Genomic DNA, 455904 nt, shown 5'->3' on the forward strand with positions numbered 1-455904 from the left:
TGCAATCTGCTCTATCCCCTCCGACACCAGTACCCACCACCGCCCCTCGTAGGAGCTGGCTTGCCAGCGAAGGCGTCCGCAAGGGCGAGGCAAGGCTCAAGGGCCCTCTTCGCCGGCAAGCCGGCTCCTACAGGAGAACACCGCGATATCTGTTGCAGGAGCTGGCTTGCCAGCGAAGGCGTCCGCAAGGGCGAGGCAAGGTTCAAGGGCCCCTTCGCCGGCAAGCCGGCTCCTACAGGAAACACCGCGATATCCGGCGCAGGGCTGGCGGGGCTGAGGGCTTATTTTTTGAGGGAGAGTGCAATGCAAGGTTTATGGCGCAATACCCTGGCCGTTATGGCCGGGCTGCTGATCAGTGTCACGGCCCTGGCCAACCCGGCCCCCGAGTCGCTGAAGATTGCCATCGTCGCCTTCACCCAGGGCGGCAAGCCGGTGTTCGGCGGCATCGCCGGGCGGGTGATCGAGGATGGCTGGCTGGAACAGCAATTGAGCCAGCGCGGGATCAAGCTGCAGTGGATCGCCCTGCCCCACGCCGGCGCCGGGCCGCAGATCAACGAGGGCTTCAGCAACAACAGCATCGACTTCGCCGTGCGTGGCGACCTGCCCTCGGTGATCGCCGGCGCCGGCGGCGTGCCCGGCAAGCTGATCGTGCCCGGCGGCAGCGGCAACAATATCTACCTGGTGGTGCCCACCCAGACCACGGCCAAGAGCATCGAGGACCTCAAGGGCCAGCGCCTGGCCCTGCATCGCGGCAGGCCGTGGGAGTTCGCCTTCAGCAACTTCCTGGCCAGCAAGGGCCTGAAGCTCGACGACTTCAAGATCGCCAACCTCAACCCCCAGGTCGGTGCGGCGGCGGTGTCCGCCGGCAAGGTCGACGCCGCGGTGCTGCTCAGCGAGGCCTATGCCCTGGAAGACAAGGGCGTGGGCCGGATCATCTGGTCCACCAAGCAAGGGGCCAATGACTGGCGCCTGGTCTCCGACCTCTGGGGCACCGACAGTTTCATCGAGCAGCACCCGGAGGTTACCCAACTGCTGGCCACCGCCTGGGTCAAGGCCGCCTGGTGGATTTCCCAGGAACAGAACCAGGACGCCTACTACCAACTGTCCTCCCGCGCCGGCACCGCCGAGAGCGTGCTGCGCCGCGACGACCAGGGCGACCCGGTGGCCTGGAAGGAGCGCTGGGCGCCCAAGAGCGACCAGCAGCTCAAGGCCCACTATCAGGCGCTGAGCGACTACGCCCTGGCCAACCAGCTGATCCGCACGCCCTACGACATCACCCCGGCCCTGGCCACCGGTTTCACCAACCAGGCGCTGATCGATCTGCACCTGAGTGATTACTGGCCCGCCCTGCGCGGCCAGGTCGCCACCCATCCCTGAACCCTGAGCACGAGTCTTCTTGATGAAACTGTCCGCAAAATTCACCTTTGGCCTGAGCCTCCTGGCGCTCTCCCTGTCGGCCCTGGCCGGCCCGACCTACGCGCCCAAGCCCGACCCGTTGCAGGGCGACGGCCGGGTCTCGGCCTTCTATACCTGGCAGGACGCGATCCCCCCGACCCCGGGCAAGCTGCTGCGCAGCGAACCCCTGGAAGCCACCCTGAGCCTGCCCAACGCTGCCAGCGCGCAACGGATTCTCTATAGCTCCACCGACGGCATCGACGGCAAGACCCCGGTGGTGGTCTCCGGCACCTTGTTCCTGCCCAAGGGCAAGGCCCCGGCCGGCGGCTGGCCGGTGGCCTCCTGGGGCCATGGCACGGTGGGCGTGGCGGATGTCTGCGCGCCGTCCTGGCAGGGCCGTTCCTACCGTGACGTGCAGTACCTGAGCCGCTGGCTGGACGAAGGCTTTGCCATTGTCGCCACCGACTACCAGGGCCTGGGCGTGCCCGGCGGCCATCCGCTGCTGAACAACCGCATGGCCGCCTACGGCATTCTCGACGCCGCTAAAGCCGTGGTCGCCGGGGTGCCCGGGCTGGCCAACAAGGTACTGATCGTCGGCCAGTCCCAGGGCGGTGCCGGCGCCTTCGCCTCGGCCGCCTACGCTTCCACCTACGCACCGGACCTGGGGGTCAAGGGCAGCATCGGCACCGGGGTGATCTACACCATCGGCGCGAAGAATGTCGGCGAGCAGGACCCGAACAAGGTCGATGCCTCCCTGGCCTACGGTTTCTACACCTTGCTGGCCGCCCAGCAGTACGACCCCAGCATCAACCCCCGGGACTTCTACACCGACAAGGCCCTGCCGCTGTTCGAGCAGGCCCGTACCAGTTGCCTGGCGTCCCTAGTCAGCGACGTGGTGGGGGTCGGCCTGACCCCGGCCAACGCCAAGAAGGACTATCAGGGCAGCCAACTGGCGGCCTGGCAGAAACAAGTGTCCTACCCGACCCTGAAAACCGCCCAGCCGGTGTTCATCGGCACCGGCGCCGAGGACAAGACCCCGGCCGCCGCCACCCAGGTGGCCCTGATGCAGGACGCCTGCAAGGCCGGCTCGGTGGTCGAGGGCCACTTGTACAAGGGCCTGGGCCACAGTGAAACGGTCAATGCCTCCCTCAAGGACTCGGTGCCCTTCGCCCACAAGGTGATCAACGGCCAAGCCATTACCCCCGTCTGCAACCCCAGCGTGCAATAGCCAGGAGGCCCAGCCATGAGCATCGAATTCTTCACCCGCCTGCCCCTGCACGGCGAAACCCAGTTCCTCCCCGGCGACCCGCGCAACCGCGGCGACTGGCACCGGGGCGGGCCCAGCACCGGTGCCGTCTCAGGCTTCAGCGTCGGCGACCACTTCACCTACATCGACTACCTGGGGCAGATCGCCCGGGCCGCGGAAATCAACGGCTTCGGCGGCGCACTGATGGTCAACGCGCCCTCCGGCGAAGAGCCCTGGACCGTGTGCTCGCTGCTGGCACGGGAAACCCGCACCCTGAAGTTCGTCACCGCCTTCCAGCCCTATCACTACACGCCCTGGGTTGCGGTGCAGCAGGCCGCCACCTACCAGCGCGCCACCGGCAATCGCCTGGTGTGGAACATCATCAACGGCGGCTCGGACGCCATTCAGCGCCAGGTCGGCGACTTCAGCGACCACGATGAGCGCTATGCCCGCGCCACCGAGTTCATGGACGTGGTCAAGGGCTACTGGCACAACGAGAACTTCCACTACCAGGGCCAGTTCTACCGCGCCGAAGGCGGCGGCCTGCGCGGCCCCTTGAAGAAGGCCGAGCTGCCGCTGATCTGCACCGCGGGATCGTCCATCGCCGCTCGGGAATTCGCCGCCAAGCATGCCGATTTCTACCTGATGCGCGCCGAGCACCCGGACGAGATCGCCGCGTTGATCGCCGATATTCGTGAGCGCGCCTTGCAGTACGGCCGCAGCGATATCCGCTTCGGCCTGTCGATCGACGTCATCACCCGGGAAACCGAGGAACTGGCGCGCACCGAGGCCAAGCGCTTCTTCGACGAGGGCATCGCCAAGGGCGCGGTCAAGGCCGTGGCCGCCCATGCCGGGCTGCGCACCGCGCGCAAGCTCAGCTACGAGAACGGCTTCGCACAGAAGAACGAGACCCAGGGCTTCGAGGATTTCTTCATCCACCCCAATGTCTGGACCGGCTTCGGCTACATCGGCATACCGCCGGGCTGCGCCCTGGTGGGCAGCTACGAAAACGTGGTGGCGCGGATCCGCGAGTACCACGCCATCGGTATCGACCTGTTCTTCCTCGCCGGCTACCCGCACCTGGAGGAAGCCTACCGCCTGGGCGAGCACATCCTGCCGCACTTTCGCGCCGAGCGCGCGGCCCTGAGCCGTCAGCCGCAAGCGCCGCTGGAGCTGCGCAGCGCCAACGGCCCGGCAGGAGCCTGACGCCATGAGCCAGGACTACTCGGGCTTGAGCCGCCGTCGTTTTCTCGGCCACAGCGCGCTGTTCGGCGGCGGCCTGCTGCTGGGCAGCAGCCTGCTGGCCGGCTGCGACGCAGACAATTCCAGCGCCCCGGGCACGGTCGCCAGCGACCAGCCGCGCTACGGCGGGCGCCTGCGCCTGGGGATTCTCGACGGCAACCAGAGCGGCAACCTGGACGCCCACAAACCCATCGGCAGCGGCATCGTCCGAGGCTTCGCGCTGTACAGCAAACTCTGGGAATGGGACGAGCAGATGCAGCCACGCCTGGCCCTGGCGGAGTTCGCCGAACCCAATGCCGATGCCAGCAGCTGGACCCTGCGCCTGCGCCAGGGCCTGGAATTCCACCACGGCAAGAGCATCGACGCCGATGACCTGATCTTCTCCATCCGCCGCCTCACCGACCCGCAGCTGGCCTCGCCCTACGCGGCGCTGCTGCACTGGGTCGATCGCGACAACCTGCAAAAGCTCGATGAGCGCACTGTGCGCCTGAGCTTTCGCGAGGGCCGCAGCTACATGCCCCTGGCGGAAACCTGGGTCAACTTCGGCGGCATCGTCCCGGTGGACTACCACCCGGTGACCAATCCGGTGGGCGCCGGCCCCTACAAGCTGAAAAGCTTCACCCCCGGCCAGCGCTCGCTGTTCACCCGCTTCGACAACTACTACAAGGACGGCCAGCCCTACGCCGACGAACTGGAGATCATCGACTTCAAGGATCAGGTGGCGCGCCTGGCGGCCCTGCGTTCCGGGCAGATCGACATGGCCAACGTGATGCCCACCGAACAGTTGCAAGTCCTGCAGCGCGACCCGCGGGTGCGGCTGCTGAAATCGGTGACCGGCAACTGGCTGTCCTTCGACATGAACCTGGACAAGCCGCCGTTCAACGACCCCAGGGTGCGCCAGGCTTTCCGCCTGCTGGCGGATCGCGAGGAGCTGGTGCGCCGCGCCCTGAACGGCCAGGGCCGGGTGGCCAACGACCTCTATGCCCCCAGCGACCCGACCTTCAACCACAGCCTGGGGCCCCGCCCCCACGACCCGCAGCGTGCGGCGCAACTGCTCAAGGAGGCCGGCCAGGAAAACCTCGAGCTGGAACTGGTGACCACCCCGGGGCCGGCCCTGACCTCGGCCCTGGTGCTGGCCGAACAGGCCAAGCGCATTGGCGTGACCCTCAAGGTCCGCCAGGTGGACCTGGCGACCTTCCAGGGCCCGCAACGCAACGACTGGACCCTGAGCACCGGCGGCAGCATCGGCGCGCCGTTCCTGGCCAGCGCCATCCACACCGACGCGCCCTTTGCCGTGTCCAACAAGACCCACTTCAACGACCCGCAGTTCAGCGAGGTGTTTCTCGCGGCCATGGCCCAACCCGACCTGCAACGACGCACGGCCCTGGTGCACCAGGCCCAGCAGATCCAGTACGAACGGGGCGGCATGCTGATCTGGGGCTACGCCGATCTGCTGGACAGCGTCTCCACCCGTGTGGGCGGCGCCCGGGAAGAACAGTCGCTGTTCAGCACCTGGCGTTTCGAAAGGTTGTGGCTCAACAACAGCGCCTGACCCACCGCCCGACCGTAGGAGCTGGCTTGCCAGCGAAGGCGCCCGCAAGAGCACCGCGAGCCTCCAGGCCCCCTTCGCCGGCAAGCCGGCTCCTACAAGGAACCACCGCAACCGCGACACACCCCGTAGGAGCTGGCTTGCCAGCGAAAGCGCCCGCAAGAGCACCGCGAGCCTCCAGGCCCTCTTCGCCGGCAAGCCGGCGCCTACAGAACATTCATGCGATTCAATATGAGGCTCATGTGCCATGCCCTCCAACGCCTTCGCTCGCCCCGCATTCGGCCCGGCCCTTGCCGTAACGGTGTTTTCTTCCCTGGCGCCGCCGCTGTTCGCCGCCGATACCCAGTTGCAAACCGTCACCGTCCAGGCCAGCAGCCAGGCCGATGACGATGCCCTGCCCACCCGGCCACCGACCTCGGTGTATGGCGGCACCGAAACCAAGGTCCTGGACACCCCGCGCTCGATCACCCAGGTCAACGCCGAGCAACTGGCCAACGACCCGATCCGCAGCGCCGACGACCTGGTCAAGTACGCCCCGGGGATCACCCGCGGTGGCGGGCAGAACGCCGGTATCGCCCCGCAGTTCCGCGCCCAGGGCTCGGAAGTGTTCCAGGACGGCCAACGCGCCTATGGCGTACGCCATCCGGCCAACTTCAACGCCTACGAGGGCGCGGACATCGTCGCCGGGCCTTCTTCGGTGACCTACGGTTCGGTGTCCGGCAGCGGCGGCTACGTCAACTACCTGAGCAAGAAACCCGATTTCAGCGGGTTCAAGACCCGTCTGAGCGGCGAGCTCGGTGCCTGGGTGCCGGACGGCCAGTCCCGCGACTCGCGCAAATTCAGCCTCGACAACACCGGCCCCCTGAGCGACCAGCTGGCCTACCGGGTGAGCATCACCCAGCAGCGCCAGCAGGACTACTACGACAACGTCGACAACAATTTCGATGCCTTCTACGGGGCCCTGGCCTGGCGCAACGACAACCTGCGGGTGGACTGGAACGCCAGCTACGACAACTACTACGACTACAACATCACCCACGGCTGGAACCGCGCCACCCAGCAACTGGTGGACAGCGGCAAGTACTATGCCGGCCGCGCCACGCCGATCATCCAGAACGGCAATACCCTGTGGTCGCCGGTGCTGGCCTCCGGTGCCGCCAATGCCCCGACCCTGGGCTGGGTGCAGCGCCAGCGCAACGCCCAGGGCCAGTACAGCGTGGTGGATGGCAGCTTCCAGGCGGCCTCGCCCAACACCCAGGCCAGCCCCGGCACCCTGCGCGGCTGGGTCTATGACCCGAGCCTGGCGGGCAACGGCTTGACTTCCCTGTCGCCACAGGCCGGCCAGCGCGGCGAAGACCAGAGCAGTTCACGGCGCTTCACCACCCAACTGCGCATCGAGGGCGACCTGTCCCCCAGCGTGACCCTGGCCAACAGCACCTTCTACCAGCGCTCCCGGGACCTCACCGACGCGGTCGGGGCGTTCCAGGTGCAATCCCGGGACAACCTGCTGGACAACCGCTTCGAGCTGCGCTCGGGCAATGAAACCCGGATCGGCGGCCTGGCCCTGCGGGACGACAGCAACAGCGGGCTGATCTACCGCCGCGAGTTCAACCAGTCGATCGCCGCCAACAATCATTTCGGCTCCACCATCAACGCCTACGACCTGACCCTGGACCCTTCGGGCAAGAACCCCGGCGACCTGCTGGGGCTCACCGGCAGCAACCCGGCCGGCGGCAACGGCGCCTGGATCGGCCAACCCGGGGTGCCGCAATACTCCAACTACTACGGCTGGCTCAACCTGGCGGCCATGTACCCCGCCGGCCACGGCCTGTACGCCGAATCCCTGGCGCCCTACACCGCCGAAAGCACCTGGACCACCAAGACCCTGTTCAGCCAGCACAACCTGCGCCTGGGCGAGCGGGTGGGCCTGAACATCGGTGCCAGCCGCAGCTGGATCGACGCCCGGATCGACAACCCCTTCGTCCTTGCAGGTGGCAGCGACCGGCGCGACAGCCACAACTACCGGCTGTTCGCGTTCCAGGTCAGCCCCTACGTCAAACCCACCGAGAACAGCACCCTGTACTACACCTTCGACCGCTCCCTGGCGGTCAACACCGGGTTCTTCTCCAACGGCCTGGGCTGGGGCAGCGGCAGTGGCGCCAACCAGCTCAACCCCCTGGCGTTCCAGAGCCTGAGCGTGCTGCATGAACTGGGGCTGAAGGTCGAAGCCATCCCCGACCAGCTGTTCATGACCCTGGCCACCTTCAAGCAGGCCCGGGACCAGTCCCCGGACAGCAACAACAACATCGCCCGGCTGATCATCAAGGGCACCGAGGCGACCCTGCGCTACCAGCCAGACCCGCACCTGCGCAGCGGCCTCAACCTGTCCCGGCTCAGCGCCTACAACGAATTCACCTCCCAGGCCGGCTTCGCCTCCGCCGGGTTCATCCCCGACAACGGCACCGTGTTCGGCGACAACAACAGCCTCAACCAGCGGCCGTCCGGGCGCTTCGACGCGGTGCAGATCCCCGAGTACACCGCCAGCGGCTACCTCGACTACCGCTTCGACTCGGGCTTTGGCGCCGAGCTCTCCGGCTGGTGGACCAGCAGCTGGTACCTGAACCTGAGCAAGACGGTGAAGGTCCCCGACGAATACAACCTCGACCTGGCCCTGTACTACCGCCAGCCCCAGTGGAGCACCACCCTGCGGGTGCTCAACCTGACCAACGAACTGAACTTCGTCAGCGGCCTGGCCGGCTCCACCAACACCTTCCTGCAGCCCATGCCCGGACGCACCGTGCTGGCCCAGGTGGACTACCGCTTCTAGGCACTTTCCTTCTTCTGCGACCTCAGGACACTCCCCATGAGCATTGAATTCGTCGGCATGATCTTTCCCCGCCAATGGTCCGAAACCCGCGGCGTGCGCAGCCCGGACTTCGACCTGGCATTCATCCGCGAGCACGCGCGCGCCCACGAACACGCGGGCTTTGACCGAGTGCTGATCGCCAGCGGCCCGGGCAGCGCCGACAGCCTGCAGATTGCCGCCTACGCCGCGGCCCACACCGAGCGCCTGGGCTTCATGATTGCCCACCGCCCGGCCCTCAGCGCCCCCACCGTGGCGGCCCGGGCCTTCGCCACCCTGGACCACACCACCGGCGGCGGGCGCATCCGCCTGCATGCCATTACCGGCATCACTGCCGAGCCCCAGGAAGGCGACACCCTGCTGGACAAGACCGAGCGCTATCGACGCACCGACGAGTACCTGGAGATCGTGCGCCGCACCTGGACCGCCGAAGAACCCTTCGACTTCGAAGGCCGCTACTTCAACCTCAAGGGCGCGTTTTCCCCGGTCAAGCCGCTGCAGCAGCCGCACATCCCCATCTCTTTTGGCGGTTCTTCGGACATCGCCTACCAGATCGCGGTCAAGCACGCCGACCTCTACGCCCTGTGGGGCGAGCCCCTGGAGGGGGTAGCCGAACAGATCGGCAAACTCAAGGCCGCGGCCAGCGCCGCGGGGGTGGCCGCGCCCCGGGTCAGCCTCTCGGTGCGACTGATCCTGGGGGCCACCGAGGAATTGGCCTGGCAACGGGCCGAACAGATCCTGGCGCAGATCCGCGCCAACCCGCAGTTCGCCGCCGGCAGCCCCTGGCAGAAGCGCCTCAAGGGCACCGGCTCCGAACGCCTGCTGGCGGCCGCAGCCCGCGGCGACCGCCATGACCGCGCCCTGTGGATGCCCACCGCCAGCGCCGTTGGCGCCTACGGCGACACCACGGCCCTGGTGGGCACGCCGGAGACCGTGGCCCAGGCCCTGCTGGACTACGTCGACCTGGGCGTGACCACCTTCCTCAACCGTGGCTACGACCCTTATTACGACACCATCGACTATGGGCGCTGGATCATCCCCGCCGTCCGCGAAGCCGCCGCCCGCCGCAAGCAACACCTGTAGAAGGCGTTTACGAGGCTGGCATCCGGCTTGGAGGCCCTTTCGCCGGCAAGCCGGCTCCTACAAGCGCGTTGACCTTTCCCACAACCCTGTAGGAGCTGGCTTGCCAGCGAAGGCGCCCGCAAGAACACTGCCCGGTTCAGGGGCCCTTGGCCGCCTGCCCGCGCCTGCAGAGGCGGCGGCTGGGAAATCGGAATGCGAGTGATAGTCGATCATTTTCAACACTTTATCGACGCCAGGCCGATGACCCAGATCACCACGAATACTCGCCAAAGCGTTAACATTCCACCCAGCCTTTGGCTTTAAACCTGTCATATCCACTTTATGCATCGCGCCCTTTGCTGCGCCATGACGGCATTTCCTCACCGGAGTCATGCACTTTGAAAACCTGGCACACACTTGTCGGCATCCTGCTGATCACCACGGTCACCCTGCTGCTGGAGATCCCTTCCGCCACCTGGCTGACCTCGGCCACCCTGAGCATGATCCTGGGCACCGCAGCCCTGGCCTACATGGCGATGTCCTGCCTGCTGGCCAGCCGCTGGGGCTGGGTCGAACGGCTGTTCGGCGGCCTTGACCGGGTCTACGAGGCGCACAAGTGGCTGGGCATCTGGGCCCTGGCATTCGCCAGCTACCACCTGGTGTTCAAGGCCAACCTGGATGAATGGAACAGCGTGCCGATCCTCGAACTGTCCAAATACTGGACGCGCCTGGTCCGCCAGCTGAGCTACGTGGCCCTGGGCCTGATCGTGCTGCTGGCACTGAACCGCAACATTCCCTACAGCCAGTGGCGCTGGTGGCACAAGCTCTCCGGCCCGCTGTTCCTGATCGTCATCCTGCACTGGCTGAGCTTCAAATCGCCCATCACCCTGGATTCGCCCTCGGGTATCTGGCTGGCTCTGCTCTGCGTCCTCGGCGTGCTCGGCGCCCTGTACAAGCTGCTGCTCTACCCCCTGGTGGCCAAGGCCGGCGAATACCAGGTGACGGCGGTCCGGGTGGAGAAGAACTCCCTGCACCTGGAGCTGATTCCCCAGGGCCGGGGCTTTCCTTTCAAGGCCGGGCAGTTCGCCTTCCTCTCGATGCAGGAAAAAGGCCTGCGCGAACCCCATCCGTTCACCATCGCCAGCGCCCAGGCCCATGACGGGCGCATCGAATTCGTGATCCGCGCCCTGGGGGACTACACCCAACGCCTGCGCCGCCAGGTCAAGGTCGGCATGCGTGCGGACATCTATGCGCCCTATGGGCGTTTCAAGCGGCCGCAGGCGGCTGCCCGGGAAATCTGGATCGGCGGTGGCGTGGGCATCTCGCCATTTATTTCCTGGCTGCAGGATGAAGCTGCCGGGCAGTTCGACAAGGCCACCCTGGTGTACTGCTACAACCCGTCCCGGGCCTTCCCCAGTGTCGACACCCTGCAGGGCATGGCCCAGGCCCGGGGAGTGAACTTCGTGGCCAACTGCGGCGGCACCGAGCCCCTGGCCCAGACCCTCAAGCGCACCGCGGCCGAAACCGATCCGCAGCAGATCCAGGTCAGCTTCTGCGGGCCCAAGGGCTTGCTGGGCCAGGTCCGGGAACTGATGAGCGAGTGCCGGATTCCCCAAGGCAACCTGCACTACGAATTCTTCGAGTTCCGCTGATCAAGCCGCTGGCGGCCCTGGCTGGCGCGGCTCGCGCAGCGTCACCCAGACCACCAGCGCCGCCAGCAGGGTCATCAGGGTCAGCACCTGCAACAACTGGCTGAAAGCCTGCCCGTACAGGGCCAGCAACCCCTCCCGGCCCAGCGCCGGCAAGGCCGCCAGAGTACCGGGCAGGTCACCCCCGGCCAGTTGCCGGGCAGCCCCCATCAACGTCTCGGCGGGCAGCGCCTGATCCGCCAGGGCGTGCTGCAGCAGCCCCGCCAGCAGCGCCACCACCAGGGCCAGGGCAATGCCCTCGCCGGCCACCCGGGTGGTGCTGAAGATGCCGCTGGCCATGCCCGCGCGCTCCTTGGGCACCACGCTCACCGACAAGCCGTCCATCAGCCCCCAGGGCAGCCCGCTGCCGAGGCCGATCAGCAGCAGCGGCCAGATCCGATCGGCCGGCGCCTGGCCCGCAGCGATCCGGCTCAGCCACCACAGCCCGGCGGCAGCCAGCAACAGGCCCAGGCTCGACAGGTTGCCGGCGCTGCACCAGCGGCTGAGCCAGCCCGCGGCGAACGGCACCACCAGCATCGGCGCCGACAGGGCAAGCATCAGCAGCCCGGCATCGATGGCGCTGTAGCCTTCGACGCCGATAAAGCGGATCGGCAACAGGATCAGCAGCACCACGTAGCAATAGCAGGTGGCGATGGGCAGCACCTGCACCCCGACAAAACGCGGATAGCGAAACAGCGACAGATCCAGCATCGGCCGCGCTGCACGCCGCTCGACGACGATGAACAGCCACAGTGCCAGCAGCGCCCCCGCCAGCAACAGCAGAACCCAAGGGCTGCTCCAGCCGTTTTGCGGGGCCTGCAGGATGCCCCAGGTCAGCAGCACCAGCGCCAGGGTGAAACTCAGGGTGCCGGGCCAGTCCACGCCCTGAGCGTCGGGGTCGCGGGACTCTTGCATGCGCGGCACGCCAAAGGCCAGGGACAGGCCGCCGATCAGCGCCCCGGAGACAAAGATCCCGCGCCAGCCGGCCTGTTCCACCAGGACCCCGGCGAGGATCGGGCCAAACGCCAGGCCGACACCAAAGGTGGTGCCCAGCAGGCTGAAGGCACGGGTTCGCGCCGGGCCGTCGAAGGCCTGGGCCAGGGCCGCCGAACCACCGGCCAGGGCGGCGGCACCGGCCAGCCCCTGGACCCCGCGCAAGAGGTTCAGCCACAGCAGCGACGGTACGAACACCAGGGCCAGGGAGCTCAGGCCGAACAGCGCCACGCCGAGGCTGAACAGGCGCTTGCGGCCAAATTCGTCGGCCAGGGTGCCGGCGGCCATCAGCACGCTGCCAAAAGTCAGCATGAAGGCATTGGTGGTCCAGCTCAGGGCCAGCGGGCTGCCCCCCAGTTCATGGCCGATAGCCGGGGTCGCCACCGCTACCCCGACAAAGGTCAGGGGCAGCATCAGGGCCGCCAGGCACACCGCGGCCAGCACGCCATGGGCGGACTGCCGGCGACTTTGGGCGGCCTGCCCCAGGGGTAATTCGAGTTCGGGATTCACACGGACCTCTCAAGCCCTGGCAACCAGGGGTGGGCTACGAAAAATCCATGGTAGGTATGCCGCAATCGCTGAAAAACAGGGCATTCTTCCGCTCTTTACGGACAAAAACGCTGCAATCGAGGTGAACGATGGACAACCTAAACGGCTTGCAGGTGTTTGTCAGCGTGGTCCAGAGCGGCAGCCTGGTGGGCGCCGGCGAGCGCCTGGGGCTGTCTGCCTCGGCGGTGGGCAAGGCCCTGGCGCGCCTGGAGCAGCGCCTTGGCGTGCGCCTGCTGAACCGCAGCACCCGGCGCATCAGCCTGACCGATGAAGGCGCGCTGTTCTATGAGCGCGGCCAGCGCATCGTCGCCGAAGTCCAGGAGGCCGAGGCCGAACTGGCGCGGATCAGCGACAAGCCCCGGGGCCGGCTGCGGGTCAGCCTGCCGGCCATCGGCTATCGGATGCTGCTGCCGATCCTCCCGGAGTTTTCCGCGCGCTACCCGGATATCGAACTGGACCTGGACTTCAACGACCGGCTGATCGACGTGATCGCCGAAGGCGTGGACGCGGTGATCCGCAGTGGCGAGCTGCCGGACTCGCAACTCAAGTCCAGGAACCTGGGGCCCTTCGGCTTCGTGCTGGTCGGCGCCCCCGGCTACTTCGCCCGGCGCGGCACCCCGTGCACGCCCCGGGATCTGGAGCAGCATGCCTGCCTGCGCTACAAGTTCCCCGGCGGCAGCTTGCTGCAGCAATGGAGCCTGCGCCTGCCCGACGGAGCCCCGCCGCTGGTGCTGGGCAGTGCCCTGACCAGCAACAACCTGGAATCGCTGATCCACGCCGCCACCCAGGGCCTGGGCATCGCCTACGTGCCCGAGTTCGTGGTCTGCGGGGCCCTGGCCGATGGCAGCCTGATCGCGGTGCTGGACGACTACCAGCAAGAGCGCGGCAAGTTCTCCATCCTCTGGCCCAGCAGCCGTCACCTGCTGCCCAAGCTGCGGGTGTTCGTCGACTTTCTCGGTGAACGGCTCGAGCTGGGCAAGCACCACGCTTCCCGCTGATATCCCCTCGATGCCGGGGGCTGGCCGGGCAGTCGCCGGCCCCTGCAATACATCAGCAAACTCAGATGCCAGCTTACCAATCCATGTATTCATCTTGATGTTTGCCCGCCGTAAGCTCGTCCTGGCCTGCTGCTGCAGGCCAGGCAATGTCGGTACGCCAAAAACAACAGCTAAAGGCCATCCCAATAACAATCTGATCTGCCGACTCCAGGAACCGCTATGTCAACTACCCCATCACGCCGCCCTTGCGTCGGCCTGCATCGTGGCGCCCGCCCCTTGAACGAGGTGCGCCATGACTGACTTCCTGCCCGCTCCGGGCACCGATGAACACTTGCTGCACCACCAGGGCTATCGCCAGGAGCTGCACCGCGGCCTGTCCCTGTGGTCGTCGTTCTCCGTGGGCTTTGCCACGGTCTCGCCAGTGGTGGGGATCTATTCGGTGATGGCCCTGGGCGCCATGAGCACCGGCCCGTCCTGGGTCTGGATCGTGCCCCTGTGCCTGGCCCTGCAGATGCTGGTGGCGCTGGTCTATGCCGAACTCGCCTCGCAGTACCCCCTGGCCGGCGGTTGCTATCAATGGGTCAAGCGCCTGGCTGGAGACCGCTGGGCCTGGTTCACCGGCTTCATGTACCTGGCCTCGGCCCTGGCTTCCCTGACCACCGTGGCCTACCTGGGCGGGTTCTGGCTGTGGCTGTTCGTCACCGGCACGCCGCCTTCGGCCAATGCCCAGGTGGCCAGCGGCGCCGTGCTGCTGGCGTTGGGGCTGGGGGTCAACCTGTTGGGGATCAACCCTCTGAAGTACTTCGTCAACGCCGGGATCATCGCCGAAGCCATCGCCTCCATCGGCATCGGCGTGCTGTTGCTGCTGTTCTTTCGCAACCACTCCTGGTCGCTGCTGCTGGAAGGCCTGGGCAACAGCGTCAGCGGCGATGGCACTTACCTGAGCGGCTTCGTCACCGCCATGGCAGTGGGCGGCTGGGCCTTTCTCGGCTTCGATGCCTGCTCCCAGGTGTCCGAGGAAACCGCCGATGCCCGTACCTCCACGCCGCGGGCCATCCTGCGCTCGATGCTGCTGGTGGGGCTGACGGTGATGCTCACCGCCTTTGCCGTGACCCTGTCGTTCACCGACACCGCGGGCCTGGTGGCCGGCCAGGTGGTGGACCCGGTCACCCCGGCGGTGGTGGATGCCTTTGGCGCCTGGGCCGAGCGGCCCTTCGTCGGCGTAGTACTGGTGGCGTTCATTGCCTGCGTGGTCTCGGTGCAGACCTATATCGGCCGCGCGGTATTCGGCATGGCCCGGGACTCGATCCTGCCCGCCTCGGCGTTCCTGCGCCGGGTGGATGGGCGCAAGGTGCCCTTCGCCGCCATGCTCCTTTGCACCCTGTTCGCCAGTTTCGGCCTGGCCCTGGGCCTGAACGCCACGGCCGTGGGCACCCTGATCGCCTTCGGCAGCGGGGGCTTCTTCATGGTGTTCCTGATCGTGATCGGTTGCGCCCTGGTCCATCGCCTGCGTGGCCGCTGGCGGCCCGACGCCGGGGTCTTCAACCTCGGCCGCTGGGGCCTGCCGGTGAACCTCGCGGCCTTTGTCTGGCTGCTGTTCGAGAGCGTCAACGTGGCCTGGCCCCGGGAATCCCTGGCGCCGCCCGGAGCGCCCTGGTTCCAGGTCTGGGCAGTGGTGCTGGTGTTCTCGACCCTGGCCGTGCTGGGCCTGATCTACATGGTCCTGGCCAAGCCCTACCTGCGTCGCGACAGCAGCGCATCCGACCGCGGCTGAATCCTCATGCGCTGTCAGCGACAGCGCATTCCCTGCCCGCTACTGGCCCGGCGCCTGCTGCGCCGGCCGCTTCACGCCTGATGTTTCTGGAGACCATCGATGCCCCCGTCCATCCATTACTGGAATTACCCCACCGAGATCTTCTGCGGCGCCGAGGCCCTGCACGGCCTGGCCCAGCGCTGCGCCCTGCTGGGCATGGCCAGGCCCTTGCTGGTCACCGACCCGGGCATGCTCGAACTGGAACCCTTTGGCCTGTTGACCGCGCACCTGGAGCAGAGCCGCCAGGGCTTTGCGGTATTTGCCGAGCTGGCCAGCAACCCGAGCCTGGACGATGTGCAGCGCGGCGTCCAAGCCTTCAGGGCCGGCGGCCACGACTCGCTGATCGCCCTGGGCGGCGGCAGCGCCATGGACGCCGCCAAGGGCATCGCCCTGGCCGCCGTGGACCCGCAAGGGCTGCAGCGTTTCGAGTGGTCCCAGGTGATCGAGCATTACCCGAGTCTCAGTGACTTTCCGCGCCTGGGCCTGCCGCCCCTGATCGCCCTGCCCACCACTGCCGGCACCGGCTCCGAACTGGGCCGCGAAGCGGTACTGACCGACAGCCAGCAGCAGGTCAAGCGGGTCATCAGCCACCCCGAACTGCTGCCCGCCTGCGTGATCCTCGACCCGCTGCTGACCCGCGGCCTGCCGCCCGCGCTGACCGCCGCCACCGGCATGGATGCCCTGACCCACCATATCGAGGCGTTCTGCTCGCCCCTGTACCACCCGATGTCCAGCGCGATTGCCGTGGAAGGCATGCGCCTGGTGCAGCAGCACCTGCGCCGGGCAGTGAGCCACGGCCAGGACCTGGACGCCCGGGAAGGCATGCTGGTGGCCTCGGCGATGGCTGCGGTGGCCTTCCAGAAGGGCCTGGGGGGCGTCCACGCCCTGGCCCACCCGCTGGGCGCCCGCTATCACCGTCACCATGGCCTGCTCAATGCCGTCCTCCTGCCCTATGTGCTGGTGGCCAACCAGCCGGTGATTGCCGAGGAGATCGGGCGCCTGGCCCGTTACCTGGACTTGCCCCGGGGGGATTTCCAGGGGTTCCTGGACTGGATCCTGGCCCTGCGCGCCGAGCTGGGCATCCCCCACTGCCTGGCGGATATCGGCCTGGACAGCCATGAAGCCGAGTGGGTCGGGGCCCAGGCCCTGGCGGATATTTCGTCCTCCGACACCAATGCCCGACCGCTGAGCGCAGCCGACTACAGCCAGATCTTCCGCAACGCCGTGCACGGCGTCCTGCCAGGAGCCCGCCCATGAAACCGGCCTTGTTTATCGATGGCCACTGGGTCGATGGCGACGGCGCGCCGATGCCGGTGCATGACCCGTCCCTGGGCCAAATCATGGCCCAGGTACCGGCGGCCAGCGCCCATCAGGTGAACCTGGCGGTGCAGGCCGCGCGCCGGGCCCTGCCAGGGTGGCGCAGCCTCAGCGGCGCCCGGCGAGCCGAGTACCTGCAAGGCTTCGCCCGGCACCTGCAGCAACGCCGCGAAGGGCTGATCGCCCTGCAGATGCGCAATAACGGCAAGCCGCGGCACGAAGCCGAACTGGACCTGGACGACGCCATCGCCACCTTCGACTACTACGCCGGCCTCGCTGCCCAGCTGGACGCCCGCCAGGATCAACCGGTGCCCTTGCAGGCTCCGGGCTTCAGTGCCCACTGCAGGTTCGAGGCCCTGGGCGTTGTGGGGCTGATCGTGCCCTGGAACTTCCCCCTGGTCACCAGTGCCTGGAAGCTGGCCCCGGCCCTGGCCGCGGGCTGCACGTTGGTGCTCAAGCCCTCGGAAGTGACGCCCCTGATCGAACAGGTCTACGGCGAAATCGCCGACGCCCTGGGCTTGCCGGCGGGCGTGTTGAACCTGGTGGCCGGCGCCGGCGAAACCGGCGCAGCCCTCAGCCAGCATCCGGGGCTGGACAAGCTGTCGTTCACCGGCAGCACTGCCACCGGCCAGCGAGTGATGGCCAGCTCCGCCGCCTTCTGCCGGCCACTGACGCTGGAGCTGGGGGGCAAGTCGCCGATCCTGGTATTCGCCGACGCCGACCTGGACCAGGCGGTGCACTGGATCATCGGCGGCTTTTGCTGGAACGCCGGGCAGATGTGCTCGGCCACCTCGCGGCTGCTGGTCCACGAGTCGATTGCCGATGCTTTGCTGCAGCGGTTGCGCAGTGCCCTGCTGGCCCTGCGGGTCGGCAACCCCCTGGAGCAGGAAGTGGACATGGGCCCCCTGAGTTGCCAGGCCCAGTGGCGCACGGTGTGCACCTACCTGGAACAGGCCAGGAACGAGGGCCTGGAATGCCTGGTGGGCGGCCATGCCCTGCCCGGGCCGGGCTGGTTCGTGGCGCCCACGGTGTACACCGATGTGCCCACCAGCAGCAGGTTGTGGCAAGAGGAGATCTTCGGCCCGGTGCTGTGCATGCGCCGTTTCAGTGACGAAGCACAGGCCCTGGCCCTGGCCAACGACAGCGCATTCGGCCTGGTGGCCACTGTGATCAGCGCCGATCTGCAACGCGCCGAACGGGTCGCCGCCGCCCTGGACGTGGGCCACGTGTGGATCAATTCACTGCAGGCGGTGTTCGTCGAAACCTCCTGGGGCGGCACCAAGGGCAGCGGCATCGGGCGGGAACTGGGCCCCTGGGGGCTGGCTGCCTATCAGTCGATCAAGCACCTGACCCGCTGCCTGGGCTGAAGCGCGGGATCAGCCGCCATGCTCTGCCAGCAGGTCGGCGATAAAGGCCTTCAGCGCTTCGCCACGGGCATGCCCGGCGTGGGTGATCATGCTGTGCTGCACCTCATAGCGCAGCGTCTCGGGGTGCAGCACGCGCATCTGCCCGGCCGCGACCCAGGGCTGGGCATAGTGGCTGGGCAGGTAGCCCAGGTGGGTGCCCGCCAGTACCCCGTGGACCACCGCCTCCATGTGGTAGGCGGTGGCCGAGGCGCGCTGGGGCGTTACCGGCAGCACCTGGCTGGCGGGCAGGAAACCGTGCTTGATCCAGTCACAGGCCTTGATGTGCGCAAGCTCTGGCTCCAGGACAGGGAACAGCGGGTGCGAGGCGCCGCAGAACAGGGCGATTTCCTCGGCGTACAGCGGCTGATAGTCGAGGGTCGGCAGGCTGCGGCTGAAATAGGAAATGGCCAGGTCCAACTGGCCGTCGATCACCGCCCGCTCAAGCTCGGTGGGCGAATTGATGAACACATGCAGGTGCAGGTCGTGCTCGCGGCGATAGAAGCGCGCGATGGCCGCGTCGATGCGTGCCGCGGGCAAGGTGGCGATGTTGTCCGCCAGCCCCAGGTACAGATCCCCCACCAAACGCCCGGACAATTCCTGGGCCTCGCTCTTGAACACCTCCACCGCGCCGAACAGCGCCTGGGCCGCCGCCAGGATCCGCTGGCCCTTCTCGGTCAGGCGAAAGCCGCCCTTGCCGCGCTCGCACAGCCGATAGCCGAGGCGTTTTTCCAGGCTGGAGATGTGCATGCTGATATTGGACTGGCTCATGTTCAGTTCGGCCTGGGCCGCGGTGAAACCGCCGCACTTGACCACTACGGAGAAAATCCGCAGCAGGCGCAGGTCCATGTCGGTGACGTTTCTAAGCACAGGGGGTTTCCAGGAGTCGCGGGGCTGAACCAGGGGGCTATTCAACGGCAGCGCCCGGGCCGCGTCAAATCCATCACGGCTTGCGTGATCGATGACATTGCAGGGACTATGCAACGCCTTCTTGCCACCTTGGATCGCTTGCCAATGGACTCACACCCCACGCCCGCGCTGTGCACCGAACGCTTGCTGCTGCGCCCCCTGGAACTGGCGGACGCCGATGCCATCCAGCAGCTATTCCCCCAGTGGGAGGTGGTGCGCTACCTCAACGCCCTGGTGCCCTGGCCCTACCCGGCCGACGGCGCCCTGAGCTTCCTGCGGGACATGGCGCTGCCGGCGATGGCCCGGGGCACGGAATGGCACTGGACGCTGCGCCTGCGCAGCAACCCCGGGCAGATGATCGGCAGCATCAGCCTGATGGACGAAGCCGACAACAACCGCGGCTTCTGGCTGGCCCCGCCGTGGCAGGGCCAGGGCTACATGAGCGAGGCCTGCAAGGTGGTGGACCACTATTGGTTCGAGGTACTGCAACGGCCCTTGATGCGGGTGCCCAAGGCCGCGCCGAACCAGGGCTCGCGGCGGATTTCCGAACGCGCGGGCATGCGCCTGATCCGCTCCGAGGACGGTGAGTTCGTCAGTGGGCGATTCCCCGTGGACATCTGGGAAATCACCCGCGAGCAATGGCGCCGACTCAGGTAAAGCGCACCCCGGGACGGGGGCGCTGGTCCACCGTCAGTTCGAACACATCCGGGCGAGCGTAGTGGCCGACCACGTCGTAGTCATAGCGCGCCCGCACCAGGTCGGCGGTATCGATCTGCGCGCTGATCAGCCCGGCCCGGCCCACCAGGGGGCCGGCCAGTACGTCCCCCATGGGCCCGACGATCACGCTGCCGCCGGCAATCAACGGCCGTTGGGCCGGCCAGTTGGCAATCTCCAGCCCCAGCTCTTCGGGCGAGGCCTGCACCTGACAGGCGCTGACCACGAAGCAGCGCCCCTCGTGAGCGATATGGCGCATGCTCACCTGCCACATTTCCCGCTCGTCCACCGTGGGCGCACACCAGACTTCGATGCCCTGGGCGTACATCGCGGTACGCAGCAGCGGCATCATGTTTTCCCAGCAGATCACCGCGCCCACCCGGCCGACCTGGGTGTCCAGCACCGGCAGGGTCGAGCCGTCGCCCTTGCCCCAGATCAAGCGTTCGGTCCCGGTGGGCATCAGTTTGCGATGCTTGCCCGAAAGCCCCTGCTGCGGGTCGAAATACAGCGCCGTGCAGTACAGGGTGCTGCCACTGCGCTCGATGACACCCAGCACCAGGTTGGCTCCGGTACGGGCGGACAGCGCGGCCAGGGCATCGGTTTCCACCCCGGGGACCTCGATGGCATTGGCGAAGTAGCGGGCAAAGGCCTCGCGACCCTCCGGCAGGCGATAGCCCAGCTGGGTGCCGAAGCCTTCGCCCTTGGGGTAGCCCCCCAGCAGCGCTTCGGGCATCACCACCAACTGCGCGCCGGCTTCGATGATGGCGGCCTCGTACGAGAGGATCTGTTCCAGGGTGGCGGCCTTGCCTTCAGGCAAGGCCCCGATCTGCAGGGCAGCGACAACGGACTTGGGCATGGGATGACTCCTTGAGCAATCAGGTGTTGCCCATTCTGCTGCGGCCCCTGATCATCGATAAACCCCACTCCAGTGCTTAATGATATGAACCAGATGAATATCGTCAGTGTCGATCTCAACCTGCTCAAGGCTTTCGAGGCGCTGCATGACGAGTCCAGCGCCAGCCGCGCCGCCTTGCGCCTGGGGGTGACCCAGTCGGCCATGAGCGCTGCCCTGCGCCGGCTGCGCGAGCTGTATGGCGACCCGCTGTTCGTGCGTACCGGGCGCGGGCTGGCGCCGACCCTCAAGGCCAATCAGTTGAAGCCCGTGGTCAGCGAAGCCTTGAACAAATGCCGCCAGAGCCTGGCCATGGTCGCCCCCGACACCGCCGACTATCAGGGCCGCTCGGTAACGCTGGGGCTGTCGGATGATTTCGAGATTGCCTATGGCCGGCAGATGATCGAGGCCGTGGCCCGGCGGGCGCCGAAGCTGCGGCTGATCTTTCGCCAGAGCCACAGCCAGATCGTCGCCGAGGCGCTGTTGCAGCGCAGCGTCGACCTGGCCATCAGTGCCGGCGGCTTTGCCGAACGCCTGCTCAGCCGCCAGGTGCTGGGGGAAGGCCATTACCTGAGCCTGGCAGACCCGGCCAGCCTGGCCCCCGGGCAACAGCAGATCAGTCTTGAGGAGTTTGTCGCACGGGAACACCTGCTGGTGTCGTCCCAGGGGTTTATCGGGATTACCGATGAAGGCTTGGCCAACCTGGGGCTGAGCCGCCAGGTGTGCGCCTCGACCACGCACTTTGCCGCCTTGCCCTTTCTGCTCAAGGGCAGCCAGGCGGTGGCGACCATTCCGGCCCATGCCGCCCGGCGCATCGCCGAACTCACCGGGCTGCAGTTGCTGCCCTGCCCCCTGGCCCTGCCGCGCTACCCGATCGAGCTGGGCTGGCGCACCAGCCCGCAGACCGACCCGCTGCTGGTGAAGGTACGCGAGGCGATTGTCGAGAGTTTTGCCCTTACTTGTTCGCCGCCATCAGGCGATTGACTTCACTGCGCACCATGTTCGAGTACTCCGGCGGCGACATGCCGTCGAGCTCGGCGCGGACCCACTCGGCCCACTTGCCCTTGCGCTTGCCGCGCTCGCCGAACAGCCGCGCGGCCTCGCCCTTGGCCTTGCCCAGGTTGCTCTGCCACAGGTCGAACAGACGGGACTTCTCGTCCTCGATGGCGGCGCGCTCGGCCAGGGTCTTGTTAGCCAGATTGAAACTCATGGGAAATTCCTGCTGCGTAAAATAGGCGCCATCTTACACTGTAGGGGCTACGGGTTTTACCCCGGGGTCGCCAACGGGGCGTAAAACAACTGCAACTTTTGCCCCCGCGCCAGACTCCATTGCTTGCTACCCATTCACCTGTAGCCGCTGGCGGATGTGTTGTGCACCAGCGGCGATATTTCCAAGGAAAAAACTTCATGGCTCGTAAATCTGCCGCGCAAGCGGAAAATGATCAAATCAAGGACCAGGCCTTCAGCGAACTGCAGGCGCTGATCGAAGAATCGGAAAAGCTGCTCAAGGGCAGCGCCAGCCTGGTGGGCGAAGAAGGTGAGAGCCTGCGCCAGCAAGTCAGCCTCAAGCTCAAGCAGGCGCTGGATTCGGTCAGCAATGTGCGCGAGCGCAGCAAGCCGGTGGTGGATGCCACCGAGCAGTACATCGGTGGCCACCCGTGGCAGACCGTGGCCATCTCCGCCGGTTTCGGCCTGGTGGTAGGCCTGTTGCTGGGCCGTCGTTCCTAAGCCCCCGCGCAACGTTGAGGCCAGGTACGCCAATGGCGGCCTGGCCTTTTTCATGCCTTCAGTCCTGGGCCAGCGCCCGCAATTGCTGCAACTGCTCGGCGGGAATGGCGATGCCCGCGTGCTGCGAACGCTCGCGCTGCTGATGCCGGCGATCCCCCGGCAGGCGCTTGAGCCCCACCGCATGCATCTGCCGCACCAGCTCCTGGCTGCGCTCGGCAAAACTCTGCCCGGCAGCCTTGCTCGGGTCGATGACGATCAGCAACTGGCCAGTCCAGGGCGTCTTGGCCCCCGGGTGGCCGGACCAGTCGAATTCGAAGGAGAAGTTGCCCCCGGTCAGGGCTGCCGCCAGCAACTCCACCATCATCGACAGAGCCGAGCCCTTGTGCCCGCCAAACGGCAGCAAGGCGCCACCTTCAAGAATCGCCCTGGGGTCCTGGGTCGGCTGGCCCAGGCTGTCGACACCGATGCCCGGCGGCAGGCGCTCGCCCTTGCGCGCGGCGATCTGCACGTCGCCATGGGCAATGGCGCTGGTGGCCAGATCGAAGACGATCGGCTGGCCCTGGGCCTGGGGTGCGGCGAAGGCGATCGGGTTGGTGCCGAACAATGGCCTGTCGGCGCCGTGGGGCACGACGCAGGTCATGCTGTTGACCACGCTCAGGGCCACCAATCCTTCCTCGGCGAAGGGTTCGACATCCGGCCAGAGTGCGGCGAAGTGGTGCGAATTGCGGATAGCCAGCACGGCGATACCGGCGCTGCGGGCCTTGCTCACCAGCAGCTCGCGGGCGGCAGCCAGGGCCGGCTGGGCAAAGCCGTTGCCGGCGTCGACCCGGACAAAGGCCGCCGCCACATCCTCCACCACCGGCACGGCCTGGCCGTCGACCCAGCCACTGGCCAGGGTCGAGACATAACCGGGAATGCGGAACACGCCATGGCTGTGGGCTCCGTCGCGCTCGGCGCCGGCACAGTTCTCGGCCAGGCAGCGGGCCACTTCGGCGCGGCAGCCGTGGCGTTGGAAAATCGTTTCCAGCAACTGCACCAGGGCCGGTAAAGAAAGGTATTGGGGCGGTGTTTCAACAACCACGGACGATGCAGACATCTGAAGCTCCAGAGTAATTATTGGAGGGGGCGACAGCGTGTGAACCTGGCGATTAAACAACGCCGCACTCCAACCCTGTCAACCACTGCCGGCGCCTTGCAGGGAAGGTGCCAGGATGGCCGGAACAACCATCCCCCTGGAGCAAGAAAAAGCCCCCTGTGCGCTGCCGTGGCAAGGCACAGGGGGCTGTTTCAGCCTGGCTCAGTCCTTCTGGTCGCGCAGCACATTGCCCGAGGCGCCGTCGATGCGAAACTCATAGACACTGCCATCGGACTTGCGCCCTTCGCCTTCCCAATAGCCATCGTTGTCCGCTTCGATCTTGTAGATCTCCACGTAGCCGGCTTTGGTCTTTGCGGTTTCAATGGCTTTTTCAATGGTGATCCAACCGGCCCCCGGACGGTCGGCCAGGGCCGCTCCAGCGCCCAGCAGGCTGGCGGTGGCAAGCAATGCGGCAAGCGTCTTCTTCAACATGGTCCATCTCCTTGTGTATTCACTTTCGATACAGAGCCTGGTTTTAGGGCGTGCCAGATGAAAATAAGTTCACTTTGATGCTCATTAGCCATGACGGTTGTTCTCCAAGACTTGCCGCGGAGGGTAGAATGCGGGAAATCAGGAAGAGTCAATGAGCGAACAGATCCTCTCAGAAGCCGAATACGACGCCATCACCCAAGCGGCAGCCCAATGGTGCATGCGCCTGCATGAACCCGACTGCAGCGACGCGGAGCGTCTGGCCTTTCAGCAATGGCATGATGCCGACCCCCTGCACGCCTTCGAATACGAGGCGATGCGGGAAATATGGGAAGTGGCCGATCAACTGCCCCCCTCCACCCTCACTGCCGCACCAGCCCCCGCACCGTTCAAGCTCGTTCCCCGGCGCACCTGGCAGCAGTATGGCGTGGCGGCGGCCATCGCCCTGTGCGCCCTGCCCATGGCCGCCTACAGCGGCTGGGAACTGGGTTGGGTGCCGTCCTCCTACCAGCGATTCGAAGCCGGCGACAGCCTGCGCAGCGTGACCCTGGCCGATGGCAGCCAAGTGCAACTGAACCTGGGCAGCACCCTGACCTACAGCAACTACAAGGACCAGCGCCGGGTCACCCTGAAAAAAGGCGAAGCCTTCTTCAAGGTCAGCCACGACGCCAGCCACCCGTTCGTGGTCAAGGCCGCCAATGGCCAGGTCAAGGTCACCGGCACCCAGTTCAATGTGTGGATGTACGAGGACCAGGTGCGGGTCACCCTGCTCCAGGGCTCGGTCCTGGTGAGCAGCAACACCGCCCTGCCCGGCGAAGGTTTCCGCCTGGAGCCGGGCATGCAGGCCAGCTACAAGGCCGGCGACTACCAGCCGCAGATCAGCCAGACCTACAGCAACGACAGCTCCCTGGCCTGGCGCGAAGGCAAGCTGGTGCTGGACAACCTGGCCCTCACCGACGCCCTGCCGCTGATCAACCGCTACCTGGACACTCCGGTGCAGGTCGCCGACGCCAACACCGGCAAGATCCGCGTCGGCGGCATCTACAACACCCGGGAAATCAAGAGCCTGCTGACCTCGCTGCCCAAGGTGCTGCCGGTCTACCTGACGCGCAATCGCGATGGCAACCCGGTAATCAACTCACTGCCCCAGTCCCCGCCAAAAAGCTGAAGGCCGCCCCGTTGCCGGGGCGGCCTCCTCTTGATGCTCACGCTCAATCGTTACTGGCGCGCCAGTACCGCCCCCTTGCGCGGCTCTTCGATCACCTGCAACTGATACTGGCCATCGGCACGGATCTGCGCTTCGGTAAAGGGCAGCACGCTCCACTGGTTGCGGGCGAAAGCAGCGGTCTGGTCGCGAAAATGCGCTGAGGCCGGGTCGCTGGACAGGGAGAACGCCAGCAGCCCCAGGGCGCGCGGCCCCTGCTCGTCGAAGCTGACCACGTTCAGGTAGCTGGTACCGCTGACCACTTCACGCTTGCCATCGGCCGCCGGCACGCTCTGGATGGCGTTGTACACCCCCAGGCTTTCAGGGCCGCCGGGCACCGGGGTCGGCTGGCCGCCCTGGCTGACCTGCTGGATATCGCCCCAACGAACGTCACTCCCCAGCCCGGCCTCGGCGACCTGCTGCGCCGAAGCCAGCATCGACTCGCGCAGTGCCCGGGCCACCGCTGGCCGGCCAATAGCCAGGCCCCGTGGGGTATGCTGGGGATCTTTCGGGTCAAAGGCCACGCGCCACACGCTGGGGCCCTGCAACAGCGGCTGCATGATGCCCTGGAAGTGCACGAAGCCCAGGCCGGCCTGCAACCCCGCGCTGCGGTCCCAGGCTTTCAGGCTGGCGCACACCGGCCCCAGGCGCTGGGCATCCGCCCCCAGGTCCTGCTCACAGAACTGCAGCAGATCGGGCATCACCTGGCCGGCCAGGTACACCTGATCGTCCGTGACCAGGTGCTGCAGGTCACTGACCTGGGCCTTGTGCATCCGGCTCAGGCGATCCAGAGCAAAGCGCGCGCGCATCTTCAGCGGCACGTCCTGCTCGCTGATCACCGGCGAAAAGCCTTGCAGCGGCGCCGCCGGGTTGACCATCCAGGCCGAATCGTTGGAATGCTGCAGGTAGTCGTTGCGCGCCAGTTGCGGCAACTGGCTGGCGGCGAAGATCCCCGGTTGCGCCGCTGCCGGGTCGATATCCCAGGCGCAGGCACTGCGCGAGCCATCCAGAACGATGACCCGGGTGCCGGCCCGCGGATCACTGCACTGCGCCAGCTTGGCCTGGGTGACGTTGGGCACCACCGACTGGTTCATGTACAGCGCCCGGCCCTGGTCGTCCACCGCCAGGGTGTTGACCCAGGGAATGCCCTGCAACTGGTGCACGCTGTCTTGCAGGCCGGCCACGCTGCTGGCCTGATTCATCGCGTACCACTGGGCCAGCACCCGGCTGTTGTCCAGGTTGGCGTCGCGCAGGCTGTAGGCATATTGATGATCCCAGTCCAGTTCCCCCGGCCACTGCACGATCGGGCCGAAGACCGAGCTGTAGAGCGTGCGCGTACGCGGCTGCAACTGGCCGTCCGGGCCCTTGCTCTGCACGGTCAGGGTCTGGCGCTCCAGGGGCAGCGAACGGCCGTCCAGCAGGTAGCGGGTCGGGTCCTTGGGGTCCAGTTGCAAGCGGTACAGGGTGAAGTGCTTGGAGGCGTCCACGGTGTGGGTCCAGGCCAGGTGCTGGTTGAAGCCGATATTGATCAGCGGCAGGCCGGGCAAGGCCGCGCCCATCACATCCAGTTGCCCGGGAATGGTCAGGTGCATCTGGTAGAAGCGCATGCCGCCGACCCAGGGGAAATGCGGGTTGGCCAGCAGCAGCCCACGGCCGTTGAACGAACGCTCGCTACCGATGGCCACCGCGTTGCTGCCACGGTCCAGGGCGAAACGCTGCTGGCGTGCCGCCGCCAGTTGCCAGTGTTCGGCTGGCAGCCCGGCCTGGGCCGTGGCTCCAGGTGGCGTGGCCCCGGCCAGGGCCTCGGCGAACTGCCCGGCACCGCCTTCCACCAACAGGCGTCGGGTCAGTTTCACCAGGTCCGAGGTGGCCAGCGGCCGCACCCAGTCACCCCGGCATTGCTCGGGCAGGCCCTGGGCCTGGCGCTCCGCCAGCTGCCGGTTGTAGCCCTCCACGTAACCCTGCATGCGCTCGCGCATCGCCGGGGTCTGGGCCTGCCAGAAGGCCGCCACGGCCTGGGGAGTGTTGAGCCAGCTGAAGAACAGGTCGCTGCTGAGGTTGTCGCGCTGTTCCAGGGTCTGGCCCTCGGCGCCGAAGTATTGCGAGCGCTGGGCGTTGACCGTCAGCACCTCATTGGCCATCAGGCACAGGTTGTCCTGGGCGTAGGCGTAGCCGATGCCGTAGCCCAGGCCGCGCTCGTCGTCGGCACGGATGTGCGGCACACCAAAACTGGTGCGGCGAATCTCGGCGCGGGTCTGCTCGGGCTGCGCCAAGGCATGGGCGCCACCGCTGAAGCTTAGAAACAGGGCTGCAAGGCAAAAACTCGGTAACTGCCTGGAAATGATCACGCCGACTCCTGATGCAAAAATACAGAACCAGGACTGGTGTGCAGGAGCGGTTGGCAACGCCGCCAGTCTGGGAATCCAGCCGCGCACGGATCACCCGACGCCTGCCTGCCCATAAAGACGAAATGCTTGAAAAAAATTTAATCCGCAAAGGCCAAAAGCCCCGCCATCACATGTCAGCGACCTGATACCGACAAATTTTCTACATTCAGGACTTCATGATTTGCCGTGCTCGTTCGTCTAGTTACTAGAGCATCCATCATTCTTTTCCTGATCAGGCTCTGATAAGGAGTTTTTGCATGTACAACCCGCAACTGCCAATGGACGGCAACACCGTGAACAGCACGCCTTCCCTGAATGCCGGCGCCGGTGTCTTCGGCAAGAACGCCGAGCGCAACAGTAATGAACGAATCAAGCACCTGCTCAAAAGCTTCGGCCTGCGTACCAGCCTGATTCGCCTGAAAGTCATCGACGCCCTGCTCACCGCGGCCCAGAGCGACCGCTCCCTGGGGGTGCGCGGCATCCACAGCCAACTGCTGGAACTGGATATTCCCCTGTCCTTTCTCAGTGTGCGGGAGGTGCTCAAGCGGCTGTGCAGCGAGGGTGTACTGACCCTCAATGCAGACAAGAGCTACAGCCTGCACCAGCAGGCCGCAGCGGTGCTCGACGGTCTCTCCTGAGGCCGTCGAGCCCGGGCTCAGGGCTTGACCTTGCGGCGCATCACGCCGTTGATCACCACCACGACCACCGCCACGCCAATGGCGATGTACTGGAACAGCTTCTCGCTGATGATGCCGTTGTTCTGCAGGTAGGAAAGGCCAAGCATGATTCCCAGTACCACCAGGGAAATCAGAATCGAATAGATCAAGCGTTGTTTCTGAGTCATTGCCGGGTCCTGAAGCTGAAATTGTATCTGCCGTGTATCAAGATCGATGCCAAGCACATACCCGGATTCGGGGATGTGCCGGGCAAATCGGGGTCACATGGTACAGGCGCGAAGGAGTTTTTTCTTCCTTGTCGTCCTGCCGTGTTCCCCGTGCCCTTTGAGGATTGATCCATGTTTCGTCGAATCACGCTGCTGATTCCCCTGCTGGCCATGCTGACCCTGTCGGGCTGCATCATCATGCCCCACGATGGCGGGCACCACCGCTACTACGACGGCGGCCCGGGCTACTATCACCGCTGAGTCATCCGGACAGCCCATCGGCCCCATGAGCCGCCCGATCTCGCCACCAGCGCCCGCCTTGTCGCGGGCGTTTTGCTGCCTGGCGCCCGACCATTCAGGGGCAAGAAATGTGATTGCCCGGGCGGGCGAACAGCTCCACCAGCCAATCGATGAATACCCGCAGGCGGGTCGACAGGTGCCGCTGGGGCGGGTACAGCGCGGTCAGCGGCAATGCAGGCAGCGGGTAGTCCTCCAGCACCCGCTGCAGGGTCGCGTCCTGCAACTGCCGGGCAACGTGGTAGTACGGGGTCTGGATCAGCCCGTAGCCGGCTTCGCAGGCCGCCAGGTAGCCATCGGCGCTGTTCACCGCCACCCGCTTGGGCAACTGCACCGGCTGCAACTGGCCGGCGAAGAAGAATTCCAGGCCATAACGCTTGCCGCTGACATTGGAGAAATACTCCACCATCTGATGCCCTTGCAGCTCTTGCGGAGTACGGGGAACCCCCCGCTGGCGCAGGTACCCGGGGCTGGCACAGGTGACTTGCTGCAACTGCGCCAGCGGCCGCGCCACCAGGCTCTCGTCCAGGGCCGGGCCACCGCGCAGCGCACAGTCCACGCCCTCGCGGATCAGGTCCACCGGGCGGTCATTGAGGCCGATCTCCAGTTCGATCTGCGGATAGCGCGCGGAAAACTCCGGCAGCGCCGGTATCACCAGCAACCGGCCGATGCCCACCGGCATATCGATACGCAACAGTCCACGGGGGTTGTGCCGGGCCAGGGAAAACGCCGCCTCACTCTCCTCCAGGTCCGCCAGCAAGCGTACGCAACGCTGGTAATAGGCGGCTCCGTCCAGGGTCGGGCTGACCTGGCGGGTGGTGCGGTGCAATAACTGCACCCCCAGATGGGCCTCCAGTTGCTTGATCAGAATGGTCACCGAAGCCGGCGGCATCTGCAGACTGTCGGCAGCCTTGGCAAAGCCGCCCAGCTCGACGATACGGGTAAAGACGCGCATGGCGTTGAAACGATCCATGGAGCAAACCTGCCGATTATTTAGAATTCAATAATAGTGATAGCGCTTTTAGCCTGTTTATCGGTTTTTTGTCGAGTAGCACACTGCAGGCTCTTTCCCCTTACCGGAGCATTCATCGATGCGCACTCGACAACTGGGCCAGGACGGCCCGCAGGTTTCCGCCATTGGCCTGGGCTGCATGGGCATGAGCGATTTCTACACCACCGGCAACGATCCCCGGGAGGCCGTTGCCACCTTGCATCGGGCCCTGGAACTGGGCGTCAACCTGCTCGATACCGCCGACATCTACGGCCCCCACAGCAACGAAGAGCTGATCGGCCGGGCCATTCGCGGCAAGCGCGAACAGGTGTTCCTGGCCAGCAAGTTCGGCATAGTCCGCGACCCGGCCAACCCGGCGGCCCGCGGGGTCGACGGCCGGCCGGAATACATCCGCGCCGCCATCGACGGCAGCCTGCGGCGCCTGGGGGTGGACACCCTGGACCTGTACTACCAGCACCGGGTCGACCCGGACGTGGCCATCGAGGAAACCGTCGGCGCCATGGCCGAGCTGGTCCAGGCCGGCAAGGTGCGCTACCTGGGCCTGAGCGAAGCCTCGGCGGCGACCCTGGAGCGGGCGCACAAGGTGCATCCGATCAGCGCCCTGCAAAGTGAATATTCGCTATGGAGCCGGGATCAGGAAGACAACGGCTGCCTCGCCGCCTGCCAGCGCCTGGGCATCGCCTTCGTGCCCTACAGCCCGCTGGGCCGGGGTTTTCTCACCGGGGCCCTGAAAAGCCCGGAAGACTTCGCCGCCGACGACTACCGGCGTTTCAACCCACGTTTCCAGGGCGAAAACTTCCAGCACAACCTGCGCCTGGTGCAACAGGTGCAGCAGTTGGCGGCGGACAAGGGGGTGAGCAGCGGGCAACTGGCCCTGGCCTGGGTGCTGGCCCAGGGCGATTACCTGATTCCGATTCCCGGAACCAAGCAACGGCGGTATCTGGAGGAGAACGTGGCGGCGCTGGAGGTGAGGCTGAGCGCCGAGGAACTGGCGTCACTGGAGCAGATCTTCAGCCCGCAGACCACCGCCGGAACCCGGTATGCCGAAGAGGTAATGGGCTTGCTGGGGCGTTGAAAGCAGAGCTGTGGCGCGCACCGGCAGGCAGTGCGCGCCATGGGAATCAGGCCTTGGTGGAGACGTTCTTGTCGGTCACCGTGGTGCCGTTGCCCTTGCCATAGTTCTGCAGACCCTGAAGTACATAGATGGCTTTCTTGTACTCGGGGATCAGGTAGTTGGCGTACTTGTTGCCCTTGAGGTTGTTGTTCTGGATGTCATCGAGCTTCATGGCGAAATACTCGAGGGCATTGAACGGCTGATCGGGGTTCTTCGGAATCCCGAAACGGTCGAACTGATCGCCCGCGTTGATCAGGTTCAGCGCCGTGACATCGGAAATCAGGCCATTGTTCTTGAGAAAGGTACTCATGCCGCCCAGGGACTTGGCGGTGACGTTGGTCGGATCGAAACCCTTGATCTGCTTGTGCAGCTTCAACTGATCCATCTTGCGGATGTCGAGCACGGTAGGGTTCTGGCCTACCAGGCTGAGCATCTGCCGTACCTTGGCGCTTTGGGAAACCGGCTTGGACGAGCTGCCCGGGCTTTCCTGCACCAGCAGCCCAGCCTTGCTGGTCCATCCGCCGACGTATCCGATTGCCATGCTGTAACTCCTGTAGTCCGGCCTTCCAATCACCTTTTTCAGCACCATGAAACTTCTGACAAGGTGCCTGAACAAGGATGTAAGCCGTGTTGAAACATCTGAATGGGCGCAAGTATCAACGCCGTGGCAAGCACCAACAACGCTTTATTTCCTGAATTTACAATTTTTGTACAAACTCGACACAATTACCGCAAAGGCCCTGTTTAAAAGGCCCGGGAAGTTTTCCCGCACATCAAGGCGTCATCTTTTCATGCCTGGCCTTGCCCTTGACCGGGCGCCTTTGCCCTACCCCACCATCCCTGGGCGCAGTTTTTTCCAGGGCATGCCTTTTTTTGGACGATCGTACTAAAGAGCGGAAAAACCGCGCCGACATCCTGTGGATGCCCTGACAAGGCATCGCATTCCCGAATAATAAAAATCGCTTGGTAAGGACAGGTCCCATGCCCGCTTTGCGCACGATTCAAGCCCGCTACACGCTGTTTCTGGTCCTGTTCATTGTCTTGATGCTGATACTCACGGTGGTGGGCATCAGCCAACTGGTAGCGCCCAAGCTGCGTCATACCGAAGAACAGGTAGCCCTCAACCGCATCGCCGAAGTGGCGCAGCGCATCCAGGGCGAACTGAACAAGGTCCAGGCCCAGCAACGCAGCATCACCCAGACCATTCCCCTGCTCGACAGCGACAGCATCGACAAGGTCCTGCCGGGCCTGGTGGACCAGTACGGTGAACAGAAAGTCTTCGGCGGCGGCATCTGGCCCCTGCCCGGCCAGCGCACCCCGGGGCGCAACAAACACAGCACCTTCTGGCACCGTGACGCCTCCGGCAAACTGGTGGTCAACACCTTCTGGAACAGCGACCCGGCGCCCAACTACTACGAGCAGCCCTGGTACCTGGGCGGCATGCAGACCGCCCCCGGCCAGTGCGCCTGGGCTGCGGCCTACAAGGACGATGCCAGCGCCGAGCCGCGCACCAACTGCGCCATGGCCATCCGCCGCGACGGCCAGCCCTGGGGCGTGGCCACCATCGACGTGACCCTGGGTTTCTTCAACGACCTGGTGGCGCGCCAGGAACAGGCACTCAAGGCCGAGATGCTGATCGTCGAAGCCGACGGCAAGATCATCAGCAACAGCTCGCGGATCAACGGCCCGATCGTGCTCAAGAACATCCGCGACCTGAGCCCCGGCTCCCCTTTCGCCGCCCAGGTCCAGGCCGCCCTGCAGCAGCGCGACCAGGGGGCACGGCGCGTCGAGTTCGACAATGCCGGGGTGCCCAGCACCTTCTTCATGCGCGCCATCGAAGGCACGCCCTGGTTTCTCGCCAGTGCCCTGCCGACCCAGCTGATCACCGCCCAGCGCGACGACGTGCTGAGCACCCTGAGCCTGTTGCAGATCCCCATGGTGATCCTGCTGGTGTTGCTGCAGGTCTATGCGATCCGCCAGCTGGTGCAGCGTATGAAGATCCTCAAGGGCAATATCGACGCCCTGGCCACCGGCGACGCCGACCTGACCCGGCGCATCGTGATCCGCGCCGAGGACGAACTGGGGGCCATCGGCCACTCGGTGAACCGCTTTATCCAGTACCTGCAGCAGATGATCGGCGAGGTCACCCAGGCCACCGAGGCCATGGCCGGGAGCCTGGGGCAGTTGCAGCAGAGCTCGGCCCACAGCCAGCAGATCCTGTTGCGCCATGCCTCGGAAACCGATCAGACGGTGACCGCCATTACCGAAATGAGCAGCACCGCCGACAGCGTTGCCGCCAACGCCGCCCAGACCGCAGACTTCACCCGCCGCGCCAACGAACACGCAGAACGTTCCCGGGTGGTGGTGGGCGAAGCTTCCGGCAGCGTCATCGCCTTGATCGACGAAGTCGCCGATGCCACCCACAAGGTCGAGGCCATGCAAGCCGACGCCCAGCGCATCACCGAGGTCCTCGGGGTGATCGGCGCCATCGCCGGGCAGACCAACCTGCTGGCCCTGAACGCCGCGATCGAGGCCGCCCGGGCCGGAGAACAAGGCCGCGGCTTCGCCGTGGTCGCCGATGAAGTGCGGGCCCTGGCCGCGCGGACCCAGGACAGCACCTCGCAGATCAACGAAATGCTCGCGCGCCTGACCCAGGGCGTGAGTTCCTCGGTCAGCGCCATGGAAAACACCCAGGCCAGTTGCCAGTCAGCGGCGGATGCCACGGCGCGGGTCAACAGCGGGCTCGACGAAATGGCCGACTCGGTGAGCCAGATCAACAGCCTGAGCACCCAGATCGCCACCGCCGCCGAACAGCAGAGCGCCGTGACCGAGGAGATCAACCGCAGCATGGTGAGCATCCGACACATGGTCGAGGAGCTGGTGGACAGCGCCCGGGCCGGGGAAAGCAACACCCAGAGCCTGTTGCAGGCCAATGCCCAGGTCAGCCACCTGATGAGCCGCTTCAAAGTCCGCTGAACGGTCTGCCCCCGCCCCTGGCAGCCCGCCGGGGCGGGGCTATATTTCAGGCTCCGGTCACAAGGACGTGAGGTGCCCCATGGGACAGCGCCAGACACATCTGTTGCATGAACAGATCAGCCACGAACTGTTTATCCAGGCCAGCATCGACACCGTCTACTACTACGTGACGCAGCCGGACCGCTGGCCGGAGTGGCACCCTTCCAGCCTGCGTGCCGACACCGGCCTGTGCGGTTCATTGCCCGCCGGCCACCGCTTCAGTGAAACCATGGACTTGCTGGGGGTGCAGCTGCCCATCAGCTACCGGGTGCTGGTGGCGGTGTTTCCCAAGGAGTTCAAGACCCTGTTCAGTTCCGCCGCGCTGGACGGTTCGATCCACTACCAGTTGAGCAAGCAGGGCGACGGCACACTGTTCCGGCGCACCCTGGAATACGCCACCGACCTGCAGCTCAGTGGCCTGCGAGCACGCATGGAGCAGCTTTCGAGCCAGGCCCTGGGCAACCTCAAGCAGCGTCTGGAACAGCCCGACGACTGACAAATCTGTAATGCCCACCTCAGTTTCCTGACAGCCAGCGCCGATTAGAGTCCGCTCCAATCCGCTGACTGACTGGAAGCCTCCGATGCCGCGCCCCTCCTCGTTCCACAGCCCCTCCCGCCGCACCTTCGTCAAGGCCCTGGCTGCCGGTGGTGTGCTAGCCGGCTTCGGCCTGTGGCGCAACCCGGTCTGGGCCGTCAGCAGCCCGGGCCAGCCCGAGGTCCTGGCCGGCAGCGACTTCGACCTGTGCATCCAGCAGTTGCCGGTAAACTTCAGCGGCCGGCCACGCAAGGCCATGGCCATCAACGGCAGCCTGCCCGGGCCCCTGCTGCGCTGGCGCGAAGGCGACCGGGTGACTGTGCGGGTGCGCAACCGCCTGGACCAGCCCAGTTCCATCCACTGGCACGGGATCATCCTGCCGGCCGACATGGACGGCGTGCCCGGCCTGAGCTTCGAGGGCATCGAGCCCGGCGGGCTCTACCGCTACAGCTTCCCGGTCAAGCAGCACGGCACCTACTGGTACCACAGCCATTCCGGGCTGCAGGAACAACTGGGGGTGTATGGCCCGCTGGTGATCGACGCCCGGGAACCGGAGCCCTTCAGCTACGAACGCGACTACGTGGTGCTGCTCTCGGACTGGAGCGACGAGGAGCCGGGGCAGATCCTGCGCACCCTGAAGAAACAGTCCGACTACTACAACCAGCACAAGCGCACCCTGGGCGACTTCATCGAGGACGTCGGCCGCGACGGCTGGGCGGCCACGCTGGCCGAACGCAGCATGTGGGCGCAGATGAACATGACCCCCACCGACCTCGCCGATGTCAGCGGCGCCACCTATACCTTCCTGCTCAACGGCCAGGCCCCGGGCCAGCCATGGTGCGGGCTGTTCCGCCCCGGCGAACGCCTGCGCCTGCGAGTGATCAATGCCTCGGCCATGAGCTATTTCGACCTGCGCATTCCCGGGGTGCAGATGACCGTGGTCGCCGCCGACGGCCAGCACGTGGTGCCCGTGACCGTGGATGAACTGCGCATTGCCGTGGCCGAAACCTTCGACGTGCTGGTGCAACCCGGTGCCGGAGCCCACGCCTTGTTCGCCCAGGCCATGGACCGCAGCGGCTATGCCCTGGGCACCCTGGCCAGCGCCCCCGGACTAGTGGCCGAGGCACCGGCCATGGACCCGCGACCGCTGCTGGGCATGACGGACATGGCCATGGGTGCCATGGATCACGGGGCAATGCCGGGCATGGACCATGGCGCCATGGATCACGGCGCGATGAACGCCACGATCAGCCACCCGACCTCGGAAACCAACAACCCCCTGGTGGACATGCAGGCGGTGAACCCCATGCCGCGCCTGGACGATCCGGGCATCGGCCTGCGCGACAACGGCCGCCGGGTGCTGCGCTACGCCGACCTGAAAAGCACCTTCGCCGACCCCGACGGTCGCGAACCGAGCCGGACCCTGACCCTGCACCTGACCGGGCACATGGAAAAGTTTGCCTGGTCCTTCGACGGCATTCCCTTTGCCGAAGCCGAACCCCTGCGCCTGCGGTATGGCGAGCGGCTGCGCATCGAACTGGTGAACGACAGCATGATGGCCCACCCCATCCACCTGCACGGGCTGTGGAGCGACCTGGAGGACGAACACGGCCGCTTCCAGGTGCGCAAGCACACCATCGACATGCCCCCGGGCACCCGCCGCAGCTACCGGGTCACCGCCGATGCCCTGGGGCGCTGGGCCTATCACTGCCACCTGCTGTACCACATGGAAAGCGGCATGTTCCGCGAAGTCCGGGTCGAGGAGGAACGCCACCATGAAGCTTGATTACCTCCGCTTCACCCGGCAGCCCGGCGTTGGCCTGGCCCTGCTCCTGCTGGCCTGGCCCTGGGCACCGGCACAGGGCGAATCGATGCCGGGCATGGACCATTCCAGCGTGCCCGGGACCGCCACGGGCGCCATGGACCACTCGCAGATGCCCGGCATGCAGGCGCCAGCCCCCACACGAAGCCGCACACCGATCCCGGTGCTGACCGATGCCGATCGGGCGGCGGTCTACCAGGGCCCCAGCGGCCACATCCACGGCCCGTCGCTGAACACTTTCCTGCTGGTGGACCAGTTGGAATGGCAGGACGCCGACCCGGGCGGCAGCGTCGCCTGGGAGGTCGAGGGCTGGGTCGGTGGCGACCGCGACCGGCTCTGGCTGCGCAGTGAAGGCGAACGCACCCGGGGCGTCACCGAGCACGCCGAGCTGCAAGCCCTGTGGGGCCATGCCATTGGCCCCTGGTGGGACCTGGTGGGCGGCCTGCGCCAGGACTTCAAGCCCGGCACGCCGCAGACCTGGGCCGCCCTGGGGCTGCAAGGCATGGCCCTGTACAACTTTGAAAGCCAGGTCACCGCCTACCTCGGCGAGGACGGCCAGGCCGCCCTGCGCCTCAAGGGTGACTACGACTTGCTGCTGACCCAACGCCTGATCCTCCAGCCCTCCGCCGAGGTCAACCTCTATAGCCGCAATGACCGGCAACGGGGCCTGGGCGCAGGCCTGGCGGACAGCGAGATCGGCCTGCGCCTGCGCTACGAGATCCGCCGCGAGTTCGCTCCTTATATAGGGGTGACCTGGAACCGCAGCTACGGCCGCAGCGCCGACTACGCCCGGGACGAGGCCGAGCTGGACAACGACCCGCGCCTGGTCCTGGGCCTGCGCCTGTGGTTCTGAAGGCCACAACCGCTGGCCGGCCTTGGTATCACCTTGAAACAAAAGCCAGCGGCGGCCAGCGAAAAAAACCGCAAAATGCACCACCCCGAGCGTGCAACCGCGGGTGGCCGGCCATGCCACCCTTCCTTATTGATCAGCGACAAAGAGACTTTCGATGAACACCTCACTGCGTCTGGCGGCCCTGTCCGCCCTGCTGATCAGCTCCCTGGCCCAGGCTGGAGAACTGATTCCCATCGACGTGCACCGCGACGCCAACTGCGGCTGCTGCAAAAAGTGGATCGAGCACCTGCAGGACAACGGCTTTGCCGTGACCGACCACGTGGAAAGCAACATGAGCGCGGTCAAGCAGCGGCTCGGCGTCGCCCCGCGCCTGGGCTCCTGCCATACCGCGGTGATCGACGGCAAGTTCGTCGAGGGCCACGTGCCGGCCGAACAGGTGCTGGCCCTGCGCAAGCGCGATGACCTGCTGGGCATCGCCGCTCCGGGCATGCCCATGGGCTCCCCCGGGATGGAAATGGACGGCATGGGCGCCGATGCCTTCCAGGTCATCGGCCTGACCCGCGAGGGCAAGGACGTGGTCGTCGCGGACTACCCGGCCCGTTGATCTTCGGCGCCTACTTCGGCCTGTTCCTGGCGGCGTTCGGCGCCGCCACCCTGCTGCCCCTGCAATCGGAAGCGCTGCTGGTGGGGTTGCTGCACAACAGCCAACTGGCAGTGCTCGGGCTGTGGCTGGTGGCGACCCTGGGCAATGTCCTGGGCTCGCTGGTCAACTGGTGGCTGGGCCAGCGCCTGGAACACTACAAGGAGCGCCGCTGGTTTCCGGTCAGCTCGCGTCACCTGGAGCGGGCCCGGGGGCCTTACCAACGCTATGGCCACTGGACGCTCCTGCTGAGCTGGATGCCGCTGATCGGCGATCCGCTGACCCTGGTGGCCGGCGTCATGGGCGAACCCCTCAAGCGCTTCCTGCTGCTGGTCGCCCTGGCCAAGGGCGCGCGCTACGCCGTGCTGGCGTGGCTGACCCTGGGCTGGATCGGCTGAGCGCCCGCAGCTCCCCATCACCGCGCAGGAACTGGCTTGCCAGCGAAAGCGCCCGCCCCCGCAACCACCTGCCTCAAGGCCTTCCTTGTCGGCAAGCCGACGCCCAGGGTTTGCCTGTGGCTTAACGTCGCCCTAATCCGGCGGCTACAGCATCGCCCGCAACCTTGCGGAGTGTCCTTATGCCCCTTGCTACCCCTCGCTGGCTCAGTGCCTTGCTGCTGCCCCTGGCCCTGCCTGCCCTCGCCGCCCAGGCGCCGGTCTACGGTCCCGAACTGCAGGGCTTCGACTACCCCTATCCCTTGCAGCATTTCAGCTTTGTGTCCCAGGGCCAGGCACTGCAGATGGGCTATATGGATGTACCGCCCCAGAGCCCGGCCAACGGGCGCAGCCTGGTACTGATGCATGGCAAGAACTTCTGCGGCGCCACCTGGGAGGGCTCGATCAAGGCCCTGAGCGCCGCAGGCTACCGGGTGATAGTCCCGGACCAGATCGGCTTCTGTACCTCCAGCAAGCCCGAACACTACCAGTACAGCTTCCAGCAACTGGCGCAGAACACCCATCAACTGCTGGCCAAACTTGGCGTCAGCCAGGCCAGCCTGCTGGGCCATTCCACCGGTGGCATGCTGGCCACCCGCTACGCCCTGCAATACCCCGACCAGGTACGGCAACTGGCCCTGGTCAATCCCATCGGCCTGGAAGACTGGAAAGCCCTGGGCGTGCCCTGGCGCAGCGTCGACCAGTGGTACCAGCGCGAGCTGAAGCAGACTGCCGAGGGTATCCGCCGCTACGAGCAGCAGACCTATTACGCCGGCCGCTGGAAGGCCGAATACCAGCGCTGGGTGGACATGCTCGCCGGCCTCAACCAGGGCCCCGGCAAGCGCCTGGTGGCGTGGAACTCGGCGCTGATCTACGACATGATCTTCAACCAGCCGGTGTACTACGAATTCCAGGACCTGAAGATGCCGACCCTGCTGCTGATCGGCACCGCCGACACCACCGCCATCGGCAGCGATATCGCGCCGCCCGAGGTCAAGGCGCGCATCGGCCACTACCAGGACCTGGGCAGAAAGGTGGCGCAGCGCATCCCCCATTCGACCATGGTGCAGTTCCCGGGGCTGGGCCACGCACCGCAAATGGAACAACCCGAGCCTTTCCACCAGGCCCTGCTGGGCTGGTTGAAGCAACCCTGAGCCAGGAGCCCGAACATGGCACTAGAGATTGCGGTAATCGATGATTGGCAGGACGTAGCGCGCGAGGTAGTGGACTGGTCGGTGCTCGATAGCATCGGCCGGGTCAGCTTCCTTCACGACTACCCGGCAGACCCCGCCACCCTGGCCCGGCGCCTGCAACCGTTCCAGGTGATCTGCGTGATGCGCGAGCGCACCCGGTTCGATGAAACCCTGCTACGCAGCCTGCCGCAGCTCAAGCTGCTGCTCACCGGCGGCATGCGCAACGCCGCCATCGACCTCAAGGCGGCCAGCGCCCTGGGGATCCAGGTGTGCGGCACCGACAGCTACAAGCATGCCGCGCCGGAGCTGACCTGGGCCCTGCTCATGGCCCTGAGCCGCAACCTGCTGAGCGAAGCCTGCGCCCTGCGCGCAGGCGGTTGGCAACAGGGCCTAGGGGGTGATCTGCACGGCAAGACCCTGGGCATTCTCGGCCTGGGCAGCATCGGCCAACGGGTGGCGCAATTCGGCCAGGTGTTCGGCATGCGGGTGATTGCCTGGAGCGAGAACCTCACCGCTGAACGCGCGACCGCGGCCGGCGTGACCCATGTCGACAAGCAGCAACTGTTCGAACAGGCCGATGTGCTCTCGGTGCACCTGGTGCTCAGCGAGCGCAGCCGCGGCCTGGTGGACGCCCAGGCCCTGGCGTGGATGAAGCCCGGGGCGCTGCTGGTCAATACCGCCCGCGGGCCGATTGTCGATGAAGCCGCGCTGATTGCCGCCCTGGAACAGGGCCGGCTGGCGGGGGCCGCACTGGATGTATTCGAGCAGGAACCCTTGCCTGCCAACCACCCTTTGCGGCGCTTGCCCAATGTCCTGGCCACGCCCCATGTCGGCTATGTCAGCCGGCAGAACTACCAGCAGTTCTTCGGCCAGATGATCGAAGACCTGCAAGCCTGGCACGCCGGCCAGCCGATCCGCCTGCTCAACTGAAAGCCCCCCGTGGCGATCGCCAGGCAAGGTCCTGCGCAGCTTTTCGCAGCCTCGCAGGTTCGGCGGCGACCAGGCTCGCAGGGACGCTGGGCGCAGGAGCCCGCCTGTGCCCGTTCTTTGGGCGGCGCCGCACCACAACGGCACCGGCCGCTGGCAGCCCCTCCCCATTTTCGCCCCCGGGCCGCAACGGCCCCGCTCCCGGGCAGTGCATGGCCGACCTTTCGTCGGGACGCGTTCGCCGCCCGCCCTGCCAACCCCGGGAAACACCCACCTCCCCCGGCACCGCTCTAGGTTCTGTCCTAGACTGAATTTCGCACTGTGACCGGGCAGTCACATTCGCCGAGAAAAAGTCGAAACTTTTCGCTTCGGCCCAAGGTCAGGTTAAAGGTAGGGTCGCTGCCACTGGTGCATTCCTTGCAACGGCTCCTCCACCCTTTCTGCTTCCACGCTCGAGCAGCGCAGGCTGATCGACGTGTGGCGCGTTTGCGCCCGGCCACAGGAATTGGCCACGCGCGGCGCTCGAGACACCAGAACAGATCAATAAAACGGGAGAGACACATGATCAGCGCCGTATTGGACACTCAGGGAGATCACCCTCAACAGCAGGCCGGCGACCGCGCCGCCCCCTCGGTTCCGGTCCCTGGGAACAAGACGGTGCTGCCGCTGGCGCGGCCCAATCCCAACCGCAAGCGAGTGCTGTTCGTCACCTCGGAAATCGCCGACCTGGTGAAGACCGGCGGCCTGGGCGACGTCTCTGCCGCCCTGCCCAGGGCCATGGCCCACCTGCACGATGTGCGGGTACTGATCCCCGGCTACCCCCAGGTGCTGCATAGCGAAAACCCGATCCACATCATCGGGGAGCTGGGTGGCCACGCGGCACTGCCGGCCTGCAAGATCGGGCGTATGGACATGCCCGACGGCCTGGTGATCTACGTGCTGATCTGCCCGGAACTCTACGAGCGCGAAGGCACGCCCTACGGCGCCAACAACGGCCGCGACTGGCCGGACAACCATATCCGCTTCGCCCGCCTGGGGCTGGCCGCCGCCGACATCGCGGCCAACCTGGCGCAGATCCACTGGTGCCCCGACCTGGTGCACGCCCATGACTGGCCCGCCGGGCTGGCGCCGGCCTACATGCACTGGCGCGGGCAACGCACGCCGACCCTGTTCACCATTCATAACCTGGCCTATCAGGGCGTGGTCAGCCTGGCCTCGTGCCCGGAACTGGGCATCCCCGAGCATGCCCTGCAACAGGAAGGCATGGAGTTCTACGGCAAGCTGTCGTTCCTCAAGGCCGGCATGGCCTACGCCAGCCACATCACCACGGTGAGCGCCACCTATGCCCAGGAAATCACCACCCCGGCCTTCGGTTGCGGGCTCGACGGCTTCCTCGCCAGCAAGACCCAGCAGGGCCTGCTCAGCGGCATCCCCAACGGCATCGATGAAAGCTGGGACGCCGCCACCGACGCCCACCTGCTCACGCCTTTCAGCATCGGCGACTGGGACGGCAAGGCAGCCAACGCCGCCCATGTGCGGCAGATGTTCGGCCTCGACGCCTCCAGCGGCCCGCTGTTTGCCGTGGTCTCGCGGCTGGTCTACCAGAAAGGCCTGGACCTGACCGAAGCGGTGGCCGAGTTCATCGTGCAGTCCGGCGGCCAGATCGCCATCATCGGCCGCGGCGAGCCGGAGGAAGAACAGTCCATGCGCGCCCTGGCCCGGCGCTTCCCCGGCCGCATCGGGGTGCACATCGGCTTCAACGAGACCGACGCCCGGCGCATGTTCGCCGGCAGCGATTTCCTGCTCATGCCCTCGCGCTACGAGCCCTGCGGCCTGAGCCAGATGTATGCCCAGCGCTTCGGCTCGCTGCCGGTGGCGCGCAACACCGGCGGCCTGGCGGACACCATCGAGAACGGCGTCACCGGTTTCCTCTTCGACGAATCCACCGTGGCCAGCTACCAGGAAGCCCTGACCCGGGCCTTCAAGGTGTTCGCCTACCCGGCGCTGCTCAATGCCATGCGCTGCCGGGCCATGGCCGCGCCCTTCAACTGGTGCAAGGCGGTGGAACCCTACGCCGAACTCTACGAGCAACTGGTGGCCAAGGCCCTGGGACAGGCCGCCCGACAGTAAGAGGCAAGGACCGATGCCCTCAAGCACGCTGCACACCTGGACTCATGGCGCGCGGCTGCTGGATGCCGAGCACACCCGGTTCGCCCTGTGGGCGCCGGATGCGCGCTGCGTCAGCGTCGAACTGGCGGACGGCCAGTCGCTGCCCATGCAGCCCCAGCCCGAAGGCTGGTTCATGACCCAGGCGCGCTGCCCCGCGGGCAGCGCCTACCGTTTCAATATCGACGAGCGGATCCAGGTCCCCGACCCGGCGTCCCGGGCCCAGCTCGGTGATGTCCACGGGCCAAGCCTGGTGGTGGACCCCGAGCGCTATCAATGGCAGCACCCGCAGTGGCGCGGCCGGCCCTGGCACGAGGCGGTGATCTACGAACTCCACGTGGGGGTCATGGGCGGCTATCAAGCGGTGCAGCAAGCCCTGCCGGCCCTGGTGGAACTGGGGGTGACCGCCATCGAGCTGATGCCCCTGGCGGAGTTTCCCGGCGAACGCAACTGGGGCTATGACGGGGTGCTGCCCTACGCCCCGGAAGCCTCCTATGGTTCGCCCGACGAGCTGCGCGCGCTGATCGATGCCGCCCATGGCCTGGGCCTGGCAGTGATCCTCGATGTGGTCTACAACCACTTCGGCCCCGACGGCAACTACCTGCAGGAGTACGCCCAGGGCTTCTTTCGCCAGGACCTGCACACCCCCTGGGGCGCCGCCATCGACTTTCGCCGCCCGCAGGTCAGCGAGTTCTTTATCGACAACGCCCTGATGTGGCTGCTGGAGTACCGTTTCGACGGCCTGCGCCTGGACGCGGTGCACGCCATCGACGATCCGGATTTCCTGCGGCAACTGGCGCAGCGGGTCCGCCAGGCAGTGCCACCCGATCGCCATGTGTGGCTCAACCTGGAGAACGAGTTCAATCAGGCCAGCCTGCTGCAACAAGGCTTCGACGCACAGTGGAACGACGACGGCCACAACGCCCTGCATGTGCTGCTGACCGGCGAAACCGACGCCTACTACGCCGACTTCGCCGAGCAGCCCACTGAGCAACTGGCCCGCTGCCTGAGCCAGGGTTTCGCCTTCCAGGGCCATGCCAACCGCCATGGCGAGGCCCGCGGCGAACCCAGCGGGCACCTGCCGCCCAGCGCCTTTGTGCTGTTTCTGCAGAACCATGACCAGATCGGCAACCGGGCCTTTGGCGAACGCCTCAACCAACTGGCGCCGACCCAGGCCCTGCACGCGGCCACGGTGCTGTTGCTGCTGTCACCGATGATTCCGCTGCTGTTCATGGGCGACGAAGTGGCCGCCCAGGAACCATTCCTGTTCTTCACCAGCCACCAGGGCCAGTTGGCCGAAGCGGTGCGCGAGGGCCGGCGCAACGAATTCGCCGCCTTCAGTGCCTTCGCCGACGCCGGGCAGCGCCAGCGCATTCCCGACCCCAACGCCGCCTCGACCTTCCAGGCCTCACGCCCACGGGCCCAGTCCCGACAGGCCGAGGCCACCCGCGAGCTGTACCGCAGCCTGTTGCAGATCCGCCACCGCGAGCTGGTTCCGCGCCTGCCCGGCGCCCGGGCCCTGGGCTGCCAGGTACTGGCCGAGGGCGCCCTGAGTGCGCGCTGGCGCCTGGGGGACGGCAGCCTGTTGCGCATCGACCTCAACCTCGGCCCGCATCAGGTCGAACTGGCCGCCGAGGCCGCACCGCAGTTGTGCTTCGAATACCCGCCGCACACCCTCAAGCACTGGTGCCAGGGCCAACTGCCTGCCTACAGCGTGCTGGTGCTGCTGGCCCCCACCTCTTCCCCGACCGACCCAGATGGAGAATGCCTATGAGCGATGCGCAACTGGAACTGCTTGCCAGCCGCGCCGGCCTGGCAGTGGACTGGATCGATGCCAACGGCCGTGCCCAGAAGGTCGAGGACCGGGTCCTGCGGGCTGTCCTGGCCGGCCTGGGGCATCCGGCCGAAGACCCACAGCAGGTCGAACAGAGCCTGCTGCAATTGCAAGGGGTGCAACAGAGCCGGCACCTGCCCCCGCTGCTGACCGCCGACCACGGCCAGAGCCTGGACCTGGCGCGCTACTTCCCCCCGCATACGGCCTGTGTCCTGCGGCTGGAGGATGGCAGCCCGCTGCACCTGGACCTGGATGCCGAGAGCCGGCTGCCGGGCTCGATTCCGGTGGGTTACCACGCCGTGAGTATCGACGACGAACACTTTGTCCTGGCAGTGGCCCCCGAACGCTGCTTCAGCGTGGCCGACGCCGTGCACCAGCCCACCCCGCGGGCCTGGGGCCTCAGCGTGCAGCTGTACGCCCTGCGCCGCCCCGGCGATGATGGCTTCGGCGATACCCAGGCCCTTGAAGAACTGGCGCGCCAGGCCGCCGAACGCGGCGCCGATGCCCTGGCCATCAGCCCGCTGCACGCCATGTTCAGCAGCGACCCGCTGCGCTACAGCCCCTATTCGCCTTCCAGCCGGCTGTTCCTCAACAGCCTGTATGCCGCCCCTGGCGCGATCCTCGGCGACCGCGCCTGGCGCACCGCGATCGAAGCCTGTGGCCTGGGCGAACAACTGCAGGACCTGGAACAGTTGCCGCTGATCGACTGGCCCCTGGCGGCCCAGGCCAAGTTGCGGGCACTGCGGGCGCTGTATGAAGGCTTCTGCCAGGGCGAGCACCCGCTGCACGAGGACTTCGCCAGCTACCGCCGGGCAGCCGGCGAAGCCCTGGAAAACCACTGCCGCTTCGAAGCCATACAGGCCCAGCGCGCCGCCCGTGGCGAGGACCTGGACTGGCGTCACTGGCCGCCGCAGTGGCGTGATCCGGCCAGCCCGGCCCTGGCTCATTTCGCCGAGGAACAGGCCCACGAAATCGGCTTCCATGCCTTTTGCCAGTGGCTGATCACCCGCAGCCTGGAGCGAGCGCAAAGCGCGGCCCGCAGCGGCGGCATGGGCATCGGCCTGATCGCCGACCTGGCGGTGGGCGCCGACGGCGGCGGCAGCCAGGCCTGGAGCCGGCAGGAGCAGTTACTGGCCAACCTGACGGTGGGCGCGCCACCGGACATCCTCAACCGCCAGGGCCAGAGCTGGGGCATATCGGCCTTTTCCCCGGAAGGCCTGCAACGCCACGGTTTCCGCGCCTTCATCGAAATGCTCAGGGCCAACTTCGCCCATGCCGGGGGCCTGCGCATCGACCATGTGATGGGCCTGCAACGGCTGTGGGTGATTCCCCTGGGCGCGCCCCCCAGCGATGGCGCCTACCTCTATTACCCGGTGGACGACCTGCTGCGCCTGCTGACCCTGGAATCCCATCGCCACCAGGCCATAGTGCTGGGCGAAGACCTGGGCACAGTGCCCGACGGGCTGCGGGAAAAACTTGCCGCCCGGGCCATGCTCGGCATGCGTGTGCTTTTGTTCGAACAGGACCACGGCTGCCACTTCAAGCCCATCCTCGACTGGCCGGACAATGCCCTGGCCACCACCAGCACCCATGACCTGCCGACCCTCAACGGCTGGTGGCATGGCCGCGATATCGACTGGAACCAGCGCCTGGGCCTGGTGGACGAAGCGGCGGCGCGGCACTGGCGCGAACATCGCCAGCACGAACGCAACGGCCTGCGCCACGCTCTGGCCCAGGACCCGCAGAACTTTCGCGAGGAAAGCCACGAGGCCGACCAGGTGGTAGACGCCAGCGTGCGTTTCCTCGGCCACACCCGGGCGCCCCTGGTGCTGCTGCCCCTGGAGGACGCCCTGGGCATCGACGAACAGGCCAACCTGCCCGGCACCCTCGACAGCCACCCCAACTGGCGCCGGCGCCTGGCCACTGCCAGCCGGCACCTGCTGGACGACAGCGACGCTGCGCGGCGCCTGGAGCTGCTGGCCTGTGCCCGGCAGCAGGCCCTGGAGCGTGACCGATGAGCCCGCCAGCCACGCCAATGCCACGGGCCACCCTGCGCCTGCAATTTCACCAGGGCTTCACCCTGGATCATGCGCTGCCCCTGGTGCCCTACTTCGCCGGCCTGGGCCTCAGCCACCTCTACGCCTCGCCACTGCTCTGCGCGCGGGCCGGTTCCATGCACGGCTACGACGTGGTGGACCCCACCCGGGTCAACCCCGAGCTGGGGGGCGAGGCGGCCCTGGTACGGCTGGTGGATGCCCTGCGCCAGCACGGCATGGGCCTGATCCTGGATATCGTCTCCAACCACATGGCGGTGGGCGGCAATGACAACCCCTGGTGGCTGGACCTGCTGCAATGGGGGCGCCTGAGCCCGTACGGTGAGTTCTTCGATATCCAGTGGCATTCCCCGGACCCGCTGATGGAAGGCCAGTTGTTGCTGCCCTTCCTCGGCAGCGACTATGGGCAGGCCTTGCAGGAAGGCAGCCTGCAACTGCAGCTGGACGACGATCGCTGCGGTTTCCATGTTCGCCACTATGAACACTGTTTCCCCATCTGCCCCGCCGACTTCGGGGAACTGCTGCGCCTCGCCGGCCCGCCGGATGCCGCCCAGGCCCTCAAGCCCCTGGCCGACAGCTTTGCCGCCCTGCGTTTCAGCGGCGACGCCCACGCCCAGGCACAACCGCTGCAGCAGGCCCTGGGCCAACTGTTGCAGCAACCGGCGCTGCACCAGGCCGTCACCGCCCACCTGCAAGGCTACGACTCACGCCACGACGAAGGTTTCCAGCGCCTGCACCATCTGCTGGAGCAACAGAGCTATCGCCTGGCCAGCTGGCGCACCGCCGCCGACGACATCAACTGGCGACGCTTCTTCGACGTCAACGAGCTGGGCGGGCTGCGGGTCGAGCGCCCGGCGGTGTTCGAAGCCACCCACGGCAAGATCTTCGAGCTGATCCAGCGTGGCCTGGTGGACGGCCTGCGCATCGACCATATCGACGGTCTGGCCGACCCGCGCAGCTATTGCCGCAAGCTGCGGCGTCGGATCGACCGCCTGCGCCCGGGCCAGCACCTGCCGATCTACGTCGAGAAGATCCTCGGCGCCGGGGAAACCCTGCACCGCGACTGGGGCGTGGATGGCAGCACCGGCTATGAGTTCATGAACCAACTGTCGCTGCTGCAGCAGGCCCCTGCAGGCCAGCCGGTGCTGGCCGAACTGTGGAGCCGGCACAGCCAGCGCCCCGCGGCGTTCGCCGAAGAGGCACTGCTGGCCCGTCAGCAGATTCTCAACGGCTCCCTGGCCAGCGATTTTGAAAGCGTGGCCCAGGCCCTGTTGCAGGTGGCTCGCCTGGACCTGATGAGCCGCGACCTGACCCTGGGGGCCATCCGCCGCGCCTTGCAGGAACTGATCGTGCACTTCCCGGTGTACCGCACCTATATCAGCGCCTGTGGCCGCGGGCAGCAGGACCAGCAGTTGTTCCAGCAGGCCCTGGACGGCGCGCGACAGAGCCTGGGCGAGGCCGACAGGCCGGTGCTCGACTGCCTGGAGCGCTGGCTTGGCGGCCAAAGCTGGCGCCAGCAGCCACCGGGCCGTGGGCGCAAGCTGCTGCGCCACGCCTGCGTGCGTTTCCAGCAACTGACTTCGCCCGCCGCGGCCAAGGCCGTGGAAGACACCGCCTTCTACCGCTCGGCGGTACTGCTGGCGCGCAACGACGTGGGCTTCAACAGCGAACAGTTCAGTGCGCCGATCGCCGCCTTCCACACGGCCTGCCAGCAACGCCTGGCCAGCTTCCCCGACAACCTGCTGACCAGCGCCACCCACGACCACAAACGGGGCGAGGACAGCCGCGCGCGCCTGGCAGTGCTCAGCGAACGGGCCCCCTGGTATGCCGCCCAGGTGGAGCACTGGCGCACCCTGGCCGCGCCCCTGCGCCAGCAGGCGGATGCGCCTTCGGCGGGGGACGAACTGATCCTTTACCAGACCCTGCTGGGCAGTTGGCCCCTGGAACTGGCTGCCGAGGATCAGGCGGCCCTGCAAGGCTATGGACAAAGGATCTGGCAATGGCAGCTCAAGGCCCTGCGCGAGGCCAAGCTGCAAAGCAGCTGGGCGGCGCCCAACGCAGAATACGAAGAGGCCGTGCAGGCCTTTGTCCAGGCCCTGCTGCTGGCGCCCCAGGGCCTGGCATTGCGCCAGTCGATTGCCGCGGCGGCCCGGGCCATTGCCCCGGCGGGCGCCCTCAACAGCCTGGCGCAAACCTTGCTGCGCATGACCGTGCCTGGGGTCCCCGACCTGTACCAGGGCAACGAGTTCTGGGATTTCAGCCTGGTGGACCCGGATAACCGCCGGCCGGTGGATTACCCGGCTCGGCAGGCGGCCCTGGAGCGCGGGGGCGAACCGCGCCAGTGGCTGGCCCAGTGGCACGACGGACGCATCAAGCAAGCCTTGATCGCCCGCACCCTGAACCTGCGTGGCCAGTACCCGGAGCTGTTTCGCCGGGGCCGCTACCAGCCGCTGCCGGTGCTTGGCCAGCATGCCGGGCGGGTCCTGGCGTTCATGCGCGAGCACGGTGCACAACGGGCAGTGGTGATAGTGCCGGTGCGGGTCGCCGGCCTGCTGGGGGATCGCGCAATGCCCTTGATCGAGGCGCCGCTGTGGGGCGATACCCGGGTGCAGCTACCGTTCGACGCCTCGGGGCAAAAGCTGAATGGACTTTTTTCCACGGTGGCAGTCACACCCCACAGGGAGCTGATGCTTAGCGCCGCACTGCAAGACTTTGCGCTCAACCTTTTGATTCAACCTTGAATTCAGTCCAGGAGCATTGCGATGAGTACCGACGACAAACGCATTCGTGAATTCGCTTATCAGATCTGGGAGTCGGAAGGTAAGCCAGAGGGCCAGGAAGCCCGGCATTGGGACATGGCCCGCAAGCTCGCCGAGGCCGAAGCCCTGGCTCCAAGCACGCCACCCAAGGCCGGCAAGGCCAAGCCTGCGACCGGAAAGCCCGCCGCCAAGAGCGCGGCCAAGCCCAAGGCCAAGTCGGCCGCCGCCGTGGTAGTGCCCCCGGGAGAAAAACCCGCGGCGGCGAAGAAGCCCCGGGCGCCGCGCAAACCGCCGGCCAACTGACACCCGCCGGCCATCTCGTCCTCGTCAACCCGTGGCGCGCCCGCGCGCCATAAGGGTCGCGTTCGCCCTGAAGAAAGGGCCCGGCCCGTCACCGTCTCACTGCAGGAGCAACCATGAGCAGATCCAAGCAGCCCGCCGCCACTCCCGAGAGCGAACCCTCGCGCATTCGTGAAGGCCTGCCCTTCCCCCTCGGCGCCACCTGGGACGGCCTGGGGGTCAACTTCGCGCTGTTCTCGGCCAATGCCACCAAGGTCGAGCTCTGTGTGTTCGATGATGCCGGCGAAGTGGAACTCGAACGCATCGAACTTCCGGAATACACCGACGAAATCTTCCACGGCTACCTGCCCGACGCTCACCCGGGGCTGATCTACGGCTACCGCGTGCACGGCCCCTACGACCCGGCCAACGGGCACCGTTTCAACCCCAACAAACTGCTGATCGACCCCTATGCCAAGCAACTGGTGGGCGAGCTGAAATGGTCCGAGGCGCTGTTCGGCTACACCATCGGCCACCCGGATGCCGACCTCAGTTTCGACGAGCGCGACAGCGCGCCCTTCGTGCCCAAGTGCAAGGTCATCGACCCGGCCCACACCTGGGGCAACGACCAGCGGGTCAGCGTGCCCTGGGACAAGACCATCATCTACGAGACCCATGTGCGCGGCTTCACCATGCGCCACCCTTCGGTGCCCGAGAACCTGCGGGGCAGCTTCGCCGGGCTGATGGTGGACGACGTGCTGGAGCACATCCGCAAGCTCGGGGTGTCGTCGGTGGAGCTGCTGCCGATCCACGCCTTCGTCAACGACCAGCACCTGCTGCACAAGGGCATGACCAACTACTGGGGCTACAACAGCATCGCCTTCTTCGCCCCCGACCCGCGCTACCTGGCCAGCGGCAAGATCGCCGAATTCAAGGAAATGGTCGCCCACCTGCACGAAGCCGGGCTGGAGGTGATCCTGGACGTGGTCTACAACCACACCGCCGAAGGCAACGAGCAAGGCCCGACCCTGTCCATGCGCGGCATCGACAACGCCTCCTACTACCGCCTGATGCCCGACGACAAGCGCTTCTACATCAACGATTCGGGCACCGGCAACACCCTGGACCTGAGCCACCCCTGCGTGTTGCAGATGGTCACCGACTCGCTGCGCTACTGGGCCACGGAAATGCACGTGGACGGCTTCCGCTTCGACCTGGCGACCATTCTCGGGCGTTACCACGACGGTTTCGACGAGCGCCACAGCTTCCTCGTGGCCTGCCGCCAGGACCCGGTGCTGCGCCAGGTGAAGATGATCGCCGAACCCTGGGACTGCGGCCCCGGCGGCTATCAGGTGGGCAACTTCCCGCCGGGCTGGGTGGAATGGAACGATCGCTTTCGCGACACGGTGCGGGCCTTCTGGAAGGGCGATGACGGCCAGCTGGCGGATTTTGCCGGGCGCATGACCGCCTCCGGCGAGATGTTCAACCAGCGCGGCCGCCGGCCCTACGCCTCGGTCAACTTCGTCACTGCCCACGACGGTTTCACCCTGCACGACCTGGTGTCCTACAACGACAAGCACAACGAAGCCAACGACGAGAACAACCAGGACGGCAGCAACAACAACCTGTCCTGGAACCACGGCGTCGAAGGCCCCAGCGACGACCCCGAGATCAACGCCCTGCGCCTGCGCCAGATGCGCAACTTCTTCGCCACCCTGCTACTGGCCCAGGGCACGCCGATGGTGGTGGCCGGCGACGAATTCGCCCGCACCCAGCACGGCAACAACAACGCCTACTGCCAGGACAGCGAGATCGGCTGGGTCAACTGGGAGCTGGATAACGACGGCAAGTCCCTGCTCAAGTTCGTCAAGCGCCTGATCAAGCTGCGCCTGAGCTACCCGATCCTGCGGCGCGGGCGCTTCCTGGTGGGCAGCTACAACGAGGACATCGGGGTCAAGGACGTCACCTGGCTGGCTCCCGACGGCAGCGAGATGACCACCGAGCACTGGCAGGACCCCCATGGTCGCTGCCTGGGCATGCTGCTGGACGGCCGCGCCCAGGAAACCGGGATCCGCCGCCCCGGGGCCGACGCCACCCTGCTGCTGGTGGTCAACGCCCACCACGACATCGTCAACTTCCGCCTGCCTGAGGTGCCCGCCGGGGAGTTCTGGACCTGCATGCTCGACACCAACCAGCCGGCGGTGCGCGGCCAGGAACGCTTTGCCTTCGGCCACGAGTATTCGGTGACCGGGCGCTCCCTGCTGCTGTTCGAACTGCAACATGAGGAAGAAGACTGAACATGGACCTGCAAGGCTTCCTGCATCACTCCCCCGACCTGGGGCATGCCGACACCCGCGCCCTGGGCCTGTGCCTGGACGCCCTGGTGGGCGCCGGGCTCGACCGCCTGCCACTGCCCGCCGGGGGCGCCACCCTGCAACGCTGGCAGGCCCTGGCCAGGGTCGCCGGCCATGACCTGGGCCTGTGCAAGCTCTACGAGGGGCACACCGACGCCCTGGCGATCATGGCGGAACTGGGCTGCCCCGTGCCCCCCGGCACCACCTGGGGCACCTGGGCCGCGGAGCCGCCCCAGGCCCGGGTGCACGCCGTTGCCGATGGCCCGCACTGCCGGCTCAGCGGCACCAAGGCCTGGTGCTCGGGGGCCGAGGTGCTCAGCCATGCCCTGCTCACCGCCTGGGACGCCGGCGGCCACCAACGCCTGGTGGCGGTGGCCCTGGACCAGCCCGGGGTGCAGGTCGAGAGCGGCAGTTGGCAAGCGGTGGGCATGGCCAGTACCGGCAGCCAGCGGGTTGACTTCCACGAGGCTCGTGGCCAATGGGTCGGCGGGCCGGATGACTACCTGCAGCGCCCGGGCTTCTGGCAAGGCGCCATCGGCATCGCCGCCTGCTGGCTGGGAGCCGCCCAGGCCATCGCACACCCCCTGCGCGAACACTGCGCCAAACGCGACGAGCCCCATGCCCTGGCCCACCTGGGGGCAGTGGACAGCGCCCTGCATCAGGCCGCCTGTGTGCTGCGCCACAGTGCCCGGCAGTTGGATCAGGCGCCCCAGGCCAACTGCCAGTTGCTGGCCCGGCGCGCCCGGGCGGTGACCGAGGCCAGCGTCGACAGCGTGCTGCACCACGTCGGCCGTGCGCTGGGCGCCGGCCCCTATTGCCTGGACCGGCACTTCGCCCGGCTGCTGGCGGACCTGCCGGTGTTCATCCGCCAGAGCCATGCCGAGCGTGACCTGGCCATTCTCGGGCAACAGCTGGCCAACGCCGCCCACGCTGCAGCGGACCCGGGAGGATGGCAACTGTGAAAGCCAATCCGATTGTCGGTCGCGGCACCTCGCTGCGGGCCTGGCAGGCTTCCTCGCAACTGCAGGCCATGGCCGCGGTGGATATTCGAACCCTGGTCCCGCAAGGAGCGCGGGCGGTGATTGTGGCCCCGCACCCGGACGATGAAATCCTCGGCTGTGGCGGCCTCCTGCAACTGCTGGCGGCGCAGGGGCGCGAGCTGCTGCTGATTTCGGTCACCGATGGTTGCGCCAGCCATCCCGGCTCCCGGCGCTGGCCGGTACAGCGCCTGAGCCAGGTACGGCCCCAGGAGTCCGCCGAAGGCTTGCGCCGCCTGGGCCTGCCGCTGCAGCGCATCACCTGGCTGCGCGCGGGCTTCGAGGACAGCCGCGTCGCCCGGGACGAAGCCGCCCTGACGCAGTTCATCCAGGGTTGCCTGCGCGCCGGTGACGTGCTGTTCAGCACCTGGTGCGAGGACGGCCACTGCGACCACGAAGCCGTGGGCCGGGCCAGCGCCCTGGCCGCCCGAGCCGCGGGCGCGAGCCTCAAGGAACTGCCGATCTGGACCTGGCACTGGGCCGATCCCGAGGGCCGGCAGCTGCCCTGGGAGCGGGCCCGCAAGGTGCTGCTCAGCCCTGCCCAGGTGGCCCGCAAGCGCCATGCCATCCACGCCTTTGCCAGCCAACTGGAGGGCGACCCGCAGATCGGCCTGGCGCCCGTGCTGGCACCGCACATCATCGAGCGTCTGCTGCAACCTTTTGAGGTGGTGTTCCTATGAGTGTCGACAGTCGCTATTTCGAAGGGCTGTTCGCCCGGGACCAGGACCCCTGGGCCTTTCGCCAGCGCTGGTATGAACAGCGCAAACGTGCAATCACCCTGGCTAGCCTGCCGCGCCGCCACTACCGGAGCATTTTCGAACCCGGCTGTGCCAACGGCGAACTCAGCGCCGAACTGGCCAGCCGCTGCGACAGCCTGCTGGCCTACGACACCGCGCGCAACGCGGTGGACCTGGCCCGGCAGCGCTTGCGCTCCTTCCCCCATGCCCGGGTGGAACACGGTCGCCTGCCCCAGGACTGGCCCAAGGGGCCCTTCGATCTGATCGTCATCAGCGAGATCGGCTATTACCTGGACGCCGCCGACCTGGCGCAACTGGTGGCACGGGCCCTGGGCTCCCTGGCCGCGGATGGCCAGCTACTGGCCTGCCACTGGCGCCCGCCCATTGCCGAGTGCCCCCTGGATGCCGGACAAGTGCACGAACTGCTCCATCGCCATTTGCAACTGCCACGCTTGCTGGAGCACCAGGAAGCGGACTTTCTCCTCGACCTCTGGGGCCGCGAAGCGGATTCGGTCGCGACCCTGGAGGGCCTGCGATGATCGGAGTGGTGATACCCGCCCATAACGAGGAGCAACTGCTGGCCGACTGCCTGCGCTGCGCCCTGAAAGCCGCCAGCCACCCCGAGCTCAATGAAGACGTGGCGATCCTGGTGGTGCTCGACAGCTGCTCCGACGGTTCTCTGGACATTGCCCGCCAGTTCGCCGTGCAACACCTGCAATTGCAGGTGCGCAATGTCGGACGGGCACGGGCCGCGGGCGCGCAGTTGCTGCTGCAGGCCGGCGCCCGCTGGCTGTCCTGTACCGATGCCGACAGCCGCGTACCCGAGGACTGGCTGGTGGCCCAACTGGCCCTGGGCGCCGACGCCGTCTGCGGCACCGTCACCGTCGACCGCTGGAGCGAAGGCTTCGAACCCCAGGCCCGGATCCGCTATCACGACGCCTACCAGGACAGCGATGGCCACCGGCACATCCATGGCGCCAACCTCGGCATCAGCGCTGCAGCCTATGTCCGCGCCGGCGGCTTCGAGGCCCTGGCCTGCCACGAGGATGTGCAGCTGGTGCGGCAGTTGCAGCGCTGCGGCGCCAGCATCGCCTGGAGCCGGCATCCGCAAGTGATTACCAGTGGGCGCCTGGATTCGCGGGCCAAAGGTGGGTTCGGCGATTACCTCAAGGGCCTGAACGAACCTTGCGCAGGGCTGTGAAGTACAGCATGGCATTGGTCAGTGCGCCTCCCCGGGGGGAGAATTGCCGTCTACCCTGTGACGGGCTTGGTAATCAGCAAATAAGCCTGGGCTGGCACTGCGTGGAAAGCTCCAGGCTGTGTATGATTACCCCCGAATCGCGGTGCTCCAAAGGTATGGGGCACCGGTACTTCACGCTGAGGCAGGTGCCAAGGAATCAGCGTGCGTGCAAACCCAGGGTCGCGACTGAACGGAGGTTCAACCGCTACTGCCGTGGCCCGGAAAACAGGGATGTGACACCCCATGAAAGCCATACCCGCAATCGACAGCAACTGGCCCAGCCAAGTCTGGAACAGTGCCCGCAGCCTGGCCGAGGTGCCGGCCATCAATCTGGCCAACCTGGTTCCGGCCGGCTCCCGGGCAGTGATAGTCGCCCCTCACCCCGGTGACGAAGTGGTCGCCAGCGGCGGCCTGCTGCAAGTGCTGGCCCACCACGGCCACCCTCTGCAACTGATTTCCATCAGCGACGGCAGCGCCAGCCATCCCGGGTCGGAGCTGTGGCCCAAGCGCCGCCTGAGCGTATTCCGGCCCCAGGAAAGCGCCGAAGCCCTGCGTCGCCTGGGCCTGCCCCTGCACAGCCTGAAGTGGATCCGCGGCGGCTTTGCCGACAGCGCCTTGAGCGAACGGGAACAGCAACTAGTGCCCTTCATCTGCCGCTACCTGCGCGACACCGACGTGGTGTTCAGCACCTGGCGCGCCGATGGCAACCTCGACCACGAAGCCGTGGGCCGGGCCACGGCCAAGGCCGCGAGCCTGGTGGGTGCGCGTTTTCATGAGATTCCGATCTGGGCCTGGCACTGGGCGGCCCGCGAGGAGCACCAGATCCCCTGGCAGCGTGCGCGCAAGCTGCGCCTGGACACCTGGACCGTGGCCCGCAAGCGCCACGCCGCCCACGCCTATGCCAGCCAGTTGCAGGGCGAGCCGGAGATCGGCCTGGAGCCGTCGCTGTCGCCGGTGCTGCTGGAGCGCCTGCGCCTGCCCTACGAGATCATCCTGATGTAGGCCTGCGCGGGTGGAAAATAAGCTGAACGCACGCACCGGTCGCCAGTCCCATCTGTAACCGCCACTGATTCCAAGGAGCCCGCGTGAGCAGCGATTCCACCCGCCAGCCCAACCCCGAGGCGGTCCAGCGGTTACGCGTTCTGACCGTCAACACCCACAAGGGCTTCACCGCCCTGAACCGCCGCTTCATTCTTCCGGAACTGCGCGAGGCCGTGCGCAGTACCCAGGCCGACCTGGTGTTTCTCCAGGAAGTGCTGGGCGAGCACGAGCGCCATGCCTCGCGCCTGGACAACTGGCCTCAGCAGTCACAGTACGAGTTTCTCGCCGACAGCATGTGGAGCGACTACGCCTACGGGCGCAACGCGGTGTACCCCGACGGCCATCACGGCAACGCCCTGTTGTCGAAGTTTCCGATCCGCCAGTACCGCAACCTCGATGTTTCGATCACCGGCCCCGAGCGCCGGGGCCTGCTGCACTGCGTGCTGGATGTGCCCGGCCACGCCGAGGTCCACGCCATCTGCGTGCACCTGAGCCTGCTGGAAAGCCATCGCCAGTTGCAGCTGGCGCTGCTGGGCCAGTTGCTCGAATCCCTGCCCGAGGAGGCACCGGTGATCATCGCCGGCGACTTCAATGACTGGCAGATGCACGGCAACGCCACCCTGGGCCGGCGCAACGACCTGCACGAAGCCTTCGAACGCCATCATGGCCGCCCGGCCAAGACCTACCCGGCCCGCTGGCCACTGCTGCGCCTGGATCGGGTCTACCTGCGCAACGCCCACAGCCACCGCCCGCAGATCCTCGGCAACAAGCCCTGGACCCACCTCTCCGATCACCTGCCGCTGGCGGTGGAAGTGCACCTGCCGCCTGGGGCCGCACATCAGAATTCATGAATAAATAGCCGTATTCCCGCCAGAGTCGACCATGCTTTTCCCCGAACCCGAGCCTGGGGGCGCCCGCCTCCGGACCAACCTTGAGCCCAGAGAAGGAATCAAGCGATGAGCGAGCAACCCACGATTGTCCTGGTCCACGGTTTCTGGGGCGGTGCCGCCCACTGGAACCGGGTCATCGTCGAACTGCTGAACCGCGGTTACGAGAAGATCCGCGCCGTGGAACTGCCCCTGACCTCCCTCGCCGAGGACGTCGAACGGACCCGCAAACTGGTGGCCCAGCAAGCAGGGCCGGTGCTGCTGGTGGGGCACTCCTACGGCGGCGCGGTGATCACCCAGGCCGGGCATGCGCCAAACGTCGCGGGCCTGGTGTACATCGCCGCCTTCGCCCCGGACCAGGGTGAAAGCCCCGGTGGCCTGACCCAGGAGTTCCCGCCTGAAGCCGCCGCCAATCTGGCGCCCGACAGCGACGGCTACCTCTGGGTGCGTCCGGAGCGTTTCCAGCAGAGCTTCTGCCAGGATCTCAGCCCCCAGGAAGGGCTGGTCATGGGCCTGACCCAGAAGGCGCCGCTGGCCAGTACCTTCGGCGACGCCCTCGGGGCCCCGGCATGGCGCGATAAACCTTCCTGGTACCAGGTGTCCCGTGCCGACCGCATGATCGCCCCGGCGAACCAGGAGCGCATGGCCGCCCGGCTCAACGCCCGCAAGGTCATTCACCTGGACGCCAGCCACGCCTCCCTCGCCTCCCAGCCCGGGCCCGTAGCCGCGCTGATCGCCGAGGCCGCCGACTCCCTGTAACCGGTTGACTGGGCGCTCTTCAGACGAGCCGTTGGCGACCTCGCAAACCCCGCGCCCCAGCGACGGAGCGCCGCCCAGACCGTTCGTAACCTTCGGCAGCGGCTACAGGACGCCAGGGTCAACTGTCAGGGCGCAGGATCAGTACGGCCAGCGGCGGCAGGTTGAGTACCAGGGACAGGGCCTGGCCATGGCTGCTCTGCTCTTCGCTGAAGGCCTCGCCACCGTTGCCGTAGTTGGAGCCGGCATACAGTTGCGAATCGCTGTTGAGCAACTCGCTCCAGCGCCCCGCCACCGGTACGCCGACGCGATAGCCCTGGCGTGGCACCGGGGTGAAGTTGGCCACCACCAGCAGCGGTTCGCCGCTCTTGCTCCAGCGCAACCAGGCATAGACGCTGTTGATCGCATCGTCGCCGATCAGCCATTGGAAACCCTGGGGCACGTCGTCCTGGTCGTGCAGCGCCGGGTACTGGCGATACAGGCGGTTGAGGTCCCCCACCAGTTGCTGCACCCCGCGGTGCTCGGGGTACTGCAGCAGGTACCAGTCCAGTTGCTGGTCGTGGTTCCACTCGCGCCATTGGCCGAACTCGCAGCCCATGAACAGCAGCTTCTTGCCCGGATGGGCCCACATGAAGCTCAGGTAGGCCCGCAGGTTGGCGAACTTCTGCCAGCGATCGCCGGGCATCTTGTCGATCAGCGAGTGCTTGCCGTGCACCACTTCGTCGTGGGAGATCGGCAGGATGAAACGCTCGGACCAGGCGTACACCAGGCCAAAGCTCAGTTCGTTGTGATGGTGGGCGCGGTACACCGGGTCCTGCTGGATGTAATGCAGGGAATCATGCATCCAGCCCATGTTCCATTTATAGGCAAAGCCCAGGCCACCCTGGTCGGTGCGCTGGCTGACCCCGGGCCAGGCGGTGGACTCCTCGGCGATCACCAGGGCACCCGGGGCCTCCAGGGCCACGACGTCGTTGAGGTGACGCAGAAAATCAATGGCTTCGAGGTTTTCCCGGCCGCCGTGGCGGTTCGGCACCCATTCCCCGGCCTTGCGCGAATAGTCGCGGTAGAGCATCGAGGCCACGGCATCCACCCGCAGGCCGTCGACGTGGAAATGCTTGAGCCAGTGCAGCGCCGAAGCCAGCATGAAACCGTGCACTTCGGTACGCCCCAGGTTGTAGATCAGGGTGTCCCAGTCCTGGTGGAAGCCTTCCAGGGGGTTGCCGTACTCATACAGTGCAGTGCCGTCGAACTGCGCCAGGCCGTGGGTATCGGTGGGAAAGTGCGCCGGCACCCAATCGAGAATCACCCCGATGCCTGCCTGGTGGCAGGCGTCGACGAAGGCTGCGAAATCCTGCGGGCTGCCGTAGCGGGCGCTGGGGGCGAACTGGGACAGCGGCTGGTAGCCCCAGGAGCCGCCAAACGGGTGCTCCATGATCGGCATCAGCTCGATATGGGTAAACCCCAGGTCCTTGACGTAGGGAATCAGCCGTTCGGCCAGTTCGGCCCAGCTGTACTGGCGGGCCACTTCTCCAAGGTCGTCCACTTCGCACTGCCAGGAACCGGCATGCAGCTCATAGATCGACAGCGGCGCGTCCACCCGCTGGCGCTCGCCACGGGCCAGCATCCACTCCTGGTCCTGCCAGTCGATGGTCAGGGGCGGCGCGACTCTGGAGGCGGTGTCCGGCGGCAACTGCGTGGCCAGGGCCATGGGGTCGGCCTTGAGCGGCAGGATGCCCTGGGGCCCGAGGATCTCGTATTTGTAGGCCTCGCCCGCCTGCAGGCGCGGGATGAACAGCTCCCAGACCCCGGAGGGATGGCGCAGGCGCATCGGGTGCCGGCGCCCGTCCCAGATATTGAAGTCGCCCACCACCGAGACCCGCCGGGCATTCGGTGCCCAGACCGCAAAACGCACGCCGTCGATGCCGTCCACGGTGGTCAGTTGCGCCCCCAGGCAGGAACTGAGGTCGCGGTGATTGCCTTCGGCAAACAGGTACAGGTCCATCTCCCCCAGCAGGGGGCCGAAGCTGTAGGGGTCTTCACTGACCTGTTCGCCCCCGGCCCATTGAATGCGCAAGAGATAGGGCCGGGCCTCGGGAAAGTGCCCGACAAACAGCCCCGGCACCTCACCGGCTTGCAGGCTGCCGAGCACCTGCTGCTGGTCGCGGTCGAGCACCTGCACACTCAGCGCCCCGGGCAGGAAAGCGCGGATGAATTGCCCGCCGGCGCCATCGCCGTGGGGCCCGAGAATGGCGAATGGATCGCGGTGTTCGGCCCGTACCAGGGCGTCGATGGCCTTGGCCGAAGGAAGCAATGCCGGTTGCTGCTTTCCCTGTTCCTTGTTCGAGAAACTCATGACTGCTCTCCACCACTCTCAATATCGGAAAAGGGTTTCAGTTCACGTAACAGCCCCACCAGGCCGTGCAATGGCACAGGCAACCAGGCGGGACGGTTCTCCGCTTCATAGGCCAGCTCGTAGGCGGCCTTCTCCAGGCTGAACAGTGCCAGTGCGGCATCCGCGGCCGCCGGGTCCTGCCAGCCATGGGCAAGATTAGCCGTCGCCAGCCGATACGCCTGGACAAAGGCGTGGCGCGCCTCGGCCAGGTAGCGCGTGACCACTTTGCGCCGCCCCGCCGCCGCGCCTTGCGCGCCGTCCACCGCCGGTGCCTCCAGGGCCATGGCCGCCGCGTAGTCGAAGGAACGCAGGACCCCACTGACATCCTTGTACGGGCTGTGCTTGCCGCGGCGCTCGGCCAGGGGCCGGGCCGGCTCGCCCTCGAAGTCGATCAGGTAGGCATCGCCCTTGATCACCAGTACCTGCCCCAGGTGCAGGTCGCCGTGGACACGAATCCGCACGCCCCCCACCAACTGTTTGGCCAGTTGCTGGATGTGACCCAGGATCAGCGCCTTATGCTGCAACAATTTGCCGAGCAATTTCTGCTCCCCTGCCGCGAGTTCGGCCTGGTGCTGTTGAAGCAGTTGCAACCCGCGCTCCAGTTGCTCGGCAACCTGCTGGTTCCAGGCCTGGGCATCCTTGGCGGTGGCCTGCTCGGGAGCGAAATCCGGATTGTCGCTGGGGGCCGCCAGCAGCAGGTGCATTTCCCCCAGGCGCTGGCCCAGCAGGCCGGCGAAATCCTGGAGCTCGCCCAAGGCGTTGTAGTGCTGCTCCTGCTCGGACATGGCCTCGGCCAGCTCGTCGCGGATCGCCCGCTCGAGGTTGTTCTGGGTCCACTCCCAGGCATCGCCCTGATTGTTCAGGTAGCCCTGGGCGATCATCAGCAGATGGTCTTCGCCCTGGGCATCGCGGCGCAGCACCGAGCCCAGCAGCGGCGAGATGTGGGCAAAGCCGGCAGCGGTGAGGAAGGCGCCCATTTCCAGTTCCGGGTGAATGCCCCCCGCCACCTTGCGGATCAGCTTGAGCACCAGGCTGCCGCCCACCACCACCGAGCTGTTGGATTGCTCCGCCGACAGGTAGCGCACCTCGGCGTCGGCCCCCAGGCCCAGCGCCGCCAGCTGCGCGGTGGCCTCGAAACGGATCTGGCCCTGCTCGCTGTCCAGGCAGGTGGTGCCCTGCAGCGCCAGCAGCACGTTGCGCACGAAACTGTCGAGGGCGAAGGCGTCGGTGATCAGCCCCACCTGGCGCCCGCGACGCACCCGGGCCATGGCCAGTTGCTGGGGCAAGGCGCTGTTGATCTGCTCTTCGGCCAACAGGCCGAACGGCAACTGGTAGCGCTCGCTGCGCCCGGCGCTGGTGACTTCGATCTCGCTGAGCAGCACCGGGTGCTGCGGGTCGCCAAAGCGCACGCCGTAGGCGATCCGCGCCTGGTCGATGGCGCTGTCCTTGCCGGCGAACCAGCGCCGCTTGGGCAGCCAGTTGGGCAGTACTTCCTGCTCCAGGGTGGTGCGCGATGGCGCTTCGAGCAATTCTTCGAGGCGTTTCTTCAGCACCAGGGTGGTGAAATCCGGCAGGCTCTGGGCCGGTTCCACGTGCCAGCTGGGCATCTGGTTTTCCGCCGCCAGGACGAACCAGTAGAAACCGTAGGGCGCCAGGGTCAGGAGGAAATTCAGCTGGCCAATGGGCGGAAAGGCGTTCCCGCCGAGCATCTCCACCGGCACCATGCCCGCGAACGCCGAGAGGTCCAGCTCCGCGGCCTGGGCGCTGCGCGAGACGTTGGCCACGCACAGGATGATCTCCTGCTTGCCGTCAGGCCCGGTGTATTCCCGGGTATAGGCCAGGATCCGTCGGTTGCTCGGCGACAGCATCTTCAGCGTGCCACGGCCAAAGGCCTTGGACTGCTTGCGCACCGCCAGCATGCGCCGGGTCCAGTTGAGCAGAGAATGGGGATCGCCAGACTGGGTCTCGACGTTGACTGACGGGTAGCCGTACAGCGAATCCATGATCGGCGGCAGCACCAGGCTGGCCGGGTCGGCCCGGGAGAAACCGCCGTTGCGGTCGATGGACCATTGCATCGGCGTACGCACGCCATCCCGGTCCCCCAGGTAGATGTTGTCGCCCATGCCGATCTCGTCGCCGTAGTACAGGGTCGGGGTACCGGGCATCGACAGCAGCAGGCTGTTGAGCAGCTCGATGCGCCGCCGGTCACGCTCCATCAGCGGTGCCAGGCGCCGGCGGATCCCCAGGTTGATCCGCGCCCGGCGGTCGGCGGCGTAGTAGTTCCACAGGTAGTCGCGCTCGCGGTCGGTGACCATTTCCAGGGTCAGTTCATCGTGGTTGCGCAGGAAGATCGCCCACTGGCAGTTGGCCGGGATCTCCGGGGTCTGGCGCAGGATGTCGGTGATGGGGAAGCGATCCTCCTGGGCCAGGGCCATGTACATGCGCGGCATCAGCGGAAAGTGGAAGGCCATGTGGCACTCGTCGCCGTCGCTGCCTGTGACATCGCCAAAGTACAGCTGGGTGTCTTCCGGCCATTGGTTGGCCTCGGCCAGGAGCATGCGGTCCGGATAGTTGGCGTCGATTTCGGCGCGGATCTGCTTGAGCACCTGGTGGGTCTCCGGCAGGTTCTCGTTGTTGGTGCCATCGCGCTCAATCAGGTAGGGAATGGCGTCCAGGCGCAGGCCGTCGATGCCCATGTCGAGCCAGTAGCGCATCACCGAGAGCACGGCCTTCATCACCTGGGGGTTGTCGAAGTTGAGGTCCGGCTGGTGGGAGTAGAAGCGGTGCCAGAAGTACTGGCCGGCCACCGGGTCCCAGGTCCAGTTGGACTTCTCGGTGTCGAGAAAGATGATCCGCGTGCCGTCGTATTTCTGGTCGTCGTCGGACCACACGTAGAAATTGCGCGCCGCCGAACCCGGCTTGGCCTTGCGTGCCCGCTGGAACCAGGGGTGCTGGTCGGAGGTGTGGTTGATCACCAGCTCGGTGATCACCCGCAGCTCGCGCTTGTGGGCCTCGGCGATAAAGCGCCGGGCGTCAGCCAGGGTGCCGTAGTCGGGGCTGACCCCGCGGTACTCGGCGATGTCGTAGCCGTCGTCACGCCGCGGCGAGGGGTAGAACGGCAACAGCCAGATGGTGTTGACCCCCAGGTCCTTGATGTAGTCGAGTTTGGCGATCAGCCCGGGAAAATCGCCGATTCCGTCGTTGTTGGAATCGAAGTAGGACTTCACATGCACCTGGTAGATCACCGCGTCCTTGTACCAGAGCGGGTCCTTGATAAAGGTCGTGGGGCGAGGTTTCTTGGCCATGTCGGGCTCCTGAAAAAATTGAATTCGCAGCTGCCACAAACCACGCCCCACCGTGGGAGCTGGCTTGCCAGCGAAGGCGTCGGGCCGGGCCTGCACAAGGCCCATGGGCCCAAGCCGGCTCCTACGTGGCGGTGATGCGCCAGATGCCGAAGGGCTGCGCCGGTTCGATGCGCATGAACTGGGTCTTGCCGTACCAGGTCCAGCGGTGGCCGTTCATCAGGTCCTCGCCCTGGGTCTGGGCGTCATCGGCCAGGCCCATTTCCCACAGCGGCAATTCGAAATGCGCCTCCTGGGGGTTGAACGGGTCGAGGCTGACCGCCACCAGCACGAAGTTGTCGCCGCTGCGCTTGCCGAAATACAGGATGTGGTCATTCCAGGCGTTGTACAGCTTGAGCCCCAGGTGGCTGTGCAGCGCCGGGTTCTGCCGGCGGATGCGGTTGAGCTGGGCGATCTCGGCAATGATGTTGCCCGGCGCCGAGAAGTCCCGGGGGCGGATCTGGTATTTCTCCGAATCCAGGTACTCCTCCTTGCCCGGCACCGGCGCCGATTCGCACAGCTCGAACCCGGAATACATGCCCCACAGCCCGGATCCCATGGTGGCCAGCACCGCGCGGATCAGAAACCCAGGGCGCCCCGAGTCATGCAGGAATTGCGGGTTGATGTCCGGGGTGTTGACGAAGAAGTTGGGGCGGAAGCAGTCGCGCCACGGCGGCTGGTTGAGTTCGGCCAGGTAGCTGGACAACTCGCTCTTGGTGTTGCGCCAGGTGAAGTAGGTGTAGCTCTGGGTGTAACCGACCTTGCCCAGGCGCGCCATCATCGCCGGGGTGGTGAAGGCTTCGGCGAGGAAGATCACCTCCGGGTACTGGCGGCGCACTTCGCCGATCAGCCACTGCCAGAACGGCAGCGGCTTGGTGTGGGGGTTGTCCACGCGAAAGGTCTTGACCCCCTCCTCGACCCAGCCGATGACGATGTCCCGCAGTTCCAGCCACAGGCTGGGAATGGCCTCGGCGGCATAGAAGTCGACATTGACGATGTCCTGGTACTTCTTCGGCGGGTTCTCGGCGTATTTGATGGTGCCGTCCGGGCGCCAGTTGAACCAGCCCGGGTGCTGCTTGAGCCAGGGGTGGTCCTGGGAACACTGGATGGCGAAGTCCAGGGCGATCTCCAGGCCGTGGTCGGCGGCCGCCGCCAGCAGCCGGCGGAAGTCCTCCCGGCTGCCCAGTTGCGGGTGGATGGCCTCATGGCCGCCCTCCTCGCTGCCGATTGCATAGGGGCTGCCGGGATCGTCCGGGCCTGCGCTCAGCGAGTTGTTGGGCCCCTTGCGGTGGCTGCGGCCGATGGGGTGGATCGGCGGGAAATACAGCACGTCAAAGCCCATGTCGTGAATCATCGGCAGCCGCGAATGAACGTCGTTGAACGTGCCGTGGCGGGCCGGATCGTCGGTGATCGAGCGGGGAAACAGCTCGTACCAACTGGCGAACTGCGCCTGTAGCCGCTCCACATCCAGCGGGTACTCGGGGCTCAGGCTCAGGTAGGGCCGGTGATCGGCCTCGGCCATCAGGCGCGCGCTGGACTCGCTGAGAAACAGCGCCACCTGCTCGGCCTCCAGCAACCCGGACAGCTCGCGCTGCAACGCCAGCAACTGCTCGCGCAGCGGCCCTTCGCTGCGCTCGGCGGCCTGTTGCACATGGCTGCGGCCCTCCTGCAGCTCCAGGCTGACCGCAACCCCGGCCAGGTGCTTTTTCTCCAACTCGTAGCAGAAGCTGGCGAACTGATCGATCCAGGCTTCGATGCAGAAGCGGTAGCGCCCCACTTCGGGCACCGTGAAACGCCCCAGCCAACCGTCGTTGCCCTGATCTTCCAGGGCCTGGCTGGCCCAGCTGTCCTGCTGCTCGTTGTGCCAGCGCACCCGCACCGCCAGTTTGTCGTGGCCGTCGGCGAATACCTTGCACGCCACCTCTACCTCCTGGCCGGCCACCGCCTTGACCGCGAACTGGCCGCCGTCGAGCACCGGGCGGATGCTCTCGATGGCAATGCGCGGCAGCAGCAGGGCCTGGGACAACGGCAGGTGCGCCTGGTATTGCTGTTCGGTCGGTTTTTCTACAGTCATCGAGCATCACCCCTTTTTCACGTCTTCGACGCTCTGGTGGCGGGGCCGCGGCCCCGGTGAATCAATGCACTTAGGTTCCGAGCCAAAGCCTGCGGCGAAAGTTCACCGCGATTGGTCGGCCAAGCGGCGGGAATCAAATCCGCGCCGCTGCGGTCCACCAGAAGAGCCCGTGCATCTGCAAGCACAAAGGAGGCCAGCGCGATGAATATCCCGATCCCGGCAGAAACCCCCGATCCCAACATCGACCAACCGACCCTGCCCCCCAGCGAGCCTGAGCCGATCCCGGAGCAGGAACCGCCGGAAAGCACCCCGCCACCCAAGGGCGACCCGCCCACTACCATGCCGCCGGTGGTGGTCAGCGCCTGAGCCCGGGCGCCTGCCCAGCCAGCAAGCATAGACAGCCACGTGGGGAGGCCCGGAGCATCAGCCGTCCTGGCGCTTTTCCAGGCGCCGGACAATCAGCGGCATCAGGCTGAAGACCATCAGCGCCAGCAAGGTACTGAGCACCGCCGTGGCCTCGCGGCCCATGCCGGCGGCCACGCCGATGGCGGCGGTCATCCACAGCCCGGCGGCGGTGGTCAGGCCCTTGACGTGCTGGCCCTGGTCTTCTTCACGGCCCTTGAGGATGGTCCCTGCGCCGAGAAAACCGATCCCGGCGATGACCCCCTGGAGCACCCGGCTCATGGCATCGGCCTGGGCCCCGGACAGGCTCGGCACCAGCACGAACAGGGCCGCGCCCATGGCCACCAGCATATGGGTGCGAACCCCGGCGGCCTTGCCCTGATGCTCGCGTTCGAAGCCCAGAATGCCCCCCAGCAGGGCCGCCACCAGCAGCCGCAGGGTGATCTGGGTCAGTTGCCGGGCATCGCCGATATCGGCGAATTCGTCTTGCAGGGTCAGCCAGACTTCTTGCCACCAGGTGTTCATGCGATCGCTCCTCGTCCCTTCGCGGGCTCCTGAGCGATGGACCGCGCCCGCCAGCAAAAGGTACCGCCATCACCACCACCGCAGGAACCGGCTTGCCGGAGAAGAGGCCCCAAGCCGGCTGCCAACCCCACGGACGCCTTCGCTGGCCAGCCAGTTCCTGCACAAGCCTGCGCCCCCACCCGCCAGCGCCTGCCCAGCCACCGTTGATCGCCGTGGTCGAACCCTGGCCAGCCCCTGCGCCCTAACCTGTACAGCCATTGCCTTGAGGTAACCGCCATGAGCCTGCGCATCGAAAACCAGACCTGCTATTTCGACACCGAAACCCTGCACCAGCACCTCCCGGCCAGCGCCGTGACCATCATCACCGACAGCGCCAAGTCGATGTCGGCGGTGGACCTGGGTGGCGAGCGGGTCTACATCACCGAAGCAGAAGCCGACGCATTGACCGTAGCAGGTGCCACCGACGGCCGGCGCCATCTGAAAGCCAGTGAAGGTGATTCGGTGATTTGACTGACCTGGATCAGGGCCCGCCCCGCGGCCCTGTGCCAGCACGGCCTGCAGCCCTCCCTGGTGGCACCTGAGGGGGTACGGCAAGTTGTCGCAGGGGCGCTGCAAAGGGCCATCTGATCCGGTTTTTTATCAAATACCTGAGTCTGTTATGCAAACAGATCCGTGGTCATAGTTGCCCGGCCTGATGGAGGCTGATGAGCGAACGACCATGAGCGAAAGAATCCCCGTCCGATTAGTAGAAACCTTCGAACCTTCACGCCCTACACAGATGAAGACGAAGACCACTGACAAACACGTCTACACCCGCAGTTTCAGCGGCCTGTTCCGCACCCTGCGCATGAGCGGAGCAGGTTTCCTGTTCCTGCTGTTCTTCGGCACCGTGTGGCTCAACTGGGGTGGCCGCCAGGCCGTGCTCTGGGACCTGGCCGAAAGCAAGTTCCACATTTTCGGCGCAACCTTCTGGCCCCAGGACTTCATCCTCCTCTCGGCGCTGCTGATCATCTGCGCCTTCGGCCTGTTCGCCATCACCGTGTTCGCCGGCCGCGTCTGGTGCGGCTACACCTGCCCGCAAAGCTCGTGGACCTGGCTGTTCATGTGGTGCGAAAAGGTCACCGAGGGCGAGCGCAACCAGCGGATCAAGCTGCAGGCCGCGCCCTGGGGCCTGAACAAGCTGGCCCGCCGGGCCATGAAGCACACCCTGTGGCTGGGCATCAGCCTGCTCACCGGCCTGACCTTCGTCGGCTACTTCACCCCCATCCGCCCCCTGGCCCAGGAACTGCTGACCCTGCAGATCGGCGGCCTGAGCCTGTTCTGGGTGCTGTTCTTCGCCGCGGCCACCTACATCAACGCCGGCTGGCTGCGCGAGGCGGTGTGCATGCACATGTGCCCTTATGCGCGCTTCCAGAGCGTGATGTTCGACAAGGACACCCTGACCATTTCCTACAACCCGGTGCGCGGCGAAAGCCGTGGCCCGCGCAAGCGTGATGTGAAGCCTGCCGATGTCGGCCTGGGCGACTGCATCGACTGCCAGCTGTGCGTACAGGTCTGCCCTACCGGCATCGACATCCGCGACGGCCTGCAGATGGAGTGCATCGGCTGCGCTGCCTGCATCGACGCCTGCGACTCGATCATGGACAAGATGGGCTACGCCCGCGGCCTGATCGCCTACACCTCGGAACACGAGTTGCAAGGCGGCAAGACCCACCTGCTGCGTCCGCGCCTGGTGGGCTACAGCCTGGTGCTGCTGGTGATGATCGGCGCCCTGGCCCTGGCCCTGGTGCAGCGGCCGATGGTGTCCCTGGACGTGAGCAAGGACCGCGGCCTGTTCCGCGAGAACGCCCTGGGCCAGATCGAGAACATCTACAGCCTGAAGATCATCAACAAGACCCAGGAACGCCAGCAGTACCACCTGGCCCTGGTGGATGGCGAAGGCTTCGAGCTGCAGGGCAAGACCGAGCTGAGCCTGGCCCCCGGTGAAATCACCGACCTGCCGGTGTCCGTGGCGATGACCCAGGACAAGGCGCAGAGCAGCTCCCAGGCCATCAGTTTCAAGGTCAGCGACAGCGATGACCCCGGCGTCTACGCCGTGGCCAAGAGTCGTTTTGTCGCGCCGATGAACCGCTGAGCCTCTAGAATGCCCTGGCGAGGGAGCCGGCTCCCCCCGGGGCCGGCCCCGTAGCCAATGAACCGGACACCCGCCGCCAGCCCGCTGGCGGCGTTCGTCACTCCCTCGCCACCGCAGATATGTCGACCCGATGACCAGACTGGATCCTCAACCGCAGATGAAACGCTACGAAAAATTCGCCGATGACATCGCCGAACTGATCCGCTCCGGGGTCCTGGGGCCGGGCCAGCGTGTGCCTTCGGTGCGCTACGCCAGCCAGACCTACGGGGTCAGCCCGTCGACGGTGTTCCAGGCCTATTACCTGCTGGAGCGTCGCGGCCTGATCCGCGCCCGCCCGCGCTCCGGCTACTTCGTCAATGCCCACGCGCCGAGCCCGTTCTCGGAGCCGGTGATCAGCAGCGAAGTCAATGAATCCACCGAAGTCGATGTCAGCGAACTGGTGTTCTCGGTGCTCGATTCGATCAAGGACCCGAGCACCGTGCCTTTCGGCTCGGCGTTCCCCAGCCCGACCCTGTTCCCCCTGCAGCGCCTGTCGCGCTCCCTGGCCAGCGCCAGCCGCGAGATGGACCCGCGGGTGGTGGTCACCGACATGTCGCCGGGCAATCCGCAGCTGCGCCGGCAGATCGCCCTGCGCTACATGGTGGCCGGGCTGATGCTGCCCATGGAGGAGTTGCTGATCACCAACGGCGCCCTGGAGGCGCTGAACCTGTGCCTGCAAGCGGTGACCGAGCCCGGCGACCTGGTGGCCATCGAGGCTCCGGCCTTCTACGCCAGCCTGCAAGTGCTGGAGCGGCTCAAGCTCAAGGCGGTGGAAATCCCCGTGCACCCGCGCGACGGCATCGACCTCGGGGTGCTGGCCCAGACCCTGGAGCGGCACCCGATCAAGGCCTGCTGGTGCATGACCAACTTCCAGAACCCCATGGGCGCGAGCATGCCCGAGGCGAAGAAACAGGAGCTGGTGGAGCTGCTGCGCCAGCACCAGGTGCCGCTGATCGAAGACGACGTCTACGCCGAGCTGTACTACGGCCAGCAGGCGCCGAAACCGGCCAAGGCCTTCGACACCGAGGGCCTGGTGATGCACTGCGGCTCCTTCGCCAAGAGCCTGGCCCCGGGCTACCGCATCGGCTGGGTCGCGGCCGGGCGCTATGCGCAGAAGATCGAACGGCTGAAACTGATGACCTCGCTGTGTGCCTCGATGCCGGCCCAGGCGGCGATTGCCGACTACCTGCAACACGGTGGCTACGACCGCCACCTGCGCAAGCTGCGCTATGCCCTGGAAGAACAGCAGAGCGCCATGCTGGCGGCGATCGCCCGTTACTTCCCGGCCCAGACCCGGGTCAGCCAGCCGGCCGGCGGCTACTTCCTGTGGCTGGAGCTGCCGCCGCAGATGGACTCGCTGAAACTGTTCCAGATGGCCCTGGCCCAAGGCATCAGCATCGCCCCGGGGCCGATCTTTTCGCCGACCCAGCGCTTTCGCAACTGCATCCGCCTGAACTATGGCAGCCCGTGGAACGAAGCCGCGGAAAAGGCCATGGAAACCCTGGGGCGGATCATCCGCTCCTTCTGACCCCAACCGCCCCACCCGCACCTGTAGGAGCCGGCTTGCCGGCGAAGAGGCCCGCAAGCCATGCAGCGCCTGAGCGGACGCCTTCGCTGGCAAGCCGGCTCCTACGGGGCGGTACACACCGCGCAATCTCCAGGCCGAGTGAGTCGCTGCAAGAGCGGAACCGCAAGTAGCCGCACCCGCCGGAATGGATATGTACCCCATCCCATGCGCCGCATGACAGAACCAAATCCCCTTGCTACCTCCCCTCAACTCATTCAGCATCCGCGCTCCAATTTTCCAGGGAAAGGAACACGTCATGGTCGAAGACCTGTATTACGACGACTACCCAGAGGCCAAGACCGAACTGATCAAGGCCATCGAACGCGGCCGCCTGCCACTGCTGACCCAGGAACTCAACGCCTACGACTGCATCCAGGCGATCTTCGAACTGGACGCCATCAACAACCCCAAGGACGAGCAAGACGCCTTCTTCGACCTGGCCCTGGCCCTGATCGGCTGGATTCCCGGCCCCGGGCACGGCCTGAAGATCCTTTTGCGCCTGATCAACCGCGCCCCCCAGCGCCACGCCGAAAAGCTCTTCGACCTGATCCGCCACACCCTGCTGGCCTGCCGCCTGAAGACCAGCCCCGAACATCTGCTGGAAAAGTGCCTGGATCCCGTGCGCCTGGCCGAGGAACTGCCCGAGATCATCCGCGGCGTGAGCGCCTCCAGCACCTTCAACAGCCTTACGCCCCAGCAGCAGCGCCTGGTGCTGCACAACCTCAACGAAGCCTGCGAACACACCGAGTTCCTCATGGTGTCGGTGCAAGAACGCATTGCCCCCTGGATCGCCGAGCAACGCAACAACTCGGCCGCCGCCCACAGCCGCGGCCCGGCCCTGGCGCCCAAGCCGCAGTCGTCCCTGGAACCGCGCCCAACGACCCTCACCGCCGCGCCACAACCCGGGGCCCACGACGCCGCAAGCATCGCCCAGGACATCAACCAGGGCCTGGAACACCTCACCGGTGGGGGCCACTGGCTGGAACTGAACCTGCACTACCCGAACCTGGAGCCGGTGTCCGGCGCCGCCTACCGAGCGGTGTTCAGTGACGGCTCGCAAGCCGAGGGCAACCTCGACCAGGAAGGTTTTGCCCGCCTGGAAGGCATCCCCGAGGGCCCGGTGAAGGTCTACTACGGCGAAGACCCACGCCCCTACCTGCGCCGGCCAATCGTTGCCCTGCCAGCCAATGCACAACAGCTGGAAGAGGAACTGGAGCAGCTTGACCTGGAGCCCGCCGAAGTCGACCTGCCGACCCTGCTGCTGGAAACTTCGCAGCGCAAGGCGCCCTTCACCCTGATTCCCGTGTACTGAGCCAAGGCACCGACATGAACCGCAGACAAGTGTTTCTCAGCCACAAGCAGTACCACGACTTCCTCGAAAGCCTGGCCGGCGAAGAGGCCCACTGGCAGACCCACTCGATGATGGCCGACAGCCCCGAGCAGGAAGCCTCCCTCAAGGCCTCCAATGTGCGCAGCGCGCGCCTGCACCACCTGATCCTGGGCTACACCGGCGGTGCACCCATGGAGCAACTGGCCCGGGAGCTGGATGGGGTGATCGAAGGCTACGAAGATTACCAGCGCAAGATGGGGGTTTATGAAGAACGGCCGGATATCGCGCCGCTGAACATCGAAGACTACCCCGACGAATACGAGGAATATGTCCAGGTCATCAGCCTGTGCATCCTGCTGCAACGCAGCGACCTGCTGCCGCGCCTGGTGCTGCTGCAGGACCGTGCCGGCTTTGGCGGCCAGGACACTCTGATCGAGGACCTGCTCAAGGCCTACCTGCCGGATCGTGAAGACGTTGATCAGTGGTTCCACGACGTCTCCACGCCCCTGATCCGGGCCATCTACACCGAAGATCCGGATGAACCCCGGGAACTGCTGGTGGAGTACTGCAACCAGTGGTACGAGGCGTTCGAACAGGCCCCATGGCACGACAGCCACCTGGACGGCGACGAGGGTTCCTACTTCGGCTACTGGGCCTTTGAAGCGGCGGCGGTGGCCTACCTCTACGGCCTGGACGACAGCGCGGTGAAACACATGGTCTTCCCCCGGGAGATGCTCGAATACGCCCGGCGCTTTACCCCGCCGCCGATGCCCCAATAGCTGGCGCAGCACTGATAGCCCCCGTTTACCGCTCCTTCTTAAAGGTTATGCATTGCCCATGAAATCCTGGATCAAGACCCTGCTGATCACCCTGCTCGCAGCCGCCCTGTGCCTGCTGTTCGCCCGCGTTGTGCTGCCCCCGCTGCTGGTGCAGTTGATACCGCCGAGCTGGGAAGGCGGCCCGTGGTTCTGGGTCAATCTGCTGCTGGCGGGTTTCCTGGCCGGGCTGGTGGTGGCGCCCCTGCTGCGGACCCGGCGTTATTACCCGGTGCCGCTGCTGCTTCTTCTGTCCGTCCTGGTGGTGGTCGGCAATTGGGCGCAGAACCGCTGCAACGACGCCCAGTTGCAGGCCATCGAACAGCTGGAAAGGCGCAGCGCGAGCCATTCGAACCTGGGGTTCTCCAATGAGGAACCCGCACCATCGGCGCCTGTGGACGTGAGCGCCACACCGGGCGTCTGGGCCCATGAGCAAGGCGATGGATATGGCTACAGCTGCAACCGCCCGGGGGAAACCCTGGGGTTCCTGATGCCACAGTTGATGAGCTTTGGCACCAGCGTACTGGGGCTATTGCTGGCCCTGCTGATCGGCCCCGGCCGCCGCCGCGCCCGCTGAGGAAACCGCAGGAGCTGGCTTGCCAGCGAAGGCGTCCGCAAGCGCGGCGCAAGACTCAAGGGCCTCTTCGCCGGCAAGCCGGCTCCTACACGGCAGACCATAAGCTCGGAGGGGGCTGTAGGAGCTGGCTTGCCAGCGAAGGCGTCTGCAAGGTCGGCGCAAGGCTTGAGGGCCCCTTCGCCGGCAAGCCGGCCCCTACGGGATAGGCCGCGGACTTGCGGGGGCTCAGCGGCCGCCGCCCAGGTCGACGAAGGTGCCGGTGGCGTAGGAGGCCTTGTCCGACAGCAGCCAGACAATCGCCTCGGCCACTTCATCAGGACGCCCGCCACGACCCATGGGGATTGCCGATTCCAGCTTGCTGACCCGGTCGGCATCGCCGCTCAGGGCATGAAAGTCGGTGTAGATATAGCCCGGGCGCACCGCGTTGACGCGGATGCCCTCGCCCGCCACTTCCTTGGACAGGCCGATGGTGAAGGTGTCCAGGGCGCCCTTGGAGGCGGCGTAGTCGACGTATTCCCCCGGCGAACCCAGGCGCGCCGCCACAGAGGAGACGTTGACGATGCTGCCGCCCTGCCCGCCATGGCGCGGCGACATGCGCAGCACCGCATGCTTGGCGCAGAGGATCGGCCCCATGACATTGGTCTTCATGATCTTCTGGATGCGAAATTCGGACATTTCATCCAGCCGCGACTTGTGGCCCACGGTCCCGGCATTGTTGACCAGGGCCGTGACCCGCCCCAGTTCGCTGTCGACCCGCTGGAACAGACCGATCACTTCATCCTCGATGCTGACGTCGGCGCGCACCGCGATGGCCTGCACGCCCAGGGCGCGAACCTGTTCGAGCACCTGCAGGGCGGACTGCTCGTCGGCCTGGTAGTTGATGCACACCTTGAATCCCTGCTGCGCGGCCAACACTGCCGTGGCGGCGCCTATACCCCGTCCGCCACCGGTGATGACGATGACTTTATCCATGCTGCCGACTCCCTCACTGAACATTTCAACGCGAGCCATTAAACACCGCGCGGGCGGCGATGAAAACTGCGCAAATGTGCCACATCAAGCCAGTAGAAGTGCACGGTAGCCCCGCGCACCGACGGCGCAAACCGGCTGGGGCCTGGGCGGCGGCCATATCCCTGCGAACTGCCGCCAGATCGCGACCGCAGCCGGCAAGGCGAGAGGCTCAGGCTTTTTCTTCGCCCCGGTGGATGCCCTGCATGAAACCTTCGGGCGGCAGCGGATGGCCAAGGAAATAGCCTTGCAGGGAATCACAGCCCAGTTGGGTGAGGAAGGTCTGCTGCACCCCGGTTTCCACGCCCTCGGCGACGATCCGCAGGCCCAGTGCCTGGCCCAGGGCGACAATGGCCGAGACGATGGCGGCATCGTCGCTGTCGTGCTCCAGGTCGCGGACGAAGCCGCGGTCGATCTTCAGCTCGTTGGCCGGCAGGCGCTTGAGGTACATCAGGCTGGAATAGCCGGTGCCGAAATCGTCGATGGACAGGTCCACCCCCATGTCCGCCAGCTGTTGCAGGACAAGCATGCTGACATCGGCGTCGTTCATCGCCGTGGTTTCGGTGATTTCCAGGGTCAGGTTGTTGGCCGGCAGGTGGTAGCGTTCCAGGGCATTGGCCACGCTCCTGACCAGCCCGGCATGGCAGAACTGCAAGGCCGAGAGATTCACCGCGATGCGCCAGTCGGTGTAGCCCTGGACGTACCACTCGCGCATCTGCCGGCAGGCCTCGTTGAGCACCCACTCGCCGATGGCAATGATCAGCCCGGTCTTCTCCGCCAGTTCGATGAACTTGTCCGGCAGCAACAGGCCATGCTGGGGATGCTCCCAGCGCAGCAGCGCCTCGGCCCCCACCGGCAGGCCATTGGCAGCGTCGAACTTGGGTTGGTAGTGCAGGCGGAACTGATGATGCTCCAGGGCATTGCGCAGATCCTGCAGCAATTGCAGCTGGCGCCGGGCATTGCTGTTCATCGAGGCATCGAAAAAGCTGTAGCCATTCTTGCCGGTGCCCTTGGCGTGGTACATCGCCGCATCGGCGTTCATCAGCAGTTCCTGGGCACTCAGGCCATTGCCCGGGTACACCGCAATGCCGATGCTGGCGGAAATCTGCAGGTCGTGCTCGGCCACCCGGAACGAGCGCGATACCAGCCCCACCTGGCGTGCCGCCAGGCGCAGGGCATCGTCCGGCTCGGCCAGTTGCACCAGCAGCACGAACTCATCGCCGCCGATCCGCGCCAGGGTGTCCTCGCTGCGCAAATCCTCGCGCAGGCGCTGGGCCACTTCGCGCAGCAACTGGTCGCCCATGTGGTGGCCAAAGGCGTCGTTGACCGGCTTGAAACCGTCCAGATCGATGAACATCAGCGCAAAACAGCCACCATGGGCAGTGACCCGGTGCATCGCCTGGTCAATGCGGTCGGCCAGCAGAATGCGGTTCGGCAGCCCGGTCAGGGTGTCGTGCAACGCCAGTTGGGTCAGTTCCTTGTTGGCTTCGGTCAACGATTGCGCCAGCACCGCGGTGCGGGCTTCCAGCCGCGCATCCAGCACCGAGGTCAGCAAGGCGATGATCAGCACCGCCAGGGTGGTGATCAGCACCAGGTTGTCCAGGCCCTTGCCGCTCAGGCCGTTGCCCAGGGCGCCGCAGAAACTGCCATCGGCGAAACGCGCCGCGGCCATGCCGGTGTAATGCATGCCGACGATGGCAAAGCCCATGACAATCGCCGCGCCGGTCCGGGCCAGACGTACGTAGGGGGTGTTCTGGCGCAGGCGAAAGGCAATCCACAGCGCCGCCAGCGACGCGCCGAAGGCAATCAGCAACGAGGCGCCGAACAGGCTCGGGTCGTAGTCGATGCCCGGCTGCATGCGCATGGCCGCCATGCCGGTGTAGTGCATGCCACTGATGCCCGAGCCCATGATCAGCGCGCCGAACAGCAACTGCCACAGCGGCAGCCGCGGCTGGCTCACCAGCCACAGGGCAAAGCCGCAGGACAGGATCGAGATCAGCAGCGACAAGGCGGTGAGCTGGATGTCGTAGCCCAGGTCGATGGGCAGGCTGAAGGCCAGCATGCCGATAAAGTGCATGGACCACACACCGACGCCCATGGCCAGGGCTCCGCCCATCATCCATAGATAAGCGGCACGGCCGGTGGTGGTGGCAATGCGCCCGGTCAGGTCGAGGGCAGTATAGGAAGCGAGGATCGCCACGAAAATGGAGATCAGGACCAGTGCGGAGGAGTAGCTACCGATGAGCATGAGGCGTCTCTTGGCCGTTGTGCCGACATCCCTGCGCGGCGGGCAAAACCGCAGATTGTACTGATTGCGTGGAAGAACGCATCTACAAAGTTAGCAAAAAGCCATTAGTCGGACAGAACGCCGTTTTCGGCTGTCTCATACCCCTACAAGCCCTGTGGGCATGGGCTTTGCGGGAAGTCGCGAGCAGTTGCAAACGGCTCCGGATACGCCCTGCCTGCAGCTGTCGAGCAGGCCTTGCAGCCACCTTGCTGCAAGGCCTTCAAGGGCCTATTTCTGCTCGCTGGCCTGCAGTTGGCCATCCCAGCCACCGCCCATGGCGGCGATCAACTGCACGCTGGCGATCAGCCGGCTCTGCAACAGGCTGAGCACGCTACGCTCGTTGCTCAGGGCAGTGGTCTGGCTGGTGACCACATCCAGGTAGGCGATCAGCCCGGCCTTGTACTGGTTCTCGGTCAGGCGCAGGGCCTCGCGGGCCGAATCCAGGGCCTGCTGGCGCACCCCCGCCTCGTCCTCCATGACCTTGAGCTGGACCATGTAGTTCTCCACCTCGCGGAAACCGTCGAGCACGGTCTGCCGGTACTTGGCCACGGTCTGGTCGTACACCGCTTCGGTGCGGTCCACTTCCGCCGAACGCTGGCCGCCGTCGAACAGGGTCATGGCCAGTTTCGGCCCTACCGACCAGAAGCGGTTCGGCAGGCTGATCCAGTCGGCGTAGGTGCTGCTGCTGTAGCCGCCGGCCAGGCTCAGGGTCAGGTCCGGGTAATAGGCGGCCTTGGCCACGCCGATCTTGGCGTTGGCGGCAATCACCGAACGCTCCGCCGAGGCGATGTCCGGGCGCCGCTCCAGCAGTTGCGACGGCACGCCCAATGGCACCTGGGGCAGCACGGGGATGGTCTTGCTCTCGGCCAGGTTGAACTCTGCCGGCGGCACGCCGATCAGCACGGCGATGGCGTTCTCGAACTGCGCCCGCTGCCAGATCAGGTCGATCAGGTCGGCCTGGGTGCTTTTGAGCTGGGTCTGGGCCTGGGCCACCGCATCCTTGCCGGAGACCCCGGCCTGGTACTGGTTCTGGGTCATGGTCAGGGAGCGCTGATAGGCCGCCACCGTGGCCTCCAGCAGGCGCTTCTGCTCATCGATCACCCGCAGTTGCAGGTAGTTCTGCGCCAGCTCGGACTGCTGGCTCAGGCGCATGGCCGCCAGGTCGGCGAAGCTGGCCTCGGCGCTGGCCTCGTTGGCTTCCAGGTCACGGCGCAACTTGCCCCACACGTCCGCTTCCCAGCTCACCCCCAACTGGGTGTTGTAGGTGTCGCGAATGCCGCTGCTGGAACTGCTCAGGGCCGAACTGCTGCTGCCGGTGCCCTGGCTGGCGCGGGTCTTGCCGGCGCTCAGGTCGACACTGGGAAAGAACGAACCCCGGGAGCTGCGCACCAGGGCCCGGGCCTGACGGAACTGCGCCTCGGCCTGGGCCACGCTCTGGTTGGAACTGTTGAGCTTGTCGATCAGGCCATTGAGCTGGGCATCGCCGTACAGCTCCCACCAGGCGCCACGGGCCAGGGCGTCGCTGGGGTTGGCCTGGCGCCAGCCTTCGGCTTCCTTGTAGTGCACCGGCTCGGCCACCTGCGGGCGCTGGTAGTCGGGACCGATGGCGCAGGCGCTGAGCAGCAGCACGCACAGGCCCAGGCTCAAGGCCCGCGAGCCCCGGGCCATGGCCAGGCGCTGGGCGGACAGCAGAGTAACGGGACGGGACGATTGGTCGGTCATAGCGGCGTTTCCAGAGCAGCATCGGTACGGACCCCACGCCAGTGGTTGAACTTGTGGCGCAGGCGATCGAGATAGAGGTAGACCACCGGGGTGGTGTAGAGGGTCAGGACCTGGCTGAAGACCAGGCCGCCAATGATGGTCAGGCCCAGGGGCTGGCGCATTTCCGAGCCTTCGGCCCCGCCCAGCAGCAACGGCAAGGCGCCGAGGATCGCCGCCAGGGTGGTCATCAGGATCGGCCGCAGGCGTTGCAGGCAGGCGCTGCGGATCGACTGCAACGGGTCCAGGCCCTGGTGACGCTCCAGTTGCAGCGCCAGGTCGATCATCAGGATCGCGTTCTTCTTCACCACCCCGATCAACAGGAACAGCCCCAGCAGCGAGATCAGGCTGAACTCACCGCCCAGCACATAGATCGAGAGCAAGGCGCCAACCCCGGCCGAGGGCAAGGTGGAGAGGATGGTCAGCGGGTGAATGTAGCTTTCATAGAGCACCCCCAGCACCAGGTACACCGCCAGCAGCGCGCCGAGGATCATGAACGGCTGGCTCTTCTGGGTGGCGGCGAAGGCATCGGCGGTGCCGGCCATCTTGACGATCACGTCTTCGGGCATGCCCAGCTTGGCGATCGCCCGTTCGATGGCGGCGGTGCCCTGCTCCACCGTCACGCCCTCGGCCATGTCGAAGGAAATGCTTTCCGAGGCGAACTGCCCTTCATGGCTGACCCGGTCGTCTTCCAGGCTGTTTTCATAGTGGGCGATGGCCGACAGCGGAATCCGCGCGCCGTCGGCGGTGATCACCTGCACTTGATTCAGGGTAATCGGGTCCTGGGCGTATTTCGGGTTGACCTCCATCACCACCTGGTACTGGTTGAGGCTGTCGTAGATGGTGGAGATCTGCCGCTGGCTGTAGGCGTTGTTGAGCACCGCGGTGACCATGTCCATGTCCACCCCCAGGCGCTTGGCCTGGTCGCGGTCCACCATCAGGGTCACTTGCTGGGCGCCACGGCCTTCCCGGGCGTCGATGGCGGTGAGCTCAGGCAAGGCGCGCAGCGCCGTCACCACTTTCGGGTACCACTGGCGCAACTCGCCCAGGTCACCGCTTTGCAGGATGTAGGAATACTGCGAGGTGGTCTGCTCGCGGCCGCCGCCGAACTGCAGGTCCTGGTCGGCCATCAGCATCAGTTGCGCGCCGGGCACCTTGGGCATTTCCTTGCGCAGGCGCTCGATGACCTTCTGCGCCGAGATATTGCGTTCCTTGATCGGCTTCAGGCGTACCAGCATGAAGGCGTTGTTGGTGCCGTTGTTGCCACCGATGAAGCCGGCCACGCTCTCCACTGCCGCATCCTTGAGCACGGCGCGGCGGAAGATCTCCATCTTCGGCTGCATCACGCTGAAGGACAGGCCGTCGTCGCCGCGGACAAAACCGATCAACTGGCCGGTGTCCTGCTGGGGCATGAAGGTCTTGGGCACCACCACGTACAGGGCCACGTTGACGCCAATGGTCAGCAGCAGGCTGAGCAGGGTCAGGCGCCTGTGCCGCAGCACCCAGTCCAGGCTGGTGGCGTACTTGCCCATCATCCAGTCGTTGCTGCGCCGGCTCCAGCGTTGCAGGCGGTTCTCCTGGCCCGGGGTGTGGGGCTTGAGCCAGCGCGCGCAGAGCATCGGGGTCAGGGTCAGGGACACCACCAGCGATACCACGATGGCCGCGGCCAGGGTGATGGAGAATTCGCGGAACAGGCTCTCGATGATCCCGCCCATGAACAGGATCGAGAGAAACACCGCCACCAGCGACACGTTCATCGACAGCAGGGTGAAGCCCACCTCCTTGGCCCCCAGGTACGCCGCTTTCATCGGCGCGATGCCTTCGTCGATGTGCCGGGAGATGTTCTCCAGCACCACGATGGCATCGTCCACCACCAGCCCGGTGGCAAGGATCAGCGCCATCAGCGACAGGTTGTTCAGGGAAAAACCGTAGAGGTACATGATGGCAAAAGTGCCCACCAGGGATACCGGTACCGCCAGGGTCGGGATCAGCGAGGCGCGGAAATTGCCGAGGAACAGGTACACCACCAGGATCACCAGGGCCACGGCGATCAGCAGGGTCATCTCGGCCTCGTGCAGGGTGGCCTTGATCACCGGTGAGCGGTCCATGGCCAGGTTGAGCTTGACGCTGGCCGGCAGCACCGCCTGCAACGCCGGCAACTGAGCCTTGATCTCGTTCACCGTCTCGATGATGTTGGCCCCGGCCTGGCGGTTGATCACCAGCAGCACCGCCGCGTCGTCATTGAAGAAGCCGCTGTTGTAGCGGTCCTCGACGCCGTCGCTGACCTTGGCCACGTCCTTCAGGCGCAGGGCCGCGCCGTTGTTGTAGTGGATGATCAGCGGCTCGTAGTCACGGGCCTTTTCCAACTGGTCGTTGGCCTGGATCTGCCACAGCCGCTGGTCATCCTCCACCGAGCCCTTGGGCCGGCGCTGGTTGGCATTGGCGATGGCATTGCGCACGTCGTCCAGGGCTACGCCGTACTGGTTGAGCAGTTGCGGCTCCAGTTCGATGCGCACCGCCGGCAAGGAGCTGCCACCGACCTGCACTTCGCCCACGCCCTGCACCTGGGACAGGCTCTGGGACAGGATGGTCGAGGCCAGGTCGTAGAGCTGGCCTTTCTCCAGCACATCGGAAGTCAGCGACAGCACCATGATCGGCGCCTGGGACGGGTTGACCTTCTTGTAGGTAGGCATGCTGCGCATGCCGCTGGGCAGCAGGTTGCGCGAGGCGTTGATGGCTGCCTGCACCTCCCGTGCCGCGCCGTTGATGTCGCGGTCCAGGTCGAACTGCAGGATCACCCGGGTCGAGCCCTGGCTGGAACGGCTGCTCATGGTGTTGACCCCGGCGATGGCGCCGAAGGAACGCTCCAGGGGCGTGGCCACGGTGGAGGCCATGACCTCGGGGCTGGCCCCGGGCAGGCTGGCCTGGACCACGATCACCGGGAAGTCCATCTGCGGCAGCGGCGCCACCGGCAGCAGGCCGAAGCTGACGCCGCCCAGCAGCATGATCGCCAGCGACAACAGCATGGTCGCCACCGGGCGCTTGATGAAGGGGCCGGAGAGGTTCATGCCGACACGCTCCAGGCTTGAGGCAGGCTGCGGCCCTTCATGCCTCCACCTCTTGGGCGTCTTCACGCTTGCCGAAGCGCCGGCCCAGGCGGTCGAAGTACAGGTAGATCACCGGCGTGGTGAACAGGGTCAGCACCTGGCTCACCAGCAGGCCGCCCACCATCACCAGGCCCAGGGGCTGGCGCAGCTCGGCGCCGGAACCGGTGGCCAGCATCAGTGGCACGGCGCCGAACAGCGCCGCCAGGGTGGTCATCAGGATCGGCCGGAAACGCAGCAGCGCCGCCTGGTAGATAGCCTGTTCCGGGGCCATGCCCTGGTGGCGTTCGGCGTCGAGGGCGAAGTCGATCATCATGATCGCGTTCTTCTTGACGATGCCGATCAGCAGGATGATGCCGATGATGGCGATCATGCCCAGGTCGTTGCCGCTGAGGATCAGCGCCAGCAAGGCCCCCACCGCCGCCGAGGGCAAGGTGGAGAGGATGGTGATCGGGTGGATGTAGCTCTCATAGAGCACGCCGAGCACGATGTACATGGTCACCACCGCCGCCAGGATCAGCAGCAAGGTGCTCGACAGCGAGGCCTGGAAGGCTTCCGCCGCGCCCTGGAAGCGGGTCTGCACGCCCACCGGCATGCCGATCTCCTGCTGCACCTGCTCGATCACGTCCACCGCCTTGCCCAGGGCCACGCCCGGAGCCAGGTTGAAGGACATCATTACCGCCGGGAACTGGCCGATATGGGCGATGGCCAGTTGCGCCTGGCGCTCCTCGACATGGGCCAGGCTCGACAGCCGCACTTGGCCGCCGTCGGTGGTCTTGACGTGGATCTGCTCCAGGGCCTGGGGCCCGATGCGCTCGCCGGCCTGGGCCTGGAGCACCACCCGGTACTGGCTGGCCTGGGTGTAGATGGTGGAGATCTGGCGCTGGCCGAAGGCGTCGTACAGGGCGTCGGTGATGTTCGACACCGAAACCCCGACCCGGGACGCGGCGTCACGGTCGATCACCATGAACACCTGCAGGCCCTTGTCCTGCAGGTCGCTGGCCACGTCGGTGAGCTCCGGGCGCTGGGCCAGGGCCTGCACCAGGCGATTGCTCCACAGGCTCAGCAGCTCGGCATCCGGCGACGACAGGCTGAACTGGTACTGGGTGCGGCTGACCCGGTCCTCGATGGTCAGGTCCTGTACCGGCTGCATGAACAGGCGGATGCCCAGCAGCTTGTCCACCTCGGGCTGGATCCGCGCGATCACCTGGGCTGCGCTCAGGTCGCGCTCGCTGTGGGGCTTGAGGTTGATCAGCAGGCGGCCGCTGTTGAGGGTGGCGTTGTCGCCGTCCACCCCGATGTAGGACGACAGGCTTTGCACCGCCGGGTCCTGCAGGATGATCTTGGCCAGGTCCTGCTGACGCTGGCTCATGGCGGCGAAGGACACCGACTGCGGCGCCTCGGAAATGCCCTGGATGACCCCGGTGTCTTGCACCGGGAAGAAACCCTTGGGCACCACCATATAAAGGAACACGGTCAGGCCCAGGGTGCCGATGGCCACCATCAGGGTCAGGAACTGGTGCTTGAGTACCCACTGCAACTTGCGCCCGTAGCTTTCGATCAGCCAGTCGATCCAGGCCCCGCTGGCGCGGTAGAAGCGCCCCTGCTCTTCAGGCTTGGGCTCACGCTTGAGCAGCCGCGCGCACATCATCGGGGTCAGGGTCAGGGACACCACCAGGGAAATCAGGATCGCCACCGCCAGGGTGATGGCGAACTCGCGGAACAGCCGCCCCACCACATCCGCCATGAACAGCAGCGGGATCAGCACCGCGATCAGCGACAGGGTCAGGGAGATCAGGGTGAAGCCGATCTGCCTGGCGCCCTTGAGCGCTGCCTGCATCGGGCTGTCGCCCTCCTCGATGAAGCGCGAGATGTTCTCCAGCATGACGATGGCATCGTCCACCACGAAGCCGGTGGCGATGGTCAGGGCCATCAGGGTCAGGTTGTTCACCGAGAAGCCGGCCAGGTACATCACCCCGAAGGTGCCGATCAGCGACAGCGGCACGGCAATCGAAGGAATGATGGTGGCACTGGCGCGGCGCAGGAACAGGAAGGTCACCATCACCACCAGCGCGATGGCGATCAACAGCTCGTGCTGCACATCCTTGACCGAAGCGCGGATGGTCTGGGTACGGTCGGTGAGCACGGTGACGTCCAGGCCCGCCGGCAGGTTGTCGGTGATGCTCGGCAGCAGCGCCTTGATCCGGTCCACCACCTCGATCACGTTGGCCCCGGGCTGGCGCTGGATATTGAGCAGCACCGCCTGGTTCTCGTTGGCCCAGGCCGCCAGGCGCTCGTTCTCCGCGCCATCGACGATCTCGGCCACATCCTTCAGGCGCAGCGGCGCGCCATTATTGTAGGCCAGGATCAGCTCGGCGTAGTCCTTGGGCGAGGTCAACTGGTCGTTGGCGTCGAGCATCGAGACCCGGGTCGGGCCGTCGAAGTTGCCCTTGGGCTGGTTGACGTTGGAGGCGCCGATCAGGGCGCGCACGTCCGCCAGGTTCAGCCCGTTGGCCGCCAGGGCCTCGGGGTTGACCTTGATCCGCACCGCCTGGCGCTGGCCGCCGGCAATGCTGACCATGCCGACGCCGCTGATCTGGGCGATCTTCTGCGCCATGCGCGTATCCACCAGGTCATTGAGCTTGGGCAGCAGCATGGTCTTGGAGGTAATGGCCAGGGTCAGCACCGGGGTGTCCGCCGGGTTGACCTTGTTGTACACCGGCGGCGCCGGCAGGTCCTTGGGCAACAGGTTGGTGGCAGCGTTGATCGCCGCCTGCACCTGCTGCTCGGCCACGTCCATATTGATGTCGAGGCTGAAGCGCAGGGTCAGCACCGAGGCCCCGCCGGAACTGGTGGAGGCCATCTGGGTCAGGCCGGGCATCTGCCCGAACTGGCGCTCCAGGGGCGCGGTGACCGCGCTGGTCATCACGTCCGGGCTGGCCCCGGGGTACAGGGTCATGACCCGGATGGTCGGGTAGTCCACCTGGGGCAAGGCCGACACCGGCAGCAGGCGATAGGCGATCAGGCCGGCCAGGACAATGGCCAGCATGCTCAGGGTAGTGGCTACCGGACGCAGGATGAACAGCCGCGAGAAATTCATGCGCCGACCTTTTGCGCCTTGCCATCAACCGGCTTGCCGTCTGCGGCCGGTGCCCCGGCGGGCTGGCCCTGCAGGTGTTCGGTGGGGGTGGTGGGCACGTCGATGCTGTCGTTGACCACTTCCACCTCGCTGCCGTCCTTGAGGCGGTCGGTGCCTTCCATCACCACCCGGTCGCCGGCCTTGAGGCCGTCCTGGATCACCGTCGAGTCGCCGTTGCTGGCGCCCACCTTGAGCTGGCGGATCTTCACCTTGTTGTCGCCATCCAGGGCGTAGACGAAGGTGCCGTTGGTGCCGAACTGGATCGCCGCCGAGGGCGCCAGCACCACGTTCTTCAGGGTATCGGCCAGCAGCCGCACATTGACGAACTGGTTGGGGAACAGGCCCTGGTCGCGGTTATCGAAGCGCGCCTTGAACTTCAGGGTGCCGGTGGTGGTGTCGATCTGGTTGTCCAGGCTCTGCAGCACGCCTGTGGCCTGCAGCTTCACGTCACCGCGGTCCCAGGCTTCCACCGCCAGCCTGGCGCCGCTGTGGTAGCGGGCAAGCACGGTTTCCAGGCTGTTTTCCGGCAGGGTGAAGGCCACGCTGATGGGCTGGGTCTGGGTGATGATCACCAGCGCGGTGGTGTCGTTGGCCGCCACCAGGTTGCCCACGTCCAGCTGGCGCAGGCCCAGGCGGCCGGCGATCGGCGCGCGGATGTTGGTGAATTCCAGGTTGAGCTTGGCGTCGTTGACCGCCGCCTGGTTGGTCTTGACCGTACCCTGGTACTGCCCCACCAGCGCCGCGGCGGTGTCCAGGGTCTGTTTGGCGATGCTGTCCTGGGCGTACAGGCCGCGGTAACGCTCAAGGTCGACCTGGGCGTTCTTCAACTGGGCCTGGTTCTGCAGCAAGGTGCCTTCGGCCTGGAGCAAGGCGTTCTGGTACGGACGCGGATCGATCTGTGCCAGCAGGTCGCCGGCCTTGACCATCTGCCCTTCCTCGAAATTGACCTTGACCAGTTCCCCCGCCACCCGGCTGCGCACGTTGATGGTGTTCAGTGCCGTCACCGTGCCCAGGGCCTTGTAGTACACCGCGAAATCCCCCTGGGTCACCGGTGACACCCGCACCGGGATCGGCCCGCTGGCGCCGCCGAAACCGGGGCGCATGCTACCGCTGCGCCCGGTATGCCCGGCCGCGGCTTTCTGCCCGGCGGCCTCCTGGTGGGTACTGGCCGGCCAGAATTTCCAGCACAGGCCAACGACCAGCAGCAGGACGAACAGGCCGAACAGCCAGCGACGGGAGTTGCGGGAGACAGAGGATTGCATGGAGTGATCAACCATTGGGCGCGTGGGAGGCTTCTTTGAGAAGGCTGAAAGATAAGCACTGGAACCGTTTTAGCAAAGCGCCTTTACCGGCAATTTACCTTTGACTGACGTTTCAAGGAGCGGTGCTAAGCCACTGAAGCACAAATAAAAACGGCCTGGACAGAGCCAGGCCGTGAATAATTGTAAAACCTGTTACTTGAGCACGGCCAGGGCCGCGTCGTAGTTCGGCTCTTCGGCGATTTCCTTGACCAGCTCGCTGTGCAGCACCTTGTCGTTTTCATCCAGCACCACCACGGCGCGGGCAGTCAGGCCGGCCAGCGGGCCGTCGGCGATGGCCACGCCGTAGTTCTCGATGAACTCGCGGCCACGCAGGGTCGACAGGTTCTGCACGTTTTCCAGGCCTTCGGCGCCGCAGAAGCGTGCCTGGGCGAATGGCAGGTCGGCAGAGATGCACAGCACCACGGTGTTGGCCAGCTCGTTGGCCTGGGCGTTGAACTTGCGCACCGAGGTGGCGCAGGTCGGGGTGTCGACGCTTGGGAAGATGTTCAGCACCTTGCGCTTGCCGGCGAGGCTGCTCAGGGAAACATCGGCCAGGCCTGCGCCCACCAGGGTGAACGCTGGGGCTTTGGAACCGACTTGCGGCAATTGGCCGTTAACCTGCACCGGGTTGCCTTTGAGAGTGACTTGAGCCATGAACGGAGTCCTTATTGAACAGTGATGATGGAACAGCAATGAGAAATTCCTGAGAGGCCGAAGTTAAGCATGAAACGGCCCGGGCACCTATGCCCCACGGGCAAATTGTCCAACAACCCACCCCGACACCGGCATTACCGGTTGTAGGAGCTGGCTTGCCAGCAAAGGCGCTTTCAAACCTTGCGCAAGCCTCAAGGGCCCCTTCGCCGGCAAGCCGGCTCCTACAGGGGCGAATTTGGGTATTTCGGTGTAGGAGCTGGCTTGCCAGCGAAAGCGATTTCGAGACTTGCGCAAGCCTCAAGGCCGCCTTCGCCGGCAAGCCGGCTCCTACAGGGGTGAATCTGGGTGTTTCGGTGTAGGAGCTGGCTTGCCAGCGAAAGCGATTTCTAGCCGTGCACAAGCCTTAACGGCCTCTTCGCCGGCAAGCCGGCTCCTACGGTTATTTGTTGAGGTGCGCCAGGAGCAGATCGGCCACCGGGCCACCGGACGCCGGGTTCTGCCCGGTGATCACCCGCTGATCCTCCACCGCGAACGGCGCCCAGGGTGCAGCGGCCTTCTGGTAAAGGGCACCGCGCTTGACCAGTTCGGTTTCCGTCAGGTAGGGCACGTACTGGTCCAGTTCGGCGAGTTTCTCCTCTTCATTGGAGAAACCGGTGACCTGCTTGCCGGCGATCAGCAGCCTACCGTCGCCCAGCTTGATGTTGAGCAAGCCCACCGCGCCATGGCACACCGAGCTGACATAGCCCCCCTGCTCATAGATCTCCCGGCTCAGGGCCTGCAACTCCGGGTTATCGGGAAAATCCCAGACCACGCCGTGGCCACCGGCGTAATAGATCGCCACATAGTCCCCGGCCCTGACCTGGGAAGGCTTGAGGGTCGAGCCCAGGCGGCTCATGAAGGCGCTGTCCTGGTACCACTGCCAGTCGGTGTCGTCGGCCATGGCCAGGCTATGGGGGTCGATGGGTACGTAGCCCCCCTTGGGGCTGACGTAGTCCACCTCGAAGCCCGCCGCCTCGACCTTCTTCACGAAATGCACCGCCTCACCCAGCCACAGGCCAGTGGCGCGGGCCAGGTTGGGGTATTTGGCCACGCTGGTCAGGACCACCAGTATCTTCTTGCTCATGGGCATGCTCCTTGGCATTGGAAAACAGGGCAAGGCACGGCAATCAACCGAGCAACCGCAGCATGTTGCGGTGCCGGGCATCGAAAATCCGCGCCATGTAGGCGTTGACCATCAACCACTCCAAAGGTGCACCACCGATGGCCCTGTAGGTCACCCGGTCGGTGTACAGGGTGCCCCCTTCGGCGGCCTCGACCCGGTGCTCATGGCGAAAGGCCCGCAGCGGCCCCTTGAGCATCTCGTCGACAAAATGCCGATCGCCGACCTCACGTATAACCACCGTCCATTTCGCCGGTATGACACCGAACATCCAGTGCAGGAAGCTGAACTGGCGCCCGACACTGATGCGCAGGTCATTGATATCGAGGCCCCCCAAGGGCGTGACACGCTCGGGGAAAATCTTCGGAAAGTTGGCGCCTTCGAGGCAGAAATCCAGCACCTGCTGCGGGCTGTATCCGGCCAGGAAAGTCGTGCGTTCGACCACGGGCATTCTGGTTCACCCTTGCTGATTTTGTTGAGGAAGCACTCACACATACCTACAAACAACTTCATTAAAAACACATAACTCATTGTTTTTTATGTTTTTTATGCACACAAAAAATCAATCACTATAACCATACAAATTACATTGAAATAATCACAAAACACTTTAAGAGAGATTCGCCGACGCTCACCTTCAAAGGGCCGCCCGCCACGCACTGCCTGTCCACAGCCCGGCAGTGATCCTGTGCACAAAAACCAACGAATTAATCCTTTCGACTGGCTAAGCGAAGGTTAGCTGCTAGCGTCATCAGACAATTCCTACGGGTATTAGAGAGAAACACTATCAGTTGACCCACGGCTCAAGAAGTGCCGCTCGGTGACCGTTCGCAAAAGGATTGAACCTGCATGTCCAGAGCATTTTTTGCGCCCGCCGTCTGGGCCGTAGTCGCCCTGAGCTCATCGCTGCCGGCCCTGGCCGACAACGCGGAAACCGCCAACAAAAGCAACAACCCGCTGAACCTTGCACCCGGCCTCAACCTGCAGGATTACTACACCCCGCGCCTGTACGACAGCAACGCCCACACCAACGACACCCTGCTGCGGGGCACCCTGCCCATCGCTCCCTCGGATTTCATCGGCGTCCCCCAGCTGCTGCGTGCCACCCTGCCGGTCAGTACCCGCCCCGATCCGCACCACGGCTACAGCACCGGCATCGGCGACCTCAACCTGTTCGATATCTTCCTGCTCAAGACCGACGGCGTGCAGCTGGGCATCGGCCCGCAGATCACCGCACCCACCGCCGAACAGGACGAACTGGGCACCGGCAAATGGCAGGCCGGGCTGGCTGCAGTGGCCATCGATGCCTCGCCCCGGGGCCTGCTGGGGGCCCTGGTGCAGTACCAGAGTTCATTTGCCGGCGACCATGACCGCGCCCATGTCGAAAGCGCCACCCTGCAGCCCTTCATCATCCACAACCTGCCCCGGGGCTGGTACCTGCGCTCCACCGGCACCTGGACCTTCGACCTGAAGAACAACACCCACTACATCCCCATCGGCCTGGGGGTGGGCAAGGCCTGGAAAGCCGGTGACAACATTCTCAACGCCTTCGTCGAGCCGCAGTGGACCGTGGAGCGCAAAGGCGACGGCATGCCCCAGTTCACCCTGTTCGCCGGGATCAATGTCACTTTCGGAAAATAAGGACGCGCCATGCAGCCACTACTGCGCACTGCCGGTTTCAGCCTGTTGCTCCTGGCCGCCAGTTGCGGGGTCGGCGCCCAGCCCGAGCCGCAGAACAGCCGCCTGACGGCGATCAAGATGGATGGCGAACTGCCGGCCCGGGCCGCCATTGCCGGGCTGTTTGCCGAGCTGGACTTCCAGCAGGCCACGCAAAGCTACCTGTGGGCCTTGCCGCTGGTGTCCTACGCCCAGTGGCAGGGGGAATTTCGCGATAAGCTGCACGCCGGCAATGGCGACCTGATGGTCCTGGAAAGCTACGAAGACAAGCTCGGGGTGATCACCGCCAACGCCACCACGCCCTACATCCTGGGTTTTGTCGACCTCAACCAGACCGGGCCGATGGTCGTCGAGCTGCCCCCCGGCCCCACCGCCGGTGGAGTCGGCGACTTCTGGCAACGGGCGATCACCGACATGGGCCAGACCGGCCCGGACCAGGGCAAGGGCGGCAAGTACCTGGTGCTGCCGCCGGGCCATCCGGAACCTTCCGACGCCGACCAGTACTACCTGGCCAAGTCGCAAACCATGAACGTGCTGGTGGGCTTTCGCGTGCTCGACCCGGACCCGGCCAAGGGCAAGGCGCTGGTGCAGCAATTCAAGATGTACCCCTACGCCCAGCGCGCGACGCCGCCGGCGACCCGCCTGCTGTCCCCCGGCGGCAAGCCCTGGTCCGGCACCCAGCCGCGGGGCATGGCCTACTGGGAGCGCCTGCACCAGATCATCCAGCAGGAGCCGGTCAACGAGCGCGACCGCTTCTACATGGCCATGCTCGCCAGCCTCGGCATCGAGAAGGACAAGCCCTTCAACCCCAACGAGCACCAGCGCCAGGCCCTGGAACAGGGCGCGCGCATGGGTGAGCTGATCGCCCAGGCCAATACCTTCGCCAAGCGCTTCGCCGATGCCCAGTACTGGCCAGACCGGCAATGGGACAAGGTGCTGAACATCGCCGACCCGTCCCAGCGCGTGGCCTATTACGACCAGTTGTGGGAACGCAGCGCCTGGTTCTACGAAGCGGTCACCAACACCAAGGGCATGGTGTCCAAGACCCCGGGCCTGGGCCAGACCTACCTCGGCGCCTACACCGACCACAACGGCCAGTGGCTGGACGGCGGCAAGCACTATCGCCTGCACCTGGGCAGCAACCCGCCGGCCAGGCAGTTCTGGTCGCTGACCGTCTACGACAGTGCCAGCCGCTGCCTGATCGACAACCCGCAGCGCAAGGCCGATCTGTCATCGCGCCAGGACCTGAAGAAAAACCCCGACGGCTCCCTGGACCTGTATTTCGGCCCCAGCGCCCCCAAGGGCCTGGAAAGCAACTGGGTGCAGACCCTGCCGGGCAAGCACTGGTTCAGCTACTTCCGGCTCTACGCCCCCACCGAGGCCTACTTCGACAAGCGCTGGAAACTCGATGACATCACCCTGGTGCAGTAACGCCTGCCCCCCTGACTTTGGCGCAAGGATTCGAACGATGATCATCAAGGCTGTGATGCCCGGCTTGCTCGGGGTCTTGACGCTGGCCCTCAGCGGCCCGTCCCTGGGCGCCTTCAGCGCGACCGCGGAGCAGGCCCGGGGTATCGCCAAGCAGGCGTACCTCTACGGCTTTCCGGTGGTGGAGATGTACAAGACCCTCTACACCCAGGCCGTGGATCAGGGGGGGCCCAACTTCAAGGCACCGTTCAACCGCATCGGCGGTACCGCCCAGGTCTTCAGTCCCAAGGACACGGCCTTCGTCACCCCCAACTCGGACACCCCCTACTCCTTCGCCTGGCTCGACCTGCGGGCCGAACCCCAGGTACTGAGCCTGCCGGCCATCGATGCCCAGCGTTACTACTCGGTGCAGTTGATCGACCTCTACACCCAGAACTTCGACTACCTGGGCACCCGCAGCACCGGCAACCAGGGCGGCCACTACCTGATCGCCGGGCCTGACTGGCAAGGCCCCACGCCAGCCGGTATCGACAAGGTGCTGCACAGTGAAAGCAACATCGTCTACGCCCTGTACCGCACCCAATTGTTCGATGAAAAAGACCTGGAGCAGGTGCAGAAGATCCAGCAGAGCTACCAGGTCCAGGCGCTGAGCCAGTTCCTCGGCCGGCCGCCGCCCCCGGCGCCGGCAGCGATCCACTGGCCCCCGCCCACCGCCACCATGAGCGACAGCCCGGAACTGTTCGGCTACCTGAACTTCATGCTGGCCTTCGCCCAGCCCCAGCCCGAGGAAAAGGACCTGCTGGCACGCCTGGCCAGCATCGGCATCATTCCCGGCCAGCCCTTCCCCCTCAAAGAGCTGGGCAGCGCGCAAAAGCAGGCCCTGGAAGACGGCATCAGCGACGGCAAGGCCGAATTCGCCGCCTTCAAGAAAGAACAGGTCGATACCCACAAGATCACCAGTGGCGACCTGTTCGGCAGCCGCCAGCACCTGCAGGACAATTACCTGTACCGCTACGCCGGGGCCAACATGGGGATCTTCGGCAACTCCGCCGAAGAGGCCAGCTATATCGGCTACTTCGTCGACGACCAGGGCCAGCCGCTCAACGCCGGCCAGCACCGCTACCGCCTGCACTTCGCCAAGGGCCAGTTGCCCCCGGCCAATGCCTTCTGGTCACTGACGATGTACGACGGCAAGAGCAAGCTGCTGGTGGCCAACCCGCTGCAACGCTACCTGATCAACTCACGCATGCTGCCCTCGCTGAAAACCGACGCCGACGGCGGCCTGACCCTCCATGTGCAGCACCAGCCGCCGGCCAAGGAGCTGCAAAGCAACTGGCTGCCGGCCCCCGACGGCCCCTTCTACGGGGTGCTGCGGATCTACCTGCCCAAACCCGACGTCAGCAACGGCCAGTGGAAGATGCCGCCGCTGACGCCGGTCGCCCCTGAACAACAATAAGCGGAGCCCGTCATGCCCAGCCCTTCGCCCCTGCGTTCATCCCTGGCCCTTTGCCTGCTGGCGGCCAGCCCCTTGCTGCATGCCGCCGAAGGCGGGGTCGGCCGGCCCATCACCGGCCAGCAGATCTACTCCAATGCCGGGATCATCCCCCCGGAACCGGGCTGGGTGATGTCCCTGACCAGCATCTACTACGACGGCGAGCTCAAGGGCAGCGGCCAGGTGCCGATCATCGGCGATCTCAGCTCGGGGCTGAAAATGAAGGTGTCCTACACCATGGGCAACTTCACCCGGGTCTGGGACACCGGCAAGGGCCGCTGGAACTACGCCTCGGCCATCGGCGTGCCGGTGCAGTACACCGACATCCAGGCCAGCCTCACCGGCCCCCGCGGGCGCACGGTGGGCACCCAGGACAGCGGCACCCAGTTCGCCGACCTGCTGGTCACGCCGATCGCCGCCGGCTACCACATCAACGAGCGCGACCATATCGCCCTGTCGCTGCCGATCTACGTGCCCACCGGGGCCTACAACGACAACCGCCTGGCCAACCCCGGGCAGAACAACTACACCTTCATGCCGACCATCGCCTTCACCCATCTGGACGGCAAGGGCGGCGAATTCAGCCTGATGGGCGCCCTGGAGTTCTACACCCGCAACGACGCCGCCGACTACCGCAACGGCGACATCCTGCGCCTCGATGGCTTGTGGACCCACGGCTTCGGCAGCGGCTGGAACGCCGGGCTGGTGGTCGGTTACATCCAGCAGATCAGCGACGACCAGGGCCCCACCGCAGACAAACTCAACGGCTATCGCGGGCGCTCCGTGGGCGCCGGGCCAACCCTGGGCTGGAGCGGCAAGTTCGCCGACGCCCAGGCCAACATCAGCGCGCGCTGGATCCCCGAGTTCGACACCAAGAACCGCCCCGAGGGCAACGGCGTCAGCGTCAACCTGACCCTGGCCTTTTTCTAGGAGCACGCCAATGCGTATCGCTTGCCAGTTGGCCCTGTGCTCCACCCTGCTGGGCAGCCTCGCGGCCCTTGCCAACGAACTGCCAGCCCTGGGGGAAGACGGCAAGCGCCCGGCGGCCAAGGGCGATCCCGAGACCTGCCGGCAGTTGCAGGAAAACTTCGATATCGACCTCAAGCAAGTGGTCAAGGCCGGCTGCGAACCCTCCACCGAGCAGATCGCCAAGCTGATGGACAACCCGGTGGGCAACCTGGTGCTGCTGTTCAACCAGTTCGACTACACCGCCCTCAAGGGCCCCCATAGCAACGGCACGCGTTACCTGGGCAAATACAGCTTCATGCCCACCTTCCCGATCTCCCTGGGGGAAGACTGGAACCTGATCAACCGCCTGCCCATCAGTTATGTCAGCGCCCCGGTCAACCGCAAGGCCGGCAAACTGGTGGGCCTGAGCCCCTATGAAGTGCTGAGCGACCGGGACTTTCCAGCGCTGATCGAAGACCCCTTCCAGCGCACCAGCGGCTTCGGCGACCTGGCCTACGTGGGGGTGTTCTCCCCCAAGGAGCCACTGCGCTTTGCCGGCGGCGGCAAGCTGGTCTGGGGCGTGGGGCCGACGGCGATGTTTCCCACCGCCGAGCAGGACGTGCTGGGCACCGGCAAGTACTCCCTGGGCCCGGCCTTCGTCGCCGCCTACCTGGGCCCGGACTGGACCCTGGGGGTGTTTCCCCAGCACTGGTGGTCGGTGGCCGGCGACGGACGGCGCAAGGACGTCAGCCTGAGCAACATCCAGTACTTCATCCAGCGCGCCCTGCCGGGGCCGGCCCAATGGCGGATCGGCATGACCCCCAATGTCACCGTCAACTGGAAGGCCGACGGCGGCAACAAGGTGACCTTCCCCATCGGCCTGGGTGCCGGGCGCATTTTCAACGTCGGCAAGTTGCCGGTGAGGATCTCCGGCGAAGTCCAGTACTCGGCGATCCACCCCGACGACCAGATCGGCAGCCGCTGGAATTTTCGCCTGTCCTTTATCCCGGTCATTCCCACTTTCATGTTCTGAACGGAGCCCGCCATGTCCGACCGTGCCCGATTCTCTGCTGTGCTGGCCGCCCTGCTCGGCCTGCTCTGGGCCGGTGCCCCGCTGTACGCCGCCGATGAGCTGGAACCTCGTGCCCTCGGCGCCCTGCAGCAGATGGGCAGCTACCTGCGCAGCCTGCGCCAGTTCGCGATCCAGGCCGACAGCGTCACCGACCAGTTGCTGGAAAGCGGCCAGGCCGTGGAATTTCGCCACCACACCGAACTGCTGGCCCAGCGGCCCGACAGGCTGCGGGTCAGTGTCGAAAGCCAGGGCGCGCGGCGCAGCCTGTACTACGACGGCGAAGCCTTCACCCTCTACGACAGCCGCGGCCCCTACTATGCCCGAGCCCCGGCGCCCGCCAGCATCGACGCTCTGGTACAGCGCCTGAGCGACAGCTACGGCATCGAACTGCCCCTGGCGGACCTGTTCCGCTGGGACGCCGACACCGCGCAGAAGGTCGGCCTGACGTCGGCGCTGTACATCGCCAGCGAGACCCTGGGCGACCAGCGTTGCGCCCACTACGCCTTCCGCCAGAGCGACATCGACTGGCAGCTGTGGCTGCGCGAAGGGCCCCGGCCCTTGCCCTGCCGCCTGGTCATCAGCCGCCGCGACAGCCCCGAGCAGCCGCGCCACAGTGTCGACTACCGCTGGCAACTCAAGCCGGCGCCAAGTGCCGCAAGCTTCGCCTTCAAGCCCCCGGCCGGCGCCACGCAGGTGCCATTGCGGCGCCTGGAGCGCAGCGCAGCACAAGGGGAGGTACAGCCATGAAGCGCAATCACTGGTTGCTGTGCAGCGTCCTGACCCTTGGCCTGCTGCAAGTGTCCGCGGCCCAGGCCTGGCAATTGCGCGGTGGCGGCGGCGGTGCCCGCACCTTCGTCGTGCCCCACGGTGGGGGCGGCCCGGCGCCGAGGCCCATGCCCCAGCCGCGGCCGATGCCGCACCCCATGCCCCAGCCACCGCAACCGGCGCCGCATCCCGAGCCCCATCCCTATCCGCAGCCCCATCCCGGGCCAGGACCAGGGCCCGGCCCGCATCCTTATCCCGGCCCGGGCCCTGAGCCACACCCCTATCCAGGGCCAGGGCCCCAGCCTTATCCGGGGCCGCCCGGGCCACCGCCACCACCCCCCGATCACGGCGATGACTGGTACCACCCCTGGGCCGCAGCGGCGGTGGTCGGCGCCACCACCGCCGCGGCATTCGCCATCGGCACCCAGGTCGACAGCGTGCCGCCGGACTGCGTTTCGGTGGTGGCCAGCGGCGTGGCCTACCAACACTGCGGCAACACCTGGTACCAGCCGCAATACATCGGCGGCAGCCTGCGCTACGTGGTCGTGGCGGCCCCCTGGTAATGGCTATGCACAAGGAACCGAGCATGAGCGCACGTAACGATATACAGGCCCTGCAAGCCAGCATCAGCGAAGCGGTGCTGGGCCAGGAAGCGGTGATCCGGCAGATCGTCATCGGCCTGCTGGGCAACGGCCACCTGCTGCTGGAAAGCCTGCCCGGGCTGGCCAAGACCCGCACGGTCAAGGCCCTGGCCCGGCACCTGGAGGCCAGCATGCGGCGCATCCAGTTCACCCCCGACCTGCTGCCCTCGGACATCACCGGCGCCGAAGTGCTGCACCAGGAACAGGGGCAGAACCAGATCCGCTTCCAGCCCGGGCCGCTGTTCGGCAACCTGATCCTGGCGGACGAGATCAACCGCGCTCCGGCCAAGGTCCAGGCAGCGCTGCTGGAAGCCATGGAGGAACGGCAGATCACTGTGGCCGGCACCAGCCATGCCCTGCCCGAGCTGTTCATCGTCCTGGCGACCCAGAACCCCATCGAGCAGGAAGGCACCTACCCCCTGCCGGAAGCGCAGATGGACCGCTTCCTGATGAAGGTGCTGCTGGACTACCCCCAGCCCGAGGACGAAAGCCAGGTGCTGCGCCTGCTGCGCGCCGAGGAACAGGCCCTGGGCAGCGCCACGCCCGGGGTGCCGGGCTTTGCCTTGTCCCAGCAGGTGATCTTCGATGCCCGCCGCGAAGTCGGCGCGGTGGCCGTGGCCCCGGCCATCGACCGCTACCTGATCGACCTGGTCAACGCCACCCGCCACCCCGCCGACTATCACCCGGACCTGGGGCGCTGGATCGCCATCGGCGCCAGCCCCCGGGGCGGCATCGGCCTGGACCGCTGCGCCCGCGCCGATGCCTGGCTGCAGGGCGAGGATTTCGTCAGCCCGGACAACGTGCGCAGGGTGCTGCACCCGGTGCTGCGCCACCGCCTGCAACTGAGCTACGACGCGGTGGCCGACGGCGTCGGCGCCGATCAGGTGCTGGACCTGCTGCTGGACAGCGTGGCCATCCCGGCCTGAGGAGAACCGCCATGGCAACGCCACTGCACGAAGCCGACGGGCAGGTCTATGTCGCCCTGAGCCAGCTGATGGCCCTGGAGTTCCAGGCCCGTTCCCTGAGCTTTGTCGCCCGCCAGCCACAAGCCAGCATCCTCGCCGGCAACCACGCCTCGCGCCTGCGCGGGCGCGGCCTGAACTTCGACGAACTGCGCCGCTACCAGCCCGGCGACGATCTGCGTCACCTGGACTGGCGCGCCACCTTGCGCACCGGCAAGGCGGTGGTGCGTACCTTCACCGAAGAGCGCGACCGCCCGGCACTGATCCTGGTGGACCAGCGCATGTCGATGTTCTTCGGCTCGCGGCGGGCCTTCAAGTCGGCCCTGGCCGCAGAACTGGCGGCGCTGGCGGCGTGGATGGTGTTCCAGGCCGGTGACCGGGTCGGCGGCCTGGTGTTCAACGACCAGGGCATCGACAGCCTCGCCCCGCTGCGTAGCCGCAAGCGCGTGGAAGCCCTGTGCAGCCGGATCGTCCAGCACAACCAGCAACTGCACGCCGGCAACCCCGACCATGAGGGCGACGCGCAGTTGGACCGGGTGCTGCAGCAATGCCTGAACCTCGCCGCCCACGACCACCTGGTCTGTATCGTCAGCGACTTCGCCGGCACCAGCCCGCGCACCCTGCAGTACCTGCGCCAACTGGCCCGGCACAACGACGTGATCGCCCTGCAGGTCTACGACCCCCTGGCCCTGGAACTGCCGCACAACGGCCGGCTGCTGGTGACCCAGGGCCAACTGCAAGTGGAACTGGCGGTGGAGCAGCGCCAGGTGCACCGGCCCCTGGGGGACTTCCTCAGTGGCCGGCTCAAGGACGTGGCCAGCCTGCTGCGCCGCAGCCAGGTGCCGCTGATGATGTTCAGCACGGCCCAGGAGGCCCTGGGACAACTGCGCAGCGAGCTGGGCAGGCTGGGAGCGCCGCGGCGATGAACCCGACCCTCCCCAGCATCGACCAGTTGCAGGAAATGCCCCTGCCACCACCGCCCGCCTACCTGCCGCAGACCTGGGGCTGGGCCGTGCTGCTGGCCCTGCTGCTGCTCGGCGCCCTGGCCTGGGGCGCCCGGCGCTACTGGCGCTGGCGCCGGGATGCCTATCGGCGCGAAGCGCTGGCGCAACTGACCCGGCTGCAAGCCAGCAACGAGCGCATCCATGCCCTGCGCGCCTTGCCCGAACTGCTCAAGCGCGTGGCCCTGTCCATGCCCCCTGCCCCCCACGCATCCCGTGGGCGCCGACCTGCCGGGGAAGCCTTTGCCACAGCCACCCGCGCTTTCGCGGGCAAGCCAGCGCCTGCAGGCCCGCGGGGGGTGGCGGCGCTGCGAGGGGCGGATTGGCAGGCCTTTCTGCAACAGCATTGCCCGCTACCGCTGCCCGATGATTTCAGCCAGCAACTGGCCCTGCTGGCCTACGCTCCCCAGGCGCAATTGCAGGCCCTGTCGCCCGCACAGCAACAACAGTTGTTCGAGCAGTGCCGCACCTGGGTGGAGCAGCATCATGTGGCAGTTTGACTCTCCCTGGCTGTTGCTCCTGCTGCCGCTGCCCTGGTTCGGCTACCGCTGGCTGCCCGTCTACCGCGAGGCCCGCAGCGCGGTGCGGGTGCCGTTCTTCGCCGCCATGAGCCGCGCGGTCGGCCAGGCGCCGCAACCGTCCGGCAGCCGCCGCAACCGCGGGCAGTTGCTGCTCAACCTGCTGGTCTGGGCCCTGCTGGTGCTGGCGGTGGCGCGGCCGGTGTGGGTCGAGCCTCCCCTCGAACAGCAGCGGCCGGTACGCGACCTGATGCTCGCCATCGACCTCTCGCAATCGATGCAGACCCAGGATTTCAACGACGCCAACGGCCAGCGGATCGACCGTCTGAGCGCAGTGAAAGAAGTGGTCCAGGGCTTTATCCAGCGGCGCAAGGACGATCGCCTGGGGCTGATCGTGTTCGGCAGCGGCGCCTTTGCCCAGGCGCCCCTGACCCTGGACCACGCCAGCCTGAGCCTGCTGCTCGAAGACAGCGGGATCGGCATGGCCGGGCCCAACACCGCGATTGGCGACGCCATCGGCCTGGCGCTCAAGCTGCTGGAACAGGCCAATGAACCAGAAAAAGTGCTGATCCTGCTCACCGACGGCAACGACACCAGCAGCGCCATCACCCCACAACACGCCGCCGCCATGGCCGCAGCCAGAGGCGTAGTGATCCATACCATCGGCATCGGGGACCCCAGCGCCGAAGGTGAAGCCAAGGTCGACCTGTCGGCCCTGGAGCAGATCGCCCGGACCACCGGTGGCCGCTACTTCCGCGCCGAGGATCGCAGCGCCCTGGACCAGGTCTACGCCACCCTCGACCGCCTCACCCCCCATCAAGTGCAGACCCTGCGCCACCAGCCCAAGCGCGATTTGTTCCATTGGCCCTTGGGCGCTGCCTTGGGCCTGCTGGTGCTGTATCACCTGCTGGCCTGGCTGGCGCCGCGCCTGCGCCCGAACCGGGTTCGCCCGCCGCAGGAGGCCTGAAATGCAGCTCAACCTCAGCGACCTGCACCTCCTGCGCCCACTGTGGCTGCTGCTGATCATTCCCGGGGGCTTGCTGCCCTGGCTCTGGCAGCGCCGGCATGACCTGCAGGCCCGCCTGCGGGGCACCATTGCCCCACACCTGCTGACGCACCTGCTGGTCACCCCGCAGGACTCCCAGCGCCTGCGGCCGGTGCATCTGCTCAGCGCGCTGCTGGTGCTGGGCGCCCTGGCCGCTGCCGGCCCCACCTGGGAACAGGACCGCCCGGATTTCCTGCACAACCGCGCACCGCTGATCATCGCCCTCGACCTGTCCCCCTCGATGAACGCCAGCGACCTGCCGCCCAGCCGCCTGGAGGCCGCCAAGCACAAGTTGCAGCAACTGGTGCAGCAACGCCGTGGCGCCCGCACCGGGCTGATCGCCTACGCCGGCAGCGCCCACCTGGTACTGCCGGCCAGCGACGACCCGGCCTTGCTCGACAGCTTCATCCAGGCCCTGGGCAGCGAGCTGATCCAGCGCCCGGGCAAGGATGTGCTGGGGGTGATCCGGCAAGCCCAGCGCCTGCTCCAGGCCGAGCACAGCCCCGGCAGCCTGCTGCTGATCAGCGACGGCGCCGACACCTCGCAATTGGCGGCGATCAAACAGCAACTGGCCGGCAGCCCCTTGCAGGTACTGATCCTCGCGGCCGGCAGCAGCGACGGCGGGATCATCCGCGACGCCAACGGCCAGCCGCTCACCAACAGTGACGGCCGCCCGCAACTGGGGCGTTTCGACAGCGCCGCGCTCAAGCAACTGGCCGCCGCCAGCGACGCGCCCCTGGGCAGCCTGACCCTGAATGACGACGACCTGGACTGGGTGCAGTTGCATGCCCAGCAGCATTTCACCGCGGCCAGCGCCCCCGACCGGCAACTGCAATGGAAAGACGCCGGCTACTGGCTGTGCTGGCCACTGCTGCTGTTGGCGTTCTGCTGCGTGCGCCGCGGCTGGAGCCTGAACTGGCTGGGTGCCCTGCTGCTGGGCCTGGGCTTGAGCCTGCAAGCGCCGACGGCCCGGGCCAATACCTTGGCCGACGCCTTCTTCAGCGCCGACCAGCAAGGCCGCTGGGCCTTCGAACAAGGCCACTACCCGGCCGCCGCCGCGCTGTTCACCGACCCCTACTGGAAAGGCATCGCGGCTTATAAAGCGGCGGACTTCGATCTGGCCCTGGCCAGCTTCGCCCGCCTGGACAGCGCCGCGGCGTATTTCTACCTGGGCAATATCCATGTGCGGCGCTTCAAGTTCGACGAGGCCATCGCCGCCTATCAGCAAGCCCTGAAGTTGCAGCCCCGGTTTGCCGAGGCCAGTGCCAACCTGGCCCTGGCCCAGGCGCTGAAAAAAGACACCGAGAGCGCGCAGCAGAACGCCCCCGAGGTCAAGCCCGATGCCATCAGGTTCGACAAGCCTGCGGGCAAGGGCCAGAGCAAGAAGGTCGAGACCCAGCAGGCCGCCAGCGACGAGCTTTGGCTGCAGAACCTCAGCACCTCCCCGGCGGCGTTCCTGCGGCAGAAGTTCAGCCTGCAGGACCTCGACAACACCACGCCGCAGGTGACGCCATGAACCCTGTAGCGCTGAGAGGGCTGTGGGCAATGGCGCTTGGGCTGATGCTCTGGGGCTGGCAGGCGCTGGCGGCAGAGCCGCAGTTGCGGGTGCAGGCCCAGTTGCAGCCCGATACCTCGGTGATGGTCGGGCAAACCCTGCAGTTGCAGGTCGATGTGCTGACCAATACCTGGTTCACCCAGGCCGCGACCCTGCCGGAGCTGCAACTGCCCGGGGCCCTGGTGCTGGCACCCGACGGCGAAGCCGAGCACTTGAACCAGACCCTCGACGGGCAGCCGTTCTTCGGCATGCGCTACCGCTACCGGATCACCCCGCAACAGGCCAGCTCGTTCCAGATCCCGCCCCTAGTGGTGCGCGCCACCCCGGCCCAGGCCAGCGCCGAACAGTCGGCGCAGACCCCGCCCCTGGCCTTCAGCGCCAGCCAGCCGCCGGGCTTCGCCCCGGGGGAAACGGTGCTGGTGGCCGATGATCTGCGCCTGACGCAGACCCTGCGCTTGTCCACGACACCAGCGGCGGTGGGCGACACCCTGGTCCGCGAACTGACCCTGCAGGCCGACGGCCCGCCGGGGTTGTCCCTGCCGCCGCCGCAAACGGCCGCCGTGGCCGGCCTGGAGGCCTACCCGGTGGCCCCGCGCATCAGCAACCTGGATGACGGTCGCGGGCATATCAGCGGTGGCCAGCGCATCGATCGCCTGAGTTACAGGATCCAGCGCCCCGGGCACTACCAACTGCCGGCGCTGCGGATCAAATGGTGGAACAGCCAGGCGCATCGGGCCCAGGTCAGCGAGTTGCCGGCCTTGAGTTTCGAGGCCACGGCCGCCAGCCGCTATCAACCGGTGTTTTCCATCCGCGACGATCTCCAGGCCCTGGGCCGGCAAAACCCCTGGCGCATTTCCCAGTACCTGGTCGGCCTGGCCCTGCTGCTGGCGCTGGGCGTTGTGGCGCTGTACCTGGGCCGCCCCTGGTGGCAACGCGGGCAGCAGGCCTGGCAACACTGGCGGGCCGCCCGCCAGGCCGCCTGGGAGCGCTCCGCCGCCTGGGCCTGGGAACAGGTGCCGGGCCAGCTCAAGCAGCAGCCGCCGCAACTGGGTGCCCTGTACCTGTGGTGTCGGCGCAGCAGCGGCCGCCTCGATCTGGCCAGCCTGGGCCCGCGCCTGCGCGCCCTGCTGCAGGCCTGCTATGGCCCGGCGCCCCACGCCGGTGCGGCGCTGGAGCAACTGCGCCAGGCGTTGCCGGCGCTGCACGCCGAAGGTACGCCGCAAGCCCCTTCTCAAGGCCACGGCCTGCGCCCCCTCAACCCCCGTCACGAGAAGGATTTCCCATGACACTTCCAGCCCCCTGGCGCGTGCGCCACCTGCCCCTCCTGCTGCTGTTGCTGGCCGCCCCGCTGCTGGCCCAGGCCAATAGCGACCCCTTGCCCTCGTGGAAGGACGGCCCGAGCAAGCAGGGCATTCTCGCCTTCGTCCAGGCGGTGACCACCCAGGGCAGCCCGGACTACGTGAAACCCGCCGAGCGCATTGCCGTGTTCGACAACGACGGCACCCTGTGGAGCGAGCAGCCGGCCTATTTCGAGGTGCTGTTCGCCTTCGACGAAATCAAGCGCCTGGCGCCCCAGCACCCCGAGTGGAAGACCCGCCAGCCGTTCCAGGCCGTGCTCGAAGGTGATCACCAGGCCCTGGCCGCCAGCGGCATGCACGGCCTGCTGCAGATCATCGGCGCCACCCATACCGGCATCAGCAGCGAGGCCTTTATCGACAATGCCCGGCGCTGGCTGGCCGAGGCCCGCCACCCGAAGACCGGGCGGCCGTTCAACCAGATGATCTACCAGCCCATGCTGGAAATGCTCGACTACCTGCGCAGCCAGGATTTCAAGACCTACATCGTCTCCGGCGGCGACACCGCCTTCATGCGCGCCTTCGCCGAAAGCGCCTACGGCATCCCGCCGGAACAGGTGATCGGCAGCAACTTCGTCACCCAGTGGCAGTTCCAGGACGGCCAGCCGTCGATCCTGCGCACCGCCAAGCTGGCCCACAACGACGACGGCCCGGGCAAGCCGGAAAGCATCGACGGGATCATCGGCCGGCGCCCGCTGCTGGCCTTCGGCAACTCCGACGGCGACCTGCAGATGCTGCAGTGGACCGCCGCCGGCAGTGGCAAGCGGTTCATGGCCCTGGTGCACCACACCGACGCAGCGCGCGAGTGGGCCTACGACCGCAAGTCCCAGGTCGGGCGCCTGGACCAGGCCCTGGATCAAGCACAGCAGCACGGCTGGACGCTGGTGGACATGGCCGCCGAATGGCGGCGGATCTACCCCTTCGAGCCCCTGGCACCCGAGCAAGCGCAATGACCACAGGAGAAGCAACAACAGACGCAAGGCAGGACAGCACTCAACGTGGCTCGCCCCAGGCGAGCGAACCCGAAAAAGGAGCAAGTCAGATGACTCGCATACGCAAGTGGCTACCCAAGGCCGCCCTGGTGGCGACCGCGGTGATGGCGTTCTCGGCAACTGCCGGGGCGGCAGAGAAACCCAATATCCTGGTGATCTTCGGCGACGATATCGGCCAGACCAATATCAGCGCCTATTCCATGGGCGTGGTCGGCTACAAGACACCGAACATCGACCGCATCGCCAAGGAAGGCATGCTGTTCACCGACTACTACGCGGAGAACAGCTGCACCGCCGGGCGCTCTTCCTTTATTACCGGGCAGACGCCGCTGCGCACCGGGCTGTCCAAGGTGGGCATCCCCGGGGCCCCGGTGGGCCTGCAAAAACGCGACATCACCATCGCCCAGGCGCTGAAGTCCCAGGGCTACGCCACCGGCCAGTTCGGCAAGAACCACCTGGGCGACCGGGATGAGTACCTGCCCACCGCCCACGGTTTCGACGAGTTCTTCGGCAACCTCTACCACCTCAACGCCGAAGAGGAGCCCGAGCGCCCCTACTGGCCCAAGGACGACCCGGACTTCGTCAAGGCCAACTCACCACGCGGGGTGATCCACAGTTTTGCCGACGGCAAGATCGAGGACACCGGCGCCCTGACCAAGAAACGCATGGAGACCATCGACGACGAAACCACCGCCGCCGCCCAGGCCTTCATCGAGAAGCAGGCCAAGGCCGACAAGCCGTTCTTCGTCTGGATGAACACCACGCGCATGCACGTGTTCACCCATGTGCGCGAGTCCATGGCGGGCCAGAGCGGCATGCCCGGCAACGAATACGCCGACGGCATGGTCGAGCACGACAACGATGTGGGCAAACTGCTCAAGACCCTCGACGACCTGAAGATTGCCGACAACACCATCGTCGTCTACACCACCGACAACGGGCCCAACCAGTTCTCCTGGCCGGATGCAGCGACCACGCCATTTCGCAACGAGAAGAACTCCAACTGGGAAGGCGCCTACCGGGTGCCGGCGATGGTTCGCTGGCCGGGCAAGGTCAAGGCCGGGGAAGTCTCCAACGAGATGTTCTCGGGGCTCGACTGGTTCCCCACCCTGCTGGCGGCGGCCGGCGACAGCGGGGTCAAGGACAAGCTGCTCAAGGGCTGGGCCCCCACCACTGGTGGCGCCAGCTTCAAGGTGCACCTGGACGGCTTCAACCAGTTGCCCTACCTGACCGGCCAGCAGCCCAAGGGGGAACGCCACGAGTTCTACTACTTCAACGATGACGGGGTGCTGGTGTCGATGCGCTTCGACAACTGGAAAGTGGTGTTCTGCGAACAGCGCCAGCCCGGCGGGTTCAGGGTCTGGAGCGAGCCGTTCGTATGCCTGCGGGTGCCGAAGATCCTCAACTTGCGGATGGACCCCTACGAGCGGGCGGACGTGGTGTCCGACCAGTTCTATGACTGGAACACCAAGAACGTCTACCTGGCCGGGGTGGCGGTGACCAAGTCGGCGAAGTTCCTCGAGACCTTCATCGAATACCCACCGAGCCAGAAACCGGCGAGCTTCAGCATCGACCAGATCCGCGCCGCGGTGGATGCCAAGATCGCCGAGAAAATGAAGGCTCAACCGGCCCAATGACCCGACGCCGCCCGGCCCACCGGGCGGCCTCTCCCCCCACACAGCAGGCGTCGGCTTGCCGACGAAGAGGCCCGCAAGCCCTGCGTCATCCTCGCCAACGCCTTCGCTGGCAAGCCAGCTCCTACGGGCGGGTACGCATATTCCCTGTAGGAGTCGGCTTGCCGACGAAGACGTCCGCCAGTCTTGTACTACGCTTGAGTCCGCATTCGCCGGGACTCCGGCACCTGCCCATCCGTAGGGCATTTCGATTTCTGCATAAGGCCATGGAACATGAGTTCTCCCCTCTCGCGGCCACACCTTGCCAGCCACAGCCTCGATACCCGCGCGCAGTGGTTTCCGGCACTGCTGTTATTTGTCTCCGGCGCTGCGGCGCTGATCTTCCAGGTGCTGTGGATCAAGCAACTGTCCCTGGTGGTGGGGGTCGAGGTCTATGCCATCACCACTGGTATCAGCGCCTTCTTCGCCGGGCTGGCCCTGGGCGGCTGGCTGTTCGGCCGCCTGGCCGACCGGGTGGCCAATCCCTGGCGCCTGTACGCGCTGCTGGAATTGCTGGTGGCGCTGACGGCCGTGGGCGCGACCCTGGCCCTGGCCGGCGCCGCCGCACCCTTCGCTGAACTGGCCCTGCACCTGGGCCTGCTGGCCTGGGGCCTGCCACTGCTGCTGGTGGGCGCCCCGGCGGTGCTGATGGGCGGCACCCTGCCGGTGCTGGTGCGAGCCCTGGCGGCCGACCCGGGGCAACTGGGCCGCGCCGGTGGCAGGCTGTACGCAGCCAACACCGCCGGGGCAATTGCCGGCACCCTGCTCAGCGCCTTTGTGCTGATTGCCACCCTCGGCGTGCGCGGCAGCGCCCTGGCCGCCGCGCTGCTGAACCTGCTGGCGGCCCTCGGTGCCCTGGCCCTGCAACAACAGCAGGCCCTGCCCGCCAGCGCGCCGGCAAAGCTGGCCCGCAACCCGCGGCCGGCACGCCTGGCCCTGCTGCTGTACAGCCTCGCCGGCGGCGTGGCCCTGGGCTACGAGGTGGTCTGGTCGCAGTCCATCGTGCCGTTCATGAGCACCCGCACCTACGCCTTTGCGGTAGTCCTGGCCACCTACCTGGGCGGGCTGTTCCTGGGCAGTAGCCTGATGGCCCCGCGGGCCGACCGGGTACGTGACCCCTGGGGCCTGTTCGGCCTGCTGATTGCCGGTGCCGGGCTGCTGGCCCTGCTGGAAATGGCGCTGCTGGGGCGCTGGCTGATCCTCGCCCAGACCCAGGTCGAAGCCCTCATCCTCAGCCTGGGGGGCAGCCCGCTGCTGGGCATGAGCGGGCGCTTTGCCGTGGCCGCGCTGTGCATCGTGTTCGTGCCCACCCTGCTGCTGGGGGCGGCCTTCCCCCTGGCCCTGCGCCTGTGCTGTGACGGCCGCGCAGTGGGCCGCGACGTTGGCGCCGTGCTGGCCTGCAACACCCTGGGCGGGATCATTGGCGTGGCCCTGTGCGGCTTCGTGCTGATCCCCTGGCTGGGGCTGGTGCGCACCCTGGGGCTGCTGGCGCTGATCGCAGCGCTGGTGGGCCTGCTTGCCGTGCGCCAGGGCCCCGGGGTGAACAAGGGCCGGCGCCAGGGGGTGGTTGCCCTGGGGCTGCTGTCCCTGGCCGTGGCCCTGCTGACCCCGCCCCAGCGCCTGGCGCAACTCCTGCCCGGGGCCCGCCACGCCGAACTGAGTTTCTACCAGGAAGGCCGCGGCGCCACGGTGGCGGTGGTGACCCAGGGCCAGCCCGAGCGGCGCTTCCATCGCCTGTATATCCAGGGCGTGTCGAACACCGGCGATGCCATGCCGTCACTGCGCTACATGCGCATCCAGGCCCTGCTGCCGCTGCTGATCCACAACGGCGAGCCGCGCTCGGCGCTGGTGATCGGCTTCGGCACCGGGATCACCGCCGGGGCCCTGCTGCGCTACCCGGGGCTGGAACAGCGGGTGGTGGCGGAATTGCTACCGGCGGTACTGGAAGCCGCGCCGCTGTTCCAGGGCAACTTCAATGCCGCCAGCGACCCGGGCATTCAGATCCGCCTGCAGGACGGGCGCCAGGAACTGCTGCGCAGCCCGCAGAACTATGACCTGATCACCCTGGAACCGCCGCCGCCCTCCGCTGCCGGGGTGGTCAACCTGTACTCCCGGGACTTCTACCAACTGGCCGCGCGGCGCCTCAACACCCAGGGCCTGGTGGCCCAGTGGCTGCCCCTGCCGACCCAGAACACCGAAGACTCCCGCGCCCTGGTGCAGAGCTTCCTCGAGGTCTTCCCCTACGCCACCCTGTGGACCAGCGAGTTCCACGAGATGCTGCTGGTGGGTTCCCCGGACCCCATCGAGCTGGATGCGGCCAGGATCGAGCGGCGCTTTGCCCAGGACAGCGTGCGCAGCGCCCTGGGGGAAGTCGGGGTCAATTCCGCCCAGGCGCTGCTGGCCACCTGGGTCAGCGACCGCGACGGCCTGCAGCGCTTTGCCGGCGATGCCCCGGCGGTCACCGATGACCGGCCGCGCATCGAGTACGCACCCTGGGTGCGGCCACGGGAGATCAACCGGGTTCTGCCGGAGCTGCTGAACCTGCGCCATCCACCGGTGCTGGTGAATGTCAGCCCCGAGTTTCGCCAGCGGATGAACCAGGAAAGCCGCAACCTGATGCAGTTCTACCGCGCCAGCCTGCACGCCTATGAGGGCGACCGCGAAGCCTGGGCCCGGGAGATCCGCGAACTGCTCCAGGTGGATGGCGGCAACCCCTACTACCGCTGGTTCGTCGGCCAGTGAGCTGAAGCGCCCATCCCGGGCCGTTGCATGCGGCCTGGGACTTTTTTTCAGGAAACCGGTAGGGTGCGCAGTTTCAGCGCGCCACTGCCCGGGCGCGGCGGTCTTTCATGGAGTCGTACCGCCCAATGAGTTGCTGGACCCTGCTCGGCCTGCCGGCCACCGCCGATACCCGCACCATCAAACGCCACTACGCCAGGCTGCTCAAGCAGACCCGCCCGGATGAAGACCCGGTGGCGTTCCAGCGCCTGCGCGAAGCCTATGAATCGGCGCTGGAGCAAGCCCGGTGGTTGGGCATGCAGGAGCAGGATCCACATTCGGACGAAGACCCGATGCCGCTGGCCGGGCAGGCGCCGCAGGGCCCAAAGCCGCTGTCGCCGGCGCAGCGAGTCGCCCCCTTGCTGGAGGGCATCCGCATCGAGCAACTGGACCTGCGCTATCAGCAGGCGATCCAGAGCGACTGCCTGCTGGAGTTCGAGCTGGGCCTGTTGCGCCACTGCGTGGAACGCCCGGACCAGTCGCAACAGCTGCTGGCCTGGGCCTTTGCCACGTTCCACTGGCTCAGCGCCTGGCAGCGCCTGGAACTGCCGGAGTACCTGATCGATGCATTGCTGGAACAGTGCCAGGAAAAGCTCTTGCAGCCCCTGCAGGACGCCCTGGCCCAGCGCGACGACCAGGCTCTGCTCCAGGCCTACGCGCAACGCCAGCAGCAGCCCTGGCTGAACAGCCTGGACCAGGGCCAGTGGTTCAACCTGCAACTGGTGGAGCTGCTGCTCAACAGCCCCTACTGGTCCAGCCCGGGGTTCGCCGCGGTGTGTGCCGGCCAGGGCTGGCACAACGGTGCGGACAACTCGTGTCCGGCGCTGGAATGGGAGCGCCTCAAAGCCCGTGACGAAGCACCGGTATTCATTGCCCGCCAGCAGGCCCTGGCCACCCAGGCGCCGGCCAGCCCGCAACAGCGCGCCGCCTACCTGCTGCTGGCGCCCATCAGTTTCACCCGCCGGCGCAACTTCGCCCGGCGCCTGCGCCCCGATGACTGGGCCTGCTGCCGCCAACTGAGCTCGCGGCTGCACGCCAATCACCCCGAGGTATCGGCCGGCATGCCCGGCGGCACGCCGTTCTTCTGGCGCGACTGGGAGTTCGCCTTCAACGCCTGGCCCATGTACCTGGGCATTGTCCTCGCCTGCCTGGCGGGGGCCGTGGCCCGCTATGCGCCGCAAGCCGGCAGCCTGGGGGAAATCATCGGCGTGACACTGTTCTGGAGCACCTGTTTTGCCGGCGCCGGGGCCCTGCTGGGGTGGCTCTGGCAGCCTCTGGCTCACCGCCTCTGGGTACGCGACCAGGCACTCGGCGCACGTCTGCCGCACTGGCTCGACCCGGACCGTGAGGTGCTGGTCCTGCGCGACCTGCTGCCGGCCCTGCTGATCAGCGGTGCCCTGGGATATTTCTGCGGCCCGGTCAGCGCCGCCACTTACCTGGCCGTGCTGCTGGGGGTGGCGAGCCTGCGGCGCCGCGAACTCAAGGCCCAGGCTTCCTGGGAAAAACCCGCTCCCTGGCGCCGGCGGCTGTTGATCGGCCTGGGCTGCATGGTGCTGGTGGCAGGCCTGGGCAGCCTCCAGCTGATCACCAGCCAGCGCACGCTCAACCCCAACCAGGGCCTGCAGCAATGGAGCGAACGCCTGTGCGCGCGCATGCCCGCCAATGCCGAGGGCTGCACGGCCCCGGCCACCGCCCGCCAGTGGTACGGCCAGGAGAGGCAGCCATGAACCCCAATTGGTTGCTGCCCATCGGCCTGGTTCTGGGGTTGACGCTGGTCGGCCTGGCCGGGGCCAGCAAGCCCCTGGGGCGCCTCGACCTGTGGCTGGACCACCAGGACAGCCCGAGCACCGCCCAGGCCAATGCCCTGGCGCCGATCGTCAATTGCATGAACCAGGTGGATGTACCCTGGCGCCTGGCCCACCAGGCCTTCATGGCCGAGGGTGCGCCCCGGGCCAAGGCGCCCGAAGCCTACGACCTGTATGCCTACAGCCACCAGGACATCGACGCGCTGTACCGCCTCAACTGCCCCGGCAGGATCACCGACAAGTTGCAGGTCCTGGCCCCGGACAGCCCTTTGCTCCGCGCCACCGTGCGCTATCTGCAAGTGCTCGGGCCCTTCGCGGCCCTGACCAAGGATTCCTTCATGCGCAAAATGGGCATCGGGCGGCCCCTGACCGAGGCGCAACTGGATGAGTTTGCCCGCCAACTGGCGCAACAGAGCGAGGCTTACCTGGAAGCTTCCAACGCCGTGCGCCGGTTGCTCCCGGCCCTGGATATCGAACCGCGCAGCCAGCAACTGCTGCGCCTGGAGCAGCGCCTGGGGCGCAATGCCCACTGGGCATTGCTCGATTACATGATCCAGGCCCGCAGCACCGTGGAGTTTGTCGAGGCAGGCGTACGCCAGCAAAGCCTGACCCCGGACCAACTGGCGCAGGTCACCCGGCAGTTGCGCCAGACCTGGGACGCTCGGCAGCAGTACCTGAAAACAGGCCAGCCGGACAAGAACACCGAGCAGGTGCTGTACCTCTGGCAACTGATCGCCCAGCCCGGCGAACAGTACCTCAAGGCGCTGGACACCCTGCACCGCGACTGGCAGCAACATGCCGAGCCGCAACGCCTGAGCGACGACTACCACGCAGTGACCCAGGGTTACGACCAGATGCTCTACCACTACAACAAACTGGCGCGCAGCCAGTACTGAAACCGAACGATGGCCGCGGCACCTTTCAAGATGCCGCGGCCATCAACGGTCGGTCACTTTTTCTTCAGTTGCAGGTAGGACTGGTGCATGTCATAGGCCCAGCCGTCGATGACGTTCTTCACGTCGCTGGCCTGCATCACCTGGGTGTCGTTTTCCAGGGGCTTGCCGGTGCCTTTGCGAACCACTTCGGCAATCACCGCGTGGGTGCTGCCATCCAGGAACGCCGCCTCGGTGGCCAGGGTGGTTTCCTGGTCGCGGATGCCACTGGCGGTGCTCACCGCCGCCGCCACCAGGGCCACGGGAATGATTTCATAGGGCTTCAGGCCCTCGGTCTTGCTGGTGACTGCGGTAATCGCCGCGCGCACCACGATCACCCCCGGGCCCGGGCCGGTGGCCAGTGGCAGGGATTTGCTCACCTCGCGCTGCAGTGCCTGGTCGTAGTAACGGGTGATGGCGGTCAGGGTGCTCTGGGGGATCTTCGCCGTCGGCTGCGGCTGCGGGTAGAACTGGGTCGGTTCGATGTACACGCTGCTGTAGTTGCTCAGCTTGAGCTTGGGATCGATCCAGCGCATCACCTCCACGCCGGAGGGCGACTTGGCTTCCTTGAGCTGGCTGTAGTCGCTGAGAAACCCGGAGTACTCGTCAGGCTGGGGCACTTTGCTGGAACAGCCCACCATCCCGAGGGTGGCAAGGCACAGCGTGCTGAGGGTCAGAGCAAGCTTCATGTGTAACTCCTGTAGGTGCAGCAGCCAGGGACTGGCTAGGGGAAATTAAGGTATAGCCAAAAGCCGGCGCTTTGCCCCGCCGGCGCGGGTTGTTTGTCACGGCTTGCGGGCTGATTCACAGCCCGGATTTGACAGACCGGCAGCTGCCGTCAAAGCTCCATCGAGCCTGAGAGTGCCGATCAAGGCACCGCATTCTGGATACGGACGTCGCAATGCCCAAGCCGAAGAAGAATAACCCACGCTCGACACCCCCTGCTTCAACTGCACCTTCGCCCCACCGCTACCTGTTCCCCTTCGGCGCCCTGCTGTTGCTGCTGGTGCTCGGCGGGCTCGTCTGGTTCCTGCTGGCCGAACCGCCCCGGCTGGCGGCGCCGCAGGTGGCTGCGGCCCCGCCCCCCGCCCAGCCCAAGGCCGTGCCGGCGCTACCGGCCGCCCAGTACGTCGATGAACAGGCCTGCCAGGGCTGCCACCAGGCCCAGGCCAGGGACTGGCAAGGCTCGCACCATCAACTGGCGATGCAGGAGGCCAACCCGCAGACGGTGCTGGGCAATTTCAATGAACAGCGTTTCAAGGCCGAAGGCGAAAGCACCCGGTTGTTTCGCCGCGGGACCGAGTTCTGGGTCAACACCCCCGGCGCCGACGGCAGGCCCGCGGACTTCAAGGTGGCCTACACCTTCGGCATCGAGCCCTTGCAGCAATACCTGATCGAGGTCGGCCAGGGACGCCTGCAAGCCCTGGGCGTGGCCTGGGATACCCGCAAGCAGCAGTGGTTCCACCTGTATCCGGGCCAGGGCGTTAACTTCAAGAACCCGCTGCACTGGAGCAAGCCCAGCCAGAACGCCAACTTCATGTGTGTGGAATGCCACACCACCGGCTACCAGCGTAATTTCAGCGCCAGCCAGGAGCGCTTCGACAGCCGCTGGAACAGCCTCGGCGTTGGCTGCCAGGCCTGTCACGGCCCGGCCTCCAACCACCTGCAGGCCACGGCCAGCAAGGCCACCCTGGCCAACGCCGGCTTCGCCGTGGACCTCAAGGCCGCAAGCGCCACCCAGGAGATCGAGACCTGCGCCCGCTGCCACGGCCGGCGCGCGCCCCTGGGCGACGGCTACCACGTCGGCCAGCGCCTGATGGATGACTACCTGCCCAGCGCCCTGACCCGGGAGCTGTACACCCTGGACGGCAAGATCAAGGACGAGGTGTTCGAATACGGCTCCTTCGCCCAGAGCAAGATGTTCGACAAGGGGGTGCGCTGCAGCAATTGCCACAACCCCCACAGCACCCAGCTCAAGGCCCCGGGCAACGCCGTATGCCTGCAATGCCACAACCCCGCCGGCAAGAGCGCGGCAGCCGGCATCGACGGACGCGGGTTGCAGGCCAAGGATTACGATTCCCCCGACCATCACCGGCACACCCCCGGCCAGCCCGGTGCGCAATGCGTGGACTGCCATATGCCGGGCAAGGTCTACATGGGCAATGACTATCGCCATGACCACAGCTTCAGCCTGCCCAACCCGCTGCGGGCGCAGAAGCTTGGCACGGCCGATGCCTGCCTGGGCTGCCACCAGGGGCAACAGGCCGGCGAACGCATCAGCCGGCAGTTCCGGTTATGGACCGCCAACAGCCCACCCCAGCCACCGCGCTACGACGACAGCCTGTGGTTGATCCGCGGCGGCCACCCAGGGGCAGCCCAGGCGTTGCAGGAACAACTGCAGCGCAGCGATCTGCCACCGATCCGGCGTGCCACCCTGCTGGCCGAGCTGGCCAACTATCCCAGTGCCCAGGCACTGCAACTGGCTACCCAGGCCCTCGGGCATGCGGACCCCCAGGTGCGCGAAAGCGCGGTGCGAGCCACCAGCGCCCTGGTGCCGCCAGCCGAACGTGGCCCGCTGCTGGTGCCCCTGCTGCAAGACCCGGTCAAGGCCGTGCGGATCACCGCGGCTCGCGATCTGCTGGGCGCCGCGCGCAGTGGCCTGGGCCCGGCTCAAGGGGCCTGGGACAAAGCCCTTGGCGAATATGAAGCGGTGCAGTTGAGCCTCGTGGAGCGGGCCGAAGCCAACCTCAACCTGGCCATGCTCTACCAGGCCAGCGGGCGCGGTGCCGAGGTCGAACCCTACCTGCGCGCAGCCTTGCGCCGCGACAGCGACTTCTTCCCGGCCCTGGTGACCCTGGGGCAGTGGCTGGAAGCCAATGGCCGCAGCCAGGAGGCGCAGCAACTGCTGGCCCAGGCCCTGCAACAGCACCCGGAGTCGGCGCTGCTGCAGCACACCCGGGGCCTGAGCCTGATTCGTGGGGGCGACACTGCCCGGGCCATGGCCGCCATGAAAAAGGCCGTCGAGCTGGAACCGCAGAATGCTCAGTACGCCTATGTGCTGGCAGTGGCCCTGCACGACAGTGGCCAGCAGGACGCTGCCAACCGTCAGTTGCAAGCCCTGCTGCAGCGCCAGCCGACCCAGCGCAATGCGCGCCTGAGCCTGATCCAGTACTACCTGGAGAGCGGCCAGGAACCCAAGGCCCAGGCACTGATGCAGCAATGGAAGCAGCTCAACCCCGGGGACCCGGCGTTGCAATAGGCGGGGTGGCAAGGAGGGCTCGGTTACCCGAGCCTTCCTAAAACCAATCAAACAGGATCAACTATCAACTTTAATATATTGATTTTAAACGACTATTTATTCCAGAAATTACATTAACCAGCGCAACCGCGCGCCACCTTCAGCGCCGACGAAACAGCGGCCGCGGCTCGATCACCGAGCGGCCATACAGCACGCTCATCCCCGCCAACCCTTTGAGTGCGTCCAGCGCGCATTTGTCTTCACGCACGGCAAAGCTGTCGAAGCCGCATTGGCGCATATGGCTCAACTGGTCGCGCAGCACATCGCCAATCGCTCGCAATTCGCCCATCCAGCCCAGGCGGGTACGCAGCAGGTAGGCCTGGCTGTAACCCCGGCCATCACGAAAGCTGGGGAAGTCCACGGCGATCAGCGGGATCAGCTTGAGCCAGGGCTTGAGGCTTTCCACTTCGTCATCCGGGCCTATCCATACGCCGTCCCGGGCCGGGTGATGCTCGATGCGGCGCATCAGCCACAGGGCCAGGGGCAGAATCAGCGGCCCGTCCGGCAATGCGTCGTCGACCCCGCGCACCAGGCTCCAGGCATCGTCTTCCACCCGTTGGGCTTCGCCTTCGTGCAAACGCAGCAGGTTGTTCATGCCAGCGCCTCCACGGCCTTGGGATAGACCCGCTCCTTGAACGGCTCCAGGCCGATGCGCTGCAGGGTCTCGACGAAGGGTTCGTCGCTTTCCCGGTAGCGTACGAAGGTGGCGATGATGCGTTCGATCACCTCGGGGATTTCCTCGGCGCTGAAGGACGGGCCGATCACCTTGCCCAGGGCGCTGTCACGGCCCTTGGCCCCGCCCAGGGTGACCTGGAACCACTCGCTGCCGTTCTTGTCGACGCCGAGGATGCCGATATTGCCGATGTGGTGATGGCCGCAGGCGTTCATGCAGCCGGAAATGTTCAGGCTGATGTCCCCCAGGTCGTGGAGGTAGTCCAGGTCGTCGAAACGCTGCTGGATGGCCAGGGTAATGGGGATCGAACGGGCGTTGGCCAAGGCGCAGAAGTCACCGCCCGGGCAGGCGATGATATCGGTCAGCAACCCGGCGTTGGCGGTCCCCAGGCCATGCTCGCAGGCCCGCTGCCAAAGCTCGAACAGGCGCGACTTGGGCACATCCGGCAGGACGATGTTCTGTTCGTGGGCAATGCGGATCTCGCCAAAGCCGTAGTCCTCGGACCAGTCGGCCACCGCTTCCATCTGCTGGCCGGTGACGTCACCGGGTGGCGAGGCCGGGCCCGGCTTGGTCGACAGCACCACGCAGGTGTAGCCCGGCACCTTGTGCGGGTGCACGTTGCGCGCCACCCAGCGGGCGAAGGCCGGGGACTCGGCCAGGTGGCTGCCGTACTCCAGGTCGGTGTCCGCCAGGCGCTCGTAGATCGGCGGCACAAAGGCGCTGGCCACCCGCTGGAATTCGTCCTCGGTGAGCTGCGCCGGGCCGTCCCTGAGGTGCTGCCACTCCTCCTCCACTTCCCTGGCGAAGGCCTCGATGCCCAGGGCCTTGACCAGGATCTTGATCCGCGCCTTGTACTTGTTGTCCCGCCGGCCGTAGCGGTTGTAGACCCGCAGCACCGCTTCGACATAGGACAGCAAGTGCTGCCAGGGCAGCCCGTCGCGGATCTGCAGGCCGAGGATCGGCGTGCGCCCCAGGCCGCCGCCGACTATCACCCGCAGGAGCATCTCGCCGTTGCGGGCACGGTAAAGATAGAGGCCGATGTCATGCATCATGATCGCCGCGCGGTCCTGCTTGGCCGAGCAGATGGCGATCTTGAACTTGCGCGGCAGGAACAGGAATTCCGGGTTGATGGTGGACCACTGGCGCAGGATCTCCGCCAGGGGGCGCGGGTCCAGGTATTCGTCGCCGGCCACCCCGGCAAAGGCTTCGGTGGTGATGTTGCGCACACAGTTGCCGGAAGTCTGGATGGCGTGCATCTCCACTTCGGCCAGGCGCTGCAGGATGTCCGGCACCTGGGCCAGCTCGATCCAGTTGAACTGCAGGTTCTGCCGGGTGGTGAAGTGGCCGTAGCCGCGGTCGAAGTCCCGGGCGATGCTGGCCAGGGTACGCATCTGCCGGGCGCTGAGGGTGCCGTAGGGAATCGCCACCCGCAGCATGTAGGCGTGCTTCTGCATATACAGGCCGTTCTGCAGGCGCAGGGGCAGGAACTCCTCCTCGCTCAGTTGGCCGCCCATGAAGCGCTCGACCTGGTCGCGAAACTGCGCCACCCGCTCAAGCACCAGGGCCCGGTCATAGTCGTCGTACTGATACATGTCCCTACCTCATCGAAGCTGATCGTGCTCTAAACGGCGCGTGTTGTGAGGGGGCGACTATGCGCGTACGGCGCAGAGCGTTACAGATTCAGGTAAAAACTAAAAAACCATATCAGCCAAGGCTGCACCACCGTAGGCATGAGGAAAATCTGATCCGTATTAATGTGGTTTTTCTGAGCCTGTTTTGTTTCCCCGCTGATTCCTACAGTGCACCCCGTGCCAGACCGGGTGGCCTGGCAAGACTTTGCAACCGTGGAAGCATTGACCATGAACTCAGCAACAATCGGACAGGCCTACAACTACAAGGTGGTTCGCCAATTCGTCGTCGCAACAGTGGTATGGGGCGTGATCGGCATGGCCATGGGGGTGTGGATTGCCTCGCAGCTGGTGTGGCCGGAGATGAACCTCGACCTGCCCTGGAGCACCTTCGGCCGGCTGCGGCCGCTGCACACCAGCCTGGTGATCTTCGGTTTCGCCGGCAGCGCGCAGTTCGCCGCCAGCTACTACGCGGTCCAGCGCACCTGCCAGGTGCGGCTGTACTCCGACACCCTGGCCGCCTTCACCTTCTGGGGCTGGCAGTCGGTGATCGTGATCATGCTGATCACCCTGCCCCTGGGCTACACCACCACCAAGGAATACGCCGAGATCGAATTCGCCGGCGCGGTGTGGATGGCGGTGGTCTGGGTCGCCTACGCGATTGTGTTCTTCACCACCGTGGTGCGGCGCAAGAGCCAGCACATCTACGTCGGCAACTGGTTCTTCGGCGCCTTCATCCTGGTGATCGCCATGCTCCACGTGGTCAACCACCTGTCGATCCCGGTGGACTGGTTCAAGTCCTACCCGGTGTATTCCGGGGCCACCGACGCGATGGTCCAGTGGTGGTACGGGCACAACGCCGTAGGCTTTTTCCTGACCACGGGCTTTCTCGGGATGATGTACTACTTCGTGCCCAAGCAAGTCGGGCGCCCGGTGTACTCCTATCGCCTGTCCATCGTGCACTTCTGGGCGCTGATCACCCTGTACATCTGGGCCGGCCCGCACCACCTGCACTACACCGCGCTGCCGGACTGGGCCCAGTCCCTGGGCATGGCCATGTCGCTGATCCTCCTGGCCCCGAGCTGGGGCGGCATGATCAACGGCATGATGACCCTCTCCGGGGCCTGGCATAAGCTGCGCACCGACCCGATCCTGCGCTTCTTGGTGCTGTCCCTGGCGTTCTACGGCATGTCCACCTTCGAGGGCCCGATGATGGCGATCAAGACCGTCAACGCCCTGTCCCACTACACCGACTGGACCATCGGCCACGTACACGCCGGTGCCCTGGGCTGGGTGGCGATGATCACCTTCGGGGCCATCTACCACATGGTGCCCAAGGTCTTCGGCCGCGAGCAGATGTACAGCGTGCCGCTGATCAACCTGCACTTCTGGCTCGCCACCATCGGCACCGTGCTGTACATCGCCTCGATGTGGGTCAATGGCATCACCCAGGGCCTGATGTGGCGCGCGGTGAACGAAGACGGCACCCTCACCTACTCCTTCGTCGAGGCCCTGGTGGCCAGCCATCCGGGGTTCGTGGTGCGTTTCGCCGGCGGCGTGTTCTTCCTCAGCGGCATGCTGCTGATGGCCTACAACACATGGCGCACCGTGCGCGTTGCCGATGAGCGCCTGGCGCTGAGCGACGCCCGGATCGCCTGACCCACCTGCCCCACGCCGGCCCCCGTGGCCGGCGTGTTGCGTTTCAGGGAGCCTGAAAACCCATGGATATACTGCTCAACCTGCTGGGGGTGGCGTTTCTCTACCTCTGCATCGAGTACTGCCTGCGTCACCAGAGTGCCAAGAGCCTGGACGACGCCAGCCTGATCCCCTTCGCCGACGACCCCGACGTAGCCCGCCGGGTGGAGCTGGCCACGGGCAAGAAAATCAACGCCGTGGCGCCGGAGGAAGCCAAGCCGGGTTGGATCAACCTGGATATGTAGAGCGCTTTGGCTGGCAAGCCAGCGCCAGCAATCCCCTGTAGGAGCCGGCTTGCCGGCGAAGGGGCCAGCACGCCTCGCGCAATCCCGGGCATCGCTTTCGCTGGCAAGCCAGCTCCTACAGTGGGGGTATTGGCCGGGTCAGGCGCGCTCGCGGGGGATCAGGCTCTGCAACTGAGCGGCGAGGAAATTGCCGTCAAAGGCAAAGACGTCAGGGTCCTTCAAGCCATTGGTCTTGCGCCATTGCCAGCCGCCCGAAGCCTCGCCGACCAGGGACACGCTGCCCAGCCGCGCCGCAGTCAGGCCAATCACCGCCAGGGAAATCTGCCCTTGGGGGCCCATCACATCCGGCACGAACTCCACCGGTTTGCCGGCGATATGGATGGTCAGCTTCTCGCTCTTGAAGGTCGAGACCTCCAGCGGCACCGCCGGGCTGAAGGCCACATAGGGCTCGCGCTGCAACGCCAGCAGGTCCGGCAGCAATACCGGCGCCAGCCAGTCTTCGATCTGCCCGAACAATTGATGAATGCGACGCGCCCAGACCACCGACTGGCTGTCGAACAGCTGCTTCTTGTGGGCTTCACTGGCCGCGTAGTGGCGCAGCATCTCGCCCAGTTGCTGGATATCGTCCATTGTGCTGTGTCCCTGGCTTCGACCTTTGAGAACAGCAGGTCGCCGGCCCTGAGCATGGCAGATGCCGGTGTCGGGCGTTGAGTTGTTTGCCCGCCGGCTCGCCGAGCCCTGTAGCTGCGCCCACCGATGATGATCCTGCGGGCCGCTGGCGACGATCACTGGCAAGGCATTACCAGGCAAAATCTACAGCGCAGTATCCGCCGCTCGGCGCTGAAACTGCAGCCGGTACTGACGCGGCGTCAGGCCGGTGGCTTGGCGCAAGGCGCTGCCCAGGTGGGACTGATGGGCAAAACCACAGTCCTGGGCAACCGCCGCCAGGGGCAGGTCCGTGTGCTCCAGCCGCCGCCGGGCCGCTTGCAGCCGCACCTCGGTGATCCAGGCATGGGGCGTGATGCCTACAGCACGACGAAAGTCGCGCAGCAGGCGCAGTTCGTTGTGGCCGTAGGTCAGGGCCAGTTGCGCCAGTGACAGGGGCCGGGCGTATTCATCGGCCATCTGTTGCAGCACCTGCCCCAGCTCCGGGGCCGGGGCTGGCGCTGCCCGCCCGGGCTGGGCCAGCCCCAGAAACGCCAGCGCGCATTGCTCCAGGGCCAGCTCATCGGCCTCGGGCGCCAGCAGCAGGCGCCTGGCTTCGCGCCCCAGGGCCAGGGCGCGGGCATGCCCCGGGCTCTGCATCCGGCGCTGGCCAGGAACCAGCGGCGGCGCGCCCTGCCAGCGCAGCAGCAGGTATTCGCCGCCCATGGCGGATTCGGAAAACACCTCAATGCCTGCGGGCGTCAGGGCCAGGGTGCCGGGCCAGGTATCGAAATCCTCGCGGCGGTCGGAGTCGATGGCATGCACCCCGCGCTGGCGTTCCAGGGTCACCCCCATGGTCTGCCACTGGGCCGGATCGCGGGCGCTGTAGGCCGCGGCCGGCAGCAGTTGCAGCAGCAGGCGGCCGTCCAGCAGGCGATGTTCGAGCACCTGGGGCATGTGAAATTTCCTGATAGATCGCCACCCGTGGCGGCGTGAAACTGAGGCTTACCCAACCGCACCACAGAGGAGTTGCCCATGCGCACCATCGGCCTGATCGGCGGCATGAGCTGGGAGTCCAGCGCCGAATACTATCGCCTGATCAATCAGCAGGTTCGCGATCGACTGGGGCCGCTGCGTTCAGCGCGGCTGTTAATGTACAGCGTCGACTTCGGGCCTGTCGAACAGGCCCAGCATGCCGGGCGCTGGGACGACGCGGCGGCGATCCTGGTGGAGGCAGCCCGGCGCCTGGAAGCCGGCGGCGCCGAATGCGTGGTGCTCTGCACCAACACCATGCACAAGGTCGCCGGGCAGATAGAGGCCGCCATTGGAGTGCCCTTTGTGCATATTGCCGACCCCGTGGTGCAGGCCGCCCAGGCAGCCGGCACCCTGAGCGTGGGGCTGCTGGGCACAGCCTTCACCATGGAGCAGGCGTTCCTCAAAGGCCGCCTGGAAGACCAGGGCCTGAAGGTGCTGGTGCCCGATGCAGCGCAGCGCCAGGCGGTGCACCGCATCATCTATGAGGAGCTGTGCGTGGGCGTTGTCAGCGAGAGCTCGCGGCGGCTGTACCAACACGTGATCGACGGGCTCCAGGCCCGTGGTGCCGAGGCGATCATCCTCGGCTGCACGGAAATCGGCCTGCTGCTCAAGCCCGAGCACAGCGCCCTGCCCCTGTTGGACACCACCGAATTGCATGCCCGGGCGGCGGTGGATTTCGCTTTGCTGGAGTGAACGTCAAGGCCCGCAGGGCCTTGCATGGCGATCGCCTGCCGAACCTCGGGCGGCCACAGGATCCCTGCCTCTGCTGCGGAGCCGATCGTCCGAACGCGGCCCGAGCCTGCGGCAGCGGCTACACGAACCCGGTCTCAACGACGCAAGCGCGCCATGCTCAGCACATCGACATAACCGCCGTCGCGTACGGCGTAGTCGCGCAGCTGGCCTTCGGTTTCGAAGCCGAACTTGCGGTACAGGCCAATGGCGGCCTGGTTGTCGGCATACACCGTCAACTCCACACGGCGCAGGTTCATCCAGTTGTCGGCCACCTCCAGCACGGCCGCCAGCAGGCGGCTGCCGATGCCCTGGCGTTGCCAGGCCGGGGATACGCCCATGCCGATATCGGCGCAATGGGCCCGGCGCACCCGCGCCACCTGCAGCAGGCTGCAACTGCCGATCACCGCACCCTGGTGCAGGGCAACCAGGGCCACCAGCCCCTCGTTTTCCTGCCCCAGCCCGACGCGCTTGCGCCACAACTCGCGGGACTGATAAGGCAGTTGCAGGGTCTGGGCCGCCACACTGGGTTCGCTGTACAGCGCCGTCAGGCCGTCGATATGGGCTTCGTTGCACCGCTCGATGACGATGGTGGGATGGGCGTTGGGCATGGCGAGGTCATCCTTGAAGTCGAAGTGGCCATCGAGTGTACGGGCATGCGCCTCTGGATGACGAGGGCAATGGTGCTCGTTCGCCGGCAAGGAACCGCCTCGCAGGCACCCCCGTAGGAGCTGGCTTGCCAGCGAAGGCGTTTCCGGAACCGGCGCAAGGTTTGCGGGCCCCTTCGCCGGCAAGCCGGCTCCTGCATGGAATAGCGGTGGGTGCCCCTGGTAGGAGCTGGCTTGCCAGCGAAGGCGTTTCCGGAACCGGCGCAGGGTTTGCGGGCCCCTTCGCCGGCAAGCCGGCTCCTGCATGGAATAGCGGTGGGTGCCCCTGGTAGGAGCTGGCTTGCCAGCGAAGGCGTTTCCGGAACCGGCGCAGGGCTGGCGGGCCCTTTCGCCGGCAAGCCGGCTCCTGCATGGAGTCGCGGTGGGTGCCCGCTCGTGGGCGTGGGGTGAATCTCTGCAAGAGCGGGCGGGTCCGTTCAGACAAACCAGTCCTGGCGTTCGCTGAAGGTGTTGAGGATCAGTTCCACCAGTTGCTGTACCTGCTCTTCATGCTCCAGCTGGGCATTGACCGCCAGCCAGGCGCGGCGCTGCATGCTTTCCTCGAACAGGCCCGGCAAGGCGGTGAGGCCGCGGTCGAAGCGGCTCATGTACTGCGGCAGCAGGCCAATGCAGGCGCTGCAGCGGATCATCTCCAGCATCAGTTCATAGGAATGCACCTGCACCACCCCGGCCAGGCGCTGTTCCACCAGGCTGTTCCAGGGCCGGAACGGCTCGATATGACGGTCGTGCTGCCACTGCACCAGCATGTAGTCCGCCAGGTCGTCCAGGCTGTCGGGGCGGGCCGCGACCCGGGAGTAGCGCTTGGCGATGTGCGGCAGGTAGTCGATGCGCGCCAGGGGCATGGGTTCGCGGGTGGCGAAGCTGGGGCCCGGCAGGGGTGAATCCTCGGCCGCCAGCCACAGCACCAGGTCGGCGCTCAGGGCCTGCAGGGACAGGTCGCTGTCGATGGAGATGATTTCCAGCCGGGCGCTGGCGTTGCGCCGCAGCAAGGCGATCAGGTCACGGCCAAGGATGTCGTGGAGGATGGTTTCCGCCACGGCCACGCGGATCAGGGGTTGCTCGATCACCGGCAGCCGCCGCTGGTGGGCCAGGGCAATCAGCTGGGCCTGCAGTTGCAGGCCTTCGCGGCTCAGGCTCAAGGCATTGCCCTGGTAGCAGAACAGCGAACGACGCAGGTGCTCCTCCAACTGCGCCAGTTGCTTGCGCAGCAGCGTGGCCTTGATATTCAGGCTGCGGGCCGCCTGCATGAAGCAGCCGCAACGGGCGCTGACCAGAAAATACTGGGCCACCGCAGGTTCGATGCCGGCGGCCAGGGCCAGCCAGGCTTCCCGGGGTTCCTGGGGCGCGGTGTATGGCGCAAAGCCCTGGAGTGGAGCGGGTTCGAGAAATGACATTGATGACTCCCTGTCTTGTTGAGTGTTGCTTCCTTGGCGGGCGAACGGCGGGGCCGTGAGATCGCCTTCGCTGGCAAGCCAGCTCCTACAGCTTGTCCTCCAGTACCTGGTTCAACACCGCGCCATCGATGCTCAGGGTCGCAGTGTTGAGCATGCCTTCCAGGTAGGCCTTGGCGATCTGCTCCTGGCGCTGGGCGCGCAGGGCCTGGGTCAGGCGATCACGCAGTTCGTCCAGGCTGGCGGTCCGTGCCGGCTGCTGTTCGGTGAGCTTGAGCACGTGGAAACCCGCCGCGCTCTGCACCACCTCGGACACCCCGCCCACCTTGAGCCGGGCCACCGCGCTGCGCACCTCCGGCAGCAGTTGCTGCAAGGGCTGCAGGCCGGAGTCGCCACCGCGCTGGGCGCTGTCCCGGTCCTGGGAGTACTGCGCCGCCAAGGCGGCAAACTCCCCCGGCGCGGCTTGGGCCTTGCGGCTCAGCTCCTGCGCCTGGCGGCGTACCTGCTCGGCCGCCTGGGGCTCGGCGACCCCGAGGAAGATCTGGCTGACCCGGTACAACGGCGGTGTCATCCACGCCGACTTGCCGCTGTCATAGGCCTGCTGCAACTCCGCCGGGCTGGGGTAGTCCGCCGGCACCTGGCTGACCGACTGCAGATAGTCGCGAAACACGATCTGTTCGGTGGCGGCGCGGGTCTGCTGCTCCACCTCCGGCCGCTGGCGCCAGCCCTGGGCATCGGCCTGCTCCAGCACGGCCTTTTCCGCCAGCCGTGAACGAATCCAGGCTTCCAGCGCCGGGCGATTGCCGCGCAATTGCCCCCGGGATTCCTCGGGCAGGCTGGCGAACAGGCGCTTGAGCTCCTCGGCCGCCACCTGCTGATTGCCCAGGCGCGCCACAGCGGGCGTAGACGCCACTTGTTGTTGCAGCAGGGTCGGGGCCGGCTGCTGCGCCGCCACCGGGTCATTGCCCGGGCGCAGGGCCAGGCCCAACGCCAGGCCGAGCAAGGTCAGTGCCCCGGCACCGACCACCAGGGTGGGCTTTTTCACAGGGTGGCCGCCTCTTCCCGGGGTTGGCTTTGCGCCGCCTGGGGCGCTTCGGCCTGCGCCTGCAACTGGGCCGCCTGCTGGCTGTATTCGCGCAGGTAGACGATGAACTCCTGCAGCAACCGATCCCACAGCTCCAGCTGGCTGCGCAGGTGGGTCTCGCCGACGCCGGCCACCACCACGTCCATCTCCATCACCAGGAATTCGCCCTGCAGCGACAGCCGGGCAAAGCGCCGCGAGGCGTTCCACAGCTCCGCCAGCCCGGCCGGCAATTCGCCCTGCACCCGCAGCGCGCAGCTGTAGGTGAAGTCCACGTAGTGCCCGGCTTCGCTGCCCGGGTTACCGAAGCGCACGGCGTAGCCGATGCCCTGGCTGGCGCTGAGCAGTTGCACGATGCCGTTCTGTTCGGTCTGGTTGACCCGGTAGCCGGCGCCTTGCAGCAGGTCGGTGAGGCTTTCGGTGGTGACGCTGTTAATCAAGGTCATGGTCATCTCTTCCCTGGTGATCAGTGGGTGCTCGCCGCCCGCGGGGCGTCGAACTGGGTCTGGTAAAGCTCGTCGCCAAAGCCCTGGGCCAGTTCCTCGAACTTGACCCGGGCGCTGCCGGCGAAGGGCTGGCGGATTTTCACCACCTCGGCCACGTCGATGTTTTCGTAGGCCGCCAGGATCTGCTTGGCGATGCCGTACATCTGCTGATTCTTGACCGCACATTGCTGCACTTGTGTGTCACGCTCGCTCAATTGCGCCTGCAACCTGGCCCGTTCGGCTTCCTTGCCCCGGGCCAGCACCAGCAGGTCCTCATAGGCCTTCTTGAACTTGCCCAGTTGCTCGCTGCTGGCGGCCGCCTGGGCCTGGGCCTGGCTGTGCAGGCTCTGCTGCTGGCCGGCCAACTGCTCTGCCACACCGCGGGTCTTGGCCAGCTCGGCCGTCAGTTGCTTGACCTGGGCCTGGGCCTCCCTGGCCGCGTTCTCGGCGGCGACCCGCGCCGCCGCGGCCTGGGCCTGTTCGCTTTGCAGGGCCTGCAACTGCTGGGTGGTGCTGCGCAACTGGGTGCGCAGGCGCTCCTCCATGCCTTCGGCGCTGGCGCCGACACTGGCCAGCACGCCCCAGACCAGCAACAGGCTCGCCACCCCTGCCCTCGCTCGGCTGTTCATAACCTTCCTCCTGATGCTTAGAAGCGCGTGTTGAGTTCAAGCTGCATCACGTCCACCTCATAGCGCGGCCCGTAGACTTCCGAGGCGCTCATGTAGCGGGCCGTGGCATAGATGTTCTTGTCGATGCCGTAGTTGCCGCCCAGGAAATAGCCCTTGGCGTTGGTGCCCCCCAGGTGGAACGAGGAGTCGTTGAAGCCGTCGGGCAAGGCGTCGGGCTGGATGTACTTGTAGCCAGCCAGCAGGTTCCAGTCCCCGGCCTTCTTCATTTCCAGGGCGTTGCCCAGGGTGAACTGCACCATCAGCGCATTGCCGCCGCTTTCGAACTGGCCCTGGCTGTTGATGTTGTTGACGATCTCGCCCTCGCTGCGCTTGAGCATCTCGCCCTTGTCGTAGGCCAGGTTGCGAATGAAGTTGGTCTGGCTGCGCAGGCGCAGGTCGTCCGGCAATTCGGTGTCCCAGGCCAGGTTCAGGTCGAGCACGTCGAACTTCGAGGCCAGGCCGACGAACTGCGGCTGCGGGGTCAGGCCCGGGGTGGCCGGGTTGGGGGTGATGTCGCGCAGCAGGAACACGCTGTTGCCCTTCTGCATGAAGGCTACGCGCGAGCCGTCGGTGTCGCAGCCCGGGGCCCCGGCCCAGGGCGCGCAAGGGCTGGAGCGCTGGCCCTCGATGTCATCGAAGCGATAGTAGGCCAAGGCGCCCTTGAGGCTGTTGCTGCGGTTGATCTTCCAGTTGGCGCCGACCTGCCCGCCGAACAGCCACTTGGTGTCGCTCTCGTTCTTGTCGAAACCGTTGCTGGTAGCGGTGTCGTTGGTGTACTCCACCGGGAAAGCGCCGAGGGTGCCGAACAGGCCCCAGTCGCTGCTCAGCTTGTGGTTGAAGATCGCCGCCACGCCGTCGAAATTGAGGTCGTTGGAGTACAGCATGTCGGTTGCATAGAACGGGTTGGCGATCCGCCCGCCGGTCAGGGTCAGGTCCTGGGTGGCCTTCCAGGTCAGGTAGCCCTGGTCGAGCCAGATGTCCTTCTTGCCAAAGCCGCCGCCCAGGGTCTGGGTGGTGGACACCGGATTGTTGTCCGAGCCGGTGCCGATGCGGATGCCGGCGGTCCATTCCGGCGAGATCACCGCCTTCATCCCCAGGCGTGCCCGCAGGCGGAACAGGTTGTCGCGGTCCTCGCGGGTATTGAGCAGCGGCGGCAGCTTGCTGTTGGTGTCCTTGTTGACGTCGTAGGGCCCACTGTCGTTGAGCTTGGCGTAGTCGACGATCTCGTTGCTGTTGTTGTCGGCGAAGAACCGCGACTCGTCGCGCAGGCGGATGTCGCCGTCGAAGCTGATGCGCGAGATCCAGTCCGGGAAGGTGTTGGGCTGGGCCCAGTTTTCCTGCTTGGCGGTGGCCATGACCTCGGCCTTGACCTGATCGCGGATCTGGTCGCGGACGATGGCCGGCACGTATTGCACCCGCACATCACCGGGCGCCGCAGCCGGGCCGGTTGCCGCCACGGCGGTGGCCGCGCGGGCCTGCTGGGCTTCTTTCTCGGCCTGGGCGATCAGCCCGTCGGCCTGCTCCTGCTTCAATACCCCCTGCTGCACCAACAGACGGATCAGGTTGATCGTGGCGTTCTCCGAGGGCGCGGCCGCGGCGGCCGTGGCCTGGCCGGCCAAGGTCAGGGCGACCATGCCGAGCGCCAGAGTCAATCGATTCACGGTGGAAATCATCTGCACACAACTCCTGTAGAAACTGCAAATAGGGGTTCGCTCATTCCGGTCGCCGGCCCTTGAGGGACAGGCGTACCGGCAAAGTCAGGGAGGCCGGCATGCGCTCTTTCAGGCGCGGCGTGGCCCGCAGTGCCGCCAGCACTTGCTGGTCGGTCTCGGGGTTGCCACTGGAGCCGGCCAGCTCGGCGCGGGTCACCTGCCCATCGGCGCCCAGCCACAGGTCCACCTGCAAGGCATAGGCTTTCTTGCGCAACTCCGGGTCTTCGCGCAGCGCGCGCTGGAAGGTCGCCGCCAGGTACTGCTTGTAGGTCCCGGTGCCCAGCCCGCCACCACCGGCGCCGGCCATGCCGCCGCCCTTGCCGGCACCGACGTTGAAGCCGTCGTTGCCGGACTGGGCGTCGCCATCGATCTGCATCGGGTTGGCCAGATCGTCCGCCGGCGATGGCGGTGCTTCCTCCTCCGGCTTGACCTCCTCGGGGGTGGGCGTGGGTTCGGGCTCCGGGATCTTTTCTTCCACCGGCTCCGGCTCCTTGGGTTTCTCCGGCGGCGGTGGGGGTGGAGGCGGCGGAGGCGGCAGCGGGATGATGGTCGGCACCTTCGGCGCTTCCCGGCGCACCCCGGCCATGTCATTGGCCCACTGCCACAGCAGCCAGGCCGCCACGGCACCCAGCAGCAGCCCCGCGCCCCACTTGAGCAGGCGCAGGGCGCGCGGCTTGTTCTGTACCGGCGGCAGCTCGAACGGTTGATGTGCGCTCATGGCTCAGCCCTGGCTCGGTTTGCCGGTGACCAGGCCGACCTGGGACAACTCCAGGCGGCGCAGCAGGTCGAGGACTTCGATGACCTTCTGGTACTGCACCGTGGCATCGCCACGGACGATGATCGGGAAGTCCGGGTTCTGCGCCTTCTCGATGCGCAGGCGCTCTTCCAGCTCGCCCAGGGTCACCGGGTAGGCGTCGAGGAACACCTGGCCGCCATCGTTCACCGAAATGGCCTTGGTCTTGGCCTCGGAGAGCGACACCGAGGCACTGGCCTTGGGCAAGTGGATCTGGATGCCCGAGACCTGGGCGGTGGCGGTGAGGATGAACATCACCAGCACCACCATCAGCACGTCCACCAGGGGCGTGATGTTGATGCTGTCGACGGCGGCATCGTCTTCGTCGTCATGGGAGGCATTCACGGAAGCCATGGCAGTTCTCCTCAGGCCGGAACCGACGCGTTGCTGTGGCTGACCCGCCAGTGGGCGTTTTCGCTGTGCTGGCTCTCGCCATGCAGCTCCGCCAGCCGGGTGATGAACTCGTCGACGAACACCCGCATGTCGGCGCCGACTTCCTTGTTGCGGGTGATCAGGCGGTTGTAGCCAAACAGCGCCGGGATCGCGACGAACAGGCCCATGGCGGTGGCCAGCAGGGCCGCGGCCATGCCCGGGGCGATGGCGTTGATGTTGACGTCACCGGCCATGGCGGTGCCGAGGAACACCACCATGATCCCCAGCACCGTGCCCAACAGGCCGATGTAGGGGCCGCCGGCAATGGCGTTGGACAGGGTCGAGAGCTTGGAACTCAGCTGCTGGTTTTCCCGGGTGCGCACGCCATCCATGGAGCAGCGGATGGCCTCGATGGTGGCCGCCGACACCGACGAGGTATCGGCGCCCTGCTCGCGGCGGGTGCGGATCTCTTTCACCGCCACCAGGTACAGGCGCCACAGCGAGGAGTGCTCCAGGCGACTGGCCAGGACCTGATCGTCGGCGAACATCTCCAGGCGGGTGCCGACCTTGGCGAACTGCTCGCGGAACAGCGCATTGGCAGCGCTGACCCGGCTGACCATGCGGTTCTTGCGCAGCATGATCACCCAGGACTGGATCATCATCCCCACCAGCACCAGGATGATCACCCAGGCATCCACCGGCACCGCCTTGAGCAGGAAACCCAGGCTGCCGAAACCGAAGCCCGACTGTTCTTCATCGACGCCATAGGCCACCAGCTTCGACTCCGCGCCCTGGGCGCTGGCATCGGCCAGGATCAGCGCCGCCGGACGCGCCACCTTGGACAGGCGCAGCTCGTCCAGGGCCCCGGTGAAGGGCTGGAAGTGACTGGCCTCGGCCCCGGCGGCCGCTGGCAAGTCGGCGCCGATGGCCAACGGCGAATTGAAGGTTGGAATGGCTTGGGCCAGACTCGCGGTTTCGCGGCCATTGACATACAGCGCCAGTCGGCTGCCCTCGCCGCTCAGGGCCAGGTGCTGCCACTGCCCCGGGTTCAGCGGCTGGGTGGAGGCAGCGCGCTGGCCGTCCACTTCAACAAAGGGCATGCCCTGGTTGATGCCGATCAGCAGGCTGCCGGCACCTTCGCGGCGAGCCAGCAGCAATTGTTCGCCGCTGGCCTGGTCCAGGCGTACCCAGGCGCTGAAGGTGAAGGCGCCGCCGGCGTTGTGCTGCAGCGACGGGCTGGCCGGCAGCAACAGCGGCTGGCCGCTGAACTGCAGGGCCCGGCCGATCACCCCGTCGATCGCCGCGCCGGTGGCGTTCTGCGCGGTGTTGCCGTAGGCGGTGGTGTCTTTGGCCGGGGTGCCGTTGCTGCCGTCGAAGTGGTAGATCGCGGTGTAGCTGGGGTCGAAGGTCAGTTGGCCATTGGCCGTGCTCGGGGCCTTCTGGTTGCCGTAGTACATCCAGATGTCCTGGCGCTGGCCGCCCTCGACCTTGGGCACATCGACCCAGATCAGCGCCATGCCCATCAGCGGGTCGAAGCTTTCGATCTGGTGGTTGAGCACGGTCTTGTCATCGGCGGCGACAAAGCGCAGGTCGGCGCCGTCTTCCTTGACCCCGTCGAAAGTGAAGTTGCCGGTGTGCAGGCGCACCAGCAGCGCGGTGCGGCCCAGGGCCTCGTTGATGGCCGCGCCTTGCGGGGTGGTGTCCACGCTGATCTGCTTGCGGTAATGCCAGTCGTCCTGCCACCAGGCATGGGCCGTGGCCGGGAGCACGAAGCCCAGGCAGATCAACAGGCTCAGGAATAAGCGTTGCATGTGAAGGGTCTCCGTAAAAAGTCAGAACGTCGCTTGCACGCTGAAGTGCAGGCGCGGGTCGTATTTCTGGGTGTTGGGGCCGTCTTTGAGCGGGTAGCCCCAGTCCAGGCTGCCGGACAGCCACTTGCTCAAACTGGCGCGGGTGCCCAGGCCGACACTGGCCAGGCTGTATTCGTCCTCCTGCTCGGGCAGCGGGTCGTGCAGGGACAGGTGCGCGCCTTCGGCAAAGGCGTAGAAGCGCCACTCCTGCACGTAGCTGCCGAGGAACTTGGCCAAAGACGGCGTGCGCAGCTCCTGGGAAAACAGGTAGCCCTCGTCCCCGGTGCGCTCGGCGGCCAGGTAGCCGCGCACCGAGGTGGCGCCGCCGGCGGAATACTGCTCGTTGGACACCAGGGGCCCCGAGGCCAGCTGGAAGGCGGTCTTGGACGCCGACTGCCAATCGTTGGCGAAGGTGTAGGTGAAACTCAGGTCGCCCTTGAGCACCGAGAAACTGGCGCTGGCCTCGTCGCGCTTGTAGTGAAACTCCTCGGCGTCACTGCCGTAGCCGAAGAAGCGCCGGGTGCCGACGATCAGGTTCAGGCCCAGGCCCAGCTGGGCTTTCTCGCTGTAGCGATAGCCGTTGTAGCCAAAGGTCACCGGGGCGTACTTCAACGGAATCTGGTCGCTGCTGCGGCCAAAGCGCATCTCTTCGTCGAAGTCCTTGAAATCCACACCCACCGACAGCGAGTTGGCCCAGTTGCCCGCGGCGGGCAAGGTGTAGATCGCCGAAACCCCGTAGGAATGGCCCTTGCCCAGCACGTTGCTGCCGCCGATGGTGGCGATGTTGCTGTCGGACTGGTAGCCGGAGAACTGCAAGGCCCAGCGATCGCTCAGCGGCGCGGTGTAGGAACCGGACCAGACCTTGGCGTTGTCGGTGTCCTGGGGCGCGGTGAAATAGGTCAGGGAAATGCTGTGGCCCAACTGCCAGAGGTTGTCGTAGCCGACGTTGACCACAGTGCGCAGCTTCTCGGTGTCGGCGCTGTAGTCGTTGTTCAGGCCGACACTGGCGTGCCAGGGATTCTGGTCTTCCACTTGCAGGTCCACGTCCATGGTCCCCGGGCGCTGGCCTTCACGCACCAGCGGCATGACCTGGCGCCCGGCGCCGCGATTGAGCCCGGCCAGCTGGCTTTGCACCGTGGCAAAGTCCGGTACCTCGCCTTCTTTCAGCGCCGGCACCTGGTCGCGGATCTCCACCGGCGAATAATGCTTGGCCCCCACCACCCGCACCCGACCGACCTTGGTTTCACTGACCTGCAGATAAACGATACCGTCCTCGACCTTCTGCTCCGGCAGCTCGACGAACACCGACTGGTAGCCGCGCTCCTGATAGACCTTCTGCAGCGCATCCCGGGCGCCTTCGATATCGGCCAGGGCCTTCTGCGGGCCAAGGAAGGGATACACCGCCTCCTCGATGGCCCGGGCATCGAGCACCGTATTGCCACGCACGAAGTACTCATTGACGTCCACCAACCGCGCCGCCGCCGAGGCTTCGACCGGGGCCGGCTCGCCCTCCTCGGCCTGCACCGCCGGCACCAGCGCCGCCAGTGCCAACCAACCGCACAACGGCCACCAGCGCCCGCCACTGCCGGGTCGCCCTGATTTGCCCAGATGCTCCACACCGCCCCCTAGAAGTCTGAAAATTGGCGCGCACGCGCGCATTGCCGTCGCCGTCTGCACAGCGTTTGGCCGATTCAATTGCTGGTGATCGAGGTGTTTTCGTGGCGAGCCAGCCAGGTGTGCAACAGCGCGAAGTTCAACGAGAACTCGGGCATTTGCAGCAAGGCACCGCAGAACACTTCACCGATGATTTTCTGGATCAACTGCACCGCCCGCGGGTTGTTCAACAGCGTGGCGATATCGCGACTGAGGACACTGAAGCTCCAGACCTTCTGGTTCAGATCGAGACCGACGAACCAACGGAACAACAGGTTGTAACTGAGCTGTTCATACAGCTGCTGCTCGCTGGGCACCGAATACAGCAACTGCAGCAACAGAATGTGCATCACCGTACGCGGCGCGATCAGCATGCCGGGCTCGGCATTGAGGCCCTGGAGCAGATCGCGGTGCTGATCCAGCAACTCATCGATCTGCGGGCGCAGCAGCACCAGCGAATGCCCCGGCGGGATATAGCTGGCCACCTCCTTCAAGGCGCCCTGCCAATCATCCTGGGACACGATCCAGACCCACGGCGCCCCGTAGCGATAGACCGACACCGGCTTCTTGCGCGCGGCCTCGACAATCTTCGACAGCCGTTGATCCAGCTCCTGCATGCCCACTTTCGAGTAGCGTTCCATAGTCCCCATAGCCTCACTCCCGGCGTCCCGCCTCGGCTTAAAAAAGTGGCCTGGCGGCCCCCTCAAGCGCGTTACATACCCAAGACGCGCGTGGCCATGTGCTACCGAACTTTTGTCATAAAAGCTTCATTCACGAGAGCAACGCGCGAACGTTGTAGGAGCCGGCTTGCCGGCGAAGACAGCCACCAGTGCAGCGCTGGGCTGTCGTTATTCCGCGCACGACCAGACCGCCCTCTTCGCCGGCAAGCCGGCTCCTACGAGAGGGAATTGTTGTGCTGGAGAAGGCTTAAAAATGCGCCGCCCGGACGGGCGCGCCGTTTGCCGTGGCTCTGGCTTTGGCTCTGGCTTTTGATCTTGATCTTCAAGCCCCTTCCCAGCCGGCCGAACGCAGGCGTTGCGTAGGGGGCAGCTCGGCAAGGATGCCGAGCTAGCCGCCACCCGGCCATGGATGGCCGGTTGGCGGCGGCCCCCGGAGCAATGCCGGAGAGAGGGCACCCCGAGCCCTAGCGAGGGGCCCATGGAGGGGCAAGCCCTTTTGGTTACTTTTACGGCGTTTGGTAAAAGTGACTCGCTGTAAGAGCGAAACCGCCAGCGGCCGCACCCGCAGGAATGGATATGTACCCCCAACAACCCAGAAAGACTGGCCGGCTCTCAGGCCGCCAAGTCCCCTCCGCAATCCTACAAAACTTGCAGAATCGCCTGACTATCCACCCCAATCCACAGAGACTATGGTTCCTCACTCACCCAACCGGTGATCAGGTTTGGCGACCTGGAATTAACCAACAAGCAACCACGTTCACAGCGCTCATCGCCCAGCAACCCCGCTGACGACAACCCTCTGAACACGGCTAAAGAGAACGGCCTCAAAGGACCGCCTGTTCAATATTGGTTAATACGGAGCCTTACCCATGACTGAGCAATACATCCCCATCACCGGCATCGACTGCCTGATCCCCTGCCTGTTTATAGACAAGACCGCACCATTGGACGTGCTGCACGCCAACGGTGCCGCACGTTTACTGGCCGTGACTCAACTGCTGGAAAGCCTCTCCCGCGCAGAGTTCAAGAGTGCTGACGACACCGATCTGCAACATATCTCCAACGCAGCGGCGATTCTGCTGCGTGACAGTTGCGACATGTTGGGAGTGCTGGGCTGGCGCCTTCAAGCCTGACGCCTGGGCGCTCCGCGCTGCTTGGTAGCGCGGAGCGTTTCAAATGGGGTCTTGGACTTTTTAGGGGGGAAAAGTCTTTTAAAAGTGGCTGCAATCGGCCAGAAGCAGCGCTTCACGACATGCCGCTATAACTCTGATGTAGCTTGGATTTCATTCTATGCTAAGAACATGCACACCGGGCTTGTGCCAGAGAATGGTATGGGCGCTGGGAAAGCGGTCTAGTAGGTCATGCCTTCGGCTCAGGTTTCCTCGCAGTTCTCGTCAACCTCATAGGCAAACAGTTTTGGCAGCGAAGCATTCGGATCGTGATCATGCATGGCGCCTCTGCGGATCAATTCAATGTTGCTATCACCGAAGCCAGCCTGCGGGGGCTTTGAGTTCGATAGTGCTATCTCGACATCGCGCACTTAGCCCCTGAATTCGCTTGGGGTTATTGAATTCAACGCTGTTACCAATTCGATTTCGGCATCAGAAGATGGGGTCGGAATTATCGCAACGATTGGATGTTGACCACGGTACGTTTACAGGAGTAAACGATATGAGTTCGGCTCGGCATGACTACCAGCAATTCCTAGCTTGGCTTCATGTTCCAGAACGCGGTGCTACCGAAGACACTCGACGGTTTGCAAATCTGGTCGACCAAAATTTCGACACTGTAGCCGCGAACTCGCGCGCTCTGAGCCGCCGATCGGTGGTATTGGCTGCTAAGGCTAGAGAGTCTCTGCTCAAGACAGATTTCACGCCTCCCGCAGTTGCTGGGGCGGTTACTGTTGGCCAGTGGGCGTGGAGCGCATTGGATCGTCTAACCGTGGGCCCTTTTCGTGGCTTCCGAGTGGCTGAGACGTTCATTTTTCCTCAACGAATTACCATGTTCTACGGCCCCAATGGCAGCGGCAAAACGAGCCTCTGCGAAGCGTTAGAGCTGGCACTGTTGGGGGCCGTAGATGAGGCGTCGGCTAAGCGAATCCCTCCTCAGCGCTATTTCGCGAACCTTCACGAAAATAGGTATGAAGCCCCCGTCCTCGCTGCGCGAGGCGCGGACGGTCAGGTGTCGACAGTGCAAGCGGACTCAGAAGCCTATCGATTCTGCTTCGTTGAGAAAAACCGCATAGATAACTTTTCGCGAATTGCTGCTAAGAGCGCAGGCGAAAAGAAGGATCTGATAGCGGCCCTGTTTGGTATGGAGCAGTTCCATGACTTCGTCACTAACTTCAACGAGTCGATGGACCAGCAGCTCGACCTAGTTGCGATCAAACAGCAAGAGTTGGAAACACAGCGTGCAGCGCTGCAGCGCGATCAAGCGACAATAAATGGCGAGCTCCAAGCAGTTCAGGCAATCGCGCAAGAGGAAGCTGCCTATGCCGGAGCTTATGCTGCCGGCCTTTCGTACCAGCAGCTTCTTGAACTCATTGGCAACGATGCAGCTCCAGGTCGTCTGCATTACCTCAATGCGCAACTGGATGGGCCAACACCAGGTGTTTATGGCGTCAGCAACAACGCGTTAGCTATGGCATATCAGGCTGCTGATCGTGAGCAGGAGCGGCTTGAGGATGTGGACAAAAGGCTCACTGCAAAGACTGGTGAGACCTCCTTCCAAAATCTGTACAACGCGGTTCTTGGCCTACAAGCCTTGTCGCCCGATAACTGCCCCGCTTGTGGGACGCCAATCAATGGTGACCATCACGTTGTACGTGACCCATACGTGCAGGCACGTAACGGTCTGGCTCAGCTTCAAGAGCTCGCCAACTTGCAGGCTGAAAAAAACACAGTGCGAGGCGAATGGGAACGTACTTCCCGAGGTTTGGAGGGGCTTTTAACTGCCTTCGGTCAGCGAGTTAGTGCCCACCCTGATCATGTAGATGACAGGTTGCGATATCTCGCGTCACCTGGTGCTGACCACAGTACTGCCTGGTGGAAAGCGAGCTATGTAAAACAAGGCGATACGCCTTCGATGGCGCAACGAATCGTCGACTTAGCAACCGAGTGCGAAAGGATTGATGCTCAGACAAACCAGGCACTGGCAGATCGCGCGGCACTGGCACATGAGCGCACTCGACTCGTTCAGGCAGCGCAAGCTGTAGCTGGTTTTCAAACACGCCGCGCTGAGGTGGCCCGACTAGTTGGCATAGCTAGACAGACAATTGCCAACTTTGACCAAGCAAACGCAGCACTCATCGATGCAGTGCAGCAAGAGGCAGCGCATCTAGCACTCGGTCTACGCATTAAAGCGGCCTACGACGAATTCTTGAGGCTACTCAGGCAGTTCAGATCAGAGCTTCCCGGTGCGCTCATAGCGGGGCTTAACACTGTCGCTCTGGAGATCTACAACGAATTCAATAGACGCGATCATGAGGGCGACAAACTAGCGGCACTTTATCTGCCGACCAACGAAGACGAGCGCATCGGACTGGCGTTTCGCGCAGCTCCAGAGACCAGGGTAGATGCGTTGCACGTCCTCAGCGAGGGGCATGTTCGTTGCCTGGGTGTGGCAATCCTTCTTGCAAAGGCACTGCATATTCAGGCGCCGACGATCATCTTTGATGATGCGATCAACGCGATTGACACCGAGCACCGTGAAGGCATCAGAGAGGCGATTTTCCAGAGCTATCGCTTCGCAGCAACTCAAATTATCGTCACGTGCCACAGCAGCGAATTCATCAAGGATCTGCAGAATCATGTCGAGAAAGGCCAATGGACGGCCTACTACTTCATGCCTCACATCGGGGATCACCGACCGCAAGTAAAAGGTAACGAGATCACCTTCAACTACCTGGAGCAGGCCCGTGCCGCCTTGGACATTGGTGATTGGCGCAATGCTTTGGGTGCTTCTAGGCAGGCCCTGGAGATGCTCACGGACAAGATTTGGAAGTGGCTAGGCAAGAACGATCTCGGTGTAATAACCCTGCCGTTAGCTGGCCGAGGGGCGGATCCAAATCTGAGAAATCTCTGCGAGGCTTTGAAAAAACGGCTCGAAGACGCCAGAACATTTGTGCATCAGGACAAGCCAGTCCTCGTTCAAGGGCTTGGTGACGTCATAGGTGTTCCGGTTCAATCGAACGTATGGACGTATTTAAACAAAGGAGTCCACGAGGAGGCTGACAGAGATGACTACGATCCGAACCTCGTCCGCACCATTGTGGAGACCCTTGAAAGGATGAATCAGCTTCGGCTTGGCTCAATGCCTGTTGCTATCGCTGGAGCCGCCCAGGCGGCAGTTACGCAAGCGGTCGCTGACGCGGTCAATCCGCGATAACTGTCCTCAGCCATCAGTGACCCTGCGGCACTTAAGAATGAAGAGCTAGGCTCTTCCAGTGCTGTCGACGACCTCCGGGAGTTGCATATGGAATGCTTCAGAGTCGACGAAAGCGGCTATACCGGATTTGACCTGCTAAATCTTGAGCAGAGGTTTCAAGGGGCCGCGGCCATTGCCATTGATGACGATCAGGCCCGACGCTTGATCCAAGAGCACTTTCCTAAGTTACAAGCGGAAGAGCTCAAGTACCGGGCTCTGTCACGCCGGTCAGCCAATCACCCACGGCTTCTGGCGTTAATGCGCGATGTCCTGACCCATCACAAGTGTGTTACGTACGTTTGTGACAAGCGATTTCTGCTGCTACTGATGTTTCTGGATTACGCGGTTGAGCCGTACTACTACGAGCGCGGATGCGACTTTTATAAGGATGGTCAGAACTATGCGCTCGGGTCGCTGCTTTATGTGGCGGGCCCCACTCTTCTAGGAGAGGCAGCCTTTGAGCAGTTGCTCTTTTTTTTCCAACGCGCCGTAAAGGAAAAAAGCCCAGCAGCACTAGCTGACCTCGTAGCAGCTGCTCGCGCCACGCGCTGGCAGGAACTACCAGAGGCGTTGGGGCCTTTGGCGAAGTATGCCGCGCCGGAATGCCTTCAAGCGATCGCCACATCAGGTGTCACCACTGACGCCGCTTTTGTGGTGTTGCAATCGCTGATAAGCCGGATGGAAGTCATAGCTGATGGTCCCTACTTGGTTGAACATGATCAGTCCAAGAACCTGCTCACTTACCATGACTTGCTGCTGCGCTTTATTAATCACAAGGACGAGGTCACATTTCGCCAATCGGAGATCGCGAGCCTCACCTTTCCACTCAAGCTCCAGTCAGTGACGCAAGTCGACTCAAGGAGCAGTCCTGCAGTACAGCTGGCGGACGTAATGATTGGTGCTGCCATTGAGGCGACTAACACGCTTACGGGACAACGCGCCGGAGGGTTGAATCCTCATGATGTTATGTCCCTCTATGCGGATCATCAGATAATCCACATGCTGCCTTCGACTGACTTCGAAGGGCAGAAACGTTTCCGCCAGGGTACGCAGGCCAATGAGGTCATAGATTATTTTGGCAAAAAACTCAGTAAGCCCTAAGTGATATTCCGCTTCGGGTGGAAAGCTATCTTCATTAGACGGCTGCTTTTGGCCGGTTCCTGCCCTCCGTGAAAGGCAGCTTTGGGAGACTCTGTACGAAAACCCGGAACTCCAATCATGGCCCCTCGTTGGCTCAGTTTTTGTAGAGCCCCTACTCCTCTACAAGAAGGAGTTCTGCAATTGCAAAGCCTTACGAGTTCTCGGATGAGACCTGGTACAGGGTTGCCGATCTCTTCGAACCCCAAAGTGGGCCATGCACACGCCCGTAGCGCAGGTCGACGACCACTGTCTTGATGCACATGTTCGCGGAATCTGCCCTCGCCAGTGGCCCATTCCTACCCTGCCGGCGTCATCTGGACCGCTACACAACGCCCTTTAGTTCGCACCTTCTCCACCAATCGCGCTCTGTTGACGAACACATTGATTTCGCAACTGCCTGAGTGCTGCACGTCTTCCCAGTATTCTGCGTGCACAAGTTGCCCGTTCTGCGGCCCCGTGTAAGTACCCGCTGCTTCACGTGAAGCATAGCTACTGTCACGTACATATCTGAGCACGACCATATCTTCCTTCGGCGCCACCATGATCTGCCTTGGCACGCCGAAGAAGTCGATCAGTTCGCCTACCGGGCGATCTTTCCAGGCACTGCTGGCCGACAATGATGCACAGCCACTGAGCAAGGTGGCGAGCAGGGCCAACATAAACAATCGGTTCATAAGGTCTTCTCCCTGAAGGCCGCGTTACTTGGCAGACATCTGCGCGAACCCTTCATCTATCTTCTGCATGATGGCCGCCTTGGCCGCCTCGCGGTTCAATATCTCGAAGAAATGCGGACCTGCCTGGCTCATTTGCGACGCGGGCATCACACCCAAGTGCTCCATCTTCTTGGCTTGGCGTTCAGTCGGCTTACAGACAAAGTCACGGCTTTGTGCCAGCCAGGCGTCAGGTTTGCTCTGCCACTGGCTGGAATACTTCGCATTGCGAAATTCATTGAACACGCTGTGGAAATCCGCCGCATCCATGATGCGCACGCGGTTCTTCGCACAATCGATTTCGACATTGTAAGAGGTGAAGTTGGGTTTATCGGGCTCTTCGTAAAGTTGATAGACACCCAATGATTTCGCGCCACCTGGACGATTGATGATGTGAGTGGGGTCGCCGTCTGCGATGAACACCTGATTCTTGCCCAAGGCACCCTGGTAGTGAACGACCCAGAAGTCGCCCTTCAGCACTTCGCTCGCCTGGGCAGCGAGGGCACTACACAGTAATGCGGCAGGCAAAAGCTGCCTTGTAAAAGCGATCATGGGGGCGCTCCTTTGCCGTTATTTTTGAAGGCAATAGCTTCGCACCCTGAACATGTAGCAAAGAACTATCTAGCACATCCGTCCTATGCCTTTGACGAAAACAGCAGTTGCAAGCCACCCATGGGGCAAGCCAGCGGAACCATCGTTGCGCCGTCAGGTGGGCCACGGCGTTGGCCCTGGTGGCCGAGGAACGTCCGCAAGTGACCACGAGCATTTTCGCGGACAAAAACAAGCGAAGTGCAATCTGCCAGACCGTCTTACTTTTTAAATTCCACCCTATATATGTTCCAGGTACTCCAAGAGAACCTCTCCGCCGATATAAGGGCCGTCATCACTGCAATCCATTGCCGGCTCGTCAAAATCAATCCATACACTGGTAATAATCCTGTCTTTTCCAGCCATAGTTCGTTGAGTGCTAGATAACTCCACTTCACCACCCAAGGCTTCCTTTACATATTCTGGGGGTAACGAAACCACTCCAACCCCGCCATTCGGCCACCACACGTGGGGCTTAACTTTTACCCTGTCACCGTCATTGAATTTCATTTATTTACTCACCCGTTCTCAAACCGCCAAGCCCCATAATGCAATCCTACAAAACTTACAGACGCGTCTGACTTGTCCCCTCCGGGACCCAATGCCCATAGTCTCTCTCGGTTCGCCAACCCGCGTTTCGAGCGCATCTCGCGCACCGAAAAAATGCTGACGACACCAACCGGCAGCACATCACCCAGGTCGCTGAAATTACTCTGCGCGACGGTCGCAACTTGCTGGAGGAATAGCCCGGATGGCCCCCTCGCAAGGTGGAACCATTAAGTCTCAAGCTGTCGACAAACCGCAGTTGTGAAAAAACACAACCAGAGTAGCATTGGCTCGAAGACAGGGAAGCCTATGGACATTCTCACGCCATCACGTTTTACCGATGCTGCGATTTTGTATCCGAACGACAAGGCCGGGCTTGATCGTTGCCTGCGGATTTTGAGGATGGCACGCCCAAAAGGATTCGCAGACCTGCAAAAGCTTTTCGGTACGCAGGGGATCGACTTGTTCAAACCGAGAGCCGCAGCGAACTGGGTCGTGATCGACGTAGGCGGCAACAATCTCAGGGTGATCGGCGGCGTCAACTACACCCGACAGAAGTTTTACGTCAAACACATCTACACACATGCCGACTACGACCTTGCCAACGCCTGGTATGCAAGCAACCAAGGGGTAAAACGATGAGCGAAGCCCGAAACGAACTTCAAACCGTGATCGCAACGCTTGGCGAACTACACGCGGTACTGGAGCGCCTGCGTGGTGAGTTTGTGCACGGCATCAAGACCCCCGCCGACTATGAGCGTGCGACCAACCTGCTTGATGAACTCACTGACGGGCGCGAGCTGAGCAAGATCGAAGAGAAAATTCTTGTCGAACTTGAGGATGAAATCCTGGCCTACCAGCGCCACTCCGAGCAGTTTCGCGAATCGAACGCTGCATTTGAGGCGACCTGCACCCCCGTGCAGTTGATCAAGGATCTGATGGAAACGCTCGGGCTCACGGGCTCTGACCTCCCTGAAATTGGCGATAAAACAGCGGTGTCCAAGGTACTCAGTGGAGATCGCCCCATCAGTCACAAGATGGCATACGCGCTGGCAGAGCGATTTTCGATGGAGCCTAGGGCATTCGTATCGGCAGCCTCGGGAAAGGCGGCGCCACTCGAAACCGTTCGGACGAAGGCTAAACAGACTTCAGCTTATTACCGCACTAGCAACATCTCCCGGAACTTACTCCCAGTGAAAGGTGCCGACGCAGGTGAATCCAAACGGGTAGCGTCCAAGAGCCGCAGACACTTGGGTAAAGCTCCGACCAAGGGATAGCGTGTTTCCATCCTGCCGTTCTGAGTTCCGTACGCTAACGCCATCTCCCCTACCCCAACTGCAAAAAGAACCGACCAATCCCCGCGCCTATCCGCTCTGAAAAATCCTCATCCAGAAACAGATACCCCATGCCATCCGAAAGCACGCCTTTGTGCTCAGGCAGCGCTCTATCCAGATCGCCCCCATAAATGGATACCCTTCTGCGCCCTGTCCCCGCTAAAACAGGCGCCTGCAGCCAAGCGTCCACGCCATCCAGCTTCGAGGCCAGGTTCTCGTCATCGTCCACCTCACAGTTCACCCCCAGCCGTACCGCCCCGCGATCTGAAATCGGCTGAACAGCCTCATTCCGCTCGGAACCGGCTCGAACATAGCCCATGACAACCGCTTGCGAGCGCCCCTGGACGGCACGCAACTTTCGATAGTGGCCGACCTCGCCCGGCAAGTACGGTACAAAAACCGAAACCCAATAACTCCTGTCGATCAGGGCCTCTGAAAACCAATGTCCAGGAAAGGCCATCAGGTGTGTCAGCGGCACTCCATCAGGCGAACAGGGCCAAGCCAGCTCCGTGGGCAGGCAGGCCCCACCACCGGCATAGGCATCCTCTTTTGCAGGCGTTTCACCGGTAAATATCAGCTCGTCAAACATCCGTTTCTGTCCACTCCATCACAGGTTGCCGCATTCGTTAACAGCCTCTGGCCAATACTTGGGTCAAGACTTCACGCCACGCACCGCACGTCCACAATCCACCATCAGTTCCTCCAGAAAGGGGCGCAACTGCGCCTCGCCCACCGCCAACACCCGCTTGTACTCATCCTGCCCGTACCATTCCCAGACAGTGGTGGAAAACCCCATGTTTTCGGCTCCGAAATTTGTCCGGGCGAATATACCGATATCAACGCACTGGCGCGCATCCAGCACACTCGCCGCTTGTATCGCGCCGCAATCTCTGAAATCTTCTGCCCCCTTGCCCACGATGCCAATTCCCATGAACCCGCACCTCGCCCATCTTGTTTCCGACTACCAAGCCAGCATCCGCACGGCTGTCGAACTGATGCAACAATCCGCCATTCCCCTCCCTGCCAGCAACGCCGATTGGGTGGGAACCGATATCCCGGATCAAGGAGAACTGGCTGGCGGTATTCGCTACTTCAAGCACGGCTATGGCTGCGCCGTTCACCTGCCAACGGCAACGGTGAGCTTTGACTTTGGCGAGCAGGGCGAAATCGACGGCGTAACCCTATCGAGGCTGGCCGGTTTTGCCGAGAACAGGCTCGTGGAATACGGTTTTACGGATGAGGATGAACTAAAGCAGTGCTTCGACCAAGAAGTGGCAGCCGGCTCGCTGGTGTATTCGGGCTATATCCTTTACTACGTCGCAACCGTTAGATCCCAAACGCGCACGCTCGAAGATAGCGACAGTCCTTCACCCCCCGAGCCCCCCGGAAGCCCATCATGAAGTTCACCTCAGCCGGCCAAATCATCGACCCACGAACCGTCGGCTATCGCAGCCTGGGCTTTGGCGAGGCACTGACGATCCCGGTAACGCCCTATGAACTGCGCATCCACCACGGCGATCTGCCGCAACGCTTTCTTGACTGCGCGGACACCTTTGCCGCCGAATGCAAAACCGACGATATCGACCAGGGTTTTGTCGACATCCAGGAACTTGCAGAGCTGGGCTACCCAAGCTTCAGGACGCTGTTGAAGGACCATCCCGATCTGGCGGCGCGCCTGGTCCAGGACTACCTGTATTTCGAGTTGCTGTTTTCGCTGTTCCCGCATTCCAGCGGCCTTGAAGTCGTGATCAACAGCATCACCGGCGTCTGCTCAAAAGAAGGCGTCATCCTGCTGACGGGCCAGACCTACGCGGCCAGACACTCATGAGAAAGCCCTGGCGTCAGGACCGAGGCCTGGGATCAGGCCACTGATGGCAACCGACGATTCACTATCGAGCGCGGTCCGGACCTTCTCCCTGGCGGCTTGATGCGCGTTCAGGGCAATGGCGTATCAGCCGCAACACAGGCAACCGCTGATCAGCGGTTGATCGGGGTCGTTTTCAAGAAATGCGACTTTGACCTCCACACCGGGTCGCAGCGGCGTCACTTCACAACGCCAATTGGCAGTACCGGCCAGCCAACAACTGCTCTTGTCGTCGAACCGACCTTCGCGGTCCCAGGGAAACTTGACCTTGACCCTTTCGAAGCGCTGACCACGTGAGTTCGCCTGGTCTTCCAGGGCGATGACCAGCGCCGTCTGGGTGCCTGGCGCCAGAGGCTTCTCATGAGCCAAAGGCGGGCGATAGCAAAGGTCCAACGCAAGCGCGGTGAAACGGTTGCGATAACCCTGGCGCAGTTGATCCTGGTTGTCAGTGTGGCCATTGGCGACGCTCTCATCCGCAACCTGTGGTTGCTTGCCCTCATGAATGACCTGAGTCAGTAGCCAGAGGTCGCTGCCCTGGCCTGAGGTTTCCAGGACATGACCACTGAGCAGCCCGCTCTGCGTACCTTGCCCTTCAACCTGGCGCGATTCCCTGGCACGCAGGCTTGTCGGCGTGCCGTGACCGATCGGTAACAGGGTGGTGAGCCCATCGTGCCCGGGGGTAAAAGCCGTGGTCGGCCCGATCGCGGGGAATACTGCCTGCTGATCGCCAAAAACCAGCACGTGGCCTTGAGCGCTGTGCTGGAAGTGGAAGTGAATTCCCTCTTCCTCGCACAGGCGCTGAATAAAATGCAGATCGGTTTCATCGTACTGGGTGCAGCAGTCACGCTCGGGGTAGCTCGCCCCGAGCTCAAAGCGGTAGGCATCTCCCAGAATCCCATGCTCCTCCAGGACCAGGGCGACGATAGCGGGCACCGAGAACTGCTGATAGATCCTCTTGTTGATACGGTGACGCAAGTAGGACAGGTGCGGCACCAGGGCCAGGTTGTAGTGCGTCAAGCCTTGAGCGTCCGGGCCTCGCGCAATGTGATAGATGCGCCCATGAATGCCATTGCCCCAAGTGTCGAATGCCAGAAAAGCCGGCACATCGAAGAGGCATTGCAGATCCAGATCCGGTCGCTCGCTCACACACTCCACATTGAAGAAATAAGGCTTGCTGATCGCCTCTTCTCCGGTGAACGCGCGCACCTTGAAGTCGTGCGCAAAACCGTCGATTGTCAGGCTGAACCGGGGTGCATTGGCTGGGCTGAACATCCACTGTTCTCTTATTGCATAACCTGTTGAATGGGCACGGTCGTGCAGCGCCTTGCGCAAAAGTTCATCTTGCACAAGACGCGTACATGTCTCCGAGTGTTTGAACAATGCGCTCACACACAATAACGATGTGCATGAAACAGCAAGCGAAGAGTCAACTCAGATCAGATACTGCTCTTCACCTTGGTCCAGACCCGAGTACGGATTCTTTCCAGTTTCAAAGGCAGCGGCTCAAGTGGAACCAATGTGGCGATGGTTTGCTTGTCTGGATAAATCCAGGGGTTATCGCGCAACTTCTGCTCGACAAACTCGGTGGCATCTTTATTGCCATTAGGATAAAGCGTGTGATTCGAGGTCTTGGCAATCACTTCCGGGCGCAACATATAGTTGATGAAGGCCAGCCCTTCCTTGGGGTGAGGGGCATCTTTCAACAGCACCAGGTTTTCCGACCAGACCAGCGCACCTTCACGAGGAAGGCTGTAGTTGATCCTGCGCCCGGTATTGGCGCTTTCATTGGCAGCCTGCGCAGCCAGGGCGCCATTGGCCCAGCCCACAACCACACAGATGTTGCCGCCCGCCAAGTCGGTGTCGATTCTGGAGGAGTCGAAATAAAGGATATAGGGGCGAATCTTCAACAGCAGCGCTTGCGCCTTCTGGTAATCATCCGGGTTCTTGCTATTGCTGGGCAGCCCGAGGTAATTCAAGGCAATCGAGATGATCTCGCTGGGAGAGTCGAGCATGGCCACACCACAAGACTGCAGCTTGCTGATGTTCTCTTCCTTGAAGATCAGGTCCCAACTGTTGACCGGGGCATTGTCACCCAGGGCTGCCTTGACTTTATCCACGTCATAACCAATGCCGGTGGTGCCCCACAAGTAGGGCACGGCGTAGCGATTGCCCGGGTCATTGACCGCCAGTTGCGCCAGGATGGCGGGATCGACATGGGACAGGTTACTTAGTTGACCTGAATCAAGTGGCTGCAGGACTCCGGCCTGGATCAGGCTGGGCAGTACATTGGAGGTCGCCACCACCACGTCATACCCCGTGCGCCCGGCCATGACCTTGCTCTGCATGATATCGGCGCTGTCGAAGGCATCCATGTGGATACGGGTGCCGGTGGCCTGTTCGAACTCCTTTGGAGTCTCTGGTGCGAGCAGCCCGAACCAGTTGTAGAGGTACATGGCAGGCTCTGCGGCACCCGCCGTTGTGCTTATTCCGGCATAGAGAAACGCAGCCGAAAAAATGGTTCGCAAACGTGACTTTCTCATGCAACATCCTTGTCCAGACGACGTGCCCTCATGGCGGTCGTAAACCTGTGCCAGCGAATATACCGGGCATCAGCCAATAGTAAATACCTACGATTACTTAGCTCCGGCCGACCATTCCCTAACCCTAAAGGGGTAGAAAATGCCACTCGATCTTCATAGCCTGGCCTGGCACCGTTCGATTGGAAAACTGATTCTGCAGTTGAATCGCCCAGAGTTCTGGAGCTCACTTATCCGCACACTCAATGAATATGTGCAGATTGATAACTGGGTGGTTTTGATCTTCAGCAATCAACAAGTGCAAGTTGTCAGCCTGCCCGAGGTGGCAGATGCAGAAGAAGTGGATGCGTTCATTCACCTCTATGTAAAAGGCCTGTATTTGCTGGACCCCTTCTATATCGCCAACCGGGAAAACCCGCAGAGCGGCTTCTTTCATCTACTGGATATAGCGCCGGAGTACTTTGTTGAAACCGAGTACTACCACAAGTACTTTGCACAATATATTTGCGTAGATGAAGTGCAATACAACATCCAGCTCGATGCTGACAGAACACTGTGCATTTCCATTGGCAGCAACGCCCATTTCAGCCAGGAACACATCACCATGCTGGACATCATCAAGCCGTGGGTAACGGCACTCATGCATCAACGCATGTGCTTCGAAGTCGATGTGGAAAAAAGCCTCAGCGAACCGCCGCAATGGCCGGAGACGATCACCCAGTTTGGTACCCAGATAACCACGCGGGAAAGTGATGTGCTCAGGCTGCTGCTCAGTGGCTTTTCCAACAAGGAAATCGCAGGAAAGCTCTCCCTCTCCACAGAGACGATCAAAGTGCACCGCCGCAACATCTACGCCAAGTTGAACATCAAGTCACAGTCCGAACTCTTTGCACGCTTCTTCATGCCCAGGCAGGATGTGCTCTCTTTAAGCTAGGCCCCGGGCCTGGAATGAACTCACAGGCCTGGCACGAACAGCGAGAGCACCAGCAGGCTCACGTACGTTCGACCGAGCGTTGCTCATTCGCCTGAACACCCACATGGAGCCGGTAGCCATTCGATGGATATCCAATTTCGCGGTAACGCAATGCCTGGCAACCCCGCCGCTGGCACCTGCGATGAATACAGCCTGAGCGCCATTTCCAGCCTGGATGAGCTGATCGACGCCTACCGCAAGATCGCTGGCGACCACCCGGGTTTCCAGCCCCTTCTCTCGCTGGATGATCTGCCACAGGCCCGCTACACCTCCGGGCATGCCCGCAACAACCTGGGGCTGGACGATGCCTCGGAGCAGGAGATCGCCCTGCTACCTGCAGAGTGCTTCGAACAGGGTGAATACCTGGGCTACCCCACCACCAAGGCCGAGTTCGCGATCTGCTTGCGCAACTTCACTGACCTGGTGGCAGGCAGCTCGTTCGAAGACGCTTGCGCCCACGGTCTGACCCTTGATGAGCCAGCCCTGCGCGAATGGGTGGACTATCAGCAAAACCCTGTATCACTGCTCGACCAGCCCCTCTCGGCACTCCTGGTGCCCGTCGAGCAGTCCTGTCAGGCGCTCGCCGCTTTTCCCAACGGCTACTTCAGTTGCGACCTGGGCCCCGCGCAAAACTTTGCGGTGGCCCGCCATTTCGCCCAGGCCCACGGTTATGAATTGATAGGGGTTGGCGCGTCTTACCTCGGTTTCCTGCGTGCAGCGCCTGCTGACCTTTGCGTCGCCAGCGCGGTGGCGAGCGATTTTTGTGCGCTCTACAACACCCCCGAGGAGGACCGGCAAGCCGTGGTTTCAACGGTTGTCGAGGCTGTTCGCGGTCGCACCCATTTGTGGCTGCGCTACGTGGAATGACGCTCGGAGAAAAGACGATTGAGGTTGGCTGAGCAAGGATCTAGGCATGTCAGACATGTGCGGTATATGTGGTCGAAAACTGGGCCTCAAAGACGATCCGCTTTCGGTCGATTGTGGCGGTGACTGTTGGGGTTGCATTGGCCCCATTGAGGCTGATCTTGGAAATGCCGAATCGTCAGTCAAGGTGAAGGAAGAATTTGACACTGGTGTGCGCCCAGGCAGATCCGAGACACGTTTCAATTCATAATTGACGCCGACGTGCGCTCAACGACCGCAAGCGCACAACCCTGGCATGCCCCCCTTTATGCCGGCTTGCCTTTATCAACCGGCAACGACGCAAACATCTCAGCGCGGCACACCTCAAGAATCTCATCCGCCAGCGCGGAATCATCCGGGCAGGCACGCGACAACATGATCGCACCCACCGCACGGGACAGCAGGTCGATCATTTTCTTTCTACCCTCGCCCGCCAGCGCGTCAGGACGGGTCGGGTATTTGTCCCCCAGGGTTTGCAGGGTGTGCTCGACCCCTTCGGCAAACGTCGCTTTCACCTCATCCGATTGGCGCGCCGCATCGCCACACAACGCGGCCATGGTGCAACCGCTGCCACGTCCGTCGCGATGTTCCCTGGTCACATAGACGTCGATGAAGCCAGGCACATCCAGCGCCTGCACGCCTGCCAGCGACTTGGCAAGGCTGCAGGCCGAGGCCTCGGCCATGAGGTCGGCCTTCGAGCCGAAATGCTTGTAGAAGCCGCCGTGGGTGAAACCGGCCGCCGCCATGAGATCCGACACACCCACACCGTCGAAGCCGCGCTCACGGAACAACTCTGAGGCCGTTTCAACGATGTGCTCTCGATTGGCCTGCGCCTGGGCCTTGCTCACTCTCACGTGCAATACCTCATGTTCATTGGGAAATCATCGGCCCAATCATACATAGATGTCGATCATAATCAAAACCGTTGACAGTTTAGATTTCGATCATCATCCTAATTGCACGCACCACCGACCTCCACTCACGGGCACGGAAGAGACACCAGATGACCGATCAGAATCTGTTCACCCCTTACACCCTTGGCGCCCTCACGCTGGCGAACCGCATCGTCCTCGCGCCACTGACCCGCAACCGCGCGGGCGCAGGCTTTGTTCCCAGCGAATTCGCCGCCACCTATTACAGCCAACGCGCTAGCGCAGGCTTGCTGATCAGCGAAGCCACGCAGATTTCCCAACAGGGCCAGGGCTATCAGGACACCCCCGGGATCTACACCCAGGCGCAGATTGATGGCTGGCGCACGGTGACCGACGCGGTCCACGCCCAGGGCGCAAAGATCTTTGTGCAACTGTGGCATGTCGGCCGCGTGTCCCACGTTGATCTGCAAGAAAACGGCGCCGCCCCCGTGGCCCCTTCCGCGCTGCGTGCGGCCACCAAGGTGTTCGTCAATAACCGCTTTGAAGACGCCTGCGAGCCCCGCGCACTGGACATCAACGAACTGCCGGGGATCGTCGCCGATTTCCGCCAGGCCGCGGCAAACGCTATCGCTGCCGGGTTCGATGGCGTGGAAATTCACGGCGCGAACGGCTATCTGCTGGATCAGTTCCTCAAGGACAGCGCCAACGTACGCACCGATGCTTACGGCGGCTCGATTGAAAATCGTGCGCGTCTGTTGCTCGAAGTCACCGCTGCCGTGGTCAATGAAATCGGCGCGGATCGCACCGGGGTGCGCTTGTCGCCGGTGTCGCCGGCCAACGGTGTCTCCAGCAGCAATCCGCAGGCGCAATTCAATTACGTCGTCGATCAACTCGACGCCCTCGGCGTCGTTTACCTGCACATGGTCGAAGGCGCGACCGGTGGCCCGCGTGACGTGGCGCCATTGGATTTCGCCGCCCTGCGCCAGCGCTTCAAAAACACCTACATCGCCAACAACGGCTATGACCTGGAGCTGGCGACCTCGCGGCTCGCCGAAGACCATGCCGATCTGATCGCCTTCGGTCGCCCGTTCATCGGCAACCCGGATCTGGTGGAGCGTCTCAAGACCGGCGCCGCCTTGTCCGCATTCAATCCCGCAACCCTCTACGGCGGCGGCGCGGCAGGCTACATCGACTACCCGACGCTGGTTGAATCGAGCGCCAGCGCAAGCTGAGCAAGCAGAAACCGGGCTGTCCGTTTTCACCCATTCTGAAAGAGAGATGATCCCATGAACACTCGCCCTACCGTTCTCATCACTGGCGCCTCCACTGGCATCGGAGCCATCTACGCCGAGCGCTTCGCGCAACGTGGCCATGATCTGGTCCTGGTTGCCCGCGACCGAGCACGCCTGGACGCACTTGCAGCCCGACTGCGCGGCGAACACGGGGTCGCCGTCGAGGTGATGAAAGCGGATTTGACCCAACTCAGCGATCTGACAACCGTTGAAAGCCGCCTGCGCGACGACGCCCGTATCGGCATCCTCATCAATAACGCCGGCGCCGCGCTGTCCGGCAACTTCATCGAGCAAAGCACCGACAGCGTTGCGCAACTGGTTGCCCTCAACACCACGGCACTGGTGCGGCTGGCCAGTGCCATTGCCCCGCGCCTGGCCAAAGCCGGTGACGGCGCGATCATCAACATCGGTTCGGTGGTGGGCCTGGCGCCGGAGTTCGGCATGACGGTCTATGGTGCAACCAAGGCTTTCGTGCTGTTCCTGTCCCAGGGCCTGAGCCTGGAACTGTCGCCCCGGGGCGTGTACGTGCAGGCCGTGCTGCCGGCCGCCACCCGCACGGAAATCTGGGACCGCTCCGGCGTCGACATCAATACCCTGGACGAAATCATGGAAGTGGGCGATCTGGTGGATGCCGCACTGGTCGGTTTCGATCGGCGCGAACCGGTGACCATCCCGCCACTGCAACAGGCTGAACCCTGGGATGACCTGCAGAGTGCACGTCAGGGCCTGCTGGGGCACATCCGTCAATCCGAGGTTGCCCAGCGTTACCAGACCCAAGAGTGATCTTCAGGTAGCGAGCATTCGCGGCGGATTCGCGGCAGGCACTGCGACGAATCCGGTCCGCTGTTCGGAGTAGCAATGAATCCAACGCAGACAACCTTCCCCCCGGCTTTGCAGACGTCGTTCATCAACGCGGCGAACCAGTCGATCATGGTCAGGGGCATTCCCTTCGCCTATCGCGATACCGGTCCCGCGGGCGGCGTGCCCCTGGTGCTGTTTAACCACTGGGGCGCGGTGCTGGACCACTTCGACCCGGCAATAATCGATGGGCTGGCACAGACCCGGCGAGTCATCACCACCGACTATCGCGGCATCGGCGGCTCGGGTGGAACCGCCCCCCTGACGGTCGGCGACATGGCGCAAGACGCCATTGAGCTGATACAGGCCCTGGGGTTCAAGAGCGTCGATATCCTGGGCTTCTCACTCGGCGGCTTCGTCGCTCAGGACATCGCCCTGCAAGCCCCCCAATTGGTGCACCGCTTGATTCTCACCGGCACCGGACCGGCCGGCGGCATCGGTATCGACAAGGTCGGCTCGGTGACCTGGCCCTTGATGCTCAAAGGCTTGCTGACCTTGCGCGATCCCAAGTACTACCTGTTCTTTACCTCGACGCCCAATGGTCGTCGAGCCGCCTCGGAATATCTGCAACGCCTGAAAGCCCGCAGCAAGCATCGCGACAAGGGCCCAACGCCCGGCGCTTTCCTGCGCCAGCTGCAAGCCATCACCGCGTGGGGCAGACAGGCGCCGCAGGATCTCGGGCGCTTGCGGGCGCCGACGCTGATCGTCAATGGCGACAACGACATCATGGTTCCCAGCGCCAACTCCCATGCCCTGGCCAAGCGTGTCCCCAACGCACAACTGGTGATGTATGAGGACGCCGGGCACGGCGGCATTTTCCAGTACCACGCGGACTTCGTGGCCAAGGTCCGGGCGTTCCTTGACGACAGAGCCCCATGACAGCAACCCCACCCAAGCACCGCCCACACCTATTCCAACCGACAAGAGCCGCACCACGATGAAAGCCTTTCTAATTGATCGCTATGGCAAGAACAGTGGGCGCATGGGCGAAGCGCCCACGCCCACGCTGGGTGCCCACGACGTGTTGATCGAGGTCCACGCCAGCAGCGTCAACGTGCTGGACTCGAAGATCCGCAACGGCGAATTCAAGCTGATCCTGCCCTATGCATTGCCGCTGGTACTGGGCAACGACCTGGCGGGCGTCGTGGTTGAGGTTGGCCCCCAAGTGCAACGCTTCAAGCCGGGAGACGAAGTCTACGCGCGCCCGCCTGAAACACGGATCGGGACGTTCGCCCAGTGGATCGCCGTGAACGAAAACGCAATCGCCCTGAAACCTGCCAACACCACCATGACCGAGGCCGCGTCGATCCCCTTGGTCGCACTCACCGCCTGGCAAGTGCTGGTGGAAACCGCCCAACTGAAAAAGGGCCAGAAAGTGCTGATCCACGCAGGCGCAGGCGGTGTCGGCACCCTTGCCATCCAGCTGGCCAAACACCTCGGCGCTTTCGTCGCGACCACCACCAGCACGGCGAATGTCGAATGGGTCAAAGCCCTGGGCGCCGATCAGGTGATCGACTACAAGCAGCAGAACTTCGAAAGCCTCTTGCATGGCTACGACCTGGTGTTGAACAGCCTGGGCAGCGACGTACTGGAAAAGTCCCTCAAGGTCCTCAAGCCCGGCGGACAGCTGATTTCCATCTCCGGGCCACCCACGGTGCAATTCGCCCAGGAGCAAGGGCTGGCCTGGCCGTTGCAGCAGGTCATGCGCCTCTTGAGCTTCGGTATCCGGCGCAAGGCGCGCCAGCGGGACGTCCGCTACGCCTTTGTGTTCATGCGGGCCGATGGCGCCCAGCTGCAACAGATCACCGCGCTGATCGAGGCCGGAATCATCAAGCCTGTGGTTGACCGCAGCTTCAGTTTCGAATCGACGGCAGAGGCCTTGCAGTACGTCGAGCAGGGACGAACCAAGGGCAAGGTGGTGGTCAGGATCAAATGACCCCATCGCCTACCGATGACCCGACTGAATCGACGACAACCCCTGAACCCGACGAGGCAACGCCAGCGCAGGCGCCGGACAAACCTGCACCGCAAGTGCCGGCGGATGCTGTTGCGCCGCCACAGATCCTTTGGCACCGCTTGATGCTGGAGCCGTAGGTCCGTCGGCTTTTCTGGCGACAACCCAGGCCGGCTAAACCTCGGCCGACGCCCCCTCATCGGCTTCGCGCAGAATCCGTTCAAGCGCCGGCCGCGTCCACTTTTCCCAAGGCAACTCATCCTGCCCATCCCCCGGGTGACGATACTCTCCCGCATCAAACGCGAGGTAGATGGAATAGGCCGGCTCGGGCATGTCAGCGTTCAAGGACACATCAACAATGTCACTGAACAAGGTATTCATGACCGCATCACCGTAATGAAAGTCGCGCTGCCCCTCGATAAAGAGCCGGGCCACCGCCATGGCGACTTGATTGAAAAGAGCGCACCGGTCTATCTGCATCCCGTCATACAGAAGATCCAGGTCATGGCAGGAGTCGCTTTCGATCGATTCCAGCACCTTGTGAAGCTCCGCTTCACTCAACATCCTCTGCATCCACTGGCCCACCGTTTGTCCGGGAGGCGCAGATTAACATCCGCCAAACGCCCTGTTCATCGGATCAAGGCCACCGCTCAGCGCCCGCGGGTACGCGCCTGCCCAAAAACCGCCCCACTGGCGAGCAAAATCCCGGATGATGGGGATTGGCGCGTCCTACCTCTGCTTCCTGCGTGCAGCGCCTGCCGACCTTTGCGTCGCCAGCGCGGTGGCGAGCGATTTTTGTGCGCTCTACAACACTCCCGAGGAAAACCGGCCAGCCATGGTTTCAACGGTTGTCGAGGCTGTTCGCGGTCGCACCCATTTGTGGCTGCGCTACGTGGAATGAGCCCCCCCGGGTGTTGGCGACAACAGAGCGGTGCTGGAACACGGGGGTACAAGGGCCTCTCTCAACAGCGCCATTGCCCTAGCCTCACCTGGGCGCTGAATGCCGCGGCAAAAACACCTACACCGCACGAACCACGGTGTAAGTGAGGGTGGCGGAAAACAGCGCCAGAACGACGGCGGTGCCCCGGGAAAACAGCGGTCCAGAAACCCGCCCCAGGTATTGGGCTCGAATGCCCGCCCCCAGCGAGACCCAGAGCAAGGCTATTGGCGCCAGTGCCAGGAAGAAAGCGCTCAATGACGGCAGGAAATCCCCCAGGCTGGCGAATGAGGTGGCCGGGAAGATCACACTGGCGAAGATCAGCCCCTTGGGGTTGAGCAAGGTCGCAATCAACAGGTGCCGTGGCCAGCTCTCAAAGCGCTCGGTGTGCTGGGCTCCGGTGGTGGAGGTCTTCCAGGTCTTCAAGGCCAGCGCCGCGATGTACAAGGCGCACAGCAGCTTGATCAGGTGGATCAGCCACGGGTAGTCGTGGGACAGCAGCACAAGCCCCCAGCCCCAGGTGCAGATCGAAACGGTGTAGCCGAGCATTTCGATCAACACCAGTGGCAGCGAGCGCAACACGCCGAACTTGAAGCCCGAGGCCAGCAGCAAGGTGTTTGAGGGCCCCGGCACTACCAGTATCAGGGACGAAAAAAGCGCGATCTTGTAGAGGTCATCCATTTGCATGGCTTCCTATTCCGTTAGGAAAGTGGGTCTGGGGGGAGTGCTGCCAGAGGCAGCGTTTCAGGGGCTCAGGTGGAATGCCCACCCATGGATTTGTAAATGCTGATCAGGTGAGTACGCAGTTGACTGTCGCTATTGACCAGGTCGCGCTGCGCCTCCAGCACGGTGCGCTGCGCTTCCAGTTCCTCCAGGTAGCTGGCCTCCCCGGCCGCGTACCGGACGCGGGTCCACTCATAGGTGCGGGCCTTGCTGTCATAGCTGTCCTTGAGGTGCGCGGCACGCTGGTATTCGTTGTGGTAGCGGCTCATCGCATCGTCCACTTCCTGCCAGGCTGCCAGTACGGTCCGGTGAAATGCCACGGCCGCCTCTTGCTGTTCGAGTGTGCGCAGGACCACGGTCTTGCTGCGCCGCCCACGGTCGAACAGCGGCAGGTCCAGGCGCGGCCCTACCGACCAGGTGCGGCTGCTCCAGTCGGCAAACTGGCCGCTCTTGTAGGATTCGAAGCCGAAGTCGGCCCCCAGCATCACGCTCGGGTACAGTTCGGCCTCGGCCACTCCGATGCCCGCCGTCGCCCGATGCAAGCGGGCCTGGGCCGCGCGGATGTCCGGACGCTCCCGGGCCAGGTCGCCAGGCAGGCCCAACTGCAGGTTGGGCAGCGGGCGGCTCAAGGCATTATCAGGCCGCTCCGCGAGCAAGGTTTCCAGGGCTCCGGGATGCTCCCCCAGCAACAGCGCAATACGGTTGCCCGCCTGGGTGTGCAGCGCCTTCCAACCCGGTATCTGTGCATGCAGCGAGGCCAGCCGTGCCTCTTGGCGTTCCACCGCGAACCCGTCTTCCTCGCCCTCCCGGGCCTGGACGGCAACCACTTGCAGGTGCGCGGCCAGGATCTGTGCCTCCTGCTCCAGAAGACGGGTCTGGCGCTGTGCGGTACGCACTTCGAAGTAGTTTCGCGCCAGCTCGCTGGAGACACTGAGCAACACGTCGTCCAGGGTCGCGGCCGCACCATCGACCTCGGCCTGGGCGGCTTCACCCAGGCGTGACACCCGCCCCCAGAGATCCAGCTCCCATGAAACGTCGAACCCGGCCTGGTACAGGCTATAAGGGTCGGTAAGCACCTTTTCCAGGGCATCACTGTCGCTGCCCAAGGCTTCAAGCATTCGATTGTTCGGCGCATACCGGCTTTGCCGGTTTCGCGAAGCCGCCGCGGAAAAGGACACTTCGGGCGTTTCCAGGGAAGCGACTATCTGGCGTTGCAACCGCACCTGGGCAAACCGCAGCAAGGCCGTGTGCAGGTCCGGGCTGCCTTCGCGCACCTGGGCCTGCAGCTGGTCCAGCACCGGGTCGCCAAACACCTGCCACCAGTTGCCGTCTGCGGTTTGCGAGGTGGTCGCCGGGGCTTTGCCCGGCACCGAAGACGCTGGCGGGCCACTGTGCCAATCCGTCCAGCGTTCCGGGCTGGTAACTGCCGGCGCCTTGAAATCGGGCCCGACGGTGCAGGCGGTGATGGCCAGCAGCATGGCCAGCGTCAGCCCATTACGCAGGTATCCAGAGTGAGTAGTTTTCATGACGTTCCTTATCACACCAATCGATTGCGAAACAGCCACGCAGCCAGCGGCAGGGTCACCAGCGCAACGGCAAGCATGGGCACCAGGTTCCAGGACACATCCGCCAGCGTTGCCCCCTCCAGGTAGATCCTCCTGACCAGGTCGATGGCAAAGCGCAGCGGATCGAGATAGGTCAGCAGTTGCAGGGCCTCGGGCATGCTGTGCACCGGGGTGATCAGGCCGGAGAGCAGGATCAGCGGCATCATCAGCACGAAGGTGTACACCATGGCCTGCTGCATGTTGGCCGACAGCGCCGAGATCGACAGCCCGATGCCCACGCAGGCGCTGGTGAAGACGAACAGCCCCAGGTACAGGTCCAGCACGGAGCCGATCATGGGGATCTTGAACCAGAACAGGCCGATGAGGAGGATCAGGCTGGACTGCAAGAGGCCGATCAGTACCGACGGCAGGGCCTTGCCCAGCAGGATCACGAAAGGCGTCAGCGGAGTCACCAGCAGTTGGTCGAAGGTGCCCTGCTCGCGCTCCCTGGCTACCGACAACGCCGCCAGCATCAGGGTCTGGATCATGCTCAGCGCGGCGATCAGGCCCGGCACTATGTTCCAGCGGGTTTGCAGGTTGGGGTTGAACCAGGCACGGGTCTCCAGGCGTACCGGCGCGTTGTCCACCGCCAGGAACTGCTGGTTGAAGTCAGCCACCAGGTTGGCGATATGCCCGGCCGCCATTCCCGCGGTCGTCGAGTTGCGCCCATCCAGGATCAACTGCAAGCCGGCGTTTTCATGCCGGCTCAGGCGCTCGTCGAAGTCTGCGGCGATATGCAGCACCAGCAAGGCACTGCCCCGGTCGATCACCGGGGCGATCTCATCGACGCTGGTCAGGGTCGACACTCGGGCAAATACCCCGGAGGCATCGAAGCGTGCCAAAAGCTCTGTCGAAGCGCGCCCCTGGCTCTGATCCAGCACGGCATAGGGCACGTAGTTCAGGTCGTAGGTGGCGCCGTAGCCAAACAGCAATGACTGGACGATCGCCGGGGCAATCAGGATCACCCGGTTGGCCGGGTCCTTGACGATGGCCAGGAACTCCTTCTGAAACAGGAACAGCAACTCGCGTAGGAAATTCATCAGCTTGTCCATGGCTTCAATCCAGCTTCTTGCGGGTGCACAGGCGTGCAGCGTTCAACAGGAACACGGCGTAGGCCGCGAGGATTGCGAGGTTCTTGGCGATCAATGGCCAGTTGTTGCCAGCCAGGAACAGGGTCTTGACCAGTTCCATGAAGTAAGTCGCCGGCAGGATCGAGCCCACCACGCGGATGAACGTCGGCACATTGCGCAGATCGAAGAGGAACCCCGAGAGCATCAGCGCCGGCAGGAAGCTGAAGATGATCGCGATCTGGCTGGCCAGGAACTGGTTGCGTGTCTTCGCCGAAATCAGCAGGCCAATGCCCAGGGTGACCAGCAGGTAGAGCATGGAGCTCAGCAGCAGGAGCACCAGCGAACCCTGGATCGGTACCTCGAACAGCAACCGCGCCGAAACCAGGCACATCACCAGGCCCAGCAGGCCCACCAGGAAATAGGGAATGATCTTGGCCAGGAGTATTTCGATCGACCTGACCGGGGTGACGAACAGTGATTCGAGCGTGCCCCGCTCCCACTCCCGGGCCAGTACCAGAGAGGTCAGGAAGGCACCCACCAGGGTCATGATCAGGGCGATGAGCCCGGGCACCAGGTACCAGGTACTGCTGTTGGCGGCGTTGAACCACATGCGTTCGACGACCAGCACCCGACCGGCCGACTGGGGCTGCCGGGAGCGGTCGAACTGCTGCTGTTGCCATACATTCAGCGCGCCCCTGACATAGCGTCCAAGGGTCGCCGCGCTGTTGGCATCGGCGCCATGCAGGAGCAATTGCAAGCGCGCATCCTGCTGTTCGAGGCGCCTGGAAAAATCCGCCGGCACGCGCACGATGCCGTCGACCCGACGCTTGTCCATCAGCGCTTGGGCCTCGGCCATGCTGGTCACCTGGACCACCGAGAAGTAGTCCGAACTCGCAAGCTTCGCCACCACGCTGCGGGCGCTGGGGGAGCTGTCTTCCAGGACCACGGCCAGCGGCGTGTTGCGAATGTCCAGGGACAGGCCGTAGCCAAATATCAGGATCAGTACGATGGGCAGGACAATGCCTATCGCCAGGTTGCTCTTGTCACGCATCAATTGGCGCAACTCCTTTCGGGTGAGCGCAATGAGCCTGCGCCTGAACCCTGAGGCGGATCGATTGGAGTCAGTCATGGTCATTCCTCACTGCACCGGGGCGCTGGCCTGGGCCCGAGCACGCTCGACCACGGCAATGAAGGCGCTGTTCATGTCGGCAAGCGACTCGCTGCCCTGGTGGCGTACCTGTTCCGGAGTGCCCAGGGCCAGCAGCCGTCCGGCATCCTGGATGACGATACGGTCGCAGTACTCGGCCTCTTCCATGAAGTGGGTGGTGATCACGATCGTCGTGCCGCTTTGCGCCAGGGCGGTGATACGGCGCCAGAACGCCCGGCGGGCCAAGGGGTCGATACCGCTGGTGGGTTCGTCGAGAAACAGGATCTGTGGCTCGTGCAGCAGCGCGACCGCCATGGCCAGGCGCTGCTTGTAGCCACCGGGCAGCTCGCCGCTGCGCAGGTGCTTGTGTTCGTCGAGGTCGAACTGTTCGAGCATCAACGCCACCCGCGCTTTCAGCTTCGCGCCGTGCAGGCCATAGGCGCCGCCGAAGAAGCGCAGGTTCTCCAGGGCCGACAGGTTCGCGTACAGGGCGAACTTCTGCGAGACGTAGCCGATCTTGCGCCGCGCCGCCGCCCGTGCGGTGCGCAGGTTAACGCCGGCTACCTCAAGGTGCCCGCTGGAGGCGGGAAGCAAACCGCAAAGCATGCGAAACGTGGTGGTCTTGCCGGCTCCGTTGGGGCCCAGCAAGCCGAATATCTCGCCCTTCAACACCTCGAACGAGGTGCTGGCAACCGCGGTGAAGTCCCCGAACTTGCGCACCAGGTCGCGGACCTCGATGACCACCGCACGCCCAGAGGCAGCGTCGCCCTGGCCGTCGCTGGCGGGCGCCTGCGCCGGCTCGTCCAGGCTTGCAACACTGCCAACCTGTTGCCGGAGCAACACCATGAAGCCATCTTCGAGGCGGGCCTCCAGCGCCTGGGGAGAGGCCTGGCCAGCCAGGGATGGAATGGCCTGCAGAGGCACCTGGGCGCTGCGGATAAAGCGAACCATGCCGCCTTCGGGCACGGCATCGATGATGTGTTCATTGTCGTCAAGCAAGCGCGCCTGCAACAGCCTGGCCGGGGTGCCGGCCTCGGGGCCGACGCCATAGCACAGGCCCTGCGCCAGATGGCACAACTGCGCCGGTGGCCCCTGGGCGATCAGCCGCCCCTGGTACAGCACAAAGACCTGGGCGCAACGCTGGGCCTCGTCCATGTAGGCAGTGCTGATCAGCACCGTGAGGTTTTCCTGCTCGATCAGTTGTTCGATGATGCTCCACAGTTCCCGCCGCGACAGCGGATCCACCCCCACGGTGGGCTCGTCCAGCAGCAACAGTTGCGGTGAACGGACCAGGGTACAGGCCAGCCCCAGTTTCTGTTTCATGCCGCCGGAAAGCTGTCCGGCCAGCCGGTCGCGAAAACGCGTCAGGTCCATCATCTGCAGCAACCGGGAAAAGCGCTCCTCGCGCTGCTGGGCGCGCACGCCATGCAGGTCGGCGTAGAGTTCGAGGTTTTCCTGGATCGTCAGGTCTTCGTACAGGCCGAACTTCTGCGGCATGTAGCTGATGAGGTCCTGCACCTGCTGCGGATCTGCGGCGACGTCCAGCCCCAGCACCTTCAACAGCCCTTCGTCGGCCTTGAGCAAGCCGGCAATCATCCGCAACAGGGTGGTTTTTCCGGCCCCGTCCGGCCCCACCAGGGCACTCAACTTGCCACTGGGCACCTCCAGAGAAACCTGCTCCAGAGCCAACTGTTCTCGCGTTCCACTGCGAAAGCGCTTGACCAGTTCAACAGCCTGAACCGTTACCGCTGGCGCACTCATGGCGTGGCCCCGGCCACCGGTGCCTGGTCAAGGTAGACGGTCGCCGGCATACCGAGCCGCAGGCGATCGTCAGGGTCCTTGACCAGCACCCGGATCTCGTAGACCAGGCTGGTGCGCAGGTCTTCCGTTTCCACCGACTTGGGGGTGAATTCGGCAACCGAGGAGATGTAGCCGACTTTGCCGTCGATGGCCTGGTCAGGAAAGCTGTCGGTGTAGACCCGCGCCATCTGGTCCGCACGTATGTGGCCCAACTGGCGTTCGTTGACATAGGCCCGTACCCACTTGGGGTCGGTCAGGGCCAGGGCAAACACCGGGCGCTGCGGCGAGGCCATATCCCCCGGCTCCAGCAGGCGCGTGCGGATCCGGGCCTGGGTCGGCGCCTTGAGCTGAGCGCGCGCCAGGTAATGTTCCAGCAGGTCCAGGTCGGCCCTGGAGGCTTGCAGGTCGGCCGTGGCCTGGGCGATGTCTTCATTGCGTGGGCCGATCTTGGCCAGGGTCCAGGATTCGCGCTGCTCCTGCGACTGGGCCTTGGCCACTTGCAAGCGGGCGGCTGCCTGGTCCAGGCGTTGCTGGCTGACGCCCTTGCCCTGGGTGTCGTCGGCGATCCTGCGCAGGCGCTGCATGTGCAGTTGAGCCAGCTGCATTTGCGCCTGGGCGGCATCAAAACGTGCCTTGGACTGCTCGACCTCTTGAGGCCGTGTGCCATTTTTCAAGCGCAGCAGCGCCTGTTCCTGGGCGCCGATCCTGGCCTTGGAGCGATTTATTTCCAGGCGTAGTGTGCGTGTGTCGAGTTCCGCCAGGACCTGGCCTGGCTGCACCAGGTCGCCCTCTTCGGCATACAGCGCGGCGATTCGCTCACTGCCGTCGAACGCCAGGGACACCTGGCGAATGTCGACGTTGCCATGGAGCTTGAGGTGGTCGTTCTGCTTCTCGGGGCGAAGGAGAAACCAGGAAACACCCGCTGTGGCCACCAGCAGTACGGCAACCCCTACAATCAACTGCTTCTTCATCCATGAGTCCTTTGTTTGCCAAGGCCTAATTAAAATTCAATTTGAATTTAAATTAGAAAATAACAGATACTGGCCATGAAGCAACCCCCCGCTCAGACCACGAGGAACATCATGAACACGCGACGCAGAACCAGCAGAAGCGACGGCGAACACACTAAAATCCGCATTCTCGAAGTGGCTGCCCGCCTGTTTGCCCAGCATGGCTATGCCAACACCGCGAGCAAGCTCATCTGTGAAGAAGCCGGCGCCGACCTCGCCGCCATCAACTACCACTTCGGTAGCCGGGAAGCCCTGTACAAAGCGGTGCTGATCGAGGGACACAAGCAGCTGGTGAGCTTCGAAGCCCTGTCGCAGCTGGCGCAAAGCGAAGAGCCGGCGCTGATCAAGCTCGATAGCTTCATCGATGCCATCGTCACCCGGGTGCTCGATGAGCAGAGCTGGCAAAGCAAAGTCTGTGCACGGGAAATACTGGCGCCCACTGTCCATTTCACCAGCCTTGTGCAAGAAGAAGTGATGCCCAAATTCCGTCTGCTGGAAGCGCTCATCAGCGAGATCACCGGATTTCCGATCGGTGACCCGGCGCTGGCGCGTTGCACCATCAGCATCATCGCGCCCTGCCTGATGCTGGCGGTGATAGATCGCCAGCAGCCCAGCCCGCTGCAAGCCGTCCTGCAACACGACGCCAACGCCCTGAAAGCCCACTTCAAGCTGTTCGCCAGGTCCGGCCTCGCGGCCATTGCCCAATAGTCGGCTCACACCGCCAGACTGCCAGGCTGATTGTGCAGGGCGCTGCCCAGCACTGTTTTGACCCGCGACATGACCTGGGCGTCGAGAAAGAAATGGCCACCGGCAAACACGAACTGCTCGAAGCCGCCCAGGGTGTAGCGCCGCCACTGCTGCATCTGCGCAGGCGGCGCAATCAGGTCCTGGGCGCCGCTCAGGCAGATCATGCGGGTGTCCAGCGGCTGCGGCTGGGCGCCGGCGTAGGAGTAGACCATCTGTATGTCGGCCTGAATGATGGGCAGGTACATCTGCATCAGGTCCTCCTCGGCCAGCACCACCGCCGGCACGCCCCCCATGGCCTGCAGCGCGGCGATGGCCTGCTCTGCCGGCAGCTGGTGCAGCGGTGCTACCCGTTGCCGCACATGGGGCGCAACCATGCCCGAGAGCATCAGTTGCTGCGGCATCGGCAACCGCCGCTCCTGCAGCACACCGGCGACCGCAAAGGCCAGCAAGGCGCCCATGCTGTGGCCGAAGAAACAGCAGGGGATGTCATCGCCAAACTGCTCCAGGCAGTCGGCCACGTCATTGGCCGCCGCCTGCATGTCGCTGTAGCAGGCCTCCTGGCTGCGACCCTCGCGGCCCGGCAACTGCAAGGCATACAGGTCGACCTGGTCGTACAGGGGCAGGAACCAGCGATGAAAGACCGAGGCCCCGCTCCCGGCATAGGGAAAGGTGAACAGGCGCATCTTGCCCCGAGGCCGGCTGGCATAGGGAAACCAGGCGTCCTTGGCCACGCGTGATGGAGTTCCCATGGGTCAGCCCTCCACCTGCCTGGCCAGGGCGAAGCGATCGACCTTGCCATTGGCGTTGCGTGGCAGTGCGTCCAGGCACAGCACCTTGTCGATGATCATGTAGCGAGGCAGGCGCTGGGCGCAGTGGCGCTTGAGGTCGATCAGCGAAAGAGCGTCCCGGGTGTGAGCGACCAGCACGCCCCACAACTGCGCGTTCATCCCCTCCCCGACCACCAGCACGGCGGCCTCGCTGACCTGGGGATGGGCCAGCAGCGCGGCTTCGACTTCCCCGCGCTCGATCCGGTTGCCACGCACCTTGAGCATGTCGTCACGACGCCCCAGGTATTCGTAGTTGCCGTCAGGCCGCTGCCTGACCATATCGCCGGTCTTGTAGGGCCCCTCCTGAGCCGGCTTGGCGAAATAGCCCAGCATGACCGTAGGCCCCTGCACCACCAGCTCACCTTCTTCATCCACTGCACAGCGGCTGCCATCAGGCTTTTGCGCCCACACCTGGTTGCCGGAGGCGGCCGTGCCGATGGGCACCGGGAGCACGCGCTCGGGATCGATGGCGCCGACCTCGAATGCGGTGCACACATTGGTTTCCGTGGGGCCGAAGAGATTGGCCAGACGCACATCGGCATAGGCCGCGCGCAGGTCACGCAGGTGCTTGATCGGAAAAGGCTCGCCGGCGAACAACAGTACCCGCAGGGTGTCCTGGATATCGCTGAGCAAGTCGCCGTCTTGCATCATCATCATGAGTACCGAGGGCACCGAGTACCAGATGCTGATTTCGTGCTGGCGGATGAAGTCGGTCAGCAGCCGCGGCGAGAACGCGATCGACTCGGGAACCAGGCACACCGTCGCGCCCACATTGAGCGCGCAGTAGATGTCCAGGACCGACAGGTCGAAATGCAGGGGGGCATGGTTGGCGAAACGCTCGCCAGGCTGGAAGCAATAGCGCTCGCACGCCCAGTCGACGAAGGCCAGGGCATTGGCGTGGCTGAGCGCAACCCCTTTGGGCACGCCGGTGGACCCGGAGGTGTAGAGGATGTAGGCCAGATCGTCCGGCTGAATGGCCAGCGTCGGCACTACGCTGGAGCCGGTATCGATGTTGCGCCAGTAGCCGGCGCTGGCCGGGTCGTCCAGGACCACGCTGCGCACCTGGGCAAGCGCGGAGCCGGCGAGTTCTTCCTGGCGTGCCGCGGTGCAGAGGACCAGCACGGCCTGGGAATCCCCGGCGATCTTTTCCAGGCGCGACACCGGGCTCAGAGGGTCCACCGGCACATACACCACCCCCAGCCGCAGGGCCGCCTGCATGACCGCCACCAGGTCCACCGACTTGTGCGCCCAGAGCAGTATCCGCTGCCCCTGGCCGACCCCCAGGGCACAGAGCATTGCCACGAATTCCCGGGTCCTGAGCTCCAGCGCCTCGTAGCTCAAGGCATCCTGCTCATCCACCACCGCCGTCTGCCGCGGGTAGCGGGCAAGGCTGTGCATCATCCGTTCATGGAGCAGTTTCATAGCTTCAGCTCCCGGGCAATGATCTCGTGCTGCATGTCGCTGGTGCCGGAAAAGATCGTAGTGCCGATGGAATCGCGCAGCATCGCCTCGATCCCGAAAGACTCCAGGCAGCCCCGGCCGCCGAAAATCCTCACCGCATCGATGCTCGATGCCAGCGCCCCTTCACTGATGGCCAGTTTCGACAGGGCAATGTTGAGCTGCCCCGGATCGCCCTGGTCCATGCCCCAGCACGCCCGGAACAGCAGCAACCGCGCCGACTCCAGGCGCAGCTTCATTTGCGCGATACGGTGCGAAACCGCCTGGTTGTCGCCAATCGGCTTGCCAAACTGGCGCCGGGTGCGCGCATGCTCGATGGTCTGTTCCAGTTGCCGCTCCATCATCCCCAGGAACGCTGCGAACAGGCAGGCACGCTCCCAGCCCATGGAGCTCTGGAACACCTGCCGGCCCTGCCCCTCCTCACCCAGGCGGTTGACCTCAGGAACCCTGCAATCGTCAAAGAACACTTCACCCGCGGGGCAGCTTCTCAGGCATACCTTGTCCAGGGGCTCACTGACCCTGAGCCCCGCACTGCTGCGGTGGACGATAAAACCGCTGACCCCCAGGGCACCGTACTCGGGCTGGGTGGTGGCATAGGTCACGAAGATGTCGGCAATCGGCGCATTGCCGGCAAAGCTCTTGTGGCCGTCAAGGCGATAACTGCCATCGGCCTGGGGCCAGGCACGGCTCTTCAAATTGCTGGAGTCGGAGCCGGCCTCGGGTTCGGTGATCGCGTTGGAGCCGATGAATTCACCGCTGGCGAGTTTGGGCAACACATCGCGTTTGGTTTCCGCTGTTGCGAACTCGACGATCGGCATCGCACAGGCAAACTGGTGGGCCGCCGCCGCGAACACCAGGCCCATGTCTGTGCAACCCAGGCCAAAGGCGTGCATGGCAATGGCCGTCGACAGTGCACCCAGGCCCTGGCCACCGTATTCCCGGGGAATCGACAGCCCCAGCAATCCGGCCTCGCCGCAGATCGCCCATTGCCGGGCGGTGAAATACCGCGAGTGTTCATTGCCACAGGCCGCCAGTTGCTCGGCACACACCTGGGCGATCATGGCCGCATGTTTTTTCTGGGTATCGTCGTAGTTGAAGTCCATTTCAACTCTCCTTGCGCAGGGAAGGTTTTCTGAAGGATCGATAGAAAATCAGCCGCCCGACCTCTGAGGGCACTTGCATCAGGCCCCACCAGAGCGCCTTGAGCTTTCTCAAGGTGGTCAGTTGATAGACACGAGCGTGAGGATTAGCAAAATCAAAAATAGGCGGAACAAAACTGGCGTTGGCAAGCTCCGCAAAGATGCTGCTCGCCGCGTGCGCAGCAGAGACCTTGGCGCTTTTGACGTCATCACAAAGGCCCAGCGTAGTGTTGAGAATATCCTTGTACCCCTGATACAGAGGCATCCAGAAACCGTCCTCTGCGAGCTGGTCGATTTCATCGAACACTTGCGGGTCCAGGTCCTTGGCAAAGGCATCGTTGATCTTGCGCGCGGTGATGGTGGCGGCAATCGACTGCAGCAGCCAGACACGGGCGAAGGCATTCCACAACTCGGGGTCGCGAAACGACACATAGGCCGCCGAGGCGATCCGGTCACTCAAGCTGATGATGCTGTCCTGGGTCAGGACAAAATCATTCAGGGCCGGGCTGCGGTAGTCACCGCTGTGCGCCGCCTTGATCAGCCGGTGCGCCAGGGCCAGAACCAGTTCCGCAGCATTGGACAGCTTGCGCGAGAACAACAGATCGTTGCTCGCGGCGCCCTCGTCGAACATCAGGCAGCGGCGTTCGAGCGCCGTGCGATAGACCTGCCGGGGCGGCTGGCGCAGCGCCCACTCGCGCACCCGCCGGGCGCCGGACAGGTGCCGCCCCAGGCCGGGGTACAGCTCGATCAGGCCGGCCAGTACCTGGTCGCCGTCCATGCTCGGGCAGAGGTCCTCACGCAGTGAAACCAGCACGCTGACCAAAGGGTTGCGCGAGTGCTGATGGTTGTTGAACGGGATGACCCCCACCCAGCCCCCATCGAACACATGATGCAGAGTGCCGCCATGCCACTGGCCGGGAAAATCGCCCTGCACGCACTCATCGAACGGCACCACCCCGAGCATATGAGTGGAGAATTCCAGGGTCCGGGTCTTCTGCGTCGAAGCCTGGCTGACCAGGCCAGCCTGCCGCGCCAGCACCTGGCCGCCCTGGCTGCCATCAACCATGAAATCGGCAGTGACCCAGCGCCCCAGTGCCGTAGCTACCTTGACCCCGCTGTCCTCGACCAGCACCTCTGGGCTGTTGTCGATCTCCACCAGCTGCGCGCCATAACCGATGGCCGCCGCCAGCAGATAGGCATCGATATCGGGCCTGAACAGATGGTTCTCGCCATGCTCGGAGGGCACGTTGAATTGCAGCGCCTGGCCCAGGTCCACCGCCCGGCTGCGCTGGTGATAGATGAACCCGAGGTTCTTCTTGACCCCGGAAGACGGCATCACCTTCTGCTGGATATCCCGGGTGCGGGCGATATTCTTTATTTCCGGCACGCCATAGCGGTCGGCAATCAGCTCGAAAATCATCGAGGTATAGGGAATCGTCGCCTCACCGGTAAGGTCGGGGGGCATCTGCCGGTTGCGCAACAAACCGACCCGGACCTTGTTCCGGGCCAGGCAGGCGGCGAGCATGATCACGCTGATGCTGTTGCCCGCCAAGAGAATGTCGTAATGCTCTGGCGCCTTGCCAGACTGCACATCGTTCATAACCACCTCAATCACAGATCATGGGTCTGGGTTGCACTGCCCGCGGCCCGTCAGGCCTCGGCCACGCAGCCCTGTTCCTTTATCGAACGGGCCAGGAAGTCCGGCCACATCAGGCCCGGACACTCAAGAAACTCGCGGGCCTTGATCTCCAGCTTCAGATCGCGCCGGCAGCGGGCGACCATGTCCATCACCAGCAGCGAGTCCAGGCCGTAGTCCATCAGGCTGCCGCCATCCTCGAGCTTGGCCCGCACCTGTTCGGTCTTGACCCCGAGCAACTGCGCGTACTGCTCCCACACGTAGTCATCCAGCAATGCCAGGGCAGCGGCTTCGTCGGCGCCCGCCAGTTGCTGCAGGATCTCCACGTTGCTGCTGTCGCCGGCCCTGGCGGTCGGAGCCTGGCTGCGGATGTACTGCAGCAGCGGTTGCGGGCCGCGGGATTCGAGCAGTGGCTTGAAGCGATTCCAGTCCACCCCTGACACCACCATCTGGGGCAGCTCGCTGGCCAGAATCCGCGACAGCAGGCCGACGTTCTGTACCGGGGCGATCTGTTTCAAGCCAACGCTGGTGAGGAAATTCAGCACCTGCTCGTCGAACAGGTGACTGCCGCCGGCCCACAGCCCCCAGTCGATCACCAGGGCACTCAGGCCCATGGCCCGACGCTGCCACGCCAGGCTGTCGAGGAACTGATTGGCGGCTGCGTAGCTGGCGACATGCTGCGAACCCCAGACACTGGCGATGCTCGAACACAGGACAAAGAAGTCCAGGTCCAGCCCCAGGGACAGTTCGTGCAACAACCAGGTGCCCTCGACCTTGGGCCGCATCACCTGGTCGAAACTGTCACGGTCGACGTCCTTGAGATCCTGCGGAATTGAAATTCCGGCGGCATGGAAGATGCCCTTCAGGCTCGCGCCCGACGCCTCCAGACCGCAGAACAGCCGCTGCATGTCCTGGGGCGAGGTGATGTCGGCCTGGACGTAACTCACCCGCGATGCCGCAGCGCCGAAGCGCTCCAGGCCCGTGGCGACATCCTCCAGTGGCCGCCGGCCGGTGATCAGCACAGCGCCCGCGCCTTTATCCAGAAGCCACTGGGCCATGGCCAGGCCAATTCCACCCATGCCGCCGGTAATCAGGTAACTGCCCTGCGGGCAAGGTGCATAGGCCTGTGCTGGCAACTGCGTAGCGCTGAAATGGTTCAGGCGCTGGACATAACGCTTGCCCGGGCGCAGGCAGATCTTGTCCTCGCCATCGGGGTCGCTGACTTCTTCGGCCAGCGCCCTTGCCCAGTGAGGATCGTCGGGGGCCAGGTCGATCAGCCCGCGCCAGTGTTCGGGGTGCTCCAGGGCGAGCGTCTTGCCCAGCCCCCACAACGGCCCGGTCGCCACTTGCAGGGGCTGGTCGCGATCCAGGCCAACAGGGTTTGCCCCTTGGGTCACCAGCCACAACCGGCCACCGCGCGGGCCCAGTTCGATGAGCGCCTGGACCATCTCCAGCAACGGGTGGAACAGTGTCGCCTGCAGGCTCGACAGGCTCTGCAGCGTGGTCGAGCCGGCATCCTCGATGTCTTTGCCATCGAGCACGATGATATCGGCGGCCAAGGCCTCGCCTTCATCGGTCAATGCCTGGCTCGGGTCCTGGGCCAGCACCCTCCGCGCGCTATCGAGCAACTGCTGCGGGCACAGGACCCGGGCACGATGCCCGCCACGCTGCAGGTGTTCGACCAGGGGAGCGGCGGTCTCCGGCGAGCGGCTGACCAGGGTGAACAAGCGGTCCTGCTGCGGCACTTCGGCGCGCTGGCGAGGGCGTTCGAGCCAATCCAGGCTGTAGAGCACGTCGGGCTGGTAAAGCATGCCACGCAGCGCCTCCTCACTCGGGGCGGCAGCCAGGGTCAGCCCTTCCAGGCTGCCTACACACTGGCCGTGCGCATCGTACAAGGCGCAGTCGAACTGCTGCGGATGTGCCTGGCTCGTGGCAATCACCAGGCTTTGTGCCCGGGGCGAAGCGGACCGGCTGGCGACCCAGCGGCGGATGCCGCTTATCGAGCCCGGCGCATCGCCCGGCACCGCCTGCCCCAGGTACTCGAGGACCTGCCCAAGGTGATTGCCGTGCGGATCGGGTTCTGCCGGCAACTGCATGTGGTAGACAAAGCCTGCGTCCTGGGTGGCGGCATGGCCCGGGTCCGGCAGGCCGCCCCGGACAGCCGCCGGCAGGCCTTCCAGGGTCAGCGACAGGACCGGCTGCCAATCGGCACCGGCAACCTTGGCCGCTGCGCTCAGGGCCGAGCAGTTGACCTCCCAGGCCGCCCCGGACAGCGGCTTGAGTTCGGTGAACAGATGCAACTGGTCATCGACATGGAACGCCAGGGCCGGGGTGATGCTGGCGAGGCTCACCCCATAGGTGTCCAGCTGCAAGTGGCCGGCCAGCTCATCGCTCAGGGCTGCCAGCAACCGGTCAGGACGCAGCAGCGCCAGGTCATCGCGGATCTCGCCGCCCACGGCCTGCAGGAGCGCGCTATCGAGCGTCGACTCGAATGCCGGAGTGGGTGCATTGACCGAATGCCCCAGCAGCCGGCCGACCGCTCCCGCAGCGACCTGTTGCAGGGGCGAGCCGCTGGCGTTGTCGAACCAGTAGCGCTGGCGCTGAAACGCATACCCGGGCAAGGCCTGGCGCAAGGCCCCGTCATGCTCGTGCAGCCGGGCCCAGTCGAGGTTATGGCCGCCCACGTAGAGCTGCGCGGCGGCCAGGCGCAGGTCCCTGGACGGATCGCCGGCCCGGCGCAGGCTGGCCAGGACCAGGCTGCCGTCCGCCAGGGGGTGACGGCCGATCAGCGGCGTCAACACAGCATCGGAGGCCACTTCAAGGAAGGTTTTCACCCCCAGCTCTGCGATCAGGGTGTTGACCCCTTCGCTGAACCTCACGGCCTGGCGGGTGTGCGTACACCAGTAATCGGGCGAGCTCAGGCTGGAGAGCGTATGCACCCGGCCAGTGACACTGCTGATGACCGGCAAGCGCGGCTCGCTGAAGGTGATCTGCGCCACCGTCTGGCGGAACGCTTCAAGCATCGGCTCGGTGGCTGCGGTATGGAAGGCATGGGAAACCGCAAGCTTCTTGACCTTGCAACCGCTGGCGAGTGCCGCTTCGGCCAGCGCCTGGACCTCGGCTTGCGGCCCGGCCACCACCACGTCCTGCGGGCTGTTGACCGCCGCCAGTTCGATCGCGCTGCCGGGCCGGTCCTTGAGCAGCTCCAGCAGTTGCGCCTCGCTCATGCCCAGTGCGTACATCGCGCCGCCGGCCGTCATCAGTTGCTGGGCCAGGCGCCCACGCGCCTCCACCATACGCAGCGCGTCAGCCAGGGATACCGCCCCGGCCACACAGATTGCACTGATCTCGCCGAAACTGTGTCCGAACAGCGCATCGGCAGCGACCCCCCAATGCATCCACAACCGCGCCAGGGCATATTCGACCGCGAATATTGCCGGCTGGGCATAGCGGGTCTGTTGCAGGTAGCTGTCACTGGCCGCACCCGCGTCCAGCACCAGGGTCAGCAGGTCCACGTCCATCAGCGGCTGCAACAGGGCGCGGCATTCATCGATCTGCGCCTTGAAGAATGGTTCGCTGTCATACAGTGCCTGGGCCATTGCCCGGTACTGGCAGCCCTGCCCCGGAAAGAGCATCACCAGCGGCGCCGCCGCTCCCTGGCAGCGCCCTTCGAATACATGCCCCACCACCTTGCGTGACGCATAGGCTGCCAGTTGCTCGCGCAGCCCCTCACGGCTATCGGCCACGGCCGCGAAACGATGGCCAAAGTGCGCCCGCCCGACGTTCGCCGTGTAGCACAGGTCCTTGAGTTCGAGCTGGCTGTTGTCGGCGATAAAACGTTCATAGCGTCCGGCAATCTGGCGCCGGGGCGTCTCGCCCTTGGCCGACAGAGTGATCAGTTGCCAGGGGTTGTCGCGCCCCTGGGCACGTTCGCGCAGCGGCGCGTCGCCCACTAGCACATGGGCGTTGGTGCCGGTGACACCAAACGAACTGACACCGGCGTGCCGCGCCTTGCCCTGGCGTGGCCAGGGCGTGGATTCGGTGACCACCTTCAGGGCCAGGCGATCCCATTCGATCCGCGGGTTGGGCGTGTTGAAGTGCACCTGGGGCACCAGGGCCTCTTGTTGCAGGCACAGCAGGACCTTGGCCAGCCCGGTCACCCCGGCGACCGGTTCGAGATGCCCCATGTTGGCCTTGATCGAGCCCACCAGCAGCGGTGCATCCACGGGCCGCTGCTTGCCCAGTACCGCATGCAGGGCGTGCAGTTCGATCGGGTCGCCCAGCGCGGTGCCGGTGCCATGGGCCTCGACATAGTCGACCTCGCTGCCCTGGAGCCCGGCCTGGCCGAGCGCCAGCCTGATCACCTCTTCCTGGGCGTGGATGTTGGGCACGGTGATGCCGCTGCTGGCGCCGTCGTTGTTGACCGCACTACCCTCGATCACGGCCAGCACCGGGTCCTGGTCGCGTACCGCATCGCTCAGCCGCTTGAGCGCAAGGATCACGCAGCCTTCGGCGCGCCCGTAGCCATCGGCCGCCGCGTCGAAGGTCTTGCAGCGGCCATCGGGGGCCACGGCCCGCAGCTTGCTGACCAGGATGAAACCGTAGGGCGACAGGATCAGGTTGACCCCACCGGCCAGCGCCAGCTCGCTCTCGCGGCTGCGCAGGCTGTTGCAGGCCTGGTGCAGGGCCACCAGGGATGAGGAGCAGGAGGTGTCGAGCACCACCGCCGGGCCCCTGGAGCCCAGGGTGTAGGCAATGCGCCCGGCCACGAAGCTGGTTTCGCCATAGAACTGGTAGGCGTTGACGTCCTCGACCGCGCCCAACTGCTGGCGCAGGCGCACGTAATCATTGGTACTGACCCCCATGAACACGCCGAGCTTCTTGCCATGCAGGCTGTCGGGGGCGATCGCGGCGTTCTCCAGGGCCTCCCAGGCAACCTCCAGGGCCAGGCGCTGCTGGGGGTCCATGCCTTCGGCTTCCTTGGGCGAAATGCCGAAGAAGCCCGGGTCGAACTGATCCACCCCCTCGATGAAGCCACCGCGCATGACGTAGGCCTTGCCGGGTGCCTGGGGATCAGGATGGTAATAGTCGGTGCCGTACAGACGGTCGCTGGGCATGTCGCCCACCGCATCGGTGGCGTTTTTCAGCAGGCTCCACAGCCGCTTCGGTGTGTCGGCACTGCCCGGCAGCCGGCACCCCAGGCCCACTACGGCGATCGGCTCGACAGGCGCCGAGCTCTTGCCGGCCACCTTTTCCTTGAGCGCACGGATGGTGGTGATTGCCTGAGCAAGACTCTCTTGCAGCTGTTCCTTGCTTACATCGCGGACATCGTTATCCATAAAGGCCTCGATCAGTGATTCTCTGGCAGTTGTCATCCAGCCCCAGGGCTAGTAATTGGCGATATCGCGCAGCTCGTCTTCGAGAGCACCAATCAGCTCGGCCCGTGACAGTTCATGCAGGTCCTGATGCCGCGACGCTGGCGACACAGGTTCGGGCGCCGCCACCGGCTCCCGGGTTTCAGGCGCCAGGAGCTGGCCCATGAGGTAGTCCGTGACCTGTTCGATGGAGGTGTATTCGAAGCCGAAGGTCGAAGGCAGGTCGATGCTCAACGCCCGGCCCAGCCGTGAGCGCAGGTCCAGCGACATGACCGAGGACATGCCCATGTCGAAGAAGCCCTTCCTGACATCGAGCTCCAGGCCATCGGCAACGCCGAACACCTGCCCCACTACCTCGCAGACCAGCGCCTGCATGGCCCGGCGCTGCTGCAGCGGTGGCAGGCCAATCAGCTCGGCCAGACGCTGATCCGCTGCGCTATCCGCTGCACCCAGGTGTTCGAGCAAGGGCCAGGGCAGCACGCTCAGGTACAGCCCTTTGAGTTGTTGCCAGTCGACATTGAGCAGCCCGCACTGGCCCTGGCCACCCAGCACGCGGGCTATGGCCTGCACTATCTGCGAGCGCTGCAAAGGCTGCAGGCCGCTGCCTTGCATGGCCGTGCGGGCTGCGGCGTCCTGCTCAAGCTCCTGTTCGCTCTGCGTCAGGTGCAGCAGCTGGCAGTTCAACCCCTGGCGCCGGCGCTGTGCATGCACCCACAAGGCATATGCATCGGCAATCGCCGAGCGGGCGAAGCCGGCCCCGCCAAGCAGGGAAGACACGCTGCCCAGGACCAGGAAGAACGCTTCGGGGTCATCGATCAGCTGGTGAACCTGCTGCAAGACCTCAAGCGGCCGAACGCCTTCCTGCATTCGCACGACAAATTCCGGCTCCTTGAGCGCAACCGTGCGCCAGTCAAGATCGAGGTGGATAAAGCCGGCGATGCGGTCTTGCGCTCGCAGCGTCGCGAAGGTGTCAGCCAGGTTTTCCCGGCTCAGGTCCGAGAGGCTGCTGATCGCCATCGCTTCGGGCATCCGCTCAGGCATGTGCAGTTGCCCGGGGGCCTCGCAGAGCAGCAGCACACGCTGCACACCCCGCTGCCCGAGCGCCGTCAGCACAGGCTCCAGGTCAGATCCCGGGACGGCATGCAGCACAACGGTTCCGTTCAGCGCCGGCGGCTCCAGGCGCTGTAGCGGGTCGGCTTGATCCTCCATCAGGTATTGCACCTCGACCCGGGCGCCGCTGATCGCAAAGTGATCATGGCCAGGTTGGCCGTGCAACAGCCGGCAGAGGCTGGCGTAGCTTCTTCTGTCGCTGCCCTGCAAAGTCACCAGACCGCCCCACCAGGCAGGATGCTCCAGGGCGAAGATATGTGCGGCGCCCTGCCAGGTGGCCTGGACAGCGGCCATGGCCGGCGACGCAGCATCACTGGCATGAAGGGCGAACCAGACCGGCTTTGCCGGTGTTCCGACGCTGGCAATCGCACCGGCGAAGGCCTGTACCAGCGCCGCAGAGGCCACCAGGGATATACCGAGGCCGTCGGCCTCCTGAGCCTCACCGCCGGCAACGATCACCCCCAGGCAGGACGGATCGGCCACTGCCCCGCGCAACGCCGAGGACAGCTTGCGGGCCAGAGGTTGTTGCCCGGCGTGCAGCTCGATGACTTCGACTGGACGCTGTTCAGCCGCAAACGCCGCAGCCAGTGGCTGGACCTCGGCAGTGCTCCAGGCCAGCACCATCCAGTAGCCCTCGCGTTGCCGAGCGCCCTCGCCCGGCATCGGATAGTCCTGCCATTGGCGAGCGATCATCGGCAGGTCGAGGGGTGCGGTCTGGAGGTCGGGCAAGTACCACGAACCAGGATGGCCAAACTGCGGACCTTCGAACAGCGCCAGCTGGCAACCCCGGGCATCCACTACCTGCAGGCTGTCGGGTTTGTCGGCGTCATGGCCGGCCAGCACAATCCATACCTGCGCCGGCAGGTCTGCCCATACCTGGAGCCCGGAGAACCCGACCAGCGCGGCGGCGTGGGCGCCTTCAAACAGCTCGACCACACTGGCCAGCAACTGGGTCTGGCGCTCGGCCGCCGTCAGGGAGTGGGCAAAGCGGTACAAGGCCCGCTGCCCGCCCGTGGCCGCACACCCGGACCATGGGCACAGGCCAACGTCCGGCGCCGGCGGTGAAGGCTCATCGAGCATCGACACCCCGCACAGGGTTTCCTCCTGCAACTGCGCTGCACAGTCAACCAGGGTTCCGCTCATGCAGACCTGGCGGCGCTCGTCGCCGGCCCCTTGCAAGGCCAGTTCGAAGCAGGCGTCAGGCGCCTGGGTGAGGTGGATGCTCAGGTGCGAAGTGAGGTGCTGTTCGCCGCGCAGACGCAGCTGGGCAATCTGCAAGTCGCGGATCTGCTGCACGCCCCGCGGTGTTTCCCGCACCGCCTGGAGCACGGCATCCAGCAACAGGTGAGTCTTGACCCTGTACCCCTGTTCGCCCAGCGGGTCGTAATGCCCGGCCTGGGGAGCGAGAGCCCCCGACCAGTACCAGAGCTGCCCGGCCGGCCGTACCAGCCTCTGCAGGCAAGGATGGCCCGAGGCTGCCCGGGCGGGCTGCACCGCCGTAGCCGGCTGGCCAGCATCGATCCAGTAGTCGTTGAGCTGCCAGGGATAGGTGGGCAACCCGATGGCCTGACAGCCGTCCGGCAAGCGCTCGGGGCCCGGCGACTGGGCGCCGCGGCCAAAGGCCTCGGCCAGGGTTGCCCAGGGTTCGCCGGCCGCGGGTTTGCGGTCATTGGCGATGGGGCTGCCGGCCAGCCAGGCCTGTAGTGCCTGAGCCAGCTCGCGGCAATCCTGGCCGTGGACGACCAGGCGTTCCTTGAACGCCGTGCGCCGCATCAGCGCGTTGTAGCAGATGGTCTGTGGGCAGTGCTCGGTAGCGCCCAGGAAGGACACATAGCGCTGGGCCAGCTCCGCCAATGCCGCCGGGGTGGCCGCGGACAGGCACAAGGCCACTGGTGCTGTGGCGGGTGGCAAAGGCGCTGTCGCGGGCGCCGTATAGCCCTTGAGCAGCACATGCACGTTGGTCCCGGTGAAACCAAAGGCACTCACCCCGGCCACCCGCGACTCCGGCCGGCCCGGCCAGTCCATGGCCTGATGCGCCAGCTTGAGGTTCATGGCCGCCCAGTCGACACGGGTGTTGGCCCGCTGCAGATGGGCTTGCGGGGCAATCCGGCCGTGCTCCACCACCAGGCAGGCCTTGATCATCGAAGCGATGCCCGCTGCCGCCTCGAGGTGCCCGATATTGGCCTTGACCGAGGCCACCGTCAGCGGCGGACTGTCGGGGCTGGCCTGGCGATAGGCGTTGTGCAGGGCGTTGAGCTCGATGGGGTCACCCAGCACCGTGCCGGTGCCATGGGCCTCGACGTAGCTGACTTGCTCCGGATGCACGCCGGCGTTGGCCAGTGCTTCGCTGATCAGCGCCTCTTGCGCCGGACCATTGGGCACTGTCAGCCCGGCACAGGCACCGTCGTGATTGACCGCCGAACCGAGAATCGTCGCGACAATCGGGTCACGCTCCCGCTCGGCCTGGGCCTGGCGCTTGAGAATGACCACGCCGCAGCCCTCCCCTCGACCGTAACCGTCGGCACTGTCGTCGAAGGCCTTGCTGATGCCGTCCGGGGCCAATGCGCCGGCCTGCCCCATGGATTGAAAGATCGACGCCGAGGCGATGACATTCACCCCACCCACAATCGCGATGTCGCACTCCGCGGCACGCAAGCTGTTGCACGCCAGATGGATGGCCGTGAGCGATGACGAGCATGCGGTGTCCACCGTCAGGCTCGGCCCACGCACGCCGAGAAAATGCGAGAGGCGCCCGCAGATCGCCGAAAACGAACTGCCAGTGCCGTAGTGGGCATCCACGCCTTGCGCGCTACCCAGGACCCGGGTTTCGTAGTCGTGGGAGTTGGCCCCGACAAACACCCCGACCCTCTGTTCCAGCAGCTTCTCCTGAGGGATACCGGCCCGTTCCAGAGCCTCCCAGGCCACCATCAGCAACAGCCGTTGCTGGGGGTCCATGCTCCGGGCTTCCTTGGGGGAAATGCGGAAGAACGCTTCGTCGAACCCTTCGGGGCGCTGGATAAGGCTGGCAAACCGCGGGAAGGTTTCCTCCGGTTTGGCGTCGGCGAGCCGGGACGGCGGTACCGGCCCCACGGTGTCCGTCTGTTCCAGCATCAGCTTCCAGAGTGCCTCGGGGCTGTCGGCCTGGGGAAACCGGCACGCCATGGCCACCACGGCGACGCTCCCCGCGGCGTCGGTCGCCCCGGCATCGACCGTTACCGGGGTGCTGGCCGGCTCCCGGGACAGCAGCCCTTCCAGGTACTGGCCCAGCCGGTTGATGGTGGGATAGTCGAAGCCCACGGTCGCCGACAGTTTGAGGGCGAACTGGCGCTCCAGCATGCGCTTGAATTCAACCAGGGAAATCGAGCTCAGGCCCAGTTCGAAGAAGCCTCGATCCGGGTCCGGGTCGGCACAGGCCACGCCGATGATCTGCGTCAGCAGTGCACCAATCTGCGCCCGCACATCCCCCACCGGCTGCGCCGCTGCGGGCACCTTGGCCGGTGCCGGCACAGCGGCCTGTGCCAGCTGCGGCACGCTCAGCGCCACATCGTTGGCCTGGGCGCAGAGATTGCCCTGGGCGTCATACACCAGTACCTGCGCCCGCAGCTGGGACACGAGCCCTGCCGGCTGCGGCCGCGGCGCCGGGGCAAACCAGAAACGCTCCTGCTGCCAGGGATAGGCCGGCAGCTCCAGCGCCGCCTCCCTGGGTTGGAAGGCTTGCCAGTCGGGACCTGCGCCCCACTCGTACAGGCGGGCAACAATACTGGCCAGCTCCAGGGCGGCGTCGCCCTGCTTGTGCAAGGCGCCGCACACCAGTCCCTGGGTTCCCTTGTCGGCCAGGGCCTGGTTGATCGACGCCGCCAGCACGGTGTGCGGGCCGATCTCGACGAACAGCCGGTGCCCCTGCTCGATCAACTGTTCGATGGCGCGATCGAAGCGCACGATGCCACGGGCATTCCTCGCCCAGTAGTCGGCATCTGCCAGGATCGGCTCCTCGGGCATCGCGCTGGTGGAAATCCAGGGCGTGTGCGCGGCAACCACCGGCAAATCCTCCAGCCCCGCGCGGATCTGCGTCAGGCACTCATCCATCTGGCAGGAGTGGAAGGCATATTCCGCCGGCATCAGGTAAGTGAAGATGCCTTCGTCACGCAGTTGCTGATCCAGAGCCTGTACAGCCTGCGGGCTGCCGGACACCACACAGCTGTTTCGACTGTTGACCACCGACAGTTCCAGTTGCGGGTTGTTCGCCAGACGCGACTGGAGCGTCGGCGCGGGCAAGCCCACCACCAGCATCCGCCCCTGCCCCAGGGTGTCCTTCATGGCCTGGGCCCGATGGTGGATGACCCGCACCGCCGACTCCAGGTCCAGTGCTCCGGCGCAATAGGCCGCGGCCACTTCCCCCATGGAGTGACCGACCACCGCCGCCGGGATCACACCCCACTGGCGCAGGCATTCACTGATCGCCACCTGGATGGCAAAGATGCAGGGCTGGGCAAATTCGGTCAGGTGCAGGCGGGACCCACTGGCGTCGCTGCGCAGCTCGGCCTCCACCGACCAGCTTGCCCACTGGGCCAGCGCCTGGTCGCAACGCCGGATCATCGCCAGGAAGGCCGGCTCCCGTTCAAGCAGGTCGCGGCCCATTCCCACCCACTGGGCGCCCTGCCCGGTAAACACCAGCACGGGCCCGCGCCGATCCTCTTCGTCCGTCGTGCAGGCCAAGGTCGGGGCCGGCAACTGCTCCAGCTGGCTCTTCAATTGCGCGGCGTTCGCACCCACCACGGCCGACCGGTAGGGAAAGTGATCACGACGATGAATGGCGCTGGCGACAAAGGCTTGCAATTGCCCATCGTCCTGCTGCGGCAGATGAACGGCATAGGCCCTGGCCTGCTCCACCACGGCCTGCGCGGACCTGGCCGATACCGGCAGGACCCAGGGCCGGCCCTGTGCCGATCGTTCCTGCTGCGGCTGTGCCTGCCGATAGGCGCTGGCATCTTCGAGAATCATGTGGACGTTGGTGCCACTGAGCCCGAAACCACTGATTCCAGCCAGGCGCGGCCGGTCGGGCAACGACTCGATCGCCGTGGGCACCGCCAGCCGGGAACGCTTCCAGTCCACCAGTGGGTTCAACTGTGCGAGATGCAGTTGCGCAGGCACCTCGGCGTGCTTGAGAACCATCATGGTCTTGATCACGCTGGCCATTCCGGCGGCCGCATCCAGATGGCCCATGTTGGCCTTGACCGAGCCCACCCACAGCGGCCGCTCACGCCCCTGGAAGGCACTGTCCAGCGAAGAGAGTTCGATCGGATCGCCCAGGGGCGTACCGGTGCCGTGGGCCTCGACATAGTCGATGTCGTCCACGCTCAAGCCGGCCACTTTCAGGGCCTGGCTGATCACCGCAGCCTGGGCATTGGCGTTGGGCACGGTCTGGCCGGCACTGGCGCCATCCTGGTTGATCGCCGAGCCCCTGATCACCGCCTGGATCGGGTCGCCATCGCGCAGGGCATCTGCCAGGCGCTTGAGCACCGTGACCCCGCAGCCCTCGCCCCGGACGATCCCGTCGGCCGCCGCATCGAATACCCGGCAGCGACCACTGGGCGAGATCGCCCTGATCTGGCTCATGTAGATCGTCAGGTCCGGCGCCAGCATCAGGTTCACCCCTCCGGCCAGGGCCATGTCCGCCTCCCCTGCCTGCAAGGCGCGACAGGCCAGGTGCATGGCCACCAGGGAAGAAGAGCATGCAGTGGTCACGGTCATTGCCGGCCCATGAACACCCAGGTGGTAGGCAATACGCCCGGCGGCGAAGCTGAATTCCTTGCCGGCGGCATAGTAGGGATTGATCTGCTCGATGCCGGCCTCGCGGGAGTGCAGTGCCAGGTAATCCATGCCCAGCATGCCGACATAGACCGCGGTCCTGCTGCCTTTGAGCTGCTCGCGGGTCAGGCCGGCACGGGCCACGCTTTCACAGGCGACCTCCAGCAGCAGGCGCTGCTGGGGGTCCATTTCCTTGGCTTCAGAGGCCGAGATGCCAAAGTAATGCGCATCGAAGCGGTCGATGTGCTCGAGGAACGCCCCCACCTTGCTGTAGGTCGTACCGGTTTCAGCAGCGCTCTCATCGTAGATCGCCGCTGTGTCCCAGCGCTCTGCGGGAACCGGTCCGACAAAATCGGTCCCAGCACGAAGGAGCTCCCAGAATGCCTCGGGGGTCGATGCACCTTTGGCAAAGCGGCATCCACTCCCGATGATTGCAATGGGTTCAAAATCCATGGGCGCACGAGCATCCATTCAGTCATCTCCTTCGACTGGGTGTTTAGTGTTTAGAACGCGGGTTTGGCGGTAGGAACCTGCATGTCGCCCAGGTACTTGTGCCAGAGGTGTTCCGGGTCGCTTTCAACCGCAGCGATGATTTCGCGCATCTTGTCCAGCACTTCCAGGCGCTTGCCGCTGTAGACGTCCCCTTGCAGCAATTGCAGGATGTCCAGGCGGTAGCGTGGGTCTTGAACGAACGCGGTGAAGAGGATGTTCAGGCGGTAATAGAGCGTGATGAACTCATACCAGTTCTTGATGCCATTCCTGATCATGCCTTCGTAGTGAGTGAAACTGGACTTGCTAAAGTCGTTGTTCTTCACCGCCTCGATGATGTCGCCGCTGGCGATGCGCGCACTGTTGAGTGCAACGCTGACGCCGCTGGAGAAGATCGGGTCGACGAACCGTGCGGCATCGCCGATCAGCACGAAGCTGTCGCCACAGACTTCTTTCATGCCGTAGCTGTAGTCCGCCTCTTTCTTGAACGGGCGGACCTGCTCCGATGCCTTCAGCGCGTCATGCAGGTTTTCCCGGGTCTTCACCGCTTCCCAGAAGAACTCTTCATAGGTGAGGTCGGAGTTGGTGTAGTTCTGCTTCTGCGTAACCACGCCCACGCTGGTAATGGTTTCGGTGATCGGGATCTGCCAGACCCAGGTATTGGTCATCGGCAGGAAGTGAATGAAGATGTAGTCGACCTTGTCCGGGCTTTGCGTCGCCGACTTGCGGTCGAAGTTGTCGAACCAGGAGTGAATCGCGAACTGGTTGAAGACCGGGTCCTTTTCTCGCAAGCCCAGCCGGCGGCCCAGCAGCACGTTGCGACCGCTGGCATCCACCACCATCTTGGCCTTGATCTCCACGCTGCGCTTGCCCAGCTTGGCATTGACAATGACATTGCCCGGGCTGAGAAACTCGACGTCAGCGATCTCCACGCCCTGGAAGACCTTGGCCCCCAGCGAACCTGCGTGCTCCAGAAGAATGCGGTCGAACTTGCCGCGGTCGACGTGGAACGTGAAGTCGCGATCGACCCCTTCCTGCTTGCGCTCGTTGAAGAGGATTTCCGCCGAACGGAAATCGTGGTCCAGGCCCTGGAAGCCCATCTTGTCTTCGGGGCCGGAATCTGCCGAGGTCCAGGCAGCGCCGAACTTCTTCGGGAAGTTGGCTTTCTCGATCTTTTCCATCACCCCGATTTCCAGCAGCACCGGAGTGGTGGCCGGTACCAGCGACTCGCCAACATGCTCGCGCTCGAACAGTTCTTTTTCGAACACCGCGCATTTGACACCGGCTTTTGCCAGGTAGGAGGCCATGGTCGAACCCGCCGGCCCGCCACCGATAATCACTACATCATAATCATGATCGCTCATTGCCCACTCCCTGTTAGGCGCACTCGGCCTTTAGTTGCTCGACAGTCCTGGATATTGCATTCAGGTCTTTAAAATATTTGCCGGTGATATGGGTACTTGGAATCGAGACACCCATTTCATCCCTGATGTAGACCATGAGCTTGACGATATTCATCGAGTTGAGAATGCCCCACTCCAGTAGTGGAGTCTGGTCATCAAGCTCATCTTCCTTTGCACTTGGCCCGATCAAATCTTCCATGATGTAGCGACGAATCTTTTCTTTAACTTCCTCTCCGTCCATAGACGTACGCTCCTGCATTCGACAATCGTGGGTTGGGAAAACCCGTCTACAATCCTCAATAAGAATGCACTTGTGAATAGCCGTTTTTGCAAAAGGCCTTTGCATATCCGCAAAGGCAAAACAGCCCCGACAACATCGAAGCCAACACAACTTAACGATGTTCCACAGGCCTATATGACAGCCTTCAGAAAGTCATCTTCGAGCGCCCAAGCATAGTTTTGGCGCTCTGCGCAATTAGCCACTAGAACTATTTTTGTATCCAGATAGTGCAAACCAAGCCTTGCACTTGGACGGTGTTCCGCTCTGCGCCGGGTAGAGCTGTGGCGCCTGAAATGTTATGAATCAATTTTCCCAAAGCCAACTAATCATGGCCCCAGCACTGCTTGACAAACAAAAAGCCTAGCCGTACTAAGGAGGCTGTCATGATCTATTTGTAATTTGCCTTTACAAAAATAAGACACTAAAAATTCTAAAAGGATTTAGGAATGAAGGCGCTAGGCGTTGTCAATGACATAGACCTTTATATATCCGTAACTAAAACGGGTAGTTTCTCCGAAACAGGAAGACTACTTGGCATCCCACCTTCTTCGGTGATGCGCAGAATCAATAGCCTCGAAAAAGAACTTGAAACCTGTCTATTCAATCGATCGACAAAATGCTTGATACTTACCGAAACAGGCCTGCTCTTTCTCGAACATGCAAAGAACATCTCGAGATGCATTGGGCATGCTAGATCAGAAGTAAAAGAACACACTGCATCGACCCTAGGCGTTCTCAAGGTTTCAGCACCCGTGGCCTTTGGACGGCGCCATGTAGCGCCTTTATTGAGCAGAATACTGAACCATCATCCCGGTTTGAAAATTGAATTCTCGCTTAACGACAAAGCTCTCGACCCCAGCATCGATAACGTCGATATCTGTATCAAGCTGGGCATATTGCCGGACAGTAATCTGATTCCAACGAAACTTGCGGATATGCGGCGCGTGCTCTGCGCAAGCCCGGAATACATCCGGCAACATGGCTGTCCGCAAACTCTTGAAGACCTGTACCAACATGCCTGCCTGATCCACAGCACCTGCAGCAACTTCTCACTGACCTGGCAATTCAAGGTCGATGGCCTGCTCAAGAAGCTCATGCCCAGCAGCCGGCTATCGGTCAACAGTTCCGAGTTGCTGGTGGACGGCGCCCTTCAGGGCATAGGAATCATCCACGCGCCCACCTGGCTGGTGCATGAACAGATCGCCAGCGGCCAACTGGTGTCGCTGCTCGACGAATATTGCGAGGCCGATCCGCAACAGGGAGCGATCTACGCACTGAGGGCACGCAGCAGCGTTGTCCCGGCCAAGACCCGCCTGTTCATCAATGAGTTGAAACGCTCGATCGGCAGCACGCCTTACTGGGACTTGCCGTTTGAAAAGGAAATACCGCAGACCCTGGCCACCCTGCATTTCGATACCGCAATGCATTCAGCGCTTTCCAGAGCGACCACCTTGCAAGACAAGAGCCAGACATCATGAATCAGTACGACGTCATTATCATCGGTAGTGGTATCGCCGGCGCGCTGACCGGCGCCGTCCTCGCGAAGTCCGGGCTGAACGTTCTGATCCTCGACTCGGCCCAGCACCCACGATTCTCCGTCGGCGAAGCGGCGACACCGGAAAGCGGTTTTCTGCTGCGTTTGCTCTCAAAGCGCTTCGACATCCCTGAAATCGCCTACCTCTCGCACCCCGACAAGATCATCCAGCACGTCGGTTCGAGCGCCTGCGGGATCAAGTTGGGCTTCAGTTTTGCCTGGCATCAAGAGAACGCGCCGTCGTCCCCTGACCACCTTGTGGCCCCGCCGCTGAAGGTGCCGGAAGCCCATCTTTTCCGGCAGGACATCGACTATTTCGCCCTGATGATTGCCCTGAAACACGGCGCCGAATCCAGACAGAACATCAAGATCGAGTCGATCAGCCTCAACGACGACGGGGTCGAGGTGGCATTGTCCAATGCCGCCCCCGTCAAGGCCGCGTTCATCATTGACGCTGCTGCCCAGGGCTCTCCGCTCTCCCGCCAACTGGGCTTGCGCACCACCGAAGGGCTGGCGACCGACACCTGCTCATTCTTCACCCACATGCTCAATGTGAAGAGCTACGAAGATGCCCTGGCTCCGTTGTCCCGCACTCGTTCCCCCATCGAACTGTTCAAGAGCACCTTGCACCACATCTTCGAAGAGGGCTGGTTGTGGGTCATCCCCTTCAACAACCACCCGCAGGGCACCAATCAGTTGTGCAGCATCGGCTTCCAGTTCAACAACGCCAAGTACCGTCCCACCGAGGCGCCGGAGATCGAGTTTCGCAAACTGCTGAAAAAGTACCCGGCCATCGGCGAACACTTCAAGGATGCGGTCAATGCCCGGGAGTGGATCTACGCGCCGCGCATCAACTACCGCAGCGTGCAAAATGTCGGGGATCGCTTCTGCCTCCTGCCGCAAGCCACCGGGTTTATCGACCCGCTGTTCTCCAGGGGGTTGATCACCACCTTCGAGTCCATCCTCAGGCTGGCCCCCAAGGTGCTGGACGCCGCCCGCAGCAACCGCTGGCAACGGGAACAGTTCATCGAAGTCGAGCGCCATTGCCTGAACGCGGTGGCGACCAATGACCAGTTGGTCTCCTGCTCCTATGAAGCCTTCAGCGACTTTCACCTGTGGAATGTGTGGCATCGGGTCTGGCTCAGCGGCTCCAACCTGGGCAGTGCCTTTCTGCAAAAGCTGCTGCACGACCTGGAACACAGTGGCGACGCCCGCCAGTTCGATGCAGCGCTTGAGGCGGTGCGCTTCCCTGGCTGCCTGTCCCTGGACTCGCCCGCCTACGAAAGCCTGTTCAGGCGGTCGTGCCAGGTCATGCAACAGGCCAGGGAGCAAGCCAGGCCGGTGGCCGAAACCGCCAACGCGCTGCATGAGCTGATCAAGGAGCACGAAGCCGAGTTGTTGCCCCTGGGCTATTCGCGGATATCCAATCGTTTCATCCTCAAAGTCTGAATGCCTGAGTGATGCCCGGGGCCGGGCGCCGGTGTCTGTGACCGGCAGCCAGCCCTGGCGATCCACCCGTCCGCCGAAAACCACAACACTTCCCGCGCAAAAACCCGGATAATGCCCGCCATTTTTTGCTTTGTGATGCCGGTGCCCCCATGGAAATCAAGGTCAACTTTCTCGACAACCTTCGACTTGAAGCCAAGTTCGACGACTTCACGGTGGTGGCCGACCAACCTATCCGCTACAAGGGCGATGGTTCGGCGCCGGGTCCGTTCGATTATTTCCTGGCTTCTTCGGCGCTGTGCGCGGCGTACTTCGTGAAGCTGTACTGCCAGACCCGCAATATCCCCACCGACAATATCCGCCTGTCGCAGAACAACATTGTCGATCCGGAAAACCGCTACAACCAGATCTTCAAGATCCAGGTCGAGCTGCCGGCGGACATCAGCGACAAGGACCGCCAGGGCATCCTGCGTTCCATCGACCGTTGCACGGTGAAGAAGGTGGTGCAGACCGGCCCCGAATTCATCATCGAGGAAGTGGAAAACCTCGACGCCGATGCCCAGGCGCTGTTGATGCCGCAATCGGGCTCCAGCGAAGGCACCTACATTGCCGGCAAGGACCTGCCCCTGGAGCAGACCATCGCCAACATGTCCGGGATCCTCGCGGGCCTGGGGATGAAGATCGAAATCGCTTCGTGGCGCAATATCGTGCCCAACGTCTGGTCGCTGCATATCCGCGATGCGCAGTCGCCGATGTGCTTCACCAACGGCAAGGGCGCCACCAAGGAAAGCGCACTGGCGTCGGCCCTGGGCGAGTTCATCGAGCGCCTGAACTGCAACTTCTTCTACAACGATCAGTTCTGGGGCGAAGAGATCGCCAACGCCGAGTTCGTGCATTACCCGGACGAGCGCTGGTTCCAGCCGGGGCGCAAGGATGAGCTGCCCAAGGAGATCCTCGACGAGCACTGCCTGGCCATCTACAACCCGGATGGCGAGCTGCGCGGCTCGCATCTGTACGACACCAACTCGGGCAATATCGAGCGCGGTATCTGCTGCCTGCCCTATGTGCGCCAGTCCGACGGTGAGGTGGTGTATTTCCCCTCCAACCTGATCGAGAACCTGTACCTGAGCAACGGCATGAGCGCCGGCAACACCCTGGCCGAAGCCCAGGTGCAGTGCCTGTCGGAGATCTTCGAGCGGGCGGTCAAGCGCCAGATTCTCGAAGGCGAGATGGCCCTGCCGGATGTGCCTCAGGAAGTGCTGGCCAAGTACCCGAGCATTCTGGCCGGCATCCAGGGTCTGGAAGAACAAGGCTTTCCGGTGCTGGTCAAGGATGCGTCCCTGGGTGGTGAGTTCCCGGTGATGTGCGTGACCCTGATGAACCCGCGCACCGGCGGCGTGTTCGCCTCGTTCGGCGCCCACCCGAGCTTCGAGGTGGCGCTGGAGCGCAGCCTCACCGAACTGCTCCAGGGCCGCAGTTTCGAAGGCTTGAACGACCTGCCGCAGCCGACCTTCGAAAGCCAGGCGCTGATGGAGCCGAACAACTTCGTCGAGCACTTCATCGACTCCAGCGGCGTGGTGTCGTGGCGTTTCTTCAGTGCCAAGGCGGATTTCGAATTCGTCGAGTGGGACTTCACCAGCCAGGGCAGCAGCGGTGAAAGAGCGGCGGCCAACGCCGAGGAGGCCGCGACCCTGTTCGGCATCCTCGAGGGCCTGGGCAAGGAAGTCTACATGGCGGTGTACGAACACCTGGGGGCCACGGCCTGCCGCATCCTGGTGCCGGACTACTCGGAAATCTACCCGGTGGACGACCTGATCTGGGACAACACCAACAAGGCGCTGTTCTTCCGTGAAGACATCCTCAACCTGCACAGCCTGGACGAAGACGGCCTGCGCTCGCTGGTGGAGCGCCTGGAAGAAAGCGAACTGGACGACTACACCGACATCACCACCCTGATCGGCATCGAGTTCGACGACAACACCGCCTGGGGCCAGTTGACCATCCTGGAGCTGAAGCTGCTGATCCACGTGGCCCTGGGGCAGTTCGACCCGGCCAAGGAGCTGGTGGAGATGTTCCTGCAATACAACGACAACACCGTCGAGCGCGGGCTGTTCTACCAGGCCCTGAACGCGGTGCTGGAAGTGGAGCTGGACGACGAGCTGGAGCTGGGCGACTACGAGGCCAACTTGCGGCGCATGTTCGGCAACGAACGGATGGACGCGGTGATCGGCTCGGTGCAAGGCCGCGTGCGCTTCTACGGCCTGACCCCGACCAACCTGCAGCTCGAAGGCCTGGACCGCCACCTGCGGCTGATCGACAGCTACAAGAAGCTGCACGCAGCGCGAGCCAAGTGGAGCGCAGCAAAGCGCTGATCAACAGCCCCTTGTAGGAGCGAGCTTGCTCGCGAAGCACTCAAGCACGCCGCGCTCCCCCAGTGAACGCGGCGTTTTTCGTTAACGAGCATCGCGAGCAAGCTCGCTCCTACAATTGGCCAGCCAATATCCGGGCAAGCTGCTGGCGCAATGGACCGTGCTCGGCCTCGACATAGGGCGACGCGGTCTTCCAGTCGTAGAACCACACCGGCATCCGGCGCTTGCCCTCCGGCTCCGAGGCGTAGCGGGGAAAGATATGGCAATGCAACTCAGGCTCCGAGTTGCCGAGGATTTCATAGTTGATGCGCAGCGCTCCGGTGGCCTCGAGCAGCGCATCGCCGATGCGGGCCATGTCCAGCAGGTAGGTGGCCCGGGCCTGGGCATCCAGGTCGTTCAAGCTGGCCACCACCGGGTCCGGCAACAACAGGCAATAGCCCTCAAGAAACTGCACATCGCCCATCACCGCCCAGCCCGAAGCCATGCGGCAAATCACCTTGTCGTTGGCACCCTGGCGGGCCAGTTCTACACGTTGCGAAATCAGCGACATTCATAATCCTTGATGAGGGGGTTCGTCGTTTCGACGCCATAGTGCCCGAGGCTTGTATCCAGCCGTCGAAAAACCTAGGCCACGCCGGCTGGCCAGGGCTTGCTGTCGTCCCGGTCGGGCGGGCCGTACAGCTCCTGCTCCCAGTCCTCGAACGCCGGCCGTGCCTGGTAGCCCGGATCGCAATACTGGCGGATGTACTGCGCCGCCCGGTGCTCGGCGTACTTGGCATTCACCGGTACGCCCTGCTCGTCCAGCTCCAGCACATTGGCAAAAATGGCATAGGCCATCTCCAGCATGCTCGGCTCGTCCCCGAGGCAACTGCGGTAGTCGACGCCTTCCAGCAACGGATAGCCCAAGGTGCCATTGGCGACCCAGAAACTGAAGGTTCTCAGTGCCCCGGAAAACTCCGGACTTAGCTTCTTCGGGTAAGACATGCTGATCACTTTCCTTGATAGCGGACCGGGGCGGATTCTCGGGCAGCCACACCGGCAAGGCAAGGCTTCGTGCAACTTGCATCCGTCGGTTTCCATGGGCACGGCAAACCCGTCACAATGTGCCCCCTCTCTCTACCCCTGTGCTGTGCGCCTTGTGCAACGCACTTGCCCCGCAAGGATCGCCCGATGAATTTCCTGGAAAAACTGCTCAGCGTCTTCAAAAAGCCGGCGCCACAAAAGGCCGAGCCCACCCTGCCCGCCGGCAAGCCGGCCGCCGCAGAGGAGCCCTACGCCCAGTACCAGCCAACCCAAGCAGAGCTGGCCGGCATTGCCCTGATGGAGGCCGGTGCCGCCTGCCTCGATCGCCACTGGCAAGCGGTCGGCCACTGTGAGCAAGACGTCCTGGGCTTCGCCATCAGCCCCAGTTTCATGGGCGGCTCGCACTGGCCCTCCACGCGCCAGGCCTATCGCATCGTGCGTCGCAACAACGGCATCATTCTCGCCACCGAGGGCCTGTCCGACCCGTTCGATGGGGTCACAGGTGATGATCTGGGCAATGGTTTCGAGATGGAACTGTTCGTCGAAACCCCGGACATCCCACCCCATGCCCAGGGTGCGGTGGGTGATGTCTATCCGTTCGCCGATAGCTGGGCTTTTGAACTGCTGCGCTGCGTGGCCAACACCACGGCCGATGCCGGTGGCCTCACTGCACGCCTGCAGCGCTACGGGGTGCTGTCCCTGGAACTGCCCGGTGTCAGCCAGTCCCGCGCCATGAGTGAGCAACTGCCAGCGCATTTCATCAGCGCCGACGACTGCGCCGGGGTACTGGTGGGCGGCCCGGCCCCGGACTTCCCGACACGCCTGGAAGACATGCCGCTGTCCCCCGTGACCCTGGTGCCGGTGGTGCTGATCACCGCCGCGGAGCTGGAGTACGTGCGCAGCGGCGGGGCCCAGGCCCGGGAAGACCTGGCCGTGCGCTTGAGCGCCGCCGGCCATGGTCATGTCAGCCATTTGCAGCGCGCCAGCCTGATCTGAACCAAGGAGCCTAGCCGTCCATGTCAGAAGCCGATGCCTACTTTCCTTTCTACCTGTTCGCTGCCCGGTTCCCGGACCAGGCAGAGGCCGAACGGTTTGCCTTCGAACAGTGGGAGCCCGCCCCCGGGGCCGATGTCAGCGACGCCGAGTTCAGCGCTTGGGAAGCACGCAACCCCAGCTGGCGCCTCAAACAGGAGCTGGGGTACTACATGGACTCCGATTTCGTCGAGCTGATCGGCAGTGAAGACGGCCCGCAATACCTGGAATCGCTGATCCGCAGCGACGCCGAAAAACACCAGCTGCGCACGCGCATCGACTCCGGCTACAGCCATTTCATCATCGTTGGCTGCGAGTCGATTTACGGTGACCACAAATCGATCTCCGGCGGCGCCAATCAACGCCTGCCCGCAAGCACGGCAACCCTGGACTACCTTGGCGAGTTCAACGTGGAGCCCGCATGAGCGGGCCCTTGCAATCAGCGATTGCATTCAGCAGCCCGTAAGGAAGGTGGCTAGATGGACCTCGATTTTGACGATGAAGAAGCGCAGTTCAACGAGTACTACGCTGACTGCACCCCTGCCCTCTATGCCTGGCTCTATATCGCCATCGACATCCGCGACATGGGCCTGACAAAGATCGGGCTGACCACCAAGCGAACTCCGCAGCAACGGATTGCCGAAGGCAAGACCTACAATCCTTTCCTTACCCTGTTCACGGTCTATGAACTGTCCAAGTGCTCCAACGGGACTTCGCGCCGGGAGCTGTCCGACATCGAGCGTTACATCCATTCAAGATCGGTCTTTGGAGAGCCGATCAAGCACTTGGACACCGGCCGTGACTCCGAATGGTTCCCCATACATCCCGAGGAGGCAGAGGCTCAAGTCGACTGGATTCTGGCTCGCCGCGGGTTCTCGGTCGGTGGAAAGAATCTCTACAGCCACTATGAGCGAGATCAAAAATTCAACGGCATCGATGTGCAGCGAATGCGCCAGATCAAGAAAATCTTTCGTCCCAATCCACGGGATCTCCACGAACGGGCTGACAAGGCCGGCATGGACTTCCATGACTATCGTGACTACCACGCTTTCCTGCAGCAGTTTCACGCAAGGGACGCCGAGGGAAAGATCTACCTCTAGTCCGCAGGCCCTGGCGCAGCTGGCCTGAAGCAATAATCCATCAAGCCGATTCCTCTGCCCCGCACTAGATGCTAAAAAGGCCCCCAGCGTTCCCATGCCACCCTTGTCGTGCCAGCCGTACCACGAGAACCACCATGCACAGCCAATACCCCAACACACGCGCCCCGTTGCGCCCTCTGCACCTCATCACCCACCAGCCAACGGCGGTAGCAGCATGATCGAAGTCACCGAAGTCTCCATTGCCCACCTGCGCGCCGCCCTGGAATCCGGGCAGACCACCTCGGTGGAACTGGTCCAGGCCTATCTGGCGCGGATCGAGGCCTATGACGGCCCGAACACCGCCACCGCCCTCAACGCCGTGGTGGTGCGCAACCCCGAGGCGCTGAACGAGGCGCGGGCCGCCGATGAGCGCCGCGCCAAGGGCCAGACCCTGGGCCCGCTGGACGGCATTCCCTACACCGCCAAGGACAGCTACCTGGTCAAGGGCCTGACGGCTGCTTCCGGCAGCCCGGCCTTCGCCGAGCTGGTGGCCTACCGCGACGCCTTCACCATTGAGCGCCTGCGGGCTGCCGGGGCCATCTGCCTGGGCAAGACCAACATGCCGCCCATGGCCAACGGCGGTATGCAGCGTGGCGTGTATGGCCGCGCCGAAAGCCCCTATAACGCCGCTTACCTGACCGCGCCCTTTGCCTCGGGCTCGTCCAATGGCGCCGGCACCGCCACCGCCGCCAGCTTCGCCGCCTTCGGCCTGGCCGAGGAAACCTGGTCCAGCGGCCGTGGCCCGGCCTCCAACAACGGGCTGTGCGCCTACACCCCGTCGCGCGGGGTGATCTCGGTGCGCGGCAACTGGCCGCTGACCCCGACCATGGACGTGGTGGTGCCTTTTGCCCGGACCATGGCCGACCTCCTGGAAGTGCTGGACGTGGTGGTGGCCGAAGACCCGGACACCCGCGGCGACCTGTGGCGCCTGCAGCCCTGGGTGCCGATCCCCAGCGTCGCTTCGGTGCGCCCGGCCTCCTACCCGCAACTGGCGGCCGGCGCCGCGGCGCTCAAGGGCAAGCGCCTCGGCGTGCCGCGCATGTACATCAATGCCGACCCTGAGGCCGGCACCAGCGAGAAACCGGGCATCGGCGGCCCCACCGGCCAGCGCATCCATACCCGGCCCTCGGTGATCAGCCTCTGGGAACAGGCGCGCCAGGCCCTGGAGGCCGCCGGCGCGCAAGTGCTGGAAGTGGACTTCCCCCTGGTGTCCAACTGCGAGGGCGACCGCCCCGGCGCGCCGACCGTGTACAACCGCGGCCTGGTCAGCAAGGAGTTCCTCCACGACGAGCTATGGGAGCTCTCGGGCTGGGCCTTCGACGACTTCCTGCGGGCCAACGACGACCCCAAGCTCAACCGCCTGGCGGATGTCGACGGGCCGCAGATCTTCCCCCACGACCCCGGCACCCTGCCCAACCGCGAAGACGACCTGGCCGCCGGCATGGACGAATACGTGAACATGGCCAAGCGCGGGCTCAAGACCTGGGACCAGATCGCCACCCTGGCCGACGGCCTGCGCGGCCTGGAGCAGACCCGGCGCATCGACCTGGAAGACTGGATGGACCGCCTGGGGCTGGACGCCGTGCTGTTCCCCACCGTGGCCGACGTTGGCCCGGCCGATGCCGATATCAATCCCGAGTCGGCAGACATCGCCTGGAGCAATGGCGTGTGGGTGGCCAACGGCAACCTCGCCATCCGCCACCTGGGGGTGCCCACCGTTACCGTGCCCATGGGGGTGATGGCGGACATCGGCATGCCGGTGGGGCTGACCTTCGCCGGGCGCGCCTATGACGACTCGAGCCTGCTGCGCCTGGCTTCGGCCTTCGAGGCCACCGGCAGCAAGCGCCTGATACCACCGCGCACGCCTGCCTTGCACAGCGACCAGTGACAAACCGGGACCGGGGCCGCAACGGCCCCGGTCCTCAACGCCGTCCCTTCGAGTCCCCTTTGCGCATGACCTTTTGCGCTCAACCCGTTGGCGAGACCCCATGAACCACATTCGCGCTGCAATGCATCAATCGAAATACACCAAGGCCCCCCACCCCGTCTTCACCCTCGACGACGTCCCCCTGGACAGTTGGATCAAGGGGGTCATCTACGATGGCTCGGGGGCAGACAGCACCGAGGGGTTGGTACCGGCCCAGGGCTGGCTGATCGATGACGAGCACGCAGAACTTGCCTGGCAGTTACTGGCTCCCGCGAGCGAGGATTGCTCGAGCATCGTCCCGTTGCTGATCTGCCCCGACGACATGGATCTAAGTTGCACAGTGGCCGTGGTCGAGCAGGTGGTACGGGGAGACAAGCTGATCTGGGAACGTTTTGGACGAGCCGTCACAGTGATCGACGGACTGGTCACTGCGGTGGCCTGGAACAGCAACGCTCAACGCGCCGAATTCTCCCGGCAACAGTTTGACGAGGCCTGCACTGAATTCAAAAGATTGACCGAGCATGAGTGGGCTTGATTGCACCATCACTGCTCATCCTCAGGTCGCAATGGCGAGTGCTGCCAATCGAAGTGGGTGAGCAACTGCCGGCACAGGTCGTCCAGCTGCGGGTGGTAGTGGTGGGTATGGGGCACGGGCAACTGCGGCTCGCCATGGCCGAAGCCCAGTGCGCGCAGGGCCGTGGCGTAGCCTTCCAGCGGCCCGTAGCCATAGATCAGGTTGTGCCGGTCCCAGACCACGGTGGCCTGTTGCTCGGGCGAGTGGACCCACAGGTCGAAACGGCTGTCGCCACAGAGCAGTGGCTTGAAGTCATAGATGAAATCCTGAACGTCCTCACGCGACAGCTGCGGGCTCCAGTAGCGTCCGGCTTGCGATTCGTCCCGGGGCGTGTGCAGCACGAACAGCAGCACCAGCGGTTCGGCCAGGCAGCCCAGCAGGCTGAGCAGGACCTGCGGGTCCGAGCCTGGAACGCCCGCCACCACGCGCTGCCCCTCGCCAATGGGGGCCACCACGAATACCGGCGGATAACTGTGCTCGACCCACTGGTTGTCTATCATGTGCCCAAGTCTGTACATAGCCAGCCTGATCCTCCTGATCAATTCCTAGGTTTAGCCAAAACGGCCGCGCATTATGCCGTACCCTGCAGGGCCGCTCACGGCCTGATTGACCCAACAGCGCGCGGCAACACAGCCCATCAAGGACATCCCCTCCGTGCTTCATGCCCTGATCCACAACGGCCAACCACTGGCCCCACAGCAACCCCAGCCACTGGTGCCCTGGTGGAGCTTCACCAAGACTGTGCTTAGCGCAGCGGCCCTGACCCTGGTGCGCGACGGCCTGCTGGGGCTGGATGAGCCGCTGCCCCAGGGCCCCTTCACCCTGCGCCAGTTGCTGCGGCATCAGGCCGGGCTGGCGGACTACAGCGAGCTGAGCGACTACCACGACGCGGTTTTGCGCAACGAGGATGCATGGCCCGGCGCACAGATGCTGCAGCGCCTGGATGCCAGCCGCCTGCGCTACGCCCCCGGCAGCCAGTGGCGCTACTCCAATGTGGGCTACCTGTTCGTGGCGCAGCTGATCCAGCAGGCAACGGACCTGCCCCTGCACCTTGCCCTGCAACAACGGGTACTGGCGCCCCTGGGCCTGTCTCGCACACGCCTCGCCGTGACCCGCGAAGACCTGCGGGATGTGGACCTGGGCCAGTTGGGCGACTACCACCCCGGCTGGGTCTACCACGGCCTGCTGGTGGGGCCCCTGGCGGAGGCGGCGGTGCTGCTGGATCGGCTGTTGAGCGGCGCGCTATTGCCCCCGGCACTGCTGGCAGGCATGCAGCAGGCCCAGGTTCTGGGCGGGCCGATGGCCGGCCGGCCCTGGGTCGCTCCCGGCTATGCCATGGGCCTGATGGTGGGCAGTGTCGAGTCTGGCCTGACGCTCTACGGCCACACCGGCAGCGGCCCCGGCAGCACGCTGGCGGTCTATCGCGCCAACGTCGCCGGCACCAGCGCCTGCTGCGCGGTCTTCAATCCGGGGAGCGACCAGGGCCAGGTCGAAACCCGGGCCCTGGCGCATCTGCGCCACGCACTGGCGAACTAGCCACAGGGCACGGCCACAGTCACAGTCACAGGACAGCTCGCATGCTGGCATGACTGACCGGGCGCCACGGGCCCTGCCGTTTCGCACAGCGGCTGACGTACAATCCCCAGCCTTCAGGGACAGCCATCACCAGGACGACAATGACCACACACAGCATTACCCTTGCCAACGGCTGGACTGCCGAATATACCGAGCAGGGCGAGTTCCGCATGGGCGCCGTCGGCTGGAACCTGCAGTTGCGCGGCCCCGAGCAACAGGCCATCCGCTATTTCGAAAGCCAGATCGTGCTGGTCAACGATGAGGATGGGGTACAGGCACGAAAAGCCATCAGCCTCTCCGAGGATGGGGTCTACGGCTACCTGGGCAGCGACATGAGCCATGGCTGGGTGATCGACTTCTCCCGCTGCATGATCGCGCCCCATCGGGTGACGATTTCCCACTACCACTACGCCTATGACGAATACATCTCGCTGCTGGAACAGCCGGCGTACAAGCGGGTGCGGGAGTACATCAGTGTCACCGGTCGGACTTACTACCTGACCTTCCCCCTGACCCGGGACGAGGATTTCCCCAAGGTCTGGGAGGAGTACCTGGTGATACGCCGGCGGCAGCTGGACGAGCTGTATTTTCGCAACTGAGCCTGGGCCGGGCGGCACAGTGATGCGCATGGGCCATTAGCACACTCGGGCTAATAGTGCCGGGGGCAGCACGGGCCTATAGTCCGCAGCAGCCCCCCCTTCAGGACGGCGCCTACAAGAACGTGCGGATTCATAACAAGGAGTTTTCCCATGTCGCTCAAGAAAATCGTCTATGCCTCGGCCATCGCCCTGGCCCTCACCGCCTCCAACGCCCACGCCTTTGCCAGCGACTGCGGCGACTCGCTGTGGAAGTTCAGCGCCATCGAAGCGCTGACCTGCGTGTTCTCGGGCCAGTGGTAAATCACTGCCGCCCGGGCTGACACCGCCCGGCATGAACCAGGTGCCCGCTGCTGCGGGCACTTTCATTGGCGGGTGTCGGCTCGCTCGCGGCCCTGCTTTCAGCGCAGGCTCCAGGACACCCCCAGGTACACCCCCAACCCTTCCCCCGGCGTTGAACGCGCCGCGTCCAGCCCCTTGTCGTCATAGCCCGGGGTCACGGTGGCGGCGTAGCGCTTGTCGGTCAGGTTGCGCACATCGACCCAGGTCTGCCAGTCGTTCTTCGGCGCGTTGTAGCCCAGGGTGGCGCCGAACAGCGCATAGGGATCGGCGTAGTAGCTGTTGGCGTAATCCACCGCCACCTTGGACACCAGCTGGGTATTGACCGCGGCGAAGAAGCCCAGGGGCCAGTCGTAGCGCAGCTCGCCCTGGTAGTAGTGCATGGGCAGGCCCGGCAGGCGGTTGTCGGCGAAACGCTGATCGTCGCGGTAGTGGAAATCACTGAAGGTATAGGCCTGGCGCAGGCTCAGGCGGCCGACGCCCGGGCGCGACCACAGCTCGCTCTGCAGGCTGGCTTCCACGCCCTGGTGCACGGTGGGGCTGGCGTTGAGCTCGTAAGGCGTGGTGGCGTTGGCGTCCGGCAGCACCGAAAGCAGTTCGTGGCGCACCTGGGCGTAGTACCAGGCCAGGCTCCACTGGCCCAGGCTGCTGTCGCCACGCCCGCCCAGTTCCAGGGTGGTAGCGGTCTGATTGCGCAGCTTGACCGGGTCGCGCTGGGCGCCGGTGGCGACGCCGCTGCCGGCCGGAAAACGCTGATTGGCGCTGTAGATCAGCGACCAGGGGTGTGGCGCTTCCACCGAGCGGCTGAGGTTGGCGAACAGTTGCAGATCCGGGTTCAACTGGTAGCGCAGGCCCAGGCGCGGCGCGTAGTCCCAGTCGCCAAGGCTGGTCTTGCCGCCGCCCTCGGGGTAGGTCACCGCGCTTTCGCGGCGGGTGTAGATGGCCGCCAGCCCGGTGGTCAGCCACAGGTCGTCGGCGATCTCCAGGTCATTGCCAACGTGCAGGACGGTGTCCGAGCCCTGGTAAGTGAAGTTGCGGATCCGCGTGCCCGGCGCGTAGGTCTTGGTATTGCCGCCAGGAATGCGCACGAACTCGCTGGCACCGTCATTGGGCAGGTGCTTGGTCACCCGCAGGCCCAGGGTGCTGCGGCTTTCCAGGCCCCAGAGGCTGTCGCGGCGCTTGTAGTCCAGGGTGCCGCTGACGTCGCTGTAGGCCACCTTCAGGCGGTTGGGGCCTTCGCGCAGGTCCATGGGGTAGTCGTGGTACACCAGCCCGGCCTGGATACTCGAATCGTCGTCCAGGTAATAGGTGGTCTTGTTGCCGACAAAGGTACTGCCCGGCTGCTTGCGCCGGTCGTCGCGGCTGACGTAGGCCGGGTTGGCCGCCCGCGGGTCGTGTTCGATGGAGCGCTTGGTCACGCGCCCGGCCAGATCGTTGTCGGTCTCGCGGTAGCGCAGGTAGAAGCGGGTTTCCAGGTTCGGGTTGAAGCGGTAGCCGAAGTTGCCGATCAGCCCCTTGCTCTGGCTGCGGGTGTGATCCTGGTAGCCGTCGGCATTGGAGTCGGTCAATGACACGTAATAATCGAAATCCCCCAACACTTGCCCGGAACTGACCTGACGCTGCTGATAACCGTGGCTACCGGTGGCGTAGCGTACCTGCAACAGCGGTGCGTCATAGCCAGTGTGGCTGACGTAATCGATGGCGCCACCCAGGGCCAGGGCGCCACGGTCGAACCCGTTGGCGCCGCGCAGCACTTCCACGTGGTCGACCCACAAGGGCTCCAGCAATTCATAGGGCGTGCCACCGGGGCCGGTCAGGGGCAAGCCGTCGAGCATCGTATACAGCCCCGAGGCATGGGCACCCGGCGCGCGGTTGATGCCCGAGCCGCGGATCGAGATCTTCACCCCTTCGTTGCCCGCCGACTGGGCATAGACCCCGGGCTGGTAGGCCAGCACATCCTGGTTGCTGGCCACCCGGCCCTGCAGCGGGCGGCGCATGTCCACCACATTGGTGCCGCCGGGCACCTGGGCCAGCCGCGCCGCAGCCTCCTGCGCCGGCTGCCCCTCACCGCCCTGTTCCTGGCCCAGGACCTGCGCCGGAGCCAGCTCCACGGCACGGGTTTCGGCAAATGCCGGGCAGGCCAGGGCCAGGCCCAACAGGGCCGTGGGCAAGGATTTTGGCGAAGACATCGAGAAAACTCCGACAGGCAGAAAGAGGGCAATGCAAGGTGCGACGTAGGAAAGAACGAAGAGAACACAGGGGAATTTGGCTTTTTTCGCCAGGAAAGCGGATGTCGGCAGTCAGGCTTTCACTGGCGAAGAATGGCGCCCCGGGGACTAGCGGCCCTTGCTGGCCGCCAGGAAGTGCGCCACCAGGGCATTGGCGTGGCCATGGCCCATGCCGTGTTCGGTCTTGAGCCAGGCCACCAGCTCCATATGCTTTTTGCCGTCGACCGTTGCCAGCAGCTCCAGCCAGTGCCCGATGGGCTGGCCGTAGTGCTTTTCAATGGAGGGGAAGTACGACGCCGGCCCTTTGCTCTGTTCACTCATGGCTGATTCTCCGTCTTCTGGCTGCCCTTGATGTTGTCGATCAGGTCCACCACGTAGTTCTGGTTGAACCCCGCGACAAAGGACCAGAACAATAGCTTGGCGTAGGCGGCATAGCCACCGGCGTGCTGGCAGAAGATCACATAGAAGCTGTTCTCGCTGTAGCGACAGGTTTCATCGGCGACGATCTTTGGAAACAGCTCCCCTTGCACCACCCCGGAAATGAACAGGATATACAGCAGCCCCGCGAGGATGCCGCCGATGAATGACGGCAGCACCAGGCTGAACCAGGAACTGCACAGGCCGATGATTTCCTCCTCGCTGAGGCTGGAAAGCTGGCGGTGAAAACCGACATAGCCGCCGATGTTGCCGGCAATGAACACCACCGAGGGAATGGTGTAGCCATCGGCCATGGCCACCGACACCAGGGATGCCGCCAATAGCAGCACAAAGATGAGGAACAGTCGCTTCCACAGGATGTTCAGCGCTTCCTGGCGGTTCATGCTCGTCTCGCAGGCGTGGGGGGTCGAAGGGGCCCTGCCCCTTGATCACGATAGACCAGCCCTGGCGCCTGGAAGAACTTTTTACCCCGCAGAGGTTCGCCCCCCCTGCCGGCCGCTGGCCGGCGCTTTCGCTAAGCCGGGTAACCGGTAATCTCGCGAATGCTCTGGTACAGCGGCTTGAGCTGGCGGTACATGCGCAGGTAGACCTCGCTGTACAGCCGCTGGTACATCTGCTGCGCCTGGGGCTGGGGCTCGAACACTGCGCCAACCCGGGTCATGGCGCTGATGGCCGTGGCGAAGTCCGGGTACAGCCCCAGGCCCACCGCGCAGGCGATCACCGCACCCAGCCCCGAGGCTTCATAGACATGGGGCCGCTCCACCGGCAGGCCGAAGATGTCCGCCGTCAGTTGCATGGCCGCGTCGCTCTGGGAGCCGCCGCCGGCCACCCGCAGGCGGCTGATCTTCAGCCTGGAGCGCTTTTCGATGCGCTCCATGCCCTGGCGCAGGGCATAGGCCAGGCCTTCGAGAATGGCCCGGTAGATGTGCGCCCGGGTGTGCACGTCGCCAAAGCCGATCATCGCCCCCTTGGCTTCCATGCCCGGCTCGCGGATGCCCGGCGACCAGTAGGGTTGCAGGGTCAGGCCCATGGACCCGGGCGGCACCGCCTGGACCAGGGCGTCGAACAGCTGCTCCGGCTCCAGCCCCTGCTCCGCCGCCTGCTGCACTTCGCGCAGGCCGAACTGCTGCTTGAACCAGCTGACCATCCAGTAGCCGCGAAAGATCATCACCTCGCAGTTGTAGTGGTCCGGCACCGCCGCCGGGTACGGCGGTATCAAAGGCACTACCTCCAGGTAGCGCGAACGGGTGGTGGTGATGGTGGCCGTGGTGCCGTAGGACAGGCAGGCGGTGGTCGAGTCCTGGACGCCCGAGCCCAGCACTTCGCAGGCCTTGTCGGCACCCGCGGCAATCAGCGGCAAGCCTTCGGGTATGCCGGTATGGCGGCTGGCCTCGGCGGTGATCCGGCCCAGGGTTTCCCCGGGCTTGAGCAGGGTCGGCAACTGCTCCTGGCGCACCGCCAGGGCCTGCCACTTCCAGTCACTGGGGGCGGCCCAGCGCAGGCGTTTGTAGTCGAACGGCAGGTAGGCCACGCAGCAGCCCACCGAGTCGACGAAATTGCCGGTCAGGCGATGGGTGAGAAAGCCCGAGAGCAACAGGAACTTGTCGGTGGCGGCCCACACCTCGGGCTGTTCCTGAGCCACCCAGTTGGCCTCGGCCTGGGCGCGAAAATAATCCACCGTGGCCTCGGCGCCGATCAACTTGAACAACCAGCCCCAGGGCCCCTTGATCTTGCCTTCGACCTCGGCCTGGCGCTGGTCGAGCCAGAGGATCGCCGGGCGCAGCGCGCGGCCCTGAGCATCGACGTTGATCAGGGTGCCGCGCTGGGTGGTCAGGGACACGCCGCGGATCTGCGAACGGTCGATGCCGGTCTGCTGCCAGAGCAGTTGGCAGGCTTCGCCGAGCTTGGCCCAGTAGTAGTCCGGGTGCTGTTCGGCCCAGCCGGGCCGGCTGGAAAAATAGGCTTCAAGCTCCACCTTGCCCTTGCCCAGCAGGTTGCCTTTGAGGTCGAACAGCAGCGCACGAACGCTCTGGGTGCCGTTGTCGATGGCCAGCAGGTAGTCCTGCTTATTGTTGTTGTGGTTATCCATGGGGCTCTCTTGGTTGAGCATCGTTAGGCGAGTGGCGGCAGGCTGTGATGGCGTTGCCACAGGGCCCGGTAGCGCTGTTCCTCGGCCTGCCAGCGCTCGTCGTCCCAGCCCAGCTGCGGCTGGCACAGGCGGCGGATGGCCGGCAGGTACTGGGCGGCGCCCTCGGCCAGCAGCAGGCCGATGCGGGTGCGGCGCAGCAGCAGGTCGTCCAGGTGCAGGACCATTTCCGCCTCGGCGGCAAACGCCAGCTCGGCCCACAGGGTGTCGCTGGCGCCGACGCAATCGCCGCCCAGGGTCGCCACCCACTGCGCCAGCCGCGGCAGATGGCGGCCGTGGCGGCCAGCCAGGCGCCGCACCTGGGCGCCGCTCAGGCCAGGGATCTCCAGGGGCGCCACAGGCGTGAAGACCGGGGCGCCGTCGTCCACCACTTCACGCCCGAGCATCGCCCCGCAGGCCTGCAGCACTTCGATGGCCTGGGGCCGGAAGGTGGTGAGCTTGCCGCCGGCCAGGGTCACGCAGCCGGGTTCCTGCCACAGCACATGCTCGCGGGTTTCATTGGAAGGCTTGCCCTGCTGGCCGTCGCTGCTGGCCACCACCGGGCGCACCCCGGCCCAGGTCGACAGCACGTCGCCGGCAGTGATCAGGGCCTGGGGAAACTGCTGGGCACAGGCGGCCAGCAGGTACTCAAGCTCTTCCTGGCTGATGCTGGCGCTCTGGTCCAGGTCATCGCGGTGATCCAGGTCGGTGGTGCCGACCACGGTGGCGCCCTCCCAGGGGAAGACGAACACCGGCCGGCCATCCTCGGCATGCATGAAGCTGAAGGCCTGGGCCACCGGCAAGCGCCAGCCCGGCAGCAGCAGATGGCTGCCGCGCAAGGGCCGCAGCTGGCGCACGCGGTCAGCCGGGCGCAAGCGCTCGGCCCAGGCGCCGGTAGCGACCGCCACGGCCGCGCAGCGCACCTGCTGCGGCTGCCCGCCTTCGCTGTCCTCGATCTGCACCCCGCAGACCCGCCCGTTCTCGCGCAAAAGGCGGGTGACCCGAACGCCGTTGAACACTTGGGCGCCATCGGCCCGGGCCTCGGCCAGCACCCGCATCACCAGCCGCGCATCGTCGGTCAGGGCGTCGAGAAAACTGGTCCCCCCCAACAGCCCCGGCTCCTTGACCCCGGGGGCCAGGAAAGCCAGCTGCCGGGCATCGTAAAAGCGATGGTTGCGCCGCCCGGCCAGGGCGTCATACACACCCAGCAGGCCGCCGAACACCCGGGGCCCGGGAAACTTGCCGCGGTAATGGGGCATCAGGAAGCTCATGGGCTCCACCAGCCCCGGGGCCTCCTGCAACAGGCGCTGGCGCTCGCGCACCGAATCCCGGGTCAGGCGCCACTGGCCCTTGGCGATATAGCGCAAGCCGCCATGGACCATCTTCGAGGAGCGGCTGGAGGTGCCCCAGGCAAAGTCTCGCTGTTCCAGCAGCAGGCAACGCCAGCCACGCCGCGCCGCTTCGCGCAGGATGCCGGCGCCGCTGATGCCGCCACCGATCACGATCAGGTCCCAGGCTTGCGCCGCCAGCCCGGGCAGCACCTCTTGGCGCCACTGGGCATTCCAGTCCTGGCTCATGGTTCACGGGGCTCCAAAAGGGTGCCGGGGTTGAGGCGCCCGGCCGGATCGAAGTGGCGGCTCAGGGCCTGCAGCGCATCGATGGCCAGCGGGCCCTTCTCCCGCAGCAGGTACGGCGCATGGTCCTTGCCCACGCCGTGCTGGTGGCTGATGGTGCCGCGGTGGTTGACGATGGTCTGGCTGGCAGCGTGCTTGAGCGCCTGCCAGCGGGCCAGGGTCGTCGGGTACTGGGCATCCGGGCGGAACACGTAGGTGGTGTAGATGCTCGACCCTTCGCCATAGACATGGGACAGGTGGGTGAACACATGCACCTGCTCGCCCTCGGCGGCCAGGCCGTCACGCAGGCTCTGCTCGATGCGTTGCAGCAGGCGGTCGACATTGCTCCAGTCGGTGGCGGTCTCCAGGGTGTCCACCAGGTAGCCGGCGTTCCACAGGCTTTCGCGCAGGTAGGGAAAGCGAAAGCGGTTCTGCGCCCATTTCTTGCCCAGCAGGGTGCCGGTGAACACCCCGCCGAAAGCCTTCAGGTGCTGGCGCGCCTGGCGCAGGGACAGGGCATTCTGCCGGCGGTTGCCGGTCACGCCGAAGGTCAACAGGCACTTGCCCGCCCCGGCGCCGCGCAGGGCCAGGTACTTTTCCAGCCAGGCGATCTGCGTCGGGTGGCCGGCCAGGGCCAGCTGGGTTTCGGTCTCCAGGGCATTGGACAGGCGCAGCATCGACAGCGGCACCCGGGCCTGGGCCAGGGCGCGCACCGCTTGCAGGGCCTGCTGCCAGTCGGGCAGGAACACCCCGTAGAAACGTTCGTCATCGGGCAGGCGGCTGACCCGCACCTTGACCTCGGAAATGATCCCGAAGCGCCCTTCGCTGCCCAGCACCACCTCGCGCAGGTCCGGCCCGGCGGCGGACGCCGGAAAGGTGGCGATGGGCATCGGCCCGGCAAAGGTTTCCAGGGTGCCGCCGGCGAACAGCTGCTCGATGCGCCCGTAGCGCAACGACTGCTGGCCGCTGGAGCGGCTGGCGACCCAGCCGCCCAGGGTCGACAGTTCCCAGGACTGGGGAAAGTGCCCCAGGGTGTAGCCCCGGGCCCGCAGCTGGCTTTCCACCTGAGGGCCACTGGCCCCAGGACCGAAGGTCGCCAGCAGGCTGTCTTCGTCCAGGTCCAGCAGGCGGCTCATGCGCGCCAGGGACACCGTCAGCACCGGCCGCTGGGACCCGCCGGGGTTGATGTGCCCGGCCACCGAAGTGCCCCCGCCGTAGGGAATCAGGCACAGGTCGCGGTCCTCGGCCAGGGCCAGCAACTGGCGGATCTGTTCGGCGGTTTCCGGGAACGCCACGGCGTCCGGGTAGGCCCCCAGCTCGCCCTCGCGCAGCGCCAGCCAGTCCGCCAGGCTCTGGCCGCGGGCGTGCAGCAGCCGGTCCTCGGCACTGATGCTGTACAAGTCATGGGCTTGCAGGCGCGATGCCGGCACCCGGGCCAGGGCCTGCTCCAGGGTCGCCTCCGGCAACCTGCGTCCCGGCCCCAGGCGCTCGGCGAGAAACCCCGCGCCCTGGGCCGGCAATTCGACCACCGTGGATGCATCCCCCCAGCCGTTCCAGCGTCGCATGCGTGTGTGTCCTTCTGCTGTTCTTATAGGTCTTGCCCAAGGCTCCCTATACTAGTGCGCGGCAGCGGGCTGTCACGGTCACATTGAGCCAGCGGATGTAGCCGATTGAGTCAGACAGAGGTGACATCGGGCGCCAGTTACCGAAGAATCCTCCCCCTCCCCATCACAGGCTCGCGTCCATGCCGGCAACCCTGAGAACCTGCACCCCCCTGTTCTGGTCCACCGACCTTGGCATCGACTACGGCGCGCCGACCTTGCAGCTGCGCGACCTGCTGCCAGTGGTGGGCGAGCAAAGCTCAGCCTTCTTCCAACGCCAGGACGGCATCGTGCTCGGTGAAACCCTGCAACTGATCTGGTGCCCGCCGCTGGCGGACCTCAATGGCTGGAACGAGCAACCCTCGGAAATCGCCCTGAGCCACCTGCTGCACGTGCGGATCACCGGCCCGGCCGCCGAGCCTCCCGCGCCACGGCATGCCAACCACCACGGCAGGCTCAGGTACCGCTTCCAGGTGCTGTCCTGCCAGCCGCTACCGGCGGCCCTGCGCGCCCAACCGCTCGCACCGAACGCCTGGCACCTGCCGCTGATCAGTGGCGAACACGGCAGTTGCCTGACCTGGGATGACATTCACGAGTGCGAGCGCGCCGAGGTCCAGGGGCTGATCTACCTGTGCGCCTACGGCCGTTACGAAAGCTATATGGAAATGTTCATCGAAGCAGTGGGCGAGCAGCTGTTCGGGCTGCTTTCGGTGCACCTGGGCCCGGGGGGCGACGACTATCAATTTGGCCGGCGCGCCCTTGAAGGGGCGGAGTTGCGGGCCATCCGCCGCGCACTGGATATGGCCCGGCCGCTGAAGGATTCACAGCCCGGCTACCTGGTCCCTTGAACCCCGGGACGGATAAAATCGCCCTGAAAAAGACTAAGCAGCTGTTTTCAAACTCATTTTTTTCACCAGGGGGCTTCCCAGCCCGCCGATAAGTTGATAAATTTGCGCCCGTTCTTGCAGCGGCCCTCCCCGGGCCGGCAGTTCAGGCAAGTAACGTCGCAACAGCTACAGGGGCGTCGCCAAGCGGTAAGGCAGCAGGTTTTGATCCTGCCATGCGTTGGTTCGAATCCAGCCGCCCCTGCCATTTTTTCTCATCGTTATCCCCGCAGATTCCTTTCCAGCATCTCCAGCAATGCACTGACCTTGGGCAACCCCTGCCGGCTTTTCAGCCACAGCAGATGGATCGCCTGCCCTTCGCTGGCCCATTGCGGCAGCACCTCCACCAGGCTTCCGTCCTCCAACTGGCGCTTGACCAGCCAGGAAGGCAGTTGCGCAATGCCATAGCCTTGCTGCACCGCCATCAACAGCCCCTCGCCATCGCCCACCACGCAACTGGCGGACATCACCCGGCGCTCACTCTCGCCCGGGCGGCCGCTGGCGAAGTTCCAGGGGCTGACCCGGCCATCCACCCAGCCATAGGCAATGCACTGATGGCGCTCAAGGTCCTGGTCGGTCAGCGGCACGCCATGGCTGCGCAGGTAGTCGGGCGAGGCGCAGAACAGGTGCCATTCGCGGCCCAGGCAGCGGTGCCCCAGCGCCGCCGGCCACTGTCCCGAGCCGCCAAGGCGCACGGCGATGTCCGCACCGGCTTCAAGCGGCTCGACACCGGGAGCGGAAAAGGTGATGTGCGGCTGCAAGCCCGGATGCTCCCGGGCAAAGCGCAGGACGGCGCCCAGCACCTGGGAGCGGCCGAAGGTCCCGGGCAGGTCGATGCGCACCCGCCCCCGCAGCTCGGAGTTTTCCGCGTTCAGCGCTAGCTCGGCCTCTTCCAGATCTGCCAGCACCCCGCTGCAGGTGCGGTAGAAGGCCGTGCCCGCGTCGGTCAGCGCCAGGCTGCGGGTGGTGCGCTGGAACAGCCGCGCCTGCAGGCGCCCTTCCAGCCGGGCGATGGCCTTGCTGACGGCGGAAGCCGTAAGGTTGAGCCGTTCGGCGGCGGCCTTGAAGCTGCCGCAGTCGGCCACGCAGACAAACACATCGATCCCCTTCAAGCGTTCGGAAGAAAACATTGGCGCCTCTTATTCATGAATCTGATTCCATTCACTGGGTAAAAAACATCATAAAACAGAACCAGATTCCCCAGTAAGCTGGCTGCCATTCTCAAAAACGCCGTTACAGACCGATGAGGCACGGATGCTGCGCACCCTGAAAAGCTACCCGAAAGCAATCAACCTGCTGCTGGCCGGCACCCTGGTGCTGACCCTGGCCCGGGCAATCACCCTGCCCTACCTGGTGATCTACCTGAGCAGTGCTTTCGGCCTGCAAGTGAGCGACATCGGCCTGGTGATCGGCAGCAGCATGATCCTCGGCTCGCTGCTGAGCCTCTACGGTGGTTTCCTGGTGGACCGCACGCCCAGCTACCGGCTGATCCTGGCCTGCTGCGCGCTGTTCACCCTGGGCTTCATCGGCGCCTTCAGTGCCCGCCAGCTGTGGCTGTTCTACCTGTGCCTGGTGCTGGTCAACCTGGCCTATGCGGTGATCGACATCGCGATCAAGGCCGGCTTTGCCCAGCGCCTGTCGGTGGAACAGCGCAGCGAAGCCTTCTCGATCAAATACACCCTGACCAATATCGGCTACGCCGTGGGCCCGTTCCTCGGCGCCGGGCTGGCGCGCCTGGACATCAGCCTGCCGTTCCTGATCTCCGCCGCCCTGGGCGCCGGGTTCCTGGCGATCCATATGCGCTGGGGCGACAGACAGCTGAGCGCCGCCGGCCCGACACCAGCGCCGCTATCCTTCGCGGCCCTGGGCAAACAGCTGCTACGGGATTACCGCCTGGTGTGCTTCACCCTGGGCGGCCTGCTCAGCGCCGTGGTCTTTGGCCAGTTCTCGGCGTACCTGTCGCAGTACCTGGTGGTCACCACCTCGGCCGAGGCCACCTACCGCATCATCAGCACCCTGGTGGCGACCAATGCGCTGCTGGTGATCGCCCTGCAATACGCCATCGGCCGCAGGATTACCCAGCGCCACCTGAGCCGCTGGCTGGCGCTGGGGCTGGGCCTGTTCCTGCTGGGGGTCAGCGGCTTCGGCCTGGCCACCAGCCTGGCGCTGTGGGTGCTGTCGATGGTGGTGTTCACCCTGGGGGAAATCATCGTGTTTCCCGCCGAGTACATGTTCATCGACCTGATCGCCCCCGAACACCTGCGAGGCCTGTATTACGGCGCGCAGAACCTCTCCAACCTCGGCGGCGCCCTGGGCCCGATACTCTGCGGCATGCTCCTGGCCAGTCACCCGGCGCACTGGATCTTCTACATGCTGGGAGCGTTCATAGTCGCCGGCGGGCTGTTCTACTGGCTGGGCGCGGCCAACCTGGAACAGGCCAGGAGCAGGACCGGCGCGTGATCATTGATGCCCAGGCGCTCGGCAATCGGCGCCTGGGCTGCCCGACAGGGGGGCGAGGCCGCCAGTGGCGGCACATTGCTCATGTACAGCAGATACTCAAAGGCGATACCAGCCTCGCGGGCTGGCCCGGCATGCGGCGACACTCCATGAGTGATGACCTTGTGGAGCTTGCCGGCCTGAAGGCGTGCCAGGCATGTTCGAGCGGCCCCTCAGCGACTCTTGCGGCTCAGCCAGGCGCCCCAGAACAGGCTGCTGAAGAAACGTGTTCCCGCGCTGAAACCGCCCTCTTCGAGCAACCGTTGCACCGCCGCCTCGGAATGGGGCGGGTCGGCGCCCTGAAGGATTTTCCCCAGCTTGGCTTGTACCTCATCCGCCGTCGCGCCCTGCTGGCGCCAGCGTTGCCCCCAGGCCGCCAGCAGCAGGGGCTGGCTGGCGTAGGCGTAGTGATTGCCGGCGACGATCAGCGGCGCGCCGGGCTTGAGGCGCCGGGCGATGGCCCGCAGCAATTGCCGCTTGGCTTCATCACCGGGCAGATGGTGCAGCACGCCGATCAGCGTGGCCCCGTCGAAGGGTTCGTCCGCCGCCAGTTCGTCCACCGTGGCCAGACGCACTTCGGTCCTCTCCAGCAAACCCTGCGCCTGCAACTGCTGGCGCGCTGTCTCCAGCATCGGTGCCGAGGGGTCTACAGCGGTAAAGCGCCAGCCCGGTTCCAGGGAAGCCATGGCGATAATCTCCTGGGCCGTGCCACCAGCCCCCACGGCCAGGATGTGGGCCGCACGCCCCTCGCCCAGGCTGGCCGCCAACATGCAGGCGGCAAGGTCATGGCAGGCGTCATAGCCCGCCAGGGCGATACGGCTCTGGCGGGCGTATTCGTCGGCTCGCGAGCGGTCGAATTTTTCAGCCGGGTTTACCGAGGATGAGGTCATGGCAGGGCTCCATTCAAAGGATCGGGACAGGCTAGGCCCTGCGGCTTGATAATTAAAATTCATTGTTTTTATTCATTGCATTCCTTCCTGGAATAGCACCTCCCCTGCTCCCGAAAAAAAAGGGGGCGATCGACGATCGCCCCCCAAGCCTTGCTACCACGAGAGAACCTACAGCGTCAGTTGCCCGCGCTCCTCGTCGGTCAAACGCGCCCGGGCCTGGTCGCTCAAGGGCCCGGCGCCCAGCACCTGCACCGGGCTGTCGGGGTTGTAGCCCGGGGCGCGGCTGGCGTCTTCACGGGGGCGTTGCACCGGTTCGCTACCAAAGCCCAGCACTTCCACGGTGACGATGGACGCCCGGCCCTGCTTGGCCGCCGCCTGCTGGTTGCGGGCCGCATCTTCCGCGGCCTGGGACGCGGCGGAGCCGGCGGCGCTGGCCGAGGTCATGGCGCCGGTGTTGACCGCCGCCGTGACCGGCACCCCGCTGGACTTGCCCTGGGTCTGGATGTTCGCCGCGTTGACCACCCGCAGAGCGGCGATGTTGACGTTGCCCGAGACCCGGATCCCCGCCTCGCCGGCATCGATGGTGCCCAGGGGCGCGATCAGGTCGATGTCGCCGGCCGCCACTTCGGGTATCGGGTTGAGAGTGGCGATCCCCGCCCCGGTGCTGGGCACCGACGGCGACAGGCTGACGTTGCCCCAGTTGTCGTAGACCCGCTTGGGCGGTGTATAGACCACGGTGGTCTTGGAACCGCGGCCGGCGTTGATGTCGCCCGCCGCCGACCAGCCCATGATCGAGCCGCCGAAGGTGGTCATGATCCGGCTCTGGCCCAGCAGGATGCTGCCCAGGGAGTACAGCTGGATGTCCCCCGCGCCCTGGGTGATGATCCCCGCCGAGGCCGGTGGCGCCGTGCCTTCGATGCCGAAGGTCTGGTTGCCGCCGGGGGTCAGCATCTGGATGTTGCCGCCAAAGTCGGTGTGCACCCCGGCACCGCCGAACAGGGTGATATCGCCCTGGTAGGTGATCGGGTTGCCCGCCACGTCGGTGCTCGGGAACAGCCCGGCAATCGCCGCACGGCCACGGGCATAGCTGCCCTGGCGCATACCGCCTTCCTCGGTGTACTCGCGGCCGGCGGCCTTGAGCTCGGCAAAATACACATTCCGGGCAAACACCCGCTGTTGTTCCGCGGGCAGGGCCGCGTAATAGGCCCGGGCCTGGGCGCTGTCGCCGACAAAGCCGAAGCGCTCGGCCAGCCAGTCCAGCAGTTCGCCCTCGTAGGTCTTGGCCACCCGGGCGCCCGACAGGCTTTCGCCCGGCTGGGCGAGGTTGGCCGGGTCCAGGTAAGCCTCGACGAAGCGCCGGTAGTCCGGGCCGTTGGGGCCGAACCCGGCCTGCATCACGATGCTCGCCCCAGGCCGGCGGTCCCCCGGCGCCACGGCGCCGATGCTGGTGACGCTGACCTTGTCCTCCATGAGGATGTTGCGCCCCGCGGTCAGTTCCAGGGTGCCGGGGCCGGCGACGTTGAAGTTGCTGTAGAGGATGTCGCGCCCGGCGCTGACGACGGAGATGTCGCTGGGGTTGTTGTGCACAAACAGGTTGCCCTGGGAGGTCGAGCCATTGACCGGGTCCTCGACGCCGAAGGTCCGGCCACTGCTGACGATATCGCGCCCGGCCATCATCCACACCGGGCGGCTGCCCTCGTACCAGGTCTGCCCCGAGTGCAACTGGGAGGCCGCCTGGCCGAAGGTGATGATCCGGCCGCTGTTGACCCCCATCAGGTCGCCGTTCACCGCATAGAAACGCGCCGGATCGGCCGGGCCGGCAACCAGCCCGGAGACGCTGCCGGAACCGAAGGCGAACAACGGCAGGATCGAGCCGATGACCGGGTTGCCGTTGACCGACAGGTTGCTGGCCACCAACTCACCCTCGATGCTGCCGACAAATGCCGGACGCCAGGGCGTGGCCACCGAAGCGGCCGCGGCGCCCGACTGGCTGACGGTGAAACCGCCCGCGTAGATCGAGTCCTGGGCCAGGAACTGCAACTGCCCTGCGGCGCCCGGCGCCAGGAACAGCGGCACCCGGTAGTTGAGGTCGCCGACTTGCGCGCTGGCGGCCTTGCCATAGTAAAGGCTGCCGCTGGCTGCCACGGCCCTGAGGATCGACGGATAGACCACCGCCAGATCGGTGCTGCCAGGGCTGGTGAGCGGGGTCAGGTTGCCGCCCAGGGACATCAGGTCGATGGCGGTACGCTCGGTCCACAGGGTGAACCAGCTCCAGCCGCTGCCTTGCTGGCTGCCACGGCTGAAGAGCGCGGTGTTGAACTGGCGGACCCGGCCCGGGTCCTCGACGTTCTGCACCACCAGGTCGCCGCGGCTCTGCAGGTTGAAGGTGGCATCGCCGGGCACCAGGGTCAGGCCGCCCTGGGCCAGGCCACGGGTGGCGCGCAACGGGTCGAAGGCCCGGGCTTCGCTGGGGTTGTGGTCAACGGCGGTGCCGCCATAGTGCAGGTCGATGCTGCCCAGGGAGGCACTCTGCAAATGGCTGCTGCCACGCAGGTTGACCACCACCCCGTTGCGATGCTCGATGACCAGGTTGCTGGCCGGGTTCAAGGCGCCCGCAATGTTCACCCGCAGGTCGCCACCGCCGGTCAGTTGCAGGCGGCCATCGCTGGCGACCCGGCCGGTACTGCCCACGGCCAGCACCAGCCCCTGGCTGCGGGGCGCCACGGTGGAGGCGCCGGCGCTGTCCGTCAGGCGCTGGAGGATGCCCGCGTCACCGCCGACATTCAGCTCCAGGTTGCCGCCGCCCAGGGTGCCGAACCCGGTAAAGCCCAGCATCCGGTCGGCGCTGCCGTTGGCCGCATAGGTGCCGAAGTTGATCCACCAGGCACCGGGTTGCGCCGAACCGCCGGTGGCAACATCGCCGCTGCCCTGGCGCCACAGCCAGTTGCCCACTTCGGCCGAGTCCTGGCCGTTGTCCTTGGGGTTGGGCCAGGCACGGCTGTCGTTGGCGGTACTGCTGATATTGCCGGTCAGGTCGCCACCGGCACTGACCCGCAGGTTGCCCCCCGCCTCCGGGTACCAGGCGCGGTACAGGCTGGTGCCGCTGCCATTGACGAACTGCTCGAAGTAACTGCCCGGGTCATTGAGCACCGTGGCTCCCGTTCCCAGGGCCCGTGGCTGGTTGTAGGGATCGCCGGCCGTCGTCGCCGTGGAGGAAGTACCGGCGGTATAGACCCCGTACAGCGAGTCCATGCTCAGGTTGCCGGCGCTGAGCAGTTCAAGGTCGCCGGTGCCGGTGCGGATCACGCTGAAGCGGCTGCTGGACGGCGTTGCGCCATAGGTCTTGCTGTCCAGGGCCATGCAGAAGGCGGGCGACTCTTCACAGAAGGCCGCGACGGACGACTGCCCCAGGTCCAGCAGGAGTTGCTCATCGATCGGATCGCCGGCCTTGACCACCACCCCGGCGCCCGCCAGCTCGTCCACCGCCAGCTGGGTCCAGGCGTAGCTGGCCTTGATCGCGCAATAGGCCGGGCTGTCGGCACAGAACTGCTCGATCGAGGTCTGCCCCAGATCCACCAGCAGTTGTTCGTCGATCGGATCGCCGGCCTTGACCACTATCCCTGCGCCGGCCAGGTCATCCACCGCCACCTGGGTCCAGGTCCGCACCACCTGGCTGGGCAGTTCCTTGGCGAACATCCCGTAATGGCTGTCCGCCAGATGCAAGTCACCGCTGCGTGGGTTGGCCTGCACGATGCGGCTGTCGGCTGCGCTGGTATCGGCCCCGGCCACCAGGCGCAGGGACCAGGATTGCGAGCCTTCGGCAAGCATCGGTGCAATGGCCCAGAGCTTGCCCTGGCGCCCGACGTCTTCGGGCCGCAACTGCACCGAGTCGACGCCGCTCGGCAGCTTGACGTTGGTGCCGGCCGGGATCAGCCCGCCCTTGGGCAGGGCCTTGCTGCCGTCGAGCATGACGATGTTGTTGTTCACATTGGCCAGGTGTACTTGCGGCAGCGGCACGCCCTTGGGCCAGGTCATGGACCGCAGCTGGGTGCCCTGGGTCAACAGCGTCCCGGCCTCCAGACGGGTGCCGGCGACCAGGGTCCGGGGCTCGCCGAGCAGGGTGCCGGCGGCGAACAGCAGGTTGCCCGAGGCATCGCGAATCGCCGCCGCCAGTACCGTACCCGCCGGCAGTACCAGGGTCTGGTCCAGGGTCGCCGTGACCGGCAGGCGCGTGCCCGCGGCCACGGTCAGCCCCTTGATCGGCAGGTCGTAGTTGAGGGTACTGCCCGCCGGGAAGGCGGTGCCGTCGGCCAGGGTCACGCCGTTGCCCGGCACGATGATAGTGCCGCCGGTGAAGTCCACGCCCGGCAGCAGCACCCAGCCCTTGTCGTCCACGGTGGCAGGCGGCGGCGCGAAGCCGTCGTTGATGCTGCCATAGACATTCAGGTCGCCCCCGGCGCGCAGCGTCAGGCTGCCGACCTCGCCGGAACCGTAGACCGAGGTCTTCTGGCTGTGGGGGTTGAGGCTGGCATAGCGATAGCCCGACAGGTCCAGGTCGCCCTGCACCACCAGGTCGCCGTCTGCGCTCTTGCTGACGATCTCGACCCCGGGCCGCAGATGGAAGGCGTCGGCATAGCCGGCGTTGTTCAGGCCGGCCAGCTTGTTCTGCAGCAGGTCGCTGTTTTGCAGGGCCGCATTGATAAAGGCCGTGCTCTGGGCATGCTTGGCATCCAGGTAGGCCTGGGTGATTTCCTGGTAAGGGCGGCCGCTGGCGGTGGCGTCGTTTTTTTCCGGAGCATCGTCGTAGCGGAGCATGCCGTTGACCGCAATCGAGCGCGCGCCCTGGATATCCAGCGGGCCGCGGGCATCGATGTCGATGTCGTTGCTGCTCTGGTCCGCCTGGACGAGGCGCGGCGCGTTCAGCTCCAGGGTGCCGCGGCTGCGACCGTCGTTCTGCCCCGCAGCGCTGCCCACAGCCACGTCGGTGCCGTGGCGCAGGTCGATGCGCGCACCGTCGGCCAGGGTCAGGCGGCCCTGGCCCGAGCTGAGCACCACGCTGGCGCGGTTCGGTGAGTCGATGATCTTGCCGTAGCTGTCCACCCGCAGCTTGCTGCCGTGGGCATCGAGCACCGCGCTGCCGTCCAGGGTCAGGCCCTTGCCGGCCGCCAGGTTGATACTGCCGACCCGTTCGCCGCTGGCGTCCACTCGCCCGGTAACCCGCAGGCTGCCGTTGTCCACCGAGACGTTGACGGTGCTGGCCCTGACCCCGTCGCCGATGGTCAGGTCGCCCTGCTTGAGCTGGAAGCTGCGTGCGCCAAAGACCTGGCCCTGGTTCAGGCGCTGGTTGAGGGCGGCGAACTGCTCGTCCAGGGTGCCGCTGCTGCCCAGGTGCTGGGCCTGGATTTCCACCGTGGCGCCGAGGAACGGCACCAAGGTGCCGCCGGCATCGTAGTAGCCGCTGCTGCCGCCAAGGACCTTGCCCGCCAGGTCTACCCGCCCGGCCGCACTGTCCAGCGCCACCGCCCGCAGCTTGCCGGCCTGGTTGTGGGTGGCCGAAAGGTCGATGGTCGAGCCCGTGGCCTGCAGCACATTGCCGGTAGCACTCTGCAGCAGCACTTCGCCGCCGGCGCCGTATTTGCTCAGGTCATTGAAGGCGATGGTGCGGCCAGCCACATCGATCAGCGCCGCATCGGTCAGGCTGACATCACCCCGGGCCCCCAGGGTCACCTTGCCGCTGGGCAGCACCACGGCACTGGCCAGGCGGATGCTGTCGCCCTGCAGAGACAGTTCCGCGCCCTGGCCATTGGCCTGGCCACGAGGGCCGGCCGAGGCGCCGATATCCATGGCGCCGCCAGCAGTGATGCGGTTCACCGAGCCGGCCTCGCCGGTCATCAGTGGGGTGAGGATATTCAGGTTGCCGCCGCTGTAGGCAAACCCCTTGAGCGGATCGAAGGCGCCCTGGCTCTGGTAGACCGACAGGCTGCCCTTGTGGTTGGCGGTAATGCGCTGGCTGGCATTGAGGTCGACATTGGCAAAGCCCAGGGCCAGGCGGTCGAAACTCTTGGTGGTGCTGGGCTGGGCAAAGGCCCCGTAGCCGAACTCGATGCGTTCGGCATTGATTTGCAGGCGGCCGCTGCCGGTTCCGGCACCGCCGGCCACCACCGCGCCTGCCGGGGTCTCGGAACCCTGCCAGATCAGGTTGGCGGTGTGGATGCTGGCCACATCATTGGCGCCCCCGGCACCGTAGATCGCCGGGGTGGAGAGCATCAGGTTGCTCAGCAGCGACTTGCCGGTCGCCGGGTCGTAGGTGTCCAGGCTGGCGCTGCCGTAGAAGTTGAAGCCGTCCCGGGCCGAGAGCTGCAAGGTCTCCAGGGCCGGGGCGCCGAACTGGGTATCGCCGCGCAGCAGGCGGTCGAGCAGTTGCTGAGTCAGGGTCATGCCGCTGGGCAGGCGATTGCCCGCCGCCGCTGCCGCCAGCGCCTCCGGGCTGCCGACGTTGATGTTGTTCAGGCCCAGGTTCAGGTGGCGGGTGCCGTAGCGCACCTGGTCACCCAGCTCGAAGGCGTTGTCGGTCAGGGCAACGAGGCTGCCATCGGAATACAGTGCGGTCTGCCCGCTGCACGGCGCGCTGGCGCACACCCCGAGCCGGATGCCGCCGCTGGTCTGTCCGCCGGCCTGGGCCTTGCTGATCACGTTGAGCAGGCCGTTGGACACCGCCAGCATATTGGCCACCTGGTAGGTGAAACCGTCACGGGCGTCATAGCTGGCCTTGCCTCGGCCCAGGGTATTGATCGAGGCGCCCTGCTCCAGGACGATCTCGCCGGTGTTGCTCACCAGGAACACTTCCGGCGCGGCCAGGGTGGCGCCCTCGCGCAAGGTGATCGAGCCCTTGGGCGTGTTCACGCCTTCGGCCACGGTGATGTAGTTGCCGCCCTGGCCGTACTTGACCAGCGTCAGGCCGCCCAGCATCAGGCGCGCTGCGCCCATGGCGTTGAGGCTGTCGGCATCCAGGGTAACGCCGTTGAAACCCTGGGTGGCCGACTTGCCGGCCGCCACCACTTCGATGTTGCCACTGCCCATGTTCAACACCGCGACGGTGCCGCCATAGCCCCCCGCAGGGGCATCGAAACGGCCAATGCCCTTGAACGAGAAGGCATCCGCACCGGCCCCCGGCTCCAGGGCCAGCTTCAGGGTCTTGGCGTCCACCGGCAGCATCGGCCGTGGCACCCCGAGTTTGGCGGCATCGGCCAGGGCGAACTGGGCATAGCCGGTTTCGTTGTACTGGGAATAGCGGCGCAGGGTGTCGGCCGAGGTCAGGATCAACTGGCTGGCGACGCTGTTGCTGATCCCGGTATGGGCGATCGATAGGCGCCCGGCGGTGGACCAGGAGCCATTGCGCAACGGCTGGGTCGCGCCTTCGGTGCCGAGCCCGGCCAGGCCGTTGATCTCCACGCGAAAGGCCCCCGGCATCAGCGCATAGGTGGACGGCATCAGGGTGTAGGTGCCCGCCGCCAGCCCCGGAACCCCGGCGCCGATGGTGATCTGCTGGCCGATCAGCGGGTCCACCGCGCCGCCCTCCGGTGCCACCGGTGCATAGCCCGGCTGCACGCCGGGCACTATGGCGTAGATCGGGTTGCTGCCCAGGCCCGGGAGGATGAAGCTGCCGTTGGCGCCGATCTGCACCAGCGGGCTGTAGCGCGCATCGGTGGAGCCGCCGCGCCCGGAAATGAACCCGGCGCCCAGCAGTTCGCCACCACCGGACAGGTCCACGGTGGCATCGGGCTGTACCTGCACCGACTTGCCGCCCAGGATCACCCCGACGCTCAGGTCGCTGTTCTCATTCACCAGGGCGCCCTGGCCGAGGAAGGTCACGGTCTTGCCGTTGTACTTGTAGACCTGGCCATCGACGGTGCCGCCGTAAGGCAGTACCAGGCCCTTGCCGCTGACCGAAGTCAGGCTGCCGGGCAGCAGCTCGACCTTGCTCGCGCCCAGGTTGCCGATCTCGATCAGCCCCAGGGGCGCACGGACCACCCCGCCCTGCTGGATGTTGGCCGCGCCCAGCTGCAAGCGGCCGAAGGCCGAGTACGGCACAGGCGCCTCGCCCTGGCCGGTGCGGCCGATGGTCAGGGTGCGCGTGGGGTCGAAGTTGATGCTGGTGCCGGAAATATCGTTGAGGTAGCCGGCAATCACCCGGGCCCCGACCTCGGTACCCGGGTACAACTGCGCGGCCCGCAGGGTCATGTCGCCCTGGGTCAGCAACTGGGTGCTGATGCCCTTGGCGATCACATCGGCCCCGGCCCCGGCGAGAAAGCGCAGGTCGCCCTGGCTGGTCAGTTGCACATGGTCGAACCCGCGGCGCTCGACGCTCAGCAGGCTGTTGTCGGCCTGGCGCAACGTGCCCTTGCTGCCGAACACCACGTTGCCACGCACATCGATCAGGTTGCCGCTGGCATTGAACTGCGCCTGGGTGGCCTGTTGCGACGGCGTGCCGGTGGAGACCGGACGCACGTACTGGTCCTTGGCTTCCAGCGGCGCGAGGATGCCCGCCAGCAGCAGGTAGGGTGCCGACAGGTCGACCCGGCTATTGGCCGCGGCGCTTTCGCTGAGGTTCAGGGCACCGCTGTACAGGCGCAGGCTCTGGCCCATGTTCAGCGACACATCGCCATCGAAGCTCAACAGGCCGTTGCTCAGCAGTGCCAGGTTGTCGAAGCCGCCGGCGGTGACCTGATCCACCCCGAGGCGGCCGTGGCCATACTCCAGGCTGGCGGCTGCGGCGTCGGCGCTAGCGGGCAGCGCACTGCCCTGGTGGGTCTGGCTGAGCACCAGTTCCCGGGCCTTGAGCACCCGGTCACTGACCGCGTTCTTGATGTAGTACGGGCTTTCCAGGGCCAGCGACAAGGTGCCCCCTGCAGCGCCAGCGCCTCCGGCCCGGGCGACGAAGCTGCCATCCAGGTACAGGCCGTTGTTGGACGCGAAGCTGATGCTGCCACCGTTGCTGGCCACCTGCACCCGGCCCTGGCCGGGAATGTCCAGGGCCGCCTGGGCGCCGGAAGCGTCGAGACGCGCCCCCTCGCGCACCACCACAAACAGGTCGCTGGCCTTGGCGATACCGGTGGCCAGGTCGATCTCGCCGCCGATGGCGATCTTGCCGCCATTGCGCACCTGGCCGTAACGGCGGCCACGGTTGTCCACGGCGCTCACCGCCCGCGCCGCCACATCAATCACCGCCTGCTCGCCGACCCAGATCGAGCGTCCGTGACCGGCGGCATTGGCGGCCTCGGAACTGGCCACCGTCAGGCCGCCCAGACTGACGCTGCCGCCCCAGGCATTGAGCGTGCCGTTCAGGGTCAACTGGCCGACGCTGCGCAGGTTGATGGCCTGCCCCGGGTCGACACTGATCACCGCGCCCTGCCCCACGCTCAGCGCCGTGGTAGCCAACTGGGCGGCCGTGGAGTACTGGTTGCCGGCGCTCAGGGTCAGGCCGGCGCCACGGCGCTGGGTCAGCACGCCCCTGGTTGCATCCTGCTGGTACAGCTGCGGCAACCAGCGCTCCAGCACCGTGGCCGGGTCGCTGCCAGTGGCACTGCTGCTGGCCTGGGCCCCGAAGCGGTAGACCGGCATGTTGACCTCGACCTGGGCGCCCTCGGCCACGGTCAGCCCTTCGTTGCCGGTGATGTCGTAGGCACCGAAGCCCTTGTTGAAGAAATCCCCGGCCAGTTGCAGGGTGCCGGCCTCGGGGGCCGGATCATGGGCGCCAATCAGCACCTTGTGCGCCTGCAGGGCCAGGGTGCCGCCGCCGTTGACCCCATACCCGCGCAGCTCGCCATCGAGGTCGAGCTTGCCGTCGGCGGCCAGGGTCACGTCGCCGCCCTTGCCACCGCTGGTCTTGCCGTCATAGGCAATGCTGGCGCCGGAGCTGGCATCCACCAGGGTGCCGTTGGCCAGGTTGAGGTCGCCGCTGCTGCGCAGCGACACCTTGCCCCCGTTGATAAAGGCCAGGCCGCTGCTGTCCGAGGGGTCCAGGGCCAGGTTGTTCCAGCGCCCGCTGGCATCCAGCTTGACCCCGCTGGCCACATCGACCCGGGCCTGGGCGCCGCCGGTGGGCGCGAGGATCACATCGCCGACCACGAAATTGCGGTTCACATCCACCTGGTTCAGCACGTTGCCGGCGTTGATGCTGCCACCGTGGGCGGTGAGGTTGGCGTTGATCTTGACCTCTGGCCCGAACAGGGTGATGTCGCCGCCATCGGCCACCTTCAGCGCGCCGTTGACCTGGACCTGCTGCCTGGCGCCGACCTTGATCGCCCCCAGCTGGAAGCCGTTGAGCTGGTCGCTGTCCAGCACCAGCTGGCCCTGGCGGTTGGCCGGCAGGGCTGTGGCGAGGTCCAGGCCGTCGGCGATCTTCTGCTGGTTGGCCTCGATCAGCACCTTGTCCACGCTGGGGCTCAGGGCGTAGCGCAGGGTGCCGCTGGCCTTGTTGTAGATCGGCGTGTAGTTGCCAATGATCAGTTGCGCGCGCTGGGCCGCGGCCTTGTGCGATTGCTGGTAGCCGTCGAGGTTGATGTTCGGCGCCTGGGTCTGGCGGTCGCCCTTGAACACTTCGCTCACCAGCTGGCCTTCGAGCACGGCGTTGCTGGTGCCGATCACCAGCTTGCCGGCGTCGCGGCCGACGCTGTAGCCGGCCTCGTAGCGGCGCTGCTGGGCGATCAGCGGGTTGTAGTAGTAATCGGTGCGGCCCCAGCGCGGGCTGCTGTCCACATAGCCCTTGTAGATGCCGGTGTAGAGCAGGTCCCCCGGCGCCCTGGAGAGCTCGTACAAGCGCCCGTCGGCGCCCTTGAGCCAGGTCTGCTGGATGTAGCCGCCCTGCACATCGACGGTGCCGCCGGAGAGGTTCAACTGGGCGCCGGACTGGGTCACCACGTCCTTGCCGGTGAAGGTCAGGGTACCGCCCTGGGCCATCCACTCGCCGATGTTGTGGCCCTGGGTGCCCAGGTAGCCGCCCACTTCCAGCAGGCCGCCGGCGGTGTACCAGCGATCGGTGGCGTAGCCGTTGGTGCCCGCCGGGACGAACACCAGCTCGCGCAGGTCGACCCAGACGTCGTTGTTGATCAACTGGCCGCTGTCGCGGTTGCCCGCCGAATCGCGCTGCTCGTTGCCCTGGACGTTGATCTTGATGTTGTTGGACTCCATCGCCACCTTGACCCCGACGGCGCCGGCCACATCGATCACCGCACCATCGCGCACCAGGCTGCGCTGCCCGGCACTGACCGCCACCTGGCCACCGGTGGCCAGGGTGATGGAGCCGTCCTGGAAATCCACGGTGCCGCCGCTGACGATCTCCACCCGGGACTGGTCGCTGCGGTCGGCCACGCTGCTGAGGTTGTTGAACTGGCCGGTGATCAGGTTGGTCGGGGTGCCGTCGAGGTTGATCAGGCCGTTGTTGCGCTGGCTGTCCAGAGCGCTGCTGCCACTGCTGTCCAGAAGGATTGCGGTGGTGCTGCCCTGCCCCAGGGTCACGCTGCCGGTGCTGTCGCTGGCGGAGTTGAGCAAATGGATGGTGCCGCGGGTGTCCACCGAAGTGCTGGCCAGGGCCACGCCGTTCTGCGCCACCTGGTGCCCGGTGAGGGTGATGTCGCCCGTGGAGGCCATGATCAGGCCGCTGTTGCTGACCTTGCCGGCGCTGCTGCCGGCCTTCAGCGAAGTGGCAACTTCATTGCCCCGGGTGGTGGAGTGCTGGTTGCCGCTGGTGCCGACCCCGCGGCGGATGTAGAAGCTGTCGCCGGCCGCCAGGGTGGTCTGGCCCTTGGCAGTAACGATGGTGCCGGCGTTCTCCACTTCCGAGCCCAGCAGCAAGGCATAGCCGCCGGATTCGGTGGAGGTGGCCGCCGGGTGGGTCTGGATCAGCGCGCCGCGCTGCACCTGGACCTTGCCCAGGGCATCGCTGAAGGTCGGCTGGGTGCCGTTGGCGTCCACATAGAGCCCGCGCTGGGTGAACTGCTCGTCGCTGATGGTGGCCGCGGCCGCCACCAGGTTGCGCACATTGACCTGGCTGGTGCCGCTGAAGATCACCCCGTTGCGGTTCATGATCATCACCGTACCGGCGCCCTTGATCTGGCCCTGGATTTCGCTGGGCCGTCCATTGGGGTCGTTGACCTTGTTCAACAGCGCCCAGTTGGACTGCTGCTGGAAATCGACGGTGGTGTTGCGCCCGACGTTGAAGGTCTCCCAGTTGAGAATGGCCTTGTCGGCGGTCTGCTCGATGGTCACCGTGGTCTTGCCGCCGGACTGGCTCTGCACCGGCCCTTTGGCATTGAGCCAGCCCTGGGTCAGGCTGTTGTCGACCTTCAGCCCGCCTTCGCCGAGGCCATCGGGAATGGTGCTCACCGTGCCGAACGCGGCCTGGCGTGCGGCAGCCTGGGCCGCTTGCTGGGCGGCAATGGCGGCAACGCTGGAATTGAGGTTGCTCAGGGAGCGCTGCAACTGCTGGTTGGCGCGGGTCTGCTGGGACAGCGGCGGGATCCCCGGAACCTGGCCGTTGGTGCGCGCGGCGGTGGCGGCCTGGGACGCGCCCTTGTCGGCGAACCAGCCGGAACTGAAGGCCGTGGCGCCATGGGCACTGCCCGCCACCATCAGCAGGGCGATGGCCTGGGCCAGGGGCTTGAGCCGCAGGATCGGCAGCTCGCCATCAAGGCGCAGCGCGGGGGATTTGACCGGTGGTTTGCAGCGAACCATTACTACTCATCCTTTGTTATGACGCCCACGGGAGCGCGACGCTTGTAGGGCCCAGGGCGCGCGTCACTGCTTTAGGGGATAGGCCGTTGGCGCGAGGCGCGACCGAACGGATGTCACGGAAAATTCATCTTTGGGGTGCAGGGTGTCGCCCCTGCCCCTGCGTGCCACGGCGGCAGGCAGGGGCAAGCGGCGCTGGCCGGCTAGAAAGGTCGGCCGATGGCGTTGCAGATATTGGGGTTGCCGATACTGCGCAGGCTGGCGGGCGTCACGAAGGCGTTCCGTATCGCGGCCTTCCAGATCGCCGGCAAGGGTTGCAGGTTGTTGTTGAGCAGTGCCGCATCGTTAGTGACCAGCGAACCGTACTGGCGGGCAAAGAACGCCCGCACCTGGGCGGTTTGCGTCGCATCGGCGTAGCACTGGCTGAAAATCGCGGTGCTAAAGCCCAGGATCGGATACCCGACGCTGGGAAATGGCACCACCGAGGGGTCATTGCCATCGAACGAAGCGGCGAACACCGGTACCCACCTGATGGGGTCGCTGAACGGGCCGGTCGATAGGTTCGCCGTCGGCGGGCTGATCAGGCTGATGGCGTTGACGATGTTCGCCGGTGTCGGGGCTATCCCCCCTACCCGCGCTACCTTGCTGCCATCTTCCAGCCCGGCAAGGGTGCTGGATGCGTGGCTGGAACCGATGAAGGTCACACTCCCCGGGGTTGCATTGAGCACTTCCATGATCTGGGGGCTGCCCTGCGCGCTCTTGGCGGTCTGTGGCACCGAGGCTGGATAAGCGTTGGCGAAGAACCGGGTCACCGCGAAAGGCCCGGCCGGTTCAGAGCACTTGGCATTGAGAAAACGGGTAAACAGCTCGGTGGTGCCACTGGGCCCTTGCGGGTAGACCACCGTCAGTGGTCCGTAAGTGCCTGCACCGCTCGACAGGTACTCCCAACGGTCCAGCCGGCCCGAGAAGATCCCGCACACGTCATTGACGCTCAGGTCCAGGTTGCCAATGCCGGCCTTGTTGAAGCGGATCGCCACCGCCGTGGCGGCGACGGGCACCTGGATCAACGGCCCCCAGCTCGCGCCATGGGCCATGGAGTAGCCGTCGAGCTCGCTGCCTCTCAACTTCGATTCAGTGGCCACCCAGTGCACGTTCCGGGTAGGGGCGCCCGGAATCAGGCGGTTGTAGTCGTTGTTCAGAAAGGCTTCCTTGTCCCCGAGATCAGAGCCGATGTAGGGCGCAAAACCCGCCGTCAGTACCCCGGGCGCCAGGTAGTACGACTGCGGCAGCGTCGACCCGCCACCGTTGATATCCGCCAGGGCCAACTGGGCACATAGGGCGCTGCCCACCAGTGACGTGGCTAACCAATGCATTTTGAACATGACATGACTCCTGTCGTATCAGGACGGGCGAGCACTCGTGCCGGACCGTTGTGCCGAGCATGAAAAAAATCAGCAACGGTCGAAACCGTTGCTGATCCGGGTGCTGCAGGTATCGGACGCGAGAGTTACAGCGGACGGCCGATGGCGTTGCAGACGCTGGCGTTACCGATGCTCAGGCCGCTGGAGGCAGTGACGAACGAGTCACGTACTGCAGTTTTCCAGGCAGCTGGCAGAGGCACGAAGCGGTTGTTGTTGATGGCGGTGTCGTTGTTCACCAGGGCACCGTAGTGACGGCTGAAGAAAGCCCGTACTTGCGAAGTCTGGTTAGCGTCGGCGTAGCACTGGCTGAAGATCAGGTTGGTGAAGCCCAGGATTGGGTAACCGCTGGTTGGGTACAGGCGCAGGCTCTTGTCGCTTGGGTTGGCGTCGATGTTGGCCTGGGAAGTGAAGACAGGAACCCACAGGTTCTGGTCGCCACGAACAGTGGTATCAGGCACGGCAACCGCGGCGATAGCCGAGGAAACGTTGGCAGGCGCCGGGGAAACGCCAGCCACCTTGGCCACCTTGGTAGCGTCGTCCAGGCCGGCCAGGGTCGGCGCGGCGTAGTCCGGGCTCATGTAGGTGATGCGACCGTCGCCTGCGTTCAGCGCGTCCATGACGCCTTGGCTGGTAACAGCGGCAACCGCACCGGCAGGCAGGCCGCCCGAGTAGCTGGAAGCGAAGTTGGTGGTCACGGCGAAGGTGCCGGTCTCGGCGCACTTGGCGTTCAGGAAGCGGGTGAACAGCTCGGTGGTGCCGCTGCTTTCATTGCGGTAAACCACGGTGATGGCGCCGGTACGGCCCGAAGTCGGAAGCTGCTCCCACTTGGAAACGCGCCCCGAGAACACGCCGCACAGGTCATTGACGCTCAGGTCAACGGCGGTGGAACCAGCCTTGTTGAATGGAACGGCAACCGAAGTGGCCACCGAAGGCACCTGGATCAGCTTGCCCCAGGCCGCTTGGTGATTGTCTTCATAACCTTTGAGCTCTGCTGCGCTGAGCTTGGAATCGCTACCGGCCCAGTGCACGTTCTTGCCGGTGGTGCCGGCCACGAACTTGGTGTAGTCGTTGTTCAGGAAGGCAGCCTTGCCGTTGCCGCTGCCTACGCCGATGTAGGGAGCGAAGCCGGCGGTCAGTACGCCAGCGGTCTGGTACAGCGGTTGTGGCAGGGTTGCGCCACCGCCGTTGATATCAGCCATTGCAGCCTGTGCCGAGCACAGGGCAGCCAGGGTCAGGGATGCCGCGAGAACGTTGCGCTTAAACATGAAGAATCTCCTTTCGTCGTGTTCGTACGTTGGGTGAATAGCTCTTGCATGACGCCATGGCACTCGGGCCAGAAGCCTTGATCCAGACGGCTTGATGGGTGAGGCCATGGGGAGAGAAGTTCGCAGTTTCCGGTGACAGATAAAGGAAAAAACCTCGGGAGAAAGCAGCTGTTTTTGCAAAAGATTCTCGGGTGTTTGTCCGAGGTTTTCGCGCCTTTCCCGGGAAAATGACCGCCAGGTTGCCGGGGCTGGAAGCGGCATTGCCCTGCAAGCGCCGAGGGGGCTGGCCACCGGGTCTGAACATGACAGAACGAGGAACCCGAGGTTGGCCCGTTGCCCGGTCGGGAGTGAGGCACGCGGCGCGAAATTTTATGGCTGCCCTGCCCTGTGCTTCGCACCACCGCTTCGCTCTCGTAGGAGCCGGCTTGCCGGCGAAGAGGCCCGCCAGCCCTGCATCGCCGCTGCCGACGCCTTCGCTGGCAAGCCAGCGCCTACGGACCGGGCCAGACCGGGCCGGACGGGGTCAGGTCGGGTCGGATTGTGCGGTTCAGGTGACCAACTGGTTGATCTCGATGATCGGCAGCAATACCGCCATCACGATCACCAGCACCACACCGCCCATCACCACGATCATCAAGGGTTCGAGCAAGGCGGTCATGCCCATGGCCCGACGCTCGATGTCCCGCGACAGGGTCTGCGCCGCCCGTTCCAGCATCGGCGGCAAGGCGCCGGTCTTCTCGCCGCTGGCGATCAGGTGGATCAGCACCGGCGGAAAGACTTTTTCCACCCGCAGCGCCGCCGCCAGGTTGGCGCCTTCGCGCACCTTGGCCGTGGCCTCGCTCACGCTCTGGCTCAGGCGGTCGTTGGACAGGGTCTGGCGCGCCGCTTCCAGGGCCCGCAACAAAGGCACCCCGGCGCTGCCGAGGATCGCCAGGGTCGAGGCAAAACGCGCGGTGTTCAGCCCCAGGACAAAGCGCCCGATCAGCGGCAGGCGCAGGATCCGGCTGTGCCAGTTCAAGCGCGCCCGGGGGTTGCGCAGGTACACCCGCCAGCCCCAGAACCCGGCGACCATGGCGGCAAAGCACAGGCCGCCCCAGGCACGGATGAAATCACTGGCATTGAGCATGGCCAGGGTCAGCCCCGGCAGGTCCTGGCGCGCCTGGGAGAAGGCACTGACCACCTGAGGCACCACATAGCTGAGCAGGAAGATCACGATGCCGATGGACACCAGCCCCACCACCCCCGGGTAGATAAAGGCGGTGAGGATCTTGCCCCGCAGGCCGTTGCGCTCTTCGATGTAGTCCGCCAGCCGCTCCATGACCTGGGCCAGGTCGCCGGACTCTTCGCCGGCGGCAATCAGCGCCCGGTAGATCTCCGGAAAATCCCTGGGCCGCGCCGCCAGGGCCTCGGCCAGGCGCATGCCGCTGCGCACATCCGCGCGCACCGCGCTCAGGGTCTGGGCGATGTGCTTGCGCTCGGCCTGCTCCACCGTGGCGCTCAGCGCGGCCTCCAGCGGCAGGCTGGCCCCCAGCAGGCTGGCCAGCTGGCGGGTGGCCCAGGCCAGGTCGTTGTCCGAGAGCCTGGGGCGCAGCAGCCCCCCTGCTCCGCCGTCGCCGCCGTTGCCATCGAGCTGCACCAGCAAGGCGGTCAGGCCGCGGCTGCGCAGGCTGGCGAAGGCCGCATCCTGGCTGTCGGCTTCCAGGTGCCCGGATTCGATCTTGCCGAGGGCGTCGGCGGCTTCATAGCGATAGCGATTCATCAGGCGTCCCGTGTCACACGCAGGATTTCTTCCGGCGCGGTGGCGCCGCTGCGCACCCAGCGTTCACCGTCCTCGCGCATGCTGAACATCCCGGCCCGGCGCGCGGCGGCACGCAGTGCCTGCTCCTCGGCGCCCTGGTGGATCAGGCTGCGCACATCGTCATCGATGCAGAACAGCTCATGGATCCCGGTTCGCCCGCTGTAGCCGATGTGGTTGCAGGCCGGGCAGCCCACCGGGCGCCAGGTGCCGGGGTTGGCCGGGTCCTGCTCCTTGCACTGGCTGCACAGGCGCCGCACCAGGCGCTGGGCCAGCACCCCGAGCATCGACGAGGCCAGGAGAAACGGCTCCACCCCCATGTCGATCAGGCGGTTGACCGCCGATACCGCGTCGTTGGTGTGCAGGGTCGCCAGCACCAGGTGCCCGGTGAGCGAGGCCTGGACCGCGATCTGCGCGGTCTCCAGGTCGCGGATCTCGCCGATCATGATGATGTCCGGGTCCTGGCGCAGGATCGCCCGCAGGGCCAGGGCGAAGGTCATGTCGATCTTGGCGTTGACCTGGATCTGGCTGATGCCCGGCAGGTCGTATTCCACCGGGTCCTCGACGGTGAGGATATTGCTGGTGCTGGCATCCAGCCGGGCCAGGGCCGCGTAGAGGCTGGTGGTCTTGCCGCTGCCGGTGGGCCCGGTGACCAGGACGATGCCGTGGGGCTGGCGGATCAGGGTATCCAGGCGCGCCAGCAGGTCCGGGTCCATGCCCAGGGTTTCCAGTTGCAGGCGCCCGGCCTGCTTGTCCAGCAGGCGCATCACCACCCGCTCGCCATGCCCGGTGGGCACCGTGGACACACGGATATCGATGGGCCGCCCGGCCACCCGCAGGGCGATGCGCCCGTCCTGGGGCAGGCGTTTTTCGGCGATGTCCAGCTGGGCCATGATCTTGATCCGCGACACCAGCGCGCCGTGCAGCGCCTTGCGTGGCGACACCACGTCGCGCAGGGTGCCGTCGACCCGGTAGCGCACCACCGAATGGGTCTCGAAGGGTTCGATATGGATATCGCTGGCCTCGTCCCGCGCGGCCTGGGTGAGCAAGGCGTTGATCATGCGGATTACCGGGGCGCCGTCCTGGGTGTCCAGCAGGTCGGTGATTTCCGGCATGTCCTGCATCAGGCGGTCCAGGTCCACCTCGTTCTCCGCCGCCCCGACCACCGCTGCTGCGCTGCCGGTGTCGGCGTAGGCGGTGGCCAGCAGGCCGTCGAGTTCCTCGTCGCGAATCCGCTCCAGGCGCGCCGGGCCGAACTGGCGGCGGGCTTCGCTGATGGACCAGCCAGGCGTCGAGGGGCACACCAGCAGCACCGCGCCCTGCTCGGTGTGGCGCAGGAGGATGCGCTGGGACTTGGCCCAGGCGTAGGGCAACTGGGTGGTCATGGCTGTGGCTCCTTGTGGGGTGCGGCGCCATTGCGTGGGCTGCCACGGTGAAACCCGCGATGCCCGACGGCCTGGAAATGAATGGGGGCATCCCCCATAAGGCGCCGGCTTGCCAGCGCAGGCGCCAGCAAGATCAGCGCCCGATCCACGGGCCTCTTCGCCGGCAAGCCGGTGCCTACGAAGGGCTTGGCAGCCCGGATTTGGGGCCCCTTTGCCCCGTTCATTGCACCGGCACCGCGCGAATCGGCGCCCGCGGCGTCTGCGGTACGCCCTGCAGGGACACCGGCACTGCCCCGGGGATCGCCTTGCTCGCCGCAGGCAGTTGCGGCGCCTGGATATCCGGCATCACCCAACTGCGCTCCGGCTGCAACTGGCCCTGTACCCGGCGCATGAAGTCATAGCGATTGAGGGTAATGCTGCGCCCCGCGCCACTGTCGCGAATGATGTAGGGCCGCAGGAACACCATCAGGTTGGTCTTGGTCACGCTGCGCTTGTCGTTGCGAAACAGCACCCCGAGCCCGGGGATGTTCGACAGCCACGGCACTGCGTCGTTGCTCTGGCTGTAGCCGTCCTGCAGCAGGCCGCCGAGCACCATGATCTGCCCGTCATCCAGCAGGATGCTGGTGTCGATCGCCCGCTTGTTGGTCACGGTGCCGGCGTCCACCGAAGCCCGCTGGTCGACGCTGCTGACCTCCTGGTAGATGTCCAGCTTCACCGTACCGCCTTCGGAGATCTGCGGCCGCACATTGAGCTTCAGGCCCACTTCTTCACGCTGCACGGTCTGGAACGGGTTGTTGCTGGTGCCGCCACCGCCGGTCACATAGCTGCCGGTGACAAAGGGAATGGTCTGGCCGACGAAGATGCTCGCCGCCTCGTTGTCCAGGGTCAACAGGTTGGGCGTCGACAACACGTTGGTGCCGCCCTTGCTCTTCAATGCCCGGGCCAGGACCTTGAGGTCCAGCACCTTGCCGATCCCCGGGATGTCCACCGTGCCGTTGACCACGCCGACGTTCAGGCCCTTGGGCAACACGTCGATGCTGGTCTTGCTCGCCGGCGTGCCCACCAGCCCGCTGCCGCCGAGGTTGACCCCGCCAAAGCCGCCGCGCCCGGCGAGATTGCCGGCCTGCCACTGCACGCCGAACTCGCTGGCATCGTCTTCGCTGACTTCGACGATCAGGCTCTCGATCACCACCTGGGCGCGACGCTGGTCGAGCTGGTCGATGACCTCCCGCAGGTTGCGATACAGCGGGTCCGGCGCCGAGATCAGCAAGGTGTTGGTGGTGGCATCGGCCTGGATGGTCACGCCACCGGCACTGAAGGCGGTGTTCTGGTCATTCTGCTGGCCCGTGCCGCCCTGGCCGGCGCTGCTGCCCTGGCCGTAGGCACCACTGCCGCTGCTGCTGTTGTTGAGGTTGCCACTGGCGGTGGGCGTGCCGCTGCTGTTCTGGCTCGCGCCCTGGGCGCCCTGGCTGTTGCCGCCCATGCCGCTGAGCATGGCCCGGGCGCCGTCGCTGCCGGCGCTGTCGCTTTCCCCGGTGAGCAGCCCGCGCAGGGCCTGGGCCAGCTTGCCGGCCTGGGCGTTGCGCAGGTACACCACGTGCAGGTTGCTGGGGTTGCTCTGGGCGTTGTCCAGTTTGTAGATCAGGTTGCGCGCCAGTTCGGTGCGCTCCGGGCTGCCGGCGCGGATGATGATGGAGTTGGAACGCGGGTCGCCGATCACGCTGATCTTCTGGGTCTGGTCGGCGCCCTGGGTTTCCAGCAGTTCGGCGACCATGGTGGCGATGTCCACGGCGATGCCGTTCTGCACCGCCACCACATCGGTGTCGATGGCGCTCGGGGTGTCGATGCCGTTGATGATCTGCGCCACCCGCTGCAGGTTCTCCGCGTAGTCGGTGACCACGATGGTGTTGTTGCCCGGGTAGGCATTGATCGGGTTGTTCGGCGAGACGATGGGCCGCAGCACCGGAATCAGGTTCACCGCATTTTCATATTGCAGGCGGAAGGTGCGGGTCAGCATGCCGTTGCCCGCCGGCTTGTCGGCGCTGTAGATCGGCCCGCCCAGCAGCTTGGCGTCGGCTTCGGGCACCACCTGGGCCACCCCGCCCACGTCCACCACGGAGAAACCCTGCATGCGCAGGGCCGCCAGCAGCATGTCGTAGGCCTGGTGCGCCGGCACCTGGCCTTCGCTGACCAGGGTCAGGTTGCCCTTGACCCGTGGGTCCACCAGGAACTGCTGGCCGGTGGAACGGGACAGCGCGCGCACCACCGCCTGGATATCGGCGTCGACGAAGTTCAGTTGCACCGGCTGATCCCCCAGAGGATTGCGCGGCACGCTGGTGCTGCGCGACGTGCCCTGGGCGCGGCTGCTGCTGGTCACCGGGTGCAGGACTTTCGGCCGTTGCGCCTGTTGCGCCTGCAAGCGCTCGCGGTCCGCCAGCAGATCGCCGCTGCGCCGGGTGTCGGCCAGGGGCTGGCCCAGCTCGCTGTCCACCAGCAAGGGCGGCGGCGTGGTGGAGGTGGTGTTGCTGCAAGCCCCCAGCGCCAGCAGCAGAAAAGGTGCGGCCTTGCGACACTGGCGCACGTAGTTGGAACCTGACCACTTCATGAAGCTTCCTTAGCGCCCTGCGCCTGATCCATGCGAACGGTCCCGGACAGTGTGCCTGCCGAGTCTTGGGCGGCGGCCGCGTCTGCGCGTTGCAGACGAGCCTCCACCACCTGCAGTGAAAACTGCCGGGGAGCCCCCAGCAGCCAGCCGACCACGGCATCCGCCGGGGCCTGCTCAAAGGTCAACCGCCAGCTCTCGGGGCCGGCTTGATCCGCGTGTTGCAACTGGTAGCGGCCCTGGAGCCCGGCCGCATCCAGGGCCAGGCGCAGGGCCTGTTCCAGGCTTTCGCCCGGGGCATTGCGAGGGCCTGCCGCGACCTCGTGCAGCAGCACTTCCAGGGCCTCGGCCTGGGAGCGCAGCTTGGGTGTCTCGGCTTGCCAGTAGTCGATCTTCTTCAGCGGCGGCTGGATCAGCAGCAACCACAGCAACAGCCCCAGCAACCCCAGGGCAGTGGCCCCCAGCAAGCGCTTTTCCCGCAGGGCCAGGCCGTTCCAGTGGCCCAGGGCCTGGGCCCGCAGGCGCGACCAGCGCGCCCGATACGGCGCCAGCATGGCCTTATTCATTGTCTTCTCCCGTTGCCTCGGCTGTGCTCTCTTCGGCTGGAGCCTGCCCCGGGGCCAGGCTCCAGCCATTGCCCTGGGCCTGGACGCTGTAGCCGGCCTGGATCAGGGCCCCCTGCCAGGCGCTGTCGGCGGTTTTCGGGGTGTCTGGCAACAATTGGAGCTGCAAGCGCTGCCCGGAAAACTCCAGGCTTTGCACGCTACCCACCATGAACGGCATGGCCAGCCCCGCCTGGGCCAGCAGGTGGGCGAAGCCCTGGCTCGGGTCCGCCGCAGCGCCGCTCTGGCGCGCCGCCAGTTGCTGGCGAGCCTGTTGCAGCGGGTTGAGCACCACCGGCAATTCGGGGAATACCTGCTTCACCCGCTGGCTCATCTGCGCCTTGAGCCGCTGCCCCTGCTCTGCCTCGCGGGCGGCGTACAGGTTCAGGCCCAGCACCCAGACCGCCACCGCCAGGGCACAGCAGCCCAGGGCCCGACCCCAGCCCTGGGGGGCGCGGGTGCCGGCCAGCGCGCCGCTGTGCAGGCCCCAGGAAGGCGGCGTGCCGCTCCAGCGCAATTGCGCCGGCAGGGGTTGTGGCGCTGGCAATGGTTGCCCCGGCAGCGCTGGCACTTCGCCGATCCAGCACAGCTCGCTGGCGCTGGCGCGCAACTGCTCCAGGGTCTCGGCCACCAGGGGCTGCACGCTGCCCTGGGTGGCGCTCTGGCGCACCAGCAACTGCTCGTCCAGCAGGCACAGGTTGACCTGCCCAGGGGGGGGCACCGGCAAGGCGTAGGGCGCCGGGTACAGGCCGGCGAGCTTCAACCCGGCCTGCTCCAGCCGCCGCCCCAGGGCCTGCAGGCGTTCCCGGGGCAGCCAGCTCAGCGCCACCTGGCCCTCTGCATCCCGGGGGCCGTGGGCCACATGCATCTGTTCACTGGGGCCGAGGATCAGCGCCTGCGCAGCGCAGGCCACCGCGGCCTTGATCCGCGCAGCGGGCAATTGCGGCAATGGGATCTGCGTCAGCAGGCTGTCCAGTGGGTGCAGGAAACACTCCACTGCGGGCGGCTTGTCACCCTTGCCCGGCAACCCCAGCTGGCCCAGGGCACAGCAACCGGTATCCGTGACCCGCCCGCCGCGATCGAGCCTTGCAAAATCCACTCGGCACTGCTGCGGCTGCTCGGTGCCGAGCAACAAGTCCAGGGGCGGCAAGCCGATGCGCAGGCGGCTCATGCGCCCACCCGCGACCAGATCACCTGGGGCATGCGGTCCTCGGGACGGTGCAGCAGCGCTTGCAGGCTGACCCGGCGCTGATCACGGCGGGCCTGGCCCTGAAGCAGGAACCACTCGCTGGTGATGCCGACCTTGATCTGGTCCACCTGCAACTGCGGCAGGCGCAGGCGATTGACGAAATCGCCACGGTTGATGAACCAGTGCCCGGCGTCACGCTCGGCCACCAGGGCCCGGGCCCGGGACAGATCCAGGCCCGGCACCGCCGCCACCAGCACCTCGGCGCTGGCGGTGTTGCCGTTGATCCAGGTATTGCCCGGCAGGATGCTCACGTACGGCTCCAGGCGCGCCAGCAGTTCCGGGGTCACGCCCTCAAGGCCCAGCAAGTCGTCCAGACTGCGCAGCATCGGCTGCCTGGGCGCCAGGGTCTGCGCCGCAGCGCCTGCCGAGGTCTGGCGACCGCTGTTGAAACTGCCATGGCTGCTGGTGGCGGCTGGCGCCTGCAGGCGCTGGGGGTAGGAAGCGATCACCCGCTGGCTGATGCGCCGGCCCAGGGCGCCGTCGATGCCGATCAGTTGGCACAACTGCTGGAAGCTCTGCAGTTGCCCCGCATCCACCTGCTGGTTGAACACCAGGTTGCGCAGGTTGAACTTGCCCTGCAGGTCTTGCAGGTGGCCCTGGAACCCGGCGTTGAATCCACCCAGGGCCTGGTCGCCGATGGGCCGCGCCCAGGCCTGGTCGAGGCGTGTCAACACATCACGCTGGCGCGCGTCCCAGAGCAGTTGCCGGCTGTATTCCAGGCCGCCCTGAAGCACCCCGGCAGCGACGATCCGCGCCTGTTCGGCTTCCACCGCGCGGGTGAAAGAGGTTTGCCGGGTAAGCATGCCCCCGGCGATCACCGCCACCACCGCGGCGATCAGCAAGGCGCTGATGATGGCCATGCCACGCTGCTTCGCCGCACTGGGCGAATGGGCTTTCACGACCGGCCCTATAGTTGCCAGGAGCCGATATCGGCATTCACGCCGTCGCCGTCGGGCTGGCCATCGGCGCCGAGGGAAAACACATCCACTTCGCCGTTGGCACCGGGGTTGAGGTAGTGATACGGGCGGCCCCAGGGGTCATTGGGCAGACGTTCCAGGTAGGAGCGCCAGTTGCTGTCCTTGGCATTGGCCGGGCGCTCCACCAGCACCTTCAGGCCCTGGTTCATGTTCGGGTAGCTGCCGTGGTCCAGGCGATAGAGCTTGAGGGCCTGCATGAGCCCGGCGATGTCCTGCCTGGCCGCCGTGGCCCGTGCCTGGTCCGGGCGATCCAGGACCTTGGGCACCACCATGGCTGCCAGGATCCCGAGGATCACCACCACGACCATGATCTCGATCAGGGTGAAGCCACGCTGGCCGCGCAGGCCTCGGGGCGGGGATGTTACAGGCGCGATATCCATCTCGACATTCCTTGGCGTAAGTTCGATTCGTCGCGCAGTGTTGCAAGAAGATATGTCAGTGGTATTGAAAAACCTCGGGAGTTTCGGTCGCCATTCGGTCAAGCCCGCAGGCTAGTCTGCGAGGCTGTTTCCCGGTCTCGAGCGGCCCATGCAAGCCCTGCGCAAACAAGCTGGTTTCACCCTGATCGAAGTACTGGTGGCCCTGGCCATCATTGCCGTGGCGATGGCTGCGGCGGTGCGCGTGGCGGGCCTGATGACCCAGAGCAATGGCCTGCTGCGGGACAAATCCCTGGCCTTGCTGGCGGCCCAGAGCCGGGTCGCCGAAGTGCGCCTGGAAGGCCGCCTGAACAGCGGCGTGAAGAACCTCGACTGCGACCAGGGACGGCTCAAGCTGCGCTGCGAAACCCGCATCGCCCCGGGCAGTGCGCCGGGGCTGGTGCGGGTGCAGGTGCAAGTCAGCGACCGCAGCCGCGAGGCGCCGCCGCTTGCGCGCCTGGAAACCCTGGTCAGCCGGCCGCAGGTACAACGCCAGTGAGGCCTAGCGGGTCAACCGCGGCAGCTCCGGCGAGTCCGGCAACTTGCTGACCTTGATCCGCGACTGCTCGGCGCCGCGCTCGATCAGCACGCCGTCGGCCTCGATCGCAGCCAGGCGCACACCCTGGGTCAGGGTTTCCCCGGCCAGGAAGCTGCGCGGCGGGCCATCGTTCAGATGCAGGATCGCCACTGCGCCACGGGCCCCGGCCATGACCCCGGACACCTTGATCTGCACCTGGGCCGGCTGGTTGGCAAACCACTGCAGGGCCGGGTTGTCGGAACGCGCGGCCAGCACCTGGGGCGCCACCGCCGGGGTCTGGGATTCGGCCGGGGTCAGCAGCAGCGACGACCAGGTGGCGACCCCACCCAGGGCCGCCAGCAAGGCCGCGTACTGCAGCAGTCGAGGGGCATCAAGGCGCGGGGCGAATGACATGGCACGTAGCATCGGGGGGACCTCCTGTTTGTCCGTGCCCCCAGCCTACCGCTCAATTCTCACGGTTTTATTTCACCGGACGATCATCTGCGTCTGGCAGGCTGGTCCGAGGGCCAAGGAGTGCAATCCGATGCAGGCAGGCAAGCAACAAGGCTTCACCCTGATCGAGCTGATGGTGGTGCTGGTGATCATCGGCATTGCCAGCGCGGCCGTGGGCCTGAGCATCAAGCCCGACCCGCTGCAACTGCTGCGCAAGGACGCCGAGCGCCTGGCGCAACTGCTGCAAGTGGCCCAGGCCGAAGCCCGCGCCGATGGTCGGCCGATCACCTGGCGAGCCACGGCCAAGGGCTTTGCCTTCAGCCGCCACAGCGAATCCGGAGGCGGCATCGATGACTTGCGTGGCGACCCCCAACTGCGCCCCCGGGCCTGGGAAACCCCGGCGCTGCAAGTGCGCATCGAACCCAGGCAGCGCCTGGTATTGAACGCCGAATGGATCAACCCGCCGCTGCGCCTGGTGTTGTCCGACGGCCAGCACAGCCTGAGCCTGGAACGCAGCGCCGCCGGCCAACTGCGGGTGGTGACCCAGCCATGAAGCGTCGGCAGCAGGGGTTCACCCTGATCGAAGTGATGGTGGCGATCATGCTGATGGCGGTGGTCAGCCTGATTGCCTGGCGCGGCCTGGACAGCGTCACCCGGGCCGACAGCCATCTCAAGGCCAGCACCGAACAGACCGAAGAACTGCTGCGCACCCTCAACCAGCTGGAACGTGACGTGGCCCTGCGTGCCGGCACCCAGCTGCGCGAGCCGGCCCTGGGCGACAGCGAAGAAGCCGAACCCGACAGCCCGGCCCCGCTGAGCGTGCGCAGCTCCGACAGCAAGGGCTTTCGCCTGGAGGTGATACGCAGCGCCGCCACCCCGGGGGAAGGCTTGCAACGGGTGCGCTGGTGGCTCAAGGGCGACACCCTGTACCGCGCCGTGGCCGAGCCCCGCGACCGCTACCCTTTGCCCGCGCCGCGCGACGGCGTGGCGGTGCTGAACCGGGTCAGCGACCTGCAAGTACGGGTCTGGGATGCCGACAAAGGCTGGCGCCAGCTCAGCGGCAACCGCCAAGACAGCCCCCTGGGCCTGGAGATCCGCCTGGTGCGCCAGACGCCCCAGGGCGAAGAGCGCTACCGGCAAGTGCTGGGGCCGTTGCAATAACCCTCTCCCGTAGGAGCCGGCTTGCCGGCGAACCGCGTAGCGGCCAGGCCCTGAGAATTCGGCAAATAGCGCCGGCCCCTTCGCTGGCAAGCCAGCTCCTACAGGGGGCTGTTGGTGTTTCGCGGATCAGCTCAGGAGCACCACGCCGCCAGGCAGTTCGGTGCACTTGGCGCCGTAGGCGTCGCGGATCAGCAAGGCCACGCCAGCCAGCTGGTTGAGGTTGAAACGCGCCTGGACCTTGCGCTTGCCCAGTTCGGCATTGAGCAGCACCAGCATTCCCGGGCGGTAGCGGTTGATCTCGCTGATCACCGTGTTGAGGCTGGCGTTGTCGAACACCAGGACCTGTTCGCGCCAGGCGATCACGCTGTGGATGTCCACCACCTGGGGTTCGCCGATGCTGCGCGGGTCGTAGGTCAGCTGGCGGCCGCTGTCCAGGCCAATGCTGCGCCCGGCCACGTCCACTTGCAGGCTGCCTTCGATGCAGGTGACGCACACCTGGTGGTCGGTGTTGCGCAGGTTGAAGCGCGCCTGGCGCGCGCTGAGCCAGCCCTCGCCGGCCTGGACCTTGAGCGGCTGCAGGCGCTGGCTGAAGACTTCCACTTCGCCTTCCAGCAGTTCGATGCCCTGCTCGCCCGCGCCCAGGTCACGCCGGCTGATGCGGGTCTGGGTGTTGAGCTCCAGGCTCACGCCCTCGGCCAGATCCACCCGGCGCTGTTCGCCGACTTCGGTGGCAAAGTCGGCGGTCAATCCGGCAAAGCCGCCCGGCACCGTGAGCCGCACCATGAACAGCGCCGCCGAGGCCGCCAGGGCGCCGCCAAGAAAGGCCCGGCGGCCAAAGTGCCGCGGCCGCGCTTGCTGCTCCAGCAGCGCCGCTGCCGGTTGCAGGCAATGCCACAGGGCCTTGGTCTGCTCGAAGGCGGCCGCGTGCTGCGGGCTTTGCCCGCACCATTGGCGCAGCGCCCGGGCATCGGCGGCGGTGGCCCGCCCCGACGTCAGAAGGACCAGCCAGTCCCGGGCTTCGCTCAGCAACTGCTGGTCCGCCGAGGCCTGGGGTGTGGAGATGCTAAAAATGTTCAAGCGCGCAGGTACTCACGGATTGATCAGGGCTCTTTGTCTAGGACGGTTTTCCGGCCCCGGGACCGAACCGCTGAATGACTTTTCTTTCCAGGCGCAGGGCGCAATGGCCGAGGGCTGCCTTGAGTTCCTTCTCCACCATCCGTGTGGAAATGCCGAAGCGCTGGGAAATTTCCAGGTGCGGCGCCTCTTCCAGGCGCGCGGCAATGAAGATCTTGCGGCGCCGCGCCGGGAGTTCGTAGAGGGCCTTGAGCAGGGTCTGGATTTCCTTCTGGCCACCCACCACCCGCGAGGGGTCCTGGGCTTCGTCGGCGATCTGCAACAGCTCCTCGACCTCATCGCCGGTGAGCAGGCGGGCATCGGACTGGCGCCGGTCGGCGGCAATGTTCAGCGCCATGCGGTACAGGTAGGCATTGGGTTGCGCCAGGTTCGGCGGCTCTTCCATGCGGTCGACCCGCAGGTAGGTTTCGTGCAGGACGTCGTTGGCCAGCTCCTCGGACCCCAGGCGCCTGCGCAAGCGCACCCGAAAATCCTCGTAGGACGTCAGGAACAGCCTGACCATCGCACTGTGTCCGGTATTTTTCATACCCCGGAAGCTCCTTCCCATTCCTTGCAGTCCATGCGTTTCCCTGTCGTGTCCGGTATCAAGAGTAAGGTCAGCGGCTGGCGCAACGAGCTCGGTGCCTGGCGCTCGACCCGGGTCTGGGCCAGGCGCTGCACCAGCGCCTCATCCCGTTGCAGGTCGCCGGTGGAACTCACCAGGCGGCTGTGTTGCACCGCTCCGTCGCCGCCGATCCACAGTTGCAGCAAGGCGCGAAAGCTCCCCGGCCGAGTCAGCGCCGAGCCGCACAGGCTGCGTTCCACCGCCCGTTGCAGGGCGCTGGCGTAGCTGCTGTTGAGCCGCGCCGCACGACTGCCCGCCGCGCCGGGCTGCACGGCCGGCTGTGTGGCCTGCGGCACCTGCAGGGTGAAAGCATCGCTGCGGGCGTAGCGGGCCATCAGGCCACTGCCGGCCAACAACCGGCTCAGGCCTTCCCGGGCGCTGTAGTGACCGTTGATCCCCACCGAGCGCCGGCCCCGGGTCAGCTCCCGGTCCACCAGCACCGCCATCCCGGTGGCGCGGCTGAACAGCTCCAGGGCATCCGCCAGGTTCTGCGCCGGTATCTCCAGTGCCAGCAGGGCCTGTGAATCCACCCGCGGCGGCCCGCCGGGAGGGCCCTGGGCCCAGCCCGCCGGCATCCACAGCAGCAGCCCGAGCGCCACCACACAGGTCGCCAAGCCCCCGTGCAATGAAGTCCATCGCCCGACCTGCGCTCTGCGTCGCTGCACTGCGGTCCAATCCCTGAAAAGCGTCATCCTGAGGCCAGTTTATGAATCTGGTGTTACGGCCACGGCAAAAAAACCATCACTTTTTCAGGCCGGGCTTTGCACTACACTCGGCCGGCATCGAAGCCCGATTCCCCGGGCCAGCCAGGAGGCCAGGATGAAACGATTAAGCCGATACAGCGCAGCCCTGTGGCTGCTCAGCGCCCTGCCCTGGACGCTGCATGCCGAAGAAGCCAGCGAGGGCTGCGTGGAAGTCAGCGTCGGCGGCTACAAGGCCCCCGACTACAACTGCCTGAGCAAACAGATGGGCAACAACCCGGACGCAGTGAAGGCGGCCCAGGCCAACCAGCAGGCCCTGGAGGACCCGGTGAACAAGCGCCCACCGAATCAGGTCGGGCTCTCGACGCCGGCGGCCACCGGCGTGCGCATGGGCAACACCTTCGGCACCTCGGTCAAGCCGCAACGGCCCTGAACGGCGCCGCGGTCGGCCGATTGCCGGGCCGCTACCCGCCACCGGGCCCGTCCCAGGGCCCGCCTGGACAGCGGCGAAGGCAGCGGGCGACGGTCGCCCCGTGGCCAATCGCGCACTGCGCCGCGCCCCCTTGATCAGCCCCTGCCCGTATACCGGGCGTTAACCCCGGGCGCGCTAGATTGCCGAGCCTTGAACCCCGGTGCCGGCAACGGCCCCGAACACGGCGCGTGGATGGCGTTCGCCTGCCGGCCACCCTATCATTGGTGTTTTTTTGCGTGTTGGACGCATGGAAGACTATAAAAAGCTGATCCTGCAGCGCCCCTGCCAAAGCATTTTCCTGATTGCCCTCGCGCTGTTCATGGCGCTGCAGTACAAACCGGCAGTCCTCAACTACACCACGCGCTTCGTCGACTTTGCCGACTACATGCTGCAGCACGGCATGACGCTGTTCCCCATTGCCGACGATCTGCAGCCCTACCCCGACTACACCATCGCCAACACGGTGCTGGTCTATCTGGCGTCGCTGCCCTTCGGCCAGCTGTCCGTGCTGTCGATGGGCCTGCCCTTCTGCATCGCTGCGTCGCTGATGCTGGTGTTCATCTACAAGCTGGGGGCCCTGCATGAGCGCAAATGGGGCCTGTGCGGCGTGCTCTTTGCGCTGTTCACCTGGGCCTTCGTGGATAGCGTCAACTCCCTGGCCCTGGACATCTACCCCGCCCTGATCACCGCAGGCTGCTTCTACCTGGCCTACTCCGCCGACCTCAAGCAGCAGCGCGGACGCCTGGCGCTGGTGTTCCTCGGCCTGATCCTGGGCTTTGCCCTGCGCGGGCCGATCGGCATGATCGGCCCGGCACTGGTGGTCGGCAGCTATTACCTGCTGAGCCGGCAGTGGCGAACCCTGGTCGGGTTCTCGCTGGTGAGCGGCCTGCTGTTCGCCGCCGGGGTCGCGCTACTGGCCTGGGCCGCCCACGTGCAGGGCGGCGATGCCTTCATGCAGCAAGTGCTGGAGATGCAGGGCCTGGGCCGGATCGCCAGCGATCACTCGCCGCGCTACTACTTCTACTTCAGCGCCGGGCTGATCACCTACAGCTTCACGGCGTTCTACGCCCTTTGCGTGATGGCCAGGAGCGGCCGCCAGTGGCTCGGCGCCCCGTCGCTGTCGGCGCCGCGCCTGCTGCTGCACCTGGGCGCCTGGTTCCTGGTGCTGATTGTGTTCTTCACCATCCCCAACTCGAAGAAGGCGCGTTACGTGCTGTCCATCACCCCGGCCATTTCCCTGCTGGCGGCCTACATCTTCATCGACCCCAACGGCCTGTTCAGCGCCACCCGCAGACGCCTGCTGCGCCTGTGCCTGAACCTGCCGGCCATCGGCGCGTTCCTGGCGCTGCTGGTGCTGGGCTACAACAGCTTTGCCGCCCGGCCCCTGCAGCCCGACTTCGCCGGGGTGTTTTCAAGCTTTGCCCTGCTCAGCGGCGTGCGCTACTGGATCGGCCGGCAGTACACCGGGCACCGGCATTACGAGGTCATCGTCCTGGCATTCGGCGTGGCGGCCTTTCTCTTGCTGGATGGGTTCTTCTTCAACGCCATCACCTATCATCTGGAACTGGCCAAAGAACCCACTCCCAAATTCCTGCCTTACTGGTTCTGGTAAGGCGGGCGTCCACACCTGGCCCGCAGCGCCCGGCCGGAAGCAGGCAACGGCGCTCACCGGCAGCGTGCAAGATTTGGTAACACTCCCGGACACCCCCGGCGATGAAACCGAACTGGCACAGTGCTGTCACATCGCAATCGGTAACGGCGGAGGTCGCCTTGCGGCGGCTTGCGGCCCACGCAGCACTGGCCCGACGACCTCACCGCCACAGGTTACCGGCCTGGGCCTGCCCCCCCATGCGGCAGGCCATACTCCATCAAGGCTGAAAGAGCGAACCATGAAGCAAAACATCCTCCTCGTATCCGTCTGTGCCGCCCTGCTCCAGGCCTGCACCCCGGCTTCCACCACCCCTGAAGGATCTTCTTCCATGCCCGCCAGCACTGCCTCCGTCAGCGCCCAGCCTGCGCTGTCCGCCTACTACTGGCAGCTGGTTGCGGCCCGCGATGCGGCGGGCAAGCCCGTCGCCGCCCTGGACAAGGGCATCGAGCGCCAGCTGCGCCTGACCTTCGCCGGGCAGAACCTGAGCATCAGCGGCGGCTGCAACCGCCAGTTCGGCGGCTTCCAGCATGAAAATGGCGTGCTCAAGGTACAGCCACTGGCCGCCACCCTGATGGCCTGCGAGCCGAAACTGATGGCCCTGGACGCACAAATCGCCAACCTGCTCAAGGGCGACCTGCGCACCACCTTCGGCGGCGACCAGTCGACCCCGACCCTGCAACTGGCCACCCAGGACGGCACCCTGCTCACGTTCGAAGGCCAGCCCACCCCGGAAACCCGCTACGGCAGCCAGGGCCAGACCCGCTTCCTGGAAGTGGCGGCCAAGACCGTCAAGTGCAGCCACCCGCTGATCCCCGACTTCCAGTGCCTGCAAGTACGTGAGCGCCGCTACGACGACGCCGGCCTGCAGCTGCCGACCCAGGACACCTGGCACCCGCTGTACCAGTCCATCGAGGGCTACGAGCACCAGGACGGCGTGCGCAATGTGCTGCGGGTCAAGCAGTACGAGTGGAAGAATGCACCCGCCGATGCCCCGTCCAGCGTCTATGTGCTGGACATGGTGGTCGAGCAGGACGCCTCGGCGGCCCATTGAGCCGAGCCACCCGCCAGCCGGCACAAACCGACAGGCAATAAAAAAGCCCCGTATCGCAAGATACGGGGCTTTTTTGGTTCTGGGCGGGGTCAGGCCGTTACAGCACCGACTGACCGCTCATGGCCAGGTCCAGCAACTCGCGGTTGGCCACCGCATACATGGCGTAGTCGGTGCCGCTGGCGGCACGGATTTCCACCATCATGGCGCGCCAGCGATCGGCCATGCTCGCGTTCTGCTCCAGCCACAGGGCCACGCGGGCCTCCATGTCATCCGGCGCATCGGCCATCTGCAGGACCTTGATGGTGATCGCCCGCTGCTGCCAGTCCACGTCATCGCGGAAGGCTTCGCGCGCCGCCGCCTGCCAGTTGTTGGCCACCGGCAGATCGCTGATCTGCTGCAGGTACCACGGCAGGTCGAGGGCACTGCCCACGGCGAAGTAGGCCTTGGCCACTTCCGCCGCATCGTGGCCGGTCACATCAGCGGCCTCGATGATCGGCAGCAGGGTGTACAGGTGGGTAGTGCCTGCAACCATGCGCGCCAGCAACTCCGGCACACCGGCTTCGACATAGGCGGTGTAACGGGCTTGCCAGCCCTCGCGGGTCGGGCCTTCGAGCAGCTCGTCGAGCTTCAGGCCCAGCGCCGCCAGGTGCGGACCGAAGTGCGCAACGTCACGCGCCGCATCCTGCTCGTTGCGCCGGCTGCGCAGGAACCAGCGGGTGGCACGACGGCCCAGGCGCATCAGCTCGTCCATCAACGCCAGTTGCACTTCAGCCGAAACCTGGTGGTCCAGGGCTTCGATCTGACGGAACCAGTGCGGGAGGTGGAAGATGTCCCGCACGATCACATAGGCACCGGCGACGTTCGCCGGGCTCATGCCGGTGGACTCCTTCAGGCGCTGCACGAAGGTAATGCCCATGTGGTTGACCAGGTCGTTGGCGATCTGGGTGCTGACGATCTCGCGCTTGAGACGATGGCGACGCATGGCCTCGGAGAACTTGGCCACCAGGCTTGGCGGGAACGCGGTCTCCATGTCACGGGTCAGGTAGTCGTCATCCGGTACCAGGGACTTGAGCAGGGCTTCCTTGAGGTCGATCTTGCTGTAGGAAATCAGCACCGACAGTTCCGGACGGGTCAGGCCCTTGCCGGTGGCGGCGCGCTCGGTGAGCTGCTCCTCGGTCGGCAGGTACTCGATGGCGCGGTCCAGCTTGCCACGGCCTTCCAGGTCGCTCATCAGGCGCTTGTACTCGGCGGCACGCTCGTAGGCACGGCGCGCAGCCAGGGACAGGGCCTGGGTCTGCTTGTAGTTGTTGCCCAGCACCAGGCCGCCGACTTCGTCGGTCATGCTCGCCAGCAGCTGGTTGCGCTGCTTGTCGGTCATGTCACCGGCCTGCACCACTTCGTTGAGCAGGATCTTGATGTTCACTTCGTGGTCGGAGCAGTCCACGCCACCGGCGTTGTCGATGAAGTCGGTGTTGGAACCGCCGCCATTGAGGCCGAACTCCACACGACCCAGCTGGGTCATGCCCAGGTTGCCGCCCTCGCCCACCACCTTGCAGCGCAGCTCGTTGCCGTTGACGCGCAGAGCGTCGTTGGCCTTGTCGCCAACATCGGCGTGGCTCTCGGTGCTGGCCTTGACGTAGGTGCCGATACCACCGTTCCACAGCAGGTCCACCGGCGCCTTGAGCAAGGCGTTCAGCAGTTCGGTCGGGGTCAGCTTGTCGGCCTGGATGTCGAAGCGCTCTTTCATCTGCGGCGAGATGGCGATGCTCTTGGCGCTACGGGAGAAGATACCGCCGCCTTCGGACATGATGCTGGTGTCGTAGTCGCTCCAGGCCGAACGCGGCAGCGCGAACATGCGCTGGCGCTCGACGAAGCTGGTGGCCGGATCCGGGTTCGGGTCGATGAAGATGTGCAGGTGGTTGAACGCCGCCACCAGTTGCAGCTTGTCGGACATCAGCAAGCCGTTGCCGAACACGTCGCCGGCCATGTCGCCGACGCCGACCACGGTGATGCTGTCTTCCTGGACATTGATGCCGCGCTCGCGGAAGTGGCGCTGCACGCCAACCCACGCACCCTTGGCGGTGATGCCCATCTTCTTGTGGTCGTAACCGGCCGAACCACCGGAGGCGAAGGCGTCACCCAGCCAGAAGCCGTAGTCGATGGCAATGCCGTTGGCGATGTCGGAGAAGGTCGCAGTGCCCTTGTCCGCCGCGACCACCAGGTAGGGGTCATCGTCGTCATGGCGCACGACGTTGGCCGGCGGCACCAGGGCGCCGTCCTTCAGGTTGTCGGTGATGTCCAGCAGGCCGGAGATGAAGATGCGGTAGCAGGCGATGCCCTCGGCCGCGATCTCGTCCCGGCTGCCGCCCAGTGGCAGGCGACGCGGCAGGAAGCCGCCCTTCGCACCGACTGGCACGATCACCGAGTTCTTCACTTGCTGGGCTTTGACCAGGCCCAGGACTTCGGTGCGGAAGTCTTCTTCACGGTCGGACCAGCGCAGGCCGCCACGGGCAACGTTGCCGAAGCGCAGGTGCACGCCTTCGACACGCGGCGAGTAGACGAAGATTTCGAACTTGGGCACCGGTTTGGGCAGCTCGGGGATCAGGTGCGGGTTGAACTTGAAGCTGAAGTAGGACTTGTTCTGGCCGTTGGCGTCGGTCTGGTAGAAGTTGGTGCGCAGGGTGGCCTTGATCAGGTCCAGGTAGCGCCGCAGGATGCGGTCTTCGTTGAGCACCTGGACGTCGTCCAGGGCGGTGAGGATCGCCTGCTCCAGACGCTGCTGCTTGTCTTCCAGGTCGTCGCTGGTGAGCTTGCGCGCCAGGTAGAAGCGGGTCTTGAACAACCGGGTCAACTCGCGGGCGATGTCGGTGTGGTTGTTCAGGGTGCTGGCGATGTAGCCCAGGTCGAAGCCCAGGCGGATCTGCTTCAGGTAGCGGGCGTAGGCACGCAGCAGCGCCACGTCGCGCCATGGCAGGCCGGCGGTCAGCACCAGGCGGTTGAAGGCATCGTTCTCGGCATCGCCGCGCACGATATGGACGAAGGCGTCCTGCAGCGTGTCGTTGAGCTGCTGGATATCCAGGTCCAGGCCTTCGGCGGCGGTGAAGGCGAAGTCGTGGATCCAGAACTCACGGCCATTGTTGTGACGCAGGCGGTACGGGAATTCGCCCAGCACGCGCAGGCCGAGGTTTTCCAGGATCGGCAGCACGTCGGACAGAGCCAGCGGGGTGTCGGCGTGGTACAGCTTGCAGTGCAGCTCGCGCTGGCCGGAGACCTGGCCCAGGGGCTGGTAGAAGCTCATCACCAGCGGGTTGGCTTCGGTGAGGCTCAGCAGGTGCTGCATGTCCACCACCGCCGAATGGGCAGCGAAGCGCTCGCGGTAGCCGGCCGGGAAGCCTTTGGGGAAGTCCGCCAGCACATTGGTGCCGTGGGCTTCGCCGAAGCTTTCCACCACCAGGCTGGCGTAGTCGTCCTGCCAGCTGCGGCAGGCCTGCACCACTTCTTTTTCCAGCAGCAGCGGATCGATGTCGATGCGCTGCTTCGGGTCCACCCGCAGGATCAACTGCACACGGGCCAGCACCGACTCGGAGAAGAAGGTCCAGAACTCGCAGTCGGTGGCTTGCAGGCGATCCATCAGCACTTGCTGGATCTTCTGCCGCACTTCGGTGGAATAGATGTCGCGCGGCACGTAGGCCAGGCAGTAGCAGAAACGACCGTAGGGGTCTTTGCGCAGGAACACGCGGATCTTGTTGCGTTCCTGGATCTGCACGATGGACATCACGGTGCTGAACAGCTCGTCCACCGGGGTCTGGAACAGATCATCGCGGGGCAGCACTTCCAGGACCTGGGCCAGTTCCTTGCCCAGGTGCGCCTTGGCCTGGAAGCCCGAGCGCTGCTCGATGGCTTCGACCTTGCGGCGGATGTAAGGGATCACCCGCACGCTCTCGCCGTACACCGAAGAGGTGTACAGGCCCATGAAGCGGCATTCCTTGATGACCTTGCCGTCGGCATCGATCTGGCGGATCGAGACGAAATCCGGGTAGGCCGGACGGTGCACGCGGCTCGGGTGCGCGGCCTTGGCGAAGGACAGCGGCGTCGGTTCGCGCAGGTAGTTGACGGCGTAGTCTTCGATGCGCAGGTCATCGCTGGTCAGGCCGGCGCGCAGCAGCTTGGCCAGGCCGAGGAAGGAGTTCGGGTCATATTCGATATGCCCGCCGTCCTGGTCGGCGCCGACCACGAATTCTTCATAGCCGAGGAAGGTGAAGTGGTTGCCCACCAGCCATTCGAGGAAGCTCTTGATCTCGGTCTTTTCTTCGGCTGCGATCGGGAACTGGCTGTTGTCGATGCTCTGGATCAGTTCCTGGACCTTGGCCTTCATCGGCTCGAAGTCGGCGACGGCGACCCGCACTTCGCCCAGTACCTGCTCCAGCTCCTTGCCCAGCACGCTGAGTTCGGCGGCATTGGCGCAACGGTCGATCTCCAGGTACATCAGCGACTCTTGCTGAATGCCTTCGCCCTGGGTGCCCTTGGGCAGGATTTCCAGCAGCTCGCCCTTGCTGCCACGACGTACGCTGAGCACGGTGGTCTGCAGGGTGTGGATGCTGTAGCCGCGACGGTTGAGCTCGGTGCGTACCGAGTCCACCAAAAACGGCAGGTCGTGGTGCAGGACTTCCACAGCAGTGTGGGTCGACTGCCAGCCATGGCGTTCGTAATCGGGGTTGTAGACGCGGACCTGCGGTTGCCCGTGGTCGAAGCGCTCAAGCAGGCGCCAGGCAGAAAGGGTGCAGCCCGCCAGGTCGGACATGCGACGCTGGGTGAGTTCGTCCAGGGAAATGATGCCGAAGAATTGTTCAGCGAACAGCGCCACTTGTGGCAGTGCCTGTTCACTGATGTGCTGCGCCAGTGCCGCTTGCAGTTGGTGCTGGAAGTCGGCTTTGCTGGCTGCGGTGAAGAACGCCATCTGTGGTACTCCGCTTGGGCTTGTTATTGATGGAAGCGTCGCGTGCAAACCCCTCGCGGGGCGGTGCTGCATCCTGCTCCTGGTCTCGGGCAGAGGTAGCAGGATGACAGGTGGGTGAAGCTGGACGAGACGCACAGGTCACATTCACCTTCCGGGATGGGCATCTGCAAAAACGACTGACGCTTGCCGGGAAACCGAGCGCAATGCCTTTACAGGTGACCATCACAAATCAGACGCAACCTATTGCACTAAGAACAAATTGTCCGCTGCGCAGCTTAACGAGTGCGATGTGACAGCTGCTTGCGATGCTGCGACATATTCGGTCAACGGCACGCAGCAGAACGCTCACGCTTTGAGCAACACTAGCAGCCGCGGTGGAAAAACCGGTTTTTTTCCCCGGATTCACGGTACTTGCGTACCAAAAGTGACTGCCGCAGCGATTGTGTTCACGACCTGTTCTCTGACAGACAAGCCAGCAGAAATTCCATCGGGCTGGCAGAATTGTTTCCTTTCTGCCCGCCCGGCCACTCTCTCAGGAATGCCCCCATGCACATGACCACCGCCCACCTGATCGCCAACCCATGCGACGACGAAGAAGACAACATGGCCATGCTCTGCTGCCACAGCACCCAGGGCGAGATGTTCCTGATGAGCCGCTACCCGGACGAAGACGAACTGGAGATCACCCTCGACGGCGAGCCCTCGACCCTCGATGGCGTCAAGGTGACCCTGAGCCCCACCACCCTGCTGATCGAAATCGCCGCGGCCGACGCCGACGCCCTGAACGGCGCCGACCACCTGGAGATCCGCCACAGCACCGCTGCCTCGGACCTGGCCGAAGTGGAGGAAACCCTGCAGAACATCCTCAAGGGCACCGGCACCTACATCAGCCAGCTGTCCTGAGCGACAGTGCCCTTCCCGGTAGGAGCTGGCTTGCCTGCGAAGGCGTCTTGGGCCCCGCCGCAAACCTTGCCGGCCCCTTCGCCGGCAAGCCGGCTCCTACCAGAGCCCCAACACCGCGCCCGAGCGTAGGAGCTGGCTTGCCAGCGAAGGCGTCTTCGGCCCCGCCGCAAACCCTGCCGGCCTCTTCGCCGGCAAGCCGGCTCCTGCCAGAACCCCAACACCGCGCCCGAGCGTAGGAGCTGGCTTGCCAGCGAAGGCGTCTTCGGCCCCGCCGCAAACCTTGCCGGCCTCTTCGCCGGCAAGCCGGCTCCTACCGGGGGTGCGCGTGGTGCTGAATAAAACACGGATTTTTTTCGACTAATTCGCCAAATCAGGTTTTCCCCGTTAGTCGCCGACCCCCGCTATGGATTAAAGTATCGCCCCCAGCCCCGACGTTCCCTCAACGCCCGGGGCGCACCCTCTCCAGGAACAGTCACCGATGGAACATCGTGAAGCGCTTTTGGCGCTGCGAACCTTTCTTTCAACGCAGATTCTCGGCCAGGAAAAACTCATCGAGCGCTTGCTTATCGCCCTGCTCGCCGACGGCCACATGCTGGTCGAGGGCGCTCCAGGGCTGGCCAAGACCAAGGCCATCAAGGAGTTGGCCGAAGGCATTGAAGCGCAATTCCATCGGATCCAGTTCACCCCCGACCTGCTGCCCGCCGACATCACCGGCACCGAGATCTATCGCCCGGAAACCGGCAGCTTCGTGTTCCAGCAAGGCCCGATCTTCCACAACCTGGTGCTGGCGGACGAAATCAACCGCGCCCCGGCCAAGGTCCAGTCGGCCCTGCTCGAAGCCATGGCCGAGCGCCAGGTCAGCGTCGGGCGCAGCACCTATGAACTGTCGCCGCTGTTCCTGGTGATGGCGACCCAGAACCCCATCGAGCAGGAAGGCACCTACCCGCTGCCCGAAGCCCAGCTCGACCGCTTCCTGATGCACGTCAAGATCGGCTTCCCGGACGCCGCCGTGGAGCGGCGGATCCTCCAGCAGGCCCGCGGCGAAGCCCTGAACGGCGAGACCAAGCCCGAGCGCCGGGTCAGCCAGCAGGCGATCTTTGCCGCACGCAAGGAAATCCTCGGCCTGTACATGGCCGATGCGGTGGAGGAATACCTGGTGCAACTGGTGATGGCCACCCGCACCCCGGCCAAGTTCGACCCGGAGATGGCCGAGTGGATCGCCTACGGCGCCAGCCCCCGCGGTTCCATCGCCCTGGACCGCTGCGCCCGGGCCCACGCCTGGCTCGCCGGCCGCGACTTCGTCAGCCCCGAAGACATCCAGGCGGTGCTGTTCGACGTACTGCGCCACCGCATCATCCTGTCCTTCGAGGCTGAAGCGGCCGGCATCGACCAGGACCGTGTGGTACAGCGCATCCTCGACGTCGTTGCCGTCGCCTGAAGCCCATGACCCAGCCCGTTGCCGAACCCGGCATTCGCATCACCCTCGGCGAGCTGATCGAGATGCGCCATCGCGTGCGCGAGGTGCAGCTGTTCTCCACCCCCAGCCAGCGCAGCCCGCTGATCGGCCTGCACCACTCCAAGCTGCGCGGGCGCGGCGTGGACTTCGACCAGGTGCGGGTCTACCAGGCCGGCGACGACGTGCGCACCATCGACTGGCGGGTTACCGCGCGCACCCAGGAACCGCACACCAAGCTGTTCCACGAAGAGCGCGAGCGGCCGATCTTCATCATGGTGGAACAGAGCCGCCAGCTGTTCTTCGGCTCCGGGCTGATGTTCAAGTCGGTGCTCGCCGCCCAGGCCGCGAGCCTGATCGGCTGGGCCGCCCTGGGCCATAACGACCGGGTCGGCGGGCTGGTCTACGGCGACGACGAGCACTACGAGATCAAGCCGCGGCGCAGCAAGCAGAGCCTGTTGCAGCTGCTCAACCGCCTGGTGCGGGTCAACCAGTCGCTGCACAGCGAAGCCCGGCCCCAGCGCGACGCCCTGGGCACCGCGCTGCTGCGCGGGCGCGAAGTCCTGCGTCCCGGCAGCCTGGTGATCGTGATCTGCGACGAACGCGCCCTGAGCGACGCCGCCGAGCAGCAACTGAGCCTGCTGTCGCGCCATTGCGACCTGCTGTTGATGCCCCTTTCCGACCCGCTGGACCACGCCCTGCCCGCCGCCGGCCTGCTGCGCTTTGCCGAACGCGGCGCCCAGCTGGAACTGGACACCCTGAACTACGACCTGCGCCAGGCCTACCGCGCCATGAGCGAAGCGCGCATCGCCCGCTGGGAACGCCTGGCGCAAAAGCTGCGGGTGCTGCTGATGCCCCTGAGCACCCAGAGCGAGATGGTCGAGCAGCTGCGCGAGTACCTCAACCCGCAGCGCCCCGGAGCCGGCCGATGAGCAGCCTGGAACAACTGCAACCGCTGCTGCCGCCGCCCGCGGTCAGCCTGTGGCCGCCGGCCCCGGGCTGGTGGCTGCTGGCGATCCTGCTGCCGCTGCTGGGCCTGGCCCTCTGGCACTGGCGCCACCTGTGGCCGCGCAAGGCCGTGCGCGCCCGCAGCGAGCAGCCCCTGGACCCGGTGCGCCTGGCCGCCCTGGCAGAACTGGCGCTGCTGCCCAAGCCCTATGACGGTGCCCCCGCCGGCGCCTGGCTGCAGGCCTTGAATGCCCTGCTCAAACGCCTGTGCCGCAACCATTACCCCTACAGCCAGAGCCACACCCTGAACGGGCGCAAATGGCTGGCGTTCCTCGATAACCGTTGCCCGGCCGCCGGCCTGACCCGCTGGATGGTGCTGGTGGAAGGCGCCTACAAGCCCGAATGCAAGCTCGACGACAAAGCCATCGCCGGCCTGACCCAGGCGGTGGACACCTGGATTCGCAAGCATGTTTGAGTTCGCCTGGCCCTGGGTCTTCGTCCTGCTGCCGCTGCCCTGGCTGCTGCGCCTGGTGCTGCCGGTGGCCGACAGCGGCGAGCCGGCGCTGAAAGTGAGTTTTCTCAGTGACCTGGAAGGCCTGTCCAAGCGCCGGGCCCGCGCCCACCTCCCGGCCTGGCGCCAGCAGGTGCGTTTCATCCTGCTCTGGCTCCTGCTGCTGTTGGCCGCCGCGCGCCCGCAATGGCTGGGCGACCCCTTGCCGGTGGCCGCCAGCGGCCGCGACCTGCTGGTGGCGGTGGACGTTTCCGGCTCCATGGATTTCCCCGACATGCAATGGCAGGACGAGGACGTCAGCCGCCTGAACCTGGTCAAGCACCTGCTGGGGGACTTTCTCGAACACCGCGAAGGCGACCGGGTGGGCCTGATCCTGTTCGGCAGCAAGGCCTACCTGCAGGCGCCCCTGACCTTCGACCGGCACACGGTGCGGGTCTGGCTGGATGAAGCGAAGATCGGCATCGCCGGCAAGAACACCGCCATCGGCGATGCCATCGGCCTGGCCCTCAAGCGCCTGCGCCAGCGCCCGGCCCAGAGCCGGGTGCTGATCCTGGTCACCGACGGCGCCAACAACGGCGGCGAGATCGCCCCCATCACCGCCGCCCGGCTGGCCGCCGAGGAAGGGGTGAAGATCTACCCCATCGGCATCGGCGCCGACCCGGAACAGAGCGCCACCCTCGGCGTGCTGGGCATCAACCCGAGCCTGGACCTGGACGAACCGGCCCTCAAGGAGCTGGCGCAAGTCACTGGCGGGCGCTATTTCCGCGCCCGGGACGGCCAGGAGCTGCAAGCGATCAAGCAAACCCTCGACCAACTGGAACCGGTGGCCCAGCAACCGACCCAGGCACGCCCGGCCCAGGCCCTGTACCACTGGCCCCTGGCCACGGCGTTGCTGCTCAGCGTGCTGCTGGTGCTGCGCGAGCGCTGGCCGCAGAACCCGCTGCAACGCTTCTTCACCCAGTCGAACTTCCTGCTGCCTGCCCATGACTGGCGCCAGCGGCTCAAGCGCCTGCGCTTGCGGAGGCGTCGATGATCAGCCTCTGGCCCCATTGGTTCCGCCCCGGCTGGTTGCTGGTACTGCCCCTGCTGGCGCTGCTGCTGTGGAAGCTCTGGCACCGGCAGAAACGCGCCGGGCGCTGGCAGATGATCCTGCCCCCGGCCTTTCACGCCGCCCTGCTCAGCGGCGGCAATGGCCGCGAAAGCAAGCTGCCCTGGGTGGCCCTGGGCCTGGCCTGGCTGCTGGCGGTGCTGGCCCTGCTGGGCCCCAGCTGGCAGCGGGTGGAACAGACCAGCCAGAAACCCGCCGACCCGCTGGTGGTGCTGCTGGAGCTGACCCCGCAGATGCTCGCCAACGACGTGCCGCCCGATCGCCTGGAGCAGGCCCGGCACAAGCTGCTGGACCTGTTGCAACTGCGCAGCGACGCGCAGACCGCCATCGTGGTCTACGCCGGCAGCGCCCACACCCTGGTGCCGCTGTCCGATGACCTGGCCACCAGCCGCAACCTGCTGGACGCCCTCAAGCCATCGATCATGCCCCAGGCCGGCCAGCGCGCCGACCTGGCCCTGCTCAAGGCCCTGAAGCTGCTGGACCAGGGGGCCCTGGGCCAGGGCCGGGTGCTACTGATGGCCTCCTCCCTCAACGAAGAGGAACGCCAGGGCATCCGCCAGGCGCTCAAGGGCGACGCCCCGCAGTTGCTGATGCTCGGCTTCGGCAGCCGCGACGGCGCCCCGGTGGCCCAGGAAGACGGCAGCTACCTCAAGGACGACCAGGGCGCGATCCTGGTATCGCGCCTGGACAGCCCGGACCTCAAGCACTTCATCGGCGACGTGGGCGGGCGCTACCGCCAGGCGCGCCTGGACGACAGCGACCTGCGCGGCCTGGGCCTGCTGGGCGGCCCGCAAGGCCTGCGCAGCGACGGCCAGACCCTGCGCCTGGATACCTGGGCCGACCAGGGCTACTGGCTGCTGCTGCCGCTGTTGCTGCTGGCCGCCTGCGCCGGGCGCCGGGGCTGGCTGTTCTGCCTGCCCCTGCTGCTGTTCGCCGTGCCGCAACCGAGCTACGCCTTCGACTTCAATGACCTGTGGCTGCGCCCCGACCAGCAGGGCCAGCGGCTTCTGCAACAGCAGCGCCCGGCGGAGGCCGCGCGGCATTTCCAGGACCCGCAATGGCAAGGCGTGGCCTTGTACGAAGCCGGCAACTACACTGCCGCCGCCGAGCGTTTCGCCGAGGGCAACGACGCCCGCGCCCACTACAATCGCGGTAACGCCCTGGCCCGCAGCGGCGAGCTGGAAGCCGCCATCGACGCCTACGAGCAGGCCCTGGAACGCCAGCCGGACCTGCAACCGGCGTTGCAGAACAAGGCCCTGGTGGAAAGCCTGCTGCAACAGCAACAGGCCCAGGCGCAAACACCGCCACCGGCGAAGAAGCCGGACACCCCCGAAGGCGACGACACCCGCCCGGGCCCCAGCGGCGCGGCCACCCAGCCACCACCGGGCAGCAATGGCCCGCAGGACCCGGCACAGGCGCCGGCCAACGAAGGTGACACGCCGCCGCCGGATCCACAAACCGCCGGCCACAGTGAAGTGCCCGGCAGCGAGCTGGACGACCAGCACACCACCACCCCGCTGCGCCCGGTGGAGGACAGCCTGGACGCTGAACACCAGCAGGCGCTGGAACAATGGCTGCGCAAGATCCCCGACGACCCGGGTGAATTGCTCAGGCGCAAATTCTGGTACGAACAGCAACAACATCAGGATCAGGGAAAAACTCGATGACCCGCTGCACCGCCCTACTGCTTGCCCTCGCGTTCTGCACTGGCCAGTCCCAGGCTGCCGGCCTGCTCGCCAGCCTGGACCGCAGCCAGGTCAATTCCGGGGAAACCGTCGAGCTGACCCTGGAGTCCACCGATGTCACCCAGTTCGGCAAGCCGGACCTGGCGCCCCTGGAGGCACAATTCGAGGTGCGCGGCACACGCCAGGTCAACCAGCTCAACGGCCTGGGGGACAACCACGCCAGTACCCGCTGGATCGTCACCCTGCTGCCGCGCCATACCGGCACCCTGGAAATCGCCCCGCTGCAACTGGGCAGCCTGCAGAGCCAGCCCCTGAGCCTGCAGGTCAACACCAGCCCGGCCCAGGACCAGAACGCCCGCCTGGAACCGGTGTTCATCGAAGCCGAGCTCGACCAGCCCAGCGTCTATGTCCAGGCCCAGGCCCTGCTGACCCTGCACATCTACCACTCGGTGCCGCTGTTCGACGACAGCAGCCTGAGCCCGCTGCTGCTGAGCGACACCCGGGTGGAACAGCTGGGCGAGCCGCGCACCTACGAAAAGCTCATCAATGGCGTGCGCCACGGGGTGATCGAGATGCGCTACGCGCTCTATCCCCAGCGCAGCGGGCCGTTGCAGATTCCCGCGCTGACCTTCAGCGCCACCCTGGCCAACCCGGACCCGGGTCAGGAAACCAGCTCGCAGACGCCCCGGGCCGGCAAGCTGATCCACGTCAGCTCCAGTGACATCAGCCTGCAGGTCAAGGCCAAGCCCGCCACCTACCCGGCCGACGCGCCCTGGCTGCCGGCCCGCAGCCTGAGCCTGAGCGAAAGCTGGAACCCGGAGCCCGAGCACCCTCAGGTCGGAGACTCCCTGACCCGCAGCCTGACCCTGCGCGCCGAAGGCCTGTCCAGCGCCCAGTTGCCGCCGCTGCCCCTGGCCGACGTCAATGGCCTGCGCAGCTACCCGGACCAGCCGCAGTTGAGCAACCAGCACGTTGAACAGGGCCTTCTGGGCATTCGCGAAGACCGCCAGGCGCTGGTGCCCACCCGCCCCGGCAACGTCGAACTGCCCGCCATTGAAGTGACCTGGTGGAACACCGTCGAAGACCGCCTGGAAAGCACCAGCCTGCCAGCGCGGGCCCTGCAGGTGGCGAACAACCCGAGCCTGGTGGTGGACACCCCGGCAGGCAACGCCCCGGCCGGGCCCGACAGCAGCAACCTGTGGCTGTGGCAACTGAGCACCCTGCTGCTGGCTTGCACCACCCTGCTGGGCTTCGGCCTGTGGTGGCGCGCCCGCTGGCAGCCGGCGGTGCTGCGCGCCACCCAGACCGGCCCCAGCCCGCGCTCGCTGCTGGACGACCTCAAGCGTGCCTGCCAGGCCAACGACCCCCAGGCCACCCGCCAGGCCCTGGACGCCTGGGCCCGGCAACAGCCCGAAACCCTGGCCGAAATGGCCGCGCGCTTCGTGCCGCTGTCCGACGCCCTGGACGGCCTCAACGGCGCGCTCTACAGCGAGACCGGCCAGTACTGGCAGGGCGAGGAACTGTGGCGAGCGATACGCGCCATCCCGATCGACGAACGGGTCCAGGATCCGGTGGCAGACACCACCAGCCTGCCGCCGCTGTACCCCAAGTAACCGGCGCTTCGCGCAGCCCCCGTAGGAGCCGGCTTGCCGGCGACCTCCCGCGCAGGAGCCGGCTTGCCGGCGAAAAGCCCCTTAAGCCATGCCGCGCCGGGGCGGGCCTGTTCGCTGGGGAGCCAGCTCCTGCAGCGCGTGCCCCCCCCACATTCAACAGTGGCAACAGTGCACCAGAACGCAAAAAGCCCTGCACCCGGCGACAAGCCAGGTGCGCCTGGCTGCGCGTAGCTTAAGGCCGTGGGCGCAACAGCCGTCGCGCCCCACCCCGAGAACAACAAGAACTCAGGTGAGCCATGAGCACAGTAGATCCGATCACCCTCGCCGTGGTGCGAGGGGCGCTGGAAACCGCCCAGCGTGAAATGACCCTGACCCTGGAGAAAACCGGCCGCTCCAGCGTCTTCAACCTGGCCCACGACTACTCCAATGCCTTGTTCGACCACCTCCCGGAAATGGTCCTCCAGGGCCAGGACATCCCGATCCACCTCGGCTCGCTGATCCCGGCGATGAAATGCGTGGCCGGATTCTTCGGCGACGACATCCATGAAGGGGACGTGATCTACCACAACGACCCGGCCTACCAGGGCAGCCATATCCTCGACTGCTGCATGTACAAACCGGTGTTCTACCGGGGCGAGCTGGTGTTCTGGGCGGTGTGCAAGGGCCACCTCACCGACATCGGCGGCCCGGTGCCCGCCGGCTACAACCCGGACGCCAGGGAGATCTATGCCGAGGGCCTGCGGATTCCGCCGGTCAAGCTCTGGTCCCGGGGCCAGCGCCGCGAGGATGTGATCAACCTGCTGCTGACCAACATGCGCGCCCGGGTCTACCAGGAAGGCGACCTGAATGCCCAGTACGGCGCCTGCAGCGTCGGCGAGCGGCACCTGCTGCAACTCCTGGAGCGCTACGGCGTGGAACAGGTGCGCGCCTGCATCGGCGAGCTCAAGGACATGGCCGACCGGCACATGCGCGCCCTGCTGCGCGAGGTGCCGGATGGCCTCTACCACGGCAGCGCGGTGCTGGAGGATTCGGGCCACGGCCTGGGCCAGCTGACCATCACCGCCCAGGTGCAGATCAGCGGCGATCAGGCCCGGGTGCGCATCGACAGCCCGCCCCAGGTGCCCTACTTCATCAATTCCTACGCCGGCAACTCGGTGTCCGGGGTGTACCTGGGGCTGATGATGTTCGCCCAGGTGCCGCCGCCCTATAACGAGGGCCTGTACCGCTGCATCAGCGTCGACCTGGGGGAGCCCGGAACCCTGTGCAACGCCAGCGAACCCGCGCCCCACGTCAACAGCACCACCACCCCCATGGAAACCCTCGCCGACGCGGTGCGCCAGGCCCTGGAGCAGGCCGCGCCGGAACGGGTCACCGCGTCCTGGGGCCATGCCAGCGGGATCAACATCGCCGGCCACGACCCGCGCAACGACAACGCCGAATACGTGACCATGGTCCTGGCCTCGATCATCTCCGGGGCCGGGGCCAACCAGGCCATGGACGGCTGGCCGGCCTGCGGCCCGTTGTGCTGCTTCGGCGCGCTGATGTCCGGCGACATCGAACTGCTGGAATACGCCTACCCGATCCTCATCCACCGCTACAGCCTGATCACCGACAGCGGCGGCGCCGGGCAGTTTCGCGGCGGCTCGGGCACCTGCATCGAGATCGAACCCTTGCAGCACCCGATGACCGTGGTGGGTTTCGGCGAGGGCCGGCAACTGCCCACCGCCGGCGCCGCGGGGGCGCGCAACGGCCTGCTGGCGCCCAAGCTCGGGCGCCTGACCCATCGCCGTGCCGACGGCCAGGAACACACCTACCAGCACAACGCCCAGTTGACCGCACAACCCGGAGAGCGGGTGATCAACCTCAACCCCGGCGGTGGCGGCTATGGCGACCCCTTCCTGCGGCCCCTGGAGCGAGTGGCCGAAGACCTGCGCAATGGCCTGGTCTCCCTCGAAGGCGCGCGCCTGGACTACGGCGTGGTGTTCGACGCCGAGCAGCGCCTGGACCACGACGCCACCCGCGCCCTGCGCGCCCGCCCCTGAACCCACGGAGCATCCCCCCATGAGCAAACACTATCGCCTGGGCATCGACGCCGGCGGCACCTTCACCGATTTCATCCTCGCCGACCAGCTCGGCAACGTGCAGCTGTTCAAGGCCCCCTCGACCCCGCAGGACGGCACCCTGGCCATCCGCAACGGCCTGGCGCAGATGGCCGACGCCCTGGGGCGCAGCCCGGCGCAGATCATTGGCGACTGCGACCTGTGCATCAACGGCACCACCGTGGCCCTCAACGCCCTGATCGAGAAGACCGGGGCCAAGGTCGGCCTGCTGTGTACCGATGGCCACGAAGACAGCCTGGAAATCCGCCTGGGGCACAAGGAAGACGGCCATCGCTACGACGCCAGCTACCCCCAGGCCCACATGCTGGTGCCGCGCCACCTGCGCCGGCCCATCGGCGGGCGCATGCGCAGCGACGGCCAGGAGCACGCGCCCCTGGACGAAACGGCGATCCTGCGGGCCATCGAGTACTTTCGCGAGCAGGAGGTGCAGGCGGTGGCCATCTCCTTTGTCTGGTCGGTGCGCAACCCGGCCCACGAGCAGCGCGCCGCACAGCTGGTGCGCGCGGCCCTGCCCGGGGTCTTCGTCTGCACCGGCAATGAAGTGTTCCCGCAGATCCGTGAATACACCCGTACCTCCAGCACCGTGGTCAACGCCTACCTGAGCCCGGTGATGCAACGCTACGTGGAGCGCATCGACAGCCTGTTCGAAGAACTGGGGGCACAGCAGCCGACCCGCTACTTCCAGTCCAACGGCGGCCTGGCCCCCGGCGCGATCATGAGCACCCGGGCGGTCAATGCCATCAATTCCGGCCCGGCCTCGGCGCCCCAGGCCGGGCTGTGCGTGGCCCGGCCATTCGGTATCGACAACGTGATCACCGTGGACATGGGCGGCACCTCCTTCGACATCACCCTGAGCCAGGGTGGGCGCACCAACTTCAGCAAGGACAGCGACTTTCTGCGCTACCGCATCGGCGTGCCGATGATCCAGGTGGAAACCCTCGGCGCCGGTGGCGGCTCCATCGCCCACCTGGACCCCTTCGGCATGCTCCAGGTCGGCCCGCGCAGCGCCGGAGCCAACCCCGGGCCGGTGTGCTACGGCAAGGGCGGCAGCGAGCCAACGGTGACCGACGCCAACCTGGCGCTGGGCTACCTGGCGGACGGCGCCTTGCTCGGCGGCAGCATCCGCCTGTCACGCCAGGCGGCGCTGCAGGCCATCGCCAGCCGGATCGCCGAGCCCCTGGGCATCAGCATCGAGCGCGCGGCGCTGGGAATCATCACCCTGGTCAACCTGAACATGGTCAGCGGCATCCGCCGGGTATCGGTGGAGCGCGGCTACGATCCCCGCCAGTTCGCCCTGATCGGCGCCGGCGGCGCGGCGGGCATGCACGTGGTCCGCCTGGCCGAGGAAATCGGCAGCCAGGTGGTGCTGATTCCCAAGGTGGCCTCGGGGCTGTGCGCCTTCGGGCAGATCCTCTCGGACATCCGCTACGACCAGCTGACCACCCTGCCCATGCGCCTGGACGACCAGCATGTGGACCTGGCGCTGCTCAACCGGACCCTGGCCCGGCTGCGCGAACAGGGCCTGGAGAACCTGCGCCAGGACGGCTTCAGCAACGGCAACCGGGTCGATACCCAGTACCACCTGGAAATCCGCTACCTGGGGCAGATCCACGAATGCAGCGTCGAGCTGGCCAGCAACGAGCTGGACCCGGCCGGTCTCGGCGCCCTGCGCGAGGCCTTCCACAGCCGGCACAAGGCGCTGTTCTCCTACAGCGAGCCGCAGAGCCCGATCGAGCTGGTGAACCTTGAATGCTCGGTGATCGCCAGGCTGCAGCACCCACCGATGCCGGAGTTGCCGATCCCCGAGCAGCAGGTGCCGGCAACGCCTCGGGAACAGCGCTCGATGCTGTTCGACGAAGCCGGCGGCTGGCAACCGACGCCGGTCTACCAGGGCGAACAGCTGCAGGCCGGGCAGACCCTCACCGGCCCCTGCGTGATCGAGGAAGCCACCACCAACATCGTGGTGCCGCCGGGCTGGCAGGCGACGCTCGCGCCCTCGGCCTGCTACCGGCTGACGCCTGCCGATTGACCGACCCGCGCTTTTGCCCAAAGATCACCGGCACCGTGGCTGACCACCCGGTGCTGTCCTGACTAAAAAACACAAGAAAGCAGGAGTGATGATGGTTCAGCAGCTATCCACCCGTTACTGGCCCGAGCACCAATGCCAGCCCCGCTGGGCCGAAGCCATTGGCAACGCCTACTTTCCCCTGTCCCTTGAATTCAGCAGCGACCGCCCCTTCCAGGGCAACCTGCGGATCTGGGAAACCCCCAGCAGTGCCCTGGCCCTGTCGCGCCTGCGTTCCAGCCGCCTGGGCTATTCCCGGAGCAAGGCCCAGGTCAGCAACGACACCCAGGCCTGCTACCTGGTGACCATTCCCCGGCGCCACGAGGTGCTGTTCGAACAGGACGGCCGCGAGCTGCATTGCCGCCCCGGCAGCTTCATCTTCGAGCGGGGCGATGCGCCCTACCGCTTCCGCTACGCCAGCGACAACGATCTCTGGGTGTTCAAGCTGCCGGAGCAGGCCCTGCACGGCCAGTTGCGCGGCGCCGAGCGCTACACCCGTTTCTGTTTCGATGCCCGGCGCGGCCTGGGGCGGATCTTCGCCGACCAGTTGGCCATGTGCGCCGCGCGCTTCGACGAATGCGCCCCGGCGGCGCGGCATATGCTGCTGGAACAGGCCCTGGCGACCCTGCTGCTGACCCTGCGCCAGGACGAACGGGTGCTCAGCAGTGAAAGCTCCAGCCTCGCCGCCCTGCACCTGCAACGCATCGAAAGCTACGTGGAGCAGCACCTGGGCTCGGCGGAGCTCAACCCCAGGCAGATCGCCAGCGCCTGTGGCATTTCCCTGCGCTATCTGCACAAGCTCTTTGCCGACAGCCCCTTCAGCCTGGGCGAATGGATTCGTCAGCAGCGCCTTTGCGCCGTGCACCGCCAACTGCGCGACGCCCACTGCCGCCTGTCGATCGGCGAGCTGGCCGCGCGCTGGGGGTTTGCCGACCAGGCCCAGTTCGCCCGGCACTTTCGCCAGCAGTTCGGCTGCACCGCCAGCGAAATGCGCGCCGGCCAGGGCACTGCCGTACCGCGTCACTGAACGCCGGCCCCACTTGGCAGCGCCGGGGCATTTGCCACGGCTCGGGCATGAACACGCATTTGCCAGTAAACTCTCTGCCCTTTCGCCGCGGTCACCCTTATGTGCGGCCAAGCCTTTTGCATGCGGAGCCTGCCTTGCGTCTGTTTCACACCTCCGACTGGCACCTGGGCCAGAACCTCCACGGCCAGGAACGCGACTTCGAACACGCCTGTTTCCTGGAGTGGCTGCTGCGCCAGCTCAAGCACGAACAGCCCGATGTGCTGCTGATCGCCGGCGATATCTTCGACACCGTCAACCCGCCGGTCAGCGCCCAGGAGCGGCTCTACGACTTCATCGTCAGCGCCCACGAGCAGCAGCCGGCCCTGACCGTCGTGATGATCGCCGGCAATCACGACTCCGGCTCGCGCATCGAGCTGCCGGCGCCCCTGATGCGCCGCCTGCGCACCCACGCCCTGGGCCGGGTGCTGTGGCTGGACGACGGCCAGTTGGACGCCGAGCGCCTGCTGCTGCCGCTGCCCGACGCCAGCGGCCAGGTCGCCGCCTGGTGCCTGGCCCTGCCGTTCCTGCGGCCGGCGGAAGTCACCGGCCGCCAGCTGGGCGACGACTACCTCAAGGGCATTGCCCAGGTCCACGAATGGCTGATCGCCGCGGCCAACGCCAAGCGCCAGCCGGGCCAGGCCCTGGTCGCCGTCAGCCATGCGCACATGGCCGGCGGCTCGGTCTCGGAAGATTCCGAACGCAGCCTGATCATCGGCAACGCCGAGGCCCTGCCCGCCAGCCTGTTCGGCCCGGACATCAGCTACGTGGCCCTGGGCCACCTGCACAAGCCGCAGAAGGTCAACGGCGAGGAGCGCATCCGCTACAGCGGCTCGCCGATCCCGCTGTCGTTCTCAGAGATCGGCTACCAGCACCAGATCCTCGACGTGCGCCTGGACGGCGAGACCCTGGTCAGCGTCGAACCGCGGCTGATTCCCCGCGCGGTGAACCTGCAACGCCTGGGCCCGGCGCCCCTGGGGGAACTCCTGACCCAGCTCGGCGAGCTGCCGGACATCGACCTGTTGGCCGAGGAGCAGCGCCAGCCCTGGCTGGAAGTGCGGGTGCGCCTGGACGAGCCCCAGCCGGACCTGCGCCAGCAAGTGGAAAGCGCCCTGCAAGGCAAGGCCGTGCGCCTGGTGCGGATCGCCGCCGAATACGCCGGCAAGGGCGCAGGTGACGGTGAAGAGGCCAGTGCCGAGCTGATCGAGCTGGACCAGCTGACCCCCGAAGAGCTGTTCCGCCGCGCCTGGCGCGACGCTTACGCCAACGAGGTGGACGAAGCCACCCTCAAGGATTTCGCCCTGCTGTTGCAGGACGTCCAGCAAGAAGGTGAACAGCCATGAAGATCCTGGCCATCCGCCTGAAGAACCTGGCCTCCCTGGCCGGCCCCTTCGAGATCGACTTCACCGCCGAGCCCCTGGCCAGCGCCGGGCTGTTCGCCATTACCGGGCCCACCGGCGCCGGCAAGAGCACCCTGCTGGATGCCCTGTGCCTGGCGCTGTTCGGCGCGGTGCCGCGGCTGAACAATATCGGCCGCGAGACCAAGGTCCCCGAGGTCGACAGCGAGATCCTCACCAGCGACCCGCGCACCCTGCTGCGCCGCGGCACCGGCAGCGGCTATGCCGAGGTGGATTTTGTCGGCATCGACGGCCGTCGCTACCGCGCCCGCTGGGAAACCAACCGCGCCCGCGACAAAGCCACCGGCAAGCTGCAAGGCAGCCGGCAGAACCTCACCGACCTTGACAGCGAACAGCTGCTGAGCAACCAGAGCAAGAGCGAATACAAGCAACTGATCGAGGCCCGCCTGGGGCTCAACTTCGAACAGTTCACCCGGGCGGTGATGCTGGCCCAGAGCGAGTTCAGCGCCTTTCTCAAGGCCGACGACAAGGAACGCAGCGAGCTGCTGGAAAAGCTCACCAACACTGCGGTCTACAGCCAGTTGGGGCGCCGCGCCTACAGCAAGAGCAAGGAGGCCGAAGACGCCCACAAGGAGCTCAAGGCCCAGGCCAGCGGCATCAGCCCGCTGGAGCCCGAGGCCCGGGCCGAGCTTGAACAGCAGTTGAGCCAGGCCCAGCAACAGCTCAAGGAGCAACAGGCCCAGCTCAGGCAGTTGGAAGCCCAGCACGTCTGGCTCAAGGAACTGCGCCAGTGGCAGGAAGCCCGGCAGAGCGCCGCCGAACAACTGCAAGCGGCCGAACAGGACGCCCAGGCCCTGGCCCCGGAGCGCCTGCGCCTGCAACGCCTGGAGCAACTGGCGCCGCAGCGGCACCAGTTCCTGCGCCAGGCAGAGCTGGGCGCCAGCCTGCTGCCGTTGCGCCAGCAGATCCAGCAGCAGGTCGAACAGCAAGGCGCCCTGCAACAACAGCAGGAACGCCTGCAACAGCAACTGCAGGACGCCGGCACGGCCTTGTCCCAGGCCCAGGAACAGCACAGCACCAGCGCCCCGTTGCTGCGCGAAGCCTTTGCCGAACAGGCCAACCTGGAGCGCCTGGGGCAGAGCCTGGCCCAGGCCGAGGCCCAACGCAGCCGCGCCGAGCAGGCCAGCACCGAGGGCCAGCAAGGCATCCAGCAACTGCTGGAAAAACAGCGCCTGGTGGGCGAACGCCTGGAGCGGATCGCCGGGCAACTGGCCCACAGCGTCGCCCTCGCCCCCTTGAGCGACGCCTGGAACGCCTACCGCGAACGCCTGCAACAGCTGATGCTGATCGGCAATCGCCTGCACCAGGGCCAGGCCGAACTGCCGGCCCTGGAACAGCGCGCCAGCAGCGCCGCCCAGCAACTGAGCGAGCAACGCACGCAGCTCGAACTGCTCTACAGCGAAGCCGGGGCCGAGCCCCAGGCGGTGGCCGAGCAGATCCAGTTGCTCGGCACCCTGCTCCAGGACAACCGCAAGCAGCAGCGCGCCGTCGAAGAGCTGGCCCGGCTCTGGGCCCAGCAACGCGAACTGGACCAGCGCGGCCAGGCCCTGCAGGACAGGCAGCAGGCGGTGGCCGCCCAGCGCGAGGAGCTGAACAAGGTCGGCCTGCAGGCCAAGGCCGAGCTGGTGGTGGCCGAGCAGACCCTGAGCGTCACCCAGGCCCTGCTGGAGCGCCAGCGGCTGGCCCGCAGCGCCAGCGTCGAGGAATTGCGCGCCCAATTGCAGAGCGACCAGCCGTGCCCGGTGTGCGGCAGCGTCGAGCACCCCTACCACCAGCCTGAAGCCTTGCTGCAGAGCCTCGGGCGTCACGACGAGAACGAGGAAGCCAGCGCCCGCAAGACGGTGGACAGCCTCAAGGAACAGCTCAACGAACTGCGGGCCCAGGTCCAGGGGCTGATCGCCCAGCAGAAGGAATTCCTCCAGCAGCAGGAACAACTGGCGAGCCAGCAGCAAGCCCTGGCCCCAAGCCTGCAAGCCCACCCCTTGAGCGCCAGCCTCCTGGACCAGGACCCGCCCAAGCGCGACGCCTGGCTGCAACAGCAACTCGACCAGCTGCAGCAGAGCATCACCCAGGACGAAAACCGCCAGGGCGCCCTGCTGACCCTGCAAAAAGATGCCGCGCGCCTGCAAAACCAGCTGCAGGCAGCAATCGACGCCAGCCAGCAGGCCGCCCAGCACCTGGACAAGCAACAGCAGCAACTGAGCGCCGACCGCCAGCGCCTGGACGAGGAACTGGCCAGCTTCAGCCACCTGCTGCCGGCAGAGGTCCTCGACGGCCTGCGTCGCGACCCGGCCAGCACCTTCATGCAGCTCGACCAGCAGGTGCTGCAACGCATCGAGCAACTGCGCGAGCAGCAGGAAGAGGCCGAAGAACAGCAACAGCGCCAGCTGACCCTGGAAAAGGAACAGGACCGCCAGTTGACCCGCCAGCAGCAACTGGCCGAGGCCCAACAGCAGTTCGACACCCTGCACCAGCAGCAACACGCCTGCCAGCACAGGCTCGCCGAACTGCTGGGCCAGCAACCCAGCGCCGAGCACTGGCAGCAGCACCTGGAGCAAGCCGTGGACCAGGCCCGCAGCGCCCAGGCCCTGGCCCAGCAACAGCAGCAGGCACTGCACCAGCAAGCGATCGAGTTGGGCGCCGAGCTCAAGGCCCGGGAAGAACGCCTGCAAGCCCTGGAAAGCGAACAACAGCAGCTGGCCGCCAGCATCGAGCAGTGGCGCGCCGGGCACCCGGAACTGGATGACGCCGGCCTGCAACAGTTGCTGGAGCTGGACGAAGAACAGGTGCAGCAACTGCGCCAGCGCCTGCAAGACAACGACAAGGCCATCGAGCAGGCCAAGGTGCTGCTGCAGGAACGCCAGCAGCGCCTGGAACAGCATCAGGCCCAGCACAACGGCAACCTGGAGACCGAACAACTGGCCCAGGCCCTGGAACAGCTGCAGCAACAGGCCCAGGCCAGCGAACAACAGGTGGCGGACCTGCGTGCACGGCAAAGCGAGGACCAGCGCCGCCAGGCCGCCAACCAGGCCCTCAACCAACGCCTTGAACAGGCCTACGCCCAGTGGCAGCGCTGGGCCCGGCTCAGCGCCCTGATCGGCTCGGCCGAAGGCGACAAGTTCCGCAAGATCGCCCAGGCCTACAACCTCGACCTGCTGGTGCACCACGCCAATGCCCAACTGCGCCAACTGGTGCGCCGCTACCGCCTCAAGCGCGGTGGCAGCATGCTCGGCCTGCTGGTGCTGGACACCGAAATGGGCGACGAACTGCGCTCGGTGCACTCGCTGTCCGGCGGCGAAACCTTCCTGGTGTCCCTGGCCCTGGCCCTGGGGCTGGCCTCCATGGCTTCCAGCACCCTGAAGATCGAATCGCTGTTCATCGACGAAGGCTTCGGCAGCCTCGACCCCGAGTCCCTGCAACTGGCCATGGATGCCCTCGACGGCCTGCAGGCCCAGGGCCGCAAGGTGGCGGTGATCTCCCACGTACAGGAAATGCACGAACGGATTCCGGTACAGATCAAGGTCAGCCGCCAGGGCAATGGCCTGAGCAGCCTGGAGGTGAAATGAGCACGCTGCAAACGCCGGGGGCGACCCTCTACTCCTTCCGCCGCTGCCCCTACGCCATGCGTGCGCGGCTGGCCCTGCGCTATGCCGGGGTGCCAATGCGGATTGTCGAAGTCAGCCTCAAGGCCAAGCCGGCCGAGATGCTTGCGCTGTCGGCCAAGGGCACGGTGCCGGTGCTGGCACTGGAGGATCGGGTGATCGATGAAAGCCTGGAGATCATGCACTGGGCCCTGGCCCAGCATGACCCCGAGGATTGGCGGCTCACGGCGGACCCGACGGCCCAGGCGCAGATGGCGGCACTGATTGCCGAGAATGACCAGGTGTTCAAGGTGCACCTCAATCGCTACAAGTACGCCGAGCGCTACCCCGAGGCGCCCATGGAGCACTACCGGGCCCAGGGCGAGGCGTTTCTGGCGCGCCTCGATAGCCTGTTGCAGCAGCGCCGCTATCTGCTGGCGGAGCATCCGAGCCTGGCGGACATGGCGCTGCTGCCGTTTGTTCGCCAGTTTGCCCATGTGGACCGGGAGTGGTTTGCCCAGACGCCTTATCGCTCCTTGCAGGAGTGGTTGCAGGAGCGGCTAGCATCAGAGTTATTCCTGGCAGTCATGGCCAAACAATAACCTTCACAAGATGCGCGCATCGGCAGCCTCAAATAGATTGAGCTGCCGAAACAACAGGCTTTCAGAATCTTCCTAAAGACTTCATCCGCAACTAATAACTAAACTAACCCGACACATCAAATTCATATCCAACACAGCAATTAGTTAAACGCCCAGTTACTACCCGCATGTAAGCAAGACAACTTCGACTCACGCCATCGCGCCCCGCCCGGCCCTAAACCCCAAGCCATCCGGGCGTCACACCCTCATCGCTGCGTAAACCAAGCCTTTACCTCGGCAGTAGCCTGTTCGCCCATAAAAAAATTCCATTACTCAGGCCGCTGTAATCATTTACTTTATCGCCAGGTTCATTACATTGAAATCGCCTTTTGCAACAGCCGCACTAACACTGATCTATGGAATGATTTATTCAGCACAGTCCTGTGCCGACATTACTATCGACCTGAGTTCTTTAGGCGTTGATGACTCCGTCGCCTACGGTGTATCGGCTGACGGCCGTTTCATCGTCGGCACTGAGTTCACGAGCGGCAATCAATATGCGTTCAAGTACAGCGATGCGACCGGCATGGTCAATCTGGGCACACTGGGTGGCAATCAATCCCATGCCAAGGCCGTATCCGCTGACGGCAAGGTGGTCGTGGGGTTCGCCGCCCTCTCCAGTAACCACACTCACGCCTTCAAGCACACCGATGCAACCGGCATGGTCGACCTGGGCACGTTGAGTGGAGAGGGGATGTCAGAGGCGACAGGCGTATCGGCTGACGGCGCGGTTGTCGTAGGCTATTCGTCTGCAACCAATAGCTACTATCGTGCGTTCAAACACACCGACGCGAAGGGCATGATCGATCTGGGCACCCTGAAGGCGGACAACAGCGGCGTCTCCTTTGCCACCGCCGTGTCCGCGAACGGCAGCATCGTCGTGGGATACGCGAATATCGACTCCAGCACAGGCCTGAAACACGCCTTCAAGCACACCGACGCGAGCGGCATGATCGATCTGGGCACCCTGGGAGGGCAGACCTCACTGGCATTCGGCATCTCCGCTGACGGCCATGTTGTCGTGGGAACGGCCCAGACAGCTACAGGCGACACTCAAGCGTTCAAACACTCTGACACCACCGGCATGGTCGGCCTGGGCTCATGGGGTGGCCCTTCCTTTGCTTATGGCGCTTCTGCCGACGGTCGCGTCGTCGTGGGTACAGCTGCGACGGCCACTGGCGATCCCCATGCATTCCGGCACACCGATGCCAGCGGCATGGTCGACCTGGGCACCCTGGGTGGTGGAACGTCATCGGCGACCGGCGTCTCCGCTGACGGCAATGTTGTCGTGGGTATCAGCCTTACGGGCGAAGGTGCCACGCACGCCGCGCTATGGAAAATCACCGAAACAGGTTCCCACCTCATCGACCTGGACAACACCCGCACCGCCATGGCCAAGAACGCCAATCGGGCCTGGGGGATGCTCGATTTGCGCAGCGAACAACTGGCTCGATTGATGAGCCAGGAATGCCAGATCGACAGTGGCTCATTCTGTATCGGTGTAGGCCCAAGCTACAGCCGCAACGGCGTGGCCGGGCAGACCAGCATGAGCCTGACCCTGGGGGTTCGTCCCACCGAGCATCTGCGCCTTGGCGTCACCCTGGATCAGGACCTCGATCGGCAACTGCCGGACAACTACGCCAAGGCAGGGTCGGCAGCACCGGCGGTCGCCCTCTTCGCCGCCGTTGACGAAACAGGTCATGGGCTGGGTTGGCAGGGCCGTGTGGCCGCAGCCTATGTGTCTTCCAAGGTCGATATCACACGCGAACAACTGGCTTACACCGAGGCCGGCCAAGGACGTTCGAGCCTGCGCGGCAAGTCCTTGAGCATCGAAGGCGCCTACGGCGTGATGCTCAATGCAATGACCCTGACGCCGTATCTGGGCCTCAGCCAGACTCAGGTCAGCCGCCAGGGCTATCGTGAAAACAGCGGCGCGGTGTTTGCGGCCAGCTACGCGAAAATGGGCCGCACGACCACCAGCCTGAACCTCGGTGTGCGGGGCGCCAAAAAGCTCACCCGGCAGCTGGAACTCAGTGCCAACCTGGAACTGACCCAGGACCTGCGCAACAAGCGCGATGCCTTTCAAGCCCAAATGGAGTACCTGGGGCGCTACACCTACCAGGCCGGAAAACAGCACGACGCTCGCCTGGGGGCCGGCACGGGAGTGAGCTATGCCCTGAACGAACACAGCGCCGTGCATACGGGCGTGTTCTGGGCGCAGCAGCCAGGTGGCAGTGATGTGACCGGTATTCAGACAGCCTTCACTTACCAGTTCTGATAGCAGCCTGCCCCGCCGGCCTGAGTTCGAGGCCGGCCGGGGATGCGGGTGCACGTTCGCCATTGGGCGGGCCCGGGAGCCAGGCGCCATGCTAAGGTTTGGCCACTTCCACTCTCGCGAAAATGCCCATGTCCGTCGTCATCCGCACCCACCCCCGCTTGACCATCGGCGTCCTGATCGGCTGCGCCATTGGTCTGCTCGCTCCTGCCCAGACCCTGACCGGCAAGATCCTCATTGGCTGGAACGCCGCTGTCTGGAGCTACCTGGCACTGATGCTCTGGCTCACCGTTCGGGCCCGGGCCGATGAGGTCAGGCGCATCGCCGAAGCCGAGGATGAAAACGCCGGCCTGGTGCTGTTGATCGTCTGTGTGGCGGCCATCGCCAGCCTGGTGGCGATCACCCTGGAGCTGGTGGGCAGCAAGGACCTGGACAGCACCCAGCGCCTGGTCCACTACGGCTTCACCGGGCTGACGGTGATCGGCTCGTGGCTGCTGGTGGGGGTGATCTTCAGCCTGCACTACGCGCGCCTGTACTACACCTGGGACGGCAAGGAACCGGCGCTGCGCTTTGCCGAAGGCCCGACCAACCCGGACTACTGGGACTTCCTGTATTTCTCCTTCACCATCGGCGTGGCGGTGCAAACCTCGGACGTCGGCGTGGCCACCCGCGAGCTGCGCAAGATCGTCCTCGCCCAGTCGCTGATCGGTTTTCTGTTCAACACCGCGATCCTCGGTTTCTCGATCAATATCGCCGCCGGGCTGTTCAGTTGAGGCTGCACAAAACTTCTAGACCCCAGCCCTGGCACCGGCGTTAACTGCCAGGGTTGCCGCCACGCCCCACGGACCGCCCCATGACCACGCCCAACTGGATCGACCTGGCCCAGGATGCCGACACCGGCATCGAGACCCTGCGGGCCCATTTCACCGGCCACGCCTATGACCCGCACTGGCACGACAGCTACCTGGTGGGCGTCACCGAGCAAGGGGTGCAGCAGTTCAACTGCCGCCGGGCCCGGCACCAGAGCACGCCGGGCAAGGTGTTCCTGCTGGAACCGGGGGAAATCCACGACGGCGAGGCCCCCACCGAGGGCGGCTTTACCTACCGCATGCTGTACCTCGACCCGCAGTGGCTGGAGCGCGAACTGGGGGCGCTGTTCGCCGAGGCGCCGGCCAATGCCCAACTGGCATTCGGCAGTACCCTGGCCAGCGATCCGCGCCTGGCCCGCGCCACCAGCGCGGCCTTTCACAGCCTGCACCATGGCGAGTTGCGCATCGTCCGCCAGAGCGCCCTGGACCAGTTGCTGGAACAACTGACCGGGCACTTGCACTGGCGCCGGCGCTACGCCCAGGACCCGCGCCTGCCGCTGGTGGCGCAACGGGCCCGGGACTACCTGCATGCGCACCTGGCCCAGGACCTGAGCCTGGAAGCCCTGAGCCAGGCCTGCGGGGTCGACCGCTTTCGCCTCAGCCGCGCCTTCAAGGCCGCCTTCGGCCTGCCACCCCATGCCTACCTGGTGCAACTGCGCCTGAGTCGGGCACGCCGCCTGCTGGCCGGAGGCGCGGCGCCGGCCGAGGTCGCCACGGCCCTGGGCTTTGCCGACCAGAGCCACCTGGGGCGCTGGTTCATGCGTGCCTACGGGCTGAGCCCGGCGTTGTATCGCAAGCGCTGCACAAAGCTTCCAGACGCCTGAAAGCACCTGGGCCAGGATCAACTGCCGATCACTTACCGGAGTTGCCCGCCATGCCCCTGTCTCTCTCGACCCTGCTGCCCTTTGTGCTGTTTGCCTTCGTCGCCTCCATCACCCCGGGGCCGACCAATATCCTGGTGCTGAACAACAGCGCCCGCCATGGCCTGCGGGCGGCGCCGCCGATCATCCTCGGCGCGGCGCTGGCCGCGGCCGGGATCGTGCTGCTGGTGGGCGCCGGCCTGGGCGACTGGCTCGCCGGCAGGCCCAAGGTGCAGCAGGCCATGCAGTGGCTCGGGCTACTGTGGCTCAGCTACCTGGCCTGGCAGATCTGGCAGGCTCCGGCCAGCGTCCTGGATGCCAGTGCCGGGCAGCCTCGCCGCCTGGGGCTGGCCGGCGCCGCCGCGTTGCAACTGGTGAACCCCAAGACCTGGATGATGGCCCTGGCGGTGGTCAGCGTGTTCGCCGGTACCGAGGCCGACCGACAGTGGCGGGCGCTGTGGCTGTCCCTGGTGTTTTTCCTCATCGCCCTGCCGTGCCTGGGCGCCTGGGCACTGCTGGGGGCCGGTTCGGCGCGCTGGCTGCGCTCGCCCCAGGCGCTGCAGGCGTTCAATCGGGGCATGGCCCTGCTGTTGCTGGCATCCACCTGGATGAGCCTGTGGGCCTGAGGTCGCCACAGTGCAACGGGCGGTCGCTCCAGTGCCTTTGGCTCGGCACCGGGGCGCTGTAGGGTGGCGCACACGGCGCAACAAGACGCCGCCCCGAACAAAAACCACTGCCCCACGAGAGCCTCCGATGAAAACACCGTTCAAGCGTTGTTTCCTGGCCTGTTGCGCCAGCTTCCTGCTGAGTGCCCCGACCTGGGCCGCCGAGCCCGCCGCCTGCAAGACCGTGCGCATGGGCGTGGTCAACTGGACCGACGTGATCGCCACCAGCGCCATGGCCGACGTGCTGCTCGGCGGCCTGGGCTACGACAGCAAGCAGACCAGCGCGGTGCAGCAGATCATCTTCGCCGGCATTCGCGACCGGCGCCTGGACATCTTCCTCGGCTACTGGAAACCGGCCATGGACCAGAACATCGCGCCCTTCCTGGCCGCCGGGCAGGTCAGGGTCATGGCCCAGCCCAGCCTGGCCGATGCCCAGGCGACCCTGGCAGTGCCGGACTACGTGGCGCAAGCGGGCCTGAAGACCTTCGCCGACATCGCCCGCTTCAAGGAGCAGCTGGGGGGCAAGATCTACGGCATCGAACCCGGCAGCGGCGCCAATACCACGATCAAGACCATGATCGACACCGACCATTTCGGCCTCAAGGGCTTCAAGCTGATCGAGTCCGGCGAGGCCGGGATGCTGGCGGCGGTGCAGCGGGCGATCAACCGCAAGGAGTTCGTGGTGTTCGTCGGCTGGACCCCGCACCCGATGAACATCAACCTGGCCATCACCTACCTCACCGGCAGCGAGGACGTGTACGGGCCCAACGAAGGCGCGGCCACGGTGTCCACGGTGACCGCCCCGGACTATGCCGAGCGCTGCCCCAACGTCGACCGGCTGCTGAAGAACCTGAGCTTCACCGCAGCCCAGGAAAGCCAGCTGATGGTGCCCATCATGCAGCGCCAATCACCCCAGGAGGTGGCCCGGCAATGGTTGCGCGAGCATCCCGAGGACCTGCAGCGCTGGCTGGCGGGGGTGACCACCTTCGACGGCGGCGATGGCGTGGCAGCGGTCAAAGCGAGCCTGTAGCCACCCTCTGCAGGAACCGGCTTGCCGGCGCAGGCGGTCTCACGGGCCCTTCGCCGGCAAGCCGGCTCCCACACTCCAGGACTGTCCATGAACCATTACCCGCTTTCTGCCGAGCTGGCGGCCTTTGTCCAGCGAACCCTGAGCTACACCAGCGTCGACAGCAGCTTCCAGGGCCTGCGCGACAGCTACGAGCGCATGTGCCGGGCCTTCACCCCGCCTCGCCCTGCCGGGCTGGCGGTACAGGAGCTGCAACTTTCCGGGGTGCCACTGCGCCTGTATCACCCCGAGCGCCCGGCTGCGCCTTCGGGCTGGCCCTGGCTGTTGTACCTGCACGGCGGCGGCTGGGTGCTGGGGGGCCTGGACTCCCACGAGTTCATCACCGCCCGCTTGGCCAGCGAGCTGGGAATACTGGTGATCGCCGTGGACTACCGGCTGGCCCCGGAGCACCCGTTCCCCGCCGCCTTCGACGATTGCCTGGGGGTCTGGCGGGCCCTGGAACAAGGGCTGCTGCCCCTGCCACTGGACCCGCAGCGCCGGGTGCTGATGGGCGACAGCGCCGGCGGCAACCTGGCGGCAGCGCTGTGCCTGGCCCTGCGCGATGCCGGCGAACCCGGGCCGGCGGCCCAGGTGCTGGTCTACCCCGGCCTGGGTGGCGCCGCCAACCTGCCCTCGCGCAGCCAGTGCGCCGACGCGCCCTTGCTCAGCAGCAGCGACCTGGACTGTTTCCAGGCCCTGTACCTGCCCGGCCCGCAGCAGCGCTCGGCCTATGCCCGGCCGCTACTGGCGCAACAGTTCGCCGGCCTGCCCGCGGCCTTTATCGCCCTGGCACAGTTCGACCCGCTGCGCGATGACGGCGAGCGTTATCACCAGCACTTGCTCGCAGCCGGTGGGCAAAGCCAGCTGTACCCGGGCCTGGGGCTGGTGCACGGTTGCCTGCGTGCCAGGGGCCTGGCCCCTGAAGTGGATGCCCTGTACAGCGCCCTGCTGGCCTACCTGGAACAGCACCTGGGCCGCCCCTGAACGCGACCGTTGGTCAGCCACCGACCTGCGTGGATGCTATTTCCTGCCTCTGCACTATTGACGGCCGAAGCGCTTTTGCGGTTTCCTGAAACCGGTTTCAGCGCAACTGGAACCCATAATTCCAAAAACAAGGTCGTCGCCCGTGAATCAGTTTTCCGCCGCCCAGCGCAGCCGCGTCACCATGCTCGATGTCGCCCGCCGCGCCGGGGTCTCCAAGGCCAGCGTGTCGCGCTTTATCGGCGAGGACCGGGCCCTGCTCTCCGATGCCATTGCCCTGCGCATCGATCAGGCCATCAGCGAACTGGGCTACCGCCCGAACCAGATGGCCCGCGGCCTCAAGCGCGGGCGCACCCGCCTGATCGGCATGCTGGTGGCCGATATCCGCAACCCCTATTCGATTGCCGTGATGCATGGCGTGGAAACCGCCTGCCGCCAGCACGGCTACAGTCTGGTGGTGTGCAACACCGACCGCGACGACGAACAGGAAGCCAGGCACCTGGCCAACCTGCGGGCCTACAACATCGAAGGCCTGATCGTGAACACCCTGGGCCACCACCTGGAACAGTTGCAGCAATTGCAGGAAGAGATGCCCATGGTCCTGGTGGACCGCAAGCTCTCGCAGTTGCAGGCCGACCTGGTGGGCCTGGACAACCCGGCGGCGGTGCGCAGCGCCCTCGACCACCTGCAGCAGCAGGGCTATCGCGACCTGCTGCTGGTCAGCGAACCCCATGACGGCACCAGCTCGCGGCTGGAGCGCAGCGCCAGTTTCCAGGCCGAGATCGAGCGCCGTCCGGCCTTGCGCGGCCAACTGCTGGAAACCGGCAGCCACCTGACCAGCCAGCTGCAAGCCTTTCTCGCCGCCCCCGGCCCCGGGCCCAAGGCGCTGTTCTGCGCCAACGGCGTGGCGACCCTGGCCGCCACCCGTGCCCTGCGTGAGCTGGAGTGCCCGCTGTTCGAAGGCGTGGGCCTGATCGCCCTCGACGACCTGGACTGGTACCCCCTGGTGGGCAATGGCATCACGGCCCTGGCCCAGCCCACCGAAGCCATAGGCACCAGTGCCTTCGAATGCCTGCTCAAGCGCCTGCGGGGCGACGATTCCCCGGCGCGAGTGGTGGATTTTCCGGCGCAGTTGATCGTGCGCGGCTCCACCCGGTTGTAACAGTGGGGGCAAGGCCCACCACTTTTTTCTCGAACAAAAATGAAACCGGTTTCAGAGGTCAGGAACATGCAGCAATCCCCCGTATCCATCAGTTTGTCCAGCTACGGCGCAGACCTTGTGCGCGCACAGGGTCAGGCGCATTTCATTCCCCTGGTGGCCGCCGCCGGCGCGTCCTGCATCGAATGGCGCGAAGAACTGCTGACCCATGAGCAGCCCGCCGAGCTGGCCCGCAGCGCTGCGGAGCACGGCCTGGAAAGCGTGTTTTCCTCGCCCCTGGAGCTGTGGCAGGCCGAGCGCAGCGAGCCCAACCCGCAACTGAGCGCCACCTTGCAACGGGCCCGAGAGTTCGGCGCCAAGCGGCTCAAGGTGTCCCTCGGGCACTTTCGCGAACACCACGACCTGCGCAGCCTGGCCAGCCTGCTGTTTCGCCAGCCCCTGGCCCTGCTGGTGGAGAACGACCAGACCGCCCACGGCGGGCGCATCGAGCCGTTCCAGCGCTTTTTCAGCGCGGTAGAGGCGCTGAACCTGCCGCTGCGCATGACCTTCGACATCGGCAACTGGCAATGGCAGGAGCAATCGGCGCTCAACGCCGCGCGCCTGCTGGGCCGGCACGTGGCCTACGTGCACTGCAAGGCGGTGCGCCTGCGGGTCGACGGCAAGCTGGTGGCCATACCGCCCGGCGCCCCGGAGCTGCATCAATGGGAACAACTGCTGCGGCACATGACTCAAGGTATTACCCGGGCCGTGGAATACCCCTTGCAAGGCACCGACCTGCTGCAAGTGACCACCGAGCAGGTCAGCCTGCTGGCCCACCTTGGCCAATCGCGCCTGGAGCATGCAGATGCCTGATATCGATATCCTCTCGTTCGGCGAAACCATGGCGATGTTCGTTGCCGAACACGGCGGCGACCTGGCCCAGGTCCAGCACTTCCACAAGCGCATCGCCGGGGCCGACAGCAACGTGGCCATCGGCCTGGCACGCCTGGGCTTCAAGGTGGCCTGGCTGAGCCGGGTAGGCAACGACTCCCTGGGGCGCTTCGTGCTCGACACCCTGCGCGCCGAAGGCCTGGACTGCCGTTTCGTGCGCTGCGACCCGATCCATCCCACCGGCTTTCAGCTCAAGTCCCGGGAAGACGGCGGCGACGACCCGCGGGTCGAGTATTTCCGCCGCGGTTCGGCGGCCAGCCACCTGGCCATAGGCGACCTCGACCCGGCCCTGCTGCGGGCCCGCCACTTGCACGCCACCGGCATTCCCCCGGCGCTCTCGGACTCGGCCCGAGAGCTGTCCGGCCACCTGATGCACACCCAGCGCAGCGCCGGGCACAGCGTGTCGTTCGACCCCAACCTGCGCCCCGCCCTGTGGCCCAGCGAAGCGCTGATGATCCGCGAGATCAACCGGCTGGCGGCGCTGGCCCATTGGGTACTGCCGGGGCTCGCCGAAGGCCGCCTGCTCACCGGCCGCGACGACCCGGCGGACATCGCCGCCTTCTACCTGGACCAGGGCGCCGAAGCCGTGGTGATCAAGCTCGGCGCCCACGGCGCCTACTACCGCACCCAGCTGGATGCCGGCTTCGTCGAGGGCGTGCCGGTGGCCCAGGTGGTGGACACCGTAGGCGCCGGCGACGGCTTTGCCGTGGGCCTGATCAGCGCCCTGCTGGAAAGCCGCGGCATCCTCGAAGCGGTGCAGCGGGCCAACTGGATCGGCAGCCGCGCGGTGCAGAGCCGTGGCGATATGGAAGGCCTGCCCCTGCGCCACGAACTACCGGAGCACACGCCCAGCCTGAAAACCGCCAGCGCCCTGTAGGCGCTGGCTTGCCAGCGAAGACGCCCGCCCGGCGACACATGCCCCAAGGGCCCCTTCGCCGGCCAGCCGGCTCCTGCAGTGACCGAACACCACGAACCACCTGCTCCGACAAAAACAACAAGCTCAGGAGAACTTTCATGGACACGCTCAAACTCGCCACCCGCCGCTGGTGGTACATCATGCCCATCGTCTTCATCACCTACAGCCTGGCCTACCTGGACCGCGCCAACTACGGTTTCGCCGCGGCCTCGGGCATGGCCGACGACCTGCAGATCACCCCCGGCCTGTCCTCGCTGCTGGGGGCGCTGTTCTTCCTCGGCTATTTCTTTTTCCAGGTGCCCGGGGCGATCTACGCGCAAAAGCGCAGCGTGAAGAAGCTGATCTTCGTCAGCCTGATCCTCTGGGGCGGCCTGGCCACCCTCACCGGGATAGTCGCCAACGCCTACATGCTGATCGGCATCCGCTTCCTGCTGGGGGTGGTAGAGGCCGCGGTGATGCCGGCGATGCTGGTGTACCTGTGCCACTGGTTCACCCGCGCCGAACGCTCCCGGGCCAACACCTTCCTGATCCTCGGCAACCCGGTGACCATGCTCTGGATGTCGGTGGTCTCCGGCTACCTGGTGCAGCACTTCAGCTGGCGCTGGATGTTCATCATCGAAGGCCTGCCGGCGGTGATCTGGGCCTTTATCTGGTGGCGCCTGGCCGATGACCGGCCCAGCCAGGCGCAGTGGCTGAGCCAGGACGAAAAACGCGACCTGGAAAGCGCCCTGGCCGCCGAACAGCAAGGGATCAAGGCGGTGAAGAACTACGCCGAGGCGTTCCGCTCGCCCAAGGTGATCATCCTCGCCCTGCAATTCTTCTGCTGGAGCATCGGGGTCTACGGCTTTGTCCTGTGGCTGCCGTCGATCCTCAAGCACGGCGCGCAGATGGACATGGTGGAAGCCGGCTGGCTCTCGGCGCTGCCTTACCTGGCGGCGGTGATCGCCATGCTGGCGGTGTCCTGGGGCTCGGACCGCACCCAGAAGCGCAAGCGCTTCGTCTGGCCGCCGCTGCTGGTGGCGGCCATCGCTTTCTACGGTTCCTACCTGCTGGGGGCCGAGCACTTCTGGTGGTCCTACAGCCTGCTGGTGATCGCCGGGGCCTGCATGTACGCGCCCTACGGGCCGTTCTTCGCCATCGTCCCGGAGATCCTTCCGGCCAACGTCGCCGGTGGCGCCATGGCCCTGATCAACAGCATGGGCGCCCTGGGCTCCTTCGGCGGTTCCTACCTGGTGGGCTACCTGAACAGCGCCACCGGCTCCCCCGGCGCCTCCTACCTGCTGATGAGCGGCGCGCTGCTGCTCTCGGTACTGCTGACCCTGTTGCTCAAACCCGGTGCCGACCAGCCGCAGGCCAAGGCCCTGCCCCTGCGCCGGCGCCTGGCCCACCCTTGAAACGGTCTAGAGAACCCCATGAAAAAACACCTGGTGCTGTACAAGAAACTCTCCCCAACGCTGATGGCCCGCCTGCAGGAGCAGGCGCAGGTAACCCTGATCGAAACCCTCGACGCGGCGGGGCTGAATGCCCTGCGCCAGGCGCTGCCGAGCGCCGACGGGCTGCTGGGCGCCAGCCTGCGCCTGGACGCCGAACTGCTGGACCTGGCGCCCCGGTTGCGGGCGGTGGCCAGCGTTTCGGTGGGGGTCGACAACTATGACATCGACTACCTGACCCAGCGCCGCATCCTGCTCAGCAACACCCCCGACGTGCTCACCGAGACCACCGCCGACACCGGCTTCGCGCTGATCCTGGCGACCGCCCGGCGGGTGGTGGAACTGGCCAACCTGGTGCGCGCCGGGCAATGGCAGCGCAACATCGGGCCGGCGCACTTTGGCACGGATGTCCACGGCAAGACCCTGGGCATCATCGGCATGGGGCGCATCGGCGAAGCCCTGGCCCAGCGCGGGCATTTCGGCTTCGGCATGCCGCTGATCTACCACAGCACCCGGCCCAAGCCCGCGGTGGAGCAACGCTTCAATGCCCAGTACCGGAGCCTGGAGCAACTGCTTGAGGAAGCCGACTTCATCTGCCTGACCCTGCCCCTGACCGAACGCACCCAGGGCCTGATCGGCGCCCGGGAGTTCGCCCTGATGCGCCCCGAAAGCATCTTCATCAATATTTCCCGGGGCAAGGTGGTGGATGAAGCGGCGCTGATAGAAGCCCTGCAACAACGGCGGATTCGCGGCGCCGGGCTGGACGTCTTCGAGCGCGAGCCGCTGGACCACGACTCCCCGCTGCTGCAACTGCCCAACGTCGTGGCCACCCCGCACATCGGCTCGGCCACCCACGAAACCCGCGAAGCCATGGCCCGCTGCGCGGTGGACAACCTGCTGGCGGCCCTGGCCGGCCAGCGCCCACCGAACCTGGTCAACCCCGCGGCGTGGACCAGCCCGCGCCCCTAACGGCCAGCCTGCGCAGCGCCCCCGAAGAACTCCCTATCGCCGGGAATGCTCGTGTAGGAGCTGGCTTGCCAGCGAAGGCGGCCGCAAGAGCAGCGCAAGGCTCAAGGCCCTGTTCGCCGGCAAGCCGGCTCCTACGGAGGAAGACGTATCGCCGCGGACGCTCGTGTAGGAGCTGGCTTGCCAGCGATGGCGTCCGCAAGAGCAGCACAAGGCTCAAGGGCCTGTTCGCCGGCAAGCCGGCTCCTACCGAGGCAAACGTATCGCCGCGGACGCTCATGTAGGAGCTGGCTTGCCAGCGAAGGCGGCCGCAAGAGCAGCACAAGGCTCAAGGGCCTGTTCGCCGGCAAGCCGGCTCCTACGGAGGAAGGCGTATCGCCGCGGACGCTCGTGTAGGAGCTGGCTTGCCAGCGAAGGCGGCCGCAAGAGCAGCACAAGGCTCAAGGGTCTGTTCGCCGGCAAGCCGGCTCCTACGGAGGAAGGCGTATCGGCGGTGGGGATTTCAGGCCGGCAAGGGGTACAGGGCTTCATCGAACTGGTCCAGGCGCGGGAAAACCAGGGGCTGGTCGTCCGCCAGGTGCTGCAGGCGCTGGTGGTAGCTGTGCAGGAAGGCTTCGCGAGCCTCCTGGCTGATGTAGGGCACGTGCCAGGCCACGAAGGGTTCCAGCACGTCATAGCCGACATAGGCCAAAGTGCCGCGCAGCAGCGGGCGCAGCATGTCCTGCAGCGGGCCGTGAATCGCGCCTTCGCCGAACATGTGCTCGCGCCCGCCCAGGGTCAGGGTCACCAGAGCTTTCTTGCCCGCCAGCCCGCCCTGGTCATAGAAACGCTTGCCGCCATAACACACCCCCGACACCAGCACCCGGTCGATCCAGCCCTTGAGCATGGCCGGCACCGAGAACCAGAACACCGGGAAGTTGAGGATCAACAGGTCGGCCCACAGCAGCTTGTCCAGCTCGGCCTGGATATCCGCGGCAATGCTCTGGTTCTTCACCCCCAGGCGCTGTTCCAGGGCATACACCAGGTAGTCCGGGTTGTCCCGGGAGGCAAAATCCGCGGCGCTGGCCACCGGGTTCCAGTTCATCGCGTACAGGTCGCTGACCTGTACCTGGTGCCCCTGGGCCTCCAGGGTGCTGCGGGCCTGGTCACGCAAGGCGGCGGTGAAGGACTGCGGTTCGGGGTGGGCGTGGACGATCAACACATTCATGAAGCTTCCTCAGACAGGTTGCACAGTAACAGGGGCATCGCGTTCGGCCAGGCACTGCCGGGCGCACAAGGCGATGCGCCGGCAGGCTTCGCGCAGGTCATCCGCTTGCAGTACCAGCCCCAGGCGGATATGCCCGGCGGCGCTGGGGCCGAAGGCTTCGCCAGCCAGCACCGAGACGCCCTGCTCATCCAGCAGGCGCTCGCTGAAGGCCTGGGCGCTGAGCCCGGTGGCGCGGATATCGACCATGACGAACATGCCGCCATCGGGTTTCAACGGCCGGGCACCGGGGCAATCGGCCAGGCAGTCGCACACCAGGTCCCGGCGCTGGCGATAGGCCTGGGCCATCTCTTGCAGCTGCGGCAAGGGCTGTTCCAGGGCCACCACGGCGGCGTCCTGGATGAATTCCGGTGAGCCGTAGAGCATGCACAGGGCGAGGTTTTCCAGGTGCGCGGCCAGGGCCGTCGGCGCCACTACCCAGCCCAGGCGCCAGCCGGTCATGGCATGGGACTTGGACAGGCTGTTGAGGGTCGCGGTGCGCTCGGCCATGCCCGGCAGGCTGGCCGGGCTGACATGCTCGCCCTCGTACAGCAGCTCGCTGTAGACCTCGTCGCAGATCAGCCACAGGTCATGTTCGATGCACAGCGCCGCCAGGGCTTCCCAGGTGGACCGGGGGATACTGGCGCCCGTGGGGTTGTGCGGGCTGTTGAGCACCAGGGCCCGGGTCTTGCCGGTGATGCGCGCGGCCACCGCCTCGGGCTGTACCCGAAAGCCGTCCTCGGCCCGCACCGGCAGCGGCACCACCTGGGCATTGCAGGCGCCGAACACTGCTTCATAGGTGACGTACATCGGCTCGGCCACTATCACTTCGTCACCCGGGTCCAGCAGGCACTGGGCCACGCTGTACAGGGCGCACTGGGCACCGGCCAGCACCACCACCTGCTCGGCATCCACCACTTGCCCGCTGCGCTGCTGATGGCGGCGGGCGATGGCCTCGCGCAAGGCGCGCTTGCCGCGCACATCGGCGTAATGGGTGTGGCCGGCCTGCAGGCTGTCGATGGCCGCCTGGACGATGGGTTGCGGGGTGTCGAAATCCGGGTCGCCCACCGACAGCAACCAGACCTCTTCGCCGCGTTCGCGCTTGGCCAGGGCCCGGTAATGAATGTCCCAGGCGGCGGCGCCGTCTCCGGCAATACGTTGGGTCAGTCGAGAAAAACGCATGCACAAGCTCCAGGCAAAAGGGATGGTCAGCGCGCGCAGGCGTGCTTGAGTTCGATCAGGGTCAGGCCATTGCGGGCAAAGCCGCTGCGCAGCTCCTGCTGCAACTCATCGAGGCTGGCGGGCTGGCTGACGCTGCAACCAAAGGCCCGGGCCAGGGCGGCAAAATCCGGATTGCGCGGCAGCACGCCAATGGGCTCGATGTTCAGGTCCAGCATGTCGTCGCGGATCTGCCCCAGGGCGTCGTTGTTCCACAGCAGCACCACCAGCGGGCTGTCCAGCTCCTCCACCGCCGTGGCCAGTTCCTGCACCGTGTAGAGAAAACCGCCATCGCCCACCAGCACCAGCCCGGGACGCTCGGGGGCACCGAGCTTGGCGCCGATGCCCGCCGGCAAGCCGTAGCCCAGGGTGCCGTAGCCGGTGGGATGCAGCCAGCTGCGGGTGGCCCGGGTCGGGTACAGGTAGTTGCCGCTGTAGGCCAGCTGGGTCATGTCGCTGGCGATAAAGCCGTGCTCCGGCAGCTCGGCGGCAATGCGTTGCAGGATCGAGCGGTGAATCTGCTGCAAGGGCCCCTGCCCGTTCTGCACCGCCTGGCGCAGATCGGCCACCGCATGAATCGCCGCCGTGGCAGGCGTGACCTGTTGCTCCAAGGCCAGCAGCAGTGCGTCCAGGGTGGCGCGGGCATCGCCGTGCAAGGCCACCGAACACGGGTAGAAGTCATTGAACTTGCGCGGGTCGATATCCAGGCGCAGCAGCTCGCCGTTCAGCGGCAGGCGCTCGCGCCAATAGTCGGTGTCGGCCATCTCGGTGCCTACCGCCAGCACCACGTCGGCCTGACTGATCAACTGCCAGCCGGGCTCGACACACAAGGTCGCCCCGGCGTTCAGTGGAGCCTCGTCCGGCAGCAGGCCCTTGCCGGCAACGCTGCTGAAAAACACCGCGCCCAACCGGGTGCTCAGAGCCCGCAGTTGCTCGGCGGCGTGCAACGCGCCGCCACCGGCAATGATCATCGGCCGCTTGGCGTTGCGCAGTGTGTCCGCCGCTTGCTGGATATCTACCGCCGCAGCCGGACCGCGAGCGGGGCGTCGCCGCACTTCGCCGGTCCAGTCCCGGGCGACCTTGGCTGCCAGCACATCCAGGGGCACGCTGATGTGCACCGGGCGCGGACGCTCGCTGTCGAACACGGCAAAGGCCCGGGCGATCAGCTCCGGCAAATCTTCCGGGCTCAGGGCCAGGGCCGAAAAGGCGGTGATAGGCGCGGTAATCGCCCGCTGGTCCTGGGTTTCGTGCAGCGAGCCGCAGCCCTTGCCCAGGCTGGCGCTGTGGTTGACGCTGGAAATCACCAGCAGCGGGATCGAGTCGGCGTAGGCCTGGCCGATGGGGGTCGCGACGTTGGTCACCCCCGGGCCGCTGATGACGAAACACACCCCGGGCTTGCCGCTGACCCGGGCGTAACCGTCGGCCATGAAGCCCGCGCCCTGCTCGTGGCGGGTCAGCACATGGCGGATGCCGCTGCCGGGCAGCCCGCGGTACAGCTCCAGGGTGTGCACCCCGGGAATGCCGAACACCGTGTCGACGCCGTAGCCGGCTAGCAGCCGCACCAGGGCCTGGCCACCGGTCAAGGTCTGATCGTGCATGTCTCTCTCCTCAAGCCTGGCCAAGGCGAATCAACGCATCGACCGCGACGGTGCCCTGGGCACCGACCAACAATGGGTTCACATCCAGTTCCAGCAGTTGCCCGGCGTGTTCGCAGGCGTAGTCCGCCACCGCGCCGATGGCCGCCACCAGGGCCTCAAGATCGGCCTCGGGGCGCCCGCGAAAGCCTTGCAGCAAGGTAGCGCTGCGCAGGCTGAGCAAGGCCTGGCGGATCGCCCCTTCGGTGGTGGGCAGCAGCAGGCTGCGGCTGTCCTTGAGCAGTTCCACCAGCACCCCGCCGGCGCCGATCACCAGGGCCAGGCCGAAGTCGTTCTCACGCTTGATGCCGACAATCAGCTCCGCCAGGGGCGCCGCGGCCATGGGCTCCAGCAGGATCTGTTCAAAGGCCAGCCCCGGCGCATGCTCGGCAATCCGCGTGCGCATCAGCCGCAATGCGGCGCTCAGGGCTTCAGGGTCCTTGAGATTGAGGGCCACCGCCCCGGCCTCGGTCTTGTGCGGCAGCTCGGCGCTCACCGCCTTGAGCACCAGCGGGTAGCCAATGCCCGCCGCCGCGCTCAGGGCCTGTCCGGGGGTGGTCAACACGCCGTCCGGGATGCTCAGGCCGAAGCCGCGCAAAGCCTGCTTGGACTGCCACTCATCCAGCAGCACATGGCTGCCGTCCAAGGCTGCCGGACACAACGGCACCAGGGCCGACTCACCCAGGGCCAGCAGTGCCGGACGTCGCTGTTGATAGGCGACGATCCGGCCCCAGGCCGCCAGACCGTCCTCAACCCCTTGCAAGGCGGGAATGCCGTGGCCGTGCAAACGCTCGCGGGCGCTGGCCGGCAGCAGTTCAGGAAAGGCCGAAGTGACAAAACCACGCTTGCCGTGGCGTTGCAGCGCCGCGCAGAACAGCTCCAGCAGCAGGTCGCATTCCTTGCGCTCGCCGGTGAATTCGGCCGGGTAATCCAGCACCAGCATGGCGCTGTCGGCCTCGGTACGCAGCGCCGTGTCGAGCATGGCTTGCAAGGCCTGGGCATCGCCCCAGATCGCGGTGGTGAAATCCAGCGGGTTCACCAGATTGGCGTAGCCCGGCAGCACCTGGGCCAGCTCGGCGCATTGCCCGGCATCCAGCTTGGGCAACTGCAGGCCGTTGCGCTCGGCGTAGTCGGCGATCAGCCCGGCATCGCCCCCGGAACAGGCCAGGGCCATCAGCTGCGGGCCAGCTGGCAACTGGCCGCAGGAGGCGGCTTTCAAGGTTTCGACAAAACTCACCGGGCCGCTGACCCGGATCACCCCCAGGCGCTGGAACAGCGCGTCGTACAGCGCGTCCGATCCCGACAGCGAACTGGTGTGACTCAAGGCCAGCTCGGCACCGATCTGCGACACCCCGGTCTTCAGGGCGATGATGGGTATGCCCTTCTCCAGGGCTTTATGCGCCGCCCGGGCAAAACCCGGCACGTTCTTCAGGCCTTCCAGGTGCAGGCCGATGGCGGTCACCCGTGGTTCGTCCAGCAGCACGTCCATCAGCTCGGCAATGCCCAGCTGCGCCTGATTGCCCACCGACGCCATGTAGGCCACCGGCAGCGAGCGATCGCTCATGGACAGGTTGTAGGCAAAGTTGCCGCTCTGGGTCAGCACCGCCACACCGCGTTCCACGGGTTGACCGCCATGGGCCACCGGCCACAGCGCGGCGCTGTGCAGGTAGTCCAGCAGGCCGTAGCAGTTGGGGCCCAGCAGCGCCATGTCGCCCGCGGCCTGCAGTAATTGCTGTTGCAGGGCCTGGCCCTGGGCGCCGGTTTCGGCAAAGCCCGAGGCGTAACAGATCGCCCCGCCGGCGCCCTTGGCCGCCAGCGCCGCGACGCAGGTCAGGGTCAGCTCGCGGTTGGTGGCGACGAACACCGCATCCGGGCCGCAGGGCAGCTGTTCGATGCTGGCCACGCACGGCACGCCGTCGAGCTCGGCATGCTGCGGGTTGACCAGCCACATGGGCCCGGTAAAACCGCCTTCGGCGCAGCGCTTGAGGGCCCGGGCCATGCTGCGCCCACCGACGAAAGCCAGGTGCCTTGGGGCCAGCAGGCGCTTGAGATTGTCACGCAAAGTCTGGGACATGACGGCAATTCTCCAGGGCGCTCAGCGCATCAGCGGCCGCAGCAGTTCACGGGAAATGATGTGGCGCTGGATCTCCGAAGTGCCTTCCCAGATCCGCTCGATCCGCGCGTTGCGCCAGATGCGCTCCACCGGGCCTTCGTCCATCAGGCCCATGCCGCCGTAGATCTGCACCGCCTCGTCGGCCACCCGGCCCAGCACTTCACTGGCGAACAGCTTGGCCATGCCGGCCTCGCCATCGGTCATGCTGCCCTGGTCCATCTTCCAGGCGGTGTGCAGGGTCAACAGCTCGGCGGCGCGGATCTGCGTGGCCATGTCCGCCAGCTTGAACGACACCCCCTGGTAGCTGCCGATGGCCTGGCCGAACTGCTTGCGGTCCGCGGCCCATTGCAGGGAGGCATCCAGGGCGCGCTGGGCCTGCCCGACGCAGTTGGCGGCGACCATCACCCGCCCGGCGGTGAGCCAGGCGTTGGCCACTTCCCAGCCCTTGCCCACCTCCCCCAGCACCTTGGAAGCCGGTACCCGGCAGTCATCGAAGAACATCTCGAAGGTGTGGTAGCCGCGGTTGCTCACGCACTTGGGGCCACGGCGGATGGTCAGGCCCGGGGTGTCGCGGTCCACCAGGAACGAAGTCACCGCGTTGCGCTGGCGGCCGTTGTGCTCATAGGTGCCGGTGACCGCAAAGACAATGGCGAAATCCGCATGCCCGGCGTGGCTGATGAAGTGCTTGCTGCCGTTGAGCACGAAGTCGCCGCCGTCGCGCACGGCGCGGGTCTTGATCGCATTGGCGTCGGAGCCGGCCCCGGGTTCGGTCAGGGCGAAGCAGTCGACCTTGCGCCCTTGCACACAGGGCAGCAGGTAGTCGCCGATCTGCGAGCCGGTGCAGGCCATGAGGATTTTCGAAGGTCGGGCAACGAACACATGCAGGGCCCAGGAACACTTGGCCAGCTCACGCTCGATCAGCGCCTGGGACAGATAGTCCAGACCGCCGCCGCCGACTTCCTCGGGCATGTTGAAGGCATAGAAACCGGCGGCGATGGCCTTGCTGCGGATTTCCCCGGCGAGGTCGGCGCTGACCTCATCGGCGCGGTCCACCGCCTCTTCGTGGGGCAGCAACTCCTTGCTGACAAAACTGCGAACCGCGTCCACCAACATGTCTTGTTCTTGGCTGAGTTGGAAATTCATGGCGCTACCTGTGAGTGAGTGACGGTGCAAAAAAACCAGTGATCTAGCAGGACGATCTGGCGAAAAACACCGTCCCGTAGGAGCCAGCTTTCTGGCGAACGGGCCCTTGAATCAGGCGCTGTTCTTGCGGGCGCCTTCGCCGGCAAGCCGGCTCCTACAAAATGGGCACATGGCCCAGGGGCCCTTTCGCCGGCAAGCGGAACGCCGCCCGACCGCCCCTACAACCCTTGGAAACGTGGCGGGCGTTTTTCGCTGACGGCACGCAGGGCTTCGGCGCCGTCGGCGCTGCGCCCGCAGAGCAGGCCGGCGGCCAGTTCGGCGGCCAGTTGCTGCGCCAGGCTGCGGTCGGCGCCCTGGCGGATCAGCTTCTTGGTCTGGGCAAAGGCGAAGGTCGGGCCCGTGGCCAGGCGCGCCGCCAGCTCGCTGACGCTGCCGATCAGTTGCTCGTCGGCGCACACCTCGCCGACCAAACCGGCGGCCAGGGCGCGTTCGGCGCTCCACAGCTCATCGAGGAACAGCAGGCGCTTGGCCTGTTCGCTGCCGATCAAGCGCGGCAGGTGCCAGCTGGCCCCGGCGTCCGGCGAGTAGGCCATGCTGGTGTAGCCGGCCTTGAAGCGCGCCGACTGCCCCGCCACCCGCAGGTCGCAGCACAGCGCCAGGTCCATGCCACCGCCCACCGCCGTGCCGTTGATGGCGGCGATGGTGGGTTTGTCCAGGCTGTGCAGGCAGGTCATCAAGGCGTGGGCGGTTTCGGTCCAGCCGTAGCTTTCCAGGGCGCCCCGGGCCTCGGCTTCGGCCCATTCCGCCAGATCGGCCCCGGCGCAGAAACTGCGGCCGCTGCCGGTCAGCACCAGCACCCGTACCGCCGGGTCACTGTTGCAGTGCTCCAGCAAGGCATGCAGTTGCTTGAGGGTGGGGATGTCCAGGGCATTGCGTTGCTCCGGGCGGTTGAGGGTGATCCAGGCTACGCCGGCTTCGACCCGGCTGAGCAGCGACGATGAAGGGGTCATGTGCGTCCTCGAATTATTGTGGTTGGCGTGAGGGAGGTGACGTGAGCGCCATACTAAACGAGTGTTCAACAAGGCGGCAATTGGTTGATCGAGGCCAATCCTCATTCCGGAAAACACACATAACTTATTGTTTTAAATAAACATTAATCAGATTCAATCGTTGCTTCGGGCGCCTCTGTTACAACTTCGAACAACCGCCTACAACCTCCCGCGCGGGCTCTGTAGCCGCTGCCGAGCCTGCGAGGCTGCGCAAAGGACCGCAGGGCCTTGCTTGGCGGTCCTCAGGCAGACCCTGGGCGCCTTCAAGACCGCCGCGTCTCCTGCGTCGGCATGTCGCCCAAGCCGCTCGCAGCCTGCGGCAGCGGCTACAGGGAGTTGCGGTGGTTGCCCCCGTGGGCGCAGGCCCTGGCGATGCAAGGCTTGCGGGCCTCTTCGCCGGCAAGCCGGCTCCTACGAAAAGCGCGTAAAACGCGCTTGGCTTTTGATCTTGCTCTTGATCTTGATCTTGATCTTCAGGCCCCTTCCCAGCCGGCCGAGCGTAGGCGTTGCGTAGGGGGCAGCTCGGCAGGGATGCCGAGCTAGCCGCCACCCGGCCATGGATGGCCGGTTGGCGGCGGCCCCCGGAGCAATGCCGGAGAGAGGGAACCCCGAGCCCTAGCGAGGGGCCCATGGAGGGGCAAGCGTTTTTGCTTACTTTTTTGGCGTTTGAAAAAAGTGAGTCGCTGTAAGAGCGAAACCGCCAGTGGCCGCACCCGCAGCAACGGATATGTACCCCGTCAACCTCGCTGTAAAGGCGAAACCACCAGCGGCCATGACCGCAGGAATGAATATCTACCCCGTCCCTCTAGCCGCAAACGCCGGCAAAGGCGTCCGCCCAGGCGCTGCATGTCTCCCGGGCCCCTTCGCCGGCAAGCCGGCTCCTACACAGCGGCTGCAGGTTGCAATTGGCGTTTGCGTTGCATCAGGTAGTAAGCGCCATAGCACAGGGCGATAAAGCCCGACCCCCAGTACAGCGACGGACGCTGGGTTTCATCCAGGGCCAGGAACACGAACAGCGAACTGCACAGGACGATGCACAGCAGCGGCACCAGAGGGAACCAGGGCGCGCGGTACTTGAGCTGCTCCAGTTGCCCGCCTTCGCGCAGGAACTGGCGACGGAAGCGGTACTGGGCCAGGGCGATGACGATCCAGGTCACGGTGCCGGCCATGCCGCTCACCGCCATCAGCACCATGAACAGGGTGTCGGCGGCGATGAAGCTGGTCATCAGCGAGATCAGGGCAAAACACAGGGTGATGAACAGGGCGCGCAGGGGGACGCCTTGTTTGCTCAGGGGCGACAGGGCCTTGGGCGCCATGCCGGATTTGGACATGGCCCAGAGGATGCGCGTGGAGGCATACAGCCCGGAGTTGCCCACCGAAAGAATCGCCGTGAGGATCACGAAGTTCATCAGGTCGGCGGCGTAGGGAATGCCCACCATGTCGAATACCTGGACGAAGGGGCTCTCCACCAGCCCGGCCTGCTGCCAGGGAATGATCGCCGCCAGCACCATCACCGCCAGCACGTAGAAGATCAGCACGCGAAACACCACGTTGCGTACGGCGCGCGGAATGCTTTTTTCCGGCTGGTCGGTTTCACCGGCAGCCACGCCCATGATCTCGCAGCCCTGGAAGGCGTAGACCACGGTCATCATCACCGCGAACACCGCCGGCAGGCCGTTGGGGAACAGGGAGTCGCCCTTGAGGTTGTCGAACATCGGCGCCGGGGCGCCGCTGGGCAGGTCGATGACGCCGAAGATCACCAGCGCGCCCACCACGATAAAGCTCAGGATCGCCAGCACCTTGACCCCGGCGAACCAGTATTCGGCCTCGCCAAAGGCCCGGGTGGCCAGGGCGTTGATGCCGAACAGCAAGGCCACGAACAGCGCCGACCAGTACCAGACCGGCACCCCGGGAAACCAGCGCTGCATCAGCATGCCGGCGGCGGTGAACTCCAGGCCCACGGTGGTGGCCCAGCTCATCCAGTAGACCCAGCCGATCATGAAGCCGGTGGCCGGGCCGATGTACTTGGTGGCGTGGGCCTGGAACGAGCCGGACACCGGCATCTGCACCGACAGCTCGCCCAGGCAGACCATTACCAGGTACATCAGGAAGCCGGCCACCAGGTAGGAGAGGATCGCCCCCCAGGGCCCGCCCTGGTTGATGGTGACTCCGGAGCCCATGAACAGCCCGGTGCCGATCACGCCGCCCAGGGACAGCATGAAAATGTGCCGGCTCTTCAGCGAGCGCGTCAGTTGGATGCCTTTGCGTTCAGTACTGGTCGTCATGGTGCACCTCAGCAGTCGGTGAGGCGCAGGGCGCGGGGCGATGGGACGGGACGTGGGGCACAAGCAGCTTGCAGGCAGTTCATTATTATTATCTCCAATAAGCTTCGAAGGCCGCGGCGGGCGCGGCTGAAGCGATTATTGGAAAGCCATGTAAGTTCGGGTTGAAGCAAAAGATCGAAGATGTAAAAAGTCGTAAGGATTTTGTACGTCAGGCCGCCAGCAAGCGCTGCAGCAAGGCCCGAGACTCTTGCCAGGACCGCTGCAGCCTCGCCGCCAGGGACGCCAGAGCCGGGCGATCCGCCTGCTGCGCCGCCTCCTCCAACTCCCGCAGCACCCGGGCCAGCGCGCAAAACCCCAGGGAGTCGGCACTGCCCGCCAGCCGATGGGCCAGGTGCAGGACCTCGGTGCAGTCTTCGGCGGCCAGGGCGTCGGCCAACAGTGGTTGTTGCTGATCCAGGGCATCGGCCAGGATCTGGAGCAGGTCCTGCAACTTCTGCTCGCCCAACAGACTGCGATGAGTGTCCAGCAAGCCCTGGTCGAGCAAGCCTTGCGGGGCCTGCAACGGCGGTGGCTGCAGTTGCCCGGCCAGCGCCTGACGCAGGCTGGCCAACTGCAACGGCTTGCCGAGAATGCCTTGCATCCCGGCCTGCAGATAACTGCGCACCACAGACGGCTGGACGCTGGCGGTCAGGGCGAAGATCCGCACCTGCCGATTGGGCCCGGGGCGGCGGCGGATGTCCCGGCACAACTCGACCCCGCTGATGCCGGGCAGGTGCACATCCAGCAGCAACAGGTCGAAGGCTTGCTGCCGGCACAGGGCCAGGGCCGTTTCACCGTCTTGCGCCAGCCACACCTGATGGCCGTCACGCTGCAGCAGGCCGCTGGCCACTTCGCGGTTGAGGGCCACGTCTTCGACCACCAGGATCTTCAAACCCTGCGCCGGCACCTGAAGCTGTGGCGACGGCAAAGGCTCTTGACCCACCCCCAGCACCAGCTCGAACCAGAAACAACTGCCCTGCCCCAGCTCACTGTCGACGCCGATGCGTCCGTCCAGTTGCTGCAGCAAGTGTTTGCAGATCGCCAGCCCGAGGCCAGTGCCGCCATAGCGGCGGCTGACTTCATCACTGGCCTGGACGAAACGCTCGAAGATCTTTTCGCGCATCGACGCGGCAATGCCGATGCCGTTGTCGCGCACGCAGCAGCGCAGGCGCTGGCCCTCGGCGGCGCTGTGCAGCACCTGCACTTCGACCCGCACCCAGCCGTCTTCGGTAAAACGAATGGCGTTGGCCAGCAGGTTGCTCAGCACCTGGCGCAGGTACTGTTCGGCGCCCTGCTGGCGCGGTGCCAGTTGTTCGTCGATGTGCAATTCCAGGCGGGTGCGGTTGGCCTCGGCCCGGGGCTGCAACAAGGTGGTGACTTCTTCCAGCAACTGACGCAGGGAGAAGTCCCGCACTTCCGGGCGGCTTTCGCCCTCCTCCAACCGGGCAAAGGACAGCACTTCGTTGAGGATGCTCAGTAGCCCCTCCCCGGCCTGGTGCAGGGCCTGCAAGCGCTGGCGATCCTGGCTGCCCAGGGGCGCCGAACGCAGCAGTTCGGCCATGCCGAGGATGCCGTTCAAGGGGGTGCGCAGTTCATGGCTCATGGTCGCCAGAAAGCGCGACTTGGCGAGGTTCGCGGCTTCGGCCTCGTCCTTGGCGTGCATCAGGCTGGCGGTGCGGCGCTGGACCATTTTCTGCAATTCATCGCGCTTGTCCTGCAAGGCCAGGCGGTCGGCTTCGCGGCGCTGCACATCATCGAGCACCGCCCGGCGCATGTCGTCCAGGGCCCGGGCCACGGTGTCGATCTCGTCGCCATCCGGGCGCTGGCGCTTGTCCAGGTGCAAGGGCTCGTGCAGCTCGCCGGCCGCCACGCGCCGGGCGAAATCGGCCATCACTTGCAGGTGCCGGGTCACCAGGCGGTAGAACAGCCCGGACAAGGCCACCGCCAGCCCGCAGAGAAACACGCTCATCCACAACAGGCTGGCCAGCCCGGTGGCGTACAGGCGCCGGTACACCGCCCCCAGATCGGTGCTGACCTGCAACTCGCCTAACTGGCGCAGCGGCCCGGACGGCGGCTGGTAGCTCAGGGGGAAACGCTCGACCCGCAGCGGCCCGATCAGCTCGGCACTGCCCTGCTGCAAGTCGAAATCGTTGCTGATCAGGTGCACCCGGGCCACATCGGAAAAGTCCACCAGCCCCTGCAACTGCACGGTCAGCTGCTCCTGGTTGAGGTCCCACAGGTTGCGTTCCAGGCTGCCCAGGTAACCGGCGCGGATCAGCTCCATGCGGCTGTCGATGTCGCGCATTTCCCGGCGGTATTCGAAGTACAGCTGCACGCTGCTGGCGAGCACGGTGAAGCACAGGCTGAACAGCAGGATAAACAGCAACAGACGGCGCAACAGGCCGCTGGGCCGCAGCGCAATCATGGCCGGCCCTCCACCTGGGCCTTGAGCATGGCGCGGTAGCCGTCCTGGCTTTGCGCCAGCCAGCGCTGGATCGCCCCGCTGTCCACCTGGCGCTGCAACTGGGTGTCGATCTCGGCCATGCGCGCCGCCAGGGGCGAGTGGCGCGACACCGCCAGGCGCAGGTAGTCGACGCTCACCGCCTGGGGCAAGGCGATGATGTCCTGGGCCCCCGGCAATTGCTCGATGAACAGCTGCCCGGTGCGGCGTTCATGGGGGATGAAATCGATGCGCTGGCGGATCAGCTTGCCGAAATTCTGCTGGCTGCTGGAGACCCATTCGATATTGCCGTGCTGCACCACTTCGCGGTCGAAATCCTGGCCGTAGCTCTCGCCGAACAGCAGGCCGCCGCGGTAGGCGGTCAGGTCCTGCAAGTGGGTAAAACTCGGAAGGTTGCGGCGGTTGACGAACAGCGCCACCTCCTCACGCAGCACCGGCACCCGGGAAAACAACAGGTCCTGCTGGCGCTGGCCGGTGCTGTAGGCCAGCACCACATCCACCCGGCCCGCTGCGGCGTCCAGCAGGCAGCGCTTCCAGTTGCCCAGCACCACCACCTGCACCTGATAGCCCAGGTCCCCCAGCACCTGGCGCACCACCGTCGGTGCCAGGCCACGCACCTGGCTGCCGTCGCTCCAGGAAATCGGCGGGTACACCGGGTAGTCGCAATAACGCAGCACGGGCTGGGGCTCGGCCCAGGTCGCGCCGGCCAGCGGGATCAGGCACAGGCCCAGGCACAGCACCAGCGCGCGAAGCAGCAATTCAGGCCGCCACGCTGGCGGTGAACAGGTAACCGGCGCCGTGGATGGTGATGATCAGCTCCGGCTCGGCCGGGTCGTCGTGCAGCTTGCGCCGCAGGCGGCCCACCAGCACGTCGATGGAACGGTCGCTGGGCACCCATTCGCGGTTGCGGATCTGGTCCATCAACTGGTCGCGGCTCAGGGTATGGCCGCTGTTGCGCAGGAACACGCTGAGCAATTGGTATTCGCCGTGGGTCAGCAGGGTTTCAGCGCCCCGCGGGTCGATCAGCCGGCGGCGGTCGGTGTCCAGGGCCCAGTCGGCGAACTGCTTGACCGGGCTCGGGCTGTTGGCCGGGGCCTGGGGCGGGCGGGCCTGGCGCACCCGACGGATCAGGTTCTTGGCCCGGGACACCAGCTCGCGGGGGTTGAGAGGTTTGATCACGTAGTCGTCGGCGCCGCATTCCAGGCCGACGATGCGGTCGATGTCGTCGTTGCGCCCGGTGATCAGGATGATCCCCACCTCCGAACGCACCCGCAGCTCCCGGGTCAGGGTCAGGCCGTCCTTGCCCGGCAGGCGGATATCCAGCATCAGCAGGTCCACCGTGTGCTGGCCGAGAAAGCTCTCCGCCTGCTCCGCGGTGGCGGCGCAATGCACGTCGTAGCCTTCCTGAGAGAGATAAGCCTGAAGCAGCTCGCGAATCAGCGGATCGTCATCGACGATCAATACCCGAGGAGTCATCGCCTGTGTTCCTGATTATTTTTATTAGAGAAACCACCTACAGCGCAGCAGCCTAGCCATTACTGAACAACCGATCAACAGCCCTATGTCGGCACAGCGAAACCGCGCCCGCCGCTGGCCAGCAGCCCCTCGACCCAGGCCTCGCAGATCTGCACGCCCTGCTGCGGGCTGAACGTCCCCGGGTTGAGCCCGGATTCCAGCCACAGGCCGTCGAGCAAGGCGCTGAGGCTGATGGCCGCCAGATCGGCGTCGAAGCCTTTCCAGCCCTGAAGGCCGGCCAACTGGCCCAGCAGGCCGGCTAGCTCGTTGCGGTATTCACCATAGGAATGTTCGTGGGCCAGGTTGATCGCGTCGGCGGTCTTCACCGCGCCCCAGAAGGCCAGCCAGGCATCCAGCAGCCGCGGGTCCAGCAGTTCGGCGCAGAACGAGGCGCGAAAGAACGCCGACAGCCGCTGCCGGGGGTCGGGCTCGGCCTGCTCCATGGCCTCGCGCAGCAGGCTCATGACCCGCCCGGTGATGGCGCGATAGGCCTCGGCCACCAGCTCGTCCTTGCCGGAATAGTGATGGCTGATCAGCCCCACCGACACCCCAGCCTCGGCGGAGATCTTGCGGATCGACGCGCCCTGGAAACCGTGGAGCTTGAGGCAGGTCAGCGTCGCCTCGATCAGCTCGGCCTTGCGCAGGTCGGGTTCCAGGCGGGAAAAGCGCGCTTCCTGGCTCATGGGGCGGGTTCCTTGGACAGTGGCGGGAAGTTGAAACTGAACGACTGTACAACAGGCCTTCCGTGGCTATCCAGCGTTTGTGTGGCCGCCCAAGCCGCACCGCTTCCTGTGGCCGCTGCCGAAGGCTGCGAACGAGTTGGGCGGCACTCCGTCGCAGAGACGCAACGATCTTCAAGGCGACACAGGTTCGGCGGCAGATCGTCAAGCAAGGCCCTGCGGGCCTTTTCGCAGCCTCGCCATGGCTCGGCAGCGGCTACAGGTAGATACAAACCCACGTGGGGTCAGGCGCGGTAGTCGGGGGCGATGCGCTCCAGCAGGCGCAACAACGCTGCCCAGGCCAGTTGCATGGCGTCCGGGTCGTTGAGTTCGCCTTCCTGCAGCGGCCGGCCCGGGTCGTTGAACTGGCGTTCGGTGTGGGCGCAGACCGCGTCCGGTGGTAGCACGATCTCCCCTGCTGCCTGGGCCGCCAGCTGGATCTCGCAGGCCTTCTCCAGGTAGTACATGCGCAAAAACGCCTGGCTCACGGTTTCGCCCACGGTGAGCAGGCCATGGTTGCGCAGCATCAGCACGCTCTTGTCGCCGAGATCGGCCACCAGACGTTGCTGCTCGCTCAGGTCCAGGGCCACGCCTTCGTAGTCGTGGTAGGCCACGCGGCCATAGAACTCCATGGAAATCTGGTTCACCGGCAGCAAGCCGCATTTGAGCGCCGCCACCGCGCATCCGGCCTTGGTGTGGGTGTGCAGCACGCACTGGGCGTCTTCCCGGGCGCCGTGAATGGCGCTGTGGATCACAAAACCCGCCGGGTTCACCGGGTACGGCGACGGCTCCACGGCTTCGCCATTGAGGTCGATCTTCACCAGGTTGGAGGCGGTGATTTCATCGAACATCAAGCCGTAGGGGTTGATCAGGAAGTGATGCTCGGGCCCAGGCAGGCGCACCGAGATATGGGTGAAGATCAGGTCGGTCATGCGAAAGTGCGCGATCAGCCGGTAACAGGCCGCCAGCTCTTCGCGCAGGCGCTGTTCAGTGGCGCTGCGCTCGGTCAGGGCGTGGGGGCTGGGAGCGATATTGTTCATTGTTGGAGTCCTCCAGGCAGGTGGGCGGGCAAACGGGGCCGGTAAAAAGAGCCCGCAAACAATAGGACCGGACGCCCGCAGGCGTCCAGCCCGTTGCGCTTACTTGCTGGCCCAGGCGTTGAAGCGCTCTTCCAGCTCTTCGCCATGATCAACCCAGAACCCGACGTCCATCGCCAGTGCACCCTTGAGGTTCTGTTCCGAGGTCGGCACCCACTGCGCCAGCGCCGGGTCCAGCTTGGCCGCGGCCAGGGTGTTGGTGGGGCCATAGGGGATCTGCTTGACGTAGTCGACCTGGGCTTCAGGGGTGTTGGCAAAAGCGATGAAACGCTTGGCCTGATCCACGTGTTTCGAGCCCTTGATGATCGCCCAGTAGTCCATGCCGTACAGGCTGCCGGGCCACACCACCGCCAGCGGCGCGCCGGCCTGGGCGGCCACGGCGATGCGGCCGCTGTAAGTGGAGGTCATCACCACATCACCGGCGGCCAGCCACTGCCCCGGCTGGGCCCCGGCCTCCCACCACTGGATGTAGGGCTTGAGTTCGCTGAGCTTGGCAAAGGCCCGGTCCACCCCCTCGGGCGTGGCCAGGACCTTGTACACGTCCTCGACCTTGACCCCGTCGGCCATCAGGGCGAATTCCAGATTGTACACCGCGCGCTTGCGCAGGCCGCGCTTGCCGGGGAACTGCTTGACGTCCCAGAAATCCGCCCAGGATGTCGGGGCCTTGGCCAGCTTGCTGCGGTCATAGGCAATGGCCACGCTCCACACCAGCACCGCCGAGCCGCAGGGCTGGGCGGCATCGGGAATCAACTGCTCGGCACGGCCCAGGGCCTTCCAGTCCAGGGGTTCGTACATGCCTTCGTCGCAGCCGCGCATCAGGTCCGGGCCTTCGATCTGCACCACGTCCCAGTCGACGTTGCCGGTGTCGACCATGACCTTGATGCGGGCCATTTCGCCGTTGTATTCGCTCTGGATCAGCTTGCTGCCATCGGCCTTGCTGAAGGGTTGGAACAACGCCACATCCTGGGCTTTTTGTCCGGCTCCGCCGTACGCCACGACCACCATGTCGGGGGCTGCCTGGGCAGTGCCCTGGCCCAGGGTCAGACCCAGGGCCAGGCTCAGGGCCAGGAAAGAACAACCGTGCTTGCGGGTGAGCGCTTTCATCTGTGAATCCTCTTCGCGGTGCCACACCGGCAGGCGCCGGCACAGCCCTTTTTTATTGTTGTGAGGTTGGCCCCGGGAGCGGGCGCAGATCGAAGCTACTGCAAGCCTTAGTAAAAAAACAAGTTGATTTTTTACTGGCGGTAAATTTTGATAGGCCAACAATAACAACGCCAAGGCTACGCCCCCTGCCCTTGGCCCGCCTGGAGCCACCGCAATGACCAGCGCCTTCCCGCACCTGTTCCAACCCTTGCAGATCCGTGGCAAACGCTTGAAGAACCGCATCATGTCCAGCGGCCACGACACCTCGATGCCCACCGACAACCTGGTCAACGAACAGCTGATCGCCTACCACCGCGCCCGCGCCGAAGGCGGCGTCGGCCTGATCGTGCTGCAGGTGGCTGGGGTCCACGACAGTGCGCGCTACACCAGCCACGTGCTGATGGCCACCGACGACGCCTGCATCGACGGCTACCGGCGCCTGGCCGAAACCTGCCACGCCCACGGCACCGTGGTGCTGTCGCAGATCTTCCACCCGGGGCGGGAAATCATGGAGTCCGCCGATGGCCTGCTGGCCGTGGCCTACGCCCCTTCGGCGGTGCCCAACGAACGCTTCCGGGTCATGCCCCGGGCCCTGGACCAGGACATGATCGACGAGATCATCCAGGGCTACGCCGACACCGCCCGACGCCTGCATCAGGCCGGGCTGGACGGCGTGGAACTGGTGGCCAGCCACGGCTACCTGCCGGCGCAGTTCATCAACCCGCGGGTCAACCGCCGCACCGACGGCTACAACGGCGAGCTGGAACAGCGCCTGCGCTTTATCCGGGAAATCCTCGGCGCCATGCGCGCCAGCACCGATGCCGAGTTCATCATCGGCCTGCGGATTTCCGCCGATGAACGCGACCCTGAAGGCCTCACCGAAGACGAATCCCTGGCCGCCGTGCAATTGCTGCAAGGGCAGCTGGACTACGTGCACATAGTCGCTGGCACCTCCGCCTCCCTCGGCGGCGCCGTGCACATCGTCCCCCCCATGGCGGTGGAAGCGGCTTATCTCGCCCGGGAAGCCGGCACCTTCAAGGCCGGGCTGTCGATCCCGCTGTTCGTCACCGGGCGCATCAACCAGCCCCAGGAAGCCGAGGCGATCATCGCCAAGGGCCAGGCCGACGTGTGCGGCATGACCCGCGCGCTGATCTGCGACCCGCAGATGCCCAACAAGAGCGAGCGCGGCCACAGCGACGACGTGCGCGCCTGCATCGCCTGCAACCAGGCGTGCATCGGTCACTTCCACAAGGGCCTGCCGATCTCCTGCATCCAGCACCCGGAAACCGGTCGCGAACTGCTCTACGGCCAACCCAAGCCCAGCGCCCGCGGCAAACGCATCCTGGTGGTGGGCGGCGGCCCGGCCGGGATGAAAGCCGCCGCCGTCGCTGCGCAACGCGGCCACCGCGTGACCCTCTACGAAGCCAGCGCGCAACTGGGCGGCCAGATCCAACTGGCGCAACTGCTGCCCCGGCGCAGCGAATTCGGCGGCGCCAGCACCAACCTGCAACGGGAAATGCAACTGGCCGGTGTCGAAGTGGTGCGCAACACCCGAGTCGACCGCGCCCTGATCGAGCGGGAAAACCCCGACCACGTGATCATCGCCACCGGCGCCCAACCCTACTGGCCGAACTTCGAACGCGGCGGCGACCTGCAAGTGGTGGACGCCTGGCAAGTACTGCGCGACGAAGTGCAACTGGGCCGCAGCGTGGTGGTGGCCGACTGGCGCTGCGACTGGATCGGCCCCGGCATCGCCGAGCGCCTGGTGCGCGCCGGGCACCAAGTGCAACTGGCGGTCAACGGCACCCACTGCGGCGAAAGCCTGCCGCTGTACGTGCGCGACCAACTGGCCGGCGAACTGCACAAACTGGCGATCCCGATCATCCCCTACGCCCGCCTCTACGGCTGCGATGACAGCACCGTGTACCTGCAACACACCGCCAGCGGCGAACCCATGCTGCTGGAAAACGTCGACAGCCTGGTCCTGTGCCAAGGCCACCAATCGGTGGACGACCTCGGCCAACAACTCAAAGGCCTGGTGCCCTTCCAACGCATCGGCGACTGCCTGGCACCGCGCACCGTCGAAGAAGCCATCCATGAAGGCTTGAAAGTCGCCTGGGCGCTTTGAGGCTGCTTTATACTCCAGGGCTTTTGCAGGACGGGAGCCCGGATGCGCCCGTCTTCCAGGCCTGGAGCCCGCAATGAACCCAAGCAGCAAGACGCCGCCCGTGAGCACCCCGCCCGAGCCCGGCAGCGACAACCAGGCCCCTGGCGGCCCACAGTTTCTTGGCACCCGCATCCGCGGCCTGCGCAAACGCCGCGGCCTGACCCTGAGCGAACTGGCCCAGCAGAGCGAACTTACCGCCGGCTACATCAGCCAACTGGAACGCAACCTCGCCTACCCCTCCATCCCCGCCCTGTTCAACATCGCCCGCAGCCTGGGCGTGACCATCCAATGGTTCTTCGCCAGCGAAACCCAGACCGCGCCCGAGGATCAGGGCTATGTAGTGCGCAAGAAACAGCGGCTGCAGGTGAATTATGAGAACGGGATTATCGATCAGCTGCTAACCCCACAACCGACCCGGCAGCTGGAGTTTTTGCACTCACGGTTTCCGCCGGGGACCTACAGCAAGGAGAGTTATAGCCATGAGGGGGAAGAAGCCGGGTATGTGCTGTCGGGGAGCTTTGAGCTGTGGGTGGGGGAAAGGTATTTTCAGCTGAGTGAGGGGGATAGCTTTAGCTTTTCCAGCCAGGAGCCGCATAAGTATGGGAATCCTGGGGAGGAGGATGCGGTGGTGTTGTGGGTGATCACGCCGCCGACGTTTTGAGCTTTCGCATTCAACAGAGCCGGCGGATTAGGATGATGCTCACCAAAGGAGCGCTATTGACTAAAAGAAGGCGCTCAGACTATGCCATACAGAATGGATGCAGCATGACTTAGCGCTTTTGGATGGCGTTGAGATAGGCTGCTTTCAGAGACAACTGTATGGTTTTCAAAACCTCTGGATTAAGCAAAGCCAAATCCTTCTCTACTAGCCACTGCCCTGAAGACGGTATTTTCACAACAGCCTTACCATCGAGTTTTGACTGCCCAATATAGACCGTTATTTCCGATTGACAGGCATAGTACTCAGGATTATTCCAAGTTTTTAAAAATATACGATTCACCACAATCTCGACCTTCAACGGAGCATGAGAGTCGGATAAAACCGAATCACTAATAAAACTTTTCCAATCACTTACCGGGATCGCAGAGAACCCCTGATACAGGCTGCCATTGTAGTTCGCTGCGTGCCATACAATGGTGCTTCTTTCTGTGCAGTTAACACAGCTCTCCGCACCCGACACCTTGGTAACATCAACGTCAGTTTTTTGCTTCTGAATTGCTGACAGCTCTGCTTCTGTGCTGTAGGGGGCGAAGTGGAGCTGATTTGTTGTGCAGCCCGCGAGCATGGATAAAAAAGCTAATGCAAAAATCTTTAACATGCGAAATCCTTATAAATTAAAATTAAATACAGCCAAAAAATTCACTACCTTGACTAGCAACTACACAAAGAACTCTTAACGTATATCCTTAGAAAGTTCCCACACCAAAGCTGACCTATTCCGTAGAAATGCAAGCCCAGACACATCAAAACTTCGCCACCATCTCATCCCCCTCAAAAAACCGTAATATTTCCAAAAAGCGCTCTTCACCGTCTGCGTTGTCCCAGAAAACATTTATTTTTAGTGTGTAGCCGTCTGGCTCCTTAACTTTACTCGTTTTTAGGTTGGTCCAAAGATGCGCCAGGGAGGGGACTTGCATAGGGGTAAAGTCAACTATGCCTAGTCCTACACCAGTTTTGCCTCCGGCCTGCACCCACCCCCGCCGTCCTTTTTCAATCTCAATCAGAGTCTTACAAAACTGCCAAGCAGCAAGGGCTTGCAGAATGGTGGATTTTCCAGAGTTATTTCCACCAACCACCAGTGAAAGTTAATCTTTAAGATTTATGGAAGCTTTTTGGTAACGTTTGAAACGGTGAAGGACAACTTTCTTGATGAACATCTATGTTCCTGAGATAAGTCATGTTGGTGAACAGGATGCGTGGCTTCCTGTATCGCTGGCAATCGTTTGGAGCAGATGGTAGCGAAAAGCCATTGTGTTATCCACCATCGTGCGTCCAAGGCTATTGGGGAGCCTACGAGCACATCGTCTAAGATTTTCTGCCTGCGATCTCGGTAACCGAAGTCACCGCTCTTTGCTTACTGATAAGCATCTATTACGGGCTAGAAAGTAGAGCAGCGCCAAATTAGACCTTAATCAGCGGAGCGCGTCACTCGCCCAACTCATTCCAAACGCGGTTAATCATGAGTTCCCAGTCTTGAGCGACTTCCATTAGCGGCGTCGCTGAGTTTTAGCCTTTCTATTGCCCTGGTGCATCCATGCTCGGCGGCTTTGTTGAGAAAACGCAGCTGTTCTTGCTTAAGGTGCTGCGTCGACATTTGAGTCGCCATACTCATATAAAGGTTGGCGCGAAAACTTTTTTCGTCGAGCAACACGATTGGTTTGCTGTCAGAGCGACTATTTCTATCGCAACTCGGCATCATCGTTGGCTGGGGGTAGTACCTGCTATACAGGGTTTCATCATTAGGCAACGCGTCGACAAGTGACCGATACCCAGGTGTTTTAACCTCATCGAAGCAATAGAAAAGCATCTGCAAACCCGCTGGAGTAAATCCGTTACTGAAACTGGACTTTAGGAGAGTGCAGACTTTTTCGGCGACTTGATCGCGAGATTCAAAAGTCGACAACATTAACGCTAGACGGTACTGCGCTGCTGGGTTGCCTTCCTCAGCTGAACGTTTGAGCAAAGGCATTCCTTCTTTTACAAGCAGAAGCATTTCGTCTCTATATTGTTCCTTTTTTTGGTCGGGCACCTTTTCGTTGACTGCTAACTGCTTCCGAAAAGTGAACATATCGTTTTGTATTTCATCGATTTTTTCTAGATAAGGCAGCGCTTTGAAGTACAGTGCTTCACTTTCTGCGGATACTTTTAGATTGTTTTCATTCGCGCTTGCGAATGCAGCTAAAAAAACAGAAACAATAGCCAAAAAACTCTTAAGAGAAGCTTTTACCACTGGGAACGTCCTTTGTATCTTCGTTGTAATTACGATTGCGGCTGGATCGTGCATACGTTGGTAGAGAACAGAATGAGCGCTTCCACGGCCATGCTGCTTTTCATGACTTGTCGAATACGCCGTGCCAGATTATTCCCATTTCTGAATCGCCCCTAAACTCGTAGTCACTCGATGACTGCTTTTGGCCGGTAGCTGCCTCTGGTGAAAGCTGCAACCGACCAAAAGTTGTCATTTTTTAGTCAGAGCTTGTCGCAGTTTAATCTGACGAACTGTTTCTATTGGTTCCAGGGACAAGCCGATCGTCGCTCCCGCAGGCACCTTCAAACTGGGATCCGACGACTGGCTCGCGCTTGTCACCGCACGCTGAGAAATGACTCCTATAGCCTCTCCAGCCTCGTTGACTATTGGTCCACCACTCGCGCCACTATTAACACCATTGTCCATATAAAACAAACTAAAATCGGCGGATATATTTTGTTCTGAGTTACTTGCATGAATTCGCACATGGTTGCCGACTATCGCACATTTTGTCATGGGGCCCATCATGTCAGCGATATAACCGGATTGCATCGCACTAAGGAATTCCTGCATTCCCGGAAAGTCTTTTTTGGCAATTCTATTCAGATTAAATGGTAGCAATAGGTCGTCTGAAAAGCCGGATAGAAAAACCTTATCACCCAATTTTGGAGGTGAAAGGCTAGCTGGAAGATAGTTAAAGACGCCAGATTGCTTCTCTTTCGGAGCAAGGGCTGCAATGTCGAGCTGTATAGTCTCAAAAAATGCATCGACGTTAATGCCCACGGAACAAAAATGCACGAAATACTCTATCACTGGGCGACCGGGAAATTTTACGAAAATTCTTGCATTTGGATCCGTATAGTCTTCCAAGCGTATTGGCATTCGCCCAGTTACAACATGTGCCGCGGTGATTACTTCTCCATCTTGCGTATAGGCAAAGCATGTACCCTGACTTATTGTCTCGCCGTCCAGGACAACAGTAACATAGCCACAGCTGTTTTTTATATTCTCATATACCTTATTATACATGCGGATTTAACCCTTATTTAGCTTTGCATTGATTGGACTTTTCTAGAACTTTCTGATGCATCATAAAAATCCTGAACCGTAAACATTTTTTACATTCTACTTAAAGTCTCGCTAGAACGTCTTCCTCTGGCCGTTTTTGCCCTTCGTGACCGTCTACTTATAGCCGATTTCCGCATGTTAGAAAGGGTAGAAGTCGACCCATTGCGATGAGAGAAATCACCGCTGCCCGTCGCTGCTAGACATCGGTAAGTCAATCAATCTGTTTTAACGACTTTGCATGAGCAGCTTTGGCTCTCAACTTACTTCCTCCCCAGATAGCGAATGCAGCTAACAAAAGGGTGACTAATCCCATTGCGAAATGCTTACCGGGGCCGGGCATTGCTCCCATAGCTGCGGCAATAACTCTCATGATTCCCGAGAAGGCCCATACGCAGCCAAGTATTGTCAGTATCCATCCAATGATACGCATAGCTGTCTCTTCCTAAATGATTTTGGAGGGTCGGTGGACTGTAACATTGAATCACTCCTAGTTTTGTCGAAGCTGAATGACTGCTCTTGGCCGAATGTAGCCTCTCAAGCAATAGAGACACCGCTTATCAAGCAGCGATAAGCGGCGTTTCTATCTACCTCATGCGATGTTGCCCTAACTCAGAGCCTCTCCCTCAGCCGCTCTTCCACCCAACCCCAAACACACATCATCAATCACCGCCTTCCCCATCTCCGCCAAAAAATACGCAGCCCACGCATATCGCTCCCCCTGCTCTTCCATAGCCGCATCCAGCGCTAACTTCTTGGCGTAGTACAACAAGGTAGAAGCCTGCTCCAACGCCTGCTGCAAAGGCACATCCGCATTGACGCGAAACAACGTTAGTTCAGGATCGGCACATTGGCCAAAGGTGACAAAACCTTGGGTTTTGATTGAGTTTGAATGGCTCACCGTGCACCTCCCGCCAGGGTCTGGCAGCAGAGGCTTTTGAGCGGAGGAAGGCGAAAGGAACAGCAACAAAATTCAGACAGATTACCGGCAGACATGACTGAAACTCCCTGATCAACAATGTGCCTGTATCTGATCGGGTTCTCAGGCCCGGTCGCTGATTTTGCAGCGACCGCAGCAGACTAGGCGGTCTGCTCAGGGTCCGGCAACCGCTAAACCGTAGCCGGTTATGTCGCTCGGATTAGCGAGCCGTTATGCTCTCCCCCACCCCGGATAAGGACATCTGCCCCCTCATGATCGACCGCGAACAACTCCATCAAAACGGTTACCAGTTGCTGCGTCAGGCGGTGCCCGCCGACTGGCTGGATGAGCTGCGGGCCATATTCGAGGCGGGGGTGATTGCGCCCGAGCAATGGCCAGTGCCTCGGGGCCACGATTGGCGTCATGCGCTGGTGGATCTGGATGCACGGGTGCAGGCGGTGTGTCGCTTGCCGGCGCTGTTGGCGGTGGCCGGGGAGTTGATCGGGGAAGGCTTTTTTCTGGCTCAGGTGGAGGGCCGCGAGCCGTTGGCGGGGGGCGGTCATCAGGGGCTACACCGGGATCTGTCGGAGCAGCGCCTCGGCGATCGGGTCACGGCACTGGTCTATCTCGATGACTATGGGCCGGCCAATGGCGCGACGCGCATCGTGCCCGGCAGTCATCGCCCCGGGGAGCGGTTGGCGCCCTTTGATTTCAGTGATGAATCCCGTGTGGTGCAGTTGGCGGGGAATGCGGGGGACGTGCTGCTGTTCGATGCCGATCTGGTGCATGGGGCCAGTCTGAACCCCAGTGGTGCGCGCCGTCGCAGCTTGCTGGTCAGCTATTGCGCCCTGGGGCTGTATGAGTCCCATCTGCAGACGCTGGACCTGCGTGCTATCCGCATGGACACCCGCGAGCGCTTCGAGCCGGCGGATTTTGTCTGAGTGGGCCCGGGCGTCAGGGGTGCGTCAGCCGCAGCGTGGCGCTCATTCAGTCGGCCAGGCGGCTGGCCAAACGTTGCAGTGCCTGGGCCAGTTCCAGGGCCTGTTCTGCCGTCAGTTCCACGGGGTCGTTGTACGGGCTGATGGCCTTGAGATGAATGGCACTGCCCTGCTCTATCCATAGACGCACGTCGCCTTCGCTGCTCTCGAAATAATCCGTTGTGCGGTCAATCGGCATGTTCATTCACCTTGTGCGTGGGCGCTGGCCAGTTCCAGCAGGCGGGTGAAGTCGGCGATGGCGAAATACAGGTCATCGCGGGTGTCGCCGTCCCAGTCTTCGACGGCTTCCCTGTCTGCCTTGAGTGAGGCGATGCGGGTTTTGATCTCGGCGATTTCCGCAGCGCCGCACTGGGTGGCGATGGCCTCCCAGCGTTCCTGGGGAATGTTTTGCTGGACCGACAGCCCGGCTTGGGCTTGGGCGATCAGTGCGGTGAGTTGGCTCATGGGGTATTCATCCTGAAAATGCAGCCTTTGAATCGGGGCGCGGCTTGTACGTTAGGCGCTTTGAGGCGGGTCACTTTATCGCGTTCAAGCCCAAACAACGACCTCAAGAATGGAGCCAAGCCCATGTCCGCCATACCACTGGAGAACTCGTTGCCGGCGTCTCCCCCCAGGGTGCCCACAAGGTCACATGTCGCTAAGCGTCCCGTGAACGCAGCGTGCTGTTCTCAACGACAAGGGCAAGGATGTCCGAGCAACGACCATGACAATGCTTGGCGCTCATAGCCGGGCCGTGCTGAACGGCTATGGGCGGCTAGCGAACCTCAACGGCTCGCTTTCAGCGTTTCAAGCATCGCCTCGGCGGCCAGGCTGTGGACTTTGCGGGTCGGGTGCCATTCATCCCAGTAGTAATGGCTATCCGGATCCGCACACACGGGTTTGACGTCCGGGTAGGTGGCTTGGCACGGGGTATCCAGATCCTTCAGGCCCGCCACCTCGGGTGCCTCGCGAAGCTTGTTGCTGAAGGCCAGATGGTCGAAGTAGCCAATGCTCACGTGATGGGCGTTAGCCAGTGTTGTCAGCACGGCGGGCAGCTTTTGTTCGAGTATCTGCTGGTAGTGCGTTGCGTTCTTGACTTGATTGCCCTGCACCACAGCCGGCACATGGCTCAAATCCGTGGTCCCCACCACCATCAGGTGCTTCGCCCCTGCGGCGATCAGCGTCTCGGTGCTCTTCTGTATGTTCGCCACGCTGTTCTGGCCAAGCACGTCGATCGTTTCTGGGTGCGCGAAGTCGGCCCATTCAAAGAAGTCGTTGGCTGAGATGAAAATGAAATACAGCGCATCCGGATCCGCCTTGTGTGTTTTAGCGGCTTTCAGGTGATCGGCGATTTGCCCGAAAACCCCGGTGTCGCGAGAGGGCTGCATCCAGGCGTAGTAGTTGCCGTTGCCGCTTTTGGCGCCGCCAATGGCGTAGTCGGTCAAGGGAATTTTCAAGGCCTGCGCCAAGTGCTCGACCGCGGTGGGTCCATTGCTCCAGCGTCCCTGCCAATACAACGAACCGGGCAGCTCCTGTGCATCTTTGACCTTCTGCGCGGCCATGGTTCGGGTGAAGGTTTCACCCGCGCCATTGTCAGAGTAGCTGTCACCGAACGCATAGAGATGATCGTAGCCAGGGCCGCCAAAGGCGGTTGCGGCAGTCATGGTCAATAGAGCGGCCAAGCAAGCGCGTCGAATCATTGAAAGTCTCCCGGGTGGTGCTCTTAGACTACCGGTGGCGACGTTTTGCCTTGCCACGCTTGCGACCTGTATTTAGCCGAGGGCGCAAAGAGTGTGCTGTTCGCGACAGGTCGGTGGCGGGTGAGTCCAGCGTGTGCGCCGGTTTTTTTATCCCGCCTGTTGCCTTGGGTGCTTGGCAGCGCCGCACGGGTCGGCTTCAATAACCGCCCCTTTTCATGTTCAGGAGCTAGAAGGATGCAGCTTTATTACCGTTGGGCGGCCGCGTGGGTCATGGCGTGGGTACTGGGAACCGGGCTGGCCCAGGCCGAGGAACGGCCACAGGTGGCGGACAACATCCTGGCCTACACCGGGCCGCATGGGGTGAAGGTCTGGACCTTGCGTATCGGTGAGCGCAGCGCCAATCAGGCGCTGGTGCAGGTGGAAGACGCCGACCATGACTGGAACATGCGCATTCAGAAAATGAACGTGGAGCAAACCGATCGCGACACCCGTTACTTCACTCAGGTGGACGGGCAGAAGTTCGTGGTGCTGCTGCTTCAGGAAGGCTATGGCGAGTTGCATCTGCCGGGTGAGGCCAAGCCGCTGAAGGTGGGTTATGACAGCAACCTGTCCAGCTATGGCGATGCCCAGGCGTTTCTCAATGAGTACCTCAAGGCGAAGTAAAGCGTCGGGCGGCCGCGACCGCTCTGCAACAACGCCTCCCTAGGGAGGCGTTGTCGTTTTTCCCCGTGTGCATCCCTCTCGACGCAGATCAAACCGGTCCAGGTTCATGACGCTGAGGGCCCGGCCCCTTTGTTATGAACTCTGGATGATCAGGGCCCCGGCCATCAGGTCTTCGCCATCAATGCCTTACTTCAATAGCAGGTAGCAGACTCCACCGACCAAAATGCCCTTGTGCTCTTGAGCGGCGCTGTTCAGCCGGGAGTTGTTGATCTGCAGCACATAGTTCAAGCCTGGGCGTGTCTCTTGACCCTGAATCCAGGCGGGTATTCCGGCGATCTTGGCCAGGCCGTTTTCGTCGCTGTCCTGCCCTGGATTTTCAACCACTTCGATTCGCCGCGCCGGGGTGATGGGCTGTCCGTAACCATCCACCTGTCGCGCCGCGGGTCTGTAGGCCAGCACCTTGCCACCCTCTTGCATGGCTTGATCGATGTAGGTATCGCTGACGATCGAGTAAGGCGTAAGGGGCTGGGGTGCGCCTGCGCTAGCCTTCCGCGCCGGGCGGATGGCCAAAGTGGGCCTTGTAGGCGTGGTTGAAATTGGCCGGATTGGCGTAGCCCAGGCGGTAGGCGATCTGCGCCACGTGCCATTTGCGCTGACGCAACAGAGTGCGTGCCAGCTCCATGCGTTGGCGCCGCACATACTGCAGCATCGACTGGCCGAATACCTGGGCAAAGGCGCGGCGCAGGGTGGTCTCCCCTACCCCCAGTTGCTGGGCCAACGCCTGGCTGCCGGGCGGGTCCAGCAGGTGGGCGTCGAGCTGGCGGCGGGCTTCGTGGGCCAGGTCCAGTTGCCCCCGCACCGTGGGCGCCGCAGGGCGCTGGCCCTGGAGGTGCACCGCCAGTTCCACCAGCACCGCCAGGCTCAGGCTTTCCTGGTGCAGGCGTTGCAGGGCGCCCTGGTACGGCGCTTGGTAGAGCCGCTCCAGCAAGCTGCCCAGCGCCCGGCAGCGTTGAAACTGGCGAAAGCGGATGCCGTCGTCCAGCAGGCCGAGCAAGGGCTGCAGCGTCGAGTCTTCCTCGGCCAGTTCCCGCAGATAGCTACCGGCGATACGCAGGCCGGCCATGCGCGCGTGGCTGCCGGCGGGCATCTGGTCCAGCGCTTCCATGGTTTCGCTCAGGCCCAGGGCCTGGGGCGCGCCGGGGGTGTAGTGGTGGAGCTGGCCGTCGATCCGGTGCTGCCATTGCCCGGCCAGCACCTGGACGATGCACAGGCTGTCGGGCAATACCTTGTGGATGCGCAGCGGATCGGGGAATTGCAGGTTGCAGTCGAAGTACTGCAAGTGCGGGCGCACGGTGCGGGCGCGGTAGTGGCCGACGGCGCTGCCCATCACCCGCCGGGCACTGGGGTCGAACACCCCGGCGCGGGCCAGGCCAACCGGCCGGTCGAAGCAGAATTGTGTATCGAGGTAGGGGTTCCAGCATTCCATCGGCAAAGCGGGTCCATGGGGGTGGTTGCTACGGCGGCCAATGGTAACTCACTCACACTTTGCGCAGCGGTGGTTGTGAGCGTCGGAATTTTTCTTGTGAATGACGGCCAAAGCGCTTGGCAGGGCAGCAGGTGCCGACTTCAATGAACGGCTTTTTCAGATGTCAGGAGTGTGAACAATGCAGCTTTATTGCAGATGGGCGGCCGTGTGGGCCATGGCGCTGGCCTTGGTAACCGGCCTGGCCCAAGCCGATGAACGGCCCCCGGTGGCGGATAAGCTGGCGGCCTATGTCGGCCAGCAGGGGGTGAAGGTCTGGACCTTGCGCATCGGTGAGCGCAGTGAGCATCAGGCCCTGGTGCAGGTGGAGGACGTGGATCACGACTGGAACCTGCGCATCCAGAAAATGGCCGTGGAAAAGACCGCCAGGGATACCCGCTACGCCACGACCGTCGACGGGCAGAAATTCGTGGTGCTGGTGCTCCAGGAGGGTTGGGGCGAGCTGTACCTGCCGGGTGAAGCCGCGCCGGTGCGGGTGCGCTATGACGAGAACCTGTCGAGCCAGGGCGATGCCCAGGCGTTCCTTACCGACTATCTCAAGGCCCGGTAAACCCAGGCGCTCGGCCGCTTTGTTTTCTGTGAATCAAGGACTTGTTTATGACTTCATCGCTGCAACCCGATGCATCCCGCGACGCTCAGCGCGAACAGGTGATCGCCCAGCTCCAGCAGGTGATCCAGCGTGTACCCGAGCAGAGCGAATTCACCAACACGCGCCGCTATCAGTTGCTGGGCCCGCTGTTCACGCTGATTTCGCTGGGCATGCTGGCCTGGGGTATCCAGCAGGGCAAGACCGGCATGTTGCTCTGCGGGCTGTTTCTGTCCGCGTTGTTCGCCCTGGTGACCTGGCAGCATCGCCACGCCGGCCAGCATGCCTTCATGCGGTTGACCCGGCGCCAGCTGTTCGTGGACTCCCTGAGTGCACCGGTCAACCTGACGGACGTGGTGGATGTCCATGTCAAGGATGAGGGGCTGCTGACCCTGCAGCAGTTGACCCTGCGCCCGGGCAGCCCGCTGCCGACCCACAGGCCCGTGCGCCAGGTGTTCGGCAACCAGGCCATGGCGCTCAAGAGCCCCGAACCTCACATTCGCATTCATTCCGCCGGGTTGATGAGCGGGGGGCGCAAACTGGCCATCGATGACATTGCCGCGCTGTTGGACGCCTACTGCCAGGCGGCCAATGCACAGCAACAGCTGGATGAGTTGCAAGGCCGTGGATAACGCCGAAAAAGAAGCCTTGTTGCTGCAACTGCAGGCCGATGCCGACGGCCCCCGGCGCCGCTGCGAGATTCGCGAGCGCTCCCTTGGGCAAGCGGTCATGCTGGCCCTGCTCTCGCTGCTGCTGGTGCTGTTGGGCGGCTGGCTGGCCAGCCTGCCTTCGGCCTGGCAGTTGCGCTCTGCCCAGCTGTGGTTCTGGCTGCCCGGGGCGCTGATGCTGGGCGCCGGGCTTGTGGGCCTGGCGGCGGCCGAAGCCCTGCGTCGGCGGCATGGCCAGCAGGTGCTGGCGCTGACCGCCGACACCCTGCAGTTCGCCAATGCGCCCGACCCCACTCCCTGGGTGTGTTTCGATGGTTTCGAACTGGAGCAGCGCTACCTGAGCCTGGGGCTGGTGTTCTCGGTGATCGCCGGTAGCCGTGCGCCGGCCCTGGCGCCAGCCTGCTTCAAGTCCCTGGCCGCGCCCCATGCCTGGCCAGTGGCCGCGGGCATGCGCGTGCGGTTGTGGCTGTTCAACCCGATGCTCGATGGCCAGCGCCTGGATTTCCAAGCCCTGACCGACCTGCTCTACGCCTACCTGAATGCGGCCCAGGCCCGCAGCACCCTGGGCCAACTGTTCCCGGAGGTGCAACGGGTGGGGGCAACGCAGTAGCCGGGCCAGTAAAAACGCCTCCCTAGGGAGGCGTTGTCGTATTACCCGGTTTGCTCCCCTTTTAGCGCAGATCGAACCGGTCCAGGTTCATCACCTTGTCCCAGGCCGCGACAAAGTCCTTCACGAACTGCTCACCCGCATCCGCCGCCGCATACACCTCGGCCAGGGCCCGCAGTTGCGAGTTTGAACCCAGCAGCAGGTCGACCCGAGTACCGCTCCATTTGTATTGCCCCGTGGCGCGGTCGCCGCCTTCGTACAGGTCGCGGGCCTCGGACTGGGGTTTCCATTGGGTGCCCATGTCCAGCAGGTTGACGAAGAAGTCGTTGCTCAAGGTGCCCCGGCGCGAGGTGAATACACCGTGGGGCGATTGCCCGACGTTGGCCCCCAGCACCCGCAGGCCGCCCAGCAGCACGGTCAGTTGCGGGGCGGTCAGGGTCAGCAGTTGCGCTCTGTCCACCAGCAGGGCTTCGGCGGTGACGCCGCTGATCGGCTTGAGGTAGTTGCGAAAGCCATCGGCCACGGGCTCCAGCACGGCGAAGGATTCGACGTCGGTCTGTTCCTGGCTGGCATCCATGCGCCCCGGGGCGAAGGGCACGCTGATGCCGTAGCCGGCATTTTTCGCCGCCAGCTCGACCGCCGCGCAACCCCCGAGGACGATCAGGTCGGCCAGGGACACGCGCTTGCCACCCGTCTGCGAGCTGTTGAAGGCGCTCTGTACCCCTTCCAGGGCACGCAGCACCTGGGCCAGTTGCTGCGGTTGGTTGACCTCCCAGTCCTTTTGCGGGGCCAGGCGAATCCGTGCGCCGTTGGCGCCGCCGCGCTTGTCCGAGCCGCGGAAGGTCGAGGCCGAGGCCCAGGCGGTGGACACCAGTTGCGCCACGGACAGGCCGGAATTGAGGATCTGGCCCTTGAGCTGCTGGATGTCCTGGGCGTCGATCAGCGGGTGGTTCACCGCGGGAATCGGGTCCTGCCAGATCAGTTCCTCGGCCGGCACTTCCGGGCCCAGGTAACGGGCGCGCGGGCCCATGTCGCGGTGGGTGAGTTTGAACCAGGCCCGGGAGAAGGCTTCGGCCAGTTGCTCGGGGTGCTCATGGAAGCGCCGGGAAATCGCCTCGTAGGCCGGGTCGAAGCGCAGCGACAGGTCGGTGGTGAGCATCGACGGCGTGCGGCGTTTGTTCGGGTCGTGGGGGTCGGGCACGCTGTCGGCCCCGGCGCCGGCTTTGGGCCGCCACTGGTGGGCGCCGGCGGGGCTGGTGGTCAGTTCCCATTCGTAGCCGAACAGGTGGTCGAAGAAGTCATTGCTCCAGCGGGTCGGGGTGGTGGTCCAGATCACTTCCAGGCCGCTGGTGATGGCGTCGCCACCGACGCCTGTGCCGAAGCTGCTTTTCCAGCCCAGGCCCTGCTCTTCCAGGCCGGCGGCTTCCGGTTCCGGCCCAACGTGGGTCGCGGGGCCAGCGCCGTGGGTCTTGCCGAAGGTGTGGCCGCCGGCGATCAGGGCCACGGTTTCTTCATCGTCCATGGCCATGCGGGCGAAGGTTTCGCGGATGTCCCGGGCCGCCGCCAGCGGGTCGGGGTTGCCGTTGGGGCCTTCCGGGTTGACGTAAATCAGGCCCATCTGCACCGCCCCCAGGGGGTTCTCCAGCTCGCGGTCGCCGCTGTAGCGCTGGTCGTCGAGCCAGGTGGTTTCGCTGCCCCAGTAGACGTTGTCTTCCGGCTCCCAGACGTCCTGGCGGCCACCGGCAAAGCCGAAGGTCTTGAAGCCCATGGATTCCAGGGCGACGTTGCCGGTGAGGATGATCAGGTCGGCCCAGGAAATCTTGCGCCCGTACTTCTGCTTGATCGGCCAGATCAGCCGCCGCGCCTTGTCCAGGCTGACGTTGTCCGGCCAGCTGTTGAGCGGGGCGAAGCGCTGCTGGCCGCCCCCGGCGCCGCCACGGCCATCGGCGATGCGGTAGGTGCCGGCGCTGTGCCAGGCCATGCGGATGAACAGCGGGCCGTAGTGGCCGAAATCCGCCGGCCACCAGGGTTGGGAGTCGGTCATCAAGGCCAGCAGGTCGCGCTTCACCGCGGCCAGGTCCAGGCTGTTGAATTCGGCGGCGTAGTCGAAGCCCTCGGCCATGGGGTCGGACAGGTGCGAGTGCTGGTGAAGGATCTTCAGGTTCAGTTGGCCGGGCCACCAGTCACGGTTGCTGGTGCCTTCGCCGGCGGTGTGTTTGAACGGACACTTGGATTCGTTGGACATGGGACTCTCCTTCGGTCATCCCTACCCGGCTGCTCGATATGGGCCCGAGGCTGGACGTGCGTATGAAAAGCGTAGTGAACGGCAAGCGAAGGTAAAAATAGACCCGCTTGATGACCCTGGCAGAAAAAAACCATGACGCCTGCAAGGTTTCTGCGCGGGGCGCCCTGCCCCCTGGGAACCTGCCCCGGATCTGGCGAGCGGCGCCCAGGCTTGTTTAGCGCAGCCGATGGTGAACCGCGGCCTGAGCCTGGGAGTCCAGGCGGCGCTGGGTGTCAGCATCGATCTGCTGGCGCAGGGCCTGGAACAGTGGGCTGGCGTCGGTGTAGCGGCGGCCGTAGCCGAGGTTGAAGCGGTAGTCGAAACCCGCCGGGTTCTGGCCCTGGGTGTGTTGCAGCAGGGTTTCCAGCTTGTCCAGGGCCTTGACCGTCTGCGCCTCGGCGCTGGCGGCGCCTTCGTATTCGTCCCACAGCTCCAGCAGGTGCTCGCGGGCCGGGGCGTCCAGGGCTCGGGCCAGCAGTTGCAGGTCCGCGCGCTCCTGCTGGCTCTTGTCCGGGTGGGCGGCCTGGGCCACCGCCGGGATGTCGCCGTGAATGGCCTCCCCCAGGTCGTGGACGATGCACAGTTTCAGCACCCGCAGCAGGTCCAGGTCCCCCAGTTGGTCTTCGAACAGCAGCGCCATCAGGCACAGGCGCCAGCTGTGCTCGGCGGTGCTTTCCTGGCGGCCGCTGGAGGTGTGGGCGCTGCGCAGCACGTCCTTGAGTTTTTCCGCTTCACGGAGAAAGTCGAGGCGGCCACTGAGAAGTTCACTGTTCATGGAAAGACCTGCGCGGGTGGGCAAAACACAGCCGGCACTGAAAGGCGGCGAGCGATGGCTAACCAGACTAGCCAAGGGGTGCTGCCGGGGCCACGGATAAAATATCCGTGGCGCCGTTTCAGAGGGTTTCCACCAGCCGCACGGCGTTGCCGTCGGACAGGTTGAGGCGGGTCCAGCGGCACTGGCTGGGGCCGATGGGCACGATGGCCGAATCGTTGTGGCCGCTGAAGAATTCCAGGGACGGCGGCGCCAGCACCTCGCGCCAGCCCAGGTCATCCAGGGCGGCTTCCTTGCGCACGATTTCCTCGGTACAGAAGCCCCATAGGGAGTGCCCCAGCAGCTCGCTCAAGGGCACGCCGAACTGCCCGGCGCGGGTGGCGGAACAGGCCAGCAGGCGGTGGGTCAGGTCGCACACCAGGTGCACGGCGCGCGGGCTGTCATTCACCAGCCGCGCCAGGGCCTGATCGGCGGCGGCGCTGAGGTTGGCCGCCAGCAGTTGCTCCAAGCGCGCACGCTCTGCCGGTTCCATGGCTTGCCGGCCGTTTTCCCAACGGGAAATGCTCGACTGCGCCACGCCGAACAGCTCGGCGGCGTGCTGCTGCTTGACCCGGTGCAACAGGCGCCAGCGCCTGAGGGCCAGGCCCAGATGGGGAGAGGTGAACGGGGCTGCGGGCATGGAATGAGTGATAGGGGTAAAGGAGCCGACAGTTTCGCAGCCCCGGCGCTTGACGGGCAACTGGCGCTGACCCACGCCATTCGCCCGGCCCGCCACAAGTTGCTGGACAGCGCGGCCAAAGCCCCGAAAAATCAGCGCCTTTGCCCTGCCCTCTACGGGCCGGGCGCCTGTGCCAAGGAGTTCGGCCCAATGCTCAATGTCCTGTTTGTCTGCAGCCAGAACAAGCTGCGCAGCCCCACCGCCGAGCAGGTGTTTGCCGACTGGCCGGGGATCGAAACCGCTTCGGCGGGGCTCAACCACGATGCCGAAGTGCCCCTGGGCCCGGAGCTGGTGCAATGGGCCGGGCTGATTCTGGTGATGGAAACCCGGCACCGGGAGAAACTGCGCAAGCGCTTCAAGGCGCAGTTGAATAACCAGCAGATTGTGTGCCTGAACATTCCCGATGATTACGAGTTCATGGACCCGGAGCTGATCCAGTTGCTGCGGCAGAAGGTGCCGCAGTTTCTTCCCGATGGCGGCGAGGCTCGCTGATATGCCCCTGATATTCAGGGCCCCACCTGAGCTGCGGGTGGAGCTGGACATCCTTGGCTACCAGTTCCCTGGCAGCCACGATCACCTGGACGCCAACTGGCTGATGGTGCAGGGCCGCATCGAGCATCCCCAGGGCGACTGGCGTTTCAAGGATGCCTGCCTGAGGACTCATGAGCTCGATCAATTGGCCCAGTGGCTACAGGCCCTGGATCAGCCCGAAGGCCCTCCCCGGCCCTGCTGGTTCACCGAGCCCTGCCTGGCGTTTCACTACCTGGGCGGCCCCGAGCCGCAGATCCAGATCCACTTTTGCCTTGAAGCCGCACCGCCCTGGCTGAACCCGGAGCAACGGCTGGACGGCTGCCAAGTGACGCTGCCCCTGGCCTGCAATTCCGTGCCTCGGCTGCTGGCAGGGGTGGATACCCTGCGCCGGGATTTCCCCCAGCGCTGAACCACAGCCGCCCGTCTGTAGCCGCTGCCGCAGGCTGCGATAGGCACCGAAGGGGCCTCGGCGCCAGGGGGAACGCCTGCGAGCCTGCGGCTCGTGCGCAGCCTTCGGCAGCGGCTACAAGAAGCGGGGCACGCGCAGGGTTGGACTCTGTGTGGCCGCGAAGGAGCCTCGGTGGTGGTTAGACGGAGCCGAGGGCGGCGATCAACGCTGGGGAGGCGTTGTACAGCGGCGTGCTGCCCTGCAACAGGATCTGTGCGCTGCGCCGGTAGGCGGCGCCGTCGATCAGCAGCTCCCCACCGGCCAGCCGGGCGTTGATCAGGGTCTCCAGCACCCCGGCGGGGTTTTCAATCGCCAGCGGGTATTCGCCCGGCTCCTCGCCTAGCACCGGCGCCCGCGCCAACAAGGCGTGGGCCACGGTGCCTTCGGCCAGGCAGGCCGCCGCCAGGCAGCAACCACCGGACACCGCCAGGGACGGGTGGGCGTTCTGCGGGGTGAAGTAACGGGTGGCAATATCCCCACCCTCTCGCGCCGGGCTGACGATGCAGATCTTCGGGATGGTTTCGCTGCGCCGCAGCTCGTCGGCGCTCATCAGGCTGCCATCGCGCTTGCGCAGGCCCATGCGCAACCCGCCCAGCACCATCAGTTCCAGCAGGCGCGCCTTGAATTGCGGGTCGGCGTCCAGCTGGGCCGGGGTTTCCTCGCCGGTCTTGCCCAGGTCCGCCGCGCGCAGGATGACCATGGGCACCGCCACGTCGATGCAGGTGGCGGCGATGCCGTCCAGCAGGTCCACCCGTTTGCCGGTGGGGAACAGCGCGCCGGTCTTGGCCCCCACCGGCTTGTCGAGAAACAGGTCGACCCCGGGAAACACCCCGTTGACCCCGGGAATCCGCGTGTCGCTCAGCAGCCGGCCATTGGCGAAGCCTAAGCGCGCATACATCGTGGTCTGGGTGTTGCTGTTGTAGATCTCGATCTGCCCACCGCCTTCCCCGGGCTCCAGCCAGCCGCGCTGCAGGGCGTACAACGGCAGGGCCGCGGACATGTTGCCGCAGTTGACGCTCCAGTCGATGGCGCTCTTGCCCGCCGCCAGTTGCGCCAGGGTGCTGACCATGCGCGTCTCGCCGGGGCGGCGCTCGACGATGAACACCTTGTTGCTGGTGGGCCCGCCGCGCCCCAGGCCGGTGATCTGGGTATTGCCCGGCCACTCGCCATGCAGCGGCACGCCCATCAGGTGGCGCAGCAACTCTTCCACCAGGGCTTCGTCCCGGGGCAGCGCTTCGCGGGCCAGGATCAGCCCGGTGGAGGTGCCGCCACGGGCGTGGCACACGGAGAATTCAGCGATGGCAGCAGGCTTGGGCAGATCAGGCATGGCGGGCGCCTCCAGGGTGGGCGAATGGAGCAGCCCCTCGTCGCACGGGCAACGGGCGGCAGCACAGCATGATAAACCGTCGCGGCCGATCCCGGGGCCTGTCGCTTGGCGATCCGGGGTCGCCCGATTGCGCATCGTGCCCGGGGCCGATCACGACCTGGGCCTGAGCCATGCCGCCCAGGCGGCGCTATGGGCCGATCAGCACCTGGGCCTTGGCACGGGTGCTACAGGCTTGTAGCCCGAAGCGGCCAGGACGCCCTCACGGCGCTTTTTTTACCGGCCCATTTGACTAACAGTCTTGAGCTTCTAGATTCCACTGGCGACCTCATGGAAGTGCATTTCGCCCGGTGCCCGACAGCTGTTGCGCCGCGCCTGGATGCTCGGTGGCCGCACGCTGCACAGCCGATGACACCCGGGCCTGGATCGCCAGGCCCATAGCGCGACAACAGGGAGCCGGACATGAACGAAAACATCGTGGATATCCTTGTCACCATTGACGTGGACACCATTCTGGAAAGCAACGGCAAGACCTTCGACGGCGGCAACACGCTGACCTTGAGCCAGCACAGCGCCACCCCCACCCAGCTCTACAACTACTACAGCAACGGCCAGCGCCTGTCCGACCAGGTGGTCTACATGGTGGCCCGCCGCGACAACACCGACGGGCCGGACGGCGGCTCCGAACTGGCGGTCAACCTGCGTCAGGGGGACATTGTCCGCTGGCGCGCCACCAGCCTGTCCAAGGGCATGTACAACGCGGTGCTGCTGTACCAGTACACCCAGACCAACCCGGTACCGAGTGCCGGCAATCCGCCCTATCTGACCGACGTCACCCCAATCGTCCTGGACAGCACGCCGCTGCCCATCATCGACAAGGACAACCCGGCCGGGCAGCCCATCGCGCAAAGCGTGCAGAACTACTACTGGCAGGCCAACGCCACTCGGGTCGGCTCGCGCATTACCTACACCTGGGCCTTCATGATCCTGGACAGCAACAACAAGGTGATCGCCTACTGCTCCTGGGACCCGTACTTCTCCATCCACTGATGGCCATGGCCTCTCCCCGTTGCGGGGAGAGGCTTGCTCCAGGCTTCAGGCGCGCCGGGCCAGCAACAGCACTGAGGCCGCCGCCGACAGCAACGCCGCGCAGCAGCGATTGAACAGGCGCTTGCCCGCAGGCTCGCTGAACCAGCGGCGCATGTGCAGGCCCATCAGCGCATAAGCGCTGATGGCGATCCACTCCAGCAGCAGGAACAACAGCCCCAGCACCAGGAACTGCGAACCCACCGGCGCCCCGGGCTCGACGAACTGCGGCAGAAACGCGGTGAAGATCAGGATCGCCTTGGGATTGCCGATGGCCACCAGAAATTCCTGCCGGCTGAGGGCCAGCAGCCCGGACACCCGGCTGCGCTCCGCACTCTGCACCTGGGGGGCCGCGGTCCACAGCTGATAGGCCAGGTACAGCAGGTAGCCCGCGCCGAGAATCTTGATCCCGTAGAACAACAGCTCCGAGGCTTGCAGCACCACCGCCAGGCCGGCGGCGGCCAGGGCGATCATCAGGGCGAACGCCGCCAGGCGGCCGATGCCCGCCAGGCACGAGGTGCGAAAACCGTAGGTGCTGGCATTGCGCACCGACAGCAGGTTGTTCGGCCCGGGGGCCATGTTCAGGGCGAAACAGGCCGGGAGAAATAGCGCCAGGGTGGCGAGGTTCATAGGCACTCCAGAATCGGCAAGGCGTCGTTGTTGACCGGCAGGGAACATAAAACGCCTGGGCCCCGGGACACAAGCCAGCCCCGGCGATTACGCCCCGGCCAGGCGCAAGGCATAGGCACGGATGTCCTGCGGCCAGTCCTCGATGCACTGTTGCAGGCGCGCCAGGTCCGCGGCGAACAGCGCCCGGGTGGCTTCTTCATAACCGGGAAGATCGCCGCCCATGGCCAGCATGAACTGGTAGGCCGCCTCTTGCGCGGCCCGCTGGCGCTGCGGTTCGGCGCCATGGCGCCGGGCTTCGTCCACCAGCCGGCGCAGCACCGCCGAGGCGCCACCGGGCTGCTCGGCCAGCCAGTCCCACTGGCGCGGCAACAGGGTCACTTCCCGGGCGATGACCCCCAGCTTGGGTCGCCCCCGCCCCCGGGGCGCAGGCTCTTCGCCCTCGACCGGCGCAGCAGCAGGCTGGCGCGGGCGATAGCGCCCGTTGCCCGGCGCCGGCGTGGCGGCCAGGCGCTGGCGCACTTCGTCCGGGGTGCCCCGCAGGTCGAGGTCGATGACCCGGCCGCTGGCATCGTCGAACACCAGCAACGGCTGCGGCGCCGCCTCTTCGCTGGCACGCTTGACCGCCAGCGCGACCTCCAGCAACGGGCCGGCCGCCAGCACCTGCTGGGCCTGAAACGCAGTGACGGGTTGGGCAAGTGAGTCGGACATGGTTATGGCCTCAAGGAAACGAGGCTGCATATTACCCGGGTATTAATAAGACAATCAATAATACCCGGGTAATATTTAAACGGCGGTCGGCCCTCGCGACTGCCGCTGTGGGGCCGGCTCGCTGTCGGCGGGCATCTCGATGCCCCAGTCGCCGTCCAGGTACCAGTCCTCCCCGAGCATTTCCGCCGGGTGCATGGTGCGATCGGAACCATTGCCGCAAGCCAGGGCATTGGCCGCGCAGTAGCGGTCGCAGCCCCAGCAGATCCGCTCGGGGTGTTTGGGGCGCAGGGGAAAGGGCTTGGCCATGGCGGCTCCCGAAACCTGGATGAAGGAGCCTGCACCTTAGAACCTGCGGGGCCTTCGAGCCTTGATCCCGATCACAATGGCAGGGTGCGGTCCTGGATCACCTGCTTCATCACCAGGGTCGAGGTCAGGCGCTGGACGTTGGGCAAGGTCGACAGGCGTTCGTCATACAACCGCTGGAACGCCGGCAGGTCGCGGGTGATCACCTGCAGCAGGTAATCGGGTTCGCCAAACAGCCGCTGCGCCTCGACGATCTGGACAATGCCCTGCAAGGCAGTTTCGAAGGCCGCCACGGCCTGATGATCGCCCTCGCGCAGGGTGACAAACACCATGGCCGAGAAATTCAGCCCCAGGGCGCTGGGCGCCAGTTGTGCGCGATAGCCCAGGATCACCCCGGACTGCTCCAGCGCCCGTACCCGGCGATGGCAAGGGGACAGGCTAAGACCGACCCGCTCGGCCAGGTCGGTGACCGACAGGCGGCCGTCGGCTTGCAGCTCGGCAAGAATCTTCTGATCAATCCGATCCATTTGAATAATTCTCCCCATTCGAAGGTTTGCAGTTGGAATATTAGAGAAAAATTCCCCCTCGATCTTCACTATTCTTTCTTCACACCTTGAAGCCCCTGTTCACCGCAGCTGTGCGGCGGTCGAGCCCCTGATGACCGTGAGAAAGCCCCATGCCCTACCCCCTTGCCAAGCCGCACCCTGCGCTGCCTAGCGCGACTGCCTGCCCCGCCCACGCTACCTGCAGCCAGCCGAGGTAAGCCAACATGGAACCGAGCATGTTGGCCGCGTTCTGGGCAGTGTCGCTGCTGTTCGTGATCACCCCCGGCGCCGACTGGGCCTATGCCATCTCTGCCGGGCTCAACGGCCGGGTGGTGATTCCCGCGGTATCCGGGCTGCTGAGCGGGCACCTGCTGGCGACCCTGGTGGTGGCCGCCGGGGTCGGCGGGCTGGTGGCGCGTTACCCCCTGGCCCTTGCGGGCCTGACCGTGGCCGGTGCCGGCTACCTGCTGTGGCTGGGCGTCGGCCTGCTGCGCCACCCGTCCACGCCCCAGGCCGGCGCAGGCCAGGCCGATGCTTCCTGGGCACGCTGGTCGTTCAAGGGCCTGTGTGTCAGCGGCCTCAATCCCAAGGTCTTCCTGCTGTTCCTGGCCCTGCTGCCACAGTTCACCAGCCCCGCGGCCGCCTGGCCGGTGTCGCTGCAGATCCTCGCCCTGGGGCTGCTGCATGCCTTCAGTTGCGCGGTGATCTACCTGTTGGTGGGCTTCGGCTCGCGCACGGTTCTACAGGCGCGGCCGGTGGCGGCGCTGTGGGTCAGTCGCCTGTCGGGCGGGTTGATGGTCCTGATTGCGCTAGTGTTGCTGGCGGAACAACTCCTGGCTTGAGGAAGACCCATGCACAGCTTCAGACAACGAGCGGCTCGCGGGCTGCAAAGCGGTGACAGCTTCAGCCTGTCGCGATGCTTCACTCCCCAGGACATCCAGCGCTTTGCCGAGATTTCCCGGGACTACAACCCGGTGCACTACCACCCGCCCTTCGCCGAGGCCCGAGGGTTTCGCGAACCGGTGGCCCATGGCCTGCTGACCGCCAGCCTGGTGACCGAGATCGGCGGGCAGATCGGCTGGCTGGCCTCGGCGATGAGCTTCCAGTTCCGCCGCCCGGTCTATGCGGGGGATACCGTGACCTGCCGCTGGCTGATCACCGAGGTGGATGCCCGGGGGCGGGCTACGGCGGTCATCACCCTGAGCAACGAAGATGGCGTGATCGTGCTCGAAGGCGAAACCCGCGGCGTGCTTCCCGGCGAACAGGAACGGCAGTTACTGAGCCAGATGCTCGCCGAAGGCGACCCGGGCAACCCCTTGGCTCGGTAGACCTCAAGACTTGCGGCGCACCCGAAGACGCCTTCGCTGGCAAGCCAGCTCCTACACAAAGCCCCACCACCACGCCATCTCGTAGGAGCCGGCTTGCCGGCGAAGAGGCCCTCAAGCCCTGCGACGCACCCGAAGACGCCTTCGCTGGCAAGCCAGCGCCTACGCAAAGCCCCACCCACGCCATCTCGTAGGAGCCGGCTTGCCGGCGAAGAGGCCCTCAGGCCCTGCGGCGAACCCGAAGACGCCTTCGCTGGCAAGCCAGCGCCTACGCAGAGCCCCGCCACCACGCCATCTCGTTGGAGCTGGCCGGGCACAGAATTTTCTCTGACAGCGGCTACGGGATCGCTATGATGGATCACCATGAACCCCAGCCCCGCGATCCGCCAACCCTGTCCGCCCGGCGCCTGCATTTGCGAGCGCGAGCAGTTGCTGGACACCCCCGGAGCCGACCTGCGCATCCTCAATCTCACGCGCCAGGAGGAAAAGCGCCTGCTCGAACGCCTGGAAAACCTCAAGGACCTGGCGGACCTGGAACACATGCAGCGGCGGATGTACGAACAACTGGGCATCCGCGTCGAGATCAGCCCCAGTGACAACGTGGTCCGCAGCATGCGCGGCATCGCCATTTCCCTGGGCGAGTTGCCCGGCCTGTGCCGCAAGACCCGGCAATCGATCCCGGCCGCCATCCGCCGGGCCATGGAGCAGCGCCCGGAAATCGCCTACCGCCTGCTGGACTCCCAGGACCTGTTGCGCGGCACCTGAGGGCTGCGCACTCAAGCGCCGCCCATACCGTTCAAGGCTTGCAGCCCGGGGCCTGAACCCGGAAACTTGCCGCTGCTTTTTCCAGGACTTCTCTCATGCAAAACACCCCATTGAACGCCGCCGACTTCGAAACCCTCGAAGACACCCTGCTCAAGTACGGCGACGACCACTCGGTACTCAACCCCTGCGAGCTGGACGGTTATTTCACCGCGCTGGTGTCGGGCCCGACCCAGGTGGATATCGCCGAATGGTTCCCGGCGATCTGGGGCGGCGAGAACCCCAATTGGGAAACCCCGCAAGAGTGCCGGCAGTTCATCGACCTGTGCGTGCGCCACATCAACACCCTGGCCGAACAACTGGCCAGTGATGCCCAGGGTTTCCATGCACGTTTCGAAACCACCGAACACCAGGGCCAGGACCTGTTGCTGGCCGAAGAATGGTGCTTTGGCTACCTGCGTGGCGTGGCCGTGGGCAACTGGCCGCAGATGCCGGCACCACAGACCGGCCTGTTGCAGACGATCATCGACTGTGCCGAACAGGACAACTTCGAACTGCCGGCCGACCTCGACCTGGACCAGCATCGCCAGCAGGTAGCGGCCATCGAACCGGCGGCGCGGGCGCTGCATGCCTATTGGACGGCGCAGCGCTGAGGCTGACGCCAGCAGAAGCACCACGGGGGGCCTAAGGGGCAAAAAAAGGCAGACTTCACGCTCGGGGAAGTCTGCCAGCCAAGGACGGATGATGCTCATGTTCAAATGCATCAAGAGACTTTTCAGCCGGAATGCGCCAGCGCAGCCGCAGCCGCAGGACATTCCCGCACCCGCCGCCCCTCCGACATTGGAGGAATATCTGTCCGGCTTGCCAACTTGCAATCATGAGCCCGACGAGGACTTCTACTACCGAACAGAAGCGGCTGACCAATGGACGCGATACTTCTCAAGCGAATTCACCATACCCTGCCGCAACCAGGGAGGAGGTCATTCCCAAGACCTGACGATGAACGAAGCGCTGAAAAATTACGCAGCCGTCCATGGTCTGGTGTACGTGTTCTACTACTACAGCCCATTCCCCTATGCACAAACGAAGATTGCCTCGCACCATAAGGAGTGCATTGAGGCTGCCTCAGGGCTGATCTCGCCTTACAAACATTGGATGCTCCTGTGCTTTCTGGCTCGCTATAAAAAAGACACCGCGGCGTTGACAGGGCGAACAAGCTTTGCCGATGGGACCCAAAACGATCAAGAGTGTCGATACATCATTTGCGATCCCCCCTGCCTGACCATTCCACGACAGGACATCCAACTTCACTTGAATGGTCATTGGTACTCATTACCGGCCATCACCGATTTAACTCTAGGCCAGCTCATGGTGACTTGGCGCGATGATGCAACCTTCTGCGCTTCACGAGCCGCTTCACTACCCCTGGCCGTGAAAGTCTGATCAAAGGTCCATTCCCGTTTTAAGCAGGCATGGTGTGCGCCATGCCTGCAAAGCTGGGTGCGCTTCAACAGGGTAGTAGTAAGGCCCTCAGATCATTGGGTAGGCGCATATTCCTCAATCAGTTTCCACAGCAAACGGCCCATCGGTAGGCGGTAGATATCGCTGTGGGCCCCTCCTCCGGATCCCGGCGAGTTGAATTCGGTAATACCGTTAGAAGCGTCGATATAGGCCACTTTTCTGTCCGGGCCGGTGCTCTTGAACGGCTCGGCGCAGCCTTGCTGACCGTGCTTGCAGACTTCGAACCGACCTCCTGGAACTGCGGATGTGTCAGAAGCCGTCATACACTCGAATATGCGCTGGTACTGGGGGTCGGTCGTATCGCAGGCCTTGTGGTATGAGCCGATCGATCCGGCAGGATCGGTCCAGACGATAAAGGGGGCGCCGGTCGCCGAATCGTTGGTGGCTGCAGTCAGCACCACCTTGGTCTTTTGAAGATGCCCGTAGTCCCGATAGGGAGCGCCTTCACGTCCGAGGTCCGGGGCAAAACGGTTGATGCTCATCGCCCCTTGCAAGCCAACGGCCAGATCAACCGGGCTGGTGACCATCGGCTGATCGGGGAACTGACTGCCAAGAGGCACCAGGGCCGGTGAACTGAACACCGCGCGAGTCATGGCGCGCGCCCCGAAACTGTGGCCTAGCGCAACAACCCTGGCCTTGCTGCCAGAGGCCGCCAGGCTGCGCGGAATGGTTTCGTTGAGCATCTTGTTCAGCCAGGACAAGCCTACTTCGTCCGCATCATTGGCCTTATTTGAATAGCTGAATACGTTGCCGAAGGAGTTGGACCAATAAGACGGCCAGGTCACGCCAATGACCAAGGGGCGGAAGTGACCAGTCACCTGATCATCGACCAGCGGTTTGATTGCCAGCGTCCTGTCGATCGGACTTTCTTGCTGTCCCTTGGCCGCTTCCAAAGAAGCGGCCATCAAGTTACCAGCCAAGTCATTGAAATTTCGTATTGCTTCTTGTTGGGCAGTGTTCCAGCCCATGACAATCACCAGAACATGGGTGTAACTACCTTGCCGAAGGTCCTGGGTCAAATTATTTTCCAGCGATAACAGCGCATACTTTCCATAATCGTAAAACTGATAGGCATGGGCATCCACCTTGTCTAGGTTGGTGGATATTGAGCAGGCATGCCAGTCACTTATTTTCGCCAGATCATAGTTCTTTTTGACGAGTGATAATTGCTTTGCCGCGTAAGCGTTATATACAAAGCAATGATTCTTTGAAAGATAAGGATCACTTGCCCCGGCGGTGTCCTTGGCTATCGAGTTTTTTATGATGTGCGAAATGAACATCGCCTTAGAGTCACTTTCCTGAAATCTCCTGATCTGACTTGGTGTTCCCCAGCGGCTTGGTTCTTCCGCGCTGATGTATTGGCCGCTCCGTACGAAGCTGACCTGGGGATAAGCCTTGGGGCCGCCGACGATGGCCTGTGGGCTTTTTTCAATGGCCACGACATACCCTGGGTAATGCAAGGCGGTTCCGGATGGAAAATACAGGCTGGAATGGAAGTTTTTTGCATTGGTGCTATCCAGTTGCAATGCCGACTCATAAGGCTCCATGACCGACCCGGGTCCGGAACAACCAGCAACTCCTACTCCCAAGGCAATCAGGCTTAACCATTTGAGACGCATCATAACTAACTCCCTGGATCACTCCTGACCCTTATACTGACCTTCGCGCCGTAGACACATTAGTTAGAGGCAACGTGGACATCTTGCCTAGTCACAACACCACTATAGTCAGCAAGCGGCATTCAGCCAGCATCTCGATATATAAATATTAAGACTTACCTCTAAAGCCTTTTCCACATGAGATCAACTTTACTTCAACACTCCGACCTGCCCTCACTCGCTAGCACAAATCAAATTTAAATCCAGCCACTACTTGAAAAAACCTATTCGATAGCGAACTTATAGTTAGGCGGCAATCAACTTTTACTTAATAAACACAAAAATAATCAATTACTACAAGATCAACTACGCCGGGCTCTGGCCAGTGCAGTGGCATGAGAATATTGGTTCCGCTGCTGGCCCGGCCCATGAGAAACGCCGCTGGCCCTACCCGGGCCAGCGGCGTTTTCATGCCTGCCATCAGGTGCTGCGCGGGGGTTACAGCAACTGGCGTTGCACCGCTTCATCCAGGGTGCTGCGGGCCAGTTGCTGGACCACGTCGCGGGTATCCGCCTGGAAAGGAATCGCCACGATCAGCAGCAGTTGCATCCAGGTACGCACCGACTCGCTCTTGCGAATCCGCCCCAGTTCCTTGCCGTCCTTGTCCTTGAACACCGTCTCCAGGGTGAAGGTGTTCTTCGCCGTGGACGGGATGATGAAGAAGGTGGCGCCGGTGATGATGGCCGAGGCCATGCTGAACTGCTCGTTGTTGTACAGGGTGGCTTCGGCGTACAGGTCCGACTCGACCTTGTCGGTGCTGACCCGGGCAAAGCGCCCGGACTGGCGGTAGGTATCGGCCACCGCTGCTTCCCAGGCGGCGGCCGGGGCGCCGGCGGCAGCATTGGCCGGGCCGCCATTGACCTGGTTCATCGCGGTGGTGCGCACGAAGGCCGTGGGTTTGTGTTGCTCCGCCTGGGCGGTGGGTGGCCAGGCCGTGACCGGTGCCAGTTCGTGTTGCGAATAGGACACGCAGCCGCTCAGCAGTACCGCGGCCAGCACCAGTAGGTGCTTGATGGAACCGAACATGTGACGCTCCTTGATCCTAGTGCGCCAACCGGGCGGTGGCGTTGTCGAGCAATTTGGCAACCAGCTCGTTGAGCTGCTTGGCGCCCTGGGTCGGGGCCCAGTATTCGCGCCCGTAGAGACCGACATTGCGCTCGAACTTGAGCTGCTCCCTGGCGCTGGCCAGTTCCTTGCCGTCGCGATCGACGATCGACAGATCACCGGCCAGGTCGAAGCTGTCGACGTAGATCGGGCCATTGACCCAAATCCACAGCGTCAGGGTCAGCAGAGCCCCCGGCACATAGCCCGGGTGCGGCCCGCGATGGCCCTTGAGGGAGGTCATGTTGAACTTCAGCACCACGTCGTTTTCCCCCAGGCGGGTAGGAAATTCGCTGAGTTGCTGGAAGTAGCCGGCGCTCTTGACGTAGGGCGTCAGCTGGGCGGTCAGGGAGCGGCTGATGGCGGTGCGGGTGGCTTCGTCGATACCGGCGGCGGAAACCTGCACATCGGCGATTTGCGCGGTGCGCGGGCTGCTGGCAGGCGCGGGATGCAGCGGTGCGCCCAAGGGGCCGGTGACGTTGTAGGACACACAGCCGGTCAGCGCCAGGGTGGCGACAAGGGCGGTGGCCCTGAGGAGGATTCTGAACACGAAATATCCTTATTGAGGGACGGACAGCACCAACGTCTCGACCCCGGCGCCCAGAACTTTAGGAAAACCTCGCATTCGGTTGGGCGGGACAGGCCCGCTCCCGGGCCTTATTGATAGTCCTCTTCATAGGCCTGGAGCAGATTGAACAAGTGCTCCTGGGGCATCGCGCAGTCCTCCAGCGCTTCGGGCGCAACGCCGTTCCACTCCTCATCGGGGTCGCTTTCGACAATCAGCAGCGGCACCTGGGCGTTGTTGCAGAAGGCGAGGATGTCGCGCAGTTCCTGCTCACGTTCCACATGGTCGTTGTGAAACAGCTTGGCGCTGTAGAAGAAGCCCTCGGCGCCACGGCGCAGATAGCCCTGGGCAACGCTCAGGGACAGGCCCAGGCGTTGATGGAGAAACTTGACCAGCGCCAGGTCAGTGCCGGGAGTCGCGGCGGCGATGCTTATTCTGGACATGGCAGGTTCCTTGATAAATCGGCGGGCAGCCCTCGCCCTGCTACTCGGGGCGCCACAGTTCGAGCCCCTCCACATGGCGCTCGATGTCGTCCATGTCGTCTTCCCCCAGGGTGCGGTCGAAGGGTTCGCTGAGAATCCTGCGCACCTGCGCCAGGCGCTGGGTGACCTGCTGGTTATCGATGAAATCGGTGGTGGCGCGCTGATAGTCGGCCACGGGTTTATCCCTGTAGTAGGCGCCCATCTTGTGCAGCGAGATCAACACGTACTCCAGCTCCGCCAGGGCTTGCAGGGCCTGTTCGCCGGAGAGGGTGATGGTGCGGTTGCGTTCCTGCATCGAATACTTCCTTGGCTCTCAATCATTGGACAGACCGCCGCCACCTGGGTAGCGTGCGGCGCACATTTCAAACAGACAGGCCCCCAAACATGCTGATCAGGGACTTTCAAAACAGCGATCTGCAAGCCTTGCTGGCGCTCTGGCTGGACGTTTCGATCCAGGCCCACCACTTTATCGACCCCGACTTCTGGCGCTCCAAGGTCGAGGACATGCGCAACCTCTACATTCCCCATGCCCAGACCCGGGTGGCCGAACGCGACGGCCAGCTCCTGGGCTTCTACTGCCTGCATGAGGATCAGCTGGCGGCGATTTTCGTCGCTGCGCAGCACCAGGGCCTGGGCTTGGGCAAACAGCTGCTGGCCGATGCTCGCCAGCGCCGCTCGCGCCTGGAGCTGGCGGTGTATGCCGCCAACCTGCCGAGCATCGGTTTTTACCGCCAGCAGGGGTTCCAGGTGATCGGCAACGGCATCGACCCCAATACCGGAGAAGCCGAACTGATCATGGCCTGGCCGGGCTGAAGGACCAGGCTCACGGCGCCTTGGCCGGGGCCAGCTTGAGCCGCGTCGGGTCGATGGCGCAGGCCATGTTGCGTAACTCGCCGAGCAATGACTGGCGGGGAAACGCGGCCCATTGCGCCTGATCTTCCTTGCGCGTGACCTCCACGCCCTGGGCGAACGGCTCGGAGAAGTACACCCGGCCGAACTGCGCCGACTCATCCTTCTCGCAGTTGATCACCCGGGTCGCCCGCGAGCTGTGGATCGGCGGCTTGCCACCGCCCAGCTCGGTGGGCTTGGCGTAGTTGTTGATCAGATAGAACTGCCGCAGGTGCGGGTTGTTCTGGTAGAGGGCCAGCGAGTTGGCGGCAAAGTAGGTGGCCAGCTCCGGGCTTTCCAGCACCTTGAACATGCCCTCCGGACGCTGCGGCGCCGGGGCCTGGCTGCCCGAATGCGCGCAACCGGCGAGCACGACCGCCGCGCCCAGGCTCAGCAGTTTGTTCATCGGCCAGCTCCCTGGGCCAGGTCTGGCCGCTCCTGGTCGAACAATGCCTGATCGATAGTGCCCTGCAGCGAGCAGAGCAGACGGGTCTTGCCGTCTTCTTCGCTGAGCATGAGGATTTTTTCCGCGGAACCCGGCGCTGGGGCGATGCCCGACGCAGCGGCCGGATTGTCCTGCCAGGGCGCCGTGGCGTTGAGTTTGATCTGCGGCCGGGAGATGAAGTATTCACCGGCCTCCTGCCAGCCGGCCTGGGGCAGCGCTGCCATCACCGCGGCGCGGCTGGCATCGACCTCGAAGCCCCAGAAGTGGAAGCTGCCCTGCTCGCCCAGGTCGAACTGGCGGTCGTAGTAGCCGGTCAGGCGCAGGCCGTGATCGGTCAGCGGGCGGGAAAACGCCTGGGATGCGGAGTAGTTGTTCAGGCGGTCGGCGACCGGCACCCAGGCGATGCCCTGGCGCTGATTCTCGGCCAGCTTCACCACCTGCCCGAGTGCGCCGCGCTGCTGATACAGGGCCTTGAAGAAACCCGGCTGGCAGTCCAGCAGGCTCTCGCTGAGGCTGGCCGCCTGGGCAGTGCCGGCCCACAGGCCAAGGAACACGGCCAACAGCGGTGAGGTGGAAAGGCGGGGCAAGGTGCGCGTCCGTTGCATGGTCTGGAGCATCCTGAGCAGGCGAAAAAAACGCGACTCTACTCCCGCCGGCACCGCCGAGACAAATCCGCCTGCAGGCACCAGGCCTGCATGGCAGAGCGGCGCCGCAGCCGGTTCAGAGGAAAATACTGCCCTTGAGGTACAAGGCGCCGTAGCCGCTGATGATCACCCGCCCGTTGTCCAGCACCTGGCACTGCAACTGGCCCTTGCGCGCCCCGCCCTGTTGCGCCCGCAACTGGCGCTTGCCCAGGCGCGCGGCCCAGCAAGGCGCCAGGGAGGTATGGGCGGAACCGGTGACCGGGTCTTCATTGACCCCGACCCGCGGGCCGAACCAGCGCGAGACGAAATCGAATGCCCGGGACGGCGCCGTCACGGCGATGCCGCGCACATCGAAGGCGGCCAGTGCGGCGAAATCGGGCTTGAGCGCCTCCACCAGAGATTCGTCGTCCACCACCAGCAGGTAATCGTCGGTGCGGTACAGGGCCTCGGCCGCCGGCAACCCCAGGGCTTGCAGCAGGGCCGGAGGAATCGCCACGGCTTCGGGCTGCTTGGCGGGAAAGTCCATGGACAGCAGGCCGCCCTCGCGGCTCACCCGCAACTCGCCGCTGCGGGTGGCAAAGCGCAGCACGTCGCGGCGCTCGCCCAACTGCTCGAACAGCACCCAGGCCGCCGCCAGGGTGGCGTGCCCGCACAGGTCGACCTCCACCGTGGGGGTGAACCAGCGCAGTTCGAAGACTTCGCCCCGGGGCACGAAATAGGCGGTTTCCGACAGGTTGTTCTCCAGGGCGATGCGCTGCAGGACCTCGTCCGGCAACCAGGCATCCAGGGGGCACACCGCCGCCGGGTTGCCACCGAAGACGTGGGAGGTAAAGGCATCCACTTGAAAGATATCGAGCTGCATCGCGGTCATTCCTCGGCGCCTTGGGCGCGGATCTGTTCCAGGTAGTTGTAGATGGTGTAGCGGGTCACCCCCAGGGCCGCGGCGGCCTTTTCGATCCCGCCCTTGACGATGAACACCCCGCGCTCCTGCATCTGGCGCACGGCGTCGAGCTTGTGTTGCTTGCTCATGCGCGCCCCGTTTCCCGGGCAGGCGCCCTGGATGATCTGGGCCAGCAACTGTTCCATGTCGGGGGCTTCGTCGCGGCGCGGCGCAGGCGCGCTGCCCAGGCCCAGCAACTGCCCGAGGCAGGCATGAGCGGCGGCGATACCGCTCAGGTCGCTGTTGCTGCACAGGCTGGCGAAGGGCTGCCCGCTGCTGTCGCGAAAGATCACCGTGGAACTGCGCAGCTCGCGGCCATCGGGGGCCAGGGTCGGGTAGTTCTCCAGCACCAGCGGGGTCGCCGCGGAGCGGTCTTGCAGGGCACGTCGCACCGCGGCAAAACCCAGGTCCTGGCGCGGCCCGACCAGCACCGGGTCGCCTACCCGGCGCCCGGTGACATGACCATTGGCGATGGCGACGATCGAGCACTCGGGACGGTCAAGGTCATGCAGGACAATCTCCACGTGCCGGCCGACCACGCTGCCCAGCATCTGCAAAGTGCTGTGCAGCACCTGCAGCACCAGCTGACGTTCGACAAGCAGGGAAGCGCAAGATCGGTTCATGGGTGACTACCAAGGTGAACGGCCAGGAAAAATATCAACACTTTGTTGAATATTCAACTTCTTGTTCGATTGATCCCGGTCATGCCCGCCCATCATGGCAATTGCATAGCCAAGGGCATTGCTGCAATATTCGCAAATGTAAAACGTTCTCATTAAATATCCCCATTCAAGTGCTCTGCCCCATGACCCCCAACCTGCTTCTCGTGGAAGACGACGCCCGACTGCGCGACGACCTGGACCTGCATTTCCGCCAGCGCGGCTTTACCGTCACCACCTGCACCGACGGCCGCCAGGGGCTGGCCGCGGTGCGCGCCGGCCACTTCGACCTGGTGCTGCTGGACATCATGCTGCCGGGCATGGACGGCCTGGCCCTGCTGGAAACCCTGCGCCAGGAACAGGGCACGCCGGTGATGCTGATGTCGGCCCTGGGCGCCGAGCAGGACCGCATCACCGGCTTTACCCGAGGCGCCGACGACTACCTGCCCAAGCCCTTCAGCCTGGCCGAACTGGACGCCCGCGCCGACGCCCTGCTGCGGCGCATGGCCCGGGTACAACAGCTGCAGGCCACGCGCCAGGACCCGCACCTGAGCTTCGACGACCAGGCCCAGGACGTACTGCACCAGGGCCGCGCAGCGGGCCTGACCGGCTCGGAATACCGGCTGCTGGCGACCCTGCGCGAGCACCCCGGGGAAACCCTGAGCAAGCCGTTTCTCTATCAGCACGTGCTGCACCGCATCTACACGAGGCTCGATCGCGGCCTGGATGTACACGTGTGCAACCTGCGGCGCAAACTCGCCGACCTTGGGGTGCAGCACCTGCAGATCCAGGCGGTGCGCGGCGCGGGCTACATCCTGGTGGAAGCGGAACGCCACTGATGCGCCGTCACCCCCTGCTGTGGAAACTGGCGCTGTTGCAGATCGGCTTCTGCCTGCTGCTGACCTGGATCATCTGGACCTGGGGCCTGTCGGCCGAGCGCAGCACCTATTTTCTCGACCCCGCCGACCGCCAGTACCTGGCCAGCTACGCCCAGCAGGCCGAGCACGCCTGGCGCCAGGGCGGCGTGGCCGCGGTCGATGAGTTCCAGCGACAACTGGCAACCCGGGAAGACACCTGGGTCGCGGTGATCGGCGATCGCCTGCAGAGCCTGGGCAGCACGCCGCTGACCGCCGAGGAAGCCAGCCACCTGACCTTCATGCGCAAGCTCGACTGGCCCATGAGCCGGCGCCTGCAGGACGAGTTGCCCTACGTCAGCATCGAATTCCCCGAGCACCCGGAGCAAGGCCGGCTGGTGCTGCAACTGCCCGAGCGCCTGCTGCCCAGCGGCCTGACGCCCTGGACCCACGTGCTCAGCCATGGCGTGGTGCCGACCCTGCTGGCCGCCCTGCTCGGCCTGTTGCTCTACCGCCACCTGGTGCTGCCGTTGAACCGCCTGCGCGACCGCGCCGATGCCTTGCGCGCCGACGACCTGGAAAGCCAGGGGCTGGACACGCCCCTGGTGAACCGCCACGACGAACTGGGAGAACTGGCCCTGGCCTTCGAGCACATGGCCGAGCGCCTGCGCCAGAGCCTGGCCCAGCAGCGCCTGCTGCTGCGCACGCTGTCCCACGAGCTGCGCACGCCCCTGGCGCGGTTGCGCATCGCCCATGACAGCCGGTTGCCGCCGGAGCAGTTGCGCCAGCGCCTGGACCGGGAAATCGCCGACATGCAGCGCCTGCTGGAAGACACCCTGGACCTGGCCTGGCTCGACACCGAGCGCCCGCAGCTGCCCACCGAAGCAGTGCAGGTGCTGTCGATCTGGGAAGCCCTGCGCCAGGACGCCTGCTTCGAAAGCGCCTGGGACGCCGAGCGCCTGCCCTGCCTGCTGGACGCCGAGTGCCGGGTCCAGGTGCACCTGGACAGCATCGCCCAGGCCCTGGAGAACCTGCTGCGCAATGCCATCCGCTACTCCCCCGCCGGCGGCCGGGTGAGCCTGCGCGGCTGGCGCGAAGGCGCCTATTGGCACCTGTGCCTGGAAGACCAGGGACCAGGGGTTGCCGAACAGGACCTGCAACGCATCTTCCAGCCCTACCAGCGCCTGGACTCGGCCCAGGGCGACGGCTTCGGCCTGGGCCTCGCCATCGCCCGGCGCGCCGTGGAGCTGCATCAGGGGCGGATCTGGGCCAGCAACGGCCACCCCGGGCTGTGCATGCACCTGCTGCTACCCGCCGCCTAGGCCCGGCACAAGCGCGCCCGGCTCCCTGATAGAACCTCGTACCGACCTGGAAGTGTTTAGAAAGTTAATGCGCTTTACTCGCAAATAGCAGTCATTATCATTCGTGATCTTCTGTTTCTGCCTCTGTCCGGAGATCACCGATGTCCATGCGCTCGATGCGTCCTTTCGCCCCCTTCCTGCTGTCCGGCTGCTGCCTGCTCAGCCAGGCCGTGCAGGCCGCCAACGAAGGCTCGACCCAGCCGGTCCTGGAGCTGGAACCCCAGAGCGTCATCGCCACCGCCAAGGAAGAAACCAAGCAGGCACCGGGGGTCTCGGTGATCACCGCCGAGGACATCCAGAAGCGCCCGCCGGCCAACGACCTGTCGCAGATCATCCGCACCATGCCCGGGGTCAACCTCACCGGTAACTCCACCAGCGGCCAGCGCGGCAACAACCGGCAGATCGACATCCGTGGCATGGGCCCGGAAAACACCCTGATCCTGGTGGACGGCAAGCCGGTGGGCAGCCGCAACTCGGTGCGCTACGGCTGGCGCGGCGAGCGTGACAGCCGCGGCGACACCAACTGGGTGCCGGCCGACCAGGTCGAACGCATCGAAGTGATCCGCGGCCCGGCGGCGGCCCGCTACGGCAACGGCGCCGCTGGCGGGGTGATCAACATCATCACCAAGCAGGCCGGCATCCAGACCCACGGCAATGCCACGATCTACAGCTCGTTCCCGACCCACAAGGACGAAGGCGCCACCCAACGCATGAGCTTCGGCCTCAACGGCCCGCTGACCGACAGCTTGAGCTACCGGGTCTACGGCAACGTGGCCAAGACCGATTCCGACGACGCCGACATCAACGCCGGCCATGAATCCCTGCGCACCGGCAACCAGGTCGGCACCCTGCCCGCCGGCCGCGAAGGGGTACGCAACAAGGACCTCAACGGCCTCTTGAGCTGGCACCTGACCCCGGACCAGAGCCTGGACTTCGAAGCCGGCTTCAGCCGCCAGGGCAACATCTACACCGGCGATACCCAGAACACCAACAGCAACAGCACGGTGAAAAACCTGCTGGGCCACGAGACCAACCGCAGCTACCGCGAGACCTATTCGGTGACCCATCGTGGCGAATGGGACTTCGGCAGTTCCATGGCCTACCTGCAATACGAAAAGACCCGCAACACGCGGATCAACGAAGGCCTGGCCGGCGGCACCGAAGGCATCTTCAGCAACAGCGAGTTCTACACCGCGGTGCTGCGCGACCTGACCGCCCATGGCGAGGTCAACCTGCCCCTGCGCGCCGGCTTCGAGCAGACCCTGACCCTGGGCAGCGAATGGTCCCAGCAAAAGCTCGACGACCCCAGCGCCAACACCCAGAGCACCAGCGAAGGCGGCGCCGTGGGCGGCCTGAGCTCAAGCAACCGCAGCACCCAGTCCAGCGCGCAGATCTTCTCGCTGTTCGCTGAAGACAACATCGAACTGCAGCCGGGCACCATGCTCACCCCCGGCCTGCGTTTGGACCACCACAGCATCGTCGGCGACAACTGGAGCCCATCGCTCAACCTGTCCCACGCCCTGAGCGACACCCTGACCCTCAAGGCCGGCATCGCCCGCGCCTACAAAGCGCCGAACCTGTACCAGCTGAACTCCGACTACCTGCTCTACAGCCGCGGCCAGGGTTGCTACGGCCAGAGCACCAGCTGCTACCTGCAGGGCAACGACAAGCTCAAGGCGGAAACCAGCGTCAACAAGGAACTGGGCCTGGAATACAAGGCCGACGGCTGGGTGGCCGGCCTGACCTACTTCCGCAACGACTACAAGAACAAGGTGGAATCCGGCCTGGCCCCGGTGAGCCATGCCAGCGGCGGCAGCGGCGCTTACCGCAACTCGGCGATCTACCAGTGGGAAAACGTGCCCAAGGCCCTGGTGGAAGGCCTGGAAGGCACCCTGACCATTCCGTTGGCCAGCCAGCTGACCTGGAACAACAACTTCACCTACATGCTGCAATCGAAGAACAAGGAAACCGGCGACTACCTCTCGGTGACCCCGCGCTACACCCTCAACTCGATGCTCGACTGGCAGGCCACCCAGGACCTGTCGCTGCAGGCGACCGTGGCCTGGTACGGCCAGCAGACGCCGAAGAAATACGACTACCACGGCGACCGCGTCACCGGCAGCGCCACCCAGCAACTGGCGCCGTACGCCATTGCCGGGGTCAGCGGCACCTACGCCCTGACCCGCAACCTGAGCCTGACCGCCGGGGTCGACAACCTGTTCGACAAACGCCTGTTCCGTGAAGGCAATGCCCAGGGCGTGAACAATATTGCCGGGGCCGGCGCCGCCACCTACAACGAACCCGGGCGCACCCTATACACCAGCCTGACCGCTTCGTTCTGAGCCATTACCAAGAGCCATCACCAAGAGCCTGCCGAGAACGCCTGATGAGAACTTTTTTCCTGCCCCTGGCCCTGGCCTGGGGCCTTGCGGGAGCGGCCCTGGCCGCCCCCGCCCCGGACCAGCCCATGGACCGCAGCCTGCTGCAACGCCAGGACCTGCCCTACCGCTTCACTAGCCTGCAACTGGATTCCGCCGACGGCCAGCGGCACTACCAACTGTGGATCGGCAAGCCGTTGCAGGCGCCGCCGCCACAGGGCTACCCGGTGCTGTGGATGCTCGATGGCAACGCCGCCATCGGCGCCCTCGACCCCGAGCAGCTCAAGCGCCTGGACCAGGGCCAGGCGCCGCTGCTGGTGGCAGTGGGTTACCAGACCCCGCTGCGTATCGAGCGCAACGCCCGCACCTATGACTACACCCCGCAGCAACCGGGCCAGGCGCAGCAGCAAGACCCGCTGACCGGGCAACCCAGCGGCGGCGCGCAAGCCTTCCTGCAACTGCTGCGCGAGCGCATGCGCCCGGCCGTGGCGGCCCAGGCACCGATAGATACCGCGCAACAGACCCTGTGGGGCCACTCCTATGGCGGCCTGCTGGTGCTGCAGGCGCTGTTCAGCCAGCCCCAGGCGTTTCGCCACTACGCCGCCGCGAGCCCTTCGCTGTGGTGGGGCGACGGCCTGATCCTGCCCCAGGCCCAGGGCCTGGCCGAGCGCCTGCAGGGCCATCATGCGCAATTGCTGCTGATGCGTGGCGACGCCGAGCCGGGCAACCCGCGCCAGCCAGCAGGGCCCGAGGCCGACCAGCGCGCCCGCCAGTTGCAGGCGCAACTGGCCCAGTTGCCGGGGTTGGCCCTGGACTACCACAGTTTTGAAAAACTCAGCCATGGCCAAACCCTGGCGGCCTCGTTGCACTACGTGCTGGAGCGGCTCTACCTATCGGCGGCCAAGGACTGAAAACCCTGCGCCCGGGTGCAAGGCCCGGGCCGCGAGTTCCAGCGCAAGAGACAGGGTGCAAGCCTTGGGGCGGCGGGCTAATCTGCCGCTCGCCCCGCCACTTGTTCCGGATCGCCAATGCCCACCTGCCCTGCCACTCGTTTTCTTGCCGCACTGGATGCCGACTGGGCCGCGCTGATCGCCGCCGTCGGCCCCTGCCTGCACCAGCCCCGCCCGGAGCGCGAGCCTTATCAGGCGCTGGTGCGCGCGGTGGCCTACCAGCAACTGCATGCACGCGCGGGCGACGCGATACTCGGCCGCCTGCGCGCTTTGTTTCCCGGGCAGGACTTCCCCACGCCCGGGCAACTGGCCGCTGCCAGCCTGGAGAGCTTGCGCGGCTGCGGCTTTTCCGCACGCAAGGTAGCGACCCTGCAGGGCATCGCCCAGGCCACCCTGGACGGCCGCGTCCCCGATGCCGCCAGCGCCCGTGGCCTGGATGACGAACAGTTGATAGAGCGCCTGATCCAGCTGCCTGGCATTGGCCGCTGGACCGTGGAGATGCTGCTGATCTACAGCCTTGAGCGCGAGGACATACTGCCCGTGGACGACTTTGGCGTACGCGAAGGTTATCGCCGCCTGAAAGACCTGGAGAAACAGCCCAGCCCCCGGCAGCTGCGCCAGATCGGCCAGGCCTGGAGCCCCTGGCGCACCACTGCTGCCTGGTACCTGTGGCGCGTGCCGACGGCCTGAACACCGCGCACTTGACCCGGTGCGGACTGGCCGCTGCGCGGTTCGCCGGCAAGCCGGCTCCTACGGGGTTATGCGCGCCTGTAGGAGCTGGCTTGCCAGCGATGGGGGCGCTACATGCCCAGCCAGTTGGGCAAGGCCAGGGAGATCAGCGGCACGTAGGTCACCAGGATCAGGAACAGCAGCAGGATCATCAGCCACGGCATCGCCGCGCGGATGGTCTGGCCCAGGGTCAGGCCGGTCACCGCCGAGGTCACGAACAGGTTCAGGCCCACCGGCGGATGCACCAGGCCAATCTCCATGTTGACCACCATGACGATGCCCAGGTGAATCGGGTCGATCCCCAGCTTCATGGCAATCGGGAAGAAGATCGGCGCCAGGATCAGCACGATCGCCGAGGGCTCCATGAAGCTGCCCGCCACCAGCAGCACCACGTTGACCATCAGCAGGAAACCGATCGGCGTCAGGCCTTCGGAAATCACCCAGGCGGTGATTTCCTGGGGGATCTGTTCGGTGGTCAGCACATGAGCGAAGAGCATGGCGTTGGCGATGATGAACATCAGCATGATCGACAGCCGGCCCGACTCCAGCAGCACCTTGGGGCAGTCCCGCAGCTTCATGTCGCGGTACACGAACAGGGCGACGAAGGCCGAGTACACCGCCGCCACCGCCGCCGCCTCAGTGGGCGTGAACATGCCGCTGTAGATGCCGCCAAGGATGATCACCAGCAACAACAGGCCCCAGAACGCCCGGCGCGCAGCACTCAGCCACTGGGCAAAGGTGGCCCGTGGCTGGGCCGGCAGCTTTTTCACCCGGGCCACGATGTAGATCGCCACCATCAGCAGCAGGCCCAGCAGCAAGCCGGGCAACACGCCGGCCATGAACAGCTTGCCCACCGAAGTCTCGGTGGCCGCCGAGTACACCACCATGACGATCGACGGCGGAATCAGGATGCCCAGGGTCCCGGCGTTGCAGATGATCCCGGCGCCGAACTCCTTGGGATAGCCGGAGCGCACCATGCCCGCCACGGCAATCGAGCCTACCGCCGCCACGGTGGCCGGCGAGGAACCGGACAGCGCGGCGAACAGCATGCAGGCCAGCACCGCGGCAATTGCCAGGCCGCCACGGATGTGGCCGACACAGGCGTTGGCGAAGTCGATCAGGCGCTGGGCCACGCCGCCGGTGGTCATGAAGGCCCCGGACAAGAGGAAGAACGGAATCGCCAGGAAGGTGTAGGCGTCGGAGGTCTCGAACAGCTTGATCGCCAGGGAGCTCAGGGAGTCCTGGCTGAACATCAGGATCGACACCGCCCCCGACAGGCCCAGGGCAATGGCGATGGGCACGCCGAGGAACATGAACACGAACAGCAGCAGAAACAGACAGAGCACGGCCATCAGTGACGCTCCTCATGGCTGCCCGCCAGCTTGCTGGCCTCGCCCGCCTCGTCGGCCAGGCCCAGGCCGAACTGCCGTCGGGTGAAGATGCGGTAGAAGATTTCCAGGTAGCGGATCAGCACCAGGGCGAAGCCGATGGGCACGATCACCACGATATGGCTGACCCGGACGCCGAAGCGGTCCAGGTCTTCGGCGCCGATATGGGCGGCCATGATCGCGCTCAGCCACTTGAAGCTGGCGACCATGAACAGCCCGGCGTACACCAGGCAGCACAGGCAGGCGAGCAGCGCCAGGTAGCGCTGCACCGGGCGCGGGGTCAGGCGCACCAGGGCGTCCACCCCCAGGTGCCCGGCGGTGCGCACGCCATAGGAGATGCCGAAGAAGATCAGCCAGCCGAACATCGCCTTGGTCAGGGCCACGCTCCAGGTCATGTCCTGGGCCAGGCCCATGGTGGCGTCGCCCAGAGCGTTGAAGAAGGCGCTGCTGGCGGCCCATTTGTCGGCCAGGGCGAAGAACAGGGTGTAGATGTTGTTGAGCATCACGTAGACGAAGGTCACCAGGGTCATGGTCGCCAGCAGCAGGGCAATCAGGCCCTCCTCCAGGTGCTCCCAGATACGTCTCAGGGACTGCATAGAGATACCTCGCGAAACGGGCAGTGGCCGTCCGCCGCGGACGGCCGGGAGGGCGTATCAGTGGCGCTGGTTGGCGGCGTCGGCGGCCTTGATCAGGTCGGCGCCGATCTCGTCCTCGAACTTGCTCCACACCGGGCGCATGGTGTCGCGCCAGGCCTGGCGCTGCTCGGGGGTCAGTTCGATGATTTCGCTGGTCCTGGCCTCGACGATCTTCTGCCGGGCGCTCTGGTTCAGGGCCTCGGCCTGTTTGTTCACCTCCACCGAGACCTCGGCCATGATGGCTTCCAGCTCGCCGCGCACGTCCGCCGGCAGGCCGTTCCAGAAGCTCGCGTTGGTGATCACCATGTAGTCGATCAGGCCGTGGTTGGACTCGGTGAAGTACTTCTGCACCTCATTGACCTTCTGGCTTTCATAGTTCGACCAGGTGTTCTCGGTGCCGTTGACGGTGCCGGTCTGCAGGCCCTGGTAGACCTCGGCGAAACTCATCTTGCGCGGGTTGGCGCGCATCGCCTTGAACTGCTCTTCGAGCACGCTGGAGGCCTGCACCCGGAACTTCAGGCCACGGGCGTCCTTGGGTTCGTGCAGGGGCTTGTTGGCCGACAACTGCTTCAGGCCGTTGTGCCAGTAGGCCAGGCCGAGAATGCCCTTGCCCTGCATCGAGGTCAGCAACTGCTTGCCCTCGGCGGCCTGGAAGCGGTCCACCGCCGCCAGGTCGTCGAACAGGAACGGCAGGTCGTAGATCTGGATCTTTTTCGTGTACTGCTCGAATTTGGCCAGGGACGGCGCCAGCATCTGCACATCCCCCAGCAGCAGCGCCTCCATTTCCTTGCCATCGCCGAACAGCGACGAGTTGGGGTAGACCTCGACCTTGACCCGCCCCGGCAGGCGCTCCTCGGCGAGCTTCTTGAACAGCAGCGCGCCCTGGCCCTTGGGGGTGTTCTCGGCCACCACGTGGGCGAACTTGATGATGATCGGGTTGCCGGTGGATTCGGCGGCCTGGGCCACCCCGGCAGCGAGCAATGCGGCGGCACAGAACAGCGCTCTTGAGAGCTTGAACATGGACTTCACCTTTTTATTGTTGTGATTGAGGGAAGAGTGCCTAAGGCATGGCGTATAGAGAATTTCGAATTTTTGATACCCGCGTTCACCCCCGCCGAACGCTCCGCCCCATGTAGGAACCGGCTTGCCGGCGAAAGGCCCCCGAGCCCTGCGCCGCTCCTGCCAGCGCCTTCGCTGGCAAGCCAGCTCCTACAACGGGCAGTGCCTGCGCAATCGGCGCCGCCCACCTCCCCGTAGGAGCCGGCTTGCCGGCGAAAGGCCCCCCGAGCCCTGCGCCGCCCCCGCCAGCGCCTGCAAGGGGCAATTGAACCGCGGGCGCGTAACCCCTAAAGTCACGCCTCCCGATATCACTCTGAGATCGTCGATGACCGCCCTTCGCTTGACCACCCTGCATACCACCCAAGCGGTGCTGGACGCCTTCCGTGACAGCGACGTACCCGCCCAGGTGCTGCTGGAGGGCAGCGGCATCCAGCTGGCGGACCTGGAGCTGCCCAACAGCCTGATCAATATCAGCCAGGAAATGCGCGTGTTCAGCAACGCCGTGCAGTTTCGCCAGGACCTGGGGCTGGTGCTGGGGCGCAACCTGCACATTTCCGCCTACGGCATGTTCGGCCTGACCCTGCTGACCAGCGCCACTCTGCGCGAAGGCTGGTCCCTGGCGCTGCGCTACCCCTTGCTGCTGGGCACCTTCTTCCGCCTCGACCTTGAGGTCCGCGACGGCCTGGCCTGGCTCACCGCCGACCAGTACAGCGAAAGCGAACTTGAGGTGTTCAACACCGATTTCTGCATGTCGTCCTACCGGGTCACCTGCCAGGACCTGCTGGGTTGCTCCCTGCCCCTGCGCCAGGTGCAACTGATGCATGGCCCCCAGCCCTATATGGACAGCTACGAGCAGGCCTTCAATTGCCCGGTGCAGTTCAATGCCGGGCTCAATGCCATCGGTTTCGACCTGGAGTGGCTGGACCGGCGCCTGCCCCTGGCGGACCTGGTGACCCAGAACGACATGCTGCAACGCTGCATCCGCCTCAACGAGGAGCTCAGCGCGCGGCCGACCTGGATCGACCAGGTGCGGCGCATCCTCAATGAACAGCTGCACGCGGTGCCGGATTTCGACAGCCTGGCGCGCCAGGTGCACTGCTCCCCCAGCACCCTGCGCCGGCGCCTGCGAGCCCAGGACACCAGCTATCAGCAGTTGCTGGACGAGTTGCGCTACGCCCGCGCCCAGCAGTTGCTGGGCCAGCACAGCCTGCCCATCTACCGCATCGCCGAAGCCCTGGGCTTCAAGGAAACCGCAAGTTTCCGCCACGCCTTCCAACGCTGGAGCGGCGTCGCTCCCGGGCGCTTCCGCCAGCTGGCCGGCCAGCTCGGGCCGCTCTCGGACTGCGCCGAAGATTGACGCTAAATATCCCCTATTGACCGTTGCAAGCATTCTCTCTGCGACCTATCCGACGAAAAATGTCCGCCTCGGATGGTTCCGCTCATTTCGGACATGGAGTTGTCATATGAAATCGTTGCACACCGCCCTCTCCCGCCTCGCCACGGCCTGCACCCTCGGTGCCCTGGCCCTGGCCGTCTCTGTCACCGCCCAGGCCGCCCCCGAGCGCACGGTGAACATCTTCAACTGGTCGGAGTACATCGCTCCCAACACCATCAAGGATTTCCAGGCCCAGAGCGGGATCAAGGTCAAGTACGACATCTTCGAAAGCAACGAAGTGCTCGAAGCCAAGCTGCTGACCGGCAACAGCGGCTATGACGTGGTGGTGCCCTCCAGCGGTTTCGTCAGCAAGCAGATCAGCGCCGGCGCCTTCCAGCCCCTGGACCGCGGGCAGTTGCCGAACTGGAAGAACCTCGACCCGGCCGTGATGAAGCTGCTGGAGCAGAGCGACCCGGGCAACCGCTACGTGATCCCCTACATGTGGGGCACCAACCTGATCGGCTACAACCGCGACAAGGTCCAGGAGCTGCTGGGCAGCGACGCGCCGGTCAACAGCTGGGACCTGGTGTTCAAGGAAGAGAACCTGAAGAAGCTCAGCCAGTGCGGCGTGACCTTCCTCGACTCGCCCACCGAAATGCTGCCCCTGGCCCTGCACTACCTGGGCCTGGACCCCAACAGCCAGAACCCCGAGGACTACCGCAAGGCCGAGGCCATGCTGCTCAAGCTGCGTCCCTACGTGCGCTACTTCCATAGCGCCAAGTGGATGGGCGATATCGCCAACGGCAACATCTGTGTGGCCGTGGGCTACTCCGGCGGCTTCCTGCAGGCGGCCAACCGCGCCAACGAAGCCAAGAACGGCGTGCACATCGAAATGCGCATTCCCAAGGAAGGCACCCTGGTGTGGATCGACACCGTGGCCATTCCCGCCGGCGCCAAGCACGTGGACACCGCCCACGCCTTCCTCAATTACCTGATGGAACCCAAGGTCATTGCCTCCATCAGCAACTACGTCGGCTACCCCAACGGCGTGACCGATTCCAAGCCGTTCATCCAGCAGTCGCTGCTGGACAACCCGGACCTGTTCCCCAGCGCCGAGACCATGACCCGCCTCTACCCCCTGGCCCCGCTGCCGGCCAAGGCCGAGCGCACCCGGACCCGGACCTGGGTCAAGGTCACCAGTGGCCGCTGAGTCATTCACTGCGAAGGCCCGCCAGGACGCCGCCAACGGCGTCCATGCCGCCTTTCCACGCCGTGGCGCAGCCCGCGCCCGGCGTGCTTGAACGAAGAGCCGAATATGTCGTTGCCCACTTCCAGCCAAGCGGCCCTGCCGCACCTGTCGATCGAGGCGCTGCTGCAGGGTTTCGCCACCTTGCAGTTCACCCCGGTGGACGTGCTGCAGGCCGTGCTGGCGCAGATCGAGCGCCACGAGCCACAGCTCAACGCCCTCTGCGAACGCCAGGACCCGGCTGCGCTGCGCGCTGCCCAGGCGTCCACCGCGCGCTGGGCCGCCGGGCAACCCATGGGCCGGCTGGATGGCATTCCGATCCTGGTCAAGGACAACAACGACGTACAGGGCTGGCAGACCCGCAGTGGTTCCCGGGCCCTGGCCAACCGCCCGGCCATGACCCGGGACTCCAGCCTGGTGGCACGCCTGCGTGAAGCCGGGGCGATCTTCATCGCCAAGACCACCCTGCCGGAACTGGGCAGCACGCCCCTGACCGACAGCCCGTTGACCGGCATCACCCGCAACCCGTGGAACCTGGCCCTGCATGCCGGTGGCAGCAGTGGCGGCAGTACTGCGGGGGTCGCAGCCGGTTATGCCCCGGCCGCGACAGGCAACGATGCCGCCGGTTCGATCCGTACCCCGTCGAGCTTTTGCGGCGTGGTCGGGTTCAAGCCCAGCCATGGCCTGGTGTCCGCCTGCCCGAGCATCGACCCGGGCGGCATGGCCGCCGAAGGGCCGATTGCCCGCCACGTGCGCGACATTGCCCTGTTGATGGAGCTCATGGCCGTGCACGAGCCCGGCGAGCCCTTTGCCTGGCCCCATGGGCCCAGGGATTTCCTCAGTACCATCGAGGACGGCGTCGCCGGCCTGCGCATCGCCTTCAGCGCCGACCTGGGCTACGCCGCCCATGTCGACCCGCAGATCGCCGCAGCCTGCCTGAACGCTGCCAGGCTGTTGCAGGAAGCCGGCGCCACCCTGGTCCTGGCCTCGCCGGACATCGGCAACCCGGCGCCGAACTACCTGCGGGCCTGGCCGGTGGAAGTGGCCTGCGCCGTGGCCCAGGAAATACCCGCCGAGGACCGCCATCTGGTGGGGGACTTTCTCCAGCAGGCCCAGGTCCGCGCGCGCCAGCTCAATGCCCTGGACTACGCCTGTGCGGTGGAGGAGCGCCATCAGGTGGCGCACAAGCTTCACGCTTTCCTGGGTGAGTACGACCTGCTGCTGACCCCTGCCGCGGTGGTCGAACCCTTCGCCGTGGAACGCCTGCTGCCGCCGGACTGGCCGGAACAGATCAGCGCCATGTGGCAGCCCACCACCTTCCCGTTCAATTTCAGCCGCCAGCCAGCGTTGAGCCTGCCTTGCGCCCTGAGCGAGGCGGGCCTGCCCATCGGCCTGCAGATCGTCGCCCGCTTCGGCCGCGACGCCCTGGTACTGAGGGCCGCACGGGCCCTGGAAAAACGGCTGCCCGAGGGGGTGTTCCGCCACCCCGCCGGGCTGCGCGACGCCCCCCAGGCGTCACCCGCAAACCGCTAGACCCGCACAGAACACAATGCCGACGCCGGCCACGGCGAAGGCTAACGGACAAGGAGGTGGACCATGGATTCTTCAAGCAGTTGGTATCAAGACACCCAATTCGACCACGACATCTACGTGATGATCATTCGTGAACCGAGCTCTCCCAGCCTTGATCCCCATCAGTCCGGTTCCAGCTACAGCTACGTCGGCCGCCTCACCGGCCACGGCCAGCACCCGTGCTTTTCCGTGCACTTCGCCTGCCCGCCCTACGGCAACGACTACGCCAGCACTGAAGCCGCGCTGCAGGCCGGCCTGGCCCATGGCCGGGCGCTGATCGAGCACTGGCGCACCCGTGGGCGCAAGCCACCGGCACGCACCGCCGAAGTGGCGCTGTCCAGCTACAGCAACTGACGCACCAAGGCCCCTGCTGGCAGGAAGGCAGCGGCTGTCGTAGGCTGCCCTGCCGCCCGTCCATGCGCCATCACCTGGAGTGTCGATCCATGCCCTATATCAACCTGCAGATCACCAAGGGCGCCACGCGCCAGCAGAAGGCCCAACTGGTCAAGGAATTCACCGAATCCCTGGTGCGGGTACTGGGCAAGAAGCCCGAGCATACCCACATCGTGATCCAGGAAATCGACGGCAGCGATTGGGGGTTTGCCGGCGAGCTCAGCGACGACGACCAAGCCTGAGCCGCTGCTGGGCGCAGGTATCACGAACTCAGTCGCGCGCCAGTGAGTTCAGGTAGTCCGTGGCCTGGCGGTACTTCTCCAGGCGCCGCAGGTCTTCGGCACCCGGTTCGGGGATGCGCGACAGGTCGCTGTTTTCCGCCAGATCCGCCAGCTTCACTTGCCGCGCCAGGGGGTTCGTGCCTGCGCGGCGAATGAACGCCGGGTAGTCCTCGCCTGCAACCTTGGTCAGCGCCAGCAGCGCCGCCAGCACCTCTTCGCCGAAGCCCTCGCCCCGCAATTGCTCCGGGGTGATGGGGCAGTCTTCCAGGACATCGTGCAGCACCGCGACAATCCGCGCCTCGGGGTGTGTCAGGCGCAGCATCACGCGCAAGGGATGCAGGATGTAGGGCGCGCCGCCCTTGTCGACTTGCCCGGCATGGGCCTGGGCGGCCAGCGCGATGGCCCGCTCCAGGCTGCTCATCGGACGCTACCGCAGGTGTATGGGGCTGAGCCGTGCATGGTGCCATCTCGATAAAAAGACCGCGCCATTCTACCTGCGCCGCGGCCCGGGCGCAGGGTCAGGCCATCGCCAGCAAGCGCTGGGCCCGCAGCAGCACCGGGGCATCGACCATCTGCCCATCCACCTGGTAGGCCCCGGCACCCTCGCGCCCGCCTTCCACCACCCGTTGGGCCCAGGCCAATTCCTCGGCGCTGGGCGCCAGGGCCTGGTGGATCACCGGCACCTGGGCCGGGTGGATGCACAGCGCACCGGCAAAGCCCATGGCGTAGGCGTGGCGGACCGAGGCGGCCAGGCCCTGGCTGTCGGCAATGCCGGGAAACACCCCGTCCAGCGGCGCCTGCAGCCCCGCCGCCCGGGAGTGCAGGATCAGCGCCAGTCGCGCCTGGTCCAGGGCGAACTGGGCCGCCGCCGAGCCGCTGCTGAGGTTGAGGTCCAGGGCCAGGTCCAGGCCGCCGAACGACAGGCGCTGGACCCCGGGGGCGCTGGCGATCTCGCCCAGGGCCAGCAAGCCCCGGGCACTTTCGATGATCGGCCAGACCAGGCGGCCGCTGGCGGCCACCCGCGCCACTTGGGCTGCGCTCTCGACTTTCGGCAGGAGAATGCCCACCACACCGGCATGGGCCTGGCAGAACGCCAGGTCGGCCAGGTGCTGGGGGTGCTCGGGTGCGTTGATTCGTACCCAGGCCCGCACCTGGGGCTGCGCCAGCAGGAAGCGCCCCAGGTGCTCTCGCGCCTGCACCTTGAGGGGTTCCTCGACGGCGTCCTCGAAATCGACGATCACCGCATCGGCGCCACAGGCCAGGGCCTTGGCGAAACGCTCGGGGCGGCTGCCGGGGACGAACAGCGCGGAGCGGACAATGGGATTGGACATGTTCGGATCCTTGTTATTGGAAGACCAATGGCGGCCAGGCTTGCTGCCCGGCCCCTACGGCAAGAGCCTGGTGTTGCCCTGCCCTCCGTAGGAGCCGGCTTGCCGGCGAAGGCGATCTCAGGGGCCCCTTCGCTGGCAAGCCAGTTCCTACGCTAAGAGCCTGGTGTGTCCTGCCCTCCGTAGGAGCCGGCTTGCCGGCGAAGGCGATCTCGCGGCCTCTACGCTGGCAAGCCGGCTCCTACGGCGAGGTTGGGGTTCAGATGACTCCACGGGCCTGCAGTTGCTCGATGCCTTGCGGGCTCAGGCCCAGCTCGGCGAGTATCGCTGCGCTGTGCTGGCCCAGCGCCGGGACTGCGTCCATGCGCGGCGCATAGGCGCTGTTGCGCGCCGGTGGCAACAGCGCCGGCAGGCGGCCCGCCGGGCTGTCCACCTGGCGCCAGGCGTCCCGGGCCGCCAGTTGCGGGTGCTGCCACACGCCCTGCATGTCGTTGACCCGGGCGTTGGCGATCTGCGCCTGCTCCAGCCGTTCGATCACCTGGGCGACGCTGAGCCGGGCAAAGCGCTCGACGATGATCTGGCGCAGCGCCTCGCGGTTGGCCGAACGCTTGAAGTTGGCGCCAAAGCGCTCGTCCGTGGCCAGTTCGGGCAGCTCCAGCACCTTGTCGCAGAAGGCCGCCCATTCCCGTTCGTTCTGCAGGCCGAGCATCACCGTGCCGCCGTCACCCGCGGGAAACGGCCCGTAGGGGTAGATGGTGGAATGGGCCGCGCCGGCCCGGGGTGGCGGTTCGGCGCCTTCGAAGGCGTAGTACAGGGGGTAGCCCATCCACTCCACCAGGCTTTCCAGCATGCTGATGTCGATACGGCTGCCCAGGCCGGTGCGCCCACGCAGCAGCAAGGCCGAAAGAATGCCGCTGTAGGCGTACATGCCGGCGGCAATGTCGGCGATCGAGCAACCGGCCTTGGCCATCTGCTCCGGTTCGGGGCCGCCGGTCACCGATACAAAGCCGCCTTCGCTCTGGATCAGCAGGTCGTAGGCCTTTTTCCGCTCATAGGGGCCGCCTTCGCCGTAGCCGGAAATATCGCAGACGATCAGCCGTGGAAAGCGCTCATGCAGCGCCTCGAACGACAGCCCCATGCGCGCCGCCGCCCCCGGTGCCAGGTTCTGCACCAGCACGTCGGCCCCGGCCAGCAGGCTGTCCAGCAGGCCCTCGGCTTCGGGCTGCTTGAGGTCCAGGCTCAGGCTTTCCTTGGAGCGGTTGGTCCACACGAAGTGCGAGGCCAGGCCCTTGACCCGCTGGTCGTAGCCCCGGGCGAAATCGCCGCTGCCGGGGCGCTCGACCTTGATCACCCGGGCGCCCAGGTCCGCCAACTGGCGGGTGCAGAACGGCGCGGCAATGGCGTGCTCCAGGCTGACCACGGTGATGCCGTCCAGGGGCCGTGGCTGTGCTGTGTTGTCAATCATGTTCGGTCCTCGCCCTGTTCGATGTCGGGCATTCAGAGCAGTGAGTTGAGGTCGGCAGCGTCCCGCAGGGCCCAGACCCGGCGGATCAAGGCATTGCCCTGCTCCGGGGTGCGGGCGCCGGAGAACTGCAGCAGGCGCTGGAACTTGTCTTCCAGCTCGGCCCGGGACAGGCCATTGCCCGGGTCACCCTTGGGCTCATCGATGGCGCCGTGCAGGGTGCGGCCGTCCACGCACTGCACCTCGACCCGGCCCAGCCAGCGCGCTGGATAGGCCGCATCGACTTCAGGGTCCAGCTGCATGCCGACCTTGTCGCGAAACGCCGCGACCCGGGGGTCGTTCAGCCCATGGCGCTGGAACTCCGGCAACCCGGCCTTGCCGTGCACGGCGATCAGGCCGAGCACGGTGCCCATGGAGAACTTGGCCTGGTGCACGGTCTGCGGCACCTGGACCCGGCCCAGCACATCGATGGCGCCCTGGTGCACCCGGGTCAGCACCCGGGCAATCTGCCCGTGCTCCAGGCCTTCGCGCTGCATCACCTCAAGCAAGGCATCGGCGGCGGGATGGGTGTGGCGGCACGAGGCGTGGAACTTGAACGAGGTTTCCAGCAGCGCCCAGCGGCTGCCCAGGCGGGCACTGAGCAGTGCCGGTTCGGCATCCCGGGACATGCCGGCGGCCATGCCCTGCTCGCCTTCGAGGATATTGCGCGCACCGCTCAGGCCGTCCCGGGTCAGGTAGGCAGCCAAAAGGCCATCGGCCGCGGCCTTGGCGGTGTGCAATTGCTTGGAGTCGGCGGCGTCGCGCAGAAACTCCCAGAGCCCGGCGGCCTGGGTCCCGGCGCTGCCCAGCAGGTTGATGAACTGCTCGCTGTCGAATTCCATCAGCTTGCCCACCGCCACCGCAGCGGCCAGGGTGCCGACGGTGGCCGTGGTGTGGAAGATCCGGTAGTGGGAACGGCCCATGAATTCGCCGATGCGGATCCCCGCCTCATAACCGGCCACCGCCGCCAGCAGCAGCTCGCGGCCGGACTTGCCCAGGTCCTGGGCCGCCGCCAGCGCCGCCGGAAACACCACGGTGGCCGGGTGCAGTACGGAGCTGTTGTGCAGGTCGTCCTGCTCCACCAGGTGCGACGAGGCAGCGTTGACCAGGGCGGCGAAATACGCCGAGCTGCCGGCCCCATTGACCAGGATGCGCGCCGGGCCACTGGCCGGGCCCATGTGCCGGGCATAGGCCTCGAACAAGGGGATCGGGTGCGCGCCCTGGGCCGCCAGGGCCGAGCCCAGCCAGTCGAGGAACAGCTCTTGGGTGCGCAGCAGGACGTTTTCCGGCAGGTCGGCGTAGCGCAGGCCGGCAAGGAACCCGGCCAGATCGTGGGTATGGCTCATGGGGGCTCCTTAGAAGCTGCGGGGCAGCTCCAGCAAATGCTCGGCGACGTAGGACAGGATCAGGTTGGTGGAGATCGGCGCCACCTGGTACAGCCGGGTCTCGCGGAATTTGCGCTCGACGTCGTACTCGCAGGCAAAGCCGAAGCCGCCGTGGGTCTGCAGGCAGGCGTTGGCCGCCTCCCAGGAAGCCTTGGCCGCCAGGTACTTGGCCATGTTGGCGCTGGCCCCGGCGTTGTGCCCGCTGTCGTATTCCTCGCAGGCGCGCCAGCGCATCAGGTCGGCGGCCTCGATCTCGATATGGGCCTCGGCAATCGGGAACTGCACGCCCTGGTTCTGGCCGATGGGCCGGCCGAACACCACCCGGTCGCGGGCATAGGCGCTGGCCTTGTCGATGAACCAGCGGCCATCGCCGATGCATTCGGCGGCGATCAGCGTGCGCTCGGCGTTGAGGCCGTCGAGGATGTACTTGAAGCCCTTGCCCTCCTCGCCGATCAGGCTGTCGGCGGGCAGCTCCAGGTTGTCGAAGAACAGCTCGTTGGTCTCGTGGTTGACCATGTTGGCAATGGGCTGCACGGTCAGGCCGTTGCCGATGGCCTGGCGCAGGTCCACCAGGAAGATCGACATGCCTTCGGACTTCTTGCGCACCTCGGCCAGTGGCGTGGTGCGGGCCAGCAGGATCATCAGGTCGGAATGCTGAATGCGCGAGATCCACACCTTCTGCCCGTTGATCACGTACTTGTCGCCGCGGCGGATGGCAGTGGTCTTGATCTTGGTGGTGTCGGTGCCGGTGGTGGGCTCGGTGACGCCCATCGATTGCAGGCGCAGTTCGCCGCTGGCGAGCTTGGGCAGGTAGTAGCGCTTCTGCGCCTGGCTGCCGTGGCGCAGCAGGGTGAACATGTTGTACATCTGCCCGTGCACGGTGCCGGAGTTGCCGCCGCAGCGGTTCACCTCTTCGAGGATCACCGAGGCTTCGGCCAGCCCCAGGCCGGAGCCGCCGTACTCGGCAGGGATCATCGCCGCCAGCCAGCCGGCCTCGGTCAGGGCCTTGACGAAGGCTTCCGGGAAGCCCTTGCGCTCATCGATGCCGCGCCAGTAGGCGGCGTCGAATTCGGCGCACAGAGCACGCACGCCTTCACGGATGGCATTGAGTTCTTCAGTGTCATGGGGGGTCATCAATCGGCACTCCGCCTTTGCTTATTGTTGGAATTCAGTCGAACTGCACTTCGCCGCGCTGGGCCAGCCCGGAGCCGTCGCCGGCCCACAGTTCGGCGTGGCCAGGGGCGCTGATGCGCCCGCCGACCTCGAAAGGCTGCGGGGCAATCAAGGGCCGCAGGCCGCGGTAGGCGAAATGGCGCAGGCGCGCCTCGGGGTGGGCCCGGCAGAAGGCCCCCAGGCTCAGGGTGGCGATCAGCGGGCCGTGCACCACCAGCCCCGAATAGCCCTCGGTGGCGGTGACGTAGGGATAGTCGTAGTGGATGCGATGGCCGTTGAAGGTCACCGCGCTGTAGCGAAACAGCAGGGTCGGCGTGGGCTCCACCGGCTCGCGCCAGTCGCCTTCGGGCAGCAGCTCGCCACTGCTCATTTTCGGCGGGGACGCTTCGCGGTAGACGATGTCCTGTTCTTCGCGCAGCGCCAGATGGCCGTCCTGAAAATATTCGTGGCACAGGGTGACGAACAGCAGCTTGCCGGTGCGCCCGGCCTTTTCCTCGACCTGGAGGATGGTACTGGTGCAACTGGCCTCGGCGCCGGCCCGCAGCGGCCGGTGAAACGCCAGGCGGCCACCGGCCCACATGCGGTTGCGGTTGGCCGCCGGCGGCAGGAAACCGCCCCGCGCCGGATGCCCGTCGCCGCCCAGGGCCGAGGCCGGCTGTGGCTGCTGGAAGAAACACCAGTGCCACAACGGCGGCAGGGCCTCGCCCGGGGCCGGGGCGGGCTGGCCGAACGTGGCGGCGATGCGGGCCAGCAGGTTATGGCTGAGGTGGTCGTCGATCCGCTGGCTGCGGCCGATCCAGGCGCTGGGGTCGGTGGCACTCATGGTGGCAGGGTCCTGTGGCACGAAGGTGATGGCGGCCATCATGCAAGGGGCTGCCGCGTATGGAGAATTTGCATTTCTATAAACCGGCGTTCGTTTATGCTGAACGCCATTCCCCCCTACCCCTGCCTTCAGGAGCCCGGACATGCATTTCGATCTGGCGGACCTGCGCCTGTTTATCCATATTGCCGAATCCCCCAGCCTGACCCAGGGCGCGCGCCGCGCCTTCCTCTCGCCAGCGGCCGCCAGCGCGCGGATCAAGGCCCTGGAAGGCCAGCTCGAAACCCGCCTGCTGTACCGCGACAGCCGTGGCGTGGAAGTCACCCCCGCCGGCGAACGGCTGCTGCAGCACGCGCGGCTGATCATGCGCCAGGTGGATTACCTGAAAAGCGAATTCACCCAGTACGGCGGTGATTCCTCCGGGCACATCCGCATCTTCGCCAACACCACGGCGGTCACCGAATTCTTGCCGGAAGTGCTGGCGAAATTTCTCTCGGTACGCCCGGGAGTCACGGTGGACCTGCAGGAGCGCCTGTCCCGGGACATCGTTCGCGGTGTGCTGGACGGCACCAGCGACATGGGCATCATCGCCGGCCCGGTGGAAGCCAGCGGCCTGCAGGTGCTGCACTTCAGCACCGACCATCTAGTGCTGATGGTGCCCGTGGGCCACCCGCTGTCGGGGCAGGCTTCGGTGACCCTGGAACAGACCCTGGCCTACCAGCACATCGGCCTGCATGAAGGCAGCACCCTCTTGACCTTCCTGCGCGAGCATGTGGAGCGCCTGGGCAAGCAACTCTCGCTGCGCATCCAGGTGTCGAGCTTCGAAGCGATCTGCCGCATGGTGGAAGCCGGGGTCGGCATCGGCATCATTCCCGAGTCCGCGGCCTTGCGGCACAGCCGCACCATGCAGCTGGTGACGGTGAAGCTGGATGAAAGCTGGGCCGTGCGCGAACGCAGCATCATCGTCCGCGAACTGGAGGCCCTGCCCGGCAGCGTGCGGGCGCTGATCGCGACGCTGATGCCGGCCAGCCAGGAACCTTCTATTGCGGGCAACCCTGGCTGATCCAGGCACTCAGTTCGTCGATCTGGGCCTGAGGCAGAAAGGGGCCGCCGGGGGGCATCTGGCCAAAATCCCCATCCGGCCCCCAGGGGGTGCCCGGGGTACCGCTCAGGGCATAAATCAGGTTGGAATGCGCGCCATCGCCTTTGACCAGGATAGGTACCGCCTGCCCTGTTTCCGGGTTTTGGATACCCGGCACATTACCGGTCACGAACGACTGGTAGGAGGTCTGCCAGAAGGCCCCGTGAGGCGCTCCGGAGATCGGCAGGTTGTTCTGCGCAACGAAGGCATCGAGCAGGTTCTGTACATCCTTGAAGGTGTTGAGTGCCATGACTATTTCCCTGTGCTAGATGGGGTGAACAATTGCAGATAACGCTGGCTGGCCGCTGCCGCCGACTCAGCCCCTGCCGTCTCGGGAGACCGAACGTTGCCGCCTTTGAGGATGAAACTGAAATCGAAGCCGGCCACCTGGGCATTGCCATGGCAACCCATGCAGCCTCCCATGTTTACCCCATGCACAGCGGCGGAACCGGCGGATTGGGCAAACACGTTCGGAGGGGGTGGCGCACCTGCGGCCTGGAAGGAAGTCGGAGCACCGTTAGCAGCAATCCGGCCCCTGAATTGCTGCAGGGTATAGTCCGTTTCAACCATGATATTGGCCTGGTAGTACACCGCGGCAGAGTGGTTGGGATCGGTTTTCGATAGCTGCGTGGTGTCGAACGGCTGGGCCTGGACCGAGACCAGCTTGTAGTACTGCCAGGGCGAATTCTTGACATTCTTGGCCTGGCTATAGCTCTGGATAGCCTGATGCGCCGCCTGATTGACCTGAATCACGTCAGCCGCAATCGGCTCATAGCGCTGGTTGATGCAGATCGGGCCGCCCGCCGGAGTCCCGCCTTTGGCAATCTCGCGCAGATACAGTTGCTTGCCGGGCTTGCAGAAGGCCCCCAGGGCCTTGACTTGAGGGTTGTTGGGGTCGTCCTGGTAACTCAGGCCGGGATTGGTGGGCATGGGGCCCGGCGCTGGATTGATGATGCGGCCGTTCTCATCCTCAAGCGGCTTGCCACTGGGCAGCAGGATGTTGTCGGCCTGTTCGAAGGTCGCGTAGATAAAACTCGGGGCCGTGGGGGTCTTCTGGATGATGTGCAACGCCACCATCGCCCATTGCGCCTCGAAATAGCAGGTGCCCTTGCCCGGTGGTTGCTCGTAGAAGCGCACCGTCTGCCTGTGGAATCGCGAGGGGTCCTCGCCGGGGCCCAGCTGGCGCCAGGCGGACTTGACCTCAATGGTGCCGTTGGGAAAGTTGACCCGCGGTGCGCTGGGGAAAGTCGGAGGTGTCTGCTTGACCGCGTTGAAGAAGTTCCGCGCGGCTTGTGCCAGCGCGGGGTTGGCGTACCAGAACTGGTTGGCGGCGACGTAGGTGTATTGCACCTGATTGGCCTTGGCCAGGAAGCGCACCAGCTGGGGGTTGGAATTGCCTCCGGTGGGAGTCGCCGGAACAACACCGGCATACATCTGGTCGAGGCCGATCTGGGTGCTTTCGTCGAGGTTGATCCAGGCCGGCAGTTTGGGTGCGATCTGGCCAGAGCAGGCAGGCACGGTAAAACTGTAGTCATAGGTTGGCGCAGTGCCATAACCATAACTGGGAGCGCCATCAGGCTTGTAGCCCGGGGGGCCGACGTTGGCACTGCCCTTGCCCGGAAAGATCTCAACCTTGCTTCGGTACGTATGCCACACCAGAGGCACGCCCTGGCTGCCGAAAGGCTGGCGGATATCGGGCACATCGCGCTGCCCGCCCAGGGCCGGCCAGTTGAGAGCGATGAACTCCTGCCAGGCGAAGGCCGCAGCCTGTGCCAACGTTGCCTGGGATGCCCCCCCGGGTATATCGGCGGGTACCTCGGGCGATACGGTTATCGACACCGGGGCGGCGTTCGAAACGCCGCCCAGAAGCGCCAGACCAACACTGATAGCAATGTAGGAAACCTGCCGCTGCAAACGATTCTTGTCTTGTTGATGCTCCATATCCTGACTCCTCCCTTGGCTGTTCGAGAGCGTAGATCAGCGCTCTCACGGCAACGCGCCAGGAAAAAGAACATTAGGCGCTAGCATTAATAGCCAAATGCCTGTACGCCAGCAGCGGTGGCGGCTTGAACGGGTCGTGACCGGTGATCGCCCTGGCCGGCAGCGCAAGCAGAGACATTGATGCCGATCAAGTGCCCGCCTCGCCAGCGGAGTAAACCTGAAGCCAATCAGGGCTGTGTGCGCAGCCCGCCCTTTGGCTCCGCGGAGACTTGACCATGCCCAGCACCGCTCTCGATACCCTCGCCCACCCGCCGTTCCCGGCGCAGCAAGGCCAATACTGGATCGACGCCCTGAACGATGGCAGCCATGTGCTGATCCGCCCGCTGCGGCCCCAGGACCGGGAGCGGGAAAAGGCCTTTATCGAAAACCTCTCCCCGGCCACCCGGCACCAGCGCTTTCTCGGTGAGATCAAGGAAGTGGGCGAGCAACTGCTCAATCAACTGATGGATGTCGGCACGCCGCAGCGGGTGGCTTATGTGGCCCTGGTCCACGACAACGGCGAACTGCGGGAAGTGGGGATCAGCCGCTACGCCCAGGTCGACGAGCAGCCCTCGCATTGCGAGTTCGCCGTGACCATCGCCGATGAGTGGCAAGGCAAGGGCCTCGGCGCGCTATTGATGCAGCACCTGATCGACGAAGCCCGCAACAACGGTTTCCAGCAGATGTACTCGGTGGATTCCGCCGCCAACTACAGCATGCGCCGCCTGGCAAAACAGCTGGGCATGCGCAGCGCCATCGACCCCGATGACGCCACCCAGGTGATCCACAGCCTGGCGCTGTAACGCCAGAGCGCTCCGCGCCTCGGCCCGAGGCGCGGCCGCATTGCCCGCAGAACCGCCCCGCCGCCGATACTGAAGTCAAGCCACAGCCGACAGGTGCTCGTAGAGAATTCTCGAGCCGACGATGATCAGCACCACCCCGCCCAGCACTTCGGCGCGCTGGCCCATCACCGTGCCAATGGCGCGGCCCAGCATCACTCCCAGGGTGACCATGGTCATGGTGGCCAGGCCGATGGCGCTGGCCGCGACCCAGATGTTGACGTTGACGAACGCCAGCCCCACCCCCACCGCCAGGGCATCGATGCTGGTGGCCAAGCCGGTCACCGCCAGCAGCCAGAAGCCGTGCTGGCGCGGTTTTTCTTCCTCGGCCTCAGCCTGCTGGCGGGTGCCGTTGTAGATCATGTGCAGGCCCAGCAACAGCAGCAGGCTGAAGGCGATCCAGTGGTCCCAGTTGGCCACCCATTGAGTCGCGGCCTGGCCGATGAACCAGCCCACCACCGGGGTGATGGCTTCAATGACGCCGAAGATCAGGCCGATGCGCAAAGCTTCCAGCAGGCGCGGCTTGAGCATGGCCGAACCCTTGCCCACCGCGGCGGCGAAGGCATCGGTGGACATGGCGAAGGCGAGAAAGATGATCGAGGCTGGGTTCACGTTGAGTCTTCCGGTCGGGCTTGAGTCCACGACATGCCCACGCGCCCGACTTCAGCGCAGGTATGTCGATGGTCTCACCAACCGAAACGGTGCCCGTACCACGGCAGGTTGCCGAGAATGTTGATACGGGCGCCACCGCAGGGCGCGGTGGCAGGCTACTCCCCAAAGAGGCGCGCAGCTTAGCCGGGCACATGTGAAAATTTCATCAGCACCGCGCCACGACAGCTGCTCGCACAGCGGCTAGCCTGTGCAATCCACCCGTTGATTCGTGGAGGTACCCCATGCAACTCCAGGGCTCCTGCCATTGCGGCGCCGTGCACTTCAGCCTGTCCAGCCGCCATCCCTATCCCTACCAGCGCTGCTACTGCTCGATCTGCCGCAAGACCCAGGGCGGTGGCGGCTACGCCATCAACCTGGGGGGCGATGCGGCCAGCCTCAAGGTACGCGGGCGCAAGCACATCGTCATCTACCATGCCCGGCTCAAGCCCGCCGGTGCCGCCCGGGCCCACAGCAGCAGCGCCGAACGGCACTTCTGCGGGCGCTGCGGCTCCGGGCTGTGGCTGTTCAGCCCGCAATGGCCGGAGCTGATCCACCCTTTTGCCTCGGCCATCGACACCCCGTTGCCGGTGCCGCCGCAACACACCCACCTGATGCTCGACTCCAGGGCGCCCTGGGTCGAGGTCGATGCCGGGGCGCACGACCTGCAGTTCGCCGAATACCCCGAGGAATCGATTGCCCAGTGGCACCAGCGCCTGGGGCTGGAGGCCTGAGCGCAACCGGGGCTTAACAGTCTTTGACAGTTTCCCGACAAAGCTGTCAAAGACTGCCACGCCCCCCTTCCCTAGCATCCGCTGATCCAATTGGCCCTCGGGTGCTGCATGTCCCGCAAACTTCTCGGCCTGCCGCTGGTGGGCCTGCTCTTGAGCAACCTCGGCTGCAACGGCCAGCCTCCAGCGCCGCCGCCCATCGCGCCCGGCGATTACGCCAGCATCATCGGCTACCTGAAGCAGTACATCCCGCAACAGATGGCCGAACATCAGGTGCCCGGGCTATCCATCGCCCTGGTGGACGGCCAGCAACTGATCTGGGCCCGGGGCTTTGGCTTCGCCGACCAGGCTCGGGGCCTGCAAGTGACCGAAAACACCGCGTTTCGCGCCGGTGCCCTGTCGCAATTGCTGACTGCCACGGCGGTGATGCAACTGGTGGAACAAGGGCGCCTGCAACTGGACGCGCCGCTGCAGAACACCCTCAGGGAGTTCTACGTCCGCTCGCGCTTCCACGAGGACCAGAACGCCGCCGACCGGGCCGTGACTCTGCGCCGCCTGCTCAGCCACCAGGGCGGCATTCCCAGCGAGTACCTGCGCGACGCACGCACCCCCAACGCCCTCGACGAACTGCCGGGAAAGCTCAGCGGGCTGTGGCTGAGCAACGCTCCGGGAACCCAGACCGCCTACTCCAACCTCGGTTATGCCCTGCTCGGGGCAGCGGTGGAGCGCAGCAGCGGCGTGGATTTCGAACAGCAGTTGCAGAAGAGCCTGCTGCGCCCACTGGGCATGAGCCAGTCGAGCTTTGTCGGGGACAGCCGCGCCCAGCCCTACCGGGCAAGAGGTTATGAAGACGGTGTCAGCAGCGACGCCCTGGTCCGCGACCTTTCCGCCCAGGGCCTGTGGAGCAGCCCGCGGGACCTGAGCCGCTATGTGCGCATGCTGTTCGCCCAGGGCCGGTACCAGGACCGCCAACTGCTCTCGGCGGCATCCATCGACGAAATGGTGCGCACGCAGAACGCCGGCAACCCGCTGGATTTCGACTGCCAGGTAGGCCTTGGCTGGTTCCTGTCGCCCTGCGGCGAGGAATGGGTCCGGCCAGATATGCGTACCTGGCAGCAAAGCGGTTTCGGCGAGGGCTTTCATGCCCGGATCAGCGTGCTGGCCGAGCAGCAGCTGGCGGTGATCGTGATGAGCAATTCCGACAGCGGCGAGGCCCTGGCCCAGCCCCTGGTGCCCCAGGTACTGCGCATGCTGCTGCAGGCCCACGGCGCCCCGCCACCGCCACCGCAACCGGCCACGGCCCCCCAGGCCCAGCAACGTCAGGTTCCGCAAGCGGCGGATCGCCGGCACCTGGCGGGCTTCTATGCCACCCGCTGGGGTGTGCTGCGGATCCGCGACCAGCACCAGCGCCTGTACGCCGAGCTGGCCGGCGAGCGCTACGAACTGCTGCGGGACGAACAGGGCTGGCTGCGGGTGCGCAAGAAGCGCCTCGGGCTCTGGCCCCAGGACCTGGGCCCGCTGGGGCAACTGCAACTGGACGTGATGCAGGTCCAGGGCCATCGGGTGTTCACCGCCAAGAGCCACGGCCAGTTGCTGGCGGTGGGAGAACGGATCGAGCCGGTGCCCCTGACGGACAACTGGCTGGCCACGGTCGGCACCTACCAGGCTCTGAGCGACGACCCCGGCGAACCGCCCATCAACGGCATGGACATCGCCCTGGAGGACGGCTTCCTGATGATCCGCAGCCTGCAGCAAGGCCGTCCCCTCACCGACTACATCCTCGCCCCGGTGGACAACGCCCACGCGGTGATCGCCGGCAACGGCCCGGGCCTGGGCGACACCGTGCGCCGCCAGGTCAACGGCGTGAACGTCCTGGGCTACTCATTCAAACGCACCTATAACGCCAACCACCTGAGGTTCTGACCCTTCATGAAAACCCTGAAACATTCCGCCACCACCGCCGCCTTGTGGGCCGGCACCCTGGGCCTGAGCACGGTCTGCGGCACGCTGCACGCCGAAGACTGGAAGTACGGCGTGCACGCCGGGGTGGCCAGCGTGCCGCGCTACAGCGGCAGTGACGAACGCGCCCTGGCGCCGATTCTCGGCGGCGAGATCATCAGCCCCTGGGGCGTGTTCCTCAATACCGACCAGGGCCTGGGCTGGGGCAACGAATGGGGCGACCTGTCGTTCAGTACCTGGGTCGGCCCGAGCGAATCGCGGCGCGACAAGAACCACCTGGGCCAGGGCTCCAAGCGCCTCAAGGGCATGGGTGAAATAAAGACCCGGGCGCAGTTCGGCGCGCACCTGGGCTATGACCTGGGGCCGTTCGAACTGGGCGCTACCCTGACCCACGCGGTGAAGAAGAACGATAACCGCGACACCGGCTCGGCCTACAGCGCACTGGAACTGAGCATTGGCAGCAACCTCTACCAGGGCCGCTTCGGCAGCCTGGATGCCAGCCTCAACAGCCTGTTCGGCAACGCCGACTACATGCAGACCTGGTACGGGGTGAGCGACACCCAGGCGGCCCACAGCCGCTTCGGCGCCTACCGGGCCAAGGGTGGACGGGTCAGCAGCGGCGCCGACCTGGCCTGGACCCTGCCCCTCAATGAGCAGACCAAGGTCTCGACCCTGCTGTCGATGAAGTACCTGAGCAAGGAAGCCGGCGACAGCCCGATCGTCGACCGGCGCATGCAGACCAGCATCGCCACTCAACTTGAGTACAGCTTCTAAGAAAGGGAACGCGCGGCCCGTGATCACGGGCCGCGTTGCTGCGCAGGTTCAGGGCTGCGCGCGAACCTCAGTCGAGGTGGGCCCAGGTCATGCGGAACGAGGCACCGCCCCACTCCGAATCCGCCACTTCGACCTTGCCGCCGTGCCATTGCGAGACCCGCCGCACCAGCGCCAGGCCCAGGCCGAAACCGCCGGTACGCCGGTCACGGCTGGCGTCGAGACGGGAAAACGGCTCGAAGATCTTCTCCCGGCCATCCACCGGCACCCCGGGACCATCATCGTTGACCCGCACTTCGTAGCCATGCTCCAGGCGCACCAGGGACACCTCGACCCGGCGGTCGGCGTAGCGGATGGCGTTGCGCAGCAGGTTGATCACTGCCCGGGCCATGAAGCGCGGTTCGATGCGCACGTACTCCACCTGGCAGGAACGGATCAGCAGTTGCACCCCGGCCGCCTCGGCCTCCAGGGCCACGCTGCCGACCACGCTGTCGAGCCAGCTCTGGGCCTGGATGTTTTCCCGGTTGATGGTGGCCGCGCCATGTTCCAGGCTGGCGTAGCTGAGGAGTTCGGAGACCATTTCCTCCAGCTCGCCGAGGTCGGCATACATGTCGGCGATCAACTCGCGGTTTTCATCCGGATCTGGTTGTTGCTGCAACTGGTCCAGCTCGAAGGACAGCCGGGCGATGGGCGTGCGCAGTTCGTGGGACACTGCGTTGGTCAACTCGCGCTGATTGGCGATCAGCCCCTCGATGCGCGCCGCCATGCGGTTGAAGTGCTGGGCCAGGTCGCGGATGTTGGAACGCCGCGACAGGTGCAGCCGGGTGCCCAGGTCGTTGTCGCCAAAACGTTCGGCGGCCAGGCGCAGGCGCTCCAGGTCGCGCCAGTGCGGGCGCACCCAGAAGTACAGGACGATGGCCAGCAGCGCGCCGAGCAAGGCATAGGCGGCGATGTTGTAGAGCAGGGTCAGGGGCGGGTCTTCCGGCAGCTTGATGCTCAACAGTTGCTTGCCACCGTCGATGCTGCCGATGAATTCGGTGAACTCCTCGCGCACCACCAACTGGTTGGAATCCAGCAGGGCCTGTTCGCGCACGCTCAGGTCCAGGTCGTCGGCCTGCACCAGTTTGAGCAGCAGCCCGTAGTGCGGCTTGAGCTGCTCCAGCTGCTGTTGACGCCCGGCCTCGTCGAACGGCCGCAACTGTTCGCTCAGGCTGTAGGCCGGCCCGCGCACCGCATCGCGGTTGTAGGACTCGATCAGGTCGGCGGCCAGGTAGTTGATGAAGATGTGTTGCACCGCGGTCATGGCCCCGGCGAAGCCCAGGGCCAGGAACAGGTAGAGCCCCAGAAACAGACGCAGCATTCAAACCTCCCAGGCGAACGGATTGAACAGGTAGCCCTTGCCCCACACGGTCTTGATGCACACCGGCTCGCGCGGGTTGTCCTTGAGCTTGCCCCGCAGCTTGCTGATGTAGACGTCGACACTGCGGTTGAGGCCGTCGAACTCGATGCCGCGCATGCGGTTGAGGATGTCGTCCCGGGACAGGGTCTTGCCCGGCGCGCTGGCCAGCAGCCAGAGCAGCTCGAATTCCATGGTGGTCAGTTCCACCGGCTCGCCCGCCAGGCGCACCTCGCGGCTGTTGCGGTCGATGCTCAGCACGCCGAATGCCAGGGCCCCGCGCAGGGTGGTGGTTTCCGGCACCTGGCGCCGTTGCAGGGCCCGCAGGCGCGCCAGCAGCACCGCCGGTTTTATAGGCTTGATCACGTAGTCATCGGCGCCGGATTCCAGGCCGAGAATGTGGTCCAGGTCGTCTTCCTTGGCGGTAAGGATGACGATGGGGGTGTCCGCCACGGCGCGGATCTCCCGGCACACGTGCAGGCCGCTCTGGCCGGGCAGCATCAGGTCGAGCACCACCAGTTTCGGTTTGAATTCGAGAAATGCCGCCAGGGCGGTATCGCCGCGGTGGACCGTCAGCACTTCAAAGCCGTGCTGGGACAGAAAATGCGCGATCAGCCCGGCGAGCTTCTCGTCATCTTCCACCAGCAACACCTTGCCAAGACCCAGGTTTTCCATATTTGCCAATCTGTGAACGCACAATTTGTGCGCGCGCATTATAGGGGGCAAGAGGTTAAGGAAAGGATAACGCAAGCCACAAAACCCGGGACTTGCAGCGGTTTTGCGCGATATTTCATTCTTTTAAGAGTTTTTAACAATTTGCCCCTGCTTTTACACAAGGGCAGTCGTTCACCAGGCCGGCACGCCACTGTGAAAACGGAACTCCGGATCCGGCGACTCGATCAGTTCCTGCTCCGCCGCCCGCACCCGGTCGATGACCTGGGCGATGTCCTTGGCGTCGCCATACTGATAGGCCAGCTTCAGGTAGCCCTGGTAGTGCCGGGCCTCGCTTTTGAGCAGGCCGAAGTAGAACTTGCCCAGTTCCTCGTCCAGGTGCGGCACCAGGGCTTCGAAACGCTCGCAGCTGCGGGCCTCGATAAAGGCGCCCACCACCAGGGTGTCCACCAGCTTCACCGGCTCGTGGCTGCGCACCACCTTGCGCAGGCCCGAGGCATAGCGCCCGGCATGCAACTGGCGCAGCTCGACCTTGCGTTTCTTCATCAGGCGCAGGACCTGCTCATGGTGCACCAGCTCTTCCCGGGCCAGGCGCGACATCATGTTGATCAGGTCGACATGGGCGTGGTACTTGGCGATCAGGCTCAAGGCGGTGCTGGCGGCCTTGAACTCGCAGTTCTTGTGGTCGATCAGCAGGGTTTCCTGGTCGGCCAGGGCCGCCTGGACCCAGGCGTCGGGCGTGCGGCAGCCAAGAAAGTCGGGAATTTCAGGAAAGTTCATCGGCGCATTTCCGAACAATCAGCCACCACCGCAAAGCGGCAGGCAGCACTATCAGTGATCGTTAACATGAGGCTCACGGGACAAAAGGCTTCATAGCGAAAGGCCGGCGATTATACCGGCCGGGCCGCAGACCACCAGCGGCCGCGATTGATATGCATCAACATCCGGCCCGGGCGCCAGCAACTATAGTTGTGCACGCTAGGGTCTGTTCCCGTTTGGTGACGAGCCGCGTTGCTGGGCCAAACGGGAACAGACCCTAACCGTTCATCCCTTCCTGGAGATCCCGATCATGCAAAGCATCCGCAGTATCCTGGTGGTCATCGATCCCACGCCCGGCGAAAGCCTTGCCCTCAAGCGCGCCAAGCTGATTGCCGGGGTCACCCAGGCCCACCTGCACCTGCTGGTCTGCGACAGAAAGCACGAGCATTCGGCGCTGCTGAGCGTACTCAAGAGCAGCCTCACCGGCGAAGGCTACAGCGTCACCACCGAGCAGGCCTGGAACGAAAGCCTGCACGAAACCATCATCGATGTGCAGCAGGCCGAGGGCTGCGGCCTGGTGATCAAGCAGCACCTGCCGGACGCCCCGCTGAAGAAAGCCCTGCTGACCCCGGCGGACTGGAAACTGCTGCGCTACTGCCCGACCCCGGTGCTGCTGGTCAAGACCGCCACGCCCTGGGTCGGCGGCGTGGTGATGGCCGCCATCGACGTCGGCAACATGGACGGCGAGCACCGGGCCTTGCACGCCAGTATCGTCGACCACGGCTTCGATATCGCCAGCCTGGCCAAGGCCCAGTTGCATGTGATCAGCGCTCACCCGTCGCCGATGCTGTCGGCCGCCGACCCGGTGTTCCAGCTCAAGGAAACCATCGAGGCGCGCTATCGCGAGCAGTGCAAGGCGTTCCAGGCCGAGTTCGACATCGACGACGCCCACCTGCATATCGAGGAAGGCCCGGCCGATGTGCTGATTCCCCACCTGGCCCACAAGCTTGGCGCCGTGCTGACCATCATCGGCACCGTGGCCCGCACCGGGATTTCCGGGGCACTGATCGGCAACACCGCCGAAGTGGTGCTCGACTCCCTGGACAGCGACGTGCTGGTGCTCAAGCCGGCGGACATCATGGATCACCTGGAAGAGCTGGCGGCCAAGGCTTGAGCCCCCTCCCCGCAACGCCATCGCGTAATCTGCGCCGTCCATGACGGCGCTTTCGCCGACAAGCCAGTCCTACAGAGCCCGATCAACCTCACCCTGTAGGAGCCGGCTTGCCGGCGAAGAGGCCCACAAGCCTTGCACCGCCCTGGCGGCCGTCTTCGCTGGCAAGCCAGCTCCTACAGAGCCCAGGCACATCCCGGAGCCCCACCCCGTAGGAGCCGGCTTGCCGGCGAAGAGGCCTACAAGCCTTGCACCGCCCTGGCGGCCGTCTTCGCTGGCAAGCCAGCTCCTACAGAGCCCGATCAACCTCAGTAAATAGCAAAGCGAAGCACACAGACGAGGGCATCCTTGAGAAAGCCGGGGGCGATGTAGCGCTGGTAGTGGGCTTCGGACAGCAGGAAGAATTCCCGATCAATGGCGTCGCGCAACTCCGGCAGGGCCCAGTCGCGAAACTCAGGCAGCAGCACCATTCCATAGGCATCGAGTTGGTTGATCACTCGCGCGCCGCGGGCAATCAGCTGGTAGGCCCAGCAATACTCGGACTGATGGGGCACGAAGCGGATCTTGCGCTGCTCCAGTTGCTCGCGCAGGCGCACCGGATCGAAGACTTCCAGCTTGGCCGCCATCACCTGCACCAGCAGGTGCTCAAGACGCAGCCAGACCGCGCGTTTTTCCTCCTCGTTGTAACCATTCCAGTTGATCACTTCATGGTGGAAACGCTTGCAGCCACGGCATACCAGATCGCCGTAAACCGTGGAACAGAGGCCGACGCAGGGGGTCTTGATGGTCTGATTGGGCATAGATAGACAACGCACGCAAAAGCAAAACAGTGGGCAATGTTAGCCCTTTGTCTAAGATTGATCACCCCTCAAACTTCAATACAGCAACTTACGTTGAGGCTTTTTTTACCGTAGAATCAGCCAGCCTTTTTAGGCGCCAATGTCCGTTTGAAGCTGTTTTCAAAGCGTCACGAGCACAGTCGTTCCTTCAGAGCGGTGTTGGCGAGGGGTTTTTCCAGCGGGGAAAAACCCAACGCCAACCCTCATCAGCTCCCCGTTCTGCAGGCGTAAAACTTTGAAAGCAGCTTCTGTAAGGAATTGTCGGTAATTCTGGCTAAGTGGCCCACAACGCCACGCAGCGCATGAGTACGGCAATTTCGGGATGAGCGTCCCGGACACCCATTTGGGACCACTGATGAGGGTAATAACTGTGCTTGAAGCCTACCGCAAACATATCGAAGAGCGTGCAGCACTGGGTATCGTTCCCCAGCCGCTTAACGCCGAACAAACTGCAGGCCTGGTCGAGCTGCTGAAGAATCCCCCGGCTGGCGAAGAAGCTTTCCTCGTTGACCTGATCACCAATCGCGTTCCACCAGGAGTCGACGAAGCCGCCTACGTCAAGGCCGGTTTCCTCTCCGCGCTGGCCAAAGGCGAAGCCTCCTCCCCTCTGATCGACAAGAAGCGCGCCGTTGAACTGCTGGGCACCATGCAGGGCGGCTACAACATCGTGACCCTGGTGAACCTGCTGGACGACGCCGAACTGGCGCCAGTGGCCGCCGCTCAACTCAAGCACACCCTGCTGATGTTCGACGCCTTCCACGACGTCGCGGAAAAAGCCAAGAACGGCAACGTTCACGCCCAAGGCGTACTGCAATCCTGGGCCGACGGCGAGTGGTTCAAGAATCGCCCGGTACTGGCCGACAAGATCAGCCTGCGGGTGTTCAAGGTCACCGGCGAAACCAACACCGACGACCTCTCCCCTGCTCCTGATGCCTGGTCCCGCCCGGACATCCCGCTGCACGCCCTGGCCATGCTGAAAATGGCCCGTGACGGCATCGTTCCGGACGAGCAAGGCAAGACCGGCCCGATGAAGCAGATCGAAGAAATGCGCGGTCAAGGCTTCCCGATCGCCTACGTCGGTGACGTGGTCGGTACCGGTTCCTCGCGTAAATCGGCCACCAACTCGGTACTGTGGTTCTTCGGCGACGACGTGCCTTATGTTCCGAACAAGCGTGCCGGCGGCTTCTGCTTCGGCAGCAAGATCGCCCCGATCTTCTACAACACCATGGAAGACGCCGGCGCCCTGCCGATCGAATTCGACGTGTCGAAGATGAACATGGGCGACGTGATCGACCTGTACCCGCACGCAGGCAAAGTCTGCAAGCACGGTACCGACGAAGTCCTGGCCACCTTCGAAATGAAGACCCCGGTCCTGCTCGACGAAGTCCGTGCCGGCGGCCGTATCCCGCTGATCATCGGCCGTGGCCTGACCGAGAAGGCTCGCGCCGAACTGGGCCTGCCTGCGTTCGACCTGTTCAAGAAGCCCGAAGCCCCTGTTGAAAGCACCAAGGGCTTCACCCTGGCGCAGAAGATGGTCGGCAAGGCCTGCGGCCTGGCAGAAGACAAAGGCGTTCGTCCTGGCACCTACTGCGAACCGAAGATGACCACCGTGGGTTCCCAGGACACCACAGGTCCAATGACCCGTGACGAACTGAAAGACCTGGCGTGCCTGGGCTTCTCCGCTGACCTGGTGATGCAGTCCTTCTGCCACACCGCGGCGTATCCGAAGCCGATCGACGTGACCACCCACCACACCCTGCCTGACTTCATCATGACCCGCGGCGGCGTTTCCCTGCGTCCGGGCGACGGCATCATCCACTCGTGGCTGAACCGCATGCTGCTGCCGGACACCGTCGGTACCGGTGGTGACTCCCACACCCGTTTCCCGATGGGCATCTCGTTCCCGGCCGGTTCCGGCCTGGTGGCGTTCGCCGCTGCCACCGGCGTCATGCCGCTGGACATGCCGGAATCGATCCTGGTGCGCTTCAAGGGCAAAATGAAACCTGGCATCACCCTGCGTGACCTGGTCCATGCCATTCCTTACTTCGCCATCCAGAACGGCCTGCTGACCGTCGAGAAGAAAGGCAAGAAAAACGCCTTCTCCGGCCGCATCCTGGAAATCGAAGGCCTGGAAGGCCTGACCCTGGAGCAGGCGTTCGAACTGTCCGACGCCTCGGCCGAACGTTCGGCTGCCGGTTGCACCATCAAGCTGTCGAAAGAGTCGATCACCGAGTACCTGCAGTCCAACATCACCCTGCTGCGCTGGATGATCGGCGAAGGCTACGGTGACGCACGTACCCTGGAACGTCGCGCTCAAGCGATGGAAGCCTGGATCGCCAACCCGCAACTGATGGAAGCCGATGCCGACGCCGAATACGCCGAAATCATCGAAATCGACCTGGCCGACATCAGCGAGCCGGTACTGTGCGCGCCGAACGACCCGGACGACGCCCGTCTGCTGTCCAGCGTTGCTGGCGAGAAGATCGACGAAGTGTTCATCGGTTCGTGCATGACCAACATCGGTCACTTCCGCGCTGCCGGTAAACTGCTGGATCAGGTCAAGGGCCAGCTGCCAACCCGTCTGTGGCTGTCGCCGCCGACCAAGATGGACGCTCACCAACTGACCGAAGAAGGCTACTACGGCATCTACGGCAAGGCCGGCGCACGCATGGAAATGCCGGGCTGCTCGCTGTGCATGGGTAACCAGGCACGCGTCGAGCCGAACAGCACCGTGGTCTCGACCTCGACCCGTAACTTCCCGAACCGTCTGGGCGATGGCGCCAACGTCTACCTGGCTTCGGCCGAGCTGGCGTCGGTGGCTTCGATCCTGGGTCGCCTGCCGACCGTCGAGGAGTACATGGAATACGCTGGCAAGATCGACAGCATGGCGGCCGATATCTACCGCTACCTGTCCTTCGACCAGATCGCGGAGTTCCGTGAAGCGGCTGCCAACGCCAACATCCCGGTGGTGCAAGCCTAAGGCTGTAGCGTTGTAAGAAGGAACGCCGCGTATTCCACGATACGCGGCGTTTTTTTATGCCTGGGAAATAGCCCCGGCCTTCCAGCCCCGCAGGCTCTCCTGCAGCGTGTCGTCGACGCTGGTGCCGCTGAGCAGCACCTGGTACTCGCGGCTCGACGGCAGCAGTGCCAGGGCGTCCTTGGCCTCGTGCTTGAGCCTCGCCAGGGCCAGGTGCTTGTGCTCCAGGCTGACCTGGCGGAAGAACTCGTCCAGGGCCTCGATGCTGGTGCCGTCCAGGTCCGGGGACTCCTCCAGGCTGAGGATGATGCTGTGGATCGGCGCCTGCACATGGCGTATCAGGCGCAGGGCGCCGCCGAGGATGCGTTCGGCGTTGGCGAAGAACAGCGCCTCCCCCGGCCGCAGGATCAGCACGCCGGGCACCTGCCGGGCCTGAGGATGACGGCTGAGATCGACAAAGTCGTGGCCGCTGCCCAGTTGCCCGAGGATCTGGATATCCGCCGCCGACATCTGCCGCAGCAGCAACAGGATGCTGATACCCACTGACAGCAGCAGCCCGTCCAGCACCCCCAGCACCAGCACCGCGCTGACCGCGCAGATCACCAGCACCCGGTCACGCCGCCAGATGAAGTAGCGCCCCAGGGGTTGCAGGCTCAGGCCATGGCCCAGGGCGTACATGACAATCGCCGCCAGCACCGGCTCCGGGGTCAGGGCGATATAGGGCAGCACGGTCAGCACGATGAGCAGCATCACCGCCGCCGCGGTCAGCCCTGCCAGGCGCGAGCGCGCCCCGGCCGCTTCATTGGCGGAGGTGGCCGAGTAGCCGGCCCCCGCGGGCATGCCATGGAACAGCCCCGAGAGCAGATTGGAAGCGCCCAGGGCCAGCAGGTCGCGGTTGGAGGAAACCCGGTCGCCATGCTTCAGGGCAAAGGAGCTGATGGAACCATAGGATTCGGCATACAGGATCATCACCAGGGCGAACGCCAGCTCCCCCAGGCGCAGCCAGTCGGCAAAAGGCAGTTGTGGCAGGCTCGGCACCTCCAGCTTGAGTTCGATGACCCCGATCAGGTCGACGCCATGGGCCGGCAGGTTGAACCACTGGCCGGCGCCAATGCCGATCACCACCGCCACCAGCCCGCCGGGCACATAGGGAATTCGCGAGCAGATCCCCAGCACCAGCAGCGCCACCGCCGCCACCGCGGCGCCGGCCCAGTTCCATTGCGGCCACTGCTCCAGCAACTGCGGCAGGAAGCGCACCAGGTTACCGGTGCTCAGGTGCACCCCGACCACGGTGGCGAACTGCTTGAGGACAATGGTCAACGCCAGGCCGAAGGCAAAGCCGCGCAGCACCGGCTTGGCAATGAAGGCGGTCACGCCCCCCAGGCGGAACAGCCCGGCCAGGAGGAAGAACACCCCAGTGAGCAGCACCAGGGCAAAGGCCAGGCTCAGGCGCAGCTGGGCGTCGCCACCGGCCAGGGACAGGGTGGCCGCCGCCAGCACCGCGGCCGACGATGAAGTGGCAGAAACAATGGCAAAGCGGCTGGTGCCCAACAGGCCGTAGCACAGCAACCCGGCAAACAGGGCAATGACCCCGGCCTGGGGCGGCAAGGCGGCGATGCTGGAATAGGCTACGGCTTCCGGCAATAACAGGCCGGCAATGGATAGGCCGGCCAGCAGGTCGCGGGGGCGCTTGGGTGCAGCGGTTGGGTGGGTCAGGGGTTCAGTGGCCAATCGGGTTCATCCGTGACAACGCAAAATCCAGATTCAGGGGGTGTCGCCCAACGGAATAAACATGTTTGGGCAGGCTTGCAGCCAGAGGGGCGGGAATGGCCACGGGCGGGTTCCTGGCAGCAATAAGAGCACCAGCTTAGCCCTTTATTCAAGGCAGCAAACAATCCTGATCAATGCCTTGAACGACAACGCCGCCGGTACAGTGAAGTACCGACGGCGTTGTGTGCAGCAGCGGGTTCGCCAGGGAGGCGTCCGCGCACCTTGCAGTTGGCTTGCGGGCCTCTTCGCCGGCAAACCGGCTCCTACCGGAAGGCTGTCAGGACGCCAGGGAGTACACCAGGGCAGTAATGGCCACCAGGCCCACCAGGGTCACGAAGACGTTGGAAGCCTGGCCGCGGTAGCGGGCCATGGCCGGAACCTTGCGGATGGCGTACATCGGCATCAGGAACAGGATCGCCGCGATCACCGGGCCGCCCATGGTCTCGATCATCGTCAGGATGCTCGGGTTGAGGGTGGCCACGGCCCAGCAGATCACCAGCATGAAGGCGGCGGTGAGGCGGTCCAGGGTTTTCGTGCCCGGGCGCCGGCCGCTCTTGCCGATCAGGCCCTTGAGGCCTTCGCTGGCACCGATGTAGTGGCCCAGGAAGGACTTGGCAATGGCCACGAAGGCAATCAACGGCGCGGCAAAGGCGATGGTCGGGTTCTGGAAATGGTTGGCCAGGTAGGACAGGATCGACAGGTTCTGCGCCTTGGCTTCCGCCAGCTGCGCCGGGTTCAGGGTCAGTACGCAGCTGAAGACGAAGAACAGCACCATGCCCACCATCAGCAGGTGGGCGCGGGAGAGTATCTGCGAGCTGCGCTCTTCGGCGTGCACGCCATAGCGGCGCTTCTGGTCCACGGCAAAGGCCGAGATGATCGGCGAATGGTTGAACGAGAAGACCATCACCGGAATCGCCAGCCACAGGGTATGCAGGAAGGCCGAAGGCGCCGGGACATCGCTGACGGTGGCGAGGATGCCGCCATTCCAGTGCGGGATCAGGAACACCGCGAGGAACAGCAGGGCCACGATGAACGGGTAGACCATCAGGCTCATGGCCTTGACGATCACCTGCTCGCCGCAACGCACCACCACCAGCAGGCCGAAGATCAGCACCAGGGCCAGGATCGCCCGCGGTGGCGGCGCGATGTGCAGTTGGTTGGTCATGAAGCTGTCGACGGTGTTGGTCAGGGCCACGCTGTAGATCAGCAGGATCGGGAAGATCGCCAAAAAGTACAGCAAGGTGATCAGGGCACCGGCGGTGAGGCCGAAATGCTCTTCCACCACGTCAGTGATGTCCGCGCCGTCACGCCCGGAAAGCACGAAGCGGGTCAGGCCGCGGTGTGCATAGAAGGTCATGGGGAAGGCCAGCAGCGCCAGGATCAACAGCGGCCAGAAACCGCCGATGCCGGCATTGATGGGCAGAAACAGGGTACCGGCACCGATGGCCGTGCCAAACAGGCCGAGCATCCAGGTGGTGTCTTGGCGGTTCCAGCGGGTCAGGGTCGCTGGGGCCGCGGTTTCAAAGCGTTGATCAACGCTGTTGGCCTGATCATTCATCCGGTGGGATCTCCACATTCCGGTCGTTTGCCATTCACCCGGGCGTATCGGAGTACCCGACAGGCAGTGCCCGAGCGAAAAGAGGGGGCGCGATTGTCCGGGATTCCAAGGGCGCTGCATAGACTCAGCTGAGGAACGGTTTATGCGCTGCAGGTATTTTTTCGTTTGATGGGAAAGCGTCTGGCCCGGCCCTCTCCCGCTCAATCCGGGTTCCGCAGGAGCTGGCTTGCCAGCGAAGTTGCCCGCCTGAAGACGCCATTCGCTGGCAAGCCGGCCCCTAGCGGGCCGCGTTGACAAGCCTCACGGGCAGGCGGCATGATCGGACCCCATGAATATCTACGCGCTGAACCCTACCTCCACCACCACGACTGCCTCCGGCGGGTCGTGTGGTGGCTGTGCGGGATGACACAAGCACAGTAGAACCAAGGCCCCGCCAGCAATGGACGGGGCCTTTTGTTTCTCCGTCCAGCTGGCACTACAAGGAGAGACAAGATGCCTTTATCCAACGCCAAGCGTGCCCTGTTGGTGATCGACATGCAGGTCGGGTTGTTCAATGGACCGGACAAGCCCTACAAGCGCGAGCAGGTCCTGGAAAACATCAACCAACTGATCCGCCGCGCCCGCCAGGCCGGGGCGCCGATCTTCGCCGTGCGCCATACCGGCCCCGCCGAATCCCCGATTGCCGCTGGCAGCCCCTTCTGGCAACTGCTGCCGACCCTGGAAGTGGATGAAGAGCTGGACTGCGTACTGGACAAGACCCGCCCCAGTTGCTTTGTCGGCACCGGGCTGGCCGAGCGCCTGCAGGAGGCCCAGGTCAATGAACTGGTGATCGCCGGCATGAAGACCCAGTACTGCGTCGATACCACCTGCCGCGCCGCCGGCGACCTGGGCTTTGCCGCCGTACTGGTAGAGGACGCCCACACCTGCATGGACACGCCGCTGATCGGGGCAAGAACCATCATCGCCCACCATAACGCCACCCTGAACGGCCCCTTCGTGCGCCTGGCCACGACCGCCGACGTAACCTTCTGACCCCATCGTCCCCACACCGCCCCGGGCACGCCGAACATGGCGTGATGCCCCCGGGAACGGTGCCGGCGAGCATTGCCAAAATCCCTCGCAACCCGCACCCTTGAGCCTTCGCCCCTGCCCGTATGGAACCCTCCATGAGCGCCACGACGATCGCCGGCTGCCTCCTCTACAGCCTTGATCCACCTTCCCTCGCCCGCTTCTATGCCGAACTGCTGGGCTGGCCCATCACCGAACAGCAAGCCGACTACCAGCAACTGGCCCACCAGGGCTTCGAGCTGACCCTGGTCCAGGTGCCGCCAGCGATTGCTGCGCGCATCGTCCTCCAGGAACCGCCGCTGCCCCGCAGCGATTGCGCCTGCAAGCCGCTGTTCCAGGTAGACGACCTGGCCCGGGCCCGACAGCGCGCTGCCAAGGCCGGTGGCCGGGTGTACGAAGCCGAGCGCGAATGGCAATTCAAGGACGCCCGGGCCTGCGACGGCATCGACCCGGAAGGCAACATCTTTCAATTGCGCCAACCCCTGCCCCGCTAACCCACGAGGAGTCCGCCATGCGCGCCACCGTTCTGGTCCTGGTTGAAAACGTCAACGCCTACCTGCCGCACCTCGAAGACCTGGGTTTCAGGCTGATCCTGGCGCCCACCCCACAGACCCGGGCCCAGGCGATCCGGGACCACGCCGGGCAGATCGATGCGGTGCTGACCCGTGGTCCCCTGGGGCTGAGCGCGGCGGAAATCGCCGCCCTGCCCCGATTGCAGATCATCTGCGTGATCGGCGCCGGCTATGAGCAAGTGGACCTGCAAGCGGCGAGCAATCGCAGGATCGCGGTAACCAATGGTGCCGGGGTCAACGCCTCGTCCGTGGCCGATCATGCCCTGGCCCTGCTGCTGGCCCTGGTGCGCGGCATTCCCCAGTCCGACGCCGCGGTACGCCAGGGGCACTGGCCGAAGGTGCTGCGCCCGTCCCTGGCCGGCATGCGCCTGGGGGTGCTCGGCCTCGGCGCCGTGGGCCAGGCCATCGCCCGGCGCTGCGCCCTGGGTTTCGACATGCCGGTGAGCTACCACAGCCGCCAGCCACGCCCCGACCAGCCCTACCGCTTCTGCCCGACCCTGGTGGAACTGGCCCGGGACTCGGACGTCCTGGTGATTGCCACCCCGGGCGGCGCCGACACCCGGCACCTGGTGGACCAGCCGGTGCTGGAAGCCCTTGGCCCCGAAGGTTTCCTGGTGAACATCGCCCGGGCCAGCGTGGTGGACACCAACGCCCTGCTGCAGGCCCTGCAGCAGCGGCGGATTGCCGGCGCGGCCCTGGATGTGTTCGATGACGAACCCCAAGTCCCGGATGCCCTCAAGGTGCTCGACAACGTGGTGCTCACGCCCCACGTCGCCGGCCTTTCGCCCCAGGCCAGCCGCGATACCGTGGCGATGGTCGGCCAGAACCTGCTGGCTCACTTCGAAGGCCGGCCACTGCTGACCCCGCTGGCCCTGCCGGCACCGAACTGACCCAGCCCCGAGTCAACGCCTATGCTCGTGGGGCGGACAACCTCTGTGCCTGCATGGCTCCTGCGGGGGCTTGGTCTCATCGGGTCGTAGACACACGGGGCTAAATTCAAACGCTTGTATCAAAAGCAATGATTGTCCGGCAACACGCGCACCTATAAAGGCCCGCCGCGATTGTGAGGGGCCGGTAGGCGCATTAGATTAGCCAATAATCTCTGGCCTCCAGAATAAGCAGAAGGGATAAGCATGGCGCTTACAGACCAGTCCACCCGCACTCGCTCCGGCGAGGAACTCGATGCCAACCTGATCGACCCGTACCTCAAGGCGCACATTCCCGGCCTGAGCGGTACGCCGCAGATCAGCCAGTTCCCGGGCGGTGCCTCGAACCTCACCTACCTGCTGGAATACCCCGGGCAGGAGTTTGTCCTGCGTCGCCCGCCCTTCGGCCACAAGGCCAAGTCGGCCCACGACATGGGCCGCGAGTTCCGCATTCTCAACCAGCTCAAGGACGGTTTCCCCTACTGCCCCAAAGCCTACGTGCACTGCACCGACGAGTCGGTGATCGGCGCCGAGTTCTATGTCATGGAACGGGTCAAGGGCATCATCCTGCGCTCCGACCTGCCGCCGGAGCTGGGCCTGGATGCCGGTCAGACCGAGGCGCTGTGCAAGAGCTTCATCGATCGTTTCGTCGAGCTGCACCGGGTCGACTACAGCGCCTGCGGCCTGGGTGACCTGGGCAAGCCCGAAGGCTATGTGCAACGCCAGATCAAGGGCTGGAGCGACCGCTACGAGAAGGCCCTGACCCCGGACGCGCCGCACTGGGAAAAGGTCAAGGCCTGGCTCAACGAGAAGATGCCCGCCGACCACCCGACCTCTAGCATCGTGCACAACGACTACCGCTTCGACAACGTGATCCTCGACCCACAGAACCCGATGCAGATCATCGGCGTGCTGGACTGGGAGCTGACCACCCTGGGCGACCCGCTGATGGACCTGGGCAACACCCTGGCCTACTGGATCGAGGCCGGCGACCCGGCGCCGGTGCAACTGATGCGCCGCCAGCCGAGCAACGCCCCGGGCATGCTCACCCGCCAGCAGTTCGTCGACTACTACGCCGAGCGCGCGGGAATCGAAATCGGCAACTTCGACTTCTACTACACCTACGGCCTGTTCCGCCTGGCCGGCATCGTGCAGCAGATCTACTACCGCTTCTACCATGGCCAGACCCAGGACAAACGCTTCGCGCAGTTCATTCACATGAACAAACTGCTGGAGCAGATGAGCCTGCAGGTCATTCACAAATCCAGCCTCTGACCGCGCCCCGGCGCTCGACAGCCCAAACAAGGAAAAACCATGTCCAAGACTCAGTTGTTCGACCTCGACGGCAAGATCGCATTCGTCTCCGGCGCCAGCCGCGGCATCGGTGAGGCCATTGCCAAGTTGCTGGCCCAGCAAGGCGCCCATGTCATCGTGTCGAGCCGCAAGCTCGAAGGTTGCCAGCACGTGGCCGACGCGATCATCGCCGCTGGCGGCAAGGCCACCGCCATTGCCTGCCACATCGGTGAAATGGAGCAGATCAGCCAAGTCTTCGCCGGCATTCGCGAACAGTTCGGGCGCCTGGACATCCTGGTCAACAACGCCGCGACCAATCCGCAGTTCTGCAACGTCCTGGACACTGACCTGGGGGCCTTCCAGAAGACCGTCGACGTCAACATCCGCGGCTACTTCTTCATGTCGGTGGAAGCCGGCAAGCTGATGCGCGAAAACGGCGGCGGCAGCATCATCAACGTGGCCTCGATCAACGGCATCTCGCCGGGGATCTTCCAGGGCATCTACTCGGTGACCAAGGCCGCGGTGATCAACATGACCAAGGTCTTCGCCAAGGAATGCGCGCAGTTCGGCATCCGCTGCAACGCACTGCTGCCGGGCCTGACCGATACCAAGTTCGCCTCGGCCCTGGTCAAGAACGACGCCATACTCAAGACCGCCCTGGCGCAGATCCCCCTCAAGCGCGTGGCCGACCCCAGCGAAATGGCCGGCGCGGTGCTCTACCTGGCCAGCGACGCCTCCAGCTACACCACGGGTGTCTCGCTCAATGTGGACGGCGGCTTCCTCTCCTAAGGCCCGCTTGCACCACAAAAAAGGCAGCCTCCGGGCTGCCTTTTTCATTTCCCGCAGGAGCTGGCTTGCCAGCGAAGAGGGCCTTGAGCCCGGCGCAACTCAGGCGGCCCTTTTCGCCGGCGAGCCGGCTCCTACAGGCGTCTTTCAAAATTTTAATTCCACCAATTGCAATTAAAGAATATTTATTCCATAACTAGTCTTCCCTAGAACAATAATTCTGCAGGTGCGGTTATGGACGAGCTCGGCATTGGTTTGATCGGCACCGGTTTCATGGGGCGTGCCCACGCCCTGGCGTTTCGCAGTGCCGGCGCGGTCTTCGAATTGCCGGTACGCCTGCACCTGGCGGCCCTGGCCGACGCCGACGCCCAGCGCGGCGAACACTGCGCCGGCGCCTGGGGCTTTGCCCAGGCCCATGCCGACTGGCAGGCCCTGGTGGCCAACCCCCGGGTCAACCTGGTGGCCATCACCACCCCCAACCACCTGCACTTCCCCATGGCCATGGCGGCGCTGGCCGCAGGCAAGGCGGTGTACTGCGAAAAGCCCCTGGCGGTCAGCGTCGAACAGGCCCGGCAGATGCACCACGCGGCCCAGGCCGCCGGGGTGGTGACCCGGGTGGGCTACAACTACCAGCACAACCCGGTGATCGCCCAGGCCAGGGACATGATCGGCAACGGCGAACTGGGGCAACTGGTGAGTTTCCAGGGCGAGTTCAGCGAAGACTTCATGGCCGACCCGGATGCCCCCTGGTCCTGGCGTTGCGAGCCGCAGCACGCCGGCGGCGCCCTGGCGGACCTGGGCAGCCACCTGCTGGCCATGGCACGCTTTCTCATGGGGCCGGTGCAGGCGGTGTGCGCCGATACCCAGACTGTGCACCTGCAACGCCCCACCGAAGCCGGCAGCCAGGAACGCCGCGCCATCGCCGTGGATGACCAGGCCCATGCCCTGCTGCGCTTTGCCAATGGCGCGCGGGGCACGCTGAGCAGCAGCTGGATCAAGCATGGTTACAAGAACCACCTGAGCTTCGAGATCAGCGGCACCCTCGGCACCCTGGCGTTCGACCAGGAACGTCTCAACGAACTGCGCCTGTACCGGGTCGGCCAGAAGGGTTTCCAGCGTCTGCTGGCCGGGCCCGCCCTGCCCGGCTACGCGGCCTTCAGCCCGGCCCCGGGGCACCAGCTGGGCTACAACGAACTCAAGACCCTGGAAGTTCACGAATTGATCATGGCCCTGTGCGGCCAGGGCCGGGACGGCACGGATTTCGCTGAAGCCTGGGAAGTGGAGCGCCTGGCCGCGGCGATCCGCACTGCCGCCGCCGAACAGCGCTGGGTGGCACTGTAGGAAGCGGCTTGCCGGCGAAGGCGATCTTGCGGGCGCCTTCGCTGGCAAGCCAGCGCCTACGGTTGGTGGTTGGCCAGGCGCGCGGCCAGGGCCTTGGCCTGCAGGGCGACGTCGGTGACGGCGGTGCTTTCCCACCACAGGCCGCGCAGGGGCGGCCCCATGGCGAACAGGCGCTCGCAGGCCTGGCCCTGGGCGTTGTGCACGGCACCATCGGGTGCGGCGCTGATGCCCAGGGCCAAAGGCCCGGGTGTCACCAGGCCGCGGGCCAGCAGCTGGCGCGGCAAGGGCCGCGCCACCCGGCGCCAGTCGTATTCGATGCCGCTGGAGTTGATCAGGGCATCGCCCGCCATGCGCACGCTGTCCTGGCTGCCGCGGTAGCGCAGGCGGATCGCCAGCCGGCCTTCGTCGCCCGGCTCCAGGCCCTGGTAGCAAGCGGCATGAATCCGCAACCGCCCTTCTTCATGCAGGCGCGCCACCAGCTCGGCGCTCAGGGGCGGCGAGCGATGGTGATGGCTTTCCCACCAGGGCCGTACATGGCGCACGAACTGGCGTTTGTGCACCTCGCTGGCCTGGCTCCACAGACGCCCTATATGCACCCGCACCGTGTCCAGCGGGGCCTGCCAGTCGATGCCCTGGGCCTCGGCCACGCGGCATTGCTGGCGCAGCGCCCGCAGCAGTTGCCGAGGGCTGCGGATGCTCAGGTCGGCGCCGAGAAAGTCTTCCCAGGCCGGGGGCTGGCGGCGCACGTGTGGCAGCAGCCCATGCCGGGAAAACACCTCGATCGGCCCACGATGCCCGGCCTGCTCCAGGGACACCACGGCGTCCACCATGGTCAGCCCGGAACCGATGATCAGCACCGTCGCCCCGGGATCGAGGCGGGCCATGGCCGCCACATCCCAGGGGTCCAGCGCCGCGGCATTCAGGCCGCTGGAGCGGGTCTGCGGGGTACGCGCCGCCGGGAACATGCCGGTGGCCAGCACCGCCACCGCGCCGGGCAGTTGCCGGCCATCGGCCAGGGTCAGTAGCACGCCGTCAGGGCCGGTTTCCAGGTCCACCGCCTCGCCCTGCACATGGCTCAACGAGGAGCCCTGCGCCCGGCCCTGCACCTGGGCCTCGGCCAGGCGCTGCTGGACGTAGACACCAAACAGCCCGCGGGGCGGAAACAGTTCGCTGACCGGCACATGCTGGCGGTCCGACTCGGGCCAGCCGCCCTCGGCGATGTGGCGGGCCAGCCATTGGGTCAGGTCGTCGGCGTTGTCCGGGTCGACGCTCATGCGCGCGGCGTTGCCATTGAGGGTGTGCCCCAGCTCCACGGCGCTGTAGGCCTCGCCGCGCCCCAGCTCGCTGCGCGGTTCTATGACCAGGATCCGTCGCTGGCCCGGCAGGCGCAGCAACTGGGCGGCCAGCAAGGCGCCGCTGAGGCCGCCGCCGACAATCAGGATTGGCGCATCACGGGTGGCAGGGGTTGCCTGTCCGGTGTGGGTTTGGCTCATGGAATGCTCACGGTCAGTGTTTGCCCAGGTAGAAATCCTGCAGGTCGCCCCGGGCCAGCAGTTGCTCGGCGCTGCCGGACAAGGCCACGCGGCCGGTGTCCAGCAGGTAGGCATGGGAAGCGTACTTGAGCGCCAGATTAATGCTTTGCTCGGCGATCAGAAAGCTCACCCCCGCCTCGCGATTGAGCTGGGCGACGATCTGGAAAATCTCCTGGACGATAATAGGCGCCAGGCCCATGGACGGTTCATCCAGCAGTACCAAAGTAGGACGAGTCATCAACGCCCGGCCGATGGCCAGCATCTGCTGCTCGCCACCGGAGGTCAGCCCGGCGCGCACCCGGCGCTTGGTCAGCAGCCGCGGAAACCAGCTGTAGATGCGCTCCAGGTCCTGTTCCAGCTGGCGCCGGCCCAGGCCACGGACAAAGCCGCCGGCGCGCAGGTTGTCTTCCACCGTCAACTGGGGGAAGACGTGGCGCCCTTCCAGCACATGCACCATGCCCTGGCGCACCCGCTGGCTGGGGTCGACCCCGGCCAGGTCCTGCCCGGCAAAGGCGATGGCGCCGCGGCTGAGCTCGGCACGCTCGGCCCGCACCAGCCCGGAAATGGCCTTGAGGGTGGTGCTCTTGCCGGCGCCGTTGGCCCCCAGCAAGGCGACGATGGCCCCCCGGGGCACGCTCAAAGATACCCCGGCCAGCGCCAGGATCACGCCGTCGTAGATCACCTCGATGTCCTGTACCTGCAGCAAGGTCTCGGCCGTCGCGGCCGTCGCGCTGTGGCTCATGGTTCAGTCACCCTCGTTGCATGTACGGGGCACCAGGCGCTTCTCCTTGGCAAAGGCCGCGGCCTTTTCGTCGATCAGCGGCCGTAGCAGCGCGCGGTCGGCGGCAATCCACTCGCTGATCAGGGTCCAGTTGGCGCCGTCCCATTGCTGCACCCGGGCCGCGCCGCCGCCTTCGTGATCGCGGCAGGACAGCTTGAGGTTCTGCATCAACCCCAGGTAACCCATGTCCTTGAGCCGGGCGTCGTCGATGTTCAGGTGTTCCAGGCCCCAGCGCCCTTCCTCGCCATTGAGCGGGCGCTTGCCGAACTTGCCCTGGGCGGTCCGGATTGCCTCCACCGCCACCGCCGCGTTCACCAGGCCGGAGTTGTAGTACACGCTGCCGAAATTTTTCAGGTCCTTGAGGTCGCTCTTGCCGGTATCGAGGATGTACTGCTTCAGGCGCTTGTGGATCTCGAAGTCACTGCCCGCCGGGTAGGGCGTCAGCGCCAGGTAGCCCTTGGCCGCGGCGCCGGCCGGCAGCACGTCTTCGCTGGAGCTGGCCCAGATATCGCCGATGATGTGGTCCACCGGGAAGCCGAAGCGCGCGGCGGTCTTCACCGCCACCGGGGTGGACACGCCCCAGGTGCGCAGGAACACCCAGTCCGGGTTCTGCTGGCGGATCTGCCGCCATTGCGCCGACTGCTCGTTGCCCGGGTCGGCCACCGGGATCTGGATGTTCTCGAAACCGTACTTCTCGGCCAGCAGCTTGAGTGGCCCGAGGGTTTCCCGGCCATAGGCGGAGTCGTGATAAAGCGTGGCGATCTTCTTGCCCTTGAGCCGGTCGAACCCGCCCTCGCGCTGGGCGATGTAGTTCACCAGGGTCGAGGCCTCGCTGTAGAAGGTCAGCATCACCGGGAAGTTGTAGGGGAACACCGTGCCGTCGGTGGCTTCGGTGCGGCCGTAGCCCAGGGTGATCAGCGGGATTTTGTCCACCTCGGCACGCTCACTCAGGGCATAGGCCGCTGGTGCGCCGTTGGGCTGGTAGACCGCTACCGGTGCGCCATCCAGGCCGTTCTTGAAGCGCTCGTAGCACTCGATGCCCTTCTCGGCGGTCCATTCGGTCTCGCACTCCTGCCACACCAGCTTGACCCCGTTGATGCCGCCCTCCACCTGGTTGATGTAGTTCAGGTAGTCGATCATCCCGGCCCACACCTGCACCCCGCTGGAGGCGTAGGCGCCAACCCGGTAGGTGGCCAGGGGGAAGAACTGCTGGTCCGGCCCGGCCTGGGCTGCCGGGGCAACGGCCGCCGCCAGCAGCAACGCCGCGCCGGCCAGGGAAGCTTTCAAGGATGCACGCATGTTGTCTCTCTGTTCTGGGAGGAGGAATTCAGAAGCGCAGCGGCCAGTGCCGCAGGCGCTCGCGCAGGTTGCCCAGCAAGCGGATCAGGCCCTCGGGTTCCTTGATCAGGAACAGGATGATCAGCACGCCGAAAATGATTTTCTGCAGGTTCTGCAACTGCCCGGCGTCCACCGCCCCGCCCAGCAGTGCCTGCCCGGCATGGCTGAGGAGAATCGGCAACAGGCTGATGAAGGCCGCGCCGACGAAGTTGCCGGCCACGCTGCCCATGCCGCCGATAATGATGATGAAGAGGATCTGGAACGAACGATTGATATCGAAGCTGCTGGCGCTGGCGGTACCCAGGTAGGCGAAGGCCCACAACGCACCGGCGATGCCCAGGTAGAACGAGCTGACGGCAAACGCCTGGCGTTTGTAGCGGGCCACCGGGATGCCGATCACCGCGGCGGCGGTGTCCATGTCGCGGATCGCCATCCAGTTGCGCCCGACCTGGCTGTGCACCAGGTTCTGCGCGACCCAGGTCAACAGCAGCACCGTCACCAGGGTCAGCAGGTAGCGCCCCTGGGGGTGGTTCAGGTCATGGCCCAGCAGGCTCAACTGCGGCGCCGAAATGGTGCCCGAGGAACCGTAGTTGTAGAACCAGGGAAACTTGACGAACAGCCACTCCAGGAAGAACTGCGCCGCCAGGGTGCTGACCATCAGGTAGAAACCCTTGATCCGCGAGCTGGGCAGGCCGAACAGCCAGCCCACCAGGGCGCTGATCAGGCCGCCGCCGAGCAGGGCCAGGGGCAGCCCCAGCTGCGGCAGGCGCAGCAGAATACCGTAGGTGGCAAAGGCCCCCACGGCCATGAAGCCGGCGGCGCCCACCGAGGTCTGGCCGGTGTAGCCGGTCAGCAGGTTGAGCCCGAGCCCGGCCAGGGACAGCACCAGGAACGGAATCAGGATCGCGTTGAGCCAATAGTCGTTGCCCAGCACCGGCACCACGCCGAAGGCCAGCAGCAACAGGCCGGCCAGGCCCCAGGGCAGGCGGCGCTGGACCAGCAGCAAGGGGGCGGTTTGCCGCGTCAGAAGAAGGGACATCAATTCACACTCGCTCGATGGCCCGCTCGCCGAACAGGCCGGCGGGGCGGATGTAGAGGAAGGCCAGGGCCAGGACATAGGCGAACCAGGGGCTGATGCCGCCGCCAATCAGCGGGCCGATATAGACCTCCGCCAGGTTTTCGGCGGCGCCGACGATCAGGCCGCCGGCAATCGCCCCGCCGATCGAGGTGAAGCCGCCGATGATCAGCACCGGCAGCGCCTTGAGCACCACCAGCGATAGAGAGAACTGCACCCCCTGGCGTGCCCCCCAGAGCAGCCCGGCCACCAGCCCCACCACCCCGGCCACCGCCCAGACGATCTGCCAGATGCGGTTGAGGTTGATGCCGATGGACAGCGCCGCCGTGGTGTCGTCGGCCACCGCCCGCAGCGAGATGCCGATGCGGGTCTTGTTGAACAGCAGCGCCAGCACCGTCACCAGCACCAGGGCGGTGGCCGCGGCAATCAGGTCGAACTGGCTGACCATCAGCGGCCCGAGGAACAGCGGCACATCGTCGATGCCCAGGTCCAGGGCCCGCACCTGGGAGCCCATCAGGCCCTGGGCCAGGCCCTCGATGATGAACGACAGGCCCAGGGTGGCCATGAACAGGGTGATCGGCGAACGGTTGACCAAGGGTCGCAGCACCAGGCGTTCGATCAGCCAGGCGCCGAGGATCATCACCAGCACCGTCAGCAACAGTGCCAGGGCGAAAGGCACGCCCTGCTCGTGCAGGCTGACGAAGGTCAGCGCGGCGAACAGCAGCATCGAGCCCTGGGCGAAATTGAACACGCCACTGGCCTTGTAGATCAGCACGAAGCCGATGGCCACCAGTGAATACAGGGTGCCGGCCAGCAGACCGCCGAGCAGGGTTTCGAAGAAGAATGCCATCAGTGCACGGCCCCCAGGTAAGCGGCGATCACCTCGGGGTTGGCCTGGACCTCGGCCGGTGTGCCATCGCCCACCTTGCGTCCGTAGTCGAGCACCACCACGTGGTCGCACAGGTCCATGACCACCGCCATGTCGTGCTCGATCAGCACCACGGTGGTGCCCAGGTCACGGTTGATGTCGGCGATGAATCGGGCCATTTCCTGCTTCTCCTCGGCATTCATTCCGGCCAGGGGTTCGTCCAGCAGCAACAGGCTGGGCCCGGCGATCAGCGCCCTGCCCAACTCGACGCGCTTTTGTAGGCCATAGGCCAGGTTGCCCACCGGCACATCGCGCAATGCCTGCAATTCCAGAAACTGCAGGATGCCTTCGGCCAGCTGGCGGAATGCCCGGGCTTCACGGCGGGCCCGGGGCAAGCCCAGGGCCTGTTCGATGAAGCGCGCGCGGGAGTGGCGCGAAAGGCCGGTGAGCAGGTTGTCCAGCACGCTCATCTTCTTGAACAGCGCGTTGTTCTGGAACGTGCGGCCGATGCCCCGGCGCGCGGCGTCCAGCGGGTCGATGCGCTGCAACGGCTGGCGCTCGAACACGATGGTCCCGGCGTCAAAGCGATAGACCCCGTTGAGCACGTTGAGCAGCGAACTCTTGCCCGCGCCATTGGGGCCGATCAGGGCACAGATCTCGCCCCGGCGCACCTCGAACGACAGTTGATTGATGGCCTTGACCCCCTTGAACGACAGGGAGATGTCACTGACTTGCAAAATGGATTCGGCGTGGCTCATGCAATGTTCCGTGTGAATTCGACGATCCAGGCCGGGGTGGCCGGTGGCGTCGTGGCCTGGGGGGCCTGCCAGATGAATTGCAGGCGAGCAAAGCCCAGCAGGCGGCGCACCCGATGCTTGAGCAGGCGCGCCAACAGGCCCTGGGGATGGGCCAAGGCCCACTCGCACAGGCGTCGGCGCCAGCTGTCGGGGGGCGCCAGGCGGCTCTCGATCTCGTCCGCCAGGCGTTGCAGGCGCTGGGGCGACAGCAGCAGGCCGCTGGGGGCCACCTCCCGCCGGTCGCGGCTGGTCGAGCCGCGGCTTTCGGCGAAGGCCAGGCACTGGCCACTGCCCAGCCATTGCTCCAGCAGCACCGTCAGGCCCTCCTGCCATTGCGTGCCCTCCTCGCTCCACAATTGGCCGCTGCCGACCGGGGCGCGCCAATTGGCCTGGCGCCGGGGTGGCTCGCCCCGGCCCAGCAGCTCGCGCAATTCCAACAGGGGCAGATGCGCGCCTTCCGGCAGGCGCGGCAAGGCTTGCCCGGCAATCAGCAACTGCGGGGCCAGAGCGTTTTCACTGGCGGCGACCCAATCCAGCACCTGCTGGCGCGAATGCACGAAGGCGTGGCTCGGTTGCAGGCGCCACAGGGTCTGGCGCAGGGCTTGGGGCGGCAGCTCGTCGTCCAGGCTCAGCACCTCGGCGCCAAGGCTGTGGGCCGCCAGGGCCAGCAGGAGCAGGTCCGGTTCGAAGCGGGCGCTGACTGCCAACCGCGAATCCGGCGTCAGGCCCTGCTGGCGCAGGCCGTCGGCCAGGCGCTCGACGTCCCGCAGGGCGTCGATCCAGCGCCAGGCGTACCAGTGGCCGTGGCGCTTGTGGCGCAAGGCGTTGTGCAACGGGCTGACCTGGGCCCAGTGGCGCAACCGCTCCAGGGCCCCGCTCAACTGCAACCGGGCCTGGGGCGCTGGCGAATCCGCGCTCGGCGCACGCTTGAGTTCATGCACGCTCATGAGTTGACCTCGATCTCTTGGCAATCGCGTGCGGTGGTCCGCTGGCTGGAAATGAACGGGGGGCCTTGTGGGCCTTTTCGCTTGTAGGAGCCGGCTTGCCGGCGAAGGCGTGGGCCCCTTCGCTGGCAAGCCAGCTCCTACAGGGCGCGGGGTTCAGGCGCTGGCACGTTGCGCGGCTGCTTGGCGTTGCCCGCCCAGGTTGCGCCAGGCGCTGCCCGGGTGGCTTTCGGGCAGGCGCGGGCCGGCGCCGAAGAGCTTTTCCCGCAGGGTGCCCGGGGCGTATTCGGTCTTGTAGACGCCCCGCTTCTGCAACTCCGGCACCAGCAGTTCCACGGCGTCGATAAAGCTTTCGTGGGTCAGCGCATACGCCAGGTTGAAGCCGTCGACGTCGGTTTCTTCCACCCATTCCTGAAGCAGGTCGGCGACGGTTTCCGGGCTACCGACGAACAACGGGCCAAAGCCGCCGATGCCCACCCAGTCCGCCAGTTCATGGGGTGTCCAGACCTTGTTCGGGTCTGCCGTGGAGAAGGCCTCCACCGCCGACTGGATGGCGTTGGTGTGCACGTGCTTGAGGGGCTCGTCGGGCTTGAAACGGCTGAAGTCGATGCCGGTCCAGCCGGAAATCAGCGCCATGGCGCCCTCGTAGCTGACCCAGGATTTGTATTCCTCGAACTTGGCCTTGGCCTTGGCGTCGGTCTCGCCCAGGATCACCGTCTGCAGGTTGAAGATCAGGATCTTCGACGGATCGCGCCCGGCCTCGGCGGCCCGGCGGCGGATGTCGGCCACGGTCTTTTTCAGCAGCACCTTGGACGGCGCGGCGACGAACACGCATTCGGCCTGCTCGGCGGCGAACTGCTTGCCCCGGCTGGACGCCCCGGCCTGGTAGAGCACCGGGGTACGTTGCGGCGACGGCTCGCAGAGGTGGATGCCCGGCACCTGGAAGTGTTTGCCGACATGGCGGATCTCGTGGATCTTGCTCGGGTCGCTGAAGATCCGTCGCTCGCGGTCGCGCAGGATCGCGCCGTCTTCCCAACTGCCTTCCCAGAGCTTGTAGCAGACCTCCAGGTACTCCTCGGCGTAGTCGTAGCGAGCGTCGTGTTCGGTCTGGGCCTGCTGCCCGATGTTCTTGGCCCCGCTCTCCAGGTAGGAGGTGACGATGTTCCAGCCGGCGCGGCCCTTCGTCAGGTGATCGAGGGTGGATAGGCGCCGGGCGAAGGGGTACGGGTGCTCGAAGGACAGCGACGCGGTGAGGCCGAAGCCCAGGTGCTCGGTGACCAGGGCCATGGGCGGGATCAGTTGCAGCGGGTCGTTCACCGGGACCTGGGCGGCCTGGCGGATCGCTGCCTCGCCGTTGCCGTTGTAGACGTCGTAGATGCCCAGCACATCGGCGATGAACAACCCGTCGAACTTGCCCTTTTCAAGGATTTTCGCCAGGTCGGTCCAGTACTCCAGGTCCTTGTACTGCCAGGAGCGGTCCCGGGGGTGGGCCCAGAGGCCCGGCGACTGGTGGCCGACACAGTTCATGTCGAAGGCATTGAGGCGGATTTCACGGGACATCACACAACACTCCTGAAACCTTGGGGTGGCACGCCATTGAGGCGGTAGTTGCCGATCAGTTGGTATTTCCAGCGCAGCGGGTCATCCAGGGTCTGGGGCTGCGGGCTGCGCTGACCGGTGAGTTCGAACTCGGCGTCGCTGGCCGCCAGCAGTGCCTGGCCCGCGGCAATCGCCGCCTCGGCCAGGGCTACCGCAACTTCCGCCGGGTCCGGCTCTTGTTCTATCTGGCGCTGGGCCCGCTCCTGCAGGGCCGCGGCCAGGTCGATGCGGATGTTCAGGTCGCCAAAGCGGCTGATCACATAGGGGTCGTCGCTGGCCCTGGCCAGGCCGCTGCCGCTCCAGGGGCGGGCCTGCTCGCGGATGAAATCCAGGGTTTGCTGCAGCAGGACGCGGGCCCGCTGCAGGACCTGAGCGTTGTGTTCCAGGGCCGCTTGGGGGGTGTCGGGGCGGGTCAGTGCATTCATGGCGCAGTCCTTCAGTTCCAGGCGTGGCGGGCCGGCTTGATGCCGTTGAGCAGGTAGTTGCCGATCAGGTGATATTTCCAGCGCGCCGGATCGTGCAGGGTGTGGGTGCGGGCGTTGCGCCAGTGGCGGTCGAGGTTGTACTTGCCCGACACCGAACGGGTGCCGGCCAGTTCGAAGAGTTTGCTGGCGGCGAGCAAGGCACTCTCCGCCGACAGCACCTTGGCCTGGGCCACCACCAGGGAGGCCTGGGCGACGCTGTCTTCACCGGGCTGGGCCAGGGCCTGATCGACCGCCTCGGCGGCCTTGGCGAGGATCGCCTCGGTGCCGTGCACCCGCCATTCCAGGTCGCCGATGGCGGCAATGGTGAACGGGTCCTGCCAGCCATGGTCCAGGCCGCTGTCGATCCACGGCCGGGATTGCCGGGCATGGTGCTTGGCGTCTTCCAGGGCGGCGACGGCGATGCCGGTGTCCACCGCGGCCTGGATGATTTGCGAGATCGGGCCATCGGCGGTGGGCTGGTCGAAGGCCCGATGGGCCGGGATCACCGCGCTGCGCGGCACCCGCACCGCCTTGAGGCTGACCCCGCCGCTGGCGGTGGTGCGCTGGCCGAAGCCGTCCCAGCTGTCGATCACCGTGAGGCCAGGGTTGTCGCGCTCGATAAAGGCAATGTGCGCCTGGTTGTGTTCGTCCACCGCCACCGCCGGGACGATGTGGGCGAACAGCGCCCCGGTGCAGTAGAACTTCTCGCCGTCGATCTGCGCCTGTTCGCCGTCGAAACGGATCTGGGTTTCAAAGGCGCCGACGTGCTTGCTGCCGGCCTCGGAAAACGCATTGCCGAAGCGGTAGCCCTGCAACACCTTGGCGAAGTAATGGCGCTTCTGCTCTTCGCTGGCGGTCTGCAGCAGGATGTCCACCACTCCCAGGTGGTTCTGCGGCAACTGGCCGAGAGACGGGTCGGCGGCGGAAATGAGCTTGATGACTTCCACCAGGGTGGCGTAGGACACCCCGGCGCCGCCGTACTCTTTGGGGATGGTGATGCCCCACAGGCCGCTGGCGGAAAATTCGTCGAGCTCTGCCCGGGGCAGGCGCCGCTCGCGATCACGCAGCGCCGCCTCCACGGCAAAGCGCTGGGCCAGGGCCCGGGCCACGCTGATGGCTTGCGCATCGTTCTGGATGAGATGGGCACTGCGAGAGGGTTGGGCTGGGGCTGTCATGGGCCGACTCCGCTTCCTGAACATCAAGGTGAACACCCGTCGCGGGGTTCTTTCCAGGACAATTGCAGGAGTCGTGCCTAAATATAAAAACCTTTAATATCAGCAGCTTGCTAGATAATTCAGCTAAAAGACATCAACTGAAAACAGGCAAAATGTCCAACTGCTGTTGCTGGGCAAACAGCGCTTGCCGGGCCACGGGGCATCAGATCACCACGTTGCGCACGAAGCGCGTGGCCCGGGTGCCGTCGTTGCGGTAGCCGTGGGGCACGTGGCTGGCGAACATGAAGAAGTCACCGCATTCCAGGCGCCGTTCAGTGTCGCCGAAGAACACCGTCAGGCAGCCTTCGAAGACGTAGATCTGCTCGCTCCAGCCCTCGGCGTCGCACTCCGAGTGATAGACCTCGCCAGGCTCCAGCTGCCATTCCCAAAGCTCCACTTCACGGGTGGCCTCGGCCTTGGCCAGGAGCAGCGCCTTGCTGCCGGGGATAGCACCGGCCCAGGCCAGCTCGTTGATGCGGCTCGAATCCCGGGATTCCGGGGCCTGGATCAGGTCGCTGAAGGCCACGTCCAGGGCTTCGGCCACCCGGTCCAGGGTGCCGAGGCTGACGTTCTTCTCCCCCGCCTCTATCGCCACCAGCATCCGCCGGCTGACATTGGATTTTTCCGCCAGGGCGCTCTGGCTCAAACCCGCGGCATTGCGCAGGCGGCGGACGTTGAGGCTGACATGTTGCAGGACCGAGGCCCGCTGGACGTTTTCTTTGTGCACTATATTGCTCACTCCTGGGGCCTGCGCAGTATACTGCCCAACTTCCGGCGCATTGTGCGTCCCCCTCAGGTAGCACGCAAGGCCATGACAGCAACGCCCTCCCGCGGATTCCAGTTCAAGTTGAGCAAGGCCGAAGCCGTGCTGGTGCTGATCACCATGATCTGGGGCGGCACCTTCCTGCTGGTGCAGAACGCCATGAGCGTCAGCGGGCCGATGTTCTTCGTCGGCCTGCGCTTTGCCGCAGCGGCGTGCATGGTCGGTGCATTCTCACTGCGCCACTTGCGCGGCCTGACCCTGTTCGAACTGCGCGCCGGGGCCTTTATCGGCACCGCGATCATGCTCGGCTACGGTTTGCAGACCGTGGGCCTGCAAAGCATTCCCAGCAGCCAGTCGGCGTTCATCACCGCCCTTTATGTGCCCTTCGTGCCGCTGCTGCAATGGCTGTTCATGGGCAAGCGCCCGGGGTTGCTGCCGAGTATCGGCATCATGCTGGCGTTCACCGGGCTGATGCTGCTGTCCGGGCCCAATGGCGCCTCCCTGGACTTCAGCCCCGGGGAGATCGCCACCCTGATCAGTACCGTGGCCATTGCCGCGGAGATCATCCTCATCAGCAGCTTCGGCGGGCGGGTGGATGTGCGCCGGGTCACCGTGGTGCAGCTGGCGGTCACCTCGCTGCTGGCGTTCGCCATGGTGTGGCCGACCGGGGAAGCGCTGCCTGGGTTTTCCTGGCTGCTGCTGGCCAGCGCCCTGGGCCTGGGGGCTGCCAGCGCGGTGATCCAGCTGGCAATGAACTGGGCGCAGAAAAGCGTCTCGCCGACCCGCGCCACCCTGATCTATGCCGGCGAGCCGGTGTGGGCCGGGATTGTCGGGCGCATCGCCGGGGAGCGCCTGCCGGGGCTGGCGTTGCTGGGCGGCGCCTTGATCGTGCTGGCGGTGATCATCAGCGAATGGAAGCCCAAGGCAGAAGCCGGACAGCAGAGCGGCGAGGCGGTGGAGTCCTGAGCAACGGCCCGCTGCGGGGGGCGGCTTGCTGGTGAGGGGGCTCTTGAGGGCCCTTTCGCTGGCAAGCCAGCGCCTACAGCTGGCTGGGGTAGTGGTGGGGACTGTAGGAGCCGGCTTGCCGGCGAAGGTGCTCTTGCAGGCGCTCTCGCTGATAGGCCAGCGCCTACAGTGCGGGGTCCCCGGGGGCGTAGAGCCAGGTGGGGACGGTCAGGGAGCCCTTGTGCTTGGGCTCCAGCAGTACCCGGTCATTTTCAGGCTCGCCGTGATAGTAGAAGTAGGCGTGGTAGAGCGCATGCCCCTCGGCAAAGGCGCGGTCGAAATAGAGCACCGTGCCCGGCGGCAGCACATAGTTGCGCTCATCCCCCTGCGGGCCTTCGATGACCAGCGCCTGGCGGGTCTTGAGCATGTCGGGGCGATCCAGATAATGCTCCAGGCCAATGCCCGATGCCGCACCGAAGGCGGTGAACAGCACGGCGAACGCGCCCCGTCGAAACAGCCGGCCCAAGGCCGATCCTTTAATCATGTGCACCCTTGTCGATCCTTGTGGCGGCTTGAGCTGGGCAGGGCATTTGCCCCACAGCACCCGGTGAACGGGCGCATCAGGCATTTGTCTCCTACCTTTGAAAGCGTATGTAACATTTCTTAGGGGGCCCGGGCCGCGCATGGCGGTTGGTGATCCAGGGCCTGGCACGTATTATGCGTCATACTTTTCCGCAGATTAGAAGCCTATGTCCCTGATAGTTCTACTGCTTCTGCCATTCATCGGCAGCTGTCTGGCGGCCCTGTTGCCGCACAACGCACGTAACACCGAATCTCTGCTGGCCGGCCTGGTGGCACTCATTGGCACCATCCAGGTGGCTCTGCTGTACCCACAGATCGCCGATGGCGGGGTGATTCGCGAGGAGTATGCCTGGCTGCCGAGCCTGGGGCTGAACTTCGTGCTGCGCCTGGACGGCTTCGCCTGGCTGTTCTCGCTGCTGGTGCTGGGCATCGGCAGCCTGGTGGCGCTCTACGCGCGTTATTACATGTCGCCGCAAGATCCGGTGCCGCGTTTCTTCGCCTTCTTCCTGGCCTTCATGGGGGCCATGCTCGGCCTGGTGATTTCCGGCAACCTGATCCAGATCGTGTTCTTCTGGGAGCTCACCAGCCTCTTCTCCTTCCTGCTGATCGGCTACTGGCACCACCGCTCCGATGCCCGCCGCGGCGCCTACATGGCGTTGATGGTCACCGGTGCCGGGGGCTTGTGCCTGCTGGCCGGGGTCATGCTGCTCGGCCATGTGGTGGGCAGCTACGACCTGGACCAGGTACTGGCTGCCGGAGACAAGATACGCGCCCACGCGCTCTACCCGATCCTGTTGCCCCTGATCCTGCTGGGCGCCCTGAGCAAGAGCGCGCAGTTCCCCTTCCACTTCTGGCTACCCCACGCCATGGCCGCGCCGACCCCGGTCTCGGCCTACCTGCACTCGGCGACCATGGTCAAGGCCGGGGTGTTTCTCCTGGCCCGCCTGTGGCCGTCGTTGTCCGGCACTGAAGAATGGTTCTACATCGTCAGCGGCGCCGGGGCCTGCACCCTGGTGCTGGGCGCCTACTGCGCGATGTTCCAGAACGACCTCAAGGGCCTGCTGGCCTATTCCACCATCAGCCACCTGGGGCTGATCACCCTGCTGCTGGGCCTGAACAGCCCGCTGGCCGCGGTGGCGGCGGTGTTCCACATTCTCAACCACGCCACGTTCAAGGCCTCGCTGTTCATGGCGGCCGGGATCATCGACCACGAAAGCGGCAGCCGTGACATCCGTAAGCTCAACGGCCTGATCAAGCTGATGCCCTACACCGCGACCCTGGCCATGGTGGCCAGCGCCTCCATGGCCGGGGTGCCGCTGCTCAACGGCTTCCTGTCCAAGGAGATGTTCTTCGCCGAGACGGTGTTCATCAACTCCAGCGCCTGGGTGGAAATCGCCCTGCCGGTGATCGCTACCATCGCCGGGACCTTCAGCGTCGCCTACGCCCTGCGCTTCACGGTCGACGTGTTCTTCGGGGAGCCGGCCACCGACCTGCCGCACACGCCCCACGAGCCGCCGCGCTGGATGCGTGCCCCGGTTGAACTGCTGGTGTTCACCTGCCTGCTGGTGGGGATCTTCCCGGCGCAGATCATCGGCCCGCTGCTGGCCGCCGCGGCGCTGCCGGTGGTGGGCGGGACCCTGCCCGAGTACAGCCTGGCCATCTGGCACGGCCTCAATGCGCCGATGATCATGAGCCTGATCGCCATGTCCTGCGGCATCGTCCTCTACCTGCTGCTGCACAAGCCGCTGGTGGCGGGCCGTTTCGCCTACCCGCCGGGCGTGGGCCGTCTCAACGGCAAGCTGTTGTTCGAGCGCAGCCTGGTGGGCATGACCCGCCTGGCCCGGCGCCTGGAACGCCGGTTGAGCACCAAGCGCCTGCAGACCCAGCTGTTCGTGCTGATCCTGGCGGCGGTGATCGCCGGGCTGATCCCCATGCTCTACAGCCAGCTGACCTGGGGCGACCGGCCGAAGATCCCCGGTTCCATCGTCTTCGTGACCTTCTGGCTGCTGGCCATCGCCTGCGCCCTGGGCGCCGCCTGGCAAGCCAAGTACCACCGTCTGGCCGCCCTGACCATGGTCAGCGTCTGCGGCCTGATGACCTGCGTGACCTTCGTCTGGTTCTCGGCGCCGGACCTGGCCCTGACCCAGCTGGTGGTGGAAGTGGTGACCACGGTGCTGATCCTCCTCGGCCTGCGCTGGCTGCCACGGCGGATCGAGGACGTCTCGCCCCTGCCCAGCAGCGTGCCCAAGGCGCGCATCCGCCGCCTGCGCGACCTGAGCCTGTCGGTGGCCGTGGGCCTGGGCATGGCAGTGCTGTCCTACGCCATGCTGACCCGCCCCACTCCCAACGACATTTCCTCGTTCTACCTCAGCCGCGCCCTGCCCGAAGGCGGCGGCACCAATGTGGTCAACGTGACCCTGGTGGACTTCCGCAGCTTCGACACCCTGGGCGAGATCACCGTGCTGGCGGCGGTGGCCCTGACCGTGTTCGCCCTGCTGCGCCGCTTCCGCCCGCCCAAGGAAAGCATGCAGTTGCCGGCGCAGCAGCGCCTGCTGGCCCCGGACGTGGTCACCGACCTGGTCAACCCGCGCCAGGCCAGCGACACCGCCCTGGGCTTCATGATGGTGCCGGCGGTGCTGGTGCGCCTGCTGCTGCCGATTGCCCTGGTGGTGTCCTTCTACCTGTTCATGCGCGGGCACAACCTGCCGGGTGGCGGTTTCGTCGCCGGGCTGGTGATGTCGGTGGCCTTCATCCTCCAGTACATGGTGGCGGGCACCCAGTGGGTCGAGGCGCAGATGAGCCTGCGGCCGTTGCGCTGGATGGGTACCGGCCTGCTGGTCGCCCTGGCCACCGGCCTCGGCGCCCTGGCCTGGGGCTACCCGTTCCTGACCACCCACACGCTGCATGTGGACCTGCCGCTGTTCGGTGATATCCACATCGCCAGCGCGCTGTTCTTCGACATCGGCGTGTACGCCGTGGTGGTGGGCGCGACCCTGCTGATCCTCACGGCCCTGGCGCACCAGTCGGTGCGGGCCCACAAGCCGGCCAGCCAGGCCAAATCCCTGACTCAGAACGGAGCCGCCTGATGGAAGAAGTCATCGCAATCGCCATTGGGGTCCTCGCCGCTTCCGGAGTCTGGCTGGTGCTGCGCCCGCGGACCTTCCAGGTGGTGATGGGCCTGTGCCTGCTGTCCTATGCGGTCAACCTGTTCATCTTCAGCATGGGCAGCCTGTTCATCGGCAAGGAGCCGATCGTCAAGGACGGCGTGCCCCAGGACCTGCTGCACTACACCGACCCGCTGCCCCAGGCGCTGGTGCTCACGGCCATCGTCATCAGCTTCGCCATGACTGCGCTGTTTCTGGTGGTGCTCCTGGCTTCCCGGGGCCTGACCGGCACCGACCACGTCGATGGCCGGGAGCCCAAGGAATGAATCCGTTGTCGCACCTGATCGTCGCCCCCATCCTCCTGCCGCTGCTGACCGCGGGCATCATGTTGCTGCTGGGGGAAAAGCATCGCCCGCTGAAAGCCCGGATCAACCTGCTCTCCACCCTGCTGGGCCTGTGCCTGGCGGGCTACCTGCTGTACTGGACCCAGGTCCAGGGCGCCACCGGTTCCTTCGGCGTGTACCTGCCCAGCAACTGGCAGGTGCCGTTCGGCATCGTGCTGGTGGTCGATCGCCTGTCGGCGCTGATGCTGGTGCTCACCGGTATCATCGGGGTCAGCGCGCTGCTGTTCGCCATGGCCCGCTGGGACGGCGCCGGGGCCAGTTTCCATGCCCTGTTCCAGATCCAGCTGATGGGCCTCTACGGGGCCTTCCTGACCGCCGACCTGTTCAACCTGTTCGTGTTCTTCGAGGTGCTGCTGGCGGCGTCCTACGGCCTGATGCTGCACGGCTCGGGGCGCGCGCGGGTGTCTTCGGGGCTGCACTACATCACCATCAACCTGCTGGCCTCGTCGCTGTTCCTGATCGGCACGGCGATGATCTACGGGGTCACCGGGACCCTGAACATGGCCGACCTGGCGATGAAGATCCCCCTGGTGCCGGAAGCCGACCGCGGCCTGCTGCACGCCGGTACGGCGATCCTGGCGATCGCCTTCCTGGCCAAGGCCGGGATGTGGCCACTGAACTTCTGGCTGGTGCCCGCCTACTCCTCGGCCAGCGCGCCGGTGGCGGCACTGTTCGCCATCATGACCAAAGTCGGTGTGTACACCGTACTGCGCCTATGGACCCTGCTGTTCTCCGGGCAAGCCGGGGCCTCGGCCTATTTCGGCAGCCAGTGGCTGGTGTACGGCGGCATGGCGACGATCTTCTGCGCGGCCCTGGCGATTCTTCCGGCCCAGCGCCTGGAACGCATGGCCAGCCTGAGCATCCTGGTGTCGGCCGGCATCCTGATCTCGGTGATCGGCTTCGCCCAGCCGGCCCTCACCGGCGCGGCGCTGTTCTACCTGTTCAGCTCGACCCTGGCGATGTGCGCGCTGTTTTTGCTGGCAGAACTGATCGAGCGTTCGCGCTCGGCCAATGAGATCCCCCTGGAGGATGAAGGCGAGATCCTGCCGCGGCCCATGGAGTCGCTGCACCCGCCACGGGGCAGCAACCTCGACGATGAACAGAAAGTGGTGGTCGGCCAGGTGATCCCCTGGACCATGGCCTTCCTCGGCCTGAGCTTCATCGCCTGCGCCTTGCTGATCATCGGCATGCCGCCGCTATCGGGCTTCATCGGCAAGCTCAACCTGATTGCCGCCCTGCTCAACCCCGAGGGCCTGGGGGCCAGCGAGGGCGCGCCGATCACCCCGGCGGCCTGGTGCTTCCTGGCGCTGTTGATCCTCTCGGGCCTGGCCTCGCTGATTGCCTTTGCCCGCCTGGGTGTGCAGCGCTTCTGGACCCCGGAGGAACGCCCTTCGCCGGTGCTGCGGCGCCTGGAGTGCCTGCCGATCGTGGCGCTGCTGGGGCTCTGCGTGCTGCTCAGCTTCAAGGCCGAGCCGTTGCTGCGCTTCACCCAGGCCACCGCCGACAGCCTCAACCACCCGGAGCATTACGTGATGGCGGTGCTCGGCACCCGCACCGTGCTCAGCCCTGAATCCAAGACCGCAGCGGCAGTGGAGGTGCACCCATGAAGCGCCTGTTCCCCGCGCCATTCCTGTCCCTGGCACTGTGGCTGCTCTGGCTGGTGCTGAACCTGTCCCTCAGCCCGGGCAACCTGCTGCTGGGCGCCCTGCTGGGCTTTCTCGCGCCGCTGCTGATGCAGCCCCTGCGGCCCCTGCCGATCCGCATCCGCCGCCCGGGCACCATCCTGCGCCTGTTCCTGGTGGTGGGCCGCGACGTGCTGGTGTCCAACCTGCTGGTGGCCTGGGGCGTGCTCAACAACGGCCGGCGCCCGGTGCACTCGGCCTTCGTCAAGATCCCCCTGGACCTGCGGGACGCCAATGGCCTGGCGGCGCTGTCCACCATCACCACGGTGGTGCCGGGCACGGTCTGGTCCGAGCTGTCCCTGGACCGCAGCCTGCTGTTGCTGCACGTCTTCGACCTGAAGGACGAGGCGCAATTCATCCAGCACTTCAAGGCCACGTACGAGCGCCCGCTGATGGAGATTTTCGAATGAGTGTCCTGCTGACCAACGCGATCTTGCTGAGTCTGTTCATTTTTTCCCTGGCCATGGTCCTGACCCTGGTGCGCCTGTTCAAGGGCCCCTCGGCCCAGGACCGGGTTCTGGCCCTGGACTACCTGTACATCCTGGCGATGCTGATGATGCTGGTGCTGGGCGTGCGCTACGCCAGTGACACCTACTTCGAGGCGGCGCTGCTGATCGCCCTGTTCGGCTTTGTCGGCTCCTTCGCCCTGGCCAAATTCCTTCTGCGTGGCGAGGTGATCGAATGAATAGCCTGGAACAATTGCCACTGTGGGTGGAAGTGCTGGTGGCCCTGTTGCTGGTGATCAGCAGTGTGTTTGCCCTGATCGGGGCCCTGGGCATCCTGCGCATGAAGAGCTACTTCCAGCGCATGCACCCGCCGGCCCTGGCCTCCACCATGGGCTCCTGGGCCGTGGCCCTGGCGTCGATCCTGTACTTTTCCGCGCTCAAGTCCGGGCCGGTGCTGCACGCCTGGCTGATCCCGGTGCTGATGTCCATCACCGTACCGGTGACCACCCTGCTGCTAGCGCGGGCCGCGCTGTTTCGCAAGCGCATGGCCGGCGACGATGTACCGGCGGAAATCAGCAGCAAACGCAGCGAAACCGGCAACTGAGCACATCCGCTGCACCTAGGAGCCGGCTGCCGGCGACGAGGCCCGTGAGCCTTGCGGCGACTTCGAAAACGCCTTCGCTGGCAAGCCAGCTCCTGCACCAGCCAGCACCTGCACTGGCCAGCGCCGGCTGACTGCCCTCAGGCCCAGGCCAGCACCAGCAACCCGGCCCCCAGCCCCACGCACAGGGGGGAATAGAACAGGGTGTCGAGGCGGGCGAATTTCGAATCCCGGACTTCCTTGAAAAAACCCACCAGCTCGGAGTCGCCGATGGCCCGGGCGAACATCAGCAAGGCAATGGCGCTGATCACCCACTGCAGAGACGGGTGGGTCACCGTCGGCAGGTAGAGCCCGACCCTCAGGCACACCAGCATCGCCACCAGCAACAAAGCCACTGCCACCAGCATCGTGGCCAGGGCCGGCGGGCGGAACGCCGGCTGGGTCATGCCGGGCCCCGGCCCCGGCACCTCGGGGATCACCGCATCACTGCCACGCTTGCCACCCGCAGCCCAGTACAGATGGATCAGACTGATCAACAGGAAGCTGCCAGCCACCCCCTGTGCGAGCAGAAGATTCATGTTCAGACGTCCGTGCAGAAAATGTCGCTGAAGAATGGACTCGATTGACCGTTTTTGTAAGTACGTTCGTCGCCTTCGATGATAAAGTGCCGCCCCATGAAATTTGCCCGTTCCGATCGCTCGCTCGTTGCCTGGATGCTCTATTGCTGCGTCCTGTTCAACGTGTTCGCCTGCAGCATCGGCCACGGGCAGATGCTCGGCATGCAGCTCAACGGCATCGGCGGGCAGTTCTGCAGCGTCGACCCTGCCACCCAGGCGCCGCTGCAGAAACCGGCCGACCAGGGCTCCCTGCCCACTCTCTCCAAGGCCTTCGGTTGCCCGCTGTGCTCCACCGGCGGCATGGGCCCGGCCCTGAACTCCAGCCTGACCCTGGCCCTGCTGCCGCAGCCCCAGGCCCCGCCTGCGCGCACCCTGGCCAAGACCGACCTCCCCGCCCGCTCCACCTGGCCCGCGGCCCATCCCCGGGCACCGCCTCTCGCCTGATTCCTGCTCGTGCTCAACCTGCCCACTGCGCTGTCGCGCGGCGCGCGTTCGTGGGCCTTTTCCTAGCCAAGAATTCAGGATGCACCGATGAAACACCTTCCTTTGCTGGCGAGCCTGCTGGGCTGCCTGTCGATCAATGCCTGGGGCCAGCCGAGCCTCGAACTGGCCCCCACCACCATCGGCGCGGATGAGGCCGATGCCGAGCCGGGCCTGAACCTGGACCAGTCCAGCGGCATGGCCTCGCGCCTGGGCCTGAGCCTGCGCGAAACCCCGGCCTCGGTGGCCGTGGCCAGCCGCCAGGACCTGGAGCGAAGCGGCGCCCGCACCTTCCAGGAAGCGGCCAACGCCCTGCCCGGGGTCAACGCCAGTGCGCCGCCGGGGTTCGGCGGCTTCGTCTCCTACCGTGGTTTTACCAGCAGCCAGATCACCCAGATGTTCAACGGCATCAACGTCGCCACCGGCCTGGCCCGGCCCGTGGACGCCTGGATCTACGACCGGGTGGAACTGGTGGGCGGCCCCTCGTCGCTGATCAATGGCGCCGGCTCCGTGGGCGGTTCGCTGAACTACGTGACCAAGCTCGCGGACCGCCGCGAACAGGCTGCCGAAGGCCTGCTCGGCTACGGCAGCTACGACACCACGCAGACCGCTTTCGGGGTCAACCACGCCCTCAGCCCGGCCGGCGCCGAGGTGCAGCACTACGCGCGCTTGGACGTCAGCCACAACACCAGCAACGGCTACATCGACCGCCAGGAAAGGGATGCCTGGAGCCTGGCCTTCTCCCTGCTCAGCGACCTGACCCCGGACCTGTCCCACACCCTGGCGGTGGAATACCAGGATGAACACGAGGACAGCCCCTACTGGGGCACCCCGGTGCTCAATCCCAAGGCCGGTGAGCTGAAGATCGACAAGCACAACCGCTTCAACAACTACAACGTCGCCGATGGCCTGTATGAGCAACGCACGGTGTGGCTGCGCTCGATCATCGACTACCGGATCAACCCCAGCACCAGCCTGCGCAACACCCTCTACCACCTGGACAGCCAGCGCGACTATCGCAACCTGGAGACCTACCAGTACAACGCCGACAACAGCCGGGTGAACCGCTCGACCGCCTACCTGGTACGGCACCAGGGCCAGCAGGACGGCAACCAGTTCGAACTGCGCCACGATGATCAGCTGTTCGGCCTCGACACCACCTGGTCCGGGGGTTTTGAGTACAAGGTCAACAGCACCACCAACTCGCCCTGGAACGTGCCGGCCAGCAACAGCGTCGATCCCGGCAACTTCCAGCCGGGGTACTTCTATGACCTGAAGGGCACCCGCCAGGGCTGGGCCAAGGACAAGACCAACCAGGTCACCACCCGCGCCCTGTTCGTCGAGAACCGCCTGGCCCTGACCGACGAGCTGTCACTGCTCAGCGGCCTGCGCTACGACGCCATCGACCTGGACGTGACCAACCACCGGCTGATCACCGCCAGCAACCCGCGCCACCTCAAGCGCAGCTGGGAACCGGTCACCGGGCGCCTGGGCCTGACCTGGCAGTTCCTGCCCAGCGCCAATGTCTACGTGCAGTACAGCACCGCCGCCGAGCAGCCCAGTGGCACTCAGAACTTCGAGGTGTCCACGGGCAAGCAATGGGAAGTGGGCAGCAAGTTCGACTACCTGCAAGGACGGGGTTCGGCGACCGTTGCCGCCTATCGCATCGAGCGCAAGGACTTTGCCGTCACCGATCCCCTGGACCCGGCCAACAGCATCCCGGTGGGCCAGCAGACCTCCAGGGGCATCGAGCTGGCCAGTTCCCTGCACATCACCCCCAAGCTACTGGCGCAAGCCAACTTCGCCTGGGTGGATGCCGAGTACGGCGAGTTCAACGAAAAGATCGCCAGCGGCGCGGTGGTCTCCCGCAAGGGCAACACGCCGACCAACGTACCGGACCGGCTGGCCAACCTGTGGCTGACCTATGACCTGTCGCCCAACTGGCAGACCGGGGTCGATGCGCGCTACGTGGCCTCGGTATACGCCGACAACGCCAACACCCTGCGGATGCCCGCCTACACCCTGTACGGCAGCTTCCTGCGCTACAAGGTCGACAGCCACACCACAGTGACCGGCCGGGTGCGCAACCTGACCAACGAGGTCTATGGCCAGTTCGCCCATGTGTCCCCGGCGTACTACCTGGGCCAGCCGCGAACCTTCGAGGTGGCGGTGCAGACCCGCTTCTGACCCCTGCCCTGCACCCGTCGGGCGCAAGGTTCAAGGGCCCATTCGCCGGCACGCCGGCGCCTACAAGGTGGCGGCGATCCTGTCCGCCACGTCCCGGGGCACCCAGGCGCGCCAAACGTCGGGGTGCTGCTTGAGGAAGGCCCGGGCCGCGTCCCGCGGGGCACTGTGGTTCTCGCTCATCTGCGCCAGGGCGCGGTTCAGGGGCTCGATGGGCAGGTCGACCTTGGCGAAGAACTGCGCCAGTTGCGGGTACTGCTTCTGGAATGGCGTGGACACCCCGATCGACAACCTGGAGGCCAGGGAACGGGTTGGTCGGGGGTTGGGGTTGGCGGCGTCGGTCAGGGTCTTCCAGGCTTCGGCGTCAAAGGGCGGTTCTTGCAGTTGCACCAGCTTGAAGCGCCCGAGCAGCGGCGTGGGCGACCAGTAGTAGAACAGGATCGGCTTGCCGCGACGGATCGCCGAGCTGATCTCCGCATCCAGGGCCGCTCCGGAACCGCTGCGAAAATTCACGTAGCTGTCCTGCAGGCCATAGGCCTTGAGCTTCTGCTGGTTGACGATCTCCGAGGTCCAGCCGATCGGGCTGTTGAGGAAACGCCCCTTGTCCGGGCTCTCCGGGTCCTTGAACACGTCCTTGTAGCGGGCCAGGTCGGTCACGCTGCGCAGCTCCGGCGCCAGGGGTTTTATACCCTTGGCCGGGTCGCCCTTGATCACGTATTCCGGCACCCACCAGCCTTCGGTGGCGCCCTTGACCGTATCCCCCAGGGCCTGCACCTTGCCTTCGGCCTCGGCCTTGACCCACACCGGGCTGCGCCCCGCCCACTCTTCGCCGATCACCTGGATGTCGTTGTTGGCCAGGGCCGTTTCCAGGGTGATGGTGGTGCCGGGCAAAGTGTCGGTGGGCAAGCCATAGCCCTGCTCCACCATGATCCGCAGGATCTCGGTGATCAGGCTGCCGCTTTCCCAGTTCAGGTCGGCGAAATGAATCGGTTGCGGCGCCGCCACAACCGGCTGCACCGTACTCAGGGCGGCAAGGCTCAACAGGCTGCTGGCCAGCAGCGCGCGGATTCCTTTCATCGGGGTACACCTCTTGGGTCAGGACCTGGGCCACAGGGGCAGGCAGCGCCTAAGCGCACGGCCCCCAAAGCATTAAGTCAACTGACTGTAGTAGAGGTTCAGTAGTTTCAACCCCAGGCCCTTCCCGGATGGCCGCTCAAGAGGCCGGAGGCTCCTGCAACCGCTGCAACTCGCGGCGCACCATGCTGGCGTAGGCCGCGGGGCGCAGGTTGTACAGCTGGGCGGCGACCCAGTTCAGCCAGGCGCCCTGGAGCACGGTCTTCTGCGCGAACAGGCGCCGGGCTTCAGCGCTCGCGGCCTGTTGATGCTCATGGTGAAACGCGGCGCGGCCCTGGCTCATCACTCGCTGGCCTTGAAGCTCACCAGTTCGCCCTTGCGCCATTTGGCGGCCTTGGCGGTCACTGCCTTGAGGGTCTTGGTCAGGCCTTCCTGCAACTGCTCGTTGGCGGCAAACACGGTCACCACCGAATGGCCTTCCTTGAACAGGATGCCCTGCCCCAGGGGGCTGCTGACAAAGGCGTAGTCGCCCAGGCCGTAGACCGTCAGCTTGATCTCGCGAAAGCGGATCTCCATCTTGCCGCCTTCACGGCTGGGCAGCACGGCGGCGCGAAAATGATCGCCGACCTTGAGTTCAAGGCGCGGCTTGTCGTCCACCACCAGGGCCGTCTCGGTGTCGATCTCGGCGACGTAGATGCCTTCGGCGGACTGTTCGGTGAGGTAGACAAAACGAGATTGGAACTGCTTGACCAGCTTTGCGCGCAAATCACCCAACACGAACAATGCATGCATTTCAAGATTACTTACTGCCAAGGAACACTCCCCGATACTCAAAATGATGTCGCCCGGAAAAAAACGGACGGCACGAAAAAACCGCCATGACGGCGTAGTCACCCCAATCGGTTACCCAATACACACAAGTGCAGCTGGCACTCCTGGCCACGACGCTGGCGGCGGCACTGAGCAAGGGGCATTTCGCCGATGCATCAGGCACATGTCGAAGGCGTGAGGAGTGAGCTCTGACCCGCAAAGCGTGGCGGCGCGTCGTCGGGGGTGGGTGCTGGAACAGGCCTGCTGGCCGGATGCACCCGGGTCACGATTCCCCCGGTCGGCAGCCACTTCGGGTTGCAGAGGCAATTCTAGAGCAACTTTGTGCATTTCGACTATTTAAAGCGCACACCGGTTTCGCGCGCACCCACTTCAGCAAAAGCCGGAGTTGACGCGCAGCCGGTAATATTACCCAGCAACAGAAGCAGGAAGTTTCAGATTAGATCATCAGAATAATCGCCACCTAGAATCCAAATGATATAACTCAGCCCGCCATCACCCAACAACTGCCATACTCCGCCATTGATTGAATGCCCCCCTCTTGGGGGGCGTTCAAGCACTCACTCATCTCCAAGGGAAGGCTAGAAGTGACCGAACTAGATATTGGCGAGTTTTTCATTCGTGGCGAGTGCAGAGAAGTCGAAGGCGAGTTCCAGGCCGTGATTGCCATGCGCGCCAAACCCCCACTGACCCAGGTCACCTTCCACCAGGTGGAACGCGATCGCTGGTTCAAGACCTCGGAAGACGCTGCCGCGGCAGCCAGAGCGTCGGCCAAGGCCCTCAAGCAGGCCATCGACCAGGGCGCCCTGAACGCCTGACAGACAGCGCCAGTCAAGGATCCGACAGCGCGACCGATACAAAGGCGAGATCCGTTTAAGAGCATCATGATGATCGACTTGAAACCCCCATCTCGCCTGGCCGACTTTCTCAAGCCGGATCCAAGCACTGCGGTACTGGAAGCCTCGGACGACGGCGAGACCCTGGTCCTGAGCCGCTCCAGCGCGCAAACCCCGGAAGAGGCGCTGTTGCTGGCGAAGAAAAAACGCATCCGCCAACTGAAAAAGCAGATCGAGCTGCTGCAACAGAAACTGCAGCGGGCCAAGGCCCGCCTGGCCACGGTCAAGGGCGCCAGTTCCGGCTCCGACACCGGCCGGGCCATGGCCCTGTCGTCCGCCCGGGCCCAAGTCATGGCCTACAGCACTGCCCTGTCCATGGCCCAGACGGCGTTGTTCCAGGCCGAGAGCGGCACCCTGGCCTGAACCCTTGGATCGAACTTGCGCGCCCGCCATGCCTCAGATGCACTGAGGCAGCGCCGGTGCTGCCCGTCACCCAAGGAGATCACCATGGAAGCGCCCACCCATAACCTCGAAGGGCTGTTCGACCAGTTGGGCCTGGATTCCAGCCCTGCCGCCATCGATGGTTTCATCGCCCGGCACTCGCCCCTGGACGAAGACCTGAAAATGATCGACGCCCCCTTCTGGACGCCCCAGCAAGCGGCCTTTCTCAAGCAGCAACTGCGCGAAGACGCCGACTGGGCGCCGGTGGTGGACGAGCTCAACCTGCGCCTGCACCAGGCCGGTTAAGCCGAATGCCGCAGGTGCCGGCCGCCGGGCAGCAGCACCTGCAGCTGCTGCTGCCAGGCCAGCCGGCACTCCTCGGCCTCGGCGCGGCTGGCAAAGGCCGTGCCGCGCTGTTCGCCATTGACCAGAACCACCCAGCACGCACGACGGCCCTGGGCCCGCAGGCTGGCTGGCACGCCGCTGCCAATCATCACCGCTACATCGACTTTGCTGTGCATGGAGCTACCTCCAGAAAATTAGTTAGCTGCCTAACGATGTTGGCATACTAACTAACTTGCCGGCCCCTGGAACAGCCTGTTCCTGCATTGCAGCATTACCGATAGCGTAACAATGGAGGCCTCAGCCCTTGCCCGAGCCTGGCGCCTGCTCGGGTTTGTAACCCAGGCGCAGCCCGCCCCAGTGCCGGCCGCGGACCATGATCGGCACCGAAAGGTCATGCATCAGCTCGCCGGTATCCCGGGTATAGGTCTGCAGAAGCAGCGGTTGCTGGTGGCTGCCACAGCGGATCCCCGTGCGGTCAGCGAACTTGCGCTTGCTGCGGTTATGCAGGTTGTCCACCTCGGGGTCGCCGGTCAGCGGCTGGGAAAAAACCTTGTTGTGGGTCGGCACGTAGCCTTCCTGGGTACAGGCGATGGCGAACACCAGGCCATCGTGGCGCGGCAGCAGGGATTCCTGGATCGGCGGCAGCACCTGATCGGTGTAGCGGTCGAAGCGGGTCTGGTATTTGGCCGGGTCGGTGTTGGCGATCAACTGGTAGTGACGATCGAACAGATCGTCGAGGCTGATGCGGTTCTGCTCCAGGTCGGCCTCGAACTGCTCGGCAATGCGCCGCGCGCCTTCGCGGGCCAGGTCGTAGATGCGCTGGTGATAGTCATCCAGGCCCACCGCCGCCAGGCGTTCGCTGATGGTTTCCGCCTGCCCTTCCATCTGCACCGCGGCCTGCGCCAGGCTGCGGGTCTGCTGGTCGCTGACCGCCAGGTCGCTGCGCATCTGCTCCACGGCATGAAACAGGCTGTCCAGTTGCTCGCGGTTGGTCTCGGCGCCCCGGGCGATCTCGCTGACCTGCCCTTCCACCCCGGCCGCCAGGCGCGCGATGTTGTCCAGGTGACGACCGGTGTGCTCCACCTGCTCGACCCCCAGGTTGAGGTCGTCGGCCAGCTGGCGGATCTGCTCCACCACGTCGCTGGTGCGCTGCTGGATATCCGCCACCATCACCCCGACCTCGTCGGTGGCCGCGGCGGTGCGCCCGGCCAGCCCGCGCACCTCATCGGCCACCACCGCGAAACCGCGCCCGTGTTCCCCGGCCCGGGCTGCCTCGATGGCCGCATTCAGCGCCAGCAGGTTGGTCTGGCTGGCGATGGACTGGATCACCAGGGTCACCCGCTGGATCTCCTCGCTGCGCTGGCTCAGGGCCTCGATCAGCTCACGGCTGCCATTGGCGCGCTGGCTGAGCAGGTGCATGCGGCTGATGGACTCCCCCAGCACCGTGCGCCCTTCGGCGCTGCTGGCGTGGGCCTCGCTGGCGGCGCCCAGGGCCTGCTGGCTGAGTTGGGAGGTGACCTGCTCGGTCTTGATCATCACTTCGGCGTTGCCGACGATGCGCGCGGCGGCGTCGAGCTGGGATTGCAGCTTGCCTGCCAGCTGGGTCACCGAGTAGGCCACGCCCGCCGCGGACAGTGCGTTATGGGTGGTGCCGTAGGACAGGTCACGGGTCAGCGCCGACAACTGATCGTCAGCCGTCGCGTTCGCCACCAGGGGCCGCCCGCGCCCGCGCAACCGCGGCAGCCAGATCACCAGCACCGCCACGGGCAGGCACAGGTACAGCGACCAGCCGCCCAGGGCCTGGCCGGCGAACAGCGCCATCAGCGCCGCGCTCTGCAAGGACGGCGCCCACCAGCGGGCGGCGGTTTCGGGTGTTGCCAGCGGCTGTGCGACCGGCGCCGCTAGAGATCCATCTCTTGACATCTGTGTCACCCCACATCGTTCTAATTGTTTGCGGCATTAGACGCCACTAGAGGGCCATTATCCATGGTCCCTTAGTCGCGGGTTTGCAGCAGATCAAGAGAATGTGCGGGCGGGCACTGCCCGAAAAAACAGAGCCCCCGCTGTGGCGGGGGCTGGCGATCAGGCTTGACGCTGATGCTTGTCGATCTGCTCGTGGCGCTCTTGGGCCTCGATGCAGTACTTGGTGGTGGGGCTGATCAGCAGGCGCTTGAGGCCGATCGGCTCGCCGCTGTCGTCGCACCAGCCGAAGCTGTCGTCGCTGATCCGGCCCAGGGCCTGTTCCAGTTGCGGCAGCATGCGCTGGTCGCGATCAATGGCGTTGACCAACCAGGTGCGCTCTTCTTCGACGGAAGCGGCGTCGGCCGGGTCAGCCGGGGTGTCCAGGCTTTCAATGGCGATCCGGTTCTGTTCGATGCGCTCGTGGGTTTCCACCTTCATGGCTTGCAACAGGTCGCTGAAAAAAGCGTGCTGCTCGGCATTCATGTAGTCATCCGCCGGCATGGCCAGCAACTTTTCCTTGGTCATTGATTTCTCTATAAAAAATACGTGCATTAAGGCGAATTCAAACTGTTTCCGGTTGACCCGTCAGGTCATCAGAAAGGCGCCATACCTTCCAAGCGCCACCCGGCACTCAATTTACGAGGGGCGGCAGTCTAAGGCCGGTTTGAGGGCGCAGCAACTGAAATGACAGCGAATCTGTCCGACAAACCGCACAAAGCCCGCAAATGCGGGCTTTGGTGGCGTTTATTGGAGTGCGTTTATAACAAAAAATTCCATAGTCATGGGTCTGTTAGAAGACAAACGGCAGTGCCGGACGGCGGATTCTGGCCGTTTTCAACGATTTCCAGGGGCACCGGCCGGCAGGCGAAGAGGCCTTTGGAGCGGGCCAGAGCTCGGGAGCGTATTCGCTGGCACGCCGGCTCCTGCACCAGCCGGCGCCTCTCCCCTGCTCAGCGCTTGAGCTTGCGCTTGTTGCGGTACTGGTCGATGACCACCGCCACCACGATGATCAGGCCCTTGATGATGTCCTGGATGTAGGCATCGACCCCGACAAAGGTGAAGCCACTGGCCATGACCCCGAGGATCAGCGCGCCGATCACGGTGCCGGTGATGCGCCCCACCCCGCCGGCCAGGCTGGTGCCGCCGATCACTGCCGCGGCAATCGCGTCCAGCTCGTAGGACATGCCCATCCCCGCCTGCCCGGTGGCGGCCCGTGCCGAGGCCACCACCCCGGCCAGCCCCGCCAACAGCCCGGCAATGCTGTAGACAATCACCAGGTGGCGCTTGACGTTGATCCCCGAAGTCCGCGCCGCCTGCATGTTGCCGCCGATGGCATAGGTGTACTTGCCGTACTTGGTGTAGCGCAGGGCGATATGAAAGATCAGCGCCACCACCAGGAAGATCACCACCGGCATCGCCCCGTGGCCGATGGCGGTGTAGGAATCGGAGAGCATGCTCACCGGCTGGCCCTGGGTGTAGTAACGCGCCAGCCCCCGGGCCGAGACCATCATCCCCAGGGTGGCAATAAAGGGAGGAATGCCGGTCAGGGCAATCACACTGCCGTTGATCGCCCCCGCCAGGAGGCCGACCCCGAGCCCGGCCAGCACCGGGATCCACACCGGCAGGTCGGTCAGCGAGGGAAACACCGCCCGGGTGAAGTCCGAGGTCTGCGCCAGGCTTGCGGCAATCATCGCCGACAGGGCCAGCACCGAACCGGAAGACAGGTCGATGCCGGTGGTGATGATCACCTGGGTCACGCCGATGGCCAGCAGGCCGATCACCGAGACCTGGAGAATCATCAGCACCAGGCGCTGGGAATTGAGCAGGAAACTCTGGTCGCGGACGATCCAGCCAAACAGCTCGAACACCAGGCCGATACCGATCAGCACCAGGAAGATGCTCAGCTCGGTGGGCAGTCGTCGCCGGGGCTTGACTGCCACCGCCGCGGGTTTGTTGTCGATTATCGCGTTCATTGCCAGCCACCACCCTTGGGTTGAATGTCGTCTAGTTCAGGCCCGAAGCCAGTTGCATGACCCGTTCCTGGGTCGCCTCGTTGCGGTCCAGGGTGCCCATCAGTTGCCCTTCGTGCATGACCATGACCCGGTCGCTCATGCCCAGCACCTCGGGCAGTTCCGAGGAAATCATGATCACCGCCATGCCCTCACCGGCCAGACTGGCGATCAGTCGGTAGATCTCAGCCTTGGCCCCCACGTCAATGCCCCGGGTCGGCTCGTCGAGAATCAGGATCCGCGGCTGGGTCATCAGCCAGCGCGCCAGCAGGGCCTTCTGCTGATTGCCCCCGGACAGGGTGTCGATGCATTGCTCCAGGGACGGGGTCTTGACCCGCAGCTTCCTGCACATGTCCTCGCACAAGGCGCGCAAGGCCTTCTGCTGGACAAAACCGCCGCCGGCGTAGTGCGGCAGTACCGCCACTTCCATGTTTTCCAGGACCGACAGGCAGGGGAACAAGCCACTGAGCTTGCGATCCTCGGTCAGCAGGGCAAGGCCCTTCTCGATCGCCCGGTGCGGGTCGCCGATGCGCAGGGGCTGGCCGTCGAGGACAATCTCGCCGCCATCGCTTGGGGTGATGCCGAACAGGGTTTCGGCGACATTGGTCCGCCCCGAGCCCATCAGCCCGGCAATGCCGAGGATCTCCCCGGCATGCAGATCGAACGACACGCCCTTGAACACCCCGTCCAGGCGCAAGTCGCGGACCTTGAGCAGCAGCTCGCCGATAGGCTTCTCGCGCAGGGGAAACAACTGGCTCAGCTCGCGCCCCACCATCATCGAGATCAGGCTGTCGCCGTCCAGGCTGTCGGCCCGTTGCAGGCCGATGTAGGCGCCATCGCGAAACACCGCCACCTCATCGGCGATGGCGAACACTTCGTTCATCTTGTGGGTGATATAGACGATGCCCTTACCCTGGGCCTTGAGGTCGGCAATGATCGAGAACAGGTGCGCCACCTCCTTGTCGGTGATGGCCGAGGTCGGTTCGTCCATGATCAGCACGTCGGAGTCGTAGGACACCGCCTTGGCGATCTCCACCATCTGGCGCTCGGCGATGCTCAGGTTGCCCACCTGCTCCTCGGGGTCCAGTTCGATGCGCAGGCGCGCCAGCAAGGCGGCGGTGCAGCGGTGCATTTCCCGATGGTCGATCAGGCCCAGGCGGTTCTGTTGCTCGCGGCCGATCCAGATGTTCTCGGCGATGCTCATGTGCGGCATCAGGTTGAGTTCCTGGTGGATCATGGCGATCCCCGCCTGCAGCGCCGCCAGCGGCGTGGCGAAGGTCACAGGCCGGCCCTTGAGGCGCAGTTCGCCGGAGTCGGGCTGATAGATGCCCGCGATGATCTTCATCAGGGTCGACTTGCCGGCACCGTTCTCGCCCATCAGCGCCAGGACCGTGCCGGGGCGTACCCGCAGTTGCACGTTGGCCAGGGCCACCACCCCGGGAAAGCCCTTGCTGACATTCAGCACTTCCAGCAGGTAGGGCTCCTGGGGCGCCACGGCCGGGCTCAGGGAGTGCAGGCTCGAAGCAGAAGCACAAGCGTTCATGATCAGCTACTCCAGCGGCCGGGCAGCCAGCGCCGCCCGGCCCGCGTGTGATTGAAGGGCCGGCGCCTACTTGAACTGGGCGACCGTTTCCGGCGTGATCAGGCGGTAGGGAATCCACACCGCGGCGTCCACCGGCTGCTTGTTGGCCATCTTCACCGCGGTTTCCACCGAGCCGTCGGCCTGGCCCTTGGCGTCCTGGAACACCGACACCGCCAGCTCGCCGCGCTGCACCGCGCGCAGCCCGTCGGGGGTGCCGTCGACCCCGGCGATCAGCACGCTGCCCTTGGCCACCCCGGCCTGGTTCAGGGCCATGGCCGCACCGATGGCCATCTCGTCGTTGTTGGCCACCACCGCATTGAACTCGCGGCCCTGGGTCAGCCAGTCGTTGACCAGGGTCATGCCCTTGTCCCGCAGCCAGACGCCAGTCTGTTCCTGGTCGACCTTGATCCCGGGGTACCGGGCCAGCACCTCCTTGACCCCCTTGGTGCGATTGGTGGTGGAGTTGTTCGCCAGGTCGCCGAGAAGGATCACGATGCTGCCCTTGCCGCCCATTTTCTCGGCCAGGTACTGCATCTGCATCTTGCCTGCCTCCAGGTCGTCGGAGGCCACGGTGACCACGCCCTTGGGCAGGTTCAGGTCGTCCGGGCGACGGTTGACGTAGACCAGGGGAATCCCGGCCTTGACCGCCGCCTCGGTGATCTTGCGAGTGGCGGCGGTATCCACCGGGTTGACCACGATGGCGTCGACCTTCTGGCTGATGAAGCTTTCCACCTGGCTCAGCTGCTTGACCACGTCACTGCGGGCGTCCTCGAACTGCAACTGCACGCCTTCGGGCATGGACCTGGCCTTCTGGTCCATGGACTCGCGCAGGTAGGTCAGCCAGGTGTCGTCGAACTGCGACATGCTCACGCCTATGCGCACCTGGGCCAGCGCCGCGCCACTGAACAGCATCAGCGACAGGGCAAGACACGCCACTCGGTTCTGAATGTTCATTAAGAGTCGTTCTCCACATGCTTGTTGGTGGGTGGCCGTGCTCAGGCCGGCGAATACAGAACCGGGGCCCCGGGCATGCAGCCCAGCAGCGCGCCCTGGTGTTCGACACACAGGCCGCTGAGCAGGGTCAATAAACGAGAGGACCAGGGAGTGACGGGCAGATCGCGGGAGGCGGCGCCCCGGGTACGGGACAGCCATTGCAGAGCAGAGCGGAAGGTTTTCATCGACGGCACCTGTTTGTTCTTGTTGGTGGGTTCTCCAGGGCTCAAGCGGGGCTTGAAGGCCATGGGAACCTTGTAGGGTCGGCTACCTGGAAACGACTTTATTGGAAAATAATTTCTATATCAACTCATTTTAGAATTTTACTGCAATTGCATTTCCAGCAGCCAGATCCCTCGCTTCCCGCAGGAGACGGCTTGCCGGCGAAGGGGCCCGCACGCCTTGCAGCGCCCTGGAAAACACCTTCGCTGGCAAGCTGGCGCCTACAGAAATCCCGGGGTTCAGGCGTAGAGCGCCGGGCGCTGGGGCAGGCTGATGGGGACGATCGCCCCGCTCTGCTGGGCCTCGATGCAGGCATCGGCCGCCACCGCCGCGGCCAGGCCGTCCCAGGCCGAGGGCCCACCCACCCGGCCAGCGCGCACGCCATCGACAAAGGCCTGCAGCTCGACGTCATAGGCGGCGATGAAGCGCTCCTTCCAGTCCATCAGGATCGCGCTGGACAGGCTGGCCGCGCTGCGCAGCTGGACCTGGGGCGGCTCCGGCAGGCGGGCGATGCCGCTCTCGCCCACCACTTCGCACTGGATGTCGTAGCCGTACTGGCAGTTGACGAAGATCTCCACGTCGATCCGCGTGCCCCGGGCGGTTTCCAGCAGCACGATCTGCGGGTCGCGCAGTTGGGCGTGGGCCTTGCCGGTCTTGCGCGGGAACAGCACCTGCACCGACACATAGTCGTCCGCCAGCAGCCAGCGCAGTACATCCAGCTCGTGGATCAGGGTGTCGGTGATGGCCATGTCGGTCTTGTAGTTCTCCCCCACCCGCGGGTTGCGGTGAGCGCAGTGCAGCATCAGCGGCTCACCGATGCGCCCACTGTCCACCACCGCCTTGAGCGCCTGGTAGCCGGCGTCGTAGGGGCGCATGAACCCCACCTGCACCAGGCGCCGGCCGTGGGCAATCTCGGCCTCGACGATGCGCCGGCAGCCGGCGGCGGTCACCGCCAGGGGCTTTTCGCAGAACACCGGCTTGCCGGCGGCGATGGCCGCCAGCACGAACTCTTCGTGGCTAGGGCCCCAGGACGTCACCAGCAGCGCCTGGACCTCCGGCGCCTGGATCAGGGCATGGCCGTCGGGGTAGACCTCGGCCTCAAGCGTGAGCCCGGCCAGCACCCGGGCCGCCTGCTGCGGGTCGATGTCGGTTACCGCCACCACCCGGCAGCCCTGCAGGGTCTGGCTGCAACGCCGAATGTGATCCTGACCTATGGCACCAGTGCCGATAACGCCTAGCTGCAAAGACATGGGTGTACTCCTGTGGTTGTTCGGTTGGGGAGTTTCAGTACTGGCGCGCCTTGGCCAACTGCTGATCGATGGCGGCGGCCGCGGCGGCCACCCTCTCACTGCCGCTGACCTCGGCCACCGCCACATGCCACCAGGACAGGTAGCCGTGGAGCATGGTCTTGGGCAGCACCTTGATATCGATCAGGGTCGAGACCCGCTGCAGCCGGGCGTCCGCCAGGGCGGCGTGGAGCTGCTCCAGGTTCCTCACCTTGTAGGTCTTGCAGCCGTAGGCCGCGGCGCTCATGGCGTAGTCCACCGGGATCAGGCCGCCGTCGAGCTGGTCGCTGTCTGGGTTGCGGTAGCGGAACTCGGTGGCGAAGCTGTCCAGGCCCTGGCCCAGCTGCAGGTTGTTGATGCAGCCGAAGGCCATGTTGTCCAGCAGCACCACGTTGATCTTGCGTTGCTCCTGGATCGAGGTCAGCAGCTCCGAATGCAGCATCAGGTAGGAGCCGTCGCCCACCAGGGCATAGACCTCGCGCTCGGGGGCGGCGAGCTTGACCCCCAGGGCCGCGGCAATTTCATAACCCATGCACGAATAGCCATATTCCACGTGGTAGGTGTTGAGCCCCTTGCTGCGCCAGCTGCGTTGCAGGTCCCCGGGCAAACTGCCGGCAGCGGCGACAATCACCGCATCGTCGGCCAGGGTCTGGTTGAGCACCCCCAGCACCTGGCTCTGGGTCAGGCAGGAGCCGGTCAGCTCGATGAACTCGCGCAGCACCGCCGGGTCCAGCGCGTCCTTGACCTCCGGCACAAAATCCTCGCCCTGATAGTGCACGCCGTGGACCCGCTCCAGCTCGGCATCCAGCTGCCCCCTGGCCTCGGCCACCCGAGTGCCCCAGCCGGCGCGGTAGGCGCTGCCGGCCAGGGCCTCGCCCAGTGCCTGCAAGCCGGCCCGGGCATCGGCCAGCAGTTGCACGCCATCGAGCTTCACGGCATCGCCGGGGTTGATATTGAGGTTGAGAAACTGCACCTGGGGGTGCTGGAACAGCCACTTGGACGAGGTGGTGAAATCGCTGTAGCGGGTACCGACGCCAATGATCAGGTCGGCCTCCCGGGCCAGCAGGTTGGCCGCCAGGCAGCCGGTTTCACCGATGCCGCCCACGTTCAATGGATGGCTGGACAGCAGCGCGCTCTTGCCGGCCTGAGTCTCGGCCACCGGGATCGCGAAGCGCTCGGCAAAGGCCTGCAGGGCCTGGTTGGCCGCGGCGTACTTGACCCCGCCACCGCAGATCAGCAACGGCTTGCGCTTGCCCCGCAGCAGCGCCACGGCGTCCGCCAGCATCGCTTCGGTGGGTGGCCGCCGGTCGATGCGATGCACCCGTCGGGCGAAGAAGCTCAGCGGGTAATCGTAGGCCTCGGCCTGCACATCCTGGGGCAGCGCCAGGGTCACCGCGCCGGTCTGGGCCGGGTCGGCCAGCACCCGCATCGCCTGCAGCGCCGCGCTCATCAACTGCTCCGGGCGGTTGATCCGGTCCCAGTATTTGCTCACCGCCTTGAAGGCATCGTTGGTGCTGATGCCCAGGTCATGGAACTGCTCGATCTGTTGCAGCACCGGGTCCGGCTGGCGGCTGGCGAACACGTCGCCGGGCAACAGCAGCAAGGGAATGCGGTTGGCCGTGGCGGTGGCCGCGGCGGTCAGCATATTGGCCGCGCCGGGGCCCACCGAAGCGGTGCAGGCATAGACCTTGCGCCGCAGGTGCTGCTTGGCAAACCCGATGGCGGCATGGGCCATGCCCTGCTCGTTGCGGCCCTGGTGCACCCGCAATTGGCCCGGGTCCTGCTGCAGCGCCTGGCCGATGCCCAGCACATTGCCGTGGCCGAAGATCGTAAAGACCCCGGCAATGAACCGGCTCTGCTGCCCGTCCACCTCGACGTACTGGTTATCGAGGAATTTCACCAGGGCCTGGGCCATGGTCAGTCGAATCGTGCTCATCTGTGTTCCTTCAATGGCCATACAGCACTCTCACTGTTCTCTGTGCGGAAGCCGGCTTGCCGGCGCCTACAAGGGGGGGCAGGCCAGGGCCTGGCGCAGGTGCTGGATACTGCGCTCCAGAGCCTGCTGCAGGTCCGGTCGATCGTGAGCACTCGCGGCAAAGGGCTCGAAGGACAGGTAGCCGCGGTAACCGCCCGCCAGCAACGCGGCGATCTGCGTCGTGTTGCCCAGCCGGTCCGCCGCGCCCACCAGAACCCGATGACCGTCCCGCAGCGCTGCCAGAGGCAGTGGCGGGCCCTCGACACCGGAGAGATGCACCAGCCCCGTGAGCTCGGCGAACAGCTGGGGTTCGCCGGCCAGTGTGTGGTGGAAGGTGTCGTGCACCAGGCTCAGCACATCCAGCGCGCCAACGGCGCGGATCGCGTCCACGGCGCTGCGCTTGTCACGCAGGGCGCACTCGGCAAACCCCAGGGGTTCGACAAAACCGCGCAGGCCATGCTGGCGAAGAACCTCCGCGATCCGGGTCAGGGCGGCCGCCAGCCCCTGGGCCCGCTGACCCGCGCTGCGCCGGTCGCCGGGGTCGTTCAGCGGGCACAACACCAGGCCCTCGGCACCGCAGGCGCGGGCATAACCGGCCAGGTGCAGCAACTGCTGGCGGCGCTGTTCATCCCACAGGTCGAAGGGGTACAGGGCATTGATCGACAGCAGCCGGATGCCACGCTGCTCACACAGCTCGCGGACCTGCTCGGGGGGCGTGCCATCCTCGATCTCCACACCCTTGAGGTCATTGCGCAGCTCCACTGCATCGATCTTCAAGGCCAGTGCCAGGTCAAGAAAATCCGCCAGAGGCAGGTGCGGTGCGACCATTCGGTTCAAGGCAAAACGCAAAGGCTGAGTCATCTTCCAGCTCCCCGAAAATCGGCAAAGGTGCGTCGTTCACAGATCCAGCAGCCAGCTGTGCCGGGGGTCGTTATGGAACTGCCAGACCCGCTTCGGCCCGGCCATCACGTTCAGGTAATAGGACTCGTAGCCATAGGGCACGCTGACCGGGTGGTACCCCCTGGGCACCACCACCAGGTCGTGGTGCTCCACCGCCATGGCCTCGTCCAGGCTGCGGTCGTCGGTGTAGACCCGCTGGAAGACGAAGCCCTGGGGCGGGTTGAGCTGGTGGTAATAGGTCTCTTCCAGAAAGCTCTGGTGCGGCAGGTCGTCGGTGTCGTGCTTGTGCGGCGGGTAGCTGGAGGAATGCCCGGACGGCGTGCGCACCTCCACCACCAGCAGGGAATGGGCCGGCTCGCTGTCGGGCAGGATGTCGCAGACGTAGCGAGTATTGGCGCCCTTGCCGCGCACGCTGCGCCTGCACTGTTCCGGGCGGATCAACCGAGGGCCGAGGTCGTTATCGACTGCCCCCGGGGCGGCACACACAGCGATCTGCACATCGCTCAAGGCCGTGACCCGGGCCCGGCTGCCCGGCGGCAGGTAGGCAGCAAAGGGGGATTTGTCCTCGAACACCGATTGCCGGTCACCCAGGTTGGACCACTGGAAGGCGCCCTGGGGCGCTTCGCCCTGCACATCGATACGGCCGCTGAGCAGCACCAGGCACAGCTCCTTGTCGCCGGCGCTGACCGGCAGGCTTTCCCCCAGGCCCAGGCGGTAGGCACTGAACCCCACGTATTCCAGGGCGCCCTCTTGCAGCTGGACCATGGTCCGGCCCTTTGCAGCGCTTTTAACCAGCAGGCTCATTGGGCAGCCCTCCTGCGTTGCAGGCCAGCGTCCAGCAGGGCCCGCAGGGTGTCGTAACCTTTTTTCGCGTAGACGTAGCTCGGCGCCACCGCCGGGTCCTGCTCGGCCTCCACCACCAGCCAGCCCTGGTAGCCTGCGTCCAGCAGCACATCGAGCAAGGCGGCGAAGTCAATGTCGCCATCGCCGGGCACGGTGAAGGTGCCGTTGATGATGCAGTCCGGGAAGCTCCACAGGTTGTTGCGCGCCAGTTGCACCACCGGCTTGCGCACGTCCTTGAAGTGCACATGGCACACCCGCCCGATATGCCGGCGCAGCACCTCCAGGGGTTCGCCGCCGCCCATGTAGCAATGGCCCGAATCGAACAGCAGGCCGACTTCCTCGCCGGTCAGGCGCATCAGCGTGTCGATGTCCGCCGGGGACTCGACGTAGGCGCCCATGTGGTGGTGATAGGCCAGGCGCACGCCCTGGGACAGGGTGAAACGCGCCAGCTCCGTGAGTTTGTCGGCGTAGTCCTGCCAGGCCTGCTCGCTGTGGAACCGTGGGCGCTCGATCAGGCGCACCGGCAAGCCCTGGATCGAGTCGGCCACTTCGCCGTAGACCAGCACCGAGGCGCCGTTGCGCTTGAGCAGTTCGACGTGGCTGGCAATGGCGTCGATTTCCTCGGCCACCGAACGCCGGGCCAGGCGGCTGGAGTACCAGCCCGAGACCAGCGCCAGGTCATAAGGGCGCAACACATCGCCCACGCCCTTGGCGTCCTTGGGGAACTTGCCGTTGAGTTCGAAGCCTTGGTAACCGATCTCGCGCCCTTCGCTGAGGGCGGTGCTCAAGGGCGTTTCACCGCCCAGGGCCGGCAGGTCGTCGTTGCTCCAGGAGATCGGGTTGATGCCAATTCGGATCGCGGGCATGGCTGCACCTTTTGTTGTTATTCATGAAAGCGTGGAGAACGGCCTTGCACTGGTAGGAACTGGCTTGCCAGCGAAGGCACCGGCGAGCCTGGCACCAGGCTCAAGACCCTCTTCGCCGGCAAGCCGGCTCCTACACAGGGCGGGCGCTGCGCCAGGCGTTGATCAGTTGCTCGAAGGTGCCCTGCACTTGCCGGATCAGGATGTCGTCGTCGATCTCCCCCGCCAGCCACGCTCGGCTGGGCTCCTGGAAAATCGTGCGGCCCACGGCAAACCCCCGGCAGGTGCGGCTGTCGGCCGCTTGCCGGAAGCCCTCGGCGAGGGCTTCGGCCGAGGCATTCAGGCCCAGCAGCACCACGCCACGGCAATAGGGGTCGCGCTCCTGGATCAGCTCATCGAGCTTTTTCCATTCCTCGGCCGACTGCGCTTCGATCTTCCACCACGCGGGGTAGATGCCCAGGTTGTACAGGCGCTTGAGGCTGCGGTAGAGCACCTCGGGATGAGCGCCGGGCAGGTCCCTGGGCGGGATGATTTCCAGCAGCAGTTCATGCCCGCTGACCTGGGACGCCTGGTACAGGCCCCGGATCTGTGCTTCCTGCTCCAGGCGCAGCAGGGGTTCGTCGTCCGGGTGAAATTGCACCAGGCACTTGATGATCTGCTCCTGGGGCCAGGCGATCAGGTTGCTGCCCACCGAACGCCCGTGCTCGAACGCCAGGGGCCGCGAGCCCTGCACTTCCACCGGCCGCGCCACCCACCAGCCGCGCCCGGTGGCGGCGTTCAGCGCCTCCTGGCCGAAGCGCTGGTCGGCCAGCAGGCCGACATCGGCCTCGATGCCCCGGCGCCGCAGGTCGGCTTCGACCCGCTGCACCGCTTCTATGAAGAGTTGCTTGAGCTGACCGATGGCCTTGAGCTCGCGCCCACCTTGCTGCGCCAGTTCCACCAGTTGCCCACGGTGGTCGAAGGCAAAGACGAACAGGGGCTTCCAGGCCTTGCGCGGCACACTGACCTGATGCAGGCGTTGCAGCACCGGGTCCTGGTCGGGACGGGTGATGGGCACCGGGCTGCTGAACAGATAGTCCAGTTCGGCCCGGGTCGGCATCGCCGGGGCGCAGGCGTGGCGCGACACCACCAGGCCGCCGCAGGCGTTGGCCAACTGGCAGCAGCGCTCATCACTGGCCTCTTCCAGCCAGCCACTGAGGAAGCCGGACATGAAAGCATCGCCGGCGCCCAGCACGTTGAGCACCTCCACCCGCACACCGGGGTAGATCGCCCCGTCTTTCAGGCGCTCCGGAATCTCGCCGTGGATCACCGTGCACCCTTGCGGACCAAGCTTGACCACCAGGGTCGCGGCACTCAGTGAACGTACGGTGCGCAGGGCCGTCAGCAGATCGTCGCTGCCGCCGGCAATCAGGAATTCCTCTTCGGTGCCGACGATCAGGTCGAAGCGCGGCAGGATGCCCTGCACATGCTGGCTGACCTGCGGGTCGGCCACGAACCGGGTCTCGCCGTCAGCCTTGCCCGCCAGGCCCCAGAGCACCGGCCGGTAGTCGATGTCCAGGACCTGCTTGACCCCGTGCTTTTGCGCATAGTCCAGGGCCTGCAGGCTGGCCCGGTAGACGCCGTCGGTGGAGAAATGGGTGCCGGTGATCAGCAGGGCCTTGCTGGAGGCAATGAAGGCTTCGTCGATGTCGGCGGCGCACAGCGCCATGTCCGCGCAGTTCTCGCGGTAGAACACCAGGGGGAAGGTTTCACGGTCCTTGAGGCCCAGCAGGACCAGGGCGGTGAGGCGCTGCGGATCGACCTTGACGGCACTGACGTCGCAGCCTTCGCGCACCAGCGACTCCAGCAGGAAGCGCCCCATGTGGTCGTCACCGACCCGGCTCAGCATCGCCGACTTGAGGCCCAGCCGCGCAGTGCCAAAGGCAATGTTCGCCGACGAGCCGCCGAGGTATTTGGCAAAGCTTGCGACGTCCTCCAGCCGGGCCCCCACTTGCTGCGCGTAGAGGTCGACGCCCAGGCGTCCGAGGCAGATCAGATCCAATTGACGCCCACTGGCAAAACGAGTCTGGCCCATGCTGGCTCCTGTTATTTTTATCAGCCGCTGCCTGCCGTCGCGCACTGCCCCGGCAGGCCTACTTGGTGGATGCAGACTAGAACGTCTCTCGGCGCCAATCAATATTTATTCTATAAATTTTTTACGTGGAATATTTTTTCCATTAAACTTTTCTGCAAAGCCCAAGGCTGTGCCGTGCATCGTTTCAGCAAGGCGCCCGGGGCCCGGCCACTCAAGATTTTCCCGGCGCCGACCCTGTAGACTGCCCGCAGCCCATTTATTGTCAGGGGGCGACGCCCGCGGTCGCTCCCATCAGTACCCTCAGAAGGATCCGTTATGTCCCGCACCGATCAGCCGGCCCTGTCCGATCGCACGCCCGAGAGCGACCTTGCCAGCCCTCCGGCCAATGCCGAGCGGCTGCTGCAGTTGATCACCGAGGAGTACGAGAGCCTGCCGCGCCAGCTCAAGCGCATCGCCAGCTACATGAGCCAGCAGAGCGACCGGATCATGGTCGACCGGATCAGCGATATCGCCCGCGAGTGCGAGGTGCACCCTTCGGCCATCGTGCGTTTTTCCCAGCGTTTCGGCTTCAGCGGCTTCAGTGAAATGCAGGCGCTGTTCCGCCAGGCCTACACCCACAAGGCCACGCCGGTGCAGAACTACCAGCAGCGCATCCGCAGCCTGATCGCCAACAAGTCGCAGAAGGCCAGCGACGGCGACCTGGCGCGCGACTGCATCAGCGCCACCCTGTCGGGGATCGAGCGCCTGGGCCTGGAGCTGGACGACGCGGCCTTCGAGCAGGCCGTGGACCTGGTGGTCAACACCGACAATATCTATGTGGTGGGGGTGCGCCGCTCCTTCGCCGTGGCCGACTACCTGGTGTACAACCTGCAGCACACCAACAAGCGCATCCACCTGGTGTCGGGGCTGGGGGGCAGCTACCGCGAGCAGATGCGCAGTATCCGCCCCAACGACCTAGTGATCGCCATCAGCTTCACCCCCTACGCCAAGGAAACCCAGCACTGCCTGCGCATTGCCCAGCACAACCAGGCCAAGACCCTGATCATCACCGACAGCACCCTGTCGCCCCTGGCCAAGCGCGCCAACAGCGTGCTGCTGGTCAACGAGGGCAGCTCCTTCGCCTTCCGCTCACTGAGCGCCACCCTGTGCCTGTGCCAGGCGCTGTTCATTGCCGTGGCCTACCGCCTGGAACTGAAGATGGACGAGATTCACGAACAGGGCGGCTTCGACGACTAGCCCTTCGGCTGGCGCGGCGCTATTCGTAGATCTTGCCGCAGTACAGGAACACCGCGAAGCGCTGCCAGGGCGAAGCCTCCACCAGCCCCTGGGTGGCACCGATGCCGGTGGCCTCGGCCCAGGCGTGGGCGCCGTCGAGAAAATCCTCGATGCAGTGGTTCTGCCAACTGTCGGCCTCGCCGGCCTGGACCATGCGCTGCGCCTGGCGGCGGTCGGCAATCAGCGCCTGGACGAAGTCGAGGAAGCTCTGCTCGTCATGTACCTGCTGCAAGCGTTGTTCAAGGTCCATTGGGGCTCTCCGGGGTCAGGACGTTGCCTGGAGCGCCAGGCCCTTGCGCAGCAGTTCCTTGCGCAGGATCGGCCGGCCCGGGCAATGCACGCCGTCCAGGGTGCTGCACTCTAGCAGCCGTTCCAGCTTGCGGGCACTGCCCGGGCTGCCGGTCAGCAGGTAGCTCGTGCCTTCGCCGAGGCTGATCAGGTTCAGCAGCCAGTCATCGCCCCACTGCCCCAGCACCTGCTCGATCAGGCTGCGCTGGCGCACCAGCAGGCCCTGGCCATGCCACAGGGTCAGTTGGGCGAAACGCCGCGGCAGGTTGCTGGACGCTTCGAACACTTTCAGGTCCTTGAGCAGGGCCTCGGGCAATTGCGCTTCGATCTGCTGCTGGCACTGCTTGAAATAGTCTTCGGGCCAGTCGGGGCCCAGGCCGGCCAGCGCGGCCAGGTCGGCGTAGGCCTGGCGGTCCGCCGCGGTGCACCCCTGGTCGGTGAAGTTCAGGGTGTTGTCGAGAATGCCCGCCGCCAGCAGTTGCGCGCTGTCGCGGCTGATCCTGGGCAGCAACCCGGAGTCGCGCCAGCGCTGGTAGACCTGGGTACAGGCGGCACCGATCTGGCGGATATCCGCGTGCTGGCCCAGGCGCTCGTTCCAGAAGGCCTCGAAACCCGGGTGATGGTCGATGACCTCCACCACCCGGTACAGGTCCACCAGCGGGTCCAGGTGCAGGTGGTTGGAAATGTCCACCAGCACGAACTGCTCGGTCCCTTGCGGAACATGGGCGTCCAGCCCCTTGAGACGCTGGCGGAAAGTGCCCGGGATGCTCTCGTTGAGCGGCGCGCTGCTCAGGGCCCGGGCCGGGCGGCCGCTGAGGTTGAGCCATTCGGCATAGGCAATGCAGCCGGCGTAGGCGTCGATATCCAGATAAGCCGCGCCGGCGGTGACAATGATCATGACGTCCCTGTAATCCACAAAGGCCGGAGGCCGGGGCGCCGAGGGTGCCTGAGCCACATGACAGCCAGATGACAGTCAGCGGCCCTCTACAGGCCCTGCCTCGTCCACCAGCAGCGCCGCCAGCCGCGAGCCGCTGAAGCGGATCTGCGCCAGGCTCAGGGCCGCGTAGCCGACGATCACCGCCGCCGGCCGGCGCACCTGCTGGCAGTGCTCGGCCAGGCCCTGCAACAGCAGGCCCTGCTGGGCCGCGCGCTGGCGCAAGCGCGCCTCATCGCTGCCCGGCGGCAACGTCAGCAGCAGATGCAGCCCGGCCTGCTGGCCGCTGATGCTGTAGCAGCCCGGTGCTTCACTGGCGAGGATCGCCAGCAGCAGGTCGCGGCGTTCCTGATAGGCCTGGCGCGCCGCCCGGAGATTGCGCAGGAAGGCGCCGCTGGCGATGTAGTCGGCCAGGGCCAGTTGCTCGATCACCCCCACCGAGCGCCCGGTGTCCTGCAAGGTGGCCAGCAACCGCGGGCGCAGGCGCTCGGGCAGCAGCATGAACCCCACCCGCAGGCCGGCGAACAGGGTCTTGTTGAAGCTGCCGCAGTAGATGACGCGGTCGTCCCGGTCCAGGGACTTGAGGGCCGCCAGGGGCGCGCTCTGGTAGTTGAATTCGCTGTCGTAGTCGTCCTCCACCACCCAGGCCTCGCTGTGCCGGGCCCACTCCAGCAGGGCCAGGCGCCGGGACACCGGCATGGTCATGCCCAGGGGCGCCTGATGGGCCGGGGTGACATAGACCATGCGGGCATCCTGATGGTGTTGCAGCTGCTGTACATCGATCCCGTCCTCCTCCACCGGAATCGGCACCAGCCGAGCTCCGGCCAGGGCGAACAGGCTCCGGGCCGACAGGTAGCCGGGGTCTTCGAGGCACACCTTGTCGCCCGCTTGCAGCAGGCTGCGGGCCAGCAGGTCGAGGCCATGGCGGATGCCGGTGGTGATCATCACCTGCTGCGGCTCGCAGGCGATGCCCCGGTGCTGCCCCAGGTACTGGGCGATCTGCTGGCGCAGGGCCGGCAGGCCGCCGGGGTCGGCGTCCCACAGCGACTGCGCCGCAGCATTGCCCAGGGCCCGGGTCAGGGAGCGGGTCCAGCGTTGCAGGGGAAACAGCGCCGGGTCGGCCAGCCGGGCGACAAACGGCTGGCCGGCCCGCACGCTGAGCGGCGGGTACGGTGGTTCGCTCTCGCTGACGATGGGTGCCGCCGCCCGTGCCGGGGCGCTCAGGTACAGGTCCGGCACCACCGCGCAGACCCGGGTCCCGGAACCGCTGGCCCGGCTCACATAACCTTCGCTGCGCAAGCGGTCGAAGACCACTTCCAGGGTGCCCCGGGACAGGCCCCAGCGCTGGGCCAGGGTGCGGGTCGAGGGCAAGCGGCAGCCGGCCGGCAGGCGTTTTTCCAGGATCGCCTGGCGCAGGGCACTGTAGGCGCTGTCCTGTTTGCCCGGGGCTTCATCGCAGTGCTGGGGCAGCGGCAGGTCGAGGGGCACGGGGTGTTTTCCACGGCTCATAGTGGTCCAGTCAAAAGCGGCCTAAATGGTGCTCGGCATTAAACCACAAACCCCTTAATTTCAGCGCCATCGCCCTCTGCCCCGAGCCTGCCATGCCGCCCGCCAGCCCCATCACCACCCGCTCCATCGCTGTTGAACGCCCCCTCGCCCCCTGGCTCTGGACCCTGTTGCTGCTGGTGGTGGTCTGCCTGCCGCGGATCAGCATCGACCTGTACCTGCCGGCGCTGCCGGCCATGGCCGACCAACTGGGGGCCAGCGACGCCCAGCTGCAACTGACCCTGAGCCTGTACATGCTCGGCTATGCCCTGTCGATGCTGCTGGGTGGCCCGCTGTGCGACCGCTATGGCCGGCGCCCGGTACTGCTGGCGGGCACAGCGCTGTTTCTCGCGGCCAGCCTGGCCTGCATGCTGGCCGCCAGTGTCGAAGTACTGATGGCCGCCCGCCTGCTGCAGGCCCTGGGCGGTTGCTGCGGCACCCTGGTGGGCCGGGTCATGGTCCGCGACCGCTGCCCGCCCGAGGAGCAGCCGCGGCTACTGGGGCTGTTGTCCATGGGCATTGCCCTGTCGCCGATGCTGGCACCGCCCCTGGGCAGCCTGATCGACCAGTTGCTGGGCTGGCGTGGCCTGTTCCTGTGCCTGAGCCTGGTGGCCGCGGCGGCCTGGCTGCTGATGTTCAAGCGGCTGGCCGAAACCCGCCCGCCGCAGCTCGCGCCAGTGGCCGTGAAAAGCCTGCCGCGCCTGTACCTGCGCCTGCTGGGCGAGGCCTACTTCATGCGCTATTCCCTGGCCATCGGCTGCCTGTACTGCACCTACTTCCCGTTCATTGTGCAATCGCCGGCGCTGTTGCAGCGCCAGCTGGGGCTGTCGCCCACGGCCTACGCCCTGGTGTTCGCCGCCACCGTGGCCGGCTACCTGATGGGGTCGCGACTGTTCCAGCGCCTGGGGGTACGCCACAGTGCCGACCGCCTGATCACCGCGGCCTGCCTGTTGAACCTGGCCGGCGCCGGCCTGTTGCTGCTCACCCGCAGCCTGTGGCCCGACAGCCTGTGGGCCATCGTGCTGCCGATGCTGGCGCTGATGCTCTCGGTGGGCCTGGCGATTCCCGCCTGCCAGCTGGCGATCCTGCAGCCCTATGCGGCGGTTGCGGGCACCGCCTCGGGGCTGTTCTTCTTTATCCAGATGGCCATGACCGCCGGCTGCGGGCTGCTGGCCAGCCTGCTAGCGGACAGCCCGGCGGGCTCGCTGCAGGCCCTGACCGGCCTGTTCAGCCTGGCCCTGGGGCTGGCCTGGTGGTGCCTGCGGCCACGGCGGCGGTAGGCGCCGGCTCGGAACGCCTTCCTGCACCCCTGTAGCCGCTGCTGAGCCTGCGAAGCTGCGAAAGGCCGGGCCGCGTTCGGTACGCAGGGCCTTGCGTGGCGGCCTCCTGCCGAACCTCTGGCGCCTTCAAGATCCCCGCGTCTCCTTCGGAGCCGTTCGCAGCCTGCGGCAGCGGCTACAGGTTTGCACTGTGCAAGGCCGCTTCAATACCGCTAAATTGGCCGCGCCTTTCCCATCCGTTGTGCCGTTCAAGACAAGGAAATACGTGATGAAGCTTATTGGAATGCTCGATTCACCCTACGTGCGCCGCGTCGCCATCAGCCTCAAGAGCCTGGGCCTGCCCTTCGAGCATCACTCGCTTTCGGTGTTCAGCACCTTCGAGCAGTTCAAGGCGATCAACCCCGTGGTCAAGGCCCCGACCCTGGTCTGCGAGGGCGGTGAAGTGCTGATGGATTCGAGCCTGATCATCGACTACCTGGAAACCCTGGCCGGCCCGCAACGCAGCCTGATGCCCACCGCCCTGCCCCAGCGCCTGCGTGAGCTGCGGCTGGTCGGCCTGGCCCTGGCGGCCTGCGAGAAGTCGGTACAGATCGTTTACGAGCGCAACCTGCGTCCTGCGGAGAAACAGCACGGCCCCTGGCTGGAGCGGGTTGGCGGCCAGTTGCAAGCCGCCTATGGCGAGCTGGAGCAGGAGTTGCAGAAACAGCCCCTGCCCCGGGATGGCTCCCTGGGCCAGGCCGGCATCAGCCTGGCGGTGGCCTGGAGTTTCAGCCAGATGATGGTGGCGGACCAGTTCAACCCCGGGCAATTCCCGGCAGTACGCGGCTTTGCCGAGTACGCCGAACAATTGCCGGTGTTCCTCGCCACCCCCGCCACCTGAGCCACACCCTCCCCGTAGGAGCCGGCTTGCCGGCGAAGAGGCCCGCAAGCCTTGCAGCGCCCTCGAAAACGCCTTCGCTGGCAAGCCAGCTCCTACAGCAACCCCATATCCCCGTAGGAGCCGGCTTGCCGGCAAAGAGGCCCGCAAGCCTTGCAGCGCCTTCGAAAACGCCTTCGCTGGCAAGCCAGCTCCTACAGCAACCCCATATCCCCGTAGGAGCCGGCTGCCGGCGAAAACGCCTTCGCTGGCAAGCCAGCGCCTACAGAGCGGTCAGGCCGGTTCGGGCTGTTTCTTCACGGGGGTAGTGGCGAAGCGCCGGGCCAGGAAGGGGGTGATGTCCAGCGGCAGGGCTTCGTCGTTCACCAGTTTGTCCAGCAACACGCCGGTGATGGCCGAGGTCAGGATGCCGGTGCGGAAGTGCCCGCAGGCATTGAGGTAGCCTTCGACCCCATCCATCGGCCCGAGGATCGGCAGCTCATCCGGCGAACCCGGGCGCAACCCCGCCCAGCAGCGCTTGAGGTTGACATGGGCCAGCTCCGGTACGCAGCGCACTGCGCCCTGCACCAGGCCGTTGATCTCCGGATAGGTGGTGGTGACGTCGAAGCCCTTGTCCTCGGTGGTACTGCCGATCAGGATCTCGCCGTTGTCCTTCTGCGCCATGTAGCAGTCGCTGGTGGTCAGGCAGCCGTTGAGCAGCTTGGGCATGCGCTCGGTGAGAAGGATCTGGCCCTTCACCGGCTTCACCGGAATCTCGATGCCCGTGGCCTGCAGGCTCAGCTCGGCGGCCCAGGCGCCGGCAGCGTTGATCAGGGTCGTGCAGCGGAACAATCCGGCAACGTCGGTCTTCACCCCGCTGACCCGATTGCCCTGGTGCAGGACCCCGGTGACGTTGGTGTTGAAGTACACATCCACGCCGTTCTGGCGTGCGCCTTCGGTGTAGGCGTCGGTGAGGCGGAACGGGTTGACCTGGTGGTCGCAGAGGAACTCCAGGGCGCCCTGGGCTTCATGGCTGACATTGGGTTCCGCGGCGCGCAGGGCCGCCTGGTCGAGCCAGCGCACCTGGTCGCTCAGGTGCGGGATGCAGCCGACGATGTGCTCGGCGTACAGGCGGTCTTCCTCGTCATAGATGACGAACTTGAGCCCGGTCTGCTCGAACTTGAAATCCATGTTGTGCAGGCCCATCAGCTCGCGGTGCAGGCGCGGGTACAACTCGTTGGACTGCAGGGCGAAGTCGAAGAACGACTGCGGCAGGATGTGCGGAGTGCTGGAATCCACCACCACCGCCGAACCCTGGGCCTCGCGCTTGCGGTTGGCCGACATCATGCGAAAGAAGATCACCCCGCAGCCCAGCCCCACCGACTCGCCGATGGCCCACAGGCCGCCGGCCGAAGCGCGGCTGGCGTTGCCCGGGCGCTTGGCGTCGATCAGCGCCACCTTCAGGTCCTTGCGCTTGGACAACTGGTAGGCGCAGGAAGCGCCGATCACGCCGCCACCGGCAATGACCACGTCGTAATGCTTAATCATGCTGGGAGACCTCCTGGTCAGACGGCGGGAACGCGGAAAACGGAATCGGGTCCAGGGGGAAGCGCGGGCGGATCCAGCCCACGTCCTTGCGCCCGGTGGCCTGGCGCAGGCGGTCGCTGCAATAGCCCACGCACATCCGCCCCTGGCAGTCGCCCATGCTCACCCGGGTGCGCATTTTCAAGCTGGCCATGTCCTGCACGCCCTGGCTCAGGGCACGCTCGATGTCGTTGCGAGTGGTGTGTTCGCAACGGCAGATCACGGTGTCGCCCTTGGGCAGCTCTACCTGCCCGGCGCCACGCGCGGTATAGCGGTCCACCGCACCACGAAAACGCAGGATCGAGGCCAGCTTGCGCTCGTAACCCTGGCGCCGTTGCAGGGCCGCTTCGTTGCTCAGTACGCCACGCTGCATGAGGATCGACAGCGCGGCGATACGCCCGCTGAGCATGGCCGCCTCGCCGCCGCGGATGCCGCCCATGTCGCCGGCCAGGTGCACGTGGGGCTCGCTGCTCTGCTGCCAGGCGTTGGCGCTGGCGCGCAGGTAGCCGTCGTCGCTGAAGTTGTGTTCCAGGCCCATCTGCTGGCTCAACTGGGTGCGCGGGATGAAGCCGTAGCCCACCGCCAGGGTCTGGGCAGCAATGCGCTGGGCCTTGGCCATGTCCGGCTGCCAGTCGCTGGAGTACGGCGCCACGGTGACCACGCTCAGGGCGTCCTGGCCCTGGGCTTCGACCACGCCCCAGCCATAGCGCAGGGCAATGCCGTGCAGCTTGAGGTAGGCGAGCATGCTCAGGCCGTCGAGAAACAGTTGCGGCTTGTTGAGCATGGCCAGGCTCTGCTTGGCGATCTTGCCCAGGGCACAAGCCTCGTAGACCCCCGCCACGCGCACGCCGGAAGCATGCAGCTGGCACGCCACCAGGGGCAGCAAGGGGCCGGTACCGGCGATCACCACCGGGCTCTGGGGCTTGACCACCCCGCTCTTGATCTGCAATTGCAGGCCACCCAGCAGCTTGACCCCGGGCAGGGTCCAGCCGGGGAACGGCACACTGCGCTCATGGCAGCCGGCGGCCAGTATCAACTGCTCGTAGCTGACCTGCTGCACCTGCTCTTCGCCATCGAGCAGCACCAGGCTCTGGGTGCCCTCGGCGCCCACTACCCGGCTGTTGAGGCGCACGTCGATCATCTGTTCGTGGTCGGCGAAATCGCCGTGCAGCTTGGCCAGCATTTCGCAGTAGCGCGGCCCCAGGTAATCCAGCTGCACGCCGTCGCGCAACGGCCCGCGGTAGACCACGCCCCCCAGGCGCGAGGCCTCTTCGATCAGGGTGCTGCGCACACCGTGCTCGGCCAGTTCGATGGCGGCCGCCATGCCCGCCGGCCCACCGCCGACGATCACCGGGTTCAGGCTCATAACGTGGGCTCCGTTTCAGTGATGCGGTTGCTCAGGGTCTGCACCTGCATCCCCGGCTTGACCAGGGTCTGGCAGGCGCGGCGCTTGTGCCGGCCGTCGATCTGCACCAGGCAGCAATGGCATACGCCCATGCCGCAGTAGGCGCCGACCAGTTGCCCGTGATCGTTACGCGCCACCTGGCGCAGGCCGGTGGCCTGGATCACGCTGAGGACGGTTTCACCCAGGGCGGCAGTGACTGGCTGGCCATTGAGGCTGATGGTCATGTCCGCATGCTGCAGCGGCTGAATATCGAAGTTGCGGTCTATCTGACGCATTGTGGGTTCATCCGTGAAAAATGAATGGGGTTGCCGGCGTCCCGCCGTCCATGCTGCTGCGGTCGGGACCGGGCAACGTCCCGGTCCCAAGCTGTTTGTCAGAACCGAGCGCGGGCCAATCTAGTCGGTTTGTCGGACACGGATATTGATCTGGGCCAAGCAAACGGCTGCCTCGCACCCGACGGTGGCCAGCCCTTGCAAAACTGCGATAGCGCGCACAAAAACGCCGCTGGCGGCAATGGCCGGCAGCGGCGTTCGGGAAGGCCCGGGCCCGTTCGGGCCGGGCTTTATAGCTTGAATCAGTGCATGAACAGGGCGATCAGGATAATCACCGGGATCGGCACACCGAGGAACCACAAGAGTAATGAGCGCATGGGAAATCTCCTGGATCAGTGAACGGGGGTGGGGGCTACGGTGCGCGGCTGGACATCGCTTTCAAGCCAGACCACGGCGTCCCGACGACGACCGCCAAAGGTCGCCGCGAGGCTGGCGAAGAAGGCCCCGCACAGCAGCGCGATAAACATCCACAGCGACGACCAGGCAGCCACCTTGGCTGCGGTGTCGGCAGCTTCCTTGGCGGCCTGCTTGGCTTCTTCCACGGCCTGGCGGGTCTTGGCGAAGACTTCATCGACCCGACGCTCGGCATCGGCCTGGCTGAGGTTGGTACGCTGGGCCACCAATTGCGCCAGGTAGCTGCGGTCCTCAGGGGCCAACTGGCCGTCGTTGCTCAGGGTGCGCACGAAGATCCGCGATACCGTGCCACGGGCCGCGTCATCGCTGACCGCCGCCGGGCGATCGTCGCGGAACAGGCTGTCGACGAAGTAGCCGTAGTCATCCTGGGAACCCTGGGCGGCAGCATGGCCGGCCACCTGGGTCATGGCACCGGCGGCGCCGGAAGCCACCTGGGCGCCGGCATGCACGCCGCCGCTGATGACGCTGCTGACCGACCCCACCACCAAAGTCGCGGTGACCAGGGTGGCCACGGCCCAGGCCAGGAAGCCATGGGCGGTGTCGCGGAAATACACTTCATCGCCATGCAGGTTGGCCCACTTCACCCGCAGGCGCCCGGCGATGTAACCGCCCAGGCCGGCAGCGATGATCTGCGTCACGGCCAGCCAGACAATGCTGGAAATGCCCAGGCCCTTGGCGCTGATGCCGCTGCCGGCCCAGGGCGAAACCGCGGAAAAGCCCAGGCCGAAGCCCAGCAACAGGAGGATCAGCGAAAGAGCGGCGGCCGCCGCGGCGCCAGCAAAGATCGCCGCCCAGGACACGCCCGAGTGATGACTCGAGGCATCTGCGGTGGCCAGCAGGTGTTCAGAGGGTCTGTTCATTGTTGTTCAGCTCCAGGCATGAAAAATGGTGTTACACGTCTCGAAGGGACAAGTGCAGCCACCGTGCCAGTTGCACGAACTTTATAAGCGCTTTTATTTCAATGACTTGCGATAAGCAGACAATCCCGGATCGTGCAATTTACCGGCCCGGGAGTTTTCGGGCGGGCGTTCTGCACGGCCCGCCCGGTGCTCAGGCCTGCCGGCTCCGGTAGAGCTCCCGGCCGCGGGTCCAGCACAGGTGCACCACCAGTACCAGGATCCACAGGGCCAGCAGCAGGTTGCCCACCAGGGCCAATTGCCCGATACCCTGCCCCCACAAGGTAAAGAGCGGCAATGCCAGCCAGGCCGAACGACGAAAATCCAGCAGCCGCATGATTCCCGGCACGGCCACCGCCATCAGGGCGATGACCAGGACGTCCAGGCCGCGATACGCCAGCATCCAGCGCGCATAGCGAGGGTCGGCAGCATAGGCTTCCAGGTAACCCGGCAGGCGCAGCGCCAGATCCACGGCGAGGCTCAACAGCAGGCTGGCCACCAGCAGCCACAGCAGGCCTTTGAAACGTGATGCGTAGTTCATTGCACAACACCTTGATACACAGAAGGTCAATCGGGTTTTCAATGCCGCTTGTAGCTCTTGTTGCCACTGGGGGTCAGGCAGTACACCCCGCCCCGGGGCCCGGTGCAGAAACTGCCGCTGCCACAGCTGCATCCCTGGGCGTCGCGCAGCAGGGGCTCGGCCCGGGGGGTAGTGGAGCGCTGGCCGGACATCAGGGCGCAGTTCTTTTTCGACGCGCTGATGGAGCCGTCGTTGCACAGGAACAGCTCGCCGTCGCAACGGGCGATGCCGCCCTTGCGCCCGGAACAGGGCTGGTTGGCCGCCAGCACCGCGCTGCTGCACAGCACCATCAGGCAGAAAAAGGACAATGGCTTCCAGCCAACCCGGGGCAGGCCCGTCATGGATGTGCCTCCTGGCCATAAAAGTGGCGCGATAATATCAGGCAGCGCGGCCTCTGGCAGGGGCTTGTTCAAGGTCTGGACAGAGTCCTGGAGGCGCAGATGAAAGTTTTTTTAGAATTGCGGCCGCCGTTTCTTGGCAAAATGCCCGCCTGTGTCACGAACCGCCAAACAGGTAACGCCTATGACCCGCATTCTGACCATCGAAGACGACGCCGTGACCGCCCGGGAAATCGTCGCCGAACTGAGCAGCCACGGCCTCGACGTGGATTGGGTGGACAATGGCCGTGAGGGCCTGGTGCGCGCCGTGAGCGGCGACTACGACCTGATCACCCTGGACCGCATGCTGCCGGAACTGGACGGCCTGGCCATCGTCACCACCCTGCGCACCATCGGTGTGTCGACACCGATCCTGATGATCAGCGCCCTCTCCGACGTCGATGAACGGGTGCGCGGCCTGCGGGCCGGGGGCGACGACTACCTGACCAAGCCCTTCGCCTCCGACGAGATGGCGGCCCGGGTCGAAGTGCTGCTGCGGCGCAAGAACACGGTCAAGGATTTCGACACCAGCCTGCGGGTGGCGGACCTGGAACTGAACCTGATCAGCCGCGAGGCAACCCGCGCCGACCAGTTGCTGAGCCTGCTGCCCACCGAATACAAGCTGCTGGAATTCCTCATGCGCAACACCGGGCAGATCCTCTCGCGGATGATGATCTTCGAGGAGGTCTGGGGCTATCACTTCGACCCCGGGACCAATTTGATCGACGTGCACATCGGCCGCCTGCGCAAGAAGATCGACCCGCCCGGCATGACCCCGTTGATCCGCACCGTGCGAGGCTCGGGTTATGTCATTGCTGAACCCCTCTAAAGGCTGGCGTTCCTCCAGCAGCCGCCTGCTGGCGCTCTACAGCACGCTGTTCGTGGCCTGGAGCTGCATCCTCATGGGGGTGCTGTACTACGAGGTCTCCACCTACCTGGACAGCCTGGCCAAGCACTCGCTGATGCAGCGCCAGCACCTGTTCGCGCGCTTCGAGGGCGACCAGCTGGTGGAAGCCCTGACCACCAGCATGACTTTCGACATGCGGGCCATCGACGCCTACGGCCTGTTCGATGAGCAGCGCCGGCCCCTGAGCGGGCCGATCCGGCAGATACCCGACGACCTGCCCCTGGACGGCAAGATCCACGAACTGAAGAACTGCATCGACTCCGACGACCCGAGCCTGCCCCGCGACAGCTGCGACGCCGTGGCCACCCACACCCGGGATGGCCGCTGGCTGGTGCTGGTGCGCGACAACGGCTCGCTGTTCGCGGTGACCCGGATCATTCTCCACGCCCTGCTCTGGGGCATTTCCCTGACCATCATTCCCGGCGCCGCCGGCTGGCACCTGCTGCGCCGCCGGCCCTTGCGGCGCATCCGCCAGATCCAGGCCAGCGCCGAAGCCATAGTCGCCGGCGACCTGACCCGGCGCCTGCCACTGTCGGACCGGCGCGACGAGTTGGACATGCTGGCGGCCATCGTCAACGCCATGCTCGAACGCATCGAACGGCTGATGCATGAGGTCAAGGGCGTGTGCGACAACATCGCCCACGACCTGCGCACCCCGCTGACCCGCCTGCGGGCCCAGCTCTATCGCCTGCAGCAACAGGCCGAGGAAGGCTCGCCCCAGGCCCTGCAGATGGACCAGTTGCTGGCCGAGGCCGACACCCTGATGGCACGCTTTCGCGGGTTGCTGCGGATTTCCGAACTGGAGGACCAGCAGCGGCGCTCGGGCTTCCTGGTGCTCGACCCCCTGCCCCTGCTGCACGAGCTCTATGACTTCTACCTGCCCCTGGCCGAGGAAGGCCAGTTGACCCTGGTGCTGGATGTACCGGCGAGCCTGCCCAGCCTCACCGGTGACCGCGCCCTGTTGTTCGAGGCCCTGGCCAACCTGCTGAGCAACTCCATCAAGTTCACCCCACCGGGGGGCGAAGTGATCCTGCGGGGGATCGACGACGACGGCAGCCCGCGCCTGGAAGTGCTCGACTCAGGCCCCGGAATACCCGCAGCGGAACGGGCGGCGGTGTTCCGGCGCTTTTACCGGGTGGATGAAAACAATGCCCAGGGCGGGTTTGGCCTTGGCCTGTCGATCGTCGCGGCGATTGTCAGCCTGCACGGTTTCAAGCTTGAGGTGGGCAGCAGCGAACGCGGCGGCGCGCGCCTGAGCCTGGACTGCCGGCCGAGCCTGATTGCCGACAATTGAGCCCGGCCTCCACGCCCCTGTGATCCGGTGCCTGTGACCCTGTGATCCTGTAGCCGCTGCTGAGCCTGCGAAGCTGCGAAAGGCCGGGCCGCGTTCGGTACGCAGGGCCTTGCTTGACGATCTTGCGCCAAACCTTCCGCGCTCTCACGCTCCCGGTGTCTTCTGCGTCGCAATGCCGCCCAAGCCGTTCACAGCCTGCGGCAGCGGCTACAAGGCCTTGGGCAGTTGCCAGCCGTAGCGCACCGAGAGCATGCGCAGGGCGAAACAGACGGTGCCCGCCAGCCAGGCCGACCATAAAAGCGGCACGCCCAGGCGCCGGGCGATGACCAGGCTGGCCGCGCCGACAAAGGCCGAGCTGGCATACAGGTCGACCTGCAGCACCAGGGGAATGCGGGCCAGGACAATGTCGCGAATCACCCCGCCCCCCACCCCGGTCACCGTACCCATGAGCATCGAGACAAAGGGCGAGATGCCGAAGTTCTGCGCCTTCTGCGTGCCCGCCACGGCAAACAGCCCCAACCCCGCGGCGTCCAGCAGAATCAGCAGCGGCCCGGACCACCCCAGCACCCAGTCCCGTGCCACGAAGGCCAGCCCGCCCATCAGCAGCGCCAGCGCCGGGTACCGCCAGTCGGCCACGGCCTTGGGCGGCGTGGCGCCAATCAGCAGGTCACGGGTCACCCCTCCGCCAAGGGCGACGATAAAGGCGATCACCATCACCCCCAGCAGGTCCAGTTGGGCGCGCATGGCGCTGATCGCACCCTCCACGGCAAACACCGCAGTGCCCGCCAGATCCGCCACCAGCACGATGTTTTCCAGGCGCCGGGGCAAGCCCTGGGCCCGGGCGTTCATGGGCCCATCCAGAAAAGCGAGGTGATCAGGAAAATACGGCGCGGCAACAGGGTTGAAGGCATGCCCGGGCACCTGCAAAAGGCTGGAGATGACGGCCGGGAACCCGACCGTCGACCCTTTGCTTATAGTTCAGGCCGTGGGCTGTCGCCATCGACCGGCCCCGGTGCAAGGCCGGGTTCAGGGCGCCAGATCGAGCTGGCCCAGGGAGTTGCTGCCCAGCTCATAGAGCAGTTCGTCGATGATCTTCTGCACATCGGCCTCGCTCTGCAGCGCCCGGGCGCTGAGCCCGGTCACCACCAGGTCGACCCGGCCGCTGGCCGGCTCGAACACCCGCAGGGTCAGGGTGCCGTCACCGGCGTTGCTGAAGCTGCAGGCCAGGGGCGCCAGGCGCTGCTCGATACAAGCGCGCAACTGCGCCAGGGTGATGGCCGCCGGCATTTCAGCGGCGCCGCAGCAGCAGGCCCGCCAACAGGCCGACGCCGGCCAGCAGGGCCACGCTCAACAGCGGTTTGTCCCGGACCCAGCGCTCGCCCTGGTCCAGGGCCTGGCCGTACTTTTCCTGCAATTGCCCGGCGGCTTCCCGGGCCATGCCGCGGGCTTGCAGTTGCTCATCATCCAGCCACTCACCCACCACGGCCTCGGCCTTGCCGGCCACCTTGCCCACTGTGCCCTTGATCTGTTCGCTAGCCATGCTGGCGCTCCTTCTACTGCGGTTCATGAATGGCAGAGGCCCGATACAGAGCCCTGCGCAGAATCACAGGATAGAAAGGCCCGCCCCTGGGCAAAAGGCGCATTTGCACTGGTTGCACTGGTGCATTTGCACCGGGTCAGCCGGCACTGCCGGCAAACAGCCCGCGCTCCCGGGCCCAGACAATGGCCTCGCCGCGGCTGTGCACATCGAGCTTGGAGTACAGAGTGGCCACGTGATTGCGCACGGTGTTGGGGGCCAACTGCAGTTGCGCGGCAATTTCCTTGTCCGCCAGCCCCTGGTAGATCAGCCCCAGGACCTCGCGCTCGCGGGTGGTGAGCTCGGCAGAGGTTACCGCCGGGGCTTGCGCGCTGCGGGTGTTGCGCACATTGGCGAGCTTTTCGATCAGGGTCTGGCTGAACCAGGAGGCATCACGCATCACCTCCTCGATGGCGCCCACCAGCTCCAGCTCCGAGCGCTTGCGCTCGCTGATGTCCATCAGCACCAGCAGGTAGCAGGGGCTGTCCTGGATCAGCACGGTATCGGCGTAGGCCACGCAGTCCACCTGCTCGGCGCCCTTCTTGCGCACCTTGAGGTCCAGGCCCATGACGTTGCCGCTCTTCTCCAGGCGGCCGAACAACTGCTCGGCTGCCTGGGGCTCGGCGATAAAACCGATGTCCTGCACGGTCTTGCCCAGCAGTTCTTCGCTGCTGTAGCCGCAGGTGTCGAGAAAGGCTTCGTTGACATCGACGATCTGCTGCTCGGCGCTGCACACCAGGGTCGGCACCGGGGTCAGGCGGAACGACTTGGCGAAACGCTCCTCGCTCTGGCGCAGGGCGATCTCGGCCTTGCGCCGCGGCTCCAGGTCCATGAAGGAAAACAGCATGCAGTCCTCGTCGTTGATGTCCAGCGGCTGGCCGGCGACGATCACCAGCTTGCTGCCGCCCTCGGGCAGGCGCAGCTCGGCCTGCATCTGCGGGATGGTCGCACCCTGCCCCAGGCGTTCGACGGCCAGTTCCTTGTGCTCGGCGTCTTCCAGCACGTCCAGCTCGTAGACCGAACGGCCGATCACCTGGTCCCGGGCATAGCCGGTCATCTCCAGGAAGCCCTGGTTGACCTTGATGTAGCGCAAATCCCCCAGGCGGCAGATCACCGCCGGCGCCGGGTTGGCGTTGAAGGTCTTCTCGAAGCGCTGCTCGGCGCTGGCCCAGTCGGTGGCGTCACTGAGGATCAGCACCAGGGACTCCGGCGCGCCATTGCGGTCCTCGAGGATCATGCTGCGCACCCGGTGCACCCAGTGCCGGGGTTCGCCGTCGATCTCGGCCTGGACCTCCACCACCACGTCGCTGAAGGTTTCTCCGGCAGCCACCCGGTTGATGGGGTAGCTGTCCAGGCCCAGTGGATGGTTGTTGCGGTAGCGCAAGGCATAGCGCCGGGCGTATTCGCGCAGATTGCCGCCCAACTGCTCGACCGTGCTGACGCCGTGCATGGCCAGGGCCGCTTCATTGGCCCAGAGCAGGGTCCGGGCCTTGTCGGTCTCGATCAGGATCACCCCGTCGGACAGACCGGAGATGATCTGCTGCAATTGGCGGCGGTTGGTTTCGGTGGCAAGTACGGCCTGGCTCATGGCATCTCCGGAAGAACCCGACGCTGCGCCAAACATCCCGCACGCCGGTAAAAAGGGGGCTGCAACTACGACCACGGCGCGCCGCCATCGTGCCCCGGCCCGAACGCTGGAGCCCCTTTGGGCAACGGAGTAAGCTGCCCCGTCCGGATTGCGGGCCAGCCGCCAGCCCGGCGACACCGGCCAGCCGCCCCTCGAGGAATGACGCATGATCACCATCCGTGAAGCCGACAGCCGCGACATCGACACCCTCCAGGCCATTGGCTGCGCCACCTACCGCGAGCACTTCGCCGCGATCTGGAGCACCGAAGGCATGCAGCAGTTCCTGGCCCAGGACTTTGCCCCCGCCCCCCTGGAACAGTCCCTGGCCGACAAGCACCTGCACCTGTGGCTGCTGGCCCTGGATCCGCAGCAGCAGCCCATCGGTTTTGCCAAGCTCAACTGGAACCGGCCACTGCCCGATGGAGCCCGGCGCGGGGCCGAACTGCAGAAGATCTACCTGCTCAAGTCCGAGGCCGGCAAGGGCTATGGCCGCCGGTTGCTGGAGCATGTGCTGCAACGGGCCAGCGCTGCCGGTGAGCCCTGCCTGTGGCTGGACGTGCTCAAGAGCAACAGCGGCGCCCGGCGCTTCTATGAAAGCGCCGGCCTGCGGCAGGTCGACGAGGTGCCGTTCAGCACCGACCTGGAACAGATCGGCATGTGGGTGATGGCCTGCGACCTGCCCCTCCAGAACCACCCCGCCCAAGATTGAGGTGGCCCTGCCACCCTCGCCCGCCGCTACAGACCCAGGGCCTTGAGCCGCCGGTACAGGGTCCGCTCGCTCAGGCCCAGGGCCCTGGCCAGCTCACTGCGCGAACCCTCGAACACCTCCAGGGCATGGGCCAGTTGCTCCAGGTCCTTGTTGCCGCGGCGGCGGCCCGGCGGCGCTGGTGCCGGCGTGCTGCGCAGCTCCGGCGGCAGGTCCGCCAGGCGGATCACCCCGTCGTCGCTGAACAGCCGCGCCCGCTCGAGGATGTTGCGCAGCTCGCGGATATTGCCCGGGTAGGTGTACAGGCTCAGTTGGGCCAGGGCCTGGGGATCGACCCGCGGCACTACCCCGGGGTCAAGCCGGCGCAGCAGGCTGTCGATCAGCAGTGGCAGGTCGTCGCTGCGTTCGCGCAAGGCCGGCAGGCGGATCGGGAAGGCGCTGATGCGGTAGTACAGGTCCTGGCGGAAGGTGCCGGCGGCGACCATTTCCTTGAGCGGCTTGTGGGTCGCCGCCACCAGGCGGAAATCCGAGTGCACGGTGCGCAGGCTGCCCACCGGGCGAAAGCTGCCGGACTCGATCAGGCGCAGCAGTTTGACCTGCATGGCCAGGGGCACTTCGCCGATCTCGTCGAGAAACAGGGTGCCGCCATGGGCGGCTTCGGCCAGGCCGATCTTGCGCTGCAGGGCACCGGTGAAGGCGCCCTTTTCATAACCGAACAATTCGCTTTCCAGCAGGCTTTCGGTAAGCCCGGTGCAGTCCACCACCACCAGCGGCCCGCTGGCCCGGGGGCTGCCGTCGTGCAGGGCACGGGCGAACAGCTCCTTGCCGGTGCCGGATTCACCCTGGAGCAATACCGGGATCGGCGCCGGCGCCGCCCGCTGCAAGGCGCTCAAGGCTTCGTTGAAGGCCGGCGAGCGCCCCACCAGGCCCTTCTGCTGGGGTTGTACCGAGGCCACGGCCACCGAACTCAGGCGCTCGACATAGGCCACCACCGTGCCGTCTTGGCCAATGATCGGCCGCAGCTCCACGTCCACATGCTCCGGCCCCCGGGGCGTGTGGTGGATGTGCAGCATGCGTTCCGGTACGCGGCTGTCATGGGCCTTGCGCATCGGGCAATGCTCGCCGGCCTGGTCACAGGGCACGGCGAACTGGTGGGACACCCGGTAGCACTTGGCGCCCACGTGGGGCTTGCCGGCCACGCCGAACTGACGCTGGTAGGCGGTGTTGGCGGCGATGATGTTGTAGTCGGTGTCCAGCACTATGGTGGGCTGCGGGTCGTGTTCGAGGTAGGACACCAGGGCGGACATCGGTGGCGGGACTAGGTCGGTGGCAATCAGGGACATGGGCAACTCCGGGGCAGAGGCGGCAGCTTAAAGCATGGGCGCCATCACTGCCATTTTCTGCCAGCAACTGCCAAATGACTGCCAAGCCCGGATGACAGTCCTGGCGACAACACATCACCAAGGGGTTGAAAAAGCGTCTAAACCAATGAACAGGCGCCAAACGACGCCGTTTCGGGTTGGCACGCTTATTGACACTTCAAGAAACGAGCGTCAGCGCAGACTGCCCTCACCTTCATTGCCTGGAGTGCCCCATGATCATCAGCGACACGCTGCGTGTAGAAGCCTTTTTCGACAGCCATACCTGGACCATCAGCTACCTGGTGATGGACCTGGCCAGCCGCCACTGCGCATTGATCGACAGCGTGCTGGACTACGACCCGAAATCCGGCCGCACCCACACCGAGTCCGCCGATCGCCTGATCGCCCGGGTGAAAGAGCTGGACGCCCGGGTCGACTGGATCCTGGAAACCCATGTGCATGCCGACCACCTGTCGGCCGCCGCCTACCTCAAGGCGCAGCTCGGGGCCCAGGTGGCCATCGGCAACCAGATCACCCGGGTGCAGAAGACCTTCGGCGCGCTGTTCAACGAAGCCCCGGCCTTTGCCCGGGACGGCAGCCAGTTCGACGTGCTGCTCGAAGACGGCGCCGAATTCGCCATCGGCGGCCTCACCGCGCGGGCCATGCACACCCCGGGGCATACCCCGGCCTGCATGACCTACCTGGTACAGGTCGGCGACGAAACCCTGGCCTTTGTCGGCGACACCCTGTTCATGCCCGACTACGGCACCGCCCGCTGCGACTTCCCCGGGGCCGACGCGCGGACCCTGTACCGCTCGATCGGCAAGATCCTCGCCCTGCCCCCCAGCACCCGGCTGTTCATGTGCCACGACTACCTGCCCAACGGCCGCGAGCTGCAGTACATGACCACCGTCGCCGAGCAGCGCGCCAACAACATCCACATTCACCAGGGGGTCGACGAAGACAGCTTCGTGGCCATGCGCGAAGCCCGCGACGCGACCCTGGACATGCCGGTGCTGATCCTGCCTTCGGTGCAGGTCAACATGCGCAGCGGGCACTTCCCCGAGCCCGAGGACAACGGCGTGAGCTACCTGAAGATTCCCCTGAACACCCTATAACTATTACCTACTCCACACGGAGACCTTGCCATGCGCCCCTTCAACCCGGCCCTGCCCACTGTCGACGGCAGCCACCAGGTGCTGATCGTCGGTGGCGGTGCCGCCGGCATCGCCGTTGCTGCCAGCCTCTTGACCCGCGATCCACACCTGGACGTGGCACTCATCGACCCTGCTCGGCACCACTATTACCAACCCGGCTGGACCCTGGTGGGCGCCGGAGTATTCAGCGCCCAATCCACCGAGCGCGCCATGGCCGAGCTGATGCCCCAAGGGGTCAAGTGGATCCAGGACGCGGTCAGCCGCTTCGACCCGGAACACAACGCCCTCGTGCTGGAGGACGGCCGGGTGCTGGCCTATGACCAACTGATCGTCTGCCCCGGGCTCAAGCTCGACTGGGCCGCCATCGACGGCCTGCCCCAGGCCCTGGGCAACCACGGCGTGACCTCCAACTACCGCTACGACCTGGCGCCCTACACCTGGCAACTGGTGCAGCAACTGCAACAGGGCGAGGCGCTGTTCAGCCAGCCGCCGATGCCGATCAAGTGCGCCGGAGCGCCACAAAAGGCCATGTACCTGTCCTGCGACCACTGGCTGCGCCACGGCCGCCTGGGGCAGATCAAGCCGCGCTTCCTGAATGCCGGCGGTGTGCTGTTCGGCGTCGCCGACTACGTGCCGGCGCTGATGGAATACGTGAAGAAGTACGGCATCGAACTGGATTTCGGCCATAACCTGGTGGCGGTGAACGGCCCGGCCAAACGCGCGACCTTTGTCCGCACCCTGGCCGATGGCCGCCAGGAAACATTGGAACGGGCCTTCGATATGCTGCACGTGGTGCCTCCCCAGTGCGCCCCGGACTTCATCCGCCAGAGCCCCCTGGCGGACGCCGCCGGCTGGATCGACGTCGACCCGGGCAGCCTGCGCCACAAGCGCTACGTGAACATCCACGGCCTGGGGGACGCCACCAATACCAGCAATGCCAAGACCGCCGCCGCGGCGCGCAAACAGGCACCGGTGGTGGCCAACAATGTGCTGGTGGCCCTCAAGCGCCTGACCCGCCTGGCCGAATACGACGGCTACGGTTCCTGCCCGCTGACCGTGGAACGGGGCAAGATCGTCCTCGCCGAATTCACCTATGGCGGCAAGCTGGCACCGAGTTTCCCGCGCTGGCTGCTGGACGGGCGCCAGCCAACCCGTCGCGCCTGGTGGCTGAAGGAACGGGTCCTGCCACCGCTGTACTGGCGCGGCATGCTCAAGGGCCACGAATGGCTGGCCCACCCGACCCTGGCCACGGACACCCCGAAAGCATGAGCGAACACAGTCTTCTGGGCGCCGGGCTGGGGGCGATCATTGGCGCGATCCTGGCCCTGACCGGGGCCGGTGGCGGCATCCTCGCCGTGCCGCTCCTGGTCTTCGGCCTGGGCCTGAGCATGGTCGAGGCCGCGCCCATCGGCCTGCTGGCGGTGGGCCTGGCAGCCAGCGTCGGCGCGGTGCTGGGCTTGCGCCAGGGCATCGTGCGCTACCGCGCGGCGGGGTTCGTGGCCGGCATCGGCATCCTCATGGCGCCGCTGGGCCTGTGGCTGGCCCACCGCCTACCCAACCTGCCGCTGGCGCTGCTGTTCTCCCTGGTGCTGCTGTACGCCTGCGGGCGCATCCTGCGCAAGGCCAGCCTGGAACTGAAACAGGGCCAGCCGGCGCCGCGCCCGGCCTTCATGCCCTGCGTGCTCAACCCGGCCCAGGGCCGCCTGCGCTGGACCCTGCCCTGCGCCCGGGCGCTGACCTTCACCGGAATGCTCTCGGGGCTGCTTTCCGGGCTGCTGGGGGTGGGTGGCGGCTTCGTCATCATCCCGGCCCTGAGCCGCTACACCAACCTGGACAGCAAGAGCATCGTCGCCACCTCACTGGCGGTGATCGCCCTGGTCTCCCTGGGCAGCGTGGTCACCGCCAGCCTCAGCGGGATCATGCACTGGGCGGTGGGCGCGCCCTTTGCCCTGGGGGCGGTCCTGGGGCTGGTGCTGGGACGCCAGGTAGCCAGCCACCTGGCCGGCCCGCGGTTGCAACAGCTGTTCGCCATCACCGGGATCCTCGCTGCCCTGCTGCTGGCCGGCGGCGCCCTGGGGCTGATTGCCCCTTGACCCCTTCGCCAGCCGGCTCCTGCAGCATCGTGTACGCCCCCCCGTAGGAGCTGGCTTGCCAGCGAAGGCGTACTCACAGGCGCCGCTGTCCTGACGTAAGATTCACGGTGCCTGATCCGGCCCTTTCGCCGGCAAGCCGGCTCCTACAGCATCATGTGCGCCCCCCGTAGGAGCTGGCTTGCCAGCGAAGGCGTCCTCACAGGCGCCGCTGACCTGACGCAAGATTCACGGCGCCTGGTCCGGCCCTTTCGCCGGCAAGCCGGCTCCTAGAGCATCATGTACGTACCACCCGTAGGCGCTGGCTTGCCAGCGAAGGCGTGCTCACAGACGCCCCTGACCTGACGCAAGATTCACGGCGCCTGGTCCGGCCCTTTCGCCGGCAAGCCGGCTCCTACGCTCAGAACAACCGGGGAAATATTGGCCTCTGCCGGTCCAGTGCTCGGGTGGCGACCATGACCTGGACCCATGTCCCCCAGGAGTGCGCCATGTCCACCGCCCAGTCCCTTGAACTCTGTTTCTGGCGCAAGATCGGCCGCTACGCCTCGCGCATCGGCCGGGCCTTGATCCAGAAAGCCCTATGGCTCTACTACGCCGCGCAACGGCCGCAAACCCCGATCTGGGCCAAGACCACCATCTATGCCGCCCTGGGTTACTTCGTGCTGCCGCTGGACATCATCCCCGACCTGATCCCCGGGGCCGGGTACGTCGATGACCTCGGCCTGTTGACCGGCTCAGTGGTGACAGTAGCCGCCCACATCAACGCCGAGGTCCGGGAACAAGCCAGCGCGCGCCTGGCCGACTGGTTCGGCAGCGAGACGGAATGAGCCAGAGATCGGCGCCAGGCTGGGCATTCGACTCACCAAGGCGGTGCAGTGCCCCCGACACCATGGCCACCCGACTCACCGCGCCTGGGTGTCCAGGGCATAGAACTCCTGCAGCTTGGCCTGCAGCAGTTGCTTGTCCGGCAACTGGGTCCGGTACTCGGCGATCAGCGCCGGTGACAGGGAACGGTTGAGGGCATATTCCACCACCTCGTCATGCTTGCTGGCACAGAGCAGAACACCCAGGGCCGGATTCTCGTGGGGCTTGCGCACCTGGCGATCCAGGGCCTCCAGGTAGAAGTCCAGCTTGCCCAGGTACTCCGGCTCGAAGCGCCCGACCTTGAGTTCAACGGCCACCAGGCAATTCAACCCGCGATGGAACAGCAGCAGGTCCAGGGCGAAATCTCGCCCGCCGACCTGCAGCGGATAGCCTGAAGCGACAAAGCAGAAGTCGCGCCCCATCTCGATCAGGAAATCCTTGAGTTGGCGCACCAGCCCCTGGTGCAGGTCGGCTTCGTCATGCCCCTGGGCCAGGCCGAGAAACTCCACCATGTAGGCATCCTTGAAGACCTTCAGGGCCTCGGGACGGGCCTGCTTCAAGGTTGCCGAGACATTGGCCGGGCGGGTCAGCGTGCGTTCGAACAGCGCGGATTTGATCTGCCGTTCCAGTTCTCTGCGTGACCATTGTTCCTGGACCGCCAAGCGCAGGTAGAACTCACGTTCACTGGGCCCTTTGCTCTGTCCCATCACCACCAGATGGTGGCTCCAGGACAATTGTCGCACCAGTGGTGCGACTTTCTCGTCAGCACGATAGGCCTCATAAAACTGGCGCATGCGAAACAGGTTTGCCCGGGTAAAACCCCGCAGGCCCGGCTGCTGCCGCGCCAGGTAATCCGCCAATTGCCGGACCACGCCATCGCCCTACTCCGCCGCCTCGATCTTGCGGCTGATATAGGCCCCGACCTGCCAATACAGCTCCACCAGTTCGGTATTCACCGCGCGCACTGCCCGCTGCCGCGCGGCGGTGATCATTTGCGCCACTTCGCCAAATGCCACTTCGGTGGAAGAGATCGCCGCTTCAGCCTCTTGCTTCATGACGCACGCCCGTTTGCTGGGAGACAGGCCCCTATCATCCCCTGGCTCGCCATGGGTCTGAAGTCAGGCCCGTCTCTTTGTGGTGAGCGAAATGTCCTTGTTTGAGCGCGGTAAACAGCCCCGTCAGCCGGGCATGCAATTGAAGTCGTGGGTACTGGCTACCTGCTTGCCCTTGGCGTCATACAGGCGCGCCGACACCTCGTTCCCCAGGCTCGACTCCACCAGTGTGTAATGCTCCCCGGCCTTGAAGCCGCCGTAGCTGATGTGGCCGTCGCAGTCTTGCTGGTTGGAGTCGCCGACGTTCTCTTCAAACAGGGTCACGTCCAGGCGGTGAGCACCGGGCTTGACCTGGAAATAGCGACCATCGTCGATCTTCTGTCCGTCCACCCGTTCGGCCATCAGGTCGTTGGGCGCCTCTTCCTGCAGGCCAATCCAGGCCTGGCTGGGATCGGGCCGGGGCATGGGCCCGGCGCAAGCGCCGAGCAGGCACGCGAGGCCCAGGACGGGTATCAGCAGCAGCGGTTTGAGTGTCATGAAAATCTACCTTGGCAATGGAAAAAAAAAGCCCTACAGGCAACTGAACGGCCGGCTCTGGGCCACCTGCCGGCCCTGGGCGTCCAGCAGAGCGGCGCTGACGTCCTGGCCCTGGCTGGACTCCACCAGTCGGTAATGGCCCCCCGCCTGGAACCCGGCATAGTCCAGGCGCCCCAGGCAGTCGGGTTGCGCCGAGTTGCCGTTGGCCCCTTGCAGCAAGGCCATCCGCAAGCGGTGCTGGCCGGGGCTGACCTGGAAGTAGCGGCCATCGTTCAGGCGCTTGCCATCGACGCTGTCGGCCAGCAAGTCGTTGGGCGACTCCGGAGCAAGATCGATCCAGGCCTGCTGAGGATCGGCCTTGGGCAGCGGCCCGGCACAGGCCGAAAGCAGGCACACCAGGCCAAGGCCCGGCAACAGCAACAAGGGTTTGAGGGACATGGAAGAAACCTCGCAAATGACCGTAATGAGTGCGGCGCAAGCCCGAAAAAAACCCCTGCGCCGATGGCCACCAAGCTTGTCGAGGCCCCGGTGCGAGAACAAATGAATCCACATGAAAGGAAATACAGGCCTTACCTAAAACTTCCTTCACCTGGCTGAAAGCCGCGTGTTAGGTGGGTCGCTGCAGGCTGCCGAGGTTTGCAACCCCACTCCCTCGGAGGTTTTCGGCATGCTCGGGCTGGTCAAGACCGCACTGCTCAAGCCCTACACGTTCATCGTGCTGGCGATATTCATTTGCATCATCGGGCCCCTGGCGGCCCTGCGTACCCCCACCGACGTGTTCCCGGATATCGGCATCCCGGTGGTGGCGGTGGTCTGGCAGTACAACGGCCTGTCGCCGGATGCCATGGCCGGGCGGGTGATCTACACCTACGAGCGCTCCCTGAGCACCACGGTCAACGACATCGAGCACATCGAGTCGCAGTCGCTGCCGGGCATGGGCATCGTCAAGATCTTCTTCCAGCCCGGGGTCGATATCCGCACCGCCAACGCCCAGGTGACCGCGGTGTCACAAACCGTGCTCAAGCAGATGCCACCGGGCATCACCCCGCCGCTGATCCTCAACTACAGCGCCTCGACGGTGCCGATCCTGCAGATGGCGTTTTCCAGCCCGACCCTGTCGGAGGCGAAGATCCGCGACCTGGTGCAGAACAACATCCGCCTGCCCCTGAGCTCCCTGCCCGGCCTGGCCATGCCCACCCCCATGGGCGGCAAGCAGCGCCAGATCACCCTCGACCTGGACCCGCAAGCCCTGGCCGCCAAGGGCCTGTCGGCCCAGGACGTGGGCAATGCCCTGGCGGCGCAGAACCAGATCATCCCGGTGGGCACCGCCAAGCTGGGCAGCGATGAATACACGGTGCTGTTGAACAACAGCCCGACCGCCATCGAGGAGCTCAACGACCTGCCGATCAAGACCGTGGACGGCGCGCTGATCACCATCGGCCAGGTGGCCCACGTGCGCGACGGCTCGCCGCCGCAGACCAACATCGTGCGGGTCGACGGACGCCGCGCGGTGCTGATGCCGGCCCTGAAGAACGGCAATATCTCCACCCTGTCGATCGTCGACGGCATCCGCCAGATGCTGCCGCGCATCAACGAAACCCTGCCGCCAGCGCTGAAGACCTCACTGCTGGGGGACGCCTCGGTGTTCGTCAAGCAGTCGGTGGGCAGCGTGGCCCAGGAAGGCATCATCGCCGCCCTGCTGACCAGCGCGATGATCCTGCTGTTCCTCGGCAGCTGGCGCTCCACACTGATCATCGCCGCCTCGATTCCCCTGGCGGTGCTCTCGGCCATTGCCCTGCTGGCGCTCAGCGGCCAGACCCTGAATGTGATGACCCTGGGCGGCCTGGCCCTGGCGGTGGGGATCCTGGTGGACGACGCCACCGTGACCATCGAGAACATCAACTGGCACCTGGAGCAGGGCAAGGCGGTCAAGCAGGCCATCCTCGACGGCGCCAGGCAGATCGTCGGCCCGGCCTTCGTCTCGCTGCTGTGCATCTGCATCGTCTTCGTGCCGATGTTCCTGCTGCAGGGCATCGCCGGCTACCTGTTCCGGCCCATGGCCCTGGCGGTGATCTTCGCCATGGCCAGCTCGTTCATCCTCTCGCGGACCCTGGTGCCCACGCTGGCCATGTACCTGCTCAAGCCCCACACGCCGGAAGCCGGCCCCGGGCACCACCCGGAAGATGCCTTCATCAACCACCACGAAGGCGAACAGCACGCCAAGCCGCGCAATGCCCTGGTACGCGGGCTATTGGCCTTCCAGCAGGGCTTCGAGGCGCGTTTCTCCAGCGTGCGCGACACCTACCACGGCCTGTTGCACCTGGCCCTGGGCCGACGCAAGACCTTCATCCTCGGCTTCTTGGCCTGCGTGCTGGCCTCCTTCGCCCTGCTGCCGAGCCTGGGCCAGGACTTCTTCCCCGCCACCGACGCCGGGGCCCTGGCCCTGCACGTGCGCCTGCCCCTGGGCACGCGGATCGAGGAAAGCGCGGCGGCCTTCGACCGCATCGAAGCGCGCATTCGCGAGGTGATCCCGGCCGAGCAACTGGACAGCATCATCGACAACATCGGCATCCCCTTGAGCGGCATCGACATGGCCTACAGCAACAGCGGCACCATCGGCCCCCAGGACGGTGATATCCAGGTCACCCTCAAACCCGGCCACGCCCCCAGCGCCGACCTGGAGAAAAAGCTGCGTGAAGCCCTGCCGGAAAGTTTCCCCGGCAGCCAGTTCGCCTTCCTCCCGGCGGACATCAGCAGCCAGATCCTCAACTTCGGCGCCCCGGCCCCGCTGGACGTGAAAATCTCCGGGCCCAACGACGCGGCCAACCGTGCCTACGCCCTGGAACTGCAACGGCGCCTGCAACATGTGCCGGGCATTGCCGACCTGCGGATCCAGCAGTCCACCGGCTACCCGTCGCTGCAGGTCAAGGTCGACCGCCTGCGGGCCAACGGCCTGGGCATCACCGAGCGCGACGTGACCAACAGCATGGTGGCCTCCTTGGCCGGCAGTTCCCAGGTGGCGCCGACCTTCTGGCTCAACCCGAAGAACGGCGTGTCCTATTCCATCGTCGCCGCCACCCCGCAATACCGCCTGGACAGCCTGCCGGCCCTGGAGGCGCTGCCGGTCACCGGCAGCAACGGCCAGTCGCAGATCCTCGGCGGCCTGGCGGACATCTCCCGGGTCGAGAGCCCGGCGGTGGTCAGCCACTACAACATCCAGCCGACCCTGGACCTGTACGCCAACGTCCAGGGCCGCGACCTGGGCGCCGTGGCCCACGACATGCAAAAGGTCCTGGACGACGCCGCGGCCCTGCGGCCCAAGGGCGCCACGATCAGCCTGCACGGGCAGATCGACGCCCTGCACGAAGCCTTCAGCGGCCTGAGCCTGGGCCTGCTGGGTGCGGTGGTACTGATCTACCTGCTGATCGTGGTCAACTTCCAGTCCTGGGTCGATCCGTTCGTGATCATCACCGCGCTGCCGGCAGCCCTGGCCGGGATCGTGTGGATGCTGTTCTTGAGTGGCACCTCGCTGTCGGTGCCGGCGCTGACCGGGGCCATCCTGTGCATGGGGGTGGCCACCGCCAACTCGATCCTGGTGGTGAGTTTTTGCCGCGAGCGCCTGGCGGAACACGGCGATGCCCTCAAGGCCGCGCTGGAAGCCGGCTACACGCGCTTTCGCCCGGTGTGCATGACCGCCCTGGCGATGATCATCGGCATGCTGCCCCTGGCCCTGTCCGAGGAACAGAACGCCCCACTGGGCCGCGCGGTGATCGGCGGGTTGATCCTCGCCACCGTGGCCACCCTGATCTTTGTCCCCGTGGTCTTCAGCCTGGTCCACGGCCGCCGTCCCCAATCCGCTGTTGCTGGAGAAAACACCCATGTCGCCTGATCACACCCCTTCGCGCAAACGCCTGATGCTGCTGGGCATCGGCGGCCTGAGCCTGGCTGCCCTGCTGGTGGCCAGCGGCCTGGCCGCGCGCACCCGGCATGAACGGGCCGTCGTTGCCTGGACCGAAACCGCCGCCGTGCCGCAAGTGCTGGTGTTCCAGCCGCAGCACAACGTGCTGGGCGACACCCTGCGCCTGCCGGCGCACCTGGAGGCCTGGAGCAAGGCGCCGATCCATGCCCGGGTCAGCGGCTACCTCAAGGACTGGACCCAGGACATAGGCACCCACGTGGCCGCCGGGCAGGTACTGGCCCATATCGACAGCCCCGACCTGGACCAGCAAGTGGCCCAGGCCCGGGCGCGGATGACCCAGCAGCAAGCCAATGCCCGGCTGGCCCAGACCACCGCCGCGCGCTGGCAGAACCTCTTGGCCAGCCACTCGGTATCGCGCCAGGAAGCCGATGAAAAGACCTCCAACGCAGCCGCCGCCAAAGCCAATGCCGAGGCGGCCGCCGCCGACTATGCGCGGCTCTCGGCGCTGGAGGACTACAAGACCATTCGTGCGCCGTTCGCCGGCACCCTCACCGCCCGCCACACCGATATCGGCCAGTTGATCAAGGCCGACAACGACAGCGACCCGGAGCTGTTCGACCTGGCGGACACCCACAAACTGCGGCTCTACGTGCCGATTCCGCAGAACTACGCCAGCGTGATCCACCCTGGTCTGCAAGCGCAGCTGACCGTGCCCGAGCACCCTGGCCAGCACTTCAGCGCGCAACTGCTGGGCGACTCCACCGCCATCGACCCACGCTCCGGCACCCTGCTGGCACAGTTCGTCGCCGCCAACCCGGACGGCGCGCTGATGCCCGGCGACTATGCCGAAGCCACGCTGGCCATCCCTGCCGACACCCACGGTGTGAGCATCCCCGCCAGCGCCCTGATCTTCCGCGCCCAGGGCACCCAGGTGGCGGTGATCGACGGTTCCCGCCACGTGCACCTGCGCAGCATCCATATCGGCCTGGACCTGGGCGAGCGGCTGGTGATCGACCAGGGCCTGCAAGCGACCGACCAGGTCATCGACAACCCGCCGGACGCCCTGCGCGAAGGTGACCTGGTGCAACTGGCGGACGCGGGAGGCGAACATGCGCCCAAGGCTTAAGCCCCTCGCCGCCCTGCTGTTGCTGGCCCTGCACGGCTGCTCCCTGGCCCCTCATTACCAAGTGCCGCCCATCGACCTGCCCGCGCACTATCGCGAACAGGACGCCGACGGCCCCTGGCACCCGGCCACCACGCCCCAGGTGCTCGCCGAGCAATGGTGGCTGCTGTACCAGGACCCGCAGCTGGATCACCTGCAACAACGCCTGCTCCGAGCCAACCCGGATCTGGCGGCGGCCCTGGCCCACTACGACGCTGCCCAGGCCTACGCCAGCCAACTGCATGCCGGGCTGTTCCCGCAGATCAGCGCCAGCGCCCAACCGCTGCGCCAGCGTCAGTCGGACAGCCGCCCCCTGCGCGGCAGCACGCAACCGTCGATCTACAACAGCAACACCGCCGGTTTTGCCCTGGGCTTCGACCTCGACCTGTGGGGCCGGATCCGCAATCAAGCGGCGGCCGGAGATGCCCAGGCCCAGGCCTCCGGGGATGATCTGGCAGCCGCGCGCCTGAGCCTGCAAAAACAGCTGGCGAGCCTGTATGTGCAACTCAATGGCCTGGACGCCCAGAGCCGCATCCTCAGCCACTCCCTGGAGGATTACGCCCAGGCCCTGCAACTGACCCGCGACCGTTATCAAGGGCAGATCGCCTCGGAACTGGACCTGACCCGGGCCCAGAGCCAACTGGCCAGCGCCGAAGCCGAACTGGACGAAGTGCGCGCCCAACGCAACCTCACCGAACACGCCATCGGCGAACTGGTGGGCGAACCGGCCAGCCAATTCCATCTGGCGCCCACTGCGCAACTCTTGAGCCTGCCGAGCATTCCCCGGCAACTGCCCAGCACCCTGCTGCAACGAAGGCCGGACATTGCCGCCGCCGAACGCCGGGTCTACGCCGCCAATGCCGGCATCGGCATCGCCCGCGCCGCCTGGTACCCGGATTTCAGCCTGACCGGCATGCTCGGTGGCCAGACCCAGGGCGTGGGCAACCTGCTGGCCGCGGGCAATCGTTATTGGGCCCTGGGGCCGTTGGTGAACCTGCCGATTTTTGACGGCGGCCGGCTGAGCGCCAATGAGCGCCAGGCCCACGCCGAGTTCGAAGAGGCCGCCGCCCATTACCGTGGGCAAGTGCTGCGGGCGGTGCGCGAGGTGGAGGATGACCTGGGGCAACTGCGGGATTTGCGCCAGGAAGCGCTGGACCAACAGGCGGCGGTGAATGCTGCCGAGCACACGCAGACCTTGGCGATGAACAGCTATCAGGCCGGAGCAGTGAGTTATCTGGATGTGGTGACGGCACAGACCGCAGCCTTGCAGGCCCAGCGGGGGTTGCAGGCGGTGCAGACAAGGGAGTTGCAGGCCAGTGTGGGGTTGGTGGTGGCGTTGGGTGGGGGGTGGAACGGGTGAGTTTTTGAGGAGGGTGTACATATCCGTTGCTGCGGGTGTGGCGGATATTGGTTCCGCTCTTACAGCGGCTCACTTTTGAAAAGCGCAAAAGTAAGCAAAACGCTCTGCCCCTCCACTCGGTGCCTCGCCTAGGCTCGGCATGCCCTCACTCCGGCATTGATCCGTGGGCCGCCGCCACAGGCCATCCATGGCCTGGGGCGGCTAACCCGGCATCCCTGCCGGGTTACCCACGGCTCAATGCCTGCGTTCGGCCATCGTGGTTAACGGGGCGTTCAGATCAAGATCAAAATCAAGAGCGCGACGGCGGCCTGCCGGCCGGCCTGGAGCTGGAGCTGGAGCGGCGTGTAGCGCCCCCCGTGTAGGAGCTGGCTTGCCAGCGAAGGCGTCCGCCCAGACGCTGCATGACTCACGGGCCTCTTCGCCGGCAAGCCGGCTCCTACGAAAAGCGCGTAAAACGCGCTTGGCTTTTGCTTTTGATCTTGATCTTGATCTTGATCTTGATCTTCAGGCCCCTTCCCAGCCGGCCGAGCGTAGGCGTTGCGTAGGGGGCAGCTCGGCAGGGATGCCGAGCTAGCCGCCACCCGGCCAGGGATGGCCGGGTGGCGGCGGCCCCCGGAGCAATGCCGAAGTGAGGGAACCCCGAGCCTTAGCGAGGGGCCCATGGAGGGGCAAGCGTTTTTGGTTCCTTTTTAGGCGTTTGTAAAAAGGGACTCGCCGTAAGGGCGAAACCATAAGTGGCCACACCCGCAGCAACGGATATGTCCCCTATCAAAACCCAACCACACCCACCACACCGAACACCCGGTGTTCTACCTCGACACCGAAGCCCCCTTGAGCGACCTGGCCAGCCCCTACAAAAGCCTGCGTACCTGCAAACGATCAGATGTGGCAACTGCTCAGGCCGTTCTTCTCCAGGTAACGCTGGTGCGCTTCATCCGCCAGGTCGAAGCGACCCAGGGGCACGATCACCGTGGCCACGGGTTTGTTGAGGCGTCCGGAGTCTTGCAGGGCGGTCTTGGCCGCCCTCGCCTGTTCGGCTTGCGCGGCGTTGGTGTGGAAAATCGCCGAGCGATATTTCACCCCGCCATGTTCGCCCTGGCGATCCACCGAGGTCGGATCGTGCAGGTCCCAGAAGTGTTCGATCAGGCGGGTATACGCCAGCACCTGCGGGTCGAAATCCACCTGCACCACTTCTATCTGCAAGGCTTCGTCCGCCGCTTCCACGGCGTAGCCGACGCGGCTGTCCACGACCCCAGGCAGCGCCCGAAACGCGGCTTCCGCGCCCCAGAAACAACCGGCGCCGAAGGTCGCCTGTTCGAGGCTGTTCACCGGCGCCCCACTCATTGCGCCACTCCCACTTTCTCGCCGCTGGCACCCAGCCAGCCATCAACGATCTGCGGATGCGCGGCGACCCATTCCTTGGCCGCCTGCGCCGCCGGTTGCTGTTCCTTTTCAATCTTGAGAATCAGGTCGTTCAGGGCCTGAGGCTCGATGCTGAAGTTCTCCAGGAACGCGGCAATTCGCGGTGCGCGTTTTTGCAGGGCGCTGGACGCCAGGACATACACCCGGGCATCCGGGTAGGCGCAGGTGATCTTGCTCTTGCTCAGCCAGTCGGCATCCACCGTGGGGCTGATGAATTTCCAGCAGCCGTCGGCCTTGTACAGCGGGTCGCCCTTCTTGTTGTCCTGGGCGTAGCCGTCGAACGCCGGTTCATCCAGGCGGCGCAGGTCGAAGGCGGAGAAGATCCAGTCCGGGGTGTAGGCGTAGAAGACCACGCCGCGTTGGGCCTTGTAGGCCGCGGCCAGCTTGGCGTAGGTCACCGAGGCTTCGGTGGACACCGATTCGAATTTGTCGGCAAAGCCGAAATCCTTGGCCTTGATCTCGCCGATGTAGGTCGACTCCCAGCCCGCCGGGCCCACCAGCAGTTGCGCCTTGCCGCCGCCCAGGGGTTCGAAGAGTTTCGCCACTTCGGGCTTTTGCAGGTCGTAGACCGACTTCACGCCGTATTTGTCTTGCAGGTAGCCGGGGATGTAGAAGCCCTGAACCCCCAGGTACGGCTGCTTGTTGGGCACCAGCGAGCGGGTGCCGCCGGTGACGTATTTGGCCCAGGCGGCGGACTGGTTGGGCAGCCAGATATCGGTCAGCACGTCCACCGAGCCGTCGCCCTTGGCGGCGGCGGCGAACAGCACCGGCACGTCACCGGCGAGGTAGGAAACCTCGCCGTCGAGGCGGCTCTTGATCACTTCGCCAAGGATGTTCTGGATGGCGATGGCGCCGGTCCAGTTCTGCTCGCCAATGACGATCTTGTCCTTGGCCAGCACCGGCAGGGACAAACCCAACAGCAGCGCGGCGGCGCCAAGGGTACGGGTAAACGACTTGTTCAAGGGACACCTCATGATTGATGCAATGTGCGATCCCGCTGGCGCAGGGTCGCTTGAATGATGCGGTCGGGAATCAGCGCGCAGAACACGATCGCGGCGCCGGCCAACATGCCCTCGCCACCCTTGATGTTGCGCAGCGCGGTCATCACGTCGTAGCCCAGGCCACCGGCGCCGATCAGCGCCGCCACCACCACCATCGACAGGCTCATCACCAGGGTCTGGTTGATCCCCAGCAGCAAGGAGCCCGCAGCCAGGGGCAGTTCGACCTTGGTCAGGATCTGCCACGGCGTGGCGCCGTGGGCCAGGGCCGCTTCGACGGCGGTCTTGGGCACTTCCTGAATCCCCAGGGCGGTGAGGCGGATCATCGGCGCCAGGGCGAAGATCACCGTGGCGATCACCGCCGGGGTCTTGCCCACCGAGAAGAACGCCACCGCCGGGATCAGGTACACGAAGGTGGGCAAGGTCTGCATCACGTCCAGGAGCGGAGTGATCAGGCGCCGGGCCAGGGCGCGCTTGGCCAGGAGAATGCCGGCGGGCACGCCGATCAACAGCGAGATCAGCACCGAGGAGCCCACCAGGGCCAGGGTGGCGATGGTCCGTTCCCAGAAGCCGAACAGGCCGATGTAGAGCAAGGCCGCGGCGCTGGTCAGGGCCAGGGCGGCGCCGGCGCTGCGCCAGGCCAGCAGCACCAGGGCCAGGGCCGGCACCGGCCAGGGCAGCCAGCCCAGCAGGCTTTCGATGCTTTCGATCACCGTGCGCACGGCGACTATCACGCCGACGAAGGTGCTTTCGAACGTCACCTGGGACCAGGCAATCAGTTGATCGATGGCCGCGGCGGTGCCCAGCAGCACTTGCCGGTCGGCGGGAAATTGCAGCCAGGGGCCAGAGGCATCGGTGGCCAACACCCGCCACAGCACCAGGGCCTGGGACAGCAGCAACACCAGCCACGGCAGACACCAGTCCGAACGCCCCAGGCGGCTGGGGCGGCGGGCCAGGGCCAGGCTCAACAGGCGGCTGAGCAGCAAGCCGATGAGCGCCAGGGCGGCCCAGGCGAAACTGGCCGTGGCCAGCCCCTGCCCCAAGGCTGCGGCCGCCCCCAGTTCCAGGGCGAAGCCCAGCCAGTACAGGCCACCGCGACCGCTGGCGGCCAGGGCGGCGGGCCCCAGCAGCAGGGCCTGGGCAAAGGACAGTCCGGGGTTGACCGGCGCCGGGGTCGTCGCGCTCTTGCGCGGGGCAATCGTCGCCACCGGCGTGGCGCTGCGGGCGCCGTGTTCCTGGAAGAAGTCCGCCACTTCGGCATCCGCCGGCTGCTTCAGCAATTCCTCGGGCGTGCCGACCTGAATCAGCTGGCCGTGGCGCAGCACGGCGATGCGGTCCGCCAGGCGCAGGGCTTCCGCCGGGTCGTGGGTCACCAGCAAGGTGGTGATGCCGCGCTCGCGCACCACCTGCAGAAAGTGGCTTTGCAGGTCACGGCGGATGGTCGGGTCCAGGGCGCTGAAGGGTTCGTCCATCAGCAGGATGTCCGGTTCGCTGACCAGGGCCCGCGCCAGGCCGACCCGCTGCTGCATGCCGCCGGACAGTTCGTGGGGATAGTGATCACCCCAGCCGTCCAGGCCCATGGCGTGCAACTGCACGTCGGCTGCGGCATGGCGCAGGGCCTCGGGTTCGCCGCGCAGTTCCAGGGGCAAGGCGACGTTGTCGCGCACGCTGCGATGAGGCAGCAGGCCGAAGTGCTGGAAGACCATGCCGATGCGCCGCGAACGCAGGGTGCGCAGTTCCCTGGCCGAAAGCTGGCTGATGGCCGAACCGTCGATCAGCACCTCGCCGCTGCTGGGCTCGATCAACCGGTTGATATGGCGCAGCAAGGTGGACTTGCCGCTGCCGGAGGTGCCCATCAGGCACAGCACTTCGCCACGGCGCACCTTGAGGCTGACCTGCTCAACCGCAGGCGGAGCGGACGGGCCACGGCGGCGGGCGTAGTGCTTGGTCAGGTGGCGCAATTCCAGCACCACGTCGGCGTTAACCGCGGGCGGGCTGGACGAGGCAGGGACGGCAAAGGCCTCTTGGGGGTGAACGGCAGACACGGGAACTCCTGACGCCGGGCGCGGAATGGCGTAGCCGGCGGTGAACAAGAAAAAGGGGGGACCTGTTCGCCGGCAAGCCGGCTCCTACAAGCGAAAGCGACCTAACGACCCACTACAAGGATTTCGGGCTCCACAACTGCACGGCCCGGGCATCCACTGGCTTGGGCAATAGCTTTTCCTGGTAGAAGGCATCGGCGATTTTCTGCTGCTCGCCCAGGGCGTCGGGCTTGACCGCTTCCACCTTGTAGGTGCGGCGGCTGTTGGCCAGTTCCACCGTCGGCACGTCCAGGTTGCCCCACAGCGGGCCCAGCAGTTTTGCCGCCTCGGCCGGGTGCGCCTTGACCCAGGTGCCGGTCTTCTGCAGCTCGGCGAACACTTGCTGCAGCACCTCGGGATGGGCCTTGGCGTAGTCGTTGGAAGCCAGGTAGTAACGGCGATAACTGGCCAGCCCCTGGCCGTCGTGCAGCACCCGCGCGCCCTGCTGGCGCTGGGCGCTGGCAACGAAGGGTTCCCAGGTGACCCAGGCATCGACCTTGGCGGTTTCCAGCGCCGCGCGGCCATCGGCCGGGGTCAGGTACACCGGCTGGATATCGGCGAAGCTCAAGCCCGCTTCGCGCAAGGCGGCGATCAGCAGGTAGTGGCTGCCGGCGGCCTTGGTCACGGCGATACGCTTGCCCTTGAGGTCGGCCAGGGACTTGAGCGGCGAATCCTTGGGAATGACGATGGACTGGGCCGCCGGGGAGGGAGTTTCGCTGGCGAAATAGGTCAGTTGGGCCCCGGCGGCCTGGGCGAAGACCGGCACCGTGTCGGCGACATCGGCGCTGATGTCGACATTGCCCACATTCAGCGATTCCGCCAACGGCAGGCCACTGGTGAACTCGTGCCAGGTGATGTTGACGCCCTGCCCCGCCAGCTGTTTTTCCAGGGTGCCCTGGGCCTTGAGCAAGGCCAGCAGGGTCGAGGATTTCTGATAGCCGATGCGCAGGTCAGTATCGGCCTGGGCATTGAGGGCCATGCCCAGCGCCAGGCCGGCCAGGGCGGTGATCGACAAGCTACGACGCAAAGCAAAGGGCAGGCGCATGGGGGCGAACCTTCTGGGAGACAGGAAAGTCGCTAAAAGCTAATCGATCTAACAAATCTAAAATAAATACTTTTTAGGAATTAGCTTAGGTTCGGCTGGCAGCTCTATCTCGGCCCTGCCCCCTACGCCCGTGCCGGGCGTGCGCAGCCTGCGGCAGCGGCTACAAAAACCCAGCTCACCACAGACCCTGTAGCCGCTGCCGAGCCCGCGAGGCTGCGAAAGGTCGGGCCGCGTTCGGTACGCAGGGCCTTGCTTTTGGCTACCGACCGCACGGTGTCGAGCCGCCGAACTTTGTAGCCCGCAGGCAGAAGAAACTGTCCTTTTTCAGGGTCATCGGCGCCACGGCACACGGCAGCACGGCCTGATTGACCTCGATCGACACCCGCTCGCCCTGCAGCTCGCGCGCGTCCAAGCGGAGCTGGCAACTGCCCGCCTTGCTGGAGGAGGCATAGCCGATGGTGCCGATCACCCGGTTGTCCAGCTTGATCAGCAGAGGATTCTGCGCCGCCGACGTACATGTCGCCAAACTGGGGTGACTGGCCTGGATAGCCAGATGGTTGTCATCGCCGGTGCCTGCGGGCACCAGGGGAATGAACAGCAGCGACATCAGATGGTGAGACGACGCGGATGTCACCTTCACGTAAAGCGGCTCGGCCCCGCAGGCCAGCTTGAACGAAGTGCCCTGGTCATAGTTGCCGGTGCTGGCATCCTGCCAACCGCCGAGGCTGTCGGCCTTCCAATCGTGGCCCCATTTGTAATCGATACAACCGCCCAGGCTCAGAGCCAGGGCCAGACAAAGCGCCATCCTGTGCATACCGGCATCCCATGGAAAAAGTTCGCCAGTGTACGCCAGGCAAAGCGCCTCACGCTGCCCCTTGCAGGAACTGGCTTGCCAGCGAAGGCGCCGGCATTGGCGATGCATGTCTTGCCGGCCTCTTCGCCGGCAAGCCGACTCCTACGGGGATGGTGGTGTGGGAGGACTTGTGGAAACACCACAAGCCCCCTGTAGGAGCTGGCTTGCCAGCGAAGGCGCCGGCACCGGCGATGCACATCTTGCGGGCCTCTTCGCCGGCAAGCCGGCTCCTACGGGAATGGTGGTGTGGGCAGGTTTGTGGAAACACCACAAGCCCCGTGTAGGAGCTGGCTTGCCAGCGAAGGCGTCGGCACCGGCGATGCACATCTTGCGGGCCTCTTCGCCGGCAAGCCGGCTCCTACGCTTGGCGCTGGGCGATGGCCTGGGAGGCGGCGAGCATGGCGCGCAGCAGCACCGCGCAGCCGGCGGCGAGGTCGTCGGGGTCGGCGTTCTCGATTTCGTTGTGGCTGATGCCACCTTCGCAAGGCACGAAGATCATCCCCGCCGGGCCCAGCTCGGCGACGAAGATCGCGTCATGCCCGGCACCGCTGACGATGTCCATGTGGGACAACCCCAAACCCCGCGCGGCGCCGCGCACCGCATCGACGCACACCGGGTCGAAGTACAGCGGCGGGAAGTCCGCGGTGGGGGTCAGTTCGAAGCTCAGGCCGTGTTCTTCGCAGGTGTTGTCGATCACCTGGCGCACCTCGGCAATCATCGAGTCCAGGCGCGCCGGCTCCAGGTGGCGGAAGTCCAGGGTCATGCGTACCTCGCCCGGAATCACGTTGCGCGAACCCGGGTAGGCTTGCAGGCAGCCGACGGTGCCGCAGGCGTGAGGCTGGTGGCCGAGGGCGGCGCGATTGACCGCCGCCACCACGGCGGCGGCGCCCACCAGGGCGTCCTTGCGCAGGTGCATGGGGGTCGGGCCAGCATGGGCTTCGACACCCCGCAGCTTGAGGTCGAACCACTTCTGCCCCAGGGCGCCGAGCACCACGCCTATGGTCTTGCGCTCATCTTCCAGGATCGGGCCTTGCTCGATGTGCGCCTCGAAATAGGCGCCCACCGGATGCCCGCTGACCGGGCGCGTGCCGGCGTAGCCGATGGCGTTCAGGGCCTCGCCGACGCTGATGCCATCGACGTCGGTCTTGGCCAGGGTGTCTTGCAGGGTGAATTTTTCGGCGAACACCCCGGAGCCCATCATGCACGGCGGAAAGCGCGAGCCTTCTTCGTTGGTCCACACCACCACTTCCAGGGGCGCCTCGGTTTCCAGCTTGAGGTCGTTGAGGGTGCGCAGCACTTCCACCCCGGCCAGCACACCAAAGCAGCCATCGAACTTGCCGCCGGTGGGCTGGGTGTCGATATGGCTGCCGGTCATTACCGGCGGCAGGTGCGGATTGCGCCCGGGGCGGCGGGCGAAGATGTTGCCGATGCCATCCACCGTGACCGCGCAACCGGCCTCCTCGCACCATTGCACGAACAGATCCCGGGCCTGGCGGTCGAGGTCGGTCAGGGCCAAACGGCAGACGCCGCCCTTGACCGTGGCGCCGAGCCTGGCCAGTTCCATGAGCGACTGCCACAGGCGGTCGCGGTTGATGTGCTGATGGCTGGATTGCAGAACCTCGACGGCAGCGTTCATGGTGATTTCCTCAGGCGTTTCTTCTGGTTTTGTCGGGGGATGCGTGGCGCAACGCCCGGGATAACGGCCTAGCAAAAACCTGCTCTTGCCCAGGAGTCGGCCGGGCGGCGTACCGCTTGCCGGCGAAGGAGCCCGCAAGAGGTGCATCGCCCGTGCCGACGCCTTCGCTGGCAGGCCAGCTCCTGCAAACCGCGCGCACCTGGTGCCCGCAAGGGCGGTGGCTGGGTGTTCATGTTGGGGTCTTGGCGGTCGCCACCTGGGGGCTGCGCCAGCTGCACAGGCCGTAGTAGATCAACCCGCCCAGGGCCGAGCCGGTGAACCAGCCGTAGCTGTAGAACCAGTTGAAGGCGCTGCTGCCCAGGGACATCAGGGTCAGGGCCACCGGTACGCCGAAGGCGATGAAACCGTGCCAGTTCCACGCCGGGTAGACGTCGTCGCGGTACAGGCCGGCCAGGTCCAGGCGCTGTTTCTTGATGATGAAGTAGTCCACCACCATGATCCCGGCAATCGGCCCCAGCAGGCTGGAATAACCCAGCAGCCAGTTGGAATACACGGTCTCCAGGCTGACGTCGGAAATCAGCAGGCCGAGCTTTTTCAGCAGCTCGTGGCCCATCAGCGCCAGCCCCACCAGGCCGGTGAGGATCACCGCGGTGGTGCGACCGATCAGCTTGGGCGCCAGGTTCTGGAAGTCGTTGGTGGGCGAGACGATGTTGGCCGCGGTGTTGGTGGACAAGGTGGCGATGATGATCAGCGCCATGGCCAGGGCCACCCAGCCCGGGCTCTGGATATGGCCGATCAGGCTCACCGGATCGGAGACGGTGACCCCCACCAGCTTCACCGAGGCGGCGGTCATCACCACCCCCAGGGCGGCGAACAGGAACATGGTCAGCGGCAGGCCGAAGATCTGTCCGAGGATCTGGTCCTTCTGGCTTTTCGCGTAGCGGCTGAAGTCGGGAATGTTCAGCGACAAGGTGGCCCAGAAACCCACCATCGCCGTGAGCCCGGCCATGAAGTAGCCGGTGACGCTGGCGCCCTCGGGACGCTTGGGCGGGATCGCCAACAGCTCAGTCAGCGACACGCTGGGCAAGGCCCACACCAGCAGGCCGATGCCCACCGCCACCAGCAGCGGCGCGGACAGGGTTTCCAGCCACTTGATCGACTCGGCGCCGCGCAGCACCACCCACAGGTTGAGGGTCCAGAAGATCATGAAGCCGATCACCTCGCCGGTGCCGCCCAGGGCCTTCCAGCCCTCGAAGATCGAGCCCAGGAACAGGTGGATCGCCAGCCCGCCGAACATCGTCTGGATGCCGAACCAGCCGCAGGCCACCAGGGCGCGGATCAGGCACGGCACGTTGGAGCCGATGATGCCGAACGAGGAGCGCAGCAGCACCGGGAACGGAATGCCGTACTTGGTGCCGGCAAAGGCGTTGAGGGTCAGGGGAATCAGCACCACGATATTGGCCAGCAGGATCGCCAGCAGCGCCTCGCCGACACTGAGGCCGAAGTAGGCGGTGAGCACCCCGCCCAGGGTGTAGGTGGGCACGCAGATCGACATGCCGATCCACAGTGCGGTGATGTGCCATTTGTTCCAGGTGCGTTCCTGGACCTTGGTCGGTGCGATGTCGTGGTTGTAACGGGGGCTGTCGAGTACGTCGCTGCCGGCGTCCAGCTCGTACAAGCCGGCGCGCTCGGTCACCTGGGATCTGATCTGTTGCATGGCCGCTCCACTGTTGTTCTGATTATTTTGCTCATCAGGCCGGCGCACCAAGGGACAGCGCGCCGGACGATGGCCGGAGAACTTACGACTTCCACCCTCCGGCACATCGACCTGCGGCGGCACTCAATAAAGATGCCAAGTACTTGCGCGGTCGTTGCTGCACGGCTGGCGGAATCCATGTAAACAACTGATGTCATTGGGTTTTATGCAAGCAACTTTCAAGCCCCTGGTTAGTTGCCAATCCACTCAGGCCGGGTGTTTGGCAAGTTGTCCATTCGATCAGGACCCAAAGCAGTGCACGGTTATTTTCCTAGTTATTTCCCGGCCTTCCCAGCGCCTCCTCAAGCAGCTGATTTGACATAGGAAATCTCGACTATTTTTTGATCCTGTCAAGTGCGTCAAAATGGTGAGAGGCTGCACCATTTTGCAGATTTGAACTTTTAATCGTTATATTTCAACAAGTTATATTGAATATAAGCTTATAAAAAATATTCTTGATGTTTCTTTGAAGTGCGACTAGCTTCTAATCCTGTCACCGATGACAGGATTGTTTAAGTTATCAGTGCGTTCAATAAAAAAGTTAGAACCGACAGCAGTCGGTCATGCCTGCGAGGAACTCGGAATGTCTCTGTTGATCCGTGGCGCCACCGTTATTACCCATGATGAAAGTTATAAAGCCGATGTGCTCTGCGCAGACGGTCTAATTCGCGCCATCGGCAACAATCTGGATATTCCCGTCGGTTGCGAAGTGCTCGATGGCAGCGGCCAATACTTGATGCCCGGCGGCATCGACCCCCATACCCACATGCAGCTGCCCTTCATGGGCACCGTGGCCAGCGAAGACTTCTTCAGCGGCACGGCAGCGGGCCTGGCGGGGGGCACCACCTCGATCATCGACTTCGTGATTCCCAACCCCCAGCAGTCGTTGCTGGAAGCCTTCCAGCAGTGGCGCGGCTGGGCGGAAAAATCCGCCAGCGACTACGGCTTCCACGTGGCCATTACCTGGTGGAGCGAGCAGGTGCGCGAGGAAATGGCCGAGCTGGTGCAGCACCACGGCATCAACAGCTTCAAGCACTTCATGGCCTACAAGAACGCCATCATGGCCGCCGACGACACCCTGGTGGCGAGCTTCGAGCGCTGCCTGGAACTGGGGGCGGTACCCACGGTGCACGCGGAAAACGGCGAGCTGGTGTATCACCTGCAACGCAAGCTGCTGGCCCAGGGCATTACCGGGCCGGAAGCCCACCCGTTGTCGCGGCCTTCGCAAGTCGAAGGCGAAGCCGCCAGCCGGGCCATTCGCATCGCCGAGACCCTGGGCACGCCGCTGTACCTGGTGCACGTCTCGACCCAGGAAGCCCTGGACGAAATCAGCTATGCCCGGGGCAAGGGCCAGCCGGTCTACGGTGAAGTGCTGGCCGGGCACCTGCTGCTGGACGACAGCGTGTACCGCGATCCGGATTGGCAAACCGCCGCCGGCTACGTGATGAGCCCGCCCTTCCGCCCCCGTGGCCATCAGGAGGCCCTGTGGCGCGGCCTGCAATCGGGCAACCTGCACACCACCGCCACCGACCACTGCTGCTTCTGCGCCGAACAGAAAGCCGCCGGCCGCGACGACTTCAGCAAGATCCCCAACGGCACCGCCGGCATCGAGGACCGCATGGCCGTGCTCTGGGATGAAGGGGTGAACAGCGGGCGCCTGTCGATGCAGGAATTCGTCGCCCTGACCTCCACCAACACCGCGAAGATCTTCAACCTCTACCCGCGCAAGGGCGCGATCCGCGTCGGCGCCGACGCCGACCTGGTGCTCTGGGACCCGCAAGGCACGCGGACCATCTCCGCCAAGACCCACCACCAGCAGGTGGACTTCAACATCTTCGAAGGCAAGACCGTGCGCGGCGTGCCCAGCCACACCATCAGCCAGGGCAAGCTGGTGTGGGCCGACGGCGACCTGCGGGCCGAACGCGGCGCCGGGCGCTACATCGAGCGCCCGGCCTACCCGGCGGTGTTCGACCTCTTGAGCAAGCGCGCCGAGCGGCACAAGCCGACGGCGGTTAAACGCTGATCCCGGGGGGGCGTTGCCCCCCTATCGCGAGCAAGCTCGCTCCTACAGAAACCCATGCCCCCTGTAGGAGCTGGCTTGCCAGCGAAGGCGCCCGCAGATCCCTTGTAAGAGTCAAAGGCCTATTCGCCGGCAAGCCGGCTCCTACGGATATGGGTGATCCCAGCTATAGAAAATGCCCGTCAGAGGCAACCAAGAAACGAACCGTGAGGCCAAAACCGTGATCAAGACCTTGAACCACTTGCCCCACCCGACCCTGGACAACGCCACCCTGGCCGGCCACTTCAGCGACCTGGCGCCGCCGCTCAACGCCCGCCAGGCCCATCTGGAAGCTTCGCGCTGCCTGTATTGCTACGACGCGCCCTGCGTCAACGCCTGCCCCAGCGAGATCGACATTCCTTCGTTCATCCGCAATATCCACACCGACAACGTCCAGGGCGCGGCGCAGAAGATTCTCTCGGCCAATATCCTCGGCGGCAGTTGCGCCCGGGTCTGCCCCACCGAGATCCTCTGCCAGCAGGCCTGCGTGCGCAACAACGCCCAGGAGTGCGCGCCGGTGCTGATCGGCCTGTTGCAACGCTATGCCCTGGACAACGCGCACTTCACCCAGCACCCGTTCCAGCGCGCCGCGCCCACCGGCAAGCGCATTGCCGTGGTCGGCGCCGGCCCGGCGGGTTTGTCCTGCGCCCACCGCTGCGCCCTGCACGGCCATGAGGTGGTGATTTTCGAAGCCCGGGACAAGGCTGGCGGCCTCAACGAATACGGGATCGCCAAGTACAAGCTGGTGGATGACTTCGCCCAGCAGGAGCTGGAGTTTCTACTGGGCGTTGGCGGCATCGAGATCCGCCACGGGCACAAGCTGGGCGCCAACCTGAGCCTGACCGAGCT

Annotated in this window: 390 protein-coding genes, 1 tRNA gene, 1 pseudogene and 1 riboswitch (1 of these 393 only partly in view); of the genes and pseudogenes, 192 read left to right on the top strand and 200 right to left on the bottom strand. The window is 65.4% G+C overall.

The features are described 5' to 3' along the window. The first annotated feature begins 303 nt into the window (after nucleotides 1-303). The 7 genes from BM382_RS03840 (at nucleotide 304) to BM382_RS03870 (ending at nucleotide 11009) form a co-directional block, all read left to right on the top strand. Nucleotides 304-1377: an ABC transporter substrate-binding protein gene (locus tag BM382_RS03840; RefSeq protein ID WP_072441902.1), complete on the top strand. Its 1074-nt coding sequence runs from the start codon at nucleotides 304-306 to the stop codon at nucleotides 1375-1377. Between the two features lie 22 nt (nucleotides 1378-1399). Further along, on the top strand, nucleotides 1400-2623 hold the full coding sequence (locus BM382_RS03845; RefSeq protein WP_011061212.1) for a lipase family protein: 1224 nt from the start codon (nucleotides 1400-1402) through the stop codon (nucleotides 2621-2623). 15 nt (nucleotides 2624-2638) lie between these two features. Beyond that, on the top strand, nucleotides 2639-3847 hold the full coding sequence (locus BM382_RS03850; RefSeq protein ID WP_019093016.1) for an LLM class flavin-dependent oxidoreductase: 1209 nt from the start codon (nucleotides 2639-2641) through the stop codon (nucleotides 3845-3847). A 4-nt stretch (nucleotides 3848-3851) separates the two neighbouring features. Beyond that, nucleotides 3852-5435: an ABC transporter substrate-binding protein gene (locus tag BM382_RS03855; RefSeq protein ID WP_053151563.1), complete on the top strand. Its 1584-nt coding sequence runs from the start codon at nucleotides 3852-3854 to the stop codon at nucleotides 5433-5435. 244 nt (nucleotides 5436-5679) lie between these two features. Continuing rightward, a complete protein-coding gene (locus BM382_RS03860; RefSeq protein ID WP_072441904.1) occupies nucleotides 5680-8259 on the top strand; it encodes a TonB-dependent receptor plug domain-containing protein in 2580 nt (859 codons plus the stop codon). 36 nt (nucleotides 8260-8295) lie between these two features. Then, entirely contained in the window at nucleotides 8296-9378 is a 1083-nt protein-coding gene (locus BM382_RS03865) for an LLM class flavin-dependent oxidoreductase (protein ID WP_041118117.1), read from the top strand. A gap of 377 nt (nucleotides 9379-9755) precedes the next feature. Next, nucleotides 9756-11009 carry a ferredoxin reductase family protein gene (locus BM382_RS03870; protein ID WP_015635548.1) on the top strand — a complete coding sequence of 418 codons (1254 nt, stop codon included), beginning with the start codon at nucleotides 9756-9758 and terminating at the stop codon, nucleotides 11007-11009. Here BM382_RS03870 and BM382_RS03875 read toward each other — a convergent pair whose 3' ends face one another. Continuing rightward, complete coding sequence (locus tag BM382_RS03875; RefSeq protein ID WP_011061205.1) at nucleotides 11010-12548, bottom strand: MFS transporter; 1539 nt, start codon at nucleotides 12546-12548, stop codon at nucleotides 11010-11012. Between the two features lie 128 nt (nucleotides 12549-12676). Between BM382_RS03875 and BM382_RS03880 the strand changes: the two genes are divergently transcribed. From BM382_RS03880 to BM382_RS03895, 4 genes are all read left to right on the top strand, one after another. Further along, nucleotides 12677-13585 (top strand): LysR family transcriptional regulator, encoded by a 909-nt coding sequence (locus tag BM382_RS03880; RefSeq protein ID WP_072441906.1) that lies wholly within the window; start codon nucleotides 12677-12679, stop codon nucleotides 13583-13585. A 292-nt stretch (nucleotides 13586-13877) separates the two neighbouring features. Further along, entirely contained in the window at nucleotides 13878-15359 is a 1482-nt protein-coding gene (locus tag BM382_RS03885; protein WP_011061203.1) for an APC family permease, read from the top strand. A 99-nt stretch (nucleotides 15360-15458) separates the two neighbouring features. After that, the gene (locus tag BM382_RS03890; protein WP_011061202.1) at nucleotides 15459-16655 is read left to right on the top strand and encodes an iron-containing alcohol dehydrogenase; all 1197 of its coding nucleotides are present in this window, start codon (nucleotides 15459-15461) and stop codon (nucleotides 16653-16655) included. Beyond that, a complete protein-coding gene (locus BM382_RS03895; RefSeq protein ID WP_011061201.1) occupies nucleotides 16652-18082 on the top strand; it encodes an aldehyde dehydrogenase family protein in 1431 nt (476 codons plus the stop codon). The genes BM382_RS03890 and BM382_RS03895 overlap by 4 nt, the downstream gene beginning before the upstream one ends. A 9-nt stretch (nucleotides 18083-18091) precedes the next feature. Here the strand turns inward: BM382_RS03895 and BM382_RS03900 are convergent, their stop codons facing one another. Then, nucleotides 18092-18988, bottom strand: coding sequence for a LysR family transcriptional regulator (locus tag BM382_RS03900; protein ID WP_072441910.1), 897 nt, complete (start codon nucleotides 18986-18988; stop codon nucleotides 18092-18094). 144 nt (nucleotides 18989-19132) lie between these two features. Between BM382_RS03900 and BM382_RS03905 the strand changes: the two genes are divergently transcribed. Beyond that, nucleotides 19133-19684 carry a GNAT family N-acetyltransferase gene (locus BM382_RS03905; protein ID WP_011061199.1) on the top strand — a complete coding sequence of 184 codons (552 nt, stop codon included), beginning with the start codon at nucleotides 19133-19135 and terminating at the stop codon, nucleotides 19682-19684. Here the strand turns inward: BM382_RS03905 and BM382_RS03910 are convergent. Further along, the gene (locus BM382_RS03910) at nucleotides 19677-20597 is read right to left on the bottom strand and encodes a carbon-nitrogen hydrolase family protein (RefSeq protein WP_011061198.1); all 921 of its coding nucleotides are present in this window, start codon (nucleotides 20595-20597) and stop codon (nucleotides 19677-19679) included. The genes BM382_RS03905 and BM382_RS03910 overlap by 8 nt on opposite strands. An 84-nt stretch (nucleotides 20598-20681) precedes the next feature. Here BM382_RS03910 and BM382_RS03915 point away from each other — a divergent pair, with 84 nt between their 5' ends. Beyond that, a complete protein-coding gene (locus BM382_RS03915; RefSeq protein ID WP_072441913.1) occupies nucleotides 20682-21617 on the top strand; it encodes a LysR family transcriptional regulator in 936 nt (311 codons plus the stop codon). On the opposite strand, the gene BM382_RS03920 is transcribed toward BM382_RS03915, so the two are convergent. Next, nucleotides 21589-21843, bottom strand: a complete 255-nt coding sequence (locus BM382_RS03920) for a hypothetical protein (RefSeq protein WP_011061196.1) — start codon at nucleotides 21841-21843, stop codon at nucleotides 21589-21591. The genes BM382_RS03915 and BM382_RS03920 overlap by 29 nt on opposite strands. A gap of 197 nt (nucleotides 21844-22040) precedes the next feature. Here BM382_RS03920 and BM382_RS03925 point away from each other — a divergent pair, with 197 nt between their 5' ends. After that, a complete protein-coding gene (locus BM382_RS03925; RefSeq protein WP_011061195.1) occupies nucleotides 22041-22361 on the top strand; it encodes an ElaB/YgaM/YqjD family protein in 321 nt (106 codons plus the stop codon). A gap of 58 nt (nucleotides 22362-22419) precedes the next feature. Here the strand turns inward: BM382_RS03925 and BM382_RS03930 are convergent, their stop codons facing one another. Beyond that, on the bottom strand, nucleotides 22420-23457 hold the full coding sequence (locus BM382_RS03930; RefSeq protein ID WP_011061194.1) for an Ldh family oxidoreductase: 1038 nt from the start codon (nucleotides 23455-23457) through the stop codon (nucleotides 22420-22422). 201 nt (nucleotides 23458-23658) lie between these two features. Continuing rightward, complete coding sequence (locus BM382_RS03935; protein WP_011061193.1) at nucleotides 23659-23928, bottom strand: PepSY domain-containing protein; 270 nt, start codon at nucleotides 23926-23928, stop codon at nucleotides 23659-23661. A 151-nt stretch (nucleotides 23929-24079) separates the two neighbouring features. Between BM382_RS03935 and BM382_RS03940 the strand changes: the two genes are divergently transcribed. After that, nucleotides 24080-25093 carry a FecR family protein gene (locus tag BM382_RS03940; protein ID WP_072441915.1) on the top strand — a complete coding sequence of 338 codons (1014 nt, stop codon included), beginning with the start codon at nucleotides 24080-24082 and terminating at the stop codon, nucleotides 25091-25093. Between the two features lie 50 nt (nucleotides 25094-25143). On the opposite strand, the gene BM382_RS03945 is transcribed toward BM382_RS03940, so the two are convergent. Next, the gene (locus BM382_RS03945) at nucleotides 25144-27477 is read right to left on the bottom strand and encodes a bifunctional acylase PvdQ (protein ID WP_072441917.1); all 2334 of its coding nucleotides are present in this window, start codon (nucleotides 27475-27477) and stop codon (nucleotides 25144-25146) included. A gap of 296 nt (nucleotides 27478-27773) precedes the next feature. On the opposite strand from BM382_RS03945, the gene BM382_RS03950 reads away from it, so the two are divergent. Beyond that, entirely contained in the window at nucleotides 27774-28154 is a 381-nt protein-coding gene (locus BM382_RS03950; RefSeq protein ID WP_011061190.1) for a hypothetical protein, read from the top strand. 17 nt (nucleotides 28155-28171) lie between these two features. Here BM382_RS03950 and BM382_RS03955 read toward each other — a convergent pair whose 3' ends face one another. Next, a complete protein-coding gene (locus BM382_RS03955) occupies nucleotides 28172-28360 on the bottom strand; it encodes a hypothetical protein (protein WP_015635538.1) in 189 nt (62 codons plus the stop codon). Nucleotides 28361-28531: 171 nt separating this feature from the next. Between BM382_RS03955 and BM382_RS32165 the strand changes: the two genes are divergently transcribed. Next, a complete protein-coding gene (locus BM382_RS32165) occupies nucleotides 28532-28660 on the top strand; it encodes a hypothetical protein (protein WP_011061188.1) in 129 nt (42 codons plus the stop codon). A gap of 94 nt (nucleotides 28661-28754) precedes the next feature. On the opposite strand, the gene BM382_RS03960 is transcribed toward BM382_RS32165, so the two are convergent. After that, nucleotides 28755-29669, bottom strand: a complete 915-nt coding sequence (locus tag BM382_RS03960) for a LysR family transcriptional regulator (RefSeq protein WP_015635537.1) — start codon at nucleotides 29667-29669, stop codon at nucleotides 28755-28757. A 118-nt stretch (nucleotides 29670-29787) separates the two neighbouring features. Here BM382_RS03960 and BM382_RS03965 point away from each other — a divergent pair, with 118 nt between their 5' ends. Next, nucleotides 29788-30783 carry an aldo/keto reductase gene (locus tag BM382_RS03965; protein WP_011061186.1) on the top strand — a complete coding sequence of 332 codons (996 nt, stop codon included), beginning with the start codon at nucleotides 29788-29790 and terminating at the stop codon, nucleotides 30781-30783. 46 nt (nucleotides 30784-30829) lie between these two features. Here BM382_RS03965 and BM382_RS03970 read toward each other — a convergent pair whose 3' ends face one another. Next, a complete protein-coding gene (locus BM382_RS03970; protein WP_015635535.1) occupies nucleotides 30830-31363 on the bottom strand; it encodes a hypothetical protein in 534 nt (177 codons plus the stop codon). A 440-nt stretch (nucleotides 31364-31803) separates the two neighbouring features. Between BM382_RS03970 and BM382_RS03975 the strand changes: the two genes are divergently transcribed. The 21 genes from BM382_RS03975 to BM382_RS04075 all read left to right on the top strand — a co-directional run bounded on the left by BM382_RS03975 (nucleotide 31804) and on the right by BM382_RS04075 (nucleotide 57388). Next, on the top strand, nucleotides 31804-33798 hold the full coding sequence (locus BM382_RS03975; protein ID WP_019095246.1) for a methyl-accepting chemotaxis protein: 1995 nt from the start codon (nucleotides 31804-31806) through the stop codon (nucleotides 33796-33798). Between the two features lie 79 nt (nucleotides 33799-33877). After that, on the top strand, nucleotides 33878-34333 hold the full coding sequence (locus BM382_RS03980) for an SRPBCC family protein (protein WP_072441919.1): 456 nt from the start codon (nucleotides 33878-33880) through the stop codon (nucleotides 34331-34333). Nucleotides 34334-34418: 85 nt separating this feature from the next. Further along, complete coding sequence (locus tag BM382_RS03985; protein WP_011061182.1) at nucleotides 34419-36158, top strand: copper resistance system multicopper oxidase; 1740 nt, start codon at nucleotides 34419-34421, stop codon at nucleotides 36156-36158. Next, nucleotides 36148-37047, top strand: coding sequence for a copper resistance protein B (locus tag BM382_RS03990; RefSeq protein WP_072441921.1), 900 nt, complete (start codon nucleotides 36148-36150; stop codon nucleotides 37045-37047). Before BM382_RS03985 ends, BM382_RS03990 begins: the two co-directional genes overlap by 11 nt. Nucleotides 37048-37201: 154 nt before the next feature. Further along, the gene (locus tag BM382_RS03995) at nucleotides 37202-37651 is read left to right on the top strand and encodes a DUF411 domain-containing protein (RefSeq protein ID WP_015635530.1); all 450 of its coding nucleotides are present in this window, start codon (nucleotides 37202-37204) and stop codon (nucleotides 37649-37651) included. Continuing rightward, on the top strand, nucleotides 37648-38085 hold the full coding sequence (locus BM382_RS04000) for a YqaA family protein (protein WP_072441923.1): 438 nt from the start codon (nucleotides 37648-37650) through the stop codon (nucleotides 38083-38085). Before BM382_RS03995 ends, BM382_RS04000 begins: the two co-directional genes overlap by 4 nt. Nucleotides 38086-38264: 179 nt before the next feature. After that, entirely contained in the window at nucleotides 38265-39275 is a 1011-nt protein-coding gene (locus BM382_RS04005; RefSeq protein ID WP_072441926.1) for an alpha/beta fold hydrolase, read from the top strand. 15 nt (nucleotides 39276-39290) lie between these two features. After that, nucleotides 39291-40244: a D-2-hydroxyacid dehydrogenase family protein gene (locus BM382_RS04010; RefSeq protein ID WP_065363994.1), complete on the top strand. Its 954-nt coding sequence runs from the start codon at nucleotides 39291-39293 to the stop codon at nucleotides 40242-40244. Between the two features lie 558 nt (nucleotides 40245-40802). Continuing rightward, the gene (glgA, locus tag BM382_RS04015) at nucleotides 40803-42371 is read left to right on the top strand and encodes a glycogen synthase GlgA (RefSeq protein ID WP_011061176.1); all 1569 of its coding nucleotides are present in this window, start codon (nucleotides 40803-40805) and stop codon (nucleotides 42369-42371) included. Nucleotides 42372-42384: 13 nt separating this feature from the next. Then, complete coding sequence (treZ, locus tag BM382_RS04020) at nucleotides 42385-44181, top strand: malto-oligosyltrehalose trehalohydrolase (RefSeq protein ID WP_041118090.1); 1797 nt, start codon at nucleotides 42385-42387, stop codon at nucleotides 44179-44181. Continuing rightward, the gene (gene malQ / locus BM382_RS04025; protein ID WP_072441928.1) at nucleotides 44178-46259 is read left to right on the top strand and encodes a 4-alpha-glucanotransferase; all 2082 of its coding nucleotides are present in this window, start codon (nucleotides 44178-44180) and stop codon (nucleotides 46257-46259) included. Before treZ ends, malQ begins: the two co-directional genes overlap by 4 nt. Beyond that, nucleotides 46256-49036 carry a malto-oligosyltrehalose synthase gene (locus BM382_RS04030; RefSeq protein WP_072441930.1) on the top strand — a complete coding sequence of 927 codons (2781 nt, stop codon included), beginning with the start codon at nucleotides 46256-46258 and terminating at the stop codon, nucleotides 49034-49036. The genes malQ and BM382_RS04030 overlap by 4 nt, the downstream gene beginning before the upstream one ends. A 21-nt stretch (nucleotides 49037-49057) precedes the next feature. After that, complete coding sequence (locus BM382_RS04035) at nucleotides 49058-49357, top strand: DUF2934 domain-containing protein (protein WP_015635523.1); 300 nt, start codon at nucleotides 49058-49060, stop codon at nucleotides 49355-49357. A gap of 113 nt (nucleotides 49358-49470) precedes the next feature. Further along, complete coding sequence (gene glgX, locus BM382_RS04040; protein WP_011061171.1) at nucleotides 49471-51630, top strand: glycogen debranching protein GlgX; 2160 nt, start codon at nucleotides 49471-49473, stop codon at nucleotides 51628-51630. A gap of 2 nt (nucleotides 51631-51632) precedes the next feature. Then, nucleotides 51633-52649, top strand: coding sequence for an acyl-CoA dehydrogenase family protein (locus tag BM382_RS04045; protein ID WP_072441932.1), 1017 nt, complete (start codon nucleotides 51633-51635; stop codon nucleotides 52647-52649). Then, on the top strand, nucleotides 52646-53404 hold the full coding sequence (locus BM382_RS04050; RefSeq protein WP_011061169.1) for a PIG-L deacetylase family protein: 759 nt from the start codon (nucleotides 52646-52648) through the stop codon (nucleotides 53402-53404). The genes BM382_RS04045 and BM382_RS04050 overlap by 4 nt, the downstream gene beginning before the upstream one ends. Continuing rightward, nucleotides 53401-54000 carry a class I SAM-dependent methyltransferase gene (locus BM382_RS04055; protein ID WP_011061168.1) on the top strand — a complete coding sequence of 200 codons (600 nt, stop codon included), beginning with the start codon at nucleotides 53401-53403 and terminating at the stop codon, nucleotides 53998-54000. Before BM382_RS04050 ends, BM382_RS04055 begins: the two co-directional genes overlap by 4 nt. Next, the gene (locus tag BM382_RS04060; RefSeq protein WP_072441934.1) at nucleotides 53997-54662 is read left to right on the top strand and encodes a glycosyltransferase family 2 protein; all 666 of its coding nucleotides are present in this window, start codon (nucleotides 53997-53999) and stop codon (nucleotides 54660-54662) included. Before BM382_RS04055 ends, BM382_RS04060 begins: the two co-directional genes overlap by 4 nt. Before the next feature lie 282 nt (nucleotides 54663-54944). Then, nucleotides 54945-55703: a PIG-L deacetylase family protein gene (locus BM382_RS04065; RefSeq protein ID WP_011061166.1), complete on the top strand. Its 759-nt coding sequence runs from the start codon at nucleotides 54945-54947 to the stop codon at nucleotides 55701-55703. An 83-nt stretch (nucleotides 55704-55786) separates the two neighbouring features. Further along, nucleotides 55787-56593, top strand: coding sequence for an endonuclease/exonuclease/phosphatase family protein (locus BM382_RS04070; RefSeq protein ID WP_011061165.1), 807 nt, complete (start codon nucleotides 55787-55789; stop codon nucleotides 56591-56593). A gap of 105 nt (nucleotides 56594-56698) precedes the next feature. Next, nucleotides 56699-57388: an alpha/beta hydrolase gene (locus BM382_RS04075; protein ID WP_015635519.1), complete on the top strand. Its 690-nt coding sequence runs from the start codon at nucleotides 56699-56701 to the stop codon at nucleotides 57386-57388. Between the two features lie 118 nt (nucleotides 57389-57506). Here the strand turns inward: BM382_RS04075 and glgB are convergent, their stop codons facing one another. The 3 genes from glgB to BM382_RS04090 all read right to left on the bottom strand — a co-directional run bounded on the left by glgB (nucleotide 57507) and on the right by BM382_RS04090 (nucleotide 65192). Beyond that, nucleotides 57507-59738 carry a 1,4-alpha-glucan branching protein GlgB gene (gene glgB / locus BM382_RS04080; RefSeq protein WP_019095234.1) on the bottom strand — a complete coding sequence of 744 codons (2232 nt, stop codon included), beginning with the start codon at nucleotides 59736-59738 and terminating at the stop codon, nucleotides 57507-57509. After that, nucleotides 59735-63082 (bottom strand): maltose alpha-D-glucosyltransferase, encoded by a 3348-nt coding sequence (gene treS / locus BM382_RS04085; protein ID WP_072441935.1) that lies wholly within the window; start codon nucleotides 63080-63082, stop codon nucleotides 59735-59737. Before treS ends, glgB begins: the two co-directional genes overlap by 4 nt. A 121-nt stretch (nucleotides 63083-63203) precedes the next feature. Further along, complete coding sequence (locus BM382_RS04090; RefSeq protein WP_053151444.1) at nucleotides 63204-65192, bottom strand: alpha-1,4-glucan--maltose-1-phosphate maltosyltransferase; 1989 nt, start codon at nucleotides 65190-65192, stop codon at nucleotides 63204-63206. Nucleotides 65193-65393: 201 nt separating this feature from the next. Between BM382_RS04090 and BM382_RS31830 the strand changes: the two genes are divergently transcribed. After that, nucleotides 65394-65558, top strand: coding sequence for a hypothetical protein (locus tag BM382_RS31830; RefSeq protein ID WP_019095231.1), 165 nt, complete (start codon nucleotides 65394-65396; stop codon nucleotides 65556-65558). Nucleotides 65559-65615: 57 nt separating this feature from the next. Here the strand turns inward: BM382_RS31830 and BM382_RS04095 are convergent, their stop codons facing one another. Further along, nucleotides 65616-66119 (bottom strand): MgtC/SapB family protein, encoded by a 504-nt coding sequence (locus BM382_RS04095; RefSeq protein WP_011061160.1) that lies wholly within the window; start codon nucleotides 66117-66119, stop codon nucleotides 65616-65618. 276 nt (nucleotides 66120-66395) lie between these two features. Between BM382_RS04095 and BM382_RS04100 the strand changes: the two genes are divergently transcribed. From BM382_RS04100 to BM382_RS04125, 6 genes are all read left to right on the top strand, one after another. Next, entirely contained in the window at nucleotides 66396-66629 is a 234-nt protein-coding gene (locus BM382_RS04100) for a DUF3203 family protein (protein ID WP_011061159.1), read from the top strand. A gap of 208 nt (nucleotides 66630-66837) precedes the next feature. Continuing rightward, nucleotides 66838-68253, top strand: coding sequence for a cytochrome c oxidase accessory protein CcoG (ccoG, locus tag BM382_RS04105; protein ID WP_011061158.1), 1416 nt, complete (start codon nucleotides 66838-66840; stop codon nucleotides 68251-68253). 157 nt (nucleotides 68254-68410) lie between these two features. Further along, on the top strand, nucleotides 68411-69820 hold the full coding sequence (gene mapR / locus BM382_RS04110; protein ID WP_011061157.1) for a GntR family transcriptional regulator MpaR: 1410 nt from the start codon (nucleotides 68411-68413) through the stop codon (nucleotides 69818-69820). A 295-nt stretch (nucleotides 69821-70115) separates the two neighbouring features. Further along, nucleotides 70116-71171 carry a hypothetical protein gene (locus BM382_RS04115; RefSeq protein ID WP_072441937.1) on the top strand — a complete coding sequence of 352 codons (1056 nt, stop codon included), beginning with the start codon at nucleotides 70116-70118 and terminating at the stop codon, nucleotides 71169-71171. 14 nt (nucleotides 71172-71185) lie between these two features. Beyond that, nucleotides 71186-71968 (top strand): PoNe immunity protein domain-containing protein, encoded by a 783-nt coding sequence (locus BM382_RS04120; protein ID WP_072441939.1) that lies wholly within the window; start codon nucleotides 71186-71188, stop codon nucleotides 71966-71968. Between the two features lie 58 nt (nucleotides 71969-72026). Beyond that, complete coding sequence (locus BM382_RS04125; protein ID WP_065363984.1) at nucleotides 72027-72581, top strand: hypothetical protein; 555 nt, start codon at nucleotides 72027-72029, stop codon at nucleotides 72579-72581. 225 nt (nucleotides 72582-72806) lie between these two features. Here the strand turns inward: BM382_RS04125 and BM382_RS04130 are convergent, their stop codons facing one another. The 9 genes from BM382_RS04130 to BM382_RS04170 form a co-directional block, all read right to left on the bottom strand. Further along, the gene (locus tag BM382_RS04130; RefSeq protein ID WP_015635506.1) at nucleotides 72807-73553 is read right to left on the bottom strand and encodes an SDR family oxidoreductase; all 747 of its coding nucleotides are present in this window, start codon (nucleotides 73551-73553) and stop codon (nucleotides 72807-72809) included. Between the two features lie 208 nt (nucleotides 73554-73761). Then, on the bottom strand, nucleotides 73762-75837 hold the full coding sequence (locus BM382_RS04135; RefSeq protein ID WP_065363983.1) for a putative bifunctional diguanylate cyclase/phosphodiesterase: 2076 nt from the start codon (nucleotides 75835-75837) through the stop codon (nucleotides 73762-73764). A 267-nt stretch (nucleotides 75838-76104) separates the two neighbouring features. After that, entirely contained in the window at nucleotides 76105-77598 is a 1494-nt protein-coding gene (locus BM382_RS04140; RefSeq protein ID WP_019095227.1) for an efflux transporter outer membrane subunit, read from the bottom strand. After that, nucleotides 77595-80702: an efflux RND transporter permease subunit gene (locus tag BM382_RS04145; RefSeq protein ID WP_019095226.1), complete on the bottom strand. Its 3108-nt coding sequence runs from the start codon at nucleotides 80700-80702 to the stop codon at nucleotides 77595-77597. Before BM382_RS04145 ends, BM382_RS04140 begins: the two co-directional genes overlap by 4 nt. A 37-nt stretch (nucleotides 80703-80739) precedes the next feature. Further along, nucleotides 80740-83838: an MdtB/MuxB family multidrug efflux RND transporter permease subunit gene (locus BM382_RS04150; protein WP_011061150.1), complete on the bottom strand. Its 3099-nt coding sequence runs from the start codon at nucleotides 83836-83838 to the stop codon at nucleotides 80740-80742. Continuing rightward, nucleotides 83835-85154: an MdtA/MuxA family multidrug efflux RND transporter periplasmic adaptor subunit gene (locus BM382_RS04155; protein ID WP_015635501.1), complete on the bottom strand. Its 1320-nt coding sequence runs from the start codon at nucleotides 85152-85154 to the stop codon at nucleotides 83835-83837. Before BM382_RS04155 ends, BM382_RS04150 begins: the two co-directional genes overlap by 4 nt. 177 nt (nucleotides 85155-85331) lie before the next feature. Further along, a complete protein-coding gene (gene tpx / locus BM382_RS04160) occupies nucleotides 85332-85832 on the bottom strand; it encodes a thiol peroxidase (RefSeq protein WP_011061148.1) in 501 nt (166 codons plus the stop codon). Between the two features lie 439 nt (nucleotides 85833-86271). Further along, entirely contained in the window at nucleotides 86272-86955 is a 684-nt protein-coding gene (locus BM382_RS04165; RefSeq protein ID WP_019095224.1) for a type 1 glutamine amidotransferase domain-containing protein, read from the bottom strand. 43 nt (nucleotides 86956-86998) lie between these two features. After that, nucleotides 86999-87442, bottom strand: coding sequence for an SRPBCC family protein (locus BM382_RS04170; protein WP_072441941.1), 444 nt, complete (start codon nucleotides 87440-87442; stop codon nucleotides 86999-87001). A gap of 398 nt (nucleotides 87443-87840) precedes the next feature. Between BM382_RS04170 and BM382_RS04175 the strand changes: the two genes are divergently transcribed. The 18 genes from BM382_RS04175 to BM382_RS04260 all read left to right on the top strand — a co-directional run bounded on the left by BM382_RS04175 (nucleotide 87841) and on the right by BM382_RS04260 (nucleotide 109594). Further along, complete coding sequence (locus BM382_RS04175) at nucleotides 87841-88632, top strand: hypothetical protein (protein ID WP_072441943.1); 792 nt, start codon at nucleotides 87841-87843, stop codon at nucleotides 88630-88632. 9 nt (nucleotides 88633-88641) lie between these two features. Next, nucleotides 88642-90099: a DUF1254 domain-containing protein gene (locus BM382_RS04180; RefSeq protein WP_011061144.1), complete on the top strand. Its 1458-nt coding sequence runs from the start codon at nucleotides 88642-88644 to the stop codon at nucleotides 90097-90099. Nucleotides 90100-90154: 55 nt separating this feature from the next. Next, nucleotides 90155-91552, top strand: a complete 1398-nt coding sequence (locus BM382_RS04185) for a DUF1254 domain-containing protein (protein ID WP_239690404.1) — start codon at nucleotides 90155-90157, stop codon at nucleotides 91550-91552. Between the two features lie 12 nt (nucleotides 91553-91564). Beyond that, nucleotides 91565-92518, top strand: a complete 954-nt coding sequence (locus BM382_RS04190) for a SphA family protein (RefSeq protein WP_011061142.1) — start codon at nucleotides 91565-91567, stop codon at nucleotides 92516-92518. 10 nt (nucleotides 92519-92528) lie between these two features. Continuing rightward, on the top strand, nucleotides 92529-93569 hold the full coding sequence (locus BM382_RS04195; protein ID WP_011061141.1) for a transporter family protein: 1041 nt from the start codon (nucleotides 92529-92531) through the stop codon (nucleotides 93567-93569). 12 nt (nucleotides 93570-93581) lie between these two features. Further along, complete coding sequence (locus BM382_RS04200) at nucleotides 93582-94355, top strand: DUF2092 domain-containing protein (RefSeq protein ID WP_019095218.1); 774 nt, start codon at nucleotides 93582-93584, stop codon at nucleotides 94353-94355. Beyond that, nucleotides 94352-94936 carry a hypothetical protein gene (locus BM382_RS31990; RefSeq protein WP_175456897.1) on the top strand — a complete coding sequence of 195 codons (585 nt, stop codon included), beginning with the start codon at nucleotides 94352-94354 and terminating at the stop codon, nucleotides 94934-94936. The genes BM382_RS04200 and BM382_RS31990 overlap by 4 nt, the downstream gene beginning before the upstream one ends. 23 nt (nucleotides 94937-94959) lie before the next feature. Beyond that, entirely contained in the window at nucleotides 94960-95940 is a 981-nt protein-coding gene (locus BM382_RS04210) for an AAA family ATPase (RefSeq protein WP_072441949.1), read from the top strand. Nucleotides 95941-95951: 11 nt separating this feature from the next. Continuing rightward, the gene (locus BM382_RS04215; protein WP_019095215.1) at nucleotides 95952-96902 is read left to right on the top strand and encodes a DUF58 domain-containing protein; all 951 of its coding nucleotides are present in this window, start codon (nucleotides 95952-95954) and stop codon (nucleotides 96900-96902) included. Continuing rightward, nucleotides 96899-97477, top strand: a complete 579-nt coding sequence (locus tag BM382_RS04220) for a DUF4381 domain-containing protein (RefSeq protein ID WP_072441951.1) — start codon at nucleotides 96899-96901, stop codon at nucleotides 97475-97477. Before BM382_RS04215 ends, BM382_RS04220 begins: the two co-directional genes overlap by 4 nt. Next, nucleotides 97464-98462, top strand: a complete 999-nt coding sequence (locus BM382_RS04225) for a vWA domain-containing protein (protein ID WP_072441953.1) — start codon at nucleotides 97464-97466, stop codon at nucleotides 98460-98462. Before BM382_RS04220 ends, BM382_RS04225 begins: the two co-directional genes overlap by 14 nt. Nucleotide 98463: 1 nt before the next feature. Next, complete coding sequence (locus tag BM382_RS04230; RefSeq protein ID WP_072441955.1) at nucleotides 98464-100056, top strand: VWA domain-containing protein; 1593 nt, start codon at nucleotides 98464-98466, stop codon at nucleotides 100054-100056. Beyond that, entirely contained in the window at nucleotides 100053-101381 is a 1329-nt protein-coding gene (locus BM382_RS04235) for a BatD family protein (protein ID WP_072441957.1), read from the top strand. The genes BM382_RS04230 and BM382_RS04235 overlap by 4 nt, the downstream gene beginning before the upstream one ends. Further along, nucleotides 101378-102403: an HAD family hydrolase gene (locus tag BM382_RS04240; RefSeq protein WP_072441959.1), complete on the top strand. Its 1026-nt coding sequence runs from the start codon at nucleotides 101378-101380 to the stop codon at nucleotides 102401-102403. Before BM382_RS04235 ends, BM382_RS04240 begins: the two co-directional genes overlap by 4 nt. A gap of 89 nt (nucleotides 102404-102492) precedes the next feature. Beyond that, nucleotides 102493-104079, top strand: a complete 1587-nt coding sequence (locus tag BM382_RS04245) for an arylsulfatase (protein ID WP_011061132.1) — start codon at nucleotides 102493-102495, stop codon at nucleotides 104077-104079. A gap of 270 nt (nucleotides 104080-104349) precedes the next feature. Next, complete coding sequence (locus tag BM382_RS04250) at nucleotides 104350-106857, top strand: fused MFS/spermidine synthase (protein ID WP_072441961.1); 2508 nt, start codon at nucleotides 104350-104352, stop codon at nucleotides 106855-106857. A gap of 125 nt (nucleotides 106858-106982) precedes the next feature. Further along, nucleotides 106983-108620, top strand: coding sequence for a molecular chaperone DnaJ (locus BM382_RS04255; RefSeq protein ID WP_072441963.1), 1638 nt, complete (start codon nucleotides 106983-106985; stop codon nucleotides 108618-108620). Next, on the top strand, nucleotides 108617-109594 hold the full coding sequence (locus BM382_RS04260; protein WP_072441965.1) for a DUF3829 domain-containing protein: 978 nt from the start codon (nucleotides 108617-108619) through the stop codon (nucleotides 109592-109594). The genes BM382_RS04255 and BM382_RS04260 overlap by 4 nt, the downstream gene beginning before the upstream one ends. 53 nt (nucleotides 109595-109647) lie before the next feature. On the opposite strand, the gene BM382_RS04265 is transcribed toward BM382_RS04260, so the two are convergent. Then, on the bottom strand, nucleotides 109648-110319 hold the full coding sequence (locus BM382_RS04265) for a DUF3313 domain-containing protein (RefSeq protein ID WP_011061129.1): 672 nt from the start codon (nucleotides 110317-110319) through the stop codon (nucleotides 109648-109650). 212 nt (nucleotides 110320-110531) lie between these two features. Here BM382_RS04265 and BM382_RS04270 point away from each other — a divergent pair, with 212 nt between their 5' ends. Then, nucleotides 110532-112889, top strand: a complete 2358-nt coding sequence (locus tag BM382_RS04270; RefSeq protein WP_072441967.1) for a tetratricopeptide repeat protein — start codon at nucleotides 110532-110534, stop codon at nucleotides 112887-112889. A 139-nt stretch (nucleotides 112890-113028) separates the two neighbouring features. Here BM382_RS04270 and BM382_RS04275 read toward each other — a convergent pair whose 3' ends face one another. Both BM382_RS04275 and BM382_RS04280 read right to left on the bottom strand, forming a co-directional pair. Further along, complete coding sequence (locus BM382_RS04275; protein WP_011061127.1) at nucleotides 113029-113523, bottom strand: DUF934 domain-containing protein; 495 nt, start codon at nucleotides 113521-113523, stop codon at nucleotides 113029-113031. After that, nucleotides 113520-115193 (bottom strand): nitrite/sulfite reductase, encoded by a 1674-nt coding sequence (locus BM382_RS04280; RefSeq protein ID WP_019095208.1) that lies wholly within the window; start codon nucleotides 115191-115193, stop codon nucleotides 113520-113522. The genes BM382_RS04275 and BM382_RS04280 overlap by 4 nt, the downstream gene beginning before the upstream one ends. Before the next feature lie 267 nt (nucleotides 115194-115460). On the opposite strand from BM382_RS04280, the gene ccoN reads away from it, so the two are divergent. Both ccoN and BM382_RS04295 read left to right on the top strand, forming a co-directional pair. Beyond that, the gene (ccoN, locus tag BM382_RS04290) at nucleotides 115461-116888 is read left to right on the top strand and encodes a cytochrome-c oxidase, cbb3-type subunit I (protein WP_011061125.1); all 1428 of its coding nucleotides are present in this window, start codon (nucleotides 115461-115463) and stop codon (nucleotides 116886-116888) included. A 62-nt stretch (nucleotides 116889-116950) separates the two neighbouring features. Next, nucleotides 116951-117169: a hypothetical protein gene (locus BM382_RS04295; protein WP_011061124.1), complete on the top strand. Its 219-nt coding sequence runs from the start codon at nucleotides 116951-116953 to the stop codon at nucleotides 117167-117169. A gap of 138 nt (nucleotides 117170-117307) precedes the next feature. On the opposite strand, the gene BM382_RS04300 is transcribed toward BM382_RS04295, so the two are convergent. Both BM382_RS04300 and BM382_RS04305 read right to left on the bottom strand, forming a co-directional pair. Next, entirely contained in the window at nucleotides 117308-117799 is a 492-nt protein-coding gene (locus tag BM382_RS04300; protein WP_015635490.1) for an SET domain-containing protein, read from the bottom strand. 183 nt (nucleotides 117800-117982) lie between these two features. Then, a complete protein-coding gene (locus BM382_RS04305) occupies nucleotides 117983-118771 on the bottom strand; it encodes a helix-turn-helix domain-containing protein (protein WP_072441969.1) in 789 nt (262 codons plus the stop codon). A gap of 78 nt (nucleotides 118772-118849) precedes the next feature. Between BM382_RS04305 and BM382_RS04310 the strand changes: the two genes are divergently transcribed. Then, nucleotides 118850-119542: an aspartate/glutamate racemase family protein gene (locus tag BM382_RS04310; protein WP_011061121.1), complete on the top strand. Its 693-nt coding sequence runs from the start codon at nucleotides 118850-118852 to the stop codon at nucleotides 119540-119542. 134 nt (nucleotides 119543-119676) lie between these two features. On the opposite strand, the gene BM382_RS04315 is transcribed toward BM382_RS04310, so the two are convergent. The 11 genes from BM382_RS04315 to BM382_RS04365 form a co-directional block, all read right to left on the bottom strand. Continuing rightward, nucleotides 119677-120189 carry a GNAT family N-acetyltransferase gene (locus tag BM382_RS04315; RefSeq protein ID WP_011061120.1) on the bottom strand — a complete coding sequence of 171 codons (513 nt, stop codon included), beginning with the start codon at nucleotides 120187-120189 and terminating at the stop codon, nucleotides 119677-119679. A gap of 473 nt (nucleotides 120190-120662) precedes the next feature. Next, complete coding sequence (locus BM382_RS04320) at nucleotides 120663-121640, bottom strand: LysR family transcriptional regulator (RefSeq protein ID WP_072441972.1); 978 nt, start codon at nucleotides 121638-121640, stop codon at nucleotides 120663-120665. Between the two features lie 85 nt (nucleotides 121641-121725). Beyond that, nucleotides 121726-122682 carry a peptidylprolyl isomerase gene (locus BM382_RS04325; protein WP_011061118.1) on the bottom strand — a complete coding sequence of 319 codons (957 nt, stop codon included), beginning with the start codon at nucleotides 122680-122682 and terminating at the stop codon, nucleotides 121726-121728. Further along, nucleotides 122679-123164 (bottom strand): YbjN domain-containing protein, encoded by a 486-nt coding sequence (locus tag BM382_RS04330; protein ID WP_011061117.1) that lies wholly within the window; start codon nucleotides 123162-123164, stop codon nucleotides 122679-122681. The genes BM382_RS04325 and BM382_RS04330 overlap by 4 nt, the downstream gene beginning before the upstream one ends. A gap of 20 nt (nucleotides 123165-123184) precedes the next feature. After that, nucleotides 123185-123832 carry a DNA repair protein gene (locus BM382_RS04335; RefSeq protein WP_072441974.1) on the bottom strand — a complete coding sequence of 216 codons (648 nt, stop codon included), beginning with the start codon at nucleotides 123830-123832 and terminating at the stop codon, nucleotides 123185-123187. A gap of 17 nt (nucleotides 123833-123849) precedes the next feature. After that, a complete protein-coding gene (locus BM382_RS04340) occupies nucleotides 123850-125544 on the bottom strand; it encodes a putative porin (RefSeq protein WP_011061115.1) in 1695 nt (564 codons plus the stop codon). 40 nt (nucleotides 125545-125584) lie between these two features. Then, on the bottom strand, nucleotides 125585-126301 hold the full coding sequence (locus tag BM382_RS04345; protein ID WP_011061114.1) for an energy transducer TonB family protein: 717 nt from the start codon (nucleotides 126299-126301) through the stop codon (nucleotides 125585-125587). 3 nt (nucleotides 126302-126304) lie between these two features. Continuing rightward, on the bottom strand, nucleotides 126305-126730 hold the full coding sequence (locus tag BM382_RS04350) for an ExbD/TolR family protein (protein ID WP_011061113.1): 426 nt from the start codon (nucleotides 126728-126730) through the stop codon (nucleotides 126305-126307). 11 nt (nucleotides 126731-126741) lie between these two features. Continuing rightward, the gene (locus BM382_RS04355; RefSeq protein WP_072441975.1) at nucleotides 126742-128559 is read right to left on the bottom strand and encodes a DUF2341 domain-containing protein; all 1818 of its coding nucleotides are present in this window, start codon (nucleotides 128557-128559) and stop codon (nucleotides 126742-126744) included. Nucleotides 128560-128580: 21 nt separating this feature from the next. Next, the gene (locus BM382_RS04360; protein ID WP_170866298.1) at nucleotides 128581-130257 is read right to left on the bottom strand and encodes a ShlB/FhaC/HecB family hemolysin secretion/activation protein; all 1677 of its coding nucleotides are present in this window, start codon (nucleotides 130255-130257) and stop codon (nucleotides 128581-128583) included. Nucleotides 130258-130289: 32 nt separating this feature from the next. Continuing rightward, a complete protein-coding gene (locus tag BM382_RS04365) occupies nucleotides 130290-130892 on the bottom strand; it encodes a transposase (RefSeq protein WP_011061110.1) in 603 nt (200 codons plus the stop codon). Between the two features lie 908 nt (nucleotides 130893-131800). On the opposite strand from BM382_RS04365, the gene BM382_RS04370 reads away from it, so the two are divergent. From BM382_RS04370 to BM382_RS04380, 3 genes are all read left to right on the top strand, one after another. Further along, nucleotides 131801-132064 carry a short-chain dehydrogenase gene (locus BM382_RS04370; RefSeq protein WP_072441979.1) on the top strand — a complete coding sequence of 88 codons (264 nt, stop codon included), beginning with the start codon at nucleotides 131801-131803 and terminating at the stop codon, nucleotides 132062-132064. 538 nt (nucleotides 132065-132602) lie between these two features. Then, nucleotides 132603-135317: an AAA family ATPase gene (locus BM382_RS04375; protein ID WP_072441981.1), complete on the top strand. Its 2715-nt coding sequence runs from the start codon at nucleotides 132603-132605 to the stop codon at nucleotides 135315-135317. An 87-nt stretch (nucleotides 135318-135404) separates the two neighbouring features. Continuing rightward, nucleotides 135405-136457: a DUF3800 domain-containing protein gene (locus BM382_RS04380; protein ID WP_072441982.1), complete on the top strand. Its 1053-nt coding sequence runs from the start codon at nucleotides 135405-135407 to the stop codon at nucleotides 136455-136457. A gap of 335 nt (nucleotides 136458-136792) precedes the next feature. Here the strand turns inward: BM382_RS04380 and BM382_RS04385 are convergent, their stop codons facing one another. The 3 genes from BM382_RS04385 to BM382_RS31495 form a co-directional block, all read right to left on the bottom strand. Next, nucleotides 136793-137170: a hypothetical protein gene (locus tag BM382_RS04385; RefSeq protein WP_072441984.1), complete on the bottom strand. Its 378-nt coding sequence runs from the start codon at nucleotides 137168-137170 to the stop codon at nucleotides 136793-136795. 24 nt (nucleotides 137171-137194) lie between these two features. Beyond that, nucleotides 137195-137758 carry a hypothetical protein gene (locus tag BM382_RS04390; protein ID WP_072441986.1) on the bottom strand — a complete coding sequence of 188 codons (564 nt, stop codon included), beginning with the start codon at nucleotides 137756-137758 and terminating at the stop codon, nucleotides 137195-137197. A 276-nt stretch (nucleotides 137759-138034) separates the two neighbouring features. Next, nucleotides 138035-138304, bottom strand: a complete 270-nt coding sequence (locus tag BM382_RS31495) for a hypothetical protein (RefSeq protein ID WP_139187201.1) — start codon at nucleotides 138302-138304, stop codon at nucleotides 138035-138037. Nucleotides 138305-138649: 345 nt separating this feature from the next. Here BM382_RS31495 and BM382_RS04395 point away from each other — a divergent pair, with 345 nt between their 5' ends. Together BM382_RS04395 and BM382_RS04400 are read left to right on the top strand one after the other, a co-directional pair. After that, nucleotides 138650-138982: a type II toxin-antitoxin system HigB family toxin gene (locus BM382_RS04395; protein WP_019095970.1), complete on the top strand. Its 333-nt coding sequence runs from the start codon at nucleotides 138650-138652 to the stop codon at nucleotides 138980-138982. Then, nucleotides 138979-139617, top strand: coding sequence for a helix-turn-helix domain-containing protein (locus BM382_RS04400; RefSeq protein WP_072441988.1), 639 nt, complete (start codon nucleotides 138979-138981; stop codon nucleotides 139615-139617). Before BM382_RS04395 ends, BM382_RS04400 begins: the two co-directional genes overlap by 4 nt. A 49-nt stretch (nucleotides 139618-139666) precedes the next feature. Here the strand turns inward: BM382_RS04400 and BM382_RS04405 are convergent, their stop codons facing one another. Together BM382_RS04405 and BM382_RS04410 are read right to left on the bottom strand one after the other, a co-directional pair. After that, nucleotides 139667-140263: a hypothetical protein gene (locus tag BM382_RS04405; RefSeq protein WP_072441990.1), complete on the bottom strand. Its 597-nt coding sequence runs from the start codon at nucleotides 140261-140263 to the stop codon at nucleotides 139667-139669. Between the two features lie 63 nt (nucleotides 140264-140326). Next, a complete protein-coding gene (locus tag BM382_RS04410) occupies nucleotides 140327-140605 on the bottom strand; it encodes a hypothetical protein (protein ID WP_072441992.1) in 279 nt (92 codons plus the stop codon). On the opposite strand from BM382_RS04410, the gene BM382_RS04415 reads away from it, so the two are divergent. After that, entirely contained in the window at nucleotides 140604-141074 is a 471-nt protein-coding gene (locus BM382_RS04415) for a DUF6896 domain-containing protein (protein WP_072441994.1), read from the top strand. The genes BM382_RS04410 and BM382_RS04415 overlap by 2 nt on opposite strands. Next, on the top strand, nucleotides 141071-141502 hold the full coding sequence (locus BM382_RS04420) for a hypothetical protein (RefSeq protein ID WP_072441996.1): 432 nt from the start codon (nucleotides 141071-141073) through the stop codon (nucleotides 141500-141502). Before BM382_RS04415 ends, BM382_RS04420 begins: the two co-directional genes overlap by 4 nt. A 123-nt stretch (nucleotides 141503-141625) precedes the next feature. Here BM382_RS04420 and BM382_RS04425 read toward each other — a convergent pair whose 3' ends face one another. Both BM382_RS04425 and BM382_RS04430 read right to left on the bottom strand, forming a co-directional pair. Further along, nucleotides 141626-142810, bottom strand: a complete 1185-nt coding sequence (locus BM382_RS04425; protein WP_072441998.1) for a contractile injection system protein, VgrG/Pvc8 family — start codon at nucleotides 142808-142810, stop codon at nucleotides 141626-141628. Between the two features lie 164 nt (nucleotides 142811-142974). Then, nucleotides 142975-144078: an extracellular solute-binding protein gene (locus tag BM382_RS04430; RefSeq protein ID WP_015635473.1), complete on the bottom strand. Its 1104-nt coding sequence runs from the start codon at nucleotides 144076-144078 to the stop codon at nucleotides 142975-142977. Nucleotides 144079-144217: 139 nt separating this feature from the next. Between BM382_RS04430 and BM382_RS04435 the strand changes: the two genes are divergently transcribed. Together BM382_RS04435 and BM382_RS04440 are read left to right on the top strand one after the other, a co-directional pair. Beyond that, nucleotides 144218-145009: a response regulator transcription factor gene (locus BM382_RS04435; protein ID WP_011061102.1), complete on the top strand. Its 792-nt coding sequence runs from the start codon at nucleotides 144218-144220 to the stop codon at nucleotides 145007-145009. Between the two features lie 123 nt (nucleotides 145010-145132). Then, entirely contained in the window at nucleotides 145133-145915 is a 783-nt protein-coding gene (locus BM382_RS04440) for a hypothetical protein (RefSeq protein WP_072442000.1), read from the top strand. 302 nt (nucleotides 145916-146217) lie between these two features. Here the strand turns inward: BM382_RS04440 and BM382_RS04450 are convergent, their stop codons facing one another. Beyond that, on the bottom strand, nucleotides 146218-146805 hold the full coding sequence (locus BM382_RS04450) for a TetR/AcrR family transcriptional regulator (protein ID WP_170866299.1): 588 nt from the start codon (nucleotides 146803-146805) through the stop codon (nucleotides 146218-146220). 149 nt (nucleotides 146806-146954) lie between these two features. Between BM382_RS04450 and BM382_RS04455 the strand changes: the two genes are divergently transcribed. The 4 genes from BM382_RS04455 to BM382_RS04470 all read left to right on the top strand — a co-directional run bounded on the left by BM382_RS04455 (nucleotide 146955) and on the right by BM382_RS04470 (nucleotide 150909). Beyond that, nucleotides 146955-148055, top strand: a complete 1101-nt coding sequence (locus BM382_RS04455; RefSeq protein ID WP_072442004.1) for an alkene reductase — start codon at nucleotides 146955-146957, stop codon at nucleotides 148053-148055. A gap of 54 nt (nucleotides 148056-148109) precedes the next feature. Further along, a complete protein-coding gene (locus BM382_RS04460; RefSeq protein ID WP_011061097.1) occupies nucleotides 148110-148898 on the top strand; it encodes an SDR family NAD(P)-dependent oxidoreductase in 789 nt (262 codons plus the stop codon). 75 nt (nucleotides 148899-148973) lie between these two features. After that, a complete protein-coding gene (locus BM382_RS04465; protein WP_072442006.1) occupies nucleotides 148974-149852 on the top strand; it encodes an alpha/beta fold hydrolase in 879 nt (292 codons plus the stop codon). Between the two features lie 58 nt (nucleotides 149853-149910). Next, nucleotides 149911-150909 carry an NADP-dependent oxidoreductase gene (locus BM382_RS04470; protein ID WP_011061095.1) on the top strand — a complete coding sequence of 333 codons (999 nt, stop codon included), beginning with the start codon at nucleotides 149911-149913 and terminating at the stop codon, nucleotides 150907-150909. Nucleotides 150910-151101: 192 nt separating this feature from the next. Here the strand turns inward: BM382_RS04470 and BM382_RS04475 are convergent, their stop codons facing one another. From BM382_RS04475 to BM382_RS04510, 7 genes are all read right to left on the bottom strand, one after another. After that, on the bottom strand, nucleotides 151102-151491 hold the full coding sequence (locus BM382_RS04475; protein WP_239690386.1) for a hypothetical protein: 390 nt from the start codon (nucleotides 151489-151491) through the stop codon (nucleotides 151102-151104). A 454-nt stretch (nucleotides 151492-151945) separates the two neighbouring features. Further along, nucleotides 151946-152545, bottom strand: a complete 600-nt coding sequence (locus BM382_RS04485; RefSeq protein WP_170866300.1) for a LysE family translocator — start codon at nucleotides 152543-152545, stop codon at nucleotides 151946-151948. 71 nt (nucleotides 152546-152616) lie between these two features. After that, nucleotides 152617-154113: an efflux transporter outer membrane subunit gene (locus BM382_RS04490; RefSeq protein WP_011061091.1), complete on the bottom strand. Its 1497-nt coding sequence runs from the start codon at nucleotides 154111-154113 to the stop codon at nucleotides 152617-152619. A gap of 11 nt (nucleotides 154114-154124) precedes the next feature. Further along, entirely contained in the window at nucleotides 154125-155243 is a 1119-nt protein-coding gene (locus tag BM382_RS04495; protein ID WP_011061090.1) for an ABC transporter permease, read from the bottom strand. A 4-nt stretch (nucleotides 155244-155247) separates the two neighbouring features. Then, entirely contained in the window at nucleotides 155248-156396 is a 1149-nt protein-coding gene (locus BM382_RS04500; protein WP_019093651.1) for an ABC transporter permease, read from the bottom strand. Between the two features lie 3 nt (nucleotides 156397-156399). Further along, complete coding sequence (locus tag BM382_RS04505) at nucleotides 156400-158169, bottom strand: ATP-binding cassette domain-containing protein (RefSeq protein ID WP_041117996.1); 1770 nt, start codon at nucleotides 158167-158169, stop codon at nucleotides 156400-156402. Beyond that, the gene (locus BM382_RS04510; RefSeq protein WP_011061087.1) at nucleotides 158166-159179 is read right to left on the bottom strand and encodes an HlyD family secretion protein; all 1014 of its coding nucleotides are present in this window, start codon (nucleotides 159177-159179) and stop codon (nucleotides 158166-158168) included. The genes BM382_RS04505 and BM382_RS04510 overlap by 4 nt, the downstream gene beginning before the upstream one ends. Before the next feature lie 111 nt (nucleotides 159180-159290). On the opposite strand from BM382_RS04510, the gene BM382_RS04515 reads away from it, so the two are divergent. Then, nucleotides 159291-159926: a TetR/AcrR family transcriptional regulator gene (locus tag BM382_RS04515; protein WP_026020031.1), complete on the top strand. Its 636-nt coding sequence runs from the start codon at nucleotides 159291-159293 to the stop codon at nucleotides 159924-159926. Nucleotides 159927-159931: 5 nt separating this feature from the next. Here BM382_RS04515 and BM382_RS04520 read toward each other — a convergent pair whose 3' ends face one another. Genes BM382_RS04520 through BM382_RS04555 form a run of 8 tightly spaced genes read right to left on the bottom strand, consistent with a single transcriptional unit; the run spans nucleotide 159932 to nucleotide 179451 of the window. Then, entirely contained in the window at nucleotides 159932-160714 is a 783-nt protein-coding gene (locus BM382_RS04520; protein WP_011061085.1) for a thioesterase II family protein, read from the bottom strand. 3 nt (nucleotides 160715-160717) lie between these two features. Continuing rightward, the gene (pltF, locus tag BM382_RS04525; protein ID WP_072442010.1) at nucleotides 160718-162214 is read right to left on the bottom strand and encodes an L-proline--[L-prolyl-carrier protein] ligase; all 1497 of its coding nucleotides are present in this window, start codon (nucleotides 162212-162214) and stop codon (nucleotides 160718-160720) included. After that, nucleotides 162211-163353, bottom strand: a complete 1143-nt coding sequence (pltE, locus tag BM382_RS04530; RefSeq protein WP_011061083.1) for an L-prolyl-[peptidyl-carrier protein] dehydrogenase — start codon at nucleotides 163351-163353, stop codon at nucleotides 162211-162213. Before pltE ends, pltF begins: the two co-directional genes overlap by 4 nt. A gap of 1 nt (nucleotide 163354) precedes the next feature. Then, nucleotides 163355-164989, bottom strand: coding sequence for an NAD(P)/FAD-dependent oxidoreductase (locus tag BM382_RS04535; protein ID WP_053158244.1), 1635 nt, complete (start codon nucleotides 164987-164989; stop codon nucleotides 163355-163357). A gap of 50 nt (nucleotides 164990-165039) precedes the next feature. Continuing rightward, complete coding sequence (locus BM382_RS04540) at nucleotides 165040-170364, bottom strand: type I polyketide synthase (RefSeq protein WP_072442012.1); 5325 nt, start codon at nucleotides 170362-170364, stop codon at nucleotides 165040-165042. Nucleotides 170365-170412: 48 nt separating this feature from the next. Continuing rightward, nucleotides 170413-177789: a type I polyketide synthase gene (locus BM382_RS04545; RefSeq protein WP_072442014.1), complete on the bottom strand. Its 7377-nt coding sequence runs from the start codon at nucleotides 177787-177789 to the stop codon at nucleotides 170413-170415. A 32-nt stretch (nucleotides 177790-177821) separates the two neighbouring features. Next, nucleotides 177822-179171 (bottom strand): NAD(P)/FAD-dependent oxidoreductase, encoded by a 1350-nt coding sequence (locus BM382_RS04550; protein ID WP_011061079.1) that lies wholly within the window; start codon nucleotides 179169-179171, stop codon nucleotides 177822-177824. Between the two features lie 13 nt (nucleotides 179172-179184). Further along, a complete protein-coding gene (locus tag BM382_RS04555; protein WP_011061078.1) occupies nucleotides 179185-179451 on the bottom strand; it encodes a phosphopantetheine-binding protein in 267 nt (88 codons plus the stop codon). A gap of 485 nt (nucleotides 179452-179936) precedes the next feature. On the opposite strand from BM382_RS04555, the gene BM382_RS04560 reads away from it, so the two are divergent. The 3 genes from BM382_RS04560 to BM382_RS04570 all read left to right on the top strand — a co-directional run bounded on the left by BM382_RS04560 (nucleotide 179937) and on the right by BM382_RS04570 (nucleotide 184842). Beyond that, on the top strand, nucleotides 179937-180968 hold the full coding sequence (locus BM382_RS04560; protein ID WP_011061077.1) for a LysR family transcriptional regulator: 1032 nt from the start codon (nucleotides 179937-179939) through the stop codon (nucleotides 180966-180968). Then, nucleotides 180965-182473 carry an NAD(P)/FAD-dependent oxidoreductase gene (locus BM382_RS04565; protein ID WP_019094888.1) on the top strand — a complete coding sequence of 503 codons (1509 nt, stop codon included), beginning with the start codon at nucleotides 180965-180967 and terminating at the stop codon, nucleotides 182471-182473. Before BM382_RS04560 ends, BM382_RS04565 begins: the two co-directional genes overlap by 4 nt. Before the next feature lie 149 nt (nucleotides 182474-182622). Beyond that, nucleotides 182623-184842: an OsmC domain/YcaO domain-containing protein gene (locus BM382_RS04570; RefSeq protein WP_072442017.1), complete on the top strand. Its 2220-nt coding sequence runs from the start codon at nucleotides 182623-182625 to the stop codon at nucleotides 184840-184842. A 109-nt stretch (nucleotides 184843-184951) separates the two neighbouring features. Here the strand turns inward: BM382_RS04570 and BM382_RS04575 are convergent, their stop codons facing one another. Further along, on the bottom strand, nucleotides 184952-185389 hold the full coding sequence (locus BM382_RS04575; protein ID WP_072442019.1) for an HIT family protein: 438 nt from the start codon (nucleotides 185387-185389) through the stop codon (nucleotides 184952-184954). A 74-nt stretch (nucleotides 185390-185463) separates the two neighbouring features. Beyond that, nucleotides 185464-185823 carry a DUF7677 family protein gene (locus tag BM382_RS04580; RefSeq protein WP_015635455.1) on the bottom strand — a complete coding sequence of 120 codons (360 nt, stop codon included), beginning with the start codon at nucleotides 185821-185823 and terminating at the stop codon, nucleotides 185464-185466. A 69-nt stretch (nucleotides 185824-185892) separates the two neighbouring features. Between BM382_RS04580 and BM382_RS04585 the strand changes: the two genes are divergently transcribed. The 5 genes from BM382_RS04585 (at nucleotide 185893) to BM382_RS04605 (ending at nucleotide 190495) form a co-directional block, all read left to right on the top strand. Further along, nucleotides 185893-186858: a suppressor of fused domain protein gene (locus BM382_RS04585; protein ID WP_072442021.1), complete on the top strand. Its 966-nt coding sequence runs from the start codon at nucleotides 185893-185895 to the stop codon at nucleotides 186856-186858. Nucleotides 186859-186878: 20 nt separating this feature from the next. Further along, the gene (locus tag BM382_RS04590) at nucleotides 186879-187319 is read left to right on the top strand and encodes a hypothetical protein (protein ID WP_072442023.1); all 441 of its coding nucleotides are present in this window, start codon (nucleotides 186879-186881) and stop codon (nucleotides 187317-187319) included. 54 nt (nucleotides 187320-187373) lie between these two features. Beyond that, nucleotides 187374-187994, top strand: coding sequence for a GIY-YIG nuclease family protein (locus BM382_RS04595; protein WP_072442025.1), 621 nt, complete (start codon nucleotides 187374-187376; stop codon nucleotides 187992-187994). 214 nt (nucleotides 187995-188208) lie between these two features. After that, entirely contained in the window at nucleotides 188209-189921 is a 1713-nt protein-coding gene (locus tag BM382_RS04600; protein WP_072442028.1) for an amidase, read from the top strand. A 100-nt stretch (nucleotides 189922-190021) separates the two neighbouring features. Continuing rightward, nucleotides 190022-190495 (top strand): hypothetical protein, encoded by a 474-nt coding sequence (locus BM382_RS04605; RefSeq protein WP_011061069.1) that lies wholly within the window; start codon nucleotides 190022-190024, stop codon nucleotides 190493-190495. Between the two features lie 8 nt (nucleotides 190496-190503). On the opposite strand, the gene BM382_RS04610 is transcribed toward BM382_RS04605, so the two are convergent. Further along, on the bottom strand, nucleotides 190504-191034 hold the full coding sequence (locus tag BM382_RS04610; RefSeq protein WP_072442031.1) for a hypothetical protein: 531 nt from the start codon (nucleotides 191032-191034) through the stop codon (nucleotides 190504-190506). Nucleotides 191035-191170: 136 nt separating this feature from the next. On the opposite strand from BM382_RS04610, the gene BM382_RS04615 reads away from it, so the two are divergent. From BM382_RS04615 to BM382_RS31835, 3 genes are all read left to right on the top strand, one after another. Beyond that, nucleotides 191171-192070: a serine hydrolase domain-containing protein gene (locus BM382_RS04615; protein ID WP_275656326.1), complete on the top strand. Its 900-nt coding sequence runs from the start codon at nucleotides 191171-191173 to the stop codon at nucleotides 192068-192070. 140 nt (nucleotides 192071-192210) lie between these two features. After that, a complete protein-coding gene (locus BM382_RS04620; RefSeq protein ID WP_072442033.1) occupies nucleotides 192211-192708 on the top strand; it encodes a hypothetical protein in 498 nt (165 codons plus the stop codon). 150 nt (nucleotides 192709-192858) lie between these two features. Beyond that, nucleotides 192859-193008: a hypothetical protein gene (locus tag BM382_RS31835; protein ID WP_015635448.1), complete on the top strand. Its 150-nt coding sequence runs from the start codon at nucleotides 192859-192861 to the stop codon at nucleotides 193006-193008. A gap of 98 nt (nucleotides 193009-193106) precedes the next feature. Here the strand turns inward: BM382_RS31835 and BM382_RS04625 are convergent, their stop codons facing one another. The 6 genes from BM382_RS04625 to BM382_RS04650 all read right to left on the bottom strand — a co-directional run bounded on the left by BM382_RS04625 (nucleotide 193107) and on the right by BM382_RS04650 (nucleotide 201013). Then, a complete protein-coding gene (locus tag BM382_RS04625) occupies nucleotides 193107-195233 on the bottom strand; it encodes a TonB-dependent receptor family protein (RefSeq protein WP_072442035.1) in 2127 nt (708 codons plus the stop codon). A gap of 147 nt (nucleotides 195234-195380) precedes the next feature. Next, nucleotides 195381-195593 (bottom strand): DUF4287 domain-containing protein, encoded by a 213-nt coding sequence (locus BM382_RS04630; RefSeq protein WP_011061063.1) that lies wholly within the window; start codon nucleotides 195591-195593, stop codon nucleotides 195381-195383. Then, nucleotides 195590-196093: a hypothetical protein gene (locus tag BM382_RS04635; protein WP_011061062.1), complete on the bottom strand. Its 504-nt coding sequence runs from the start codon at nucleotides 196091-196093 to the stop codon at nucleotides 195590-195592. The genes BM382_RS04630 and BM382_RS04635 overlap by 4 nt, the downstream gene beginning before the upstream one ends. 131 nt (nucleotides 196094-196224) lie before the next feature. Next, nucleotides 196225-197799 carry an FGGY-family carbohydrate kinase gene (locus BM382_RS04640; protein WP_011061061.1) on the bottom strand — a complete coding sequence of 525 codons (1575 nt, stop codon included), beginning with the start codon at nucleotides 197797-197799 and terminating at the stop codon, nucleotides 196225-196227. A 23-nt stretch (nucleotides 197800-197822) separates the two neighbouring features. Further along, complete coding sequence (locus BM382_RS04645) at nucleotides 197823-199412, bottom strand: glycerol-3-phosphate dehydrogenase/oxidase (RefSeq protein ID WP_072442037.1); 1590 nt, start codon at nucleotides 199410-199412, stop codon at nucleotides 197823-197825. Beyond that, entirely contained in the window at nucleotides 199409-201013 is a 1605-nt protein-coding gene (locus BM382_RS04650) for an FAD-binding oxidoreductase (protein WP_072442039.1), read from the bottom strand. Before BM382_RS04650 ends, BM382_RS04645 begins: the two co-directional genes overlap by 4 nt. Nucleotides 201014-201192: 179 nt before the next feature. On the opposite strand from BM382_RS04650, the gene BM382_RS04655 reads away from it, so the two are divergent. Both BM382_RS04655 and BM382_RS04660 read left to right on the top strand, forming a co-directional pair. Then, on the top strand, nucleotides 201193-201897 hold the full coding sequence (locus BM382_RS04655) for a hypothetical protein (RefSeq protein ID WP_072442041.1): 705 nt from the start codon (nucleotides 201193-201195) through the stop codon (nucleotides 201895-201897). Nucleotides 201898-202066: 169 nt separating this feature from the next. Then, nucleotides 202067-202141: transfer RNA gene (locus BM382_RS04660), tRNA-Gln, on the top strand. Nucleotides 202142-202154: 13 nt separating this feature from the next. Here BM382_RS04660 and BM382_RS04665 read toward each other — a convergent pair. Next, a complete protein-coding gene (locus BM382_RS04665) occupies nucleotides 202155-203063 on the bottom strand; it encodes a LysR family transcriptional regulator (protein ID WP_015635442.1) in 909 nt (302 codons plus the stop codon). 124 nt (nucleotides 203064-203187) lie between these two features. Between BM382_RS04665 and BM382_RS04670 the strand changes: the two genes are divergently transcribed. After that, nucleotides 203188-204393, top strand: coding sequence for an MFS transporter (locus BM382_RS04670; protein ID WP_072442043.1), 1206 nt, complete (start codon nucleotides 203188-203190; stop codon nucleotides 204391-204393). Between the two features lie 209 nt (nucleotides 204394-204602). Here the strand turns inward: BM382_RS04670 and BM382_RS04675 are convergent, their stop codons facing one another. From BM382_RS04675 to gspG, 11 genes are all read right to left on the bottom strand, one after another. Continuing rightward, nucleotides 204603-205319 (bottom strand): class I SAM-dependent methyltransferase, encoded by a 717-nt coding sequence (locus BM382_RS04675; RefSeq protein WP_053158213.1) that lies wholly within the window; start codon nucleotides 205317-205319, stop codon nucleotides 204603-204605. A 168-nt stretch (nucleotides 205320-205487) separates the two neighbouring features. Continuing rightward, nucleotides 205488-218051 (bottom strand): filamentous haemagglutinin family protein, encoded by a 12564-nt coding sequence (locus BM382_RS04680; RefSeq protein WP_072442045.1) that lies wholly within the window; start codon nucleotides 218049-218051, stop codon nucleotides 205488-205490. Nucleotides 218052-218251: 200 nt separating this feature from the next. Next, nucleotides 218252-219430, bottom strand: a complete 1179-nt coding sequence (locus BM382_RS04685) for a substrate-binding domain-containing protein (RefSeq protein WP_011061053.1) — start codon at nucleotides 219428-219430, stop codon at nucleotides 218252-218254. 125 nt (nucleotides 219431-219555) lie between these two features. Then, nucleotides 219556-220734, bottom strand: coding sequence for a substrate-binding domain-containing protein (locus BM382_RS04690; protein ID WP_011061052.1), 1179 nt, complete (start codon nucleotides 220732-220734; stop codon nucleotides 219556-219558). 547 nt (nucleotides 220735-221281) lie between these two features. Beyond that, nucleotides 221282-222493, bottom strand: coding sequence for a type II secretion system inner membrane protein GspF (gene gspF, locus BM382_RS04695; RefSeq protein ID WP_019094876.1), 1212 nt, complete (start codon nucleotides 222491-222493; stop codon nucleotides 221282-221284). After that, nucleotides 222493-223914 carry a type II secretion system ATPase GspE gene (gene gspE, locus BM382_RS04700; protein ID WP_015635436.1) on the bottom strand — a complete coding sequence of 474 codons (1422 nt, stop codon included), beginning with the start codon at nucleotides 223912-223914 and terminating at the stop codon, nucleotides 222493-222495. Before gspE ends, gspF begins: the two co-directional genes overlap by 1 nt. 220 nt (nucleotides 223915-224134) lie before the next feature. Further along, nucleotides 224135-226519 (bottom strand): type II secretion system secretin GspD, encoded by a 2385-nt coding sequence (gspD, locus tag BM382_RS04705; protein WP_065363918.1) that lies wholly within the window; start codon nucleotides 226517-226519, stop codon nucleotides 224135-224137. Beyond that, nucleotides 226516-227082, bottom strand: a complete 567-nt coding sequence (gene gspM, locus BM382_RS04710) for a type II secretion system protein GspM (RefSeq protein ID WP_019094875.1) — start codon at nucleotides 227080-227082, stop codon at nucleotides 226516-226518. The genes gspD and gspM overlap by 4 nt, the downstream gene beginning before the upstream one ends. Continuing rightward, nucleotides 227075-228289, bottom strand: coding sequence for a type II secretion system protein GspL (gene gspL, locus BM382_RS04715; RefSeq protein ID WP_072442047.1), 1215 nt, complete (start codon nucleotides 228287-228289; stop codon nucleotides 227075-227077). The genes gspM and gspL overlap by 8 nt, the downstream gene beginning before the upstream one ends. Further along, the gene (gspK, locus tag BM382_RS04720) at nucleotides 228286-229266 is read right to left on the bottom strand and encodes a type II secretion system minor pseudopilin GspK (RefSeq protein WP_019094873.1); all 981 of its coding nucleotides are present in this window, start codon (nucleotides 229264-229266) and stop codon (nucleotides 228286-228288) included. Before gspK ends, gspL begins: the two co-directional genes overlap by 4 nt. Nucleotides 229267-229274: 8 nt before the next feature. Then, nucleotides 229275-229724: a type II secretion system major pseudopilin GspG gene (gene gspG / locus BM382_RS04725; protein ID WP_011061045.1), complete on the bottom strand. Its 450-nt coding sequence runs from the start codon at nucleotides 229722-229724 to the stop codon at nucleotides 229275-229277. Between the two features lie 148 nt (nucleotides 229725-229872). Between gspG and gspI the strand changes: the two genes are divergently transcribed. Continuing rightward, nucleotides 229873-230259: a type II secretion system minor pseudopilin GspI gene (gene gspI / locus BM382_RS04730; protein ID WP_011061044.1), complete on the top strand. Its 387-nt coding sequence runs from the start codon at nucleotides 229873-229875 to the stop codon at nucleotides 230257-230259. A gap of 3 nt (nucleotides 230260-230262) precedes the next feature. Here the strand turns inward: gspI and BM382_RS04735 are convergent, their stop codons facing one another. Next, nucleotides 230263-230703, bottom strand: a complete 441-nt coding sequence (locus tag BM382_RS04735; protein WP_015635431.1) for a type II secretion system protein N — start codon at nucleotides 230701-230703, stop codon at nucleotides 230263-230265. Nucleotides 230704-230821: 118 nt separating this feature from the next. Between BM382_RS04735 and BM382_RS04740 the strand changes: the two genes are divergently transcribed. Beyond that, nucleotides 230822-231283 carry a GspH/FimT family pseudopilin gene (locus BM382_RS04740; RefSeq protein WP_011061042.1) on the top strand — a complete coding sequence of 154 codons (462 nt, stop codon included), beginning with the start codon at nucleotides 230822-230824 and terminating at the stop codon, nucleotides 231281-231283. Further along, nucleotides 231280-231891 carry a type II secretion system minor pseudopilin GspJ gene (gene gspJ / locus BM382_RS04745; protein WP_041117921.1) on the top strand — a complete coding sequence of 204 codons (612 nt, stop codon included), beginning with the start codon at nucleotides 231280-231282 and terminating at the stop codon, nucleotides 231889-231891. The genes BM382_RS04740 and gspJ overlap by 4 nt, the downstream gene beginning before the upstream one ends. A 126-nt stretch (nucleotides 231892-232017) precedes the next feature. Here gspJ and BM382_RS04750 read toward each other — a convergent pair whose 3' ends face one another. Genes BM382_RS04750 through BM382_RS04760 form a run of 3 tightly spaced genes read right to left on the bottom strand, consistent with a single transcriptional unit; the run spans nucleotide 232018 to nucleotide 234204 of the window. Next, nucleotides 232018-232968 carry a FecR family protein gene (locus BM382_RS04750; protein WP_015635428.1) on the bottom strand — a complete coding sequence of 317 codons (951 nt, stop codon included), beginning with the start codon at nucleotides 232966-232968 and terminating at the stop codon, nucleotides 232018-232020. A gap of 37 nt (nucleotides 232969-233005) precedes the next feature. Beyond that, on the bottom strand, nucleotides 233006-233551 hold the full coding sequence (locus BM382_RS04755; protein ID WP_072442049.1) for an RNA polymerase sigma factor: 546 nt from the start codon (nucleotides 233549-233551) through the stop codon (nucleotides 233006-233008). Continuing rightward, a complete protein-coding gene (locus BM382_RS04760; RefSeq protein WP_050783811.1) occupies nucleotides 233548-234204 on the bottom strand; it encodes an STN domain-containing protein in 657 nt (218 codons plus the stop codon). Before BM382_RS04760 ends, BM382_RS04755 begins: the two co-directional genes overlap by 4 nt. A 244-nt stretch (nucleotides 234205-234448) precedes the next feature. On the opposite strand from BM382_RS04760, the gene BM382_RS04765 reads away from it, so the two are divergent. From BM382_RS04765 to BM382_RS04775, 3 genes are all read left to right on the top strand, one after another. After that, nucleotides 234449-234763, top strand: a complete 315-nt coding sequence (locus BM382_RS04765) for a hypothetical protein (protein ID WP_011061037.1) — start codon at nucleotides 234449-234451, stop codon at nucleotides 234761-234763. A gap of 286 nt (nucleotides 234764-235049) precedes the next feature. Continuing rightward, nucleotides 235050-236414, top strand: coding sequence for an ArnT family glycosyltransferase (locus tag BM382_RS04770; RefSeq protein ID WP_239690388.1), 1365 nt, complete (start codon nucleotides 235050-235052; stop codon nucleotides 236412-236414). Between the two features lie 367 nt (nucleotides 236415-236781). Beyond that, nucleotides 236782-237504 (top strand): META and DUF4377 domain-containing protein, encoded by a 723-nt coding sequence (locus BM382_RS04775; protein ID WP_015635425.1) that lies wholly within the window; start codon nucleotides 236782-236784, stop codon nucleotides 237502-237504. 97 nt (nucleotides 237505-237601) lie between these two features. On the opposite strand, the gene BM382_RS04780 is transcribed toward BM382_RS04775, so the two are convergent. Beyond that, nucleotides 237602-242461, bottom strand: coding sequence for an NAD-glutamate dehydrogenase (locus tag BM382_RS04780; RefSeq protein WP_011061034.1), 4860 nt, complete (start codon nucleotides 242459-242461; stop codon nucleotides 237602-237604). A gap of 546 nt (nucleotides 242462-243007) precedes the next feature. Here BM382_RS04780 and BM382_RS04785 point away from each other — a divergent pair. The 24 genes from BM382_RS04785 to BM382_RS04900 all read left to right on the top strand — a co-directional run bounded on the left by BM382_RS04785 (nucleotide 243008) and on the right by BM382_RS04900 (nucleotide 273690). After that, nucleotides 243008-243364, top strand: a complete 357-nt coding sequence (locus BM382_RS04785; RefSeq protein ID WP_019094865.1) for a hypothetical protein — start codon at nucleotides 243008-243010, stop codon at nucleotides 243362-243364. 478 nt (nucleotides 243365-243842) lie between these two features. Then, nucleotides 243843-244802: an AAA family ATPase gene (locus BM382_RS04790; protein WP_003218556.1), complete on the top strand. Its 960-nt coding sequence runs from the start codon at nucleotides 243843-243845 to the stop codon at nucleotides 244800-244802. A 5-nt stretch (nucleotides 244803-244807) separates the two neighbouring features. Beyond that, the gene (locus BM382_RS04795; RefSeq protein WP_011061032.1) at nucleotides 244808-245749 is read left to right on the top strand and encodes a DUF58 domain-containing protein; all 942 of its coding nucleotides are present in this window, start codon (nucleotides 244808-244810) and stop codon (nucleotides 245747-245749) included. Then, nucleotides 245746-246240, top strand: a complete 495-nt coding sequence (locus tag BM382_RS04800; protein WP_011061031.1) for a DUF4381 domain-containing protein — start codon at nucleotides 245746-245748, stop codon at nucleotides 246238-246240. Before BM382_RS04795 ends, BM382_RS04800 begins: the two co-directional genes overlap by 4 nt. Beyond that, a complete protein-coding gene (locus BM382_RS04805) occupies nucleotides 246233-247309 on the top strand; it encodes a vWA domain-containing protein (protein ID WP_011061030.1) in 1077 nt (358 codons plus the stop codon). Before BM382_RS04800 ends, BM382_RS04805 begins: the two co-directional genes overlap by 8 nt. Beyond that, on the top strand, nucleotides 247306-249051 hold the full coding sequence (locus BM382_RS04810) for a tetratricopeptide repeat protein (RefSeq protein ID WP_072442054.1): 1746 nt from the start codon (nucleotides 247306-247308) through the stop codon (nucleotides 249049-249051). The genes BM382_RS04805 and BM382_RS04810 overlap by 4 nt, the downstream gene beginning before the upstream one ends. After that, on the top strand, nucleotides 249048-250682 hold the full coding sequence (locus BM382_RS04815; protein WP_072442056.1) for a BatD family protein: 1635 nt from the start codon (nucleotides 249048-249050) through the stop codon (nucleotides 250680-250682). The genes BM382_RS04810 and BM382_RS04815 overlap by 4 nt, the downstream gene beginning before the upstream one ends. Nucleotides 250683-250978: 296 nt before the next feature. Next, nucleotides 250979-252724, top strand: a complete 1746-nt coding sequence (locus BM382_RS04820; RefSeq protein ID WP_011061027.1) for a caprolactamase subunit beta — start codon at nucleotides 250979-250981, stop codon at nucleotides 252722-252724. Between the two features lie 19 nt (nucleotides 252725-252743). After that, on the top strand, nucleotides 252744-254831 hold the full coding sequence (locus BM382_RS04825) for a caprolactamase subunit alpha (RefSeq protein ID WP_011061026.1): 2088 nt from the start codon (nucleotides 252744-252746) through the stop codon (nucleotides 254829-254831). Between the two features lie 91 nt (nucleotides 254832-254922). Further along, entirely contained in the window at nucleotides 254923-255894 is a 972-nt protein-coding gene (locus tag BM382_RS04830; protein WP_072442058.1) for an AraC-like ligand-binding domain-containing protein, read from the top strand. Nucleotides 255895-256028: 134 nt separating this feature from the next. Beyond that, entirely contained in the window at nucleotides 256029-257273 is a 1245-nt protein-coding gene (locus BM382_RS04835; protein ID WP_011061024.1) for an exonuclease SbcCD subunit D C-terminal domain-containing protein, read from the top strand. Beyond that, on the top strand, nucleotides 257270-260914 hold the full coding sequence (locus BM382_RS04840) for an AAA family ATPase (RefSeq protein WP_072442060.1): 3645 nt from the start codon (nucleotides 257270-257272) through the stop codon (nucleotides 260912-260914). The genes BM382_RS04835 and BM382_RS04840 overlap by 4 nt, the downstream gene beginning before the upstream one ends. Then, nucleotides 260911-261531, top strand: a complete 621-nt coding sequence (locus BM382_RS04845; protein WP_011061022.1) for a glutathione S-transferase — start codon at nucleotides 260911-260913, stop codon at nucleotides 261529-261531. Before BM382_RS04840 ends, BM382_RS04845 begins: the two co-directional genes overlap by 4 nt. 355 nt (nucleotides 261532-261886) lie before the next feature. Then, nucleotides 261887-263848: an HAF repeat-containing protein gene (locus BM382_RS04850; protein WP_239690389.1), complete on the top strand. Its 1962-nt coding sequence runs from the start codon at nucleotides 261887-261889 to the stop codon at nucleotides 263846-263848. 128 nt (nucleotides 263849-263976) lie between these two features. Beyond that, nucleotides 263977-264618 (top strand): DUF1345 domain-containing protein, encoded by a 642-nt coding sequence (locus BM382_RS04855; protein ID WP_011061020.1) that lies wholly within the window; start codon nucleotides 263977-263979, stop codon nucleotides 264616-264618. An 80-nt stretch (nucleotides 264619-264698) separates the two neighbouring features. Then, the gene (locus BM382_RS04860) at nucleotides 264699-265538 is read left to right on the top strand and encodes an AraC family transcriptional regulator (RefSeq protein ID WP_015635414.1); all 840 of its coding nucleotides are present in this window, start codon (nucleotides 264699-264701) and stop codon (nucleotides 265536-265538) included. Between the two features lie 50 nt (nucleotides 265539-265588). Then, nucleotides 265589-266200 (top strand): LysE family translocator, encoded by a 612-nt coding sequence (locus BM382_RS04865; protein ID WP_072442065.1) that lies wholly within the window; start codon nucleotides 265589-265591, stop codon nucleotides 266198-266200. 127 nt (nucleotides 266201-266327) lie between these two features. Then, a complete protein-coding gene (locus BM382_RS04870; RefSeq protein ID WP_072442067.1) occupies nucleotides 266328-267269 on the top strand; it encodes a choline ABC transporter substrate-binding protein in 942 nt (313 codons plus the stop codon). Between the two features lie 87 nt (nucleotides 267270-267356). Beyond that, nucleotides 267357-268289, top strand: a complete 933-nt coding sequence (locus tag BM382_RS04875; RefSeq protein WP_072442069.1) for an alpha/beta hydrolase — start codon at nucleotides 267357-267359, stop codon at nucleotides 268287-268289. Nucleotides 268290-268431: 142 nt separating this feature from the next. After that, nucleotides 268432-269448 (top strand): LacI family DNA-binding transcriptional regulator, encoded by a 1017-nt coding sequence (locus BM382_RS04880; RefSeq protein WP_072442071.1) that lies wholly within the window; start codon nucleotides 268432-268434, stop codon nucleotides 269446-269448. A gap of 66 nt (nucleotides 269449-269514) precedes the next feature. Beyond that, a complete protein-coding gene (locus BM382_RS04885; RefSeq protein WP_072442074.1) occupies nucleotides 269515-270297 on the top strand; it encodes a sugar phosphate isomerase/epimerase family protein in 783 nt (260 codons plus the stop codon). Beyond that, a complete protein-coding gene (locus BM382_RS04890) occupies nucleotides 270290-271252 on the top strand; it encodes a sugar kinase (protein WP_072442076.1) in 963 nt (320 codons plus the stop codon). The genes BM382_RS04885 and BM382_RS04890 overlap by 8 nt, the downstream gene beginning before the upstream one ends. A 137-nt stretch (nucleotides 271253-271389) precedes the next feature. After that, entirely contained in the window at nucleotides 271390-272685 is a 1296-nt protein-coding gene (locus tag BM382_RS04895; protein ID WP_015635407.1) for an MFS transporter, read from the top strand. 18 nt (nucleotides 272686-272703) lie between these two features. After that, nucleotides 272704-273690: a 2-hydroxyacid dehydrogenase gene (locus BM382_RS04900; protein WP_011061011.1), complete on the top strand. Its 987-nt coding sequence runs from the start codon at nucleotides 272704-272706 to the stop codon at nucleotides 273688-273690. 499 nt (nucleotides 273691-274189) lie between these two features. Here BM382_RS04900 and BM382_RS04905 read toward each other — a convergent pair whose 3' ends face one another. From BM382_RS04905 to BM382_RS04965, 13 genes are all read right to left on the bottom strand, one after another. After that, entirely contained in the window at nucleotides 274190-274894 is a 705-nt protein-coding gene (locus tag BM382_RS04905) for an NAD(P)H-dependent oxidoreductase (protein ID WP_072442079.1), read from the bottom strand. 9 nt (nucleotides 274895-274903) lie between these two features. Then, nucleotides 274904-276112 carry a pyridoxal phosphate-dependent aminotransferase gene (locus tag BM382_RS04910; RefSeq protein WP_072442081.1) on the bottom strand — a complete coding sequence of 403 codons (1209 nt, stop codon included), beginning with the start codon at nucleotides 276110-276112 and terminating at the stop codon, nucleotides 274904-274906. Nucleotides 276113-276138: 26 nt separating this feature from the next. After that, nucleotides 276139-277746, bottom strand: coding sequence for a 5-guanidino-2-oxopentanoate decarboxylase (locus tag BM382_RS04915; RefSeq protein WP_072442083.1), 1608 nt, complete (start codon nucleotides 277744-277746; stop codon nucleotides 276139-276141). Between the two features lie 10 nt (nucleotides 277747-277756). Next, nucleotides 277757-279856 carry an acetate--CoA ligase family protein gene (locus BM382_RS04920; protein ID WP_019093509.1) on the bottom strand — a complete coding sequence of 700 codons (2100 nt, stop codon included), beginning with the start codon at nucleotides 279854-279856 and terminating at the stop codon, nucleotides 277757-277759. A 21-nt stretch (nucleotides 279857-279877) separates the two neighbouring features. Further along, nucleotides 279878-281038, bottom strand: a complete 1161-nt coding sequence (locus tag BM382_RS04925; protein ID WP_072442085.1) for an acyl-CoA dehydrogenase family protein — start codon at nucleotides 281036-281038, stop codon at nucleotides 279878-279880. Nucleotides 281039-281256: 218 nt separating this feature from the next. After that, nucleotides 281257-282048 carry an enoyl-CoA hydratase/isomerase family protein gene (locus tag BM382_RS04930; RefSeq protein ID WP_011061006.1) on the bottom strand — a complete coding sequence of 264 codons (792 nt, stop codon included), beginning with the start codon at nucleotides 282046-282048 and terminating at the stop codon, nucleotides 281257-281259. A 920-nt stretch (nucleotides 282049-282968) separates the two neighbouring features. Continuing rightward, a complete protein-coding gene (locus tag BM382_RS04935; RefSeq protein WP_072442088.1) occupies nucleotides 282969-284372 on the bottom strand; it encodes an amino acid permease in 1404 nt (467 codons plus the stop codon). A 208-nt stretch (nucleotides 284373-284580) separates the two neighbouring features. Beyond that, nucleotides 284581-286836: an ATP-binding protein gene (locus tag BM382_RS04940; RefSeq protein WP_072442090.1), complete on the bottom strand. Its 2256-nt coding sequence runs from the start codon at nucleotides 286834-286836 to the stop codon at nucleotides 284581-284583. Further along, complete coding sequence (locus tag BM382_RS04945; RefSeq protein WP_072442092.1) at nucleotides 286833-287630, bottom strand: substrate-binding periplasmic protein; 798 nt, start codon at nucleotides 287628-287630, stop codon at nucleotides 286833-286835. Before BM382_RS04945 ends, BM382_RS04940 begins: the two co-directional genes overlap by 4 nt. Nucleotide 287631: 1 nt before the next feature. Next, nucleotides 287632-288348, bottom strand: coding sequence for a response regulator (locus BM382_RS04950; RefSeq protein ID WP_047286252.1), 717 nt, complete (start codon nucleotides 288346-288348; stop codon nucleotides 287632-287634). Nucleotides 288349-288431: 83 nt separating this feature from the next. Beyond that, nucleotides 288432-289070 carry a TetR family transcriptional regulator C-terminal domain-containing protein gene (locus tag BM382_RS04955; RefSeq protein ID WP_019093491.1) on the bottom strand — a complete coding sequence of 213 codons (639 nt, stop codon included), beginning with the start codon at nucleotides 289068-289070 and terminating at the stop codon, nucleotides 288432-288434. 281 nt (nucleotides 289071-289351) lie between these two features. After that, nucleotides 289352-290146 carry a class II aldolase/adducin family protein gene (locus BM382_RS04960; RefSeq protein ID WP_065363890.1) on the bottom strand — a complete coding sequence of 265 codons (795 nt, stop codon included), beginning with the start codon at nucleotides 290144-290146 and terminating at the stop codon, nucleotides 289352-289354. 99 nt (nucleotides 290147-290245) lie between these two features. Then, nucleotides 290246-291307 (bottom strand): ABC transporter substrate-binding protein, encoded by a 1062-nt coding sequence (locus BM382_RS04965; protein ID WP_072442094.1) that lies wholly within the window; start codon nucleotides 291305-291307, stop codon nucleotides 290246-290248. 214 nt (nucleotides 291308-291521) lie between these two features. Between BM382_RS04965 and BM382_RS04970 the strand changes: the two genes are divergently transcribed. Together BM382_RS04970 and BM382_RS04975 are read left to right on the top strand one after the other, a co-directional pair. Then, a complete protein-coding gene (locus tag BM382_RS04970; protein WP_072442096.1) occupies nucleotides 291522-293474 on the top strand; it encodes an oxidoreductase in 1953 nt (650 codons plus the stop codon). A gap of 73 nt (nucleotides 293475-293547) precedes the next feature. Next, complete coding sequence (locus tag BM382_RS04975; RefSeq protein WP_019095900.1) at nucleotides 293548-294174, top strand: cupin domain-containing protein; 627 nt, start codon at nucleotides 293548-293550, stop codon at nucleotides 294172-294174. A 109-nt stretch (nucleotides 294175-294283) separates the two neighbouring features. On the opposite strand, the gene BM382_RS04980 is transcribed toward BM382_RS04975, so the two are convergent. The 6 genes from BM382_RS04980 to BM382_RS04995 all read right to left on the bottom strand — a co-directional run bounded on the left by BM382_RS04980 (nucleotide 294284) and on the right by BM382_RS04995 (nucleotide 298448). After that, entirely contained in the window at nucleotides 294284-294832 is a 549-nt protein-coding gene (locus tag BM382_RS04980; RefSeq protein ID WP_072442098.1) for a hypothetical protein, read from the bottom strand. Nucleotides 294833-294977: 145 nt separating this feature from the next. Continuing rightward, entirely contained in the window at nucleotides 294978-295310 is a 333-nt protein-coding gene (locus BM382_RS31510; RefSeq protein WP_139187203.1) for an ATP-binding protein, read from the bottom strand. A 377-nt stretch (nucleotides 295311-295687) separates the two neighbouring features. After that, nucleotides 295688-296464: a hypothetical protein gene (locus BM382_RS04985; protein WP_239690390.1), complete on the bottom strand. Its 777-nt coding sequence runs from the start codon at nucleotides 296462-296464 to the stop codon at nucleotides 295688-295690. A gap of 228 nt (nucleotides 296465-296692) precedes the next feature. After that, nucleotides 296693-297511, bottom strand: coding sequence for a S1 family peptidase (locus tag BM382_RS04990; protein WP_072442101.1), 819 nt, complete (start codon nucleotides 297509-297511; stop codon nucleotides 296693-296695). Nucleotides 297512-297761: 250 nt separating this feature from the next. After that, nucleotides 297762-297980 (bottom strand): hypothetical protein, encoded by a 219-nt coding sequence (locus tag BM382_RS31515; protein ID WP_060741627.1) that lies wholly within the window; start codon nucleotides 297978-297980, stop codon nucleotides 297762-297764. A 174-nt stretch (nucleotides 297981-298154) separates the two neighbouring features. After that, a complete protein-coding gene (locus BM382_RS04995) occupies nucleotides 298155-298448 on the bottom strand; it encodes a DUF3077 domain-containing protein (RefSeq protein WP_042942401.1) in 294 nt (97 codons plus the stop codon). A 290-nt stretch (nucleotides 298449-298738) separates the two neighbouring features. Here BM382_RS04995 and BM382_RS05000 point away from each other — a divergent pair, with 290 nt between their 5' ends. After that, entirely contained in the window at nucleotides 298739-299407 is a 669-nt protein-coding gene (locus tag BM382_RS05000) for a phytanoyl-CoA dioxygenase family protein (protein ID WP_072442103.1), read from the top strand. Nucleotides 299408-299453: 46 nt separating this feature from the next. On the opposite strand, the gene BM382_RS05005 is transcribed toward BM382_RS05000, so the two are convergent. The 3 genes from BM382_RS05005 to BM382_RS05015 form a co-directional block, all read right to left on the bottom strand. After that, nucleotides 299454-299642: a hypothetical protein gene (locus BM382_RS05005; RefSeq protein WP_239690391.1), complete on the bottom strand. Its 189-nt coding sequence runs from the start codon at nucleotides 299640-299642 to the stop codon at nucleotides 299454-299456. A 2-nt stretch (nucleotides 299643-299644) separates the two neighbouring features. Further along, nucleotides 299645-299908 (bottom strand): hypothetical protein, encoded by a 264-nt coding sequence (locus BM382_RS05010; protein ID WP_072442108.1) that lies wholly within the window; start codon nucleotides 299906-299908, stop codon nucleotides 299645-299647. Between the two features lie 320 nt (nucleotides 299909-300228). After that, on the bottom strand, nucleotides 300229-301143 hold the full coding sequence (locus tag BM382_RS05015; RefSeq protein ID WP_072442110.1) for an SGNH/GDSL hydrolase family protein: 915 nt from the start codon (nucleotides 301141-301143) through the stop codon (nucleotides 300229-300231). A gap of 234 nt (nucleotides 301144-301377) precedes the next feature. Between BM382_RS05015 and BM382_RS05020 the strand changes: the two genes are divergently transcribed. After that, nucleotides 301378-301806 carry a hypothetical protein gene (locus BM382_RS05020; protein WP_072442112.1) on the top strand — a complete coding sequence of 143 codons (429 nt, stop codon included), beginning with the start codon at nucleotides 301378-301380 and terminating at the stop codon, nucleotides 301804-301806. A gap of 186 nt (nucleotides 301807-301992) precedes the next feature. Here BM382_RS05020 and BM382_RS05025 read toward each other — a convergent pair whose 3' ends face one another. Next, entirely contained in the window at nucleotides 301993-302376 is a 384-nt protein-coding gene (locus BM382_RS05025; RefSeq protein ID WP_170866301.1) for a hypothetical protein, read from the bottom strand. Then, a complete protein-coding gene (locus BM382_RS05030; RefSeq protein WP_072442114.1) occupies nucleotides 302348-303292 on the bottom strand; it encodes a helix-turn-helix transcriptional regulator in 945 nt (314 codons plus the stop codon). The genes BM382_RS05025 and BM382_RS05030 overlap by 29 nt, the downstream gene beginning before the upstream one ends. Before the next feature lie 178 nt (nucleotides 303293-303470). Here BM382_RS05030 and BM382_RS05035 point away from each other — a divergent pair, with 178 nt between their 5' ends. From BM382_RS05035 to BM382_RS05045, 3 genes are read left to right on the top strand one after another with little or no spacing between them, the layout of a single operon-like run. Beyond that, on the top strand, nucleotides 303471-303899 hold the full coding sequence (locus BM382_RS05035; RefSeq protein WP_072442116.1) for a hypothetical protein: 429 nt from the start codon (nucleotides 303471-303473) through the stop codon (nucleotides 303897-303899). A 47-nt stretch (nucleotides 303900-303946) separates the two neighbouring features. Beyond that, a complete protein-coding gene (locus BM382_RS05040) occupies nucleotides 303947-304567 on the top strand; it encodes a hypothetical protein (protein WP_011060988.1) in 621 nt (206 codons plus the stop codon). Next, the gene (locus BM382_RS05045; RefSeq protein WP_239692966.1) at nucleotides 304560-305213 is read left to right on the top strand and encodes a hypothetical protein; all 654 of its coding nucleotides are present in this window, start codon (nucleotides 304560-304562) and stop codon (nucleotides 305211-305213) included. The genes BM382_RS05040 and BM382_RS05045 overlap by 8 nt, the downstream gene beginning before the upstream one ends. Before the next feature lie 61 nt (nucleotides 305214-305274). On the opposite strand, the gene katG is transcribed toward BM382_RS05045, so the two are convergent. The 3 genes from katG to BM382_RS05060 all read right to left on the bottom strand — a co-directional run bounded on the left by katG (nucleotide 305275) and on the right by BM382_RS05060 (nucleotide 308945). Continuing rightward, nucleotides 305275-307455, bottom strand: a complete 2181-nt coding sequence (gene katG, locus BM382_RS05050) for a catalase/peroxidase HPI (RefSeq protein ID WP_072442120.1) — start codon at nucleotides 307453-307455, stop codon at nucleotides 305275-305277. 214 nt (nucleotides 307456-307669) lie between these two features. Then, nucleotides 307670-308269 (bottom strand): HD domain-containing protein, encoded by a 600-nt coding sequence (locus BM382_RS05055; protein ID WP_072442122.1) that lies wholly within the window; start codon nucleotides 308267-308269, stop codon nucleotides 307670-307672. Between the two features lie 118 nt (nucleotides 308270-308387). Beyond that, on the bottom strand, nucleotides 308388-308945 hold the full coding sequence (locus BM382_RS05060; RefSeq protein WP_170866302.1) for a helix-turn-helix domain-containing protein: 558 nt from the start codon (nucleotides 308943-308945) through the stop codon (nucleotides 308388-308390). Nucleotides 308946-309134: 189 nt separating this feature from the next. Here BM382_RS05060 and BM382_RS05065 point away from each other — a divergent pair, with 189 nt between their 5' ends. Continuing rightward, nucleotides 309135-309476 (top strand): low molecular weight protein tyrosine phosphatase family protein, encoded by a 342-nt coding sequence (locus BM382_RS05065; protein ID WP_072442126.1) that lies wholly within the window; start codon nucleotides 309135-309137, stop codon nucleotides 309474-309476. 1 nt (nucleotide 309477) lies between these two features. Continuing rightward, nucleotides 309478-309924 (top strand): WapI family immunity protein, encoded by a 447-nt coding sequence (locus BM382_RS05070; protein ID WP_239690393.1) that lies wholly within the window; start codon nucleotides 309478-309480, stop codon nucleotides 309922-309924. Between the two features lie 178 nt (nucleotides 309925-310102). Here BM382_RS05070 and BM382_RS05075 read toward each other — a convergent pair whose 3' ends face one another. Beyond that, nucleotides 310103-311290, bottom strand: coding sequence for a PrpF domain-containing protein (locus tag BM382_RS05075; protein ID WP_072442130.1), 1188 nt, complete (start codon nucleotides 311288-311290; stop codon nucleotides 310103-310105). A 459-nt stretch (nucleotides 311291-311749) separates the two neighbouring features. Between BM382_RS05075 and BM382_RS05080 the strand changes: the two genes are divergently transcribed. Next, nucleotides 311750-312337, top strand: a complete 588-nt coding sequence (locus BM382_RS05080) for an AidA/PixA family protein (protein ID WP_011060980.1) — start codon at nucleotides 311750-311752, stop codon at nucleotides 312335-312337. A gap of 45 nt (nucleotides 312338-312382) precedes the next feature. Here BM382_RS05080 and BM382_RS05085 read toward each other — a convergent pair whose 3' ends face one another. The 4 genes from BM382_RS05085 to BM382_RS05100 all read right to left on the bottom strand — a co-directional run bounded on the left by BM382_RS05085 (nucleotide 312383) and on the right by BM382_RS05100 (nucleotide 314541). Beyond that, nucleotides 312383-313003 carry a LysE family translocator gene (locus BM382_RS05085; RefSeq protein ID WP_072442132.1) on the bottom strand — a complete coding sequence of 207 codons (621 nt, stop codon included), beginning with the start codon at nucleotides 313001-313003 and terminating at the stop codon, nucleotides 312383-312385. Between the two features lie 87 nt (nucleotides 313004-313090). Continuing rightward, nucleotides 313091-313741, bottom strand: a complete 651-nt coding sequence (locus tag BM382_RS05090) for a DUF2239 family protein (protein ID WP_072442134.1) — start codon at nucleotides 313739-313741, stop codon at nucleotides 313091-313093. A 45-nt stretch (nucleotides 313742-313786) separates the two neighbouring features. Further along, nucleotides 313787-314017 carry a DUF3079 domain-containing protein gene (locus BM382_RS05095; RefSeq protein WP_072442137.1) on the bottom strand — a complete coding sequence of 77 codons (231 nt, stop codon included), beginning with the start codon at nucleotides 314015-314017 and terminating at the stop codon, nucleotides 313787-313789. Nucleotides 314018-314088: 71 nt separating this feature from the next. After that, nucleotides 314089-314541: an Lrp/AsnC family transcriptional regulator gene (locus BM382_RS05100; RefSeq protein WP_011060976.1), complete on the bottom strand. Its 453-nt coding sequence runs from the start codon at nucleotides 314539-314541 to the stop codon at nucleotides 314089-314091. Between the two features lie 242 nt (nucleotides 314542-314783). Here BM382_RS05100 and BM382_RS05105 point away from each other — a divergent pair, with 242 nt between their 5' ends. The 5 genes from BM382_RS05105 to BM382_RS05125 all read left to right on the top strand — a co-directional run bounded on the left by BM382_RS05105 (nucleotide 314784) and on the right by BM382_RS05125 (nucleotide 318089). After that, entirely contained in the window at nucleotides 314784-315401 is a 618-nt protein-coding gene (locus BM382_RS05105) for a LysE family translocator (RefSeq protein WP_011060975.1), read from the top strand. A 9-nt stretch (nucleotides 315402-315410) separates the two neighbouring features. Continuing rightward, nucleotides 315411-315887 carry a MaoC family dehydratase gene (locus BM382_RS05110; protein WP_065363863.1) on the top strand — a complete coding sequence of 159 codons (477 nt, stop codon included), beginning with the start codon at nucleotides 315411-315413 and terminating at the stop codon, nucleotides 315885-315887. A gap of 360 nt (nucleotides 315888-316247) precedes the next feature. Continuing rightward, on the top strand, nucleotides 316248-316649 hold the full coding sequence (locus BM382_RS05115; protein ID WP_011060973.1) for a hypothetical protein: 402 nt from the start codon (nucleotides 316248-316250) through the stop codon (nucleotides 316647-316649). A gap of 95 nt (nucleotides 316650-316744) precedes the next feature. Beyond that, the gene (locus BM382_RS05120) at nucleotides 316745-317299 is read left to right on the top strand and encodes a UPF0149 family protein (RefSeq protein WP_072442139.1); all 555 of its coding nucleotides are present in this window, start codon (nucleotides 316745-316747) and stop codon (nucleotides 317297-317299) included. A 91-nt stretch (nucleotides 317300-317390) separates the two neighbouring features. Beyond that, the gene (locus tag BM382_RS05125; protein WP_072442142.1) at nucleotides 317391-318089 is read left to right on the top strand and encodes a hypothetical protein; all 699 of its coding nucleotides are present in this window, start codon (nucleotides 317391-317393) and stop codon (nucleotides 318087-318089) included. 92 nt (nucleotides 318090-318181) lie between these two features. On the opposite strand, the gene BM382_RS05130 is transcribed toward BM382_RS05125, so the two are convergent. From BM382_RS05130 to BM382_RS05150, 5 genes are all read right to left on the bottom strand, one after another. Continuing rightward, nucleotides 318182-319789, bottom strand: a complete 1608-nt coding sequence (locus tag BM382_RS05130) for an alpha/beta hydrolase (protein ID WP_011060971.1) — start codon at nucleotides 319787-319789, stop codon at nucleotides 318182-318184. Nucleotides 319790-320263: 474 nt separating this feature from the next. Next, entirely contained in the window at nucleotides 320264-320851 is a 588-nt protein-coding gene (locus BM382_RS05135; RefSeq protein WP_011060970.1) for a hypothetical protein, read from the bottom strand. A 16-nt stretch (nucleotides 320852-320867) separates the two neighbouring features. Next, nucleotides 320868-321476 carry a hypothetical protein gene (locus tag BM382_RS05140; RefSeq protein WP_072442144.1) on the bottom strand — a complete coding sequence of 203 codons (609 nt, stop codon included), beginning with the start codon at nucleotides 321474-321476 and terminating at the stop codon, nucleotides 320868-320870. A gap of 107 nt (nucleotides 321477-321583) precedes the next feature. Beyond that, nucleotides 321584-321934 carry a hypothetical protein gene (locus BM382_RS05145; protein WP_011060968.1) on the bottom strand — a complete coding sequence of 117 codons (351 nt, stop codon included), beginning with the start codon at nucleotides 321932-321934 and terminating at the stop codon, nucleotides 321584-321586. Between the two features lie 40 nt (nucleotides 321935-321974). Continuing rightward, nucleotides 321975-322268 (bottom strand): hypothetical protein, encoded by a 294-nt coding sequence (locus BM382_RS05150; RefSeq protein ID WP_072442146.1) that lies wholly within the window; start codon nucleotides 322266-322268, stop codon nucleotides 321975-321977. An 89-nt stretch (nucleotides 322269-322357) separates the two neighbouring features. Between BM382_RS05150 and BM382_RS05155 the strand changes: the two genes are divergently transcribed. Next, nucleotides 322358-322786 (top strand): N-acetyltransferase, encoded by a 429-nt coding sequence (locus BM382_RS05155; protein ID WP_072442148.1) that lies wholly within the window; start codon nucleotides 322358-322360, stop codon nucleotides 322784-322786. A gap of 10 nt (nucleotides 322787-322796) precedes the next feature. Here BM382_RS05155 and BM382_RS05160 read toward each other — a convergent pair whose 3' ends face one another. From BM382_RS05160 to BM382_RS05175, 4 genes are all read right to left on the bottom strand, one after another. Continuing rightward, nucleotides 322797-323267 (bottom strand): surface-adhesin E family protein, encoded by a 471-nt coding sequence (locus BM382_RS05160; RefSeq protein ID WP_072442150.1) that lies wholly within the window; start codon nucleotides 323265-323267, stop codon nucleotides 322797-322799. Continuing rightward, nucleotides 323264-323911, bottom strand: a complete 648-nt coding sequence (locus BM382_RS05165) for a hypothetical protein (protein WP_072442152.1) — start codon at nucleotides 323909-323911, stop codon at nucleotides 323264-323266. Before BM382_RS05165 ends, BM382_RS05160 begins: the two co-directional genes overlap by 4 nt. A 115-nt stretch (nucleotides 323912-324026) precedes the next feature. Further along, entirely contained in the window at nucleotides 324027-324812 is a 786-nt protein-coding gene (locus BM382_RS05170) for a PhzF family phenazine biosynthesis protein (protein ID WP_072442443.1), read from the bottom strand. Between the two features lie 5 nt (nucleotides 324813-324817). Continuing rightward, nucleotides 324818-325513, bottom strand: coding sequence for a helix-turn-helix transcriptional regulator (locus BM382_RS05175; RefSeq protein ID WP_072442154.1), 696 nt, complete (start codon nucleotides 325511-325513; stop codon nucleotides 324818-324820). A gap of 182 nt (nucleotides 325514-325695) precedes the next feature. On the opposite strand from BM382_RS05175, the gene BM382_RS05180 reads away from it, so the two are divergent. The 5 genes from BM382_RS05180 (at nucleotide 325696) to BM382_RS05200 (ending at nucleotide 331782) form a co-directional block, all read left to right on the top strand. Next, entirely contained in the window at nucleotides 325696-326388 is a 693-nt protein-coding gene (locus BM382_RS05180; RefSeq protein ID WP_011060961.1) for a response regulator transcription factor, read from the top strand. Next, the gene (locus BM382_RS05185; RefSeq protein WP_072442156.1) at nucleotides 326388-327725 is read left to right on the top strand and encodes a sensor histidine kinase; all 1338 of its coding nucleotides are present in this window, start codon (nucleotides 326388-326390) and stop codon (nucleotides 327723-327725) included. The genes BM382_RS05180 and BM382_RS05185 overlap by 1 nt, the downstream gene beginning before the upstream one ends. 140 nt (nucleotides 327726-327865) lie before the next feature. Next, on the top strand, nucleotides 327866-330106 hold the full coding sequence (locus BM382_RS05190; protein WP_015635364.1) for a TonB-dependent siderophore receptor: 2241 nt from the start codon (nucleotides 327866-327868) through the stop codon (nucleotides 330104-330106). A gap of 44 nt (nucleotides 330107-330150) precedes the next feature. Then, nucleotides 330151-331053 carry an alpha/beta hydrolase gene (locus BM382_RS05195; protein ID WP_072442158.1) on the top strand — a complete coding sequence of 301 codons (903 nt, stop codon included), beginning with the start codon at nucleotides 330151-330153 and terminating at the stop codon, nucleotides 331051-331053. Between the two features lie 117 nt (nucleotides 331054-331170). After that, nucleotides 331171-331782 (top strand): DNA-3-methyladenine glycosylase family protein, encoded by a 612-nt coding sequence (locus tag BM382_RS05200; RefSeq protein WP_011060957.1) that lies wholly within the window; start codon nucleotides 331171-331173, stop codon nucleotides 331780-331782. 110 nt (nucleotides 331783-331892) lie between these two features. Here the strand turns inward: BM382_RS05200 and dctM are convergent, their stop codons facing one another. Genes dctM through BM382_RS05215 form a run of 3 tightly spaced genes read right to left on the bottom strand, consistent with a single transcriptional unit; the run spans nucleotide 331893 to nucleotide 334864 of the window. Then, complete coding sequence (gene dctM, locus BM382_RS05205; RefSeq protein ID WP_072442160.1) at nucleotides 331893-333173, bottom strand: C4-dicarboxylate TRAP transporter large permease protein DctM; 1281 nt, start codon at nucleotides 333171-333173, stop codon at nucleotides 331893-331895. Then, nucleotides 333173-333805 carry a TRAP transporter small permease gene (locus BM382_RS05210; protein ID WP_053158031.1) on the bottom strand — a complete coding sequence of 211 codons (633 nt, stop codon included), beginning with the start codon at nucleotides 333803-333805 and terminating at the stop codon, nucleotides 333173-333175. Before BM382_RS05210 ends, dctM begins: the two co-directional genes overlap by 1 nt. Nucleotides 333806-333862: 57 nt before the next feature. Beyond that, nucleotides 333863-334864 carry a TRAP transporter substrate-binding protein gene (locus BM382_RS05215; protein ID WP_072442162.1) on the bottom strand — a complete coding sequence of 334 codons (1002 nt, stop codon included), beginning with the start codon at nucleotides 334862-334864 and terminating at the stop codon, nucleotides 333863-333865. 364 nt (nucleotides 334865-335228) lie between these two features. Here BM382_RS05215 and BM382_RS05220 point away from each other — a divergent pair, with 364 nt between their 5' ends. The 5 genes from BM382_RS05220 to BM382_RS05240 all read left to right on the top strand — a co-directional run bounded on the left by BM382_RS05220 (nucleotide 335229) and on the right by BM382_RS05240 (nucleotide 339731). Beyond that, complete coding sequence (locus tag BM382_RS05220) at nucleotides 335229-336260, top strand: AraC family transcriptional regulator (RefSeq protein WP_072442164.1); 1032 nt, start codon at nucleotides 335229-335231, stop codon at nucleotides 336258-336260. Nucleotides 336261-336366: 106 nt separating this feature from the next. Then, the gene (locus BM382_RS05225) at nucleotides 336367-337488 is read left to right on the top strand and encodes a polyamine ABC transporter substrate-binding protein (protein ID WP_072442166.1); all 1122 of its coding nucleotides are present in this window, start codon (nucleotides 336367-336369) and stop codon (nucleotides 337486-337488) included. 105 nt (nucleotides 337489-337593) lie between these two features. Further along, nucleotides 337594-339057: an amidase gene (locus BM382_RS05230; protein ID WP_072442168.1), complete on the top strand. Its 1464-nt coding sequence runs from the start codon at nucleotides 337594-337596 to the stop codon at nucleotides 339055-339057. Nucleotides 339058-339120: 63 nt separating this feature from the next. Further along, nucleotides 339121-339450: a hypothetical protein gene (locus BM382_RS05235; protein WP_011060950.1), complete on the top strand. Its 330-nt coding sequence runs from the start codon at nucleotides 339121-339123 to the stop codon at nucleotides 339448-339450. An 89-nt stretch (nucleotides 339451-339539) separates the two neighbouring features. After that, nucleotides 339540-339731, top strand: a complete 192-nt coding sequence (locus BM382_RS05240; protein ID WP_011060949.1) for a tautomerase family protein — start codon at nucleotides 339540-339542, stop codon at nucleotides 339729-339731. A 28-nt stretch (nucleotides 339732-339759) separates the two neighbouring features. Here the strand turns inward: BM382_RS05240 and BM382_RS05245 are convergent, their stop codons facing one another. From BM382_RS05245 to BM382_RS05270, 6 genes are all read right to left on the bottom strand, one after another. Further along, nucleotides 339760-340191, bottom strand: a complete 432-nt coding sequence (locus BM382_RS05245) for an HD domain-containing protein (protein WP_072442170.1) — start codon at nucleotides 340189-340191, stop codon at nucleotides 339760-339762. Nucleotides 340192-340288: 97 nt separating this feature from the next. After that, nucleotides 340289-341101: an HpcH/HpaI aldolase/citrate lyase family protein gene (locus tag BM382_RS05250; protein ID WP_011060947.1), complete on the bottom strand. Its 813-nt coding sequence runs from the start codon at nucleotides 341099-341101 to the stop codon at nucleotides 340289-340291. A gap of 256 nt (nucleotides 341102-341357) precedes the next feature. Then, nucleotides 341358-342560, bottom strand: a complete 1203-nt coding sequence (locus tag BM382_RS05255) for a CaiB/BaiF CoA transferase family protein (RefSeq protein WP_170866314.1) — start codon at nucleotides 342558-342560, stop codon at nucleotides 341358-341360. Nucleotides 342561-342595: 35 nt separating this feature from the next. After that, nucleotides 342596-343945 (bottom strand): MmgE/PrpD family protein, encoded by a 1350-nt coding sequence (locus BM382_RS05260; protein ID WP_072442174.1) that lies wholly within the window; start codon nucleotides 343943-343945, stop codon nucleotides 342596-342598. 9 nt (nucleotides 343946-343954) lie between these two features. Beyond that, nucleotides 343955-345118 carry an acyl-CoA dehydrogenase family protein gene (locus tag BM382_RS05265; RefSeq protein WP_072442177.1) on the bottom strand — a complete coding sequence of 388 codons (1164 nt, stop codon included), beginning with the start codon at nucleotides 345116-345118 and terminating at the stop codon, nucleotides 343955-343957. A gap of 34 nt (nucleotides 345119-345152) precedes the next feature. Further along, on the bottom strand, nucleotides 345153-345980 hold the full coding sequence (locus tag BM382_RS05270) for an HTD2 family dehydratase (RefSeq protein ID WP_072442445.1): 828 nt from the start codon (nucleotides 345978-345980) through the stop codon (nucleotides 345153-345155). 142 nt (nucleotides 345981-346122) lie between these two features. On the opposite strand from BM382_RS05270, the gene BM382_RS05275 reads away from it, so the two are divergent. Further along, entirely contained in the window at nucleotides 346123-347040 is a 918-nt protein-coding gene (locus tag BM382_RS05275) for a LysR family transcriptional regulator (protein WP_011060942.1), read from the top strand. Here the strand turns inward: BM382_RS05275 and BM382_RS05280 are convergent. Together BM382_RS05280 and BM382_RS05285 are read right to left on the bottom strand one after the other, a co-directional pair. After that, nucleotides 347018-347368, bottom strand: a complete 351-nt coding sequence (locus BM382_RS05280) for a hypothetical protein (RefSeq protein WP_011060941.1) — start codon at nucleotides 347366-347368, stop codon at nucleotides 347018-347020. The genes BM382_RS05275 and BM382_RS05280 overlap by 23 nt on opposite strands. Before the next feature lie 2 nt (nucleotides 347369-347370). Beyond that, on the bottom strand, nucleotides 347371-349059 hold the full coding sequence (locus BM382_RS05285) for a hypothetical protein (protein WP_072442178.1): 1689 nt from the start codon (nucleotides 349057-349059) through the stop codon (nucleotides 347371-347373). Nucleotides 349060-349334: 275 nt separating this feature from the next. Between BM382_RS05285 and BM382_RS05290 the strand changes: the two genes are divergently transcribed. Then, a complete protein-coding gene (locus BM382_RS05290) occupies nucleotides 349335-349901 on the top strand; it encodes a GNAT family N-acetyltransferase (protein WP_011060939.1) in 567 nt (188 codons plus the stop codon). A gap of 75 nt (nucleotides 349902-349976) precedes the next feature. On the opposite strand, the gene mntP is transcribed toward BM382_RS05290, so the two are convergent. Next, nucleotides 349977-350549, bottom strand: a complete 573-nt coding sequence (gene mntP / locus BM382_RS05295; RefSeq protein ID WP_011060938.1) for a manganese efflux pump MntP — start codon at nucleotides 350547-350549, stop codon at nucleotides 349977-349979. Between the two features lie 5 nt (nucleotides 350550-350554). Further along, nucleotides 350555-350720, bottom strand: a riboswitch (yybP-ykoY riboswitch). A gap of 110 nt (nucleotides 350721-350830) precedes the next feature. On the opposite strand from mntP, the gene BM382_RS05300 reads away from it, so the two are divergent. The 3 genes from BM382_RS05300 (at nucleotide 350831) to BM382_RS05310 (ending at nucleotide 354049) form a co-directional block, all read left to right on the top strand. Continuing rightward, nucleotides 350831-351319, top strand: coding sequence for a GFA family protein (locus BM382_RS05300; protein ID WP_011060937.1), 489 nt, complete (start codon nucleotides 350831-350833; stop codon nucleotides 351317-351319). Between the two features lie 108 nt (nucleotides 351320-351427). Beyond that, a complete protein-coding gene (locus BM382_RS05305; RefSeq protein ID WP_072442180.1) occupies nucleotides 351428-353239 on the top strand; it encodes a serine hydrolase domain-containing protein in 1812 nt (603 codons plus the stop codon). Between the two features lie 6 nt (nucleotides 353240-353245). Next, the gene (locus tag BM382_RS05310) at nucleotides 353246-354049 is read left to right on the top strand and encodes a MipA/OmpV family protein (RefSeq protein WP_072442183.1); all 804 of its coding nucleotides are present in this window, start codon (nucleotides 353246-353248) and stop codon (nucleotides 354047-354049) included. A gap of 67 nt (nucleotides 354050-354116) precedes the next feature. On the opposite strand, the gene BM382_RS05315 is transcribed toward BM382_RS05310, so the two are convergent. The 3 genes from BM382_RS05315 to miaE all read right to left on the bottom strand — a co-directional run bounded on the left by BM382_RS05315 (nucleotide 354117) and on the right by miaE (nucleotide 356894). After that, entirely contained in the window at nucleotides 354117-355406 is a 1290-nt protein-coding gene (locus BM382_RS05315; protein WP_011060934.1) for an ATP-binding protein, read from the bottom strand. Beyond that, complete coding sequence (locus BM382_RS05320) at nucleotides 355407-356117, bottom strand: winged helix-turn-helix domain-containing protein (RefSeq protein ID WP_011060933.1); 711 nt, start codon at nucleotides 356115-356117, stop codon at nucleotides 355407-355409. A 171-nt stretch (nucleotides 356118-356288) separates the two neighbouring features. Then, complete coding sequence (miaE, locus tag BM382_RS05325) at nucleotides 356289-356894, bottom strand: MiaE family protein (RefSeq protein WP_011060932.1); 606 nt, start codon at nucleotides 356892-356894, stop codon at nucleotides 356289-356291. A 289-nt stretch (nucleotides 356895-357183) separates the two neighbouring features. Between miaE and BM382_RS05330 the strand changes: the two genes are divergently transcribed. Further along, a complete protein-coding gene (locus BM382_RS05330; RefSeq protein ID WP_011060931.1) occupies nucleotides 357184-358047 on the top strand; it encodes a universal stress protein in 864 nt (287 codons plus the stop codon). 305 nt (nucleotides 358048-358352) lie between these two features. Here the strand turns inward: BM382_RS05330 and BM382_RS05335 are convergent, their stop codons facing one another. Continuing rightward, nucleotides 358353-358844, bottom strand: a complete 492-nt coding sequence (locus BM382_RS05335) for a DUF1289 domain-containing protein (RefSeq protein WP_093508653.1) — start codon at nucleotides 358842-358844, stop codon at nucleotides 358353-358355. A gap of 409 nt (nucleotides 358845-359253) precedes the next feature. On the opposite strand from BM382_RS05335, the gene acnB reads away from it, so the two are divergent. Beyond that, on the top strand, nucleotides 359254-361863 hold the full coding sequence (acnB, locus tag BM382_RS05340; protein ID WP_072442185.1) for a bifunctional aconitate hydratase 2/2-methylisocitrate dehydratase: 2610 nt from the start codon (nucleotides 359254-359256) through the stop codon (nucleotides 361861-361863). A gap of 54 nt (nucleotides 361864-361917) precedes the next feature. On the opposite strand, the gene BM382_RS05345 is transcribed toward acnB, so the two are convergent. Together BM382_RS05345 and BM382_RS05350 are read right to left on the bottom strand one after the other, a co-directional pair. Continuing rightward, nucleotides 361918-363591, bottom strand: coding sequence for a SulP family inorganic anion transporter (locus BM382_RS05345; RefSeq protein WP_072442187.1), 1674 nt, complete (start codon nucleotides 363589-363591; stop codon nucleotides 361918-361920). Nucleotides 363592-363907: 316 nt separating this feature from the next. Next, nucleotides 363908-365188: a serine/threonine transporter gene (locus tag BM382_RS05350; protein WP_072442189.1), complete on the bottom strand. Its 1281-nt coding sequence runs from the start codon at nucleotides 365186-365188 to the stop codon at nucleotides 363908-363910. A gap of 492 nt (nucleotides 365189-365680) precedes the next feature. Between BM382_RS05350 and BM382_RS05355 the strand changes: the two genes are divergently transcribed. The 6 genes from BM382_RS05355 (at nucleotide 365681) to BM382_RS05380 (ending at nucleotide 371174) form a co-directional block, all read left to right on the top strand. Beyond that, nucleotides 365681-366220: a cysteine hydrolase family protein gene (locus tag BM382_RS05355; RefSeq protein WP_019094302.1), complete on the top strand. Its 540-nt coding sequence runs from the start codon at nucleotides 365681-365683 to the stop codon at nucleotides 366218-366220. 134 nt (nucleotides 366221-366354) lie between these two features. Further along, nucleotides 366355-366750 (top strand): VOC family protein, encoded by a 396-nt coding sequence (locus BM382_RS05360; protein WP_019094301.1) that lies wholly within the window; start codon nucleotides 366355-366357, stop codon nucleotides 366748-366750. A 17-nt stretch (nucleotides 366751-366767) separates the two neighbouring features. Further along, entirely contained in the window at nucleotides 366768-367718 is a 951-nt protein-coding gene (locus BM382_RS05365; protein ID WP_011060924.1) for a 2-hydroxyacid dehydrogenase, read from the top strand. Between the two features lie 243 nt (nucleotides 367719-367961). Continuing rightward, on the top strand, nucleotides 367962-369029 hold the full coding sequence (locus BM382_RS05370; RefSeq protein WP_011060923.1) for a phosphotransferase family protein: 1068 nt from the start codon (nucleotides 367962-367964) through the stop codon (nucleotides 369027-369029). A 39-nt stretch (nucleotides 369030-369068) separates the two neighbouring features. Beyond that, nucleotides 369069-369836, top strand: coding sequence for an SDR family oxidoreductase (locus tag BM382_RS05375; protein ID WP_011060922.1), 768 nt, complete (start codon nucleotides 369069-369071; stop codon nucleotides 369834-369836). Nucleotides 369837-370067: 231 nt separating this feature from the next. Then, nucleotides 370068-371174, top strand: a complete 1107-nt coding sequence (locus tag BM382_RS05380) for a Gfo/Idh/MocA family protein (RefSeq protein WP_011060921.1) — start codon at nucleotides 370068-370070, stop codon at nucleotides 371172-371174. A gap of 56 nt (nucleotides 371175-371230) precedes the next feature. Here the strand turns inward: BM382_RS05380 and BM382_RS05385 are convergent, their stop codons facing one another. The 11 genes from BM382_RS05385 to BM382_RS05435 all read right to left on the bottom strand — a co-directional run bounded on the left by BM382_RS05385 (nucleotide 371231) and on the right by BM382_RS05435 (nucleotide 382513). After that, nucleotides 371231-372667 carry an FAD/NAD(P)-binding protein gene (locus tag BM382_RS05385; RefSeq protein WP_072442191.1) on the bottom strand — a complete coding sequence of 479 codons (1437 nt, stop codon included), beginning with the start codon at nucleotides 372665-372667 and terminating at the stop codon, nucleotides 371231-371233. Nucleotides 372668-372680: 13 nt separating this feature from the next. Next, on the bottom strand, nucleotides 372681-373448 hold the full coding sequence (locus tag BM382_RS05390) for an ABC transporter ATP-binding protein (protein WP_015635334.1): 768 nt from the start codon (nucleotides 373446-373448) through the stop codon (nucleotides 372681-372683). A gap of 3 nt (nucleotides 373449-373451) precedes the next feature. Further along, nucleotides 373452-374786, bottom strand: coding sequence for an ABC transporter substrate-binding protein (locus BM382_RS05395; RefSeq protein ID WP_011060918.1), 1335 nt, complete (start codon nucleotides 374784-374786; stop codon nucleotides 373452-373454). 28 nt (nucleotides 374787-374814) lie between these two features. Further along, nucleotides 374815-375864 (bottom strand): branched-chain amino acid ABC transporter permease, encoded by a 1050-nt coding sequence (locus BM382_RS05400; RefSeq protein ID WP_047336614.1) that lies wholly within the window; start codon nucleotides 375862-375864, stop codon nucleotides 374815-374817. 4 nt (nucleotides 375865-375868) lie between these two features. Next, nucleotides 375869-376750 (bottom strand): branched-chain amino acid ABC transporter permease, encoded by an 882-nt coding sequence (locus BM382_RS05405; protein ID WP_011060916.1) that lies wholly within the window; start codon nucleotides 376748-376750, stop codon nucleotides 375869-375871. Beyond that, on the bottom strand, nucleotides 376750-377526 hold the full coding sequence (locus tag BM382_RS05410) for an ABC transporter ATP-binding protein (RefSeq protein ID WP_011060915.1): 777 nt from the start codon (nucleotides 377524-377526) through the stop codon (nucleotides 376750-376752). Before BM382_RS05410 ends, BM382_RS05405 begins: the two co-directional genes overlap by 1 nt. Beyond that, nucleotides 377523-378512 carry an AMP-binding protein gene (locus BM382_RS05415; protein ID WP_041117778.1) on the bottom strand — a complete coding sequence of 330 codons (990 nt, stop codon included), beginning with the start codon at nucleotides 378510-378512 and terminating at the stop codon, nucleotides 377523-377525. Before BM382_RS05415 ends, BM382_RS05410 begins: the two co-directional genes overlap by 4 nt. A 153-nt stretch (nucleotides 378513-378665) precedes the next feature. Further along, entirely contained in the window at nucleotides 378666-380069 is a 1404-nt protein-coding gene (locus BM382_RS05420; protein WP_019094297.1) for an LLM class flavin-dependent oxidoreductase, read from the bottom strand. Beyond that, complete coding sequence (locus tag BM382_RS05425; RefSeq protein ID WP_011060912.1) at nucleotides 380069-380533, bottom strand: acyl-CoA dehydrogenase; 465 nt, start codon at nucleotides 380531-380533, stop codon at nucleotides 380069-380071. The genes BM382_RS05420 and BM382_RS05425 overlap by 1 nt, the downstream gene beginning before the upstream one ends. Nucleotides 380534-380544: 11 nt before the next feature. Next, nucleotides 380545-381747 (bottom strand): SfnB family sulfur acquisition oxidoreductase, encoded by a 1203-nt coding sequence (locus BM382_RS05430; protein ID WP_011060911.1) that lies wholly within the window; start codon nucleotides 381745-381747, stop codon nucleotides 380545-380547. A gap of 202 nt (nucleotides 381748-381949) precedes the next feature. Next, entirely contained in the window at nucleotides 381950-382513 is a 564-nt protein-coding gene (locus tag BM382_RS05435) for a helix-turn-helix domain-containing protein (protein WP_011060910.1), read from the bottom strand. Between BM382_RS05435 and BM382_RS05440 the strand changes: the two genes are divergently transcribed. Continuing rightward, a complete protein-coding gene (locus tag BM382_RS05440) occupies nucleotides 382508-383515 on the top strand; it encodes a DMT family transporter (RefSeq protein WP_072442447.1) in 1008 nt (335 codons plus the stop codon). The genes BM382_RS05435 and BM382_RS05440 overlap by 6 nt on opposite strands. A 163-nt stretch (nucleotides 383516-383678) precedes the next feature. Here BM382_RS05440 and BM382_RS05445 read toward each other — a convergent pair whose 3' ends face one another. Further along, complete coding sequence (locus tag BM382_RS05445) at nucleotides 383679-384038, bottom strand: hypothetical protein (protein WP_169891825.1); 360 nt, start codon at nucleotides 384036-384038, stop codon at nucleotides 383679-383681. 205 nt (nucleotides 384039-384243) lie between these two features. On the opposite strand from BM382_RS05445, the gene BM382_RS05450 reads away from it, so the two are divergent. The 6 genes from BM382_RS05450 to BM382_RS05475 are packed head-to-tail and all read left to right on the top strand — an operon-like array spanning nucleotide 384244 to nucleotide 390316. Further along, a complete protein-coding gene (locus BM382_RS05450; protein WP_011060907.1) occupies nucleotides 384244-387162 on the top strand; it encodes a monovalent cation/H+ antiporter subunit A in 2919 nt (972 codons plus the stop codon). Continuing rightward, complete coding sequence (locus BM382_RS05455) at nucleotides 387162-387506, top strand: Na+/H+ antiporter subunit C (protein ID WP_011060906.1); 345 nt, start codon at nucleotides 387162-387164, stop codon at nucleotides 387504-387506. Before BM382_RS05450 ends, BM382_RS05455 begins: the two co-directional genes overlap by 1 nt. Next, nucleotides 387503-389191, top strand: coding sequence for a monovalent cation/H+ antiporter subunit D (locus BM382_RS05460; RefSeq protein WP_015635327.1), 1689 nt, complete (start codon nucleotides 387503-387505; stop codon nucleotides 389189-389191). Before BM382_RS05455 ends, BM382_RS05460 begins: the two co-directional genes overlap by 4 nt. Continuing rightward, entirely contained in the window at nucleotides 389188-389676 is a 489-nt protein-coding gene (locus tag BM382_RS05465; RefSeq protein ID WP_011060904.1) for a Na+/H+ antiporter subunit E, read from the top strand. The genes BM382_RS05460 and BM382_RS05465 overlap by 4 nt, the downstream gene beginning before the upstream one ends. Then, the gene (locus tag BM382_RS05470) at nucleotides 389673-389951 is read left to right on the top strand and encodes a K+/H+ antiporter subunit F (protein ID WP_011060903.1); all 279 of its coding nucleotides are present in this window, start codon (nucleotides 389673-389675) and stop codon (nucleotides 389949-389951) included. The genes BM382_RS05465 and BM382_RS05470 overlap by 4 nt, the downstream gene beginning before the upstream one ends. Then, nucleotides 389948-390316, top strand: a complete 369-nt coding sequence (locus tag BM382_RS05475; protein ID WP_011060902.1) for a Na+/H+ antiporter subunit G — start codon at nucleotides 389948-389950, stop codon at nucleotides 390314-390316. The genes BM382_RS05470 and BM382_RS05475 overlap by 4 nt, the downstream gene beginning before the upstream one ends. Nucleotides 390317-390453: 137 nt before the next feature. Here BM382_RS05475 and BM382_RS05480 read toward each other — a convergent pair whose 3' ends face one another. Continuing rightward, nucleotides 390454-390891 (bottom strand): DUF3995 domain-containing protein, encoded by a 438-nt coding sequence (locus tag BM382_RS05480; protein WP_072442193.1) that lies wholly within the window; start codon nucleotides 390889-390891, stop codon nucleotides 390454-390456. 96 nt (nucleotides 390892-390987) lie between these two features. Between BM382_RS05480 and BM382_RS05485 the strand changes: the two genes are divergently transcribed. Continuing rightward, the gene (locus tag BM382_RS05485; protein WP_026020110.1) at nucleotides 390988-391374 is read left to right on the top strand and encodes a DUF2946 domain-containing protein; all 387 of its coding nucleotides are present in this window, start codon (nucleotides 390988-390990) and stop codon (nucleotides 391372-391374) included. An 87-nt stretch (nucleotides 391375-391461) separates the two neighbouring features. Continuing rightward, nucleotides 391462-393597, top strand: a complete 2136-nt coding sequence (locus tag BM382_RS05490) for a TonB-dependent receptor (protein WP_019094293.1) — start codon at nucleotides 391462-391464, stop codon at nucleotides 393595-393597. A gap of 60 nt (nucleotides 393598-393657) precedes the next feature. On the opposite strand, the gene BM382_RS05495 is transcribed toward BM382_RS05490, so the two are convergent. From BM382_RS05495 to BM382_RS05505, 3 genes are all read right to left on the bottom strand, one after another. Then, on the bottom strand, nucleotides 393658-394671 hold the full coding sequence (locus BM382_RS05495; RefSeq protein WP_011060899.1) for an ABC transporter substrate-binding protein: 1014 nt from the start codon (nucleotides 394669-394671) through the stop codon (nucleotides 393658-393660). Nucleotides 394672-394807: 136 nt separating this feature from the next. Next, complete coding sequence (locus BM382_RS05500; RefSeq protein ID WP_011060898.1) at nucleotides 394808-395011, bottom strand: hypothetical protein; 204 nt, start codon at nucleotides 395009-395011, stop codon at nucleotides 394808-394810. After that, nucleotides 395011-395460, bottom strand: a complete 450-nt coding sequence (locus BM382_RS05505; RefSeq protein WP_036996569.1) for a hypothetical protein — start codon at nucleotides 395458-395460, stop codon at nucleotides 395011-395013. Before BM382_RS05505 ends, BM382_RS05500 begins: the two co-directional genes overlap by 1 nt. A 623-nt stretch (nucleotides 395461-396083) precedes the next feature. Between BM382_RS05505 and BM382_RS05510 the strand changes: the two genes are divergently transcribed. The 3 genes from BM382_RS05510 to BM382_RS05520 all read left to right on the top strand — a co-directional run bounded on the left by BM382_RS05510 (nucleotide 396084) and on the right by BM382_RS05520 (nucleotide 397079). Continuing rightward, on the top strand, nucleotides 396084-396314 hold the full coding sequence (locus BM382_RS05510; RefSeq protein WP_026020108.1) for a hypothetical protein: 231 nt from the start codon (nucleotides 396084-396086) through the stop codon (nucleotides 396312-396314). Nucleotides 396315-396392: 78 nt separating this feature from the next. Continuing rightward, the gene (locus tag BM382_RS05515; protein WP_169891827.1) at nucleotides 396393-396755 is read left to right on the top strand and encodes an RND family efflux transporter; all 363 of its coding nucleotides are present in this window, start codon (nucleotides 396393-396395) and stop codon (nucleotides 396753-396755) included. A gap of 84 nt (nucleotides 396756-396839) precedes the next feature. Next, nucleotides 396840-397079, top strand: a complete 240-nt coding sequence (locus tag BM382_RS05520; protein ID WP_011060895.1) for a DUF2789 domain-containing protein — start codon at nucleotides 396840-396842, stop codon at nucleotides 397077-397079. On the opposite strand, the gene BM382_RS05525 is transcribed toward BM382_RS05520, so the two are convergent. The 13 genes from BM382_RS05525 to iolC form a co-directional block, all read right to left on the bottom strand. Beyond that, nucleotides 397076-397294: a hypothetical protein gene (locus BM382_RS05525; protein ID WP_019094291.1), complete on the bottom strand. Its 219-nt coding sequence runs from the start codon at nucleotides 397292-397294 to the stop codon at nucleotides 397076-397078. The genes BM382_RS05520 and BM382_RS05525 overlap by 4 nt on opposite strands. Before the next feature lie 121 nt (nucleotides 397295-397415). Next, nucleotides 397416-399041 carry a methyl-accepting chemotaxis protein gene (locus BM382_RS05530; protein WP_015635319.1) on the bottom strand — a complete coding sequence of 542 codons (1626 nt, stop codon included), beginning with the start codon at nucleotides 399039-399041 and terminating at the stop codon, nucleotides 397416-397418. A gap of 159 nt (nucleotides 399042-399200) precedes the next feature. Next, entirely contained in the window at nucleotides 399201-399605 is a 405-nt protein-coding gene (locus tag BM382_RS05535; protein ID WP_011060892.1) for a TraR/DksA family transcriptional regulator, read from the bottom strand. Nucleotides 399606-400030: 425 nt separating this feature from the next. Continuing rightward, nucleotides 400031-401053: an ABC transporter permease gene (locus tag BM382_RS05540; protein WP_011060891.1), complete on the bottom strand. Its 1023-nt coding sequence runs from the start codon at nucleotides 401051-401053 to the stop codon at nucleotides 400031-400033. Nucleotides 401054-401084: 31 nt separating this feature from the next. Further along, nucleotides 401085-402632: a sugar ABC transporter ATP-binding protein gene (locus tag BM382_RS05545; RefSeq protein ID WP_011060890.1), complete on the bottom strand. Its 1548-nt coding sequence runs from the start codon at nucleotides 402630-402632 to the stop codon at nucleotides 401085-401087. Nucleotides 402633-402698: 66 nt separating this feature from the next. After that, a complete protein-coding gene (locus BM382_RS05550) occupies nucleotides 402699-403625 on the bottom strand; it encodes a sugar ABC transporter substrate-binding protein (protein ID WP_011060889.1) in 927 nt (308 codons plus the stop codon). A 41-nt stretch (nucleotides 403626-403666) separates the two neighbouring features. Next, nucleotides 403667-403912, bottom strand: coding sequence for a hypothetical protein (locus BM382_RS05555; protein ID WP_011060888.1), 246 nt, complete (start codon nucleotides 403910-403912; stop codon nucleotides 403667-403669). Nucleotides 403913-404125: 213 nt separating this feature from the next. Beyond that, entirely contained in the window at nucleotides 404126-405136 is a 1011-nt protein-coding gene (locus BM382_RS05560) for a bifunctional inositol 2-dehydrogenase/D-chiro-inositol 1-dehydrogenase (protein WP_072442195.1), read from the bottom strand. Between the two features lie 34 nt (nucleotides 405137-405170). Then, nucleotides 405171-407108 (bottom strand): 3D-(3,5/4)-trihydroxycyclohexane-1,2-dione acylhydrolase (decyclizing), encoded by a 1938-nt coding sequence (gene iolD, locus BM382_RS05565; protein ID WP_072442197.1) that lies wholly within the window; start codon nucleotides 407106-407108, stop codon nucleotides 405171-405173. Between the two features lie 66 nt (nucleotides 407109-407174). Continuing rightward, a complete protein-coding gene (locus BM382_RS05570) occupies nucleotides 407175-408008 on the bottom strand; it encodes a TIM barrel protein (RefSeq protein WP_072442199.1) in 834 nt (277 codons plus the stop codon). Nucleotides 408009-408044: 36 nt separating this feature from the next. Further along, nucleotides 408045-408851: a 5-deoxy-glucuronate isomerase gene (gene iolB / locus BM382_RS05575; RefSeq protein ID WP_011060884.1), complete on the bottom strand. Its 807-nt coding sequence runs from the start codon at nucleotides 408849-408851 to the stop codon at nucleotides 408045-408047. Then, nucleotides 408848-409756: a myo-inosose-2 dehydratase gene (gene iolE / locus BM382_RS05580; protein WP_072442201.1), complete on the bottom strand. Its 909-nt coding sequence runs from the start codon at nucleotides 409754-409756 to the stop codon at nucleotides 408848-408850. The genes iolB and iolE overlap by 4 nt, the downstream gene beginning before the upstream one ends. Before the next feature lie 130 nt (nucleotides 409757-409886). Further along, entirely contained in the window at nucleotides 409887-411827 is a 1941-nt protein-coding gene (gene iolC / locus BM382_RS05585; protein ID WP_072442203.1) for a bifunctional 5-dehydro-2-deoxygluconokinase/5-dehydro-2-deoxyphosphogluconate aldolase, read from the bottom strand. A 315-nt stretch (nucleotides 411828-412142) separates the two neighbouring features. On the opposite strand from iolC, the gene BM382_RS05590 reads away from it, so the two are divergent. Beyond that, complete coding sequence (locus tag BM382_RS05590; RefSeq protein WP_011060881.1) at nucleotides 412143-413063, top strand: MurR/RpiR family transcriptional regulator; 921 nt, start codon at nucleotides 412143-412145, stop codon at nucleotides 413061-413063. A gap of 19 nt (nucleotides 413064-413082) precedes the next feature. Here BM382_RS05590 and BM382_RS05595 read toward each other — a convergent pair whose 3' ends face one another. The 3 genes from BM382_RS05595 to BM382_RS05605 form a co-directional block, all read right to left on the bottom strand. Next, a complete protein-coding gene (locus BM382_RS05595) occupies nucleotides 413083-413352 on the bottom strand; it encodes a DUF7660 family protein (RefSeq protein ID WP_072442205.1) in 270 nt (89 codons plus the stop codon). A gap of 15 nt (nucleotides 413353-413367) precedes the next feature. After that, nucleotides 413368-414288 (bottom strand): DHH family phosphoesterase, encoded by a 921-nt coding sequence (locus BM382_RS05600; RefSeq protein ID WP_072442207.1) that lies wholly within the window; start codon nucleotides 414286-414288, stop codon nucleotides 413368-413370. Between the two features lie 75 nt (nucleotides 414289-414363). After that, complete coding sequence (locus BM382_RS05605) at nucleotides 414364-415833, bottom strand: MocR-like pyridoxine biosynthesis transcription factor PdxR (protein WP_072442209.1); 1470 nt, start codon at nucleotides 415831-415833, stop codon at nucleotides 414364-414366. Between the two features lie 92 nt (nucleotides 415834-415925). Between BM382_RS05605 and BM382_RS05615 the strand changes: the two genes are divergently transcribed. Next, nucleotides 415926-417149, top strand: a complete 1224-nt coding sequence (locus BM382_RS05615; RefSeq protein WP_019094283.1) for a multidrug effflux MFS transporter — start codon at nucleotides 415926-415928, stop codon at nucleotides 417147-417149. 268 nt (nucleotides 417150-417417) lie between these two features. Next, on the top strand, nucleotides 417418-418029 hold the full coding sequence (locus tag BM382_RS05620) for a glutathione S-transferase (RefSeq protein ID WP_011060876.1): 612 nt from the start codon (nucleotides 417418-417420) through the stop codon (nucleotides 418027-418029). 270 nt (nucleotides 418030-418299) lie between these two features. Here BM382_RS05620 and hcnC read toward each other — a convergent pair whose 3' ends face one another. From hcnC to BM382_RS05650, 6 genes are all read right to left on the bottom strand, one after another. Further along, nucleotides 418300-419553, bottom strand: coding sequence for a cyanide-forming glycine dehydrogenase subunit HcnC (hcnC, locus tag BM382_RS05625; RefSeq protein WP_072442211.1), 1254 nt, complete (start codon nucleotides 419551-419553; stop codon nucleotides 418300-418302). After that, nucleotides 419546-420955, bottom strand: coding sequence for a cyanide-forming glycine dehydrogenase subunit HcnB (gene hcnB / locus BM382_RS05630; protein WP_011060874.1), 1410 nt, complete (start codon nucleotides 420953-420955; stop codon nucleotides 419546-419548). The genes hcnC and hcnB overlap by 8 nt, the downstream gene beginning before the upstream one ends. Beyond that, a complete protein-coding gene (hcnA, locus tag BM382_RS05635) occupies nucleotides 420952-421269 on the bottom strand; it encodes a cyanide-forming glycine dehydrogenase subunit HcnA (RefSeq protein ID WP_011060873.1) in 318 nt (105 codons plus the stop codon). Before hcnA ends, hcnB begins: the two co-directional genes overlap by 4 nt. A 389-nt stretch (nucleotides 421270-421658) precedes the next feature. After that, nucleotides 421659-422600 carry a membrane protein gene (locus BM382_RS05640; protein WP_011060872.1) on the bottom strand — a complete coding sequence of 314 codons (942 nt, stop codon included), beginning with the start codon at nucleotides 422598-422600 and terminating at the stop codon, nucleotides 421659-421661. Between the two features lie 190 nt (nucleotides 422601-422790). After that, on the bottom strand, nucleotides 422791-423177 hold the full coding sequence (locus tag BM382_RS05645; protein WP_072442213.1) for a hypothetical protein: 387 nt from the start codon (nucleotides 423175-423177) through the stop codon (nucleotides 422791-422793). 38 nt (nucleotides 423178-423215) lie between these two features. Further along, nucleotides 423216-423557 carry a YdcA family protein gene (locus BM382_RS05650; RefSeq protein ID WP_011060870.1) on the bottom strand — a complete coding sequence of 114 codons (342 nt, stop codon included), beginning with the start codon at nucleotides 423555-423557 and terminating at the stop codon, nucleotides 423216-423218. A 181-nt stretch (nucleotides 423558-423738) separates the two neighbouring features. Between BM382_RS05650 and BM382_RS05655 the strand changes: the two genes are divergently transcribed. Both BM382_RS05655 and BM382_RS05660 read left to right on the top strand, forming a co-directional pair. Further along, a complete protein-coding gene (locus BM382_RS05655; RefSeq protein ID WP_011060869.1) occupies nucleotides 423739-424422 on the top strand; it encodes a response regulator transcription factor in 684 nt (227 codons plus the stop codon). Continuing rightward, nucleotides 424400-425794, top strand: a complete 1395-nt coding sequence (locus BM382_RS05660; RefSeq protein ID WP_011060868.1) for a sensor histidine kinase — start codon at nucleotides 424400-424402, stop codon at nucleotides 425792-425794. Before BM382_RS05655 ends, BM382_RS05660 begins: the two co-directional genes overlap by 23 nt. 207 nt (nucleotides 425795-426001) lie before the next feature. Here the strand turns inward: BM382_RS05660 and BM382_RS05665 are convergent, their stop codons facing one another. The 4 genes from BM382_RS05665 to BM382_RS05680 all read right to left on the bottom strand — a co-directional run bounded on the left by BM382_RS05665 (nucleotide 426002) and on the right by BM382_RS05680 (nucleotide 428958). Further along, complete coding sequence (locus tag BM382_RS05665) at nucleotides 426002-426643, bottom strand: trimeric intracellular cation channel family protein (protein ID WP_239690394.1); 642 nt, start codon at nucleotides 426641-426643, stop codon at nucleotides 426002-426004. 177 nt (nucleotides 426644-426820) lie between these two features. Continuing rightward, nucleotides 426821-427081, bottom strand: coding sequence for a DUF1652 domain-containing protein (locus BM382_RS05670; protein WP_015635301.1), 261 nt, complete (start codon nucleotides 427079-427081; stop codon nucleotides 426821-426823). 1 nt (nucleotide 427082) lies between these two features. Continuing rightward, on the bottom strand, nucleotides 427083-427334 hold the full coding sequence (locus BM382_RS05675; RefSeq protein ID WP_072442217.1) for a CsbD family protein: 252 nt from the start codon (nucleotides 427332-427334) through the stop codon (nucleotides 427083-427085). Between the two features lie 136 nt (nucleotides 427335-427470). After that, nucleotides 427471-428958 carry a PAS domain S-box protein gene (locus BM382_RS05680; protein ID WP_011060864.1) on the bottom strand — a complete coding sequence of 496 codons (1488 nt, stop codon included), beginning with the start codon at nucleotides 428956-428958 and terminating at the stop codon, nucleotides 427471-427473. A 205-nt stretch (nucleotides 428959-429163) separates the two neighbouring features. Between BM382_RS05680 and BM382_RS05685 the strand changes: the two genes are divergently transcribed. Beyond that, entirely contained in the window at nucleotides 429164-429706 is a 543-nt protein-coding gene (locus BM382_RS05685) for a GNAT family N-acetyltransferase (protein ID WP_053151015.1), read from the top strand. A gap of 26 nt (nucleotides 429707-429732) precedes the next feature. On the opposite strand, the gene BM382_RS05690 is transcribed toward BM382_RS05685, so the two are convergent. Further along, nucleotides 429733-431046: a sigma-54 interaction domain-containing protein gene (locus tag BM382_RS05690; RefSeq protein ID WP_019094278.1), complete on the bottom strand. Its 1314-nt coding sequence runs from the start codon at nucleotides 431044-431046 to the stop codon at nucleotides 429733-429735. A 251-nt stretch (nucleotides 431047-431297) separates the two neighbouring features. Between BM382_RS05690 and BM382_RS05695 the strand changes: the two genes are divergently transcribed. The 4 genes from BM382_RS05695 (at nucleotide 431298) to BM382_RS05710 (ending at nucleotide 435138) form a co-directional block, all read left to right on the top strand. Then, entirely contained in the window at nucleotides 431298-432182 is an 885-nt protein-coding gene (locus BM382_RS05695) for an MBL fold metallo-hydrolase (RefSeq protein ID WP_011060861.1), read from the top strand. A 30-nt stretch (nucleotides 432183-432212) separates the two neighbouring features. Next, a complete protein-coding gene (locus BM382_RS05700; protein WP_019094277.1) occupies nucleotides 432213-433490 on the top strand; it encodes an NAD(P)/FAD-dependent oxidoreductase in 1278 nt (425 codons plus the stop codon). Continuing rightward, nucleotides 433487-434314 (top strand): sulfite exporter TauE/SafE family protein, encoded by an 828-nt coding sequence (locus BM382_RS05705; protein ID WP_011060859.1) that lies wholly within the window; start codon nucleotides 433487-433489, stop codon nucleotides 434312-434314. Before BM382_RS05700 ends, BM382_RS05705 begins: the two co-directional genes overlap by 4 nt. A gap of 452 nt (nucleotides 434315-434766) precedes the next feature. Further along, on the top strand, nucleotides 434767-435138 hold the full coding sequence (locus tag BM382_RS05710) for a YkvA family protein (RefSeq protein WP_239690395.1): 372 nt from the start codon (nucleotides 434767-434769) through the stop codon (nucleotides 435136-435138). A gap of 75 nt (nucleotides 435139-435213) precedes the next feature. On the opposite strand, the pseudogene BM382_RS05715 reads toward BM382_RS05710, so the two are convergent. The 3 genes and pseudogenes from BM382_RS05715 to BM382_RS05725 form a co-directional block, all read right to left on the bottom strand. Continuing rightward, nucleotides 435214-436230 (bottom strand): annotated as a pseudogene (locus BM382_RS05715) (PDDEXK nuclease domain-containing protein). A 123-nt stretch (nucleotides 436231-436353) separates the two neighbouring features. Further along, complete coding sequence (locus BM382_RS05720; RefSeq protein WP_019095345.1) at nucleotides 436354-436764, bottom strand: PA0061/PA0062 family lipoprotein; 411 nt, start codon at nucleotides 436762-436764, stop codon at nucleotides 436354-436356. A gap of 33 nt (nucleotides 436765-436797) precedes the next feature. Further along, nucleotides 436798-437202: a PA0061/PA0062 family lipoprotein gene (locus tag BM382_RS05725; protein ID WP_019095346.1), complete on the bottom strand. Its 405-nt coding sequence runs from the start codon at nucleotides 437200-437202 to the stop codon at nucleotides 436798-436800. A 229-nt stretch (nucleotides 437203-437431) separates the two neighbouring features. Between BM382_RS05725 and BM382_RS05730 the strand changes: the two genes are divergently transcribed. From BM382_RS05730 to BM382_RS05740, 3 genes are read left to right on the top strand one after another with little or no spacing between them, the layout of a single operon-like run. Continuing rightward, on the top strand, nucleotides 437432-440653 hold the full coding sequence (locus tag BM382_RS05730; protein WP_072442219.1) for an efflux RND transporter permease subunit: 3222 nt from the start codon (nucleotides 437432-437434) through the stop codon (nucleotides 440651-440653). Then, nucleotides 440643-441809, top strand: a complete 1167-nt coding sequence (locus BM382_RS05735; RefSeq protein ID WP_072442221.1) for an efflux RND transporter periplasmic adaptor subunit — start codon at nucleotides 440643-440645, stop codon at nucleotides 441807-441809. The genes BM382_RS05730 and BM382_RS05735 overlap by 11 nt, the downstream gene beginning before the upstream one ends. Beyond that, entirely contained in the window at nucleotides 441793-443205 is a 1413-nt protein-coding gene (locus BM382_RS05740) for an efflux transporter outer membrane subunit (protein WP_072442223.1), read from the top strand. The genes BM382_RS05735 and BM382_RS05740 overlap by 17 nt, the downstream gene beginning before the upstream one ends. Before the next feature lie 879 nt (nucleotides 443206-444084). Here BM382_RS05740 and msrA read toward each other — a convergent pair. The 7 genes from msrA to BM382_RS05780 form a co-directional block, all read right to left on the bottom strand. Then, entirely contained in the window at nucleotides 444085-444534 is a 450-nt protein-coding gene (msrA, locus tag BM382_RS05750) for a peptide-methionine (S)-S-oxide reductase MsrA (protein ID WP_065363814.1), read from the bottom strand. Nucleotides 444535-444545: 11 nt separating this feature from the next. Further along, nucleotides 444546-445601 carry an ABC transporter substrate-binding protein gene (locus tag BM382_RS05755; protein ID WP_065363813.1) on the bottom strand — a complete coding sequence of 352 codons (1056 nt, stop codon included), beginning with the start codon at nucleotides 445599-445601 and terminating at the stop codon, nucleotides 444546-444548. Further along, on the bottom strand, nucleotides 445598-447670 hold the full coding sequence (locus BM382_RS05760) for an ATP-binding cassette domain-containing protein (RefSeq protein ID WP_072442229.1): 2073 nt from the start codon (nucleotides 447668-447670) through the stop codon (nucleotides 445598-445600). Before BM382_RS05760 ends, BM382_RS05755 begins: the two co-directional genes overlap by 4 nt. 112 nt (nucleotides 447671-447782) lie before the next feature. Further along, complete coding sequence (locus BM382_RS05765) at nucleotides 447783-448751, bottom strand: aliphatic sulfonate ABC transporter substrate-binding protein (RefSeq protein ID WP_019093858.1); 969 nt, start codon at nucleotides 448749-448751, stop codon at nucleotides 447783-447785. A 259-nt stretch (nucleotides 448752-449010) separates the two neighbouring features. Continuing rightward, on the bottom strand, nucleotides 449011-449565 hold the full coding sequence (locus BM382_RS05770) for a hypothetical protein (RefSeq protein WP_103291034.1): 555 nt from the start codon (nucleotides 449563-449565) through the stop codon (nucleotides 449011-449013). Nucleotides 449566-449962: 397 nt separating this feature from the next. Then, nucleotides 449963-451240: a Zn-dependent hydrolase gene (locus BM382_RS05775; RefSeq protein ID WP_072442231.1), complete on the bottom strand. Its 1278-nt coding sequence runs from the start codon at nucleotides 451238-451240 to the stop codon at nucleotides 449963-449965. A gap of 229 nt (nucleotides 451241-451469) precedes the next feature. Further along, nucleotides 451470-452957, bottom strand: a complete 1488-nt coding sequence (locus BM382_RS05780) for an NCS1 family nucleobase:cation symporter-1 (protein ID WP_072442233.1) — start codon at nucleotides 452955-452957, stop codon at nucleotides 451470-451472. 622 nt (nucleotides 452958-453579) lie between these two features. Here BM382_RS05780 and hydA point away from each other — a divergent pair. Continuing rightward, nucleotides 453580-455019: a dihydropyrimidinase gene (hydA, locus tag BM382_RS05785; protein WP_072442236.1), complete on the top strand. Its 1440-nt coding sequence runs from the start codon at nucleotides 453580-453582 to the stop codon at nucleotides 455017-455019. A 217-nt stretch (nucleotides 455020-455236) separates the two neighbouring features. Next, nucleotides 455237-455904: the 5' portion of an NAD(P)-dependent oxidoreductase gene (locus BM382_RS05790; protein ID WP_170866303.1), read on the top strand. The gene runs 700 nt beyond the window's last position; only the first 668 of its 1368 coding nucleotides appear in the window; its start codon is at nucleotides 455237-455239; its stop codon lies off the right edge, out of view.

It is taken from the genome of Pseudomonas sp. NFPP25, from assembly GCF_900116505.1.
Lineage (GTDB): Bacteria > Pseudomonadota > Gammaproteobacteria > Pseudomonadales > Pseudomonadaceae > Aquipseudomonas > Aquipseudomonas protegens.

What these genes read in the sequence shown, in the direction of transcription:
- BM382_RS03840 (WP_072441902.1), top strand. Translation starts at nt 304, where the DNA reads ATGCAAGGTTTATGGCGCAATACCCTGGCCGTTATGGCCGGGCTGCTG.
- BM382_RS03845 (WP_011061212.1), top strand. Translation starts at nt 1,400, where the DNA reads ATGAAACTGTCCGCAAAATTCACCTTTGGCCTGAGCCTCCTGGCGCTC.
- BM382_RS03850 (WP_019093016.1), top strand. Translation starts at nt 2,639, where the DNA reads ATGAGCATCGAATTCTTCACCCGCCTGCCCCTGCACGGCGAAACCCAG.
- BM382_RS03855 (WP_053151563.1), top strand. Translation starts at nt 3,852, where the DNA reads ATGAGCCAGGACTACTCGGGCTTGAGCCGCCGTCGTTTTCTCGGCCAC.
- BM382_RS03860 (WP_072441904.1), top strand. Translation starts at nt 5,680, where the DNA reads ATGCCCTCCAACGCCTTCGCTCGCCCCGCATTCGGCCCGGCCCTTGCC.
- BM382_RS03865 (WP_041118117.1), top strand. Translation starts at nt 8,296, where the DNA reads ATGAGCATTGAATTCGTCGGCATGATCTTTCCCCGCCAATGGTCCGAA.
- BM382_RS03880 (WP_072441906.1), top strand. Translation starts at nt 12,677, where the DNA reads ATGGACAACCTAAACGGCTTGCAGGTGTTTGTCAGCGTGGTCCAGAGC.
- BM382_RS03885 (WP_011061203.1), top strand. Translation starts at nt 13,878, where the DNA reads ATGACTGACTTCCTGCCCGCTCCGGGCACCGATGAACACTTGCTGCAC.
- BM382_RS03890 (WP_011061202.1), top strand. Translation starts at nt 15,459, where the DNA reads ATGCCCCCGTCCATCCATTACTGGAATTACCCCACCGAGATCTTCTGC.
- BM382_RS03895 (WP_011061201.1), top strand. Translation starts at nt 16,652, where the DNA reads ATGAAACCGGCCTTGTTTATCGATGGCCACTGGGTCGATGGCGACGGC.
- BM382_RS03905 (WP_011061199.1), top strand. Translation starts at nt 19,133, where the DNA reads ATGGACTCACACCCCACGCCCGCGCTGTGCACCGAACGCTTGCTGCTG.
- BM382_RS03910 (WP_011061198.1), bottom strand. Translation starts at nt 20,597, where the DNA reads ATGCCCAAGTCCGTTGTCGCTGCCCTGCAGATCGGGGCCTTGCCTGAA.
- BM382_RS03915 (WP_072441913.1), top strand. Translation starts at nt 20,682, where the DNA reads ATGAACCAGATGAATATCGTCAGTGTCGATCTCAACCTGCTCAAGGCT.
- BM382_RS03920 (WP_011061196.1), bottom strand. Translation starts at nt 21,843, where the DNA reads ATGAGTTTCAATCTGGCTAACAAGACCCTGGCCGAGCGCGCCGCCATC.
- BM382_RS03925 (WP_011061195.1), top strand. Translation starts at nt 22,041, where the DNA reads ATGGCTCGTAAATCTGCCGCGCAAGCGGAAAATGATCAAATCAAGGAC.
- BM382_RS03930 (WP_011061194.1), bottom strand. Translation starts at nt 23,457, where the DNA reads ATGTCTGCATCGTCCGTGGTTGTTGAAACACCGCCCCAATACCTTTCT.
- BM382_RS03935 (WP_011061193.1), bottom strand. Translation starts at nt 23,928, where the DNA reads ATGTTGAAGAAGACGCTTGCCGCATTGCTTGCCACCGCCAGCCTGCTG.
- BM382_RS03940 (WP_072441915.1), top strand. Translation starts at nt 24,080, where the DNA reads ATGAGCGAACAGATCCTCTCAGAAGCCGAATACGACGCCATCACCCAA.
- BM382_RS03950 (WP_011061190.1), top strand. Translation starts at nt 27,774, where the DNA reads ATGTACAACCCGCAACTGCCAATGGACGGCAACACCGTGAACAGCACG.
- BM382_RS03955 (WP_015635538.1), bottom strand. Translation starts at nt 28,360, where the DNA reads ATGACTCAGAAACAACGCTTGATCTATTCGATTCTGATTTCCCTGGTG.
- BM382_RS32165 (WP_011061188.1), top strand. Translation starts at nt 28,532, where the DNA reads ATGTTTCGTCGAATCACGCTGCTGATTCCCCTGCTGGCCATGCTGACC.
- BM382_RS03960 (WP_015635537.1), bottom strand. Translation starts at nt 29,669, where the DNA reads ATGGATCGTTTCAACGCCATGCGCGTCTTTACCCGTATCGTCGAGCTG.
- BM382_RS03965 (WP_011061186.1), top strand. Translation starts at nt 29,788, where the DNA reads ATGCGCACTCGACAACTGGGCCAGGACGGCCCGCAGGTTTCCGCCATT.
- BM382_RS03970 (WP_015635535.1), bottom strand. Translation starts at nt 31,363, where the DNA reads ATGGCAATCGGATACGTCGGCGGATGGACCAGCAAGGCTGGGCTGCTG.
- BM382_RS03975 (WP_019095246.1), top strand. Translation starts at nt 31,804, where the DNA reads ATGCCCGCTTTGCGCACGATTCAAGCCCGCTACACGCTGTTTCTGGTC.
- BM382_RS03980 (WP_072441919.1), top strand. Translation starts at nt 33,878, where the DNA reads ATGGGACAGCGCCAGACACATCTGTTGCATGAACAGATCAGCCACGAA.
- BM382_RS03985 (WP_011061182.1), top strand. Translation starts at nt 34,419, where the DNA reads ATGCCGCGCCCCTCCTCGTTCCACAGCCCCTCCCGCCGCACCTTCGTC.
- BM382_RS03990 (WP_072441921.1), top strand. Translation starts at nt 36,148, where the DNA reads ATGAAGCTTGATTACCTCCGCTTCACCCGGCAGCCCGGCGTTGGCCTG.
- BM382_RS03995 (WP_015635530.1), top strand. Translation starts at nt 37,202, where the DNA reads ATGAACACCTCACTGCGTCTGGCGGCCCTGTCCGCCCTGCTGATCAGC.
- BM382_RS04005 (WP_072441926.1), top strand. Translation starts at nt 38,265, where the DNA reads ATGCCCCTTGCTACCCCTCGCTGGCTCAGTGCCTTGCTGCTGCCCCTG.
- BM382_RS04010 (WP_065363994.1), top strand. Translation starts at nt 39,291, where the DNA reads ATGGCACTAGAGATTGCGGTAATCGATGATTGGCAGGACGTAGCGCGC.
- glgA (WP_011061176.1), top strand. Translation starts at nt 40,803, where the DNA reads ATGATCAGCGCCGTATTGGACACTCAGGGAGATCACCCTCAACAGCAG.
- treZ (WP_041118090.1), top strand. Translation starts at nt 42,385, where the DNA reads ATGCCCTCAAGCACGCTGCACACCTGGACTCATGGCGCGCGGCTGCTG.
- malQ (WP_072441928.1), top strand. Translation starts at nt 44,178, where the DNA reads ATGAGCGATGCGCAACTGGAACTGCTTGCCAGCCGCGCCGGCCTGGCA.
- BM382_RS04030 (WP_072441930.1), top strand. Translation starts at nt 46,256, where the DNA reads ATGAGCCCGCCAGCCACGCCAATGCCACGGGCCACCCTGCGCCTGCAA.
- BM382_RS04035 (WP_015635523.1), top strand. Translation starts at nt 49,058, where the DNA reads ATGAGTACCGACGACAAACGCATTCGTGAATTCGCTTATCAGATCTGG.
- glgX (WP_011061171.1), top strand. Translation starts at nt 49,471, where the DNA reads ATGAGCAGATCCAAGCAGCCCGCCGCCACTCCCGAGAGCGAACCCTCG.
- BM382_RS04045 (WP_072441932.1), top strand. Translation starts at nt 51,633, where the DNA reads ATGGACCTGCAAGGCTTCCTGCATCACTCCCCCGACCTGGGGCATGCC.
- BM382_RS04055 (WP_011061168.1), top strand. Translation starts at nt 53,401, where the DNA reads ATGAGTGTCGACAGTCGCTATTTCGAAGGGCTGTTCGCCCGGGACCAG.
- BM382_RS04060 (WP_072441934.1), top strand. Translation starts at nt 53,997, where the DNA reads ATGATCGGAGTGGTGATACCCGCCCATAACGAGGAGCAACTGCTGGCC.
- BM382_RS04065 (WP_011061166.1), top strand. Translation starts at nt 54,945, where the DNA reads ATGAAAGCCATACCCGCAATCGACAGCAACTGGCCCAGCCAAGTCTGG.
- BM382_RS04075 (WP_015635519.1), top strand. Translation starts at nt 56,699, where the DNA reads ATGAGCGAGCAACCCACGATTGTCCTGGTCCACGGTTTCTGGGGCGGT.
- glgB (WP_019095234.1), bottom strand. Translation starts at nt 59,738, where the DNA reads ATGAGTTTCTCGAACAAGGAACAGGGAAAGCAGCAACCGGCATTGCTT.
- treS (WP_072441935.1), bottom strand. Translation starts at nt 63,082, where the DNA reads ATGGCCAAGAAACCTCGCCCCACGACCTTTATCAAGGACCCGCTCTGG.
- BM382_RS04090 (WP_053151444.1), bottom strand. Translation starts at nt 65,192, where the DNA reads ATGACTGTAGAAAAACCGACCGAACAGCAATACCAGGCGCACCTGCCG.
- BM382_RS31830 (WP_019095231.1), top strand. Translation starts at nt 65,394, where the DNA reads ATGAATATCCCGATCCCGGCAGAAACCCCCGATCCCAACATCGACCAA.
- BM382_RS04095 (WP_011061160.1), bottom strand. Translation starts at nt 66,119, where the DNA reads ATGAACACCTGGTGGCAAGAAGTCTGGCTGACCCTGCAAGACGAATTC.
- BM382_RS04100 (WP_011061159.1), top strand. Translation starts at nt 66,396, where the DNA reads ATGAGCCTGCGCATCGAAAACCAGACCTGCTATTTCGACACCGAAACC.
- ccoG (WP_011061158.1), top strand. Translation starts at nt 66,838, where the DNA reads ATGAGCGAAAGAATCCCCGTCCGATTAGTAGAAACCTTCGAACCTTCA.
- mapR (WP_011061157.1), top strand. Translation starts at nt 68,411, where the DNA reads ATGAAACGCTACGAAAAATTCGCCGATGACATCGCCGAACTGATCCGC.
- BM382_RS04115 (WP_072441937.1), top strand. Translation starts at nt 70,116, where the DNA reads ATGGTCGAAGACCTGTATTACGACGACTACCCAGAGGCCAAGACCGAA.
- BM382_RS04120 (WP_072441939.1), top strand. Translation starts at nt 71,186, where the DNA reads ATGAACCGCAGACAAGTGTTTCTCAGCCACAAGCAGTACCACGACTTC.
- BM382_RS04125 (WP_065363984.1), top strand. Translation starts at nt 72,027, where the DNA reads ATGAAATCCTGGATCAAGACCCTGCTGATCACCCTGCTCGCAGCCGCC.
- BM382_RS04130 (WP_015635506.1), bottom strand. Translation starts at nt 73,553, where the DNA reads ATGGATAAAGTCATCGTCATCACCGGTGGCGGACGGGGTATAGGCGCC.
- BM382_RS04135 (WP_065363983.1), bottom strand. Translation starts at nt 75,837, where the DNA reads ATGCTCATCGGTAGCTACTCCTCCGCACTGGTCCTGATCTCCATTTTC.
- BM382_RS04140 (WP_019095227.1), bottom strand. Translation starts at nt 77,598, where the DNA reads ATGACCGACCAATCGTCCCGTCCCGTTACTCTGCTGTCCGCCCAGCGC.
- BM382_RS04145 (WP_019095226.1), bottom strand. Translation starts at nt 80,702, where the DNA reads ATGAACCTCTCCGGCCCCTTCATCAAGCGCCCGGTGGCGACCATGCTG.
- BM382_RS04150 (WP_011061150.1), bottom strand. Translation starts at nt 83,838, where the DNA reads ATGAATTTCTCGCGGCTGTTCATCCTGCGTCCGGTAGCCACTACCCTG.
- BM382_RS04155 (WP_015635501.1), bottom strand. Translation starts at nt 85,154, where the DNA reads ATGGTTGATCACTCCATGCAATCCTCTGTCTCCCGCAACTCCCGTCGC.
- tpx (WP_011061148.1), bottom strand. Translation starts at nt 85,832, where the DNA reads ATGGCTCAAGTCACTCTCAAAGGCAACCCGGTGCAGGTTAACGGCCAA.
- BM382_RS04165 (WP_019095224.1), bottom strand. Translation starts at nt 86,955, where the DNA reads ATGAGCAAGAAGATACTGGTGGTCCTGACCAGCGTGGCCAAATACCCC.
- BM382_RS04170 (WP_072441941.1), bottom strand. Translation starts at nt 87,442, where the DNA reads ATGCCCGTGGTCGAACGCACGACTTTCCTGGCCGGATACAGCCCGCAG.
- BM382_RS04175 (WP_072441943.1), top strand. Translation starts at nt 87,841, where the DNA reads ATGTCCAGAGCATTTTTTGCGCCCGCCGTCTGGGCCGTAGTCGCCCTG.
- BM382_RS04180 (WP_011061144.1), top strand. Translation starts at nt 88,642, where the DNA reads ATGCAGCCACTACTGCGCACTGCCGGTTTCAGCCTGTTGCTCCTGGCC.
- BM382_RS04185 (WP_239690404.1), top strand. Translation starts at nt 90,155, where the DNA reads ATGCCCGGCTTGCTCGGGGTCTTGACGCTGGCCCTCAGCGGCCCGTCC.
- BM382_RS04190 (WP_011061142.1), top strand. Translation starts at nt 91,565, where the DNA reads ATGCCCAGCCCTTCGCCCCTGCGTTCATCCCTGGCCCTTTGCCTGCTG.
- BM382_RS04195 (WP_011061141.1), top strand. Translation starts at nt 92,529, where the DNA reads ATGCGTATCGCTTGCCAGTTGGCCCTGTGCTCCACCCTGCTGGGCAGC.
- BM382_RS04200 (WP_019095218.1), top strand. Translation starts at nt 93,582, where the DNA reads ATGTCCGACCGTGCCCGATTCTCTGCTGTGCTGGCCGCCCTGCTCGGC.
- BM382_RS31990 (WP_175456897.1), top strand. Translation starts at nt 94,352, where the DNA reads ATGAAGCGCAATCACTGGTTGCTGTGCAGCGTCCTGACCCTTGGCCTG.
- BM382_RS04210 (WP_072441949.1), top strand. Translation starts at nt 94,960, where the DNA reads ATGAGCGCACGTAACGATATACAGGCCCTGCAAGCCAGCATCAGCGAA.
- BM382_RS04215 (WP_019095215.1), top strand. Translation starts at nt 95,952, where the DNA reads ATGGCAACGCCACTGCACGAAGCCGACGGGCAGGTCTATGTCGCCCTG.
- BM382_RS04220 (WP_072441951.1), top strand. Translation starts at nt 96,899, where the DNA reads ATGAACCCGACCCTCCCCAGCATCGACCAGTTGCAGGAAATGCCCCTG.
- BM382_RS04225 (WP_072441953.1), top strand. Translation starts at nt 97,464, where the DNA reads ATGTGGCAGTTTGACTCTCCCTGGCTGTTGCTCCTGCTGCCGCTGCCC.
- BM382_RS04230 (WP_072441955.1), top strand. Translation starts at nt 98,464, where the DNA reads ATGCAGCTCAACCTCAGCGACCTGCACCTCCTGCGCCCACTGTGGCTG.
- BM382_RS04235 (WP_072441957.1), top strand. Translation starts at nt 100,053, where the DNA reads ATGAACCCTGTAGCGCTGAGAGGGCTGTGGGCAATGGCGCTTGGGCTG.
- BM382_RS04240 (WP_072441959.1), top strand. Translation starts at nt 101,378, where the DNA reads ATGACACTTCCAGCCCCCTGGCGCGTGCGCCACCTGCCCCTCCTGCTG.
- BM382_RS04245 (WP_011061132.1), top strand. Translation starts at nt 102,493, where the DNA reads ATGACTCGCATACGCAAGTGGCTACCCAAGGCCGCCCTGGTGGCGACC.
- BM382_RS04250 (WP_072441961.1), top strand. Translation starts at nt 104,350, where the DNA reads ATGAGTTCTCCCCTCTCGCGGCCACACCTTGCCAGCCACAGCCTCGAT.
- BM382_RS04255 (WP_072441963.1), top strand. Translation starts at nt 106,983, where the DNA reads ATGAGTTGCTGGACCCTGCTCGGCCTGCCGGCCACCGCCGATACCCGC.
- BM382_RS04260 (WP_072441965.1), top strand. Translation starts at nt 108,617, where the DNA reads ATGAACCCCAATTGGTTGCTGCCCATCGGCCTGGTTCTGGGGTTGACG.
- BM382_RS04265 (WP_011061129.1), bottom strand. Translation starts at nt 110,319, where the DNA reads ATGAAGCTTGCTCTGACCCTCAGCACGCTGTGCCTTGCCACCCTCGGG.
- BM382_RS04270 (WP_072441967.1), top strand. Translation starts at nt 110,532, where the DNA reads ATGCCCAAGCCGAAGAAGAATAACCCACGCTCGACACCCCCTGCTTCA.
- BM382_RS04275 (WP_011061127.1), bottom strand. Translation starts at nt 113,523, where the DNA reads ATGAACAACCTGCTGCGTTTGCACGAAGGCGAAGCCCAACGGGTGGAA.
- BM382_RS04280 (WP_019095208.1), bottom strand. Translation starts at nt 115,193, where the DNA reads ATGTATCAGTACGACGACTATGACCGGGCCCTGGTGCTTGAGCGGGTG.
- ccoN (WP_011061125.1), top strand. Translation starts at nt 115,461, where the DNA reads ATGAACTCAGCAACAATCGGACAGGCCTACAACTACAAGGTGGTTCGC.
- BM382_RS04295 (WP_011061124.1), top strand. Translation starts at nt 116,951, where the DNA reads ATGGATATACTGCTCAACCTGCTGGGGGTGGCGTTTCTCTACCTCTGC.
- BM382_RS04300 (WP_015635490.1), bottom strand. Translation starts at nt 117,799, where the DNA reads ATGGACGATATCCAGCAACTGGGCGAGATGCTGCGCCACTACGCGGCC.
- BM382_RS04305 (WP_072441969.1), bottom strand. Translation starts at nt 118,771, where the DNA reads ATGCCCCAGGTGCTCGAACATCGCCTGCTGGACGGCCGCCTGCTGCTG.
- BM382_RS04310 (WP_011061121.1), top strand. Translation starts at nt 118,850, where the DNA reads ATGCGCACCATCGGCCTGATCGGCGGCATGAGCTGGGAGTCCAGCGCC.
- BM382_RS04315 (WP_011061120.1), bottom strand. Translation starts at nt 120,189, where the DNA reads ATGCCCAACGCCCATCCCACCATCGTCATCGAGCGGTGCAACGAAGCC.
- BM382_RS04320 (WP_072441972.1), bottom strand. Translation starts at nt 121,640, where the DNA reads ATGTCATTTCTCGAACCCGCTCCACTCCAGGGCTTTGCGCCATACACC.
- BM382_RS04330 (WP_011061117.1), bottom strand. Translation starts at nt 123,164, where the DNA reads ATGACCTTGATTAACAGCGTCACCACCGAAAGCCTCACCGACCTGCTG.
- BM382_RS04335 (WP_072441974.1), bottom strand. Translation starts at nt 123,832, where the DNA reads ATGAACAGCCGAGCGAGGGCAGGGGTGGCGAGCCTGTTGCTGGTCTGG.
- BM382_RS04340 (WP_011061115.1), bottom strand. Translation starts at nt 125,544, where the DNA reads ATGATTTCCACCGTGAATCGATTGACTCTGGCGCTCGGCATGGTCGCC.
- BM382_RS04345 (WP_011061114.1), bottom strand. Translation starts at nt 126,301, where the DNA reads ATGAGCGCACATCAACCGTTCGAGCTGCCGCCGGTACAGAACAAGCCG.
- BM382_RS04350 (WP_011061113.1), bottom strand. Translation starts at nt 126,730, where the DNA reads ATGGCTTCCGTGAATGCCTCCCATGACGACGAAGACGATGCCGCCGTC.
- BM382_RS04355 (WP_072441975.1), bottom strand. Translation starts at nt 128,559, where the DNA reads ATGCAACGCTTATTCCTGAGCCTGTTGATCTGCCTGGGCTTCGTGCTC.
- BM382_RS04360 (WP_170866298.1), bottom strand. Translation starts at nt 130,257, where the DNA reads ATGCGCGCGTGCGCGCCAATTTTCAGACTTCTAGGGGGCGGTGTGGAG.
- BM382_RS04365 (WP_011061110.1), bottom strand. Translation starts at nt 130,892, where the DNA reads ATGGAACGCTACTCGAAAGTGGGCATGCAGGAGCTGGATCAACGGCTG.
- BM382_RS04370 (WP_072441979.1), top strand. Translation starts at nt 131,801, where the DNA reads ATGACTGAGCAATACATCCCCATCACCGGCATCGACTGCCTGATCCCC.
- BM382_RS04375 (WP_072441981.1), top strand. Translation starts at nt 132,603, where the DNA reads ATGAGTTCGGCTCGGCATGACTACCAGCAATTCCTAGCTTGGCTTCAT.
- BM382_RS04380 (WP_072441982.1), top strand. Translation starts at nt 135,405, where the DNA reads ATGGAATGCTTCAGAGTCGACGAAAGCGGCTATACCGGATTTGACCTG.
- BM382_RS04385 (WP_072441984.1), bottom strand. Translation starts at nt 137,170, where the DNA reads ATGAACCGATTGTTTATGTTGGCCCTGCTCGCCACCTTGCTCAGTGGC.
- BM382_RS04390 (WP_072441986.1), bottom strand. Translation starts at nt 137,758, where the DNA reads ATGATCGCTTTTACAAGGCAGCTTTTGCCTGCCGCATTACTGTGTAGT.
- BM382_RS31495 (WP_139187201.1), bottom strand. Translation starts at nt 138,304, where the DNA reads ATGAAATTCAATGACGGTGACAGGGTAAAAGTTAAGCCCCACGTGTGG.
- BM382_RS04395 (WP_019095970.1), top strand. Translation starts at nt 138,650, where the DNA reads ATGGACATTCTCACGCCATCACGTTTTACCGATGCTGCGATTTTGTAT.
- BM382_RS04400 (WP_072441988.1), top strand. Translation starts at nt 138,979, where the DNA reads ATGAGCGAAGCCCGAAACGAACTTCAAACCGTGATCGCAACGCTTGGC.
- BM382_RS04405 (WP_072441990.1), bottom strand. Translation starts at nt 140,263, where the DNA reads ATGTTTGACGAGCTGATATTTACCGGTGAAACGCCTGCAAAAGAGGAT.
- BM382_RS04415 (WP_072441994.1), top strand. Translation starts at nt 140,604, where the DNA reads ATGAACCCGCACCTCGCCCATCTTGTTTCCGACTACCAAGCCAGCATC.
- BM382_RS04410 (WP_072441992.1), bottom strand. Translation starts at nt 140,605, where the DNA reads ATGGGAATTGGCATCGTGGGCAAGGGGGCAGAAGATTTCAGAGATTGC.
- BM382_RS04420 (WP_072441996.1), top strand. Translation starts at nt 141,071, where the DNA reads ATGAAGTTCACCTCAGCCGGCCAAATCATCGACCCACGAACCGTCGGC.
- BM382_RS04425 (WP_072441998.1), bottom strand. Translation starts at nt 142,810, where the DNA reads ATGTTCAGCCCAGCCAATGCACCCCGGTTCAGCCTGACAATCGACGGT.
- BM382_RS04430 (WP_015635473.1), bottom strand. Translation starts at nt 144,078, where the DNA reads ATGAGAAAGTCACGTTTGCGAACCATTTTTTCGGCTGCGTTTCTCTAT.
- BM382_RS04435 (WP_011061102.1), top strand. Translation starts at nt 144,218, where the DNA reads ATGCCACTCGATCTTCATAGCCTGGCCTGGCACCGTTCGATTGGAAAA.
- BM382_RS04440 (WP_072442000.1), top strand. Translation starts at nt 145,133, where the DNA reads ATGGATATCCAATTTCGCGGTAACGCAATGCCTGGCAACCCCGCCGCT.
- BM382_RS04455 (WP_072442004.1), top strand. Translation starts at nt 146,955, where the DNA reads ATGACCGATCAGAATCTGTTCACCCCTTACACCCTTGGCGCCCTCACG.
- BM382_RS04460 (WP_011061097.1), top strand. Translation starts at nt 148,110, where the DNA reads ATGAACACTCGCCCTACCGTTCTCATCACTGGCGCCTCCACTGGCATC.
- BM382_RS04465 (WP_072442006.1), top strand. Translation starts at nt 148,974, where the DNA reads ATGAATCCAACGCAGACAACCTTCCCCCCGGCTTTGCAGACGTCGTTC.
- BM382_RS04470 (WP_011061095.1), top strand. Translation starts at nt 149,911, where the DNA reads ATGAAAGCCTTTCTAATTGATCGCTATGGCAAGAACAGTGGGCGCATG.
- BM382_RS04475 (WP_239690386.1), bottom strand. Translation starts at nt 151,491, where the DNA reads ATGTTGAGTGAAGCGGAGCTTCACAAGGTGCTGGAATCGATCGAAAGC.
- BM382_RS04485 (WP_170866300.1), bottom strand. Translation starts at nt 152,545, where the DNA reads ATGGATGACCTCTACAAGATCGCGCTTTTTTCGTCCCTGATACTGGTA.
- BM382_RS04490 (WP_011061091.1), bottom strand. Translation starts at nt 154,113, where the DNA reads ATGAAAACTACTCACTCTGGATACCTGCGTAATGGGCTGACGCTGGCC.
- BM382_RS04495 (WP_011061090.1), bottom strand. Translation starts at nt 155,243, where the DNA reads ATGGACAAGCTGATGAATTTCCTACGCGAGTTGCTGTTCCTGTTTCAG.
- BM382_RS04500 (WP_019093651.1), bottom strand. Translation starts at nt 156,396, where the DNA reads ATGACCATGACTGACTCCAATCGATCCGCCTCAGGGTTCAGGCGCAGG.
- BM382_RS04505 (WP_041117996.1), bottom strand. Translation starts at nt 158,169, where the DNA reads ATGAGTGCGCCAGCGGTAACGGTTCAGGCTGTTGAACTGGTCAAGCGC.
- BM382_RS04510 (WP_011061087.1), bottom strand. Translation starts at nt 159,179, where the DNA reads ATGAAGAAGCAGTTGATTGTAGGGGTTGCCGTACTGCTGGTGGCCACA.
- BM382_RS04515 (WP_026020031.1), top strand. Translation starts at nt 159,291, where the DNA reads ATGAACACGCGACGCAGAACCAGCAGAAGCGACGGCGAACACACTAAA.
- BM382_RS04520 (WP_011061085.1), bottom strand. Translation starts at nt 160,714, where the DNA reads ATGGGAACTCCATCACGCGTGGCCAAGGACGCCTGGTTTCCCTATGCC.
- pltF (WP_072442010.1), bottom strand. Translation starts at nt 162,214, where the DNA reads ATGAAACTGCTCCATGAACGGATGATGCACAGCCTTGCCCGCTACCCG.
- pltE (WP_011061083.1), bottom strand. Translation starts at nt 163,353, where the DNA reads ATGGACTTCAACTACGACGATACCCAGAAAAAACATGCGGCCATGATC.
- BM382_RS04535 (WP_053158244.1), bottom strand. Translation starts at nt 164,989, where the DNA reads ATGAACGATGTGCAGTCTGGCAAGGCGCCAGAGCATTACGACATTCTC.
- BM382_RS04540 (WP_072442012.1), bottom strand. Translation starts at nt 170,364, where the DNA reads ATGGATAACGATGTCCGCGATGTAAGCAAGGAACAGCTGCAAGAGAGT.
- BM382_RS04545 (WP_072442014.1), bottom strand. Translation starts at nt 177,789, where the DNA reads ATGGATGCTCGTGCGCCCATGGATTTTGAACCCATTGCAATCATCGGG.
- BM382_RS04550 (WP_011061079.1), bottom strand. Translation starts at nt 179,171, where the DNA reads ATGAGCGATCATGATTATGATGTAGTGATTATCGGTGGCGGGCCGGCG.
- BM382_RS04555 (WP_011061078.1), bottom strand. Translation starts at nt 179,451, where the DNA reads ATGGACGGAGAGGAAGTTAAAGAAAAGATTCGTCGCTACATCATGGAA.
- BM382_RS04560 (WP_011061077.1), top strand. Translation starts at nt 179,937, where the DNA reads ATGAAGGCGCTAGGCGTTGTCAATGACATAGACCTTTATATATCCGTA.
- BM382_RS04565 (WP_019094888.1), top strand. Translation starts at nt 180,965, where the DNA reads ATGAATCAGTACGACGTCATTATCATCGGTAGTGGTATCGCCGGCGCG.
- BM382_RS04570 (WP_072442017.1), top strand. Translation starts at nt 182,623, where the DNA reads ATGGAAATCAAGGTCAACTTTCTCGACAACCTTCGACTTGAAGCCAAG.
- BM382_RS04575 (WP_072442019.1), bottom strand. Translation starts at nt 185,389, where the DNA reads ATGTCGCTGATTTCGCAACGTGTAGAACTGGCCCGCCAGGGTGCCAAC.
- BM382_RS04580 (WP_015635455.1), bottom strand. Translation starts at nt 185,823, where the DNA reads ATGTCTTACCCGAAGAAGCTAAGTCCGGAGTTTTCCGGGGCACTGAGA.
- BM382_RS04590 (WP_072442023.1), top strand. Translation starts at nt 186,879, where the DNA reads ATGTCAGAAGCCGATGCCTACTTTCCTTTCTACCTGTTCGCTGCCCGG.
- BM382_RS04595 (WP_072442025.1), top strand. Translation starts at nt 187,374, where the DNA reads ATGGACCTCGATTTTGACGATGAAGAAGCGCAGTTCAACGAGTACTAC.
- BM382_RS04600 (WP_072442028.1), top strand. Translation starts at nt 188,209, where the DNA reads ATGATCGAAGTCACCGAAGTCTCCATTGCCCACCTGCGCGCCGCCCTG.
- BM382_RS04605 (WP_011061069.1), top strand. Translation starts at nt 190,022, where the DNA reads ATGAACCACATTCGCGCTGCAATGCATCAATCGAAATACACCAAGGCC.
- BM382_RS04610 (WP_072442031.1), bottom strand. Translation starts at nt 191,034, where the DNA reads ATGATAGACAACCAGTGGGTCGAGCACAGTTATCCGCCGGTATTCGTG.
- BM382_RS04620 (WP_072442033.1), top strand. Translation starts at nt 192,211, where the DNA reads ATGACCACACACAGCATTACCCTTGCCAACGGCTGGACTGCCGAATAT.
- BM382_RS31835 (WP_015635448.1), top strand. Translation starts at nt 192,859, where the DNA reads ATGTCGCTCAAGAAAATCGTCTATGCCTCGGCCATCGCCCTGGCCCTC.
- BM382_RS04625 (WP_072442035.1), bottom strand. Translation starts at nt 195,233, where the DNA reads ATGTCTTCGCCAAAATCCTTGCCCACGGCCCTGTTGGGCCTGGCCCTG.
- BM382_RS04630 (WP_011061063.1), bottom strand. Translation starts at nt 195,593, where the DNA reads ATGAGTGAACAGAGCAAAGGGCCGGCGTCGTACTTCCCCTCCATTGAA.
- BM382_RS04635 (WP_011061062.1), bottom strand. Translation starts at nt 196,093, where the DNA reads ATGAACCGCCAGGAAGCGCTGAACATCCTGTGGAAGCGACTGTTCCTC.
- BM382_RS04640 (WP_011061061.1), bottom strand. Translation starts at nt 197,799, where the DNA reads ATGGATAACCACAACAACAATAAGCAGGACTACCTGCTGGCCATCGAC.
- BM382_RS04645 (WP_072442037.1), bottom strand. Translation starts at nt 199,412, where the DNA reads ATGAGCCAGGACTGGAATGCCCAGTGGCGCCAAGAGGTGCTGCCCGGG.
- BM382_RS04650 (WP_072442039.1), bottom strand. Translation starts at nt 201,013, where the DNA reads ATGCGACGCTGGAACGGCTGGGGGGATGCATCCACGGTGGTCGAATTG.
- BM382_RS04655 (WP_072442041.1), top strand. Translation starts at nt 201,193, where the DNA reads ATGCCGGCAACCCTGAGAACCTGCACCCCCCTGTTCTGGTCCACCGAC.
- BM382_RS04665 (WP_015635442.1), bottom strand. Translation starts at nt 203,063, where the DNA reads ATGTTTTCTTCCGAACGCTTGAAGGGGATCGATGTGTTTGTCTGCGTG.
- BM382_RS04670 (WP_072442043.1), top strand. Translation starts at nt 203,188, where the DNA reads ATGCTGCGCACCCTGAAAAGCTACCCGAAAGCAATCAACCTGCTGCTG.
- BM382_RS04675 (WP_053158213.1), bottom strand. Translation starts at nt 205,319, where the DNA reads ATGACCTCATCCTCGGTAAACCCGGCTGAAAAATTCGACCGCTCGCGA.
- BM382_RS04680 (WP_072442045.1), bottom strand. Translation starts at nt 218,051, where the DNA reads ATGGTTCGCTGCAAACCACCGGTCAAATCCCCCGCGCTGCGCCTTGAT.
- BM382_RS04685 (WP_011061053.1), bottom strand. Translation starts at nt 219,430, where the DNA reads ATGTTCAAAATGCATTGGTTAGCCACGTCACTGGTGGGCAGCGCCCTA.
- BM382_RS04690 (WP_011061052.1), bottom strand. Translation starts at nt 220,734, where the DNA reads ATGTTTAAGCGCAACGTTCTCGCGGCATCCCTGACCCTGGCTGCCCTG.
- gspF (WP_019094876.1), bottom strand. Translation starts at nt 222,493, where the DNA reads ATGAATCGCTATCGCTATGAAGCCGCCGACGCCCTCGGCAAGATCGAA.
- gspE (WP_015635436.1), bottom strand. Translation starts at nt 223,914, where the DNA reads ATGACCACCCAGTTGCCCTACGCCTGGGCCAAGTCCCAGCGCATCCTC.
- gspD (WP_065363918.1), bottom strand. Translation starts at nt 226,519, where the DNA reads ATGAAGTGGTCAGGTTCCAACTACGTGCGCCAGTGTCGCAAGGCCGCA.
- gspM (WP_019094875.1), bottom strand. Translation starts at nt 227,082, where the DNA reads ATGAATAAGGCCATGCTGGCGCCGTATCGGGCGCGCTGGTCGCGCCTG.
- gspL (WP_072442047.1), bottom strand. Translation starts at nt 228,289, where the DNA reads ATGAGCCGCCTGCGCATCGGCTTGCCGCCCCTGGACTTGTTGCTCGGC.
- gspG (WP_011061045.1), bottom strand. Translation starts at nt 229,724, where the DNA reads ATGGATATCGCGCCTGTAACATCCCCGCCCCGAGGCCTGCGCGGCCAG.
- gspI (WP_011061044.1), top strand. Translation starts at nt 229,873, where the DNA reads ATGCAAGCCCTGCGCAAACAAGCTGGTTTCACCCTGATCGAAGTACTG.
- BM382_RS04735 (WP_015635431.1), bottom strand. Translation starts at nt 230,703, where the DNA reads ATGCTACGTGCCATGTCATTCGCCCCGCGCCTTGATGCCCCTCGACTG.
- BM382_RS04740 (WP_011061042.1), top strand. Translation starts at nt 230,822, where the DNA reads ATGCAGGCAGGCAAGCAACAAGGCTTCACCCTGATCGAGCTGATGGTG.
- gspJ (WP_041117921.1), top strand. Translation starts at nt 231,280, where the DNA reads ATGAAGCGTCGGCAGCAGGGGTTCACCCTGATCGAAGTGATGGTGGCG.
- BM382_RS04755 (WP_072442049.1), bottom strand. Translation starts at nt 233,551, where the DNA reads ATGAAAAATACCGGACACAGTGCGATGGTCAGGCTGTTCCTGACGTCC.
- BM382_RS04760 (WP_050783811.1), bottom strand. Translation starts at nt 234,204, where the DNA reads ATGCCGGCGGGCTGGGCCCAGGGCCCTCCCGGCGGGCCGCCGCGGGTG.
- BM382_RS04765 (WP_011061037.1), top strand. Translation starts at nt 234,449, where the DNA reads ATGAAACGATTAAGCCGATACAGCGCAGCCCTGTGGCTGCTCAGCGCC.
- BM382_RS04770 (WP_239690388.1), top strand. Translation starts at nt 235,050, where the DNA reads ATGGAAGACTATAAAAAGCTGATCCTGCAGCGCCCCTGCCAAAGCATT.
- BM382_RS04775 (WP_015635425.1), top strand. Translation starts at nt 236,782, where the DNA reads ATGCCCGCCAGCACTGCCTCCGTCAGCGCCCAGCCTGCGCTGTCCGCC.
- BM382_RS04780 (WP_011061034.1), bottom strand. Translation starts at nt 242,461, where the DNA reads ATGGCGTTCTTCACCGCAGCCAGCAAAGCCGACTTCCAGCACCAACTG.
- BM382_RS04785 (WP_019094865.1), top strand. Translation starts at nt 243,008, where the DNA reads ATGCACATGACCACCGCCCACCTGATCGCCAACCCATGCGACGACGAA.
- BM382_RS04790 (WP_003218556.1), top strand. Translation starts at nt 243,843, where the DNA reads ATGGAACATCGTGAAGCGCTTTTGGCGCTGCGAACCTTTCTTTCAACG.
- BM382_RS04795 (WP_011061032.1), top strand. Translation starts at nt 244,808, where the DNA reads ATGACCCAGCCCGTTGCCGAACCCGGCATTCGCATCACCCTCGGCGAG.
- BM382_RS04800 (WP_011061031.1), top strand. Translation starts at nt 245,746, where the DNA reads ATGAGCAGCCTGGAACAACTGCAACCGCTGCTGCCGCCGCCCGCGGTC.
- BM382_RS04805 (WP_011061030.1), top strand. Translation starts at nt 246,233, where the DNA reads ATGTTTGAGTTCGCCTGGCCCTGGGTCTTCGTCCTGCTGCCGCTGCCC.
- BM382_RS04810 (WP_072442054.1), top strand. Translation starts at nt 247,306, where the DNA reads ATGATCAGCCTCTGGCCCCATTGGTTCCGCCCCGGCTGGTTGCTGGTA.
- BM382_RS04815 (WP_072442056.1), top strand. Translation starts at nt 249,048, where the DNA reads ATGACCCGCTGCACCGCCCTACTGCTTGCCCTCGCGTTCTGCACTGGC.
- BM382_RS04820 (WP_011061027.1), top strand. Translation starts at nt 250,979, where the DNA reads ATGAGCACAGTAGATCCGATCACCCTCGCCGTGGTGCGAGGGGCGCTG.
- BM382_RS04825 (WP_011061026.1), top strand. Translation starts at nt 252,744, where the DNA reads ATGAGCAAACACTATCGCCTGGGCATCGACGCCGGCGGCACCTTCACC.
- BM382_RS04830 (WP_072442058.1), top strand. Translation starts at nt 254,923, where the DNA reads ATGGTTCAGCAGCTATCCACCCGTTACTGGCCCGAGCACCAATGCCAG.
- BM382_RS04840 (WP_072442060.1), top strand. Translation starts at nt 257,270, where the DNA reads ATGAAGATCCTGGCCATCCGCCTGAAGAACCTGGCCTCCCTGGCCGGC.
- BM382_RS04845 (WP_011061022.1), top strand. Translation starts at nt 260,911, where the DNA reads ATGAGCACGCTGCAAACGCCGGGGGCGACCCTCTACTCCTTCCGCCGC.
- BM382_RS04855 (WP_011061020.1), top strand. Translation starts at nt 263,977, where the DNA reads ATGTCCGTCGTCATCCGCACCCACCCCCGCTTGACCATCGGCGTCCTG.
- BM382_RS04860 (WP_015635414.1), top strand. Translation starts at nt 264,699, where the DNA reads ATGACCACGCCCAACTGGATCGACCTGGCCCAGGATGCCGACACCGGC.
- BM382_RS04865 (WP_072442065.1), top strand. Translation starts at nt 265,589, where the DNA reads ATGCCCCTGTCTCTCTCGACCCTGCTGCCCTTTGTGCTGTTTGCCTTC.
- BM382_RS04870 (WP_072442067.1), top strand. Translation starts at nt 266,328, where the DNA reads ATGAAAACACCGTTCAAGCGTTGTTTCCTGGCCTGTTGCGCCAGCTTC.
- BM382_RS04875 (WP_072442069.1), top strand. Translation starts at nt 267,357, where the DNA reads ATGAACCATTACCCGCTTTCTGCCGAGCTGGCGGCCTTTGTCCAGCGA.
- BM382_RS04885 (WP_072442074.1), top strand. Translation starts at nt 269,515, where the DNA reads ATGCAGCAATCCCCCGTATCCATCAGTTTGTCCAGCTACGGCGCAGAC.
- BM382_RS04890 (WP_072442076.1), top strand. Translation starts at nt 270,290, where the DNA reads ATGCCTGATATCGATATCCTCTCGTTCGGCGAAACCATGGCGATGTTC.
- BM382_RS04895 (WP_015635407.1), top strand. Translation starts at nt 271,390, where the DNA reads ATGGACACGCTCAAACTCGCCACCCGCCGCTGGTGGTACATCATGCCC.
- BM382_RS04900 (WP_011061011.1), top strand. Translation starts at nt 272,704, where the DNA reads ATGAAAAAACACCTGGTGCTGTACAAGAAACTCTCCCCAACGCTGATG.
- BM382_RS04905 (WP_072442079.1), bottom strand. Translation starts at nt 274,894, where the DNA reads ATGAATGTGTTGATCGTCCACGCCCACCCCGAACCGCAGTCCTTCACC.
- BM382_RS04910 (WP_072442081.1), bottom strand. Translation starts at nt 276,112, where the DNA reads ATGCGTTTTTCTCGACTGACCCAACGTATTGCCGGAGACGGCGCCGCC.
- BM382_RS04915 (WP_072442083.1), bottom strand. Translation starts at nt 277,746, where the DNA reads ATGCACGATCAGACCTTGACCGGTGGCCAGGCCCTGGTGCGGCTGCTA.
- BM382_RS04920 (WP_019093509.1), bottom strand. Translation starts at nt 279,856, where the DNA reads ATGTCCCAGACTTTGCGTGACAATCTCAAGCGCCTGCTGGCCCCAAGG.
- BM382_RS04925 (WP_072442085.1), bottom strand. Translation starts at nt 281,038, where the DNA reads ATGAATTTCCAACTCAGCCAAGAACAAGACATGTTGGTGGACGCGGTT.
- BM382_RS04930 (WP_011061006.1), bottom strand. Translation starts at nt 282,048, where the DNA reads ATGACCCCTTCATCGTCGCTGCTCAGCCGGGTCGAAGCCGGCGTAGCC.
- BM382_RS04935 (WP_072442088.1), bottom strand. Translation starts at nt 284,372, where the DNA reads ATGACGACCAGTACTGAACGCAAAGGCATCCAACTGACGCGCTCGCTG.
- BM382_RS04940 (WP_072442090.1), bottom strand. Translation starts at nt 286,836, where the DNA reads ATGATTGCGCTGCGGCCCAGCGGCCTGTTGCGCCGTCTGTTGCTGTTT.
- BM382_RS04950 (WP_047286252.1), bottom strand. Translation starts at nt 288,348, where the DNA reads ATGACTCCTCGGGTATTGATCGTCGATGACGATCCGCTGATTCGCGAG.
- BM382_RS04955 (WP_019093491.1), bottom strand. Translation starts at nt 289,070, where the DNA reads ATGAGCCAGGAAGCGCGCTTTTCCCGCCTGGAACCCGACCTGCGCAAG.
- BM382_RS04960 (WP_065363890.1), bottom strand. Translation starts at nt 290,146, where the DNA reads ATGAACAATATCGCTCCCAGCCCCCACGCCCTGACCGAGCGCAGCGCC.
- BM382_RS04965 (WP_072442094.1), bottom strand. Translation starts at nt 291,307, where the DNA reads ATGAAAGCGCTCACCCGCAAGCACGGTTGTTCTTTCCTGGCCCTGAGC.
- BM382_RS04970 (WP_072442096.1), top strand. Translation starts at nt 291,522, where the DNA reads ATGACCAGCGCCTTCCCGCACCTGTTCCAACCCTTGCAGATCCGTGGC.
- BM382_RS04975 (WP_019095900.1), top strand. Translation starts at nt 293,548, where the DNA reads ATGAACCCAAGCAGCAAGACGCCGCCCGTGAGCACCCCGCCCGAGCCC.
- BM382_RS04980 (WP_072442098.1), bottom strand. Translation starts at nt 294,832, where the DNA reads ATGTTAAAGATTTTTGCATTAGCTTTTTTATCCATGCTCGCGGGCTGC.
- BM382_RS04990 (WP_072442101.1), bottom strand. Translation starts at nt 297,511, where the DNA reads ATGTATAATAAGGTATATGAGAATATAAAAAACAGCTGTGGCTATGTT.
- BM382_RS31515 (WP_060741627.1), bottom strand. Translation starts at nt 297,980, where the DNA reads ATGCGTATCATTGGATGGATACTGACAATACTTGGCTGCGTATGGGCC.
- BM382_RS05000 (WP_072442103.1), top strand. Translation starts at nt 298,739, where the DNA reads ATGATCGACCGCGAACAACTCCATCAAAACGGTTACCAGTTGCTGCGT.
- BM382_RS05005 (WP_239690391.1), bottom strand. Translation starts at nt 299,642, where the DNA reads ATGCCGATTGACCGCACAACGGATTATTTCGAGAGCAGCGAAGGCGAC.
- BM382_RS05010 (WP_072442108.1), bottom strand. Translation starts at nt 299,908, where the DNA reads ATGAGCCAACTCACCGCACTGATCGCCCAAGCCCAAGCCGGGCTGTCG.
- BM382_RS05015 (WP_072442110.1), bottom strand. Translation starts at nt 301,143, where the DNA reads ATGATTCGACGCGCTTGCTTGGCCGCTCTATTGACCATGACTGCCGCA.
- BM382_RS05020 (WP_072442112.1), top strand. Translation starts at nt 301,378, where the DNA reads ATGCAGCTTTATTACCGTTGGGCGGCCGCGTGGGTCATGGCGTGGGTA.
- BM382_RS05030 (WP_072442114.1), bottom strand. Translation starts at nt 303,292, where the DNA reads ATGGAATGCTGGAACCCCTACCTCGATACACAATTCTGCTTCGACCGG.
- BM382_RS05035 (WP_072442116.1), top strand. Translation starts at nt 303,471, where the DNA reads ATGCAGCTTTATTGCAGATGGGCGGCCGTGTGGGCCATGGCGCTGGCC.
- BM382_RS05040 (WP_011060988.1), top strand. Translation starts at nt 303,947, where the DNA reads ATGACTTCATCGCTGCAACCCGATGCATCCCGCGACGCTCAGCGCGAA.
- katG (WP_072442120.1), bottom strand. Translation starts at nt 307,455, where the DNA reads ATGTCCAACGAATCCAAGTGTCCGTTCAAACACACCGCCGGCGAAGGC.
- BM382_RS05055 (WP_072442122.1), bottom strand. Translation starts at nt 308,269, where the DNA reads ATGAACAGTGAACTTCTCAGTGGCCGCCTCGACTTTCTCCGTGAAGCG.
- BM382_RS05060 (WP_170866302.1), bottom strand. Translation starts at nt 308,945, where the DNA reads ATGCCCGCAGCCCCGTTCACCTCTCCCCATCTGGGCCTGGCCCTCAGG.
- BM382_RS05065 (WP_072442126.1), top strand. Translation starts at nt 309,135, where the DNA reads ATGCTCAATGTCCTGTTTGTCTGCAGCCAGAACAAGCTGCGCAGCCCC.
- BM382_RS05070 (WP_239690393.1), top strand. Translation starts at nt 309,478, where the DNA reads ATGCCCCTGATATTCAGGGCCCCACCTGAGCTGCGGGTGGAGCTGGAC.
- BM382_RS05075 (WP_072442130.1), bottom strand. Translation starts at nt 311,290, where the DNA reads ATGCCTGATCTGCCCAAGCCTGCTGCCATCGCTGAATTCTCCGTGTGC.
- BM382_RS05080 (WP_011060980.1), top strand. Translation starts at nt 311,750, where the DNA reads ATGAACGAAAACATCGTGGATATCCTTGTCACCATTGACGTGGACACC.
- BM382_RS05085 (WP_072442132.1), bottom strand. Translation starts at nt 313,003, where the DNA reads ATGAACCTCGCCACCCTGGCGCTATTTCTCCCGGCCTGTTTCGCCCTG.
- BM382_RS05090 (WP_072442134.1), bottom strand. Translation starts at nt 313,741, where the DNA reads ATGCAGCCTCGTTTCCTTGAGGCCATAACCATGTCCGACTCACTTGCC.
- BM382_RS05095 (WP_072442137.1), bottom strand. Translation starts at nt 314,017, where the DNA reads ATGGCCAAGCCCTTTCCCCTGCGCCCCAAACACCCCGAGCGGATCTGC.
- BM382_RS05100 (WP_011060976.1), bottom strand. Translation starts at nt 314,541, where the DNA reads ATGGATCGGATTGATCAGAAGATTCTTGCCGAGCTGCAAGCCGACGGC.
- BM382_RS05105 (WP_011060975.1), top strand. Translation starts at nt 314,784, where the DNA reads ATGGAACCGAGCATGTTGGCCGCGTTCTGGGCAGTGTCGCTGCTGTTC.
- BM382_RS05110 (WP_065363863.1), top strand. Translation starts at nt 315,411, where the DNA reads ATGCACAGCTTCAGACAACGAGCGGCTCGCGGGCTGCAAAGCGGTGAC.
- BM382_RS05115 (WP_011060973.1), top strand. Translation starts at nt 316,248, where the DNA reads ATGAACCCCAGCCCCGCGATCCGCCAACCCTGTCCGCCCGGCGCCTGC.
- BM382_RS05120 (WP_072442139.1), top strand. Translation starts at nt 316,745, where the DNA reads ATGCAAAACACCCCATTGAACGCCGCCGACTTCGAAACCCTCGAAGAC.
- BM382_RS05125 (WP_072442142.1), top strand. Translation starts at nt 317,391, where the DNA reads ATGCTCATGTTCAAATGCATCAAGAGACTTTTCAGCCGGAATGCGCCA.
- BM382_RS05130 (WP_011060971.1), bottom strand. Translation starts at nt 319,789, where the DNA reads ATGATGCGTCTCAAATGGTTAAGCCTGATTGCCTTGGGAGTAGGAGTT.
- BM382_RS05135 (WP_011060970.1), bottom strand. Translation starts at nt 320,851, where the DNA reads ATGTTCGGTTCCATCAAGCACCTACTGGTGCTGGCCGCGGTACTGCTG.
- BM382_RS05145 (WP_011060968.1), bottom strand. Translation starts at nt 321,934, where the DNA reads ATGTCCAGAATAAGCATCGCCGCCGCGACTCCCGGCACTGACCTGGCG.
- BM382_RS05150 (WP_072442146.1), bottom strand. Translation starts at nt 322,268, where the DNA reads ATGCAGGAACGCAACCGCACCATCACCCTCTCCGGCGAACAGGCCCTG.
- BM382_RS05155 (WP_072442148.1), top strand. Translation starts at nt 322,358, where the DNA reads ATGCTGATCAGGGACTTTCAAAACAGCGATCTGCAAGCCTTGCTGGCG.
- BM382_RS05160 (WP_072442150.1), bottom strand. Translation starts at nt 323,267, where the DNA reads ATGAACAAACTGCTGAGCCTGGGCGCGGCGGTCGTGCTCGCCGGTTGC.
- BM382_RS05165 (WP_072442152.1), bottom strand. Translation starts at nt 323,911, where the DNA reads ATGCAACGGACGCGCACCTTGCCCCGCCTTTCCACCTCACCGCTGTTG.
- BM382_RS05170 (WP_072442443.1), bottom strand. Translation starts at nt 324,812, where the DNA reads ATGCAGCTCGATATCTTTCAAGTGGATGCCTTTACCTCCCACGTCTTC.
- BM382_RS05175 (WP_072442154.1), bottom strand. Translation starts at nt 325,513, where the DNA reads ATGAACCGATCTTGCGCTTCCCTGCTTGTCGAACGTCAGCTGGTGCTG.
- BM382_RS05180 (WP_011060961.1), top strand. Translation starts at nt 325,696, where the DNA reads ATGACCCCCAACCTGCTTCTCGTGGAAGACGACGCCCGACTGCGCGAC.
- BM382_RS05185 (WP_072442156.1), top strand. Translation starts at nt 326,388, where the DNA reads ATGCGCCGTCACCCCCTGCTGTGGAAACTGGCGCTGTTGCAGATCGGC.
- BM382_RS05190 (WP_015635364.1), top strand. Translation starts at nt 327,866, where the DNA reads ATGTCCATGCGCTCGATGCGTCCTTTCGCCCCCTTCCTGCTGTCCGGC.
- BM382_RS05195 (WP_072442158.1), top strand. Translation starts at nt 330,151, where the DNA reads ATGAGAACTTTTTTCCTGCCCCTGGCCCTGGCCTGGGGCCTTGCGGGA.
- BM382_RS05200 (WP_011060957.1), top strand. Translation starts at nt 331,171, where the DNA reads ATGCCCACCTGCCCTGCCACTCGTTTTCTTGCCGCACTGGATGCCGAC.
- dctM (WP_072442160.1), bottom strand. Translation starts at nt 333,173, where the DNA reads ATGGCCGTGCTCTGTCTGTTTCTGCTGCTGTTCGTGTTCATGTTCCTC.
- BM382_RS05210 (WP_053158031.1), bottom strand. Translation starts at nt 333,805, where the DNA reads ATGCAGTCCCTGAGACGTATCTGGGAGCACCTGGAGGAGGGCCTGATT.
- BM382_RS05215 (WP_072442162.1), bottom strand. Translation starts at nt 334,864, where the DNA reads ATGTTCAAGCTCTCAAGAGCGCTGTTCTGTGCCGCCGCATTGCTCGCT.
- BM382_RS05220 (WP_072442164.1), top strand. Translation starts at nt 335,229, where the DNA reads ATGACCGCCCTTCGCTTGACCACCCTGCATACCACCCAAGCGGTGCTG.
- BM382_RS05225 (WP_072442166.1), top strand. Translation starts at nt 336,367, where the DNA reads ATGAAATCGTTGCACACCGCCCTCTCCCGCCTCGCCACGGCCTGCACC.
- BM382_RS05230 (WP_072442168.1), top strand. Translation starts at nt 337,594, where the DNA reads ATGTCGTTGCCCACTTCCAGCCAAGCGGCCCTGCCGCACCTGTCGATC.
- BM382_RS05235 (WP_011060950.1), top strand. Translation starts at nt 339,121, where the DNA reads ATGGATTCTTCAAGCAGTTGGTATCAAGACACCCAATTCGACCACGAC.
- BM382_RS05240 (WP_011060949.1), top strand. Translation starts at nt 339,540, where the DNA reads ATGCCCTATATCAACCTGCAGATCACCAAGGGCGCCACGCGCCAGCAG.
- BM382_RS05245 (WP_072442170.1), bottom strand. Translation starts at nt 340,191, where the DNA reads ATGAGCAGCCTGGAGCGGGCCATCGCGCTGGCCGCCCAGGCCCATGCC.
- BM382_RS05250 (WP_011060947.1), bottom strand. Translation starts at nt 341,101, where the DNA reads ATGTCCAATCCCATTGTCCGCTCCGCGCTGTTCGTCCCCGGCAGCCGC.
- BM382_RS05260 (WP_072442174.1), bottom strand. Translation starts at nt 343,945, where the DNA reads ATGAGCCATACCCACGATCTGGCCGGGTTCCTTGCCGGCCTGCGCTAC.
- BM382_RS05265 (WP_072442177.1), bottom strand. Translation starts at nt 345,118, where the DNA reads ATGACCCCCCATGACACTGAAGAACTCAATGCCATCCGTGAAGGCGTG.
- BM382_RS05270 (WP_072442445.1), bottom strand. Translation starts at nt 345,980, where the DNA reads ATGAGTGCCACCGACCCCAGCGCCTGGATCGGCCGCAGCCAGCGGATC.
- BM382_RS05275 (WP_011060942.1), top strand. Translation starts at nt 346,123, where the DNA reads ATGCATTTCGATCTGGCGGACCTGCGCCTGTTTATCCATATTGCCGAA.
- BM382_RS05280 (WP_011060941.1), bottom strand. Translation starts at nt 347,368, where the DNA reads ATGGCACTCAACACCTTCAAGGATGTACAGAACCTGCTCGATGCCTTC.
- BM382_RS05285 (WP_072442178.1), bottom strand. Translation starts at nt 349,059, where the DNA reads ATGGAGCATCAACAAGACAAGAATCGTTTGCAGCGGCAGGTTTCCTAC.
- BM382_RS05290 (WP_011060939.1), top strand. Translation starts at nt 349,335, where the DNA reads ATGCCCAGCACCGCTCTCGATACCCTCGCCCACCCGCCGTTCCCGGCG.
- BM382_RS05300 (WP_011060937.1), top strand. Translation starts at nt 350,831, where the DNA reads ATGCAACTCCAGGGCTCCTGCCATTGCGGCGCCGTGCACTTCAGCCTG.
- BM382_RS05305 (WP_072442180.1), top strand. Translation starts at nt 351,428, where the DNA reads ATGTCCCGCAAACTTCTCGGCCTGCCGCTGGTGGGCCTGCTCTTGAGC.
- BM382_RS05310 (WP_072442183.1), top strand. Translation starts at nt 353,246, where the DNA reads ATGAAAACCCTGAAACATTCCGCCACCACCGCCGCCTTGTGGGCCGGC.
- BM382_RS05315 (WP_011060934.1), bottom strand. Translation starts at nt 355,406, where the DNA reads ATGCTGCGTCTGTTTCTGGGGCTCTACCTGTTCCTGGCCCTGGGCTTC.
- BM382_RS05320 (WP_011060933.1), bottom strand. Translation starts at nt 356,117, where the DNA reads ATGGAAAACCTGGGTCTTGGCAAGGTGTTGCTGGTGGAAGATGACGAG.
- miaE (WP_011060932.1), bottom strand. Translation starts at nt 356,894, where the DNA reads ATGAACTTTCCTGAAATTCCCGACTTTCTTGGCTGCCGCACGCCCGAC.
- BM382_RS05330 (WP_011060931.1), top strand. Translation starts at nt 357,184, where the DNA reads ATGCAAAGCATCCGCAGTATCCTGGTGGTCATCGATCCCACGCCCGGC.
- BM382_RS05335 (WP_093508653.1), bottom strand. Translation starts at nt 358,844, where the DNA reads ATGCCCAATCAGACCATCAAGACCCCCTGCGTCGGCCTCTGTTCCACG.
- BM382_RS05350 (WP_072442189.1), bottom strand. Translation starts at nt 365,188, where the DNA reads ATGAATGATCAGGCCAACAGCGTTGATCAACGCTTTGAAACCGCGGCC.
- BM382_RS05355 (WP_019094302.1), top strand. Translation starts at nt 365,681, where the DNA reads ATGCCTTTATCCAACGCCAAGCGTGCCCTGTTGGTGATCGACATGCAG.
- BM382_RS05360 (WP_019094301.1), top strand. Translation starts at nt 366,355, where the DNA reads ATGAGCGCCACGACGATCGCCGGCTGCCTCCTCTACAGCCTTGATCCA.
- BM382_RS05365 (WP_011060924.1), top strand. Translation starts at nt 366,768, where the DNA reads ATGCGCGCCACCGTTCTGGTCCTGGTTGAAAACGTCAACGCCTACCTG.
- BM382_RS05370 (WP_011060923.1), top strand. Translation starts at nt 367,962, where the DNA reads ATGGCGCTTACAGACCAGTCCACCCGCACTCGCTCCGGCGAGGAACTC.
- BM382_RS05375 (WP_011060922.1), top strand. Translation starts at nt 369,069, where the DNA reads ATGTCCAAGACTCAGTTGTTCGACCTCGACGGCAAGATCGCATTCGTC.
- BM382_RS05380 (WP_011060921.1), top strand. Translation starts at nt 370,068, where the DNA reads ATGGACGAGCTCGGCATTGGTTTGATCGGCACCGGTTTCATGGGGCGT.
- BM382_RS05385 (WP_072442191.1), bottom strand. Translation starts at nt 372,667, where the DNA reads ATGAGCCAAACCCACACCGGACAGGCAACCCCTGCCACCCGTGATGCG.
- BM382_RS05390 (WP_015635334.1), bottom strand. Translation starts at nt 373,448, where the DNA reads ATGAGCCACAGCGCGACGGCCGCGACGGCCGAGACCTTGCTGCAGGTA.
- BM382_RS05395 (WP_011060918.1), bottom strand. Translation starts at nt 374,786, where the DNA reads ATGCGTGCATCCTTGAAAGCTTCCCTGGCCGGCGCGGCGTTGCTGCTG.
- BM382_RS05400 (WP_047336614.1), bottom strand. Translation starts at nt 375,864, where the DNA reads ATGTCCCTTCTTCTGACGCGGCAAACCGCCCCCTTGCTGCTGGTCCAG.
- BM382_RS05405 (WP_011060916.1), bottom strand. Translation starts at nt 376,750, where the DNA reads ATGGCATTCTTCTTCGAAACCCTGCTCGGCGGTCTGCTGGCCGGCACC.
- BM382_RS05410 (WP_011060915.1), bottom strand. Translation starts at nt 377,526, where the DNA reads ATGAGCCACGCCGAATCCATTTTGCAAGTCAGTGACATCTCCCTGTCG.
- BM382_RS05415 (WP_041117778.1), bottom strand. Translation starts at nt 378,512, where the DNA reads ATGAGCGTGCATGAACTCAAGCGTGCGCCGAGCGCGGATTCGCCAGCG.
- BM382_RS05420 (WP_019094297.1), bottom strand. Translation starts at nt 380,069, where the DNA reads ATGTCCCGTGAAATCCGCCTCAATGCCTTCGACATGAACTGTGTCGGC.
- BM382_RS05425 (WP_011060912.1), bottom strand. Translation starts at nt 380,533, where the DNA reads ATGAATGCACTGACCCGCCCCGACACCCCCCAAGCGGCCCTGGAACAC.
- BM382_RS05430 (WP_011060911.1), bottom strand. Translation starts at nt 381,747, where the DNA reads ATGACAGCCCCAGCCCAACCCTCTCGCAGTGCCCATCTCATCCAGAAC.
- BM382_RS05445 (WP_169891825.1), bottom strand. Translation starts at nt 384,038, where the DNA reads ATGATTAAAGGATCGGCCTTGGGCCGGCTGTTTCGACGGGGCGCGTTC.
- BM382_RS05450 (WP_011060907.1), top strand. Translation starts at nt 384,244, where the DNA reads ATGTCCCTGATAGTTCTACTGCTTCTGCCATTCATCGGCAGCTGTCTG.
- BM382_RS05455 (WP_011060906.1), top strand. Translation starts at nt 387,162, where the DNA reads ATGGAAGAAGTCATCGCAATCGCCATTGGGGTCCTCGCCGCTTCCGGA.
- BM382_RS05460 (WP_015635327.1), top strand. Translation starts at nt 387,503, where the DNA reads ATGAATCCGTTGTCGCACCTGATCGTCGCCCCCATCCTCCTGCCGCTG.
- BM382_RS05465 (WP_011060904.1), top strand. Translation starts at nt 389,188, where the DNA reads ATGAAGCGCCTGTTCCCCGCGCCATTCCTGTCCCTGGCACTGTGGCTG.
- BM382_RS05470 (WP_011060903.1), top strand. Translation starts at nt 389,673, where the DNA reads ATGAGTGTCCTGCTGACCAACGCGATCTTGCTGAGTCTGTTCATTTTT.
- BM382_RS05475 (WP_011060902.1), top strand. Translation starts at nt 389,948, where the DNA reads ATGAATAGCCTGGAACAATTGCCACTGTGGGTGGAAGTGCTGGTGGCC.
- BM382_RS05480 (WP_072442193.1), bottom strand. Translation starts at nt 390,891, where the DNA reads ATGAATCTTCTGCTCGCACAGGGGGTGGCTGGCAGCTTCCTGTTGATC.
- BM382_RS05485 (WP_026020110.1), top strand. Translation starts at nt 390,988, where the DNA reads ATGAAATTTGCCCGTTCCGATCGCTCGCTCGTTGCCTGGATGCTCTAT.
- BM382_RS05490 (WP_019094293.1), top strand. Translation starts at nt 391,462, where the DNA reads ATGAAACACCTTCCTTTGCTGGCGAGCCTGCTGGGCTGCCTGTCGATC.
- BM382_RS05495 (WP_011060899.1), bottom strand. Translation starts at nt 394,671, where the DNA reads ATGAAAGGAATCCGCGCGCTGCTGGCCAGCAGCCTGTTGAGCCTTGCC.
- BM382_RS05500 (WP_011060898.1), bottom strand. Translation starts at nt 395,011, where the DNA reads ATGAGCCAGGGCCGCGCCGCGTTTCACCATGAGCATCAACAGGCCGCG.
- BM382_RS05505 (WP_036996569.1), bottom strand. Translation starts at nt 395,460, where the DNA reads ATGCATGCATTGTTCGTGTTGGGTGATTTGCGCGCAAAGCTGGTCAAG.
- BM382_RS05520 (WP_011060895.1), top strand. Translation starts at nt 396,840, where the DNA reads ATGGAAGCGCCCACCCATAACCTCGAAGGGCTGTTCGACCAGTTGGGC.
- BM382_RS05525 (WP_019094291.1), bottom strand. Translation starts at nt 397,294, where the DNA reads ATGCACAGCAAAGTCGATGTAGCGGTGATGATTGGCAGCGGCGTGCCA.
- BM382_RS05530 (WP_015635319.1), bottom strand. Translation starts at nt 399,041, where the DNA reads ATGTCAAGAGATGGATCTCTAGCGGCGCCGGTCGCACAGCCGCTGGCA.
- BM382_RS05535 (WP_011060892.1), bottom strand. Translation starts at nt 399,605, where the DNA reads ATGACCAAGGAAAAGTTGCTGGCCATGCCGGCGGATGACTACATGAAT.
- BM382_RS05540 (WP_011060891.1), bottom strand. Translation starts at nt 401,053, where the DNA reads ATGAACGCGATAATCGACAACAAACCCGCGGCGGTGGCAGTCAAGCCC.
- BM382_RS05545 (WP_011060890.1), bottom strand. Translation starts at nt 402,632, where the DNA reads ATGAACGCTTGTGCTTCTGCTTCGAGCCTGCACTCCCTGAGCCCGGCC.
- BM382_RS05550 (WP_011060889.1), bottom strand. Translation starts at nt 403,625, where the DNA reads ATGAACATTCAGAACCGAGTGGCGTGTCTTGCCCTGTCGCTGATGCTG.
- BM382_RS05555 (WP_011060888.1), bottom strand. Translation starts at nt 403,912, where the DNA reads ATGGCCTTCAAGCCCCGCTTGAGCCCTGGAGAACCCACCAACAAGAAC.
- BM382_RS05560 (WP_072442195.1), bottom strand. Translation starts at nt 405,136, where the DNA reads ATGTCTTTGCAGCTAGGCGTTATCGGCACTGGTGCCATAGGTCAGGAT.
- iolD (WP_072442197.1), bottom strand. Translation starts at nt 407,108, where the DNA reads ATGAGCACGATTCGACTGACCATGGCCCAGGCCCTGGTGAAATTCCTC.
- BM382_RS05570 (WP_072442199.1), bottom strand. Translation starts at nt 408,008, where the DNA reads ATGACTCAGCCTTTGCGTTTTGCCTTGAACCGAATGGTCGCACCGCAC.
- iolB (WP_011060884.1), bottom strand. Translation starts at nt 408,851, where the DNA reads ATGAGCCTGCTGGTTAAAAGCGCTGCAAAGGGCCGGACCATGGTCCAG.
- iolE (WP_072442201.1), bottom strand. Translation starts at nt 409,756, where the DNA reads ATGCCCGCGATCCGAATTGGCATCAACCCGATCTCCTGGAGCAACGAC.
- iolC (WP_072442203.1), bottom strand. Translation starts at nt 411,827, where the DNA reads ATGGGCCAGACTCGTTTTGCCAGTGGGCGTCAATTGGATCTGATCTGC.
- BM382_RS05590 (WP_011060881.1), top strand. Translation starts at nt 412,143, where the DNA reads ATGTCCCGCACCGATCAGCCGGCCCTGTCCGATCGCACGCCCGAGAGC.
- BM382_RS05595 (WP_072442205.1), bottom strand. Translation starts at nt 413,352, where the DNA reads ATGGACCTTGAACAACGCTTGCAGCAGGTACATGACGAGCAGAGCTTC.
- BM382_RS05600 (WP_072442207.1), bottom strand. Translation starts at nt 414,288, where the DNA reads ATGATCATTGTCACCGCCGGCGCGGCTTATCTGGATATCGACGCCTAC.
- BM382_RS05605 (WP_072442209.1), bottom strand. Translation starts at nt 415,833, where the DNA reads ATGAGCCGTGGAAAACACCCCGTGCCCCTCGACCTGCCGCTGCCCCAG.
- BM382_RS05615 (WP_019094283.1), top strand. Translation starts at nt 415,926, where the DNA reads ATGCCGCCCGCCAGCCCCATCACCACCCGCTCCATCGCTGTTGAACGC.
- BM382_RS05620 (WP_011060876.1), top strand. Translation starts at nt 417,418, where the DNA reads ATGAAGCTTATTGGAATGCTCGATTCACCCTACGTGCGCCGCGTCGCC.
- hcnC (WP_072442211.1), bottom strand. Translation starts at nt 419,553, where the DNA reads ATGATTAAGCATTACGACGTGGTCATTGCCGGTGGCGGCGTGATCGGC.
- hcnB (WP_011060874.1), bottom strand. Translation starts at nt 420,955, where the DNA reads ATGAGCCTGAACCCGGTGATCGTCGGCGGTGGGCCGGCGGGCATGGCG.
- hcnA (WP_011060873.1), bottom strand. Translation starts at nt 421,269, where the DNA reads ATGCGTCAGATAGACCGCAACTTCGATATTCAGCCGCTGCAGCATGCG.
- BM382_RS05640 (WP_011060872.1), bottom strand. Translation starts at nt 422,600, where the DNA reads ATGAACAGACCCTCTGAACACCTGCTGGCCACCGCAGATGCCTCGAGT.
- BM382_RS05645 (WP_072442213.1), bottom strand. Translation starts at nt 423,177, where the DNA reads ATGAACTACGCATCACGTTTCAAAGGCCTGCTGTGGCTGCTGGTGGCC.
- BM382_RS05650 (WP_011060870.1), bottom strand. Translation starts at nt 423,557, where the DNA reads ATGACGGGCCTGCCCCGGGTTGGCTGGAAGCCATTGTCCTTTTTCTGC.
- BM382_RS05655 (WP_011060869.1), top strand. Translation starts at nt 423,739, where the DNA reads ATGACCCGCATTCTGACCATCGAAGACGACGCCGTGACCGCCCGGGAA.
- BM382_RS05660 (WP_011060868.1), top strand. Translation starts at nt 424,400, where the DNA reads ATGTCATTGCTGAACCCCTCTAAAGGCTGGCGTTCCTCCAGCAGCCGC.
- BM382_RS05665 (WP_239690394.1), bottom strand. Translation starts at nt 426,643, where the DNA reads ATGAACGCCCGGGCCCAGGGCTTGCCCCGGCGCCTGGAAAACATCGTG.
- BM382_RS05670 (WP_015635301.1), bottom strand. Translation starts at nt 427,081, where the DNA reads ATGCCGGCGGCCATCACCCTGGCGCAGTTGCGCGCTTGTATCGAGCAG.
- BM382_RS05675 (WP_072442217.1), bottom strand. Translation starts at nt 427,334, where the DNA reads ATGGCTAGCGAACAGATCAAGGGCACAGTGGGCAAGGTGGCCGGCAAG.
- BM382_RS05680 (WP_011060864.1), bottom strand. Translation starts at nt 428,958, where the DNA reads ATGAGCCAGGCCGTACTTGCCACCGAAACCAACCGCCGCCAATTGCAG.
- BM382_RS05685 (WP_053151015.1), top strand. Translation starts at nt 429,164, where the DNA reads ATGATCACCATCCGTGAAGCCGACAGCCGCGACATCGACACCCTCCAG.
- BM382_RS05690 (WP_019094278.1), bottom strand. Translation starts at nt 431,046, where the DNA reads ATGTCCCTGATTGCCACCGACCTAGTCCCGCCACCGATGTCCGCCCTG.
- BM382_RS05695 (WP_011060861.1), top strand. Translation starts at nt 431,298, where the DNA reads ATGATCATCAGCGACACGCTGCGTGTAGAAGCCTTTTTCGACAGCCAT.
- BM382_RS05700 (WP_019094277.1), top strand. Translation starts at nt 432,213, where the DNA reads ATGCGCCCCTTCAACCCGGCCCTGCCCACTGTCGACGGCAGCCACCAG.
- BM382_RS05705 (WP_011060859.1), top strand. Translation starts at nt 433,487, where the DNA reads ATGAGCGAACACAGTCTTCTGGGCGCCGGGCTGGGGGCGATCATTGGC.
- BM382_RS05710 (WP_239690395.1), top strand. Translation starts at nt 434,767, where the DNA reads ATGACCTGGACCCATGTCCCCCAGGAGTGCGCCATGTCCACCGCCCAG.
- BM382_RS05720 (WP_019095345.1), bottom strand. Translation starts at nt 436,764, where the DNA reads ATGACACTCAAACCGCTGCTGCTGATACCCGTCCTGGGCCTCGCGTGC.
- BM382_RS05725 (WP_019095346.1), bottom strand. Translation starts at nt 437,202, where the DNA reads ATGTCCCTCAAACCCTTGTTGCTGTTGCCGGGCCTTGGCCTGGTGTGC.
- BM382_RS05730 (WP_072442219.1), top strand. Translation starts at nt 437,432, where the DNA reads ATGCTCGGGCTGGTCAAGACCGCACTGCTCAAGCCCTACACGTTCATC.
- BM382_RS05735 (WP_072442221.1), top strand. Translation starts at nt 440,643, where the DNA reads ATGTCGCCTGATCACACCCCTTCGCGCAAACGCCTGATGCTGCTGGGC.
- BM382_RS05740 (WP_072442223.1), top strand. Translation starts at nt 441,793, where the DNA reads ATGCGCCCAAGGCTTAAGCCCCTCGCCGCCCTGCTGTTGCTGGCCCTG.
- BM382_RS05755 (WP_065363813.1), bottom strand. Translation starts at nt 445,601, where the DNA reads ATGAGGTGTCCCTTGAACAAGTCGTTTACCCGTACCCTTGGCGCCGCC.
- BM382_RS05765 (WP_019093858.1), bottom strand. Translation starts at nt 448,751, where the DNA reads ATGCGCCTGCCCTTTGCTTTGCGTCGTAGCTTGTCGATCACCGCCCTG.
- BM382_RS05770 (WP_103291034.1), bottom strand. Translation starts at nt 449,565, where the DNA reads ATGCACAGGATGGCGCTTTGTCTGGCCCTGGCTCTGAGCCTGGGCGGT.
- BM382_RS05775 (WP_072442231.1), bottom strand. Translation starts at nt 451,240, where the DNA reads ATGAACGCTGCCGTCGAGGTTCTGCAATCCAGCCATCAGCACATCAAC.
- BM382_RS05780 (WP_072442233.1), bottom strand. Translation starts at nt 452,957, where the DNA reads ATGCAACAGATCAGATCCCAGGTGACCGAGCGCGCCGGCTTGTACGAG.
- hydA (WP_072442236.1), top strand. Translation starts at nt 453,580, where the DNA reads ATGTCTCTGTTGATCCGTGGCGCCACCGTTATTACCCATGATGAAAGT.